We start from the raw sequence: 445,148 nt of genomic DNA, 5'->3' as shown, positions 1-445,148 counted from the left end.
ATCCTTTACCCTGAGGGCAGGGGCCATCCTGAAAGGGGTTCCGGCCTCTACAGTCCGCATGGAGTTGAGGGTCGGCCAAGCTGCGCCGGTATCGCGGCCAGCAGCTCGGCGAGCGGCTGCACGCTCGGCGCTCTGAAGAAGGGATTTCCCTCCCTTGTAGTCGCTCCAGTAGACAGTAGGGGATCTTGCCCTCCATGTGTCGAGACGACGTTCAAGCTCTTCCCGAACAGCTATCTCTTCTGGATCGATCCGATCTGCACGCTCGACGATCCGGTCGATGAGATCCATCGCCAGATCCTCTGCGTCGTCATCCATTTGTGGAGAGTCGAGCATGCCTGGTACGAGATGACGTACTGCAGCCACCAGCGCCGCATGCAGCGCCCGGTCGCGAGCCCGTGATGCGAAGGGAGTAACGCTAGTCGCCTCCACGTCCCTGTAAAGGGTGCGGTGCCAGCTGCAGAACGTTTCGAAATGCGAACGATCACGAGCCTTGGCGTTGTTGAGGACCGGGACAACAAGTCCGCTAACATCTCCCCGCCCGACCCGGCTAGTCGACTGGATGTACTCGGCGATAGTCTTGGGTTGCCCATTGACCAACATGAGACCCAGTCGGGAAATGTCCACACCGACGCTGACCATATTTGTCGCAAGAACAGCGTCGACAGCCCCCGGAAGCCCGACTTTGATGTCGAGAAGGTCGAGCATCCCGCGGATTTCTTCCTGTGTTCTCCGGGATGTGAGCTCCTCAACGTTGCTGAGAGGCCTTCTTTCTTCGGAGCGAGCATCAGCGTAGAGCGCAATACTGTCGGTGACGTCGTCCTGCATGAGGACGAGCGCTCCGCCAAGCTCGCGAAGTGAGTTGAAGTACCCAACGAGTGTCCAGTAGGCGTCTCGACGGACATCATCGCTGAATGCCCCAAAAGCAGTTTGCAGCAGGGAACCTGCGACGGCCTGCAGGGTAAACTTTGCCGATCGACCCGCCGTCGTGACACCGAGATATCGCCTTCCCACTGCCTTCGGTCGACGATCACGAACCGCGAAACCAGAGTCGTCGTGATCGATCGCTGGCGGAGGGAACTGGAATGCTTCGCGGTCAAAAAGAGCCAACACCTGCTCCGACGCTCTGCGGATCGTCGCTGTCGAGCCGATAATCTTTGCCCGATGCCCGCGCGCGGCGAACATCAGGTCAAATGCCGCTTCATAGGTTCCAGCGATTGTCCCCAAGGGACCCGAGATGAGGTGCAGCTCATCTTGGATGATAAGATCAGGCGGAGCGCCGTCCCAAACACCAAATAGGCTGTTGGTTCTTTTCTCGCGGATGACCTGGGCAAACTTGTCAGCCGTTCCTATAAGCAGGGTCGGCCGGTTGTCGTAGACATCCTCGTCGACGGTGAAGACGGGCAAAACCCCGCACATCTTGCATGACCTGTTCGTGCATTCAACATCAACAGGTGAGATCGCGCTTGCCATCGACCATTTCAGTTTCTCGCCACAGACCGGGCACCGGGAGAGCTGCTTTGGAGATGAAACCTCCAAAGCCCCTTGAAGTGAGGCGAAGGCAACCGCACGCTTGTTCGGTGTAGCGTCTCCGCCCACCCACAGCCCGATCGAAAACGGCTCATCCCCTTGCAACGGCAGGCCAGCGGGAGAAGATACTCTCCCGGAGCGTATCGCTTCCAAGGCCACTATCATTGCGGCAGACCGTGCAAATTGCTGGGTGGTCAGCAAGCGAAGTGTGTAGCGCATCAAGGCGCAGACACCCCCGTGGTCATTCGGATCATCGGAGAGGCGGCGATAGACGGCGATGCATGCGATCAGCGCAAGGTATGCTTCGGTCTTGCCTCCACCAGTGGGGAACCATAGGAGGTCCATGACCCCTCTATGCTCGTGGTCACGCGCCACTGATGACGGAGCGCTCAGCAGCAGGAATCCCAGCTGGAACGGTCTCCAACGCAGAGGACCGTGGCGGCTCTTGGAACTGTCCCATGAGTGCTGCAGGTGCATGGCGAAGTTCGCCAGCTGAAAGGCACGCCGGAGCCGCGGATTCGTGAGAAGTTCAAGGACTGATGCCCGCATACGTCCGAGCGCCTCTTCGCAGCGGACCAGGTGCATCTGAGCGATGTACTTAAGCTCACGGCTCACGTCTGCCATGTCATCAAGCCGCTTCAGCTGCAACTGTACCCAGCGATCGTAGGCGTCGCAGAAAAGCTGCAGGGCCTGTTGGAGAGACGCTGTATCGGCCAAGGCCAATGCCTCGGCCGAGAGAGGATCGAGCGCGCCGCTCTCATTGCCCAGCTCAGAGAAAAAAACATGACCATTCGGGTCAACGCCCTCAACAATGGCTGATGGCAGCCATGTCGTCCCGACCCAACGCGCAGTGGAGAGAGCCCCTGCCACCTGTTCGGAGGATTCCCATTCGGCGGAGCAGACATGCCCAACAGCGAACTCTGCCACATTTCTATACAGCAGAGCCCCGCTTTCCTCATCGCTGATCGCGGCGCTCCCATTGGCTTCATCTTGGTGTCTCGACAACCCCCGACGGGGAGGTTTCGGAACCAGCAATGTGCCTTTGCAAGGCTGGACGCGAAGCGATGTCTGGAAAAGCGACGCGGCCTCAATCTCGTTTCGGCGTTGCTCTGGAACTATCGAATTCACGAGCGAAAGAGTGACCAGAACAGCCCCGCCAGCATTGATGCATCGGACACTAAGTGAAACGTTGGGGAGTCCTTTACCGTGTACCGCAAGCGCAATCTGGCGAGGCGGTCCGGCTGACAGGTCAAGGACCGGGATTTCTATTCTGTGCGGCTGGCGAATCCAGATGTCACCACCGTCACGTTGTTCTATCCGGTACGTAGCAAAGCTGCAGATAACCTGTACTTGCGGTACGGCGGAGGATGTAGCGCTGAACGATATGCCTGCTACAGACGGTTTCTGGATCGATCCGGTTCTGACTGCATCGCTCTCACTGTCGCTGTCCTCTACCGAACTCGCCCCCGCGGTTCCGAGGCGATCATCGTCCTCCCCCGCCATCGCCGTACGCTGGGGCCAAAGGATGCCGGTGAGATAGACATCGGATGGGCGCGCGGTCAGCTCCTCATTCTCTACACGTGGTCCGATCAGGTCCTCAAAGAGCCGACAGGCGACGATATCCCTGTCGAGTGATTTATCCTGCATGAGACTATCTCCGACCGAAAAAGGTGAAGGGAGGGAACGCCGCAACTCTAGGTGACAGGACGAAACCGGAAGAAGCCCAGGGCTCATTAAGTGTCTCAAGCTCATTGTCATCCGGGCTTAGTACGATCGTTGCACACCCCTGACCTCTCACATGATTCACGTAGGTTGGAGGCTTGTGGCTACGCTTCTGGTTCCTGTTCTCGAGTATCTCCCAGAGGTCGTACGTGAGTTTGCGCGATAGCACACCAACGCAGAGCCTCTCGTTGCCGGCATATATCCTGTAGCGCCAATCCAGGTCGGGATCGGCTTCCAGCTTGTAGGTGGTGACTACATCGACGACTTTGGTCAGAAAAGCCTGTCCTGCCAAAGCATCGGCTTCGCGAAACTCGCTGTGACCTACAAGACCACGTGCTGTGATATCACCGCTACGACCAATCTCGACCATCGTTGATTGGCCTTTCTTGGTTGAGCGATGAGCCCTACCTGATGCCAAGGTTGATGCTCTAAAGGGACTACGCTCTCCGACGATTAGAGATGCGCGCGCGCGCGTGGCGCCGACAAAGAGTATGCGAGCCTCTTCAATCTCATCCTCGACGCTCTCGAATTCCGAAACGCTCGGCAGGATGAGAACAACGTTGCTCGCCTCGCGTCCTTTGCTCGCGTGAATAGTCCCAACTATCGGTCCATGCAGACCATATTCTGGGAGAGTTAGCTCGACCGGGGGGCGAGTCTGACCCAACCGCCGCCTGAGCCTCTGCATATCGATGGAACCATCCTGGCGCCCAGCAACGCGCATGAGATGCTGCCAAGCCTCAGCAGGCCCATACGGAGGCGAAACCTTGTTTTCTATACGCGCCGCCCAAAGGTCGAAAAAGTGCCGCTCTACGAGGAACAGTTCGACAAAGTCCGAGAAACAGATCGCCAGCCATGCGGGCAGGGTTGCGCCATACCCTGACACGCGCAACCGATGGGGAAGATCACAGAACTGAGACGCCATGAGCACTTCGGCACGTGTTCTGAAAAGCAGAAGGTCGTCGCTGGTAAAGTTAGCAACCTTCATGTCAGTCCATTTTAATCCGCTCTCGTCGGCCAGCTCTCGAATTCTTTGCGCCGTCTCGGCGTGCAATCCGCTGCCGTGCTTTTGTTTGTCGAGAATGTCCTGCCGCAACTCCGAAAAGATCTTCTTAAGACCGGGAGAGGACGTGCGATAGATCTCCTTCAGGGCCAGCGTAGTGAACCCCAATTTTTCTCCAGCCTGCAAACGATCAAGCAAGGGCAAATCAGATTTGCAGCCTGCCTCTTTTCTGCGACTCCCGATACTGTTGTCAGAGAAGCCATAGATTGCCTGGGCCTCATCGGCGAACACCGTGATACCACAGTCCGACGGCAGCCGCCCCACTAGAGCCTCGATCAGGTCCGCTCGCTGTCCGACGAGATCCTGCGCTTCATCAATAACGACGTGCTCGATCTGCAGCAGCTCATCTGCTATATCCTCGTCGTTCTTCAACAGCTCAATGACTCGCGTAATATTCTCTTCGTACGAGCCGGTCAGACTGGCATTCGGATCATGCCCGGAGTGGATGGACCATGCATGCGAATCGATGGTCGCAATCCGGATAGCAAAAGACGCATCACCGACGTACGAATGTAGTCGTGCACGGATTTCTGCTACTGCGGTCCTCGTGAAACTGATCATCCATGTATTGCTGGGCTCGATGTCCTCTTCATTGATCAGATAGGCCAGGCGGGCGCACGCGACGGCCGTCTTTCCGGTTCCTGGGCCCGCCTCAACGATCAGCCGTGAATCTGCATCCTCCTCAATCACTCGGAGTTGATCTGCATCCCAGTCAGACTCCAGCAAAGTATTTCCAGCAGTATCCATGGCTAAGAAATTCCTTTATTCAGCCAAATCTCTTGTTGCGAGGAGCAAGAGCAACCTCTTACGCTCCAGCAGCACTCAATCTTCTTGGCCGCTGCGAGATCAGCTCACAACGGCCTTGGAAGTAATATCTTATGGCATATGCAGGCAAAAGGCCTGCATCAGAATGATGCTTATGGATAGCGCTTGAGAGAAACCCAAGCTAAAGCCATAAAACGCACTGGCAGGACGCACGAGCCCTCATGTGATCATCGTTCTTCTGGCCCCCGCCATTTCATCAACATACCGAGCGTATCCACTTCCCCGACAAGCTCTCTGGCGATCGCCAGACGCTTTAACAGCCCCGCCCTCTCCTCACTCTTTCGCGACAAGGCTTCGTCCTCAGCCTCGCGGAAGAATGCCTGTATCCGCCGAACGTCATCCTAGGAACGAATGGCCTCAAGCAGCTCTTGCCGGGCTTCGGCCTTGGTCTTTTCCTGGCGCTCCCGCTCCCACCGCTCTTCCAGTCGCCGCCGCTCTTCTTCCCATTCCCGCCTTCGGATTTCAGCCTGACGCTCACCCTCCTCGACCAGGCCAGCAATAGTGGTCGCCGCCTTTGCCAGGTAGTCGACTATTTCGTCCAGTTGCCCCCGAAGTTCGCGCGCCCTGACCTCTGGCCAGCGATTCACCCAATCCGCGACTGGATAAGGACTGAATGCCTGGAGGCACAGACGCCCGGTAGCGAAGTGCTTGTGTGTGGTCCAGCTCCAACTGGGCATCAGACGACGTCGCTCAGTAGCCGGTAGCTTGCCAAGCGGGATGTACTCCCCATCGACGTACCGCGCCTCCAGCTCCTCGGTCATCTCGAAAAGAGTCAGGCCGATAGCGACGGAACCCACGAAGACGACAGTCGCCTTGGAGGGATGCCAAAGGCTTGGATAACGATTGTTAACCGTCTTTCCAGGCTTTTCCCTTTCCTCCACAGAAGCGCGGGAATAGATGCGATCGCTCGGCGCGAGCATGACCCGATATCCAGCGGCCTCCAGTCTGAGGAACAGGGCATTGGCCATATCCAGCGCATCGTCGAGCATCGGTTCCGACACCACTACATCCACCAGGCGCCTCTGCGAAGGCTTCAGGTAGCCACTGTCGATCACCTTTCCCTTGGTAAAAAGGTCTCGTACACCGCTGACCAGGGGATGGCGGGCTGAGCGAGAAATACGTGGCCGCGGACGGGCAACCTGACGCTCAGGCGGTCTGGGAAGCGGATACCTGGCCGGCCCTGGGGCATCGCCTCTTCGCCATATCAAATGGTCTCCCGGGCGTGCATCAGGCAAGGGTACCTGGGGACTTGGCTTGCCATGCGCGAGCTTGGCCCAGTGGCCGCGCGGCGGGCGCGGCACGTTCATGGAGGTGCAGACCCTCGCCATGAAGCTCGACGAAACCCCATAGCGCTCGGCCACCCTGAGCATCGGATGACGCCACACCTCATCGTAGAGTGCCTCCCGGGACACCTGCCCAGGCGGATCATCGCGATCCGTGGCACCTAGCAGAACTGAATTCACCCACCATCCTCCTGTCGCTCAACATCAAGATATCGTCGCCTCCCGCATCGCCTGGCCGCTCGTGGCTGCACCTTCGCCTGGACATGCAGCAACCCGCCACAGCGGGTTGCCCCTTCATCGGGTCTGTCTCGAACATGACACCCTCATGCCAGGAGGCAGATGCCATGTCAGACGCCAGCAGGAAACCCCTGTCCAACCGGCTTTCTTGCCCACCACGCGTTATCCGGGCCGGGGCGGCGCCCGCTTATCTCGGGATGTGCAGGGATGAATTCAACAAGACCGTACGTCCATATGTCCGCGAATTTCGCATAGGCCGGCAAGGCATCGGCTTTGATCGCGAGGAGCTGGACGCCTGGGCAAACGACTACATCGAACGAGCGGTTATTGAAAAGAACGGTGCCCAGGGACAAGATCGATTCCGCAGCGAGCGCCAAGGAGAAAAACCATGGCGCGAAAAACCATCACTGGCCTCTACGAGAGAAACGGAATCTGGCATGTCGACAAGGTCGTCAGAGGTCAGCGACTTCAAGAAAGCACTGGAACAAGCAACCGGGAGGAAGCAGAACAGTACCTGATACACCGGCTCGAGAAGCTCCGACAGGAGAAGGTCTACGGTATTCGCCGAGTCAGGAGCTGGCGCGAAGCCGCGACCCGCTACCTGATGGAGTATAAGGACATGCCGTCGATCGGCCTGGCCGCCATCTACCTCGAACAGTTGGACCCCTACATCGGCGACCTACCGCTCACGCACGTCGATGACGAGTCGCTTTCCCCGTACATCAAGGACAAGCTGAAGCCGAGCAGGGCATCGACCGGCAAGGTGAAGCCTGGTGTAACCCCAAGGACGGTGAACATCGCCCTGGAGAAGGTCATCCGCATTCTCAACCTATGCGCCCGGAAATGGCGTGACGAAGAGAAACGGCCCTGGCTGGACACGGTACCGATGATCAACAAGCTGGACGAGAAGCGGTCGAGGCGTCCCCCCTACCCGCTTTCGTGGGAAGAGCAATCGCTGCTGTTCTCGGAACTGCCGGACCACCTGCGCCGAATGGCGCTCTACAAGGTCAACTGCGGCTCTCGGGAGCAAGAAGTGGTCAAGCTGAGGTGGGACTGGGAGATCCCGGTACCGGAGTTGGATACCAGCGTGTTCCTGATTCCTTCGGACTTTGGAGGTAGGGACAAGGGATCAGGTGTGAAGAACGGAGAGGAACGGCTGGTCGTGCTGAACACGGTGGCCAAGTCAGTAATCGAGGGGCAGCGTGGCCTGGATCCGGTCTGGGTATTCCCGTATGGGATGCCCGACAGGAATGGCAAGGCGACACCGGTTCATCGGATGAACGATTCGGCATGGAAGAAGGCCCGGATCAGGGCTGCGAAGAAGTACCAGGAACGCTTCCTGCGACCGGCACCGAAGGGATTCGCCTCGATCCGCATCCACGACCTGAAGCACACCTTCGGGAGAAGGCTTCGGGCAGCTGGCGTCACCGAGGAAGACCGACGGGCCCTGCTGGGCCACAAGAACGGCAGCATCACCAGTCACTACTCGGCGGCGGAGCTGGGAAAACTGATCGATGAGGCCAACAAGATATCAGCGACGGACTCGCGAGGACCGGCGCTGACAATACTGAGGAGGAAGGCAGGATGAAAAGTCCCGCAAAAGTCCCTGAAACGAAAAAGGCCAGCTCATCTCTGAACTGGCCTAAGTCGTGGAGTTATTTGGTCGGGACGGAGTGATTCGAACACTCGACCCCTTGCACCCCATGCAAGTGCGCTACCAGGCTGCGCTACGCCCCGACTGTACTTCCAAGCTCAGTGGCTGTGCTTCCGAAGTGAGCCGCACTATATACTAAGCTTCTGATAAGTGGAAGTTTTTTTTGCTTCCGTCACTTCTTCAGGACCAGTAGGACTTCCTCCAGCTCGGCGATCATCTGGCGGATGAGCTGCTTGTACTGGGTGACGTCGTCCTTGGCCTCGTCGCCGGAGAGGCGCTGGCGCGCCCCGCCGATGGTGAAGCCCTGGTCGTAGAGGAGCGCGCGGATCTGGCGGATCATCAGCACGTCCTGGCGCTGATAATAGCGGCGATTTCCGCGGCGCTTCACCGGGTTGAGCTGCGGGAACTCCTGCTCCCAGTAGCGCAGCACGTGGGGCTTGACCGCGCACAAGTCGCTGACTTCGCCGATGGTGAAGTAGCGCTTGCCGGGAATCGGTGGCAGCTCGTCGTTATGACTTGGTTCCAGCATATGCCTCAACCCTGGCCTTCAGTTTCTGCCCTGGACGAAAGGTGACAACGCGGCGGGCCGTGATCGGGATTTCTTCGCCGGTCTTCGGGTTGCGTCCGGGGCGCTGGCGCTTGTCGCGCAGGTCGAAGTTGCCGAAACCGGACAACTTGACCTGCTCGTTATGCTCCAGCGCCTGGCGGATCTCTTCGAAGAACAGCTCCACCAACTCCTTGGCTTCCCGTTTGTTCAGGCCCAGCTCTTCGTACAGACGTTCCGCAATTTCAGCTTTCGTCAGAGCCCCCATACGCTATTTCCTTAACGTGGCATTGAACCTTTCTTCCAACGACGTGACGATGTTCTGCGTCGTGCTATTGACTTCATCGTCATTAAGAGTGCGCGATGGATGCTGCCAGGTCAAGCCGACGGCAAGGCTTTTTCTATGCGGATCAATGCCTTTACCGTGATACACATCAAACAGCCTGAGGTCCGTCAGCCATTCGCCGGCCGCCGCACGGATTTGTGTCAGGATGTCTTGTGCCGGCACGTCCTGATCCACCAGCAGCGCCAGGTCGCGGCGCACTTCGGGGAAGCGCGACAGCTCGCGGAACTTCGGCAGGTGGCCGTCGACCACTTCGGCCAGCAGCAGCTCGAAGAGGAACACCGGCTGCTCGAGGTCGAGTTTCTTCGCCAGTTCCGGATGCAGCGCGCCCAGGTAGCCGACCAGCCGCCCGTCCCGCTCGATGCGCGCGGTCTGCCCCGGGTGCAGCGCCGGGTGCTCACCGGGCACGAAGCTGAAGTCGCCGAGGGCGCCGGCACTGGCCAGCACTGCCTCGACATCGGCCTTGGCGTCGAAGAAGTCCACGCCGTCACGACCATTGGCCCAGCCTTCCGGCAGGCGCTTGCCGCAGATGGCGCCGGCGAGCATGGCTTCCTGCTTCAGGCCTTCCAGTTGACCGACGAAGCGCAGGCCACTTTCGAACAGGCGGACCCGCGACTGTTGGCGGTTGAGGTTGTGCTGCAGCGCCTTGACCAGGCCCGGCCAGAGGCTGGAACGCATCGCCGCCATGTCGGCGGAGATCGGGTTGGCCAGGGTCAGCGGCTGGGTGCCCGGATCGAACAGTTCGAACAGGGCCGGATCGATGAAGCTGAAGGTGATCGCTTCCTGGTAGCCGCGGGCGACCAGCAGGCGCCGCAGCAGCGGCAGCGCGGCGCGCGCTTCCGGCTTGTTGTTCGGCGCCAGGCGCGCCTGCGGGTAGCGCACCGGCAGGCGATTGTATCCGTAGAGACGGGCCAGTTCCTCGATCAGGTCGACTTCCAGGGAAATGTCGAAGCGATGGCTCGGTACGCCGACCGACCACTGCCCTTCCCCGTCGGCTACCACCGTCAGTTCCAGGGCTTGCAGCAGGCGCACGATCTCGTCGGCGTCCAGCGGCATGCCGAGCATCTGGGTCACGCGCTCGGCGCGCAGGGTGATCGGCGCGACCTTCGGCAGGTGCGCTTCGCTGACCTGCTCGACGATCGGCCCCGGTTCACCGCCGACGATGTCGAGGATCAGGCGCGTCGCGCGCTCCATGGCCTTGCGCGCCAACTGGCTGTCGACGCCGCGCTCGAAGCGATGCGAGGAGTCGGTGTGCAGGCCATAGGAGCGGGCCTTGCCGGCCAGGGCGATGGTGTCGAAGAACGCGGCTTCGAGGAACAGGTCGCGAGTGCTGTCGCTGACGCCGCTGTGCTCGCCGCCCATCACCCCGGCGATGGCCAGGGCGCGCTGGTGGTCGGCGATCACCAGGGTGTCGGCGCGCAGGGTGATTTCCTGGCCGTCGAGCAGGACCAGCTTCTCGCCGTCCTCGGCCATGCGCACGCGCACGCCGCCGTTGATCTCGGCAAGGTCGAAGGCATGCATCGGCTGGCCCAGTTCGATCATCACGTAGTTGGTGACGTCGACCACCGGATCGATACTGCGAATGTCGGAACGGCGCAGGCGCTCGACCATCCACAACGGGGTCGGCCGGCTCAGGTCGACGTTGCGGATCACCCGGCCGAGGTAGCGCGGGCAGGCAGCCGGCGCGGCGAGCTCGACCGGACGGGTCTCGTCGTGCTGCGCGGCGACCGCGTCCACCGCCACCGGCGCCAGCGGTACGTCGTAGATGGCGCTGACTTCGCGGGCCAGGCCGGCGAGCGACAGGCAGTCACCGCGGTTCGGGGTCAGGCCGACCTCGATGGTGTAGTCGTCCAGCTCCAGGTAGGTGCGGACGTCCTGGCCGACCGGCGCGTCGGCCGGCAGCTCGAGCAGACCGGCGTTCTCTTCGCTGATCTGCAATTCCTTGGCCGAGCAGAGCATGCCGAAGGACTCGACGCCACGCAGCTTGGCTTTCTTGATCTTGAAGTCGCCCGGCAGTTCGGCGCCGATCATGGCGAAGGGAATCTTCAGGCCCGCGCGCACGTTGGGCGCGCCGCAGACGACCTGGAAGGTCTCGCTGCCGTTGCTGACCTGGCAGACGCGCAGCTTGTCGGCGTCCGGATGCTGTTCGGTCGAGAGCACCTCGCCGACCACCACGCCGCTGAAGGCGCCGGCGACCGGCAGGTCGGCGTCGACCTCGAGGCCGACCATGGACAGGCGAGCGACCAGCTCGTCATGGGAAACCTGCGGATTTGCCCAGCTCCGCAGCCACTTTTCACTGAATTTCATCCTGTTCTCCTAAGGAATCCGGTTGCGTTCTGGCCTAGCGGAATTGTCCGAGGAAGCGCAGATCGTTATCGAAGAACAGACGCAGGTCGTTCACCCCGTAGCGCAGCATGGCCAGGCGCTCGGCGCCCATGCCGAAGGCGAAGCCCTGGAATTTCTCGGGATCAATGTTGGACATGCGCAGCACGTTCGGGTGCACCATGCCGCAACCCATGACTTCCAGCCAGCCGGTCTGCTTGCACACGCGGCAGCCGTTGCCGCTGCAGATCACGCACTGGATGTCCACTTCGGCCGAGGGCTCGGTGAAGGGGAAGAAGGACGGACGGAAGCGCACTTCGAGCTGCTTCTCGAAGAAGGCGCGGAGGAATTCCTCGATGGTGCCCTTGAGGTCGGCGAAGCTGACGCCCTCGTCCACCAGCAGGCCTTCCACCTGGTGGAACATCGGCGAGTGGGTCAGGTCGGAGTCGCAGCGGTAGACGCGCCCCGGGCAGACAATGCGGATCGGCGGCTGCTGGGACTCCATGGTCCGCACCTGCACCGGTGAGGTGTGGGTACGCAGCAGCATGTTCGCATTGAAATAGAAAGTGTCGTGCATGGCACGCGCCGGGTGGTGGCCCGGAATGTTGAGCGCTTCGAAGTTGTGGTAGTCGTCTTCGACTTCCGGGCCTTCGGCGACTTCATAGCCGATGCGGCTGAAGCACTGCTCGATGCGCTCCAGCGTGCGGGTGACCGGATGCAGGCCGCCGCTCAGCTGGCCACGACCGGGCAGGGTGACATCGATGCGCTCCGCGGCCAGCCGGGCGGCCAGCGCGGCCCCTTCCAGCTCGGTCTTACGCGCGTTCAGCGCATCCTGGACCTTTTCCTTGGCCACGTTGATCAGCGCGCCGACCTTCGGCCGCTCTTCGGCCGGCAGGTCGCCCAGGGTCTTCATCACCTGGGTCAGTTCGCCTTTCTTGCCGAGGTAGTGAACCCGGATCTGCTCCAGGGCATTGACGTCTTCGGTGTGTCGCACAGCCTCCAATGCTTGAGAGACCAGCGCATCCAGGTTTTCCATGTATGGACTCCAGATACAAAATAGGGGAAGAGCGGTAAGGCTCTTCCCCTATCGGTGACGTTACGTCCGGACCGAAGTCCGGTGATTGTCGTAGGGCTTAAGCCAAGCTTGCCTTCGCTTTCTCGACAATCGCGGTAAACGCCGCTTTTTCGTTCACTGCCAGATCGGCCAGGACCTTACGGTCGATCTCGATGGCCGCCTTTTTCAGGCCGGCGATCAGACGGCTGTAGGACAGACCGTTCTGACGAGCACCAGCGTTGATACGGGCGATCCACAGTGCGCGGAACTGACGCTTGCGCTGACGACGGTCACGGTAGGCGTATTGGCCAGCCTTGATCACCGCCTGCTTGGCAACGCGGAACACGCGCGAGCGTGCACCGTAGTAGCCCTTGGCGAGCTTCAGAATTTTCTTGTGACGACGACGGGCGATAACGCCACGCTTAACACGAGCCATGAATTAATCCTCTACCTTAATAATCAGCGCAGACGCAGGGAGCGTTCTACGCGCGCAACGTCAGACTTGTTCAGCATCGAGGTGCCGCGCAGTTGACGCTTACGCTTGGTGGTCATCTTGGTCAGGATGTGGCTCTTGAAGGCGTGCTTGTGCTTGAGGCCACCAGCAGTCTTCTTGAAGCGCTTGGCCGCGCCACTTTTGGTCTTCATCTTTGGCATGTTCGGATACTCCGCATTGAGTGATTACGCATAACCGCAAGGCCTGCCAGTGCCCTGGTGGTTACTTTTTCTTCTTGGGAGCGATGACCATCATCAGCTGGCGTCCTTCCAGCTTAGGATGCTGCTCGACGGTGCCGTACTCCACGAGGTCGGCTTCGACCCGCTTCAACAACTCCATCCCCAGCTCCTGGTGAGCCATCTCACGGCCGCGGAATCGCAGGGATACCTTGGCCTTGTCCCCTTCACTAAGGAAACGTACCAGGTTGCGTAGTTTTACCTGGTAATCCCCTTCTTCCGTCCCTGGACGAAACTTGATTTCTTTGACCTGCGCCTGCTTCTGGTTCTTCTTGGCGACCGCAGCCTGCTTCTTCTTCTCGAACAGGTGCTTGCCGTAGTCCATGATGCGGCAGACAGGAGGCACCGCGTCGGCCGAAATCTCAACCAGGTCCAGCTTCGCCTCTTCGGCTAGGCGGATCGCCTCATCGATCGAAACAACACCAACCTGCTGGCCATCAGCTCCAATCAACCGTACCTCACGAGCCGAGATGTTCTCGTTGATCGGGGGTTTCGGTTGAGCTCGCTTATCCTGTCTCATTTCACGCTTAATAATGATTACTCCGAGTCTTGGCGACCACGCCGGGAAACCGCCTGTGCCAACAGCTCAGCGAACTGGGTGACGGGCATGGAGCCCAGGTCTTCCCCTTCGCGCGTACGCACCGCGACGGCCTTCGATTCAACTTCCCGATCTCCAATAACCAAGAGATAGGGAACCTTGAGCAAAGTATGCTCGCGGATTTTAAAGCCGATCTTCTCGTTTCTCAAGTCGGACTTGGCACGGAATCCGCTTTCCCCGAGGATCCGCACCACCTCGGCGGCGAAATCGGCCTGCTTGTCGGTGATATTCATCACCACTGCCTGGGTCGGCGCCAGCCAGGCCGGGAAGGCTCCGGCGTAGTGCTCGATGAGCATGCCGATGAAGCGCTCGAAGGACCCGAGGATCGCACGGTGCAGCATCACCGGGCGCTTGCGGTTGTTGTCCTCGGCGATGTAGCTGGCGTCCAGGCGCTCCGGCAGGTTCGGGTCGTACTGCAGGGTGCCGCACTGCCAGTTACGGCCGAGGCAGTCCTTCAGGGTGAACTCGATCTTTGGCCCATAGAACGCGCCCTCGCCCGGCTGGTATTCCCAGGCCAGGCCGGATTCGTTCAGCGCATCGGCCAGCGCGCCTTCGGCGCGATCCCACAGCTCGTCGGAACCGACGCGCTTGGCCGGACGGGTCGACAGCTTCATGGCGATGTCGGTGAAACCGAAGTCGCGGTAGACCTGCAAGGTCAGCTTGATGAAATCGGCCGCTTCCTTCTTCACCTGCTCTTCGGTGCAGAAGATATGCGCGTCGTCCTGGGTAAAGCCGCGTACACGCATGATCCCGTGCAGCGCGCCGGACGGCTCGTTGCGGTGGCAGGCTCCGAACTCGGCGAGGCGCAGCGGCAGGTCGCGATAGGACTTCAGGCCCTGGTTGAAGATCTGCACGTGGCACGGGCAGTTCATCGGCTTGACCGCGTAGTCGCGGCTTTCCGAGGAGGTGGTGAACATGTTCTCGGCGTAGTTCGACCAGTGGCCCGAACGCTCCCAGAGGATGCGGTCGACCACCTGCGGGGTACGCACTTCGACATAGCCATGGTCGCGCTGGACCTTGCGCATGTACTGCTCGAGCACCTGGTAGACGCTCCAGCCGTTCGGGTGCCAGAACACCATGCCCGGCGCTTCTTCCTGCAGGTGGAACAGGTCGAGCTGCTTGCCGATGCGGCGATGGTCGCGCTTCTCGGCCTCTTCGATGCGCTGGATGTAGGCCGCCAGTTGCTTCTTGTCGGCCCAGGCGGTGCCGTAGATGCGTTGCAACTGCTCGTTCTTCGAGTCGCCGCGCCAGTAGGCGCCGGAAATCTTGGTCAGCTGGAACGCCTTGAGGAAGCGGGTGTTCGGCACGTGCGGGCCGCGGCACATGTCCACGTACTCCTCATGGAAGTACAGGCCCATGGCCTTCTCGTCCGGCATGTCGTCGATCAGGCGCAGCTTGTAGTCTTCGCCACGGGACTTGAACAGCTCGATGACCTCGGCGCGCGGGGTCATCTTCTTGATCACGTCGTAGTCCTTGTCGATCAGCTCGCGCATGCGCTGCTGGATCGCCGCCATGTCCTCGGGGGTGAAGGGGCGCTCGAAGAAGATGTCGTAGTAGAAGCCTTCCTCGATCACCGGGCCGATGACCATCTTCGCGGTCGGATAGAGCTGCTTGACCGCATGGCCGACCAGGTGGGCGCAGGAGTGGCGGATGATCTCCAGTCCTTCCTCGTCCTTGGGCGTGATGATCTGCAGGGTCGCGTCGCGATCGATGGTGTCGCAGGCGTCGACCAGGCGGCCGTCGACCTTGCCGGCGAGGGTCGCCTTGGCCAGGCCCGCGCCGATGGATTGGGCCACCTCGGCCACGGAGACCGGGTGATCGAAGGAACGTTGACTGCCGTCGGGAAGAGTAATGATGGGCATGGCGCCTCCTCTCCTAGTGGTGACCCCTACCAAAGGCCACGTGGGTTGGGATGTGCCAGTAAGCGTCGCCCGCCGGGCCGGCCTGCCTCACAGTGGCAGGCGCCTTGCGGCACCCCTGCGCCGAAGCGCGCGGACGGAGATCACTGGGAATGGATACTGACGAAAAACGCCGGAGCTGATCCGGCGCGAAGCGCCCATGGTAAAGCATCCGCGGCGAGCTGACGAGCGGTCAGTTCGCCCGGCCTCGCTTCAGGACGTTTCCACGTCCGGCGCAACGCCATCGACGCGCGCCAGGAACTCCAGTACCGACCGGTTGAAAGCCGCCGGACGGGTGGCATTGAGGCCATGGGACGCGCCCTGGATGCGTTGCAGCTCGGCGCGCGGCAGGGCCGCCGCCAGCGCCTCGGCGGTGGCCGGGAATGGCAGCGGGCTGCGTTCGCCATTGAGGATCAGGCTCGGCAGGTCGATCGAGCGCAGTTCCGACAGCGCCAGCGCCGGCGGCTGGTCGGCCACCTGCCCGACCAGGGTCATGGCGTTGTCCAGGGTCATTCGGCGGAACGTCGCCGACGAGCGTTTCCATACCCCGGCGCCGCTCACCGTATCGACGAACAGTTCCAGTCCCCGTTCCGCCTCGCCGCCACGGATCAATTCGAGCGCCTGGCGCCGGAACTGGTTGCGTTCCAATGGCTCCTCGGGCGCAGGCAGGCCGGCGTGGGCGTAGACCTCGGCGGCATAGTCGCCGCCGGGATCGGCCAGACTCAGCGAACGCAGGGCGTCCGGAGCGGCCAGCGCCAGGCGCAACGCCAGGTTGCCGCCACGGGAATGGCCGAGCAGGTGTACCGGCTCGCCGAGCCGCTCGACCAGCGCCAGCAGGTCGGCGACGTGGCGGGCGCTGGTGAAGTCCGCACCCTGCCCGTCCCAGCGCTCGGGGTAGTAGTGACGCAGGCTCGGCACGATCAGCCGGTGGTGCTCGCCGAGGCTGCGCAACTGCCATTGCCAGTAGCGGTAGTCGCACAGCGAACCGTGGACCAGTAGCACCGGCGTGCCTTCACCCAGGTCCTGATAGACCAGTTGATACCCATCCACCTCGAACGAGGCGAGTTCGCCACTCATGCACGCAACCCTTTCGGTTTCTTTTTCGACTCAGCGCGACGAACGGTGAGCGGGCCCGCAGCCCGATGCACGGCATCGCCTGGAAAAGATGGATGTTAACGGCCTGAGGTCACGCCCCGTAATGACAAATAGGTCTAGGGCCGTCTCGCCCGCTGGACTAGGCTGGAAGTTCCCCTGCGGAGGTGACGCCGATGAATACGCCGATCTTCTACGAGCTATTCCGCAACCACCCGCTGCATGCCCCGTCCGCCCGGACCCTGGCGAGCATGCTGGCCCTCGGCCTGGCTCTGGCCGGGGTATGGGCCCTGCTGCTGGGCTGGGGCATCGGCCTGGGCATCGACAACTTCGCCATGTACTTCGGCTGGACCGCCCTGCTCATGACCATCCTCCTGGTCGCGCTGTTCCTCGGCGCCACGCTGTTGCGCATGGAGGCCATCTGGCTGGCTTTCCTGCTCGCCCTGCCCCTGCTGACCAGCCTCACCGGCTGCCTGGCCCTGGTCGGCGCCGGCCCCGAGTGACCGCGTTTCAGACCATGGTCGAAGACCGATTGCAGTAATTCCCCTTCCCGCAGGGTCTATCCTTGGGTAAGAGGAGGACGAACCATGACTCCCGAATCCTTCGTCACATTGCTGATCGTCGCCTGGCTGGGCCTCGCCGGCGTCACCCTGTGGGCCTTCCTGCGCGTGCCGCGTCGGCGCGCACGCCTGCAACGCAAGGCACGGCAAGCCGAAAACCGGCATCCCGCACGGCCGCCACAGCCTCTTCCGCAACGCAGCTGAAGCCGCCATGCCGACCGGTCACGGCAGGAAGGCGTGCTGGGAAACCCCCAGCAACAGATAGGCCGCCAGCACGGTGAACGCGAGAAAACCCACGACGTAACGCAGCATCCCGACTCCTGTCAGTCATTTCATCCCTGATGCTGACCCGAACGACCTTGCATCGTTCTGCGCCAGCCTGCCGAAGCGCCGAACGGGCAGGCCAGCCCTGGCCTTCCCTTCCGACACGAGCGGGGCCGGTCGATCCTCGCCCAGCCCCCTCGAAGCTTCACTCTAGCACTCTCGCCCGCCCTGCCGGAGGTCTCCGCCAGGATTCCGGACGAACCGTTCAGCCCGCCATGTAGCTCGGCAGACCGCGCTCCTGCAGACGACGCAGGGTGCCGACCACATCCACCGGCAGGCTCCCCGCCTCCAGGGCCAGGTCACGGCGCACGGCGTTGATGAACCAGTACATGCGCTTCTCGTCGGCCAACTGGGCGGCGGACACCACGCGACGGGTCACGATCTCTTCGCCGTTGCGCAGGGTCAGCAGGGCGCCGCCGTCCGGACGCATCTGGGTGGATACGGCAAAGGTGGCCTGGAAGGCATCGAACAGCATCTTGATGGACTTTTCCATGATCGTTTATCCCCTCTTGCATGAAAACCGACCGCGAACTTCAGCGCAGCCGCAACACGGGGAAAGGTGGCAGCTTTCATGCCAGCCACATGGAAAATTAAAAACATTCAAAATCAATAACTTACGAAAAGACTCAGCGAAGCGGTCCGTGCAAACTGCAAGATCGTGCGAAATGCATCATGCGATTTGCCAGCAGGCTCAGTCGGAAAACAGCGGCCGGCCCCGCGCATCGAAGCCGCGCACCCGGTACAGCGCCGCTTCCGCCAGCGACAGCGCGGCCGCCGGACTCTCGCACGGCGGCTGGCCCGGCAGCACCAGCCATTCGGTGCGTCCGTCGTCGATGCTGGTTATCTCGATCTCGGCCAGATAGCCACTGTCCTCGCGCAACCAGGTGGCGCGCAGTTCGAACTCGCCAAAACGCCTGCCGGACACCCGCCAGCCTCCCTTCGGAAAAGTCGTCGCAGTGTAACCAGGCCGGGCGTCGATCAGCCAGCCAGGTCGGCCAGCGCCTCGCGCTCCTCTTCGCGCAGGGTCAGGACCCGGCAACCCCGCTCGGTGACCAGCACGGTGTGCTCGTACTGGGCCGACAGGCGGCGGTCGCGGGTGGTCACGGTCCAGCCGTCCTTGTGCAGCTTCACCGCGTGGCCGCCCTGGTTGATCATCGGTTCGATGGTGAAGGTCATCCCGGCCTTCAGCCGCGCACCCGCGCCAGCGCGACCGAAGTGCAGGACCTGCGGCGCCTCGTGCATCTTGCGGCCGATGCCATGCCCGCAGTATTCGCGGACCACCGAATAACCGTTGGCTTCGGCGTGACTCTGGATGGCATGCCCGATATCGCCGAGGGTGGCGTCCGGGCGCACCACGCGGATCGCCCGGTACAGGCATTCGCGGGTGACGTCGAGCAGCTTCTGCGCCTGGCGGTCGATGGCGCCGACCCGGTACATCTTGCTGCTGTCGCCGAAATAGCCGTCCTTGATCACCGTGACGTCGACGTTGACGATATCGCCGTCGCGGAGGATCTGCTGCGCCGACGGCCAGCCATGGCAGACCACCTCGTTGACCGAGGTGTTCACCGTGAACGGATAGCCGTACTGCCCCTTGCTGCCGGGAATCGCCGCGAGGGTGTCGACGATGTAGCGCTCGCAGAAGCGGTCGATCTCTGCCGTGCTGATGCCTGGCCGCACCACCTCGTCGAGGGCTTCGAGGACTTTCGCGGTGAGCGCGCCGGCCACGCTCATGCGCTGGATTTCCTCCGCGCTCTTGATCATCCCGAGATCCTCGCCGCGCCCTGCTCGCGGCGGTCGCTTTCGCGCGCTTCGTCCATCAATTGGCGTAGCACCTGCGCATAGGTCAGGCCGGGATTGGCTTCGATCAGCATGCCGATGCGCATCCAGTGCTCGGCCTGGGCATTGATCGAGCGCGACATGGCCTTGCAGGCGATGCGCGCCTCTTCGTGCAATTGCTCGGAAATCTTCACCAGGCCCACACTACACCTCGACTACAAAACATATACGGAACGCATATTAACCATCGCATGGACGCGGCGCAAACGGGAAGGTCCGCCCTCGCCTGGCCATGGACTGGCCACGATTGGCATCTCCTGCAAAATCAGTAACATGCGGATTTTTTTGGAAGTTGCCGCATGCTTTCCCGTTTGTTTGTAGGCCTTTTCGCCCTCCTCCTCGCCAGCGCCGGCCAGGCCAACGCCCCGCGCACGTTCTCCGAAGCGAAGAAAATCGGCTGGAAGCTCTACGCCCGGCAATCCGTGGAGTTCTACTGCGGCTGTCGCTACTCGGGAAATCGTGTCGACCTCGCCAGTTGCGGCTACAAGCCGAGGAAGAACGCCAACCGCGCGCGGCGCATCGAGTGGGAACACATCGTCCCGGCCTGGGTGATCGGTCACCAGCGACGCTGCTGGCAGAAAGGCGGGCGGAGCAACTGCGCGAGGCACGACAGCACCTACCAGCGCGCCGAGGCCGACCTGCACAACCTGGTGCCGAGCATCGGCGAGGTCAACGGCGACCGCAGCAACTTCGGCTTCGGCTGGCTGCCGCAGAAACCCCAGCAATACGGCGCCTGCCCGATGGTGGTGGACTTCAAGGCGCGCAAGGCGATGCCACGCCCGCAGATTCGCGGGATGATCGCCCGCACCTACTTCTACATGAGCGACCGCTACGGCCTGCGCCTGTCGAAGCAGGATCGCCAGCTCTACAACGCCTGGCACAAGCAGTACCCGCCACAGACCTGGGAGCGCCAGCGCAACCACATGGTCGGCTGCGTGATGGGCTGGGGCAATCCCTATGTCGGCCCGGTGGACCTGGCGACCTGCAGCAACCTATCCTCGCGTCGACGCTGACCTCCGCCGGAGTAGCCCATGATCTTCCGCACCCTCGCCCTGTTGCCGCTCTGCGCCGCCCTGGCGTTCGCCGCCGACGCCGGGGAGCGCCGCTTCGACTGCACGGTGGTGGCGATACATGACGACGCCAGCCTGGGCTGCCGCCTGCCCGGCGCGAACAAGGCGCTGCGCATCCAGCTCAATGCCGTCGAGCTACCGGCCGCCGAGCCCTGGCGTCGGCGCGCCCGGGAAGCCCTGGAAGACATGCTGCTCGGCAAATCGGCGACCATCCGCGAGCAAGGCCGCGACGCGCGCTTCCGCATCCTCGGCGCGGCCTGGGTCACCCCGGCCGACTGCCCCACCTGCGGACATACCCTGGATGCCGGGCTGGCCCTGCTGACCATTGGCCTGGCCAGCTGGCGCGACGCGCCGGACAGCGGCCAGACGGCCGAGGCGCGCGGCCAGTACCGGTTCGCCGAGGAAGAAGCGCGGGCGCGCAAGGCTGGCCAGTGGCGACCGCGCGACGCCGCTCCTAGAGATGGATCTCCGCGAACTTGATGCCCAGCCCGCGCAGCTCCTTGACCGCGTCGTCGAGCCGGCGGAACGACATCACCTCGTCGCTCTCGTCGACCAGGAAATAGCTGCGCCCGCCGTCCTTCTTGAAGAACACGATCCATTCCCTGGCCAGGGTGGGATTGGCGATGATGTGGGTCGCCGAGATCTTCCCTGCCGCCTGCCTGTCCCGAACCTTCTCGCGCTTCATTGCCTTCCCGTCAGCTGTGTGGAAAGGCGGAATTATCGCATCATCGGTTCCCGCGGCGAAAAAACTCAGCGTGCCGCCATCGCCATTTCCATGCCCGGCACGGCCAGTTCCCGGCGGATGCTGCGGATCAGCCACTCGGTCTCCGGCGGCGCGCTGAGCTGCGGCGAGGGTATGGTGCGAGCCACGTAGCGGCCGTCGGCGGCCTGCAACTGCAACAACAGCGCGCCGTCATGGCGGCTCTTGCTGGACAACTGGAACTCGGGAAAGGCAGCGGCGATTTTCTTCAGGTCGACAGACATGGTGCGCTCCATTTCTGAGAAGTTGGACGGAGGCCCGCCGCGCGGCGGGCAGGCGCAGTCTGGCTAACGGATGCGACCGAATGATGACGCCGGCGACGAACCAATTCGCCCGCCGTGGCGTCCCAGAAAGGACGCGACGAATTTCACCCAACGGAAAATGCCTGGCGGCAAGCGGCCATCGGTGGTCGATCGTCATCGGCACGCACACAGCAAGGAGATGGAATGTTCCGTACGGCTTATCGGGAAATAGGCCTGTTCGGCCTGGTCAAGCGCACCGTGAACGAGTTCCTTGAGGACGACATGCCGACCTACGCCTCGGCCCTCGCCTACCAGATGCTGTTCTCGCTGTTTCCGTTCCTGCTGGTGCTGATCACCCTCGTAGGCTACCTGCACCTGCCGGAGTTCTTCGCCTGGCTGCGCGAGCAGGCGGCGTTGCTGCTGCCGCCCGAGGCGATGGATCAGGTCAACCCGGTGATCGACCAGTTGCAGCAGCAGAAAGGCGGCCTGCTGTCGATCGGTATCGCGGTGGCGCTGTGGACCTCCTCGGCGGGCATCCGCTCGATGATGATCGCGCTCAACGCCGCCTACGACGTGAAGGAGAGCCGCCCGGTATGGAAGCGCTTCTCCCTGTCGATCCTCTACACCCTCGGCATCGCCCTGTTGTTGCTGGTGGCGGCCGGCCTGATGGTCACCGGGCCGCAGGTGATCGCCTGGATCGCCGGCCTGGTCGGTCTGGAACAGTACCTGGTGACGCTCTGGACCTGGCTGCGCTGGCCTCTTGCGGTGTTCCTGCTGATGCTCGCGGTGGCGCTGTTCTACTACCTGGTGCCGGATGTCGAGCAGCGTTTCCGCTTCATCACTCCAGGCTCGGTGCTCTCGGTGATCGCCTGGATCGCCGCGTCCCTCGCCTATGGCTTCTACGTGAAGAACTTCGCCAACTACAACGCCATGTACGGCAGCATCGGGGCGATCATCATCCTCCTGCTGTACTTCTACCTGTCGGCGGCAGTGGTGCTGTTCGGCGCCGAGCTGAACGCGGTGATCGAACACCATTCGGAAGACGGCAAGGACCCTGGCGAGCGCGAACTTCCGGACAACGACGACCCCGAACTCAAGGCTTGAGCAGGGCGTCGGCCTCGCTGACGCTGGCCTTGCCGGTGGCGCGCCGGTACAGACACAGCTCGCGGCCCTGGCGGCCCTGCATGTGCGACTGCGGATAGCGGCCCTGCAGGAGCAGCGCCGAATAGCCCACCTCATCGTCGAAGGGCAGTACCTGCCCCACCGCGCGTACCTGGCGCAAGCCGCTGGCTTTGAGGCAGGCGGCACGCACCATGGCGTCGTGCGCCTGCCACGCCTCGGCCGTAGATGCCCAGGCCGGCGCCGAACCGAGCAGCAGGCAGACCAGCGATCCCGCTACCACCCTCGACATTGCGCACCTCGCATCGCCGGAAACAGGCAGGAAAAGAGAAGCCCCCGGGACCACAGCGGCAACTAAAGGCCCCGGGGGCGATGAGGCGGCAGTTACACCTCGCAGCAATGGACATTGCCCCGCGAAAAATAGTTCTACGCTCGCCGACGAAGCGCTCAGCCGGCCCAGCCCAGCACCAGCGCAGCCAGGGCCAGGTAGCGGAGCGTCTTGGCCAGGCCGACGATCAGCAGGAAACTCCAGCAGGGCTCACGCATGATGCCGGCCACCAGCGTCAGCGGATCGCCGATGACCGGCACCCAACTGAGCAGCAGGGTCCAGCGGCCGTAGCGGCGATAGTGTCGCTGCGCCCTGAGCAACTGCACCTCGCCCACGGGAAACCAGCGGCGACCGCGGAAATGCTCGAGGTAGCGACCCAGCCACCAGTTGACCCAGGAACCCAGCACATTGCCGACGATGGCCAGCGCCAGCAGCCACGCGACCGACTGGCCGCCGCGCAGCAGCAAGGCGGCCAGCACGGTTTCCGACTGCAACGGCAGCAGGGTCGCCGAACCGAACGCCGAGAGGAACAGCCCGGCGTACGCGGCCCAGTCAGTCAACACCCGAACGCTCCCAGCGCCATTCGCATCCCCACTCCAATCCGGAAAAAACTGACCTGGGACAGCCGTCCCGAGGCCGGCGAAGCATACCCTGGCAGGCAAGGGCATTTCCCCGGTTATCCGAAAAGGAGGCAGGCCATGTTCATTCCCGGCCATCTGCATCTCGCCTCGGCCAGCGAAGTCGACCGCCAGGCATTCGATATCCACCTGCGCTACCGGGTCCTGGAGGCCGAGGCCCGCCCGGTGGCCGTACACTTCGACATGGAGGGCCGGATCGACGGCCAGCCTTTCAGCGAAAGCTTCGAACTGCCGCGCGACGCCGCCGTGCATTTCGCCAGCCGTGCCAGTCGCCTGGCCCGGCGCCACGGCCTGCGCTTGCGGCAGGGACCGATCGTGCGCCAGCGCCGCGAGTACGACGCTATGTTCGACGACCTGCGCCGACGCCTGAAACTCAAGAGCGGCGAAGCGATCGACCTCGACCGCTACCTGCGCGGCGAGGCCGGGGCATCCTGAAACGGCTCTCCCGCATGCTACGGAAGCCCCCGACGCAGGCCATGCCGTGCAACTTTCAGCGAAGCGGGCGACTCCATACCTAGGTAACCATCCTCGTCAAGGAGACCGACATGACTCTGAAAACCCGCTCCGCTCGCGCCAAGCAGGCTATCCAGGACCAGGCCATGGCCGAACTGCAGGACCTGATCGCCGAGGTGGACCAGTTGATGAGCGGCACCGGCAGCCTGGCCGGCAAGGAGGGCGCGAACCTGCGTGAACAGATCAATTCCGTGCTGCATCGTGGTCGCGACGCCATCGAGCGCACCCGCCGCGGCGTGGTGCAACGCAGCCAGGCGGCCGCCGAAGCGACCGAGGAATACGTCGAGGACCATCCCTGGCAGACCATCGCCGTATCGGCCGGCGCCGGCTTCCTCCTCGGCCTGCTGGTGGGCCGCCGCTAGGGCGTTTCCGCAGGCAACAGAAAGCCCGCGCTCGGCGGGCTTTTCGGCAAGGCAAGGGCCTTGGCTCAGGCGGAGATCGCCGCCTCCAGCGGCCAACTCAGTTCCCAGGTTCCCTTCAAGGCTTCCGCCTCGTCACGGCTGGTGAAGGGGCCGGCCCACATGGCGCCGTCCACCATCAGGATCCAACAGGCCAGCAATCCCTTGCTGCGCAGCGATTCGGGAACGGACGTCCCCACCAGCACGGCGACTTCGATTCTGGACATAGGCTGACTCCGGTTATCATTAGCTTGCTAATAATAAGCGCCCGCCCCTTCGCCATGAAGCACGCCGCGCACAACAGTCTTTTTCATCTGCGACAAAATTACCCACCCCCGGCTCCCACGGCGGCCCTGCCGTCCCGCCGGCTATAGTGGAAAAACAGCGAATCCAGGAGGAACCGTCATGGACACCAGCCCGCACACCTTTTCCAACCTGTTCCGCCAGTTGGGGCTCCCCGCTGGGCGGGACGACATCGTCGCCTTTCTCGCCCGGCACCACCTCGAGGAGGGCACGGCGCTGCCCGATGCGCCATTCTGGAACCCTGCCCAGGCCAGCTTCCTGCGCGAGGCCCTGGCCGAGGACTCCGACTGGGCCGAACAGGTCGATGAACTGGCCTTGCAACTGACCCGCTGAAAAAACGCAAACTGATGCGCTGACGGCTCTATCGTGCGGAACTTGCTATGAGTTGGCGGGGAATTTCAAGTCACCGGCATCGATAGCCACTATCAGTCCAAAGCATTTTTCCCCAGCGGAGCGGCGTGAGATCGTAGCGACGTCGGGAGAACCCCAAGTCCCCGACGCTCCTTTGAAGACCATCGCCCTCCCCCCGCAGATGGTCTTTTTTTTGCCCGCGATTCGGCCGTGCCCCGACCAGCTGGCCCAGGACATGGAACATTCCGTTACGTCCCCCACTGAACTTTTCACCCGTGCCTCGGTGTCTTACCCTGCTCGCGTTACCACGTAAGGAGAACCTCAAGGACATGAAAGCACTACTGATCGCCGCCGGCGTTGCCGCTCTTTCCAGCACCGCCATGGCCGCCAAACTGGATGAAAAGGTTCCCTACCCGAAGGCAGATGCCGGCTTCACCCGCCAGGTCATCCACCTGCCGAAACAGGACGCGGAAGACGCATTCAAGGTCGAGATCATCGCCGGCAAGACCCTCGAGGCCGACTGCAACCAGCAGCGCCTGGGCGGCGAGCTGGAAGAACATACCCTGGAAGGCTGGGGCTACTCCTACTACCGCCTGGACAAGGTCAGCGGGCCGATGAGCACGATGATGGCCTGCCCCGGCCAGAAGAAGGAGCAGCGCTTCATCCCGGTGGTCGGCGAAGGCTTCCTGCTGCGCTACAACAGCAAGCTGCCGATCGTGGTCTATGCGCCGAAGGACGTGGAGGTCCGCTATCGGATCTGGTCGGCGTCCGAAAAGGTCGAGAAAGCGGTCAGCGAATAAACGCCGCGCATGAAAAAGCCGCCCACGGGCGGCTTTTTTCGTTGCGCCGGCGTCAGCCCGGCACCAGGCCGATGTTCAGGCCGGAGTCCACGGTAATCCGGTAATGCGTGGTCTGCCCGTTCTGCACATGCACCACCTGCTTGGGCGCCTCGCCGCGGCAGATCCCATCGCCCTGCACGGATACCACCCGCAGCCCCGCCGGAAGACGGAAACGCGCGCTCTCGCCGGCCTGGATCTCGGCGGCCAGGCGGCTATCGATGATCAAGCGGGTATTGCAGACGCTGCCGAGGAACTCGCGGTCCCGGGAAACCACCAGGAAGGCGTCGCCGTCGTCACGGAACTGGTAGTTGTACAAACGCTCCTTCGGTACCTGGTCCGTCTCGTCGAGCGAGGGCGTCGATGTCGAACAACCCGCCAGCAAGACGGTCCCCAGTAGCATCCCCAAAATCCGCATAGTGACCCCAATCCGTTCATCGAAATGCCGCACCCCATCCTCGCCGGGGCAGACCTTCATGGCTTGCGGTCGTACTTCCTCCCTGAACCGGCACCACAGCGCACGTCCGTCTAAGGTAGGCGATTTGCCCCGGCCAAGGCGAGCGCGAATGGCGCTGAAGAAAAAAAATCCTCAGACGGAGGCCGCCTCGCCGGCCGGCAACGCGGAAGTCGGGAGGCCGAACAGGCGATCGAAGGCCCAGTTGAAGAGGAAGGTGTAGCACGGGATCAGGACGATCAGCGCCAGGTCCAGCCAGAACGCCTCCAGCAGGGAAATCCCCATCCACCAGGCGATCAGCGGGATCAGGTAGACCACCAGGGTCAACTGGAAGCCGATGGCGTGCGCCACCCGCCGCGCAATGCTGCGTCCGCGCACGGCCTGGCGCCGCTCCCAGAACTCGAACAGGCAGTTGTAGATGAAGTTCCAGGTCACCGCGACGGTGGTGATCACCACCGCCAGGGGGCCGGTGGTAGTGGGCGTGGAACCGGCGAGCAGGGCCAGCCCCAGGGTCGAGATACTCATCCCGATCAATTCGTAGGCGGTCACGTAGACCAATTTGCGCTTGATGCCTTGCACGTGGACCTCTCGGGCGTGATAGCGGAAAGGCGGGCAAGGTTGGATCAATTTTCTTGACAGAAAAAGTCAGCAGCTTTCAGATCTGCTGATAGGAGAATTGCCATGAACTTTTCCAGCGATACCATCGAGCTGTTCCTCGCCGTCCTCGACCGCGGCTCCTTTTCCGGCGCCGCCCGTGCCTTGGGTCGAGTGCCTTCGGCGGTGAGCATGGGCATCGCCAACCTGGAGGCGGAGCTGGGTTTCGCCCTTTTCGAGCGAACCCACCGCGAAGCCCGTCCTACGGCGCTGGCCAGGGCCCTGGCACCGCAAGCGCGGATGATCGCCGAGCAGCTCGCCCAGTTGCAGGTGCATGCGCTGGAACTCTCCCAGGGATTGGAAAGCCGCCTGTCGCTCGGCGTGGTTGCGGACATCGACAGCGGGCGGCTGTTCGGCGCCCTCCGCACCCTTTCCGAGCGCTACCCGCTGCTCGATGTCGAGGTGCTCAGCGCGGCGCAGGACGATGCCCTCGCCCTGCTCCATGGCGGCCGCATCAGCCTGTGCTTCGGATTCGCCGGCATCAGCGTGAACCCGCAGGAGCGCTTCCAGTATGTCGGCGCGGAATCGCTGGTCGCGACCATCTCGCCGCGCCATCCCGCCCTGCAGAAGCCGGGGCAGGCGCTGTACCTGGAAGAGCTGGTGAACGTGCGGCAGATCCTGGTGGCCAGTTGCGACCTGCCGTTGGCCGACACCCGTCCGCTGATCGCCGGCGCCTGCTGGCGCACCGACAGCCTGGGCACGGCGCTGGAAATGGTCGAGGCGGGGATCGGCTGGGGCAATTTCCCGTTGTCCCGGGTCGCGCCGCTGCTGGCAACGGGAAGGCTGGTACGCCTGGACTTCAGGAATACCAAGAACGAGCTGAAACTGCCTGTCCACGCTATCTGGCTGAAAAACCAGCCATTGCGCAAGGCCGCCCAGGAACTGGTTGGCATGCTGGCCACCCGTCCCGATTGAAGCGTTATGCAATGCACTTCACAGAAAAAACGAGACCCGCCACGCGAATCGCCGCACACGCCGGCTCCCCGGCCTCCAGTACTTGATCTCGATCAAGCGCAGCGCCGGCCATAGGCAGATGATCGTTCTGCGGCCATCCTCCGTTTGCGGCCGTAGAGCTCCGGACACTTCATGCTAGGGGGGCCGGAGCTCTTCCCTCTTCCTCGCGGCTCAGGAACAGGTCCTGGCCGCATCGATGAAGGCCCCGCGGGTGACCCAGGGCTGCTGGTCATGGATTCGCACCAGGCTGCCACCCCTCGCCGGCTGCACCTCCAGCCACTGCCCAGCGTCCGCCAGGCGATAGCCGCGGCCTTCCTCCACCAGCGCCACGCCGGGCGCCTGGCGTTGCCACTTGGGCAAGACGCACATCGCGTAATCGTAGGGAGCCTTGCTGGTGCTGGCGGCCAGCGCCGGGGCGTTCGAAGCGGGAGGCGAGGCACAGGCGGACAGGGCCAGGGCGGCGAATACAGCGATAAGAATCTTCATGTCACGTCCCTCTTTGTCGATCCGTTCACGATTCGACGGTATCACCGCCCAAAGCGAGAACTGCAGCGACTTCACGGCATGGTACTTATCGATAAGGTTGATATTGCAGGCGCATGACGAAGCGATCCGGCAACGCCCGATTCAGAGCCGATGGAAGGGGCTTTCCTTGCACTTTGGTTATTAGCAAATGACTCGAAGCTTTCTTGGATCGAACAATGTTCTGGTATTGTTGCGCCGCCAACGGGAGAAACAAGAATCCAGAACCGCCACGCACGGTAAATGGGACAAATGACTCCCGTGCACTTCGAACCTTGCGCTTCCTTCAATTTCAGCGCACATCAAGCCAACAACCAGGAACAATAAGATGTTGAAGAAAAGGATTTGCCTGCTGGCACTGGGCATCGCGACTGCAAGCCAGGCGATGGCCAATGACCAAGAAGCAGCAAAGGGGTTTGTCGAGGACAGCCACCTCGATCTGTTCTTCCGCAATGGCTACATCAGCCGTGACTACAAACATGGCCGGCAGGACAAGGCCGAGTGGGGCCAGGCCGCCACTGCCACCTTCACCTCCGGCTTCACCCAGGGGACGGTGGGCGTCGGTGTCGACGCGTTCGGCCTGTACGCGGTACGCCTGGACGGCGGCAAGGGTCGTAGCGGCGCCGCCGGTATCGACTTCTTCAAGCAGGGCGACAGCGGCTCCGCGGCGGACGATCTGTCCAAGGGCGGCGCGGCGGTGAAGTTCCGCATCTCCAACACCGTGCTCAAGTACGGCGACCAGATGCCCAGCCTGCCGGTGCTCAGCTACGACAACTCGCGCCTGCTCCCGGAAAGCTACAGCGGCACCCTGATCACCTCCAAGGAGATCGAGGGCCTGGAGCTGAACGCCGGTCGCTTCACCGCGGAATCCCGCAAGAGCGCCGAAGGGCGCGACAGCGGCGGCCTGAAGAGCATCAACGTGTTCGGCGGCAAGTACGCCTTCACCGATCACTTCAACGCCTCGCTGTACGCTTCCGACGTCGAGGACGTACTGAAGAAGCAGTACATCAACCTGAACTACACCATCCCGCTGCAGGCCGACCAGTCGCTGAACTTCGACTTCAACGGCTATCGCACCAAGCTGGACAGCGACTTCGCCGACCAGAACTTCAACGGTAACCGCGACAACAAGATCTGGAGCCTGGCGGCGTCCTACACCATCGACGCCCACACCTTCATGATCGCCCACCAGCGCAACACCGGCGACACCGGCTACAACTACGGCTGGTACCAGAACGCCGGCGGCATCGGCGACGGCGGCACCACCATCTGGCTGGCCAACTCCTACTGGTCGGACTTCAACGCCGAGGACGAGCGTTCCTGGCAGGTCAGCTACGCCCTGGACTTCGCCAAGTACGGCGTGCCCGGCCTGACCTACCGCGTAGCCTACGTGCGCGGCGACAACATCAAGACCGCCGAGACCAGCAACGGCAAGGAGCGCGAGATCTTCAACCAGGTCCAGTACGTGGTGCAGAGCGGTCCGGCCAAGGACCTCACCCTGCGTCTGCGCAGCTCGTTCCTGCGTGTCTCCAACGACGCTCGCTCGTACAACGACGACGGCAACGAAATCCGTGCCTTCGTCGAGTACCCGTTCAGCGTGTTCTGATCGAACCTGCGAGCGCGACGAGAACCCCGGGCCAGTCCCGGGGTTTTCTTTTTTGCGTTTCGTGCGCCAGTTCAACCTTATCGGGTAGAGCCGTACAGCTTCGGAAAGCCAGTGATAGCATTCGCTCTCGCTTGCCATTGCTTATCGATATCGACAATGCCGTTCCGGAAACACCTTCTGCTCCCCCTCCTCGGTCTTGCCCTGCTGCTCGGCGGTTGCGGCCCTAGCGTCAGCTACTCCTACATTCCGCCGACCAGCGATGCCGGCCTGCACTGCGTGAGCCAGTGCAATGCCGAGAAGCGCCAGTGCAAGACCCTCACCAAGCTGCAGCAGCGCCAGGACGAGGCGCTCTACCAGGCGCAGAGCACGGCCTACAACTACTGCATGCAGAACAGCGACAAGAAGAAGCGCAAGTCCTGCCCCTACCCGCAGCGCAACTTCGATTTCGGCGACGACTGCCAGGACGAGTACCGCAGTTGCTACCAGTCCTGCGGCGGCACCATCCGCCGCATCGTCCACCAGGACTGAGGCGCGACGTCCGGCAGGCATCCCGGACGTGCGGCAATACCGTCAGGCGAAGACGAAGTACTTGCGCACCGTCTCCACTACCTCCCAGGTACCACGCAGGCCCGGCTCGATGACGAACACGTCGCCCGCCCTCAGGTGCACCGGTTGCTCGCCTTCCGGGGTGATGATGCAGTAGCCGTCGAGGAAGTGGCAGAACTCCCAGCGTTCGTAGTTCACCTCCCACTTGCCCGGCGTGCAGATCCAGGTGCCCATCAGCTTGCTGCCGTCCGCCGAGGCGTATGCGTTGAGGTTGACGGTATGCGGATCGCCGTCGATCCGCTTCCACTTGGTGGCGTCCAGCACGGGTACGGGACAGGTATCGCGCAGTACGGTGATGAAATCTGACATGGTCGCTCCAGGAAGGCAGTGGATGAATGCCTCACCATAGGGCCACGCGCGGGGCGCCGGTTGTCTGGGTTCGACATCCGCCTAGCTGAAAGCGCTAGGCAGCCCGGGCGCTCAGCGACGCCTGCCATTCAGCGCTGCCAGCAGGTCGCAGACCATGATCAGCAGCAGCATGGGCACGGCGAACGGAAAGAACGCCAGCGCCGCGTATTCGTAGGCCTGGCCCGTCCACCACAGGCAAAGGCTGGCGACCGCCACGAGCAGGAAGCTGGCGGCGACGATGAACTTGCACAAGCGCGAGGCGAACCTGAGCGTATCGTCCACGACGAATCTCCTTCGGCGACTCCCCCGCAGTCTGCCGAAACCGCTCTGTCCCGGCGGTGACGCAAGAATGACGATTCGGACAGAATTGTTACGCCTGCCGCAAAACTTCATTCCACTTTGTTAGCTGGCTAATCAAATTCCCCCTTGATATCGTCTTTTTCGCCAGATCCCCAAGGCCTGGCAAATGTCCCTTGTACAGGCCATTACCAACCCTCCCCCCGCTTGGTAATGGCCTTTTTTTCCCTTCTGCCGTAGTCCATGGAGATCGCATGCCACGCATTGCCCTGGTCCTGGGCGTGCTGCTGGTCAGCGCCTGCGCACAGCCTGTCACGCCGGACTCGATAGTCGAGGAATCGTTTTCCCGCAGCGCCAGCGAACGCCAGCTGGAAGAGCTGAACCGCCAGGGCCTTCCCTACGAGCAGTACCGGCTGCGCCGCCAGCGCATTCTCGGCCGCTGATCCCGGCACCGCGCCTAGCGCTTCTTCGGCACCACCGCCCGCACCGCCTCGCAGACGACCAGCCCGACCATCAGCGGGATCAGCAGCGGCAGGATCGACATCGAGAGGTTTTCCGCTCCCGAGCTGAGGAGAAACGGAAACTGGCTGAGGAAGGCGACCATCGCCAGGCTGAGCAGGATCAGCAGGCCGTAGAGGCATGACGCCAATTTCAGAGCTTTTTCCATGACCGGGTAGAAAGTGAAGGATTCGGAAGAAAATCTACCCGCCCCGCTCCCCCGGTATGGCGAGAAGCAAGATTTTTTCAGATTCGGGTGCCCCGAAAAGACGCGAACCCGACCGACCGATCACCCCTCCATGCCCGTCGCGACAACCCGATCGGTCGGGTCCGGACTTGCAACATACCGCCGTGCCGATATCACGTCGCCTACCGGAACAAGGAGTTGTTCTTTTCGACGAACGTCCTCGCCTCCCGCTATCGCCCGCCCATCGCGACCTCGTATGCTCGCCGGGCGATGCCTCATGCCAGCAACCCTCACCCACAAGGGAGCAACACGATGAGCAACCTGCCTGCGATCATCCTGGTCCACGGCTTCTGGGGCGGCGCCGCCCACTGGAGCAAGGTCATTCTCGAACTGAAACGCCTCGGCCACGACAACCTGCATGCCGTCGAACTACCGTTGACCTCGCTGGCGGACGATGCCGAGCGGACGCGCAAGATGATCGCGCAGCAACAGGGGCCGGTCCTGCTGGTCGGACACTCCTATGGCGGCGCGGTGATCACCGAGGCCGGCAACCAGCCGAATGTGGTCGGGCTGGTCTATATCGCCGCCTTCGCCCCCGACAGCGGCGAAAGTCCCGGTGGCATCACCCAGGAGCACTTGCCCCTGGCCGCAGCGAACCTGGCGCCGGACAGCGATGGCTATCTCTGGGTGAAGGCGGACAGGTTCCACGAAAGCTTCTGCCAGGATCTCGCTGCGGACGAAGGGCTGGTCATGGGCATCACCCAGAAGGCTCCGCTGGCCAGCACTTTCGGCGATGCCATCGGCAGCCCGGCCTGGAAGAGCAAGCCCTCCTGGTACCAGATTTCCAGCGCCGATCGCATGATTGCGCCGGAGAACCAGGAGCGGATGGCCGCGCGGATCGCACCGAGGAAGATCGTCACCCTCGATGCCAGCCACGCGTCACTGGCCTCGCGAGCGAAGGAAGTAGCGGCGCTGATCGACGAGGCCGCCGTGGCCACCGCCCACTAGCGCCGCGCAGGACGCGGCAGCAGGCCTGGCCTGCTGCCGCGGTGGGCTCAGAGGCCGAGGGCGGACAGGTCGAGGCGGCCGTCGGCCATGGGCGGACACCAGAAGTAGCTGCCGCTGATCGGCCGGGTGAAACGGAACAGGCCATCGAGCACCCCGTCTTCCACGCCGATCATCCGTAGCCACTGGACCTCGAAGGCCTCGAACGAGCGGCCGAAGGCGGCGAACAACAGCCCCGCGCGGTGCTCGTCGGACCAGGGCGCGCCGCGCCGCAGGAGGAACGCGGCGGGCTCGAAGCTTTCCTGCTCGGTGCGCTTGACGTGGGCGTAGGCCGGCGCGTCTTCCAGTTCTTCATCGTCGGACTTGCGGCGGCCGATGATGTTGTCCATCTCCTCGCCGGGGATCGCCTGCATCCGGTCGAAGTCATGCAGCCACTGCTGGACAGCAACGAAACTGCCGCCATCCAGGCCCGCACCGCGCCCGGAGACCAGCGCGGCTTCGAGCGCCGCATCGCCCTTGGGGTTCTCGGTGCCGTCCTTGTAGCCGGACAGGTCGCGGTCCTCGCCGTAGAGGAACGCATCCACCGCGCCGGTCCGCTGGAAGGCCGGCGCCAGCGACCGTTCCAGCGCGTGCGAGCGCAGCGTCACCTCGCCGCGATCCTCGCCGCGCAGCCAGCACCACAGCGCGGAGGGCGTGGACGGCAGGTCGATGCCGGGCGCGGCGAGCACCGGATAGTCCTTCATGCCCTCGACGGTCTTGCCGAGGCTGAGCATCAGCGAATGGCCGATACCCACCACCAGCTGGTAACCATCGGTGGCCGCGGCCAGGCTGGCCAAGGTCGCGGCCACCTGCTCGGGTTGGGAAATGCTGAAAAACAGGTAGCGACCCACCACCGGAATCGGGGTGAGAATGCCTGGCTGAGCCGCGCTCATGTTGCCTCCATCTATCATCAGGCCGTGCGCCGCTCGTGGCGATGCACCTTCGATCTCGTTCTGGTTCGAGCAATGCTCGGTTTCGGAGCGCAGCGGCGGGCGACGCCAAGCGAAGCGGCTCCGAAATACCCGCGCATCCTAAACCGGTGCAACGCCAGAGACCACTCGAAGACGAGGGAAAAGCGCGAAGTCGAACCTGCGTCGCTCAGAACTCCATCGGCATGAGACCGACCACCAGGCCGGCGACGGCAAGGGCAAACACCCAGGGCCTTGGCGAGTTCGAGATGATGGGCGTTCATGGGCTTACCTGTCGGAGGAAAAGCCTGACGCTAGACGCCGAACATTGCAGTTGTGCAATCAGTCCCGGTCCGCTTGCGGCGAAACCGCTCCGCTCGCCGAAAGCAGGCCCAGCGCATGCTCCAGCGCCGCATCCAGGACCTTGTCGCGCGCCACCTCGCTCGCCTGGGCACGCGCGAGAAGCACCGCGCCGACCGACAGGCAGGTGAGCACCCAGGCCCGGTTCTCGTCGCCCATCAGTTCGGCCAGCCGCCGTTGCCGTTGTTCCAGGGCCCGTTCGAAGGTTTCCCGCACCTCGGGCCCTGCCCGGCCCACCTCGGCGGCCAGCGCCGGAATCGGGCAGCCCATGTCGGCATGCTGCGCATGACCGCGACTGAGGTAGAGACGGGTGGCGCCGGCCAGTTGCTCCAGGCTGTCCAGCGGAAAGGCATCGTGCTGGGCGCTCAGCTCGCGCTGCAGGATCGCTTCGAGCAACTCCGCCTTGCTGGAGAACTGCGAGTAGAACGCCCCGGTGGTAAGACCAGCCGCCTTCATCAAGGTGTCCAGGCCGGTGCTGGCGAAGCCCTGGCGCTTCACCAGCGGAGCGGCCTTGCTCAACAGCAGGGCGCGGGTGGCCTGTTTCTGTTCCGGTTTGTAGCGCATGCCGACTATCCGTTGGTTGGGGAGACGATGTCGTCACATTGGACAATGATCGTTATATAACGCTCGTTATCCAATGAGGAAGCCGCAATGACTCTAGCACCGCGACACCTGCGCATAGAACAACGAGGACGCGTCCTGCAAGTCCTGCTCGACAATCCCCCGGCGAACTTCCTCACCACGGCGGTGATGCAGGAGCTGGCCGACCTGCTGGAAGACCTTGAGCAACGCCAGGACATCGGCGCCGTCATCCTTTCCGGAGCGGCGGACGGGGTCTTCCTGACCCACTTCGACGTCGACGAGATCGAGCGCGCCGTCGCCCCTATCACCTTTTCCATGCCGGCCTGGCTGACACGCCTGCTGCTGGAAAGCGAAAGCCTCCTGCGCCACTTGCCTGGGGCGAGGAAGCTGCTGCGGCGCACCCTGCTGGCAGGCGTCGCCGACATGAACCTGTTCCATGAGGTCACCGCGCACATGCGCCGCATGGACAAGGTGTTCATCGCCGCGATCAACGGCCTGGCCCTGGGTGGCGGCTGCGAGCTGGCGCTGGCCTGCGACCTGCGCCTGATGGCCGAGGACGACCAGGTGGAACGCTTCCTCGGCCAGCCGGAAGTACTCATCGGCCTGATACCGGGAGGCGGCGGCACCCAGATGCTGGCGCGCAGCCTGGGCGTAGCCAGGGCCCTGGAGCTGTGCCTGGAAGGGCAACTGCTGGAGCCGCGCCAGGCCCTTGCGCTGGGCCTGGTCAACGGGCTGGCGCCAGCGGAGGAGCTACTGGAAGCCGCCGACGCGCTGGCGCAACGCCTGTCCCGGCGCTCACCGCAAGCGGTGCGCCTGATCAAGCGTTCGATCTACCAGGCGGCTTCCCGCGACTGGACGGAGGGCATGGCCAGCGAAAAGGCCGGCTTCCTCTCCGCCGCCTCCCAGGGCAATACCCGCCGCGCCATGCGCGAATACATCGAACGGGTGCGCACCATCACCCGGGAAGAGCGCCCTTTCCGCCGTGCGGATTTTGACGACCTGACCGAAGGCAACGCCATCGACATGGCCTACAGGTGATCTGCATGACTGCCTCCCCTTCCCCGGTTTCCGCCACGCCTTGGCTGACCCTGAGCATTCGCCTGATGGCCGGCGGCTTCCTGCTGTTCTTCGGCCTGGCCCTGGCCACGCTGCTCCTGCGGCTCGACCAGTCGCTGCTCGACTCCGACGCCGGGCGCCTGCTGCTCCGCCTGGTTCGCTGGGGCGACCAGCAAGGCGGCGGACAGCACTATGAGCTGATGATCTCGACGATCTACCTGGTCTGGGGCGCATTCCTCTGGCGCGCCGCCAGCCAGCCCTTCCGCCACCGGCTGTTTATCGACTTCACCGTGGCGGCCAATGCCGCGCACTTCGGCCTGATGTTCCTGCAGGGACTGTTGATGCCCGGCGAACACATCCACCTGGCCGGCGATGTCCTGCTGGGCTGGGCCTCGCTGCTGCCGCTGATGCTGTTCTGGATACCGCAACGCAAGCGGGCAGCCCCTTCGCTCGCCGTCGAGCGGAAGTGACGACAGTGGAACGGCCCCCAAAGGGGCCTAGCAGTTCGAACAGGCTCCTCTTGATGCCGTTGCGGACTGGCCTATGCTCACGGTGTGTGCGAACCCCAAGGGTATTTCCCGACCAGCTCCCCCGCGGTCGGGATTTTTTTTGCCTGTCGCTCAGCGCTTCGGGTCGAAGGGCGAATAGCCCCGCCGGCGCAGGCTCGCCAGGGGCGCGAACAGCGGTTCCGGCAGATCGGCCCAATCGAACCAGGCCCAGCCGTCGCACTTGTCCGGCTCCATGAGGCGCGCCTCGGCATCCTCCGCGCAACCGGCCAGGATGAACGCGGTGAGGTAGTGGCGCCCCTCGAAGACGTCATTGCTGAACGGGCCGTGGCGCAGTTCGCTCAGCGCCAGGCCGGTCTCTTCCAGGGCTTCGCGCAGGGCGCAGTCCTCCACCGCCTCGCCGAACTCGAGATGGCCGCCGGGCGCCGACCAGCAGCCAGCGCCATGACTGCCCTTGCGGCGCCCCAGCAACACCTTGCCGTCCCGCAAGATCAGGACGCCCACGCCTACCTGCGGTGCCGGCATCGTCGTACTCCTGCTTCGGGATCAGAGATGGAGCGTACCGCTCATGTACAACGCCGCCTTGCCGGAGATGACCACCCGCTCGCCGCGCACGTCGCATTCCAGGCGCCCCTTGCGCGCCCCGCCCTGCTCGGCGCTCAGCCGGGTCTTGCCCAGGCGCTGCGCCCAGTACGGCGCCAGGGAGGTATGCGCGGAACCGGTCACCGGGTCTTCGTTGACGCCGACGTTGGGCCCGAACCAGCGCGAGACGAAATCGAAGCGCTGGCTGCGCGCGGTCACCGCCACCCCGCGGCACGGCAAGCCCTTCAGCCGGGCGAAGTCAGGCGCCAGGGCGGCGATTGTCTTTTCGTCGTCGACCACCACGAGGTAATCGTCGGTCTTCAGCACTTCCGCCTCGGCAATACCCAGCGCCTCCAGCAGTCCGTCCGGTGTCGCGCAAGGCTCCGGACGCTTGGCCGGGAAGTCCATCGCCAGCGAGTCGCCCTCGCGCCGCACGCTCAGCTCACCGCTACGGGTAGCGAAACGCAGTACCGGGGAAGCGTCGTCGAGCTTGTGGATCAGTACCCAGGCCGTCGCCAGGGTCGCATGACCGCACAGGTCCACCTCGACCTGCGGCGTGAACCAGCGCAATCGATAGTCGCCGTCGCGGCCGACGACAAAGGCGGTTTCCGAAAGATTGTTCTCTTCCGCGATGGCCTGCAGGCGCTCGTCGTCCAGCCAGGCATCGAGGGGGCAGACCGCCGCCGGATTGCCCTGGAAGGGACTGTCGGCGAATGCGTCTACCTGGAAGATCGTCAGTTCCATGTTCCGGACTCCTGTATCGATGGGCTGCGCACCTTAGCAGCCGGACCGAGACCAGGACAATGCCGCGCCCCGCGCAGGCGCCTCGCTCAGATCTGACGGATATCCAGCAGCGCCCAGACCTGGTAACCCTGGCGCTTGGCTTCCTTCTCCGCTTCCAGTTGCGCGGTGACCTTGCTGATGGAGCGCGAGCGATGTTCGAAACGCAGCGGCAATCCCGCCCCGCCCTTGCGCACGCTCAGTTCGACGATGGTGTAGCGGACCGGCTGGCTGGCCTCGGTCCGGACCTTTTTCGGTCGCGTTTCGGCAAGGCCCAGCGCCTTGCGCATCTGTTCTTCAGAGTAGATTTCCTGCACGCATTCACCCAGATTGAATAAAACCCGCAAATCCTATTGGTTCGCGACCCCACTTGCCAGGATAGTCGGCGAAGCGGGTCACACATCGACGCGAAAATCGCGCCTACCAGATCCGGCAGCTTCATCGAAACCGCCGCCGACATAAGCTGTGGGCGCTGTACATCCCTGGATCCTTTCCCGGCCTGCTCCACGCGGCCGGGATTTTTTTTGCCCTCTTCACCCTTGCGCCGACTGCGGACGCCAGGCTGGCCTTCAGCCTGTCCGGCAGCTATACCGAAAGTCTCCACCGTGATCAGGATCCAGTATGCTCGCCTGCCCCCTCCCTCCCGACGAAGCCCTGCGCCAGCAGGCCCTGGACGACATGGCGCTGGTCGACACCCCCGCCGAACACTACCTGGACGCCCTGGTGGAACTGGCGCGGGAAACCTTCGGGGTGAAGACCGTGCTGATCAGTCTGATCGACCACGACCGCCAATGGTTCAAGGCCCGTATCGGCCTGGATGCCGAACAGACGCCGCGCGACCTGTCCTTCTGCGGCCACGCCATCCTGGCCAGCGAACCGCTGATGGTGACGGACGCCTCCAGGGATCCGCGTTTTCACGACAATCCGCTGGTCACCGGGCCGCCCTTCATCCGCTTCTACGCCGGCGAGCCCCTGCACGCCAGCAATGGCCAGGCCATCGGCACACTCTGCCTGATCGACCCGAGCCCGCGGCTTCTGGATCTCCGGGAAGGACGCCAGCTCAATCGACTGTCGATCCTGGCCGAAGGATATCTCCAGCTACGCAGCCTCACCGAGCACACCCGCTTCCTGCGCCAGGAGATCGACCGGGAGCAGCGCAAGTCACTGCTCGACCCCCTCACCCAATTGTGGAACCGGGCCGGCTTCCACGCGCTGCACCAGCATGAACTGGAGTTGGCGCGGGCCAGCGACCAGCGCATCGGCATCATCTACAGCGATATCGACCATTTCAAACGTATCAACGACACCCTGGGGCACCGGGCCGGCGACAGCGTCCTCCGCGAGGCGGCTTCGCGACTGCGCGCGGCGCTGCGGCCGGAAGATCTCCTGGCGCGTTTCGGCGGCGAGGAGTTCGTGGCGATGGTCCGGGTCTGCGAGACCACGGAACTGACCATGATCGCCAATCGCATCCGCGAACTGATGGAAGCGACCCCGATCGACTGTGCCGGCACGTCCGTGCCGGTGACCATCAGTGCCGGCTGTACCCTGGCCGGCAGCGGCGAAGAACCGGAACGGGCACTCGCCCGGGCGGATGCCGCGCTGTACGACGCCAAGCGTGCCGGACGCAACCGGGTGGTCAGCGTCTGACCAGGGCTAGTCCTCCAGCCCTGCGCAATCGGCGCAGATAGAGAAACCCTCGCTATCGACTGGCACCTGGACCGCGTCGCAATATTCGCAGGAACGTCGCCTGCCGGTTCCGCAGGCATCGGGCTCGTCGAGCGCGCCGAACGTATCTTCGTCACGCTCGTCCTCGAGGTAATCGTTATCCAGCAGGTGATCGTGTTCGGGTTCGTGAATATCGTCTTCGTCGCTCATCTTCGACTGCCTGCCGGCTGCGTGAGGCGGTCTTATAAAGGCAGCGACAGCGCCCGTCAACGGCTCAACCCAGGTACAGACGCAGTTGCAGCCGGATTCGCCCCGGCTCGCCGTCGATCGGCGCAGGGCGACTGTCGAATCGCTGGGCGCCCTGGACCATGTAGAACGCTTAGGCATGCAAATCGGCTCCTCCCCCTGCCTCATTGCACTAGAATCGCCCGGCGCAGCGCCTGCGCCCTCAAGCCTCTTTCGTAGAAAACACCATGAGCAAACTGCAACATATCGGCCTGTTCCTGTTCGTTCTTCTTTCCGCCGGCCTGGCGCTCGGCTACCGAGTCGACTGCCCGGACGGCAGCCATGTCGAGACCTACCTGCTTCGCGGCCTGGGCGCGCGCCTCCTCGGCAACGATCTCTGCGAGCAGGCAGCGCCCTGACGCCGGGCGTTCCCGGATCCGACGGCGCCCGCCTATCGAGCCGGCAAGCCTCCGCCAACGCCAAGCCTTGCCGAAGCGATGGGCCACCAGCGCTAACCGGCCAGTTGCAACCAGAGCGAAAACACGCCCAGCGCACACCAGAAGCCGGCGAACAGGAACGGCACGCGTCGCGAGAACAGCAAGGTTTTCTCGAAGCTGCCGCGGTTGACCTCGCGTTCGCTGAACAATGGCGAATCATCGTAGGCCAGGCCGATCTCCGGATCGCTGTGCAACAGGCAGGACTGCTTGAACTGCCAGTGGCAGATGATCTCCGAGGATGCCTGGATGCCCGGCCAGGCATGCAGGGAATTGACGATCCCGAGCAGTGCTAGGAGCGCCGGCACCACCAGGGTGAACAGCTCGCCCCAGGCCGGGTTCAGGTTGGCCATCGACGAGGCATAGGCGATGACGAGGAACGACTGCGCCGTCAGGTAGGCGTTGGTCCGACTGGATAGCTGGCCCGTCTCGTAGTGGATTTCCCGCCGGTAGAAGTCCAGCCGCTCCTTGGGTGAACAGAAGATCCGGACATCGGATTCTTGCGACAACGGCCCTCCGGGCATGATCAACCTGGACACAAGCACGACACCTCGAACGAGTGGATGGGCTTGTTTGGAAAGAACCGATCCACGCCGGTTCGGAATCTCCGACGACCGTTCCCCGCGCCGGTAACGATTTCCGCCACCGCCCCGCTGGCCATGGAACTCAACGGAGCCCTGGCCGCCGCACGCCTGCGCAAGGTAAAAAGGGCGATCCTCCCGGATCGCCCTCCTGCATCAGAACAACGCCCCCAGGTAAGCCGCCGCGCCGCCGCCGAACTGTGCACCGACGTTGACCCCGGCCATCAACAGGGCGCCACGGGACGATTGCAGTAATTGCCGCGACATGCTGGCGCCCAGCGCGGCGGTCAATGGCGAGGCGCTCGCCAGCGCCACCGCCGCCAGCAGCTTGGGATCGAGGCCGAAGAGGATCGCCGTGCCCGAACCGCCGGCGATGACTCCCGCGCCGAGTTCGACGTACATGCAGGGCCCGGTGAAGTCGCCGCGGGACAGGTCGCGCCCCACCAGGCCGTCCGCGACCAAGACGGTTCCGGTGCTCGGCAACGCCTCCAGCGCACCGGCCCCGCCAACGCTCTTGCCCTTGACATTGAGGTTGACCTTGCCGAAGCGCGGCAGGCGCATGCCCAGTCCGATCCCGCCGCCCACCCCGCCATAGCGGAAGGACACGTTCTCACCCTCCGGCGAGAGCAACGTGATGGAGCCGCCGCTACCCGCCAGGAAGGCCACGGTCATGCCTCCGCCACTGGCCGTCACGTAGCGCCAGCGACTCTCGTTGAGGGGCAAGGGAATGGGAAGTTGCGACATGACTTCAATGTCCTTTTGAGGTCGGTTGGGAAGAACGCAGGCCCAGCAATCCCCTGAACCCGACAATACCGAAGAGTGCGCCGAAGCCGCAGAGGAAAGCGCTGGTTCCCCAGAGCGCGCCGGCATCGTCGACTATCGCGCTGGCCGCCGGCCGCCCAGCCTCGTAGAGGACGCGAACCGGCTCGCCCACCTGGTAGCCGAAGATGAAGCCGCCCTGGGGATAGGAAATCCGCTCGCCGGAAACGCTGGTGAAATCGATCTGCGGATGCGAACCGCCGGCATTCAAGGCGCTGACCGTCCCCTGGGCTTCCTGCGCAGTACGCAGGAAATGGTACCGCTCGACGGTCTTGAAACCGCCGGCGAGCAGGAGGCCGAGTCCGAGCAGGGAAAAAAGGGAAGCGTGAAGAAGTCCGCCGATACGCGAACCGGAAGAGGTCGTCATGAGCCTTGTCGCCTGAATCATCCGTGAAGGCGCTAGGGTCGGAAAAGACCGCCCCCGCTGTCAATAGCGGCTATGCGATGAAGCGCGAGCCCAGGCGAGCACGGGCCGAGCGGCCTTTTTCGGGGCGCAAACGAAAAAAGGCGACCCTTTCGGATCGCCTTTCTTGCCCCGCCAGCAGCGCGGGATTTGTTTGGTAGGCACGATTGGATTCGAACCAACGACCCCCACCATGTCAAGGTGGTGCTCTAACCAACTGAGCTACGTGCCTGCTGATGGCGCGCATTCTACAGACCCCAAAAACACCGTCAAGCTTTTTTTTCGCTAACTCTCTGAAAAAGTGGAATTTTTATTTTCAGGGGGTCCGTTGAAAATTTTGCACGGAGGCTAGCCGGCCGATTTCGACTCGGGTAGCATCCGGGCATCCGTAAAAAATAAAAAACAGAGGTGCAAGATGCCGCACACCCCCTACCCCTCCTCCTATTACGCCGCGTCGGCCAATCCCGCGCCGCCCCGCCCGGAACTCCAGGGCGAGGTCGAAACCGACGTCTGCGTGATCGGTGCCGGCTATACCGGCCTCTCCACCGCCCTGTTCCTGTTGGAGAATGGTTTCAAGGTCACCGTACTGGAAGCCGCCAAGGTCGGCTTCGGCGCTTCCGGGCGCAACGGCGGCCAGATCGTCAACAGCTACAGCCGCGACATCGACGTGATCGAGCGCACCGTCGGCAAGCGCGAAGCGCAGTTGCTCGGCGAGATGGCCTTCGAAGGCGGGCGCATCATCCGCGAGCGCGTGGCCCGCTACGGTATCCAATGCGACCTGAAGGACGGCGGGGTGTTCGCCGCCTTCACCGAGAAGCAGATGGATCACCTGCGCGCGCAGAAACAGTTGTGGGAACGCTACGGCCACAACCAGTTGGAGATCATGGACGCCAAGCGCATCCGCGAGGTGGTGGCGACCGACAACTATATAGGTGGCATGCTTGACATGAGCGGCGGCCACATCCATCCGCTGAACCTCGCCCTCGGCGAAGCGGCGGCGGTGGAGTCGCTCGGCGGCAGAATCTACGAGCAGAGCCCGGCGACCCGCATCGAGCGCGGCGCCAGCCCGGTGGTGCATACCCCGCAAGGCAAGGTGAAGGCGAAGTTCATCGTGGTCGCCGGTAACGCCTACCTCAACGGCCTGGTCCCGGAACTGGCGGCCAAGTCGATGCCCTGCGGCACCCAGGTGATCACCACCGAGCCGCTGAACGAGGAACTGGCCCACAGCCTGCTGCCGCAGGACTACTGCGTGGAAGACTGCAATTACCTGCTCGACTACTATCGCCTCTCCGGCGACAAGCGCCTGATCTATGGTGGCGGCGTGATCTATGGCGCTCGTGATCCGGCGGACATCGAGGCGATCATCCGGCCGAAGATGCTCAAGACCTTCCCGCAACTGAAGGACGTGAAGATCGACTTCGCCTGGACCGGCAACTTCCTGCTGACCCTCTCGCGCCTGCCCCAGGTCGGCCGCATCGGCGACAACATCTACTATTCCCAGGGTTGCAGCGGCCACGGCGTGACCTACACCCACGTCGCCGGCAAGGTCCTGGCCGAAGCCCTGCGCGGCCAGGCCGAGCGCTTCGACGCTTTCGCCGGCCTGCCGCACTACCCCTTCCCCGGCGGCAAGCTGTTCCGCGTACCGTTCACCGCCATCGGCGCCTGGTACTACAGCCTGCGCGACAAGCTCGGGGTCTAGTCCGCGTCGACAGAACGGCACCCCGGGGTGCCGTTTTTTCCATCCGCTCCTCAACCTTCGCTACGGATCTGCGCATGACTGATCAGGGCGAAGATCAGGCTACCGCCGACGATGTTGCCGCCCAGGGTAGGCAGGGCGAACTTCAGCAGGAACTCGGTCCAGCCGATTTCCCCGGCGAACGCCAGGTAGCCTACCTCCGCCGAGCCCACCACGATGTGGGTGAAGCTGCCCAGCGCCATCAGGTAGGTGATCATCGCGATGATCCAGATCTTCGCGCCCTCCGCCGCCGGGATCAGCCAGACCATGGTGGCGATCATCCAGCCGGAAACGATGCCCTTGGCGAACATTTGCGCCAGGTCGTTGTGCATCACCTCGCGGCCGATCTCAAGGAACGCCGCGTCGGCCGCTTCATTGAATATCGGCAGATGCAGCACCGCCCAGGCGAACAGCAGCGTACCGACGATATTGCCGAACAGCACCACGCTCCAGAGACGCAACAGTTGCCAGGCCTTTTCCAGGGTCGGCTCGGTCATCACCGGCAACACGGCGGTCAGGGTGTTTTCGGTGAACAGTTGCTGGCGGGCGAGGATCACTGCCAGGAAGCCCATGGGATAGCCGAAGCTGCTGACGATGATCGCCCACTCCTGCTCGGGCAAGGCAGCGCGGAACAGGCCCATGCCCATCAACGAGAGGCCGATGGTCAGCCCCGCGGCCACCGCCGACCACCAGAGTGCCGCCAGCGTGCGCTGCAACTCGTGTTCGCCCTGGACGCGAATCACCTCGTGCAGGACAGCGGCGCGCGGTGGCTGCTTGTCGTCGATCTCCCGCCGCTCGTTGGCGGTCAGCGCCGTGGCCGAACGTCCGTCGGCCGGTTTCTCTTTCCGCTCCTCGCCGCGCGCACGCGGCTTGCGCGTGCCCTCCGCCGCATGCCCCTGGCGCTTGCCCGCCGCACCGCCCTTGGCCGGTTGCCGGGGGGTGGGGGGCGAAGTCCGCTTGTCGTTGGCCATGTTCTGCACCTGAGTGGGGTCCTCCCAGGTATAGAGCCGTCTCGCTGGAACGGGGTTCCGACAACCTTCGGCTCCGCCGCCTCAGCGGGGCGGTGCGCCAACGGGACAGGCCGGCAGCTCGGCGCACCGAGCCGCGGGTGCGACGGCCTGCGGCAAGGCCGCAGCGAAGCGGGCTTCCCCAGGCTGCAATGCCCGCGCGCAGGCCTGCGCCTGGCGCGCCGGCGCCGCGCAACCGCGTTCCGCCAGCAACTGGGACAGGTTGAACCAACCCGCGGCGAAATCCACGCGACGCTCGACGCTGGTGAGCATGGCCTGTTCGGCAGCGGCGGAATCGCCTGCGGCGTAGCGACTGTTGCCCAGGGCAAACCAGGCGAAGGCGTCCTCAGGCCAGCGTCGCACGGCTTCTTCGTAGGCGCGCCGGGCAACCTTGGGGTGGCCGGTTTCCTCGCTGTCACTGGCGGCCTTGAGCCACGGGACCGCCGCTGCCGTGGCCGGCAGGCGGTCACCCGGCAGGGTCAGCACCGCCCAGCGCCCCGAACGCTTCCAGGTCGACTCGAAGCTGGTGAAGTCGGTAACCCAGCGCCGGGTGATGCCCGAGCGCAGCACCAGTTCGCGGCGCTCCCGATCGAAACCGACCACCACCGCGAAGTGCCAGCGCGGCCACCAGGAGAAAGCCTGGTTCTGTAACACCAGCACCGGGTTGCCCGCCGCGACCTCCTCGAGCACGCTCTCCAGTCCGCCTTGCAGCGGATAGACCAGCATGCCGTGGCGGCGCGCCGCGGCGACCATCTCCAATTGCAGGCTGCCCTCGCGACCGGGAATGAACACCTCGTCCTTCAATTGCCCCGGCGTCAACGCCAGGCCGCGCTGGCCGAGCATCGTGGCCAGCGCGGCGGGACCGCACTGGTAGGCTTCCTGGGGGAAGAACGGCACTTCGCGCAGCTCCACCCGCGCGGGCAGCGCCGCGCTTTCCGGCGGCAGTCTCGGCGGCTGCGCGCAGCCGCCGAGCATTGCGGAGACCAGCAGTGCCCCTGCCAGCCGCCTCACCGATTGATGCATTTGATGAAGCTGAAGATATCCGTGGCGCAAAGCATGTCGGTGATGATGAAGATCACCAGGAACAACACGATGATGCCGATGATGCCGCCCGCCGGCGCCTGGTCCAGCTGCTGGTTGAACTGCGCCAGCTCGGCGTTGGTCAGGCTGTTGATGCGACTCGCCACCTGGTCGCGGGGCACGCCCATGGCCTCCAGCTTCTTCTGGACGCCCTGGTCGTCGAGCATCTTCAGCAGTTGCTGGCGATCGAGGTTGTGCTGTTGTTGCTGCATGACTTCCGCAGTACCGATCATCGCTGCCTGGGCGAGCGGAACCTCGGCGAAGGTGAGCAGGTGCAGCGCTGCCAGGACGGCAGCGACACGGCGGATGCTTGTTGTTGTTCTCATGGGAATGACCTCTGCGTGAAACCCGGCTATTAGTCTTGGAAGGCGAGGCTTGGTTCCGCAACGCCCACCTTTCCTGAGTATCGTCCCGATCGCCGTTTTCCGCCGCCTCGGCGCCGATGCCCGCCCCTCTGGCGAGACGACGACCCGCCGCCCCCAGGCGACGAAACGGCGTCCGCCTTTATGCAATTCGCATATACTCCGGCTCGCCGCGAGAAAACCGGAGCATGCGCGATCTCGGCGACATCGACGCATATCCCCGCCGCAGCCTCGTACACGGCGTCGAAACCGCGCGCCGCCCCGGACGACAGAGCCTCCGGCACGGCGAAAACTAAGGATTCCTGAGCTTCCATCTTGTCCAGATTTGCCCAACCTTGAGCGAGCGGGCCAACGGGACGGGAGTTGTATGGATGCTAGGTACCCGGCTAAAAGCCGCAAGAATCAGAGCGGGATACTCGCAGAAACAGTTGGGCATGCTGGTGGGAATGGACGAGTTTTCCGCCAGCGCACGGATGAACCAATACGAACGCGAACGGCACTCCCCCAACATGCGGACTTCCGAACAGCTGGCCATGGTCCTCCAGGTCCCCATGGCCTACCTCTATTGCCCCGAGGACGAGCTGGCCGAGCTCATCCTCAAGGTGTCCAGCCTGACACCCGAGTTCAAGAAAGAGCTGACGCGTTTCATCGAACAGTTGCTCGCGGCCCAGGGATCAACCAGCCGCCAGCCTGTACGCACAAGGAGTGAACTGTGAACAAAAGCTTGGATTCAGACTCGATAACCACCGCCATAATGGCCCTGCGTCGCCTACGCGACACGCATCCGGAGCAGTACCGGGAGCTGCTGCCGTTGTGCGCCTCGGGGCTGGTGGAGACCCTGGTCGGACAGAGCGACGGGGACGACCGCAGGAAGGCCGAGACGCAGAGCGAGACCATCGCCCGCTGGACCTGGCTGCAGTTGCTCGGCTGGGCCCAGAACAACAGCCTCAGCCAGCAGCAGATCGAAAGCCTCTACAGCATCGTCGAAGGCATCCGCAGTTGCCGGCCGCTGATGCAGGAGCGCGCCCGTCTCCTGCAACTGGCGCGAGGCTGAGGCCCCGGCGCGGCTAGAGGCCGTACCGGGTTGCCTGGAGATGAGCGAACATGCCACCGTCGGCCGGGATGTCGACACCCCATAGCCAGCGCGAGGCGTCAGCGAAGCCAGCTGGACGAACCAGGGCTTTGAGGTGGCATCGGCGAACTTCTTGAACTGCCAGGCCGGTCCGCCCATATAGGTGGGGCTGCCGTAGACGATGGCATCGGCTTCGACGAGCCGAGCAACTTCGTCCAGTTCTTCAAGCGCGAGGACGGCCAGGTGCGCCGAAGCCTTCCGCCGCGAACAGCATGGCGGCCGAACGCCAGCCTTGCCGCAGCGCACAGAGCGCACGTGACCTGGCGCCCGCAGCGCTCCGGCCTGATTCGCAGTTTCGTCACGCCGGCGCGCGGCCTGGCGCAAATGTGAACGGTTGCCGCCACGCTGGGAGAGGCTTCTTCCTAGACTCCGCGCCACGTTCACTCAGAGGAGAAACAACGTGGCCAAGACATGGATCTACGCAGCCTCGGCCGCCGCCATCGGCGGTGCGCTGATCGGCGGCTGGCTGCTCGACCCGGCTCCGCCCGAGGCATCGCCGCAGGCCCGCCAGTCCCCCGCCGCCCAGGCAGCCGCCGCCCCGACAGCGGCGCTCGCGGCGCCGGCGGCGGACGCTACCCGCATGCTCGCCCCGACCCCCGTCACGACGCCCGCGCCACGCGAGCGGGTGACGCTCTGGCAAGGCGAACTGCGCAGCCGCGAAGGCGCCCAGGGCATTCCCGAATACCTGGCGCAGGTCGAACCCGCCCTGCTCGACACGCTGGCGCTCGGCCAGGTGCTGGAAATGAGCCTGCCGGGTCGCGAGCGGCCCTTGCAGGCACGCCTCGCCAGCACCCATAACAGCGCCGGCCTGCCGGTCTGGCGCGGCGGCCTGGTGGACGGCGACGAGGCGGAAAGCCTGACCGTGGTGCGCGGCAGCCTGGAAACCCACATCAATGTCGCCACCCTCGACGGCAGCTACTCGATCATCGTCGACAACCGCAGCGGCAAGACCCGGGTGATCGACGAGAACGACATCGCCGCGCGTAGCGACCCGCACGGCGATCATGTCGACGCGCCGCTCGCCGAGCTGCCACCGATGCCGCCGCCCGCCCAGGGCTGAGCCCACCTTCCCAGCATGTTTCCCCAGCGGTGCCCTCGGGGCGCCATGGCTTCCTATTGTCCGAACACAGGCAACCCATGAAGAAATCCCTGCTCTGCTCCACCCTAGCCCTGGCGGTAGCCTCTGCCGCCCAGGCCGCGCCGAAGACCGTCGACATCATGGTCCTCTACACCACCGCGGCGACCCAGACCGCAAATGGCCGCGACATCGATGCGCGGATCGCCAGCTACATCGAGTTCGCCAACACCGCCTACGAGAAGAGCGGCGTCAACCTGCGCCTGCGTCTGGTGCACAAGCAGCGCCTGGACTGGGCCGACTACCCGACGGTGACCGGCGCCAACCTCGATCGCTTCATGCGCGACCCGCAGGTGCAGCGCCTGCGCGAGCAGTACGGCGCCGACCTGGTCAGCCTGGTCAACCGCTCGCAGAACAGCGGCAACGGCTACATCACCTGCGGCATCGGCTACATGGGCTCGGGCGATAAGAACAGCGGGCGCTTCCACGGCAACGCCAAGGACATTGCCTACAACCTCACCGGGGTCGACTGCGGGCTCAACACCTTCGCCCATGAAGCCGGCCACAACATGGGCCTGCGCCACTCCTACGAGCAGGACCTGGAGTCCAGCTACTACGATCCGCGCTACGCCCACAGCGGCACCTACGAATGGAGCCGCGGCTACGGCGTGCAGGGGCGCTTCGCCACCGTGATGGCCTACCCGCATGCCTTCGGCACCAACAAGCAGGCACCGTTCTTCGCCAACCCGCGCCTGGTCAACGCCGAATGCGCCAACCAGCCCTGCGGCCGCGAAGAACACGCCGACGCCGTACGCGCGCTGAACAGCATGGCCACGCAGATCGCCGACTTTCGCCCGACCAAGGTACCCGGCACGGTCAACCCGGGCTCCGGCGGCGACACGCCGACCCCGCCGGACCTGCCATGGTGCACGAAAGCCAAGCTCGGCGGCCTGCTCGGCGATGGCGAGTTCGCCAGCATGGAAGGCTGGCGCGCATGGTCCGGCAACGCCCAGCTGAGCCTGGTGAACGTCGCCAAGGGCTGCCGCGACAATGCCTTGCTGGTCGACGTGCGTGGCTTCGACCTGCTGGTCCGCCCCATTGCCCCCCTGCGCGCCGGCAGCGGCTACCGGCTGAGCGGCAAGGTCATGCTCAAGGCCGCGAATACCCGTGAAACCGTGCGCATGGCGCTGCTCAGCGAACGCGCCGATGGCGCCCTGGCCTACAACCCGGCGCAGAGCGTCGAACTGTCGGTCAGCGGCAACGAGTTCAGTCGCCTGGAGAAGACCTTCGACTACCGTCCCGCCGCCGACCAGCGCAACCTCTACGTGGCGGTCTGGAGCGACAGCGGCGCCAGCCTGCTGGTCGACGAGATGAACCTGCAGGAAGCGCAGGCCGCGCCGCCGAGCGTACCGCCGGCGCCGAAACGCATCGCCTACGACTTCGAGAGCGGCATCGGCGGCTGGAGCGGCGTGCATGCCAGCGCCCGCGCCACGCGCGTCGCCAGCGCCGGGCGGCTGGCCCTGGAAGCCTACCAGCGGCGCTACGCCGGCACCGGCGCGAGCACCAGCCTGCTGGGCAACCTGGAAGCAGGCCGGACCTACGCGTTCAGCGCGGACGTACGGGTCGGCGACGGTCGCGGCTCGCAGGCCATGACCTATGCCTACCTCTACCTGGAAAGCCAGGGTCGGCCCGGCGAATACCTGCCCCTGGGCTACAAGGTGGTCGAGAATGGCCGCTGGGCCAGCCTGCGCGGCCAGGTGCAATTGCCGAAGGGGCCGATCAAGCGTGCTGAACTGATGATCCTCAGCGGTAACCAGCAGGAGTCGATGTTCATCGACAACGTCCAGTTGCTGCAGAAGTAGGACGCTTCCCCTCCATGCCCCCGGCGGGCACGGAGGGGATTTTGCGGAGCGCTCCAGGCCGGATGCAGCGATCAAGAAATTATCGTTTTACGATAATTTATTATTAAACTATGATCACTCCGGTTTCCCTCGTTTCCGAGGGGCCTGCCCACCTTCCCAGGAGTACCCCCGATGACAAGCGACCGCCTGGCCGGCTACAGCCGCCTGATGGCTACTCTGACCCTGCTGTTGATCGCCGGCATGCTGCTGCTCAACGCCGCGTGCTGGATCTTCCCCGACCTCGCCAGCGAGCACGGCCTCGGTTTCGCTCTCACCGCCACCGGTGTCGCCGGCGACCTCGGCGTTGTGGCGCGGGACATGCCGCTCTGGCAGGCCCTCGGCGGCATCCTCCTGTCGAGCCTGCCGCTGCTGGTCCTGGCCAGTGGACTGCAGGCGCTGCGAAGGCTGTTCCAGCACTACGGGCGCGGCGAGTATTTCTGCGAAGACGCCGCGGCGCTGCTCGGCAAGGTCGGCCTGTGCCTGGCTTGCTGGGTGCTGGCGAACTTCCTGCTGGAACCGCTGCTGACGGTCTGGGTCACCTTCCTCCAACCCCAGGGGCAACGCATCGTCAGTCTCAGCTTCGGTTCGGCGGAACTGGTCAGCCTGTTCGCCGCCGCCTCGGTGATGGTGATCGCGCGCATCCAGCGCAAGGCCGCCCTGCTCGCCGAGGAAAACCGCCAGTTCGTCTGAGGTCCGCCATGCCCATCGAAATCAGGCTGGACGTCATGCTCGCCCTGCGCAAGGCCAGGTCCAAGGACCTGGCCCAGGCCATCGGCATCACCGAACAGAACCTGTCGCTGCTCAAGCAGGGCAAGGTAAAGGGCATTCGCCTCGCTACCCTGGAGGCCATCTGCGCCTACCTGGCGTGCCAGCCGGGAGACCTGCTGGAGTACCTGCCCGGCCCGACCGAGGAGTGACAGCCGGGCGCTTATGCGCTCGAGCGAGGGGGAGCGCACCAAAGGGTATTTAGGCCAAGCCCCCTTTCGCCGCTACAGTCGCGGTTCATCCACCAGACATGGGCGAGGCCGGGCATGGCGAAATCCTCCGAACGATTCGAATCCCTGCGCCGGGATATCGACGCACTGGCCCGCCGGCTCGACGTGCCGTCGGTGCTGATCATGCGTTCCCTGCCCCGGCACATGCGCGTCGAGGCCTCCGCCGGACGCCTGGAGGACACCTACCCGATCGGCGCCGAAGGCCGCAAGAGCGTCCATGAAGACGGCGCCAAACCCCTCTACTGCGAACGCGTGGTCGACCGCGACGCCCCATTGCACGTGCGCGACTCGCGCCAGGAGACGGAATGGGCCGGCAACGAGGATGAAGTCGAGTTCGGCCTGAGCAACTACCTTGGCTATCCGGTTCATGCGCCCGACGGCACCCCGTACGGCACCGTCTGCGTACTCGACAGCCGACCGCGCGACTATTCGGCCGAGGAACGGGCCCTGCTGGAAGAATTGCGGCGCAAGGTCGAGGCGCTGCTGGCGGAAACCGTCTCATGACCTAAGGTCAATCGGATACCGCGGCGCACAACCGCGCCGCCTCCGCCCACCAGACGAGGACCTTCCGTGCACGCCAGCCGCCTGCCCCGCCTCTTGCCGCTCGCCCTCGCCTTCCTGCTTTCGCCCGCCGCCTTCGCTGCCGACACGCCAGCCGCCGAGCTGCTGCGCCAGGCCGAAGCCGAACGCCCGGCCTACCTCGACACGCTCCGGCAACTGGTCGCGGTGGACAGCGGTACCGGCCAGGCCGAAGGCCTCGGCCAGTTGTCCGCGCTGCTCGCCGAACGCCTGCAGGCGCTCGGCGCGCAAGTCCGCAGCGCACCGGCGACGCCCTCGGCCGGCGCCAACCTGGTGGCCACCCTCGATGGCACCGGCAGCAAGCGCTTCCTGCTGATGATTCACTACGACACCGTGTTCGCCGCCGGCAGCGCGGCGAAGCGTCCGTTCCGCGAGGACGCGGAGCGCGCCTACGGACCCGGCGTGGCCGACGCCAAGGGCGGCGTGGCGATGGTGCTGCATGCCCTGGCGCTGCTCAGGCAGCAAGGCTTCAGGGACTACGGACGGATCACCGTGCTGTTCAATCCCGACGAAGAGACCGGCTCCGCCGGCTCGAAGCAACTGATCGCCGAGCTGGCCCGGCAGCAGGACTACGTCTTCTCCTACGAGCCGCCGGACCGGGACGCAGTGACGGTAGCCACCAATGGCATCGACGGCCTGCTGCTCGAGGTGAAGGGTCGCTCGTCCCATGCCGGCTCGGCACCCGAGCAAGGCCGCAACGCCATTCTCGAACTGTCGCACCAGTTGCTGCGTCTCAAGGACCTCGGCGATCCGGCGAAAGGCACCACGCTGAACTGGACCCTCGCCAGGGGCGGCGAGAAGCGCAACATCATTCCCGCCGAGGCTTCGGCGGAAGCCGACATGCGCTACTCGGACCCGGCCGAGAGCGAGCGGGTACTGGCCGACGCCCGGAAGCTGACCGGCGAACGCCTGGTCGCCGATACCGAAGTCAGTCTGCGTCTCGACAAGGGTCGTCCGCCCCTGGTGAAGACCCCCGCCTCGCAGCGCCTGGCGGAAACCGCGCAGACGCTCTACGGCCGAATCGGCAAGCGCATCGAGCCGATCGCCATGCGCTTCGGCACGGACGCCGGCTACGCCTACGTGCCCGGCAGCGACAAGCCGGCGGTGCTGGAAACCCTCGGCGTGGTCGGCGCCGGCCTGCACAGCGAGGCGGAATACCTCGAACTGTCCAGCATCGCCCCGCGCCTGTACCTGACAGTGGCGCTGATCCGCAACCTGTCCGCCGACTAGCGCCGACGCCCGCAGCCAGCCTCAGGTGCGGAAGCGACCGAGCACCACGCGCAAGCCAGCCATGTGCTCCTTGACCCTCTGGTTGGCCGAAAGCACTGCGGCGGTCCCTTCGTGGGCCTGCTCGGAGAGTCCGGAGACGTTGGTGATGTTGCGGTCGATGTCCTGGGCCACCTGGCTCTGTTCCTCGGCGGCGGTCGCGATCTGCTGGTTGAGGCCGTCCAGCTCTTCCACCGTGGCGACGATGCGTCCCAGCGCCTGGGCCGCGCTGTCGGCCTCGGCGAGGTTGCTCTGGGCATGGCTGGCGCTACCGCGCATGGCGGCTACCGCATCGTTGGCGCCGTCCTGCAACTGCTCGATCAGCCCCTGGATCTCCTGGGTCGACTGCTGGGTACGGTTGGCCAGCGAACGCACCTCATCCGCCACCACGGCGAAGCCGCGCCCGGCCTCCCCGGCCCGCGCCGCCTCGATGGCGGCATTGAGCGCCAGCAGGTTGGTCTGCTCGGCGATGCTGCTGATCACCGTAAGCACCTGGCCGACGCTGCCGGCGTGCTGGTGCAGGGTGTTCAGCGCCAGGGCGGTCTGCTCCAGTTCCTCCGCCAACGCACCGGTCTGGCTGCTGGCGTGCTCCACCAGACGCCGTCCCTCGTGGGCCAGGGCCGCGGCGTCGCGCGTGGAGTGCGCCGCATGGTTGGCGTGGCGGGCGACCTCGGCCACGGTGGCGCTCATCTCGTTCATCGCGGTGGCCACCTGGTCCAGGTCCTGGTGCTGGCGCGCCACCTGGTCGCCGGCGCCGAGCGCCTGCTCCAGGGCCTCGGCCACGTCCTTGTCGGTCTCTGCCGCGCTGCGCTTGACGTTCGCCAGCAAACCGCTGACGTCCTGGCGCATCCGCTCGTAGCCAGCGACGATGCGGCCGATCTCGTTGTCCGCATGGCCCGCCGCCAGGGCATGGGTGAAGTTCGCCGCGCCGACCTCGGTCAGCGCCACTTCCAACCCACGCAACTGCCGCATCAGCGGCGCCAGGCCGAACTGCCGGCCGAGCACCACCAGCACCAGGATCGCCAACAGGCAACCGAAGGCGATCCACATCTGGGTGTGCTGGACACTGTCGGCGCGCGCGCTCATCAGCGAGACCAGGTTGTTCAGCTCGCCCAACAGCTCGGTGGAATACTGCGAGAAGCCGCGCAGATCGACCTGGCTGGCAGGCTGTGCCACCTGGTCGAGCATGGCCCGGTAGCGGCCCCAGATCTGCGCCACCTTCTGCCGCTGGGCGGCGATCTCCGGCGCGCCCATCCGGCTCACGTTGCGCTCGGCATTGCCCGCATCCAGATCGGCGGCCGAGCGTTCGTACTGGGCGATGGTCGCGGCCAGGGCCTTTGGGTCGCCGGCGCCGAGTCGCAATTGCAGCGCCTCGCGGGCCATCTTCTGGCTGAGCATGCGCTGCGCGCCGGCCACGTTGATGGTTTCCGGCGAGATCGACATGCTCAGGTACAACGCCACCGAGGCGCAGGCGGCCAGGCCGAACATCAGTGCATAGGACAGCAGGAACTGGGCGTTCAGGGTCTTCAACCCGAGCCCCCGTAGAATCCGATCGAACACCCTGGCGACGCTTTCGTTCATTGGTTTTTCCCCACTGGACTACAGAAACCGATAACCACCCCATCGGCCCGTCGCGCCTGGGCTTGAATCGGCACTTCGCCGACTCCATCCCCGAGCGCCTCCCTCTCCAGGGCGTGGCCCCCGGCGGACAAGGCCTGAAGACAGTTTGCCGCTGCGGCATCGGGACGCGCCCTGTAAACTCTGGCAGGTACCCGGCACGCCGCGCCGGAGACGTCATGGAACCCAACCCGCAAGGACGCCCGCGTGATCCCCGTCGCCCCTATTCCCCTGATCGTCCCGCTCATCTACCTGTCGTCGTTCGTCGCCGGCATCTGGCTGCTGGTCTGGCTATCGCTCCTGGCCTTCAGCCCGCGCGCGCGCCAGCGCTTGCGCCGCCGCTGGCCGAGCCGCGGCCTGCTGATGCTGCTCCTGCTGTTCCCGTTGGGACTGCGCGCCTGGCTGGAGATCGGTCTCTGGCAGTACGAGCGCGAACGCGCGCGCGAGGAAGCCGCGCACAGCGCCGTGCTCGAGCGCCCCTCGCGCCTCGGAGGCATCGAGATGCCTGCCGGCACCCGGCTGAAGCTGGAACTCAAGCACCAGCCAGAAAGCTTCCGCGAAGCCGAATTCCCCACCCCGGTGACGATCCGCGGCGTCGCCACCCGCCACCTGCAACGCTGGCTGCAGAGCGAGCAGGACAACCCGCAGGACCCATGGAAAACCACCGGCGTCCATCCCACTTCGCTGCGCCTGCGTGGCGAGGGCGTCGCCGAGATCGAAGGCTGGCGTTGCGACGCCAGCCAGGAAATCGCCTTCGCCAGCGAGCGCGACGGGCGTCCCGCCGCCTTCGAAGGCTGTAGCCTGGCGACCGGCAACCGCGCCGACGACATCGACTTCCCCGCCGGTGCGCGATTGTTCGCCAGCGACGGCATGGCCTACACCGACGGCTACCGCGACGCCGAGCGCTGGCGGGTAATGCCGGAAACCGGGCAACAGGTGTCGGTGCGCGGCATCGCGCTGAGCGGCGGCGCCCTGGCCTTCGACCGCGACCGCCGCCTGTACGGCCTCGGCGGCACGGTCCTCGCCGAGGCCTTGCAACTGGGCGCCTGGCACTACCCGGCGGGCACCGAGGTCAGCCTTTCGCCCCGCGCCGCCTGGCGCGCGCAACATCCGCACGCCTGGCTGTTCAGTCCTACCCGCGAAGCCGCTTCGCATGCCTCCGGCGAGCGCCTGGAACACGGCACCTCGCTGTTGCAGACGCTGGACGGCCAGGAACTTGAGCGCCTCGACAACCGCGCGGCAGGGGTCATCGACTTCATCGAACTGGAGATCGGCGACGAACGCTGAACCTGCGCCGCGCGGTTATCTGAGGCTCAGCCAGCAGCGCGGCGGGAAGGGCAATCAGGAAATGGACGAGGCGCATGGACCCTCCGTGGCCATCACTGCGGTATGGCTAGGCATTTTCCCGATCCTGCGGGAAAAGCGATGCCGCTTCGCTTGCCGCACAGCGAAACAGGGCTAGCCTTATCAATGTGACTTTCTCCTATGGTGGTCACCAAAGCCCCGGGGGCCGCTCATCCCTCCGGGGCTTTCCCCCCGCCTGCTGCCTCTCCCCTCCTTGATACAGCAGCCCATCGCAGTTCAACGAGGAAACCCGATGAAACTCAGCATTGTCGCCCTGGGCCTGTTGTCCATGGCAGGGGTGCTCATCTGCACCTATCTGATCCTGAAATCGCTCAGCGCCATCTGATATCGCTCGTGCACGAAGCTGTGGATCGCCCATGGGCAGATCCAGCAGTCCGCGCGTAGGATGGGCAGGCACGCTTCCTGCCCATTTTCCGCCAGGAAAAGAAAGGAATTCCTTTCCGAGATTTCCACAGAGGTCATGGATGAAAAAAAGCCCCCTGCTGATACTGAGCGTACTCCTCGCCGCCTGCGGCCCCGACAAGCTGATTTCCGACCTGCCGTCGCCGAACGGGCAATACCACGTCGAGGTTCGGAAATGCCCGGAGAAAGGTTCGATCACCTGGGGCGAAGAAATACAGGTCTCCCTCCTCGAAACCGGGAAATCGGAAAAGTGCCATTCAGTCGTGCAGTCGCTGGCGCAATTCGACCTGCGCGCATCCGCGGACGAATTGCAACTGGAGTGGCTGTCCGATACGGAACTCAGGGCCTGGCACCCTAGCTTCGAGCCCGGAAACCAAGCGGACGGCTCGCGCCTGAAGCACGATGCGCCGGTGAAGATGGTCTTTGCGCCGAAGCGCTGAGCGACTCAAAGGACGCACCTGTATTCCGCCGCAGCAGGAGATATCAAAGCAGTCCGCTTACTCGAGCTACACACCCGCGAGTGCCTGATTAAAGACTGGAAAATATGAAACAAAGCGGCGCCATCCACAGCGCCAGGTTGATCGTCCATTGCAGCGCTCTTTCGCGAGCGCTTCCCAGCTTTCGCTGCTGGAGCACGAATGCCAACGCAGTGGAATGCAGCAACAGGGCGCAGGCAGGAAAGGCCAGCAGGTAGGCGATCAGCCCAGGCGCATTCATATTGGGATAGCTATGGCTGTCGAGCGATCGCCAGTACGCCACCAGGAAAGCGCTCGCGACCGCGAGGCTGAGTCCCAGGCTGATGCGGCTATACCACTTCATCGAGACCCTCCCGACGCGCCTTCCGGACCTACGCCGATCGCTCCGGAAAACGGCCCGATCCGCCTCGCCTCACCCTGCTTCAGTCAGAGCGGCTCAGGGCTTCCGGGGTTCGTTGCCGAGCAGACGATCGAGCTCGCCCATGACGCGATCGCTCTTGGCCTCTTCGAGCTTGCGCCGGGCCTCGGCGAGATTGGCCTGGGCGCGCTCCATCTCGACCATGCCGACGGCGGTGATCACCGCCTGCAATGGCACGCCCCTGCCGGTGGAGCGCATGCCATTGCGTTCGCGCTCCTGCGGCGCGCAGATGAACTGGAGGACAGCCTCATGGCTTTCGTTGGGCAGCGGGGTCCAGCCCTTGGCGAAGGTGAACTGGAGGTTCGTGGGTTGCCCGTTGTTGGAGAAGGTCTTGGCGTTGACCACCTTCACCTCTCGCGTATCGCAGCGGTACTGGTGCGCGCTGAGCAGATGGAAGGAGTCGAACAGCATGGCGATCTGCACCTGTCAGGCGTTTTCGATACCCGGCACCGGTGCCAGCGAATCGGCATCGGCCAGGAACACGTCAAGCTCGGCAGGGTCGTCGCCCTTGTGTACCACCCACCAGTCTTCGGCCCAGGCATGGCCGGATGCGGCCAGCAGCGCGGCGCACAGCCAAGTCGCGGCACTGCGGGAAACCTTGCGATATACGTTCATGTCACCTTCCTTGTGGGGAAATGCTTCCCTGCCGATCGTGGATAGGGGCGGCACCCGGCGCGCCCCTGAGCGAACACCCGCTATTTCAATGACAGCGGCACGCCCCAGACCGGGTCTTCCATGCCCTGCTTGCGTAGCGGCGTGATCTGCAGGGGCTGGAGCCTGGACAGCAGTTGCCGGTGCTTGTCGCTCAGGGCCCGCTGGGCGATCAGGGACTGGCTGAAGTCCATCGGCGCCGGCCAGGTGTAGACGGTCAGGTTTTCCAATGGGCATTCGATCTTCTTCGGATCGATCGCCCGGCACTTCGACTGCTGGTACTTGTAGCCGGGGGTCTTCAGGTGCATGCGCGGGGCCAGCAGCAATTGCCCGCCCTGCACGGTGAAGCTGGCCAGCGCCTTGTCGACCGGCAGGCGCGCCTGGACCTTGATCGAGGGCACGTCGCGGGAGTCGGTCTGCTGGTAATAGCCGGCCTGGGAGCCCTGGGTCGTCTGCGTGTATTGCTGCTCGCCCCAGCTCACGCAGGCGCCCGAGGCCACATGCACGGCGGTGCAGACCTTCTCGGTCTTGATCTCGCTGCCATAGGTGGCATCTTTCCAGACTTCTTCCCGGTAGTACTCGCGATACAGCTCGGGGGACAGGTACGCGGTGCCGTTGGCGCCATGGCCCGAACCGGGCGGACCGCTGCGGGCGCCGACCTGGTCGAGCAAGCCATGGATCTGGTAGTCGTCGCCGCCGGTCAGCAGGTACTTGCCGGGCGGCAGGATATGCACCTCGAAGGCCTTGAACAGATAGGTCTCGTCGGGCTTCCGCTGCAGCGCGTTGGTCTGGAACTTGCGGCCGAAGGTCACCTTCGGGTCCTTCTCGTACTCCCAGATCGCCGTTGGCGTCCACTGGGTCATGGTCAGGGCATCGCTCAGGGACTTGTGCGGCATCACGTCGGCCACCAGTACCACGGCCATGTTCCCCTTCAGCGCCTGGTCCACCAGGTCCAGCATCTGCGCGTTGCGCGGATCGTCCATGCTGCCATAGGCGCCCGAATCGAGTTCCGACACGCAACCGGAAAGGCAAAGCAGCAAGGCGGCGGAAAGGGCAAAACGCGGGCGGGGCAGTCTCATGCATCGATCCTTGATAGAGGCTGGTGCGGGTCGTCGGACGGCCCATCTTACTGGCCCCAGCCTGGATCGCAATATTTCAAATGAACTAGGTCGGCAGGGGCACACCGGCAGGGCCAGGAGCTGCCACGGCCCGCCGGCCCTCGTTGGTTCGGCTCCTCCCGATCAGACTGCCCACAACCGGCTGCAGACCTTCAGGCGTCGGAATCGGCGCCGCCTGGCATGCCCCTCCTCGGGAAACGAGACCGAATCGCCCTGCCCGGCCGGCATCACTCAGGAAGAATGGTGATTCCGCGTGCCCTGAGACTGCGCCGGTCTTTTCGGAGAGTTTCCAGCAACCGGTCCCTTGTCTCCCGGACGTGCGATTCGACCATCCCCGCGGCGCGTTCGATATCGCATGCCCTCAAGGCGGCGATGATGGCGCGATGCTCGGCCCAGCCGTGATGTTCCGGTTGGCTCTCCAACCATCTGACACGCTGGAGGCGCGTCAGGGCCTCGCCGAGCCCCCGACTGATGAATTCATTGCGGGCCAAACCGGCAATCCAAAGGTGGAATTGGCGTCCGGCAGACTCGGTCTCTTCTGCCGAGGCATTTATCGGCACCGCATCCAGTATGGCCTCCCCCTCCCGGAGATAGCTTTCTTCCGCCTCTTTTCCACCGAGGCGAACTGCCGTTACCTCAAGCATCTCCCGGTATACGAACAATTGTTCTATTTCCTGAAGATCGATGGGCGGCACCAGCCATCCCCGGCCCTCCCTCGCAACGAGACCTTCAGCCTCAAGACGAACCAGTGCCGTGCGGATAGAGCTTCGCGAGGCCCCTGTCTGCCCTTCGAGCCAGCGCTCCGTCAGGCGCTCTCCAGGGCCGATCTCCATATCCAGAATCAAGCGGCGCAGCCGCTCTTCAGCCTGCTGAATGACCGTCATTAGGTGCCTCCGATTGACAGATCCATTGGCCAACGTCAATGTATACCAAATTGGTATACCAAATTGACTGTGTGGTATCGAGTGTCTCTGATCGGAGTCTGCTGATGCAAGGCAACATGAACGAACCCGCTATCGACTGCTGGCAACGCAACCTCGCCGTGTGCTTGTTCGGAGCCTTCACCACCGTCTTCGCCATGACACTTATCCTGCCGTTCCTCCCGGTCTACATAGGTCAACTCGGGGTATCGGGCCACGCTGCAATCGTGCAGTGGTCGGGTATCGCCTACGCCGCCACTTTCGTCACCGCCGGGTTGGTAGCACCGCTTTGGGGGATGCTTGGCGACCGCTACGGTCGCAAGCCCATGCTGGTCCGAGCTAGCCTGGGAATGGCGATCACCATGTTGCTGATGGGGCTGGCCTCCGATATCTGGCAATTCATCGGCTTGCGCTTGTTGGCGGGAATCGCCGGCGGGTACTCGTCGGGGGCAACGATCCTGGTCGCGGTGCAAGCTCCGAAATCCCGTTCGGCATGGGCATTGGGTCTTCTTTCCTCGGGCGTGATGGCCGGCAATCTGTTAGGGCCGCTGGTTGGCGGCTTCCTGCCTCCTCTGATCGGCATACGAGCCACATTCTGGGGCGCCAGTGGATTGATCTTCATTGCGTTTGTCTTCACGACCTTCATGTTGCGCGAGACTGCACGCCCCTCCGTCCCCGCCGTCGAAGAACCTCCCAAGGTCGGTTGGTCGAATATGCCCAACAAGGCGGTGATCCTCGCCATGCTGGCGACAGGCCTGCTGCTGATGATTGCCAACATGTCGGTCGAACCGATTATCACCGTCTATATCGAAACGCTGCTCGAGGACTCGAGGCGGGTGACGTCTGTGGCGGGTCTGGCCATGTCGGCGGCAGCGCTCGGAAGCATCATCTCCGCGACCTATCTGGGTAAGGTGGCCGACCGGATTGGCTACGGCGTCATCATGATAGCCGCGCTGAGCGTCGCGGCCGTCCTGCTGATTCCCCAGGCTTTCGTATATGCGGGGTGGCAACTCATCGCCCTGCGCTTCCTGATGGGCATGGCGCTTGGCGGCCTGCTTCCGTGCATGGCCGCTGTAATCCGCCATAGCGTCCCGGAGCGATTCGTCGGCTCGGCAATGGGCTGGTCGCTATCCGCGCAATTCGCCGGCCAGGTAATCGGGCCGGTAATCGGAGGGTTCGTCGGTGGCCAGTTCGGGATGCGCAGCGTTTTCCTGGTAACCAGCCTGTTGATGCTGGCAGGGGCGCTATTCAACTGGCGAGCCCTTGGGCACTCCACCCGCTAGACGGTTTTCCACCACCCAGAGGTCGTCATGACTGAGCTCGTGCTTGAATCTCCCTTTAATTCCGCCCTGCTGCTGATGGATTTCCAGGAATTCGTGCTGAACAACTTCGTGCCCGCACCTCGCGCAGCCGAGGTAGTGGCCCGCACCTCCAGATTTCTTTCCAGGGTACGGCAAACCGATATGCTTGTAGTTCATGTAACGGTGGGCTGCCCGCCCGATGGTCCGCCAATGGACAGGCGCAACAGGCTATTCCGCGAGCTACGTGAAAGTGGCTTGATCGAACCGGGAAGCCCCGGGTTGGCGATCACCGCCGCCTTGCAGCCGATCGAAAGCGAACCGGTCATTACGAAGAGTCGCGTCGGCGCCTTCACGGGTACGGAACTGGACGAGCTTCTCTGGGCGCATGATATTGAAACATTGCTCATCGCTGGAGCCACTACCTCAGGCGTAGTGCTGACGACGGTTCGCCAGGCGTTCGATCTGGACTACCAGTTGGTTGTGCTCAGAGACGGCTGTGTCGATGGCGATGCAGAGTTGCATGACTACCTCATGGCCAGAGTCATTTCCGACCACGCCACGATCACCGAAATCGATGAAGTGGCGAAAACTCTACGCATGTAGAGTGCGCCAGCCATACAGAAGCAACGGTCGTTCCCGAGTACCGCCGCCCAGACCCTTGGCAACTTCCCTCGCTCGATCCCACCTCCGATAAAAGCATCGGCGATGTGCTCGGCGACTCCTCGGGGCTATCGAAGCTGACCATCAGTAGCGTCAAGGCCACTCACCGGGAACGCTCCTTTGGGCTGGAACCCGCCTCCCTGCCAAAAGGCTTTCAAGATCCGGGAGCTCGATACTATCGTCGAGCGCATGTAGAGAGGCCCAGTGGAGGGTAACGACTACCTCCTCGGGTCTGGCAACCATTTTGCCTGGCAGCGCCCCAGAAAATGGCGATCGAGTCCATCCCCACGAAAGATGTACCAGGGGCGGAGATTCTGGTCAGTGACTGAAAAACGGTGGCGGCCCAGGTCGAGAGGCTGATGGAGACATCATCCGAATCGAAGTACTGTGACAGCCTACGAGCCGTGCTGGAAAGCCTCGGGTTATCGGACACCGACGCTGGGCGGGTGGAACTGCTCATTGCCGACGATATGGCAAAGGCCCCATCCCTGATAAAATCCCTCGCCCTGCTCCGCTCCCCCTACCGAAGTCCCGATGCGCCCAGAACCGACCAACGCCCCCGCCGCCCTCTCACGCCGCTTCTCCGTTGCGCCGATGATGGACTGGACCGATCGCCACTGCCGCTTCTTCCTGCGCCAGTTGTCCCGTCACACCTTGCTCTACACCGAGATGGTCACCACTGGCGCGTTGCTGCACGGCGATCGCCAGCGCTTCCTCCGCTACGACGAATGCGAGCATCCACTGGCGCTGCAACTGGGCGGCAGCGTGCCGGCGGAACTGGCGGCCTGCGCGCGGCTGGCGGAAGAGGCCGGCTACGACGAGGTCAACCTCAACGTCGGCTGCCCCAGCGACCGGGTCCAGCACAACATGATCGGCGCCTGCCTGATGGGGCATCCGGCGCTGGTGGCGGACTGCGTGAAGGCAATGCTGGATGCGGTGGAGATAGCGGTGACGGTGAAGCACCGCATCGGTATCAACGGGCGCGACAGCTATGCCGAGCTCTGCGATTTCGTCGGCCAGGTGCGCGAGGCCGGCTGCCGGAGCTTCACGGTGCATGCACGGATCGCCATCCTCGAAGGGCTCTCGCCCAAGGAAAACCGCGAGGTGCCGCCGCTGCGCTACGAGGTCGCGGCGCAATTGAAGAAGGACTTCCCGGACCTGGAGATCGTCCTCAACGGCGGCATCAAGACCCTCGAGGCCTGCCGCGAGCACCTGCAGACCTTCGACGGCGTGATGCTCGGTCGCGAGGCCTACCACAACCCCTACCTGCTGGCCGCGGTGGACAGCCAGTTGTTCGGCAGCGAAGCGCCGCCGCTCAGTCGCAGCGAGGCCTTGCTCCGTCTGCGTCCGTACATCGAGCGACACCAGGCCGAAGGCGGCGCGATGCATCACGTGACCCGCCATATCCTCGGCCTGGCCCAGGGCTTCCCCGGCTCCCGGCGATTCCGCCAACTGCTCTCGGTGGACGTGCACAAGGCCGCCGATCCGCTGCGGGTTTTCGACCAGGCGCTGGAACTTCTGGCGGGGCGATAGCTCCCATTGAGCCGCGCCTGCGGCTCGGGTAAGGTCGGGGAATTCTTCTTCCCAAGAACCCACCTGACAAGACCTCGCCATGACTTCGAAGCTGGAACAACTCAAGCAATACACCACGGTGGTCGCCGACACCGGCGACTTCGATGCCATTGCCCGCCTGAAGCCGGTGGACGCCACCACCAACCCGTCGCTGCTGCTCAAGGCCGCCGCCCTGCCGCGCTACGCCGAGCACCTTCGACAGGCTACCGCGGGTAGCGGCGGCGACGCCGGACTGGCTTGCGACCGCTTCGCCGTGGCAGTCGGCAAGGACATCCTCGGAGTCATTCCCGGACGTATTTCCACCGAAGTCGACGCGCGCCTGTCGTTCGACAGCGAGGCCACCCTCGCCCGCGCCCACCGCCTGATCGAGCTGTACGACGAACAGGGCATCGACCGCGAGCGGGTGCTGATCAAGATCGCCTCCACCTGGGAAGGAATCCGCGCCGCCGAGATTCTGGAACGCGAGGGCATCCAGACCAACCTGACCCTGCTGTTCTCCTTCGCCCAGGCGGTGGCCTGCGCCGACGCCGGGGTGTTCCTCATCTCGCCGTTCGTCGGGCGCATCTACGACTGGTACAAGAAGAGCGAGAACCGCGACTACGCCGGCGCCGAGGATCCCGGCGTGCAGTCGGTCTCGCGCATCTATCGCTACTACAAGGCCAACGGCTACAAGACGGTGGTGATGGGCGCCAGCTTCCGCAATCTCGGCCAGATCGAGCAACTGGCCGGCTGCGACCGCCTGACCATCAGTCCCGACCTGCTGCAACAACTGGCTGACGCCCAGGGCGAGCTGCCGCGCCTGCTGCTGCCGGGCGAAGGCGAGCCGCGCCAGGTGCTCGACGAGAGCGCTTTCCGTTGGCAGATGAACGAGGACGCCATGGCCACCGAAAAGCTGGCCGAAGGCATCCGCCTGTTCGCACGCGACCAGGAAAAGCTCGAATACCAGTTGGCGACCCGCCACTGATCGCCGCTGCCGGCGGGACGCGCATGCAGGGCGTCCCGTTCCGGCGCAGCGGAGGATTCAGCAGGAATTCGGGAAGGGATCGACCGGTTAATGGCGCTCCAGGGCGCTGACCAGGTCGTGGAAGGCTTCGCGGTTGGATTCGTTGAGGCCCATCAGGATGCGGTGCGCCTCCAGAACCTTGTCGCGCACCACATCTTCCGACTGGTCCTGCGGCGGCAGGTCGGACAGGCATTCCGGGCACGGAATCGGACGATCGACGATATTGAACACCTGATCGAAGCCCATCGACTGCAACAGACGGGTAATGTCCGGATTGGTGGTCACCAGCGTGGGCAACAGGCCGATTTTCTGCCGCGACAGGATGGACAGCTTGGCCAGCAGGCCGAGCGTGGTGCTATCGATGCTCTGGGTTTCCGTAAGATCGATGATGATCGCCGAAAAATTCAGCGCAGCGAAGATCTTTTCGATGGTGGAATCCAGGGCCGAGCACAGGGTGAGGCGGACCTCACCGACGAATTTCAGAACGAAGGAGCCGTTCTGTTCGGCAAACTGGATTTTACCGGTACTCATGCAAGGTTCCTGCTCAACACCAGCAAGGCGATATCATCCGGCATCTCCGCCAGGTTGGCCAGCCCGAAGACCTGGCGCAGCCCGTCGAGGGTGCCTCCGGCGGCTGCCACCTGTTCCGGTAGCGAAGCCTCTTTCTCCTTCAGCGTAGCTCCTGGCAGCACATCGAGGATGCCATCGGAAAACAGCGACAGGCTGAAGGAAGGCGGCAACTCCATGACCCGGTCGTCATAGGTCGCATCGTCGAACAGGCCCACCGGCAGGCCACGGCCCTCCAGGTAGCTCGCCTGCCCTTCGACGAACAACACAGGAAGCGGCAGGTGGCCGCCGATGCTGTAGGTCAGGCTGTTCTTCTCCAGGTCGATGACCCCGCCGAGCATGGTCACGTGCTTGCCCAACTTGGTGTTGATCAGGCCGCGGTTGATGTGCGCCAGCACCTCGGACGGCTTGAACTCCGGGAGCGTGCCGTTGCGCCTCGACTCATAGAGCAGGCGCGTGGTCATGAACTTCAGCAGCACCGTGACGAAGGCCGAGGAAGCGCCATGGCCGGAAACGTCGGCCAGGTAGAACGCCACGCGTCGCTCGTCGACCCGGAAGTAGTCGACGAAGTCGCCGGAGAGATACAGCGACGGAATGATCCGGTGGGAAAACTCCAGCCCCTCGATGCTCCACGGCGTCACCGGAAGCATGTTCATCTGCACCTGGCGGCCGGCGTTCTGGTCTTCCTGAAGCAGGTTCAGGCTGGCCTGCAATTCGCGGTTGGCGGCTTCCAGCTTGTCGCGGTAGCGCTGGTTCTCGACCCGCAGGTAGGCGCGATCCAGGGCCCGGCGCACCGAATGCTCGAGCACCGCGAGGTCTTCCAGGGGCTTGATCAGGTAGTCGGCGGCGCCCAGGCGCAAGGCTTCCACCGCATCGCTCATCACGCCGGCTCCGGAAAGTACGATGATCGGCGTTTCCGAAGCGGTCTGGCGGATGCGGCGGATCAGTTCGAGGCCGTCGATCTGCGGCATGCGCAAATCGCAAATGACCAGGTCCGGCTGTTCGCTTTCGAAGATCTGCAGGCCCTGCAGACCGTTGAGGGCCTGCAACACCTTGAAGTTGCTGTCTTCCAAGTAGGCGGCGAGGCTTTCGCGCACCACCTCGTCGTCATCGATGATCAGCAGCGTGGCACTGACTTTATGCATGGGTCATCCAGGCAAACGGCGCCGGAAACAGTGGGTCCTAGGCGCTTATTGTAAGTGACAACAGCGCGGCTACGGGGTTCGACAAGGCGCAGACGGTACTCCCATCCGTTGAGCAGTTCAAGCCGTTGACCTTTGCCGGAAAATCCGCCTTTGTCCGTCCGATCCCGTCCGCACGGTATAAACTTTGACGATAATCGCCAGGATTGCCAGTCGCCCTCCCATCGCCCCGACCATGAGGATCAGCCCATGCAGCCCATGCAGCCCATCGAGCACAACTACAGCGAGAAGCGCGACTTCATCCGCATGAAGCTCGACACCCCGGTCACCATCCGCTGCGAAGGCCGCGAGTCGGTGGCCCTGTGCCGGGACCTGTCCGCCAGCGGGCTGCTGCTGGAAGCGCAAAGCGAGCTGGCTCCGGGCGACCACCTGCGGGTGAGCATCCCGTCCACCCACGAGACGCTCACCGGCCTGGAACTGGAAGCCCGCGTGGTGCGCTGCGAACGCCTCGGCCCGGGTCGGCATAGCCTGGGGCTGAGCATCGTCGCGATCCACTGAAACGACGAAAGGCGACCCAAGGGCCGCCTTTCCAGGTGTCGCACGAAGCGGGTCGACTTAGAAGTCGTCCTCCACCTCGCCGTCCTTGACCTTGAACTCGCGGTTCTGCAGGTAGGCGTTGCGGATGAAGATGTACTTGTCGCCGCTGATCAGTTTTTCCGACTTCAGCAGGTTGGCACGGGTGTCGACGGTATTGATGCCGAACATCACGTTGCGCGCGCGTACGTCGTCCATGTAGTGGTAGGGACTGACATAGATGTCCGGGATCTTCGCCGGGGCATCGCGCAGCGTGCTCGGGCCGAGGAACGGCAGCATCACGTACGGGCCGCTGCCGACGCCCCAATAACCCAGGGTCTGGCCGAAGTCCTCATCGTTGCGCTGCAGGCCCATCGGGGTCGCCACGTCGATCAAGCCGGCCAGGCCGAAGGTGCTGTTGAACAGCAGGCGGCTGGTGTCCACGCCGGCATTGTGGAACTTGGCCTGCAACAGGTTGTTGGCCAGGTTCTTCACGTCGCCGAGGTTGTTGAAGAAGTTGTGCACGCCGTCCTGAACGAAGTTCGGGGTGACCTTCTGGTAACCCTGGGCCAGCGGTTTCAGCGCATAGGTGTCCAGGGTGTCGTTGAAGGTGAAGATGGGACGGTTGATGCTTTCCCAAGGGTCTTCTTCACTGGCCGCCAGGGACAGCGTGGGTGCCAATGCGAGGCTGGCGCAAGCCAGGATTCGGGCACTACGTTCGATCCAGTTCACGCCGCGGGCGCGCATTGCTGTATCTCCTTTGCATGACTAGTCTTGGCCGCCAGCGCGGCTTCAGCGTGCGCGCAGTATATAGGCTCGCATCGATTTTGAGACTAGAAGAGTTACGAGATGGCTGACAGACAATTGCTACACACGGCCCATATCCCGGTGCGCTGGGGCGACATGGACAGCTACGGGCACGTCAACAACACCCTCTATTTCCAGTACCTGGAAGAGGCCCGGGTGGCCTGGTTCGAAACCCTCGGCATCGACCTGGAAGGCGCTGCCGAGGGGCCGGTCGTGCTGCAAAGCCTGCACACCTACCTGAAGCCGGTGGTGCATCCGGCCACCGTGGTGGTGGAACTGTACGCCGGCAGGCTGGGCACCAGCAGCCTGGTACTGGAACATCGCCTGCACACCCTGGAAGATCCGCAAGGCACCTATGGCGAAGGCCACTGCAAGCTGGTCTGGGTGCGCCACGCGGAAAACCGTTCGACGCCCGTGCCGGACAGCATACGCGCCGCGATCGCCTGACTCAGGCGCCCGGATAGGCCGCGTCGAGCACGATCTCCAGAGCGTCCGGGCGCCAGAACTCCTGGTCGAACTCGACCACCCTCTGCCCCTCCGCGTAACTCAGTCGCTCCAGGTACAGCGCCGGCGAACCCGGCGCCAGTTGCAGCGGCTCGGCCTGGGCCGCGTTCAGCGCGGTCGGGTGCATCGCCAGTTGGCAGCGCGTCGGCTGCAGGCCGAAACGCTCGCGCAGCAGGCTCATCAGCGAAGTATCGAGGTCGTGGTCCAGCAGGCCTGGGCACCACCCGGCATCCAGGGCGATCAGTTCGATCAGCACCGGACGCTCGTCCACCCAGCGGCGCCGTTGCAGGAAATACACCGGCGCGCTGTCCTCCAGCCCCATCCGCTTGGCCAGCCAGGCGCCGGCTGCACGCCGCTCGGCGTGCAGCGTCTCGGTACGCGGCTGGCGTCCCTGGGCGCTGACGTATTCCATGAAGCCGGTGGTACGGGTCGGGTTGTAGCGGATCCGCGGCGGCGCGACGAACCAGCCGCGGCGGTTCTCGCGATAGACCAGGCCTTCGGTTTCCAATTGCTGCAGGGCTTCGCGAAGGGTGATGCGGGTACACAGGAAGCGCTCGGCCAACTCCCGCTCGGAGGGAAGTTTCACTTGCAGCACACCCTGGGCGATATCCGCGGCGAGCTGGTCGCGGATGCGCAGGTACTGACGAGATTGATCGACCGGCATGACGGCCTCGCTGATTCAGACCGGCCGATTATAACGGCAGCCCGTCGGCCTATCGCCACTGCCACGAAAACGTCACGGCGGCGTCACAAAACCCCTCTAGGCTGGCCTAGACCATTTGCCAGACGCCTTTCGCATGCCCAGCTCCGACCAACTCCCGCGCTTCACCGCCCTGCTCTTCGGACTCTCCGGCGGCCTGGTGGATTTCGGCGCCCGGACCCTGTCCCTGGCGCTGCTGCGCAGCCATCCGCATAGCCCTGCCGAATACCTCCGCGACGCCAGTCTGCTGCCCTTCGCCGAGGCACAAAGCTTCCTGTTGCGGCGCAAGCCGAACAAGAGCGAGCGCCAGCGCCTGGAGCAGGCCCTCGACGAAGCCGCCGGGGAACAGGCCGAAGCCATCGCCGGTGCCGTGGCCCTGTTGGAGAGCCTGGACGAACAACGGATTCCCTACGCCTGGCAGGACGAGCTACCGGAATCGGTCTGCCAGCGCCTTGCCGCGCCGCTCGGCCGAGCGAACGCCCTGATCCCCCTCGCCGGCGCGCGCCCCTGGCCGGCCCCCGATGGCTGCTGGCAGGCCCTCGCCCGGCTGGGCATCGAGCGCCTCGACGGCTGCGTGCTGGTCAGCGCCCAACCGCGTCAACTCCAGGCCGGACTCAATGCCGGGCTATGGACCATCGGCCTGGCCGCCAGCGGGCCGTCGTGCGGCCTCTCGCCGGCCGACTGGGACGCTCTCGGACACACCGAGCGCGACCGCTTGCGCGCCGACGCCACCTTGGAACTGTACCGCCTGGGCGTGCATTCCGTGATCGATCACCTGGGCGAGCTGCAACCCTGCCTGCACGACCTCGCCGTCCGCCGCCTGAAAGGAGAAAAACCATGAGTCGCGCCCGTCACCGCTTTCTCGACGAACTGGCCGAACGCTTCGCCAGCCATGGCGCCGAGCCCTATGGCGAGGCAGTCAGCCAGGCCGAGCACGCGCTGCAGTGTGCGACCCTGGCCGAGCGCGCCGGCTGCTCGGACAGCCTTGTAGTCGCCGCCCTGCTGCACGATATCGGCCACCTCTATGAAGACCCGGCGCAGATCGACGAGGAGGACCTGCGCCACGAGGAATTCGGCGCACGCCTGCTACGCGAGCTGTTCCCCGAGTCGGTCTGGCAGCCGGTGCGCCTGCACGTATCGGCCAAGCGCTTCCTCTGCGCGGTGGACCCGAGCTACCACGCCAGCCTGTCGCCGGCCTCCCGGCACAGCCTGGTGCTGCAAGGCGGGCCGTTCGACGAGCGTGCCGCCGCGGCCTACATCAAGGCGCCCTATGCCCAGGACGGCCTGACCCTGCGCCGCCTCGACGACCTGGCCAAGGACCCGGCCATGCGCACCCCCGAACTGACGCACTTCTTCCCGCTGCTGGAACGCCTGCTGCGGATTGATCCGGATCGCGCACATCTGCGCCCGACAGGTTAATCTGTTCGGCATGGACGGACCTTTCGGCGCCCGCCGGAGGTCCACCGAAGACTTGTACGTCGAGGGAAATACCATGCCGAAAGAGAGTCTGCTGCGCGAACTATCCGCCCTGCGCGAGCAACTGGAGCAACAACCGCCGCTGAACGAAGAGCAGCGCGCCGAACTGGAACTCCTGATCAGGGACATCGAACTGAAACTGGCCAACGAGGACGCCCTCAACGAAGGCAGCCTGGTCGATGGGGTCAACCTCGCCGTCGAGCGCTTCGAGGTCAGCCACCCGACCCTCGCCGGCACGCTCCGCTCCATCGTGCAGAGCCTGGCCAACATGGGTATCTGAACGACTTGCCGAAATGAAAAGCCCCGGCATGGCCGGGGCTTTTTCGTATCCGCGTGTTGCGAGGCGTTACTGGCGCACCAGGCGTCGGTTGTCCGGTGCGACCTCCGCCAGGCTGCGGTAGGGATTGATATCCAGGCCGCCACGGCGTACGTAGCGCGCGTAGACGCTGAGCGCCTGCGGCTGCAACAGGCGCTGCAGGTCGAGGAAGATGCGTTCGACGCACTGTTCGTGGAAGTCCTGGTGCTGGCGGAAGGAAACCAGGTAGGCCAGCAGGCTGGCCGGGTCCAGCGCCGGGCCCCGGTAGTCGACCACCAGGGTGCCCCAGTCGGGCTGGCCGGTGACCGGGCAGTTGGACTTGAGCAGGTGGCTGTAGAGCTGCTCCTCGACGATCCGCCCGGCGTCGCAGCGCAGCAGTTCCGGGCGCGGCTGCTCGTAGCCGTCGACGGCGATGTCCAGCTCGTCGATGCAGCGCCCCGGCAGACGCCCGATGCCCTCCTCGGCAACCTCGTCGAGGCTGCGCAGGCGCACGCCCACGGGCGCCCCGGCAGCGGCCGAGAGGTCTTTCTGCAATACCGCGCGAAGCGCCTCGCGACTATCGAAGGCGGACTGGTTGAGGGAATTGAGGTAAAGCTTGAACGACTTCGACTCGATGATGTTCGGCGAGTCCGCCGGGATCGAGAACTCGCCGATCGCCACCACCGGCTTGCCGGCCGGGGTCAGCCAGGACAGCTCGTAGCAGTTCCAGATATCCACGCCGCGATAAGGCAGGGTCTCGGCGCTCAGGCCAAGCTCGGCCCATTTCGCCGTGCGTGAAATGGGAAACAGCAGCGACGGCGTGTAGCTGGAGACGTATTCGCTGGTCTTGCCCAGCGGCGAATGTTCGGCGGGATGCTGCATGAGGGAAACCTGCTGGATGAATCGCGCAGGGCCCTTCCCCGCGCGCCGCGCCGCACTGGCGGGCGGCGGCAAGTGTATACGGATCGGCCGGCATCTTCACGCCGGCCGTCCGCCGGCTCAGGGCTGCACGGTCAGTTGACCGACCATCCCGGCCTGGTAGTGGCCGGGGATGTTGCAGGCGAACTCCAGCCGGGTGGCTTTGGCGAAGGTCCAGGTCAGCTCGGCGCTCTTGCCCGGCTCGACCAGCACGCTGTTGGGGTCGTCGTGCTTCATCATCCGGCCATGGTCCATGCCGGCCATGCCGTGGCCCATCTGACTATGGTCCATCGACGCCATGCCGGTCGGGGTGAGCATCCCGGACTGCTGCATCTCCAGCATCTCCTTCTGGTGCTCGGCATGCATCGCCGCGTCTCCCAGGTTGAACTCGTGCAACAGCTTGCCTTCGTTCTTCAGCACGAAGCGGACCGTCTCGCCGGCCTTGACCTCGATCGCCCGCGGCTTGAAGTACATGTCGCCGAGCACCACCTCGATGCTGCGGCTGGCCTGCGCGGCCTGGGCCGGCTTGCCGAAGGCCTGGCCGTGGGCCGGTGAAGCCTGGGCGCTGGCACCGAAAAGCACGCCGAGGACGATCAGGGAAGCGGGAAGCAGGCGGCGCGGAAACATACGGGGAATCTCCATCGGGTTGATGTCGCCTATCCTGTGTCGCTGCGCCTGCCGGCTGGCTGTCGGGAGCATTACATCTTTGTCAGCTTGCCGCCGTTGCGGACCGCGAAGGCTAAGATCGCCCAGCGCCACCGACGGGCATAAAAAACCCGCCGACCGGAAACCAGGGAACCGGTGGCGGGTGAAGACGGGATCGGAGCCCTCCGTCATCCCGTGTGGAGCCGGGGATGGAAGAACTGGCGATCAGCAGTTTTCCTTGTCCTTCTTCGTCGCTTCGGCCTGCTTCGCCAGTTTCTCCTGGTGCGCGGCACGAGCCTTGGCGGCCTGGGCCTGCATGCGCTCGAAGACGATGTCGCCGCCGCTGTCGGCCATGGCCGGAACGGTCGGGGCGAGGACCAGCAGGAAAGCGAGGGTGGAGGCAGTGAAGGTACGCATGGGAAGTCTCCTCGAATGAATTCCCCTGTAGTCTGCGCGGGGGCCACTGTCGCCCCCGTTACCCACTGATTACGATGCTGTCAGAAACAGGTCGGCATGGCCGGCAAATGTAACGAGGGATGAACATGAAACTGCTGATCGTCGAAGACGAACCGCGCATCGGCCAGTACCTGCGCCAGGGGCTCGCCGAGGCAGGCTTCGCCGTCGACCTGAGCGACGATGGCAACGAGGGCGAGCAACTGGCCCTGGGCGGCGACTACGACCTGCTGATCCTCGACGTCATGCTGCCCGGCCGTGACGGCTGGCAGATCCTGCGCAGCGTGCGCGACGCCGGGATGACCGTACCGGTGCTGTTCCTGACCGCCCGCGATGCCGTAGAGGACCGCGTGCGCGGCCTCGAACAAGGCGCCGACGATTACCTGGTGAAGCCGTTCGCCTTCGTCGAACTGCTCGCCCGGGTGCGCACCCTGCTGCGCCGGGGCAGCCAGCAGTTGCAGGAGACCACCCTGCAACTGGCCGACCTCGAACTCGATTTGCTGCGCCGCCGGGTGCAACGCCAGGGCAAGCGGATCGACCTCACCGCCAAGGAGTTCGCCCTGCTCGAACTGCTGCTGCGGCGCAGCGGCGAGGTGCTGCCCAAGTCGCTGATCGCCTCGCAGGTCTGGGACATGAACTTCGACAGCGATACCAACGTCATCGAGGTGGCCATCCGCCGCCTGCGCGCCAAGGTCGACGACGACTACCCGCAGCGCCTGATCCATACCGTGCGCGGCATGGGCTACGTTCTCGAAGAGCGCGACGAATGAGCGCCGGGTTCGGCTCGCGGATGTCCCTCGGCGTCCGCCTGAGCCTGCTGTTCGCCGCCTGCACGGCGGCGGTCTCGCTGATCGCCGGATTGATCTTCAGCAGGGCCATCGACGAGCATTTCGTCGAGCTCGACCATATGGCGATGTCCGCCAAGCTCGCGGTGTTTCGCGATGAGCTGCGCGGCCTCGGCTCGGAACAACAGATGCGCCGCCGCGAAGCGGAACTGCTGCGCGAACTGGCACGCCATCCCGACCTTGGCCTGCGCCTGAACGGCCCGGATGGCAACCTCTGGTTCGAGCGCCTGCCGCAGCCTGCGCATCCCGGCCTGCCCGCCAACCGCGAACTCGGCGCCCCGCTGGAGCCCGGCAACGACGCTTCGCCGCGACTCACAGTGATCCTCGACATCAGTCATCACCAGCACTTCCTGCAACGCATGCGCCAGTTGATCTGGCTGACCATGAGCCTGTCGGCGCTGGCCACGGCGCTGCTCGGCGCCTGGGCCACCGGCGCCAGCCTGGCGCCGCTGCGACGGATGCGCGAAGTCGCCGCGCGGGTTTCCGCCAACTCCCTCACCACCCGCCTCGACGCCAGCCGGATGCCAGAGGAGCTGCGCGGACTGGCCGGCGAGCTGAACGCCATGCTGGCGCGCCTGGAAGAAGCCTTCCAGCGCCTCTCGGCGTTCTCCGCCGACATCGCCCACGAGTTGCGCACCCCGCTCACCAGTCTGCTGACCCAGACCCAGGTGGTATTGTCCCGCCCACGCTCGCTGGAGGATTATCGCGAGGCCCTGCACGGCAACCTCGAGGAGCTGGAACGGCTCACCGCGATGGTCAACGACATGCTGTTGCTGGCCAAGGCCGACCACGGCCTGCTGGCGCCCAGCCGCCAGGCCCTGGACCTGGGCGCGGAAGTCGACTCGCTGCTGGAGTTCTACCAGCCGCTGGCGGAAGACCGCGACATCCGCCTGCTGCGCGAAGGCAGCCTGAGCCTGCCCGGCGACCGCGGCATGCTGCGGCGGGTGCTGGCCAACCTGCTGGACAACGCCCTGCGCTTCACCGCCGATGGCGGCGAGATACGTATCCGTCTCGGCGACCGACGCCTGAGCGTGGAGAACCAGGGTCCGGCGATTCCTCCCGAGCGCTTGCCGCGCCTGTTCGACCGGTTCTATCGTGCCGATCCGGCGCGCCGCGAAGGCCAGGGTGAACACGCCGGGCTCGGCCTGGCGATCTGCCGCTCCATCGTCCAGGCCCACGGCGGCGAGATCCGCTGCGAGTCTGCCGACGGCTGGACCCGTTTCGTCATCGATTTCGCTCGCCCGCGCCGATGAAACGCGAAGCCCCCATGACGGGGGCTTCTGTTTCATGCCTTCGAGCGCTTCATTGGCGCATGCCGCGCCCGCTCACCAGCAGCCTTACGCAGCCGAGATAGAGCACCGCGGTGGCCAGCAGCATGAAGCCGATGGCCACGCCGATGCGAATGTCGGAGACGCCGAGGATGCCGTAGCGGAAGGCGTTGACCATGTGCAGGATCGGGTTGGCCAGCGACACTGTCTGCCAGAACGGCGGCAGCAGGTTGATCGAGTAGAACACCCCGCCCAGGTAGGTCAGCGGCGTCAGCACGAAGGTCGGGATGATCGAGATGTCGTCGAAGTTGCGCGCGAACACCGCGTTGATGAAACCGCCCAGGGAGAAAATGGTCGCGGTAAGCACCACCACCAGCACCGTGATGCCCAGGTGGTGCACCTGCAGCTTGGTGAAGAACAGCGACAGCATGGTCACGATCACCCCCACCGCCAGGCCGCGCAGTACGCCGCCGATGGTGTAGCCGAGGAGGATGGTGTGCGGCGATACCGGCGACACCAGCAGCTCCTCCACCGAGCGCTGGAACTTGCTGCCGAAGAAGCTCGACACCACGTTGCCGTAGGCGTTGGTGATCACCGACATCATGATCAGGCCGGGCACGATGTATTCCATGTAGGTGAAGCCGCCCATGTCGCCGATCTGCCGGCCGATCAAATTGCCGAAGATCACGAAGTACAGGACCATGGTGATCGCCGGCGGCAGCAGGGTCTGCGGCCAGATCCGGGTGAAGCGGCGCACCTCGCGGTAGACGATAGTGTTCAGGGCGACCAGGTTGGCGCTCAGCTCGCTGCTCATCGGGCGATCCTCGTCAGGTTCTTCTCCACCAGCGACACGAACAGCTCCTCCAGGCGATTGGTCTTGTTGCGCAGGCTCAGTACCTCGATGCCTTGTGCGCCCAACTGGGCGAACAGATCGTTGATGCCCTGGCTTTTCTCCACCTGCACTTCGAGGGTGTGATCGTCCACCAGCCGCGTCGGGTAGCCGTCGAGAGTCGGCGGCAGGGCCTGGACGTTCTTCAGGTCGAGCAGGAAGGTTTCCGAATGCAGGGTCATCAGCAGGTCACGCATGCTGGTGTTCTGCACGATCTCGCCGTGGTCGATGATGGCGATGTTGCGGCAGAGCTGCTCCGCCTCTTCCAGGTAGTGGGTGGTGAGGATGATGCTGATGCCTTCCTGGTTGAGTTCGGTGAGGAAGCTCCACATCGAACGACGCAGCTCGATGTCGACCCCGGCGGTGGGCTCGTCGAGGATCAGCAGGCGCGGCTGGTGGACCAGTGCGCGGGCGATCATCAGGCGCCGCTTCATGCCGCCGGAGAGCATCCGCGAGGCTTCGTTGCGCTTGTCCCACAGGCCCAGTTGGGTCAGGTAGCGCTCGGCGCGCTCCTTGGCGATCTTCGCCGGGATGCCGTAGTAGCCGGCCTGGGTCACGACGATGTCGAAGACCTTCTCGAACTGGTTGAAGTTGAACTCCTGCGGCACCACGCCAAGGCAACGCTTGAGGCCGGCCGGGTCCTTGTCGAGGTCGTGGCCGAACACCGAGACCGAACCGCTGGTCTTGTTCACCAGGGTCGAGAGAATCCCGATGGTGGTGGACTTGCCCGCGCCGTTGGGGCCGAGCAAGGCGAAGAAATCACCTTCGGCGACGTCCAGGTCGATGCCCTTGAGGGCCTGGAAACCGTTGCCGTAGGTTTTCGTCAATTGACGGATGGACAGGGCGGAACTCATTAGGCTTCCCGTGTCGGAAGGTGAAGAGGAAGAGCTAGATAAGGCTACGGGTAACAAAATGCAACAGTAGCCGGCTCAGGTCAGTTCGGTCATTACCGCGGTGCGGAACGCCGGGCGCTCGCGCAAGCGCAGGTACCAGGCCTCGAGGTGGGGCAGCGGCGGGCGCTCGATGGGCATCTCGAACCAGGCGTAGATGAAACAGCCCAGGGGAATGTCACCCATGCCGAAGCGTTCGCCGGACAGCCAGGGTTGGCCGGCCAGGGTCTGGTCCGGCACCCGCAGCAACTCGCCGCAGGTCTGCAACGCCTTTGCGATCAGGGCCTCGTCGCGTTGCTCCGGCGGCGTACGCAGCGTTCCCCAGAACAGGTCGCGGAACGGCCCGGCGAGAGTCGAGGTGGTCCAGTCCATCCACTTGTCGGCGTCGGCGCGGCGCACCGGGTCCTGCGGATAGAGGTCGCCCGGCGCATAGCGGGCGGCCAGGTAGCGGACGATGGCGTTGGACTCCCAGAGGACGAAGCCGTCGTCCTCGATCACCGGCACCCGACCGTTCGGGTTCATCGCGCGGAACGCCGGCTCATCCACCAGGCCGAACGCCCCGCCGGCATCCACCGTCCGGTACTCCAGGCCAGCCTCCTCGGCGCACCACAACGCCTTGCGCACATTGCTCGAGTTCTTCCGGCCCCAGATGGTCAACATACTCTGCGTTCCCTCTTCGGTTGATGCGGCGGATGGGTCGCCGGAGCGCCCGGACGACATGCCGCACCCTACCGAGGATGGACCGAAGAAGGAAGACGCGCCGGCTGATGGTGACTATCGACGCCCTTCATCTTGCCCGGCCTCGGCCTGGAAATCGCCGTCCAGGGCCAGCGGGCGGCCGGAGAACAGGTGCGGATAGTGCTGCTGCAAGTGGGAGAAGAACAGTTCCTCCGGCAGGTCGGCGAACTGGCCGTGATCGGCCAGGTACTCCATGTAGCGCTCGCCCTGGCGGTTGAATGGATGGAAGACGCTGTCGGCGACGCCGTCGAACTCCAGCGGAGCGACGTCGAAGGCGCGGCACAAGGCACGGTTGAACGCCGGGGTGGCCTTCACCCAGCGGCCCTCGAGGTACAGTTCGGTATAGCCGTGCATGGCGAACACCTCGCTGCGCAGCGCCTCCAGCAGGCGCGGCGTGGCCAGGTGGTTGCGGACGTCGGCCAGGCCGATCCGCGCCGGAATCCGGCAATGCCGAGCGCAGGCGGCGAGCAGGATGGCCTTGGGCACGCAATAGGACTCGCCCTGCTGCAGCGCGTGGCTGGCCTTCAGGGTCTGCGGATCGCGGCTGAACACGTAGGGGTTGTAGCGCACCCCGTCGCGTACCGCGTAGTACAGCGCGACCGCCTGGTCACGCGGTTTCGCCGAATTCCCCCGGGATTTTTCCGCGAACTCCACCACCACCGGGTGGTCACTATCCACGAAGCGGCCGGATTGTAGGTAGGACTGCATGGCGGGCTCCCGGCGGGCAATTTGTCCCAGTCTAAACGGGAAGTTTTCGCCTATAACGTGACAAACCGGCCAAGCTGACCGGCCCTGCCGCCAAACGGCGGCAAACGGGCTAAGCTCGAGACGCCGCCTGGCGTCTTCATGGAGGATTCCGCATGTTGTTGCTCTGGTTAGTCGTACTGGTACTCGGTGTCGCTTACCTCGCCCATCGGCGTACCCCACCCGCTCCCGCGCTCGGCATCAGCGCCGCCTACCTGATCCTGATGGGCGTGTTCAGCCACGCGCCCGGCTGGCTGCTGCTGGTCTTCTGGCTGCTCTGGCTGGCGGTGGCGCTTCCCCTCGCCCTGCCTGACCTGCGCCGGCGCGTGCTCAGCGGTCCGCTGTTCGCCTGGTTCCAGAAAGTCCTGCCGCCGATGTCCGACACCGAGCGCGAGGCCATCGAGGCGGGCACCGTGTGGTGGGATGGCGAATTGTTCAGCGGCCGCCCGGACTGGCAGAAACTGCTCGACTACCCCAAGGCGCAACTCACCGAAGAAGAGCAGGCCTTCGTCGACGGCCCGACCGAAGAACTCTGCGCCATGGTCAGCGACTGGGACATCGGCCAGCGCATGGACCTGCCGGAAGAAGCCTGGGCCTTCATCAAGCAGCACGGCTTCTTCGGCCTGATCATTCCCAAGGAGTACGGCGGCAAGGGCTTCTCCGCCTTCGCCCACTCGCAGGTAGTGATGAAGCTCGCCACCCGTAGCGGCGACCTGGCCTCGACGGTGATGGTGCCGAACTCCCTCGGCCCGGCCGAGCTGCTGCTCCACTACGGCACCGACGAGCAGCGCCAGCGCTACCTGCCGAGCCTGGCCAAGGGCGACGACATCCCCTGCTTCGCCCTCACCGGCCCCTACGCGGGCTCCGATGCCGGCGGCATGACCGACGTCGGCATCGTCTGCAAGGGCGAATGGGAAGGTCGCGAGGTGCTCGGCCTGCGCCTGACCTGGGAAAAGCGCTACATCACCCTCGGCCCGGTGGCCACCCTCCTCGGCCTGGCCTTCAAGTGCCACGACCCGGACCATCTGCTGGGCGACGAGGAGGACCTGGGCATCACCCTGGCGCTGATCCCCACCGACACCCCCGGGGTCGAGATCGGCCGCCGCCACGTGCCGCTGGGCGCCGCCTTCATGAACGGTCCGAACTCCGGCAAGGACGTGTTCGTGCCGCTGGAGTACATCATCGGCGGGCAGGAAATGATCGGCAAAGGCTGGATGATGCTGATGAACTGCCTGTCGGTCGGACGCTCCATCTCGCTGCCGGCGGTGGGCACCAGCGCCGGCAAGGCCAGCAGCTACGTCAGCGGTCGCTACGCCCAGGTCCGCGAGCAGTTCAACGTGCCGATCGCCGCCTTCGAAGGCATCCAGGAGGCGCTCGCCCGCATCGGCGGCAACGCCTGGCTGATGGACAGCGCGCGAATCCTCACCGCCAACGCGGTGGACCTCGGCGAGAAGCCCTCGGTGCTTTCGGCGATCCTCAAGTACCACCTCACCGAGCGCGGCCGCGAGTGCATCGCCCATGCCATGGACATCCATGGCGGCAAGGGCATCATCATGGGCCCGAACAACTACCTGGGTCGTTCCTGGCAGGGCGCGCCGATTTTCATCACGGTGGAAGGCGCGAACATCCTCTCGCGCAACCTGATGATCTTCGGCCAGGGCGCGATCCGTTGCCATCCGTACGTGCTCAAGGAAATGGAACTGGCCCAGCGCGAGGACAAGGACCAGGCCGCCCGCGAGTTCGACGCGCTGCTGGTGAAGCACATCGGCTTCGCCGTCGGCAACGCCGCCAGCAGCTTCCTCCTCAGTCTCAGCTGCGGCCACCTCGGCAACGCGCCCGGCGACCGCATCAGCCGTCCCTACTTCCGCGCGCTGAACCGCCTGGCGGCGTCCTTCGCCCTGCTCGCCGACTTCAGCATGATGCTGCTGGGCGGCGAACTGAAGCGCAAGGAACGCCTCTCCGCGCGTCTCGGCGATGTCCTCAGCTATCTCTACCTGGGCTCGGCGGCGCTCAAGCGCTACCACGACCTGGGCAACCCGGACTACCTGCATCCGCTGCTGCGCTGGGCCATGGAGGAAAACCTCGGCAAGGCCGAGGCGGCGCTGGAGGACCTGCTGAACAACTTCCCCAGCCGCTTCTTCGGCTGCGCGCTGAAGGTCCTGGTACTGCCGTTCGGCCGCCGGCACAAAGGGCCGGGCGACGAACTGGACGCCGAGATCGCGGAAATCCTCGGCCGTCCGGACGACGACCCGGCGTTGCAGGCGATCCTCGCCGGCGCGTTCCTGCCGAAAGACCCGCAGGACCCGGTCGGTGCCCTCGCCCACGCCTTCGACGCGGTACGCGAAAGCGCCGCGCTGGAGAAAACCCTGCACAAGGCGATCAAGGAAGGCAGGGTCCAGCCGCAAGCGGGGCAGAACCCGATCGATGCCGGCGCCGCCGCCGGCGTGCTGAGCGCCGAGCAGGCGCAGGCCCTGCACCAGGCCGAAGCGGCACGGCGCAAGGTGATCGACGTCGACGACTTCGCCAAGGAGGAACTGCAACTGGCCGACGGCAGGATCCGCTGACACTCCGCGGCAAAGCGACAGTCGCAACCGACAAAGGCGCCTTCCGGCGCCTTTGTCGTCTTCACCCACCCAAACCCGGGCGATTGGCTAGAATCGACGGGCACATCCCTGACGTACGGGAGGCCATCATGCTCAAGCTACTTGCCACCGGCCTGGCAGCCTCGTTTCTCCTCCTGCCCCCGGCGCAGGCCGCACCGCCTGCGCCCTATGGCGTGCAACCGCACCAGCAGGCGGTGCAGCGCGCCGGCGAACAGCGCCAACGCCAGCTCCAGGAACAGCGCCAGCGCTTCGACGAACAACGCCTGCAATTGCAGCAGGATCAACTGCAACGCCAGCAGCAGAACCTGCAGCGGCAACGGCAGCAGCGACAGATGCAGGACAACCTGATCCGCCAGCAGCAACTGGACCAGCAGCGCTGGCGCCTGGAGCAGGACCAGCGGCGCCTCGACAGCGAACGCCGGCAACTGGAAAACCGCCGGCGCCAGAGCCAGTCCCCAGCGATCCGCTGAAACTGGCCGGCGCCGCGAAACCCTTTATACTGCCCAGCTTTTTTCCAGAGGACCCGTCATGGCCAACTCCTACCTCGAGCACCACCTCGCCCTGCTCCAGCACCTGCGCAACATCCTCGGCGCCCTGGGCGAGGCCGAGCAGGTGCCGGAAGAAAACCACGGGCTGTTCCTCGAGCGTTTCGACGAACTGATGGACGAACTGCCGCGCGACCCGGAAGGCGCCCAATACCTCGGCCAGGACCTGATTTCCCAGGTCTTCCACCGCTATCCGCAGATCGCCCACCTGGTACCTCGCGACCTGCTGTGGTTCTTCGGCGGCGATTGCCTGCACTTCATGCCGGACGAAGAGATCGACCTGTTCCAGCGCCTCGACGAGCGCCGCTACGAAGCCGAAGAGCGCGGCGAAACGTTCGACTGGAACCGCGAAAAGCAGTTGCTCGCGCTGCCCGAGGACAGCCCGCGGCACTGAGCCCGCCACGGCCACCGGCCGTCCCGCCCCGACCGCCATCCGTGCGCTCGGGGCCGCCTCCCGCCAGCCCAAACCTCGCTACCCTTTCCGAATAAAAAACGGACCGCCCGCCCGATTGCCGGAGCGCGCCGAGTCCGTACCTAGCAGTTCTGCCGGGTAGCCGGAGCTTCACACCCCTTCGCCGCACACGTCCCCACTGATTGCTCTGCAGCGAGCATGTCGTACCTCGCCGGAGCTGCCGATCAATCTGGCGAAGGCGCAGGCATGCACTCGAACGAGTCAACGGAAGACCGCTGTTCACGCCACTACACCCTGCTGCAACGGTGCCCGCTGCTGCACGGGCTGCCCGATCTGCTGCGGCACGTGGCGACCCATGCGTCGGAGCGCCGGTTGCGCGACAAGGACGTCCTGTTCCTCAAGCACGACCCTGAAGACTTCATCGGCCTGGTCCTCGGCGGACACCTCTATACCGTGCTCTACGGGCCGGACGGGCGGGAACTGATCGTCAATGACATCCGTCCTGGCGAAGTGATCGGGGAAACCGCGCTGATCCAGCCGAACCGCCGCGAGACCTCCGCCTACGCCTCCGGCGCGGCGTCGGTGCTGATCCTCCACCGACGTCACTTCGCCCCGTTGATCGCCGACACGGAATTCCTCAACCGCGCGCTGGCCCTCCTCTGTTCGCGCCTGCGCGAAGCCTCCGGTTTCGTCGAGAGGGTCTGCCTGCATCGCCTGGAGTCGCGCCTGGCGCGCCATCTCCTGGCCAGCCTGGCGAGCGAACAGCCCGAGGGAGCCTGCGCGACGCTACCGACCAACCAGAGCATCCTAGCAGCGATGCTCAACGCCAGCCGCCCGAAGCTCAACGCGCAACTGCAAATATGGAAACGCGAAGGGCTGATCAGCTGCCACAACGACCGGATCCTGATCAACGACCTCGGTCGCCTACGACGCAAGGCCGAACTGCCGGCCGCGCCCCTGTCACCCAGGTAACAGCCTCGCCCACCGCCCGCCTCACAGACTGCTCGCCGACACGAGCAACCAGGGAGGTAGCGGTTATGGATCGTCCGAATCAGCCAGGCGGCAACGAAACCGGTTCCGATCGCCTGTTCGAGGAAAGCTGGCGTGCCGCGCAGGCTGGCCTGCGCAAACGCGCGCAACGCCTTGCGCGCGGCAACAGCCATCGGGCCGAAGAATGGCTGTCGAGCACCGCGGTCAAGGCGATGCTGTTCCTGCGCCAGTCACCGGAGCGGGTACGCGACCCCCAGGGCTTCCTGTTCCTGGTCCTGGAACACGTCTACCTGGACAGCGCGCGCCACCAGATCCGCGAGGACCGCCTCATCGACCGCGGCATCGACCTGCACGATGGCCAGTTGGAGCGCTTCGCCGCCGTCGGCTCGCCGCTGGAACGCCTGGAGCAGCTGGAACGTCTCGACCAGGTGGACAAGGCCCTGGCCTCGCTGTCGCGCCAACAGCAGCAGCTCTTCGAGCTGCGCTTCATCGAAGAACTGCCCTATGCCGACATCGCCAGCCAACTCGGCATCGCCCCGCCGCTGGTGCGCAAGCGCGTGCAGTTGCTGCGCTCGCGGCTGAGCGCCGACTTTTTCGCCGGCGACGTTTCACAAGACAGACGCAGCCGCGTTCATTCCTGACAAGCGAGTCGAGGCCCGTGCGACCGGCCCCCCTGCCCGACGAGCACCTGCCCATTCAAGGAGAGTCCCATGGCTGACCCCACGGCTGTGAATGCCCAGATCACCGATGCCGTCACCCAGACCAACGTCAAGGTGGTCGCCGAAGCCCCGGCCCAGGCCATCGCCGCGCTCTACCAGATCGCCAGCCATTCCGCCGGCCTGTCCCTGCAGAACGCAGTCTACAGCCAGCAGGCCCTGAACCAGATCTCCACCGCGGTGGTTTCCAAGGCGGTGTCGATGATCATGGCGATAGAAGACAAGAAAGGTATCTGACCCGCCCCTTGATCCCAGGAGTGCCCAGACATGTTCGGCTTCGGCAAGAAATCCGCGCCCGCGCCCGCGCCATCCGGCGACAGCGAGCAAGCCGCCGCCCCTGGCGAGGCCGGCCGGCAGACGCCAGCCAGCGGCGGCAGGGCGTCCGCCAACGGCGACGTGAAGCTGCCGTCGCGCCCTTCGCCGCTGGCCGGCATGAGCGAGCGCCTGCTCAAGCAGACCGAGGCGCCGCCACCGGACACCAGCGCCCTGAACAGTCAAGTCGTGCAGGCGGTGCAGATGAGCAACAGCGAAACCGCCGGCTATGCGCCGTCGCAGATCGCCATCGCGCCGAACATGATGATCAGCCAGGCCTCCGGGCTGGTGGCGCAATCCGCCGCCAGCTACTTCGACGGAGTCAGCAAGATCGCCCTGGCCAGCCAGGCGATCCTGCTCCGGCAGATGACCCAGAACATCGCCGAAAACAAGCTGGCCCAGGCTGCCGAGGACGCGCTCGGCGCCCTTGCCACCGACCTGCTGATGGGCGCTGCCGCCGCGGTAGCCGCGGCGGCCGGGGCGATCGAGGCGGAATCGGCCAGCTTCGCCATCGACAAGATCGACCAGAGCATCGCCAAGTACAGCGAGACCCTCGCCAGTCGCGGCGGCAAGGACACCCAATCGTAGCCACCACCGACGGGGCCGGCGGCGCCCGGCCCTGGCACAGGAGAGCCGTCATGGCCTATTTCAAGCTGGAAGAACCGGTCAGGTTCCATCGCTATCCCTTCGACTTCCATAGTCACTTCGCCGGCATCCTGCCGGTGGTAAGCAACAGCCGCTGGACGCGCGACCGCCGGGTCTTCCGCGTCGGCGAGCGGCAGGTGAGCCTGGAGAAAGGCCAGGAGCTTTCCCTGATCGGGCTGCTGATGAGTGCCCGCGGCGTCGCCCCGGACGTCGACGGCAAGGCGCTGGAGGAGGCTCGCCAGGCCGCGCACTATGAGCTGTTCGAACTGGCTCTGCAGCGGATGGTCAGGCGCAATCCGTTCGCCGCGACCGACCGTCAGGGCTACCTGCGCGGCGAATGCGCGGCGGAGAACATCTATCTCGCCTGCCTCATCCTGGCACAACGTTTTGGCCGGACCTCGCCGCCAGCGACCATCGACCAGCCGGCGATCTACCTCGGCACCCTGGAACTGCTCGGTGCGAGCGCGGTTCGCGACAGCGAGACGGACCAGTTCGTCCGCTACTTCAACCGCAAGATCTGGAGCGGCAACAAGTACACGCCGTTCGACGACGCCTACTGGGCCCGCGGCGCCATCCGCGATCGCCATCCGGGCGAATTCGCCTGCCTGACGCTGGGGTTCCTCCTCCACGAAGGAATCAGCCATACCCAGACGGCGACGGGGGAAGACGAGGTGGCCGTCCTCGATTCCCTGTTCGAACAATTCAACGCCTCCGAGAAGACCGCCTACCGCCTGCTCGCCCACACCGCGCATGGCTATGCCAGCGAAGCCGCCTTCGATGCCGAGCTGCACAGGATCCTCCGTCATTTCGAAATACAGCAGGGGCAGCCACCGCAGGCCCGGCTGGTCGGCATCGACCTGCTCGGCATGGAGACCGCTACCGGCCTGTACCGACAGTTCTTCGACTTCCTCCTCGAACAGGCCGCGGTGTTTCGCCGCTACCTGGACGGCAAGCCGGAAACCCGCAAGGTGGTCCTGCACATCCATTGTGGAGAGGGGACCGGGGTGTCCGACGACAACCGGTCGCTGTGCGGTTACTTCCTGCGCAACGCCAACGCGCTGGACGATTTCTACGCAGCGCTCTCCGCCTATGCCTGGAAGTGCTATGGCAACACCATCCGCCAGGGCAAGGCGCGGCTACGCGAACGGGAGAACCTGCAGGACCGTGACAAGGCGCCCAGCGCCCTCGCCGGCCTTTTCGACGAACTGTTTTTCGGCAACAGCCTGACCTCCTCCGGCCTGCGGCTACGCCGCTTCGACATCACCAGCGGGACTACCCAGGCCCTGGTCGCCTACTACGCCCGCACCAACGTCGTGAACCTCTGCCAGGCGCTGGCCAGCCGCGACGCCGACGGCAACAGCTACTACCGCCGCCTGCTGGAGAGCGATCTGTTCAGCCTGCGCACCGGCCATGCCTACTACTACCGCAACTATCTGGCCAGCAAGTTCCCCGAGCTGTGCTTCGACACCAACCTGGGAAGCAATTTCATTACCGGCGCCTCCGGCCTCTTCGACTCGCTGCAGGAATACCGCCTGAACCGTGGCCTGCGCCATCTCGACGGATACGTCGGCACCGACCAGCTCAAGGAACTCAGCCTGGCCATCGCCTACCAGGGCGAACAGCGCCTGGACCCACAACAGATGCAGTACGTCCATGCCCTGGCGGAAAGCCAGAGCGGCTTCGACGAACTGGGCGAACACCTCCCGGGTACACCCGGCTGGGCGAAACCCGCGCTGGAACAGTTCTTCGTAAGTCAGTGCGCGCTCTACCGCTCCGAGGAGGATCGCTACTTCCAGTTCGAAGCCTACCGGCGCCTCTTCGCCCAGGTCCTCAACTGGCGCTCCTATCTGCTGGGCGCCGACGGCCAGGGTGTCGAGCACTCCAACGTACAGGACGAAGCGATCCGCATGGCGCTCCTGCTCAACTATGCCGCCGCGGACCGCCACGGCCGGGTACCGGTCGCTTCGCTGGAGAATGCCCAACGCCTGCTGGTGCAACTGGGCAGCGCCTACTGGGAGGAAACCATCGGCGCCGTCGACCTGGCCGGCGCGCCCCATCGGGACCGAGAGCTGCAGCGCTTCGAAGGGTTCGCCGCCCCCGCCTCGGTCGTGCGCATCTCCACCCGCAGCAGTTGAGGAGCGACCGATGAGCGCCTACGCACGCTACATCAGACGCCGCGCGCTCGCCGCCGCGGACCGCCCGGCGCAGCGTTCGCCGGACGCCAGCGAGGAGACACGGGACCAACCGCCCCCCAGCAGGCCGGCGAGCGGAAAGCGCCTGCTGGAAATATCGGACAGCGATGCGGCCAAGCTCTTGGCCGTGCTGAAACTGCTCGGATGAGCACCCACCCCAGGAGAAGCGTCATGAAAGAAGAACTCGAAACCCTCGTCACCCAGGTCAAGGCACTCCTCACCGAATGCCTGCAAGGCTGGCTCCAGGCCCTGTCCCAGGGAGACAGCGTGGACGACCCGGCCAGCCTTGGACAGTTGGCGGTGCAGTTGAGCACCGCCTACAGCACCCTGCAGGCCGCTGCCGCCGCCTACCCCGGCGATACCGGCGGCAGCGCGCAGGCCCCCTCGGCGGACGGCACGCAGCAGTACTGAAGCCTCGCCACGACACCCCGCGCACCGCGCGTCTATCGCAGAGGAGTCCGCGCATGTCGATCTCGGAAGAATTGGGGAGGAATCTGGTCCAGCTGGCGCAACTCTGGCTGAAACGCCCCCTCACCAGCGAAGAACACGAGCAGTTGAGACAGTTCCAGCTCGGCCTCGGCAACGACGCCAGCAGCGATCCGGCCGTGCACGCGCGACAGCAGGCCGAACAGGTGATCGAGAACGGCCGGCAGCGTTCCGAAGGCTCCATCCGCCAGATCCTGCAGAACGTCCAGCAGGCCTCGACCCAGGCCCTCCGCGCCCAGGACAGCGGCGAGCAGGCGATTCTTGAGGCGGTCAATGCCGCCGGCAGCCTGGCCGAACTGCGTCCCGGCCACCTGCAGAGCGGCCAGGCAAGCGCCAACCAGTTGGTGATGTCGCAGATTGCCGACCGCCTGGCCAACCTAGTGAAGAGCGAGGTACGCCTGTGCTTCGAGCAGAACTTCGGCTCGCTCAAGCAGCAACTGGAGAACGCTATCGCCATCTTCAACCAGAGCAACCACAACACGTCCGCACCGCCGCCGGACAAGCCCGACCCGCCCGCCGCATGAGACCGCACCGACAAGCGCCCCGCCTCGCGGGGCGCTTGCATTTTCGCCGCCCGCCAGGCCTGGCGCCGACGGATTCACAACTCCCTGGCTGGAGCGTTCATCAAGACAGCACGACATGAGCCGTGCCGTTCACTCACAGGGAGTCACATCATGAGTTTTCCGACCGCAGTCAACGACCAGATCACCGATGCCGTCACCCAGTCCAACGTCAAGGTCGTCGGTGAGGCGCCAGCCATGGCGCTGGGCACCATCTACCAGACCATGGCCCACTCCACCGGGATTCTCTTCGAGAACGCGGTGAGCGCCCAGCAACAGCAGAACGCCCTGGCCCTGGCCGCCTCCAACATGGGCGTGATGCAGATCTACAGCCTCGACACCGCCGCCGATGCCGGAGCCACCGAGAAAGTCGGCCAGTTGGGCGTGGCCGACAACCTCACCAGCCTGCTGACCGTACTGAAATCCTTCACCTGAGCCTGACCCGCCGGGTCCAAGCAATCGCCGTACATCCTTCGCAATGATTCAGGAGAATCACCATGAGCTTCCCAACCGCAGTAAACAACCAGATCACCGATGCCGTCACCCAGTCCAACGTCAAGGTGATCGGTGAAGCCCCGGCCATGGCGCTGGGCTCGATCTTCCAGACCATGGCCCACTCCACCGGCATCCTGTTCGAGAATTCGGTAGCTGCCCAGCAACAGCAGAACGCCCTGGCCCTGGCCGCTTCCAACATGGGCGTGATGCAGATCTACAGTCTGGATACCAGCGCCGCCGGCGGCGCCACCGAGAAGATCGGCCAGCTGGGCGTGGCCGACAACCTCACCAGCCTGCTGACGGTGCTCAAAGCGCTGCCCTGATCGCCGCCGTCGCTCCACCAGAGAAGGCCACTCCACGAGTGGCCTTTTTCGTCTCGACGATCGAGCGAGCAGATGCGGCGGGACAGCGGCCTGCCGAGGGGAACATGGGGGGAATCGGGAAAAGCACCAGGGCGGTGCGGATCGCAGAAACGAAAAAAGGGCCCGAAGGCCCTTTTCTCTTCGACCCAGGCCGAAACCTGGATCATGTTTGGAGCGGGAAACGAGACTCGAACTCGCGACCCCGACCTTGGCAAGGTCGTGCTCTACCAACTGAGCTATTCCCGCGTTACAACTTGTTGCCCGTTCGGCCGAAACCGAACCTTTGACGCCTAACTTTCACCAACCCCGCCGAAGCCAGGTTGTAGAATTTGGAGCGGGAAACGAGACTCGAACTCGCGACCCCGACCTTGGCAAGGTCGTGCTCTACCAACTGAGCTATTCCCGCAATGGCGTCCCCTAGGGGACTCGAACCCCTGTTACCGCCGTGAAAGGGCGGTGTCCTAGGCCACTAGACGAAGGGGACGCGGCCCGGAACTTACAACAGATCTTTCCGGCTTCCAGTGTTTCGCGTTTGGCTTCACGCTGGAAGTGGCGCGCATTTTATGGAGCGTCCGGGGAGGCGTCAACCCTTCTGAGAAAATTTTTTTAAATCAAAGACTTCTGTGCAAATAATGAGCTGCTGCTATCAGTGGTAGCACCAAGACATTAGACTGAGAAAATTCTTACAGCGGAGTCCCAAGGTGTCGCCACTCCTCATTACCGCCCTCATCATCGGCGGGATCGCCCTCCTCATCGCCATTGGCTATATCAACCACGTGGTGGAAAACAGCAAGCTGGAGAAAGCGCGCCTGAAGGCCGAACTCAACGACCGGGTCCGGCGCTGCGCGCAGATTTCCGAGAGCCTTCCCGGCCAGTTCGTCAGCCCGTCGCTGAAGCTGTTGATGAGCCAGATCGAGCTCAGCCTCAGCGAGCAGCAACTGGCGCTGGAGAAGAAAGCCGATGCCGGGCTCAAGGCTCGTATAGAAGAGTTGCGCGCGCTGGTCGCCAAGGGCGAGTCGATCCCGGTGCGCAATCCGCCCCAGGCGATCCTGACCGAGGACAAGGCCAAGGAAGTCCGCTTCCTCTTCGAAGCCCTGCATGCCCAGCTCACCCGTTTCACCCAGGACGGCCACCTGCCGCGCAGCGAGGCGCAGATCTGGGTCAAGGAGATTCGCCACCTCCTGGTGCGCCTGCATATCGAGTTCTTCGGCAATCTCGGCCAGCAGGCCCTGCAGCAGAACGAACCGCGCCAGGCGCGCCTGGCCTTCGAACGCGGCGCCCAGTACCTGCGCAAGCAGCCCGAGCTGGCGCGCTACCAGGCGGAGCTGCAGCAGATGGAAGCGCAGCTGGCCCGCGCCAACGCGATGGTGCTGAACAACAGCCAGCCGGCGAGCGAGGAGCCCAGCGAACTCAACGAGGGATTGAAGGCCCTCGATGCAGACGACCTGTGGAAGAAGAAGAACGTCTACGACTGATTCCGGCCTGCCTACGGCAGCCGTGCTATAACCCAGGCTCATATCGACCGAGGAAATCGTTATGAGCCTGACACTCTACGGAGCCCCGCTGTCTCCGTTCGTCCGCAAGGTCCGCCTGCTCCTGGCCGAAAAGGGCCTCGACTACCAGTTGGAAGCGATCGCCCCGTTCGGCCAGCCGGCCTGGTATCGCGAGATCAGTCCGCTGGGCCGCATCCCGGCGTTGCGCGACGGCGACCTGGCCCTCGCCGACTCCAGCGTGATCTGCCAGTACCTGGAAGAACGCTATCCCGAACCGCCGAATCTCCAGGGCGACGCCCCCGCCAGCCGCGCAGCGGTGCGCTGGCTGGAAAAATACGCCGACTACGAGATCGCTCCCCTGGCCACGCTGACGATCTTCCGCAACCGGATACTCAAGCCGGCGATGGGCCAGGCCTGCGAGGAGAACGACGTGCGTCGCGCGCTGGAGGAAAAGCTGCCAGCGCACTTCGATTACCTGGAAAACCATCTCGACGGCCGGGCCTTCTTCGTCGGCGAGCGACTGACCCTCGCCGACCTGGCGATCGCCAGCCAGTTGGTCAACCTGCGTCACGCCGGCGAAAACCTGGACGAGCAACGCTGGCCGGCCCTCGCCGCGCATTTCGCGCGGATGCTCGAACGCCCGGCGATGCAAGCGCTGCTGCCGGGGGAACGACGGACCCTCGACAAGCTCGCAGCGAAAGCCTGAACGCGTCGCTCAGCAGTCCGTCAGGCGCAGGAATATCTCCACCAGGCCTTCGATCCCGGCCTGGTCCTCGGCGCTGAAGCGTCCCACGCTCGGGCTGTCCAGATCGAGCACAGCGACCAGGCGGCCGTCCTTGAGCAGGGGCACCACCAGTTCGCTGCTGGAAGCGCTGTCGCAGGCGATGTGGCCGGGAAACGCGTGGACGTCGTCGACCCGCTGGGTCAGCCGGGTACGCGCCGCGGCGCCGCAGACGCCCTTGGAGAAGGGGATGCGGACGCAGGCGACCTTGCCCTGGAACGGTCCCAGGACCAGCTCCTCGTTGCGGTTCAGATAGAAGCCGGCCCAGTTCAGGTCGCCCAGCTCATGGAAGAGAAAGGCGGAGAACTGCGCGGCGTTGGCAATGAAATCGCGCTCGTCGGCGAACAGCGCCTCGGCCTGCGCCGCCAGCAGGGCGTAGCCGGCCAGCCCGGCGCCAGATTGCTGCAGATCGATCATGCCTGGCGCTCCAGCAGTTGCTTGCCCACCCAGTAGCGGGAGAACTGATAGGCGCAACGGCCGTTGCGGTTGCCGCGGCCAAGCGCCCAGCGGATCGCTTCCTTCTCCAGTTCCTCGCTCCAGCTCCAGGCCAGCCCGGCCTTCTCCGCGAGCACGTCCACCCAGTGGCGAACCACGCTGAGGAAATGCTCCTGGGTGAAGGGATAGAACGACAGCCACAGGCCGAAACGGTCGGACAAGGCGATCTTGTCCTCCACCGCTTCGTTGGGATGCAGCTCGCCGTCCACCATCTTCCAGTTCTCGTTGTCGCTCTGCTTCTCCGAAACCAGGTGCCGGCGGTTGGAGGTGGCGTAGAGCAGCACATTCTCCGGCGCCTGTTCCAGCGAGCCGTCGAGCACGCTCTTGAGTACCCGGTAGTCGCCTTCCCCGGCATCGAACGAGAGGTCGTCGCAGAACAGCACGAAGCGCTGTGGCAGGCCTTGCAGTTGCTCCACCACGCGCGGCAGGTCGGCCAGGTGGTCGCGCTCGATCTCGATCAGGCGCAGCCCGGCGCCGGCCAGCTCGGCCAGCAGCGCACGAACCAGGGAGGACTTGCCGGTCCCGCGGGCCCCCCAGAGCAAGGCGTGGTTGGCCGGCTGGCCGGCGACGAACTGGCGGGTGTTGCGTTCCAGTTGCTCGCGCTGCCGCTCTACGCCCAGCAGGTCGGCCAGGCGCAGGTCGAGGCTGACCTCCAGCGGCTGCAGGTAGCCGCTACGGCCGTCGCGGTGCCAGCGCGCCGCCAGGCTGCGCTCCCAGTCGACGGCTTCGCGTACGGCCGGCAGCAGCGGCTCCAGGCGCGCGAGCACGCTTTCGGCGCGGGCAAGAAAATCGCTCAATCGGGAATCCACTCTGTTCTCCTCGGATCGGACTGACGTCACGGATCGATCATCGGTTGCGCCCAGGAACCCCGACAGACGGTCGGGATGGGCTATGCTAGGCGGCAGAACCTCGCCAAGGCTGATCCCCGCCCCCATGGATATAGCGCTGACCCATCGCCTGTCGTTCAAACAGGCCAGCCTCACCGTGCTGGTGGCCTTTATCCTGGGAACCCTGCTCAGCCTGATTCAGGTTGGCGTCGATTATGCCAGCCAGGACGCATCCATCAATCGCGAAGTGCGCGCGCTGCTGGACGTCAGCCACAACCCCGCCGCGCGAATCGCCTACAACATCGATGCGGAGCTGGCCCAGGAGCTGGTCCTCGGCCTGCTCCGTTCGCCCGCCGTGGTCCGCGCGGAAATCATCGACACCTCCGGCCTGCCGCTGGCCAGCGCCTCGCGCGAATCCGCCGAAAGCCGCCTGCGGCCGCTCAGCGACTTCCTCTTCGGCCACAAGCGGGTCTACGAGGACCCGTTGCATGTCGACCATGCGCCGGGCGAGGCCCTCGGCGTACTGCACCTGGAAATCGACACCTTCGTGTTCGGCAACGACTTCCTCCGTCGCGCCGGCATCACCCTGCTCTCCGGCTTCGTGCGCAGCCTGCTGCTGTCGCTGATCCTGCTGGTGCTCTTCTATACCCTGCTGACCAAGCCCCTGGTCAGCCTGATCCAGGCCCTCAGCGGACACGATCCACGCTCGCCGGCACGCATGCGCCTGCCCTGCCCCAAGGGCCACGAACGCGACGAGATCGGCGTGCTGGTGGAAGTCATCAACCGCCAGCTCGGGCGCATCTCGGTAGAGATCGAACAGCGCCGGGAGGCGGAGAACCGCCTGACCCAGTACCTGGAGGAGCTGGAAAGCATCGTCGCCGCCCGTACCGCCGAGCTGAAGGCCGCCAACGCGCGCCTGACGCTATCCAACCAGGAACTCGAAGAAGCCCGCCAGACCGCTCTCGATATGGCCCAGGCCCGCGCCAGCTTCCTGGCCAACATGAGCCACGAGATCCGCACGCCGCTGAACGGCCTGCTCGGCATGCTCTCGCTGAGCCTCGACGGCCCGCTCACCCCGGAACAGCGCCAGCAACTGTCGATCGCCCACGACTCCGGCAAGGTGCTGGTGGAATTGCTCAACGACGTGCTCGACCTCTCCAAGTTCGAGGCCGGGCAACTGGTCCTGGAACAGATCCCGTTCGACCTGGGCGTCCTGGTGGAAGACACCGCCAGCCTCCTCTCGCAGAACGCCGCGGCCGGCGTGGAGTTGACCTGCCTGGTCGACCCCGCCCTGCCCGCCCAGGTTTCCGGCGACCCGACGCGGATTCGCCAGGTCGTCAGCAACCTGCTGTCCAACGCGCTGAAGTTCACCCGCCTGGGGCGGGTCGACGTTCGCGTGGAAGCCACCGCCGAGGGTGTGCGCATCAGTGTGCGCGACACTGGCATCGGTATCGCCCAGGAGGCGCTGGATCGCATCTTCCAACCGTTCACCCAGGCCGACGCGGGTATCACCCGCCAATACGGCGGCACTGGCCTCGGCCTGGCCCTCACGCGCAAGCTGTGCGAGGCCATGCAGGGCGAGCTGACGGTGGAGTCCACGGTCGGCCTGGGCAGCCTGTTCAGCGTCGGCCTGCCGCTGGCGCCGGTCAGCCCTCCGCTGCAGGCGCTGCCGCTGCGCGGCCGGGTGATCGCGCAATGCTCGGCCAACAGCGGGCTGGCGCAGCTGCTGCAAACCTGGCTGCCGCGCTGGGGCCTGGAGTACAAGCGTCTGGAGACCGACGACAGCCTGCTCGGCCACTCGCTCGACGTACTGATATCGGATTGCCCGGACTGTCTGATGGGACTGCGTCCGAGCATCGGTACACCGATCCTGCTGGTCACCGCCTACGGCAGTTTCCTCGAACCGGAGCTGGCCCGCCGCCTGTCGCCGCTGCGCCAACTGGCCAGGCCGCTGAGTCGCAACCAGTTGTACCAGGCCCTGAAACACGTGCTCGAACACACTGCCATAGCCCCGTCGAGCGCCTCGGACACCACGGGAGAACAGCGCAACACCCGGGTCCTGCTGGTGGAGGACAACCCGGTCAACCAGTTGGTCGCCAAGGGCCTGCTGCACAAGCTCGGCTGCCAGGTATGGATCGCCGAACACGGGCTGAATGCCCTGAAGATGCTGGAGGAGCATCCCATCGACCTGGTCCTGATGGACTGCAACATGCCGGTGATGGACGGCTACGAAGCGACCCGGCAGATCCGCGACAGCGGACGCTGGGGCGGCCTGCCGATCATCGCACTGACCGCCAACGCCCTGCCGGACGAGCGCGAACGTTGTCGTGCCGCCGGCATGGACGACTACCTGGCCAAGCCTTTCCACCGCGATGAACTGAAAGCCATCCTCGACCGTTGGTGCCCGCTCACCGCGAGCGACTAGCCGGCCTCGCGACGACGGCTAGCCTCCTACCACCAGACGGAAGCGCGACAGCAATCCGCCCAGGCGCTGGTGCAGGTCGAACATCTCGTTGAGGTCGAAACCGGTGCTGCAGATCAGCTGCTGGCGCAGCGGAATGACCCGTTCGCGCAAGGTGATCCCCGGCACCGTCAGCGTCAGGTGCACTTCCCGCTCATCGTGACTGGCGCGACGGCGATCCACCAGGCCGAGCTGTTCGAGACGCTTGAGCAAGGGCGTCAGGGTTCCGGAGTCGAGCAGCAGGCGGTCGCCCAGGGCCTTCACCGTCGGCTGCTCCGGCGGGCTCGCATGCCACTCCCAGAGCACCAGCATGACCAGGTACTGCGGGTAGGTCAGGCCGATCTGTTCGAGCAGCGGCCGATAGCCGCGGATCACCGCGCGCGAGGCGGCGTACAGCTTGAAACACAGCTGGTTGTCGAGCAGCAGCGATTCTTCGACGCCATCCGGCCTGGCGACTTTTCCCCGGGTGCTCATTCAAGCAGCGCCTCGATCGCCGAGCTCAGCTCCTCCGGCTTGGTGGTCGGCGCATAGCGCTTCACCACCTGGCCATCGCGGCCGATCAGGAACTTGGTGAAGTTCCACTTGATGCCCTGGCTGCCGAGCAGGCCCGGCGCGCGCTTCTTCAGGCTGACGAACAACGGGTGGGCGCCGGCGCCGTTGACCTCGATCTTCCTGAACAGCGGGAAGCTCACCCCGTAGTTCAGTTCGCAGAACTGCGAAATCTCGCCCTCGTCACCCGGTTCCTGCTTGCCGAACTGGTTGCAGGGGAACCCGAGCACCACCAGTCCGCGCTCACGGTATTTTTCCCACAAGGCCTCCAGCCCCTGGTACTGCGGGGTGAAGCCGCACTTGCTGGCGGTGTTCACCACCAGCAGCGCCTTGCCGCCGAAATCGGCCAGGGTCTTCTGTTCGCCCTTGATGGTGGTGCAGGGAATGCTCAGCAGCGAATCGCTCATGGCTTGTCTTCCTTGTTGAGGGTGGGTCTCGAAACAAAGTAGCTCGCAATTCAATTGCACACAAATTGATTGAATGAAAAACGACCCGAACCAAAGACGGGTCGTCGCTCTCTAGCTCTCCCGCGGCACCAGCTTCAGCGAGGCCGAGTTGATGCAGTAACGCAACCCGGTGGGCCGGGGGCCATCCGGGAAGACGTGCCCCAGGTGGGCATCGCAGCGACCGCAGCGGACTTCGATGCGATGCATGCCGTGGCTGAAGTCGTCCAGTTCGCGGACCGCCTCGGCGTCCACCGGCTGGAAATAGCTCGGCCAACCGCTGCCGGAGTCGTACTTGGCGTCGGAGTCGAACAACGCCGTGCCGCAGCAGGTGCAATGATAGATCCCGGGGGTCTTGGTGGCGTGGTATTCGCCACTGAAGGCGCGTTCGGTACCGCCCAGGCGACAGATGTGGAACTGCTCTTCGGTCAACTCCTCGCGCCAGGAGTCCAGGGGTTTGTCGATCTTGCTCATCGGCTCTACCTCGCGATCTGAAAAATGCCCGGCGCTCCCTTTTCCGGGGGACGGGCCGCACGTATCATGCGTGCTCCTTATAGACGCCAGTCTGTCATCCGCGTTACAGCCTGCCAAGCCGCGATCCAGCGGGCTTTTCGCAGCCTGTTCCACGGTGTTCGCTCACTTCGGGACTCGACACATCATGCAGGTCAGCAAATCGAACAAGCTCGCCAACGTCTGCTATGACATTCGCGGGCCGGTGCTCAAGCACGCCAAACGCCTAGAGGAAGAGGGTCACCGCATCCTCAAGCTGAATATCGGCAACCCGGCGCCGTTCGGTTTCGAAGCTCCCGAGGAAATTCTCCAGGACGTCATCCGCAACCTGCCGACCGCCCAGGGCTACAGCGACTCCAAGGGCCTGTTCAGCGCGCGCAAGGCAGTGATGCAGTATTACCAGCAGAAGCAGGTGGAAGGCGTCGGCATCGAGGACATCTACCTCGGCAACGGCGTGTCGGAACTGATCGTGATGTCCATGCAGGCGCTGCTGAACAACGGCGACGAGGTGCTGATCCCCGCTCCCGACTACCCGCTGTGGACCGCCGCCGTCAGCCTCGCCGGCGGCAAGCCGGTGCACTACCTGTGCGACGAGCAGGCCAACTGGTGGCCGGACCTGGAAGACATCAAGGCGAAGATCACGCCGAACACCAGGGCGATGGTGATCATCAACCCGAACAACCCCACCGGCGCGGTGTATTCCAGGGAAGTGCTGGAAGGCATGGTCGAACTGGCCCGCCAGCACAACCTGGTGCTGTTCTCCGACGAGATCTACGACAAGATCCTCTACGACGGCGCCGTCCACGTCTCCACCGCCTCGCTGGCGCCGGACGTGCTCTGCCTGACCTTCAACGGCCTGTCCAAATCCTACCGGGTGGCCGGCTTCCGCTCCGGCTGGGTGGCGATCTCCGGGCCCAAGCAGCGGGCGCAGAGCTATATCGAAGGTCTCGACATCCTCGCCAACATGCGCCTGTGCGCCAACGTCCCGGCGCAGCACGCGATCCAGACCGCCCTGGGCGGCTACCAGAGCATCAACGATCTGGTCCTGCCGCCGGGGCGCCTGCTGGAGCAGCGCAACCGCGCCTGGGAACTGCTCAACGACATCCCCGGCGTCAGCTGCGTGAAGCCGATGGGCGCGCTGTACGCCTTCCCGCGGATCGATCCGAAGGTCTGCCCGATCCACAACGACGAAAAGTTCGTCCTCGACCTGCTGCTCTCGGAAAAACTGCTGATCGTCCAGGGCACCGCCTTCAACTGGCCGTGGCCCGACCACTTCCGGGTGGTCACCCTGCCCCGCGTCGACGACCTGGAGCAGGCGATCCTGCGCATCGGCAGCTTCCTCAAGGGCTACCAGCAGTAACCCCCCCGCTCCCGCGGCGCCGCTGGCGCCGCCCTGCCCGGCGACCCATCCATGGACCTGCAGATCGACGACTTCCACAAGGACGCCGCTGGCGGCCTCCTGCTTCTCTACCAGGCGTTTCCGCGCAAGACCGCGCTCTACGTCGAAGACCTGATCGGCCGCGAGGCGCCGGACGAGTTCGGCCTGCCGAGCAAACGTCACCAAAGTTGTCTGGGCGCGTTGCTCTGGCTCGCCGAGGAAGGCTACCTGCGCTTCGCCAACACCATTCATTACGAGGCTCTCGACCAGGCGGTGCTCAGCGAAAAGGCCTTCCTAAGACTTACCCGTATCGTCCCCCGGGCCTCGGCGGCGCTGGCCGAGGCGCCGGCCAGCGTGCGCCGCGAACAGGCCAGCCTGGCCAACCAGTTGCGCCAGGCGCTGGCGCAGGGCGACGGCGAACGCCTGGCCGGGCTGACCCGCCTGCTGTTCGAGGGCAATCTGGGCGCGCAAGGCGACACAGTTTGAAATAGTCCCTCGATTGAATCGCCATGGACCGCCCCTTATATAACCCCGCATGATTATCAGGAGCCCGTTCGCCCGCCCCGGCGGCCTGCGAACCGCGCTCCGTGCCTTCAGCCGTGAGGAGAAGCTTTACACCATGATGCGCATCCTGTTGTTCCTGGCCACCAACCTGGCAGTCCTGGTGATTGCCAGCATCACCCTGAAACTGCTCGGGGTGGACCGCTTCACCGGCCAGAATTACGGCAGCCTGCTGGTCTTCTGCGCCGTGTTCGGTTTCGCCGGTTCGCTGGTCTCGCTGTTCATCTCCAAGTGGATGGCGAAGATGAGCACCGGTACCGAAGTCATCAGCCAGCCGCGCACCCGTCACGAACAGTGGCTGCTGCAAACCGTCGAAGAGCTGTCCCGCGAAGCCGGCATCAAGATGCCGGAGGTCGGCATCTTCCCCGCCTACGAGGCCAACGCCTTCGCCACCGGCTGGAACAAGAACGACGCGCTGGTCGCGGTCAGCCAGGGCCTGCTCGAACGTTTCTCGCCCGATGAGGTGAAAGCCGTCCTCGCCCACGAGATCGGTCACGTCGCCAACGGCGACATGGTCACCCTGGCATTGATCCAGGGCGTGGTGAACACCTTCGTGATGTTCTTCGCGCGGATCTTCGGCAACTTCGTCGACAAGGCCATCCTGAAGAACGAGGACGGCCCGGGCATCGGCTACTTCGTCGCGACCATCTTCGCCGAACTGGTGCTCGGCATCCTCGCCAGCATCATCGTCATGTGGTTCTCGCGCCGCCGCGAGTTCCGCGCCGACGCCGCCGGCGCCCACCTGGCCGGCACCGGCGCGATGATCGCCGCGCTGCAACGCCTGCGTTCGGAACAGGGCGTGCCGGTGCAGATGCCCGACACCCTGAACGCCTTCGGCATCAATGGCGGCCTCAAGCACGGCCTGGCCGGCCTGCTGATGAGCCACCCGCCGCTGGAAGATCGTATCGAAGCGCTGCGCGCCAGCGCACGCTGATCCGCTTTCACACTTGGGACAGGGCGACCATCGGTCGCCCTTTTTTTATGCCCGGGAAAGCCACCTATCCATGGTCGCTTTGACAGCCGCGAGCCAGCCCCGGAACATGCGGGTCCGTGATTTCGCCCGATGAGGTTCCCATGCAGATCCGCGCCGATTTCGACAGCGGCAACATCCAGGTCATCGATGCCAGCGATCCCCGCCGGATCCGCCTGGCGATCCGTCCCGACCTGGCCAGCCAGCATTTCCAGTGGTTCCACTTCAAGGTCGAGGGCATGGCTGCCGCCACCGAGCACCGCTTCACCCTGGTCAACGCCGGCCAGTCGGCCTACAGCCATGCCTGGAGCGGCTACCAGGCAGTCGCCTCGTACGATGGCGAACGCTGGTTCCGCGTACCGTCGCAATACGACGCCGACGGCCTGCATTTCCAGCTGGAACCGGAGGAAAGCGAAGTCCGCTTCGCCTACTTCGAGCCCTACAGCCGCGAACGGCATGCCCGCCTGGTCGAACGTGCGCTCGGCATCGAGGGCGTCGAACGGCTCGCCGTCGGCACCAGTGTGCAAGGCCGCGACATCGAATTGCTGCGGGTCAGGCGCCATCCCGGCAGCCACCTGAAGCTGTGGGTCATCGCCCAGCAGCATCCCGGCGAACACATGGCCGAATGGTTCATGGAAGGCCTGATCGAGCGCCTGCAGCGGCCGGATGATACGGAAATGCAGCGCCTGCTGGAAAAGGCCGACCTGTACCTGGTGCCGAACATGAACCCGGACGGCGCGTTCCACGGCAACCTGCGCACCAACGCCGCCGGCCAGGATCTCAACCGGGCCTGGCTGGAGCCGAGCGCCGAGCGCAGCCCGGAAGTCTGGTTCGTCCAGCAGGAGATGAAGCGCCATGGCGTCGACCTGTTCCTCGACATCCACGGCGACGAGGAAATCCCCCACGTATTCGCCGCCGGCTGCGAGGGCAACCCGGGCTATACGCCCCGCCTGGAACGGCTCGAGCAACGCTTCCGCGAGGAACTGATGGCGCGCGGCGAATTCCAGATCCGCCATGGCTACCCACGCAGTGCGCCGGGCCAGGCCAACCTGGCGCTGGCCTGCAACTTCGTCGGGCAGACCTACGACTGCCTGGCGTTCACCATCGAGATGCCGTTCAAGGACCACGACGACAACCCGGAGCCCGGGACCGGCTGGTCCGGCGCCCGCTCCAAGCGGCTCGGCCAGGACGTCCTGAGCACCCTTGCGGTGCTGGTCGACGAACTCCGCTGAAAATGGACGGGGCGCCGCGCGGCGCCCCGTTTCAGCCTCTCTCCAGCAGGTAGACGGCCTCGTCCAGCCAGGACACCCCGCGCTCGAGGAATTTCCAGTTGACGCCGAGCACGTCGCCGCGCTCCAGTTCCTCGATCCGCCAACCGCCAGCGTAGTAGCCACGCACCTCCTCGTCGGGCACGGCGAACGGCGGACCGGCCATCTCCGCCTGCGGGTAGTCGATGGTGACCAGCAAGCCGAGGCTGCGCGTCGGCAGGACCGCCTGGAGATGCCCGGCATAGCGCTCGCGCATCTCCGGCGGCAGGGCGATCAGCGCGGCGCGGTCGTAGAACGCCCTGCACTGCGCCAGGTGCTCTGCCTGCAAGGCGAAGAAATCACCCTGCAGCAGGGTGATGCCGGCGACCCGGTAGCGGCGGAAACCACCCAGTTGATCGATCTCGGGGCGCAGGTCGTGCTCCTCGAAGAAGTCGCTCACGGCCTTTTCCGAAAGCTCCACCCCCAGCACCTCCAGTCCCTGGGCGGCCAGCCAGGCCAGGTCCAGGGTCTTGCCGCACAACGGCACCAGGATCCGTTCGCCCGCTTGCAGTCGCAGCCGCGACAGGTGGCGCATCAGGTAGGGATTGATCTCGTCCAGGTGGAAGCCGATCTGGTTGTTCGCCCAGCGGGCGTGCCAAAAATCCGCCTGCATCCTGTCCTCCGCATTCGTGGGAAAAACCGCAAGGTGGCGACAATCGGCCGGCAGGTCAACTCCCCTGCGCATCTCCCTCGCGCACTTCCACCAGCACCGGACACGGCGCCTCGCGGATCACCCGGTCGCCGACCGAAGGATCGAGCAGGCGCTCCAGCCGTCCCAGGTGCCGATGGCCGATGACGATCAGCTCGCAGCCCAGGCGCCGCGCCTCGCCCAGGATCACCTGCACCGGGTCGCCGGCGCGCAGCTCGGCCCGTACCTCCAGCTCGCACCCGGCTAGCAGCGCACAAGCCTCGTCGAGCACCTGCCGGGCCTCTTCGCACTCGTGCGCGGCGGGCGGATAGTCGAGCAGCGTCGGCCGGCCCGGCAACGCATAGCCGGCGTCCACCGCGCACAGCAGGTGGACCCGCGCGCCCGGCGCGGCGGCCTGCCGCGCCAGCTCGGCAATGCGACGGGTCTGCGGGCCGCCGTCGATGGCGACCAGGAGCGTATGGAACATCGGCAAATCCTCGGATAGAGCGTGCACCGGCATTCTTCGGCAGCCACCGGTGCGCGTAAAGGCACCGCGAACGCAATCCAGCAATGCAGCGAACGCACGCCTGGGAGAACGAAAGACTGCACCCTGCGCATGCCAGCGTGCTTATACTTCCACTCCATGCATCTTCCCGATCTGAATCTCTTGGTCGCCCTCAACGTTCTTCTCGAAGAGGGCAGCGTGGTCGGAGCCGCGCGCCGCATGCACCTCAGCCCACCGGCGATGAGCCGTACCCTGTCACGGATCCGCGAGGCGGTAGGCGACCCGATCATGGTCCGCGCCGGCCGCAAGCTGGTGCCCACGCCCCGTGCCCTGGAACTGCAGGAGCAGGTCCGGCAACTGGTGGACCAGGCCCGCGACCTGTTCAACACTCGCGAGACCATCCAACTGGACAAGCTGGAGCGCTGCTTCACCCTGCGTTCCAACAACACCCTGGTCGGCGGTCTGTCGATACGCCTGCTGGAGATCTTCGCCGAGGAGGCGCCGCGCTGCACCCTGCGCTTCGTGCAGGAGTCGGACATCGACGACGAGGCACTGCGGCAGAACCGCATCGACCTCTACATCGGCGCCTCGTCCTGGATGGAACCCGAGGTCAAGACCCAGCAGTTGCTCACCACCCGCTTCGTCGGCCTGGCCCGCCAGGGGCACCCGATCTTCGACGGCGAGATCACTCCGCAGCGCTTCGTCGCTTTTCCGCATATCGCCGTCTCGCGTCGTGGCCTCAACCATGGACCGCTGGACCAGGCCCTGGGAGAACTCGGCCTGAAGCGCGACGTCAAGCTGATCAGCCCGACCTTCCACTCGGCGATCTTCGCCCTGCCCGGCTCCGACCTGCTGCTGCCGATCGCCGAGCATTCCCTGTGGCGGGCCAACCGACTGGGCCTGGGCCTGCGCCAGTTCGACATCCCGGTGCCGTTGAAGACCGTGATGGTGGTCCAGGCCTGGCATCCACGCTTCGACAACGATCCCGCGCACCGCTGGTTCCGGCAAACGATCAAGCGGATTTGCGAGGAAGTGCAGAGCGATCCCCATCCGCTGCTTGGCTCCAACTGAAACAGATGCACAAAATGCACTGATTCATTTCGATCATTTCAATTTTCACACTACCGGGACGCTCCTAGACTGCGGCGGAAATCAGAAGAGTTTCCGCCCATGCCTTGTTTCCCCACCCTCGCCGTAGCGAGGTCGCGATGACTTCGCTCGCCACCCCGCTCGGCCAGCCGACGCCAACCGCAGCCCCCGCCGCCCAGCCTTTCGGCACGCGCATCGTGGTAGGCCTGCTCGGCGTGCTGCTCGCCTCGCTCACCGCCGGTCTCAATGGTCATGTCACCGAGATCGCCATGACCGATGTGCGCGGCGCACTCGCCATTGGCCATGACGAAGGCACCTGGCTGACCGTGCTCTACGAAGCCACCCAGGTCGCCGCCATGGCATTCGCGCCCTGGTGTTCGGTGACCTTTTCCCTGCGCCGCTTCACGCTCTTCGCCATCGGCGGCTTCGCCCTGCTGGCCCTGCTCTGTCCGTTCGCGCCGAACCTCGAGAGCCTGCTGGTCCTGCGCACCCTGCAAGGGCTGATGGCCGGCTGCCTGCCGCCGATGCTGATGACCGTGGCGCTACGCTTCCTGCCACCCGGGATAAAGCTCTATGGCCTGGGCGCCTATGCCCTCACCGCGACCTTCGGGCCCAACCTGGGCCTGCCACTGGCGGCGTTCTGGTTCGAATACGTCGGCTGGCAGTGGGTGTTCTGGCAGGTCATTCCACTGTGCCTGGTGGCGATGGCCGCGGTGTCCCATGGCATCCCCCAGGACCCGGTGCGCCTGGAACGCTTCCGCCAGTTCGACGGCATCGGCCTGCTCACCGGCTTCCCGGCGATCTGCGCCCTGGTGATCGGTCTGCTGCAAGGCGAACGCCTGGACTGGTTCGAGTCGCCGCTGATCTGCCTGCTGCTGGGCAGCGGCAGCCTCCTGCTGGGGCTGTTCCTGGTCAACGAATGGAGCCACCCGCTGCCGTTCTTCCGCCTGCAGTTGCTGAAGCGCCGTAACCTGACCTTCGCCCTGATCACCCTGGCCGGCGTGCTGGTGGTGCTCGGCGCGAGCATGGGCGTGCCGACCGAATTCCTCGCCGAGATCCGCGGCTACCGCCCCCTGCAGAGCGTACCCATGGTGTTGCTGGTGGCCCTTCCGCAGCTCGTCGCGCTGCCGCTGGTGGCGGCCCTCTGCAACATCCCGCGGGTCGACTGCCGCTGGGTGCTGGCCTGCGGCCTGTGCCTGTGCGCCGGTGCCTGCCTGAGCTTCAGCCAACTGACGGCGGACTGGGTGCGCGAGGACTTCTACCTGCCGATGCTGTTACTGGTGGTCGGCCAGCCGATGGCGGTGATTCCGCTGCTGATGCTCTCCACCAGCGTCATCGCGCCCATCGAGGGACCCTTCGCCTCGGCCTGGTTCAACACCGTCCGCGGCTTCTCCGGGGTAGTCGCCACCGCGGTGATCGGCGCCCTCGGCACCGCCCGCGAGCACTACCACTCCAACCGCCTGGTGGATCACCTGGGCAATGCGCCCCAGGCCGTCGAACTGCGCCTGCAACAGATCGCCGGCCTGCAACCGGGCGCCGACTCCGGCGCGCACTGGCAGCACCTGGCCGAACAGGCCCGCCAACAGGCCCAGGTGCTGGGCAACGCCGACGTGCTGCTGGCAATGGCCGGCCTGGCCTGCGCCCTGCTGATCCTGATTCCGATCCTGCCGCAACGGGCCTACCCGCCCCGCCCGGTCGCTCCCACACACTGAAAGGTCGCTGTATGTCGTTCATCACTTCGCGCAAGGGCAGCCTGCTGCTCGCCGCCCTGCTGGTCCTGACCCTACTGGTCTACCTGCTGTTCCACCTGCTCGCCCCACGGGTCGTGCAGAGCACCGACGACGCCTATGTGCACGCCGATTTCACCCTGGTCGCGCCGAAAGTCGCCGGCTTCGTCCAGGACGTTCTGGTCGAGGACAACCAGCCGGTCAAGGCCGGCCAGTTGCTCGCCCGCCTCGACGACCGCGACTTCCGCACCGCCCTGGCCGCCGCCGAAGCCGACGTGCTCGGTGCCGAGGCCAACCTGGCCAATGCCGAGGCCAACCTGCAACGCCAGCAGGCGCTGATCGAACAGGCGCGGGCCAAGGTCCGCGCCGAGCAGGCCGAGCTGGTCTTCGCCCGTCACGAGCAAAGCCGCTACCAGACCCTCGCCAGCAAGGGCGCCGGCAGCCTGCAGAACGCCCAGCAGGCGCAATCGCGGATCGATACCGCCAGCGCCCGGCTGGCCGAGGGCCAGGCCGCAGTGGATGCCACGCGCAAGCAGGTGAGCGTCCTCGAAGCCCGCGTCGGCCAGGCCCGTGGCGACCTGCAACGCATGCAGGCGCGACGCGACCAGGCCCGCCTGGACCTCTCCTACTGCGAACTCCGCGCGCCCTTCGACGGCCAGGTCGGCCGCCGCCAACTGCGCGTCGGCGCCTATGTCACGCCGGGCAGCGCGCTGCTGGCGGTGGTGCCACTGCAGCAGGCCTACGTGGTCGGCAATTTCCAGGAAACCCAACTGACCCACGTCTCTCCCGGACAGGCCGTGGAGATCCGCGTCGATACCTTCCCCGGCGAGGTTCTGCGCGGCCATGTCGACAGCATCGCACCGGCCACCGGCCTGAGCTTCGCGCCGATCGCCCCGGACAACGCCACCGGCAACTTCACCAAGGTGGTCCAGCGGATCCCGGTGAAGATCGTTCTCGAGCCGCGCCAGGCCATGGCGGGCAAGTTGCGTGTGGGCATGTCGGTGGAAGCACGGATCGACACCGCGACCGGCACCCGCTCCGCCGAGGTCGCCCAGCAATGAAAGGCACTCCGCTCCTGCTTATTGCCAGCCTTGCGCTCGGCGCCTGCAGCCTCGGCCCCGACTTCACCCGCCCGGACCGCCCTGCGCCCGGCGAATGGTCGCTCCAGGCCGCTGCCGGCAACCCCAGCCACCTCGCCGCCGCGCCGCTCGCAGCCCAATGGTGGACGCTGTTCGACGACGCGCAATTGAACGCCCTGCTGCAACGGATCCAGCGTGCCAACCTCGACCTGCGCAGCGCCGCGGCGCGCCTGCAGCAGAGCCGCGCGATCCGTCGCAGCCTCGGCGGCGACGCCCTGCCCTCGGTGGACGCCAGCGGCAACTACCAGCGCCAGCGGACCACCAGCGCCGGCCTGTTCGATCCTTCCGGCAAGGCCGGCAAAGGCAACTACAACCACGCCCTGGCCGGCTTCGACGCCTCCTGGGAGCTGGACTTCTGGGGCCGCGTGCGACGCGAGCTGGAAGCCGCCGACGCGACGGTGGAAGCCAGCGAGAACGAACTGCGCGACGTGCAGGTCTCGGTGCTGGCGGAAGCCGCGCGCGACTATATCCAGTTGCGTGGCGAACAGAACCGTGCGGCGATCATCCGCGACAACCTCGAGACTGCACGGCGCAGCCTGGAACTCACCCGCACGCGCCTGGCCAACGGCGTCGCTACCGACCTCGAGGTAGCCCAGGCGCTGGCCCAGGTGGCCAGCATGGAGGCACGCCTGCCCGAGGTGGAAAAGAACCAGGCGCACCTGGTCAACGCCCTCGGCTACCTGGTCGGCGCCAGCCCCGGCAGCCTGCTCGCCGAACTCGGCCCGGCGCGGGCGATTCCGCGTCCGCCGGGCAGCGTGCCGGTCGGCCTGCCGTCCGAACTGGCCCAGCGCCGCCCCGACATCCGCCGTGCCGAAGCGCGCCTGCACGCGGCTACCGCCAGCATCGGCGTGGCCAAGGCGGACTTCTATCCGCGCATCACGCTCAACGGCAACTTCGGTTTCGAATCCCTGCAACTGTCCAGCCTGGGCGACTGGGACCATCGCCAGTTCGCCATCGGCCCGGCGTTCAGCCTGCCGATCTTCGAAGGCGGACGCCTGCGCGGACGCCTGGAGCTACGTGAGGCACAGCAGCAGGAAGCCGCCATCGACTACCAGCGCACCGTGCTGCGTGCCTGGCAGGAAGTCGACGACGCGATGCACGACTACGCCGCCAACCAGCGCCGCCAGGAGCGCCTCGGCGAAGCCGTGGCGCAGAACCGCCGCGCCCTGCAGAGCGCCCGCGAGCAATACCGCGCCGGCGCGGTGGACTTCCTCAGCGTGCTCGACAGCCAGCGGCAACTGCTGGACAACCAGGAACAGCAGGTCGCCAGCGACGAAGCGGTGTCGCTGACCCTGGTCAACCTCTACAAGGCGCTGGGCGGCGGCTGGAGCCCAACGTCCGACCCGGCGTCGGGCTGAGACGGCGCCGGGCGCGGACCGGCGAAGGAGTTGGAAATGGACCTGCTGCAAGGTATCCGGACCTTCGTCCGCGTGGTGGAGCACGGCAGCTTCACCCAGGCCGCCCAGGCGCTGGGGACCTCTCCGGCGACCGTTTCGCGCCAGGTCGCCGGGCTCGAACAGGCGCTCTCGGCGCGCCTGCTGCAACGCAATACGCGCAGCGTCGTGGTGACGGAAAGCGGTCTGCGCTACTACGAGCATTGCAAGCAGATCCTACGCACGGTCGCCGCCGCCGCGGCGGACGTCGAAGACAGCCAGTCCCACGCCAGCGGTCGCCTGCGCCTCCACGCGGTGACCGAACTGGGCCTCGAGCACCTGATGCCGCTACTGGTGGACTACCTGGACGGCCATCCGGACGTCTCCGTCGACCTCACGCTGGCCCAGGGCACCCCGGCCCTGCTCGAGGAAGGCCTGGACGTGCTGATCACCCTCGGCCGAACCTTGCCGGACTCGACCCTGGTCGCCCGCGATCTCGGCCAGGTGTTCAGCGTGGTCTGTGCCGCGCCGGAATACCTGGCACGGCATGGCGTGCCACGCACGCCGGAGGACCTGCTGCGGCATCGCTGCCTGAACGTGGCCGCGCCGTCCTGCCCGCAGGGCTGGGCATTCGTCGGCGAACGCGGCGAAACGCTGCTCGATCTCGACGAGGCGCTCAAGGTCAACCTTCCCGAGGCCGCCTGCGCCGCCGCCGCGGCCGGGCTCGGCGTCTGCCTGCTGCCCGGCTTCGTCGCCGCCCGCGCGCTGCAGGAAGGCAGCCTGTTGCGGCTACTGCCGGGCCATCGACTGCATGTCCGCGAGGTGTTCGTGCTGTACTCCTCGCGGCGCTACCTGGACGCCAAGATCCGCACCTGGGTGGACTTCCTCAGGGAACGCCTGCCCCTGGCGTTCGAGCGTGACCGGGCGATCCTCGACGATCGGCGCTACTGGGCGGAAAGCCCAACCGGCGTAGCGCGCGAGACAGCGACCTAACGCCTGGATCGATAGGTATCCTCAAAAACATATACTGGTTTTCGATTGATCGCGGGAGGAACATGGCTCATCCGAGTCATGAGGTGAATCATGCTACCGACTCTCTATATTTCCCACGGCTCACCGATGCTCGCCCTCGAACCGGGCGCCAGCGGTGTACAACTGCGCCGCCTGGCTACAGAGCTGCCGCGGCCGAAGGCGATCCTGGTGGTTTCCGCGCACTGGGAAAGCGACGACCTGCGGGTAACCGGCGCCGCGGCGCCGGATATCTGGCACGACTTCTACGGCTTTCCGCCGCCCCTCTACGCCGTGCGCTACCCGGCCAAAGGCGAGCCGGCGCTGGCGCAGCGGACGATCGAACTGCTCCAGGCCGCCGGCCTGCCGGCCCAGGCCGACCCACAGCGACCATTCGACCACGGCACCTGGGTGCCGCTGAGCCTGATGTACCCGCAGGCGGACATCCCGGTGCTCCAGCTGTCCCTGCCGAGCCGCCTCGGTCCGGCCCTGCAGAGCCGCGTCGGCCAGGCCCTGCGCCAACTGCGCGGGGAAGGCGTGCTGCTGATCGGTTCCGGCAGCATCACCCACAACCTGGGCGAACTGGACTGGCGCGCCGGGCCGGAAGCCATCGCGCCCTGGGCGCGGGAGTTCCGTGACTGGATGGTGGAAAAGCTCCAGGCCGACGACCAGGCCGCGCTTCACGACTACCGCCGGCAGGCGCCCTGGGCGGCGCGCAACCACCCCAGCGACGAGCACCTGCTGCCACTGTTCTTCGCCCGCGGCGCGGGCGGCGGCGGGATGCGCGTCGAGCACAGCGGCTTTACCCTGGGCTCGTTGGGGATGGATATCTATCGCTTCGATTGACAGGGTTTCTCGGGGGACTGGCGGAGAGCATCGGCTTCCCGCCGCAAGCTGGGTGGACTCGGCTGGCAGCCAGGAAATCGCGAGCGACATAGTCCTGTAGCGCGAATAACGCCATAGGCGTTATCCGCGATGTCATGGATAGGCGGCGGATCAGGGCCTCGGTATGTGCAGGTCTGACATGCACGACGTGGTGCCTGCCCTGGCGGCTGGGCGAGTCCTTTGTTTCCTTCAGGACGCTTGCCAGAGGGACTCGCCCGGGGTGACGAAACGAGAAGCCGGGGCAGGCGCGAAAAACAGCCTGGCCAGCAAACATCAAGCCCATGAAAAAGCCCCGCCGAAGCGGGGCTTTTGTTCATCGCGCTGGACCTCAGTCCTCGCGATAGCGGCGCAGGCGCAGGGCCTTGCCGGCGACGCGGGTGTCCTTGAGCTTGGTCAGCAGGCGCTCGAGATTGGCCTCGGGCAGCTCGATCAGGCTGAAGGTATCGCGAATCTGGATGCGACCGATGTCCTCGCGGGACAGGCCGCCCTCGTTGAGGATCGCGCCCAGCAGGTTCTTCGCCGCAACCCCGTCGCGCGCGCCGAGGGCAGTGCGGCAGCGGGCACGGCCTTCGCTCGGCGGCGCCATCGGACGACGCTCGCCGCTGCGCTCCGGACGCTCGCCGCGTTCGCCACGGTCGGCACGCTCGCGCGGTGCCGATGGGGTCAGCGGCTGTTCGCGGCGCACCGACTCCAGGTCCAGCGCCTTGCCGGCGGTCAGGCGTGCCAGCAATGCGGCGGCCAGGGTCTCGGCATCGCAGCCGAGGCGACGGCACAGCTCGTCGCGCACCGCGCCGCGCTGCTCGACGGCGCTGTCGAGCAAGGGCGTCAGGCTCGCGGCCAGGCGCGCCAGGCGGGCCTCCAGCACGGTCTCGGCATCCGGCAGGCGGACTTCGCCGACCTTCTGCCCGGTGACCCGCTCGATCACCTGCAGCATGCGCCGCTCGCGCGGAGTCACCAGCAACAGCGCGCGCCCTTCCCGGCCGGCACGGCCGGTACGGCCGATGCGGTGCACGTAGGACTCGGGGTCGTACGGCATGTCGATGTTCAGCACGTGGGTGATGCGCGGTACGTCCAGGCCCCGGGCGGCAACGTCGGTGGCGATGACGATGTCCAGCGAACCGTCCTTCAGCGACTCGATGACCCGCTCGCGCTGGGCCTGCGGCATGTCGCCGTTGAGCGCGGCGGCGCGGTAGCCCTGGCGCTCGAGCAATTCGGCGTAGTCGAGGGTGGCCTGCTTGGTGCGGACGAAGGCGATCAGCGCGTCGAACTGCTCGACTTCCAGCAGACGCTGGATCGAACCGGCCTTCTGGTCGGCATGGACCATCAGGTGGACCTGCTCGATGCGCGCCACGGTCTGGGTCTTGGCGGCGATCTTGACGTGCTTGGGCTGCTTCAGGTGGCGCTCGGCGATGCCACGGATGGACGCCGGCAGGGTCGCCGAGAAGAGCACGGTCTGGCGCGATTCGGGAAGCGCCTCGAAGATCACTTCCAGGTCGTCCATGAAGCCGAGCTTGAGCATCTCGTCGGCTTCGTCGAGCACCAGGCGCTGGACGGTGGCCAGCAGCTTCTCGTCGCGGCGCAGGTGGTCGCACAGGCGGCCGGGGGTAGCGACGAGGATCTGTGCGCCCTGGCGCAGGGCCTTCAGCTGCGGCCCCATGGGCGCGCCGCCGTAGACGGCGACCACGCCGACGCCCGGCAATTGCTTGGAATAGGTTTCGCAGGCGGTGGCGACCTGCAGGGCCAGCTCGCGGGTCGGCACCAGCACCAGCATCTGCGGCTCGCGGCGGCTCGGGTCGATGCGCGACAGCAGCGGCAGGGCGAACGCGGCGGTCTTGCCGGTACCGGTCTGCGCCTGGCCGATCATGTCGTGGCCTTCGAGGATCAGCGGAATCGATTGAGCCTGGATAGGCGAAGGCTCTTCGTAGCCTACGGCGACGATTGCCGCGAGCACATTGGGGTGAATACCGAGCGCGGCGAAGCCGACGGTTTCCTGAGTCATGGGTTTGCCTCGTATACATCCGCAAAGACCCATGACCCATGGCTGCTCATGCCCTGTACGGCCGAAACGGCCACCCAGGCAGCTGGGGCGGGGATTTGCGAGATTGCTTTTGAATTAGAAGATTACGTAAAGGAAATCCGCAGAGCGGATACACAGCCAGAGCACAGCGCTCCGAAAAATGCAGGTCCTGAACGGGGTCAGTTTTGACCGGCGCGCATCATACCGGAATTTTGACGTTTGTGTGCGTTTTTTCCGACATGCGTCATCGGAGAGACTGACAATGGACATCCCGATTCCAGACGTCTATACCGACGTTGCCCGCCCCCCGCCAGGAAACCGCCGCATGAACGACACCCTCCCAGGACGCATCAGCCGCGAACGGCGCGGCCACCTGCTGCTGCTCGGCCTCGACCGCGTGGCCAAGCGCAACGCCTTCGACCTGCCGATGCTCGACGACCTGGTCGCCGCGCTCGGCGAATACGAGGCCGACGACCAGTTGCGCTGTGCCCTGCTCTTCGCCCACGGCGAGCATTTCACCGCCGGGCTGGACCTGGCCAATGTCGGCGAGACCTTCCGCCAGGGCTGGAAACTCCCCGAAGGCGCCGTCGATCCCTGGGGCACCTTCGGCGGCCGGCGTCCAAGCAAGCCGCTGGTGGTGGCCGTGCAAGGCTACTGCTACACCATCGGCATCGAACTGATGCTGGCGGCCGACATCAACCTCTGCGCCAGCAACGCGCGCTTCGCCCAGCTCGAAGTGCAGCGCGGAATCCTCCCGTTCGGTGGCGCGACACTGCGCATGCACCAGGTCGCCGGCTGGGGCAACGCCATGCGCTGGCTGCTCACCGGCGACGAATTCGACGCCCACGAAGCCTATCGTCTCGGCCTGGTGCAGGAAGTCACCGCCCCGGAGGACCTCCTCGACCACGCCATCGCCCTCGCCGAACGGGTCGCGGCCCAGGCGCCGCTGGGCGTGCGCGCCACCCTCGGCTCGGCGCGCCAGGCCCTGCTGGAAGGCGAAGCGGTCGCCGCCGCTGCGTTGCCGGAAGCCGCCAGGCGCCTGCTCGACAGCGAGGACGCCAAGGAAGGCCTGCGCGCTCTCCAGGAACGCCGCCCGGGACGCTTCGAAGGACGCTAGCCGGGCCCTTGTCCGCGCGCCCTGGCTACTGGGCCGGGCGCAGGCTGTCGATATAGCCCTGCAACGAATAGCCGAGTTGCGGCTCCAGCGCCGCGGCACGCGTCCGCAGGGCTTCCTGGTCGAGTTCGAGGGCCAGGTTCGCCGGCACCAGCATCACCACGTTGCCCTCGGCCACCGGACACTCCCAGTAATGATGGTGATAGCGCCCGCGCAGCAGCGGCGCGCCCAGCGGCTTGCCATCGGTGCCGCTCCACTGGTTGATCACCAGCCAGCCATCCTCGGCGAGGCGCTCCTGGCAGGCACCGAGGAAATTCCAGGCCAGGTGCGCGGCCGACGGGCCGGTATCGGTATAGAGGTCGAGGAAGATCAGGTCGGCCTCCGCGCATTCGCCCAGGCTCTCCAGTGCGTCGCCGATGCGCAATCGCAGGCGCGGGTCGTCGCGCAGCCCCAGATGCTCGCGGGCCAGGCGCGGTATCGCCGGGCGCAGCTCGATGGCCTCGGCCTCCTCCAGCGGCAGGTGGCGCAGGCAGGCCTGGGTCAGGCTGCCGGCGCCGAAACCGAGGAACAACGCGCGACGCGGTTGCGAATGGCAGAGCCCGCCGAGCAGCATGGCGCGGGTGTAGTCGTATTCCAGCCAGGCCGGATCGGGCATGAACACGCAGCTCTGCTCGACACCGTCGCCGAACTCGAGGAAGCGATAGTCGCCGGACTCGATGACCCGGATGACCCCGTATTCGTCGCGCTCCTCGACCAGCAGACGTTCTTCGCTCACCACTCACCTCCCCCCGCCGCTTCGCCGGCTATCGCCAGGCGCTCCGGCAAAAGCACCGCAGCATAGCAAAGCCGGCCCGACGATGGATTTCCGCTATTGCAACGATCGCTGGCGGCGCTGCGGCGAGCTGCTCTACCATGCCGCAATCCGCTTTCCCGAGCATTGCCAAGAGTCGTAGATGAGCCAGTCCTGGAGCCCCGAGAGCTGGAGGGCCAAGCCGATCCAGCAACAACCCGAGTACCCCGATGCCGCGCACCTGGCCAGGGTCGAGCAGACCCTCGCCGGATACCCGCCGCTGGTCTTCGCCGGCGAGGCTCGCGAGCTGCGCCGGCAGTTCGCCGAAGTCACCGCCGGACGCGCCTTCTTGCTCCAGGGCGGGGATTGCGCGGAAAGCTTCGCCGAATTTTCCGCGGCGAAGATCCGCGATACCTTCAAGGTACTGTTGCAGATGGCGGTGGTAATGACCTTCGCCGCCGGCTGCCCGGTAGTGAAGGTCGGGCGCATGGCCGGCCAGTTCGCCAAGCCGCGCTCCTCCGGCGACGAAACGCAGAACGGTGTGACCCTGCCCGCCTATCGCGGCGACATCGTCAACGGCATCGGCTTCGACGAGAAGAGCCGCGTGCCGGACCCGGAGCGCCTGTTGCAGGCCTACCACCAGTCCACCGCCAGCCTCAACCTGTTGCGCGCCTTCGCCCAGGGCGGCTTCGCCGACCTGCACCAGGTGCACCGCTGGAACCTCGATTTCATCGCCAACTCGGCGCTGGCCGAGCGCTACCAGCAACTCGCCGACCGCATCGACGAGACCCTCGCCTTCATGCGCGCCTGCGGCCTGGACAGCGCGCCGCAGCTCCGCGAAACCAGCTTCTTCACCGCCCACGAAGCGCTCCTGCTGAACTACGAGGAAGCCCTGACCCGCCGCGACAGCCTGACCGGCGAGTGGTACGACTGCTCGGCGCACATGCTCTGGATCGGCGACCGCACCCGCCAGCTCGACGGCGCTCATGTCGAGATGCTGCGCGGCGTGGGCAATCCGATCGGGGTCAAGGTCGGGCCGAGCATGGACAGCGAAGAGCTGATCCGCCTGATCGATATTCTCAACCCGGACAACGATCCGGGCCGCCTCAACCTGATCGTGCGGATGGGTGCCGACAAGGTCGGCGACCACCTGCCGCGCCTGATCCAGGCCATCCAGCGCGAGGGCCGCCAGGTGCTGTGGAGTTCCGATCCGATGCACGGCAATACCATCAAGGCCTCCAGCGGCTACAAGACCCGCGACTTCGCCCGCGTGCTCGCCGAAGTCCGCCAGTTCTTCGAAGTGCACCAGGCCGAAGGCAGCTACGCCGGCGGCATCCACATCGAGATGACCGGGCAGAACGTCACCGAGTGCATCGGCGGTTCGCGACCGATCACCGAAGACGGCCTCAGCGACCGCTACCACACCCACTGCGACCCGCGGCTGAACGCCGACCAGTCGCTGGAGCTGGCCTTCCTGATCGCCGAAACCCTGAAGCAGGTGCGCCGCTGAGCGCGCCGCGGCCGCTCCCGCCGCCCGGCGGGAGCGTTCGCTAGAGCAGCACCCCGCGCAAGCGTACCGCCAACTCCCCGCGCCCCTCGATCGCCACCGTCGCCAGGCCCAGCCAGGCGGCCATGCTGCGCAGCTGCTCGGCCAGCTCGTGCAGGGCGGCATCGTCCATGCCGTTCGCCTCGGCATGCAACGCATGCACCGCCAGGCGCTCGCGCGCCCGCTCGGCGCGGAGGTCGACGCGGCCGACCAGACGGCCGTTGTACAGGAATGGCAGCACGTAGTAGCCGTACACGCGTTTTTCCTTCGGCGTGTAGATCTCCAGGCGATAGCGGAAATCGAACAGGCGCTCGGCCCGCGCCCGCTCCCAGACCAACGAGTCGAAGGGCGAGAGCAAGGCACTGGCGCCTAGCCGCCGCGGCACCTGCGGTTCGCCGGGGCAGTAGGCCGGCTGGCTCCAGCCCTCGACCCGGACCGGCAGCAGCTCGCCAGCCTCCACCAGTTCGGCGAGGCGCGCGCGGCTCTGCGCCGGGCTCAGCCGATAGTAGTCGCGCAGGTCCTTTTCGGTGGCCACGCCCAGGGCGCTCGCCGCCATCCGCAACAGCTCGCGCTGGGCCTGTGCCTCCGAAAGCTCGGGGCGCGCCAGCAATTCCGCGGGAAACACCCGCTCCGGCAGGTCATAGAGCCGCTCGAAGCCGCGCCGTCCGGCCACCGTCAGCTCGCCGGCGGCGAACAGCCATTCCAGCGCATGCTTTTCCGCGCTCCAGTCCCACCAGGGACCGGCCCGCTCCTGCCGCGTGCTCAGGCTGCCGGCACCTAGCGCACCTTGCTCGCGCACCGCCTGCAACACCTGGCGGATCAGTGGCTGCTGTTCCCGGCCGAAACGTGCCAGTTGCTGGTAGATGCCCTGGCCGTCGGCGGCCTGGCGCATCCGCCAGCGCATCAACGGGTAGTGTTCCAGCGGCAGCAGCGAGGCCTCGTGCCCCCAGTATTCGAACAACTGGCGGTGACGGCCGACACTCCAGGCCGCCTCGTCGAGCAACGTCATGGAGTAGGGACCGAGACGGGAAAACAGCGGCAGGTAGTGCGAGCGCACCAGCGCATTCACCGAATCGATCTGCAACAGGCCAAGGCGCGCGAGCATTTCGCGCAGATGCCGCCGCTGCACGCTGCGGCGCGTCCGCCGGCCGTCGAAGCCCTGCGCGGCCAGGGCCAGGCGGCGGGCTTCGGCGAGGGAAAGCGAAAGACTCATGGAGCGCCCCAGTCGATGAAGGAGACTGCGAGTCTATCGCGCCTCCGCCGCCGTGCCAGCCTGGCGCGCCGCTGCGGTTCGCTCAATGCCGACGCAGCGGGTCGTCCCAGAAATGCCGCTCGCCCTCCTGGAAGATATCCGCCCGACTCAGGCCGAGGTCCTTCAGCGCTTCGTCGCTCATCCTCAGCAGTTCCCGGCGCTCGCGGGCCAACTGCAACCAGCGCCGCCAGCGACGCCACAACGACGGCGCAGCGGTCGAGGCGGGATGGGATGCAGCGTGGAAGTGACTGCCGAAATAATCCTGTTGACCTTTCATCGTCTTGCCCTCCGTTCGGGATAGGCACAGTGTCCCGCCAGGCATAGGATCAATCCAACGAATCATTCTTATGCAATGCATCTTGGAGATTGATGAATGAGCTACCAGCCCGGCATCGATACGGAATTGCTCCGCACCTTCGTCGCCATCGCCGAGCACGGTGGTTTCACCCGCGCCGCGGAGGCGGTGAATCGCACCCAGTCGGCGGTCAGCATGCAGATGAAGCGGCTCGAGGAGGACGTCCTGCAGCGCTCGCTGTTCGAGCGCGACGGAAGGCAGACCCGCCTCACCGCCGAAGGCCAGGTGCTGCTCGGCTATGCCCGGCGGATCCTCAAGCTGCACGGCGAGGTGTTCAACACCCTGCGCCGCCCGCACATGGTCGGTTCGGTGCGCATCGGCACCCCGGACGACTACGTGATGCGCTTCCTCCCGGCGATCCTGTCGCGCTTCGCCGAAGCCTATCCGCTGGTGCAGGTCGAGGTGCATTGCGACACCTCGCTCAACCTGCTGGCGCGCAACGACCTCGACCTGTCCATCGTCACCCGCGAGCCGGGCACCGAGATCGGCCAGTTGCTGCGCCAGGAGCCCTTCGTCTGGATGGCCGCCGAGGGCTTCTGCCCCCACGACCAGCGGCCGATCCCGCTGGCCATGTTCAACACCACCTGCTTTTGCCGGGCCTGGGCCTGCAACGCCCTGGAGGCGGCGGAACTGGACTACCGCATCGCCTACAGCAGCCCCAGCCTGTCGGCGCTGTTCGCGGTGGTCAGCGCCGGCCTCGCCGTGACCGTGCAACTGCGCAGCCTGCTCACCGGCAACCTGCGCATCCTCGACGAGAGCGAGGGCCTGCCCGCCCTGCCCTCGGCCAGCATCATGCTGATGCGCAACCCGCACAGCCAGTCACCGGTCACCGAGAAGCTCGCCGAATACATCGGCGAGGGCTTCCGTCTCTGACTCAACCGCGCACCAGCAGGAGCACCGCGCACAATGCGAGGAAGGCGCAGAAGGCCATGCGCAGGCTGCGCTCGGGCAAGGCGTGGGCCAGCCTCACGCCCCAGGAAATGCTCAGCAGGCCGCCCAGCGCCAGGGGGATCCCCATCCGCCAGTCGACATGGCCGTGCATGGCGTAGGTCCCCAGCGCCACCGCCGTGCTCGGCGCGGCCAGGGCCAGCGCGAGGCCCTGGGCGACGACCTGGGCGAGGCCGAACACCGAAGTCAGCACCGGTGTCGCCAGCACCCCGCCACCGACCCCGAAAAGCCCGCCGAGCGAGCCCGCGCCAAGGCCCAGCACGCCCATCCAGGGCAAACCGTAGCGCGGCGTCGCGCCGCCCTGCGGCGGGCGCCGGAACAGGCGCCAGAACATGTAGCCGGCCAGCGCCAGGAGGAAGATCACGAACGCTTCGCGCATCCGCGCCGCATCGATCCGCGCGGCCACGCTGGACGCCAGGAACGCGCAAAGCAGGCCGGTCAGGGCAAGGACTCCGGCCTGGCGCGGATCGATGCGGTTGCGCTGGTGGTAGCGCCACAACGCCAGCACCACGTTCGGTACCACCATCACCAGCGCGGTACCCTGCGCCAGTTGCTGGTCGAGACCGAAGATCACCCCCAGCGCCGGGATCGCCAGCAAGCCGCCGCCTATCCCGAACAGACCGCCCAGGCAACCGAGCACCATCCCCAGCAGGAAATCGAGAAATACATCCAGCATGTCAGCCCCTCTTTCGACGCCTCCATGCTAGGCAAGCGTGGCTGGATGGGAAACGCACAAGAAAGCACAATGGCTATGCCAATTACGCAAAGGCATGAGCATGTTGCCCGATACCCTCAGCGAACAGTTCGTTCTCTACCTCGATGTCCTCGATGGCGGCAGCTTCTCCGCCGCTGCGCGCAAGCACCCGCTCACCCCGTCCGCCGTGGCGCGCCGGATGGACGCCCTGGAACGCGCCGTCGGCAGCACTCTGCTGGTGCGCACCACCCATGCGGTGCGCGCTACTCCGGCCGGCCTGGCCTTCGCCGACCGCGCCCGGCGGATCGTCACCGAACTGCGCCTGGCCCGTGCCGAAGCGGTGTCCCTGAGCACCGCGCCGCAGGGCCTGATCCGTATCGATGCGCCGGTGCCCTTCGGCCGCCGCCACCTGGCCCCGGCGGTCGCCGACTTCCTCAAGGCCAACCCCGGCCTCGACGTGCAATTGCGCCTGATCGGCAGCTTCATCGACCTGCAGGGCGAACATCTCGGCGAGGTCGACCTGGTGTTGCGCGCCGGCCCGCTACCCGACAGCCGCCTGGTGGCCACCTCGCTGGCGCCGATGGTGCGGGTGGTCTGCGCCAGCCCGGAATACCTGCGCGAACACGGCGTTCCCGCATCCCCAGGCGAACTGCCGGAGCATGCCGGCATCGATTGGGACAACCTGTCGCCACCCTATGCCTGGCGCTTCCAGCACGACGGCAAGCTCCAGCACCTGCGGCCGAAACGGGCGCGGCTGGCCACCAATAACGCCGAAGCGATGGTCGACGCGGCGCTGGCCGGCCTCGGCATCGCCCACCTGCCGACCTGGTTGTGCAGCGAGTACCTGCTGCGCGGCGAACTGCAGGCGCTGTTCTGCGACGACGGCTTGCCCGCCGCCGAGCCCACCTGCATCTATGCCCTGCGCCTGGAACGCGAAGCCAGTTCGCGAACCCGTCTGCTGCTGGCTTTCCTCCGCGAGCGCTTCGGCTTTCCGCCGCCCTGGGACCAGGCCCTGCAGCAGCGTCTCGGCGAGCGCTGAGGACACCACCCGGCGGGAAACCTGGAAAGCCAATAGCCACTACGCTAAATTCATGCACAGTGCCCTACTTACTTGGAAGACAGCCATGTCCCGACTGCCCACCACCCCTTGCGAGCAGCTCAAGCTGGACAACCAGCTGTGCTTCGCCCTGTATTCCACCTCGCTGCAGATGACCAAGGTCTACAAGCCCCTGCTGCAAGCGCTCGGCCTCACCTATCCGCAGTACATCGCCATGCTGGTGCTGTGGGAACGCGACGGCCTGACCGTGGGCGAAATCAGCGCACGCATGCTTACCGACCCGGGATCGCTCACGCCTCTGCTCAAGCGCCTGGAGGGCGAAGGTCTGATTACCCGCACTCGCAGCAGCGAAGACGAGCGGGTAGTCCTGCTGCGCCTGACCGACAAGGGCCGCGCCCTGCAGCGACAGGCCGAGAGCATTCCCGCCTGCATCCTGGAGAGTACCGGCCTCGACTTGCCACAACTGGTCGCCCTAAAGGATGAGCTGCTGGCCCTGCGCGGCAACCTGCAAGCACCGGATTGAGGGGCTTATACCTACCTGTCTGGTTTTTATCGCCAAATCTTCCAACGAATTATCTTGCGCACAAAATAACATGACGATAAATTTCGCTTCACGCACTTACTTAGCGCGCAAGAACTTAACGTACAAATCAGACAGGTGACCCTCATGCAAACCATCAAGGCTCTCTACACCGCAACCGCAACCGCCACCGGAGGCCGTGACGGCCGTGCGGTATCCTCGGACGGCGTGCTCGACGTGAAACTCAGCACTCCGCGCGAACTGGGCGGCCAGGGCGGCGCGGCCACCAACCCGGAACAACTGTTCGCCGCCGGCTACTCCGCCTGCTTCATCGGAGCCCTGAAGTTCGTTGCCGGCCAGCGCAAGCAGACCCTTCCCGCCGACGCCTCGATAACCGGCAAGGTCGGCATCGGCCAGATTCCCGGCGGCTTCGGCCTGGAGGTCGAACTGCACATCAACCTGCCGGGCCTGGAGCGCGAAGCCGCCGAAGCGCTGGTAGCCGCCGCCCACCAGGTCTGCCCCTACTCCAACGCTACCCGCGGCAATATCGACGTACGCCTGAACGTGTCGGTCTGAAGCTTCCGACTCTCCGCGCCGCGGCGGCGGACAGCGGAAACGAAAAAGCCCGGCGAATGCCGGGCTTTTTCTCGTCGCACGAAAGGATCAGGCCTTGACGCGGGACTTGTACTCGCCGGTGCGGGTATCGATCTCGATCGAGTCGCCGATTTCGCAGAACGCGGAAACCTGCAGCTCGGCGCCGTTGTTCAGGCGCGCGGTCTTCATCACCTTGCCCGAGGTGTCGCCGCGGACGGCCGGCTCGGTGTAGGCGATCTGGCGAACGATGGTGGTCGGCAGCTCTACCGAGATCACCTTGTCGTTGTAGAACACGGCTTCGCAGATGTCGGTCATGCCGTCTTCGATGAAGGTCAGCACGCCTTCCAGATCGTCTTTCTCGATCTCGTACTGGTTGAACTCGCTGTCCATGAAGACGTACAGCGGGTCGGCGAAGTAGGAGTAGGTCACTTCCTTGCGATCGAGGATGATCGGCTCCAGCTTGTCGTCGGCCTTGAACACGGTCTCGGTACCGGCGCCGGTCAGCAGGTTCTTCAGCTTCATCTTGACGACGGCAGCGTTACGGCCGGACTTGTTGAACTCGGCCTTCTGGATGACCCAGGGAGCGCCATTGATGTTGGCAACCTGGCCGGCGCGGAACTCTTGAGCGGTTTTCATACGAATATCCGATGGATGAAAGACAAAAAATCAGGCCGCGTATCATAGCCAATCTGCGTAAAATTGCACCAGCCTTGCCGCAAGATCCGGACGCATGCCCTGTTCGTCGGCCCAGCGCTGCGCTTCCCGACGCCACTCGGGCAGTTGCCTCTCCAGCCCCTCCCAGGCCCCGGCAAGTCCACCGCCGGCGTTCCACGCCAGCCAGAAGGTGCGCAGGTTTTCCGCCAGGTCGGCGGGCAGGCCGGCGCAATAGAGTTCGAGGAATGCCTCGAGCTTCGCCAGGTGCGCCTCCTCTTCCTGTCTATAGATGTGCCAGAGCAGCGGCCGTCCCGCCCACTGCGCGCGAACGAAGGAATCCTCGCCGCGCACCGCGTTCAGGTCGCAGCACCACAACAGGCGATCGTAGTCGTCCTGCGCCATGAACGGCAGCACCTGGACCCGCAACGCGTCGCGCACGTGGACGTCCCCGACGGCCAGGGTAGCCACCCGCAGCCAATCGGCGACATCCGCCAGCACCCGCCCTTCCGGCACCAGCAGCAGGCTCGGCTGGCGGGCGTCGCGCAGTTGTTCCAGCCAGCCAGGCAGCGCCGGGTTTTCGTAGGCAAACAGCGAAATCAGTCGCTCGCCAACCTTCCGCCGCACGCCGAGAGAGGCGAGAAACTCATCCTGCTCCGAGACGGAGGCCTGGAAACGGCGCCGACGTTCCAGCAGGCCGGCCTCGCGCAACAGGCCGCCACTGGGCTCGCGGAACCCGGGAAAGAAGAAGTACTTGGAAAGCCCGCACGCCTGCAGCGACGGCAATGCGTGGCAACTGCCGATCCATTCCTCGGCACTCAGGTACTCCAGGTTCAGCCACAGGGACGGCCGCTTGCGCTCGCGCATGGCCTGCCGGTGCGCCTCCGGCAGTTCGCAGGCGAAGGCCTCTATCACCACATCGGCGGCCGCCACCGGTGCCCACGGTCGGCCCCAGGCACGCACTTCGACCCCATCCAGGCACTGCACGTGCGCCGCCGGGTCCGCCCGCGGACAGATCCGGGCGAAGGCCTGCGGCTCGTCCACCCACAGGCGCACGGCCTGACCGTGCTCGGCGGCCAGTTGGCGAGCCAGGCGCCAGGTGACGCCGATGTCGCCATAGTTGTCGACCACGCTACAGAAAATCTCCCAGCTCGCCATCCGCCTCTCCTCTTCGTGCCCGGCAGTCTACCAAGGCACCCCGCGGACTTTCCTCCGACGACCTAAGCCGATGAAAAAGTTAAAAAAATATTTGCCAAGCGGGAAATGTTCGAGTACATTGCGCGCCTCGACAGACACGGCGCTGTCGAGAACCTGGTGAGGTGTCCGAGTGGTTGAAGGAGCACGCCTGGAAAGTGTGTATACGGGAAACCGTATCGAGGGTTCGAATCCCTCCCTCACCGCCAGATCGCAAGAAGGCCCGGCTAATCAAGTTAGCCGGGCCTTTTTCATTTCCGCACCAATACTTACGGCATTTCCGGCAACATGCTGGCAACTTAGTTGTTACTTGCCACTCCCCGCCAAGTCGATAAGCGCCAGCCACTCCGGCGGAACATTCTCGACAACCCGGCAGCCCTCATCCCCCGCCTCTTGCAGCAACTCTAGCCAAGGTCCGGGAAATTGCTTACTTGCGCCGCACGCTGGATATTTTTTGAACAAACGACACTCCAACTACTGCTAAAGTCGGGGGGACTAAAAAAAAAGTTGCTCGGCTTGCGCTTGGTCAGTTTACTTACTACAAGTAATGGGTAGTATGTAGCCGGCTAATTTCCCCGGCTGGGGAGATTGCTGTTATGGAAATGTCCACCTTAAGGGGAACACGATGAACAACGTTCTGAAATTCTCTGCTCTGGCTCTGGCTGCTGTTCTGGCCACCGGTTGCAGCAGCCACTCCAAAGAAACCGAAGCTCGTCTGACCGCTACCGAAGACGCAGCTGCTCGTGCTCAGGCTCGCGCTGACGAAGCCTATCGCAAGGCTGACGAAGCTCTGGGCGCTGCTCAGAAAGCTCAGCAGACTGCTGACGAGGCTAACGAGCGTGCCCTGCGCATGCTGGAAAAAGCCAGCCGCAAGTAATAGGTCTCACGACCTGTTGAAAACCGGTCCCTCGGGGCCGGTTTTTTTATGCCTGCGTTTCGCCGGGCATGAAAAAACCCGCGTCCCTTGCGGGTACGCGGGCCTCTGCCTCGACGCTCTCCGTCAGGGCGTAAGCTGGGTAGGATCGCTATCCACCGTCGCGGTCATCGCCGGCGCCGATTCCTGGGCGATTTCCACCGGCACGCCATCCTCCGAGGCCACCACTTCGCGGACCACGTCCCAGTTCAACTGGATACGCTTGGCCAGGTCGTCGCGCTTGAGCAGGGTGTTGATCACCGCGGTGTGCTTGTCCACCACCGACGGGTCGCCATGGTCGTTCAGCGGCGTATGCGCCTCCAGGTAGACCTTGCCGTTGCTCACGCCGAACTTGTAGGGCTCGTTGATGATACGCACGCTGGTGCCGACGCTGATCATCGAGAACAGGTGGGTCACGTCGGCGTTGTACATGCGGAAGCAGCCATGGCTGGTGCGGGTGCCGATGCCGAACTTCTTGTTCGAACCATGGATCAGGTAGCCCGGCACGCCCAGGGTCAGCTTGTACGGCCCCAGCGGATTGTCCGGGCCCGGCGGCACCACGGTCGGCAGCGGATCGCCATCGGCGGCGTGCTCGGCGCGGATCGAGGCCGGCGGATACCAGGCCGGGTCCTTGGTCTTGGCGGTGATGCGGGTGTTCGCGATCGGCGAACCCCAGCCCTCGCGGCCGATGCCCAGCGGATAGGTGTGCACCACGTTCTGCCCTTTCGGGTAGTAGTACAGGCGGTATTCGGCCAGGTTGATCACCACGCCTTCGCGCGGGCCAGGCGGCAGCACGAAGCGGGTAGGGATGATCACCTCGGTGCCGACGCCCGGCAGCCAGGGATCGACACCGGGGTTGGCGGCGACCATTTCACTGTAGCCCAGGTTGTACTGCTCGCCGAGGTCGGCGAAAGTGTCCTCGTACTTGGCCTTGATCACCTGGACCTGGCCGACGACGTCCTCGCCCGGAGGCGGGAGCTGCAGTTCCAGGGCCGATGCGGAGCCGGCCGAAAGCAGCGCGGCGAAAGACAGTGAGACAACGGGTACGCGCGACAACATTCCGGAGAATCCTTGGCGAGTGCGATGAAGGAGTAGGAAAGACAGTGTAACACCCCGCCAGGTTTCACCGGGAGGGCTCAGACCAACCAGGACAGGCGCTCCCCGCGCTTTTCCGCCTCCAGTTGTTTCCGGCAATCGGGACACAGCAGCCGGTCGCGCAGACGCGCCCGTTCCAGCTGCTGCCAGCGCGGCTGGGCCGGCAGCAGCTTGCCGCAAAGCGTGCGGTCCGCCGGGGTATCCAGCTCCAGCTGACGCGCCACCACATGCACCCGGACCTCGCGACAGGCGAACAGGTCCAGCTGATCGTCGGGCTCGATCAGTTGATAGGCGTAGAGGGTCCAGGCGGGACGCGGCATGGGGGGCTCCTGAGGGGTGCGCAACCTTAGCCGAAAGCGGTTTCCCGGGGAAGTCTCAAAGCAGCGGTTTCAGCGTCGGCCAGACATTTTCCAGGAGCCTCGGCTGGGCGGCGAGCGCCGGATGGATGCCATCCGCCTGCATCATCCCCTGGACCCCGCCGACCCCTTCGAGGAAAAACGGCACCAGGGCGGTCTTTTCCTGCGCCGCGACCGCGCCGTAGACCCTGGAAAAGGCCTCGATGTAGCGCGGGCCGTAGTTCGGTGGCAACTGGATACCCAGCAGCAGCACCTTCGCTCCTTCCGCCCGGGCCTTTTGCGCCATGCTGGCAAGATTCTGTTGCAATTGCGCCGGTGCCATTCCGCGCAGCCCGTCGTTGCCTCCCAGCTCGATCACCACCAGCGCCGGCTTCTCCTCGGCAAGCAGCGCCGGCAGGCGCGCCAGGCCGCCCGCGGAGGTGTCGCCGCTGATCGAGGCGTTCACCACCCGGTAGTCGTAACCTTCGTCGGCGAGGCGCTTCTGCAACAGGGCGACCCAGCCCTGGCTGGTATCCAGTCCCAAAGCGGCGCTGATACTATCGCCCACGACCAACAGCGTCTGCGCCGCGGCCTGCTGGGTCAGCAGGACCAGGGCCAGGCAGCCGCTCAACAGCAATGCACGCATCGGAACCTCCATGAGCGCCAGCATTCTCAACGCGCAGAACCTTAGCAAGGTTGTCGGTAGCGCGGAAGGCAAGTTGACCATCCTCCACGACCTCTCCCTCGACCTCGCCCGCGGCGACAGCCTGGCGATCGTCGGCAGCTCCGGCTCCGGCAAGTCGACCCTGCTCGGCCTGCTCGCCGGGCTCGACCAGCCCAGCGGCGGCGAGGTCCGTCTCGCCGGGCACGCCCTCGGCGACCTCGACGAGGACCAGCGGGCGCGCGTCCGCGCGGCCCATGTAGGCTTCGTGTTCCAGTCGTTCCAGTTGCTCGACAGCCTCGATGCGCTGGAGAACGTGATGCTGCCCCTGGAGCTGGAAGGCCGCGCCGACGCTCGCCAGCGCGCCAGAGAACTGCTCGAGCGAGTCGGCCTCGGCCAACGCCTGGGCCACTATCCGCGCCAGCTCTCCGGCGGCGAGCAGCAACGGGTCGCCATTGCCCGTGCCTTCGCGGCGGAGCCGGACGTGCTGTTCGCCGACGAACCCACCGGCAACCTCGACAGCGCCACCGGCGAGCGGATCAGCGACCTGCTCTTCGAACTCAACCGCGAACGCGGTACCACCCTGGTCCTGGTTACCCACGACGAGCGTCTGGCGCATCGCTGCCGGCGCCTGATCCGTCTGGAAAGCGGTCGCCTGATCGACCGGGTCGAACCCTGATGAAGCCGGTGCCCCTCTCCCGCCTGCTGAGCCTCGCCGGTCGCCAATTGTTCCGCGAGTCGCGCAGCGGCGAGCTGCGCGTGCTGTTCTTCGCCCTGCTGATCGCGGTCGCCTCGAGCACCGCCATCGGCTATTTCAGCGCCCGCCTGAACGGCGCCATGCTCGCCCGCGCCGCCGAGTTCCTCGGCGCCGATCTGGTGCTCAACGGTACCCAGCCGGCAAGCGCCGAACAGATCGAACGCGGCACCCGTCTGGGCCTGCGCCACGCCGACAGCGTCGAGTTTTCCAGCGTGATCGCCACCGACCAGGGCATCCAGCTCAGCAGCATCAAGGCGGTCGGCGACCGCTACCCCCTGCGCGGCCAGCTCAAGAGCGCTGCCGCGCCGTTCGCCGCCGAGCAGGCCGGCGGTCGTCCGCAGGCGGGCGAGGTATGGGTCGAATCGCGCTTGCTGGTCAGCCTCGACCTGAAGGTCGGCGACAGCATCGAGATCGGCCGCAAGCCGCTGCGCATCGCGCGCATCCTTACCTACGAGCCGGACCGCGCCGGCGACTTCTACAGCCTGACGCCCCGCGCCATGATGAGCCTGGCCGACCTCGATGCCACCGGGGTGGTCCAGCCGGGCAGCCGGGTGCGTTACCGCGATCTGTGGGAAGGCCCGCCGGAAGCCCTCCAGGCCTATCGCCAGCAGGTCAAGGGCAGCCTCGCCGCCAACCAGCGCCTGCAGGATGCCCGCGACGGCAACCGCCAGGTGGGCGATGCCCTCGGCCGTGCCGAGCGCTACCTGAACCTGGCCAGCCTGGCCGCGGTGCTGCTCGCCGGCGTCGCCGTGGCGCTGTCCGCCGCCCGTTTCGCTGCACGGCGCTACGACGCCAGCGCGCTGCTGCGCTGCCTCGGTCTGTCGCGCAGCGAAACCCTGCTCCTCTACGCGCTGCAACTGTTGCTGCTGGGCCTGCTCGCCAGCGCCATCGGCGCCCTGCTCGGCTGGTTGGCGCAGCTCGGCCTGTTCCGCCTGCTCGCCACGCTGCTGCCGCCGGACGTACCAGCCGGCGGCCTGTTCCCCGCCTTCGCCGGGATCGCCACCGGCCTGGTAGCGCTGGCCGGCTTCGCCCTGCCGCCGCTGGCAGCCCTGGGCCGGGTACCGCCGTTGCGGGTCCTGCGCAGCGACCTGCTGCCGGTGCCGATGCGCACCTGGATGGCCTACGCCTGCGCCCTGCTCGCCCTGGGCCTGATCATGTGGCGGTTGAGTCTCGACCTGAAGCTGACCCTCGCCCTGCTCGGCGGCGGCCTGGTCGCCACGCTGGTGCTCGGCGCTCTCCTGCTGCTCGGCCTGAACGGCCTGCGCCGGGCACTGGCGCGTGCCAGCCTGCCATGGCGGCTGGGACTCGGCCAGTTGTTGCGGCACCCACTGGCCGCCGCCGGACAGAGCCTGGCCTTCGGCCTGATCCTGCTGGCCATGGCCCTGATCGCCCTGCTTCGCGGCGAACTGCTGGATACCTGGCAGGCCCAGTTGCCGCCGGACGCCCCCAACCATTTCGCCCTGAACATCCTGCCGACGGAAAAGGACGCCTTCGAACGTCGCGTGCAAAAGCTCTCCCCCGGCGCCGAGCCGCTGTTCCCCATGGTTCCCGGGCGCCTGGTAGCGGTGAACGGCAAGCCGGTCCAGGCGCTCGACGAAGACGTGCGCAGCGAGCGTGCCCTGCAGCGCGACCTCGGCCTGACCTGGTCGGAGCGACTGCCCTCCGGCAACCAGCTCACCGCCGGACGCTGGTGGAGCGCGCCGCAGCCGGGGGCCCTGCCGGGCGTGTCGGTGGAAGAGAAGCTGGCCGCCAACCTGCGCATCCAGGTCGGCGACCGGCTCACCTTCAGCGTCGCCGGGCAGAATCGCGAGGTCCAGGTCCAGAGCCTGCGCAAGGTGAAGTGGGACAATTTCCAGCCGAACTTCTTCATGGTCTTCCAGCCCGGCACCCTGACCGACCTGCCGGTGACCTACCTGACCAGCTTCTACCTGCCGGCCAGCCAGGAACGCGACCTGGTCGAACTGGCCCGCGCCTTCCCCACCGTCACCCTGCTGCCGGTAGACGCCCTGCTGAGCCAGCTGCGGAGCATCCTCGACCAGGTCACCCTGGCCGTGGAGTACGTGCTGGTGTTCGTTCTCGCGGCGGGTTTCGTGGTGCTCTTCGCCGGTCTCCAGGCGACCCTCGACGAGCGCGTGCGCCAGGGTGCCCTGCTGCGCGCGCTGGGTGCCGAGCGCGAGTTGCTGCAACGTACCCGGCGGGTGGAGTTCGCCCTGCTCGGCGCAGTCAGCGGCCTGCTCGCGGCGCTCGGCTGCGAGGCGGTCAGCCTGCTGCTCTACCGACTGGTCTTCGACCTGCCGTGGCAAGCGCATCCCTGGTTGCTCGCACTGCCTCTGGTGGGCGCCGTGCTGGTAGGCGGCGCCGGCCTGCTAGGCACCCGTCGCGCCCTCAACAGCAGCCCGCTGCGGGTCCTGCGCGAGGGCTGATCGGATACACTGGCAGGCTTTAATCCGTTCATTTGTGGAACCACCCGAACCATGAGTCGCTATCGTCCACCGCGCACCGCCGGCACCCCGCTGATCACTCCGGAGGGCGCCGCGCGGTTACGCGCAGAGCTGCATGAACTCTGGCACGTGCGCCGTCCCCAGGTGACCCAGGCGGTCAGCGAAGCCGCCGCCCTCGGCGATCGCTCGGAAAACGCCGAATACATCTACGGCAAGAAGATGCTGCGCGAGATCGACAGCCGCGTGCGCTTCCTGCGCAAGCGCCTGGAGAACCTGAAAGTGGTCGGCGAGCGGCCGGCGGATCCGAACCGGGTGTACTTCGGCGCCTGGGTGACCCTGGAAGACGAAGACGGCGAGCAGGCCCGCTATCGCATCGTCGGCCCCGACGAACTGGACCTGCGCAACAACCAGATCAGCATCGACTCGCCGCTCGCCCGCGCACTGGTCGGCAAGGAGCTTGACGCCGAGGTGCTGGTGCGCACCCCGGCCGGGGAAAAGCTCTGGTTCGTCGTCGAGATCGAGTATCCGCCGGCGCCCTGAGGGGTCACGCGCTCAGCGCAGGATACGGCGGGTGATCAGGCCCTGGCGGGCGACCCGGATCAGTTGCCGGACCACCAGGTCCAGCTCTTCCGCCTCGGGGGCCTGGACCACGGCGAAGTCGAACGCGTCGCTGGGGAAGCGCGCTAGGTCCTTGCCGTCCTGGGCGAACTGGATAAGGAAGGTACGCGAACCGTTCCAGCGCTTCGGCCAGCCTTCGAGGTAACGGACGAGGGTCGGCTGGTGTGGGCCGCTGAGGAGAATCCTCGGGTTCCGCCGGACCAGGCCGGTGGTGATGGGTGCCAGGCGCAATTGCGTGCTGGGACAGGTCATGACGTCATGTCTCCGCCTCTTCGGTCCCGCTGGACAGCGGTGAGAGGCAACACCGAGCCAGCGCTTTAGCGGTATTTCGGCTGCTGCCGGGCGCCCCGCAAGTTGCTGTTTAAATCGGCGCACGCGCATCCTAGAAAAGCCGCATGGAGACTGTCAAGAAACACGCGGAGGCGCCCATGCCCGATCGCTCTCTTCGCCTGTTCTTCGCCCTGCCCTGTCCACCTCCCCTCGCCGAGCGGGTCGGCCGGTGGCGCGATGGCCGGCCACTGCCCGGACGCCAGGTGGCGACGGCGAACCTGCACCTGACCCTGGCCTTCCTCGGGCAGGTCCCGTCCGCTCGGCTCGAGGCCCTGCTGGACATGGCCGCGGCCATCGAGGCCGCGCCCTTCGACCTGTGTCTCGACCGCCTGCTGCGCTGGAGGAACGGCATCCTGCTGCTGGCACCCAGCCAACCGCCCGGCGCCCTCCTGCGCCTGCGCCGTGCCCTGCGCTCCGGCCTTGCCGAACTGGAGCTGCCCGTGGAAACCCGCCCATTCAGCGCCCATCTGACCCTGGCTCGCGATGCCGCGCCGCTGGAGGACGCCCCGCTACCCCCAACCTTCGTATGGCAGGTCGACCATTTCAGCCTGTTTTGCTCGCAAAACGACGCCGCGGGCGTGCGCTACCGCACACTCGGTCGCTGGGCGTTGTGCGGGGAAGATTCAAACGAGCGTTTCGCGCCGTAACAACCCGCCTCTTCCGCTCTGCCACGCAGGTTATGACCGGCCGCCAGGAAGCCGCGGATTTCCTGGCCTGGAGGAAAAAAGCCGAAGCTGGCACGGTTCCTGCGCAAGGGACAGCGAAGCGGTTCTCCCGGAAGGATTCGGGCGATGGCTGGCAGGACGCGCCCCTCGGCCCCATCAACCTGAGATGAGAACAACATGAAGAAGAAGTCTCTGCTCCCCCTCGGCCTGGCCATCGGCCTCGCCTCTCTCGCTGCCAGCCCGCTGATCCAGGCCAGCACCTACACCCAGACCAAATACCCCATCGTGCTGGCCCACGGCATGCTCGGCTTCGACAACATCCTCGGGGTCGACTACTGGTTCGGCATTCCCAGCGCCTTGCGCCGTGACGGTGCCCAGGTCTACGTCACCGAAGTCAGCCAGTTGGACACCTCGGAAGTCCGCGGCGAGCAGTTGCTGCAACAGGTGGAGGAAATCGTCGCCCTCAGCGGCCAGCCCAAGGTCAACCTGATCGGCCACAGCCACGGCGGGCCGACCATCCGCTACGTCGCCGCCGTACGTCCCGACCTGATCGCTTCCGCCACCAGCGTCGGCGCCCCGCACAAGGGTTCGGACACCGCCGACTTCCTGCGCCAGATCCCACCGGGTTCGGCCGGCGAGGCAGTCCTCTCCGGGCTGGTCAACAGCCTCGGCGCGCTGATCAGCTTCCTTTCCAGCGGCAGCACCGGTACGCAGAATTCACTGGGCTCGCTGGAGTCGCTGAACAGCGAGGGGGCCGCGCGCTTCAACGCCAAGTACCCGCAGGGCATCCCCACCTCGGCCTGCGGCGAAGGCGCCTACAAGGTCAACGGCGTGAGCTATTACTCCTGGAGCGGTTCCTCGCCGCTGACCAACTTCCTCGATCCGAGCGACGCCTTCCTCGGCGCCTCGTCGCTGACCTTCAAGAACGGCACCGCCAACGACGGCCTGGTCGGCACCTGCAGTTCACACCTGGGCATGGTGATCCGCGACAACTACCGGATGAACCACCTGGACGAGGTGAACCAGGTCTTCGGCCTCACCAGCCTGTTCGAGACCAGCCCGGTCAGCGTCTACCGCCAGCACGCCAACCGCCTGAAGAACGCCAGCCTGTAGGACCCCGGCCGGGGCCTCGGCCCCGGCCCTTTCCCGGAAGCCCCCTCGCGTGAAGAAAATCCTCCTGCTGATTCCACTGGCGTTCGCCGCCAGCCTGGCCTGGTTCGTCTGGCTGGAACCTTCCCCCGCCCCCGAGACGGCGCCCCCGGCCAGCCCGCAGGCGGGCGCAGACCGCGCCCCGCCAGCAGCCTCCGCGGGAGAAGCGGTGCCGGCCCCCCAGGTCATGCCGGCCAAGGTCGCGCCGCTGCCAACCTCCTTCAGGGGCACCAGCGTCGATGGCAGTTTCAGTGTCGACGCCAGCGGCAACCTGCTGATCACCCGCGACATCCGCAACCTGTTCGACTACTTCCTCAGCGCCGTCGGCGAAGAGCCCCTGCAGCAAAGCCTGGACCGCCTGCGCGCCTACATCGCCGCCGAACTCCAGGAGCCGGCGCGCGGCCAGGCGTTGGCGCTGATGCAGCAATACATCGACTACAAGAAGGAACTGGTGCTGCTCGAACGCGACCTGCCGCGCCTGGCCGACCTCGACGCCCTGCGCCAGCGGGAAGCCGCGGTGAAAGCCCTGCGCGCGCGGATCTTCAGCAACGAAGCGCACGTGGCGTTCTTCGCCGACGAGGAAACCTACAACCAGTTCACCCTGGAGCGCCTGGCGATCCGCCAGGACGGCAAGCTCAGCGCCGAGGAAAAGGCCGCCGCCATCGACCGCCTGCGCGCCAGCCTGCCGGAAGACCAGCAGGAAAGCGTGCTGCCGCAACTGCAAAGCGAACTGCAGCAGCAGACCGCCGCCCTCCAGGCCGCTGGCGCCGGCCCGGAAGCCATCCGCCAGATGCGTCAGCAACTGGTGGGCGCCGAAGCCACCACCCGCCTGGAGCAACTCGATCGGCAACGCTCGGCCTGGAAGGGCCGGCTGGACGACTATTTCGCCGAGAAGAGCCGGATCGAAGGCAATGCCGGGCTGAGCGAAGCCGACCGCCGCGCGGCGGTCGAACGCCTGGCCGAGGAGCGCTTCAGCGAACAGGAACGCTTGCGCCTGGGCGCGCTGGAACAGATGCGCCAGGCCGAGCAGCGCTGACCGGCACGGAAACGCCGAGAACGCGGCGAAGGGCGCTTCGGCGGATAACGCTACCCTCAGGGGTGCAGCCCTGGCGTGGCCGGCGAGGCGGAAACCTGTGCTGCGCGCCGCAACGAAAAAGGGCGGCCACCCGAAGGTGTCCGCCCTTTTTCGTCGCCAGCCCGGTTCAGCGGGACAGCTTGCCGTCCAGCGAGAACTTGCCGGCGCCATCGATCAGCAGCGCCACGCTGATCATCAGCAGGGTCAGGGCATATTCATAGCCGTTGTCGGTGATGAAGAAGCCATTGCCGATGTGCACGCTGAAGATCGCCACGATCATGGTGAAGCCCACCACCACCGACGCCGGACGCACCAGCAGGCCGATCACCAGCGCCAGGCCGCCGAAGAACTCGGCGCTGCCGGCCAGGGTCGCCAGCAGGTAGCCAGGGGTCAGGCCGATGGATTCGAACCACTGCGCCATGCCGTTCAGGCCGGCGCCGCCGAACATGCCGAAGAGCTTTTGCGAACCGTGGGACATCAGGGTAAGACCGGTGACGATACGCAGGATGGCCAGGCCGGCACCGGCGTTGGTCGACAGGATGGTCTTGATCAGTGGATTCATGGTGCGTCCTCAGGTGTGGGATAAGATGGGCACACTATAGGCAAGATAATTCGATATTAAAACCGTAAAAAACGCGTTATCAATATCGAATTTATAGATTATTTTTGAGCCGTCGCCGTCTTCGCACGCACCCCGGGCTCCAGGCGAACCCGTTCGCGCTCATATGCAAGGTAGTACTTGTTGACGCTGCTGACATAACTCACCACACCCATGCCTATCTCTTCCGCAGCCACCCGCTCGACCTGAAAGAACCAGCGATTCGGATCGAGCCCCCGGCGACGCGCCTGGGTGCGCAGGTTCTGCACCCGCTCCGGGCCCATGTTGTAGGCCGCCAGGGTGAACGCCAGGCGCTCGCGTTCGTCGAGGTGCTTGCTGGAGAAGAACTGCTTGCGGATCTTGGTCAGGTAGCGACTGGCGGCCAGCACGTTGCTGTCCTTGTCGTGCACATTGCCGACCCCGACGCTGCGCGCCGCCGCCGGGGTGATCTGCATCAGCCCGCTGGCGCCGCCGGAACCGCGCGCCTTCGGGTTCAGGTGCGACTCCTTGTAGGCCACCGCCGCCAGCGCCAGCCAGTCCATGCTGCTCTGCTGCGCGTAGCGCTGCAGCAGTGGACGGACCGCCTCCAGGCGCTTGCGGTCCGCCGCGCCGAGGGGGTTGCGGACCTTGTAGGCGCGCCGGTAGACGCGCTGGAAAGCCACGTCCTGGTCGGCCGGCGCGCGGTAGTCGGCGAGGAAGCGGTCGATGGTCGCGCGCAGGGTGCTGGCATCGCGGCGCACGTACCAGGCCATGTCGGCGCGATTGTCCAGCACCAGGTGGCGGTCGACGCGCAGCTTCGGCAGCACCTTGGCCCAGCGTTCGGCGATGGGCTGCTCGACCACGGTGAAGCCGAGGATGCCTGCCTGGACCATTTCCATCACATCCTCGACGGCCAGGGAAGCGTCCAGCTTTTCGATCCGGATCGGTGCCATGCGGCGTTGCGCCAGGCGCTGGTTGACCAGTTCGATGGCGCCCTCGGCGGCGCTGCCGGCCGGCAGCGGGATGGTCCGCCCGGACAACTGCTCCAGGCGCGTGTAGCGCCGGTTGCCCTTGCGCGCCACCAGCACCAGCGGCACATCGGCGCGCACCGGCGCGCTCGGGCTGACCTGCAGGCCGTCGTGCGCCGGCAGCAGTTCGCCGGGGGCGACCAGGTCGCCTTCGCCACGCTGCAGGGCGGCAAGCAACTGGTCCTTGGGCTTGGGTATGAGCTTGAGGGTGAGGTTCCGCGCGGACGGCGAGCGGCTGTTGAGGTATTGCTCGAAGGCGCGCAGGCGACGGTACTCGACGCCGATCGGCTCGCCCTTCACCTCACCCGAGCTGTTGCGGCTCTGGTTGACCAGCACCTTGAGCACGCCAGCGCGGCGGATGCTCGCCAGGTCGCGGGTCTCCGGCTGTTCCCTGTGCCAGTTGTCCGGCTGGCCGGTGATGCGCGCAGCCGCCGGCAAGGGTGCGAGCACCAGCAGGCAAAGCGAAAGCAGCAACAGACGCGTCATCCAGGTCTCCAGAGGCCAGGCTCGATGTCCCTCTCCGGGGGACCGGATCAATCAGAGCATGGCAGTCTTGGCAAGTTCCTCTCCGACAGCGGCTGCAAACGGAGGCATTGGGTAGATAATCCGGGCGCCGAAGAACCCGATCTGCGATTATAACGGATTGTTCTACAAGCGGTTTGCCACCCATCCCCCGGCGGGTCCGGCGCGATCGAGGGGGCGCCGCCTCGCTGCGAATTCCAGGAAGGCACCATGCAACTCATCGATATCGGCGTCAATCTGACCCACGCCAGCTTCGCCCCGGAACGTGAAGCACTGCTCGCCCGCGCGCGCGCCGCCGGGGTGGTGCAGATGGTGATCACCGGCACCAGCCTGGCCGACAGCGAACAGGCGCTGCAGCTCTGCGGCGAACTCGACGAGGGCGGCCGGCTGTTTACCACCGCCGGCGTCCACCCCCACGAGGCCAGCCACTGGAACGCCGACACCGCTCGCGGCCTGCGCGCCCTGTTCGACGACCAGCGGGTACGCGCGGTGGGCGAATGCGGTCTCGACTTCAATCGCGACTTCTCTCCCCGTCCGGCCCAGGAAAAGGCCCTGGAGGAACAACTGGCACTGGCCGTCGAGCTACAGCGTCCGGTGTTCCTCCACGAACGCGACGCCAGCGAGCGCCTGCTGGCGATCCTGCGCGACTTCCGCGATCGCCTGCCGGCCGCCGTCGTACACTGTTTCACCGGCGAGCGCCGGGCGCTGTATGGCTACCTCGACCTCGACCTGCACATCGGCATCACCGGCTGGATCAACGACGAGCGCCGCGGTACCCACCTGCATGATCTGGTAGGCGAGATCCCGGTCGGCCGTCTCATGCTGGAAAGCGACGCGCCCTACCTGCTGCCGCGCAGCCTGCGGCCGAAGCCGAAGAACGGGCGCAACGAGCCGGCCTACCTGGTCGAGGTGCTCGCCTGCGTGGCCCGCCATCGCGGCGAGAGCGCGGAGCGCCTGGCCGCTCACACCAGCGCCGCGGCGCGGGCGTTCTTCGGCCTGCCGACGATCGACTGAGATCGCCCTCAAGCTCCCGGCGGATCGGCCGCTAAGCTGACGAACGGTCTCGTTGACCCGCATCAACGATTGCCCCTTACTCAGCTTTCAAGATAATGGCGCCTTGCCATTAGCTTGCCGATAAGAAGAAATCCCCCTATGGGCACCTGGATCAGCGACATTCCACTGAAATACAAGTTCTGGGCCGTCAACGCGGTGGCCTTCTTCACCACCCTGCTGCTGGTGTTGTTCGCCATGCAGCAGGAAGCCGCCGGGCGCAACGCTTCCGCCCAGCGCGCCGCCGCCGCCGAGGGCGAGCTGGTTCAGAGCTGGCCGGCCGGCAGCGCCCTGCCCGCCCGCAGCAACCTGCTGCCGCTGGAACAGGCCGCGAGCCTGGGCGGCACCGCTGCCCAGGCGCTGGGCAAGGGGCAGGGTTGGATCGAGTTGTCCGGCGCGCGCCAGGGCGATACCCCGCTGCTCGGCGCCTGGGTCGGCCAGACCGGCTCCGGCCAGCGCTTCGCCGTGCTTGCCCCGGCCAGCGACCTGTGGCAGGTCTTCGCCGACCGGGCCGGCGCCTACGCCGTCGCCGTGCTGGTGCTGATGCTGGCGCTGCTGGCGGCCTCGCAACTGCTGATCCGCTTCATCCTCACCCACCTGCATACCCTCAAGGACGTGATGCTGCACGTCGAAAAGAGCGGCGACCTGTCCGCTCGCGTACCGCTGCAGGGACGCGACGAAGTCGGCCAGATGGCCAGCGCCTTCAACGCCATGCAGGCCGGCTACCAGCGCATCGTCGGCACCGTCGCCGCGGCCGCTACCAAGCTCGACGAAGGCGCCCAGGCGCTGGCCCGCAGCATGGGCCAGGTACGCCAGGGCATGCTCGGCCAGCAGAGCGAGACCGACCAGACCGCCACCGCGATCAACGAAATGTCCACCACGGTCTTCCATATCGCCCAGCACGCCGCCGATACCCGTGACCAGTCGCAGGAAGCCGACCGCCTGGCCGGCGCCGGCCAGCAGGCGGTGAGCCGGGTCAGCGCGTCGATCGCCGGGTTGTCCCAGGGCGTCCAGGACACCGCCGAGATGATCCAGAAGCTGGCCGAAGACAGCCAGAAGATCAGCGGCGTGGTCAACGTGATCCACGGCATCGCCGAACAGACCAACCTGCTTGCCCTCAACGCCGCCATCGAGGCCGCGCGGGCCGGGGAAATGGGCCGCGGCTTCGCCGTGGTGGCCGATGAGGTGCGCAACCTCGCCCGTCGCGTGCAGGACTCCACCGACGAGATCACCCAGATGATCCTCGCCTTGCAGTCGGGCACCCGCGACGCCGTGGAGTTCATGCAGGAAAGCTCGCTCAAGGCCGACGGTTGCGTCAGCCAGGCCGGCGACGCCGGCGAGGCGCTGGCGGCGATCGCCAACGCGGTGGCGCAGATGCGTGAAAGCAACACGCAGATCGCCGTCGCCGCCGAACAGCAGAGCCAGGTCGCGGAAGAGATGACCCGTTCGGTGGTGGGCATCCGCGACGTCACCGAACTCACCGTGCAGCAGACCGTCGAGTCGGCGGCCACCAGTCAGCAACTGGTCGACCTGGCGGGCGATCTGACCCGCGCCATCGGCCAGCTACGCCTCTGATCCGCAGGCGCACCTGCCTATCGCCCGGATAGGCAGGAATCATTCGCCGCGCTGCCGCACCCCGCCTAGACTCGACGACATGCAACGACCCGCCCCGCGGGTCGCCGTCACGGAGTACCGAGAACATGGGCAAACGTCATCCCAACCTGCTCGCCTGGCAATGGCGCGGCTATGCCGCCAACCACCGCAACCCGACCGACCTGGTCCTGCACCTGATCGCCGTGCCGCTGTTCATCGTCGCTGCGATCCTGCTGCTCGGCGGCCTGTTCGGCCTGGACCTACTGCAGGTGGTACTCGGTGTCATCGGAATCGGCGCCGGCCTGGCGATCCAGGCCAAGGGACACGCGCTGGAGGAACAGGCACCCGAGCCATTCAGCGATCGGCGCGACGCTGTCAGTCGCCTGCTCGTCGAGCAGTTCGTCACCTTCCCCCGTTTCGTCCTCAGCGGCGCCTGGTGGCGGGCTTGGCGCGAACGGCATAAGTGACAGTTCGTCCGGGATTTTGCACAGCCCTTCAGTTTTAGCGCGACGCTGCCGATATAATCGACGGAATCCTGTCGTGGACCGACAACATGCCGTCAACGCGTCAATTAATCGTCTTTCTCTGTTGCCTGGGGCTGCCTCTTGCCCAGGCCGCGGAGCCCGTGCCGCTGGGCGGACGTCCGATCGTCACCCTGCAGCGGTCCGGCGACGCTCCCGTACGGCTGACCCTGTCCGACCTCGAAGCCCTGCCCAGCGAGACCCTGGAAGCCCAGCTCCCCGGCGAGGCCAACGCCCGCTGGCAAGGCGTGCGCCTCAGCCTGTTGCTGCGCCACCTGGACCTGGCGCCGCCCACGCGCCTGCGCGTGCTGGCGCTGAACGACTACTCGGCGATCATCCCGTACAGCGACCTCGACAGCTACCAGCCCATCCTCGCCTATCGCCGCAACGGCGCCTACATGGCGATCCGCGAACGCGGACCGCTTTTCATCATCTACCCGATGGCCCGCTATCCTGAGTTGAGAAACCAGGTCTACTACAACCGTACCGTCTGGCAGGTCAGCTCCATCACTCTTGAGTAAGTAACGGACATGACTGTGCCGCTGCTCGATCCGACAAAGCTGCGCCGGCAACGCCAGATCATGGGGCTGTTGCTCGGCCTGGTGCTGCTCATGGCGCTGATCGCCGGGGCTGCGCTGTGGCTGGCGGTGCGCCAGGCCCAGCAACTGGCCCAGCCGAACCTGCACAACGAGCTGTGGCAGACCTACTCGCTGCGCGCCGAACTGGATCGCACGCTGGACGCCGCGCGGCACACCGAGAGCGGCGAAGGCCAAGCCGACGACCTGGCGATCCGTCTCGAAGTCCTCGCCAGCCTGATCGCGCCGCTGCGCCGCCAGTCGTTGTTCAGGCATCTCGCCGAACCGCGTCCGGAGGTACAGGCCACCCTGCAACGCCTGATCGAGCTCAGCGATCGCTGGTCGAACCAGGCCCCCTGGGGCGATCCCGTCGCCGCGCGCCGCCTGGCCGCGGAGATCGTCCAGCAGGTTCCGCCCTTGCTCGAACCGACCCACCAGATCGTCGTCGCCAGCAACATCGCCCTGACCAACCAGTTGGACGTCGACCGCAAGCGCCTGCACCGGGCGTTCTACGCGTTGTTCTGGGCCCTGCTCGGGATCGGTGCCGGCGGTGCCCTGCTGGTGCTGCGCCTGGTCACCGACTTCAAACGCGCACAGCAACTGGCCGGGCATCTGATCGAGCTTAACGCCACCCTGGAGAAACGCGTCGGCGAGCGCACCCGCCAGCTCAGCGAAGGCAAGGCGCTGCTGCATTTCATCCTCGAGGCCAGCCCGAGCGACGTGGTCCTGCTCAGCGCCTGCGGCGCCAGCATCCATTACGTCAGCCCACGCCTGCTCAAGCGCCTGGGTTGCCAGGCCCAGGACGACTTCAACCTGCCCCGGCTGTTCGCCAGCACCAGCGAATACAGCCGCCTGCAGAACGCCCTGGAGGCGCGCGGCCAGGTGGATGGCTGGGAAGCCCAGCTATGCGGGGAAACGCCTTGCTGGGCGGTGATCTGCGCGCGCCACCTGGAAATCGACGGCGAGCCGGCGACCCTGATCTGGTGCTACGACATCAGCCGGCGCAAGGCCATGGAGCAGGAACTGCGCCTGCTGGCCAGCACCGATACCCTGACCGGCCTGCACAACCGCCACTCGTTCCTGCACCAGGCGGAACTCATGCTCAAGGCCGCCGAACGCTTCCGCCACCCCTGCGTGGCGCTGATGCTGGACATCGACCACTTCAAGAACATCAACGACAGCCACGGCCACCTGACCGGCGACCGCGCCCTGCAACGTGTCGCCGAGACCCTGCGCCAGGGCCTGCGCGAGGTGGACCTGCTCGGTCGCCTGGGCGGCGAGGAATTCGCCGCGCTGCTTCCAGAGGTCAGCCTGGACCAGGCGCTGGACGTCGCCGAACGGCTGCGCGCCGGCGTCGAGGCGCTACGGGTGAACAATCCCGACGGCGAACCGCTGCGGATGACCGTGAGCATCGGCGTCGCCCTGCGCAGGGACGCCGGGGACGACCTGGAAAGCCTGCTGGTGCGCGCCGACAGCGCGCTCTACCAGGCCAAGAGCGGCGGGCGCAACCGCACCGAGTACGCGCCCGCCTGACATGCGCCTCAGCCGAACACCGTGACCATCTGCCGGCTGATCGCCAGCAACTGGCCGTCGGCGCTCCACATCCGCGCCGCCACGTGGCCGTAGCCGTCGCGCGCCTCCTCGATCTCCGCCAGGTAACGGCACCAGTCGCCGCTGCCCTGCTGCGGCAGCGGCTGGAGGAACTCGGCGGTCCAGGTCAGCGAGCTGGCCATCGCCGGGGTGCCCAGGTGCGGCAACAGCGCCGGCGGCCAGGAGTCGAGCAGCGCCAGCAGGTGGGAAACCTCCATGGGCTCTCCCTCGGGTTCGTCGCGGAAACGCATCCAGCCGCCCATCTGGCGCGACTTGTTCGAAGAGAACGGCAGGCCGCCCACTGCCCAGCGCATGGCGATGTAGCGAGTGAACTCCGGGGTCACGTTACGGATATAGGGCAGCTCCTGGCTCTCTTCGGGGCCCTTCATCCCGGCCGCCGGCAACGCTTCCACCGCCACCGCCGACGCGCGGGCGACGCCGAAACTGGCCTGGACCAGCGTCACCACCTGCTCGCCCTGACGGACCTCGACCTGTACCTGGCTCACCGCCTTGCCCTCGCGCAACAACCGGGCGCTGAAGCTCGCCGGCTGCTCGGGGGCCAGCGGTCCGACGAAGCTGACGCCGATGGAGCGCAACGGACGCCCCGCCTCGACCACCGCAAGCATGGCCTCGTAGGCCAACGCCACCACCAGGCCACCGAAGGTGGCGCGGCCCTGGCCCCAACTGGCCGGTACTACCACCGAGGAAGGGTCGCGGCGGACCGCCTGGATCAATTCGGAAAAATTCATGTGTGCCTCGCGAGGGGATTCGAGGGCCCATCTTAGGCGAGGCGATCCTTGGGAAAAAGCCGATCGGAATACCGGCGGCCTCAGTGCCCGGCAAGCGCCTGCTGCAATGTCGACAGGGCCCGTCCGGCACGCTCCCGGGCCAGTTCGAAGCGTGCCGTCCAGACCTCGCGCACGGGCGCCAGGTCCGGCTCGCGCTGGCATCGCAACAGCCACTGTTCGAGGTCGTGCCAATCGCCCAGCGCCGACTGGGCCGCCTTGAGCGGCGCCAGCAGCGAGCCGGGAATGCTGCAATCGTGCGGATAGGCCTCCAGCCCGTAGCGCACGCGCTTGATCCGTAGCCGTAGCGGGTGCCAGTGCTCGTAGGTGGTGTCCGCCAGCTCGGCGCGCAGGGTCTTCCATTGCCGGCGCAGGCGCTTGCGCACCCGGCCGTGCAGGCCATCCAGCACGGCATGCCGCTGGGCCGTACGCAACAGGGCCGGCCAGACGTCCAGGCAAAGCTGCAGGCGGTGCAGCGGCTGGCTGGCGAGAACCGCCACGTAGCCGGACTCCAGCACCGGCCGGCGCACCGCCAGCGCATCCCGCAGCCCTTCGGCGGCGAGCGCCGGCAGCAGCACCTCCAGGTCGCGGATCGGCCCGCTGAGCCGCCCGACCTCGGCGGCGGCATGCTCCAGCTCCTCGACGCCGGGGACTCCGCGGATCGGCCGCAGCAGGCTGCGCAGACGGCGCAGGGCGATGCGCAGGTCGTGCAGTGCCTCGCCATCCGTGCGCGCCTCCAGGCGGGCGACCGCCGACATCAACGCCACCTGCTGGCCGATCACCTCGGCCAGCAGTTCATCGATGAACCCCGTCATGCCTGCTCCTCTCCCCGGCCATCCCGCGTGGGCGCGCGCACCAGGCGCCAGGGCAGCGCCCGGCGCAATGCGCGCAGACGCAACCCTGGATCATCGGCACCGCCGTGTCCATAGCGTTGCGCTTCGAACGCGCCGACGAAGGCCGCGATGGCTGGCGCCTGCGCCGGCAGGACGCGGGCGGCGCGCTCGCCGTAGGAGCGTAGCCCTTCGCCGGGGGAACGGCGCAGGCCATGCATCTCCAGCAGGCGTTCGAAGCGGCGCAGTTGGCGGCTGCGCAGATCGTCACGGCCTTGCCAGGGCTTGAGCAGGAACAGCGCGAGCAGACCGACCGACAATATCGCCGCGGCACCGAGCAACAGGCCCAGTCGGGTCGGATCGAGCCCGCCGAACCAGCGCTGCAGGAAGGCGCCCTGCTGCTCACCCTGGTAGGCCAGGACCCAGCGTTGCCAGCCGTAGTTCAGGCTGTCCCAGGCCAGACGCATGTCGTTGAGCCAGGGCAGGCCACGGTAGCGCAACGGCGACAGCGGCGCGTCGGCGAGGTACTCGCTGTCCCCGGCCAGGGCCTGCTCCAGCCCCTGTTCGATCCGTTCGGGCGCCACCTGGTAGGTCGGGTCGACGCTCAGCCAGCCCTGCTCCGGCTGCCAATACTCGACCCAGGCGTGGGCGTCGAACTGATGCACCAGCAGGTAGTTGCCCGCCGGATTCAGCTCGCCGCCCTGGTAACCGGCCACCACTCGCGCAGGAATGCCCGCGGCGCGCAGGACGAAAGCCATCGCCCCGGCGTAATGCGCGCAGAAGCCGCTGCGCGTGTCGAACAGGAAATCGTCCACCCCGTCGGCGCCGGTCGCTGGCGGTTTCAGGGTGTAGGCGAAGGGCTCGTGGTTGAAGCGCTGCAACAGGGCCGCGACCAGCGCCTGCGGTTGCGCATGGGCCTGGCGCAACTCGTCGGCCAGCGCTCGCGCGCGCGGATTGCCGTGCATCGGCAACTGCAGGTTGCGCCAGCGCGTGCGCGGATCGATGCTGGACTCGCGCAGCGCCTGTGGCCAGGAACTGACTCGGTAGAACAGACGTTGCTCGACCGGCTGCCGCCGCTGCAGGTGGAAATCGCTCATCAGGCGCGTGTCGGTCTGGTCGGTCTGCGCCACGTCGAGGGCGAACAGCCAGGGCTGCGAACTGGGCTGCATGATCACGTCGTAGCGCAGCTCGGGGCCACGCTTCTGCCAGTGCAGAGCATCCTCGCCCGGCCATTGCGGCGCCTGAGCCCAACGTCGTCCGTCGAAACGCTCCATGGTCAAGGCGCGCCAGTAGAGCTGCTCGCGCGGCGGCGGTGCGCCCTCGAAGCGGACCCGGAACGCCAGTTCGGCGGAGCGCCCAAGCTCGGCGATATCCCCTGGCGCCATGCTCTCCGAGAGTCCGGTGACCCCCTTGTTGCCGGGCATCGGCAACGACCACAGCGGCCCCAGGCGGGGGAAGAACAGGAACAGCAGGAGCATCAGCGGCAGCGCCTGCAGCAACAGCCCGCCGGCCAGCCGCAGGGTCGGCCAGGGCCGGCTGGCGAAAGCGCTCTGCTGCAAGCCGATCAGCGCCGCCAGCAACGCGGTCACCGGCAGCAGGCTGTACAGCGCGGCGAGGAAACCGTCGTCGAACAGGTAGCCCACCACCACTGCGAAGAAACCGAGGAACACCAGTACCAGCGCATCGCGGCGGGTCTTCATTTCCACCAGCTTGAGGATGAACGCGGCGATCAGCAGCACCGCCCCCGCGTCCAGGCCCACCAGGCTGCCGCGCGACAACCAGACCCCGGCCCCGGCGAGCAGCGCCAGGGCCAGCTTGACCCAGGCGCGCGGATAGCCGGCACGCATGCGGAAGACCTGCACCCGCCAGGCCGCGCAACCGAGCCACATGGCCGCGATCCACAGCGGCATGTAGGCCAGGTGCGGCAGGATCACCAGTACCTGCGCCACCAACAGCCAGACCAGCGCGACCCGCGGAATCGCGTTCATCGCGCCGCTCCGAACAACGCTAGCGCACGCAGGCAGGCCTCGCGCTGGGCCTCGCCGCTGGCCGGTTGCAGGCGTGTGCCGGGCAGCGCCAGGCCATAGGGCTGCTGCCGCGCGGAGAGCTCCAGGACTGCATGGCACAAGCGGCCCAGGCGACTTTCGAGATCCCCGCCGAGGCGCTCGAATTCCAGCCACAAGTCTTCCCCACCGAGCGCGGCGAAGTCCTTCACCAGCAGCCCCTGGCCACGGGAAAACGCCTTCCAGTGCAGGCGCCGCCGCGAGTCGCCCGGCTGGTAGGCGCGCAGTCCCTGGTAGTCGTCGACGCCCGCGCTCGCCAGCGCGCGCCCCTGGTCCTCGGCATCCTCCGCGCCCGGCGCGAGGAACGGCTCGCCGGCCTGCGGCCGAGGGTAGACCAGCGCCTGCTGGCGCAGGTCGACCCAGCTCCAGGCCACCAGCAGGCCGAGGGGAAAGCGACTCTCCACCCGCAGGCGCCCCGGCCGCAGCCAGCCGCGTCGCTCGGTCGGGTGGAACAGCAGCACCTCGGCAGCCGCGTCGCCTGCCAGGTCGGCGTATTCCAGCGGCCGCTCCGGCCAGCCGACGGCGATGGCCTGGCGCGCCCGCCGCGGGCTTTCCAGGCGCACCCGGAAACCGGCGCGCTCGCCGGCGAACACCGGGTCCGCTCCCAACGCGGTGAGGCGCAGGCCGGCAAGGTTGCGATAGGTATGGAGGATGGTCACCACGCCCAGGGACAGCAGCAGGAAGGTCAACCCGTAGGCCAGGCTGTTCTGGTAGTTGATCGCCGCCAGCAGCATCACCAGCAGCGCCAGGCCGAAAGCGCCGCCCTGGCGGGTCGGCAGGATGAATACGCGGCGCTGGTTCAGCTCGACGCTGCTCGCCGGCGGTATCCGCCGGTTCAGCCAGCGCTGCCAGCGCGGCCAGTTGCGCAGGCGCATCAGAGCGCCGGGACTTCGCGCAGCAGCCATTGCACCAGCGCGCCGCCACCGTGCCCGGTGGGGTCCGCCTGGTCGCGCAGGCGATGCCCGGCGACCGCCGGCAACACCGCCTGGACGTCTTCCGGAATCACATAGTCGCGTCCCGCCAGCAGCGCCCAGGCACGCGCCGCGGCGAGCAACGCCAGGCTACCGCGCGGCGACAGGCCGAGGGCGAAGGCCGGCTGCGTGCGGGTCGCTTCGACCAGGCGCAGCACGTAGTCCACCAGCGCATCGCTGGCGCGGACCTTCGGCACTTCGGCCTGGAAAGCGGCCAGCGCCGCGTGGTCGAGCAAGGGCTCCAGGCGCGGCAGCAGATCGCGCCGGGCTTCGCCGAGCAACAGCGAGCGTTCCGCCGCGCGTCCGGGGTAGCCCAGCGACAGGCGCATCAGGAAGCGATCCAGCTGCGATTCCGGCAGGGAGAAGGTGCCGCCCTGGCTGGCCGGGTTCTGCGTGGCGATGACGAAGAACGGTTCCGGCAAGGGCCGGGTGGCGCCCTCGATGGTCACCTGGCCTTCTTCCATCGCCTCGAGCAAGGCGCTCTGGCTTTTCGGCGTGGCGCGATTGATCTCGTCGGCAAGCACCAGTTCGGCGAAGATCGGCCCGGGATGGAAGACGAATTGCCCGCTGTCCTTGTCGAACACCGAGGTACCGAGGATATCGCCCGGCAGCAGGTCCGAGGTGAACTGGATGCGCTGGAAACTGAGCCCGAGCACCCGCGCCAGGGCATGGCTGAGGGTGGTCTTGCCCATCCCCGGCAGGTCTTCGATCAACAGGTGCCCACGGGCCAGCAGGCAGGCCAGGGCCAGGCGCACCTGGCGGTCCTTGCCCAGGAGAATCTCATCGACCGCCTTCAGGCAGGCTTCCAGGGTGTTCAGCATCCCGACCTCGCGTTTCCGGGGAAAACAGCGATCCTACTGGCCTGGGGCCAGCCGGCAAGGCACTTGCAATTTTTCCTCACGAAACTGTGAAACCGTTGCCACCGGTACTTGCCGGAGTGCCCGCTACAAGCCTAGACGCTGGGGAGGGACAGGCGCGGATGATGCCTGCGCCAGTCCGGCTCGACACGGCGCGCGACGGTCGCCGTCGGCAGGCGTGGGGGAAGCCGCCTCAGCCCAGTTCGGCGACGATCGCCGCCAGCGCCTTGGCCGGGTCGGCGGCCTGGCTGATCGGCCGGCCGATCACCAGGTAATCGGAGCCGGCGTCCAGGGCCTGGCGCGGGGTGAGGATGCGCCGCTGGTCGTCCTGGGCGCTGCCGGCCGGGCGGATGCCCGGCGTGACCAGTTGCAGGCCCGGATGGGCGGCCTTCAGCGCCGGCGCTTCCTGGGCCGAGCAGACCAGGCCGTCCATGCCGGCCTTCTGCGCCAGGGCGGCGAGGCGCAACACCTGCTCCTGGGGCTCGATGTCGAGGCCGATGCCCGCCAGGTCCTCGCGCTCCATGCTGGTCAGCACGGTCACGCCGATGAGCAACGGCCTGGGCCCGCTGAAGGCCTCCAGCGTCTCGCGGCAGGCGGCCATCATGCGCAGGCCGCCGGAGCAGTGCACGTTGACCATCCACACGCCCATCTCGGCGGCGGCCTTCACCGCCATCGCCGTGGTGTTCGGGATGTCGTGGAATTTCAGGTCGAGGAACACCTCGAAGCCCTTGCCACGCAAGGTCTCGACTATACCCGCGGCACAACTGGTGAAGAGTTCCTTGCCGACCTTCACCCGGCACAGTTTCGGGTCCAGCTGATCGGCCAGCGCCAGGGCGGCCTCACGGGAGGGGAAATCCAGGGCGACGATGATGGGGGACTGGCAGGCGGACATGGGCTCTCTCGCGGCGAATCGAAAACGGCGCGCATTGTCGCAGAATCCGGCCGTTTGCCGTAGCCCGGAACGCGCCGGGGAGATGAACGTCGTGGACTAGAGGCGGGCGCGGAGCAGTTGCTCCAGCCAGTCGACGAATGCCCTGACCCGCCGCGACAGATGCCGCCGGTGCGGATACAGGGCGTACGCCGGCATCGCTTCGGCCCGCCACTGCGGCAGCACCTCGCGCAGCTCGCCGCGTTGGAGGTGCTCGCGCACGTCGTAGGCAGGGATCTGGATCAGGCCCAGTCCGGACAGGCAGCAGGCGATGTAGCTTTCCGCGTTGTTCACCGTGACCCGGCTGCGCAACGCGCGGGTCAGGGTGCGCCCATCCTCGCGGTACTCCCAGGGCAACACCCGGCCGCTGCTGGGCGAGGCATAGTTGACCGCCCAGTGCCGGTCGAGGTCGGCTGGCGTCCGTGGCTCGCCATGCTCTTCCAGGTAGGCGGGACTGGCGCAATTGATCAGTTGCATCTCGCCGAGGCGTCGCGCCACCAGGCTGCTGTTGCCCAACTGGCCGACCCGCAGGACGCAGTCGACGCCCTCCTGCACCAGGTCCACCGAACGGTCGCTGGAGCCCAGTTCCAGTTCGATGTCCGGATGCTGGCGGAAGAATTCCGGCAGCGCCGGGGCGATCAGCAGTCGCGCCACCCGGCTCGGCACGTCGACCTTGAGCCGGCCGCTGGCGCGGCTGCCGTCGTGGAACAGGCTCTCCAGCTCCTCCATGTCTTCCAGCAGGTGGCGGCAACGCTCCAGCACCACGCTGCCGTCGTGGGTCAGCTGGACCTGCCGGGTGGTGCGATGCAGCAGCCGGCTGCCGAGTTGCGCTTCGAGCTGCTGGACCGCCGCCGAGACCGTCGCCCGCGGCATGTCCAGCAGGTCCGCGGCCTTGGTGAAGCTGCCGGTTTCGGCAACGCGCAGGAACACGCGCATGCTGTCCAGACGATCCATGGGCAGGCCCCTTCTCTCTATTCGGGATGGCTGGACAGTCTATCCATGCCACCTACGTTTATCCAAAGAACCCGGACCAATAGCCTGGAGTCCCTACTCTACTTCCTGGATCCGCAGATGCCCCATGCAGCGCTTTTGCTTCCTCCCAGCGCGTCCCCGCTGCCGGAAGTGGTCGGTTTCTGGCGCGATGCCGGCCCTACCCTCTGGTTCGCCAGGAACGCCGATTTCGACCGGCGCTTCCGCGAGCGCTTCGCCCACCTCTACGAGCTTGCCTGCGCCGACGCGCTGCGCCCGGCTGCCGATGAAGCCGAGGACCATCTCGGCCTGCTGTTGCTGCTCGACCAGTACCCGCGCAACGCCTTCCGTGGAACCCCGCGCATGTACGCCAGCGACGCCCAAGCGCGGCGCTGGGCGGAGCGGGCTCTGGGACAAGGCCTCGACCGCCAGGTCGGGGACGCGCTGCGGCTGTTCTTCTACCTGCCGTTCGCCCATGCCGAGAACCTTGCCGACCAGGATCGCTCGGTAGCGCTGAACCACGGACTCGGCCAGCCCTTCCTCGCCCACGCTCGTGAGCATCGCGAGATCATCCGCCGCTTCGGGCGCTTTCCCCATCGCAATCCGATCCTCGGTCGCCCGTCCAGCGCCGAGGAACTCGCCTTCCTCGCCGCCGGCGGCTTCGCCGGCTGAACCGGGGCTCAGCCGGCCCTCCCTAGATAGGCAGGTCGCGATCCAGCAAGCGGTCCAGCAACCAGTTGGCCGCCGGTCCCAACGGCCGCTGCCGCGACCAGACCACGTCCACCGCCTGGCTGCGCGGCCAGCCGGACACCGGCAACTCCTTCAGCCGTCCGTTGGCGTAGCCGCTGACCAGCCAGCGCGGCAGCTCGGCCCAACCGAAGCCGTGGGTGGCCATTTCCAGCAGCAACAGGTAGTTGGGCGCCGACCAGCAGCGCCCGCCGCTGGACGGCAGGCCGTCGTTGATCGCCGCGCCGGTCTCGCTATAGGTGTTCAGGCGCAGCAGACGCCATTCGGAAAGGTCACGCTCGCTGACCCGCTCCAGGCCCGCCAGCGGATGGTCGACGGCGGCGAACAGGCCGAACTCGGCACGCTCGGCGACCGCCGCCACGCCCAGCTCCGGCGGGTAGTGCGGCTGCGCGGCGAGCAGGCCGAGGGTGGCGCGGCCGCGGCTGACCTGGGCGATCACGTCCTGGTCCTCGGCGATCAGGCATTCGAACTCCAGCTCAGGGTAACGCTCGTCCAGTTCGGCCAGGCGCGCCTCGTAGCGCGCCGAATGGTAGGTGTCGGATAGCGCCAGGGTCACCCGTGGTTCCGAGCCGCCGGCGAGCAGCGCGGCGACCCGGCGCAGGCGGTCGGATGCGCCGAGGACCTCCTCGACCCGTCCCAGCAGGGTGCGCCCGGCCTCGGTCAGTTGCGGCTGGCGGCCACTGCGATCGAAGAGTTCCAGGCCGAGGTCGATCTCCAGCCGGGCAATGGCCTCGCTGACGGTCGACTGGCTCTTGCCCAGCTTGCGCGCGGCGGCGCTGAAGGAGCCGAGGGAAACGGCCTGGACGAAGGCCTCGAGGGATTCGGGCGACAAATGCATATCGGTTTTTCCGATGGTATCCAACTTAACCCTATCCCAAAGACCGATGACAATACAGCCCGACTTTAACGACGAACCGGGAGCGTTCGCCATGACCCACACCCACACCGCCCTCGACAAGACTCTCAAGGAGCGGATCTTCCACGCCCTGGCCTTCGAGGGCCTGGCCGTCCTCCTCACCGCGCCGGTGCTGTCGCTGGTGATGAACAAGCCCCTGGCGCACATGGGTGCGCTGACGCTGATGTTCTCCACCGTGGCGATGCTCTGGAACATGCTCTTCAACAGCCTCTTCGACCGCGCCCAGCGGCGCATGGGCTTCCAGCGCACCCTGCAGGTCCGGGTGCTGCATGCGATGCTTTTCGAGCTGGGTCTGATCGTGGTGCTGGTACCGCTGGCCGCCTGGTGGCTGTCGATCGGACTGGTCGAGGCGTTCCTCCTCGACATGGGCCTGATCCTGTTCTTCCTGCCCTACACCATGGCCTTCAACTGGAGCTACGACGTCCTCCGCGCACGCCTGGTGGAAAGCCGCCAGGCCAAGGCCGCCGGTTGCGACGCCGGCTAGGCCGGCGTTCAGGCCGTCAGCCGCTCGCGCAGGCGGCCGAGCATGCCGAGCAGGCTGCCGACCCGTTCCTTCTCGCGCTCGTCGCGCGGCACCTCGGCCAGCCGGTCGACCTCCGGCAGGCTTCGCCCGCGCCACAGCAAGGCCTGCTCGGCGGCCGCCTTCAGGCCTTTCTCGAACAATCCCCTGCGGATCGGCTTGGGCAGGTAGCGGAATATCTGCGCCTGGTTGATCAGTTCGAGCAGGGCCTGGGTGTCGCGGAACGGCGTAACCACCAGGCTGAGCAGGCGCGGATGGGCCTGGGCCAGGGATTTCAGCAGCGGCGCGGTATGCTCCCCGGCCAGCTTCAGGTCGCTGACCAGCACCTCCACCGGTTCGGTGTTCAGCCACACCAGCGCCTCGGCCAGGTTGCGCGCGCGCAGCAGGCGATGCCCGCCGGCATGGCAGAAGGCCCCGACGCAGTCCAGGGTTTCCGGGTCGTCGTCGAGCAGCAGCACGCTCAGCGGCGCCGCCAGCGTGGCCGCGGGCGGCGCCGGCAGGCCCTGGCGGCTGGCGATCTCCGCCGCCTGGCGCAGGGTGAAGGCCATTTCCTGGGGATTCCAGGGCTTGGTCAGGTAGCGGAAGATGCCACCGTCGTTGAGCGCGTCGACGGCGGCATCGAGGTCGGAATAGCCGGTGAGGAGAATCCGCAGGGTCTCCGGATAGCGCTCGCGAGCCTGCGCCAGCAGTTCGGCGCCGCTCATCTGCGGCATGCGCTGGTCGCTGACCAGCACCTGTATCCGTTCCGTCTTCAGGCGCTCCAGGGCGCGCCGCGGGTCGCTCTCGGTGAGCACCTCGTAATGGCGGCGGAACTGCATGGCCAGGCTGCGCAGGATGCGCTCCTCGTCATCGACGAAGAGAATGCGGACGGGAGATGGGCTCATGTCAGGCGCTCCGTTTCAGTTCGCGGGCCTGCTCTCGCGGCAGGCTGATGAGGAAGCGGGTTCCGCGGCCCGGTTCGGAGGCCACGCGGATGGTCCCGCCATGTTGCTGAATGATCTTGTAGCTGATCGACAGGCCGAGCCCGGTGCCCTGCCCCACCGGCTTGGTGGTGAAGAACGGGTCGAAGATCCGGCCGAGGACCTCGGCGGGCATGCCCTTGCCGTTGTCCTGCACGGAGAGGAACACCTGGCGCTCGTCGGCCCAGCTCTTCAGCAGGATGCGGCCGAAACGCTCCATGGCCTGCGCGGCGTTGGTCAGCAGGTTCAGCAGCACCTGGTTGATCTGCGACGGCGCGCAGGCGATAAGCGGCAGCTCGCCGAGCTGGCTGCTGATCTCGGCCTTGTCCTTGATGGCGGTGCGGGCGATCAGCACGGCGTTGCGCACGCAGTCGTTGAGGTCGACCTCCTCGCTGAAGGCGCGGTCCAGGCGGGCGAAGTCCTTGAGCCCGGAAACCAGCTCGCCGATCTGGCCGAGGCCGTAGCGGGTATCGACGAACAATTGCCGCAGGTCCTCGCGCAACTGTTCGACGGCGGCTTCGCGGCGCACCGCGTCGGCCGCCTGCAGCGCCTGCGCCAGGCGCGCTTCGTCGCACTGCGGGTCGCCCAGGCAGTCGACCAGCGCCGCCTGGGCATCGGCCAGGCGCAACAAGGGATCGCTCAGCTCCTCCAGCAGCGCCAGGTTGTTGCCGACGTAGCCGAGCGGCGTGTTCAGCTCGTGTGCGACCCCGGCCACCATCTGCCCGAGCGAAGCCATCTTTTCCGACTGCACCAGTTGCGCCTGGGACTCCTTGAGGTCCACCAGCGCTTTGCGCAGCACCCGGTTGCGCTGGGCGATGCGCGCCTCCATGGCCTTCAGCAGGTCGAGTACGGTGCCCAGGCCACGGTAGCGGCCCTCTTCGTCGACCAGGGCGAAGTCCTCGGTGATCGGATACTGCAGGCGACCGGTGACCTGCTGCGCCGCCTCCTCCAGGCTGGCGCCGAGGGAGACGCTGAGGGGCGCCCGGTTCATGACGTCGCGCACCGGATGGCGGCCCCAGAGGTCGCGGCCGAAACGCTGCATGAAGATGTCCTGGAGGGTGTAGCGGCTGACCAGGCCGAGGACCCGGCGCTCGTCGTCGACCACCGGCAGCGAGAGGAAGGCACGGTGCTCCGGCATCAGCAGGCGGTCGGCGACGTCGCTGATGCTCATCGCCGGAGTCAGGGGTTCCACCGGGCGCAACAGACGGGACAACGCGCTCGGAGACATCGGCAACCTCTCGCTGGCAGGCCCGGACGGGGCAATGAAGGGATACCCGCCAGTTAAGCAATGTCAGATTGCCAACATGTGACAGGCATCACGCCGGCCAGGCTCAGCGCTTTCTCCGCCCGCAACTTCCGAGCGCCGCCGGGAGTCTCAACCACAGGGCCTCGCGCCGGAGCGTTGTCTGACAGAAAGGCAAACCCGGCGTATGGTGAACATTCATATCGATGAGGGAGAACAACATGCCCTGGTACGCCTGGTTGATCATCGTCCTCGCCCTGGGCTCCATCGTCGGCGGACTCCTGCTGCTGCGCGACTCGGCGAAGAAGCTGCCGTTGAGCGAGGAACAGCTCAAACGCATCCATGAACGCAACGCCGAGCTGGACGCGCAGGAGGCGAAGGACCGCTGAACCTATTGGCCTGCCGGCGGGTCACTAGGTCTCGTAGGAAAACCCCGGCGGGCGAAAAACCGGCGAGGCGAAGGCTCGCGGGGCGGAGTCATGCGGGCCGCGCGTGGTTTTTCCTGCGCAACCTGGGGTTCGTTCCCCGTGTGTTTCCCTCTGGCAGAAGGTTCGTTCCTTGCGCTTTTCCCATCCGCGGGTCGAAATGCCTTTAGAATCCCTCCTTTAAACGGGAGGCTGCATGCTCGGGCGTCTGATACCGCTTCTACCCATTCTGTTCCTGCTCGGGGGCTTCTTCACCGGGCACATCGCGCTGCTGACGGCGGTCATCGTCCTGCTCTACATCATCTGGGTGACCTACGCCGAGCGCTGGCTGCCGACCCTGCTCTGGTGGCCGGTGAGCCTCGCCGCCAGCGCCCTGATCGCCATCCACTACCTGCCCGGCTTCATTCCCCTGCGCCTGTTCCCCTGGGACCTTGCCAGCGCCAGCCCGCCGATCCAGATGATCTGGCTGCCCTGGGACAAGGCCCTGGTCGCCCTTACCCTGCTCGCCTGGTGGCTACGCCGGCCGAAGCAGCCGCTGGTGTCGCTGGATATCACCGCGCTGGCCTTCTGCCTGACCTTCTTCGTGGTGCCGCTGCTGTCGATCATGACCAATGCCGCGAGCTGGCAGCCGAAGTGGCCGGATGCCTTCTGGTGGTGGCTGGTACTGAACGTCGGGGTGGTCTCGCTGGCCGAGGAGGCTTTCTTCCGCGGCCTGCTGCAAAGCCAGTTGATCCGCTGGTTCGGCGCCTGGCCGGGAATCATCGTCGCGACCCTCGCCTACGCCGCGCTGCACCTGCTGGTGAACCCGGTGTATGCGCTACTGGCCGGGATCGCCGGGCTGGGCTACGGCATGGTCCTGCACTTCAGCGGGCGGCTGTCGCTGGCGGTGCTGCTGCACGCCTCGATCAACACCCTGCACTTCCTCCTGCTGAGCTACCCGTTCCGCCTGATCTCCGAGTGATCAGGCGTCCTTGATCACCAGCGCCAGGGCCTCCTCGGCGAGCTGGTCGAGACTCATCGGTCCTTCCGGACGGAACCAGGTGGTGGTCCAGGACAGCGCGCCGGTGAGGAAGCGCCGCAGGATGAACGGATCGCCCTGGCAGTAGCCGGCCAGCCGCGCCTCCCCCAGCACGTCCAGCCACATCTGCTCGTAGATGTCGCGCAGGCCGAGGATGTACGCCTGGCCTTCGGCGGACAGCGAGCGCCACTCGTAGACCAGCACCGCCATCGCCTCGCCGGTACCGCCCATGATCGATTGCAGCTCGCAGCGGATCAGTCCCAGCACCCGCTCGCGCAGGTCCTCGGCGTCGGCCAGGGCGGCGCGCATCAGCGCGGTGTTGTAGAGGATGGTCTCTTCCATCACCGAGCGCAGGATCTCGTCCTTGCTCTTGAAGTGATGGAAGATGCTGCCCGACTGGATGCCCACCGCGCTGGCCAGGTCGCGCACCGTGGTGCGTTCGTAGCCTTTGCTGCGGAACAGGTGGGCGGCGGTCTGCAGCAGCTTGCCGCGGGCGCTTTCCGGATCGGTGAGCTGTCCGGTAGCCACCAGCTCCAGCATCACTTCCCGGGCTTTCTGATCGTCCAACGCTGAGTACCCCTTTTCCGGATCGTCGGCGGCTCGGTGCCGCTCATCCGCGCGCCCGGCCGCTCCGTATTTGCCGACCGGCCTCGGGATTGCCCCGCAAGTGCTTGTCGGCATTCATGAAATGTATGCCTGCGAAGACGACCGAGCAAGCGCTTGGGTAACAGCCGCGAAGGGATTTGTTTCCGCCCTCTTCTCAACCAAGCGCTTGCTTGGTAATGTCGCCCCACACTTCCGCCGTCACGGGTCAAGAACAATGCAAAAGACCGTACGCATCGGCTGCGCCTCGGCCTTCTGGGGCGACACCTGCACCGCGGCCGCGCAGCTGGTGCGCGGCGCGCCGCTGGACTACCTGGTGTTCGACTACCTGGCCGAGATCACCATGTCGATCATGGCCGGCGCCCGCCTGAAACAGCCGGACGCCGGCTACGCCACCGACTTCGTCGAGGTCCTCGCACCACTGCTGGGCGAGATCGCCGAGAAGAAGATCCGCGTCATCAGCAACGCTGGCGGGATCAATCCGCAGGCCTGTGCCGCCGCCCTCGCCGCGGCCTGCGAGAAGGCCGGGGTGCAGCTGAAGATCGCCGTGCTCCATGGCGACAACCTGCAAGCGCGCCAGGCCGAACTGGCCAAGGCCGGCATCCGCGAGATGTTCAGCGACGCGCCTTTCCCGCCGATGTGCGTCTCGCTCAACGCCTACCTCGGCGCGCCGGGCATCGTCGAGGCCCTGCGCCTGGGCGCGGATATCGTGATCACCGGCCGGGTGGTCGACAGCGCGGTGGTCAGCGCCGCCCTGGTGCACGAGTTCGGCTGGGCCTGGGACGACTACGACCGACTGGCCCAGGCAGCCCTCGCCGGGCACATCGTCGAATGCGGCGCGCAATGCACCGGCGGCAATTTCACCGACTGGGAGCAGGTGCCGGACTATGAGCACATCGGTTTCCCCATCGTCGAGGTCGAGGCCGACGGGCGCTTCGTGGTGACCAAGGCGCCCGGCACCGGTGGCCTGGTCAGCGAACTGAGCGTCGGCGAACAGATGCTCTACGAGATCGGCGACCCACGCGCCTACCTGCTGCCCGACGTGGTCTGCGACTTCACCGAGGTGCGCCTGCGCCAGGTCGGACCCGACCGGGTCGCGGTGGAAGGCGCGCGCGGCCTGCCGCCCACCGACCGGTACAAGGTCAGCGCCACCTATCCGGACGGTTTCCGCTGCACCGCCAGTTGCCTGATCGCCGGCATCGATGCGCTGAAGAAGGCCGAGCGGGTCAGCCAGGCGATCATCGCCAGGACCGAGGAAATCTTCGCCGAGCGCGGCTGGGAGCCCTACCGCGAGGTCAATGTCGAACTGCTCGGCAGCGAAGCCACCTATGGTCCCCATGGGCGACGGCAGGACAGCCGCGAAGTGGTGGTCAAGCTGGCCGTCCGGCATCCGCGCAAGGAAGCCCTGGTGCTGTTCTCCCGCGAGATCGCCCAGGCCGCCACCGGGATGGCGCCCGGCCTGACCGGCATCGTCGGCGGCCGGCCGACGGTGTATCCGGTGATCCGCCTGTTCTCTTTCCTGATCGACAAGGCGCAATGCGCGTTGAGCGTAGAGATCGACGGCCAGCGCCATCCGCTGGAACTGCCGGTCCTCGAAGCCTTCGACCCGGCACGATTGGCCGAGGCGCGCCAGCCGCCACGCCCGGAGCAGCCCGCCAGCGCCAGCGTGCCGCTGGTGAAGCTAGCGGTGGCGCGCTCCGGCGACAAAGGCAACCACAGCAACATCGGGGTCATGGCGCGGCGCCCGGAGTACCTGCCGTGGATCGCCGAGGCGCTGGAGGAAGGCGCCGTGGTGGACTGGATGCAGCATGTGCTCGACCCGCAGACCGGCCGGGTCGGCCGCTGGTACCTGCCGGGCAGCCACAGCCTGAACTTCCTGCTGGAGAACGCCCTCGGCGGCGGCGGCGTCGCCAGCCTGCGCATCGACCCGCAGGGCAAGGCCTTTGCCCAGCAGTTGCTGGAGTTCCCGGTGGCGGTGCCGCAGGCGCTCGCCGACGCGCTGGAAACGCAAGGCAGATAACCACAACCAGGAACGGCGAATGCGGCGTTCCGCTGCCCCTCTACGGGATTCATCGGAGTCACCAGAACAATGAGCTACGACTCGATCTTCCGACCTGGCCTGTTCGACGGCCAGACCATCATCGTCACCGGCGGCGGCAGCGGCATCGGCCGCTGCACCGCCCACGAGCTGGCGGCCCTCGGCGCCCACGTGGTGCTGGTCGGACGCAAGGCGGAAAAGCTGGAGAAGACCGCCGGCGAGATCGTCGAGGACGGCGGCAGCGTCAGCTGGCACGCCTGCGACATCCGCGAGGAGGAAGCGGTGAAGACGCTGGTGGCGAATATCCTGGCCGAACGCGGGACCATCCATCACCTCGTCAACAACGCCGGCGGCCAGTATCCCTCGCCCCTCGCCTCGATCAGCCAGAAGGGCTTCGAGACCGTGCTCCGCACCAACCTGGTCGGCGGCTTCCTGGTCGCCCGCGAAGTGTTCAACCAGTCGATGAGCAAGACCGGCGGCAGCATCGTCAACATGCTCGCCGACATGTGGGGCGGCATGCCCGGCATGGGTCACTCCGGCGCCGCACGCTCCGGCATGGAGAATTTCACCAGGACCGCCGCCGTCGAGTGGGGCCATGCCGGCGTGCGGGTCAACGCGGTGGCGCCGGGCTGGATCGCGTCCAGCGGCATGGATACCTACGAAGGCGCGTTCAAGGCGGTGATCCCGACCCTGCGCGAGCACGTGCCGCTCAAGCGCATCGGCAGCGAGTCGGAAGTCGCCGCCGCCATCGTCTTCCTGCTCTCCCCCGGCGCCGCCTTCGTCAGCGGCAACACGATCCGCATCGACGGCGCCGCCAGCCAGGGCAGCCGCGCCTTCCCGCTATTCAAGGGCAAGCCGGGACAGAGCCGCGCGTACAACGGCTTCCACCGCGCCTACCTGCCCGACGTACTGAAGGACCAGGAGGACTGACATGCCCGCGATCCAGTCGGAACTCGACGTCAACGGCGAGGACTTCGCCCGCAACCGCGAGGCCATGCTCGCCGCCGTGGCCGGCTTCCGCGAGTTGGAGCAGAAGGTCCTGGACAAGGCCGCCGAGGCCAGGCCGAAGTTCGAGAAACGCGGCCAGCTGCTGCCGCGCGAACGCCTGGCGCTGCTGCTCGACCCGGGCGCGCCGTTCCTCGAACTGTCCTCGCTGGCCGGCTACAAGCTGCACGACGACAAGGACGGCACCCAGGCCGGCGGCGGGATCATCGCCGGGATCGGCTACATCGCCGGGGTGCGCTGCCTGGTCAGTGCCAGCAACAGCGCGATCAAGGGCGGCACCATCTCCCCGACCGGGCTGAAGAAGACCCTGCGCCTGCAGCAGATCGCCATGGAGAACAAGCTGCCGGTGGTGACCCTCACCGAAAGCGGTGGCGCCAACCTCAACTACGCGGCGGAGATCTTCGTCGAAGGTGCGCGCGGCTTCGCCAACCAGGCGCGGATCTCCGCCATGGGCATTCCCCAGGTCACCGTGGTGCATGGTTCCAGCACCGCCGGCGGTGCCTACCAGCCGGGGCTGTCGGACTACGTGGTGGTGGTGCGCGGCAAGGCCAAGATGTTCCTCGCCGGGCCGCCGTTGCTCAAGGCCGCCACCGGCGAGATCGCCAGCGACGAGGAGCTCGGCGGAGCCGAACTGCACGCGCAGGTCGCCGGCACCGCGGAATACCTGGCGGAAAACGACGCCGACGGCGTGCGCCTGGCCCGCGAGATCGTCGGCATGTTGCCGTGGAACGCACAACTGCCGGCGCGCCCGGCGCGTTCCTGGCGTGAACCGCTGTACCCGGTGGAGGAGCTGCTCGGGGTGGTTCCGGCCGACCCGAAGAAGCCCTACGACGTCCGCGAGATCGTCGCGCGCATCGCCGACGGCTCCGAGTTCCTCGACTTCAAGAACGAGTTCGACGGCCAGACCGTCTGCGGCCACCTGCGCATCGAGGGCCACGCCTGCGGCCTGATCGGCAACAACGGACCGATCACCCCGCAGGGCGCGGCCAAGGCGGCGCAGTTCATCCAGCTCTGCGAACAGAGCAACACGCCGCTGCTGTTCCTGCACAACACCACCGGCTTCATGGTCGGCACCGAGTCGGAGCGCCAGGGCGTGATCAAGCACGGCTCGAAGATGATCCAGGCGGTGGCCAACGCCCGCGTGCCCAAGCTGACCCTGGTGGTCGGCGGCTCCTACGGCGCCGGCAACTACGCGATGTGCGGACGCGGCCTCGACCCGCGCTTCATCTTCGCCTGGCCGAACAGTCGCACCGCGGTGATGGGCGGTGCCCAGGCCGGCAAGGTGCTGCGCATCGTCACCGAGGAGAAACACGCCAAGGAAGGCAAGGAAGCCGATCCGAAGATGCTCGAGATGCTGGAAACCGTCACCGCGCAGAAGCTCGACAGCCAGTCCACCGCGCTCTACGGCACCGCCAGCCTGTGGGACGACGGCCTGGTCGACCCGCGCGACAGCCGCAGGCTGCTCGGCTACCTGCTGGATATCTGCGCGGAAGCCGAGGCGCGGCCGCTGAAGGGCAACAGCTTCGGGGTCGCGAGGTTCTGACTGCAACAGGCGAGCCGGCGACAGCCCCTCTCCCCGCTCTCCCTGAAGGAAGAGGGTTGGGAGAGAGCAAGCGGATCCTGCCGGAAAACAATGATGCCCAGGAGGAAAGACAACCCATGATCTTCACCCAGGAACACGAGGAACTCCGCCGCACCGTTCGCAGCTTCGTCGAGCGGGAAATCAACCCCAACGTCGACCAGTGGGAAAAGGACGGCCGCTTCCCGATCCACGAGATCTTCCGCAAGGCCGGCGAACTCGGCCTGCTGGGCATCTCCAAGCCGGAGAAGTTCGGCGGCATGGGCCTGGACTACAGCTACTCGATCGTCGCCGCCGAGGAATTCGGCAGCATCACCTGCGGCGGCATCCCGATGGCCATCGGCGTGCAGACCGACATGTGCACCCCGGCCCTGGCCCGCTTCGGTTCCGACGAGTTGCGCGAGGAGTTCCTCCGCCCGGCCATCGCCGGCGAGATGGTCGGCTGCATCGGCGTCTCCGAGGTCGGCGCCGGCTCCGACGTCGCCGGCCTGAAGACCACCGCGCGCAAGGACGGCGACGACTATGTGATCAACGGCAGCAAGATGTGGATCACCAACTCGCCGTCGGCCGACTTCATGTGCCTGCTCGCCAATACCTCCGACGACAAGCCGCACGTCAACAAGTCGCTGATCGTGGTCCCGATGAAGACCCCGGGCATTACCCTCAGTCCGCACCTGGACAAGCTCGGCATGCGCAGTTCGGAGACCGCCCAGGTGTTCTTCGATAACGTCCGCGTACCGCAGCGCAACCGCATCGGCGCGGAGGGCGCCGGCTTCATGATGCAGATGCTGCAGTTCCAGGAAGAACGGCTGTTCGGCGCGGCCAACATGATCAAGGGCCTGGAGCACTGCATCGACGTCACCATCGAGTATTGCAAGGAGCGCAGGACCTTCGGCCAGCCGCTGATCGACAACCAGGTCATCCACTTCCGCATGGCCGAGATGATGACCGAGGTCGAGGCGCTGCGCGCCCTGGTCTACCAGGCCACCGAGCTGTACGTGAAAGGCAGGGACGTGACGCGCCTGGCTTCCATGGCCAAGCTGAAGGCCGGCCGCCTCGGCCGCGAGGTCAGCGACGCCTGCCTGCAGTACTGGGGCGGCATGGGCTTCATGTGGGACAACCCGGTCTCCCGCGCCTACCGCGACACCCGCCTGGTATCCATCGGCGGCGGTGCCGACGAGATCATGCTCGGCATCATCTGCAAGCTGATGGGCATCCTGCCGGGCAAGAAGAAAGGCTGACGTTCCAGGAGGAAACCGGCATGAGCCTGCCGCATTGCGAGACCCTGCTGCTGGAACCCATCGAGGGCGTCCTGCGGATCACCCTGAACCGCCCGCAAAGCCGCAACGCCATGAGCCTGGCGATGGTCGGCGAACTGCGCGCGGTGCTCGCCGCCGTGCGCGACGACCGTAGCGTGCGGGCGCTGGTGCTGCGCGGCGCCGGCGGGCACTTCTGCGCCGGCGGCGACATCAAGGACATGGCCGGTGCCCGCGCCGCCGGGGCGGAAGCCTACCGCACGCTGAACCGCGCCTTCGGCAGCCTGCTGGAGGAAGCCCAGGCCGCCCCGCAACTGCTGGTGGCGCTGGTGGAAGGCGCGGTGCTCGGCGGCGGTTTCGGCCTGGCCTGCGTGTCGGACGTAGCGATCGCCGCCGCCGATGCGCAGTTCGGCCTGCCGGAAACCAGCCTCGGCATTCTCCCGGCGCAGATCGCGCCTTTCGTGGTCCGCCGCATCGGCCTGACCCAGGCCCGCCGCCTGGCCCTCACCGCCGCCCGCTTCGACGGCCGCGAGGCGCTGCGCCTGGGCCTGGTGCATTTCTGCGAGGCCGACGCCGATGCCCTCGAACAGCGCCTGGAGGAAACCCTCGAGCAACTGCGCCGCTGCGCGCCGAACGCCAACGCCGCCACCAAGGCCCTGCTGCTGGCCAGCGAAAGCGGCGAACTCGGCGCCCTGCTGGACGATGCGGCGCGACAGTTCGCCGAAGCGGTGGGCGGCGCCGAAGGCAGTGAAGGCACCCTGGCCTTCGTACAGAAACGCAAGCCGGTCTGGGCCCAGTGAGCCACGACCGCGAAACAGGGCAACAGCCTCCAGGAGCCGAACGACATGCCCAGCTTCAACAAGATCCTCGTCGCCAACCGCGGTGAAATCGCCTGCCGGGTGCTGCGCACCGCCCATGAACTGGGCTACCGCAGCGTTGCCGTGTACAGCGAGGCGGACGCCGACGCCCGCCATGTGCAACTGGCCGACGAGGCCGTGTGCATCGGCCCGGCAGCGGTGGCGCAGTCCTACCTGAACCTCGAGGCGATCCTCGACGCCGCCCGTCGCAGCGGCGCCGAGGCGATCCACCCCGGCTACGGCTTCCTCTCCGAGAACGCCGAATTCGCCCGTGCCTGCGAAGCCGCCGGGATCGTCTTCATCGGCCCGGATGCGGAAGCCATCCACCTGATGGGCAGCAAGCGCCTGTCGAAGATCGCCATGCTCGCCGCCGGGGTGCCGTGCATCCCCGGCTACGAAGGCGCCGAACAGGACGACGCGACCCTGCGGCGCGAGGCCGAACGCATCGGCTACCCACTGATGATCAAGGCCAGCGCCGGCGGCGGCGGCCGCGGCATGCGCCTGGTGGAGGAACCCGACCAACTGCTGGACCAGTTGCGCACCGCACGCTCGGAAGCGCTGGGCGCCTTCGGCAGCGCCGAACTGATCCTGGAGAAGGCCGTGCTGCGCCCGCGCCATGTGGAGATCCAGGTGTTCGGCGACCGCCACGGCAACCTGCTCTACCTCGGCGAACGCGACTGCTCGGTGCAGCGCCGCCACCAGAAGGTCATCGAGGAAGCTCCCTGCCCGGTGCTCGATGCCGACCTGCGTCGCGCCATGGGCGAGGCGGCGGTGAAGGCCGCGGCTTCGGTCAACTACGTGGGCGCCGGCACCGTCGAGTTTCTTCTCGGCGAGGATGGCCGCTTCTACTTCCTGGAGATGAATACCCGCCTGCAGGTCGAACACCCGGTCACCGAACTGGTCACCGGCCAGGACCTGGTGGCCTGGCAGATCCGCGTCGCCGAGGGCCATCCGCTGCCGCTGCGGCAGGAACAGGTGGAACTGCGCGGGCATGCCATCGAGGTCCGCCTCTACGCCGAGGACGCCGGTCGCGGCTTCCTGCCGCAGACCGGCACGGTGCTGCGCTGGGACCCGGAACTGCTGCCCGGCGTACGCATCGACCATGGCCTGGTCGAGGGGCAGGCGGTGACGCCCTTCTACGACCCGATGCTGGCCAAGCTGATCGCCTACGGGGCGACCCGCGACGAAGCCCGGCGCAAGCTGATCCGCGCGCTGGAGCGCTGCGTGCTGCTGGGGGTCGACGGCAACCAGCGGTTCCTCGCCAACCTCCTGGCGCATCCGGACTTCGCCGCCGGCGAGGCGACCACCGCCTTCATCGGCGAACGCTTCGCCGAAGACCCCAGCCTGCAACCGCGCCAGCCGGGCGCCGAGGAACTGGCCCTGGCCGCCGCCCTGCTCTACCAGGCCGGCGCCGAGGCCAGTGCGCACCAGCCCGGCCTGGCCGGCTGGCGCAGCGCCGCCGGGGCACCGTGGAAGATCGTCCTGAAGCACGCCGAACAGCGCCTGGAGATCGGCCTGGACGTCCTCGAAAGCGGTCGCCGGCCGCGACTGCTGGCGCGCCTGGAGCGACGCGAGATCGCCGTGCGCCTGCTCGACTGCGACGGACGCTGGGCCAGCGCCGAACTCGACGGCATTCGCCGCCGCCACGCCTACCACCTGGACGGCGGGCGCCTCTGGCTATACGGCCACGGCGGCAACCTCGAACTGCTCGACGTCACCCACGCCGGCGCCAGCGCCCAGGTCGGCGCCAGTTCCGGCACGCTCAAGGCGCCGATGGACGGCGCCATCGTCGAGGTGCTGGTCGGCGAGGGCGAACGGGTCGGCAAGGGCCAACTGCTGCTGGTGCTGGAGGCAATGAAGATGGAACACCCGCTGAAGGCCGGAGTCGACGGCGTGGTCCGCCGCGTCCAGGTCGGCCGTGGCGAGCAGGTGCGCAACCGGCAGGTGCTGGTCGAGGTGGAAGCCGACGCCTGAGACACCCCGCCGCTCATCCGCAACGACAACGACAAGAAAACGGAGACGCCCATGTCACTGCACGGCAAGACCCTGTTCATCACCGGCGCCAGCCGCGGCATCGGCCGGGAGATAGCCCTGCGCGCCGCGCGCGATGGCGCCAACCTGGTGATCGCGGCGAAGAGCGCCGAGCCGCATCCGAAGCTGGAAGGCACCATCTTCAGCGTCGCCGCCGAGGTCGAGGCCGCCGGCGGCCAGGCCCTGCCGCTGCAACTCGACGTGCGCGACGAGCAGGCCGTGGCGGCGGCCATGGCCCGCGCCGCCGAACGCTTCGGCGGGATCGACGCGCTGGTCAACAACGCCGGGGCGATCCGCCTGGTCGGGGTGGAGAAGCTGGAGCCCAAGCGCTTCGACCTGATGTACCAGATCAACACCCGCGCGGTGCTGGTCTGCAGCCAGGCCGCCCTGCCCTACCTGCGCAGGAGCGCCAACGGCCACATCCTCAGCCTGTCGCCGCCGATCAACCTGGCCGGCAGGTGGTTCGCCCAGCACGGCCCCTACACGGTCACCAAGTACGGCATGAGCATGCTTACCCTGGGGATGCACGAGGAGTTCGGGAAATACGCCATCAGCGTCAACGCGCTGTGGCCGAAGACCATGATCGCCACCGCCGCCATCGAGTTCGAGCTGGGCAGCCGTGACGCCTTCCGCCGCGCGCGCACCCCGGCGATCATGGCCGACGCCGCGCACGCCATTCTCACCAGCGAGGGGCGCAGCCTCAGCGGGCGCCTGCTGGTCGACGAGGAATTGCTGCGCGAGCGCGGCCAGAGCGATTTCGAGCAGTACCGCTACGACCCGGAGGGTGGCGCGCTGGTGCCCGACCTGTTCCTCGACTGAGGTCTCCGACGAAAGGCGCGCGGCGCTCTGCGGCGGGCTTCCGGGCTATTTGCCGAAGTGCCCCGGGGCGACCGCGCAACGGTCATAGCCGAGGCGGCGGCTGCGGTCTAGAGTCGCGGGAGCGTCCTACGCCCCGCACAACAACGACAAGCGCGAGAGCCATGACCCACGCCGACCTGATCACTTTCAACCGTTTCGTTGCCCGCCTGCCTGCCACCTTCGGCCGCGTGCCGCGCATGCTGCGCGGCCTGTACTACACCGCGATCCGTAACCGCGAGAAGAGCCTGTCCCTGGGCTGGGCGCTGGAGCGCGCGGCACGCCTGTACCCGGACAACCCGGCGGTGCTCGACGGCCAGCGGCGGATCAGCTACGCCCTGTTCAACGGCTGGGCCAATCGCCTGGCGCGCGCCTTCAAGGCCGAGGGCGTAGGCCACGGCAGCGTGGTCGCGGTGATGCTGGAAAACCGCGTCGAGCTGCTGGCGATCCTCGCCGCCCTGGCCAAGCTCGGCGCCATCGGCGCACTGGTCAACACCACCCAGCGCGGCAAGGTCCTGGTGCACAGCCTGAACCTGGTGAAGCCCGGCCACTTCGTGGTCGGCGAAGAGTTGCGCGAGGTGTTCGAGGAAGTCCGCCAGGAGGTGCTCGGCAACGCCGGCCATTGCTACTGGGTCGACGACGGCGACACCCTCGGCGATCCCGGCTCGCCGCCGATGGGCTGGCGCAACCTGATGCGCCTGGCCCAGGGACAGACCTCGGAGAACCTCGAGGACACCGGCAGGGTGCGGCTCAAGGACTCCTGCTTCTACATCTACACCTCCGGCACCACCGGCCTGCCGAAAGCCTCGATCATGAGCCACGGCAAGTGGATCAAGGCCTACGGCGGCTTCGGCCATTCCGGTCTGGGCCTGGGCCGCGACGACGTGCTCTACCTAACCCTGCCCTGCTACCACAACAACGCCGTGACCGTCTGCTGGAGCGCGGCGCTCGCCGGCGGCGCGGCCATGGCCCTGCGCCGCAAGTTCTCCGCCAGCGGTTTCTGGAAGGACGTGCAACACTACCGGGCGACCTGCTTCGGCTACATCGGCGAGCTCTGCCGCTACCTGCTGAACCAGCCACCGTGCGCCGAGGAACGCGGCAATAGCCTGACCTGCATGATCGGCAACGGCCTGCGCCCGTCGATCTGGGCCGAGTTCAAGCAACGCTTCGAGATCCAGCGGATCACCGAGTTCTACGCTTCCAGCGAAGGCAACATCGGCTTCACCAATGTATTCAATTTCGACAATACGGTGGGCTTCTCCCCAGCCACCTACGCCATCGTCCGCTACGACCTGGAGAACGACCATCCGGTGCGCGACGCCAAGGGCTTCATGGAGAAGGTCGGCAAGGGCGAGGTCGGCCTGCTGATCAGCGAGATCAGTGCGAAGTGGCCGTTCGACGGCTACACCGATCCGGCCAAGAGCGAAGCGGTGATCCTCCGCGACGTGTTCAAGAAGGGCGACGCCTGGTTCAACACCGGCGACCTGATGCGCGACATCGGTTTCAAGCACACCCAGTTCGTCGACCGTCTCGGCGACACCTTCCGCTGGAAGGGCGAGAACGTTTCCACCACCGAGGTGGAAAACGCCCTCGGCGCCTTCGACGGGGTCGAGGATGCGGTGGTCTACGGCGTGGAGATTCCCGGCACCAACGGCCGCTGCGGGATGGCCGCGCTGCGCCTGGCCGATGGCGTCGAACTGGACCGCGACGCTCTCGCCGCGCACCTCGACCGCGAGTTGCCGGCCTATGCCACACCGGTGTTCCTGCGCCTGCTGCGCGAAGTCGAGACCACCGGCACCTTCAAGTACAAGAAGACCGACCTCAAGCGCGACGCCTACGATCCCGCGCGGGTCAGCGACAAACTCTTCGTCAGGTTGCCCGGCAGCGCCGGCTACCAGCCGCTGGACGCGGAGCTGTACCAGGCGTTGCAGGAGCAGCGCTACCGCTTCTGAGCACCGTGGCGGCCTACTGGCGGAACTCGAACTGCAACTCGGCCCCTTCCAGGGGCCGCGACACGCCCAGTTCGCGGTCGCGATAGAGCAACTGGCCGTTGAGGCGGAAGTCGCTGTCGTCCTTTTCCTCGAACATCGGCGGCAACAGCGGCTTGGGCTTATGGGTCTCTTCCGTGCCGGGCGGCGCCATCTTCTGCACCAGTTCCTTCGGCAGGCGCAGGTCCAGCTTGGCGCTCGGCAGCGGCTTGCGTACCTCGGGGTCGAGACGAGCGGTGGAAGCGCGCTTCGCCGGCGCCGGCTTGTCCTTGGCGACCGGCCTGCTGGCCGGCTTCGGCGGCGCAGCCGCAGGCTTCGGCTTGGCCGGCGGCTTGGGTTCGGCAACCTGCTCCGCGGCTGGCGCGACCTTCTTCGAAGCTGTTTTCGGCGCGGCAGGCACGGCAGGCGCTGGCTCCGCTCGTGCAGGCTTCACTGGCTTGGCAGGGGCGCGCTGCTCCTGCGGCGGTGCTTCCGGGGCTTTCTTTTCCGGTGCCTTGGAGCCGTCATCGCAGGCCGCCAGGAAGCAACCGAAAAGAACAACGACGCAAATTCGGCAAAGACGTTTCATAGTCACGCAGGTATGGCCAATTGCGGCAATGCTGACGGCAGACTGCAACCAAGGCAAGGGGTCACTATCGTCATCCTGGCACTCTCTCTGTTGTTCGCCCCATGTCTAACCTGTCATGCGCGGGTAACCGCTTGATGTCAGCCCGCGACGCCGCCGCCGCGTCGCGGGCCATGGTCGTCACGGCCGTTTCCTGGCGCTCGCGGCTATCGTCGCGAGGCGTTCCAGTCGTTCCACCAGGTTCTCTCCGGGGAAACGTTTCTGCAGCTCGGCCAACTGGGTCGCGGCCTGCTCCGTCTTGCCCTGCTCACGCAGGGCAAGGACCGCCCCGAGCGCCTCGTCGAGCACCTCCGGCTTCACCGCAACCGCCTTGCCCCTGGCCTGGGCGACGAAGTCGCCGGCCAGCGCCGCCTGGACCTTCGCCTGCTGCGCGGCCTGGGCCGGCGGTCGGTCGGCCAGGGCAGCCGGAGCCGGCGGCGCGGCCTCGGCCATCAGTTGCGGCGCCTCCCCGGACGATGCGTAGCTGGCCAGCAAGGCCGGGGGCTCCGACATCTCGCCGGACAGCGGAGCCGGCGCCGCCGGCGCGCGCATGGCCCGCTTCGCCGCAGCGGCCCCGGCGACTCCGTCGCGCAGGGGCACATCGCTGAACGCCACTTCGGGGCGGGCCTGGCGCTCGGCGTCGTCCAGCACGTTGTGGCTGACCAGCCCCAGCACCAGCGCCACGCCCAGCAGGCTGGCGAAAGCCGCCTGCCAACGCGGCCTGCGGGAGGCTTCCAGCCAGCGCCGCCACCAGGACCGGGCGGGTTCGACATGCGCCGCCTGGCGTCGCGCGGCGGCGAGGATCGCCTGGTCCAGCGCCGGCGCCGGCTGCTGCGGCGCGTGGGCGCGGAAATGCGCCAGCATCTGCTCTTCGGCGACGCTCGCGGAATGCTTCTGTGGGTTCATACCGCCACCTCCTCGGCCAGCAGCCGGCGCAGCTTCTGCACCGCGTAGCGGAAACGGCTCTTCACCGTCTCCAGCGGCGACTGGGTGAGCGTGGCGATCTCGGCCAGTTCCAGTTCGCCGTGGGCGCGCATCAGGAATACCTCGCGCTGTTCCTCGGGCAGGGTCTCCAGCGCGCTCTGCAAGCGCTCGCCGTCGCGGCTCAGGCTGAGCTGCTGCTCGGGGCCGGCGCCCTGGTCGGGTTGCGCGTGCAACTGTTCGTCGTAGCTGTCCTGCAACGGCTGGCGCTGGCCATGCTTGCGCCAATGATCGATCAGGCGGTTGCGGGCGATCTGGTAGAGCCAGGTGCGGAAGCTCGCCCGGCCCTGCGGCTGGCTCTCGCTGCGGATCAGGCTGAGCCAGGTTTCCTGGTAGATCTCGTCGGCCAGTTCGGTCTGTCCGGCCAGGCCGCAGAGAAAACGGTAGAGACCTTGCCGATGGCGCTGGTAGAGCACCTCGAAGGCCGCGCTGTCGCCCTTGCGGTAACGCGCCAGCAGCGTTTCGTCGCTGCCGGCGGCCGTCGTGGCGCTGGTGGAGGCATGCATGCCGCTGGTCGACTCCTGTCCTGTGTCAAAGGCGACCGAGAGCAGGCTCATCGGCCACATCCTTCGCGGCACGCATCGGCGTCGCCACGAAACGCCCGGGCCGTCGCCAGAAGCGCGGCCGGAGCGGCTATCGGTAGACATTTTCCAGCGTCGGACAGTTCGGCGAAAGTGCCGGTCCGGATGGAAGCCGGGAAAAACATCGAGACGACCTCGTCGTGCAGCGGAGATACCCGCTGAGACGAAGCTGTCGGTGGATTCGGGTTAATCCCCGGGAAAATTCTTCGCGGACTGTCGCGGGGCGCCCCTCAGCCAGGGGAGCGCCTCGCGCTCAGGCGGCGATAAGGCCTTCCTGGCAAAGCTGCCCGGCAAGCATGCCGAGGGTCATGATCGCCCGCTCCGCCTCGCGGTTCCAGGGAATCCCGCAGGTCAGCCGCAGGCAGTTGTTGAACTGCTCGGTGTTGCTGAAGATCAGCCCCGGGGCGATGCTGATGCCCTGCTCCAGGGCCCGCACGTGGAGTTCCTTGGTGTTGACCTTGGCCGGCAGGCTGACCCAGAGGATGAAGCCGCCCTTGGGCCGGGTCATCTGCGTACCTTCCGGGAAGTACTGCTGCACCGCCAACTGGTAGGCGGTCATGTTCTTCCGGTACTCCTGGCGGATGTAGCGCAGGTGGCGGTCGTAGCCGCCGTTCTCCAGGTAGGCGGCGACGCCCATCTGGGTCACGGTGCAGGCCGAATGGGTGGTGAAGGTCTGCAAGCGACGGATCTCCTCCTGGTAGCGCTCGGCGATGATCCAGCCGATGCGTACGCCGGGCGAGATGGTCTTGGAGAAACTCGAGCAGTAGATCACCCGGCCGTCGCGGTCGTGGGACTTGAGCGAGCGCGCCTGGCCCTGGTCGAACATCAGTTCGCCGTAGATGTCGTCCTCGACCACCCCGATGTTGTGTTCGGCGGTCAGTTTCAGCAGTTGCTTCTGGCGATCCTCGGGAATCGTCCCGCCGAAGGGATTGCTCAGCCGCGCGGTCAGCACCAAGGCCTTGATCGACCACTGGTTGGCCGCCAGTTGCAGCGCTTCAAGGCTGATCCCGGTGCGCGGGTCGCTGGGGATCTCGATGACCTTCAGGCCCAGCACGTCGGCCAGTTGCAGCAGGCCGTAGTAGCTCGGCGACTCGGTGGCGATCAGGTCGCCGGGACGGGTCAGCACCCGCAGGGCCATGTGGATCGCATCCACGCAGCCGTGGGTGATGGTCACCTGCGACGGGTCGACCACCACGCCGGCGTCGCGCATGCGGATCGCCACCTGCCGCCGCAGCGGCTCGAAACCGGGGCTGAACATGTAGCTGAACGCCCGTGGGCTCTGGAAGCGGGTGACCTTGGCCAGTTGCTGGTGCAAGGCGCGCACCGGCAGGTAGTCCACGTGCGGCACCGCCGCGCCGAGCGGGAATACCCCTTCGCGGCGGGACTCGGCGAGCACCTGGTTGATGATGCTGCTGCGGGTGACCAGGCCGGGACGCTCGACCCGCGCGATATCCGGGGTCGGCGCGGTCAGCGCCGGGGTGCGGTGGACGTAGAAGCCGGATTGCGGACGGGCGCGGATCAGTCCCTGGTCCTCGAGGGTGGCGTAGGCCTGCAGCACGGTGGCGTGGCTGACGTTCAACTGGGTACTGAGCTTGCGCACCGACGGTACCCGCTCGCCCGGCTGGTAGACGCCACGGCGAATGTCCTCGGCCAACTGCTGGGCGATGCGTTGGTAAAGCAGCAGATTGGTCATGGCGGGTTTTCCTCGGCGATTGAACCGAAACAGTAGCTCAATTCGTGAAACTGCTCCAGAACAGTTCGGCCGACAACCAGGCATACAGTCGCAAAACTGTACGGGTCGGTCGCAGAGACGGCGCGTTCGCGAGGAAAAGAAAACCCGGTCGGTCGCCACCGGCCGGGTGCGGGCGGGAAACAGTCCGCCAAGAGCCGCCTGGGGAGCGGCCATAGGGAAAGTCAGAAACGCAACGCGTCCGCCGCCGCGCTCTCGCCGGTCAACGCTTGCCAGGCGAAGGGGCTTGGCGCCAGGCCGAGATCGCCGAACAGGCGGTAGTCCGGGACGGCGGCGGGCTGGCGGGCGGCCGGGGAAAAATCATCGCGGCCGAGGCGGGTGACCAGAACCCGGGCCTGCACCTGCAACGCCACCAGGCTGAGGCTTTCCCGCGCCGTGCAGCCCGCCTCGCCGCACGCCACCGGCGAGTCCTCCAGCAGGAGTTCCTGGCGGCGTGCTTCGGCAACCGCGCGGAGTTCGGCGGCGAAGGACGGCTGGCACAGGCTCAGCAACAACGGCAGGACGAAACGGGCAAAGCGGGGCTGGCGGATCATGCGGATTCCTCGGCTGCGGCGGGATGGCTCCCGGGGGCTGGCGAGGATTGTTCCGCAACTGGCGGTCGAGATGTTTCGAACCCGGTCAGGCGAGTTCGTGGAGCCAGTTCATCACGCCCAGGGCGATCAGTTCGGCGTCACTGTTGAGGCCTATCTTGACCATCGCGTTCTTCTTGTGGGTGCTGATGGTCGACACGCTGCGCATGGTCCGCTGGGCGATCTCGCTGACCGTGTCGCCACGCGCCAGGCGCCGGAGGATGTCCACCTCGGTGGGGCTCAGCGGCTTGCCGGTATGCCGCTGCGGGTGCAGGCCGGGGTCGAGGAAGGTCTGTCCGAGCGCCATGCACTCCAGCGCCGCCTTCAGCGTCTCCAGCGGGCTGCGCTTGCTGATGTAGGCCGAGGCGCCGCTGCGCAGGACCGCCTTGGCCAGCAACGGCGCGCTGAACACCGAGTAGACCATCACCTTCATTTGCGGGCAGTGCCGAGTCAGCCATTCCACCAGGTGGATACCGTCGCGGCTGCGCTGGCCAGGCAAGCCCAGCTCGGTGATCAGGATGCTTTCCGGCGGCAGGTCGGCCAGGCGCTCCACCAGGCTGTCGCTATCGCCGACCACCGCCAGCACCTGGCGTCCGCACTCCTCGCTGAGGTAGCGCTGCAGCGCCCACTGCATGACCGGGAAGGAATCGGCGATCACCAACCCCGGCAGGGTTTCGTTCGAACTCATGGCGCCTCTCTACTCGTTATAACGAAATACAAGGTGCTTATGCTGCACGGATTGCCGCTCGAACTAGTTCGATCCCGATGATAGCCCGCTCTTGCGCAAGTTCTGACAGAGAAATCCAGCGCCACCCGGTTCGCCAGACGAAAAAAGCCCCGGACCCTTTGGGGTACCGGGGCTTCCTGCGGCGGCGCGGTTCTCAGCGCGGCGCGCTGAGCTGGCCCTTGTCGTTGGAGAAGACGATCTCCACCCGGCGGTTCTGCGCCCGTCCCCGGTTGGAGGCGTTGTCGGTGACCGGGAAGGCTTCGCCGTAGCCGACCACCTGCATGCGCGCGGGATCCACGCCGAGATCGGCGAGCACGTCGGCCACCGCCTGGGCGCGCTCGCGCGACAGGTCGAGGTTGGCCTGCCTGTCGCCGACGCTGTCGGTATAGCCTTCGATGCGGATCACCCGCCGCGGATTGAGCTGGAGGAACTGCACCAGCTTCAGCGCAGTGCGGTTGGCCGCCGGCTTGAGTTCGGCGCGGTTGAAGTCGAACAGCACGTCGCCAAGGGTGAGCACCAGGCCACGCTCGGTTTCCTCGGTGCTGAGACTGGCGATCTCCTCGCTCAGGCGCTGGCCCTGCTCCTGCACGCTGAGCAGCTTGGCTTCGCGCAGGGCCAGTTGCAGGCGCTCGCGCTCCAGTTGCAGGCGGGTCAGGCGCTCCTGGTTGAGGTTGAGCAAGGCGTGCTGGCGAGCGATCTCGCTGTAGCGCTGGCTCAGGTAGGCATACTGGATCACGTCGCTGCTGCTGCCCCAGTAGCTGGACAGGCGTTCGGCGCGGGCCAGCGATTCGCCGGCGCGGATCACATCCTTGGGCGCCGCGCGGAGCACGTCGGAATCTTCCTTGACCTGATCGAACTCGCTCTGCGCCTTGGCCAGCGACTGTTCGCTGAGCTTGTGGTCGGCGCAGCCAGCCAGCGCGGCGCAGGCCAGCAGGGTGGCGAAGAGAGTCGCTTTGCCCGGCATCAGTCGGTCTCCCCCAGTTGCTTGCGCAGACGTTTCAGGCTCTTGTCCAGCTCGCCGAGCTGGTCCTTGCTCTTCTGCGTCAGCACCTTGGACTCGGCGAGGCGTGCGTCCAGCTCGGCCTGCTCGGCCAACAGGCGCGCCTTCTTGTAGGACTCCGCGGTCATCGCGATCTGCGCCGCGGCGTACTTGTCCTGGGCCAGTTTCAGCTCGGCCACGTCGTCGGTGGCACCCACCGCCTTGGCCTGCTCCAGCGCCTGTTCGGTCAGGCGCATCTGCTCCAGCGGAGCCGGGTCGTTGCTCGCACAACCGCTCAGGGTCAGCGCGGCGAGGCCTGCGGCCATCATCCATCGAATGCTCACAAGTCACTTTCCTGCGTAGTCGAACTGGCGCCGGAAGCCGGCAATTGCTGGGCTTTCCAGCGTTCGAGATTGTCCTGCAAGAGCGTTACGGGAACGCCGGCAGCCGACAATTCTGTCATCTTTTTCGCCAGTTGTCCGCGCAGCCACGGATCGTTGCAGGCGGAGTTGTGCGACAGCGTCAGGTACAGCCCCTCGCTGCTCAGCACCGGTTCCAGCGCCTCCAGGTCGTCGGCCATGCCCAGCGCCTCGACCTGGGCCTGCCCGGGCAGCGCCTGGTAGAGGAGGAACTCGCTGCGCTTGAGCATCAGGTCCTGCAAGCCCTGGGTCAGGCTCGGCACCGGCTTCAGGTCGAGACTGGCCTTGGCGAAGCGGTCGAACTCCTCGCCCAGGCTGCTGCCGGCCAGCACGCTGCCCTTGTGCCCGATCAGGTCGTCGCGGCCGATGAACGGGAACGCGGCGTCCTTGTTCACCCAGACCACCCCGCTGGTCATCAGGAACGGCGGATGTACATAGTCCATGCTGCCGAGCCGTGCCAGGGTCAGGTAGGCCCCGGCGAGCAGGTCGGCGCGACCGCTGGTCACCTCTTCCTGGGCCTCCTCCCAGGAGCCGCTGTAGAGCACGTCGATGCGCACGCCGAGCTCCTTGCCCAGGCGCTGCAACAGGTCGGCATTGGCTCCGATCAGGCGCTTCGGATCCTGCGGGTCGCGCCACAGGTAGGGTGGGTACTCCGGGTTGCCGGTGGCCACCAGGCGCTCGCAGGAGCCGGCCGCCGCGGCCAGCCCCGGAACGAACAGCGCCGCCAGCAGGATGCCGGCCAGGCGGCACGGGGAACAGCGAAAGGACATGGATTCAGGCTCCGCGGTACAGGGATGCGCGCAGCAGTCTGCCACATTTCCGCGCGCGCTCCCGCCCCGCTATTCCGATGGGTACCAGCGCGGCGTGTAGACCCAGGCTTCGCCGTCGGCGCGCGGGAAGCTGCGGGTAGTGGACGAGCCGATGATCACCAGGGTGCGCATGTCCACCTGCTCCGCACGCAGCTCGCCCAGGGTGGTGCGCAGCAGGCGCTCACCGGGCCGCCCGATGTCGCGACCGAGCACCACCAGGGTCTGCGGCGAACGATGGCGGGCGACGATCTCCAGCGCCCGTCCCAGTTGCCAGGGCCGCGCCCGCGAGATCGGATTGTAGAAAGCCATCGCCAGGTCGGCGGCGCCGGCCAGGTCCAGGCGCCGCTCGATCACCTCCCAGGGCTTGAGGTTGTCGGACAGCGACAGCAGGCAGAAATCGTGGCCCAGAGGCGCCCCCGCCCTGGCCGCGGTGGCCAGGGCCGCCGAGACGCCAGGGAAGATCCGCAGCTCGACCGCGTCCCAGGCCGGCTCGCCAGCGCCATGCAGGGCTTCCAGCACCGCGGCGGCCATGGCGAACACGCCGGGGTCGCCGGACGATACCAGCACCACCGCCCTGCCCGTCGCCGCCAGTTCGAAGGCATGCCGGGCGCGCTGCAATTCCTCGCGGTTGTCGCTGCCATGCAGCACCTGTCCGGCGCGGAAGGGTCCGGCCATGTCGACGTAGGTCTGGTAGCCGAGGATGTCCTCGGCCTCGTCCAGTGCCCGCCGCGCCGCAGGCACCATCAGCTCGGCGCAGCCGGGCCCCAGGCCGATCACTGTGAGTCGGCCGCGACGCTGGCCGATGCGGTCCATCGCCAAGGGCGCGGCGGCCACCGCCAGCCGGTCGCCGACCTGCTCGGCGGCGGGCAAGGCCTGGCGCAGGCGCGCAGCGGGATCGGCCTGCGGCAGGAAGCGCAGCGGTACGCCGAGCGCATCGGCGGCGGCCTGCAGGCGCGGATCGGCCATCCGCGCGCTGTCGGCCAGCAAGCCGCCGAGCGCCGCCGCGGCCAGGCCGGCATCGACCAGCGCCTGGCGCACCGCGTCCGCCGCCGCGTCGGCAGGTTCGAGCGCCGCCAGCACGCAGCGCGGATGGATCAGCAGTTCCTCGGCCCGCGGCGCACGCGCCGAGGGCGTCACGTGAATCGCCAGCGCTGCCTCCGGGTCGCGCGGCAAACGGGCCGCGTCGAGCCAGTCGGCGGCACCCTCGACGCGCACCGGCTGGCCACCGAGCAAATCGGCAACGAAGCGCTTGCCCTGCTCCAGGTCGGCCAGGACATAACCGGCGGGCGGGTTGAGCACGCAGGTGCCGAAGCGCAGCTCGCCGCTGGTGGTGATCGCCGGCGCCACGGCCAGCACCTCGCCGATTTCCCGCGCCAGCCGGTTGACCCCGGCCAGCCCGCCGAGCAGCGGCACCACCGCGCTGCCGTCCTCGGCCAGGGCCAGCACCGGCGGCTCCGCTCCCTTGCGTTGCAACAACGGCGCCAGGCTGCGAATGACGATGCCGGCGGCGCACAGGGCGACGATCGGGCGGTCGGCGCAATACAGTTCGCGCAGGGTGTCGCCGAAGTCCGTATAGGAACGGTCGGCCTCGACCCGCCCGGCGAGCCCGTGGACCAGCGCCCCGGGATAGAGCGCCTGGACCCGCCGCGCGGTATCCAGCGCGCCCTGGCCGAGGATGACGATGGCCGGAACCTGCTGGGCGTCACTCACCGCCGGCCCCTCCCTGCCACTTGTCGCCGGGAACGACGATCAGCGAGAAGTACGGCGAGGCCATCGGCTCCACCCGTTCCAACGGCACGATCCGCTGGTTGGCCATGGTCGCCCGCTCGACGTACAGCGCGCGGCGCTCGAGGCCAAGCTCGACCAGCACGCGGCGGACCTTGTCGAAATTGCGGCCGAGCTTCATCACCACCGCCGCGTCGGCATCCGCCAGGCGCCGGCGCAACTCCTCCTCGGGCAGCACTCCGGAGAGCACCGAGAGGCTCTGGTTGCGGTACACCAGCGGCGCACCGAGCACCGCCGCGCCGCCGAGCATCGAGCAGACGCCAGGCACCACTTCGCTTTCGTAGCGCGTCGCCAGGCGGTCGTGCAGGTACATGTAGGAACCGTAGAAGAACGGGTCGCCCTCGCAGATCACCGCCACGTCGCGGCCGGCGTCCAGGTGCGCGGCCAGCTGTTCGGCGGCGGTGTCGTAGAAATCGCTGATGATGGTCTCGTAGCACAGCGGCGGTTCCAGCTTCTCGGTGGTCACCGGGTAGACCAGCGGCAGGCGCACCTGGGCCTGGTCCAGGTGCGCCTCGATGATGCCGAAGGCGTTGCCCTTCTTGCCCTTGGCCACGAAATAGCCGACCACCGGCGCCGCGCGCAGCAGACGCAGGGCCTTGAGGGTGATCAGTTCGGGATCGCCGGGCCCGACGCCCAGGCCCAGCAGGCGGCCCTTCACGACACTCATCATTCGCGCTCCGTGGCCAGGGCGTTCACCGCCGCGGCGGCCATGGCGCTGCCGCCACGGCGACCGCGGACGATCACGTAGGGCACCCCGCGGCTATCGGCGGCGAGCATCTCCTTGGATTCCGCGGCGCCGACGAAGCCGACCGGGAAGCCCAGGATCAGCGCCGGTTTCGGCGCGCCGGCGTCGAGCATTTCCAGCAGGTAGAACAGCGCGGTCGGCGCGTTGCCGATCACCACCACGCTGCCCTCCAGGTGCTCGCGCCAGTGCTCCAGGGCCACCGCCGAGCGGGTATTGCCGAGTTCCGTGGCGAGCGCCGGCACGTCCGCTTCGTTGAGGGTGCAGATCACCCGGTTGGCGGCGGGCAGCCGCGAGCGGGTCACGCCTTCGGCGACCATCCGCGCGTCGCAGAGGATCGCCGCGCCGGCGGCCAGCGCGGCGCGGCCGGCGGCGCCGGCGCCGGGCGAGAAGCGCAGGTCGTCGACCACGTCGACCATGCCGCAGGCGTGGATCACCCTGACCGCGAGCTTTTCAAGGTCGGCCGGGATGCCGGCGAGGTTCGCTTCGGCGCGGATGGTAGCGAACGACTGGCGATAGATCGCCTGGCCATCGCGGATGTAGTCAATCATGCGGGTTTTCCGGAAGTGGGCTGGGAAGGCAGGGCCGCCAGGTAGTCGGCGGCCGTGGCGAAAGTCAGGCGGCTGGCCAGCAACTGGCCGAATCCGGGGTGACATGGGTCGTGCCGGTACAGGTCGTAGAACCCGCCGCTGCGCGCCAGCAGGGTGAGCGGCGCGCGGTGGGCGGCGGCGCAGGACCGTTCGCAGCCGCACAGGTGCAGTTGCGGCAGGTCGCTGCGCGGGCCGAGGCGTTCGGCCAGGCGCAAGGCGTCGCCCTTGGTGTCGGCCAGGCCTCTGGCGCAGGCGCTGGAACCGCTGCAGGCGATCAGCCGCGCCAACGGCGCATCGGGCTCGGTCAGCAGGCCGAGTCCGCGCAGGCCGAGCAGCGCCTGGTCGGCCTCGGCATGCGCCAGGTTCGGCAGGAGCACGCCTTGCCAGGGGGTCAGGCGCAGGCTGCCGTCGCCATGGCGTTCGACCAGCTCGGCCAGGCCTTCCAGGCAAGCGCTGTCGAGCCGGCCGAGCGGCGCCGCCGCGCCGACCATCACCAGGCCCGGCTGGCGTTGCGGCTGGACGCCGAGATGACTCCACGGACGCCCCGGCGAACGCCGCCAGGCCGCCACCCGCTCGTCACGCCGCAGAGGGAAATCCAGGCGCGCCTGCAAGGCCTCCAGCAAGGGTTCTCCGTCCAGCTCCTGCAACAGGTGGCGCATCCGCGTCTGTTGCGGCTGGGCGCGCTCGAGGAACAGGTCGAGCAACGCCAGCACCAGGGACTCGCCCCGCTCCGCCGGCAACGCCGCCAGGGGGCGGTCGCGGGCCGGGCAGCCGGCGAGTCCGAAGACCAGCGTCGCGGTCGGCGCCGCGGGCATCGGCGAGAGCCAGATGTCATGGGGATGTTCGAGCATCGCCAGGTCTTCGCCGCCGTCCAGCTGGATGGCGAACTTGGCCGACAGCGCGTGGTAGCGGCTGCCCGCCTGGAGCCGCAGCAACAGCCGAGCGGCCAGCGGGCGCACGTCCAGCGACAGGTGCGGATCGAGCCCGGCGGCCGGGCTGAGCATCAGGTTGCGCACGTCGTCGGCGCCGGCCAGGGACCCATGCCGGGGACCGAGGCCGGCGTCCAGCAGGCGGCGGACAAGCCGCTCTTCCTCGCCGCGACGGACGCCGCGCAATTGCAGGTTGGAACGGTTGGTCGCCTCGATCACGCCGCTGGCGCAATCCCGCGCCGCGGCCGCCACGGCGCGTGCCTGGGCGGCGTCCAGGCGGCCGGCGTCGAGCTTGATGCGGCAGATGCCGCCGTCCAGCGCCTGGACGATACGCAGCAGGCCGGGACAGGGCGACGGACGTGGTACGGGCAGGGGCGCCGGGGTCTGGTCGTCGTTCAAAAACGCTACTCGAATCGGCGTCGCGGCGACCGCACCGCTGTCCCCCAGGGACAGACCACGGCATCGGTACACCCCGCCCGATGTTGGCACTCGCGACTGGTTTCGGCGGCAGGTCTCCTGGCTCGCAGCCCGGCGTTCCACCCGGGGGAGGAACCTCCGCTTCGCGCCGCCTTCCCGGTAATCCAGTGGCGAATGGCGCGAATACAGGCTGCATACAGTTGCGGGGGCAGCCACGGCTAGGCCCGGGCTTCGAAAAGACCGTGGCTCCGTGTTCCCTCTTCGGCCCTCGTTGGCCCCGCGCTAACGCGAAAGGGCCGGGCACCGACGAACGCGCTATTATGCCGCCCAGCCCGGGGCCGGGAAAACCCATTCCGTCCGGAAGCCGTCGCGGGCCCTTCACAGACGCATTTCAGGAGTATCGGAACCGTGTCATCGGCAGACTCGACGCCGCCCTGGCTGACCCTGGTGGGCATCGGCGAGGACGGTTATCCCGGCCTCGGCAAGCAGGCCCGGCGTGCCCTGCTACAAGCCAGCCGGATCGTCGGCGCGGCGCGCCAGCTGGAACTGCTGCCGCCGTGCATCGGCGCCGCCCGCGAAACCTGGCCGACGCCGTTCTCCCTGGAACCATTGCTGGCCCGGCGCGGCCAGCCGACCTGCGTGCTGGCCAGCGGCGACCCGATGCTGTTCGGCGTCGGCGCCAGTCTCGCCCGGCAACTGCCGGCGACCGAACTGCGGGTCCTGCCGGCGCCCTCCTCCCTCTCGCTGGCCGCCGCCCGCCTCGGCTGGGCCCTGCAGGAGGTCGCCTGCCTGTCGCTGGTGGCGCGCCCGCTGGCGGCGCTGCAGGCACAGGTCCACGACGGCCGGCGCCTGCTGGTCCTGAGCAACGACGGCGACAGCCCGGCCGCCATCGCCCGCCTGTTGAACGCCCGTGGCTTCGGCGCCAGTCGCCTGAGCGTGCTGGAACACCTCGGCGGGCCGCTCGAGCGCCGTCTCGACGGCCTCGCCGGCGACTGGTCGCTGCCGCGCGCCGCCGATCTCAACCTGGTGGCGGTGGAATGCCGCGCCGGCGCCGGCGCCGTGCGCCTGCCGCTGACCCCGGGCCTGGCCGACGAAGCCTATCGTCACGACGGCCAGTTGACCAAGCGCGACGTCCGCGCCGTGACCCTGGCGCGCCTGGCGCCCTGCCCCGGCGAGCTGCTCTGGGACGTCGGTGCCGGTTGCGGCTCCATCGGCATCGAATGGATGCGCGCGCACCCCAGTTGCCGGGCGATCGCCATCGAAGCCAACGACGAGCGCCAGGAACATATCCGCCACAACCGCGACGCCCTCGGCGTACCGACCCTGCACCTGGTCGCCGGCAGCGCCCCGGAGGCGCTGCTGGAACTGCCCGAGCCGGACGCCATCTTCATCGGCGGCGGAGTCACCGCCGAGGGCGTGCTGGAAACCTGCTGGGAGCGCCTGCGGCCCGGCGGCCGCCTGCTCGCCAACGCGGTCACCCTGCAGAGCGAACGGGTGCTGCTCGACTGGCAGCAACGCCTGGGTGGCGACCTCACCCGCCTCGGCGTCGCCCACGCGCGACCGCTGGGCGGTTTCGACACCTGGAGCCAGGCCTTGCCGATCACCCTGCTGGAATTGCGCAAGCCCGCCGCCAGGAAGCCTCCCCGCGATGCGTGAGGAAACCCCCGAGCAGCCCGCGCCGTTGCGCAGCGGCTACACCACCGGCAGTTGCGCCACCGCCACCAGCCTGGCGGCGGCGCGCCTGCTGCTGGGCGGCACGATCAGCGACGCGGTGCAGATCGTCCTGCCCAAGGGCCAGCAGGTGCTGATGCGCCTGGAATTCTGCCGCGCCTGGGAAAACGGCGCGGAAGCCGGCACCCTCAAGGATGCCGGCGACGATCCCGACGTCACCCATGGCGCCCTGGTGTTCGCCCGGGTGCGCCTGAGCGCCGAGCCTGGCGTGCGCTTCCATGCCGGCCCCGGGGTCGGTACGGTGACCCGCCCGGGGCTGACCCTGGCGGTCGGCGAGCCGGCGATCAATCCGGTGCCGCGACAGATGATCGAACGCCACCTCGCCCAGCTCGCCGCCGAACGGGGCTACGCCGGCGGCTTCGAGGTCGCCATCGGCGTGGAGGGCGGCGCCGAGCTGGCGCTGAAGACCATGAACCCGCGCCTGGGCATCCTCGGCGGGCTGTCGATCCTCGGCACCAGCGGCATCGTCCGGCCGTTCTCCTGCTCGGCCTATATCGCCTCGATCCATCAGGGCATCGATGTCGCTCGCGCCAACGGCGTCCGTCACATCGCCGCCTGTACCGGCAACGCCAGCGAGGACGCCATGCGCCGGCGCTATGCACTGCCGGAGATCGCCCTGATCGAGATGGGCGACTTCGCCGGCGCGGTGCTCAAGCACCTGCGCAAGGCACCGGTGGAAAAACTCAGCCTGTGCGGCGGCTTCGGCAAGATCAGCAAGCTCGCCGGCGGCCACCTCGACCTGCACAGCCGCCACTCCAGTATCGACCTGCCGCAATTGGCCGGCTGGGCCGCCGCGCTCGGTGCCAGCACCGCGCTACAGGACAGCATGCGCGCCGCCAACACCAGCCAGCAGGCGCTGGCCCAGGCACACGCCGAAGGCGTGGCCCTGGGCGATGCGGTCTGCGCCCACGCCCTGCGCTTCGCCCGCGGCATCGTGCCCACCGAGGTGGCGCTGGAAGTCTTCGCCATCGACCGCCAGGGCAACCTGGTCGGCCAGGCCTGCGAGGAGCGCCGATGAAGCGCCTGTTGCTGCTCGGCGGGATCGGTGAGGCCCTGGCCCTCGCCCGCCGGCTCGGTCCGGCGCATCTCTACAGCCTCGCCGGGCTGGGCAAGGTGCCCGGCGACCTGGCCTGCCGGGTCCGGGTCGGCGGCTACGGCGGCGCCGAAGGGCTGGCGGCGTTCATCGACGAGCAGGGCTTCGACCTGCTGGTGGACGCCACCCACCCCTACGCCGCACGGATCAGCCAGAACGCCGTGCGCGCCGCGCGACTGGCCGGAGTGCCCTGCTGGGCGCTGCGCCGGCCCGGCTGGCAGGCCGGGCCCGGCGACGACTGGCGCGAGGTAGCCGACTGGCGCGAGCTGATCGCCGCCCTCGCACCCTTCCGCCGTCCGCTGTTCACCCTCGGCCGCGAACCGCTGGAGCATCTCGGCCAGGTCCCGCCGCACCAGCACTGGACCGTGCGCTGCCTGCAAGGCCAGCCGGCCGCGCCGCGCGCCGAGGTGATCGGCGCGCGCGGGCCGTTCAGCCTGGATGGCGAACGGGCGTTGTTCGAGCGCCTCGCCTGCGACGTGCTGGTGAGCAAGAACAGCGGTAGCCAGGCCACCGAGCCGAAGCTCCAGGTGGCGCGGGAAATGGGCCTGCCGGTGCTGGTCCTGGCACGTCCGGCGCTGCCGCCGGCGGACCGCGAGTTCGCCGACGGCGAGGCGCTGCTGGCGGCAATCCGCGATTGGGAAAGCGCCTGAAGCGAACGCCCACCCACTCGCCGCGACCTGTCCCGCCCCGTCTCCGGCGCCGCTCACGCCGCGCAGAGATGCTCGTAGAGAATGGTCGCACCGACCAGGATCAGCACCACCCCGCCGACCATCTCCGCGCGCTTGCCGGTCACTGCGCCGAGCGCCCGGCCGAGCATGGTGCCGAGGGTGACCATGGTCATGGTGGCCAGGCCGATGGCGCCAGCGGCGAGGAAGATGTTGACGTCGACGAAGGCCAGGCCGACGCCCACCGCCAGCGCGTCGATGCTGGTGGCCAGCGCCGTCACCGCGAGAATCCAGAACGAATGCTGGCCGGGCTTTTCCTGTTCCGTCGCATGATCCGCGCGCAGGCCGTTGTGGATCATGTGCAGGCCGAGCAGCACCAGCAGGACGAAGGCGATCCAGTGGTCCCAGTCGGCGACGAACTGGCTGGCGGCCTGGCCAAGCAGCCAGCCGACCAGAGGGGTGATGGCCTCGATCACGCCGAAGATTATCCCGGTGCGCAGCGCCTCCGACAGGCGCGGCCGATCCAGGCTGGAGCCCTTGCCGATGGCCGCGGCGAAGGCATCGGTGGACATGGCGAAGGCGAGGAAGATCAGGGAAACGGGATTCACGCGGATACTCCAGCCGGGCATGAGTCAACGACATGACCCCGCGGCCCGGCTTTGGCGCAGGAATGTCGTTGGTCTCACCAATCCGGTTGGATGCGCTGGCCATGGCGGGTTGCCAAGAATGTTGACCAGCGCGCCGTCAACGGGTGACGGCAGGCTACTCCCCAAGGAAGGCCGGCAGCATAGCAGGCCGGCGTGAAGAAAATGTGATGACCCGGGAAGCTGCGCCAGGGCGTGGGGTCCGGCGAAGAAAGACTGCACAAGCGAATTGTTATAGTATAACATTTTATTCAATCCAGATCGTTCAAGGCTTGACTGGAAACGGTGCGGATGTTCCCATCCGGCCCGTTCCAGGTGCCTCCTGCCGCCGCGCAGGAGGTGAAACGGGAAGCCGGTGCGTCACTTCAGTGATCAGTCCGGCGCTGCCCCCGCAACGGTAAGCGAGCGAAATCCTCTTCAGGCCACTGTGCTCCAGCATGGGAAGGCGAGGATTTCACGACCCTCGCAAGCCCGGAGACCGGCCTGCAACGCCCTGTTGGCACACCCGCGGTGGGCGGGAGCGAGCCGGTTGTTCGAGGCGCTGTCGCGCCTGCGATTTCCTGCGCGTTCCGTCCTGCCCGGTCATGAGATGGAACGCCCATGCCCCGCTTCAGCCGTTTGCGCACCGAGCCTTTCGCCCTCGGCCTATCCACCAGCCTGCTGCTGGTACCGCCCGCCCTCGCCGAAACCGAGGAAGCCGCCCTCGCCCTGCCCAGCCAGTTGGTCAGCGTTCGCCAGGACCCCGCCGAACTCGACCACATCGATCTCGCCACGCCGGTCAGTGCCGGTTCGCGCCTGGGCCTCAGCGCCCTGGACACCCCGGCGAGCACCAGCAGCATCAGCGGCGAGGAAGTTCGCCGGCGCAACAACCCCAGCGTCCAGGCCGCCGTCACCCGCAGCCCCGGCATCAGCTTCATCGGCACCCCAGGAGATGGCGGTACCGGCCTCTCGGCGCGCGGCTTCAGCGGCCACGCATCGGTGATGCAACTGTTCGACGGCACGCGCCTGTACACCGGCATGGGCACGGTGAACTTCCCCAGCGATCCGTGGATGGTCGAGCGCATCGACGTGATCCGCGGCCCGGCCTCGGTGCTGTACGGCGAAGGCGCCACCGGCGCGGTGATCAACGTGGTGCCGAAGAAGCCTTTCGCCGGCGAGATCCGCAACCACCTGCGCCTCGGCTACGGCTCCTACGACAACCGCCAGTTGGCCCTGGACAGCGGCGGCTCGCTGACCGACAGCCTCAGCTACCGGCTCAACCTGAACCAGCAGCAGAGCCACGGCTGGATCGACCGTGGCGACTCGCGCAACCTGGGCATCAGCGCGGCGCTGCGCTGGCAGGCCAGCGACGATCTGGCCTTCACCCTCGCCCACGACTATGGCGACCAGGAGCCGATGAACGACTTCGGCACCCCGCTGGTCGGCGGCAAGTACCACAAGCGCCTGCGCGAGAAGAACTACAACGTGCGCAACGACGTGCAGCGCTACAACGACCAGTGGACCCGCCTGACCAGCGACTGGAGCCTTTCCGACAGCGTCACCGCGAGCAACCAGTTGTACTACATCAAGGCCCGCCGCCACTGGCGCAACGCCGAAACCTACGAATGGGACGTCCCGCGCGAAGAGCTGTTGCGCAGGGACTACCTGCGCATCAGCCACGAGCAGGAGCAGATCGGCGACCGCCAGACCTTCGCCTTCCAGCACGCCCTGTTCGGCCTCGACAGCCGCACCCTGGTCGGCGCCGAGTACAACCGCATCCGCTTCCGCCTGAGCAACAACTCGCCCTATACCGATGTCGGCGGCGACTACATCGACCCCTGGCATCCCGCGCCCGGCTACTTCGAAAGCCGCTCGCCCTACCGGCCGCACTCGCGCAGCCAGACCCGCACCTTCGCCCTGTTCGCCGAGAACCGCCTGCAGCTCAACGAGCGCCTGTCGCTGGTGACCGGGGTGCGCCGCGACCAGAACCATATCGACCGCGACGACCTGCGCGCCGGCACCCGCAGCGACCGCAGCCTGCAGGGCGGCAACTGGCGCGCCGGGATGGTCTTCGCGCTGACCCCGGAACTGTCGCTGTACGGCCAGTACTCCACCAGCGAGGACGGTGTGAGCAACCTGATCACCCTCAACGCGGCCCAGCAGCAGATGGACCTGACCCACTCGAAGCAGACCGAGGTCGGCCTCAAGCAGCTGTTCCCGGACGGTCGCGGCGAATGGACCCTGGCCGCCTACCATATCGTCAAGAAGAAGCTGCTCAGCGCCAACCCGCTGCCGCCGCACGACGCGCAGCAGGTCGGCCAGCAGAGTTCGGACGGCCTGGAGGCCAGCCTGGAACTGAACCTGGCCCAGGACTGGCGGCTGTCGGCGAACGCCGCGCTGGTGCGTGCCGAATACGACGACTTCGACGAAACGATCGACGGGCAGACCTACTCGCGCAACGGCAACCGCCCCAGGAACGTGCCACGGCGCACCGCCAACCTCTGGCTGGACAAGTCCTTCGCCGAGACCCTGCGCGTCGGCGCCGGGCTGCGCTACGTCGACCGGCGCTACGCCGACGCCGCCAACCAGGCCAGCCTGCCCGGCTACACGGTGGTCGACGCCAACCTGGGCTGGCGGGTACGGCCGGACCTGACCCTCGGCCTTGAGCTGTACAACCTGTTCGACCGCCAGTACGCCCTGGCTGACAACAACAACGGCCAGCAATGGATCATGGGCCAGCCACGCTCGTTCAACGTCACCGCCGACTTCAGTTTCTGAAGCCGGCGCCGCGGCAATCGTCTCTGCTGAACCACCGGACCTGCGAGTAGCCATGTCGTCCCTTCACCTCGATGCCCTGCACTGGTCGCCCGACGCCTCCACCGAGTTGCTGCGCGGCGTGCATCTGGAAGTCCCGGCCGGCAGTTTCGTCGGCCTGATCGGCCCCAACGGCAGCGGCAAGACCAGCCTGCTGCGCTGCGCCTTCCGCTATGCGCGACCGCAGCGCGGCCGGGTGGTGCTCGACGGCGACGACCTCTGGCGCCAGCCGCCGCGCTGGGCCGCCCGGCGTATCGCGGTGGTGTTGCAGGAGTTCCCCGAGGACTTCGGCCTTGCCGTCGAGGACGTGGTCGCCATGGGCCGCACGCCGCACAAGGGCCTGTTCGACGGCCACGGCGCGGACGACCGCCAGCGAGTCCGCCAGGCGCTGCTCCAGGTCGGTCTCGAAGGGCGTGCCGCGAGCCCCTTCGCCAGCCTCTCCGGTGGCGAGAAGCAGCGCGCCCTGCTGGCTCGCGCGCTGGTTCAGGAGCCGCGCCTGCTGATCCTCGACGAACCGACCAACCACCTCGACCCGCGCTACCAGCTGGAGCTTCTGCGCCTGCTGCGCAGCCTCGGCCTGAGCACCCTGGCGAGCTTCCACGACCTCAACCTGGCGGCGGCCTTCTGCGACCGCCTCTACGTGCTCGACGGCGGCCGCATCGTCGCCCAGGGCACGCCGACCGAGGTGCTCGACGCCGACCTGCTGTGGCGGGTGTTCGGCGTCCGCGCCCTGGTCGACCGCCACCCCCTCGCCGACCACCCGCGCCTGACCTGGATTACCCAAGCATGAAGCACCCGATCCTGCACCACCTGCTGCTCTGCGCCCTGCTCGCCTGCGCCGATGCCGCGCTGGCCGAGCGCTACCCGCTCAGCGTGCGCAGCTGCGAGCGCGAAGTGACGTTCGAGCGCGCGCCGTCGCGCGCAGTCAGCCACGACATCAACCTCACCGAGATGATGGTCGCCCTCGGTCTGCAGACGCGCATGGTCGGCTATACCGGCATCAGCGGCTGGTGGAAGAATGCCGATCCCGGATTGATCGCCGCGCTCAAGCCGCTGCCCGAGCTGGTGGCGCGCTACCCCACGGCGGAAACCCTGCTCGATGTCGACGCCGACTTCTTCTTCGCCGGTTGGGGCTACGGCATGCGCGTCGGCGGCGACCTCACTCCGGCCAGCCTGGAGCCGCTGGGGGTGAAGGTCTACGAGCTGAGCGAATCCTGCGCGCAGATCGGCGAGCCGCGCCGCGCCAGCCTCGACGAGCTGTACCGCGACCTGCGCAACCTGGGACGGATCTTCGACGTCGAACCGCGCGCCGAGCGCCTGGTCGCCAGCCTCCAGGCACGCATCGAGCGCGCCCGCGCCGGCATCCCGGCGAACACCGAGGCGCCGCGGGTGTTCCTCTACGACAGCGGCGAGGACCGCCCCTTCACCTCTGGCCGCCTGGGCATGCCGCAGGCGCTGATCGAGGCCGCCGGCGGCCGCAGCGTGACCGACGACGTGGCGGCCAGTTGGACCCAGGTCAACTGGGAAAGCGTGGTCGCCCGCGATCCGCAGGTCATCGTCATCGTCGACTACGGCGAGACCAGCGCCGCGCAGAAGCAGCGCTTCCTCGAAGAGAACCCGGCGCTGCGCAGCCTGACCGCGATCCGCGAGCGACGCTTCATCGTCCTGCCCTATAACCAGGCCACGCCGGGCATCGGCAACGCCGCGGCGATAGAAACCCTGGTCGCCGGCCTCCACCCTCGGGCGCCACGTCCATGACCCTGTTCCGCAGCCCTCGCGCCTATTGCCTGTTGCTGGGCAGCCTGGTCATGTTGCTCGGCCTGTCCTGCGTGGTCGCCCTCGGCTTCGGTCCGGCGCGACTGGACAGCGGCCTGGTCGGCCGCATCGTCCTCCAGCGCCTGTTCGGCGTGGCGGCGGAGCCCGGCGCCTGGAGCGCCGGCCAGGAGCACATCGTCTGGCTGATCCGCGCCCCGCGGGTACTGCTCGGCGCCTGCGTCGGCGCCGGCCTGGCGTTGGTGGGAGCGGCCCTGCAGGCGGTCACGCGCAATCCGCTGGCCGATCCGCACCTGCTCGGCGCCACCTCCGGCGCGACCCTCGGCGCGGTGTTGGTGGTGCTCTACATCGGCGAGGTGATCGGCCTGCTGACCCTGCCGCTGGCGGCCTTCCTCGGCGCCCTCGGCAGCATGCTGCTGGTGCTCGGCGTGGCCAGTCGCGGCGGCCGCCTGGGCAGCGACCGGCTGTTGCTGGCGGGGGTCGCGGTGTCGTTCGTGCTCCTGGCGCTGGCCAACCTGCTGCTGTTCCTCGGCGACCACCGCGCCGCCTCCTCTGTGCTGTTCTGGATGCTCGGCGGCCTCGGCCTGGCGCGCTGGTCGTTGATCTGGCTGCCGGCGCTGTGCGTGGCCGGCGGCCTGCTGGTACTGCTCGGGCTGGGCCGTGCGCTGAACGCGCTGATGGCCGGCGAACAGACCGCCGTGACCCTCGGCCTGGACGCCCGTCGCGTACGCCTGTGGGTCTTCGTCTGCTGCTCGCTGCTGACCGGCGTGCTGGTCTCGGTGAGCGGCGCCATCGGCTTCGTCGGTCTCATGCTGCCGCACGCCGCGCGCCTGCTGGTGGGTGCCGAGCACCGCCGACTGCTGCCGGTGTGCGCCCTGCTCGGCGCGCTGTTCCTGGTCTGGATGGATGTCGCCGCGCGTACCCTGATCGCCCCCCAGGACCTGCCCATCGGCATCGCCACCGCGGCCATCGGCGGGCTGTTCTTCATTCTCCTGCTGCGTCGCCGCAGCTGATCAGAACAGATCCAGCGGGATCTTCAGGTAACGCACCCCGTTGCCTTCCACCGGCGGCAGGTTGCCGCCGCGCATGTTGACCTGGATCGCCGGCAGCATCAGGGTTGGCATGCCGAGGGTGGCATCGCGCTGCTGGCGCATGGCGACGAACGCCTCCTCGTCGACGCCTTCGCGGACGTGCACGTTGTGCCGGCGCTGCTCGCCGACGCTGGTTTCGCAGCGGTGCTCGTCGCGGCCGGGAGCCGTGTAGTCGTGGCACATGAACAGGCGGGTCGCGTCGGGTAGCGCGAACAGGCGCTGGATCGAGCGATACAGCTGGCGCGCGTCGCCGCCGGGGAAATCGCAGCGGGCGGTGCCGTAGTCGGGCATGAACAGGGTATCGCCGACGAAGGCGCTGTCGCCGACCAGGTAGGTCATGCACGCCGGGGTATGCCCCGGGGTATGCAGCGCGCGGCATTCCAGGGCGCCGATGCGGAACGACTCGCCGTCCTCGAACAGGTGCTCGAACTGGCGGCCGTCCACCGGGAACGCCTCGCCGAGGTTGAACAGGCCGGAGAATTTCGCCTGGACCTGGGTGATTCGCGCGCCGATGGCCAGGCACCCGCCCAGTTCGCGCTGCAGGAAGATGGCCGCCGACAGGTGGTCGGCGTGCACGTGGGTCTCCAGCAGCCATTCCACCTGCAGGTCGTGCTGGCGAACATGGGCGATCAGGCGTTCGGCGCTGGCATGGCTGGTGCGCCCGGCGGCCGGGTCGTAGTCGAGCACCGGGTCGACGATGGCGCAGGCGCGGCTGGACGGGTCGCGCACCACGTAGCTGTAGGTGGAGGTGGCCGGGTCGAAGAAGGCAGTGATGTCGGGTTTCAACATGGAGGTTCCTTGCGCGGCGTGCTGACGGCGACCGCGCCATGGCTACGGATCGTCCCACCATAGCCAACCCGGGCCCGGCGTACCAACCCACAGGTTTGTCAGGAAGCTACCGGACCGCCTCAGAGCAGCAGGGCGGCCCAGGCCGATGCCAGCAACAACAGCGCCATGCCTTGGTTGAAGCGTTTCATCAGCGACGGCGAGCGCAGCAGCCGCGCGCTGCCGACGCCGAGCAAGGCCCAACTGGCCAGGCACGGCAGCGAAACCAGGAAGAACAGCAATGCCAGCAGGCCGATCCGCCCGGCCTGTCCGGCGCCTTCCCCGGCGAACAGTGCCAGCGCGGCGAGGGCCATCATCCAGGCCTTGGGATTGACCAGTTGCAACGCCGCGCCGCCGAGCACGCCGAGGCGCCGCGGCGGCTCCGCGCCGTCGATGCCGCCCGCGCTGCGGAACAGGCTCCAGGCCAGGTAGCTGAGCCAGCCGACGCCGAGCCAGGCGAGCCCCTGCTGGAGCAGCGGATGGCGTCGCAGCAACTCGCCCAGGCCGAGCCCGAGCAGCAGGATCAGCGCCGCCACCGCCGCGCAGGCGCCGAGCACGATCGGCCAGGCGGCGGCCAGGCCGTGGCGCTGGCTGTTGCTCAGGACCAGGATGTTGGTCGGTCCGGGGGTGATCGAGGCGACGACGGCGAACAGCAGGAAGGGCACGAGGGATTGCATGGACGGGCTCCTGTGGCGGGGGAGCCTTCATCCTGGCGACGCGCCGGGCCTCAGTCTGGAAGCTGGGTGCACTGCCGGCGGTAGGCCGCCGGAGTCATCCCGTAGGCGCGCCGGAACCAGCGGCCGAGATGGCTCTGGTCGGCGAAGCCGAGGGCGCTGGCGAGGTCCGCCGGTTGCCCGCCGACAGCGAGCATCTGCCGCGCCTTGGCCAGCCGCAACTGGACCAGGTAGGCGTAGGGTGGCAAGCCGTAGGCGGCCTTGAATGCACGGTTCAGGCGGAAGCGGTCGGTGCCGCAGGCGCTGGCCAGCTCGTCCAGGCCGATGTCCTGGTAGAAGTGCGCATGCAGGTAGTCGCGGGCTTTCTGCGCCACCAGCGGCAGGCGTGGATCGAATGGCTTCGCCTCGCGCCAGCCGAGGTGCACGCGCAGCCGCTCCAGCACCAGCTCCAGGGCGGTCTGCCGCAGCAGTCGCAGCTCGCGGCCATGCAGGACGCGGAAGGCCTGGGCGATGGCCAGGGTCAGGCGCGGGTCTTCGGTGAGGTTGGCGTGGAAGCCGGGGTCGCTGGGCGCATCGTCGAAGGTCGCCCGCAGTTCGCGCCGCAGCCAGTCCGGCTGCAGGTACAGCATCGAGTAGGTGAAGCCGCCGGCGATCGGCGCGCAACCGTCGTGGATCTCCCCCGGTTCGACCAGGAATACCTGGCCGGCGGTGCTGTCGTGTCGGCGTCGGCGACAGTTGAATTGCTGCACGCCGATCTCGGTGTAGCCGATCAGGTAGCTATCGTGCCAGTGCGGATCGTAGGCGTGGCCCTCGAAATGGGCGCGCAGGGTCTCGATCCCGGTCTCGGCGTCGCGGGCCAGGTCGATCCAGTCTCGGCTGCCCATCGTGCGTCAGGTCTTCCCACTCGTTGGTTTCGTCGTCGCGACTATAACGCGCCCGTCCCGGGGTTCTAGAAGATTCGTGCAGGCGGCTGCGCTCCTCCGGAGGCGGGAATTGATCGGCGTTTCTGGACAATCTATCCAGGCCGCCGCGATTACTCCGCAAGGCCGCCCTCCCTAGACTGGGTTCTCCACTCACCGCAGGAGAAACACCCCATGGTCGACCACTCCATCAAAGGCAAGACCGTCCTCGTCACCGGCGGCGCCAAGAACCTGGGTGGGCTGATCGCCCGCGATCTCGCCGCCCACGGCGCGAAGGCCATCGCCATCCACTACAACAGCGCCGCGAGCAAGGCCGACGCCGACGCCACCGTCGCCGCGCTGCAGGCAGCCGGGGCCAAGGCGGTAGCGCTGCAGGGCGATCTCACCAGCGCCGCGGCCATGGAAAAGCTGTTCGCCGACGCCATCGCCGCGGTGGGCAAGCCGGACATCGCCATCAACACCGTCGGCAAGGTGTTGAAGAAGCCTTTCACCGAGATCAGCGAGGCCGAATACGACGAGATGAGCGCGGTCAATGCCAAGTCTGCGTTCTTCTTCCTGCGCGAAGCCGGCAAGCACGTCAACGACAACGGCAAGATCTGCACCCTGGTGACCTCCCTGCTTGGCGCCTATACCCCGTACTACGCCGCCTATGCCGGCACCAAGGCGCCGGTGGAGCACTTCACCCGCGCCGCCTCCAAGGAATTCGGCGCGCGCGGCATCTCGGTCACCGCGGTCGGCCCGGGTCCGATGGACACGCCCTTCTTCTATCCCGCCGAGGGCGCCGACGCGGTGGCCTACCACAAGACCGCAGCGGCGCTGTCGCCCTTCTCCAGGACCGGCCTGACCGACATCGAGGACGTGGTGCCGTTCATCCGCCACCTGGTCAGCGAAGGCTGGTGGATCACCGGCCAAACCATCCTCATCAACGGCGGCTACACCACCAAGTGACCCAGCGTCCCGGTCGCCGCCACGGCGACCGGCACCTGTCCGGGAAAGACCCCATGCACGTGACCCTGGTAATCGCCGGCGGGATCATCCTGCTCGGCCTGTTCCTGCTCTTCGGCGAACTCTGGGAGGCCGGGCCGGCGCCCGCTGCCGGCCTGTTCCTGCCGACCTGGCTGGCCGTCGCGCTGGTCAACCTGTGGGTCGGCGTCCAGCACGCCGGCTACGGCTTGCGCGAAGAACTGCCAATCCTGCTGCTGGTCTTCCTGGTCCCGGCGGCCCTGGCCGGCGTAGCGATCTGGCTGGCGCCGCGCTAGGCGGCGGCGCTTCAGACGCGGAAACGCCCGACCAGCCGCGCCAGTTCCGAGGACAGCTCGGACAGCCGGCGGCTGGCCCCGGTGCCCTGCTCCGAATGTTCCGCCGCCTGGGCGGAAAGCTCGCGCACCTCGCTGATGTTGCGGGCGATTTCGTCGATCACCCGGCTCTGCTCCTCGCAGGCCGAGGCGATCTGCGCGGCGAGGTCGTTGATCCGCCCCACCGCGTCGCCGGTGGCGGCCAGCACGCCGTCGACCCCGGCGGCGCGCTCGACGCTGTCGCGCGCCTTGAGACTGCCCGACTGCATGGCCCGCACGGCGTTCTGCACCCCGGCCTGGAGGCGCTCGATGCGCGCCTGGATGTCCTTGGTCGAATCCTGGGTGCGCGCCGCAAGCGCCCGCACCTCGTCGGCCACCACGGCGAAACCGCGACCCTGCTCGCCGGCCCGCGCGGCTTCGATGGCGGCGTTGAGGGCGAGCAGGTTGGTCTGTTCGGCGATGCCCTTGATCACCGTCAGCACCGCGTCGATGCTGGCGGTTTCCTGGGCCAGTTGCTGGATGCTCTCGGAACTGCTCTCCACTTCCTGCGCCAACTGGCGGATCACCTCGATGGTCGCTTCCACCACGTTGGCGCCCTCGCGCGCCTGCCGGCGGGCGTCATCGGCCACCTGCGCGGCGCTCTGGGCATTGCGCGCCACCTCGTGGACGGCGCTGCTCATCTGCGTCGCGGCGGTGCTGACCTGGTCCACCGATGCGTGCTCGCTGTTGATCAGACGATCGTTGGCGGCGGTCATGCCGGCCAGCGAACCGGCGGAATCGGCGACCTCGCCGGTGACCCGGCCGACCTCGCGGATCAGCGGCTGCAACTTGTCGAGGAAGGCGTTGAAGGCGCTGCCGAGGCGGCCGGGTTCGTCGCGCGAAGTGACCTCCAGGCGCACGCGCAGGTCGCCATCGCCGTTGGCGATCTCTTCCAGGCGTTGCAGCAGACGCTGCAACGGACGGGTCACCAGGCCGGGGAACACCAGCACCAGCGACAGGCACACCAGCAGGCCGAACGCCACCAGCGCCACCTGCTGCCAGCGGTGGCGCTCGCCCAGCGCGGAGGACGCCTCGCCGTCGGCGGCCGCGGCCGCCTCTTCCATCTCGTCGAGCTGGTTGATCACCTCGCGCATCGCCCCGAACTGGCGATCGCTGTCACCGTAGCTGAGCTGCGCCGCGGCGCTCGGATCGCTGGCCGCCAGGCTCAGCACCCGCGCCGAGGTCGCGCTCCAGAGGGCATAGCCGCGCTCGAACTCGGCGACCTTGGCCAGTTCCGCCTCGCCCGGCTGCATCGCCGCGTACTGGCGCACCCGATCCAGGGCCTGCTGCAGGTTTTCCGCGTGATCGTTCCTCAGGCCGGCAATCTGCTCGGCGCTCAGGTGGCCCTCGAGCAGGCTGCGCTCGGCGACGAAGGCCTGGTAGAGATCGCGGTCGGCGTTGAGCAGCAGGGCGATGCCGGGGAGAAAACGCTTGCCCAGGCGCTGGTTGGATTCGTTCAGCTGGGCGATGCCATGCACGCCGAGCGCGCCCACCAGCAGCAGAAGCACCGCGAGCAGGAGGATCGGCAGGGCGATTTTCCTGCGGAACGACAGGTTAGCGAACCATTGCAGCATGCCGGCATCCTCGCTCGTGGCTTTCCAGGCTATCGGTCGCAGCACGACCGATCTTGAGCGACCGTACGTCCGTGCCAGTAGGAATCAGACTAGCAGGCGCAGGGTTTCGAACAGGCGCCGGTCATCCTTCTTCGCCGAGCGGGCGTGGCGGCGGATCGCCTGCAGCAGGCACTCGACGAAGCATTGCGCCGGATTGCTGAGGGCTCCGCCGCGCCGGGTGATGATGCCCAGCCGTCGTGGCTCGAAGGTTTCCCGCAGCGCCAGCGGCACCACCCGGCCGAGCAACGGCGGGACGGCGCCGATGATCGCCGGCACCCAGGTGCACATGTCGGCCTGCTCCACCAGGGTCTGCAGGATCGCCACGGAGTGCGCGCGGACGATGCGCCGCTCGTCGATCAAGGCGCCGTGGCGCCAGAACAACTCGCGCATCAGGGCGTCGTGGCCGTCGCCGGTGTAGTTCAACGCCCAGTCCTGTTCCAGCAGCTCGTGGATCGAGCCGCAACCCGCCAGCGGATGCCCCTGGCGGACCAGCACCGCGGTGTCGTAGTCGAGCAGCTTCTCGCAGGCGAATTCCTGGGCCGCCTGGGCGCCGTGCAGCGGGCCGATGGCGAAATCCATGCTGCCGTCGCGAAGCAATGGCTGGGCCACCGCCATCAGGCTTTCGAAAAGCTCCAGGCGCACCTCCGGCATGCGCTCGCGGAACGCCTGCACCGCCTCCGAGAGGAAGGTCAGCGCCACCCAAGGCGTCACCCCGATGCACAGCCGGCCGCTGGCCTGGCCACGCAGGTGGTCGAGTTCGACCTGCGCGTGCTCCAGTTGCTTGAGCACCAGCCGGGCGTGGATCAGCAGCGCCTTGCCGTATTCGGTGAAGGTCAGGCCGCTGGGCGTGCGGACGAACAGCGGCAGATGCTGTTCGGTTTCCAGTTCGCGCAGCGCGCGGGTCACGGCCGCCTGGGAAATCCCCAGGACGCGGGCGGCGGCGCGGATGCCGCCGGCGTCGGCACTGGCGACCAGGGCTTGCAACTGGTGGAGTTTCACGGGCTTACCGAGGTGACAACGAAAGGTTGTCATCATAGCCAAAGCGAGCCTCCCCGCCAGTCCCCCGCTTGCCTACCATCGGCTTCGACAACGCCCCGCCGCCCACCGGTCGGAGCCCTTGAGGAGAACAAGAAGAATGACCGAGCCTGCCGTCCTGCCCGCCATCGCGGCGCTGCGGGAAGAGATGGTTACCTTGCGCCGCCATATCCATGCCCACCCGGAGTTGGGTTTCGAGGAACGGCGAACCGCCGCGCTGGTCGCCGAATGCCTGGAGGCCTGGGGCTACCAGGTCAGCCGTGGAGTGGGTCGCACCGGCGTGGTCGGCACCCTGTGCCGCGGCGAGGGCCCAGCGCTGGGCCTGCGCGCCGACATGGACGCGCTACCGATCCAGGAAGCCACCGGCCTGCCCTACGCCAGCCAGGTGGACGGCGTGATGCACGCCTGCGGCCACGACGGCCACACCGCGATGCTCCTCGCCGCGGCCAGGCACCTGGTCGAGTCGCCGCGCTGGCGCGGCACCCTGCAACTGATCTTCCAGCCTGCCGAAGAGGGCCTCGGCGGTGCCCGCGCGATGCTCGACGACGGGCTGCTGGAGCGCTTCCCCTGCGACGCCATCTTCGCCATGCACAACGTCCCGGGATACCCCGTCGGCCACCTCGGCTTCCATCCCGGCCCCTTCATGGCCTCGGCCGATACCGTGGTCATCCGCGTGATCGGCAGTGGCGGCCACGGCGCGGTGCCGCAGCGCACCGTCGACCCGGTGGTGGTCTGCTCCGCCATCGTGCTGGCCTTGCAGAGCATCGTCTCGCGCAACGTCGACCCGCAGGACACCGCGATCGTCAGCGTCGGCGCGATCCATGCCGGGACGGTCTCCAACGTGATCCCGGCCAGCGCCGAAATGATCCTCAGCGTCCGGGCCCTGACCGCGGAAACCCGTGCCCTGCTGGAGCGCCGCATCGGCGAACTGGCCCGCGGCCAGGCCGCCAGCTTCGGCGCGCGGGCGGAGGTCGACTACCGGCATTGCCATCCGGTGCTGGTCAACCATCCCGGGCAGACCGCGTTCGCCCGCGAGGTGGCCCGCGACTGGCTGGGCGAGGAATGCCTGATCGACGGACTGCGGCCGTTCACCGCCAGCGAGGATTTCGCCTTCATCCTCGAACGCTGTCCCGGCAGCTACCTGGTGATCGGCAATGGCCAGGGCGAGAGCGGCTGCCAGTTGCACAACCCCGGCTACGACTTCAACGACGACTGCCTGGCCGTCGGCGCCAGCTACTGGGTGCGACTGGCCGAGCGCTTCCTGGCCTGAGCCAGGGCTTTCAACGGGCGCGCGGCCTGGCGCGCGCGGATCGACAGAGGACAACCACAATGACAAGAACCCTCGGCAGCATCGCCCTCTCCCTCCTCCTCGCCGCACCGGCCGGCGCCGCCGACTGGACAGGCAAGGTCCTGCGCCTGGGCGTCGACCCGACCTACCCGCCGCTCGAATACAAGCAGCCGGACGGCCGCCTGGCAGGCTTCGGCATCGAGATCGGCGAAGCCCTCTGCGCGGAGCTGCGAGCCCGCTGCGAATGGGTCGAAAGCAACTGGGACGGCATCATCCCGGCGCTGCTGTCGCGCAAGATCGACGCCATCGTCTCGTCGATGACCATCACGCCGAAACGCGCACAGCACATCGCCTTCACCGACCGCGTCTCCAACGCGCCGAGCCGCCTGGTGGTACGCCGTGGCTCGGCGCTCCTGCCCGACGCCGAGAGCCTGCGCGGCAAGCGCGTGGGGGTCGGCCAGGGCTCCAACCAGGAGGCCTACGCCAAGGCCGAATGGGCCGCCAAGGGGGTGCGGGTCGTCTCCTACCAGAACCAGGACCAGGTCTACGCCGACCTCGTCATGGGCCGCCTCGACGCCTCGCTGCAAGGCGCGGTGCAGGCCAGCTACGGCTTCCTCGACAAGCCGGTCGGCAAGGATTTCGAACTGGCCGGAGCGGTGCTGGACGACCCTCGCTACTTCGGGGTCGGCGACGGCATCGGCCTGCGCAAGGAGGACGTGGCGCTGCGCGAGGACCTGAACAAGGCGCTGGCGACGATCCGCGCCAACGGAACCTACGCGCGAATCAACGCCCGCTACTTCGATTTCGACCTCTACGGCACGCCCTGAACGGCGTCCGGCCGCTTTTCACCTCGACCGACAACAACAAGCAATGGAGAGTGAAATGTTCCTCGACGGCTTCGGCCCGCAGATACTCGCCGGCACCCTGGTGACCCTGAAACTGGCGCTGGGCTCCCTGCTCGGCGCCGTGCTCATCGGCCTCCTCGGCGCCAGCGCCAAGCTCGCCGCCAACCGCCCGCTGCGCGCCCTGGCCAGCGGCTATACGACGCTGATCCGCAGCGTCCCCGACCTGGTCATCATGCTGTTGCTGTTCTTCAGCCTGCAGATCCTCCTCAACCGCGTCACCGACGCCCTCGGCATCGGCCAGGTCGACATCGACCCGTTCGCCGCCGGCTGCGTCACCCTGGCGTTCATCTATGGCGCCTACTTCACGGAAACCTTCCGCGGCGCCTTCCAGGCGGTCCCGGCCGGCCAGGTCGAAGCCGCGCAAGCCTACGGCATGGGGCGCTGGCGAGTGTTCCGCCGGGTACTCCTGCCGCAGATGCTGCGCTACGCCCTGCCGGGCATCGGCAACAACTGGCAGGTGCTGGTCAAGTCCACCGCGCTGGTCTCGATCATCGGTCTCGGCGACCTGGTCAAGGCCACCCAGGACGCCGGCAAGGGCACCCTGCAGTTCTTCCACTTCACCCTGGTCTGCGGGCTGATCTACCTGGCCATCACCGCAATCTCCAACGCCGCGTTGCTGTGGCTGGAGCGGCGCAGCTCGCTGGGCGTCAGGAGGCCGCTGCCATGAACGCGGTACTCGACGAATACTGGCAGGCCTACCTGTGGACCGACGGCCTGCAACTGACCGGACTGGCGATGACCCTGTGGCTGCTGATCCTCGCCGTGGCGCTTGGCTTCCTGCTGGCCATCCCGCTGGCGGTGGCGCGGACCTGCGGCAACCCGCTGCTGCGCTACCCGGTCTGGCTCTACACCTACGTGTTCCGCGGCACCCCGCTGTACATCCAGTTGCTGTTCTTCTACACCGGCGTCTACAGCCTGAATGCCATACGCGCCCAGGACTTTCTCAACGCGTTCTTCCGCGACGGCTTCAACTGCACGGTGCTGGCCTTCGTCCTCAACACCTGCGCCTACATGACGGAAATCTTCGCCGGCGCGATCAGGAACACGCCCCACGGCGAAGTGGAAGCGGCGCGCGCCTACGGCATGGGCGGCTTCACCCTCTACCGGCGCATCGTCCTGCCCTCGGCGCTGCGCCGGGCACTGCCGTACTTCAGCAACGAAGTGATCCTGATGCTGCATTCCACCTCGGTGGCGTTCACCGCCACAGTGCCGGACCTGCTCAAGGTGGCCCGCGACGTCAATTCCGCCACCTATGCGCCGTTCCTGTCCTTCGGCATCGCCGGCGCGCTCTACGCCGGCACCGCCTTCCTGCTGATCTGGCTGTTCCGCCGCGGCGAGCTGCGCTGGCTGGCCTACCTCAGACCGCAAACCCACTGACCTCTCCCGGAGACACGCGCATGTACAGCCTGCAGGTCGAAGACATCCACAAGCGCTACGGCAGCCATGAGGTGCTCAGGGGCGTTTCGCTCAGGGCCGGCAAGGGAGACGTGATCAGCATCATCGGCTCCTCCGGCTCGGGCAAGAGCACCTTCCTGCGCTGCGTCAACTTCCTGGAAAAGCCCTGTGCCGGGCGCATCCGCGTCGGCGACGAGGAACTGCGCACCCGTCCCGGCGCCCTGGGCGAGCTGCGCGCCGCCGATCCCCGGCAGTTGCAGAGGATCCGCAGCCGGCTGGCGATGGTCTTCCAGCATTTCAACCTGTGGAGCCACCTGACGGTGCTGGAGAACGTGGTCGAGTGCCCGGTCAACGTCCTGAGAATGAACCGCGACGACGCCGTGGCCCACGCGCGCCACTACCTGGCCAAGGTCGGCCTGGCGGAGAAGGTCGAACGGCAGTATCCCTGCGAACTCTCCGGCGGCCAGCAACAGCGCGTGGCGATCGCCCGCGCCCTGGCCATGGAGCCGCAGGTGATGCTGTTCGACGAACCGACCTCGGCGCTCGATCCGGAACTGGTCGGCGAAGTGCTGAAAGTCATGCAGCAGTTGGCCGAGGAAGGTCGCACCATGGTCCTGGTCACCCACGAGATGGCGTTCGCCCGCCAGGTTTCCAGCCATGTGATCTTCCTCCACCAGGGCGTGATCGAAGAGGAAGGGACGCCGGACCAGGTGTTCGGCGCGCCGCGCAGCGAACGCCTGCGCCAGTTCCTCGCCGGCAACCTGAAATGAGCCCGGGGCTCAGCGCGACGGCGCGAGGAAACGCACGAAGACCAGCTCCGGATCACCTTCGTCGAGGTTGTCGATCACCCCGCTCGGCTGGAATCCCTTGCGCTCCAGCAGGCGCCGCATCGGCAGGTTGGAGCGGTTGCAGGAAGTGAACAGGCGGTCGCCGCGACAGTCGTCCCGCGCCTGCCGCAGCAAGGCGCTGGCGATGCCGCGCCGGCGGTAGTCGGGAGCGACCGCCGCATCCTAGACGTTTTCACAGGTCAGGGCACATCGCCGCGGCGCATGATCTATAGTCGCCCGGATCAGCCCCAGAGGATGCCGGACATGCCCCGTTCGATCGTCATCGTCCACGGCTGGAGCGACGATTCGAAGTCGTTCCGCCGCCTCGCCGAGCAGCTGGAAGCCTGGTTCGGCAGCGCGCCGACGCAGATCCGCCTCGCCGACTGGATATCCCTGCAGGACGACGTCACCTACGCTGACCTCGCCGCCGCCCTGGATCGCGCCTGGACCGCCCAGGGACTGTCGCGGGCACCGCGCACGGTGGACGTGGTGGTGCACAGTACCGGCGCCCTGGTGCTGCGCGACTGGCTGACCCGCCACTTCGACCCCGCCAGCGCGCCGGTCAAGCGCTTCCTGATGCTCGCCCCGGCCAACTTCGGCTCGCCGCTGGCGCACAAGGGACGCTCCTTCATCGGTCGCGTGCTGAAAGGCTGGAACCGCTTCGTCGGGCAGACCGGCACCCAGGTGCTGAAGGGACTGGAGCTGGGCTCGCCGTACTCCTGGCAACTCGCCGAGCGCGACCTGTTCGGCGCCGAGGCCTGGTACGGCGCCGGCCGCCTGCTCGCCACTGTACTGGTGGGCAATGTCGGCTACAGCGGCGTCGAAGCCATCGCCAACGAAGCCGGCGGCGACGGCACGGTGCGGATCGCCACGGCGAACCTCAACGCCTGCCGCCTGAGCCTCGAACTGGATGTCCGCCAGCGCGCCAGGCCCGGCTGGCGCCTGGAAGAATCGCGCGGCGAGATCGCCTTCGCCATCGTCGACGGCGAGAACCACGCCAGCGTGGCGCTGAAGGACCGCGGACCGAAGAACCCGCATACCCTGGAGCTGATCCGCGCCGCGCTGGAGGTCGAGGACGCCGATTACCGGAGCAGCGGCGCAAGCTTCCCCTGGCAGCGCCGCATCGATCAGCTCGACCCCGGCATCGAGCGCCGCTCGCCGCGCTACCTGAACCTGGTCAGCCACGTCTGCGACGACCTCGACCAGGAGGTGCGCGACTACTTCATCCAGTTCTTCCGCAAGCTGAACAGCGACCGGCGTTTCGAACAGCGCTTCTACGAGCAGGTCATCGCCGACGTCCATCCCTACGAGGACAACCCCGCCTACCGCTCGCTGTACCTGTCGATCGAGTCCCTCGACGACCTGCTCGCCGGTTTCGCCGTGGACACCCTGTCGCTCAGCGTGTCGGCCCAGCCGCCGTTCGATCCGCCGCGCCAGCCGGTCGGCTATACCGCGGTGGGCCCCGGCGACAGCGAAGGCCTGGCAATTCCGCTGGCGCAGGTGCCGCGCTTCCTCGCAGCCCACCGCACCCTGCTGCTGCGCATCCGCCTGACGCGCCTGGTGGACAGCGGCGTATTCGTCTTCAGGAACCCCTGAATCGGCGCCCGGCCCCCCGCCCCGCTGGGCAGACACCCAGGCTGGGCGCAGGCGATCACGGTTGGCCTTCGGGCCACTCGACCCGCTGCAATGGCGCGCCGCCGCGCCCGAGGCGATGGACGATGCCGCTGCCCCGGCGCAGATCGACCCGCACCAACCGCCCGCCTTCCTCTCCACGGCCGCTGAGAAGCAGGTTGTGGGCATCCAGGCGGAACAGCCGCTCGGGACGCTCGATGGGCAGCTCCAGGGTCCAGAGCAAGCTGCCGTCGCCAGACACCGAGCTGAGCAGCAGCTCGCTACGCTCGGCCAGGCTGCGCCGGTGCAGCACCAGCCAGTTGCCGTCGACTCGCCAGGGACGGCGCGCCAACCTGGAATCGCCGCCCGGCAGCGCCGAGGCATAGCGACGGTACAACGCCTCCTCGCGCGTCTGCTCGTCGCGCCGGCGACGGTACTCGGCATCCGCCGCCGCCTCCAGGTCGGCGACCCGTTCCCGCCAGGCATCGTGCGCGGCAATCCAGCGTCGCCGTTCCTGGCGGTAGGCGTCACGCGCCGCAAGGAACGCACGGGTACTGGGAAAACGCTCCACGCGCTCGTCGAACTCTTCCGGCGGCTGCGGCTCGGGCGGCAGCGACGGATGCTGGCGCTGCCGCTCGGACGGTCGATCGAGCAGCCGCTGCGGCTCTTCGGCAGCGGCTGGATCGGGCAGCAGGCCAGCCTGCAGGAAGGCCGCGTCGAGCAGCGGACGCAGTCGATTCTCCGCCGGCGACCGCCAATCCAGGGTGCCCAGTGACAGGCGCTGGCGTCGCGCCCGTTGGTTCGCTGCCGGCAGCGCCTCGCCACGCTCCAGCGCTCGGGCCTCGTGATCGCTGGCGAGGATCAGCAGGCGTCCGTCGGGCAGGCGCGTCAGGCCCGGCGCCTGCCAGTCGATCCCGGCATTCGCCGGCGGCGGCGGGTCGCCGTGGAAATACCGCGCGGCATCGACTTCCGGAGCTTCGCGCAGGGCCAGGCTGTCGCCGTCGAGGAACCAGACGCGGCCGTCCAGCGTGAGCATCAGCAATCCGCCCCGGCCTTCGTCGTAGCGATAGGCGTCCTTCCCCCAGGGCGCCGACTTCAACGGCAGGCCGCCAGTGCGCCGCTCCAGCTCGTCGAACGCCAGCGCAGGGGCGGCGTCGCGCCGGTCGAGTACGTAGAGTTCGTTGCGCAGGAAGAACAGGTAGCGCGACGACTGGCCCAGCAGTTCGCCGGAACCCCAGTCGTCGCCGCGCTCGTTGTCGGCATCCAGGCGCATGCTCCAGCGCAGGCTGCCGTCCTCCAGGTCGACCACCTGGGCATAGCTGCGGCTGCTGCCGTGTACCACGCCGTTGTCCACTTCGTTGGCGCGATAGTCGTCGAGGGTGAACGCCAGGTAGGAATGGCCCTGTTCCTCGAAGACCAGTTGCGGCCCGCTGAAGCCGGCCTCGTCGTACTGGCCGAGAATGAAATGAATGGCCACCGGCAAACCGACCAGCAGGCCCAGGCCGAGTACCGCCCAGAGGACGGCGAAAAGCGTCGCTCCCTTCTTCATGCAACTCCCATGCGTCCCGCGATCCTGGGACCATCCCTCAACTGGCGACGGCATGAACGGCGCATTCTAGGGAGCCGCCGGCCTCGCTTCAAAGGCGGCAAGCGGCCATCAGTGGTCCATGCTCATGGGCTTTTCGCCCCCAGCAGGACGCCGAAACCGACCAGCAGGGCGCCGAAGAACTGGTCGATGCGCCGGCGGAAACGCAGGAGCCGGCCGCGCACCGCCGGGCTCGAGAGAAAGCAGGCGACCAGGCCGAACCAGGCCACGTGGGCGAGCGCGATGAAGGCCCCGTAGCCCAGTTGCGCCGGCAACGCGGTATGCGGATCGATCACCTGCATGAACAGGCTGACCACGAACAGGCAGGTCTTCGGATTGAGCGCATTGGTCAGGAAGCCGCTGCGCAACATCGCCCAGGACGAAACCCCGGCGCCGCCCGCCGCCTCCTCCGCCACCGAGTCCTCTCGCGCCAGCAGCATGCGCAGGCCGAGGAACACCAGGTAGGCGGCGCCCGCCAGCTTCAGCGCGGTGAACAGCGCCAGCGACTCGCGCACCAGCACGCCGACGCCGAGGATGCTGTAGCCGACATGTACCGTTACCCCCGCGCCGATGCCCAGCGCGGTGAGCAGGCCGGCGCGGCGGGAATACAGCAGGCTGTTGCGCGAGACCATGGCGAAATCGGCGCCGGGGCTGATCACCGCAAGCACAGTGATGGTCAGGAAAGCTAGCAACTCTGTCATGCCTGGAAGGCTCCAAGGTAGAATGGATGGCACAATCTACCGGTCTCCAGCGCCGAGCGAGAACGATGAATACTGACAATCATGGTGAGGAAAACTCACCATTCAGGCGCCGCCGCCTGCCCTCGCTGAACGCCCTGCGCTGCTTCGAGGCCGCCGCCCGCCTGGAGAACTTTTCCCGTGCCGCCGAGGCCCTGTGCCTGACCCACGGCGCCATCAGCCGCGCCGTGCGGACCCTGGAGGAGGAACTCGGTTGTGCGCTCTTCGAACGCCGCGGCCAGCGGGTTTTCCTCAGCGAGGCCGGCAGGCGCCTGCTCGCCGGCACCGGCCCGGCTCTCGACCTGATCGAGCGCACCGGCGAGGCCCTGCGCGCGGAGGCCGGACCCACCGCGCTGGTGCTGTCCTGCGAACCGACCTTGCTGATGCGCTGGCTGATCCCGCGGATCGCCGGATTCATGCAGGAACAGCCACGACTGTCGATCCAGCTGGTCGCCGGCGGCGGGCCGTTCGCCTTCGGCCGCGGCATCGACCTGGCGATCCGCCGCAACGACTTCCCCTGGCCGCCCGGCAGCCATGCCCACTGGCTGTTCGACGAGCAGGTCGGGCCGGTCTGCCGGGCGAGCGACGTCGAACGGCATTTCCACCTCGATGCAGGACCGCCCGGGCTTCGCGCCGTCGCACCGCGCCTGCACACGGCGACCCGCCCGCAAGCCTGGAACACCTGGACCCGTCTCGCCGGACAGGCGCCGGCGACGACCGAAGGGCAGCGCTTCGAGCACTTCTACCTGAGCCTGCAGGCGGCCGGCGCCGGACTCGGCGTAGCCATCGGCCCCTGGCAACTGGTGCGCGACGATCTGTCCGCCGGCCTGCTGGCGGCGCCGCTGGGATTCCTCGCCGACGGCAGCAGCTATCACCTGCTGACCCCGCGACCGTTGCAGGCCGGAGAGCCTGCAACGCTGCTGCTGGAATGGCTGCGCCGCAGCGCGGCGGCCTGATGCGGCCCGCTCAGGGCCAGGCGCGCAGCGCCCGTTCGACCACCGCCAGCAGGCGCTCGCAAGGAACCCGGTCCTTGGCCTGCACGCTGAGGCCGAACAGCACGGTGGCATAGAAGGTCGCCAACTCCTCCACGTCGGTGTCCGCCGCCAGGTCGCCGTCAGCGATGCCGCGCCGCATGCGCTCACGGAACAGGCGGATCGACTCGCCGCGCTCGGCGCTCAACGCGTCCCGCACCGCCTCGCTTTCCGGGGTTCCGGTCAGCGCCGCGAGCACCACCAGGCAACCGCGCGGGAACTCGTCGGAACAGAAGCGCGCGACGGTCTCGCGGAGCAGCTCGGCCACGCCCTCGCGGGCGCTCGGCGCGCCATCGAGGACATCCCGGCGATAGCGGCCGTGCTGGCCGAGATAGTGGGCCAGGGCTTCGCGGAACAGCCCTTCCTTGCTGCCGAAGGCGGCGTACAGGCTGGGCGGCCTGATTTCCATCGCCTCGGTCAGGGCCGCCAGCGAAGCGCCTTCGTAGCCACGCACCCAGAACACGTCCATGGCTCGCTGCAGGGCGGTGTCCCTGTCGAATGCCCGTGGCCTGCCTCGCGTTGCCATCCTGACCTCCATTATTTGTATCGATCACTATAAATTTACTTGACGAGCGTTGCCGTCGCCATATTATTTAGCGACCGATACAGATATTCAAGCCATCTCCCTGCCGCCTTCGAAAGGAAAAGACCATGTCCAAATTGCTCCTCTCCCCGCTCGCCGTAGGCAACCTGGCCTTGCGCAACCGCATCGTCATGGCGCCGATGACCCGCTCCCGGGCGCAACAGCCGGGCGACGTGCCGACCGCCCTGAACGCTCTCTACTATGCGCAGCGCGCCGGCGCCGGGCTGATCGTCAGCGAGGGCACGCAGATTTCCCGCCTCGGCCAGGGCTACGCCTACACCCCCGGTATCTACAGCGAGGCGCAACTGGCCGGCTGGCGCCAGGTCACCGAGGCGGTGCACGCCGCCGGCGGACTGATCGCCGCGCAGCTCTGGCATGTCGGGCGCATGTCGCATCGCTCGCTGCAGGCCGGCGGCGAGGCGCCGATCGCGCCCTCGCCGATCCAGGCCAAGGCCCAGGTGTTCATCGCCGATGGCCAGGGCGGCGGATCCATGGCGCCGGCCGACGCGCCGCGGGAAATGACCCTGGAAGACATCCGCCGGGTCCGCGACGAATTCGTCCGCGCCGCACGCAACGCGCTCGACGCCGGCTTCGACCTGGTCGAGCTGCATGGCGCCAATGGCTACCTGATCGACCAGTTCCTCGCCAGCGCCAGCAACCGGCGCAGCGATGCCTACGGCGGTAGCCTGGAGAACCGCGCGCGGTTCCTGCTGGAGATCGTCGACGCGCTGGTCGCCGCGGTCGGTGCCGAGCGCGTCGGCCTGCGCCTGTCGCCCTGGGGCACGATCAACGACATGCACGACGACGAGCCGGAAGCGATGACCCTTTACCTCGCCGAAGCCCTGCAGCGACGCGGCATCGCCTACCTGCACCTGGCCGAGTGGGAATGGAGCGGCGGCCCGGCCTACCCGCAAGGCTTCCGCGAGCGCCTGCGCGAACGCTTCCGCGCGCCGCTGATCGTCTGCGGCAACTACGACGCCGAGCGCGCCGAAGCGATACTCCAGGCCGGACTGGCCGACGCGGTGGCGATCGGCCGGCCGTTCATCGCCAACCCCGACCTGGTCGAGCGGATCCGTCTCGGCGCGCCGCTGGCCGAGGCCAACCAGGCGCGGTTCTACGGTGGCGACGCCGCCGGCTACACCGATTACCCGACCCTCGGCCAGTCCGCTACGGCCTGATTCCCTTCCCTCCCATGTATCGTTCCCGGGCGCGGCCACGGCTGCGCTCGCGGAGGAGTCTTGCCGTGCTATTGCCGATCCTCCTGCTGGCCGCCGCCGGCTTCACCATCCTGACCACCGAGTTCGTCATCGTCGGCCTGCTCCCGGCGCTTGCCGCAGACCTCCAGGTCAGCGTCGCCCAGGCCGGCCTGCTGGTCAGCCTGTTCGCCTTCAGCGTCGCCGCCTTCGGTCCGTTCCTCACCGCCGCGCTGGCGGGCGTCGAACGCAAGCGGCTGTTCGTCGCCTGCCTGCTGCTGTTCGCCGCGGCCAATGCGCTGGCCGCCGTGGCCGGCGATATCTGGACGATGGCCGTGGCGCGCTTCGTCCCGGCCCTGGCACTCCCGGTGTTCTGGGCCATGGCCAGCGAAACCGCCGCGCACCTGGCCGGTCCCTCGCGCGAAGGGCGCGCCGTGGCGCTGGTGTTCTTCGGCATCGTCGCCGCCACCGTGCTCGGCATTCCCATCGGCACGCTGATCGCCGACGCCTGGGGTTGGCGCCTGGCATTCGCCGCACTCGCCGCGCTGGCCCTGGCCAAGGCGCTGCTGCTGGCCGCCTGGCTGCCGCGCATTCCCGGACGGCCGGGTATCTCGCTGCGCAGCCAGGCGAGCGTGTTGCGCCAACCGCTGGTGCTCGGCCACCTGTTGCTGTCGCTGCTGGTCTTCACCGGCATGTTCACCCCCTACACCTACCTGGCCGACATCCTCCAGCGCCTGGCCGGCTTCAGCGGTTCGCTGGTCGGCTGGACGCTGATGGGCTTCGGCGCGGTAGGCCTGCTCGGCAACTGGCTCGGCGGGCGCCTGGTGGATCGCAGCCCGCTGGGCGCAACCCTGCTGTTCGTCCTGCTGATGGCGCTGGGCATGCTCGCCCTGGTGCCGACCCTCGGCAACGCCTGGCTGCTCGCCGCCACCCTGGCGATCTGGGGCGTGGCCCAGGCAGCACTGTTCATCGTCGGCCAGGTGCGGGTGATGAAGTCCGCGCCGCGGGCCCCGGCGTTCGCCGCCTCGCTGAACATCTCCGCCTGCAACGCCGGGATCGGCATCGGCGCCCTCGCCGGCAGCCGGGTGATCGACGGCAGCGGCCTGGCGCCGCTCGGCGAGGTCGGCGCGCTGGTCTGCCTGGCGGCGATGGCCGTGGCCCTGCTGCTGATGCTGGCGCCACGCCAAGCTGCCACCGAGCCGTCCCTCGGCGGCCAAATCCCTCACTGAGCCCACCAAGGAAGCACAACCATGATCCTCGATAGACTCTGCTGCGGCCTCCTGGCCGGCATCGCCCTGACCTTCTCCCTGGGCGGCTTCGCCGCCGAGGAATTCCCCGTCCCGAATGGCTTCGAAAGCGCCTACCGGGAAGTCGACGGCGTGAAGCTGCACTACGTGAAAGGCGGCCAGGGGCCGCTGGTGATGCTGGTGCACGGTTTCGGCCAGACCTGGTACGAATGGCACCAACTGATGCCGGAACTGGCCAAGCGCTTCACCGTGATCGCGCCGGACCTGCCCGGCCTCGGCCAGTCCGAGCCGCCGAAGACCGGCTATAGCGGCGAACAGGTCGCCGTCTACCTGCACAAGCTGGCCCGGCAATTCAGCCCGGATCGCCCGTTCGACCTGGTGGCCCACGACATCGGTATCTGGAACACCTACCCGATGGTGGTGAAGAACCAGGCCGACATCGCCCGCCTGGTGTACATGGAAGCGCCGATCCCGGACGCGCGGATCTACCGCTTCCCGGCCTTCACCGCCCAGGGCGAGTCGCTGGTCTGGCACTTCAGTTTCTTCGCCGCCGACGACCGCCTGGCGGAAACCCTAATCGCCGGCAAGGAACGCTTCTTCCTCGAGCACTTCATCAAGTCCCATGCCAGCAACACCGAGGTGTTCAGCGAGCGCCTGCTGGATCTGTACGCCAGGTCGTACGCCAAGCCGCACAGCCTGAACGCCTCGTTCGAGTACTACCGCGCGTTGAACGAGAGCGTGCGGCAGAACGCCGAACTGGCGAAGACCCGCCTGCAGATGCCAACCATGACCCTCGCCGGCGGCGGCCACGGCGGCATGGGCACGTTCCAGCTGGAGCAGATGAAAGCCTATGCGGAGGACGTCGAAGGCCATGTCCTGCCCGGCTGCGGCCACTGGCTGCCGGAAGAGTGCGCCGCGCCGATGAATCGCCTGGTGATCGACTTCCTCAGCCGCGGTCGCTGAGTCGTCCCGGTCCGGGCGATCAGAACTGCTCGCCCGGGCAAAACAGGCAGCGCAGCAGCAGGGTCATGAGCACGACAGCGCCGGAAACCAGCAGGTAAGGCAACGGGGAGAACAGGTCGTCCTGGTCCTTGCCATCGTGCTCACTACTCATGCTCTCACCTCGAGAATCGTCATGGCGGAAAAGACGCAGGATATGCACTTGCCGTCCTTGAAAGTGCACGGCGAAGTGTTCGAAGACTATAGAAACGAAGCGATCGAGTTCAATTACATCTGTGTCAGCTTGCTGTCGGCAAAACGTCAGCGGAAAGACAACGGAATATATTTCCCGATAATGCTTGAGGGTCAGCCGCGCCCCGCCCCAGGCTCTGCCGGCGTGGCGCGAGTGCCGGGGCGAAGGAAAAACCAACTTACAATGATCCCGACCCGGAATTATTCCGCCAAGTAGCTTCCGCTTCGGAAAAAAGCGACTCGCAGCACTGTTTCGGTGCAATAACGTCACATTTGAAAGTTTCGATTAAGTTTTCCGTTATCGATTATCCATAAATACGTTTGATCGCTCTCCGGACGTTTCATAGATTGCACGCCTTCACTCTCTGCGAGGCATTCCCGTGACGCATCCAGCGACCGTCTACAGCCTGTCCACCCGCCTGCTGCACTGGAGCATGGCGTTCTGTTTCATCGGCGCGATCGTGCTGGCCTATTTCGTCATCTGGGTGCTCGGCCACGACCACCCACAGCGCCTGCCGGTACTCAACCTGCACTGGGTGCTGGGCCTGCTGGTCGGCCTGCTGCTGATCCCTCGGATCGTCTCGCGGCTGCGCGGGCCGCGCCTGCCAGCGGTCCCCGGGACGCCGCTGGAGCACCGCCTGGCGCACTACGCGCACCTGTCGCTGTATACCTTGATGCTGGTGATGCCGCTCACCGGCTACGTCGGCACCCGCCTGCCCACCGACTTCGGCCTGTTCGTGGTACCCAGCTTCAAGGACACCGCGCTGTTCGCCTGGATTTCGCAAACCTGGAACCTGAGCTGGGAGGCATTCGAGAAGCCCTTCGACGCCGTTCACCGCATGGTCGGCCTGTGGCTGAGCACCTCGGTGGTGCTGCTCCATGCGCTCGCCGCCGGCTATCACCAGTGGGTCCGCCGCGACGGCACCCTGGAGCGCATGCTCGGCCGTCGCCAGCGCCGCTGAGCGGGGCCCTTCGTCGGCTCTCGCGGCGGATCGGCGACGATCTGCTATAGAGGTAGGGACACGCAGGGAAAACCTCGCCGCCCCGAGGCTCCTCCGTGGCAACCACAGGCGTCGCGCAGGTAGCCGGGTCGGCCTCCGACAGAGAGGAGCATGCCATGGCCAGCCTGCACTGCCAGCACCGCAGCTACACCATCACCGCCGACGTCGTCGAGCATCCGGGCATTCCCACGCCCTGGGCCGGCGGCTGCCACATCACCGATCCCGAAGGCCACACCAGCAAGCGCATCGCCCTGCCCGTGCGCTTCGCCTTCCTCGCCGACCTGGAAAACGCCCAGCGCGCCTCCATCGCCCACGGCAAATGGCTGGTGGACCAGCGCCTGGACCGCGGCAAGGCGCTGTTCTGAAGCGCACAACGAAAACGGCCCTCGCAAGGAGGGCCGTCGTTCATCGCGGCGCGGCTCAGGCGCTGCCGGCTTCAGCGGTTTCGCTGCGCCGTCGCGGCGGCGCGCCATGGCTGTCGTCGCCGGCCAGCGGCACTTCGTTGCCCTGGGCGTCGTACAGCTTGCCGTCGAGGAAATAGTCGCCTTCGTGCAGGGCGGCGATGTCCTGGTAGCGCAGGGTCCGCTCGCTGGCGGCGACGAACACCGACTGCTGGTCGGAGTTGCCGGCGGTGAAGTGGTTGAACGCCAGGTTGAGCAGGATCGCCATGATCGCCGAGGAACTGATGCCGGAATGGAAGATGGTGGCGAACCAACTGGGGAAGTGATCGTAGAAGGTCGGCGCGGCGATCGGGATCATACCGAAGCCGATCGAAGTGGCGACGATGATCAGGTTCATGTTGTTGCGGTAGTCCACCTTCGACAGGGTGCGGATGCCGCTGGCGGCGACCGTGCCGAACAACACGATGCCGGCGCCGCCGAGCACGGCGGTGGGCACCGCGGCGATCACCCGGCCCATCACCGGCAGCAGGCCGAGGATCACCAGGAACAACCCACCGGTGGCGACCACGTAGCGGCTCTTGATCCCGGTCACCGCCACCAGGCCGACGTTCTGGGCGAAGGCGCTCTGGGTGAAGGAGCCGAAGATCGGCGCCAGCATGCTGGAGAACATGTCCGCGCGCAGGCCGTTGCCCAGGCGCCGCGAGTCGACCTTGGTGTCGATGATCTCGCCTACCGCGAGGATGTCCGCCGAGGTTTCCACCAGGGTCACCATGATCACGATGCACATCGAGATGATCGCGGCGACCTGGAAGGTCGGCATGCCGAAGTGGAACGGCGTGGGAAACGCCACCAGCGGGCCTTCGGTGACCTTGGAGAAGTCGGCCATGCCGAGGAACACCGCGATGACGGTGCCGATGACCATCGCCAGGAGGATCGACAGGCGCGAGATCGAGGCGCTGCCGAGCTTGCTCAACAGCAGCACGATGACCAGGGTGATCGCCGCCAGGCCGATGTTGGCCATGCTGCCGAAGTCCGGCGCGTGGCTGTTGCCGCCCATCGCCCAGCGCGCGGCGACCGGCATCAGGGTCAGGCCGATGGTGGTGATGACGATGCCGGTCACCAGCGGCGGGAAGAATTTGGTGATGCGCGAGAAGATCGGCGTGATCAGCAACCCGATCAGCGAGGCCGCCATCACCGCGCCGAGCACTGCGGGAATGCCGCCGCTGCCACCGCTGCCGATGATCGCCACCATGGTCGCCACGCCAGCGAAGGACACCCCCTGGACCAACGGCAACTGACAGCCGAAGAACGGCACGCCGAGCGTTTGCAACAGGGTCGCCAGGCCGCCGGCGAACAGCGAAGCGGCAATCAGCAGGCCGATGTCGCCGGGCGCGAGGCCGGCGGCCTGGCCGAGGATCAGGGGGACCGCGACGATACCGCCATACATGGTCAGCACATGTTGCAGGCCGTAGGCCATGTTGGCGCCGACACCGAGGTTCTCGTCTTCAGGCCGTGGAACGGGTGGGGTTCCGGAGGACGTTGTTTTCATGGTGCGCTGTTCTCGCTTTTATTGTTGTGCGCACACTGTAGACAATTCGATCCGAAAATATCCAGACAAATGTATACAAAATTTCCGACAAATCTGTGACAGCGCTGGTGCCAGCCACTTCCGCTCGCGCGCTTATCCGCGCGCCAGACGGTTTCCTTCCTGCTGCACCATCCTCCCAGCCCCGACCAACGGCCATGGGCCCGCGCCGAAGGGCATTAACGATAGAAAGCCGCCCTCCATCCCGCCAGCGAGCTATCAGCAATTCTTCTGCAAAAAGTTGATGAAATTCACATTTCAGGAATTACGCCAGGACAGCCCGGAAAGCGCTCCTAGTCTGGCAGTCAGGCCGTGCCCGAGGCGGCATTTCGGGCAATAGCGCCATGCCATCAACGGCTTATCGATCATCGCCTCACAAGGAACGGAGTCTCATGAGCAACAAGAACAATCTCAGATACGCACTCGGCGCCCTCGCCCTTTCGGTTTCCGCCGCATCCCTGGCGGCACCTTCGGAAGCGCAACAGTTCACCGAGTTCTGGACGCCCGGCAAACCCAACCCGTCGATCTGCAAATCGCCGTTGCTGGTCAGCACCCCGCTTGGCCTGCCGCGCTGCCTGCAAGCCAGCAACGTGGTCAAGCGCCTGCAGAAGCTGGAGGACATCGCCAGTCTCAACGACGGCAACCGCGCCGCCGCCACGCCGGGCTACCAGGCCTCCGTCGACTACGTGAAGCAGACCCTGCAGAAAGCCGGCTACAAGGTCAGCGTGCAGCCCTTCCCGTTCACCGCCTACTACCCGAAAGGCCCGGGTAGCCTGAGCGCCACCGTGCCGCAGCCGGTCACCTACGAATGGGAGAAGGATTTCACCTACCTGTCGCAGACCGAGGCAGGCGACGTCACCGCCAAGGTGGTCCCGGTGGACCTGTCCCTCGGCGCCGGCAACACCTCCACCAGCGGTTGCGAGGCGGAAGACTTCGCCAACTTCCCGGCCGGCTCGATCGCGCTGATCCAGCGCGGCACCTGCAACTTCGAGCAGAAGGCCGAGAACGCCGCGGCCGCCGGCGCCGCCGGGGTGATCATCTTCAACCAGGGCAACACCGACGACCGCAAGGGCCTGGAGAACGTCACCGTGGGCGAGTCCTACGAGGGCGGCATCCCGGTGATCTTCGCCACCTACGACAACGGCGTGGCCTGGTCGCAGACCCCGGACCTGCAGTTGCACCTGGTGGTCGACGTGGTACGCAAGAAGACCGAGACTTACAACGTGGTCGCCGAGACCCGTCGCGGCAACCCGAACAACGTGGTGATGGTCGGCGCGCACCTCGACTCGGTGTTCGAAGGCCCCGGTATCAACGACAACGGTTCGGGCAGCGCCGCCCAACTGGAGATGGCCGTGCTGCTGGCCAAGGCGCTGCCGGTCAACAAGGTGCGCTTCGCCTGGTGGGGCGCCGAGGAAGCCGGCCTGGTGGGCTCGACCCACTACGTGCAGAACCTCGCCCCGGAAGAGAAGAAGAAGATCAAGGCCTACCTGAACTTCGACATGATCGGCTCGCCGAACTTCGGCAACTTCATCTATGACGGCGACGGTTCCGACTTCGGCCTCCAGGGTCCGCCCGGCTCGGCCGCCATCGAGCGCCTGTTCGAAGCCTACTTCCGCCTGCGCGGCCAGCAATCGGAAGGCACCGAGATCGACTTCCGCTCCGACTACGCCGAGTTCTTCAACAGCGGCATCGCCTTCGGCGGCCTGTTCACCGGCGCCGAGGGCCTGAAGACCGAAGAGCAGGCGCAGAAGTACGGCGGCACCGCCGGCAAGGCCTACGACGAGTGCTACCACAGCAAGTGCGACGGCATCGCCAACATCAACCAGGACGCCCTGGAGATCCACAGCGACGCCATGGCCTTCGTGACCAGTTGGCTGTCGCTGTCGACCAAGGTGGTCGACGACGAGATCGCCGCCGCCGGCCAGAAAGCACAATCGCGGTCGCTGCAGATGCAGAAGAGCGCCAGCCAGATCGAACGCTGGGGTCACGACTTCATCAAGTAACCGCGACTACCCTGCGCCGGGCCGCCGGCGCAGGTTCCCCATCCAGGCCCGGCTCATCCACCGGGCCTTTTTTCATCGGCGCGCGATCACTCCACCGCTTCCAGCAGGGTCGCCACGCCCTGGCCGCCGGCGATGCACTGGGTGGCGATGGCATAGCGCCCGCCGGTGCGCCGCAGCAACGCAGCGGCCTTGCCGGTGATCCGCGCGCCGGTGGCGCCCAGCGGATGACCGATGGCCAGGGCGCCGCCATCCAGGTTGATCCTGTCCATGTCCAGCCCCAGTTCGCGGATGCAGGCGATGGATTGGCTGGCGAAGGCCTCGTTGATCTCCACCAGGTCGATGTCGGCGATGCCCAGCCCGGCCCGTTGCAGAACCTTGCGCGTCGCCTGCACCGGCCCCATGCCCATGATCTCCGGCGCACAACCGGCCACCGCCACCGCCTTGATCCGCGCCAGGATCACCAGCCCGTGGCGGCGCGCGAAGTCCTCGCTACAGACCAGCAGCGCGGCGCTGCCATCGGTGAGCGGCGACGAGGTGGCGGCGGTGACGCTGCCGCCGAACGCCGGCTTCAACTGGGCCAGGCTCTCCAGGTTGGTACCCGGGCGGATGCAGCCATCCTCGGCGACCCGGCCGGCGGGGGTGTCGATGGCGACGATCTCCTCGCGCAGCAAGCCGGCCTCGCGCGCGGCGACTGCCTTGGCGTGGGAGCGTACGGCCATCTCTTCCTGCTCGACGCGGCTGACGGCGTAGCGCTCGGCGACATTCTCGGCGGTCTGCCCCATGCTCATGTATACCGCCGGATAGTCCTGCAGCAACGCGGGATTGGGCGACAGGTTGAAGCCGCCCATCGGCACCCGCGTCATCGACTCTACCCCGGCGGCGATGAAGGCTTCTCCGGCGCCCAGCAGGACTTGCCCGGCGGCGTAGTGGACGGCGCTCATGGACGAACCGCAGAAACGGTTGAGGGTCGCACCGCCGAGGCTCTGCGGGAAGCCGGCACGGAAACTGGCGATGCGCGCGATGTTCATGCCCTGTTCCGCCTCCGGATAGGCGCAGCCCATGACCACGTCCTCCAGCAGCGCAGGGTCGAGATCGAGTTTCTCCACCAGCCCCTTGAGCACCGCGGCGGCCAGGTCATCCGGGCGGATATCGACCAGCGCGCCTTTCCTGGCGAAGTGGAACGGCGAACGGGCGTAACCGGCGATAACGACTGAAATCGGCGACATGAGGATATCTCCGTGAGATGGATTGGCTGGATCGCAGGAAGATATTACGCGCATAATATTTATTGAATTACAGTCGAAATACAATTTGACCGAAAAAGCCGCAGGACTCGCCGAAACGCCCTCAGACTTCGTTCAATTCACTGATATGCCGATACTCGGCCCCCAGTTCCCGGGCCAGGCGCTCGGCCTTGCCCAGGCGCAACGGGCCGCTTTCGAGGTCGACCAGCAGGCTCGGGCAGGCAGCCTCCGGCAGCGCCGGCCAGTCGCGCAGACGGCCGTCGGTAAGCACCAGCAGACGCTGATGCTCGGCGGGTTTCTGCCGCTGTCGGCGCGCCAGCCAGCCAGCGGCCTGGTGCAGGGCGTCGAGCAGCGGCGTACCGCCGCCGGCGCCCAGCTGGCGCAGCCAGCCCTGCAACTCCCGCGAGGCCTTCTGCCCCTGCCAGAGCCATTGCACCTGCTGCCCTGTGGCATGCAGCACGGCCAGGCGGATGCGCTGCCGATAAGCCTCCTCGAACAGCGTCGCCAACACCCCCTTGGCCTGGGCCAGGGCGCCGTACCGGCGGGTGCTGGCGGAGGCATCGACGATCACCAGCCAGAGTTCGCCCGGGCGCCGGCTGCGCGGCTGGCGAAGCAGGTCGCGGCGCTGTCGGGGACGTCCGCGCAGCAGGGTCGGCAACCATTGGATGGCGCCCTCCGCACCCTGGCTCAGGGCGCCGCCAAGACCGCCGCGCAGGGCTCCGGGTCTGCTCCTGGCATCCGCACCCATGACCGAGCGCGGGCGGATGCTCAGGGCTTTTTTGGCCAGCGCGGCAGCTCGCGGGCGGTCCCCATGGCCACCGGCCGAGCCGGCAATTCGCCCCACTGCCCTTCGCCGTCGCCGGTGCGCTCCGGGAGCGCGGCAGGGGCCGCCGCGGGCGGTGGCGGTGGATTGGCCGCCGATGGTGGCGGGCTCGACTGGCGACGGCGATGCAGCAGGGCGAAATGTTCCACCGCATCGATGTCCTCCGCCTCGATCCGCTCGCCGCCGCGCCAGGCCGCATGGGCGCGCGCCGCGCGCAGCCAGACCAGGTCGGCGCGCAGGCCATCGACAGCCGCCTCGAAGCAGAGTCGAGCGATGCTGTCCAGCGCCGCATCGTCCAGGGGAATCCGCGCCAGCCGCCGGCGCGCCTCGGCGCAACGGCGGCGCAGGGTGTCCTGCTGGCCTTCCCAGCGTTCGGCGAAGGCCTGCGGGTCGGCATCGAAGGCCAGCCGGCGACGGATGATCTCTGCCCGCTCGGCCGGCGGCGGCTGGGTGTCGAGACGCACGTTGAGGCCGAAACGGTCGAGCAGTTGCGGGCGCAGTTCGCCCTCTTCCGGGTTCATCGTGCCGATCAGCACGAAACGCGCCGGATGCCGGTGGGAAATGCCATCGCGCTCGACCAGGTTGACGCCGCTGGCGGCGACGTCGAGCAACAAGTCCACCAGGTGGTCCGGCAGCAGGTTCACTTCGTCGACGTAGAGCACGCCGCCGTCGGCCTTGGCCAGCACGCCCGGGGAAAACCGCGCGCGACCTTCGCCGAGGGCGGCGTCCAGGTCGAGGCTGCCGACGATGCGCTCCTCGCTGGCGCCCAGCGGCAGGGTAACGAACTCGCCCGCCGGCAGCAGTTCGGCGACGCCCCGCGCCAGGGTCGACTTGGCCATTCCGCGCGGCCCCTCGATCAGTACCCCGCCGATCGCCGGATCGACCGCGGTCAGGCACAGCGCCAGCTTCAGTTCGTCGGCGGCGACCACGGCGGACAGGGGGTAATGCACGGTAGCGCTCATGGGGATTCCTGCGGCGGACGGACGGAAATACGGACCGCCAAGTCTATCAGGCCGGCGGCGCCGGTATCGAACCGTGAAACAGTCGTTGAACCGGCCGCCTCGCTTGCAGTAAGCTCGGGACTCGTTCACGGGAGAAACCCATGCCGCACACCCGCCATCCGCACCTGCATTCCAGTGCCTCGCGCCCTGGCTTGTCGTTGCGCGCGCGTGCGCCGCAGGCACCCCGTGCCGCGTATTTCTTCGGGTATTGGTTTAGCCACTCCGGCGCCTGATACCCCAACGGCGCCCACGGTATACGGGACGCCTACCCTGCACACGCAAACCCCCGGTCGGCTCCCCGACCGGGGGTTTTGTTTTTCCGGCCCGTTTTTCCGGCCCACAAGGCCACAACCACAGACCAACGCACAGGACATCGATCATGACCGCATACCGCTACCGCACTGGCTACCCGCTCAACACCTGGCGATTTAGCGACGGCCGCCAGCCGCTCGCCAACCCACGACATTGCCGAACACCTCGATAGGGCACGACGCGCGCGGGACGCCCGCCGCCAGCCCAGGAAGCCAGACCATGAACTCATCCGTATCCGCACTGACCGCCCTTTCGCCGAACGTCCAGGCCGTCGCCCTGCCCAGCGCCACCGCCCGTACCGCCCTGGAACGCCTGCCCAGCCCGCTCGAACTCAAGGCCCGCCAGCCGTTGCCGCTGGAGCTGGCCAGCCAGGTCGCCGCCAGCCGCGACGCCATCCGCGCCATCCTCGACGGCGACGACCCGCGCCTGTTGGTGGTAGTCGGTCCCTGTTCGATCCACGATCCCCGCTCCGCCCTCGAATACGCCGAACGCCTCGCGGCGCTGAGCGACGAACTCGACGGCCAGTTGCTCCTGGTGATGCGCGCCTACGTGGAAAAGCCACGCACAACGGTGGGCTGGAAGGGCCTCGCCTACGACCCGCACCTGGATGGCAGCGACGACATGGCCGCCGGCCTGGCGCTGTCCCGGCAACTGATGCTGGACATGCTGCGCCTCGGCCTGCCGCTGGCCACCGAACTCCTGCAACCGCTGGCCGCCGGCTACTTCGACGACCTGCTGAGCTGGGCGGCGATCGGCGCGCGCACCAGCGAATCGCAGATCCACCGCGAGCTGGTCAGCGGCCTCGGCCTGCCGGTGGGCTTCAAGAACGGCACCGACGGCGGCGTCGGCATCGCCTGCGACGCGATCCGTTCGGCGGCCCACGGCCACCGCCATTTCGGCCTCGACCCGCACGGTCACCCGGCGCTGATCGAGACCCGCGGCAATCCGGACACCCATGTGGTGCTGCGCGGCGGCCGCCACGGTTCGAACTACGGCCCCGAGCAGGTGCAGGCCGTGCGCCAGGCCCTGGAAAGCCAGGGCATCGCCACGCGGATGATGGTCGATTGCAGTCACGCCAACAGCGGCAAGAACCCGCTGAACCAGCCCGGCGTCCTCGCCAGCGTGCTGGACCAGCGCCTGGCCGGCGCCAGCGACCTGGTCGGGGTAATGCTGGAAAGCCACCTGTTCGACGGTTGCCAGGCGCTTGGCGGCGAACTGCGCTACGGCGTCTCGATCACCGACGGCTGCCTCGGCTGGGAAGGCACCGAGCGGATTCTCCGCGACGCCGCCCGGCGGCTCGCCGAGCGGCGCTGAAAGCGGTGGGAGCGGCCATGCCGCTCCGCTATTCCTCTTCGACGTCCAGCAGCAGGTTCTCCAGGGCCTCGCGATAGGCCCCCGGCTCCTGCCAGAGCCCGCGCCGCTGCGCCTCCACCAGGCGCTCGGCCATGTCGCGCAAGGCTTGCGGATTGTGCTGGCGGACGAACTCGCGGGTCTCCGCGTCGAGCAGGTAGGCGTCGGCCAGCAGCGCGTACTGGTGGTCGTCGATCAGCTCGCTGGTGGCATCGAAGGCGCACAGGTAGTCCACCGTCGCCGCCAGTTCGAAGGCGCCCTTGTAGCCGTGGCGCTTCATCCCGGCGATCCACTTCGGATTCACCGCCCGCGCCCGCACCACCCGGTTGAGTTCTTCCTTGAGCGTGCGGATGCGCGGGTTGTCCGGCTGGCTGTGGTCGCCGTGGTAACTGGCCACCGGCGCGCCGCGCAGGGTTTCCACCGCCGCCAGCATGCCGCCCTGGAACTGGTAGTAGTCGTTGGAATCGAGCAGGTCGTGCTCGCGGTTGTCCTGGTTGTGCAGCACCGCCTGCAGGCGTTCCAGGCGCTGGGCGAAGCGTTCCCGCGCCGGCGTGCCGTCGTCGGCGGCACCGTAGGCGTAGCCGCCCCAGTTCAGGTAGACCTCGGCAAGGTCGGCGCGGGTCTCCCACAGCCGCTCTTCGATTGCGCCCTGCACGCCGGCGCCGTAGGCACCCGGCTTGGCGCCGAAGATCCGCCAGCCGGCCTGCCGGCGCGCCTCCGCCGGCGCCGTGCCCTGCGCCTCGAGGCGCTGGCGCTCCAGGCGTACGCGAGCGGCCAGCGGGTTCAGCTCCTCCGCCTCGTCCAGCTCGGCGACCGCCTGCACCGCCGCATCGAACAGGCGGATCAGGTTGGCGAAGGCGTCGCGGAAGAACCCGGAGACCCGCAGCGTCACGTCGACCCGCGGGCGGTCCAGCAGGGAGACCGGGAGGATCTCGAAATCGGCGACGCGCTGGCTGCCGGCCTGCCAGACCGGTCGCACGCCGAGCAGGGCCAGGGCCTGGGCGATGTCGTCGCCGCCGGTGCGCATGGTCGCCGTGCCCCACACCGAGAGGCCGAGCTGGCGCAGGTGATCGCCATGTTCCTGCAGGTGACGCTCGAGCAGCAGGTTGGCCGACTGGAAGCCGATGCGCCAGGCGGTCGGGGTCGGCAGGTTGCGCACGTCCACCGAGAAGAAGTTGCGTCCGGTGGGCAGCACGTCGAGTCGCCCGCGACTCGGCGCGCCGCTCGGACCGGCCGGTACGAAGCGCCCTTCGAGGGCTGCCAGCAGCCCGTCGATCTCGGCCCCGCCACAGGCGTCCAGGGTCGGTGCCACCTGTTCGCACAAGCCGCGCAACACCTCGCCGCTGGCACGCCAGGTGGCAGGCGGCGATTCGCCGCCCAGGCAGCGTTCTATCCAGTGCAACGCCAGCAATTCCAGGCGTTCGCGGGTATCCCCGAGAGTACGCCAGGGCTCCCCGCCCCGCTCTTCCAGGCAGGCAGGCCGCGCGCCCTGCCAGGCCTCGCCCATGTCGCAGGCCAGCGGATCGAAGCCCAGGCCAAGGTCGTCCGCCAGGCTCTTCAGCAACCCGGCGTTGGCGCCCTTGCCATCGCCGCGCGGAACCCGCAGCAGCGCCAGCAGGGTATCCAGGCGCAATCGCCCGCTCGGCGACTCGCCGAACACATGCAGGCCGTCGCGGATCTGCGACTCCTTCAGGTCGCAGAGATAGGCGTCCAGCTGCGGCAGCCAGCTGTCCGGATCGTCGCTGAGCTGCAAGCCGATCTCGCGGTCGAGACGGTTGTCGCGCAGGAGGACGAGAATCTCGCCGCGCAACTGTTCGGCGCGGCGCGGGTCGAGCAGCGAGGCATCGTAGAACTCGTCGGCCAGGCGCTCCAGGTCGCGCAGCGGGCCGTAGCTCTCGGCGCGGGTCAGCGGCGGCATCAGGTGGTCGATGATCACCGCCTGGGTGCGGCGCTTGGCCTGGGCGCCCTCCCCCGGATCGTTGACGATGAACGGATAGATGTTCGGCAGCGGACCGAGCAACGCGTCCGGCCAGCATTCGGCGGACAGGCCGACTCCCTTGCCCGGCAGCCATTCCAGGTTACCGTGCTTGCCGACGTGCAGCAGGGCATCGGCGCGGTAGGCGTGGCGCAGCCAGAAGTAGAACGCCAGGTAGCCGTGCGGCGGCACCAGGTCGGGATCGTGGTAGACCGCCGCCGGATCGAGCTGATAGCCGCGCGCCGGCTGGATGCCGACGAAGGTCAGGCCATAGCGCAGGCCGGCGACCATCATCCGTCCGTCGCGGAACATCGGGTCCTGTTGCGGCTCGCCCCAGCGCGCCAGCACCGCCTGGCGATTGCGCTCCGGCAGGCGTGCGAAGCAGGCCAGGTAGTCGTCCAGCGCCAGGCTCTGGGCGCAGGGCCGTAGGTCGAGATGCTCCAGGTCGTTGCTGACGCCGCCGAGCAACTGGCGGATCAGCTCGGTTCCGCTGGCGGGCAGTCCGTCGACCGGATAGCCCTGCTGGCGCAGGGCACGAAGGATGTTCAGCGCCGCCGCCGGGGTGTCCAGGCCGACGCCATTGCCGATCCGGCCATCGCGGGTCGGGTAGTTGGCCAGCACCAGCGCCACCCGTTTTTCCGCGTTTGGCTTGCGCGCCAGCTCGGCCCAGCGCCGCGCCAGTTCGGCGACGAAATCCATGCGCTCGTCGTCGGCGAGATAGCAGACCACGTCGCTCTCGCTGCGTTCGCTGCGCCAGGCCAGGCCCTTGAAACTGATCGGCCGGGTGACGATGCGCCCGTCCAGCTCCGGCAGCGCCACGTGCATGGCCAGGTCGCGCGGCCCCAGGCCTTGCGGGTTGTCCAGCCAGAGCGGGCGGTTGTCCAGCGAGCAGATCGCCTGCAATACCGGCACGTCGCGACGGAACGGACGCAACTCGGGCGCCTCCGGATTGGACTGGGCGAAACCGGTGGTATTGACGATCAGCGCGGCGTCGCTGCGCTCCAGCCAGTCTTCCACCTGCGCCAGGCAGGCGCTTTCCTTGAGGCTGGCCAGCGCGATCGGCAACGGGTTGAGCCCCTGCGCCGCGAGGCGTTCGCAGAAGCGTGCGATGAAGGCGGTGTTGGCTGCCTGCAGGTGGGTGCGATAGAACAGCAACGCGACCACCGGACGCCCGGCCTGCCAGTCGGCACGCCAGTGTTCCAGGGTCGCCTCGGCATGCCGTGGATGGAACAGCGCCACCCGCGGCAGCGCCTGCGGTTCGCGCCAGGCGTAGTCGCGGCCGAGGCACTGGCTGGCCAGGCAGCGGTAGAACTGCCCGGCGTTCTCCAGGCCGCCCTGGCGCAAGTATTGCCAGAAGCGCTCGGCCTGCTCCGCCGGCAGGTTGCCGAGGGCGCTCAGCTCCGGGTCGGGGCGGTCGTCGCCGGGCACCGGGATCAGCAGCGCGCCGCGCTCGGCCAGCGCCACCAGTTGCTCCACGCCGTAGCGCCAGTAGCCGATGCCGCCGTGCAGCGAAAGCAGGATCACCCGCGCGTGCCGCAGCACTTCCTCGACGTAGAGGTCCACCGAGGCGTGGTTCTGCAATTGCATGGGGTTGGCCAGGCGCAGGCTCGGGTAGTCGTCCGGCAGCGCACGGGCGGCCTCGGCCAGCAATGCGAGGTGCGAATCGCCGCTGCAGAGGATCACCAGCTCGGCGGGAGTCTGGGCCAGGTGGGCGATGCCGTCGTCGGGAACGAAGCCGCCGGGTTGGGTGCGCAACAGGTGCATGGACGTTCTACCGGTAGGACGCAAGAAGCTGGGGCCGGCGAATCGCCATCGCCGGCCCCGGCCGGGGATCACGGATCAGGCAAGCGCTGTGCGCAGCTGGTTGGCAATGGCGGCCTGGTCCAGCTCCTGGCCGATCACCACCAGCCGGGTGCTGCGGACTTCGTCGGCCAGCCACTTGCGGTCGAAATGCCTGTCGAAGCGCTTGCCGACGCCCTGTACCAACAGGCGCATGGGCTTGCCCGGAATGGCGGCGAAACCCTTGATGCGAAGTATGTCGTGACGCTCCACCAGCTCACCGAGGGCCTCGAGCAGCGCAGCTTCCTCCACCTCGGGGAGATCGACGTGGAAGGAGTCGAACTCGTCGTGGTCGTGGTCCTCGTGGCCTTCGTGGTCGTGGTGGGTCGGCCGGCCGTCGATGTGCAGCTCGGCCTCGGCGTTGAGTCCCAGCAAGACCGGCAGCGGCAGCTCGCCCCGGCTCGCCTCGACGATCTTCACCGCCGCCGGCAGCTCCCCGGCGATCTCCGCGCGGACCCGCGCCAGGGCCTCGGCGTCGAGCTGGTCGGCCTTGTTCAGGATCACCAGGTCGGCACTGGCCAACTGGTCCTCGAACAGTTCGTGCAGCGGCGATTCATGGTCGAGGTTGGGGTCCTGGCGGCGTTGCTGGTCCACCTGCTCGGGATGGGCGGCGAAGGTGCCGGCCGCCACCGCCGGGCTGTCGACCACGGTGATCACCGCGTCGACCGTGCAGGCGTTGCGGATTTCCGGCCACTGGAAAGCCTGCACCAGCGGCTTGGGCAGGGCCAGGCCGCTGGTCTCGATGAGGATCTGGTCAAGGTCGCCGCGGCGCGCCACCAGCTCGCGCATCACCGGGAAGAACTCTTCCTGCACGGTGCAGCACAGGCAACCGTTGGCCAGCTCGAAAACGCGGCCCTGCGCCTCTTCTTCGCTGCAGCCGATGGAACATTGCTTGAGGATCTCGCCGTCGATGCCGAGTTCGCCGAACTCGTTGACGATCACCGCGATGCGCCGGCCTTCGGCGTTGTCCAGCATGTGCCGGAGCAAGGTGGTCTTGCCGGCGCCGAGGAAGCCGGTGACGATGGTGACGGGGAGTTTCGCCAGGGTTTTCATGGGCAGCCCTTGTTCAGCTCGGCGGGCATGCGGACGAGTGGCGCGGACGCAGGGGCCGCGCAACGGATTCGCCACCGGATCACCCCGCCCGGTTGTATGGAAGTCTTGTCCCCGGGCATCGCGCCACGGGATCGACGAGGCAGGTCTCCTGGCTCACGGTCTGGCGTCTCCGCCGGTTCCCCGCCTTCCCGCGTCACGCAGTGGCATTGGGGAACGATCGCCGTTCACAGTTGCGGGGGCAGCCGCGGCATCGACCGCGTTCCCTCTTAGCCCCGCCGTCGCCGGCGAGGAACCTCGAACCGGCAAGGCTACGCAGTGCGCGGGCCAGGGTCAATCGGGCCGGTTGACGCCCGGCGGTCCTTCATGCTGTCCTAGGCGGGTTGTCCCAGGTGTCTCGTGCCGGCGCGCACGAGGTGAAACGGGAAGCCGGTGACGCTCTCCGAGCCAGTCCGGCGCTGCCCCCGCAACGGTAAGCGCATCGCGCGCGAGCCCGGAGACCGGCCTGGAACCTTTCGTTTGATTCACCCGCGGTGGGCGGGCGCAAGCGTGAAGCGGGCCGTCCGGGCCTGTTCCTCGTGCGTACTCCTCTGCCACGCCCATGCCAATCCAGAGGGAACGCACCATGTCCAGCAGCACCCTGGCGCACGCCAGCTCCACCACCTCCCTGTCGAAGCGACTGAGCCTGGCCATCGGCGCCGGCCTGCTCGGCGCGCTGCTGGTCTATTTCGCCGGTTTCTCGCACATCGACGCGGTACACAACGCCGCCCACGATACCCGGCACAGCTCCGGCTTCCCCTGCCACTGAGTCGCGAGGGAACCAGAATGATCAAGCGCATCGCCCAGACCGCCGGCTTCGCCGGCCTGCTCGCCGCCCTGCTGCTGACCCTGCTGCAGATTCTCTGGGTCACCCCGCTGATCCTCGAGGCGGAGACCTACGAGAAGAGCGAGCCGGTCGCGGCCCAGCCCCACGAACACACCCCCGGCGTCGCCGCCCATGTCCACGACGAGGAGGCCTGGGAGCCGGAGGACGGCTGGCAGCGTACCCTCTCCACCACCGGCGGCAACCTGGTGGTGGCGGTCGGCTTCGCCCTGATGCTCGCCGGCCTCTTCACCCTGCGCGCGCCGGGCCAGACCTGGCAGGGCCTGCTCTGGGGCCTGGCCGGCTACGCGGTGTTCTGCCTGGCGCCGTCGCTGGGCCTGCCGCCGGAGCTGCCGGGTACCGCCGCGGCCGACCTGGTGCAACGCCAGTACTGGTGGATCGCCACCGCCGCCGCCACCGCGGTGGGCCTGGCCCTGCTGGTGTTCGGCGGCAACTGGCCGCTGAAGCTGGTCGGCGCCGTCCTGCTGGCGCTGCCGCACCTGTTCGGCGCGCCGCAGCCCGAGGTCCATGCCAGCCTGGCGCCGGAAGCCCTGGCCCAGCGTTTCGTGGTCGCCTCGCTGGTCAGCAATGCGCTGTTCTGGGCCGCCCTCGGCCTGGCCGCTGCCTGGCTGTTCCGGCGCAACCGGGGCGGCGTCGACGCCTGACCGCCTGCCACCCGCGACCCTTGCCGGTCGCGGGTCCATAGTGCCTCTCCTTCCATTTCCTCCGGTGCGCGCATGCCCCTGCCCATCCCCAGCCTGCTGATCGCCGGCATCGGCTGCCGCCGAGGCTGTAGCGCCGAGCATCTGCGCGCGCTGCTGGAGCGAACGCTGGGCGAACACGGGCGCAGCCTGGCCGAGCTGGACGCCCTCGCCAGCATCGACGGCAAACGCGACGAACCCGGCCTGCGGCAACTGGCCACGCTGCTCGAACGCCCCGTGCATTTCCTCGCACCCGCCGTCCTGCACGACTACGAGCCGCGCCTGCTCAGCCCCTCCGCCGTCGCGCTGCGCGAAACCGGCTGCTCCAGCGTCGCCGAGGCCGCCGCCCTGGCCCTGGCCGAACGCCTGGGTGGCGGTCGCGCCGATCTGCTCGGGGCGAAACGCAGCAACGATCGGGCGAGCATCGCCCTGGCACGTCTTCTCACCGAACGAGAACTCCCATGACCGTCTATTTCATCGGCGCCGGTCCCGGCGACCCCGACCTGATCACCGTCAAGGGGCAGCGCCTGATCCGCCAGTGCCCGGTGATCCTCTACGCCGGCTCGCTGGTTCCGCAAGCGCTGCTCGAGGGGCACCAGGCCGGCCAGGTGGTGAACACCGCCGAGCTGGACCTCGAACAGATCGTCGAGCTACTCGCGCAAGCCCATCGCCGCGGCCTCGACGTAGCCCGCGTGCATTCCGGCGATCCCTCCCTGTACGGCGCCATCGGCGAGCAGATCCGCCACCTGCGCGAACTCGGCATCCCCTATGAGATCGTCCCCGGGGTCACCGCCACCGCCGCCTGCGCCGCCCTGCTCGGCTGCGAGCTGACCCTGCCCGAAGTGTCCCAGACGCTGATCCTGACCCGCTACGCCGCACGCACGAAGATGCCGGAAGGCGAGAGCCTGGGTGACCTGGCGCGGCACCGGGCGACCCTGGCGATCCACCTGGGCGTCGCCCACCTGGCGAAGATCGTCGAGGAACTGCTGCCGCACTACGGCGCCGACTGCCCGGTCGCGGTGATCCACCGGGCCAGTTGGCCCGACCAGGAACAGGTTCGCGGCACCCTCGGCGACATCCTGCCCAAGGTCGCCGCCAGGAATTTCCGCCGCACCGCGCTGATCCTGGTCGGCGAGGTGCTGGCCGCCGAAGGCTTCGCCGACTCTTCGCTGTACCGCGCCGAGCATCGACATCTCTATCGACCCGGCGAATGAACCGCCGTCCTTAGGTTCGGCGCCGACCACCGGCAGCACGCCTAGACTCGTCACAAGGCTTGCGACAGCGGGCCGGCACGGCTAGCGTTCAGCGCTGGCCCCTTTTTTCCTGAAGCCTTCGGACACCCATGAAACGATTCCTCCTCGGTCTGGTTCTGCTGCTGGCGGTCGCCGCCGGCGTCCTCTACTTCGTCCCGGCTACCCTCCTCGCCAGCGTACGCACCGTCGAGCGCGGTCTCGCCGGTCTCAGCGAGCACAGCGTGCAGGTCGACAACCTGGAGATCGCCTACCTGGAAGGTGGCTCGGAGAAGAACCCGACCCTGTTGCTGATCCACGGCTTCGGCGCCGACAAGGACAACTGGCTGCGCTTCGCCCGGCCGCTGACCGAGCGCTACCATGTGGTCGCCCTCGACCTGCCCGGCTTCGGCGACAGCAGCAAGCCGCAACAGGCCAGCTACGACGTCGGCACCCAGGCCGAGCGAGTCGCCAATTTCGCCGCCGCCATCGGCGTGCGCCGCCTGCACCTGGCCGGCAACTCCATGGGCGGGCACATCGCCGCGCTCTACGCGGCGCGCCATCCGGAACAGGTGCTATCGCTGGCGCTGATCGACAACGCCGGGGTGATGCCGGCGCGCAAGAGCGAACTGTTCGAGGACCTGGAGCGCGGCGAGAATCCCCTGGTGGTGCGCCAGCCGGAAGACTTCCAGAAGCTGCTCGACTTCGTGTTCGTCCAGCAACCGCCGCTGCCGGCGCCGCTCAAGCGCTACCTCGGCGAGCGCGCGGTAGCCGCGTCGGCGTTCAACGCGCAGATATTCGAACAACTGCGCCAGCGCTACATCCCGCTGGAGCCGGAACTGCCGAAGATCGAGGCACCGACCCTGCTGCTATGGGGCGACCGCGACCGCGTGCTGGACGTCTCCAGCATCGAGGTGATGCGTCCGCTGCTGAAGCGGCCCAGCGTGGTGATCATGGAAAACTGCGGACACGTGCCGATGGTCGAACGCCCGGAGGAAACCGCGCAGCACTACCAGGCCTTCCTCGACGGCGTACGGAACACCCAGGTGGCCGGTCGCTGAAAACGCGAACCGGCGCCTGGGCGCCGGTTCGGGGGAGCGGGAGCCGTCGCGAGGACGGCTCGGATACAGGCCTCAGGCCTGGATCAGGTTGGCGATCTGCACGTCCGGGTTGACGTCCTGCTCGTAGTCGACCCCAGCGACCTCGAAACCGAACAGGTTGAGGAACTCGCTCTTGTAGCCGGCGAAGTCGGTCAACTCGTAAAGGTTCTCGTTGGTTACCTTGTCCCACAGCTCCTCGACACGGGACTGCACTTCCGGCTGCAGTTCCTTGTAGTCGGCACGCAGGCGGCCTTCCTCGTCGAGGCGCGGCTCGGCGCCGTACAGGCTCTCCCGGTACAGGCCGTCGACCTGCTCGATGCAACCTTCGTGGGTGCCCTGCTCCTTCATCACCTTGAACAGCAGCGACAGGTACAGCGGCATCATCGGGATCGCCGAGCTGGCCTGGGTCACCACCGCCTTGAGCACCGAGACGCGCGCGTCGCCGCCCAGCGGGGCGAGCTTGTCGCGGATACCGAGGACCTTCTGGTCGAGATCCTTCTTGGCCGCGCCGATGGAACCGTTCCAGTAGATGTCGTGGGTGATCTTCTCGCCCAGGTAGGTGAACGCGGTGGTCTTCGCGCCGTCGGCCAGCACGTCGGCCTCCAGCAGCGCGTCGATCCACATCTGCCAGTCCTCGCCGCCCATCACCGCAACGGTATCGGCGACCTCCTGGTCGCTGGCCGCCTCCAGGACCACGTCCTTGATCACTTCCTTGTCGGTGTCCAGGCCACGGAAGCTGACCGACTTGCCGATCGGCTTGAGGGTCGAGGAGAACACTTCGCCGCTCTTCGGATGGGTACGGCGCGGCGCGGCCAGGCTGTAGACCACCAGGTCGACCTTGCCGAGATCGCGCTTGATGGTCTCGATGGTCAGCCGCTTCACCTCGTCGGAGAAAGCGTCGCCATTGATGCTGCGGGCATACAGGCCTTTCTCGTGGGCGAACTTCTCGAAGGCCGCCGAGTTGTACCAGCCGGCGGTGCCCGGCTTGCTCTCGCTGCCCGGACGCTCGAAGAACACCCCGAGGGTATCGGCGCCGGAACCGAACGCGGCGGTGATGCGGGCAGCCAGGCCATAGCCGGTGGAGGAACCGATGACCAGGACCTTCTTCGGTCCGTTGACGACGGGGCCCTTGGCCTCGACGTAGTCGATCTGTTGCTTGACGTTGGCCTCGCAGCCTGCCGGATGGGTAGTGACGCAGATGAAGCCACGCACGCGCGGTTTGATGATCATGAAAACCTCGGTTGCTAGATGCCGGAAAAGCACATTCAGGAGCTAGAGACGTCGCGCATTGTAAATGAGACACCTCCGCTTGGGCGGACCGAAGGCAGGAATCGTGACCAAAGGGTCACGCGTCGCAGCCCGGACATAAAAAAACCCGCTCCGGGGAGCGGGTCTTGTCGGCTTGGAATCGGGCTCAGACGGCCTTTTCCAGCTCCGGTACGGCGTCGAACAGGTCGGCGACCAGGCCGTAGTCGGCGACCTGGAAGATCGGCGCCTCTTCGTCCTTGTTGATCGCGACGATCACCTTCGAGTCCTTCATGCCCGCCAGGTGCTGGATGGCACCGGAGATGCCCACCGCGATGTACAGCTGCGGGGCGACGATCTTGCCGGTCTGGCCGACCTGCATGTCGTTCGGCACGAAACCGGCGTCGACCGCGGCGCGGGAAGCGCCGACTGCGGCACCCAGCTTGTCGGCCAGGGCGTAGAGGATCTTGAAGTTGTCGCCGTTCTGCATGCCGCGGCCGCCGGAGACCACGATCTTGGCAGCGGTCAGTTCCGGACGGTCGGACTTGGCCAGCTCTTCGCCGACGAAGGCGGACTTGCCGGCATCGGCCGGGCCGGAAACCTGCTCGACGGCAGCCGAACCGCCTTCGGCGGCGACGGCGTCGAAGCCGGTGGTACGCACGGTGATCACCTTGACCGCAGCCGAGGACTGCACGGTAGCGATGGCGTTACCGGCGTAGATCGGACGCTTGAAGGTGTCGGGGCTGACCACTTCGACGATCTCGGAGATCTGGTCGACGTCCAGCAGCGCGGCGACGCGCGGCAGGAAGTTCTTGCCGTTGGTGGTAGCCGGGGCCAGCACGTGGCTGTAGTTCTTGCCCAGCTCGGCGATCAGCGGCGCGACGTTTTCCGGCAGTTGATGGGCGTAGGCGGCGTTGTCGGCGACCAGCACCTTGGAGACGCCCTCGACCTTGGCGGCGGCTTCGGCCACGGCGGCAACGTTCTGTCCGGCGACCAGCACGTGGATGTCGCCGCCAATGGCCTTGGCAGCGGCAACGGTATTCAGGGTGGCAGCCGCCAGGGCCGCGTTGTTGTGCTCAGCGATAACCAGGATAGCCATTAGATTACCTTCGCCTCGTTCTTCAGTTTCTCTACCAGTTCAGCCACGGACTTGACCTTGATGCCAGCGGAGCGTGCAGCCGGCGCCTCGACCTTCAGGGTCTTCACGGTGGAAGCGGTGGAAACGCCCAGGGCGTCCGGGGTCACCACGTCCAGCGGCTTCTTCTTGGCTTTCATGATGTTCGGCAGCGACGCGTAGCGCGGCTCGTTCAGGCGCAGGTCGGTGGTGACGATGGCCGGCAGGTTCAGCGCGACGGTCTGCAGACCGCCATCGATCTCGCGGGTCACGTTGACCTTGTCGCCAGCGACCTCGACCTTGGAGGCGAAGGTGCCCTGAGCGTAGCCGGTCAGCGCGGCGAGCATCTGGCCGGTCTGGTTGTTGTCGCTGTCGATGGCCTGCTTGCCGAGGATCACCAGCTGCGGCTGCTCCTTGTCGACCACGGCCTTGAGCAGCTTGGCCACGGCCAGGGAGTTCAGCTCGTCGTTGCTCTCCACCAGGATCGCACGGTCAGCGCCCAGCGCCAGCGCGGTGCGCAGTTGCTCCTGGGCGGCGGTCGGGCCGACGGAGACAGCGACGATCTCGGTAGCCACGCCCTTCTCTTTCAGGCGCACGGCTTCTTCCACGGCGATTTCGCAGAAGGGGTTCATGGACATCTTGACGTTGGCGAGGTCGACGCCGGAGTTGTCCGCCTTGACGCGGACCTTGACGTTGTAGTCGACCACTCGTTTGACTGCTACAAGAACCTTCATGGATTCCTCGTTATTCTCCGGTGAATAAGGATGTCGCCAGACAGGCCTGGCCGGTGATGCTCGCCGGCCGGAAACCGACACTCTGCTAGACAGCGACCGCAAAACCGCCCGTATCTTGACCGGATCACCCTTTTCGGTCAATACGGCAAAAGGGTGGTTTCCCCCCCTCGAATGCCGATTCTATCAGGCTTCCAAAGAATTCAAACAAACGTTTGTATTGGACCTGCCCATGCAGCTATATATAATGCGCCCGCTCTGATCAGGGAAAGATCTCAGCCACCAATAAACAGATACCGTGAGCCTTGAGTAGGAGATCGATAGTGGAACGCGAATACATGGAATTCGACGTCGTCATCGTCGGCGCCGGCCCCGCCGGTCTGTCCGCCGCATGCCGACTGAAGCAGAAGGCCGCCGAAGCCGGTCAAGAGATCAGCGTCTGCGTGGTCGAGAAGGGTTCCGAAGTGGGCGCCCACATCCTCTCCGGCGCGGTGTTCGAGCCGCGCGCGCTGAACGAGCTGTTCCCCGACTGGAAGGAACTCGGCGCGCCGCTCAATACCCCGGTGACCGGCGACGACATCTACGTCCTGAAGAGCGCCGAGAGCGCTACCAAGGTGCCCAACTTCTTCGTGCCCAAGACCATGCACAACGAGGGCAACTATATCATCTCCCTGGGCAACCTCTGCCGCTGGCTGGCCCAGCAGGCCGAAGGACTGGGCGTGGAGATCTATCCGGGCTTCGCCGCCCAGGAAGCGCTGATCGACGAGAACGGCGTGGTCCGCGGCATCGTCACCGGCGACCTCGGCGTCGACCGCGAAGGCAACCCGAAAGAAGGCTACTACACCCCCGGCATGGAGCTGCGGGCCAAGTACACCCTGTTCGCCGAAGGCTGCCGCGGGCACATCGGCAAGCAACTGATCAAGAAATACAACCTGGACAGCGAGGCCGATGCCCAGCACTACGGTATCGGCATCAAGGAAATCTGGGACATCGACCCGTCCAAGCACAAGCCCGGCCTGGTGGTCCATACCGCCGGCTGGCCGCTGAACGACGAAAATACCGGCGGCTCGTTCCTCTACCACCTGGAGAACAACCAGGTGTTCGTCGGCCTGATCATCGACCTGTCCTACAGCAACCCGCACCTGTCGCCGTTCGACGAGTTCCAGCGCTACAAGCACCACCCGGTGGTCAAGCAGTACCTGGAAGGCGGCAAGCGCGTGGCCTACGGCGCCCGGGCCATCTGCAAGGGCGGCCTGAATTCGCTGCCGAAGATGGTCTTCCCCGGCGGCGCGCTGATCGGTTGCGACCTCGGCACCCTGAACTTCGCCAAGATCAAGGGCAGCCACACCGCGATGAAGTCCGGCATGCTCGCCGCCGACGCGATCGCCGAGGCCCTGGCCGCCGGCCGCGAAGGCGGCGACGAGCTGTCCAGCTACGTCGATGCGTTCAAGGCCAGCTGGTTGTACGACGAACTGTTCCGCAGCCGCAACTTCGGCGCGGCCATCCACAAGTTCGGCGCTATCGGCGGCGGCGCGTTCAACTTCATCGACCAGAACATCTTCGGCGGCAAGATCCCCGTCACCCTGCATGACGACAAGCCGGACTACGCCTGCCTGAAAAAGGCCAGCGAAGCGCCGAAGATCGACTACCCGAAGCCGGACGGCAAGCTCAGCTTCGACAAGCTGTCCTCGGTGTTCCTCTCCAATACCAACCACGAGGAAGACCAGCCGATCCACCTCAAGCTGGCCGATGCGAGCATTCCGATCGAGAAGAACCTGCCGCTCTACGACGAGCCGGCCCAGCGCTACTGCCCGGCAGGCGTGTACGAAGTGGTGGCCAACGACGACGGCAGCAAGCGCTTCCAGATCAACGCGCAGAACTGCGTGCACTGCAAGACCTGCGACATCAAGGACCCGGCGCAGAACATCACCTGGGTGGCGCCGGAAGGTACCGGCGGGCCGAACTACCCCAACATGTAAGGCAAACGAAAAAGGCTCCCTCGGGAGCCTTTTTTCATGCTGCGCCTGTCAGTCCGGCTGCGGGCCGATGGGAAAGAACTCGCCGTGGCTCCAGACGCCGAGCCATTCGATGCCGTCGATCCGGCGCGGCACCGCCAGCTCGACCAGCTGGTAGAACACGTTGCGATGCACCAGCGCCTCGAGGTTGTCGCGCACCCGCAGGTAGGGCGTGGGTTCCTGGCTGCGGGGGTCGATCTCGACGCGCAGCGGATGCCCGGCGTCCGCCTCGACCTCGTCCTCGACGTTGGTGGCGAAGCGCAGTACCTGCGCCCCGCCCTCGCCCTGCACCTGCAGGGTCACCGCGACGAAGGGCGCATCGTCGACGCGGATACCGACCTTTTCCACCGGAGTCACCAGGAAATAGTCGTCGCCGTCGCGGCGAATGATGCTGGAGAACAGCTTCACCATCGGCTTGCGTCCGATCGGCGTGCCCAGGTAGAACCAGGTGCCGTCGCGGGCTATGCGCATGTCGATGTCGCCGCAGAACGGCGGATTCCACAGGTGCACGGGCGGCAGGCCCTTCTTTTCGCCCCTGGGGATCTGCGCCAGCAGGTCGTTGGCCTTGCCGGTATCACTCATAGCCTGTTCCTCGACTGTTCAGGCCCAGCAATTCCTGGGCGTATTGCTCCAGCGGGGGACGCAGCAGGTCTTCCGGGGTGGCGTCGTAGAACGTCAGGAAACCGCCGCGGCTGCGGATGGTCGCGCTGTCCACCAGGAAACGGGTGCTGGTCTCGATCAGCATGACCTGGATGACACTGCGATCGCGCCCGACCCGGCCGAGTTCCTCTTCGTCTTCCCACTCCTCCCAGTTGCCGATCCTGTTGTCGCCCCGGGCGAAACGGCAGTACAGCAGGTAGTGAGCGCCGGCGGCACGCGCCTCGCGCATCGCGTCGTCCAGGCCGAGCGGCGCCTTGGCGCGGCGCACCAGCGGGAAATACTCGACGAAACCTTCGAAGGCCTGCTCGGCCACCACGTTCGGCCGCGCGTACCGGTAGCCCGGCGGCACGAACGGGCCCTGGCCGATGTAGATGAAGGAGTCGGCCTGGATCCGCCGGTTGTTGCTGCGCTGGCTGGCGCTGTGATCGAGCACCCCGGCGTCGCGCAGGTAGTAGTCGGCGCCGTCGGCCAGGTCGCTGGGCTTCATGCAGGCGGACAGGCTGCCCAGGAGGAGCATCGCCAGGGCGATACGGAACAGGTGCAACATCGGTCATCTCCCCTGCCGGCGTCGGAAAACCGGCGAATGACGAGCCGATGCAGCTTCCGCGCCATCACAGGCCACGCTGCCACTCCTGGCGCAGGGCAGCGTGCTGCGGCTGCTCGATGGCCTGGCGGACCTCGGCCAGCAGGCGCGCCTTGTCGGCACCCAGTTCGCCCTTGAGCACCAGATAGTTGGAAGCGTGGTCGCTGCGAAATACCGTGTCTTCGAGCTCCAAACCCTGCAACAGGCGTTCGACCTCGACGAACAGGGCACGCCGATCCAGCGCCTCGAAATCGGCGAAGCCAGCACGGAAACGCTGCTCGCCGGTAGGGAAACTCACCACCAGGGTCGACAGGTACTCCGGCTGGGCGGCGTTCATCAGGCGCGCGGAGTTGTCCGCGTGCTGCGCGCTCAGGGTCATTCCGCCCAGACCGTTGAGGATCATCACCGAACGACTGATCCCCGCCTCGCCAAGCTTTTCCAGCGCATCCAGGGTAGAGGAATAGGTCTCGCCCTTGTTGACCCGCGCCAGCACTTCGTCGTCGCCGGACTCGGCGCCGACATAGGCCATTCGCAGCCCGGCGTCGGCCAGTTCGCGCAACTCGTCGACCGACTTCCTGCGCAGGTTGCGCGGCAGGCAGTAGCTGGATACCCGCTCCACCTCCGGCAAGTGCTGGCGAATCGCCTGCAGCACCGCGAGCAGCCGGCGGGTCGGCAATACCAGGGCGTCGCCATCGGCGAGAAACACCCGCTTGACGATCAGGCGCTCGCCGCAGCGGCGGATCTCCTCCAGTACCTCGTTCTCGTCGCGGGCGCGAAATTTCTTTTGCGGCTGGGTATACATCTCGCAAAAGCCGCATTTGTTCCAGGAACAGCCATTGGTCACCGGGAGGATCAGCGAATGCGCCTCGCTCGGGGGCCGGAACACCGGTTCGATGTAGTGGATGGGGAATTCACGGACACTCATCGGAGAACTCCTGAACGAACGTGGAGCCACCGGCGGATTCGCCGGAAATGGGCAGCCGACGTCCCGCCGGCGGATCGATGGGCGACGAGTATATCCCTGCCGGCAAAGAGTGCGCGGGGCGCAGTGACTGCGTCCCGGCACCACAGGTATCAGGCGCTGGGAGCGTCGCCTTCGCGCTTGCGCTTGTTGCCCATGCGCACGCCGATATCCATCAGGAAGTGGAAGAAACCTTCCTGGTCTTCCAGCACCTCGCGCCAGAACGGCGAGTGGTACAGCGCCACGGCGCCATGCACCAACGCCCAGGCAGCGCAATAATGGAAGTACGGCGGAACGTTCTCCAGCTTGCCGTCGGCGATACGCTCCTTGATCAGTTGGGTCAGGCGTTCGAAGTTGGAGGCGCGGATCTTGTGCAGCTCCTCGACCATCTCCGGCACCTGGCTGGTCTTCACCACCTTCTCTTCCAGGCGGTCGAACAGGCGGTAGCGCTGCGGATCGCGCATGCGGAACTCGAAGTAGGCACGCGACAGGGCTTCCTTGTCGCGGGCTACGTCTTCGGAATGGAACAGGGCGGCGAGATCGCGCTCGTAGTCCAGCATCAGGCGCAGGTAGATCTCCGCCTTGGACTTGAAGTGCTTGTAGATCGTGCCTTTGCCGATGCCGACGGCATCCGCGATCATCTCGACCGTTACGCTGTCTTCCCCCTGTTCGAGGAACAGCTTGAGGGCGGTATCGAGAATCTCCTGTTCACGGCGACGAAATTCACGAACTTTGCGAGGCTCTTTCTGCATAAAAAGACTGTCAGGTCAAAATGAGTCAAAAATCGAAGCCGCGTATTATGCCTATTCAGCACGAAAATGCACGGAACATCCGACGATGAATTGTTACCAGGACGAATTCGACCAGACCAACGGTCTGCGCTACCTCAACCACGCAGCGGTCGCACCCTGGCCTAGACGCGCCGCCGACGCGGTGAGCGCCTTCGCCCGGGAGAACGTCGCCCACGGCGCCAGCGACTATCCGGAATGGCTGAAGATAGAACATCGCCTGCGCGAGCGCCTTGCCCGACTGCTCAATGCGCGCGCCGGCAGCGACCTCGCCCTGGTCAAGAACACCTCCGAGGCGCTTTCCTTCGTAGCCTTCGGCCTGGATTGGCGAGAGGGCGACCAGGTCGTCATCGGCAACGAGGAGTTCCCCTCCAATAGAGTGGTCTGGGAAGCCTTGCGCCCGCGCGGCGTCGAAGTGGTCGAGGTCGGTCTCGCCGGCGACGATCCCGAGAGCGCCCTGCTCGCCGCCTGCGGCCCGCGCACCCGCCTGCTGTCGATCAGCGCGGTGCAGTACGCCAGCGGCCTGCGCCTTGACCTGGAGCGCATCGGCGCGGGATGTCGCCGCCGCGGGGTGCTGTTCTGCATCGACGCGATCCAGCAGCTCGGCGCCCTGCCCTTCGACGTACAGGCCTACGATTGTGCCTTCGCCATGGCCGATGGGCACAAGTGGATGCTCGGCCCCGAAGGGCTGGGCGTCTTCTATTGCCATCCCGAGCAGCGCGAGCGCCTGGCGCTGCACGAATATGGCTGGCACATGCTGGAACATGCCCTCGATTACGAGCGTCGCGACTGGCGGCCGGCGCGCAGCGCCCGGCGCTTCGAATGCGGCAGCCCGAACATGCTCGGCGCGATGGCCCTGGAGGCCAGCCTGGGGCTGTTGGAGGAGGTCGGCATGGAGCGGGTCGGCAGAGACATCGCCGAGCGCGTCCAGTGGCTACAGGACGGTCTGTCGGGAATTCCCGGGGTACGCCTGCACAGCCCGCGGAACCCGAGCCGACGCGCGGGCATCCTGACCTTCAGCCTGGACGGCCAGGACAATCGGACACTCTTCGAAACGCTTCGCCAGGAACGAGTCATTTGTGCCCAGCGTGGCGGAGGTATCCGTTTTTCCCCGCACTTCTACACGAGTTCGACGGTGATCGATGATACCCTGGCGATCTTGCGCCAGGTCGCAGGCACCTAGGTACTCAAGGACGGCAAGGGTATTCCAAATCTGTTTAAAAAACCGCCAGCCCTGTCTGGACGCCCCACGAACATGACCAATACTGAAAGGTACTGGCGCGCGGTATCTCCCCCCAAGTACCCAGCCAGTGAAGGTACCGAGGAATGCGTACCTTTGTTCCACTCCTAATGGTCTTGACCCGGATTCATCCCCCAGAACCCGGGTTTTTTTTATCCGTGCGCCGGCCTAGCGGGCCAACGGAAACAGCCGATGGAAATTGGCGGTAGTCTGCTCCGCCAGGGTTTCCAGGCTGACGCCACGCAACGTCGCGAGGAATTCGGCGACATCACGCACGTATTCCGGCAGGTTCGGCTTGCCGCGATGGGGAATCGGCGCCAGGTAGGGCGAGTCGGTCTCCACCAACAGCCGGTCGGCCGGTACCTGGCGAGCCACCTCGCGCAGGGCATCGGCATTGCGGAAGGTGACGATGCCGGACAGGGAAATGTAGAAGCCCAGGTCCAGCGCCGATCGCGCCATTTCCCAGTCCTCGGTGAAGCAATGCAGCACGCCGGCCTGCGGCAACGCCGCCTCGCGCAGCAGCGCCAGCGTGTCGGCGCGCGCCTCGCGGGTGTGCACGATCACTGGCTTGGCGGTGATCCGCGCGGCTTCCAGGTGCAGGCGAAACGCCTCCTGTTGCAACTCGGCGGCTTCCGGTTCGTAGTGGTAGTCGAGGCCGGTCTCGCCGATCGCCACCACCCGCGGATGCGCCAGTTCGCCCAGCAGCCAGTCCAGCGCTGGCGCGCTTCCGGGCTCCAGGTCCAGCGGGTGCACGCCCACCGAACAGTGCACGTCGGCATAGCGCTCGGCCAGGGCCTTCACCGCCTGGGCATTGTCGGCGCTGACGCCGATGCAGAGGAATTGACCGACGCCACGCGCTCGCGCGGCATCCAGCGCCGCATCGAGCGAGCCGCCATGGGCGGCCAGGTCGAGGCGATCGAGGTGGCAGTGGGAATCGACCAGCATGATCCTGTCTAGCGTTACATCGTGTGGGTCGGCCGGTCCGACTTCAGCGCCCCGGCCAGGTAGGTTTCGATCTTGTTGCGGGCGGTGTTGTCACCGTCGTTGAACTGCACGCCGATGCCCGCCGCACGGTTGCCCTGGGCGCCCTTCGGGGTGATCCAGACGACCTTGCCGGCCACCGGGATCTTCTCCGGCTCTTCCATCAGGTTGAGCAGCATGAAGACTTCGTCGCCGAGCTTGTAGTTCTTGTTGGTGGGAATGAACAGCCCGCCGTTCCTGATGAACGGCATGTAGGCGGCGTACAGCACGGACTTGTCCTTGATGGTCAAGGACAGGATGCCGTTACGCGGCCCCAGATTGGGTGGCAAACTCATGCAGGTTCCTGCCAGTCGAATATCAGCGGGATTCTAGCCCGGCCCGGGCAGGCTTGCCCACTGCACCAGCAGGGCTTCGAGAAGCAGGACACGGTTGAGGTTGGCCTTGTTCAACACTTTCTGCCGCTGTTGCAGCAGCCAGTCCTGCATGGCCAGCACCTTGGCCTGCCCGGATTTGTCGCCCAGGTACTGGATCACCTTGCGCATGTCGGCCAACCCCAGCCCCTCCTCGTCGTGGGTCAACTGGTAGCGCAGGATGCCCAGCGTCCAGTCGCAGAACCAGTCGAAGAGCAATGGCAACGGCACGCTGTTCCAGCTTTCGGCCAGTGGGCTGGCGGCGATCTGCTGCTTGAGCAGCTTCTTCACCCCCTCGACCACCTGCGCGCGCTGCTCGCGCACGCCCTGGCCGTGCAGGCGCTGGGCGGTGAGCGGCGAGCCGCCGGAAAGCGCCAACAGTTCCTCCAGGGCCTCGGCCGGCTCGTCGGGCAGGGCCCGCGCCAGCCATTCCAGACTCGCCGCCGCGCCCGGCAAAGGGCAGGCCTGCTGCACGCAGCGGCTCTTGATGGTCGGCAACAGGCGGCTGGGCTGGTGGCTGATCAGCAGCAGCACAGTATCGCCCGACGGCTCTTCAAGGCTTTTCAACAGGGCGTTGGCGGCGTTCACGTTCATCGCCTCGGCGGGTTCGAGCAACACGACCTTGCGCCCGCCCAGTTGCGCGGTCTGCACCACGAAGCCAACCAGGTCGCGGACCTGATCGACCCGGATCGGTTTCTCCGCCTCCTCCGGCTCCAGCACGAAGTAGTCCGGATGGGTACCGGCGGCCAGCAACTGGCAGGCCTTGCACTCGCCGCATGCGCCAGCGGCGGCAGGCCGCTGGCAGAGCAGTTGGGCGGCCCAATGCTCGGCCAGGGCACGCTTGCCGATCCCGGCGGGGCCGTAGAGCAGATAGGCGTGGGCGTGCTGGGCGCGGCCGCCCAGTTGGCTCCAGAGCGCCTGCTGCCAGGGATAGATATCAGCCATTCAGACGCTCCAGCAGATTCGGCAGCAGCCGATCCAGGCCAGCCTGCACCTCGGCCAGCGGCAATCCGGCATCGAGCACCTGGTAACGCTCCGGGGCCTGCGCGGCGCGCTGCAGGTAGGTCTGACGCACGGCCTCGAAGAAGCGTCGGTCCTCCTGCTCGAAACGGTCGAGCCGGCCACGCGCCGCCGCCCGCGCCAGGCCGATTTCCACCGGCAGGTCGAAGACCAGCGTGAGGTCGGGCCGCAGGTCGCCCTGGACGAAGCTTTCCAGCGCGGCGATGCGCGCCTCCGGCAAACCGCGCCCGCCGCCCTGGTAGGCATAGGTGGCATCGGTGAAGCGATCGCAGAGCACCACGGCCCCGCGCGCCAGCGCCGGGCGGATGACCCCGGCGAGATGCTGGGCCCGCGCGGCGAACATCAGCAACAGCTCGGTATCGGCGGCCATCGGCTCGTCGCTGGGCGCCAGCAGCAGTTCACGGATGCGCTCGGCGAGAGGCGTGCCGCCAGGCTCGCGGGTCAACTGCACCTCGATGCCGCGCTCGCGCAGGCGCTCGGCCAGGTAGTCGCGGTTGGTGCTCTTGCCGGCCCCTTCCGGGCCCTCCAGGGTGACGAACAGGCCGGTCACACGGCACTCCTTATCTTGGCTGCGCCGCTCATTGTGGCGGCGGGGTGATGGGCGCGGGGCTGGAGCGATAGTCCGAGCGACGCTTCAACTGGTACTCGCGGACCGCCTTGTTGTGTTCGTCCAGGCTGCTGGAGAACACATGGCTGCCATCGCCGCGCGCCACGAAATACAGGGTCTCACCCTCGGCCGGATGCAGCGCGGCGCGAATCGCCTCGCGCCCGGCCAGGGCGATCGGGGTCGGCGGCATGCCCGGCACCACATAGGTATTGTAAGGGGTCGGTTCGCGCAGGTCGGCGCGGGTGATCTTGCCGTTGTAGCGCTCGCCCATGCCATAGATCACCGTCGGATCGGTCTGCAACAGCATGCCGCGCTGCAGGCGGCGGACGAAGACGCCGGCGATCTGCGAACGCTCTTCCGGCACGCCGGTTTCCTTTTCCACCAGCGAGGCCATGATCAGCGCCTGGTAGGCGTCGCGATAAGGCAGGTCCTGGCTGCGGCCATCCCATTCCTTGGCGAGGATGGTCTGCATGCGCTGGTAGGCCTTGCGCAGTATGTCGATGTCGCGCATGCCACGGGTGTAGCGGTAGGTATCGGGGAAGAAGCGCCCTTCGGCCACTTCGTCGGGCTTGCCGAGGCGTTGCATGATCTCGCCGTCGCTCAGGCCGGCCAGGGTCTGCTCCAGCTTGCCCTGCCTGGCGAGCGCTTCGCGCACCTGGCGGAAACTCCAGCCCTCGACCAGGGTCAGGCTGTACTGCACCACCTCGCCTTCACGCCAGAGTTCCAGCAGGTCGGCGCCCTTCATCCCCGGCAAGAGGCGGTATTCGCCGCTGTGCAGGGCCTGGCCCGGCAGGTTGAAACGCCAGTAGAGGCGCAGCCAGAACGCGCCATGGAGCACCTTTTCCTGCTCCAGACGCGCGAGCATGCCGCCCGGCGTGGAGCCCGAGGAAACGTCCAGCAGGCGCTCCTCGGTCAATTGCAGGGGCTGCTCCAGCGCCCGCTGCTGTTGCCATGCAGCCAGGCCGACGCAGAGGCCAACGAACAACAGGCCACTCTCCAGCAGCACCAGCAGTTTGCGCATCAAAGTCAGAAATCCAGGTCGTCGCGAAGTTGGTCTTGCAGTTTACGGGTCAGCTCGCCGACCGGCCAGACGTGCTCGTCCAATGCCCGGACCGGCCAGATGCCGAACTGGCTGTTGCACAGAAAGACCTCGTCGGCCGTCGCCAGTTCAGCCATGGAAACATCCCGTATCGCCAGCGGGACGCCGATTCCTTCGGCGCGCTCGAGCAATTCCGCGCGCATCACTCCAGCGACGCCGCAGCGCCACAGGTCAGGCGCTACGAGGGTGCCGTCGAGAACCAGCAGCAGGTTGCTGAACACCCCCTCCACCACCCGCTCGTGCACGTCCAGCATGAGCCCTTCGGCATGCCCGGCGTCGCTCCACTCGGCACGGGCGAGGACCTGCTCCAGGCGATTGAGGTGCTTGAGGCCGGCCAGCAGGGGCTGCTCGGCCAGGCGCGTGCGGCAGGCGAACAGGCGCACGCCTTGCTGCCAGTGGCGCTCGGGATAGGCCGGACGCGGCGATCCGGAGAGGATTCGCCGCGGCGAGGCCTCGGCAGGCGGCGCGTAGCCACGCAAACCCTCGCCGCGGGTGACGATCAGCTTGGCGACACCGTCGCCCAGCGCCGCGCAGAACGCCAGCAACTCCTGGCGCAACGCCGCGGCGTCGAGAGGGATCGCCAGGCGCCGACACCCCTCTTCCAGGCGCGCCAGGTGGCGCTCCAGGAGACGCGGCGTGCCGGCGCGCACCGCCAGGGTCTCGAACAGCCCGTCGCCATAGGCCAGTCCGCGATCGCGCACGGACAGCTCGGCGGCGGGCCGGCCGTCGACCCAGTCCAGCATCAGTCGGCGAACCTGCGGAACACCAGGGTGCCGTTGGTCCCGCCGAAACCGAACGAGTTCGACAGGGCCACGTCGATCTTGCGCGGCTTGGCTTCGTGGGCCACCAGGTCGAGGTCGCAACCTTCGTCCGGGTTGTCCAGGTTGATGGTCGGCGGGGCGACCTGGTCGCGCAGGGCCAGCACGCTGAAGATCGCCTCCACCGCACCGGCGGCACCTAACAGGTGGCCGGTCATCGACTTGGTCGAACTCATCGACAGCGCATGGGCATGCTCGCCGAACACGCTCTTCACCGCGGCGATCTCGGCGATGTCGCCGGCCGGGGTGGAGGTGCCATGGGCGTTGATGTAATCGACCTGACGAGGATCCAGGCCGGCATCGCGCAGCGCGTTCTTCATGCAGCGGGCGGCACCGGCGCCGTCTTCCGGCGGCGCGGTCATGTGGAAGGCGTCGCCGCTCATGCCGAAGCCAACCAGCTCGGCATAGATCCGCGCGCCGCGGGCACGGGCGTGCTCCAGTTCTTCGAGCACCAGGGCGCCGGAACCGTCGGACAGGACGAAGCCGTCGCGATCCCGGTCCCACGGACGGCTGGCACGGGTCGGCTCGTCGTTGCGAGTGGAGAGCGCGCGAGCCGCGCCGAAACCACCCAGGCCGAGACCGCAGGCAGCCATTTCGGAACCGCCGGCGACCATCACGTCGGCCTCGCCATAGGCGATGTTGCGAGCAGCCATGCCGATGCTGTGGGTACCGGTGGTGCAGGCGGTGGTGAGGGCGTAGTTGGGCCCCTGCAGACCCAGGTGGATCGACAGGAAGCCGGAAACCATGTTGATGATCGAACCGGGCACGAAGAACGGCGAGATGCGCCGCGGCCCCTGCTCGAACAGGGATCGGCAGTTGTTCTCGATATTGGTCAGGCCGCCGATACCGGAACCCATGGATACGCCGATACGCTCACGATTGGCGTCGGTGACCTCCAGGCCGGAATCGCGAACGGCCTGGAAGCTGGCGGCGAGACCGTACTGGATGAACAGGTCGAGCTTGCGGGCTTCCTTGGCGGACAGGTATTCCTCGACATTGAAACCCTTGACCGAACCACCGAAGCGGGTGGAATAGGCGGACAGGTCCATATGCTCGATCGGGGCGATCCCGCTGCGACCGGCGAGAATACCTTCCCAACTGCTCGGGACATCCAGGCCCAGCGGCGACAGCATGCCCATGCCAGTAATGACGACGCGTCTACGCGACACTACGACTTCCTCTTTCTCATTTCACGGGGTTGCGCCGACAGACTACCAGAGTAGGTAAGGCGCTAAAGAAAAGCCGCACGCCCTTACAGGCTGTGCGGCTTTTCCACGTCGGAAAATCCGACGACTACTTATTGCTGGTGAGCAACGATGTAGTCGATGGCTTCCTGAACGGTGGTGATCTTTTCAGCTTTCTCGTCAGGGATTTCGGTCTCGAATTCCTCTTCCAGAGCCATCACCAGCTCGACGGTGTCAAGGGAGTCGGCGCCCAGGTCTTCGACGAAGGAAGCGCTGTTGGTGACTTCTTCTTCCTTCACGCCGAGTTGTTCAGCGACGATCTTCTTAACGCGTTCTTCGATGGTGCTCATACCTTGTTTTCACTCCTATGGAAAATCCGAGCAGCTGGGCTGCGGGTAAGTGTATAGAAAGGGTTTTCTGCTTTTCAAGCTGAACGCCTCACCTTCCCACGGCCACTTCGATAATTCTATCTAATAACCCGGCTGCAATTCCGCAACGAATTCTAGACAGCGCTTATGACAGACCCGAGAAAGGTAACGTCACATTCAGCTCATGTACATCCCACCATTGACCGGCACGGTGGCCCCGGTCACATAGGCTGCGCCGTCCGAAGCGAGGAAGCCGACCACCTTGGCGATCTCTTCCGCCTGCCCCAGGCGACCCAGCGGAATCTGGCCCAGCAGCGCTTCGCGCTGGGCTTCCGGCAGCTCGCGGGTCATGTCGGTGTCGATGAAGCCCGGCGCCACCGCATTCACGGTAATGGCACGCGAACCGACTTCCCGGGCCAGCGCACGGGTGAAGCCCTCCAGGCCGGCCTTCGCCGCGGCATAGTTGGTTTGCCCGGCATTGCCCATGGCGCCGACCACGGAACCGATGTTGATGATGCGCCCCCAGCGGGCCTTGGTCATACCGCGCAGAACGGCTTTCGACAGACGGTAGAGACTGTTCAGGTTGGTGTTGACCACATCGAACCACTCGTCGTCTTTCATGCGCACCAGCAGATTATCGCGGGTGATGCCGGCGTTATTGACCACGATCAGCGGTTGGCCGAGATGCTGCTGGATGTGCTCCAGGGTCGCGGCTACGGATTCGTCGCTGGAAACGTCCAGGACCAGGCCCGCACCCTCGACGCCATTGGCCTTGAGGGTTTCGGCGATCTTCTCGGCGCCGGACGCGCTGGTCGCGGTGCCGATGACCACGGCACCCAGGCGCCCCAGTTCCAGCGCAATCGCCTGGCCGATGCCACGGCTGGCGCCGGTTACCAATGCGACCTTACCTTGCAGACTCATGGGATTCTCTCCTTTCTCTCTCTCAGGCCAGGGCGGCGCGCGTGGCGGCGAACGCCTCGACGCCATCCAGGCCATGGGTATTGATGCCCTTCGCGCAGCGCCTGTTGAGGCCTGCCAGGACCTTGCCCGGCCCGCACTCGACCAGCTCGGTGACGCCCTTTTCCGCCAGCAGCTGGATGCTCTCCACCCAGCGAACCGGGCTGTACAGCTGTGCCAGCAGGTCGCGGCGCAGCGTATCGAGATCAGCCGGCACGGCGGCGCTGACGTTCTGCACCAGCGCAATCTTCGGCGCCTGCCACTGCAGGCTTTCGACCGAGGCGGCGAACTGCTCGGCGGCCGGACGCATCAGTTCGCAATGCGACGGCACGCTGACTGGCAGCGCCACCGCGCGCTTGGCGCCGCGTGCCTTGCATGCCTCGATGGCACGCTCAACGGCAGCCGCGGCACCGGCGATCACTACCTGCCCCGGCGCGTTGAAGTTGACCGCGCTGACCACCTCGCCCTGGGCCGCCTCGGCACAGGCCGCCAATACATCGGCGTCTTCCAGGCCAAGGATCGCGGCCATGCCGCCCTGCCCCGCCGGAACCGCCTGCTGCATCAGTTGGCCCCTACGCTCGACCAGCTTGACCGCATCGGCGAACGCCAGGCTTTCGGCCGCGACCAGCGCGGAATATTCGCCCAGGCTGTGCCCGGCGACGAACGCCGGGCGCGCACCGCCCTCGGCCAGCCAGAGGCGCCAGAGCGCGATCGAAACCGTGAGGATGGCCGGCTGGGTCTTGTCGGTCTGGTTCAGGTGCTCTTCAGGACCATTCTGGACCAGCGCCCAAAGGTCGTAACCGAGCGCCTCGGAGGCCTCGGCGAAGGTATCGCGCACCAGCGCCTGCTGGGCGCCCAGCTCGGCCAGCATGCCGAGGGATTGCGAACCCTGGCCGGGGAAGACGAATGCGAGGGATGCAGACATTGAATAGGTCCCTTGTGGTCTTTTGCTCGTCGGAGATAACGCGCCAGCCGCGACTGGCGCAGGAAACTGAGTGTTGGATGGCTGCCTGGACCGCCCGGTCACACATTAGAGCAGCAGATGCTCGAGACGGCCATGCAATCGTTGCGGCAGGTTTTCCCGGACTTCCAGTGCCGCGCGACGCAAGGCGCTCTGGAAACCCTCCTCGGCGGCAGACCCATGGCTTTTCACCACTATCCCCTGCAATCCGAGGAAACTGGCGCCGTTATAGCGTGCCGGAGCGATATCGCCGCGCAGCCGGCGCAGCAGCGGCAACGCCAGCGCACCGACCAGCTTCGCCGCCAGTCCATCGCGGAAGCGCTGTTCGATCCGCGCCGACACCATGGCAGCCAGGCCTTCGCTGGCTTTCAGCAGGATGTTGCCGACGAAACCGTCGCAGACCACCACGTCGGCCTCGCCGCGATACAGGCCATCGCCCTCTATATATCCGCTGAAATTCAACCCCTGCGCCTTCTGCAACAGACTCGCCGCCAGCTTGACCTGCTGGTTGCCCTTGATCTCCTCGGTCCCCACGTTGAGCAGGGCGACCCGGGGCGAGACGCAGCCCAAGGCCTCTGCCGCCACCGCGCCCATCACCGCGAACTGATAGAGATGCTCGGCACTGCAATCCACGTTGGCGCCGAGGTCGAGCAGATGACAATGCCCCTTCTCGGTCGGAACCGCCGTCACCATCGCAGGGCGGTCGATACCGGGCAGGGTCTTCAGCAGGTGCCGCGACAGCGCCATCAACGCCCCGGTATTGCCGGCGCTGACGCACGCGTGCGCCCGGCCGTCGCGGACCAGCTCCAGCGCCACGCGCATGGAAGCGTCCGGCTTGCCACGCAAGGCCTGGGAGGGACGTTCGTCTGAACCTATCACTTCGCTGGCCGCATGCACACGCAGGCGCTGCCGGTCGAGCGACGGATAGCGGGAAAGGAGTTCTTCGAGGAGGGCAGGCTGACCGACGAGGATCAGTTGCGAAGAGGAATTCTCGGCCAGGAAGGCAATAGAGGCCGGAACAACGCAGTGGGGACCGAAGTCCCCACCCATTGCATCAATCGCGATGATTGGTGCGGACAAGGATTACTCGTCGGAGCCCTTGTCTACTACCTTACGGCCGCGATAGAAGCCGTCCGGGGATACGTGGTGGCGCAGGTGGACTTCACCGGTGCTCTTTTCCACGGACAGAGCATTGGACTCGAGCGCATCGTGGGAACGACGCATGTCACGAGCGGAACGAGACTTTTTGTTCTGCTGAACAGCCATGATTGATTAACTCCTAAACGTTTGGGTCACGCTTCAACTGTGCCAGTACGCTGAACGGATTAGGACGCTTGTCCTCGACTTCGCTCGACTCCGGCTCGTCTTCGACGACGAATCCAGCCGGGTGCTGACATACTTCGGGGTCATGGGCCGGAACGATGGGTAAGGCGAGCAACAGCTCGTCCTCGACCAGCGCCAGCAGGTCCAGGGGTTCCTCCCCCACTTCCAGCGCATCGTACCCCTTCGGCAGACCGTCGGCGGACTGACCTTCCCGAAGAATGGCGTAGGTATATTCGCCATGCACGGGAATGGCCGCCGCATCCAGGCAGCGTTGGCATACCATGCTCACCTCGGTATCGAGCTGCATATGCATGACCGCCAGCTTCTGGTGGTCGCGCTCGAAGGAAACCTTCACGCGCACCTCACCGGCATCGCTGGTCAGTTGCTCGCATACACGCGGCATATCGGCGAGCGCGTACACACCCTCGAGGGTGGCGCCGCGGTCGACCAACTTGCGCGGATCGATATGAGGTGGAATCGGCCCATTCAACATAAGCGCGCCATTATAGGGACGCCCCCGCGCCTGTCAAAGGAAATTAGCCATAAACCGCTGTAAGGACGAGTCTTTTCGTTAAAATCGGCCGCTCGCCATGGAGAACCTCATGCCCGACCTGATCCTCGCCTCCAGCTCCCCCTACCGACGCGAACTCCTGACCCGCCTGCGCCTTCCCTTCGAAAGCGCCAGCCCCGATATCGACGAAAGCCATCGCGCCGGGGAAAGTGCCGAGGAACTGGTGCGCCGCCTTTCCGCCAGCAAGGCCGAAGCGCTGGCCGGACGCTATCCGCAACACCTGGTGATCGGCTCCGACCAGGTCGCCGTACTCGACGGCAACATCCTCGGCAAGCCGCACACCCCCGAACGCGCCATCCAGCAGCTACGGGACGCCAGCGGCAAGAGCGTGACCTTCCTCACCGGACTGGCCCTCCTCAACAGCGCCAGCCGACGCATCCAGGTGGCATGCGTGCCGTTCACCGTGCACTTCCGCCACCTCGACGAGAGCCGCATCCGCCGCTACGTCGAAGCGGAACGCCCGCTGGACTGCGCCGGCAGCTTCAAGGCGGAAGGCCTGGGCGTCAGCCTGTTCCGCTCCACCGAAGGAGAGGACGCCACCAGCCTGGTGGGACTGCCCCTGATCCGCCTGGTCGACATGCTCCTCGAGGAAGGCGTCGAAATCCCCTGAGCCGGCATTCCATATAAAGAAGCCCGGCTTCGGCCGGGCTTCTTTATATAAGGAAGGGAAACACCCTCAGCGCAGTACCGGCCCCTGCCAGCCCATCCACAGCGCGAGGCGCTCCGCCACACTGGCACCGAACTTCTTGGCGAAGCGATCGAAAGGCGACTCCTGCACGGTGTAGTCCTCGATCTTCTTCTCCTTCACCACTTCGCGCGCCACATAGCTGGCATTGCCCAGGCCGTCGATCAAACCCAGCTGCAATGCCTGTTCGCCGGACCAAACCAGACCCGAGAACAGCTCCGGATGCCCCTCGACCTTGAGCCGGTCGCCGCGCCCTTTTTTCACGCTGTCGATGAACTGCTTGTGGGTGGTATCCAGCACCTGCTGCCAGAACTGGGTCTCCTCGGGCTTTTGCGGCTGGAAAGGATCGAGGAACGACTTGTGCTCGCCGGAGGTATAGACGCGCCGCTCGACACCGAGCTTCTCCATGGTGCCGACGAAACCGAAGCTGGCCGCCGTCACGCCGATGGAACCGACCAGGCTGGCCTTGTCGGCGTAGATCTGGTCGGCGGCGCTGGCGATGTAGTAGGCGCCGGAGGCACCCAGGTCGCTGATCACCGCATAGACCTTGACGTTCGGGTGCTCGCCGCGCAGGCGACGAATCTCGTCATAGATATAGCCCGACTGCACCGGACTGCCGCCCGGACTGTTGATCCGCAGGACGATCCCCTTGGTACCCTCATCCTTGAACGCCGCGCGCAGGGCCGTGACGATATTGTCGGCACTGGCCGGCTCATCGTCGGCGATCATGCCCTTCACCTCGATCAGTGCCGTGTGGCTACCGCTGCGCGAGGCCGATTTCTCCAGGCTGCCGAACGGACTGAAGGCCAGCAGCACGACAAAGAGATAGATGAAGGTCAGCGACTTGAAGAATATCCCCCAGCGCCGCGCCCGCCGCTGCTCCTGGACCCCGGCGAGGACCGCCTTTTCCAGCAGCTTCCAGCTCTTGTCGTCATTCGCCTTCGGCGTTTCCGACTTCCACTCGTCAGACATGCTCAACCACTCCTGAAACCGCCTCACGTCGAGCACCGCCCAACCAGGCGCGCAACTCGGTGAAATGCTCAACTTCCAGCCGCGGCGCATAAGGCCGCAACTGCTCCAGCGATTGGGCGCCATAGGCCACCGCAACCGAATCCATCCCCGCCCGTCGCGCCATTTCCAGGTCGAACGGCGAATCACCGATCATCAGCGCCCGCCCCGGCTCGACCCGGCAGTGCGCCAGGATCTCGTGGAGCATCAACGGGTCCGGCTTGCTGGCCGTTTCGTCGGCGCAGCGGGTGATATCGAAGAAATCGCTCCAGCCATGCCCCGCCAGCACCCGGTCCAGGCCGCGCCGACTCTTGCCGGTGGCGACCGCCAGGCGGAACCCGGCCTCGCGAAAATGCACCATGGCTTCGGCCACGCCGGGGAACAACCGCGACGGCTGCGCTTCCTGCGCCAGGTAATGCTCGCTGTAGGCACACCGGAAACGCTCGACCAGAGCAGGATCGCCAACCTCCGGATAGAGCGAAGCGATCGCCTCGGGCAAGCCGAGGCCGATGATGCCCTTGATCCGGGTATCGTCCCGCTCCGGCAGAGCGGTTTCCCGCGCCGCCGCCTTCATCGAATCGACGATGCGCGCGATCGAGTCGACCAGGGTGCCGTCCCAATCGAATACCAGCAACGCGTAGTCAGTCATTCAAACGCTCCAGCGAACGCTGCCACATCTCGTCCACCGGCGCCTCCAGCTCCAGCACCTGCCCGTCGGGCAGCGGCACGCGCAACTGCGCGGCATGCAGGAACAGGCGCTTGCCGCCCAGCTCGCGGATCTCGCGGGAGAAATCCTCGTCGCCATACTTCGGGTCGCCGGCGATGGCATGCCCGGCGTGCTTGGCATGCACGCGGATCTGGTGGGTCCGCCCGGTGATCGGGCGCGCTTCCACCAGGGTGGCGAAATCGCCGAAGCGACGCAGCACCCGGAACTCGGTCAGCGCGTCCTTGCCCTCGACGTTCACCTCTACCATTCGCTCGCCCGAACGCAGGTTGTTCTTCAGCAGCGGCGCGCGCACGTTCTTCTTGCCAGCCGGCCAGTGGCCACGGACCAGGGCGTGATAGCGCTTGTCGACGATCTTCTCGCCCCGCAGGGCCTCATGCAGGTGACGCAACATGCTGCGCTTCTTGGCGATCATCAGCAGGCCGGAGGTATCGCGATCGAGACGATGCACCAATTCGATATCCTTGGCATCGGGGCGCAACTGGCGAAACACCTCGATGACCCCGGCGCTCACGCCGCTGCCGCCATGCACGGCGATCCCGGCGGGCTTGTTGACCACGATCAGCGCCTTGTCCTCGTAGACGATCGCCGCCTCCATCCGCTCCAGCAGCCCCTGCGCCAGCGGCGCCGGCTCATCACGCTCGGCCAGGCGCAGCGGCGGCACGCGCACCTGGTCTCCGGCCTGGAGCCGATAGTCGGGCTTGATCCGCCCCTTGTTCACGCGCACTTCGCCCTTACGCAGGATGCGATAGATCAGGGTCTTGGGCGCACCCTTGAGACGGGCAATAAGGAAATTGTCGATACGTTGACCAGCCAGTTCCGGCGGCACATCGAGCAGCTGGACACCGGTGGTCGGAGAGGCGGGAGTAGTCATCCGTACATCATAACAATTTTTCATTCAATTGAAGCACTTAATCATTGCTGCTATAGTCGGGAAGCCGCCATAAGCGGCCTGGCCTGCGGATGATTGCCAACCTGCATTTCCCCCTCGCCTGCAAACACTTTGAACGGACGTCAGGCCGTCCTACAGAGGCGTTTCAGCGGAAATACGAAAATTTCCAACCCGCTAACGACTCGAAACCAAAGCCTTGAAACATGAGCCGCGACCACTTCGGTGAGCGCGAGATGCCAACCCGCTCCGGATACTGCGAGCGGCGCCCGATTCTTAAGGAACATGTGTAGGGTGGAGATGTACGGCTGTTGGACTGCGTAGCTTCTAGCTTGATCCAGACGCATTTTTCGTCCGCCTCCGACAGCCGATTCCTCCTCCTGACTCAAGTGCTTCTGAAACACAGGAAGCAGGAGACGTAGTCGCGGACCGGCACCCAGTGCCGAGCGCCGCTGGACACGGGAATGGCCCGCCATTCCTGAATACGCGCCCGAGCACCGACCGTGAGAGTCGTGTGTGCCGATCGCCGTTTCCGGTAGCCCCGGAAACCATTGGTACTACATGAAAAGAATGCTGATCAACGCGACTCAACCCGAGGAGTTGCGTGTTGCACTGGTCGACGGCCAACGCCTGTTCGACCTCGACATCGAGTCGGGCGCCCGCGAGCAGAAGAAGGCCAACATCTACAAAGGCCGCATCACTCGCGTCGAACCCAGCCTCGAAGCCGCCTTCGTCGACTTCGGCGCCGAACGCCACGGCTTCCTCCCCCTCAAAGAAATTTCCCGCGAATACTTCAAGAAATCCCCCGAAGGCCGGATCAACATCAAGGAAGTCCTGAGCGAAGGCCAGGAAGTCATCGTCCAGGTCGAGAAGGAAGAGCGCGGCAACAAGGGCGCCGCCCTGACCACCTTCATCAGCCTGGCCGGCCGTTACCTGGTGCTGATGCCGAACAACCCGCGCGCCGGCGGCATCTCCCGCCGTATCGAAGGCGAAGAGCGCAACGAGCTGCGCGAGGCCCTGAACGGCCTCAACGCACCGGCCGACATGGGCCTGATCGTGCGCACCGCCGGCCTCGGCCGCAGCACCGAGGAACTGCAGTGGGACCTCGACTACCTGCTGCAACTGTGGAGCGCGATCAAGGAAGCGTCCGGCGAACGTGGCGCGCCCTTCCTGATCTACCAGGAAAGCAACGTCATCATCCGCGCCATCCGCGACTACCTGCGCCAGGACATCGGCGAAGTGCTGATCGACAGCATCGACGCCCAGGAAGAAGCCCTGAACTTCATCCGCCAGGTGATGCCGCAGTACGCCAGCAAGGTGAAGCTGTACCAGGACAGCGTTCCGCTGTTCAATCGCTTCCAGATCGAGAGCCAGATCGAGACCGCTTTCCAGCGCGAAGTGAAGCTGCCGTCCGGCGGCTCCATCGTCATCGACCCGACCGAGGCCCTGGTTTCCATCGACATCAACTCGGCGCGCGCCACCAAGGGCGGCGACATCGAGGAAACCGCCCTGCAGACCAACCTGGAAGCGGCCGAGGAAATCGCCCGCCAGCTGCGCCTGCGTGACATCGGCGGCCTGATCGTCATCGACTTCATCGACATGACCCCGGCGAAGAACCAGCGCGCCGTGGAAGAGCGTGTCCGCGAAGCCCTCGAGGCCGACCGCGCGCGCGTCCAGGTCGGTCGCATCTCGCGCTTCGGCCTGCTGGAAATGTCCCGCCAGCGCCTGCGTCCGTCCCTCGGCGAGACCAGCGGCATCGTCTGCCCGCGCTGCAACGGCCAGGGCATCATCCGCGACGTCGAGTCGCTGTCGCTGGCCATCCTGCGCCTGATTGAGGAAGAAGCCCTGAAGGACCGCACCGCGGAAGTCCGCGCCCGCGTGCCCTTCCAGGTCGCCGCCTTCCTGCTCAACGAGAAGCGCAACGCCATCACCAAGATCGAACTGCGTACCCGCGCGCGCATCTTCATCCTGCCGGACGATCATCTGGAAACCCCGCATTTCGAAGTCCAGCGTCTGCGCGATGACAGCCCCGAACTGGTTGCCGGCCAGACCAGCTACGAAATGGCCACCGTCGAGCACGAAGAAGCCCAGCCGGTCAGCTCGACCCGCACCCTGGTCCGCCAGGAAGCAGCAGTCAAGACCGTCGCTCCCCAGCAGCCCGCACCGCAACACACCGAAGCACCGGTCGAGCCGGCCAAGCCGATGCCCGAGCCGAGCCTGTTCCAGGGCCTGGTGAAGTCCCTGGTCGGCCTGTTCGCAGGCAAGGATCAACCTGCCGCCAAGCCTGCTGAAACCAGCAAGCCGGCTGCCGAGCGCCAAACCCGCCAGGACGAGCGTCGCAACGGCCGCCAGCAGAACCGCCGCCGCGATGGCCGCGATGGCAATCGCCGCGACGAAGAGCGCAAGCCCCGCGAGGAACGCGCAGAGCGCCAACCGCGCGAAGAGCGCGCCGAACGCCCGAACCGCGAAGAGCGCAGCGAACGTCGCCGCGAAGAGCGCGCCGAGCGCCCGGCTCGCGAGGAGCGCCAGCCGCGCGAAGGCCGTGAAGAGCGCGCCGAGCGGACACCCCGCGAAGAGCGCCAGCCGCGCGAAGGCCGCGAAGGTCGCGAGGAACGCAGCGAACGCCGCCGCGAAGAGCGCGCCGAACGCCCGGCCCGCGAAGAGCGCCAACCCCGCGAAGGCCGTGAAGAACGCGCCGAGCGCCCGGCCCGCGAAGAGCGCCAGCCGCGCGAGGATCGCCAGGCTCGCGACGCCGCGGCCCTGGAAGCCGAGGCGCTGCCGAACGACGAGAGCCTGGAGCAGGACGAGCAGGACGATACCGATGGCGAGCGCCCGCGCCGCCGCTCCCGCGGCCAGCGTCGTCGCAGCAACCGCCGCGAACGCCAGCGCGAGGTCAGCGGTGAGCTGGAAGGCAGCGAGGCGACCGATAATGCCGCCGCGCCGCTGAACACCGTCGCAGCCGCCGCCGCTGCCGGTATCGCTGTCGCCAGCGAAGCCGTAGAAGCAAACGTGGAGCAAGCCCCGGCCACTACCAGCGAGGCTGCCAGCGAAACCACGGCAAGCGATGAGACCGACGCGTCGACCAGCGAAGCCGTCGAAACCCAGGACGCGGACAGCGAGGCCAATACCGGCGAAACCGCCGACATCGAAGCGCCGGTGACCGTCAGCGTGGTCCGGGACGAAGCCGACCAGAGCACCCTGCTGGTCGCGCAAGCCACTGAAGAAGCTCCCTTCGCCAGCGAAAGCGTGGAAAGCCGCGAAGACGCCGAGAGCGCCGTGCAACCGGCAACGGAAGCGGCCGAAGAAGTTGCCGCCCCGGTGCCCGTCGAAGCAGCAGCCCCTAGCGAGCCCGCAACCACCGAGGAGCCGACCCCGGCCATCGCGGCGGTGCCGGCCAACGCGACCGGCCGTGCCCTCAACGACCCACGGGAAAAACGTCGCCTGCAACGCGAAGCCGAGCGTCTGGCACGCGAAGCCGCAGCAGCAGCCGAAGCGGCAGCTCAGGCCGCTCCCGCCGTCGAGGAGGTCCCGGCTGTAGCGAGCGAGGAAGCGTCGGCCCAGGAGGAACCTGCTGCACCCCAGGCTGAAGAAATCGCCCAGGCCGACGTTCCGTCCCAGGCGGACGAAGCCCAGGAAGCGGTACAGGCCGAGCCTGAAGCTTCCGGCGAAGACGCCACCGACACGGAGCACGCGAAAAAGACCGAGGAAAGCGAAACCTCGCGCCCGCATGCCTGAGTGACAGACTGAAAAAAGGGGATGCCATGGCATCCCCTTTTTTTTGCGTGTCATTCCGCGGCACTCCGGCATACCGCCCGTCATGACCAGAGCCGCCGAACACGCACAATGAAAAAGGGATGCCGCCGGCATCCCTTTTTCATTCTCCAGCCGCACCCTCAGTAGAGATTGGGTTCAGGCTCCAATTCGACGCCGAAACGCCGACGGACGTCCTCCTGGATACGCTCCGCCAATGCCTGGACTTGGGCACCGGTGGCACCGCCATGGTTGACCAGAACCAGCGCCTGCTGCGCGTGTACCCCCACCGGGCCATCGCGAAAGCCCTTCCAGCCGCCCTTGTCGATGAGCCAGCCTGCAGCCAGCTTCAGCCGACCGTCCGCCTGCGGATAGCCAACCAGATCCGGGAAGGCCTGACGCAAGCGTTCGGCCTGCGCCGCATCCACCAGCGGGTTCTTGAAGAAGCTGCCGGCATTGCCCAATACGGCGGGGTCGGGCAGCTTTTCCCGGCGAATGGCGCAGATTACCCGGCTTACGTCCCTGGCCGTCGGACTGGCGATGCCCTCCTCCTCCAGGCGCTGGCGTACCGGCCCGTAGTCCAGGTGCAGCCTCTCCCGCCGTGTCAGGCGCAGGCGCACGCGGAGGATCAGCCAGCGATCAGGCTCCTGCTTGAACAGGCTGTCGCGGTAGCCGAAACGGCAGGCCTGGCGATCGAACTCACGCAGGGTTCCATCCTGGCGATCCAGCGCCGTCAGGCTGTCGAAGACATCCTTCAGCTCCACGCCATAGGCGCCGATGTTCTGCATCGGCGCCGCACCCACGGTGCCGGGAATCAGGCTGAGATTTTCCAGACCGGCCAGGCCCCGCTCCAGGCTCCATTGTACGAATGGGTCCCAGGCCTCGCCCGCCTCCGCCTCGACCAACACCGAATCCGCGGCATCGGAAACAATTCGCCGCCCCTGGCTGACCATGCGCAAAACCAGCGCCTCGACGTCACGGGTCAGCAGCAGGTTGCTGCCACCACCGATCACCAGCAGCGGCAATCCACGCTCCCGAGCCAGGGCCAGGGCCTCGCGCACATCAGCCTCGTCCCGGGCGTGGGCCAGCAGGCGGGCGCGCACGTCGATGCCGAAGGTGTTATAGGGCTTCAGCGAGCAATGCTCTTGCAGTTCCAGGCTCACAGTCGCCCCTTGGCTTCGATCAACAGACGGTCGCAGGCATGTTCGATCAGGTCGAGGACCTGCTCGAAGCCTTCTTCGCCGCCATAGTAGGGATCGGGTACTTCGTCCCGCTCGGACCCGTAGCGACGCAGGAACAGATCCAGTTCGGCGGCACCGCGCCCGGCACGCAGGGTCTCGAGGTCGGCCAGGTTGGACAGGTCCATGGCCAGGATCAGGTCATGGCAGGAGAAATCCTCGATGCCGACCTGGCGTCCACGCAGTGCCGACAGATCGTAGCCGCGCCTTTGCGCGGCCAGGCGGGTGCGCTGGTCAGGTGCCTTGCCGACATGCCAGCCGGCGGTGCCGGCGGAATCGACATGGATACGGGAGGCCAGCCAGGCCTCCTCGACCTTGCGCCGGAACACGCCTTCGGCGGTGGGCGACCGGCAGATGTTGCCCAGGCAGACGAACAGGACGCGCATCAGCCCCCCAGCACGCGGCGAACGCGTTCGAGGTCTTCCGGCGTATCCACGCCCGGAAGCATGGTTTCGCGGGCATCGGCCACATGGATTCGCACCCCGTGCCAGAGCGCGCGCAATTGCTCGAGGCTTTCGGCGTTCTCCAGCCAGCACGGTCCCCAGGCGACGAAATCGGCAAGGAAACCCACGCGATAGGCGTAGATGCCGATGTGGCGACGATAGGGCACGCCCTCCGGCAGGCTGTCGCGATCGCGGGCGAAGGCGTCACGAGCCCAGGGCAAGGGCGCACGACTGAAAGTCAGGGCCAGGCCGTCGATGTCGGTGGCGACCTTGACCACGTTCGGATTGAACAGCGCGGAGACCTCATGGATCGGCTCGGCCAGGGTAGCGATGGCAGCTTCCGGGTGCGCCGCCAGGTTGGCCGCCACCTGGTCGATGAGCGCCGGGGGGATCAGCGGTTCGTCGCCCTGGACGTTGACCACGATGGCATCGCTGGCCAGGCCGAGCCGGGAAGCGACTTCCTCCAGGCGATCGGTGCCGGAGTTGTGCTCGGCACGCGTCAGCAGCGCCTCGGCGCCGAACCCCTGGCACGCCGCCAGGATGCGTTCGTCGTCGGTGGCGACGACCACGCGGCTGGCGGCGCTCTTGCGGGCCTGGTTCCAGACGCGCTGGATCATTGGCTGGCCGGCGATATCCTGCAATGGCTTGCCGGGCAGGCGAGTGGAGGCGTAGCGGGCGGGAATGACGACAGTGAACGCCTGGGTCATTACTTGTCCAGCCGCTCGTCCACGTTCAGGGAGCGAGCCTCGCTCTCCAGCATCACCGGGATGCCGTCGCGGATCGGATAGGCCAGGCCGGCCTGCTTGCTGATCAGTTCGGTCTTGTCTTCGCTGAGCACCAGCGGGCCCTTGGTCAACGGGCAGGCAAGGATATCGAGGAGTTTCGGGTCCATGGCGGAGTCCTTCATACAATGGCGGCACGGCCGCCGGTCAGCGCGCCAGGAGATGCTCGAGTCGGGCGTCGAACCAGGCGACGAATGCAGGGGAAGGCACCGCATCGACCGCCAGGTACCACCAGTCGGCCGCTGCGAAAGCCCGGCATTTAACGGCATCCTTCTCGGTCATCAGCAGCGGCAGCGGCGGGCTGAACGCCAGTTCGGCCGCCGTGTAGGTCGCGTGATCCGGGAAGGCATGCGGAATCGCCCGCCAGTGTAGCGCCTCGAGCGTCCTGAAGAAACGCTGCGGATTGCCGATCCCGGCCAGGGCATGGACCTCCTGGCCCGCGGGAAAATGCTCCAGCGGTCGGCGCTCGCCGCTCTGCAGGTTGATCAGCGCAGTAGGCTGCAAGCGGAATGCGTAACCGCCGTCAGGATCCTCGTCGGCGCCGTTGTAAAGCAGCGCGTCGACGCTTTCCAGACGCTCCGCCGGTTCGCGCAACGGACCGGCCGGCAGGCAACGACCATTGCCGAGACCGCGCGCGGCATCGATCAGCACCAGTTCCAGATCGCGCGCCAGGCGATAGTGCTGCAAGCCATCGTCGCAGAGGACCAGGTCCAACTGCTCTTCGGCGAGCAGCGCCTGCAGGGCGCGCGGACGATCCGGGTCGATCATCAGCGGCACGCCGCTGCGCCGGACAATCATCAGCGGTTCGTCGCCAGCCTCCGCGGCGTCCTGCTCGGCCCGCACCCGCCACGGCGTGGTGGGCGGCCGGGCACCATAGCCGCGGCTGATCACGCCAACCCGCAAGCCGCGAGCCCTGCAGTGCTCGATCATCCAGAGGATCATCGGCGTCTTGCCGGTTCCGCCGACGGTGATATTGCCTACCACCAGCACCGGCAGCGGTGCCCGGTAAGCGGGCTTGCGCCCGGACAGGAAGTCCGCCCGGCGGCCGTTCGCCACCCGACGATAGAGAGCCTCCAGCGGACGCAGCAGCGCCAGCGCCGGATGCCCCTGGTACCAGGCGGCGAGCAGTCGCTCGGAGAACGACATCAGGGCTTGGCCGCCGTGTTCTCGACCGTGGTGATGCGCAGGTGGACGAAGCCCAGCTTGCCCGCTGCGTCCATCGCCGTGACCACCGACTGGTGGGTGGACTTGGCATCGGCGCTGATCACCACCGGCAGGTTGTTGTCGCCCGCCGATTCACGCTGCATCGCCGCCATCAGGGTGGCCAGGTCGCTCTTGGCCAGCGCCTGCCCGTTCAAGGCGTAGTGCCCCTCGGCATCCACCGAGAGTTCCAGTTGCTTCTGCTCGGTGCCGGCGGTTTCGCCGCTCTCCGCCGATGGCAGCTCGATGTTGAGCTGCTCGGGGCGGGTGAAGGTGGTACTGACCACGAAGAACAGCAGCAGGACGAAGATCACGTCGATCAGCGACGCCAGGTTGATGAAGACGTCTTCACGGGCGGCACCCGCCCGTCTGCGGCGGAATTTCACGCTTTGCCTTCCTCGACGTAGTCGACTTCACGATCGCCCTGCACCACTTCCACCAGCTTGATGGCCTCCTGCTCCATGGCGATCACCAGTTCGTCGACCCGCCGCAGCAGGTAGCGATGGAAGAACACCGCCGGAATCGCCACCAGCAGGCCGGCGGCGGTGGTGATCAATGCCTTGGAGATGCCCGCGGCGAGCATCGGCGAGTTGGCCATGCCGTTGTCCATGAAGGCGCCGAAGATCTGGATCATGCCGAACACCGTACCCAGCAGGCCCAGCAGCGGCGCCATCGCGGCGATGGTGCCGAGGGCGTTGAGGTAGCGCTCCAGCTCGTGGATGACACCGGAAGCAGCCTCCTCGATGCACTCCTTCATGATCTCGCGACCGTGCTTGGAGTTGGCCAGACCGGCGGCGAGGATCTCTCCCAGCGGCGAGTTGGCGCGCAGGTCCTTGAGCTTCTGGGCGCTCAGTTGCTTGCCCTTGATCTGCTTCCACACCTGGCCGAGCAGCTCGGGCGGCGCGACGCGGCTCTTGCGCAGCGTCCACAGGCGCTCCGCGACGATGGCGGTGGCGGCGATCGAACTCAGAATGATCGGCAGCATCATCCAGCCGCCGGCTTGAACCAGTTCCCACACAGTGGCATATCCCCGAAAAAAAAGTGGCGCCACTCTAGCACAGCGACCCTTTTCCGCCGACCGCCACGGTTCTCATTTTTCCCGCCAGAAGTGCGCCGAATCACGCTCCCGGCGTGCGCCGCCACGGCTTCCGAGGAGAAACGTCAGGGCACCGTCGCGTGCCGTGTCGTGGACCTGCGCGGCGACCCTCGCGTAACGCTCCATCACTTCGCCATGGGGATGGCCGAAGGCGTTGCGCCAACCTCGCGAGACCAGCACATGGCGAGGCCGCGTACGCAACACGAAGGCGACTCCGGAGGAACTGCGGCTGCCATGATGCGGCGCCAGCAACCAGTCGACCCGGGGATCGGCCTGTCGCGCCAGCCAGGCATGCTCGGCCGCACGCGAGATGTCCCCGGTCAGCAGCAGGACTTCGCCATCAGCCTCGACCCTCAGCACACAGGAGCGGTCGTTGCTGTCGCCGGCCTGTGCCCATGCCCACTGTTCGAAAACCACGCCATCCCAGGACCAGCTCCGCTCGTCGCAGCTGTCCGCGAACAACGGCGAAGGCAGGCGCGCGGGTTCGCCGCTGACCAGCCAAACCGGCGGGAATCGGGAAGCGACCGTAGGAGCACCGCCTGCATGGTCGTTGTCGGCATGGCTCAGCAACAGGCCGTCCAGGCGCCGCAGGTCCAGGCTGCGCAGCACCGGCACCACCACCCGCTCGCCCATGTCGAACGCCCCCTGCCGCGCACCGCTGTCATAGAGCAAGACATGCTCTCGGGTACGCACCAGCACGGCCAGCCCCTGGCCGACGTCCAGCACCCGCACTTCCGCCCGCCCCCATTCGACAGGCGGCGATGACGGCAACAATGCCGGCAGTAGCAACGCGGCACCGAGGGCACGCAACGGCAAGCCAGCCGGCGCCAGCCAGCAGAGCGCGCCGAGCATGCCCAGCGCTACGCTCCAGGCCGCTGCGGCGGGTGGCTGCCAGGCCTCGGCCAGGCCCGCCAGCAGGCCAAGCGCACGAAACAGCAGGTCCAGCGAAACGCCAGCGGCGCGAAGCAGCCCCTCGCCCAGCCCGGGCACCCACAGCAGCAGGCTCCCCGCCAGGGCCGGGGGCACTACCAGCAGTTCGATCCAAGGCACCGCCAGCAGGTTGGCCGGCGCTCCGCTCAGGCTCAACGGCAGGCCCAGCGCCAGCAGCGGCATCGCCAGCCCCAGCGCCATCCCCCACTGCGCCCGCCCCCAGGCCGCCCACCAGCGCCAGCGCCCAAGGCGCCCGGCGAACAGCCAGAGCAGCAGGGCAACCGCCAGGAACGACAGCCAGAACCCCGCCTGCAGGCTGGCCAGCGGCTCGACCAGCAAGACCAGCACCAGCGTTGCCAGCAGCGGGGTCAGCAAGCCCAGGTGGCGGAAACGCAGGCGCCAGACCAGCGCCAGGCTGACCATCAGGCAGGCGCGCCGCACCGGGACCTCGAAACCCGCCATCAACCCGTAGCTCCAGGCACCAAGCAAACCCAGGGCGCAGGCACAGGGCAGCCAGGGCAGGCGCCGCGGCCAGCAGCCCAGGCGATGCAAGGCCGCCACCAGGCCATAGAGCATCCCCGCCAGCAACGAGATATGCGAACCGGAGATGACCATCAGATGCACGGTGCCGGTGTCCTGGAACATTCGCCACTCGGCCGCGCTCAACCCCGAGCCATCCCCCAGCACCAGCGCCGCCAGGGCGGCGCCGCGCCCCTGTGCGTCGACCGCCAGCAGGCGCTGGCGCCAGGCATCGCGCCAGGCATCCAGGCCGCTGGCCGGCTGCAGGCGCTGGCCCGCCTTCACCGTGCCCACAGCACCGACCCGCTGCGCCAACAACCAGGCCTCGTAGTCGAAACCCGCCGCGTTCACCAGGCCGCGGGGGCGTTTCAGGGTCACCGCCAGGCGCCAGCGTTCGCCGCCCATCAGCGGCGGCGCGCCGCGCCAGCTCAGGCGCAGACGCTCGGGAAGAAGCACGCCCCGCGCAGCGCGGACCTCCTCCAGCCGGAAGCGCGTGACGCCCTCGCCGCTCGCCGGCAGATCGACCACACGCCCCTCCAGCCAAAGGGTGCGACCATCCAGCTCGGCGGCCAGGCGTCCGTCCAGGGCGACTTGCGCCGAGCCGCAGGCCCAGGCGAACCCGAGCAGGAACAACCCCAGCCAGTACAGCCGGCCGAACAGCAGCAACAGTCCGGCGGCGGCCATGCCCAGCAGCCAGCCGACCGACGGCAATTCCGCCAGGAAGCGCAGGGCCAGCAGCCCCGCGGCGAGGGCTGGCAATCCCAGGCGCATGAACGGTTCCTCCCATCCCCGTGGCGTGCCCTCCGCTCCCCGACATGTCACATGGGGTCATACAATGGGCAACGAAATCCTGTCATCTTGCTTGGCATAATACGCAAGCCTATATCCACCGAGAGCCCACATGCCGCGTCGCCTGTTCAAGCGCTACATGCCCGATCCGGAAAGCATCCGCTCGCAGAAGTCGCTGCGCTTTCTCGGCAAGTTGACGCACGATCCCAACCTTTGGCATCTCAATCGCCACTCGGTATCGCGCGCCATGGCCGCCGGGCTGTTCGCCGCCTTCATCCCGATGCCGATGCAGATGCTGCTGGCGGCCGGTCTGGCGGTGTGGATTCGGAGCAATCTGCCAATCTCCGTCGGATTGGTCTGGCTGACCAATCCGATCACGATGCCCCCGGTCTTCTATTGCACCTACAAGCTGGGCGCCTGGTTGATGCAGGTGCCGCCGCGCACCCTGCCGGACCATCTCACCTGGGAATGGATCAGCCAGGAGCTGTCCAGCCTCTGGCAGCCCTTCCTGCTCGGTTCGGTGGTGTGCGGCATCATCGCCGCCATCCTCGGCTACGCGCTGACGATGCTCTACTGGCGCTGGTGGGTGCAGCGCAGTTGGAGCCGACGCTGCCGGCAACGTCGCGAACGGGTCGCCGCGAAGTGATCCGCCGGACATGAAAAAGCCGCCTCGAAGGCGGCTTTTTCGTGGGCCTTGTCCGCCCCGTGCTGGGACTGGCGCAGGCCTTCTCGCTCACTCGTAGCGCAGCGACTCGGCCGGTTGTGTCCGCGCCGCGCGCCAGGATGGGTACAGGGTGGCGAGGAAGCTCATCAGCAATGCAGCGCTGCAGATCAGCACCACGTCCAGCACCTGCAGATCGGAAGGCAGGTAGTTGATGAAGTACACATCCGAGCTGAAGACCTTGTGTCCGACCAACCGTTCGATGCGGTCGATCATCCCGGTGATGTTCAACGCCGCGAACACCCCGAGTACCCCGCCGATGACCGTCCCGATCACGCCGATGACGGTGCCCTGGACCATGAAGATCGCCATGATCTGCCGCGGCGTGGCGCCGAGGGTACGAAGAATCGCGATGTCGGTGCGCTTGTCGGCGACCACCATGATCAGGGTGGCAATGATGTTGAAGGCGGCGACCGCGATGATCAGCAGCAGGAGCAGGCCGATCATGGTCTTTTCCATCTTCATCGCGTTGAACAGGCTGCCCTGGGTCCTGGTCCAGTCGCTGGACCTGAAGCCCTGCCCCAACTCCTTGACCACCTTGGCGGCGACCTGCGGCGACTGGTAGAGATCCTTCAGCTCCAGGCGCACGCTCGGCACCTGGCCCGGTTGCAGGCGCAGCAACTGGCCGGCATCGGCGATGTCGATCAGCGCCAGCGAGTTGTCCAGTTCGGCACCGACCTTGAACAGGGCGACGATGGTGAAGCGCTGCATGCGCGGAGTGATGCCGCCCGGCGCGCTGGTGGCTTCCGGGACGATCAGGGTCAGCTTGTCGCCGACATTGACATGGAAGCGCCGCGCGGTGATCTCGCCGAGGACGATGCCGAACTCGCCAGGCTTGAGGTCGTCCAGGCTGCCCTGGACGATGTGCTCACCGACGATGGAAACCTTGCGCTCCTCCTGCGGGTCGATGCCGTTGACCAGCACCGGCAGCATATTGCCCTTGTACGACAGCATGCCCTGCAGTTCGGCGAACGGCGCCGCGCCGACCACCTCGCGGTGCCGCAGCGCCGCGTTGGCGACGGTCTGCCAGTCGTCCAGCGGCTGCGCCGCGCTGATGGTGGCATGCGGCACCATGCCGAGGATCCGCATGCGCATTTCCTTCTGGAAGCCGTTCATCACCGAGAGCACGATGATCATCGCCAGCACGCCCAGCGCCAGGCCGATCATCGAGGTCAGCGAGATGAACGAGATGTAGTGGTTGCGGCGTTTGGCGCGGGTGTAGCGCAGGCCTATGAAGAACGGTAACGGTCTGAACATGTCGCGGATGCACCGAGTCGATGGGGGATTCGCCGGACGGGAGCGGACGGCGGGCACGCCGTCGCCCCGCTACGCGGCGATCAGTCGGCCTTCTTCCAGGCGCAGGATGCGATCCATGTGCCCGGCCAGCTGGAGATCGTGGGTTACCACCAGGAACGAGGTCTGCAACGAACGGCTCAGTTCCAGCATCAGCTCCTGGATACCCTGGGCGGTATGCTGGTCAAGGTTGCCGGTGGGCTCGTCGAGCAGTACCAGCTGCGGACGGTTGACCAGCGCGCGGGCGATCGCCACCCGCTGGCGCTCGCCGCCGGACAGCTCGGCCGGCTTGTGCGACAGGCGATGACCCAGCCCGACCCGCTCCAGCAGCTCGGCCGCCCGCTGGCGGGCTTCCGCGATCGGCGTGCGGCCGATCAACAGCGGCATGCAGACGTTCTCCAGGGCGGTGAACTCCGGCAACAGGTGGTGGAACTGGTAGACGAAGCCCAGCGCGCGGTTGCGCAGCAGCCCGCGGGCCGTCTCGTTCAGCGCCGAGAGTTCCTCGCCGGCGAGCCAGACGCTGCCGGCGGAGGGCGTGTCCAGGCCGCCGAGCATGTTCAGCAAGGTGCTCTTGCCCGAACCGGAGCTGCCGACGATAGCCACCCGCTCCCCAGGCAGCAGGTTCAACTCGACGCCGGACAGCACCTGCACCGATTGCGGCCCCTCGTCGTAGCTCTTGCTCAGGTTGCGGCAACTCAGCACCGACTTGTCATTCATAACGCAAAGCCTCCGCAGGCTGGGTGCGCGCCGCACGCCAGGCTGGATACAAAGTGGCGAAGAAGCTGAGGACCAGGGCCGCGCCGCAGACCAGCACGACATCGTCGAGCATCAGTTGCGACGGCAGGTAATCGATGAAGTACACGTCGGACGCGAGGAACTGGTGGCCCAGCAGCTTTTCCAGGGCGGAAATCCAGGCGCTGACGTTGAGCGCCGCGACCACCCCGAGGACCCCGCCGACCAGCGTGCCGATCACCCCGATCACCGTGCCCTGGACCATGAAGGTAGCCATGATCTGCCCCGGCGTGGCGCCGAGGGTACGAAGGATGGCGATGTCCGACTTCTTGTCGGTGACCACCATCACCAGGGTGGAAATGATGTTGAACGCGGCGACCGCGACGATCAGCAGCAGCAACAGGCCGATCATGGTCTTTTCCATGCGGATGGCCTGGTACAGGTTGCCGTGGCTGCGCGTCCAGTCGCGGGCGTAGAAGTCATTGTCGGTCAGGGTCCGGGCGATCTCCCAGGCCACCCGCGGCGCCTGGAACAGGTCGTCGAGCTTCAGGCGCAGCCCCTGTACCTGGTTGGTCTTCCAGCGCTGCAGGCGCGCGGCGTCTTCCAGGTGGATCAGCGACAGGCCGCCATCCAGTTCGCCGGCGCCGACGCGGAAGGTGCCGACCACGGTGAAACGCTTCATCCGCGGGAATACCCCGGCCGGGGTGACCGCCACCTCGGGGAGGATCAGGGTGACCTTGTCGCCGATGCCGACGCCGAGCTTCTGCGCCGCCAGTTGGCCGATGACGATACCGAAGCCGCCGGCCTTGAGTTCCGCCAGCGAGCCCTGCTTGAAGAAATCGGGAATGATCGAGACCTTGGCCTCTTCCAGCGGATCGACCGCATCGACCATCACCGTCTGCACCGCGCCATTGGCGCTGAGCATGCCCTGCATCTGGGTGAACGGCGCTACCGCGGTGACATGCTCGTGGGCCTTGACCTTCTCGGCCAGGGCGCGCCAGTCATCGATGGGCTGGTACGACTCGACGGTGGCCTGCGGCACCATGCCGAGGATGCGGGTACGCATTTCGCGATCGAAGCCGTTCATCACCGAGAGCACCACGATCATCACCAGCACGCCCAGTGCCAGGCCGATCATCGAGGTCAGCGAAATGAAGGAGACGAAATGACTGCGACGTTTGGCCCGCGTATAGCGCGTGCCGATGAAAACGGACAGGGGTCTGAACATGTCGCCCTTAGCTGGCAGAAAATGGATGCGTCGGGATGGCGAAGTGGCGAGGCATCGCCGGCGGCCTTACACTCTGACCATCACTGCCGCCGTGGGTTCGCCATGTCCACTCGTGACGCGGATGACCGCCGCGAATACTACCGTATCGAAGATACCCTCGCACTGGAATTTCGCCCTGCCGGGGCCGTCGAAGACGGCCTGGAGAGCGAGCCGGGGGCCACCCTGTTCAGCCTGCTCAGCGACCTCCACCTGATGGATTACGAGTCGCAGCACCTTCTGCGCCACATCAGCGAACGCGACCGCACGCTGGCCAACTACCTGAAGGTGATGAACAAGCGCATCGACCTGCTTGGCCAGGTCATGGTGCAGAGCCTGCTCAAGGAGATCGGCGAACCGCGCAAGGTCAGCCTGTCCGAGGGGGGAGTCAGCTTCCGCCACGACCGCGCATTGCCGGTCGGCCAGTTGCTCGTCCTGCGCATGGTCCTGTTGCCGCAGGGGTTCGGCCTCGAACTGCGGGCCCGGGTAATCCACGCCCAGCCACACGACGACGAATTCGAGATCGGCACCGAGTTCGAAGCGTTGAGCGACGCACAGCGCCAGTTGCTGGCCCGGCATATCCTCCAGAAGCAGGCCCAGCAGCGCCGCCTGGCACGGGCCGGACAGGGCCCGCTCGGCGAGCCGGGCCAACCTTCTTCGACCTGAAACCTTCTTCGACCTGAGATGTGCCGATGCTCCGTTCGCTACTGCTGTGCTCCCTCCTCCTCGCCCCGCCGCTGTTCGCCGACACCCTGAGCATTCCGCTGGGCGCCCAGGGCGATACCCGGGTCGCCCTGCCCGCGCACGGCGAAAGCCGCGAAGCCGTGCTGCAACGCTTCGGCCTGGCCGACGAGGAACATCCCGCGGTCGGCCAGCCGCCCATCGTGCGCTGGGATTACCGCGACTTCTCGGTATATTTCGAAAGCGGCCGGGTGCTCGACAGCGTTCGCCATCATCGGCCGCGGAATCCCGCGCAACCCTCGAACAAGGAGCCACAGTGACTCTCATCTATGGACATCGCGGCGCCAAGGGCGAAGCGCCGGAAAACACCCTGGCCAGCTTCCAGCGCTGCCTGGAGCATGGCGTCAACCGTTGCGAACTGGACCTGCACCTGTCCCGCGACGGCGAACTGATGGTGATCCACGACCCGACCCTGAAGCGCACCACCGGCCGCCGCGGCAAGGTCGCCGAACACGACGCGGCCACCCTGGTCACCTACGACGCGCGCAAGGGCGGCCCCGGCTGGGTACGGCCGACGCCGATCCCGCGGCTGGAGGAGCTGTTCGAGAAGTGCCCGTTCGAGCACTGGCAGCTGGAAGTGAAGAGCGCCTCGCGCGAACGCGCGGCGCGGACGGTAACGCGGATCAGGGAGCTGACCGAGCGCTTCGGCAACCGCGACAAGGTCACCGTCACCAGCGGTTCGCGGACCGTGCTCAAGGCCCTCAACGAACTGACCCCAGAGCTGTCGCGCGGGCTGGTCGCCGAATACGCCTGGCTCGACCCGCTGAAGGTCGCCCAGCACTATGGCTGTGCCCTGCTCGCCCTGAACTGGACCCTATGCACCCCGGAACGCCTGCTCAAGGCCCAGCGCCAGGGGCTTCACGTCTCGGTGTGGACGGTCAACGAACCGGCGCTGATGCGCCGGCTCGCCGACTTCGGCGTGGACAGCCTGATCACAGACTTTCCCGGTTTGGCCAGCGCCACCCTCGGGAATCGCTGAGCACATCCCCTCCGGCCGGCTCAGGCCGCCGGCCGGAGTCCTTCAAAAAAGCCGGTTGAGGCCGTCGAACGCCGCTACCCGATAGGCTTCCGCCATGGTCGGGTAGTTGAAGGTGGTGTTGACGAAGTACTTCAGGGTATTCAGCTCGCCCGGCTGGTTCATGATCGCCTGACCGATATGGACGATTTCCGAAGCCTGGTCGCCGAAGCAGTGCACGCCGAGGATCTCCAGGGTCTCGCGATGGAACAGGATCTTCAGCATGCCCACCGGCTCGTTGGAAATCTGCGCCCGGGCCATGCCCTTGAAGAACGCCTTGCCCACTTCGTAGGGAATCTTCGCCGCGGTCAGTTCGCTTTCGTTCTTGCCGATCGAGCTGATCTCCGGAATGGTGTAGATGCCGGTCGGCACATCGTTGACGAAGCGCCAGCTGTCGCTCTCGACGATGTTGCCGGCGGCCGAGCGGCCCTGGTCGTAGGCAGCGCTGGCCAGGCTCGGCCAGCCGATCACGTCGCCGGCGGCGAAGATGTTGCTCACCGAAGTGCGGTAGTTCTCGTCCACCTCGATCTGGCCACGGCTGTTGACCTTGATGCCGACGTTCTCCAGGCCGAGCTTGTCGGTGTTGCCGGTCCGGCCGTTGCACCAGAGCAGCGCGTCCGCCTTGATCTTCTTGCCCGACTTCAGGTGCAGGATGACACCGTTGTCCAGCCCCTCGACGCGCTCGTACTCCTCGTTGTGGCGGATCAGCACGTTGTTGTTGCGCAGGTGGTAGCTCAGCGCATCGGAAATCTCGTCATCGAGGAAGCTGAGCAACTGGTCGCGCGTATCGATCAGGTCCACCAGCACGCCCAGGCCGCTGAAGATCGACGCGTATTCGCAGCCGATCACCCCGGCTCCGTAGATGATCAGCCGGCGCGGGGTGTGGCTCAGGGACAGGATGGTGTCGCTGTCGTAGACCCGCGGGTGGTTGAAATTGATGTCCGAAGGACGATACGGGCGCGAGCCGGTGGCGATCACGAACTGGTCGGCGACCAGGCGCTCCACCGCGCCGCTCGGCGTCACCACTTCGACGGTGCGTTCGTCGACGAAGCTGGCGGTGCCGGTGAACATGTCGATGCGATTGCGCGCGTAGTAGCCGGTACGCGAAGCGACCTGCTTGGAGATCACCCGGTCGGCGCTCTTCAGCACGTCGGGGAAGGAGAACCAGCGCGGCTCGCCGATCTGGCGGAACATCGGGTTGGTGTTGAACTCGATGATCTGCTTCACCGAGTGGCGCAGGGCCTTGGAGGGAATGGTGCCGAGGTGCGTGCAGTTGCCTCCGACCACGCGACGGCTGTCGACTACCGCCAGCTTGCGTCCGTACTTGGAGGCGTTCATCGCCGCCCCTTCGCCCGCCGGACCCGTGCCCAAAATCACCACGTCGTAGTTGTAGACAGCCATGCGTACTCCTCAGAACAGGCCGAGGCGCCCACTGGCGCCTCCGGCAAAGCCGCTGCACAACATGTGCGCGGCGGATCGATTCGATCATCGGGTCGGTGCGAACGACGGCATTCGCCGGGCAAGGCTCGGTCCGACCTCGAGGCGGGCATATGTTACGCCCTGTGCGAAATGTCGCACATTAGCGTTTGGTCGCGTCGTAGGCGAGTTTTCCGGGCACTACAGATTCGTCGCGGTTGGCTTCCTCGCATTTCTGCCGGTCGCCGCCGCAGATCGAGCATTCCTTCTCGATCCCCAGGTTGGCGATGCCGCCGCAGGAACCGGCGATCGGCTTGCGGCCCATGATGACGCCGATGGACATGCCGAAGACCACCAGCAGCATGATGACGAAGACCAGTAGCCAGGTCATGGACGTTCTCCTTGGTTGCCGAACAGTTGCTCGTAGCGTGGCGTGGTGCGGCTGTCGAAACCGTTGCCCTGGCGACTGACGAACAGCGCCGCCAGTCGGTGCTTCTCGGCGAAACGGTAGCCCTCCTCCGGACCGAGCACCATCAGCAGGGTCGACAGGCCGTCGGCGTTGCGCGTCGACGGATCGATCACCGTGACCGAAGCCAGGTGATGGTCGATCGGCGCGCCGGTGCGCGGGTCGAAGGTGTGCGAATAGCGCTGGCCGTTCTCTTCGAAATAGTTGCGGTAATCGCCCGAGGTCGAGACGCCGTAGCCGTCCAGCGCCAGCACCTGCTGGGCGACCCGCTGGCCCTCGCGCGGCGCTTCGATAGCGATGCGCCAGGGCGTGCCGTCCGGCTTGCGCCCTTCGGCTTTCAACTCGCCGGTGATTTCCGCCAGGTAGCTGCGCACGCCAAGCTCCTTCAGGCGTTCGCCTACCGCGTCCACCGTATAGCCAGCGGCGATGCTGTCGAAGTCCAGCTGTACGGCGGCGTCCTTGCACAGGCGCTGGCCGTCGATGCGCAGGTGTCGATGGCCGACGTCACGGCGCACCGCGGCGATCTGCTCGGCGCTGGGAACCTTCTCCACCCGCGCCTGCGGACCGAAGCCCCAGAGGTTCATCAGCGGCTCGACGGTCATGTCGAAGGCGCCCTGGCTCTGTTCCGACAACTCGCCGCCGTAGCGCAGCAACTCCAGCATCGGTGGCGGCAGCTCCATGCAGGACTGCGCCGGCAGCGCATTGAAACGCGAGACCAGGGAATCGTCGCGGTAGGTGGACATCTGCCGGTCGACCTCGGCGAGGATCGCCTCCACTGCGGCTTTCGCCGTCTGGACGTCGGGCGCCGAGGCGCCGCGCACGTACTTGATCGAATAGGTGCTGCCCATGGTCGGGCCGCCGAAGCTTTCCAGGGTGTCGCCGCAACCGGCCAGGACCAGCGCCAGCGCTGCCAGTCCGGCCATGGCAAGCGGACGGAAACGCTCAGCCACCGAAATCGTCCAGCAGGATATTCTCGCGCTCCACGCCCAGGTCGGTGAGCATCTTGATCACCGCGGCATTCATCATCGGCGGGCCGCACATGTAGAACTCGCAGTCCTCGGGCGCCGGGTGGTCCTTCAGGTAGTTCTCGAACAGCACGTTGTGGATGAAACCGGTCAGGCCGGTCCAGTTGTCCTCCGGCTGCGGGTCGGACAGCGCCAGGTGCCACTGGAAGTTGGGATTCTCCGCCTGCAGCTGGTCGTACTCCTCGGTATAGAAGGCCTCGCGCAGCGAGCGCGCGCCGTACCAGAAGCTGATCTTGCGGTTCGACTTGAGCCGGCGCAACTGGTCGAAGATGTGCGAACGCATCGGCGCCATGCCGGCGCCGCCGCCGATGAAGACCATCTCGGCCTCGGTGTCCTTGGCGAAGAACTCGCCGAACGGCCCGTACACGGTGACCTTGTCGCCCGGCTTGAGGTTGAACACCCAGGACGACATCTGCCCCGGCGGCAGGTCGCTGCCCGGCGGCGGCGAGGCGATGCGGATGTTGAACTTGACCACGCCCTTCTCTTCCGGGTAGTTGGCCATCGAGTAGGCGCGGATCACCGTCTCGTCGACCTTCGACACGTAGCGCCACATGTTGAACTTGTCCCAGTCGCCGCGATATTCCGGCTGGATATCGAAGTCCTTGTACTCGACCACGTGCGGCGGGCATTCCAGCTGCACGTAGCCGCCGGCACGAAAGTCCACGCTCTCGCCGTCCGGCAGGCGCAGGGTGAGTTCCTTGATGAAGGTGGCGACGTTGGGGTTGGACTCCACCGTGCACTCCCATTTCTTCACCCCGAAGACCTCTTCAGGCACGCGGATCTGCATATCCTGCTTGACCGGCGTCTGGCACGACAGGCGCCAGCCTTCCTTCGCCTGGCGCCGGGTGAAGTGCGACTCCTCGGTCGGCAGCATCTCGCCGCCGCCCTCGACCACCACGCATTTGCACTGCGCGCAGGTGCCGCCGCCGCCGCAGGCGGAAGACAGGAACACGTTGTTCGCCGCCAGGGTTTGCAGCAGCTTGCCGCCGGCCGGCACGGTCAGGCTGTGCTCGCCGTTGATCTGGATGGTCACGTCGCCACTCGACACCAGCTTGGCGCGGGCGACCAGGATGATCGCCACCAGGCCCAGGACGATGGCGGTGAACATGCCGATGGCCAGGAAAATCTCGAATCCGATCACGGGCCTCTCCTTACAACTGCACGCCGGAGAACGACATGAAGCCCAACGACATCAGGCCGATGGTGATGAAGGTGATCCCCAGGCCCTGCAGGCCCTCGGGGACGTCGCTGTACTTGAGCTTCTCGCGGATACCCGCCAGCGCGGCGATCGCCAGCGCCCAGGAAAAGCCCGAGCCGACGCCGTACACCGTGCTCTCGGCAAGGTTGTAGTCGCGCTCGACCATGAACAGCGAGCCGGCCATGATCGCGCAGTTCACCGTGATCAGCGGCAGGAACACGCCCAGCGCGTTGTAGAGGCTGGGTACGTACTTGTCGAGGAGCATCTCGAGGATCTGCACGATGGCGGCGATCACCCCGATGTAGCTGAGCAGGCCGAGGAAACTCAGGTCCACCTCGGGCAGCCCGGCCCAGGCCAGCGCGCCGTCCTTGAGCAGGTAGGTGTAGATCAGGTTGTTGGCCGGCACGGTGATGGTCTGCACCACGATCACCGCGATACCCAGGCCGATGGCGGTCTCCACCTTCTTCGAGATGGCGATGAAGGTACACATGCCGAGGAAGAACGCCAGCGCCATGTTCTCGACGAACACGGCCTTCACGAACAGGCTGATGTAGTGCTCCATCAGTAAGCCTCCTTGCTGGATACCTGCGGGGCCATCTTGTAGGTCGGGGCCTCGACCTGGTCTTTCTTCCAGGTCCGCAGGGCCCAGATGATCAGGCCGATCAGGAAGAACGCCGAAGGCGGCAGCAGGAGCAGGCCGTTCGGCTGGTACCAGCCGCCATCGTTGACCGTCGGCAACACGCTGATGCCGTAGAGCTTGCCGGCGCCGAACAGCTCGCGGACGAAGCCCAGCACCAGCAGCATGGCGCTGTAGCCGAGACCGTTGCCGATGCCGTCGAAGAACGACACGAGCGGCGGGTTGGCCATGGCGAAGGCTTCGGCGCGGCCCATCACGATGCAGTTGGTGATGATCAGCCCGACGAACACCGAGAGCTGCTTGCTCAGGCTATAGGCATAGGCCTTGAGCACCTGGTCGACGACGATCACCAGCGAGGCGATGATCACCATCTGCACGATCATCCGGATCGAGCTGGGAATCTGCCGGCGGATCATCGAGATGAACAGGTTGGAGAAGCCGGTCACCAGGGTCAGGGCGATGGCCATGACGGTAGCGGTCTTCAGGTTCGAGGTTACCGCCAGCGCCGAGCAGATCCCTAGGATCTGCAGGCCGATCGGATTGTTCTGGAAGACCGGATTGAACAGGACTTCGCGGATCGTGGGTTGAGCAGCCATCACGCCTCCCCTTTGCGCAGATTGGCGAGGAAGGCGTCGAAACCGTCCTTGCCGAGCCAGAAATGCAGCAGGTTGTCGACACCCTTGCTGGTCAGGGTGGCGCCGGCCAGGCCGTCGACCTGGTGGGTCGCCTTCGCCGATTGCGGGTCCACCGAGCCCTTGATGATCTGTACGGCAAGATCGCCCTGGGCGTCGTAGAGGGTCTTGCCGACCCACAGCGCCTTCCATTTCGGATTGTCGACCTCGCCGCCGAGACCGGGGGTCTCGCCATGCTGGTAGAAGCCGAAGCCGGCGACCGTGTTGAGGTCGCCCTTGAGCGCCAGGAAGCCGTAGAGGGTCGACCACAGACCGTAGCCGCGCACCGGCAGGATCAGGGTGTCGAGCTTGCCGTCGGTCTCCACCAGGTAGACCGTGGTATAGCGCTCGCGGCGCTTGATCGAGGCGATGTCCTCGGCGGCGGGCAGCGCATCCGACAGCGCCGGGTCCTTGGCCGCTTTCAGCGGGTCGTAGCCGAGCGGGTCCTGGGCATCGCTGAAGGTGCCGCTCTGCAGGTCGACCACCTTGGCGGTGATGCGACTGTCGAACAGCGCCTTGACCTCTTTGCCGGACATGCCCGGCTCGCCGAGACCAGCGATGGCGAGGATGCTGCGCTGCTTGTCGAGCAGGCGGTTTTCCGCCTGGGTCGGCTTCAGCGCCACCGCCGCGCCAGCGACGAACACCGAGCTGACCAGGCACACCACCAGGGCTACCAGCAGTGTGCGGGTGGTGGATTCTTGATTAGCCATTGCGCGCCAGCCTCCGCTTGATGTTGGCCTGAACGACGAAATGGTCGATCAGCGGTGCGAACAGGTTGGCGAACAGGATCGCCAGCATCATGCCTTCCGGGAACGCCGGGTTGACCACCCGGATCAGCATGACCATCACTCCGATCAGGGCGCCGAACAGCCACTTGCCGGTATCGGTCATGGACGCCGAGACCGGGTCGGTGGCCATGAAGATCATGCCGAAGGCGAAGCCGCCGGTGACCAGGTGCCAATACCAGGGCATGGCGAACATCGGGTTGCTGGCCGAGCCGATGGCGTTGAACAGGTAGCTCATGGCGACCATCCCCAGCATCACCCCGGCGACGATGCGCCAGGAGGCGATGCGGGTCAGCAGCAGCACGGCGCCGCCGATGAAGATCGCCAGGGTGCTGGTCTCGCCCATCGAACCCTGCATGTGGCCGAGGAAGGCATCCATCCAGGTCAAGCCGTGGCCGAGGATGTTGTCCACGCCGCCGGCGGCGGCCAGGCTCAGCGAGGTGGCGCCGGCGAAGCCGTCCACCGAGGTCCATACCGCGTCGCCGGACATCTGCGCCGGGTAGGCGAAGAACAGGAAGGCCCGGCCGACCAGTGCCGGATTGAGGAAGTTCTTCCCGGTGCCGCCGAACACTTCCTTGCCCAGCACCACGCCGAAGCTGATCCCCAGGGCTACCTGCCACAACGGGACGGACGGCGGCAGGGTCAGGGCGAACAGCACCGAGGTGACGAAGAAGCCTTCGTTGACCTCGTGGCGGCGGATGCTGGCGAACAGCACCTCCCAGAAACCGCCGACGATGAAGGTGGTCAGGTACACCGGCAGGAAGTACGCGGCGCCCTGGACCAGGCAATCCCACAAGCTGTTCGGGTCGAACCCGGCCAGCGCGCCGATCAGGGCGAAGCGCCAGCCATCCTGGGCGCTCAACAGGTCGGGGCTCTGGGCGAAGATCAGGTTGGCCTGGTGGCCGACGTTGTACATGCCGAAGAACATCGCCGGGAAGGTGCATAGCCAGACGATGATCATCATGCGCTTCAGGTCGATGCCGTCGCGCACGTGTGCAGTGGTGCGGGTGACGCTGCCGGGACGATAGAGGAAGGTGTCCACGGCTTCGTACAGCGGGTACCACTTCTCGTAGCGCCCGCCCTTCTCGAAATGATGCTCGACCTTGTCGAGCAGGTTACGCAAACCCATGGCTCAGCCCTCCTGCTCGATGCGTGCCAGATTGTCCCGCAGAATCGGGCCGTATTCGTACTTGCCGGCGCAGACGTAGCTGCACAGCGCCAGGTCCTCTTCGTCGAGTTCCAGGGCGCCGAGCTTCTGGGCCATTTCCGTGTCGCCGACGATCAGGTAGCGCAGCAGTTGAGTCGGCAGGATATCCAGCGGCATCACCGCCTCGTAGTTACCTACCGGCACCATCGCCCGTGGGCTGCCGTTGGTGCTGGTGGTGAAGGCGAAGCGCTTGCCGCCGAGCAGCCTGGAGACGAACACGTTGAGCAGCGAATGCTTTTCCACCCCGGCGCGCAGGTAGTGGAGGAACTCGCGCTGGTCGCCCTCCTTGAGACAGGACAACTGCAGGTGGTAGCGCCCCAGGTAGGCGTAGGCGCCATGGGCGGTGCGACCGCCCAGCACGGAGCCGGAGATCAGCCGGTTGTTGCCCGGCTGCAACTGGCCGGCGGCCAGTTCGTCGAGGTTGGCGCCCAAGCGGGTGCGCACCAGACGTGGCTTTTCCACCACCGGACCGGCCAGGGCGATCACCCGCTCGGTCCACAATTGCCCGGTCGTGAACAGCTTGCCGATGGCGATCACGTCCTGGTAGTTCAGGTTCCACACGCTCTTGCCGGCACCCACCGGGTCAAGGAAGTGGATATGGGTGCCGGGCAGGCCCGCCGGATGCGGACCGGAGAATGCTTGCGCGGTCACGCCGGAGAGCGCCTCGCCGGGTAGCGAAACGCCTTCCGCCTTGCACAGGAACACCCGGGCCAGGCGCCCGAGCACCGTCAGCCCGGCCTGGAAGGCCTCGCCCTGCTCCGCGATAACCACCTGCGGATCGGCGGCCAGCGGCTGGGTATCGATGGCAGTGACGAAAATCGAACTGGGGCTGGACTCGGGATCGGGCACCTTGCTGAACGGCCGGGTCCGCAGCGCGGTCCACAGGCCCGACTGCAACAGGTTGTCGCGAACCTGCTCGGCGCTCAGCGTGGCGAGTTTGTCAGCGGGATAACGGGCGAACTCCAGTTGCTCGTCGCCGTCGAGATCGATGACCACCGATTGCAGGACGCGCTTCTCGCCACGATGGATGGCACTGACCACACCGGCGCCGGGTGCGGTATAGCTGACGGAGGGATTCTTCTTGTCGGTGAACAGCGCCTGCCCCAGCTTCACCCGGTCGCCTACCTGCACCGCCATGGTCGGCTTCATGCCGTGGTAGTCGAAACCGATCAACGCCACGCTGCGTACCGGGCGTGCTGCCTCGATGCGCTGTTCGGGGGCGCCGCTGATGGGCAGGTCCAGGCCACGTTTTATCTTGATCATGTCTAGTGCCTAGTGGTCGTGGACAGAAAAGACGAGGCCCAAGTCAGAAAATGACCATCATCGCGCGCAACGTACTGAATTGGCACGATTGATGAATGGCCCCGCAAGGTAACCACGGGATTATAAAGAGCCACCTCCCCGGGAGCCACCCAAGCCGCACACCGGGTCTTGAAACGCGTAACAGAAAACGACAGAAAAACATGCCCGTGCGAAATGAAAAACGGGAGCCGAAGCTCCCGTCCTGCGCCACCCGCAGGCTCAGGCCTGCTGGCCGAGCCCGCGCCTTTCCGCCAGCGACAGCTTGACCCGGTAGCACAACCACATCAGCAGCAGCCAGAATGGAATGGCGTACACCGAGATGTTGATCCCGGGGATCATCAGCATGATGCCAAGGATGAACACCACGAAGGCCAGGCACAGGTAGTTGCTGAACGGCGACCAGAGCGCCTTGAAGAAGGTGTCCACGCCCTGGCGCTTCATCGCCGCGCGGAACTTCAGGTGCGACAGGCTGATCATCGCCCAGTTGATCACCAGCGCCGCCACCACCAGCGACATCAGCAGCTCCAGCGCCTTGTGCGGCAATACGTAGTTGACGATCACGCAGAGGAAGGTGATCAGCGCCGAGACCAGGATCGACAGCACCGGCACGCCCCGGCGGTCCACCGACATCAGCACCTTCGGCGCGTCACCCTGGGCGGCCAGGCCGTAGAGCATCCGGCTGTTGCAGTAGACGCCGCTGTTGTAGACCGACAATGCCGCGGTGAGTACTACGAAGTTGAGGATGTTGGCCGCGGTGCCGCTGCCGATCAACGAGAAGATCTGCACGAACGGGCTGCCGCTGTAGTCGTCGCCGGAAGCGTTGATGGTCTCCACCAACTGGTCCCATGGATACAGCGAGAGCAGCACCGCCAGGGCGCCGATATAGAAGATCAGGATCCGGTAGATCACCTGGTTGATCGCCTTCGGGATCACCTTCCGCGGCTCGGACGCCTCGGCGGCGGTGATACCCACCAACTCCAGCCCCCCGAAGGAGAACATGATGATCGCCAGGGTCATCACCAGGCCGCTGAGACCGTTGGGGAAGAAGCCGCCGCGGTCCCACAGGTTGCTCACCGAGGCTTGCGGTCCGCCACCGCCGCCGACCAGCAGGTAGATACCGAGCAGGATCATGCCGACGATCGCCGCTACCTTGATGATCGCGAACCAGAACTCGGTCTCGCCGAAGGCTTTCACGTTGGCCAGGTTGATCGCGTTGATCAGCACGAAGAACGCCGCCGCCGTCGCCCAGGTCGGCACGTCCGGCCACCAATACTGGATGTACTTGCCCACCGCGGTCAGCTCCGACATGCCCACCAGGATGTACAGCACCCAGTAGTTCCAGCCGGAAAGGAAACCGGCGAATCCGCCCCAGTACTTGTGTGCGAAGTGACTGAAGGAGCCGGCCACCGGCTCCTCGACGATCATCTCGCCGAGCTGGCGCATGATCAGGAAGGCGATGAAGCCGCCAATGGCGTAACCGAGGATCATCGACGGGCCGGCCGTCTTGATGACGCCCGCCGAGCCGAGGAACAGCCCGGTGCCGATCGCCCCGCCCAGCGCGATCAACTGGATGTGGCGATTCTTCAGGCCACGCTTCAGCTCGCCCTGGTGCAGATGTTGACCATCCATTGAAAAACCCTAAATCGAAGTGAGTAGTTTCTTGTTCTGGTTATCCACAGAAATGAAAAACGGGAGCCCGAGAGCTCCCGTTTTCCTCTACGCCTTGCGCATCAACGCGGGAAGGCCGGCGGGTTGACCCCAGCCATGTCTTCCATCACGCGCACTACCTGGCAGCTGTAGCCGAACTCGTTGTCGTACCACACGTACAGGACGACACGGTTGTCGTTGCAGATGGTCGCCTCGGCGTCCACCACGCCGGCATGGCGCGAACCGACGAAGTCGGTGGAAACCACTTCCTGGGAGCTGACGAAGTCGATCTGCTTCTGCAGGTCCGAGTGCATGGCCATCTGGCGCAGGTACTCGTTGATCTCTTCGCGGGTGGTGGCCTTTTCCAGGTTCAGGTTGAGGATCGCCATGGACACGTTCGGCGTCGGCACACGGATCGCATTGCCGGTCAGCTTGCCTTTCAGCACCGGCAGGGCCTTGGCCGCGGCGGTGGCGGCACCGGTCTCGGTGATCACCATGTTCAGCGGCGCGCTGCGGCCACGACGACTGCCCTTGTGGAAGTTGTCGATCAGGTTCTGGTCGTTGGTGTACGAGTGAACGGTCTCGACGTGACCGTTGACGATGCCGTACTGGTCGTTGACGGCCTTCAGCACCGGCACGATGGCGTTGGTGGTGCAGGAGGCGGCCGAGATGATCTTGTCGTCGGCGCCGATGTCGGTGTGGTTGATACCGTGCACGATGTTCTTCAGCGCACCCTTGCCCGGAGCGGTAAGGACCACGCGATCGATCCCCGGGCACTTCAGGTGCTGGCCGAGACCTTCGGCGTCGCGCCACTTGCCGGTGTTGTCGACCAGCAGGGCGTTCTTGATGCCGTACTGGGTGTAGTCGATCGACGCCGGGTCGTTGGAGTAGATCACCTGGATCAGGTTGCCGTTGGCGGTCAGCGTGTTGTTTTCTTCGTCGATGGTGATGGTGCCGTCGAACGGACCGTGCACCGAGTCCCGACGCAGCAGGCTGGCCCGCTTGACCAGGTCGTTCTCGGCGCCCTTGCGCACGACGATCGCGCGCAGGCGCAGGCCGTCGCCGCCGCCGGTCTTCTCGATCAGGATGCGCGCCAGCAGGCGGCCGATGCGGCCGAAGCCGTAGAGCACGACGTCGGTGCCTTCGCGGGCATCGCCGTTCTGCTTGCCGACCACCTCGGCCAGCTCGGCCTTGACGAAGTCCTCGATGCTGCGGCCGTTACCTTCTGCCTTGAACTTGGCGACCATCTTGCCCAGATCGACGGAAGCGGCGCCCAGCTTGAGCTCGCTCATCGCCTTGAGGATCGGGAACGTCTCGTGAACCGACAGCTCGGCGTCATCAGCCATGCGATGACGGGCGAAACGATGCGCCTTCATGATCGCGATCACCGAGCGGTTGATCAGACCACGGCCATGGATCGAGGTCACCACATTGTTATTGCGGTAGAGCTGGCCAATCAGCGGGATCATGGCTTCCGCGATGGCTTCACGATCGATCCATTCACCGAGACACTGGTCGGGCTTCTGAGTCACGGGCAATACCTTCCACATGTAGGGGATGAAAAAAGGGGCTACATTATGACCGCGCCGGCCAGGCTCGGCAATCTGCAGCAGTCGGAAGACTGACATCCAGCAGTCGGGAAAGTTACAATCCGGCGGGTCAAATTCCCGACCGGAGCCCAGCTTGCCCGTGTCCGTACTGCGTATTCCCAGCCTGCCGGCCAGCGCCGGCAAGCAACACTGGGGCAACCTCCCCGGTGCCGCGCTGAGCCTGGCTGTCGCCGAGGCCGCCAGTTCCGCCAAGCGCTTCACCCTGCTGCTGACCGCCGACAGCCAGAATGCCGAACGCCTGGAACAGGAACTGCGGTTCTTCGCCCCCGACCTGCCGGTATTGCATTTCCCCGATTGGGAAACCCTGCCCTACGACGTCTTTTCGCCGCACCAGGACATCATTTCCCAGCGCATCGCCGCCCTCTACCAGTTGCCGCAGCTCAAGCACGGCGTGCTGGTGGTGCCGATCTCCACCGCCTTGCACCGCCTGGCGCCGACCCGCTTCCTGCTCGGCAGCAGCCTGGTCCTCGACGTCGGCCAGAAACTCGACGTCGAGCGGATGCGCCTGCGCCTGGAAGGCGCCGGCTACCGCTGCGTCGACACGGTCTACGAGCACGGCGAGTTCGCCGTCCGCGGCGCGCTGATCGACCTGTTCCCGATGGGCAGCGAGTTGCCCTTCCGTATCGACCTGTTCGACGACGAGATCGAGACCCTGCGCACCTTCGACCCGGAGACCCAGCGCTCCATCGACAAGGTCGAGTCGATCCGCCTGCTGCCGGCACGCGAATTCCCCCTGAACAAGGAAGCGGTCACCGGCTTCCGCGGCCGCTTCCGCGAGCGCTTCGACGTCGACTACCGGCGCTGCCCGATCTACCAAGACCTCGCCAGCGGTTTGACACCCTCGGGAATCGAGTACTACCTGCCGCTGTTCTTCGAGGAAACCGCGACCCTCTTCGACTACCTGCCGCAAGACACCCAGGTGTTCTCCCTGCCCGGCATCGAACAGGCCGCGGAGCAGTTCTGGAATGACGTACGCAGCCGCTACGAGGACCGCCGGGTCGATCCGGAACGGCCATTGCTGCCGCCGGCGGAAGTGTTCCTTCCGGTGGAAGACTGCTTCGCCCGGCTGAAGAACTGGCCACGGGTGGTCGCCAGCCAGGAGGACGTCGAGCCGGGCGTCGGGCGCGAGCGCTTCCCGGCCCTGCCGCTGCCGAACCTGGCGATCGAAGCCAAGACCGCCGAGCCGCTGGCCGCGCTGCGCCGGTTCATCGAGGAGTTCCCCGGCCGCGTACTGTTCTGCGCCGAATCGGCCGGACGCCGGGAAGTCCTGCTGGAGCTGCTGGCCCGACTGAAGCTGCGCCCCGAGGAAGTCGACGGCTGGCCGGCCTTCCTCGCCAGCCAGGCACGCCTGGCGATCAGCATCGCGCCGCTGGACGAGGGCCTGCTGCTGGACCATCCGGCCCTCGCCCTGGTCGCCGAAAGCCCGCTGTTCGGCCAGCGCGTCATGCAGCGCCGGCGCCGGGAAAAGACCCGCGACGGCGGCGACGCGGTGATCAAGAACCTCACCGAGCTGCGCGAAGGCGCGCCGGTGGTGCACATCGACCATGGCGTCGGCCGCTACCTGGGCCTGATCACCCTCGAGGTGGACAACCAGCAGGCGGAATTCCTCATGCTGCAATACGCCGAGGACGCCAAGCTCTACGTGCCGGTCGCCAACCTGCACCTGATCGCCCGCTACACCGGCGCCGACGACGCCCTGGCGCCGTTGCACCGGCTCGGCTCGGAAACCTGGCAGAAGGCCAAGCGCAAGGCCGCCGAGCAGGTCCGCGACGTCGCCGCCGAGCTGCTCGACATCTACGCCCGCCGCGCCGCCCGCGAAGGCTTCGCGTTCAAGGATCCGCAGGCCGACTACGCGACCTTCTCGGCCGGCTTCCCGTTCGAGGAGACGCCGGACCAGCAAAGCGCCATCGAGGCGGTGGTCGCCGATATGCTCGCGCCCAGGCCCATGGACCGCCTGGTCTGCGGCGACGTCGGCTTCGGCAAGACCGAAGTGGCGATGCGCGCGGCGTTCGTCGCCGTGCATAGCGGCAAGCAGGTGGCGGTGCTGGTGCCCACCACCCTGCTCGCCCAGCAGCACTACAACAGCTTCCGCGACCGCTTCGCCGACTGGCCGGTGAGCGTCGAGGTGATGAGCCGCTTCAAGAGCGCCAAGGAAGTCGAGAACGCTGCGCGGCTACTGGCCGAAGGCAAGATCGACATCCTCATCGGGACCCACAAGCTGCTCCAGGAAGACGTGAAGTTCGCCAACCTGGGGTTGGTCGTGATCGACGAGGAACACCGCTTCGGGGTGCGCCAGAAGGAGCAGCTCAAGGCCCTGCGCAGCGAAGTGGACATCCTCACCCTCACCGCCACGCCGATCCCGCGGACCCTGAACATGGCCGTCTCCGGCATGCGCGACCTGTCCATCATCGCCACGCCGCCGGCGCGCCGCCTGTCGGTGCGCACCTTCGTCATGGAGCAGCAGAACGCGGTGATCAAGGAAGCGCTGCTCCGCGAACTGCTGCGCGGCGGCCAGGTGTACTATCTGCACAACGAAGTGAAGACCATCGAGAAGTGCGCCCGCGACCTAGCCGAACTGGTCCCGGAGGCGCGCATCGGCATCGGCCACGGACAGATGCACGAGCGCGAGCTGGAACAGGTGATGAGCGACTTCTACCACAAGCGCTTCAACGTGCTGGTGGCCTCGACCATCATCGAGACCGGCATCGACGTGCCCAGCGCCAACACCATCCTCATCGAGCGCGCCGACAAGTTCGGCCTGGCCCAGTTGCACCAGTTGCGCGGCCGCGTCGGTCGCAGCCACCACCAGGCCTACGCCTACCTGCTGACACCGCCGCGCCGTCAGATGACCCCGGACGCCGAGAAACGCCTGGAAGCCATCGCCAACGCCCAGGACCTGGGCGCCGGCTTCGTCCTCGCCACCCACGACCTGGAGATCCGCGGCGCCGGCGAGTTGCTCGGCGACGGCCAGAGCGGGCAGATCCAGGCGGTCGGCTTCACCCTCTACATGGAAATGCTCGAACGGGCGGTGAAGGCCATCCGCAAGGGCGAGCAACCGAACCTCGAGCAGCCACTGGGCGGCGGGCCGGAGGTCAACCTGCGGGTGCCTGCGCTGATCCCCGAGGATTACCTGCCCGACGTGCATGCCCGGCTGATCCTCTACAAGCGCATCGCCAACGCCCCTGACGAGGAAGGTTTGCGCGAGTTGCAGGTGGAGATGATCGACCGCTTCGGGCTCCTGCCCGATCCGGCGAAGAACCTGATGCGCCTGACCCTTCTGAAACTGCAGGCGGAAAAACTTGGAATACTCAAGGTCGATGCCGGACCGCAGGGCGGTCGTATAGAATTCGCCGCCGATACCCAGGTCGACCCGCTGGTATTGATCAAGCTGATCCAGGGCCAGCCGAACCGCTACAAGTTCGAAGGCGCAACCCTGTTCCGCTTCCAGGTGCCCATGGAACGACCGGAAGAACGCTTCAATACCCTGGAGGCGCTGTTCGAGCGCCTGACACCGCAAACCACCTAAGGATTAGCCTATGCGCTTGTTCCGTTGCCTTGCCCTGCTGCTCTCACTGGCCGCCCCCGCGGCATTCGCCGGCGGTCCCTACCAGGTGGAACTGGTGGTGTTCCGCCAGGCCGGCGATGCCGTGCCGTCCAGCCAGCCGGCCCCGGACGACTGGGCCACCGGCGCACAGCCGCTGGCCAGCGACGCCCTGCGCGCCACCGCGCTCGACAACCAGCTCGCCAAGCTCAGCCAGGACAACGGCTACACCGTGCTGCTGCACAAGGCCTGGCGCCAGGACATCGGCGAGACCCCGGTGAAGATCGCCCTCAGCGAAGGCCAGGAACAGGATCATCATTTCCCGGTGGAAGGTACGCTGACCCTCAGCCAGGTGCGCTTCGTCGACATGGAGGCCGATTTCTGGGTCAATCGCTTCGGCGACGACGGTTTCCTCGCCGGCAGCCAGCACATCAGGCAGGGCACGCGGCTGAAGAATGGCGAACTGACCTATCTCGACCATCCGAGCCTGGGCATCCTGATCAAAGTGGTGCCGGTCGGCGCCCGTCCCGCCGCCCCCAATCCCATGGAAATGGAAGAACAGCAGGCACCGGCGGACGCGCCCCCCGTCGAAGGCGGCTTCGACGCCGCACCTCCTGCGCAATAGCGAAAAAGGCCGCAATAGCGGCCTTTTTTTCGTTGCGATGGCCGCCTAGCCGGCCAGGACCCGCGCCAGCACCTCGCGCACCTTGCCGATGCCATCGTGCAACGCCTGTTCGATTTCGGCCATGGTGATGATCCCCGCCGACTTGCCCGCCGCGGGATTGACCACCAGCGCCAGGCAGGCGTAGGGCAGGTCCAGCTCGCGGGCCAGTGCCGCCTCGGGCATGCCGGTCATGCCGACGATATCGTTGCCGTCCCGCTCCAACCGGGCGATTTCCGCCACCGTTTCCAGGCGCGGCCCTTGGGTGCAGGCGTAGACCCCATGGCTGCTGTGCGCCAGCCCCAACGCACGCAACGCCTCGATCAGGCGCTGGCGCAACGGCTCGTCATAGGGGTGGCTGAAGTCGATATGGGTGACATGCTCGATATCGCCGGCGAAATAGGTGTGCTCGCGTCCCGAGGTGTAGTCGATCAACTGGTGCGGCACGCACAGGTGCCCCGTTCCCATCGCCGCATGGATGCCACCCACCGCGTTGACCGCGATCACCGCCTCGGCACCCGCCTGCTTCAGCGCCCAGAGATTGGCCCGGTAGTTCACTTGGTGCGGCGGGAAGCGGTGCGGATGACCGTGACGTGCCAGGAACAGCACCTCGCGCCCGGCGTAGCGGCCACGCTGGAGCGGCGCGGACGGCGCGCCATACGGCGTTTCGATCGGCAGGGACTCGCTCAGCGTCAGCCCTTCCAGCTGGGTCAGGCCGGTTCCTCCGATAATCGCGTAGACACTCATCGACAGCTCCCTCAATCAATCAGTTGCGCGGCGCGCAACGCGGACAGTGCTTCCAGCCAGCGCGGCTGCTGGCGATAGTCGGTATTCGCGTAGCCCTTGCCACGCATGCGTTGCAGACGCGACGGCGGGGTCACCTTCAGGCGTTGCAGGGCAGCCAGGGCCAGCTCGGCGGAAGCCCGGTCGTTGCACACCAGGCCCATGTCGCAGCCCGCGGCCAGGGCGGCCTCGATGCGGCTGGCGGCGTCGCCGACCACATGGGCGCCGGCCATCGACAGGTCGTCGCTGAATATCACCCCGTCGAACTTCAGCTCGCCGCGCAGGATCTCCTGCAACCAGCGCCGGGAAAAGCCGGCGGGCTGCGGGTCGACCTGCGGATAGATGACATGGGCCGGCATCAGCGCGTCGAGCTGTCCGGCCAGGCGGGCGAACGGAACCAGGTCGCTGCGCCGGATTTCCTCGAGACTGCGCGCGTCTTCGGGAATCGCCACATGGGAATCGGCCTCGGCCCAGCCGTGACCGGGAAAATGCTTGCCGGTGGCGGCCATCCCGGCGGCATGCATGCCGCGAATGAAAGCACCGGCAAGCAGCGCGGCACGCTCCGGGTCGCCCTCGAAGGCGCGGCTACCGACCACGGCGCTGCGCTGGTGGTCGAGATCCAGCACCGGCGCGAAACTCAGGTCGAGGCCGACCGCCTGCACCTCGGTCGCCATCAGCCAGCCACAATGCTCGGCCAGCTCTTCGGCATTGGGGTTGTCGGCGATCGCGCGCATCGCCGGCAGGCGCACGAAGCCCTGGCGCAGGCGCTGCACGCGCCCTCCTTCCTGGTCGACGGCCAGCAACAGGTCGGGACGGATGGCGCGAATGGCCGCACACAGTTCGCGAACCTGGGCAGGATGCTCGATGTTGCGAGCGAAGATGATCAGCCCGCCCACCTCGGGGTGGCGCAGGATTTGGCGGTCCTCGGCGGTCAGCCAGGTGCCGCCGATGTCGAGCATCAGAGAGCCTTGCATGAAGAGTCCTATGGCCTGGAAATCAGCGAAGCCCGCCGTCACGGGCCTCAGACAGCGCACACTGTACTGCACCCGGCAGAAAGACTTAAGTCCCGGGGCGGTACCGCGCGCCTGCCAATGGAGCCGGCCTGGCGCATGGAGTTCCGCCCGGAGCACAGAGAAAGGAGAAAGGAAAACGGCGCCCTGGGGCGCCGTCTGCAATCAGGCCTTGGCGGGCGTCTTGTTCCGCGGGCGCAGTTGCGCCCCGGCCAGCAGCGGATCGTCGATGCCGCTCTCGGCGCGCATGCCGGCAGCGAAGAACGGCACCATCAGGTGCATCACCTGCTCGGTGGAAGTGTTCACGCCGAAATCGGTTTCCGCCATCGCCCGCAGGGCCTTGATCCCCGACATGCTGAAGGCGGCCGCGCCGAGCATGAAGTGCACGCGCCAGAACAGCTCGATGGGCGGCAGCTTCGGCGCAGCCTCGTTGACCAGCAGCATGTAGCGCCGGAAGACCTTGCCGTAGACCTCCTCCAGGTACTTGCGCAGGTGCCCCTGGCTCTGGCTGAAGGCCAGGCCGAGCAAGCGCATGAAGATCGACAGGTCGTTGCCGCTGCGCGGCTTCACCGCCATCGCCTGGGACACCAGCAGGTGCAGGAGGTCCTCCAGGGTGGCGTGCTGGGCCTCGGGCTTGGCCTGGCGACGATCCAGCTCCTTTTCCAGGCTGGCGCAGAATGGCCCGAGGAAACGCGAGAACACCGCCTGGATCAGCGCCTTCTTCGAACCGAAGTGATAATTCACCGCCGCCAGGTTGACCCCGGCCTTGCTGGTGATCAGACGCAACGAGGTTTCGGCGAAGCCTTTTTCCGCGAACAGCTGTTCCGCCGCATCGAGAATGCGTTCGACGGTTTCCGACTGGGCCATGGTTTCTCCGCCTGACAAACACTTGTTTGAAACATACGTTTCAGCCACATCCCTTGTCAAGCGGCAGATGACGCACCAGTCAGGAAAATTACAGAGAAGTCCCGAAAAACGGAAGCAAGACACTGGCCAACTTCATCGTGACGCAGGACGAAATGTCATGCGGAAAATCATTGCCACGCCCCGCTCACTGTATATAATCCCAGTCACTGGATAAAAACACAGAGCGACGACATGCAGAAGCTGACGCCCCGCCAAGCCGAGATCCTCTCCTTCATCAAGCGCTGCCTGGAAGACCACGGCTTTCCGCCGACCCGGGCGGAAATCGCCCAGGAACTCGGCTTCAAGTCGCCGAACGCCGCCGAGGAGCACCTCAAGGCGCTGGCACGCAAGGGCGCCATCGAAATGACTCCGGGCGCCTCTCGCGGCATCCGCATTCCCGGCTTCGAACCGCATGCCGCCAACGACGATGAGGGCCTGCCGGTGATCGGACGGGTCGCCGCCGGCGCACCGATCCTCGCCGAACAGAACATCGAGGAATCCTGCCGTATCAATCCCGCCTTCTTCAATCCTCGCGCCGACTACCTGTTGCGCGTGCGCGGCATGAGCATGAAGGACATCGGCATCCTCGACGGCGACCTGCTGGCCGTCCACGTCACCCGCGAAGCGCGCAACGGCCAGGTGGTGGTCGCGCGGATCGGCGAGGAGGTCACGGTGAAACGCTTCAAGCGCGAAGGCAGCAAGGTCTGGCTGCTGGCGGAAAACCCTGAGTTCGCTCCGATCGAAGTCGATCTGAAGGAGCAGGAACTGATCATCGAAGGCTTGAGCGTCGGCGTGATCCGGCGCTGACAGGAGATACCATGCAGACCTCCCACTCGCTGCCCAGCGCCCAGTTGCCACTGTTCCAGGAAGCGTTCTGGGCCAGCAACGGCGCACCCTTGCTCGACGATGTCATCGACAGCCCTTCCAGTGCCTCCATCGAGGAACCCGCTGCCTTTAGCGAACTTTCGCTCAGCGGCCTGCCGGGGCACTGCCTGACCCTGCTCGCACCGATTCTCCGCGAGCTCAGCGAGGAACAGGATGCCCGCTGGCTGACCCTGATCGCTCCGCCGGCGAGCCTGACCCATGAATGGCTGCGCCGCGCCGGCCTGAACCGCGAGCGCATCCTGCTACTGCAGGCGAAGGACAACGCCGCTGCCCTGGCGCTCAGTTGCGAGGCCTTGCGCCTGGGCCGCAGCCACACCGTGGTCAGTTGGCTGGAACCGCTGAGCCGGGCGGCGCGCAAGCAACTGTCCCGCGCCGCCCAACTGGGCCAAGCACAGAGCCTGAATATTCGTCTGGGTTGAAAAAACGGCGGGGGACAGCGTTCAGTGCAGGACGCGGGGGCCTTCGTCGTGTTCCATCTCGCCCTCGGCAAGACGACCGGCCATTTGCACGCCGACATTGAACATGGCCTTGGCCACTTCGACATGCTGGCCTTGCAGGAAATTCTTCGCGTCCCCGGAGAACTCCAGAGTCACCAACGCCTCCTCGTCATCGGCGCGACGCAGCACGATGCGCCCGTCGGGCATTTCTACGATTTCAAGGAAGGATGTTGGCATGACAGACGCTCTCTACGAAGACGCGACATTGTAACAGCCCATCCAGTGCATCCCTAGCCCGCATCCGCCTTCCGGTTCCCCTCTCGCGCCTGTAACGGCGGTTCCAGAGCGCCCGGACGGCATCCGCTAAATTTTTTTGCTGGCAAATCAACCGAGTGGAACGGTAGGAAAATGTCCTACCGCTGATCGGCGAATGACGACGGCGTTACAGCTCCGTCAGGCTCTCGCGAAAACGCAGGACCAATTGCTTCAGCGACTGCCGCCATTCCTCGAGGGTTTCGCGAGAAAGCAAGGGGGCTTCTTCGTCGATACTCACGGCAACGATCAACGGCGTGCTGGGGTCGATCTTCGCTGCCTTGGTCGGTCGCGGCGGCAGGAACAGCTCGGAGTAGGCGCCCAGCAACTGGCCCAGCCAGGTTTCCGGCTGCGACGCCAACTCCACCAGTTCAGCCAGCTCGGGGCTGGGCGCGGCCGCCAGCACTTCGGCATTCAGCAATGCATCCACGCGAGGAGCGGCAGCCTGCGGCAGACGGTAGTAACCGGCGATCTCATGGCATACACCGAGCACTGCGCCATAAAGGTGGAACAGCGCCGACTCGCGCTCCCCCTGGATGATCGCCTGGGCATTCATCGCCCGCTCGGCATCGGCTCGCTTCCAGGCCTCCAGAGCCAACCCGGCGAAATACAGCTTCTGGTTGGTGCGGGTATAAAGCTCTTGGGCCATGCCGGTACTCCCGATTAAAACTGGAAGGAATGCGGAGCGCAGGCCAGGTCAGCGCCCGGCCTTCGCGCAGTATAAGCGCGCCCCATGCAAGCGGGCGCGCCATCCATCAGCGCTTGTCTTCGACCTTCCACTTGCCGCCATCGTAGAAGGCGCGCCAGCCGGTGGGCTTGCCATCGACCTCGGACTGCACGTATTGCTCCTTGGTCTTGCGGCTGAAACGGATCACCGCGGGACGGCCGTCCGGGTCTTTCTGCGGAGCGTCGCAGAGGTAATGGTACTTGGGATCCAGCTCGGCCTTGTGCGGGATGATCTCGCTCACCAACGGCGCGCGGGTCTCGCGGTTCTTCGGGAACTGGCTGGCGGCCAGGAACATGCCCGAAGCGCCGTCGCGCAGCACGTAGATATCGTCCACCTTCTCGCACTTCAATTCAGGCATGCGGATGGCGTCCATCTTCGGCGGCGCCGCCTCGCCATTCTTCAGCAGCTTGCGGGTGTTCTTGCAGGTCGGATTGGTGCAACCGAAGAACTTGCCGAAACGGCCGGTTTTCAACTGCATCTCGCTGCCACACTTGTCGCATTCCAGGCTCGGCCCTTCGTAGCCCTTGATCCGGTACTGGCCTTCCTCGATCTCGTAGCCCGGACAGTCGGGGTTGTTGCCGCAGATATGCAGCTTGTGTTTCTCGTCCAGCAGGTAGGCGTCCATCGCGGTACTGCAGATCGGGCAGCGATGCTTGCCACGCAACACCCGCGACTCGGACTCGCCCTCGTCGTCCGCGGCGATCTCGTCGCCGGGAATCAGGTTGACGGTCGCCTTGCAACGCTCCTTCGGCGGCAGGCTGTAGCCCGAGCAGCCGAGGAACACGCCGGTGGAGGCGGTACGAATCATCATCGGCCGGCCGCACTCGCGGCAGGGAATGTTGGTCAGGGTCGGCTGGTTGGCGCGCATCCCCTTCTCGCTGACTTCAGCCACCTCGAGCTTCTTCTTGAAATCGCCGTAGAACTCGTCGAGCAGGTGCTTCCAGTCGCGCTCGCCCTGGGCCACGTCGTCGAGATGCTCCTCCATCCCGGCGGTGAAACCGTAGTCCATCAGGTTGGCGAAGCTCTCGTTGAGCCGATCGGTGACGATGTCGCCCATCTTCTCCGCATAGAAGCGGCGGTTGTGGGTGGTTACGTAGCCGCGCTCCTGGATGGTGGAGATGATCGCCGCGTAGGTCGAGGGGCGGCCGATACCGCGCTTCTCCAGTTCCTTGACCAGGCTCGCTTCGGAGTAGCGCGCCGGCGGCTTGGTGAAGTGCTGGCTCGGATCGAGCTTGATCAGCTTGAGGTTCTCGCCTTCCTTCATTTCCGGCAGGACGTCGTCCTCGCCCGGCTTGCTCTGCTGCGGCAGTACCCGGGTATAACCGTCGAACTTGAGGATGCGGCCCTTGGCGCGCAGCTCGAAATCGCCGGCGGTGACGCTCACGCTGGTCGAGAGGTATTCGGCCGGGGTCATCTGGCACGCCACGAACTGGCGCCAGATCAGGTCGTACAGGCGCTCGGCGTCACGCTCCATGCCGGACAGCTGGGTCGGCTTGAGGTTGACGTCGGAAGGACGGATCGCCTCGTGCGCTTCCTGGGCGCCCTCCTTGCTCGAGTAGACGTTGGCCTTGCCCGGCAGGTACTTCTGGCCGAACTCGTCCTCGATGAAACCGCGGACCATGCCAATGGCATCGGCCGACAGGTTGGTCGAGTCGGTACGCATGTAGGTGATGTAGCCGGCCTCGTAGAGACGCTGGGCCATCATCATGGTCTTCTTCACCCCGAAGCCCAGGCGGTTGCTCGCCGCCTGCTGCAGGGTGGAAGTGATGAACGGCGCCGAGGGTCGGCTGGAGGTCGGCCGGTCCTCGCGCTTGGCGACGCTATAGGCCGAGGCCTTGAGCTTTTCCAGGGCCGCCATGGCCTGGGCTTCGTTGAGCGGCTTGAAGGCCTCGCCCTTCTCACGGGTAACCTCGAAGCGCACGTTGGCGCCCTTGGCGGTACCGAGGTCGGCATGCACTTCCCAGTACTCTTCCGGGACGAAGGCGCGAATCTCGCGTTCGCGCTCCACCACCAGCTTCACCGCCACCGACTGCACGCGGCCGGCGGACAACCCACGGGCAATCTTCTGCCAGAGCAGCGGCGAGACCATGTAGCCGACCACGCGGTCGAGAAAACGCCGCGCCTGCTGGGCGTTCACCCGGTTGATATCGAGCTCGCCGGGCTGGGAGAAGGCCTCCTGGATGGCCTTCTTGGTGATTTCGTTGAATACCACGCGCTTGTAGCGGCTTTCGTCGCCGCCGATGGCTTCCCGCAGGTGCCAGGCGATGGCCTCCCCTTCGCGGTCCAAGTCGGTCGCGAGATAGACGGTGTCGGCGTCCTTGGCCAGGCGGCGCAGCTCGTCGATGACCTTTTCCTTGCCGGGCAGGATCTCGTACTTGGCCTTCCAGCCATGCTCGGGGTCGACCCCCATGCGCGAGACCAGTTGGCGCCTGGCCTTCTCCTTCGGTGACAGCGCCGGCGCCTCGGAGGCGCTCTTGCGGCCCTTGGCCGCCGGCTCCTTGGAACTCGACGAACCACTGGTGGGCAGGTCACGGATGTGGCCGATGCTCGACTTCACCACGTACTGGCTGCCCAGGTACTTGTTGATGGTCTTGGCCTTGGCCGGGGATTCCACGATGACCAGCGATTTACCCATGGATCGGAAGGTTCCTGCGTCGAAAAGATGAATATAAAGGAGGGAGCGACTAGCGCGGCACCGCTATATATAGTGGCGAACGAGCCAAGGTCAAGCGCGGTCTTCCCCGCCGGGAGCTTTCTGCAAGCCCAGGGGATCGGCCTCGGGACTCACCAGGACGAAGCGCGGCACCCACTCGCCATCGACCTCCACGGCCTCGGTGAACATCTCCAGCGGACGCACCCAGAGACCGAATTCGCCGTACAGCGCCTGGTAGATCACCAGCGCCTCTTCCGTCTCCGAATGCCGCGCGACACCCAGGACCCGGTAGTTCTGTCCCTTGTAATGACGATAGAGCCCAGCCTGCAGGTCCATGTTCCTTACCTTGTCTCGAAAATCGGAAAACAACGGCACAATGCCGACATACAACAGCCCGGTATAGGCACGGATCGCACAATAGGCAAACCCGCGCTCCCGGGGCGTCATTCGCTCGATACAGCCGGAAACGACTGACACTGAAAAACGAAAGCCGGGGCACGAGGCCCCGGCTTTCCCCTTCGACGAACGCTTAGATGCGCTCGAAGACGGTGGTGATACCCTGTCCCAGGCCCACGCACATGGTGGACACGCCAAGGGTACCGCCGTTCTGCTTCATCACGTTCAACAGGGTGCCGGAAATGCGCGCACCGGAGCAACCGAACGGGTGACCCAGGGCGATGGCGCCGCCGTGGAGGTTGACCTTCTCGTCCATCTTGTCGAGCAGCTTGAGGTCCTTCAGCACAGGCAGGGCCTGGGCGGCGAAGGCTTCGTTGAGTTCGACGAAATCGATGTCGGCGATGGTCAGGCCGGCACGCTTGAGCGCCTTGTTGGTCGACGGCACCGGGCCGTAGCCCATGATCGCCGGGTCGACACCCGCCACGGCCATGGAGCGGATCACCGCCATCGGCTGGATGCCCAGGTCCTGGGCGCGCTGGGCCGACATCACGATCATGCAGGAGGCACCGTCGGTGATCTGCGAGGAGGTCCCCGCGGTCACGGTGCCGCCTTTCGGATTGAACGCCGGCTTCAACTCGGCCAGGGTCTCGACGGTGGTTTCCGGACGAATGGTCTCGTCGAAGTCGAAGACTTTCAGGAAACCGTTCTCGTCATACCCTTCCATCGGGATGATCTCGTCCTTGAACTTGCCTTCCTGGGTGGCCTTCCAGGCCAGTTGGTGCGAACGCGCGCCGAACTTGTCCTGCGCCTCACGGCTGATACCGTGCATCTTGCCGAGCATTTCCGCAGTCAGGCCCATCATGCCCGAGGCCTTGGCGGCGTACAGGGACAGGTGCGGGTTCGGGTCGACGCCATGCATCATGCCGACGTGGCCCATGTGCTCCACGCCGCCGATGACGAATACATCGCCATTGCCGGTCTGGATCGCCTGGGCGGCGGTGTGCAGCGCGCTCATCGACGAACCGCACAGGCGGCTGACGGTCTGCGCGGCGCTGGTGTGCGGGATCTGGGTCATCAGCGACGCCATGCGCGCGATGTTCCAGCCCTGCTCCAGGGTCTGGTTGACGCAGCCCCAGATCACGTCTTCCACTTCGGCCGGGTCGACCTTCGGGTTACGCTCCAGCAGCTTGCTGATCAGGTGCGCCGACATGGTCTCGGCGCGGGTGTTGCGGTGCATGCCACCCTTGGAACGACCCATCGGGGTGCGGCCGAAGTCGACAATGACGACGTCTCTCGGATTCAGGCTCATAAATTCACTCTCGCTCTAGTCGTTCCGCGATTAACCGAAGAATTTCTGACCGTTCTTGGCCATTTCACGCAGCTTCGCGGTCGGGTGGTACAGCGCGCCCAGCTCGGCGTACTTGTCGGCCAGGGCCACGAACTCGGCGACACCGATCGAATCGATGTAGCGCAGAGCACCACCACGGAAGGGCGGGAAGCCGATGCCGTAGATCAGGCCCATATCGGCCTCGGCAGCGGTCTCGACGATGCCGTCTTCCAGGCAACGCACGGTTTCCAGGCACAGCGGGATCATCATGAAGTTGACGATGTCCTCGTCGGTCACTTCGCGCTGCTCGACCACGATCGGCTTGAGCACTTCGTAGGCCTGCGGATCGGTGACCTTCTTCGGCTTGCCGCGCTTGTCGGTCTCGTAGGCGTAGAAGCCCTTGCCGTTCTTCTGGCCCAGGCGGTTGGCCTCGTACATCACGTCGACGGCGGTCTTGCCCTCGACCGCCATGCGGTCCGGGAAGCCCTCGGCCATGACGTCGCGGCCATGGTGGCCGGTGTCGATGCCGACCACGTCGGACAGGTAGGCCGGGCCCATGGGCCAGCCGAACTTCTCCATCACCTTGTCGATGCGCACGAAGTCGACGCCGAAGCTCAGCAGCTTGGCGAAGCCGCCGAAGTACGGGAACAGCACACGGTTGACCAGGAAGCCGGGGCAATCGTTGACCACGATCGGGCTCTTGCCCATCTTCTTGGCGTAGGCGACGGTGGTGGCGATGGCGGTTTCACCGGTCTTCTCGCCACGGATCACTTCCACCAGCGGCATCATGTGCACCGGGTTGAAGAAATGCATGCCGCAGAAGTTTTCCGGACGCTTCAGCGCCTGGGCCAGCAGGCTGATGGAGATGGTCGAGGTGTTGGAGGCGATGATCGCGTCTTCCTTCACCGCGCCTTCCACTTCGGCGAGCACGGCTTGCTTGACCTTGGGGTTCTCGACGACGGCTTCGACGACGATGTCGACGTTGCCGAAGTCGCCATAGGACATGGTCGGACGGATGCCATTGAGCGCCTCGGCCATCTTCGCCGGGGTCAGGCGACCCTTCTCGACGCGCTTGCCGAGCAGCTTGGCGGCCTCGTTCAGGCCCATCTGGATACCCTCTTCGCGGATATCCTTCATCAGGATCGGGGTGCCCTTGAGCGCCGACTGATAGGCGATGCCGCCGCCCATGATGCCGGCGCCGAGCACGGCGGCCAGTTTCACGTCCTTGGCGACTTCGTCGTATTTCTTGGCTTTCTTCTTCAGTTCCTGGTCATTCAGGAACAGGCCGATCAGACTCTGCGCGACCGAGGTCTTGGCCAGCTTGACGAAGCCGGCGGCTTCGACTTCCAGCGCCTTGTCGCGGCCGAAGTTGGCGGCCTTCTGGATGCTCTTGATGGCTTCCACCGGCGCCGGGTAGTTCGGACCGGCCTGGCCGGCGACGAAGCCCTTGGCGGTTTCGAAGGCCATCATCTGCTCGATTGCATTCAGCTTCAGCTTTTCCAGCTTCGGCTGGCGCCGTGCCTTGTGGTCCAGCTCGCCGGCGACGGCGCGCTTGGCCAGGTCGAGGGCAGCGGCCTGCAGTTGCTCGGGAGCGACCACGGCGTCGACGGCGCCGACCTTCAGGGCGTCCTCGGCCTTGTTTTCCTTGCCCGAGGCGATCCACTCGACGGCGTTATCGCAGCCGATCAGGCGCGGCAGGCGGACGGTGCCGCCGAAGCCCGGGTAGATGCCCAGCTTGACTTCCGGCAGGCCGACCTTGGCGGTCGCGCTCATCACGCGGAAGTCCGCGGCCAGGCACATCTCCAGGCCGCCGCCGAGGGCGATGCCGTTGATCGCGGCAACGGTGGGTACGTCCAGGTCTTCGAAGTCGCTGAAGATCTTGTTGGCTTCGAGGTTGCCCGCCATCAGTTCCTCGTCGGGCAGCTGGAAGTTGTCAACGAACTCGGTGATGTCGGCACCAACGATGAACACGTCCTTGCCGCTGGTCACGATCACGCCCTTGACCGATGCATCGGCCTTGATCGCATCGACTGCCGCACGCAACTCACTGAGGGTGAGACGGTTGAACTTGTTGACGGACTCGCCCTTGAGATCGAAATTCAACTCGACGATGCCGCCCTCAAGAGGCTTAACCGTGATGGCTTTACCTTGGTAAATCATCAACTGATCTCCACGCTATTATGGAAGCTTGAACTTACACATCGGACGCCGTGTCGGGACCCTTTCGGCAACCGCCGAGCATAGTCCCAAACCCTTCGGCACACCCGCCGACGCGATAACCGGGTCTCTATTGTCGAGGCCTGCGCGAGGCAAACGCTCGATTCATACGCCCGTTTGACTTGGGTGCGCACACATTCCGGCAAAAGCCGGGAATTGTCAATCAGCCATCCGGAAAACACCTGCCCTCCTCCAGGCCCTCTGCGCAGGGCCATTCAGCCAGCCTCTGTCGGACCATTCAGATGTTCGATGATCGGCGCCGTGGGCGCTTGTCCCGGTGCGGAAAGGCAGGCTAGAGTCGCCGCAGATCGCCATGCATGATCGGCCACGGGCCGTTACAAAAGAACAACAAGAAGGCCTCCAGGGCCACATGGAGATGGAACCCATGATCTGCCGTCCGTTCACTCTTTGTCTGGCCCTGCTCGGCCTGCTGAGCCTCCCCGTCTTCGCGGCAGGGACCGCCGATGACCTGCTCGCCCTGCACCAGATGCGGCTCGCCACGCAGAAATCCCTGAACGCCTTCTTCATGTACGTCGGCCAGGAAGGCGATCAACGCTACGCCAGCCTGATCGAAAGCTCGGCGCAGACGGCGGAAGCCCGCCTGCAGCGACTCGACGGCGTGAACGGCAGCGAATCCCGGCGCCTGCTGGGCCAGCTTCGCGAGCAATGGCGGGACTATGCGCAAGACCTCGACAAGCTGACCGGCGCGGTGCGCAACAAGGGCTACAGCGACCTGCAACCGGTCGCCGACCTGGCACGGCGCAACCAGCAACTGATGGACCTCGGCGGCCAGTTGTATCGCAGCCTGCAACGGGAAAACGCCGCCACGGTGCCGACGCTCACCGAGCAGAGCCGCGAACAGAGCCTGCTGATGCAGGACATTGCTCTGGACTATGCCTCGCGCAACGCGTCGGTGGGCGCCAGCTTCTTCGGCGGCGGCGAGGAGCGTCCACTGGACGACCTGGCCAGCCGCTTTTCGGTCAACCTGTTGAAGCTGCAGCAGGCGCCGCAGAACGACGAGGAGATCGCCAGGGCGCTGCGCAGCGTGGCGATCAAGTGGCACTACATCGAGAAGTCCCTGCGCAACTACAACCAGAACAGCGTGCCGTTCCTGGTCAACAAGAATGCAGACCGGATCATCGATGGCCTGGAGAAGGTCGCCGCGCTGTATGCCGCGCGCAACCAATGAAACTCGGCGCGCCGCCTCAGGCGCGCTGGCGGAGAAACTCGGCGATGCGCCCGAGGTCGGCGCTATCGCCGCGCTCGCCCCAATACAGGGCAAGGAACTGGGCGGTCGCCTCCACCTTGTAGACATCCCCGGGGAGGCTGCGCAGGGCGTCCAGCAACTCATCGTCCGCGCACGGCTCGCGCCACTGGTTCAGCCACTGGCCCGGGGTATTCTGCCAATAGCACCAGGCCTCCCGGCCGCGTCGGCGCGGGCAGTGGAACTGCGCGCAGGACGTCGGCGGAGCGCTCTCCAGCCAATGCGGCCAATCCTGGCGCGCGAGCTGCATGGCCAGGCCGAGACGGCGCGCCTCGAGGCGCAGGGCCATCCTGCCGCGCTGCCTGTTGGACGGCATCAGCCAGGCCAGGGGACTGAGCATGACAGCCAGCAGCAGGATCACCAGCCAAGTGGTCATAAGGAACGGACACTCGAAAAACGGTTAAGGCATTTGCCTCGATCCGCGCGCGCAGGCACGATCGGTCGCAGTCGCCAAGGGAGGCGCAGTTTACAGGCGAATGCGACCACGGCGGAGCAGCTTTTTGCCCAGCGCAACGGAACAGGTTCCACGCGCGGCGCGAAAGTCCATAATGAAAACACTATCCCCTTCTGGGAGGAGACGTTCATGCCCTATCAACACATTCTGGTCGCCGTCGACCTGACCGACGAATGCGACCCGGTGATGAAGCGTGCGGCGGCCCTGGCCACCAGCAACCAGGCCCGGCTCTCGGTGGTGCATGTGGTCGAGCCCATGGCCATGGCCTTCGGTGGGGACGTGCCGATGGACCTGTCGATGTTGCAGCAGCAGCAGTTCGACCAGGCCCGTGAACGCCTGGATGCCTTCGCCGTACGCTATCCGGACCTCGGCAGCGAGCAGCGCCACCTGGTCTACGGGCAACCGCGCCAGGAAATCCACCGCCTCGCCGCGGAACAGGCCTGCGACCTGATCGTGGTCGGCAGCCACGGTCGCCACGGCCTGGCGCTGCTGCTCGGTTCCACTGCCAACGACGTGCTGCACGGCGCGCCCTGCGACGTGCTCGCGGTGCACCTGAAGAAAGCCTGATCTCTCCCCGCTCGGCCGGGGCCTGCGCCTCAGCCGAGCGTTTCCTCGGCGCTCATCACCAGCGGGCGGATCTTCTGCAACTGGGTTTCCAGCGAATAGCTGATGCTCGACGACAGCGAGAAGAAGGTCAGGAACGCCTTCAGGTTGGAATCGCTGACACAGGTGTCGTGGATTCGCTGCCAGAACGCCTGGTTGACCAGTTGCAACTGCTGGAACAGCCGCACCAGCCCTTTCAGTTCCCAATCGGCATGCCGCCCCTCGCGGAAGTTGAAGTACTGGCGCATCAGGTACAGCGGCACCACCCGCAGCACGAACTCCTGGTTGCTGGCGAACGGCAGGTGCTGCATGGCCATCGGCCTCAGCGGCGCCAGCAGCGGACAGGCGCTGCTGGCCATGATCAAGCCGATCAGCGCGCGCAGTCCTTCCTCCAGGCCCGCCTGCTTGATGTACTCGCGCTCCGGCGTGCGCACGCAGATGCCGGCCTTGCGGAACGCCGGCAGGTTGCGGAAATCCTCGATCACCCCATGCAGGTCGACCGCCGCCGGACAATGGCTGTAGCGTTCGCGATCGAGCGGGCAGTTGCTGCAGCGATTGTGTTCCAGGCGCGTCCAGCGCGGCGCTGCGGCAGCCGCCTGCGGGTCGTAGTGCCGCTCCAGCTCGATGCGATAGTTGAGCTGATGCTGGTCGTCCAGCGTGATGCGGTACTCGATTGCCATGGACTGATCCTTTCTCGGGAGACGGCCGGCCCGTCAATGACGCCAGCCAGAGGGACCGACGGGGGACTGCACCCACCGCCGGCAAGGCCCGCAAGGATCATCGAGATGAGCCGCTATCACATTGATGCAGCTCACTTTTTCGAGATGGATCAGTCTTCCAGTTCGGCCCAGCGCTCGAGCAAGGCATCGAGTTCCTGCTGCAACGCGTCCAGCCGCGCCAGGGTTTCGCGCTGCTCGTCCTGCGGGCGCAGATAGAAATCCTGCTGCGCGATGGTTTCCTGGACACCCGCCAGCTCCGCCTCGACCGCGTCGATCTGCCCGGGCAAAGCCTCCAGCTCGCGCTGCAACTTGTAGCTGAGCTTTTTCTTCGCCGGCGCCTCGCTCGGCGCCGCAGCAGCCGGCGCGGGTTCGGCGGCGGGCGCCAGCGCGGTATTCAGCTCGGCCTTGCCGCTCTTCGACTCGCTCACGCCGAGCAGGCGCGGCGTGCCCCCTTGGCGCAGCCAGTCCTGGTAGCCACCGACGAATTCGCGAACCTTGCCCTCGCCCTCGAAGACCAGGGTGCTGGTCACCACGTTGTCGAGGAAGGCCCGATCGTGGCTGACCATCAGCACGGTGCCCTGGAAGCCGAGCAGGACTTCCTCCAGCAGTTCCAGGGTTTCCACGTCGAGGTCGTTGGTCGGTTCGTCGAGCACCAGCAGGTTGGCCGGCTTGCTGAACAGCTTGGCCAGCAACAGGCGCGCGCGCTCGCCGCCGGACAACGCCTTCACCGGGGTGCGGGCGCGCTGCGGACTGAACAGGAAGTCGCCGAGATAGCTGAGCACATGCCGGTTCTGGCCGTCGATGGTGATGAACTCGCGGCCTTCGGAGATATTGTCGATCACCGTCTGCTCGGGTTCGAGCTGATGGCGCAACTGGTCGAAGTAGGCCACTTCCAGCTTGGTGCCCACCTCGATCTTGCCCGAGGTCGGCTGCAGGTCGCCAAGCAGCAGCTTGAGCAAGGTGGTCTTGCCGGTACCGTTGGCGCCGAGCAGGCCGATACGGTCGCCGCGCTGCAGGACCATGGAGAAGTCGCGTACCAGCGGCTGGCCGCCGGGATGGGCGAAGCTGACGTGCTCCACCACGATCACCTGCTTGCCGGACTTGTCCGCGCTTTCCAGCTGGAAGCTGGCCTTGCCCTGGCGCTCGCGGCGCTCGGCGCGTTCGCGACGCATTTCCTTCAGTGCCCGAACCCGCCCTTCGTTGCGCGTGCGGCGGGCCTTGATGCCCTGGCGGATCCACACTTCTTCCTGGGCCAGGCGCTTGTCGAACAATGCGTTGGCAGCTTCTTCGGCGGCCAGTTGCTGTTCCTTGTGCACCAGGAAACTGGCGTAGTCGCCGTTCCAGTCGATCAGGTGGCCACGATCCAGCTCGAGGATGCGGGTCGCCAGGGATTGCAGGAAGGCGCGGTCGTGGGTAATGAACAGCACCGCGCCGTTGAAGCCCAGCAGCGCTTCCTCGAGCCAGGCGATGGCGCCGATGTCCAGGTGGTTGGTCGGTTCGTCGAGCAGCAGCAGGTCCGGCTCGGCGACCAGCGCCTGGGCCAGCAGCACGCGCCGACGCCAGCCGCCGGAGAGTTCGGCGAGGGTCTTGTCGGCCGGCAACTGCAGGCGGCTGAGGGTGCTGTCCACCAGTTGCTGCAGGCGCCAGCCATCGCGCGCCTCGAGTTCCTGCTGGACCCGCGAGAGGCGCGCCAGGTCGTCGTCGGTATGGATGTTCAGGCTCAGGTGGTGGTACTCGGCGAGCAGCTTGCCAACTTCCGCCAGACCCTCGGCCACCACGTCGAACACTATCCGTTCGTCGGCACGCGGCAGTTCCTGGGGCAATTCGCCGATCTTCAGCGCCGGTGCGCGCCAGACTTCGCCGTCGTCGGCCTGCTGTTCGCCCTTGACCACCTTGAACAGGCTGGACTTGCCGGTACCGTTGCGCCCGATCACGCAGACCCGCTCGCCACGGCCGATCTGCCACGACACCTTGTCCAGCAAGGGAGTGGTGCCAAAGGCAAGGGATACATCGGTGAACTTGAGCAGGGTCATGGGCGCCTCCGGAAACAGGGCGCGCATTTTACGCCGGATAGGCATCGGATGGCACGGCGCTTTCACCGCCATGCCGCAACGGCTAAGCTTAGGCGAGCCATCCGCCCGGCTTCGGGCGCGCCCCGCGACAGCGGTCGCGCGCCAGTCCCGCGAGCGGTCGAAACGCCCGTAGGCAGCCGTTGCGGACCTGCCGACGTTACCCGACATCACCTGCCCGGATAAGTCATGCGCGGTCGCCTGTTCACTCTCGTTTCCTGCCTTTTGCTCAGTATTTCCTCCGTCGACGCGGTCCACGCCGCTTCCCTGACCGAACAACGCCGTCTCTACGACCAGGCCAAGGCCGCCCTGGCCAAGGGCAACAGCGCGCCCTACATGGCCTCGCGCAGCGCCCTGCGCGATTACCCGCTGGAACCCTACCTGGCCTACGACGAACTGACCCACCGGCTGAAGTCCGCCAGCAACGAGGAGGTCGAGCGCTTCCTCACCGAACACGGCGACCTGCCGCAGATCGGCTGGCTGAAACTGCGCTGGCTGCGCCTGCTGGCCGACCGCGGCGACTGGAAGACCTTCGTCAACTACTACGATCCGAAGCTGAACTTCACCGAACTCGACTGCCTGTATGGCCAGTACCAGCTGGGCCACGGCCAGAAGGCCGAAGGCTACGCCACCAGCGAACGCCTGTGGCTGGTCGGCAAGTCGCAGCCGGCTGCCTGCGACACCCTGTTCGGCCTCTGGCAGGGCGAAGGCCAGCTCACCGAGGAAAAGGTCTGGAAACGCCTCAAGCTGGCCGCCGAAGCGCGCAACTACAGCCTCGCCTCGCACCTCGCGCAGCGCCTGCCGACCCTCGGCAACCAGGGCGCGCTGATGGTCAGCGTGGCGCAGAACCCCGCCCAGCTGAGCCAGACCGGCCGCTTCAGCCAGCGCGACCATGCCACCGCCGACGTGGTCGGTCTCGGCCTGCGCCGCCTGGCGCGGCAGGACCCGGAAAAGGCCCTGAGCCTGCTCGACTACTACAGCTCGGCGCTACCCTTCTCCAGCGACGAGAAGGTCGCCATCGCCCGCGAGATCGGTCTCAGCCTGGCCAAGCGCTTCGATCCGCGTGCACTGCCACTGATGACCCAGTACGATCCCGGCCTGCGCGACAACACCGTCACCGAATGGCGCACCCGCCTGCTGCTGCGCCTGGGCCGCTGGGACGAAGCCTATGCGCTGACCCGCAAGCTGCCCCAGGATCTCGCCGCCACCAGCCGCTGGCGCTATTGGCAGGCACGCAGCCTGCAACTGGCACAGCCGAACAGCAAGGAGCCGATCGCGCTGTACCAGAAGCTCGCCGGCGAGCGCGACTTCTACGGTTTCCTCGCCGCCGACCGCCTGAGCGTGCCGTACAAGCTCGGCAACCGCCCTGCGCACATCGACCCGCGCGTCCTGCAACGCGTACGCAACGCCGCCAGCACGCGCCGGGCCATGGAGTTCTTCAACCGTGGCGAAGTGATCAACGCCCGCCGCGAGTGGTACCACGCCGCGCGCCTGTTCGATCGCGACGAGCTGATCGCCCAGGCCAGGCTGGCCTACGACATGCAGTGGTATTTCCCGGCGATCCGCTCGATCAGCCAGGCGCAGTACTGGGACGACCTGGACATCCGCTTCCCGATGGCGCACCGCGCCACCCTGGTGCGCGAAGCGAAGAACCGCGGCCTGCACTCCAGCTGGATCTTCGCCATCACCCGGCAGGAAAGCGCGTTCATGTCCGATGCCCGTTCCGGAGTCGGCGCCACCGGGCTGATGCAGCTGATGCCCGGCACCGCCAAGGAGACCTCGCGCAAGTTCGGCATCCCGCTGGCCTCGACCCAGCAACTGATCGTGCCCGACGTCAACATCCGCCTCGGCGCCGCCTACCTGAGCCAGGTGCATGGCCAGTTCAACGGCAACCGGGTACTCGCCTCGGCCGCCTACAACGCCGGTCCGGGCCGCGTCCGCCAGTGGCTGAAAGATACCCGCCACCTGGCCTTCGACGTGTGGATCGAGACCATTCCGTTCGACGAGACTCGCCAGTACGTGCAGAACGTGCTGTCCTATGCGGTGATCTACGGGCAGAAGCTCAATGCACCGCAGCCCATCGTCGACTGGCACGAACGCTACTTCGACGATCTCTGACCCCCAACCCGGCCCGGACGCCCGGGCCTTTCCAGTACCTTGAAAAGGACCTCAAGATGAACAAGCCCCTCGCTACCGCCCTGCTCGCCGCCTCCAGCCTGCTGCTCGCCGACGGCGCCCTGGCCGCCGACGCCTGCGGTACGCCGCGCAACGCCTTCGACAGCGTGTATTGCCGCAGCGGCGAGTTTTCCCAGGCCGACCGCGAGCTGAACCAGCAGTTCGGCACCCTGCGCAAGCACCTGAACGACGGCCAGAAAGCCCTGCTGAAGAAGAGCCAGATCGCCTGGATCAAGGAGCGCGACGCGGCCTGCAGCGAAAGCAAGGACAACGGTTATTTCGTCAATCTCGACTGCGCCACCGAGAAGACCCGCCAGCGCCTCGACTTCCTCCGCGAACGCGAGCGCGAGTGCCTGAGCACCGGTTGCGTCGACGCCAAGCTCTGATCGCCGGCAATGGCCGCCCGCCGCAACGGCGGGCGACCGTTCCTCAGTCGAGGATTTCCACCGGCATCCCCACCTCCAGGCCGCCCTGTCCCAGCGCAATCAGGTTCTGCCCGAACAGCACCGCGCCATCCTTTTCCCGGTAGGTCTTCAGGGTCGTCAGCGGCTCGCGGTCCTCGTTGCGCTCGCCGGTCGCCGGATCCAGGGTGGTGAGGATGCAGCGGGAACAGGGCTTGGCCACGACGAACTCGACCGAGCCGATGCGGATGCGTTTCCAGCCGTCCTCGGCGAACGCGGCGCTGCCTTCCACCACCAGGTTGGGACGGAAGCGCAGCATCTCCAACGGCCGGCCGACCCGCTGGCTGAGGTCGTCGAGCGAAGCCTGGCCGATCAGCAGCAGCGGGAAACCGTCGGCGAAATGCACCTTCTGCCCCGGTTCGGCGTAGCCGGTATCGACCTGCCGCGCGCGCGCCTCGGGAATGTGCACCAGGCGCGTCGGGCGGCCGAGGAAGCGCGTCAGCCAGTCCGCTGCGGCGTCGCCGGCATCCGGCGCCTGCAAGGTATCGCGCCAGACCGTGACGCCACGCAGGTTGGCGTCGGCTGCCGGTACTTCGAGACTCAGCTCGGACATCCCCGGCGCATTCAGCCGCAGGACCTCCGGCGCCGCCCAGCGCGCCTGGATACGCCCCAGCTGCGGCAGCAGGCGCTGGGTGAAGAAACGTCCGGTTTCGGTGTCCACCGCCATCCAGCGTCGGTCGCCGACCACGCCCAGCGCATCGAGCGCGACGCGCTCCAGGGACTCGGCGGCGGAAGACTTGATCGGATAGCGGTACAGCGCGGAGAGACGGAACATGGAACCAGCATCCTTGGTGGAAAGATGCTGTTATACGGTGTCGCGGGAAAGGCCGACAAGACACAGACGCCACTCCAGGCAGCGGATCAGTCGGCCCCGCCCTCAGTCCTCGCGCGGCGGCTCGCGCAACAACGGCGAACCGGCCGGCAAGTGCACGCGCAGCGCGCCCGGGGAAACCGAGAAACGCAGCTTGCGTCCTTCCAGCGGCTCGCCGTCGAGATTGACGTCGAGACCTTCCGCCGCCTCCACTTCCAGCCATGGCACCCGCGCGCGGACGAACAGGCTTTCCACTCCGTTGCCACCGCCGAGCAGGGTGCCCAGGGTACCGACCATGTCCTGCGGCGTCGGCAGGATGCTCACGTCCAGCAGGCCGTCGTCCACTCGCGCTTGCGGACACAGTACGTGCCCGCCGCCGGCCTGGCGCCCGTTACCGATGCCCAGGGCGAGGAACTCGCCTTCCCACTGGAAGTCCGGGGCGCTGAAACGGCCCTGGGCGGCATGCACTTCGGAAAAACGGGTCAACCCGGTCAACAGGTAGGCGGCACCGCCGAGAACCTTCTTCAGGTCCTCCGAGGTATTCGCGGTGACCTTCGAACCGAAGCCGCCAGTGGCCATGTTGAGGAACAGCTTGCCGTTCACCTCGCCCAGGTCGATCGGCCGCGCCGTCTGGTCGAGCAGCGCCAGCGCCGCGGCCGGTTCCAGGGGAATCCCGGCGGCGCGGGCGAAATCGTTGGCGGTGCCCAGCGGCAGGATCGCCAGGCTCGCCTCGCCTCGCCCGCGCGCCAGCGCTTCGGCCACCTCGCGCAGCGTGCCGTCGCCACCGCCCGCGACCAGCGTCGCATAGCCGGCCGCCAGCGCCTCCTCGACGATGCGCCGGGCGTCGCCGTCCTCCCAGGTTACCCGCACCGCCAGCTCCCGCCCGGCCTCGCGCTGTGCCGCGACCGCGGCACGAACCTCTTCGTTGCCCGCCTGCTTGCCGTGCAGGACCAGCAGAACCTTGTCCTTGTCCATCGAACCGAACCCCTCGTCGTGGCCTTGTCTTTGCCTATTGACCGCGTATCCGGGACGGAAGTGCGGCGCCCGGTTCAGGCAGGGTAGCCGGTAATCTCGCGAATGCTGCGGTAGAGCGGGCGCAACTGGCGATACATGCGCAGGTAGACCTCGCCATAGAGCCGCTGGTAGATCTGCCGGGCTTCCGCCTGGGGCAGGAAAACCCGGCCGACGCGGGTCATCCCGGCCACCGCGCTGGCGACGTCCGGATAGAGGCCGAGCCCCACCGCGCAGTCGATCGCCGCACCCAGGCCGGACGCCTCGTAGACATGCGGGCGCTCGGCCGGCAGGCCGAAGATGTCGGCGGTGAGCTGCATCGCCGCGTCGCTCTGCGAGCCGCCGCCGGCCACGCGCAGGCGCACGATCGGCGTGCCCGAACGCTTCTCGATGCGCTCCTTGCCCTGGCGCAGGGCATAGGCCAGGCCCTCGAGGATGGCCCGGTAGATGTGCGCCCGGGTATGCACGTCGCCGAAACCGATCATCGCCCCCTTGGCCTCCAGTCCCGGTTCGCGGATTCCCGGCGACCAGTAGGGTTGCAGGGTCAGGCCCATCGAGCCGGGCGGCACGCCGTTGACCAGTTCGTCGAACAGTTGCTCCGGCTCGACCCCCTGCTCGCGCGCCTGCTGCATCTCGCGCAAGCCGAACTCGCGCTTGAACCAGCTGACCATCCAGTAGCCGCGATAGATCATCACCTCGGTATTGAAATGATCGGGAATCGCCGCCGGATAGGGTGGAATCAGCGGCACGGTTTCCAGGTAGCGGGCGCGAGTGGTGTTGATGGTCGCCGTGGTGCCATAGGAGAGGCAGGCGATGGTGGGCTCCAGCGCACCTGCGCCGAGCACCTCGCAGGCCTTGTCGGCCCCCGCGGCGATCAACGGCAGGCCTTGCGGAATGCCGGTGTGCCGGCTGGCCTCGGCGCTGATCTCGCCGAGCCGCTCGCCCGGCTTGAACAGCTCCGGCAACTGCTCGCGGCGTACCGCCAGCGCCTGCCATTTCCAGTCGCGCGGCGCGGCCCAGCGCAGGCGCTTGTAGTCGAACGGCAGGTAGGCAACGCAGCACCCCACCGAGTCGACGAAACGGCCGGTCAGGCGGTAGCTGAGAAAGCCGGAAAGCAGCAACACCTTGTCGGTCTTCGCAGCGATCTCCGGCTGCTCCTGGGCCACCCAGTTGACCTCGGCCTGGGCGCGGAAATGCTCCACCGCGCCCTCGGCGCCGACCAGCTTGAACAGCCAGCCCCAAGGCCCCCTGATGCGCTCGCGGACCTCCGCCCGGCGCTGGTCGAGCCAGAGGATCGCCGGACGCAACGGCCTGCCCTCGGCATCGACGTGGATCACCGTGCCACGCTGGGTGGTCAGCGACACCCCGCGGATGAGCCCGCGATCGATGTCCACCTGGTCCCAGAGCCGCCGACAGGCCTCGCCGAGCATCGCCCAGTAGTACTCGGGGTCCTGTTCGGCCCAGCCCGGATGCTTCGAGTAGTAGGCCTCCAGCTCCACCTTGCCCTTGCCCAGCAGGTTGCCCTGCAGGTCGAACAGCAGGGCGCGCACGCTCTGGGTGCCATTGTCGATCGCCAGCAGATAGTTCTTGTCGTTCATCTCGTTCTCGTCTCGGCTGGTCAGACGGGCAGGCTGTAGTGCCGGCGCCAGAGGTCCAGATAGGCCTGTTGCTCACGTTCCCAGCGCGGGTCGTCCCAGCCCAGGCGCGCTTGGCAGAGTGCGCGGATACGCGGCAGGTATGCCGCGCCGCCTCCGGGCAACAGCAGGCCGAGGCGGGTGCGGCGCAACAGCAGGTCATCGAGATGCAGCACCATTTCCGCCTCGGCGGCGAACGCCAGTTCGGCCCAGAGCGTTTCGCTGGCACCCACGCAGTCCGTTCCGAGGGTGTCCACCAGCCGCTTGAGGCGGACCAGGTCGCGTCCGTAGCGACCGGCCAGGCGGCGTCGCTGGCCGCTGCCGAGCCCGTCGATGAGCGGGCCTTCGCAGGCGCCGAACACCGCCGCGCCATCGTCCGTGACCGTGCGCCCGAGCAGCGGCGCGCAGGCTTGTAGCACCTCCACCGCCAGCGGCCGGAAGGTGGTCAGCTTGCCGCCGGCCAGGGTCACGCAGCCCGGCTCGCGCCAGAGCACATGCTCGCGTTTCTCGTCGGAAGGCTTGCCGCTGTCGTCGCCGCTGCTGACCACCGGTCGCACGCCGGCCCAGGTCGACAGCACGTCGCGCGCCTCGATGGCGGCGGCGGGAAACTGCTGGGCGCAGGCCGCCAGCAGGTAGGCGAGTTCGGCGCGGCTGATCCGCGCGTCCTCCCCAAGGCCGTCGCGATGGTCGAGATCGGTGGTGCCGACCACCGTCGCGCCCTCCCAGGGGAACACGAACACCGGTCGCCGGTCCGTGGCGTGCATGAAGCTGAAGGCATGGGCCACCGGCAGGCGCCAGGCCGGCAGCAATAGATGGCTGCCGCGCAGCGGGCGGATGTGCTCGCTTCCGCCGGGCTGGCGCAACTCATCGGCCCAGGCCCCGGTGGCCAGCGCCAGGGCGCGGCAGCGGAAGTCGAGAAGCTCGCCGCTCTCGCGGTCCTCGGCGCGCAGGCCGACCACCTGGCCGCCCTCGCGCAGCAATTCGCGCACACGCATGCCGTTGAATGCCTCGCCGCCGTCGTGACGCGCCTCGGCCAGCACCCGCAGCACCAGGCGCGCATCGTCGGTCACCGCATCGAAGAAACGCGTGCCGCCGAGCAGCCGTTGTTCCTTCAGGCCCGGCGCCAGGTAGCGCAACGCAGCGGCGTCGTAGAAACGGTGGTTGCGCCGCCCGGCAAGGGCGTCGTACACGCTCAGCAGGCCGCCGAATAGCCGCGGGCCGGGAAAGCCGCCGCGGTAGTGGGCCATCACGAAGCTCAACGGCTCCACCAGCCCAGGCGCCTCGCCGAGCAGGCGCTGGCGCTCGCGCACCGAGTCGCGGGTCAGCCGCCACTGGCCCTTGGCGATGTAGCGCAGGCCGCCATGGACCATCTTCGACGAGCGGCTCGAGGTGCCCCAGGCGAAGTCCCGCTGCTCCAGCAGCAGGCAGCGCCAGCCGCGCCGCGCGGCTTCGCGGAGGATGCCGGCACCGCTGATGCCGCCGCCGACCACGATCAGGTCCCACTCCTGCCCCGCCAGCGCCGGCAGGCGGCGGCGACGCCACTCCTCGTTCCAGGCTGAAGTCATTCCGCTCAGTCCTGCAGCAGGGTGCCGCGGTTGAGCCGCCCGGCCGGGTCGAAGTGACCGGCCATGGCACGCAGCGCGGCGACGCCCAGTTCGCCCTTCTCGCGGGGCAGGTAGGGTGCGTGGTCCTTGCCGACGCCATGCTGGTGGCTGATGGTGCCACGATTGTCGACGATCGCCTGGCTGGCCGCATGCTTGAGACGCTTCCAGCGCTCCAGCGTCGCCGCATAGCTCGCGGCCGGACGGAACACGTAGGTGGTATAGATGCTCGACCCCTCGCCATAGACATGCGAGAGGTGGGTGAACACATGGACTTTCTCGCCCTCGGCGGCCAGGCCGTCGCGCAGGCTGGCCTCGATCTTCTGCAGCAGGCCGTCGACGTTGCTCCAGTCGGTGGCGGTCTCCAGGGTGTCCACGGCGTAGCCCGCCTGCCACAGGGCCTCGCGCAGGTAGGGGAAGCGGAAGCGGTTCTGCGCCCACTTGCGCCCCAGCAGGGTGCCGGTGAAGACCCCGCCGAAGCGTTTCAGCAAGGCCTTCGCCTGGCTCAGCGACAATCCGTTCTGCCGGCGGTTGCCGGTCACGCCGAAGGTCAGCATGCACTTGCCCTCGCCCGCGCCGCGCAGCGCCAGGTATTTCTCCAGCCAGGCGATCTGTCCGGGATGGCCGGCCAGGGCCAGTTGGGTCATGGTTTCCACGGCGTTGGACAGTCGCAGCATCGACAGCGGCACGCGCGCCTGGGCCAGCTCGCGGGTGGCTTGCAGGGCCTGCTGCCAGTTCGGCAGGAAGACGCTGTAGAAGCGCTCGTCCTCGGCCAGCGGCGAGACCCGCACCTTCACCGAGGAAATGATCCCGAAGCGTCCCTCAGAGCCCAGCACCAGTTCGCGCAGGTCCGGTCCCGCCGCGGATGCCGGGAAGGTAGCGATTTCAAGCGGCCCGGCGAAGGTCTCCAGGGTCCCGCCGGCGAAAAGTTGTTCGATCCGCCCGTAGCGCAGCGACTGCTGGCCACTGGAGCGGCTGGCGACCCAGCCACCGAGGGTCGACAACTCCCAGGACTGCGGGAAATGCCCGAGCGTGTAGCCCAGCGCACGCAACTGGCTCTCCACCTGCGGGCCGGCGGCGCCGGGGCCGAAGGTCGCGACCAGGCTCTCGCGGTCCAGATCGAGCAGGCGGTTCATGCGCTCCAGCGAGACCGTCAGTACCGGCCGCCGCGAGGCTTGCGGATTGATATGGCCGGCCACGGAAGTACCGCCGCCATAGGGAATCAGTTGCAGGTCGCGGGAGTCGGCCAGGGCCAGCAACTCGCGGATCTGTTCGGCGGTTTCCGGATAGGCCACGGCGTCCGGGTAGACGCCGAAGTCGCCCTCGCGCATCGCCAGCCAGTCCGGCAGGCTCTGCCCGCGGGCATGCAGCAGACGCTCACGGGGGTCGATGCTGTAGCGCGGATCGGCCTCCAGGCGCGACGCCGGGACCTTCGCCAGCGCCGCCTCCAGGCTGGCGTCCGGCAAGCGTGCGCCCTGCCCGACCAGTTCCGCCAGGAACCCACGGGCGCTGTCCGGCAATTCGACCACGGTGCTTTCTTCGCCCCAGCCATTCCAACGGCGCATGAACCTCTCCCCTCGCTTGTCGCGGCAACCTGTTTATCGGAACCTTTCTGGCTGCCTATACTAGCCAGCCGCCCTCGCCTGTCACTGTCGGATCGAGACACTCCCTGTGACCGATCAAGACAGCCGGCACGCACGCCGGACGGCCTGTTCCACCCGCCACGACAAGAACAACGACCATGCAGACCCTTGGCTCCACCTCGGTTCCGGCCCTGCTGAAATACCTGCGCCATGCCGAACGGCTCGGCCTGGACATCGCCCCTGCCCTGGCCGCCGCCGGCCTCCAGGCCGACCAGCTCAACGACAATCGCCAGCGCCTGCCGGGCGAAGCCCACGAGCGCCTGCTCGGCTATTTCTGCGAGCATTCCGGCGATCCCCTGTTCGGCCTGCATTCGGCGCGTTTCGTCCAGCCCGGCTCCTGGAGCGTGCTCGGCTACATCGCGATGAACTGCGCCACCCTGGGCGAGGCCATGAGCCGCATCACGCCCTACGAGAAGCTGGTCGGCGACATGGGCACCAGCCGCATCGAGGCGGCCGGCGGGCAGGTCCGGCTGATCTGGAACTGCCGCCACCAGACACCCCTGGTACGGCGCCACATGGTCGAGCACGTCCTGGCTTCCTGGGTCCTCTACGCGCGCTGGATCGCCGACCTGGAAGGTTCGCCGGACGAGGTCTGGCTGGAACACGACCTGCCGGACGGAATCCGCGTGGAAGACTACGAGACCTTCTTCGGCTGTCCGGTACGCTTCGCCCAACCCTGTTCGGCGCTGCTGGTACCGCTGGACTACCTGGCGCTGCCGCTGCGCCAGGCCGACGCGACGCTGCTGCGCACTCTGGAGGAACATGCCCTGGCGCTGATGGCCGAGCTGGACGATGACGAGCCGCTGCCGCTGCGGGTGAAGAACGCCCTGCGCCAGCTACTCAAGGACGGCCTGCCGCGCAAGGAACGGGTGGCGGAGAAGTTCGGCATGACCGTACGCACCCTGCAACGCCACCTGCAGCAAGCCGGCAGCAGCTACCAGCAGACCCTCGACGAACTGCGCCGCGAACTGGCCGAGCACTACCTGCTGCATAGCGAGCTGCCGATCCAGGACATCGCCCAGTACCTGGGCTTTACCGAGTCGCGCTCGTTCCATCGCAGTTTCAAGGGTTGGACCGGGCAGACGCCCGGCGAGTACCGGCAACGGCGCAAGGAGCCGGCGGCGCAATGAGAACGGCGGCCATCCGGCCGCCGTCGGCTCAATCGAGCAGTTCGCTCAGCGGAATGAACGCCACGCCCTCGCCCTCCACGAGGGTACGTCCCTCGCGGACCTCCACCAGCCCCTCGGCCCAGGAAGCGCTGCGCAGTACCCCGGAACTCTGGTTCGGATAGAGCACCGCGCGGCCCTGCTCCAGGCGACCACGCAGGTACTCGCGACGCTGCCCCGCCTTGGTCCAGGCAAAGCCGGCCGGTACCTCCACCCGCAGCGGCGCGACCTGCGCCACGCCAAGCCGGCGCAGCAGGTAGGGACGCGCCAGCAGGGCGAAGGTGACCAGGGTCGAAGCCGGATTGCCCGGCAGGCCGATCACCGGGATGCCCTGGAACTGGCCGACGGTCAGCGGCTTGCCGGGTTTTATCGCCAGCTTCCAGAGGGTCAGCTCGCCGGCTTCGCGCAGCGCCATGCCAAGGAAGTCGGCCTCGCCCACCGATACGCCGCCGGTGGACAGGATCAGGTCCACCCCGGCCAACCCGGCCAGGCGCTCGCGGGTACGTGCCAGGTCGTCGGGAAGGATGCCGGCGTCGAGCACGTCACAGCCCAGGCGTTGCAGCCAATCCTTGAGCAACGGACGGTTGCTGTTGTAGATCTGCCCGGCCTGCAGCGGCTGGCCCGCCTCGACCAGCTCGTCGCCGGTGGACAGCAGCGCCACCCGCGGCTTGCGTCGCACCTCCAGGGCCGCGTAGCCGAGCGAAGCCGCCAACCCCAGTTCGATGGAGCGCAGGCGCGTGCCGGCCGGCAGGACCAGGTCGCCCTGGCGGATTTCCTGGCCACGCGGGCGCACATGCTGGCCCACGCGCAACGGCTGGGTGAAGCGCACGCGGCCATCGTCGAGCGCTTCGGCGTTTTCCTGCATCTCTACCAGATCGGCGCCTTCGGGCAGCGGCGCACCGGTGAAGATCCGCGCACAGGTATCCGCTTGCAGCGGCTTCGGCGCCTGTCCGGCAAAGATCTTCTGGCTGACCGGCAGTGGCTCGCCGTTCCAGTCGGCGAGGCGCAAGGCGTAGCCGTCCATGGCGCTGTTCGGCCACGGCGGCAGGTCCAGGCCGGCCAGCAGGTCGACCGCCAGCACGCGGCCGCCAGCCTGCTCCAGGGGCACCTGCTCACACGTATCGATAGGCGTTTGCGCGGCCAGTTCGAGGAGCCGTTCCAGCGCCGTCTCGACCGGCATCAGCCCCGGCTGTTCGCAGCAGCCGCTCACCCGCGGCTCTCGCAGGGCGCCGCCTGTTTCAGGTGCGGGACGAAGTTGCACGGGCGATGACGGGCGTCCAGTTGCTCGACGAGGATGCCTTCCCAGGCAGTGCGGCAGGCGTTGGTGGAGCCCGGCAGGCAGCAGACCAGGGTGCCGTTGGAAAGCCCGGCCAGGGCCCGCGACTGGATGGTGGAGGTACCGATGTCGGCCAGCGAAATCTGCCGGAACAGCTCGCCGAAGCCGTCCACCTGCTTGTCCAGCAGGCAGGCCACCGCTTCCGGGGTGCTGTCGCGGCCGGTGAAACCGGTGCCGCCGGTGATCAGCACGACCTGCACGCTATCCTCGGCGATCCAGGTCGCGACCTGTGCGCGGATCCGGTATAGGTCATCCTTCAGCAGCACGCGAGCGGCCAGGTTGTGCCCGGCCTCGGTCAGGCGGTCGACGAACAACTGGCCTGAAGTATCGGTTTCCAGGGTACGGGTATCGCTGACGGTCAGGACGGCGATGTTCAACGGCACGAATGCCGTTTCGGCCTTGTGGCTCATGGGGTTGGCCCTTGCTTGTGGACGTGATCGCGGTGTTATATCACAGGCCCGACACGGAGACCCCAGATGCCCGATAGCGCCCTGCCCCCCTGCTCCATCCTTCTCCTGGCGGGAGGCCGCGGCCAGCGCATGGGCGGTCGCGACAAGGGCCTGATCGAGTGGCAGGGCCTGCCCCTGATCGCCCACCTGCATCGCCTGGTGCGCCCGCTCACCGATGACCTGATCGTCTCCTGCAACCGCAACCAGGAACGCTATGCGGCCTATGCCGACCGCCTGGTGAGCGACGACAGCCGAGACTTCCCCGGCCCGCTCGCCGGCATCCGCGCCGGCCTGGCGGTGGCCCGGCATCCCTGGCTGCTGGTGCTGCCCTGCGACGCGCCGCGCATCGACCGCGCCTTGCTGGAAACCCTGCTGCAGGCCGCCGGCCGCACACCGGCGCGCCCCTGGATGCTGCGCTGCGGCGGCCAGTGGGAACCGCTGTTCAGCCTGATCCCGACGCACCTGGCCGAAGAGATAGAACACGCCTGGCGCCAGGGCGACCGTAGCCCACGCCACGTCCTGTTGCCGCTTGGCGCGGAGGCCATCGAGCTGGCCGCGGGCGATCCGCGGCTGGCCAACCTGAACACCCCCGAGCTGTTGGCTAATCACCGCGAACTGAAGTAAAACGGAAGGGACGTCGAGTCGAATTTTCTCGAAGGTGGGGGGAACACTCGTTTTTAGGGGGGAACTCTTCCTAGAACTCGTCTGTCAGAAACTCGTAACTTCAAAGTCTGACCGCACAGGAGAACTGCGCAATGATCAAGCGGATGCTACCCGCCCTCCTCCTCGCCGTAGGCCTCGGCGCCCTCGCGGGTTGTTCCAGCCCTACCGTGATCACCCTCAACGACGGACGTGAAATCCAGGCCGTAGACACCCCTTCCTATGACGAGGATTCCGGCTTCTACGAGTTCGAACAGCTCGACGGCAAGCGCGCCCGCGTGAACAAGGACCAGGTCCGCACCGTCAAGGAACTCTGATACCGTCGCGTAACAGGTTTTCCTGAAGACCCCGTCGACTCGAACGAGCGACGGGGTCTTTGCTTTTTCGCCCGGGGAAACCGGGGCTCGAAAAAAAATTCATCTAACCCCTTGTGTACCAAAACTTTTTCTGTAGAATGCGCCCCAACAAAACGGAGCGTAGCGCAGCTTGGTAGCGCGTCTCGTTCGGGACGAGAAGGTCGCTGGTTCGAATCCAGTCGCTCCGACCATATCCCGAAAAACCCGCCTCAACGGCGGGTTTTTTATTGCCTGCGATTCGGCCTTTCTCACAGGGTACGCAGGTAGGCCACCAGGTCGCCCTTCTCTTCCGCGGACAGCTTGCGCTCCAGCACCAGGTTGAAGAACTCCACGGTGTCCTCCAGGGTCAGCAGGCGGTCGTCGTGCAGGTACGGCGGCGAATCCTTGATCCCGCGCAACGGGAAGGTCTTGATCGGCCCGTCGGCGGACGCCATCACGCCATTGACCAGTTTCGGATCGTAGAAGCGCTCCACCTTCAGGTTGTGCATCAGGTTGTCGGTGAAGTAAGGCGGCGCATGGCACCCGGCGCAGGCCGCCTTGCCGTAGAACAGCTTTTCGCCACGCAATTCCTGCTCGCTGGCCTTGCCCGGATCGAGCCGCCCCTCCACATCCAGCTTCGGTGCCGGGGGGAAGTCCAGCAGCGCCTGGAACTCACCCATGAAATGCACTTGACTGCCACGCTCGAGCACGTTCACCCCCTTCTTGGTGGCGATTACCGGATCACCGTCGAAGTAGGCGGCGCGCTGCTCGAACTCGGTGAAGTCCTCGACGGTCTTCAGCGCCCTCTGCGAGCCGAACAACCGCTGGATGTTCACCCCGCGCAGCGTCGGCGTGTCGATGCGGTGGCGGAACGGCTGCGGGCGCACATCGCCGGCCAGGTGGGTAGCGGCATTGGTGTGGCCGTTCGCATGGCAGTCGAAGCAGGCTACGCCGCGGCTCGGATGCTCGCTACGGCGATCGTCGGTGAGGTTGAACTGCTGCTGCGGAAAGGCCGTTAGCAGCAGGCGCAGCCCTTCCAGCTGCTTGGGATTGAGAATCCCGTTGAACAACGCGAAATAGTTGTCGATGGTCACCAGCTTGCCCTTGGACACATCGCCCAGGTCAGGCCGGGTGGTAAGGAACATCGGTGCCGGGAATTCCGGCAGGAAGTGGTCCGGCAGGTCGTAGTCGAGGTCGAAACGAGTCAGATCGCGGCTTTCCTGGCGCTTGATCTCGTCGATGAGGAACTTGGGAAAGACCATCCCGCCTTCGGCATGGTTAGGGTGCGGCAGCGGCAGGAAGCCACCGGGGAACAGCCCCTGCTTGCGGATTTCCTCGGGGCTCAGCCTGGCCAGTTCCTCCCAGCTGGTGCCGGCCGGCAGCTTCACCCGGACCCCTTCCTGCAGCGGCTTGCCGCGCGTCATGCTGGCGCCCTTGGCCGGCCTGTCGCTGAGATCGTAACGCTGCTCGAGAAGCGTCTTGTGGGCCTGTTCGATCGACGGTTTGTTCGCCGTCATGCGCTTCATGATGGTGGCGAAGTCCTCATTGATCACCACCGGCGAATAGCTGGAAGTCTTGCTTGGCTGCTCATCCCCCGCGACCACGGCGGATTGCAGCCCCAGGGCGAGCGGCATGACCCAGAGGGCATGGCGCGTCCAGGCGGGCGTTTTCATCAGGCGTCCTCTTTCGTTATGAGGAAACGCCGAGCCTCGTCGTCCCGACCCCCACACCCCGGCGGTCCGCGACAGCGGACCGAACGACCTGCGACGCGTCCTGCGCCACGCGGGTTCCCGGCTGTTTCCAGTCAGTCCTGAAGGGAACTCAGGGTTTATCCATCGCCCTTAGGCCTAGCCGAACGTAGCCTGCCGAGCCAATAGACTCAGGCTATGAAAACCATTGAGAAACGCCTATGCATCGCTTCGCCAGCATCGCCGAAGCCAGGCACCGCGCGGCATGGGGGAAGGAAGCGGAACGCAGTCCGGTTTGCGCATAGAGCGCGGGGTTACCAGCGGTGCCGCGCTTAGCGCGAATGAATAGGCATCAGCAGCTGAGGAAGGCTGCGACCTGCTCGGCCTCGAACGGCCAGTTCAGCTCGGCGCCATTGTCGCAGCGGCGCAGCACCGGGATCCGCAGGCCATAGTGCTCGACCCAGGCTTCGTCGTCGGCGATGTCCACCAGTTCGACCAGCAGGCCATGTTCGACGAAGGGCATCAGCACCGCCTCCGCGACTTCGCAGAGGTGGCAACCGAGGGTTCCGAAGAGTTGGCATTCCGGGGGCATCGAAAGGACCTGTGCAGTGTTTCGCGGCGATGGTAGCACCCGCGCTCAGATGCCAGCGACCTGCAACAGACTTTCGGCCGCCTGCCGGGCCTCGCGAGCCTGATCCGCCGGCCCATGGATGTGCGCCATCACCAGGGCGCCCTCCATCAGGTATTGCAACTGCCGCGCAAGCAGTGCCGCCGAACGCGCGCCCAGGCGCTCCAGCTGGCGCTGGAAATAGGCTTCAACGAAGGCCTTTTGCTCGGCCGCCTGGCGATGGATCGGATGCGAGCGCTCATGGAACTCGGCGGCGGCATGGATGAAGGCACAGCCACGGAACGCCTCGTCCTGGAGGAACTCCTGCAGACCATCGAACACCGCCAGGATCGCCGCTCGCGGCTGCAACCGTGCCTCGGCTTCGAGCATGCGTTCGGCGGTGCGCTGCCGACGCACCTCCAGGGCGGCCATGATCAGTTCGTCCTTCGAGCGAAAGTGCTTGTACAGCGTCATCTTCGCCACCCCGGATTCGGCCAGGATGCGGTCGATGCCGGTGGCGTGGTAACCCTCGCGATAGAACAGGTCGACGGCGGTGCTGAGCAGTTGCTCGCGTTTGCGGGATGTCATGGAAAGCCTCCTGAGCGGCCCATTATGCGCGACCCTGCCGCCCCCTTGAACCGCTCTGCGTCGCTCCCCGGACGAATACCGACGGAAAAAGGCGAACGCGCGCCTTGAAATATACAGACCTGTCTGTCTAATATCCAGGCACCAATACCCGCCTGGAACCCTCAGATGAAACTGCATGACCTGGATCTCTCCGGCAACGCCTACAAGGTCCGCCTGTTCCTCTCCCTCATCGGCCGCGAGGCGACGCTGCGGCCGGTCGATTTCCTCAACCGCAAGCACAAGACCCAGGCCTTCCTCCGCATGAATCCCCGCGGACAGATCCCGGTGCTGGAAGACGGCGAGCTGCAACTGGGCGACTCCCACGCCATTCTCGTCTATCTGGCACGACGCCATGCCGGCCCCGAGTGGTATCCGCTCGACCCCGTCAGCCAGGGCCGCATCGCCTACTGGCTCAGCTATTCGGCCAACGAGGTGCAGAACGGCCCGGCCAGCGCCCGGCTGATCACTCGCTTCAACCTGCCGCTGGATCGCGAGCAAACCCACCAGCGAGGCCTGGAAGTGCTGCGCCTGGTCGACCGGCACCTGGCCGAGCATCGCTGGCTGGCCCAGGGCGAACAGCCGAGCATCGCCGACGTGGCCCTCTACCCCTACCTGGCCCTCGCCCCCGAAGGCGGCCTGGCGCTGGACCACTACCCGGCGCTGAACGCCTGGATCGCCCGCATCCGCGCGCTGCCCGGCTACATCCCGATGCCCGGCCTGTAGCTCGGCAGGAGGCAGCATGAGCCAGGAACAGAGTCCCTTCCACGCCGGCGAACTGGCGATCCAGGAACGCGCCGGCGTTCGCGAACAGGTCGCCGGCTTCGGCAGCCGCGCGATCCGCACCTTCATGCCGGACCAGCACCGGGAGTTCTTCGCCCTGCTATCGCTGTTGCTGGTGGGCAGCCTCGACGCCGACGGCTACCCCAGCGCCTCGGTGCTCTGGGGCCCCCCCGGCTTCGCCCGTTCGCCGGAACCGACCCGCCTGCGCATCGACAACCTGCCGCAAGCGGACGATCCGCTGGCGGCCAATCTCGAGGCTGGCACCCGCCTCGGCATCCTCGGCCTGGAATGGCCGACCCGCCGCCGCAACCGCATGAATGGTCGGGTCCTGGCGCGGGACGGAAAGGGTTTCACGGTCGGTGTCGAGCAATCCTTCGGAAACTGCCCCAAGTACATCCAGGCGCGCAGCCACCAGCCCGTCTCCAGGATCGCAAGTCCCGCGTTGCAGGGCGAAGGACTCGATCCACGCTGGCTGTCGCTGGTCTCGCGCAGCGATACGCTGTTCATCGCCAGCCAGCATGCCGACCCGCTCAGAGGCGGCGTCGACGTCTCCCATCGGGGCGGGCCGCCGGGCTTTCTCCGGCTCGGCGCGGATGGCCGCCTGTGGTTGCCCGACTATGCCGGCAACCGCCTGTTCAATACCCTCGGCAACCTGCTCCAGGATCCTCGCTGCGGCCTCCTGTTCATCGATTTCGACAATGGCGACCTGCTGCACCTGCACGCCGAGGCCGAGCTGTTCTGGCCGGGTTCGCAGCCATCCATCCCCTGGCCCGCCGGCGCCGAGCGCCTGCTGGCGTTGCGCCCCGCAGGCTGGCGCTGGCGGCGCGGCCGCCTGCCGCTGGCATTCGGCGAGCCCCAGCCATCCCCTTTTCTTCCTCCCGGTGAATCTTGATGCCTTTCCTGTATCGCCTTGCCTCGTTGTTGATCGCCCTCCTCGTCCTGCCGGTGCAGGCGGCGGAAATGCGAGTCGCCCTGTTGCGCACCTCGGGAGTGGAAACCCTCGATGCGCTCACCGTCGACGGCGGCTCCTGGGTGCGCCGGGTGCCGCTCAGCCATACCGCGGTGCTGATCGAGCACCACGCCGCCACCCTGCTCTTCGACACTGGCCTGGGGCGCGACATCGACGCCCAGTTCCGCGCCGACATGCCTTGGTGGGCAGCGCCGCTGTTCGCTTACCAGAAAGTCGTCCCGGCGCGCGACCAACTGGACGCAGCCGGTATTCGCGTCGATCGCATCCTGCTGTCCCACGCACACTGGGATCACGCCTCGGGCCTGGTCGACTTCCCCGAAGTACCGGTCTGGGCACCCTACGAGGAGATCGCCTTCAGCCGCATCGCCACCCCGCCGGCCGCCTTCCCCAGCCAATTCCGCCATGGCGTGCGCTGGCGACCTTACAGCTTCGATCCGCAGCCGTTCATGGGCTTCGACGAAAGCCTCGACCTGTTTGGCGACGGCCGCCTGGTGCTGGTCCCCCTGCCCGGCCATACGCCCGGCTCGGTCGGTCTGTTCGTCACCCTCGACAGCGGGCGCCGGCTGTTCTTCAGCGGCGACACCAGTTGGCGACTCGAAGGCGTCGAAGGCCCACGGCAGAAATTCTTCGCCGGCCGCGCCCTGGTCGATCGCGATCCCGCGCGCACCCTCGCGCAACTGGCGAAGATCCGCCTGCTGCTCCGCAGCGACCCGCGCCTGAGCGTGATTCCGGCGCACGATGCGCGGGTCCAGGCCGCCCTGGGCTACTTCCCGCACTGGCTGGAATAGCGGGAAAGCCCGTCCTAGACAGGGTTCGTGCCAATTCGCGGCCACCCTCGACTAATGTCTAACAGTGGCCGTCTTCCTGTAGTGCTTAAGTAACCGGGCTGTCACAGGCCGACGTGGCGTCACGCCGCCGCCATCGGCCTGCCCCAAGCGCTCGAGGAGACAATAACAATGAGCATGACCCCGATCGCCCGTGCCGTGGCTTTTGCCGCGCTGGGTTCCAGCATTACCGTCCCAACCCTGGCCCATGCCGAGTTCATCAAGGACAGCAAGGCCAGCATCGAACTCCGCAACTTCTACTTCAACCGTGATTTCCGCCAGGAAGGCGCCAGCCAGTCCAAGGCCGAGGAATGGGCCCAGGGCTTCCTCCTGCGCTACGAGTCCGGTTACACCGAGGGCACCATCGGTTTCGGCGTCGACGCCATCGGCCTGCTCGGGGTGAAGCTCGATTCCAGCCCCGACCGCAGCGGCACCGGCCTGCTCAAGCGCGACCGCGAGACCGGCCGCGCCCAGGACGACTATGGCGAGGCAGGGATCACCGCCAAGCTGCGGGCGTCGAAGAGCACCCTGAAGATCGGCACCCTGACCCCCAAGCTGCCGGTGATCATGCCCAACGACAGCCGCCTGCTGCCACAGACCTTCCAGGGCGGCGCGCTGAACTCCATGGAGATCGACGGCCTGACCCTCGACGCCGGGCGCCTGAAGAAGGTCAACCAGCGCGACTCCTCGGACAACGAGGACATGACCATCACCGGTGGCGGCAAGCGCAACATCGTGGTCCGTTCCGGGCTGACTTCGGACAAGTTCGACTTCGCCGGCGGCAGCTACAAGTGGACCGACAACCTCAGCACCAGCTACCACTACGGCAAGCTCGACAACTTCTACAAGCAGCATTACCTCGGCCTGGTGCACACCCTGCCGATCGCCGACAAGCAGTCGCTGAAATCCGACATCCGCTGGGCGCGCTCCACCGACGACGGTTCCAGCAACGTCGACAACAAGGCGCTCAACGCCATGTTCACCTACAGCCTCGGCTACCACGCCTTCGGCGTCGGCTACCAGAAGATGAGCGGCGACACCGGCTTCGCCTACATCAACGGCGCCGACCCCTACCTGGTGAACTTCATCCAGATCGGCGACTTCGCCAACAAGGACGAGAAATCCTGGCAGGCGCGCTACGACTACAACTTCGCCGGCGTCGGCATTCCCGGCCTGACCTTCATGACCCGCTACGTCAAGGGCGACAACATCGACCTGCTGACCACCTCGGGCGAAGGCAAGGAATGGGAACGCGACATGGACATCGCCTACGTGTTCCAGAGCGGCCCGTTGAAGAACCTCGGGGTGAAGTGGCGCAACGCGACCATGCGCACCAACTACACCAACGACTACGACGAAAATCGCCTGATCGTCAGCTACACGCTGCCGCTCTGGTAACGGCAGGCCCCGCGGATAGCCGCGCTACGGCCATCCGCCCCTCCCCAGAGCCCCGCGGCGGAACGAAGAGGCCACCCTTGGGTGGCCTCTTTCATGGCGGGATGCCTCGCTCGCAGCGTGCAGGACGGATAGCGCCTGGGGCGTTATCCGCCGATACCCCACCGGACCAAGGAAGTCCGCCCCCTCATTCGTGGCTGATCGCGCCGATCTTGTGGATCGACAGGTCCGCGCCGTAGTACTCCTCCTCCTGGCTCAAGCGGATGCCCAGCAGCGCCTTCATCAGCCCATAGACCAACAGGCCGCCGGCGAAAGCCACCGTCACCCCCAGCAGGCTGCCGAGCGCCTGGCTGGCCAGGCTCACCCCGCCGAGCCCACCCAATGCCTGCTGGCCAAAGATGCCGCAGGCAATCCCGCCCCAGACCCCGCAAAGACCGTGCAACGGCCAGACACCGAGGACGTCGTCGATCTTCCAGCGCACCTGGGTCGCGGTGAACGCCCAGACGAACAGGGCCCCCGCTACCAGGCCGGTAGCCAGCGCGCCGATCGGATGCATCAGGTCGGAACCGGCGCACACCGCCACCAACCCGGCCAGCGGACCGTTGTGCAGGAAACCCGGGTCGTTGCGGCCGATCAGCAGCGACGCCATGGTGCCGCCAACCATCGCCAGCAAGGAGTTGACCGCCACCAGCCCGCTGACCCCAGCGAGGGTCTGGGCGCTCATCACGTTGAAGCCGAACCAGCCGATGATCAGGATCCACGACCCCAGTGCCAGGAACGGGATGCTCGACGGCGCCATCGCCACCAGCTTGCCGTCGCGATAGCGGCCGTTGCGGCTGCCCAGCAATAGCACCGCCGCCAATGCCAGCCAGCCGCCCAGCGCATGCACCACCACGGAGCCGGCGAAATCGTGGAAGGGCGCGCCGAACTCCAGCTTCAGCCATTCCTGCAAGCCGAAATTGCCGTTCCACACCAAGCCTTCGAAAAACGGGTACACGAAGGCCACGATCAGCGCCGTGGCGCACAACTGCGGACCGAACCTGGCACGCTCGGCGATGCCGCCGGAGATGATCGCCGGGATTGCCGCGGCGAAGGTCAGCAGGAAGAAGAACTTCACCAGCGCATAGCCACTGTCCACGGTCAGCGCCGCCGCCGGATGGAAGAAAGTCACGCCGTAGGCAATCCAGTAGCCGACGAAGAAATAGGCCAGCGCCGAGATGGCGAAGTCGGACAGAATCTTCGACAGGGCGTTGACCTGGTTCTTCAGGCGCACGGTGCCCACCTCGAGGAAGGCGAAGCCGGCGTGCATCGCCAGCACCATCACCGCTCCGAGCAGGATGAACAGGGTATTGGAGCCGTGGATCAGGACTTGCACCGCACTATTCAGGTTATCCATGGATTGAGGCAGCCTTCGCGCGTAGAGAGAAAGCACCAGAAACGCCCACGCCCGCCCTTCAACGCACCATGACGAAGCAGTAGTCGTCGTGCGAACCGCCGCTTTTCTTCGGCAGACGTTTCGCAAGGTGCCTGAGGCAGCATGGAAAGCTCCCGGACTTTCCTTGATTTTCATTGGGTTGGACGTTCATCCCGAAGTACCCTCCGGGAGCGCCTGGCGCCCTCGCAAGGGGCATTCCGGCCGACGTGCGCACCAGGGAATTGCAAGCGCCATACCAGTTCGCGCCCCGTTGCGAGGCAGCCGGATGGGCGTCATCTCGCCGCAGCCGCGCCGACAGGCACGCTGTGGCAGTCTTTAATGAAAGGAACGCCGGGAGCGACCGGCAACGCGCGGAAATTACCCACCGGTTGAACCTTCCGCCCCGCGCTCGGCTCGAAAAAAACACACCCCATGACCAGAGGAGCTCGTCATGCCCCGCAAGACCACTGCAAACGCTGCAAAGGATGAACTGTTGGCTGAATTCCAGGCACTGGTCGCCGATACCGAGAAACTCCTGCAAAGCACCGCCGACGTGGCGGGCGACCAGGCCGAAGAAATCCGCGGCAAGATCCACGACAGCCTCAAGCGCGCTCGCGATACCTTGCGCGACACCAAGGACTCGCTGAAGGACAACGTCCGCGAACGCAGCCAGGCCGCGGTGGACGCCACCGAGGTGTACGTCGGCGAACACCCCTGGCAGAGCATCGGCATCGCCGCCGGCGTCGGCTTCCTGCTTGGCCTGTTGGTCAGCCGGCGCTGAGCCATGAGCGAAGGAAAGGACCCGGCGGACGGCCGCCCCTCCCTGCGGCGCTTCGGCGCCGCCTTCCTCGGCCTGTTGCACGGTCACGTCGAGCTGTTCGGCATCGAGCTGCAGGAACAGAAGGCCAACACCCTGCGCCTGCTGCTGTTCGCCGGGCTGGCCCTGGTATTCGCCCTGCTCCTGCTGGTCGGCCTGTCGCTGCTGGTGCTGATCGTGTTCTGGGACACCAACCGGCTCGCAGCGGCGCTCGGGTTGTGCCTGTTTTACGTGATCGGCTCGCTGTTCTGCGGCTGGCGCCTGTACCAGTCGATCAACGACGAAAGCTCGCCGTTCAGCGCCACCCTGGAAGAACTGGCCAACGACCGCGAGCGACTGCTGCCATGACAAGGAAACGCGCATGAGCCAACTACCGGTGAACGCGACCGGCCTGTCGCGTCGCGAATTGCGCAAGGCGGTGATCCGCCTGCGCCTGGAAATGCAGCGCCAGCAATTGCGCCGCGAAAGCCAACTGCTGGTGCAACCCTTCCGCCAGGCCCAGGGGCTGGGCCACAACCTCAGCCAGCAACTGTTCGGCGGTGGCAATGCGGCGCTCTGGGGCGCCGGCGGAGCCGCACTGCTGGGCGTCCTGCTTGGCAAGGGCGGACGCTGGCAGCGTCTGCTGCGCCTGGGCGTCGCCCTGGCCCCGCTGTTGCTCGGCCTGCGCAAGCAGAAAGGCCGTTGAAGGATGCGCCGACCGGCAACGGTCGGCGCCCTCCGTTTCCCCAACGCGACGATTGAGCTTGCCGAGGCAAACCGTTAGCGTGTCCGCATCGCCTCAGCGCATCCCTGGAATTCCCGATGGACTGGCAGACCCTGCTCACCCGCGAACGGCTCGGAAAGCCGGTACACAGCAACGATGAACTGGGCCGCAGCGCCTTCCACAAGGACCATGACCGGATCATCTTCTCCGGCGCGTTTCGCCGCCTCGGACGCAAGACCCAGGTCCATCCGGTCTCCAGCAACGATCACATCCACACCCGCCTGACCCACTCCCTGGAAGTCGCCTGCGTCGGCCGCTCGCTGGGCATGCGGGTCGGCGAGATTCTCCGCGAGGAACTACCCGAGTGGTGCGACCCCAGCGACCTCGGGGTCATCGTCCAGTCGGCCTGCCTGGCCCACGACATCGGCAACCCACCGTTCGGGCACTCCGGCGAAGACGCGATCCGCAACTGGTTCCAGCAAGCCGCCGGACGTGGCTGGCTGGACGAGATGAGCGACGCCGAGCGTTCCGACTTTCTCCACTTCGAAGGCAACGCCCAGGGCTTCCGGGTCCTCACCCAACTGGAATACCATCAGTTCGACGGCGGCACGCGGTTGACCTACGCCACCCTGGGCACCTACCTGAAGTACCCCTGGACCTCGCGCCACGCCGAAGCGCTGGGCTACAAGAAGCACAAGTTCGGCTGCTACCAGAGCGAACTGCCGCTGCTCGAGCAGATCACCCATAAGCTCGGCATGCCGCAACTCGACGACGAGCGCTGGGCTCGCCATCCGCTGGTCTACCTGATGGAAGCGGCGGACGACATCTGCTACGGCCTGATCGACCTCGAAGACGGCCTGGAAATGGAGCTGCTCGAATACAGCGAGGTCGAGGCGCTGTTGCTCGGCCTGGTCGGCGACGACCTGCCCGACACCTATCGCCAACTCGGCCCCAGGGACTCCCGCCGGCGTAAACTGGCGATCCTCCGCGGCAAGGCCATCGAGCACCTGACCAATGCCGCCGCCCGTGCCTTCGTCGACCAGCAGCAGGCCCTGCTCGCCGGGCAGCTTGCCGGCGACCTGGTGGAACACATGCATGGCCCGGCCAAGCTCTGCGTGCAGCGGGCCAAGGCCATCGCGCGGGAAAAGATCTTCCAGGACAAGCGCAAGACCCTCCACGAGATCGGCGCCTACACCACTCTGGAGATCCTCCTCAACGCCTTCTGTGGCGCCGCGCTGGAGCAATACGGCGGGCATACGCCGTCGTTCAAGAACCGGCGCATCCTCGACCTGCTCGGACGCAACGCGCCCGACCCGCAGTGGCCGCTGTACCGCGCCTTCCTCCAGGTGATCGATTTCATCGCCGGCATGACCGACAGCTACGCCACGGAAATGGCCCGGGAAATGACCGGACGCTCGAGCCCCTCCTGAAAGGAAGGGCTCATACCGCAGCGGCCGCCAACTGCTCCTGGAGTTCCTCCTGCAACGCCTCCAGGGCCAGCCGGAGTCTTTCGCCAGGCGTCTGCAGGCACTCCCCGTCGCCACTTCGCCGGCAGGCGTCCTCCAGGGCCTCGCAGGCCTCCAGCAGGGTACGCGCCCCGATCATCCGTGCGGCGCCCTTGATGCGGTGGGCATGCTCGGCGAGCCGGGTCCTGTCGCTCTCGCGCAGGAGGATGGCAAGGCGCTGGAGGTCCTGACGGTTGCTGCCTAGCAGGGTCTCCAGCAGTTCGCGCAGCCGTTCCGGGCGGCCGCCGCCGAGGCTGCTGAGAGCGGCTGCATCATAGAGCCCCCGGGGCTGCGCGGCGTCGCGTCCGAAAGAGGTCGCGAGGTAGTTGCGCAGGGTCTCCAGGCCGAGCGGCTTGAACAGGCAATCATCCATGCCCGCGTCGCGGCAGCGCTGTACCTCGTCCGGCTCGGCGTCGGCGGTATAGCCGAGGATCAGGATCGGCGCGCGTCGCTCGCACCGTTCCTGGATGCGTATCCTGCGTGCCAGCTGATAGCCGTTCAGGCGCGGCATGTTGCAGTCGCTGATCAGCACCTCGAAGCGCTCGTCGGCCCAGAGCTCCAGCGCCACCTGGCCATCCTCCGCTTCCGCCACCCGGTGGCCGAGAAACTCCAGTTGCTGGCGCAGCAGTACCCGGTTGGGCGGATAGTCGTCGGCGATGAGGATATGCAGGCGGCGAGACGGCTCCATGGATGCTGCCAGCGGGTCCTGGCCGGATTCAGGCATTTTCGGCCCGCACTGGCGCAAGAGCAGGTCGAGCGACACCCGGGTGCCTTTGCCCGGCTCGCTGTGCATCTCGACATCGCCGCCCATGAGGTCCACCAACTTCCGACAGATCGCCAGCCCAAGGCCGGTCCCGCCCTGCACCGTGCGTCCCTTGGCCACCTGGATGAAAGGCTGGAACAGGCGCGCCTGGTCCGCCGGAGCGATACCGATACCGGAATCCTCCACGTCCACCCGGACGATCGCCCTCTCCTCGTCCAGGCTCCTTTCCTGGAGACGGATCGTCACCTGTCCCCGCTCGGTGAACTTGATCGCATTGCTCACCAGGTTGGAGAGCACCTGCTTGAAGCGCAGGGGATCGATCAGCACGTCCCGTCCCGGGGCATCGTCCAGCTCCACAACGAGCCTCAGGCCTTTCTGCCGGGCCAGGCCTTCGAACATGCGGCGCACCGACTCCACGACATGGCGCAGGCGAACCCGCTCGGGCGTGAGGGTCAGGTGACCGGACTCGATCTTGGCGACGTCGAGGATGTCGCCGATGAGCAGTTGCAGCGACCCCGCTGCCTCGTAGGCGACCTCCAGCGAGGCGCGTTCGCGCTGCTCCGGCGCCAGGCGCTGCAGGACCAGTTCGAGGATGCCGATGACCGCATTCATCGACGTACGGATCTCGTGGCTCATGGTCGCCAGGAAGACGCTCTTCGCCCGATTCGCCTCGTCCGCCTGGCGCATCGCCTCGCGCAACTGGCGGGCCAGGCGCTCCCGTTCGGTGATGTCGATCCAGCCGTTCATCAGGCCGAGCACCCGGCCCTGGCGATCCCTGTAGGGCGTGACCCAATGGTGGATCTCCAGCAATTGCCCGCCGATGCGCACCGCCATGTCGGTGAAGCTCGCCGTTCCTCCCCGAGCCACCGCCAGGCACTGCTGGTGCATGAGCCGTGCCTTGCTGCCCTCGACCCAGTCGGAATCGGTCAACAGGGTGCCGCGGGCCTGCTCTCGGGTCATCCGCAGGCTTTCCAGGTAATTGCGGTTGCAGGCCAGCAGGCGACCGTCGAGCGTGCGGATGCTCACCGGGTAGGGAATCCCGTCGACCAGCGCCTGCTTCAATGCCAGGCGGCCGCTCAGGTCGGCTTCGGTACGTTGCCAACGCCTGAGCCTGAGCTGCAGGACGGTATTCCAGCCCAGGCATCCGACGCAGACCAGGCAGGCCACCAGCAGGCCGAGCACCAGGCTGGAAGGGGATGGCGAGCGCAGCCCGTCGGCAGCCTGGCGTAGCGGCGCTTCGTCGACCACATCGGCGTCCCCCGGACGATCCGGAGCGGGAATCCGGAGCAGGGAAGAATATTCGCCAGCCGTCGCCCTCGCCGGAACGGCATATCCCGCCATGCAGGCGAATATGAGAAGCAGGCCGAGCATGCACGCACTGCGTTTCTGGAACTTCATTCGGTTCCGGCCCTTAGATAAGCGTATTGCGTTTGGCGAACTCGATGAGATCCACCAGCGAGCCGGCGTTCAACTTCAACAACAAGCGCGCCTTGTAAGTGCTGACGGTCTTGTTGCTGATAAACATCTGCTCGGATATCTGCTTGTTCGAATAACCCTGGCTGAGGTATTGCAATACCGATACTTCGCGATCGGACAGGCGTCCGAGCAATTCCACATCGTCGGAATAGGCGCCCTGTTGCACAGGACGCATGGCCGAGCTGGGAAAGTAACTGTATCCCGAGGCGACCGCATTCACCGCCGTCACCAGTTCGGCCAGTCCGCCCTGCTTGCAGACGAACCCGGCGGCGCCCGCCTGCATGCTGCGCAGGGCGAAGAGCGAGGCGCTCTGGCCGGTCAGGACGAGGATCTTCAGGGGCAACGCCAGCACCATCAGGCGGCTGATGACCTCGAGGCCGTCCAGCCTGGGAATGCCGATATCGAGGATGACCAGGTCCGGCTTCAGCTCCCGCCCGAGGCTGATGGCATCCACGCCATTATCGGTATCGCCGACGATCTGGTGCCCTTCGGCTTCCAGCAACATCTTCATGGCCATGCGAATCACGGGATGATCGTCGACTATCAGGATACGGCTCATTGTCTGATTTCCTTGCCAATAAAAATTCAGAAAAAATTCTCCTGAGCAAGATATAGACGGGAGCCATATTGTCGAGATATTCGATGGCAACTCATATACTTTAAGGAATATTCTCACGGAAACTTAATTTATTTCTTACGGCGAATTCAAAACCTCGTATATTGCCAAGCAATTGGCCTGGTTATCTGCATGAAAAACACCCGCATATATACGCGCCTTCCCGGCTCGTTATCTGCCAGAGCGAGTTGAATAGTTCGTCAGGGGTTTCGGAGTATTGCTATCCGCATGTACGGCCACAAGCCGCCGACATGCCTTGGCAGGGCAAAGGGAAGCACGACGGGCGCCGGGCCAGATAGCGCCGGAGCAGGATCGAAAGGGAGGGAAGACGCGACCGCCATCCTCGGGCGGGATGGCGGCGCTATCGCTTAGAGCTTCGGCAGGACAGGCTGTTCCGGGTACCAGGCGTCGACCAACGCGCCGACCTCGACGCTGGCCAGTTCCGGTTGCTGCTTCAACCAGGCCTCGATCAGGGCCCGCTGCTCTTCATTGACCGAGCCACGGCGCGCCAGGCAGACGAAACCGAATTCGTCGCAGCCGCCATAGGTCAGTTCGTTGGCTTCGATCGCCTGATCGATGAAGCGCAACATGAAAGCGTTCACCGCATCGGCATCCACGCCTTCCTTGTAGTGGAAGTTCAATTCGAAACCCAGCTCCTGGAATTCATCGACGCACAATTTCTTGCGCAGGCGGCGGGAACGATTAGTAGCCATGGCGGCATCTCCTGGATTGACGCTCCATTGGCGGAGCCTCGCATTACAGACAGTAGCCGACACCGCTGGAGCCGCGGGCGAACCCCGGCAAGCTCCGCTCGGCGCGGCCGGATTGCCGGCGCACTCTACCAGTTCCGACCATTCGGCGATATGACGGCGAACTCCGCGAAACTCCAGCGCATCGTTATCCGCCTTGCGGCATAATGAGCAAGACGGCCTCTTCGCGTGATGTCCGTCTCTTTTTCAGGTTCGCTTCGTTTTTCATCTTCATTTCATTTTCTACCCTCCGTCTTCAAGGGTTCTTCATTAATGTTCAAGTCGCTGCGTACTCTTGCCTTCGCCACGCTCCTGCCTTTCGCCCTTCCCACTCTCGCCCAGGTCAACGCCACCCTGCCGGCCAACGTGCAGAAAGCCCTGCAGACCAACAAGCTGACCGGCAACGATCTGTCGCTGGTGCTGATTCCGCTCGACGGCCCGGGCAACCCCACCTACTACAACGCCGACGTATCGGTGAACCCGGCCTCGACCATGAAGCTGTTCACCACCTATGCCGCCCTGGAAATGCTCGGCCCGACCTACCAGTGGAAGACCGAGTTCTACACCGACGGCCAGCTCAAGAACGGAGTGCTCAACGGCAACCTCTACCTCAAGGGCGGCGGCGATCCGAAACTGAACATGGAGAAGCTCTGGCTGCTGATGCGCGACCTGCGCGCCAATGGCGTGACCAAGGTCACAGGTGACCTGGTACTCGACCGCAGCTACTTCAACATCCCGCAGTTGCCGGTATTCAACGACGACGGCGGCGACGACACCAAGCCGTTCCTGGTCGGTCCGGACTCGCTGCTGGTCAACCTGAAGAGCGTGCGCATGGTGGTGCGCACCGACGGCAACAAGGTCAACGTGCAGATGGACCCGCCGCTGGCCAACGTACGCATCGACAACCAGGTGAAGATGACCGCGCCGGCCACCTGCCCGGCCTGGCCGAAGCTGCGCTTCAGCCCGGTGACCCAGTTCGACGGCACCACCCTGCTGGCCACCGGACAGATTCCCCAGGGCTGTAGCGCGCAGACCTACATGTCGCTGCTCGACCACCCCGGCTACACCGCCGGCGCGGTGCGCGGCATCTGGCAGGAGCTGGGCGGCAGCATCCTCGGCAAGGACCGCCAGGGCAGCGTACCGCGCAACGCCACGCTGATCGCCAAGGCCTTCTCGCCAGACCTGGTCGAGATCATCCGCGACATCAACAAATACAGTAACAACACCATGGCCCGGCAGTTGTTCCTCTCCATCGGCGCGCAGTTCCGCAACAGCGCCGACGGCGACGACGCCCAGGCCGCGCAGCGGGTGGTGCGGCAGTGGCTGGCGCGCAAGGGCATCACCGCGCCGCGCCTGGTGATGGAGAACGGCTCGGGACTGTCGCGCCAGGAACGGGTCAGCGCCCGTGAGATGGCGGCGATGCTGCAAGCCGCCTGGCACAGCCCCTATGCAGCGGAGTACATCTCCTCGCTGCCGCTGGCGGGCCTCGACGGCACCATGCGCAAACGCCTGCGGCGCACCGCACTGGTCGGCGAGGCGCACGTGAAGACCGGCACCCTCAACACCGTGCGCGCCCTCGCCGGCTTCAGCCGCGACGCCAGCGGCCACAACTGGGTGGTGGTGGCGATCCTCAACAGCCCGCGGCCGTGGGGCGCTTCGGCGATCCTCGACCAGGTACTGCTGAGCCTGCACGCGCGGAAATAAGGCGCGGTACGAAAAAGGCCGCCAGCGGTTGCCCGCCGGCGGCCTTTTGCATGAATACCGCTCGCCTCAGCGAACGGTGATTCTCCAGGCCCGATGGATCTTCGGATTACGCGCGAAATCCGGATCGAGGGTTTCGCCAGTGATCTCTTCGACCGCATAGCGGGCCTGCACGCTCTCGTCCAGTTCGAACTTGCGGAAGTTGTTGGAGAAATACAGCACCCCGCCCGGCGCCAGCCGCGCCATGGCCAGGTCGAGCAGTTCGACGTGGTCGCGCTGCACGTCGAATACGCCTTCCATGCGCTTGGAGTTGGAGAAGGTCGGCGGGTCGATGAAGATCAGTTCGTACTGGCCATCGTCTTCCCGCAACCACTCCATCACGTCGCCGTGCACCAGGCGCTGCTTGTCGGAAAAGCCGTTGAGCGACAGGTTGCGGCGCGCCCAGTCCAGGTAGGTCTTCGACAGGTCGACGCTGGTGGTGCTGCGCGCGCCGCCCCTGGCCGCATGCACGGTGGCCGTGGCGGTATAGCAGAACAGGTTGAGGAAGCGCTTGCCGGCCGCCTCCTTCTGGATGCGCAGGCGCATCGGCCGGTGATCGAGGAACAGCCCGGTATCCAGGTAATCGGTCAGGTTCACCAGCAGGCGCACATCGCCCTCGCCCACCTCGAGGAACTTGCCCTCGCTGCTCTGCCGTTCGTACTGCTTCTTGCCGGCCTGGCGCTCGCGGCGCTTGACCACCACCCGCTCCTGGGCAACGCCCAGGGTCTGCGGAATCGCCGCCAGGGCGTCGAACAGGCGCGCCTGGGCTTTTGCCGGATCGATCGACTTGGGCGCGGCGTACTCCTGGACGTGAACCCAATCGCCGTAGATATCCACCGCCAGGGCATACTCCGGCATGTCGGCGTCATACAGGCGATAGCACTCGATCTTGTCGCGGCGCGCCCATTTGCCCAGTTGCCGGAGGTTCTTCTGCAGGCGATTGGCGAACATCTGCCCGCCCTCGCTCAGCCGTGCCGGCTCGCTCGGCGCCCGCGCCAGGCCTTCGTCGTTGCGTTCGCCACGCTCGCCGGTGACGAACTGGCGCGGCTCGACCTGGATCATCAGCAGCTTGCAGGCCAGCGCGCCGTTCCAGAACGCGTATTGCTTATGGCTGCGGATACCCATGCGCTTGCCCAGTTCCGGCGCCCCGGTGAACACCCCGGCGCTCCAGCCGATGCAGCTCTGGCGCAGGCGCTCGCCGAGGTTCTGGTAGAGATACAGCAGGCTGGCTTCGTCGCCGAGGCGCTCGCCATAGGGCGGGTTGCAGATCACCAGGCCGGTCTGGCCCTTGTCCGGGCGCGGCTCGAAAGTCGCCAGTTCGCCCTGGTAGATCTTCACCCAGTCGGCCACTCCGGCACGCTCGATATTGTTGCGCGCCGGCTGGATCAGGCGCGGATCGGCCTCGTAGCCGCGAATCCACAACGGCGGCCTGGCCAGGCCGGCCGCCGCGCGCTGCTGGGCTTCCTCGTGGAGCTTGCGCCACAGCGCCGGCACGTGCCCCAGCCAATTGCTGAAGCCCCAGCGCTCGCGCCTGAGGTTCGGCGCGATATCGGCAGCCATCAGCGCCGCCTCGACCAGGAAGGTGCCGACGCCGCACATCGGGTCGGCCAGGGCACCGCCCTCGGCGGCGATCTTCGGCCAGCCGGCACGGATCAACACCGCCGCCGCCAGGTTCTCCTTCAGCGGCGCGGCGCCCTGCTGCAGACGATAGCCGCGCTGGTGCAGGCTATGCCCGGAGAGGTCCAGGGAGAGGGTCGCCTGGCCGCGGTCAAGGTGCAGGTGGACGCGCACGTCCGGATTGACCTTGTCCACCGACGGGCGTCGGCCGGAGCGCTCGCGCAGGTTGTCGACGATCGCATCCTTGACCTTCAGCGCCCCGAAATGAGTGTTGTCGATGCCCGAGCCCTTGCCGCTGAACTCCACCGCCAGCGTGCCGCCGGCGTCCAGGTGGTCTTCCCAGTTCACCGCGTGGACCGCCATGTACATGGACTCGGCGTTCTCCACCGGGAATCGCGCCAGCACCAGCAAGACCCGGTTGGCCAGGCGCGACCACAGGCAGAGGCGATAGGCCACCTCCAGGCTGCCCTGTCCGCGCACCGCCGACACCTGGGCGCGCGCCTCGTCCAGGCCGAGCCCCTGCGCCTCTTCGAGGAGCAGGCTTTCCAGGCCTTTCGGGCAGGTCAGAAACAATTCGTAAACATCAGCCATATCGCCTTCCCGGGCCGTAGCCCTTGTCAGTGGAAGCACCCTCATGGGCACTTCTTTGGCACCAGGTGCCGTGGTTCGATTGCCGGAACGCTCCCGGCGTTGCTCGCTGCGACCCCGAGTCGCAGTCTGGGCGACCCTTCGTCGGAATGCGAGGAAATCTCAATTGGTGGGGGTACAAATCGTTATAAGGCGCAACCCCGCGACCCTGCGGCGTTAGCGCCGGAAACCAGGCGTCATGAGCCTGCAACATATGGCCCTATCGACGAAAGCGTTAAGTCTTTATGACAAATCGGTCATTCACACGCCTGAACGCTTTGGTTAGAACTCCAGTTAATCCGCCACCGCAACGGTGTCGGGCGAGGGTCGTCACGCCGGCAACGACCCCTTTCGGCGAAAGCTTCGCCAGGCCTCCCCTGGGGGCCAACGGGACATAACAGTCAACAAGTGAGGGCAACACCCTATGAGAAGACTTAAGCGTGATCCGTTGGAAAGAGCCTTCTTGCGTGGTTATCAGAACGGCATAACCGGTAAATCTCGTGATCTTTGTCCGTTCACCCATCCTACGACGCGGCAGTCCTGGCTCAACGGCTGGCGCGAGGGCCGTGGCGACAACTGGGACGGCCTCACTGGCACGGCCGGCTTACAACGTCTCAATCAACTCCAGCACGTGTAAGCGACAACACGGATAGCACCGATTTCCCCAAGGCACGCCCCATCCGGGCGGCGGGCGCAAGCCCAAGGGCTCCGCAAGGAGCCCTTTTCAATTCCGCCGCGGCAATGCGGCGATGGCGTCCACCGCTTCGCGGATCAACGCCGGTCCCTTGTAGATGAAACCCGAATAGATCTGCACCAGGCTCGCCCCGGCGGCGATCTTCTCCGCCGCGTGCGCGCCCTCGGTGATACCGCCGGCGGCGATGATCGGCAGCCGTCCGCCCAGTTCGCCGGCCAGCACCTTCACCGTGTGCGTGCTCTTTTCCCGCACCGGCGCGCCGGACAGGCCACCCGCCTCGTCGCCATGCGGCAGGCCTTCCACGCCTTCGCGGCCGAGAGTGGTATTGGTCGCGATCACCGCGTCCATCCCCGCCTCGACCAGCGCCGCGGCGACCAGCGCGGTCTCTTCGTCGGTCATGTCCGGGGCGATCTTGATCGCCAGCGGTACCCGCCGGCCATGCCGCAGCGCCAGCGCTTCCTGACGCTGGCGCAGTGCCTCCAGCAGTTGCTTGAGCGAATCGCCGAACTGCAGGCTGCGCAGGCCGGGCGTGTTCGGCGAGCTGACGTTGACGGTGACGTAGCTGGCGTCGGCGTAGACCTTGTCCAGGCAGATCAGGTAGTCGTCGACCGCGCGCTCCACCGGGGTATCGAAGTTCTTGCCGATGTTGATCCCCAGCACGCCGCGATACTTCGCCGCACGCACCCGCGCCAGCAGGTGGTCGACGCCGTGGTTGTTGAAACCCATGCGATTGATGATCGCGTTGGCTTGCGGCAGGCGGAACAGGCGCGGCCTGGGATTGCCCGGCTGCGGTCGCGGAGTGACGGTGCCGATCTCGATGAAGCCGAAACCGAGCTGGCCGAACCCGTCGATGGCGTCGCCGTTCTTGTCCAGGCCCGCGGCCAGCCCCACCGGGTTGGGAAACTCCAGGCCCAGCACAGAGACCGGCAGACTGGCCGGCTTGGGCGTCAGCAGGCGGTTCAGGCCCAGGCGGCCGCCGGCCCCGATCAGGTCGATGGACAGTTCGTGGGAGGTTTCCGGGGACAGTTTGAACAGCAGCTGGCGGGCCAGGGTGTACATGGTCGGGTATCGGTCGGCAGAATGAAGGGTGCCGATTATAGCCGTCGAGCGCCCGCTCAGGCGAGGCGTTGCAGCGCCAGCAGGCGGCCATCCTCGCTGAAATCGAGGCGGAACGTGCCATGCACGCCATCGTGGCCGATGAACGGACGCAGGTGATGGGCCGGCAGGTTCACCCGGCGACCGTCGCGGCTGCGCAGCAGGACCCGATTGGCCCTGCCGCCGTAGATGGCCTGCAGGCGTTCGCCGGACAGGGCGATATCCATGATGAGACTGGGCATGGAGCCCCCCGCTTGAATGAACCACGACAGCTTGCCACAAACCACGCGGTTGAATGTCACGCCCGAACCTGTGCTTCAATGGACGGACCGTCGCCGTCCCCTCCCGCCCCTTTCCGCGTCGGTCGCCGAGCCCGAGGAGCCCTCCGTCGATCATGAGTTCCAACTCGCGTAGCAACAGCACCTTCACCGGTCGCCTTTCCGCACTCGCCAACCGCCTGCGCCTGGGTGCCGCGCGAAGCGATGGGCGGGAGCTGCGCGAACGGGCGGCCGCCCTCGAGCTGCCGTTCCAGCCATTGCGACGGCCGGAGCCGAGCGTCTGGTGGCAGGCCGGACCGCCCCTGCACACCCTGGTCGATCTGCCGCGCGGCGCGCTGTCCGGCCCGGTCCAGGAAGACAAGGCGGAAGCCCACACGGTCCTCAAGCGCCTGGTGCGGGTCAGTCACTCCACCCTGGAGTCGGTCGACCTGAAGACCATCGAAGGCGTATGCAGCCGCGAGATCCTCGTCCAGACACCTTGCCCACGCCTGGAAGACCTGGCCACGGCCGAGGTCTGCCGGGGCGTACGGATCATCAGCTACAAGGATTTCGTCAAGGCCCTGAGCCTGGCCCTGCCGCGTTTCACCAACGGCGACAGCATCCGCCTGCGCCAGGCCGCCTGGCACGGCGAGCGCCTGTTCTGGGCGGGCGAACGTCAGGCCTGCGCCTTCGCCGCGGCGATCGTCTACGCCCGCCGCCGCGAACTGGAACTAAAGCTGCCGGCACATCTGGAACGCTACGAACTGGAGCCCGGCGCGCTGGACGAACTGGAACAGCGCTACCACATGCTGCGGATTCCGACCCAGGCCTGGTCCGAGCCGACCTTCATGAGCCTGCTGCTGGATACCGGCCTGCCCTATGCGCGACTCGCCCTGTTCACCCCGGAAACCCCGGAGTGCCTGTTGCTGCCCCGCAACGACGAACGCGCCGATGCCCTCGGCGAAGGTCTGCGGGCGGCTGGCGCGGCAGACGTGGTGAAGTATCTGAAGCAACTGTAGGCAACCGGCCAGGACTGGCCAGCTCGCGCCCTGACGTGCATCCTCCAGCAGACCCACACAGGAGCGATCGCATGTCCCTACCCCGCCTCAGCCTCTGTCTCGCCCTCGCCTGCGGGCCGGCGCTGGCCAGCCAGGCGCCGGTCTACGGCGAACGCCTGGAAGGCTTCGACTACGCCTATCCGGTGCATTATCTGGACTTCACCTCCCAGGGCCAGCCGCTGAGCATGGCCTACCTCGACGTCGCGCCGAAGAAAGCCAACGGCCGCACCATCCTGCTCATGCACGGCAAGAATTTCTGCGCCGGGACCTGGGAGCGCACCATCGACGTGCTCGCCGACGCCGGCTACCGGGTGATCGCCGTCGACCAGGTCGGCTTCTGCAAGTCGAGCAAGCCGGCCCATTACCAGTACAGCTTCCAGCAACTGGCAGCCAACACCCACGCCCTGCTGGAACGGCTCGGCGTCGCCCGGGCCAGCGTGATCGGCCATTCCATGGGCGGCATGCTCGCTACCCGCTACGCCCTGCTCTATCCGCGGCAGGTCGAACGACTGGTGCTGGTCAACCCCATCGGCCTGGAGGACTGGAAGGCCCTGGGCGTGCCCTGGCGTAGTGTCGACGACTGGTACAGGCGCGACTTGCAGACCAGCGCCGAAGGCATTCGCCAATACCAGCAAGCCACCTACTACGCCGGCGAATGGCGCCCCGAGTTCGATCGCTGGGTACAGATGCAGGCCGGCATGTATCGCGGCAAGGGGCGCGAGTCGGTGGCCTGGAACTCGGCGCTGACCTACGACATGATCTTCACCCAGCCGGTGGTCTACGAACTGGACCGGTTGCAGATGCCGACCCTGCTGCTGATCGGCGAGAAAGACAACACCGCCATCGGCAAGGACGCCGCGCCGGCAGAACTGAAAGCCAGGCTGGGCAACTACGCGCAACTGGGCAAGGACGCCGCCCGACGGATTCCCCAGGCGACCCTGGTGGAATTCCCCGACCTTGGCCATACCCCGCAGATACAGGCTCCGGAACGCTTCCACCAGGCACTGCTGAAGGGTCTGCAAACCCAGCCCTGAACCATCCACCGGCGGCGCTCTCGCCATCGGCTTCGCCGCGCCTTGCCCGGCGTCAACACCGATGCCTGCCGCCGGCGTTTCACTGCACTGGCTGCGCGACGACGCGTGGCTCGCGTCGCGCAAGCCCGCCCACGCCGCGGCCGTTCCCATCCACATGGAGGTTCATCGTGTTCCCTTGCCAACCCCGTTCGCTACTCGCCGGCGTCCTGCTGGCGAGCGCCCTGCCCGCTCACGCGGAGCTGCCCCACGCGCCCGCCTACATCGATGACAGCGCCTACCCGGCCGCGGCCCGCCAGCGCATCCTGCCACCGATGTTCGAGCAGAAGCTGGGCAGCCTGCGCTACCTCGCCAAGCCCGGCGACCCCTTGATCACCCAGGCCGAGAGCAGCGACTTCCAGCGCACCAGCGACTACCGCGAGACCCGCGCCTACCTGGAGAAACTGGTAGCCGCCTCCTCCGGCCGCATCGCCCTGCGCGAGTTGCCCGAGCGCAGCGCCGAGGGCCACCCGATGCTGCTGGTGACCGCCTCCACCGAGGCCGACAAGTCCGCCGCCGGCCTGAAGCGCTCCGCCAAGCCGACCTTGCTGGTGGAAGCCGAGATCCATCCCGGCGAGGCCAACGGCAAGGACGCCATGTTCATGCTGCTGCGCGACATGAGCGCTGCCGATCGCCCGCTCGCCGGGCTGCTGGAGAAGATCAACCTGCTGTTCATCCCGGTGGTCAACGTCGACGGCGACCTGCGCCGCAGCGCCTACGGGCGGATCAACCAGAACGGCCCGCGGGAGACCGGCTGGCGGGTGAACGGCCGCAATCTCAATCTCAACCGCGACTTCACCAAGCTCGACAGCGCGGAGATCCGCAACGTCGCCTGGGTGTTCAACCACTACGAGCTGAGCTTCTTCGCCGACACTCACTCCACCGACGGCGCCATGTATCCCTACGACAGCTCCTACTGCCACAACGGCAATGGCTGGTCACCGGCGAGCAGCGCCTGGATGGACCAGGTCATGCGCAAGCCGGTGTACCAGGCGCTGGAAAGCCTCGGGCACATGGTCCATGAATGCATCAGCCTGAACGACAATCAGGATCCGACCCAGGGCTACTACCCCTACCGCACCGACCTGGCGCGCTTCTCCAACCAGTACGGCGACATCCGCAACGTGCCGTCGATCCTCATCGAGCAACACGCCCTGCATCCGTACAAGACCCAGGTGCTGGGCAACTACGTGATGCTCAAGGCGATGTTCGAGGTGATCGGCGAGCAGGCCGCCAGCCTGCGCCAGGCCATCGCCAGCGACCGCGAGCGCCTGCTGCGGCAGAAGGAGGTGATCCTCACCTGGAAGCCGGGCGAGACCGCCGAGACGCCATTCGTGGTCGGCGACTACCGCTACGAGCAATCGCCGGTCACCGGGGCCCGCACCATCGTCTGGAGCAACCGGCCGAAGACGCTGAAACTGCCGGTGACCGACAACGGCGTACCCGACCTGGTGGTGCCGCGTCCCCAGCGTTTCATCGTCCCGGCGCAGTGGCACGAGGTGATCGCCCGGATCAAGGCCCATGGCATCCGCTATAGCACCCTGGAGCGTCCGACCGAAATCGCCGTGACCCTGTACCGCATGGACGACATCAAGCTCGCCGATGGCTTCGAACCGGATCGCGTGCAAGGCAACCGGATTCCGGGCTACGAAGGTCGCCTGCTGGTCAGCGGCACGCCGAAGCCGTTCCAGCGCTTGCAGACCTTCCCGGCCGGCTCGCTGTCGATCGACACCGCCCAGCCGCTGGGCGTCCTGGCCATCGACCTGCTGCAACCGCAGAGTCCGGATTCCTTCTGGTCCTGGGGCTTCTTCAATTCCACCCTGGTGGCCGCCGAGGAGCCGGAGGAATACGTGATGGAGCCGATGGCGCGCAAGATGCTGGCGGAAGACCCGGCGCTGAAGGCCGCCTTCGACAAACGCCTGCGCGAGGACAAGGCCTTCGCCGCCGATCCGCAGGCGCGCCTGCAATGGTTCTACCAGCGCACGCCGTTCTACGACGTGAACGCCTTCGTCTATCCGGTAGGAGTGGTGTTCTGAGACCCACCTGGGGCTGACGGCGGATAACGCTGCGCGTTATCCGCCCTACCGCTGGGCTTCGGGAGCCCCGTTCCCTCTCCCGCTTGCGGGAGAGGGCTGGGGAAAGGGAGCCGGTCTCAGGTACCGTCGGTGGGTGTGGGCAGGTTGCTTCTCGGCTTGCGCTTGCGCCTGGGTTTCGGTGGTTTTTCGGGTGGCGGCGACAGTTCCCGCTTGCGCAGCTTCTTGAGGATTTCCCGATGCTTCTCGCGCCAGGCCGGCACGTCGAGGCCGTGGAGTTCGAGCAGCTCGGGGTTGCGCTCCACCAGATAGACCGCCGCTTCCTGGGCGGCCTCGGCGATCTTCCAGGCGATCGACTGCGGTTCGATGCTGCCTTCATAGGCGATCCAGTCGCTGAACTCCGGAAAGGTCCCGCAGACCTTCTCGAAATCCTCGTCGTGCATACGCTGCCGGCCACTCTCGATGTTCTCAAGGCGTTTGGGATCCATGCCGACCACCTCGGAAAACTGCGGTCGGTTCAACCCCGTCAGCCCGCGCAACCCGAACAGGCGCTCGCCGGCGCGAAACAGGCAGCGCTTCCTCACTACATAGACCATGTACAGATACTTCCCTTCGTTTCTGGCGCGATGCGCCTCAGTCGCCCTTGCCGCTCGCGGGCGTTTTCCTCTTCCGCTGGCGCCTGGGTTCCGGCGGCTCTTCCAGGGGCGCCGGCTCCGCCTCCGGCGCCTGTTCCGCCGCCAGCAGCGCCTCGCGTATCTCGCGGTGGCGTTCGCGCCAGGCCTGCATGTCGATGCCGTGCTGCTCAAGCAGCACCGGGTTGCGCTCCACCAGGTAGACCGCGGCCGCCTGCGCCGAGTCGGCGACCTTCCAGGCGATCGACTGCGGCTCGATGCTGCCTTCATAGGCGATCCAGTCGCTGAACTCCGGGAAGGTTCCGCAGACCTTCTCGAAGTCCTCGTCGTGCATGCGCTGCAGCTCGTTCTCGATGTTCTCCAGGCGCTTGGCCGTCATTCCCACCAACTCGGCGAACTGCGGACGGCTCAAGCCCATCAGCTCGCGCAGGGCGCGCAAGCGCTTGCCAGCAGTGAACAAACGTCGATTCTTTACCATGTGTAGTCCGCGTCTGATGGTTCCCTATGCATATTGATTCACTAACTGTTAGTAGATCAATATGAATCCAAGCCCTCTAGACCGAGGGTTCCCCTCCAACATCGGACCATGGTGCAGGACGCCTGATGAAAGTGGAAGAACTCCCCCAAGAGGGTTTCGCCGAGTGCCCCCGCTATATAACCCTGATGCGTTTCGCCTTCCTGACCGGCCTCAGCGACCGGCCGGACCTGCTCTACGCCTGGATAGAGAGCGGCGACCTGCCGATGCGAACCTTCGGTACGCAACGCCTGGTGGATATGCAGAAGCTGCAAAAACGCATCGAGGAAGCAAAAAAAGGGGCCGATTCAACCGGGTGAATCGGCCCTTTCTGAAAGGCCCTGCCGCCGGCGAAACCCCTCAGCGATTGAGCATGAAGGTCTCGTACTCCAGGTCGTCCAGCGCGGTGGTCAGGCGGTACAGCCCGACCAGCACGCAGACCAGCAGCGACAGGGTGAAGCCGTAGCCGAAGAAGCTCGGCCCGAGCAGCAGGCTGACGAAGGTCAGGGCGCCGTTGACGATCACGAACAGCACGCAGAGTTCGAGGACGATGCGGCGCTTGTCCAGGTAGAAGAAGACGTTGAGCAAGGCCATGAACACTACCTGGATGCTCACCCCGATCAGGTCGATGTAGAACAGCGGCAGGTAGTAGCGGGAAATTCCCAGCCAGCCGAGCAGTTGCGGCGCCAGCAGGAACAGCAGGACTACCGCCAGCCCCTGCACCTTGCAGATTTCCAGCAGGCCCTGGCGGATGGCGAGGATCATCTGCTCCTTGAGCAGGCCGATGTGCTGCAGGGTCTCGCCGCCGCGGATCGCCTCGTAGACCCGCTCGTACCACTCGGCGAAGTCGGTCTCGATGCGCACCAGGAACACCGCCATGCCGGGAATGATCGACAGGTAGGCGAGGAAGATCGGCAGGTCGTAGAGGATCGAGGCGCGCAGCGGGCCGATCACCAGGTCCGAGGTGGATGGGTTGAACCAGAAGATGAACTTGTCGATCCAGATCCCCAGGTTGTAGCAGAGGCCGGTCAGCAGCAGGCTGACGAAGACCTGCCGGCGGTCGAGGAAGTCGAAGGCCACCATGCGCCTGGCCGGGTACTCGCGGAGGATGTCGTAGAGGAAGACGAACAGCAGGCTGGCGTGGCCGATCAGCAATGCCAGCAGCAGGCCGTCCATCTGCATGAAGCGCAGCAGGTAGGCACAGGCGACCATCAGCGCGTAGCCGATGAACATCACCAGCAGGATGCGTTTGTAGGCCTTCATTCCCGACAGGAAGATGATCACCAGCCACAGGTTGCAGAGCACCACGAAGTTGGCCATCACCAGCAGGCGGTAGGCAAACGGCTCATCGAACAGGGTCGCCAGCAATATCGCCGAGAGCAGGCCCGACGCCAACGTCACCAGCAACAGCACGCCCACCAGGTTGGGCAGGATCGCCTCGTGCTTGCGCTCGAACAGGCGATCGGAAATGAAGCGGGTGAAGAACAGTTGCAGTCCCCCGGTGAAGATCAGCGACAGCGCCATCAGGTAGGTCACCGTGATCAGGAACTGCCGGACCAGCACGTCCGGCACCACCACGCCGAGGCTCAGCACGCCGATCAGCATCACGCTGACGATCGACAGCACCCAGGGACCGGAGCTGATCAGCCCGGCGTAGAGGTAGGCGCGCAGGGTCGCCGTATAGGAATCGCGGGAAAGGATCTTCCGCAGTTCGAAGCCGATGCCGGCCATGTCATGCAATCTCCGTGGCTTCGCGGTACAGCCCGCGGTAACGTCCGAGCATCAGCGCCTCGGTGTAGTAGCGTTCGACCCGTTGCAGGCCGACCGCCTGGGCCGCCTGCCAGCGCTGCGGATTGCGCAGCAGGGCGAGGATCGCCCGCGAAGTGGCCTGCGGGTCGGCGATCGCCACCACCTCCCCGGCGCGACCCAGGGCGCGATCTTCGGCGTCGGCGCCTTCGATCAGTTCGCGGCAGGAGCCGACGTCGCTGCTCACCACCGGGGCGCCGGCAGCCCAGGCTTCGAGGATCACCAGCGGCTGCGCTTCGCTGATCGAGGTGAGGACCATCAGGCCGAGTTGCGGCAGGACCTCGCCGATCCGACGGAAACCGAGGAACTTCACCTTGTCCTGCAGGCCGAGGCTGGCCACCAGGCTGCGGCATTCGCTGGCATAGTCCGGGTCTTCCTCCTCCGGACCGACGATCCAGCCCTCCGCCTCCGGCATCGCGCTGACCACCCCGCGCATGGCGCGGATGAAGGTCTTCACGTCCTTGATCGGCACTACCCGGCCGACCAGCCCGACCACCGGCGGAATCCCCGGCGGCCGCCGTTCGAGGGCGCCGGCCCAGGCATCGAGGTCGATGCCGTTGGGGATCACCCGGGTGCGCCGTGGCTCGGCGCCATCGAGTACCTGGCGCTGGCGGTTGCCTTCGTAGAGGGCGACGATCGGATTGGCGGCGCGATAGGTGAGCAGGCCGACACGCTCGAAGAAGCGGATCCACAAGCGACGGATGTAGCTGACCTCGGCATCCAGTCCGGTACTCAGCTGCTCGTCGGGGTTCTCCGCGATCCAACTGGCCTGGGCCAGGTCGATCTTGCGCTCCTTGGTGTAGATGCCGTGCTCGCTGAGCAGGTAGCGGCAGCCCCAGCGACGTTGCAGGATGCAGCCCAGCAGGCCGGCGTAGCCGGTGGAGATCGAGTGCAGCATGCGCGCCCGCGGCATCCGCCGGGCCGCCTCGGCGAGCATGAACACCGGCGCCTGCATCGAGCGCAGGGTCCAGAAGTAATTGACGAAGGACGGATCGGTGCAATAGCGCTCGTAGCCTGCGGTGATCGCCTCCCAACTGGCCTTGCTGTGGAGAAAGTCCTCGCGGCCGATGCGGCCCTCGGCGAGCAGGTCGAGCAGCGCGTCGCCCTCCTCCACGTCCGGCGTCTCCGGGTAGTGGAAGAAACGGTGCAGATCGCGCAACGCCTTTTCGGTCTCGCTACTGCCCTGTCGCGTCTGCGGGTTCGGCGAACTCCAGGCGGTTTCCAGGAAGTGTTCCTCGATGTGCAGCACATTGTCCGGGATCGGGTAGTGGCGCTTGCCGTAGGCATCCTTCTGGCCGCCGATGAAGAACACCGAGAAGGTCAGGTCGGGGAGACCGAGGATCAACTGGTTGACCCAGCTGGAGACGCCGCCGCGGACATAGGGCCAGGTGCCCTCCAGCAGCAGGCAGACATCGGCGACGGGCGCCGTCGGAGCGGTGTGTTCGGTCATGTCCAGTATCTCGCCAGGGCCGCGAAGGGCGGCCGTTGCAGCATGTCGTCGGGCATTCCGGCGAGAAGCCGGGGGATGTCCCGGTAGCGCCGCTGGAAGAACGCCACCTCGGCGCGGAACGGCGCCAGCTGGGCGCTATCGATTCCCGCCTCCTCGGCGGCCTGGAGGGCGCGTCCGGCATCCTCCAGGCGGCCTTGTTCGAGGGCGATGCGCCCGGCCAGCAGATGCAGGTCGGCCGAGGGTGCGCCGCGCAGCGCCTGGTCGGTATGCTCGCGCGCCTGCTCGAGGATGTGCTCCAGCACGCTGCCCTGGGCCAACCCCAGGTAGGCCAGTTCCCAGTACCAGCGCGCCAGGGTTCCGTGCAGCGCGCCGCGTCGCGCCGGCGTGGCGCCGGCGAGGCGGCCGAGGGCGGCCTCGATGCGCTGGTTGATCCGGCTTTCCTTCTGGTCGAGCATCGAGTAGGCCAGCAGGCGGACGTCGTCGGCGGGGTCGCGCAGGGCCAGCTTGAGGATCGGGATCGCCTCCTTGCCGGGCATCCGCCGGGTGGCGAAGATCGCCGTGAGCCGCTGGTTCGGGTCCGGCGCATGGCGCAGGACGTCCTGCAGACCGCCGTCGCTGAACATCATGTCGAGGCGCTTTTCCTTCGGCCGGAACGGCAGCCCGGGGACGCCCATCGCCTGCCAGGCCTGCTCGCCACGCTGGCGCGGCAGGTACAGCGCCGGGAATACCGCCGCAGCGACGCCGACCGCTCCGATCAGCGGCACGAAGAAGGCCAGGCTGAAGAGGAACAGCGGGCTCCACGGCAGCGGGAACTTGTAGCGCCGCGGCAGCAGCAGCCATACGCCGACGCACAGCAGCGCGCTGCCCAGGCCGTGGGCGAACAGGTAGAGCGCCAGCGCCTGGCCGAACGGCAGGTCGGCGAAGACGCTCGCCCAACTGCTCAGCTCGAACAGGAAGGCGCCGCTAAACAGCCACTTGCTGATCATTCAGGCCGCACTCGTTGAAAAGGAAATGTCCCAGCGCCTGCCGATCGTTGCCGGCGTCCAGTTCGTACTGGCGGATGCGCACGCCCAGCGACTCCAGCTCGCGGGCCTGGCCGAAGCGTTCGGCGAAGAGAATCCTCAGGCGCTGCAGATACCCCTGGGAGCCTTCGGCGGAAGTCAGCGGCAACAACACCAGCAGGACCCGCCGGCCCTCGTCGTTGCGCAGTCGCAACTGCACGTCGAGGCCACGCTGGCTGCCTTCAAGCAGACGCTGGACCTCTTCGCCGTAGCGCGCATCGGTCAACTCGAAGGCATACAGGCAGGCCGGCAATCCATGGTCGCGGGCGTCCAGCAGGGAGCGCTTGAGGTACTGGGAGAAGCGCTGGGCGTCGATGTCGGCCAGTTGCAGTGCGCGACGGTCGCTCTGCAGCAAGTCGGCGATGTGCCCGGCGAGGATCGCCAGCAGGCTGAAGGTACGTTCGTTGAAGACGAAGAACGGCATCTGCTCCACCGCCAGCAGGGCAAGGATCCGCCCATCGGTGTCGACCAGCGGCACGCACACCTGCAGCGCGCTGTGCGCACGCTGCTCGCCGCGCTCCAGCAGTTCCTGGCGCACGCTGACCAGTTCGCCGCGCTCCAGGCAGGTGCGCACCAGCAGATCGTCGGCGTCCAGCGCCGGCATCTCGCCGAGCGTCGCCAAGGGTTGCGGCTCCGGGGTGCGGTCGTGGCGCACCCGGTAGAGTCCGGCGATGCGCAGCGAACCGTACTGGGCCAGCAGCGCCAGCACGGTTTCCGCCAGCGCATCGAGCGGTGCCTCATCGCCCGGCAGCTCGCGCAGCAGTTGTCGCAGACCGAGCAGCGAACTGCGCAGGCTCTGGTCGTTGCCGGCGACCCGCTGTTCCAGGCGATCGTGGGAGATGCGCAGGATGTGATGGGCGCGGGTGAATTCGTCGAGGCGCAACTGACGGTACTCGTTCGCCAGCTCCAGGCGCTCCAGGCGGCGTTCCCAGATGTCGCGGAACTCGCCCACCAACATGGCGCAGAGCAGCACGCCGACGATGAAGGCCGCCGGTACCTGGGCATAGGCCTCGACGCCCTGGACGCGAAACGCGAACAGCGCCGCCACCAGCAGCGCCGCGCTGGCCAACCCGCGGACGAAGCCGTAGCGCATGCCCAGCAACAGGGGCGCGAGGATCACCCAGGGAAAGGTGGCGTTGACCTGCAGCGGGTCGTCCGGGCTGAACCACCAGCCCAGGCCCAGCGCGAGCGCGCTGATGACCAGCGTCTCGACCCAGGAGACGCTGCCGCTGGCGCGCGGTGCGAGGGCGAAATCCTTGTGCGCGGACATAGCCGTCACTCGAGCCGCAGGTCGCCGACCAGCTCGCGCAGGACTTTCTGCGCGGCGCCCGCCAGGCTTTCCCGGGACCAGCCGGCGCGCGCCCCGCTGGTGCTCCAGAGCACCCGCCCGGAGGCCGGCTCCAGCACCTGCAGGCTGACGCCCACCGCCGGCTCGCCGTCCAGGCCGTTCTTGTACTGCCACTCCTCGACGCTGCCGGTGACCACGTAGGCCAGCTTCTGCTGGCGTGCCCAGTCCAGCGCGCGCTGCTGGCGCTCGCGGTCGTCGACCAGTTGCAGGTCGCCTTGCGGCTGCGCCGGGTACAGGCGCGGCCGCACGCCCTCCTCGGCCAGCACGCTGAGCAGGATCTGCTCGGCACGCTCGCCGGCCTGCGGCGCCTGGGAGTAATTGAGCAGCGGCACCAGGCCCCACTGCGCGCCGCGCGCCAGCGGCGTAGCGCTTTCGCTGGTGAAGCTGGAGCAGCCCGCCATGAACAGGGCGACGGCCGCGAGAGCCAGGCAGCGGATGGATTGCATGTTGTGTTCCTCCTGTTGAATTCCGTATCCGGGCCGCGTTCAGCGGCCGAAGCGCGTGCTGTAGGTCACCCCGAGCGTGCCGCCGGCATCGCCGCCGCCGCCCTGGGGAGCCGACTGGTAGCCGAAGGTGAACGCCAGTTCGTCGTCGCCCAGCAGCTCCATGCCGATGCCGAGATCGATGCCGTAGTTGAACTCCTTCTCTGTCCACTGCCAGCCGGCCAGGGTGTCGACGATCCAGGTGTATTGCGGACGGCTGCGGTTCAGCGCGCCAGGGAAGCCACGGCGCCAGGTGCTGCCGAGGTAGACCTGGCCATAGCGGTCCTGCAGCAGGTCCTGGCTGCGCGCGCCATCGAGCGCCAGCGCACCGCCATGGGCCGCCAGCAGGTCGTCCGGCACGCGGTTCTCCAGGCGATTGCGCTGGTAGTCGATGCCGCCGCGCAGTTGCCAGGCCGGGCCGTCGAAGAACAGTGTGTGGGCCCATTCCAGGGACAGCGCCTCGCCGTTGCCGAGGTCGTCGCCCTGGCGGGTGGAGAAGCGGTTGTGCGCCAGCGACCAGCTCAACTGGTCGCGCCCGCTGAGGGTGTGGCGGCCGCCGAGCCGTAGGCTGTCGCGCATGCCGAGGGCTCGCATCAGGCCGGTCTCGTCGGTCTCGCGGTGCCAATCGAGGCCCGCTTCCAGTTCGTCGCGCGAGCTCAGCCGCCAATTGCGCAGCAACCCCAGACCGTGGCGGTCCTCGTCGTCGCGCCAGCTGCCATCGAGCGTCGCCGCGGCGAAGCCATCGGCCAGTTCGCGCCGCAACGTCAGCCTGGCGTTGCGTTCGCTACCGAGGAGCGAGCTATCCAGCGCATCGCCGTGATAGCGGCCACTGCCCAGTTCGAGATCGGCGTACCAGTCGTCGCCGAGGTGGCGCGCCGCGCGCAGCGTCGGCCCCTTGAAGTCGAGACCGCCGAAGTCGCGCTTGTTCCAACCCAGTTGCAGGCCCTGGGGAGTGCGTTCGAGGATTTCCGCCGCCTGCCGCCGCAGCTGCTCGCGGTTGTCGCGCGAGTGGCCGTCGCCCAGTGCGCCCAGGGCCTCGCCCAGCGCTTCGCCGCCATGGCCGAGACGCACCAGCGCCTCGACCCGCTGCGCCGGATCCAGCTCGCCGCGCTCCAGCAGGCGTTGCAGGGCGGCGCGATTCTGGCTGCGCAGGGCGGCCTGGATCTCTTCGTTGCGCCCGATCTTCAGGCCCCGGCCGCGCGCCCAGGCCAGCCAGTCATCCTTCAGCGGCTCCTGGTTGGTGGCGGCGAGCTGGTCGAGGAACTGCTCGAACCACAGCTGCAGCATCGCCGGCTCGCCATTCCAGGCCCGCCGCGCCTCGCCCTGGGCGAGCAGCGGCCCCTGGGCCACGGCGAGCAGGCGCAGGTAGGCGGCGAAGCTGTCCGGGGTGGCCCTGACCGCCTCGCGGTCGAGCCGCCGGAGCAGTAGTCGGCGCAGGCGCAGGGCCTTGTCCTGGTAGCCGCTGGCATCCAGTGCGTCGGCGTAGGCGGCCTGCACCAGCCAGTCGTTGGGATTGGACTTGAGGTACAGGCGGAACCAGGCCAGCGCCTGGTCGTTACGCTCGAGCAGCAGGCTGGCGCTGGCGAACGGCAGCCACAGCGTGCTGTCCCGCAGCGCCAGGCCATGCCACTGCGCCAACAGGGGCGCCAGGCTGTCGCGACGGCCACGGTCGATGTAGAACCAGAGCAGGCGTTCGCGCACCAGGTTCTCGCCGGGGAAACGCACCAGGGCTTCCCGGTACAGACGCTCGGCGACGTCGCCATGGCCTTCCTGTTCCGCCAGCCGCGCCCTGGCCACCCAGTAATAGGGGCTGCCCTGCGCTTCCGGCAGGCCTTCGGCCTCGGCCAGCAGGCTCTTCAGGGCCGGCCAGTCGTGGAGGTTCTCCGCCAGTTGCAGGGCGCTGGCCAGGCGCCGCGGATCGCGGCTGCGCTGCCAACTGCCGATAAGCACCTGCAAGGCCTGCTTCGGATTGCTGTCCCGGTACAGGGCGATCAACTGGTCCTCGTCGCTGCTGTTCAGGCGGATGTCCAGGGCCAGCATGCGCTCGTAGGCGGCGCGGGCATCGTCGTCCTGCTCCAGGGCCCAGGCCAGCGCCGCGCGCAGGCGCCAGAACTCCGGCTCGCGGATCGCGCGGGTATCCACGCCGGCGAGGACCTTCCAGGCCTGGCGCGGATCGAACAGGTTCCAGTGGGTTTCCGCCCACTGCATGCGTTCCTTGACACTCAGCGGGAAATGCCGGGCCATCCGCGCCCAGACCCCGGTCTCTTCCTGCAACTGCTGGGTGTGTTCGAGAATCTGTTGCAAGCGCTGCCAGGCCAGGCGCTGTTTCGGATAACGCTGCACGTAGCCGCGCAGCCATGCCTCGCCCTCTTCCGGCGTGCCGCGGGTTTCATGGCTGTAGACCAGCGCATCGAGTTCCTCGTCGGTCATCTGTCGCTGCGCACCGATGGGCGCCAGCAGCTCGATGGCGCTGTCGAAATCGAACATCTGCAGCGACAGGCGCCAGGCATGCTCGCGCAGGGCCGGGTCATCGGCGCCGGCCAGCAGTTGCTTCCACAGGCCCAGGGCCTGCGGGCCGTTGCCGGTCCATTCGCCAAGGCGCGCGAGATCGGCCAGCAGCGTCCTGTCCTCCGGGCGCAGGGCCAGCAGCTCCCGGCCGACCTCCCAGGCCCGCTCGACCCGCCCGGCGGCCATGTTCAGGCGCAGGTCGGCGGCCAGCGCCTCATGGTCCTCGGGGCGCAATTCGCGCCAGCGCCGGATGAAGCGTTCGGCCAGGTCGTAGCGCTGGCTGCCTTCGGCGGCGCGTACGCCCTCGGCGAGCCAGGCCAGGGTCGATTCATCCTCCGGCAAGGCGTCCAGCCGCTCGTCCAGCAACAACGCCGCCTGTTCGCCGCGCTCGCCAGCGAGCAGGCTGGCGAAGGCCTGGCGCAGATAGGCCAGGCGCTTCGCCGACTCGGTTTGCGCTTCGGCCAGTTGCCGCTGGATGTCCGCCGCCGGCAGCGGCTCGCCGGAAGCCAGGTACCAGCGCGCCGCCTCGTCCAGCCAGCGCTGCCGGCCCTGCGGGTCGCGGCCGGCCAGTTCGGCAAAGGTCCGCGCCGCCAGGTCCGGCGCGTCCAGGGCCAGGGCATGACGGGCAAGTCGTTCGAGCATGGCGTCGTTCAACGAAACATGCTCGATCTTGCGCAGGCGCTCCAGCAATCGGCGCGTCTGCTCCTCATCCATGCCCTCGGGCCTGGCCAGGGCGCCAAGGATGTCCAGTTCCACCTCGTAGAACGGCGTTGCCAGGCGGTCCTTGCCGCGCAGACGGGCGAGGTGATGACGCGCCTGCTCGAAGTCGCCGAGCTTGACCAGCAGGTCGATCAGGGTCAGGCGCAGCGCGTCGTTCTCCGGGTGCGCCTGCAACAGCAGTTCGGCGTAGTTCACCGAGACCGCGTCGGGCTCGCCATCGCCGCTGGGCATGAATACTTCTTCGCTGTTGAAGGTCAGCCACAGCACCAGCGCCACCCCGAGAGCGACCGGCAGCAGGGCCCAGGGATTCAGCAGGCGCGCCTGGGGATGCTTGTCAGCGGCAGACGAGTTGGCCATCGCGCACCTGCTCCATCGGCAACTCGAACGTCCACAGGCCGTTGCCGGCCTTTCCCGGGAAGGCCTTGCCGGCCGCACTCAGCCGGCAATCGCCCGCCGCGCGCACCACCAGGCGTAATGGCAGGTGCCCGGCGAAGGCGAACTCGACGCGGCCATCGTCGCGGTAGCGCCAGTGCTTCAGCGGCAGGTTGGCCTCCTCCAGCGCCGGCCGCGGATCGCGGCTGTCGCGCAGGACCAGGCGCGCATTCGCCGCACTCAGGTGCACATAGCGCCCCTGGGGCAGGTCGCGCACGCCCGCGACTCCCGTGGAGCGAGCGAGGTCCGGCCAACCCAGCGCCGGGTCCAGGCGCACCGTGCGCAAGGCGGCGAAGCCGCGCAACTGCCAGCTGCCATCGGCACGCTTGGCCAGGCTGGCGCGATGCAGGCCTTCCAGGCGCGGGATGTAGTCGCTCATCCACAGCGACAACGGACGCTCCGCCTGCATCGCCGCGTAGATCTGGTGCATGGTGCGGATCGAGGCCTGCTTGGTCCCCGAATAGAAGTGGTAGTACAGGTGCAGGCCGCGCAGGCGGCGCGGGCTGTCGGTCAGGGCGAAGGTATCGATGACGCCGCGGAAGCCGTAGTACGGCCCCTGCCAGAGATTGGTGTAGACGTTCTCGTTGATGATCGGCGCGTAGTACTGCACGCCGCCGCGGGTGGGCCGGATCAGCGGATAGAGTCCGGTCAGCGAGGGAAAGGCCCGGGTCAGCGCGGTATTGCCGCCGTTGACGTTCATCAGCCCGGCGTCGTAGGCGAGCTTGATGGTGGCGGCGTCGGGCAGCGCGTCGCCGGACCAGAAGATCATCTTGACCGGCTTCCGCGGGGTGGTCAGGCGCTGCTCGATGTAGTCGCGGGCGCCGATCACCTCGCGTACGAAGTCGACCTTGTCGTAGCCCGGGATGGCCATCTTGTAGCCATACTGGGCCTCGAAGTTCTCGCCCTGCTCGGCCAGTTGCGGCTGCCAGAAGAACGGATGGCTGAAGGTATGGCTGGCGACCTCCACCTTGTCGTCGGCGAAGATGCGCCGGGCGATCGGCTCCAGTTCCCTGGCCAGGTGCGGGTACATGCCCTTCGGCCCGACCTCGCCTTCGATCACCGAGACCGAGGTGAGGAACGGATAGGGCTTGATGAAGTCCTCCAGCACCTGCTGGCCGGCATAGGGACTGCCGGGCACCTCGGCACGGGAGACGAAGCCGTCGCCATCGATGTGCACGGTGGCGATGCGCCGGCCATTCTCGGTGGTCGCGTCGGGACTCAGCAGCGGCACAAGACGCAAGGCCTTGCGCAGGAAGGCGAACGGATCGAGGATCCAGCGCCGGTGCTCGCTACCCTCCTCCAGCACATAGGGCGCCAGGGCGAAGCCCCCCCAGTCGGCGGTCGCCACCGGCACGTACTCCTTGCCGTCGCCCTTGAGCTTGAGCGCCGGGGTCACCCGCCCCGGATCGAGTACGGTGAGCGCCGGCAGGTCGCGGATCCGGATCACCAGCGGCGCTTCGAAGGAACCAAGCAGCGCCTGGTCGTGGGTCTCGGTACTCGGCTTGACCTTGAGTTTCTGCGACAGTCGGCGAATACCCAGGCGCTGCAACAGGCCGTCGTTCTCTGTGGGCAGGCCGGCGAGGAACGCCACCGGCACCTTTTCGTCGAGACGTGCAGCGATCCAGTTGTCGAAGGCGTCGCTGGCCAGCGGCGGTCCACTGGTCATCCAGGTCACCACCCCGGCGTAGAGACCGCTCAGCGGACGTTCGGGCAGTGGCTGGTCGGTGGGCAGGTAGTCGACCCGATAACCGAGGTATTCGAGCAGGCCGCCGAGGTAGACGTGACCGGGGCTCAGGGTCAGGTCGCCCTCGCGCGGATCGTAGAGCAGCGCGATGCGCCGCGGTTGCACCTCGACGTCGCTCACCCCCAGGTAGTCCAGCGCCGGGGTGCTGACGAACGGCACGTAGCCTTCGCTACGCAGGCGCGCAGCGAGCGTGCGCGCCTCGTCACGCCGCTCCGGCGGCAGGTAGTCGATGGCGACGATGGGCATGCCCTGGGCGCGCAGGGCATCCAGGTGGCCCTTCAGCCAATCGCGATCGTCCTGGGGCACCTCGCGGTATTGCCCGGCAGCGGCGTCCCAACCGGCATGGATCGACTCCACGGCCACCGCCGACGCGACGCCGGGCAACTCCGGCAGCACTTCGAAACCGCGATTGAAAAACAGCTTGAGGCCCGGCTCCTGGCGATGCAGCTGGGCGAGGAAACTGGCCAGCGCCCGGCGCTGGCCCTCGCGGCGCTCCTCGGCCTGTAGCTGGAAGCTGTCCAGGGTATCGAGGAACAGGCCGGCGTAGCCCTGTTTGCGCAGCTCCGCGGCGCGCTTGAGCAGGTGCGCCCGCCAACTCGGCGCGGCGAGGTCCATTACCTGGCTGTTCCAGGCTTGGTTGCGGACCGCGCTCTTGCCCCGGGCCAGGCCGCTGTCGGCGATGGCGGCGGCGTCGCCGTCGAACTCGCCGACCGACAGATAGGCGAAGGGCGTGCTGCCCTGCTCTTTCAGATACCCGACATCGGCCGGCTTGAGGTGCGCCGCTTCGAGCACCACCCAGTCGAACTGGGAAAGCTCGGCCAGCGGCGGCCGCTCGGCGTACCAGAACGCCACGCTGGACGGCCCGCCGGCATCCCCTGCGGCAGTGCCGGCACAAAGCGCCAGCGCCAGGCCGGCAAGCCAGGCGAGCGGGCACTCGATGGGTCGAAGGATGTTACGGCGGGACGGCAGACGCAGCACGGCGATTCCTTTCTTGCTGAACCGCATGCCCAGCCTACGCGGCAGGGTCGATACCGACCGAAGCGGCAGGTCGGAAGCATGGATGCGGTTTCCGGTGGCAACGTCGAATCCCTGACAGTGCGGGCACAGCCAAAGCAGCCGCAGGCGATTAACGTCAATCTAATGACTAAATATGCTAATTGCTAAATTTTTAAGCGGAAACTGTCAATTTTTAGGCACATACATGACGCCATGGTGTCCTTTTGCCTGCCCGTGACGCTTTGCAGGTCAACTCCGCGCTTTCCGAGACACCGCTGTGGCAAAGTGGAAAGCCCAGGTTTCACGCACTTCATCAGGAAAGTCGACGGCCCTCCGGAAGCCCCCGGAAGTCACTTCGTATAGAGCCATCGGTTCGGTAGACGCCGCTCGCTAATAACTAAATGTTTATTAAATCCGTGAAACAGGTTGTCTTTTCCGGCCAACGAAAGGCGCCGGGCATTTGGCGCACGCGCGTGCGGTCGCACCGCCTTCAGTTGCGTGCGAGGAACCGCACCAGCCACACCGAGGCGACGCCTATCGCCCCACCCGCCAGTACTTCGGCGACCCGCAGCGAGGCGACCAGGGGCGACTGCTGAATCGCCCAGGAGGCGCAGGCGATGCACGCGCAACGCGCGGCAAAACCTGTCGCGTAGTGACGGAATCCGACGAGGGTGAGGACCGAGGCAAGAGTCGCCAAGGTGTGGACCAATAGAACATGCGGTAGAGCGGCCCCTACCGCGAGGCCGAGCGGTACGCCGAGCAGCGCGCCAAGCCCGCGATCGCGCAGCTTCAGGTGCGCGCTGGCGGCATTGCCGGTAACCACGCTGGCGGACGACCAGATCGCCCACTGGCCGTATTCGATGTGCCGCCACGCCACCAAGGTCGCGCTGCAGGCTACGGCGAGTGTGACCGCCAACACAGCCTGGAGCAGCTCGTCATGCGCGGCCGCGTGGCCCGTCAAGTGCGCCCCACGCCAGCGCAGCAGGGTGCCGTAACGGCGTGCGAGCGCTGCGTGGCGCAAGGTATCGACACCGGCGAGCGCCACCGATGGTAGCGTCGCGACGACGAGATACGGCACCAGGGACAGCGCAGCGCGGTGCGTCGCGGCAACCTCGCAGGCCAGATAGAGCACAGGAATAAAGACGAAATTGCCCAGCGTGCGCAAGCGCGTATCCAGGCCGGATAGCGCGACAGCAGCAGCGGCGAGCGCTGCGCAAGCGATGGCAAACGCCGCTCCCCAGGCGAGCGCGAACGACAGGCCGAGAAAGCCGAGGATGATCGCCACCCCCTGGCCGAGCGCCGCGAGCGGTGCGCTACCGACCCGCTCGACGACGACCGCCACGGAGATCGTCGCGATATTCGCCAGCAGCCAGTTGGCATCGCCGCTGGCGCTGTAGAGCACGAACAGCGGCAGCGACACGGCGAGCGCGCGCCCCATGGCGCGGCCGTCGAACAGGCGTGTCAGCGAGGCGCACACACGACGCGCCGCCTAGAGCGCTGCCAACTGGTCGAGCGTGACGATCCGCGCGATGCCGCCCAGGACCTCGATGGAGCGCCGGTGCTCCTCGTCGCTGGCCGCCGCGCAGGCCTCCTCCAACACCAGCACTTGGTAGTCGCGATCGTGCGCATCGCGCGCGGCGGCCTGCACAGCCCAGGTCGTACTGACACCGGCGAGCACCAGTCGCTCGATCCGCCTCGCCCGCAACACGGCCTCCAGGCGCGTGGCATAGAAGGCGCTGATGCGCGGCTTGAGCACTTCCATCTGCACGGCATCCCGCTTCAGGTCAGGATGAAATGCGCAACCGCGCCCGCAGAGGTCGAGAGCGCCGAGTGCCTGCGCGGCAGCGAAGATCGGCGAATGTTCCGGCAGGTCCGGATAGCCGGGCTCGAAGCCCACCCTCACCGCGATCCGCAGCCAGCCACGCTGCTCGGCGACGGCGAGAGCGCGGTTGAAACGCGCGACCACGCCACGCAAGGCGGCCTGTTCTGCACAGCGGGCAATCCTACCGTCGGGATGCATGATATCGACGATGTAGTCGAGACCGATCAGTGCTGTGTTCATCGGGAACTCCTCTTCCATCTGCCGGAACCCAAAGCCCTGGATTCAGGGCTCCTCGAATTGCGCGAGGCGTGTCAGCAACGGACCGGCCGCCGCCAGCAGGGCGCGCTCGCTCTCGTCGAGACAGGCGTGCATGGCACGCACCAGCCATTCTTCGCGCTTGGCGCGGTTGCCGTAGAGATTTCGCCGGCCCTCCGAGCTCAGCGACACGCGGGTTCTGCGCCCATCTTGCGGATCGGCGTGACGGACGATCAGCCCTCCGCGTTCCAGTTCGCGCAGCAGCGCGGCCAGATTCGACGAGCGCATCCGCTCGGCGGCGGCCAGCTCGGAAGGTGTGACGTCGCCGCCAAGGCGGTCGATCGCGCCAAGCACGACCAGTTGCGAGAATTGCACCGGATCGGCCTGCGCCTCGCGACGCAGGCGGCGGGTCAGGGTGGTGACCTGGCTGCGCAGATGCGCTGCCAGTTGGAGATCCTGGTTGGTGGGCATATTTATCTACATAATCATAGCTATATTTTCATAGCAAAATAACACATCCAACGCCGCCCGCCATGGGACCCGACCGACGGCACGACAGCTGAAATGAAAGAGCCCCGCACTAGGGCGGGGCTCTTGCTTGCCGTCAGGCCGCTCGCATCAGGGGATGCAGACACCGTGCTGGCTGCTCTGCGCCAGGTCCATCAGCTCGCGGTTGGCCACGGCGTACATGGCGTAGTCGGTACCCGACGCGGCACGCAGTTCGACCAGCATCGCCCGCCAGCGCTCGACCAGCGGCAGGTGCTGTTCCAGCCACAGGCCGACGCGAGCCTCGACCTCCTTCGGTCCGTCCTGCATCTGCAACACCGAGACGGTGATCGCCCGCTGCTGCCAGTCGAGGTCGTCGCGGAACGCCTCGCGGGCCAGCGCCTGCCAGTTGTTCTCCACCGGCAGGTTGGTGATCTGTTGCAGGTACCAGGTCAGGTCCAGCGCGCTGCCCACGGCGAAATAGGCCTTGGCCACTTCCGCGGTGTCCTGGCCGGTCACGTCGGACGCCTCGATGATCGGCAGCAGCGTGTACAAGTGGCTGGTACCGGCCACCATGCGTGCCAGCAGTTCCGGCACGCCAGCGTCGACGTAGGTCTGGTAGCGCGCCTGCCACAGCTCGCGGGTCGGCCCTTCGAGCAGCTCGTTGAGCTTCAGGCCGAGGGCGGCGATGCGCGGGCCGAAGTGGGCCACGTCGCGCGCCGCGTCCAGCTCGTTGCGGCGGCTGCGGAGGAACCAGCGGGTGGCGCGGCGACCGAGACGCATCAGTTCGTCCATCAGGGTCAGCTGGATATCAGCGGGCACCTGGTAGTCGAGGTTCTCGATCTGGCGGAACCAGTGCGGCAGGTGGAACACGTCGCGGACGATCACGTAGGCCCCGGCGACGTTGGCCGCGCTCATGCCGGTGGACTCCTTCAGGCGCTGCACGAAGGTGATGCCCATGTGGTTGACCAGGTCGTTGGCGATCTGCGTGCTGACGATCTCGCGCTTCAGGCGATGGCGGCGCATGGCGTCGCCGAACTTCTCCGCCAGCAATGCCGGGAAGGCGGTATCCATGTCGCGGGTCAGGTAGTCGTCGTCCGGCACCAGCGATTTCAGCAGCGATTCCTTGAGGTCGATCTTGCTGTAGGAGATCAGCACCGACAGCTCGGCGCGGGTCAGCCCCTGGCCGGCACTGATGCGTTCCGCCAGCTCCTCGTCGGAAGGCAGGAACTCCAGGGCGCGATCGAGCTTGCCACGCGCCTCGAGGTCGCCCATCAGCCGCTTGTACTCGGCGATCCGCTCGCGGGCGCGACGTTGCGCCAGGGACAGCGCCTGGGTCTGCTTGTAGTTGTTGCCCAGCACCAGGGCGCCGACCGCGTCGGTCATCTTCACCAGCAGCGCGTTGCGCTGCTTCTCGGTCATGTCGCCGGCCTGCACCACTTCGTTGAGCAGGATCTTGATGTTGACCTCATGGTCGGAGCAGTCCACGCCACCGGCGTTGTCGATGAAGTCGGTGTTGTTGGCACCGCCGTGCAGGCCGAACTCGACCCGCGCCAGTTGGGTCATGCCCAGGTTGCCGCCCTCGCCCACCACCTTCGCGCGCAGCTCGCGGCCGTCGACGCGCAGACCATCGTTGGCCTTGTCGCCGACATCGGCGTGGGTTTCCTTGCTCGACTTCACGTAGGTACCGATCCCGCCGTTCCAGAGCAGGTCGACCGGCGCCTTGAGCAGCGCATGGATCAGCTCGGTGGGCGCCAGCCTGTCGGCCTGGATGTCGAAGCGCGCCTTCATTTCCGGGGTGATGGCGATGCTCTTGGCGCTGCGCAGGAAGATCCCGCCGCCGGCGGAGATCAGCTTGGCGTCGTAGTCGGCCCAGCTCGAACGCGGCAGGTTGAACAGGCGCTGGCGCTCGACGAAGCTGCTGGCGGCGTCCGGGTTCGGGTCGATGAAGATATGCATGTGGTTGAAGGCGGCCACCAGTTGCAGCTTGTCCGACATCAGCAGGCCGTTGCCGAACACGTCGCCGGCCATGTCGCCGATGCCGATGACGCTGATGTTGTCCTTCTGCACGTCGATGCCGCGCTCGCGGAAGTGCCGTTGCACGCTGACCCAGGCGCCCTTGGCGGTAATCCCCATGCCCTTGTGGTCGTAGCCGGCGGAGCCGCCCGAGGCGAAGGCGTCGCCGAGCCAGAAGCCGTACTCGGCGGCGATGCCGTTGGCGATGTCGGAGAAGGTCGCCGTGCCCTTGTCCGCGGCGACCACCAGGTAGGGATCGTCCTCGTCGTGGCGGACCACGTTGGCCGGCGGCACCACTTCGCCTTCCTTGAGGTTGTCGGTGATATCGAGCAGGCCGGAAATGAAGATCCGGTAGCAGGCGATCGCCTCGGCCTGGATCTCGTCGCGGCTACCGCCAAGCGGCAGGCGGCGCGGGACGAAGCCGCCCTTGGCGCCGACCGGCACGATCACCGCGTTCTTCACCTGCTGGGCCTTGACCAGGCCGAGCACCTCGGTGCGGAAGTCTTCCTCGCGGTCCGACCAGCGCAAGCCGCCGCGAGCCACCTTGCCGCCGCGCAGGTGCACGCCCTCGACGCGCGGCGAGTAGACGAAGATCTCGTACTTGGGCACCGGCCTGGGCAGCTCCGGAATGGCCTTCGGGTTGAACTTGAAGCTGAAGTAGCTCTTGTTCTGGCCGTTGCCGTCGGGCTGGTAGAAGTTGGTCCGCAGGGTCGCCTTGATCAGGTCGAGGTAGCGCCGCAGGATGCGGTCCTCGTTGAGCACCTGGACTTCGTCGAGGGCACCGAGGATCGCCTGCTCCAGCTTCTGTTGCTTGTCTTCCAGGTCTTCCGCGGTGAGTTTGCGCGCCAGGTAGAAGCGGGTCTTGAACAGCCGCACCAGCTCGCGGGCGATGTCGGTGTGGGCATTCAGCGCACTGGCGATGTAGCCGAGGTCGAAGCCCAGGCGGATCTGCTTCAGGTAACGCGCGTAGGCACGCAGCAGGGCGACGTCGCGCCACGGCAGGTTGGCGGTCAGCACCAGGCGGTTGAAGGCGTCGTTCTCGGCGTCGCCGCTGACGATGTGGACGAAGGCGTCCTGGAGGATCTCGTTGAGCTGCTGGATGTCCACGTCCAGCCCTTCGGCGTAGGTGAAGGCGAAGTCGTGGATCCAGTATTCGCGGCCGTTCTGGTGGCGCAGGCGGTAGGGGAATTCGCCGAGCACGCGCAGGCCGAGGTTCTCCAGGATCGGCAGGACGTCGGACAGGGCCAGCGGGGTGTCGGCGTGGTACAGCTTGCAGTGCAGTTGCTGCTCGCCCTGCGCCAGCGGCTGGTAGAAGCTCATCACCAGCGGGCGCTGCTCGGAGAGGCTGAGCAGGTGCTGCAGGTCGACCACCGCGAAGTGCGGGGCGAAGCGCTCGCGGTAGCCGGCCGGGAAGCCTTTCGGGAAGTCGGCCAGGACGTTGGTGCCCTTGGCCTCGCCGAGGTTTTCCACCACCAGGCTGCTGTAGTCGTCCTGCCAGGAACGGCAGGCCTGGATCACTTCTTCCTCCAGGCGCGCCGGGTCGATGTCGATGCGCGACTTCGGGTCGACGCGGAGGATGAACTGCACGCGGGCCAGCACCGACTCGGAGAAGAAGGTCCAGAACTCGCAGTCGCTGGCCTGCAGGCGCTCCATCAGGACCTGCTGGATCTTCAGGCGCGTCTCGGTGGAATACACGTCGCGCGGCACGTAGGCCAGGCAGTAGCAGAAGCGACCGTAGGGGTCCTTGCGCAGGAACACGCGGATCTTGTTGCGCTCCTGGATGCGGACGATCGCCAGGGCGGTGCTGAACAGCTCGTCCACCGGGGTCTGGAACAGGTCGTCGCGCGGCAGTACTTCCAGCACCTGGGCCAGTTCCTTGCCGAGGTGGGCCTTGGTGTCGAAACCGGAGCGCCGCATCACTTCGGCGACCTTGCCGCGGATGAAGGGGATGTCGTTGACGCTCTCGTTGTACACCGAGGAGGTGAACAGGCCCATGAAGCGGCACTCGCGGATCACCCGGCCCTTGCCGTCCAGCTCGCGGATCGACACGTAGTCCGGGTAGGCCGGGCGGTGCACACGGCTCGGATGGGCAGCCTTGGCGAAGGACAGCAGGACCGGTTCGCGCAGGTAGGCGACGGCATAGTCCTCGATGTGCAGGTCATCCTTGCTCAGGCCGGCACGCAGCAGACGGGTCAGGCCGAGGAAGGATTTCTCGTCGTAGACCATGCGCCCGCCGTCGGCCTCGTCGGCGACGCTGAATTCCTCGTAGCCGAGGAAGGTGAAGTGGTTGTCCAGCAGCCATTCGAGATAGCTGCGCACTTCCTTCAGCTCCTCCGCCGGCACCTTCAGTTTGGCCTTGCCGAGCCAGGCCAGCAGTTCGAGGGCCTTGGCCTTCATCGGTTCGAAGTCGGCGACGGTCACGCGCACTTCGCCGAGCACCTCCAGGAGGGCCTTCTCCAGCGCCCGCAGTTCGCCGGCGTGGGCACAGCGGTCGATCTCCAGGTACATCAGCGATTCCTGGCTGACGTCCTTGCCCTGGGTGCCCTTGGGCAGGATTTCCTTCAGCTCGCCCTTGGCCGAGCGGCGCACGCTGAGGACGTTGGTCTGCAGGGTATGGATGCTGTAGCCGCGGCGGTTCAGTTCCATGCGCACCGAGTCGACCAGGAACGGCAGGTCCGGGTGCAGCACTTCCACCGCGGTGTGGGTGGATTGCCAGCCGTGCTTCTCGTAGTCGGGGTTGTATACGCGGACTTCGGGCTGGTCGCGGTCGAAGCGCTCCAGCAGGCGCCAGGCGGAAAGGGTGCAACCGACCAGGTCGGAAAGCCGACGCTGGGTCAGTTCATCGAGGGAGATCAGGCTGAAGAACTGTTCGGCGAACAGCGTGACTTGTGGTAACGCCTTGTCGCCGAGGTGCTGCGCCAGTGCCGTCTGCAGTTGATGCTGGAAATCGGCTTTGCTGGCCGCGGTGAAGAACGCCATGGTTGTACTCCGCTTGGCTTGTTATTTCATGGAGGCGAGCGGTTCGCGGGAAAGGTCGCGAGCAACGCACCTTCGGACCGACCCTCGCTGCGTCCATGAAGTTCAGCAGAAGCTGAGCATTAATCCAGGCAGGCAGGCGCACAGCAAAGGCTGACCGGGAACCGCCCTTTTCGGCGAGCGACCCGCCGGTCATATCCGACAGAGCTTAACGAGCCGGCAAGGCAAAACACTTACCGTGCTGCGACATATTCGTTCACCCCGGGAGCATCGGCTCACTGCACCGGCAGGAAATGCATGAACAGCAGTCCCTGGGCGTAGTTCACGCTGATCCGCCGGTAGCGTTCGCCGAGCACCTCGGCGAGCAGGTCCAGGCGCGCGACGATCTTGGCGAACTCGCGGGCGTAGCTGAGGTTGCTGGCGTCGTCGGTGAGGGCGTTGGAAAGCAGCAACGGGGCACCCTTGTCGTCCTTGCGGGTAGCCAGCATCCAGGTGGCGACCTCGACGTTGCGCGCGGCGTTGTAGACGTACTGCGCGTCGATCCCCTGGTAGACGTAGAACTCGGTGCGCCCGCCATGGGCGGTGATCAGCATGCTGGCCAGGGAGTATATGAAGGCACCGACGCGGTCGCCCTTGAACGCCGGATCGAGGGAGTAGGACAGTGCGGCGATGTCGCGGCGGCCGCCCAGGTCGCTGAGTTCGCGGTTCTGCTCGATGGCCCGGCGGATCGCCAGCTCGGCGTCGGCCTGGCTCGGCAGGCCGGTCTTCTTCCATTCGGCGGGATTGCGCTTGTACAGCTTCCAGAGCAACTGGTAGAGGCTTTGCAGGTTGTCGCGCATGGCCAGGGTGGCCATGCGATCGGCATCGGTCTGGAGGAATTCGCCAGCGCGCATCGAACCCTGGCTGGTGTCCTCGCCGGCGGCGTTGCGCGGCGCGTTCGAACATCCGCTGGCGAGCGCGCCGAGCAGCAACAGCAGCCCACCGACCCAGCGCCGCCACCCACGCCGGGCGCGGCCCTCCCCCTTGCGCCGGGCAAGCCCCGGCAATGTCGCTCCTGACAAACGCTCTGTCCATTCGCTGTTCGCATCGCGGAAACCGACCCGCCTGAGCCGGCGAAGTTCCCCGGGCGCGTCGATCCGCCGCGCTTCGCGAGGCAGGTCACGGCGAGAGGCGGAGGCTTTTCACCGGCATACCCGCGCGGGTTCACGAATAGGCGCGGCACGAGCGTCGGAGAGTACGCTAGGCAGTCGCCGTGCGCTAACATGTGCGGGATCGGGGGGCCGTCATCCGCCGCAGAGCGGAGCCTTCTCCCCGCCCGCCCGCGCCGGCCTCGCCGTGCGCCACCGAGCGACACCCCAGCAGGCCTTGGAACCGGTAGTCCAGACAATGAGCAACGAGCCAGAAAGCACGCAGCACAAGAGCGCCCTGCAGGGACTGAAGGGCTACCTGTCGAGCCAGATCCTCGGCCAGGAAAAACTCGTCGACCGCCTGCTGATCGCGCTGCTAGCCGACGGCCACCTGCTGGTGGAAGGCGCGCCGGGACTGGCCAAGACCAAGGCCATCAAGGACCTCGCCGAAGGCCTCGAAGCCGAGTTCCACCGTATCCAGTTCACTCCCGACCTGCTCCCCGCCGACATCACCGGCACCGAGATCTACCGTCCGGAGACCGGCACCTTCGTGTTCCAGCAAGGCCCGATCTTCCATCACCTGGTGCTGGCCGACGAGATCAACCGCGCCCCGGCCAAGGTGCAGTCGGCGCTGCTCGAAGCCATGGCCGAGCGCCAGGTTTCGGTCGGCCGCAGCACCTACGACCTGCCACAGCTGTTCCTGGTGATGGCGACACAGAACCCGATCGAGCAGGAAGGTACCTACCCGTTGCCGGAAGCCCAGCTCGACCGCTTCCTCATGCACGTCAAGATCGGCTACCCGGAGGCCTCGGTGGAACGCCGCATCCTCCAGCAGGCGCGTGGCGAGGCACTGAACGGCGAGGCCCGGCCGGAGCGCCGGGTGACCCAGGAAACCATCTTCGCCGCGCGCCAGGAAATCCTCGGCCTGTACATGGCCGACGCGGTGGAGGAATACCTGGTGCAACTGATCATGGCCACCCGCACCCCGGCCAAGCACGACGCGGAACTCGCCGAATGGATCTCCTACGGCGCCAGCCCGCGCGGCTCCATCGCCCTCGACCGCTGCGCGCGCGCCCACGCCTGGCTGGCCGGACGCGACTTCGTCAGCCCCGAGGACATCCAGGCGGTGCTGTTCGACGTGCTGCGCCATCGCCTGATCCTGACCTTCGAGGCGGAAGCCGCCGGCATCGACCAGGACCGGGTCGTGCAGCGCATCCTCGACGTGGTCGCCGTGGCCTGAGGCCGCCGCCATGCTGAGCGCCGCCCCTGGGGTCGAACTGGGCCTCGACGAGCTTCTGGAAATGCGCCACCGGCTCCACGAAGCGCGCCTGTTCTCCTCGCAGAACCGCCGCAGCCCGCTGGTCGGCCTGCATCACTCGCGCCTGCGCGGACGCGGCGTGGACTTCGACCAGGTGCGCATCTACCAGCCCGGCGACGACGTACGGACCATCGACTGGCGCGTCACCGCGCGCACCCGCGAGCCGCACACCAAGCTGTTCCACGAGGAACGCGAGCGACCGGTGTTCGTCCTGGTCGAACAGAGCCAGCGCCTGTTCTTCGGCTCCGGCCTGTGCTTCAAGGCGGTGCTGGCGGCACGCGCGGCGGCCTTCATCGGCTGGTCGGCGCTGGCCCACAACGACCGTATCGGCGGCCTGGTATTCAGCGACCGCGACTGCCACGAAATCAAGCCGCGACGCAGCAAGCACAGCCTGCTGCAACTGTTCAACCAGCTATTGCGGGCCAATCGCGAGCTGCGCGAGACGCCGGCCGAGCGGCCTGGCGAACTGTTCGGCCTGGCCCTGCGCCGCGCCCGCGAAGTGCTGCGCCCGGGCAGCCTGATCCTGGTACTGTGCGACGAGCGCACACTCAATGACGTCGCCGAGCAGCAACTCAGCCTGATCGCACGCCATACCGACCTGGTGCTGCTGCCGCTGTCCGACCCGCTCGACCATGCCCTTCCCGCCGCCGGACTGCTGCGCTTCCGCGAAGGCGCCGCCGACCTCGAACTGGACACCCACGCCGACGAGCTGCGCCAGGCCTATCGCGAACAGGCCGAGGCGCGCCGCGCGCGCTGGCAGCGGCTGGCCCAGCGACTGGGCGTGCCGCTGCTGCCGCTGTCGACCCAGGAAGACCTGGTGGAGCAGTTGCGGGACCTGCTGGAACAACACCAGCCGGGGTATCGCGCATGAATCCGCTCGACCGGCTGGAACCGCTGATCGCTCCCCCGCCCGTCGGCTGGTGGCCGCCAGCGCCCGGCTGGTGGCTGCTGGCCGCCCTGCTGCCGTTGCTCGGCTGGGGGCTCTGGCGACTGCGCCGGCACCTGCCGCGGCGCACCATCGCCACCCGCGGCGAAGCGCCGCTGGATCCGCTGCGCGAAGCGGCCCTGGCCGAACTGGCGGCGCTTGCCAAGCCCTACGGCAGGGCTTCCGCCGGACCCTGGCTGCAAGCCATCAACGGCCTGCTCAAGCGGGTCTGCAGGGCGCGCTGGCCAGATAGCGGCAGCCACGCCCTCAGCGGCCGCGCCTGGCTGGCGTTCCTCGACAACCGTTGCCCGGCCGCCGGCCTGACCCGCTGGATGATCCTGGTGGAAGGCGGCTACCGCGCCGACTGCACCCTCGACGACAAGGCCGTGGACGGCCTCGACGCCGCCGTCGCCACCTGGATTCGCAAGCATGTTTGAGTTCGCCTGGCCCTGGGTCTTCGCCCTCGCCCCGTTGCCCTGGCTGCTGCGCCTGGTGCTGCCGGCCGCCGACAGCGGCGAGGCGGCGCTCAAGGTGAGCTTCCTCGACGAACTCGAAAGCCTCGCCGGACGCCGTGCCCGCGCACGCCTGCCGGCCTGGCGGCAGCAGGTGCGCTTCGCCCTGCTCTGGTTCCTCCTGCTGCTCGCCGCGGCCCGCCCGCAGTGGGTCGGCGACCCCCTGCCGCTACCCGCCAGCGGCCGCGACCTGCTGCTCGCGGTGGATGTCTCCGGCTCCATGGACTACCGCGACATGCGCTGGCAGGAAGACGAGATCAGCCGCCTGGAACTGATCAAGAAACTCTTCGGCGACTTCATCGAAGACCGTCGTGGCGACCGCGTCGGCCTGATCCTGTTCGGCAGCCAGGCCTACCTGCAGGCGCCGCTGACCTTCGACCGGCACACCGTGCGGGTCTGGCTGGACGAGGCACAGATCGGCATCGCCGGCAAGAACACCGCGATCGGCGACGCCATCGGCCTGGCGGTCAAGCGCCTGCGCCAGCGGCCTGCGGAAAGCCGGGTGCTGGTGCTGATCACCGACGGCGCCAACACCGGCGGACAGATAGCCCCGCAGATCGCCGCGCAACTGGCCGCCGAGCAACAGGTGAAGATCTACACCATCGGCATCGGCGCCGACCCGCAGCAAGGCGGCGTGCCCGGCCTGTTCGGCTTCAACCCGGGGCTCGATCTCGACGAGCCGACCCTGCGCGGTATCGCCGAGAGCACTGGCGGCGAATACTTCCGCGCGCGATCCAGCGCCGAGCTGGAAAGCATTTCCGCGACCCTCGACCGCCTCGAACCGGTCGCCCAGCAGACTACCCGGGCGCGCCCGGCCCTGGCGCTGTACAGTTGGCCGCTGGCCGCCGCCCTCGGCCTGAGTGTGCTGCTGGTGGCGCTGGAACTCTGGCCACGGGAAAACCGGACCTGGCCGCGCCGCCGTTCCGGGAGGCAACCATGAACCTGTTGCTGGACGCCTGGCCGCACTGGCTGCGCCCCTACTGGCTGCTGCTGGCGCCGCTGCTTGGCTGGTTGCTGTGGAAGCTGCTGCATCGCCAGCGTCGTGCCGGACGCTGGCAGTTGCTGTTGCCGACGGCCTTCCAGCCCTGGCTGCTGGTCGGCGGCGCCGGGCGGCAGAACCGCATGCCCTGGATCTGCCTCGGCATCGCCTGGCTGCTGGCCCTGCTGGCCTTGCTCGGGCCCAGTTGGCAGCAACTGGAACAGCCCTCGATGAAGCGTAGCGACCCGCTGGTGGCGATCCTCCAGCTGACTCCCGGGATGCTTGCCGGCGACCTGTCGCCGACCCGCCTGGAGCAGGCCCGGCGCAAGCTGCTCGACCTGCTTCGCACGCGCAACGACGCGCAGACCGCGATCGTCGTCTACGCCGGCAGCGCGCATACCCTGGTGCCGCTGTCGGACGACCAGCTCACCGCGCGCAACCTGCTCGACGCCCTGAAACCTTCGATCATGCCCGAGCCCGGCCAGCGCGCCGACCTCGCCGTGCGCCAGGCCCTCGACCTGCTGGAACAGGGCGCCCAGGGCCGCGGCCGCCTGCTGCTGCTGACCAGCGAGCTGAGCGAACCCGAGCGCCAGGGCATCCGCAGCGCCCTCGAGCACCGGGCGGCGCGCCTCGCCGTGCTCGGCGTCGGCACGCCGAAGGGCGCTCCGGTGCAGCAGGAGGATGGCAGCTTCCTCAAGGACGACCAGGGCGGCATCCTCCTGCCCAGGCTCGACGAAAGCGGGCTGCGCCGCTTCGCCGCGGAGATCGGCGCCGGCTACCAGCGCCTGCGGCCGAACGACCGCGACCTCGACAGCCTCGGCCTGCTGGCCCGCGGCGGCACGCTGGAGGAAGATCGCGAGAACGCCCTGCTGCGCCTGCAGCGCTGGGCCGACCAGGGTTACTGGCTGCTCCTGCCGCTGCTCCTGCTGGCCGCCTGTGCCGGACGGCGCGGCTGGCTGTTCTGCCTGCCGCTGTTGATGCTGAGCCTGCCGCAACCGGCCATGGCCTTCCAGTTCGAAGACCTCTGGCTGCGTCCGGACCAGCAAGGCCAGCGCCTGTTGCAACGGGGCCAGGCGGACGAGGCGGCGAAGCGCTTCGAGGACTTCCGCTGGAAAGGCCTGTCGCTCTACCAGGCCCGCGACTACGCCGCCGCGGCCCAGGCCTTCGCCCAAGGCGACCAGGCCGACGATCACTACAACCGTGGCAACGCCCTGGCCCGCCAGGGCGAACTGGAAGCCGCCGTCGACGCCTACGAACAAGCCCTGGAGCGCCAGCCGCAACTGGTCGCCGCGCAACGCAACAAGGCCCTGGTCGAGGAACTGCTGCGCCAACGCCAGGAACAGGCGGCGCAGCAGCAGGCCGGCGAGAACAAGGAACAGCGCCAGGAAGCGAGCCAGCAGAGCCCGCCATCCGGAAGCAGCCAGCGGCCGCCGCGCGACGCGGCGACCGTCGATGCGCAGAAGGCCCAGGCCGCGGCGCCCTCGACCAGCCTGCCGGAAGACGAAGGCGAGAAGACCGCCGGAGCACCCGGCCAAGCGCAGCCGCAGCCCAACGCCGAGGACGAGCGGACGGGCGACGAGGAAGCCGACGACGGACTCGACGACGAACGTCGCCAGGCCCTCGAGCAATGGCTGCGACAGATTCCCGACGATCCCGCCGAATTGCTGCGGCGCAAGTTCTGGTACCAACAGCAGCAACGCCAGGAAGCCACGCCATGATCCGCCTGTTCTGCAGCCTGCTTCTCGCGCTCCTCTGCGTTTCCGCCCATGCCAGCTTCAGCGCCAGCGTCGACCGCGCCCGCCTGACCGAAGGGGAAAGCGTCGAACTGACGCTGGAATCGGACGACCCGACCCTCTTCGGCAAACCCGACCTGAGCCCGCTGGACGCCCTCTTCGAGGTCCTCGGCACGCGCCAGGTCAACCGTCTCGCCACGCAGAACGGCCGGGCCCAGGCCACCACCCGCTGGATCGTCACCCTCCTGCCGAAGCAGAGCGGCTACGTGGCGATCCCGCCGATCAGCCTCGGCGCCAGCAGCACCCAGCCGATCAGGCTGCACGTACTGGAGGCGCGCGACCGCGCCAAGAGCAGCAAGCTGGCGCCGGTCTTCATCGATGCCAGCGTCGACCAGGAGACAGTCTACGTGCAGGCCCAGGCGATCCTCACCCTGCGCATCTACCACTCGGTGTCGCTATACGACGACAGCAGCCTGACCCCGCTGGCGATGAACGACGCGAAGGTCGAACAGCTCGGCGAGGCGCGCACCTACGAGAAGGAGATCAACGGCATCCGCCACGGCGTGATCGAGGTGCGCTACGCGATCTTCCCGCAGAAGAGCGGCACCCTGGAGATTCCTGCGCAAGCCTTCAGTGCGACCCTGGTCGACCGTGGCAGCGACGACTACAACCCCTTCGGCCCGCGCCCCGGCCGGCAGATGCGGGTGACTTCGCCGAGCATCCCGCTACAGGTCCGGCCCAAGCCCGCCGACTATCCGGCCGACGCGCCCTGGATGCCGGCCCGCGCGCTGAGCATCAGCGAAAGCTGGAGCCCGCAGCCGGAGCAGGCACAGGTCGGCGAATCGCTGACGCGCAACGTGCTGCTGAAGGTCGAGGGGCTTTCCGGCACCCAGCTTCCGCCGTTGCCGCTGCCCGACGTGCAAGGCCTGCGGCGCTACCCGGACCAACCGCAGCTGGCCGACCAGAGCACCGACCAGGGCCTCATCGGCAGTCGCGAGGAGCGCGAGGCGCTGGTGCCCGAGCAGGCCGGGCGCATCGAGTTGCCGGCGCTCGAAGTGGTCTGGTGGAACACCCGCGAAGACCGCCTGGAGCGCACCAGCCTGCCACCGCGCACCCTGGAAGTGGCCGCCGCGCCGCAGGCCGAGGCGGAGCCGCCGGCGGCGGCGCTGCCGCTCGGCGAACGCCTGGAGCCGACGCTCTGGCCCTGGCAACTGGCTACCGCCGTGCTGGCCCTGACCACCCTGCTCGGCTTCGGCCTCTGGTGGCGCGCCCGCCAGCTGCCGGCGGTGATCCGCGCCGCGGCCAACGGCCCGAGCAGCCGCAGCCTGCTCGACGAGCTGCGCCGCGCCTGCCTGGCCAACGATCCCCAGGCGACCCGCCAGGCCCTGGACGCCTGGGCCCGTCAGCAACCCGATACCCTGGCCGACATGGCGGCCCGCTTCGTACCGCTGTCCGACGCCCTGGATGGCCTCAACGGCGCGCTGTACAGCGAGAGCGGCCATTCCTGGCAGGGCGAGGACCTGTGGCGGGCGATCCGCGCCCTGCCCACCACGGAACAAGCGCCGGCGGGAGCGGTCGACAATGGCGGCCTGCCACCGCTCTATCCGCGCTGAACGGCGCTATGGTTAGGACTGGCACGACATTCCGATTCCGCAAGAGGGCCCGCATGCGCTTCCGTACCCTGTACCTCGTCCTGTGCGGCCTGCTCCTGGGCCACGCCGCGACGGCCGCCGAACCGCCGACCGCGCCCACGCCGCCGACGCAGCCGGCCGAAGGGCCGGGCGGCGCGGACTATCGCCATGCCAGCGTGCATCAGTGGCACTTCGGCGAAGGCGCTCGCGAATACTGGGTGTTCACCCCCGAGCAACCGGTCCCCGGCAACGCTCCGCTGGTGATCTTCCTGCACGGCTGGAGCGTGATGCAGCCGGACCTCTACCGCGCCTGGATCGACCATATCGTCCGCCGCGGCATGGTGGTGGTCTACCCGCGCTACCAGCCGGACCTGAAGACGCCCAACGCAGACTTCCTCGACAATGCCGCCGGCGCCCTCGGCGACGCCCTCAGGCGCCTGCAGGCCGGCGAGCTGGGGGTGCGCCCGCGGCTGAACCAGGTCGCCTACCTCGGCCACTCCGCCGGCGGACTGCTCGCCGCCAACCTGGCGGCCGCCAGCGAACGCCTGAAGCTGCCGGCGGCGAAGGCGCTGATGGTGGTCGAGCCCGGCAAGAGCCAGGGCAAGCGCTGGGACGGCGTGGCCCAGGAACGCCTGTCGGGGCTGGCCAAGGGCACCCTGCTGCTGGCGGTCTGCGGCGACGAGGACAGCCACGTGGCCTGCACCGACGCCAAGCGCATCTACCGCCAGAGCCGGCACATTCCGCCCAGCGACAAGAACCTGCTGCTGCTGCGCAGCGATCGCCACGGCGCTCCGCCGCTGCTGGCCAACCACGCGGCACCCACCGCGCCGGTATTCGGCCCGCAGTATCCGAAGGAAGAAGACAGCGACTGGTTGCTCGACCGCGTCGAGAAGCGCCTCGAAGTCCAGCAGGCCGAAGGCCGCTATACCGGCCACGACCCGCTGGTGATCGACGCCCTCGACTGGTACGGCACCTGGAAGCTGTTCGATGGCCTCACCGACGCGGCGTTCTACAACCGCAACCGCCAGTACGCCCTGGGCGCTACGCCGGAGCAGACCGGCATGGGCCAGTGGAGCGACGGCACCCCGGTGAAGCCGATCAAGGTGCTCAAGTAGGCGCGGGCAACGCCCGCGGCGAACCAGGCACAGCGTCCCATCCGTCATGCGAACAGATACCATGCATATCCACGTACTCGTCGTCGAAGACAACTTCGATCTCGCCGGCACCGTCATCGACTACCTCGAGGCCGCCGGGGTGGTCTGCGATCACGCCCGCGACGGCCAGGCCGGCCTCAACCTGGCGCGCGCCAACCGCTACGACGTGATCCTGCTGGACATCATGCTGCCGCGCATCAACGGCCGGCAGGTCTGTCGCCAGCTACGCGAAGCCGGCCTGCAGACCCCGGTACTCATGCTCACCGCCCTGGATACCCTGCAGGACAAGCTCGACGGCTTCGACGCCGGCGCCGACGACTACCTGCTCAAGCCCTTCGAACTGCCGGAGCTGCTGGTCCGCCTGCAAGCCCTCAGCCGGCGCCGCAGCGGCCAGGCCCAGCGCCTGCAGGTCGACGACCTGGTGATGGACCTCGACAGCCGCCAGGCCAGCCGCGGCGGCACGCCCCTGGCGCTGTCCCCCACCGCCTGGAAGATCCTTGAGTGCCTGATGCGCGCCAGCCCCGCGCTGGTCACCCGCGAGCAGCTGGGGCGCAGCGTCTGGGGCGACGAACCGCCGGAAAGCAACACCCTCAACGTGCACATGCACCACCTGCGCAGCACCGTCGACAAGGGGTTCGCCACCCCTCTGATCCATACCCTGCACAGCGTCGGCTTCCAGCTGGAGCGCAAATGAAACGCGGCCTGAGCCTGATCCCCATCGTCGGCGGCGGCGTCACCCTGATCCTCGCCGGGGTGTTGCTGGTCTACACGCGCATGCTCGGCGACTACGGCGAGACCGGCGCCCTCTACCTGCTCAGCATGATGATGGAAGAGGAAGGGCTGTACTTCGCCCAGCGCTACCAGGAAGACCCGGCTACGCCGGCGCCGGACAGCTACTACTTCAAGGGCAGCGTCGGCACCGCGGGGCTGCCGCCGAAACTCAGGGAGATGCTCGACACCCCGCCCTACAAGAGCATCGGCGCCATGCAACTGCTCGGCAACTGGGACGACGATGACGAAGAGGAGGATGACGACGCGCCCAGCGACGATGCCTACGTGGTGGTCCGCCAGCCACTGGCCGACGGCAAGACGCTCTACCTCTACGACAACGACGCCGCCGGCAGCATCGACACGCCGCTGTCCGACGCCATCATCGACGCCCGCGTCAGGCAGACCTGGATCGTCACCCTATCGGTCACCCTGCCTTCGCTGGCCGCCGTCGGCCTGCTGGTCTGGTTCATCGTCGCGCCGTTGCGCAAGCTGACGCGCTGGTCGATGACCCTCGACGACCTCGCCCCGGACAGCCAGCGGCCGCGCTTCAACTACCGCGAACTCAACGTGCTGGCGGATACCCTGTGGAACAGCGTGACCCGGATCAAGGACTTCAGCCAGCGCGAGGAGCGCTTCCTGCGCTACGCCAGCCATGAGCTGCGCACCCCGCTGGCGGTGATCGGCATGAACCTGGAGTTGCTCGACCAACCCGGCCGCGCGCCCTCCCCGCATGCCTTGCAACGCATCCGCCGCTCGGCGCTGGGCATGCAGCAGATGACCGAGACCCTGCTCTGGCTCAGCCGCGAGAGCGGCGAACTGCGCGACGACGGACACATCGAGGTCGGCCGCCTGCTGGAGGAACTGCTCGAGGAACAGCAGGCGCTGAGCCAGCGCCGCGGCCTGACCTTCCACCTCGACGTGGAGCCACACAGCCTGCCGCAGACCCGCGCACGGATCATCATCGGCAACCTGCTGCGCAACGCCCTGCAGTACAGCGACGAGGGCGTGGTGGAAATCGTCGTGCGCGACCGCAGCCTGCTGATCAGCAACCCCATCGGTGCGGCCCAGGGGACGGAGGAGTCGATGGCGTTCGGTTATGGCCTGGGCCTCGACCTGGTCCAGCGCCTGTGCCAGAAGAGCGGCTGGCGCCTGCATTACAGCAGCGACGAGCAGCGCTTCCGCTGCGAGCTGCTGTTCCCCGCCACGCCGGACTGAAGCGCGACGGCCTTCCTCCGCACAAAAAAACCGCGGCCTGGGCCGCGGTCTTGGCGGGGCTCGGCGCGACTCAGTGAGCGAACACCGAGGCCTTCCTGGCCTGCAGCTTGGCCGGGTTGATCAGGAAACGCGCCAGGGCCGGCAGCAGCCAGAGGGCGCCGAACATGTTCCAGAGCAGCATGAAGGTCAGCATCAGGCCCATGTCGGCCTGGAACTTGATCGCCGAGAAGATCCAGGTGGCCACGCCGATCGCCAGGCACAGGCCGGTGAACAGCACCGCCTTGCCGGTGGAGCGGAGGGTCTCGTAGTAGGCCTCCTGCAACGGCAGGCCCATGCGCAGGAAAGACTCCAGGCGGGTGTAGATGTAGATCCCGTAGTCCACCCCGATGCCGACGCCGAGGGCGATCACCGGCAGGGTCGCGACCTTCACGCCGATGCCCAGCGCCGCCATCAGCGCGTTGCCGAGAACCGAGGTGAGGATCAGCGGCAGGACGATGCAGAGGGTCGCGGCAAAGGAACGGAAGGTGATCATGCACATGGCCGCCACGCAGATGTACACCAGCACCAGGATGATCAGTTCGGACTGCTTGATCACCTCGTTGGTGGCGGCCTCGATCCCGGCGTTGCCGGCGGCCAGCTGGAACTGCAGGTCGTCCTTGTCGTTCTCCGCGGCGAAGGCCTGCACCGCCGCCACCGCGCGGTCGAGGGTCTCGGCCTTGTGGTCGTTGAGGAAGACCAGCAGCGGCGCCAGCGAGCAGTCGGTGTTGTAGAGACCGTCGGCACGGGCGATGGAGTTGTTCAGCACGTCCTGGTTGCGCGACAGGGTCTCCCATTTCAGGTTGCCTTCGTTCATCCCCTTGATCACCTGCTTGGACACGGTGACCATCGAGATCGCCGACTGCACGCCCTCGGTGTTCTCCAGCTTCCAGGCCAGCTCGTCCATGGCCGCCAGGGCCTGGTGGGTGGAGCAGCCTTCCGGGGAGGTCTTGACCATCACCACCAGCACGTCCGAACTGGTCGAGTAATTGCGGATGATGAAGTCGTTGTCGAGGTTGTAGCGCGAGTCGGGACGCAGTTCCGGCGCGCCCTGGTCGAGGTCGCCGATCTTCAGGTGCTTGCCATACCAGAGGCCGCCGCCGAGCATCAGCAGGGCGATGGCGATGGACACCGGGGCCACCTTCGGGCTGGCGAAGTTCGACAGCAGGCGCCAGAACGGGTGCTCGCGCACCGCGTCATCCTTGCTGCGCTGCACCGCCTTCTTGCTGATGCCGATGTAGGAGATCGCCACGGGCAGCAGGATCAGGTTGGTGAAGACGATCACCGCCACGCCGATCGAGGCGCCGATGGCCAGCTCGCGGATCACCCCGATGTCGATCACCAGCAGGGTGATGAAGCCGACGGCGTCGGCGAGGATCGCGATCATCCCCGGCAGGAACAGTTGGCGGAAGGTCAGCCGCGCCGCCATCAGCGCATTGTCGGCGCCGCTGGACTGCAAGGCGATGCCATTGATCTTCTGCACGCCGTGGGAAATACCGATGGCGAAGATCAGGAACGGCACCAGCATCGAATAGGGATCGAGGCCGAAACCGACCAGGTTGAGCAGGCCGAGCTGCCAGAGCACCGCGACCAGGGTGGTGATCAGCACGGCGATGGTGCTGCGGATGCACTTGGTGAACCAGTACAGCAGGACCAGGGTGATCAGCAGGCAGATACCGAAGAAGCCGACCACCATCACCAGCCCGTCGATCAGGTCGCCGACCTTCTTCGCGAAGCCGACGATGTGCACCTTCACGTTGGGGTTCTGCAACTGGTACTTGTCGCGGATCTTCTCTTCCAGCTCATGGGAGAACTGGCGGTAGTCGAGCTTGATCAGTTCGCTCTGGTTCTTCGGGTTCGGGTACATCTCCAGCAGCGGTACGTCGACGATGCTCGACTTGAAGTTGTTCGCCACCAGGCGGCCGATCTGCCCGGACTTGAGCACGTTGTTGCGCAGTTCCTCCAGCGCCCGCGGCGAACCGTCGTAGGTCTGCGGGATCACCTCGCCGCCGGCGAAGCCTTCCTCGGTCACTTCGGTCCAGCGCACGCTGGGGCTCCACAACGACTTCAGGCCGGAACGGTCGACGCCGGGGATGTAGAACACCTCGTCATGGATCTGCCGGAGCGTCTCCATGTACTCCTTGGTGAAGATGTCGCCGTTCACCGCCTCCACCGAGATGCGCACGGTGTTGCCGAGGTTGGCCAGGTCGTTGCGGTGCTCGAGCATTTTCTGGATGAACGGGTGCTCCAGCGGGATCATCTTCTCGAAGCTGGTGGACGGCCGCACCTGGGTGGCCTGGTAGAACAGGAAGACGCTGACCAGCAGGCAGAGGAAGATCACCACCGGCCGGTTGTTGAAGATCAGGCGTTCGAGCAGGCTCGCCTTGTTTTGCTGATGCTGGTTCATGGCACTCATGCGACCCCCGCCTTATTGTTGTTGTTCGAGCGCGGCACCGTTCGCCGCAGCGAGGTGCACGCCGCCCTGGCCGACCAGGATCAGGTGGCCGTCGCCGGTGGCGCTGACGCCGGCCAGGGACAGCCGGTCGGGACGGTTGAACACGCTGAAGCTGCGCCCGCCGTCGGTGCTTTCGAGGACACTGCCGCCGTGGCCGACCACGACGATACGCCCGTCCGCCAGCAGCGCGCCGTCGGAGAGACCGAATTCCAGGTCGCCGGACGCCGCCTTCAGCGGTATCTCTTCCCAGCTGTCGCCGAAATCGGCGGAGCGGAACAGGTGGCCGCGCAGGCCGTAGACCAGCACGCCGCCCGCATCGGCGGTACCGATGGCGCCGAACAGCGAGCCCTCGTAGGGGCCTTCGAGTTTTTCCCAGGTGGCGCCCCAGTCCTTCGAGCGGAACAGGCTGCCGGCTTCGCCGACCACCAGCAGGCCGTTGTCCTTGACCGCGGCGATGGCGTTGAGGTGGAACTGGTCCTCGTTGTCCAGGCGCTCGCTGACGTCTTCCCAGTGCTGGCCGCCGTCGCGGGTCTCCAGCAGCGCGCCATAGGCACCGACGGCCAGGCCGTGCTGTTCGTCGGCGAACCAGATGTCCAGCAACGGCGCTTCGCGGCCGAGGTCCTCGAACTGCCTGGCCCAGGTGCTGCCGGCGTCGTCGCTGACGAGGATCTGCGCATCGTGCCCGACCGCCCAGCCCTTGCGCTCGTTGACGAAGAACACCGAGGTGAGCAACTGGCGGGTCGGCACCTTGGCCTGGGTCCAGGTCTTGCCGTCGTCGTCGGAGAGCAGGATATGCCCACGGTCGCCGACCGCGACCAGCCGCTTGCCGGCATGGGCGACGCTGAGCAGCAGGCTGCTGGCGGCCTTCGGCGACTCCACGGCGAATTGCGGCGGCGCGGCGGTTGGCGTCGACTCGGCCAGGACCGGGGTGGCGGCGAAGGTCAGAAGAGAAAGTGCCCCGAGAAACGACAGGGCCCTGCTGGCCAGGGGCGATCTGGAAGGAATGGCCGGATGCCGCGAAGCGTCCGCGGTTTGGCCGGGCGAAGTGCGCCACGTCATGGGCTCACGCATGGATACCGTCCCCGTTGTTGTTATTAGTGGTTCGTGGTGAGCGTTATATAGCCAGCGTTTGGCGACGGAGACAATTGAAGCCACGTTATCTTTTGTTAAGCGTGTAAGCCGTCTGTAACGGGGGGATCGGCGCCGCCCTCCTCCCCGGAGGGAAGCGGTCGGCGCCGGCGAGCAGAGCGATCAGCGGGTGCCGCGGCGGCGCAGGGCCGAGGGCTTGAAGTAGGAGTCGTCCGGTATCGCCTGGGTGAAGTCGATGGTACCCGGCTCCTCGTTGTCCAGGTTCTGCACGTGGTAGCGACGCGCCTGCAGGTCGTGAAACACGTCCAGCGCGCTCCAGGTGTACGGCAGGTCGTAGAAGTTCTTCAGGTAGGCCATCGACACCCGCCACAGTTCGCCGCGACCGTCGTACTGGTCAACCACCGCCGCGCTCCAGCTGTCCTCGTCGAGGTACAGGGTGCGCTTGGAGTAGATATGCCGCGCGCCCGGCTTCAGGGTACCTTCCACCACCCACACGCGGTGCAGCTCGTAGCGGGTGTATTGCGGATCGAGGTGGCCCGGCTTGAGCAGTTCCTCGTACTTCACCTCGGGGCTGCTGACCTTGTAGTTGTTGTAGGGAATGTAGATTTCCTTCTTGCCCAGCAGCTTCCAGTCATAGCGGTCCGGCGCGCCGTTGAACATGTCGGTGTCGTCGGCGGTGCGCAGGCCGTCGGCGGCGGCGATCGGCGTGTCGTAGGCAAGGTTCGGCGCACGCCGCACACGGCGCTGGCCGGCGTTGTAGCCCCAGGCCTGGCGCGGCTCCTTGACCTGGTCGAGGGTCTCGTGCACCAGCACCGCGCCGCCGGCCAGGCGCGCCGGGCTCTTGGTGAACGACAGGTAGTAGAACATCAGGTTGTTCAGGTCGGCGAAGCTGCCGCCCTTGAGGTAGTACTTGAACAGCGCTTCCTGCTGCGAGGTCACCAGCGAGTAGCTACCGTTGCGCTGTACCGCGACTTCCGAAGCGCGGCGCACGACATAGGTGCCGCGGTAGCGGGCGACGTGGTTCCACAGCGCCTCCACGCCGCTCTTCGGAATCGGGAACGGCACCCCGCCATAGGCGTCGGCGAACCCGTTGCCGCCGTCCAGCAGCCTGGCGCTGGTAGCATTGGCGAAGGTGTTGTCGTACAGCCACTGCGGCGCCGAGCCGGAACGGCGACTGGGGTAGACCGGCATCCGGAAGCTGTCCGGGTAGGTCTTGAACAGCGCCAGCTGGCCCGGGGTCAGGTGTTCCCTGTACTGCTCCAGGTTGGCCTTGTCGATGGTGAACAGCGGCTTGTCCGCGGCGAACGGGTCCGGGTGGTGCTGGCCCGGCTTGTAGCCGGCCGGCGCCTGGGTGATGCCGCCGGTCCAGGCGGGAATGCTGCCGGCGGCGTTGCCGGCCTTCTCCGCGCCCAGCGGGGTGAGGCTCGACTTCAGTTGCGCCGCCTCGCCGGCGGAAACGCCGGCCAGCGCGCCGCCGCTGCCCAGTGCCAGCGCCAGGGAAGCGCCGATCAGCAGGTGCTTGTTCAACATGAGGGTTCTCCGTGTGAGGTGCCGGGCGCTCGCGGCGCCCGTGTCGTTATCGGTTCGGTCAGAAGGAGTACTTCACGGTCAGGCCGATGTTGTCGCGGTCGCGGATGTTGTTGTTCTGCCCGCCGCCGTAGAACTCGGTGTACTGCAGTTCGCCTTCCAGGCTGTTCAGGTAGGTGGCCTTGATCCCCAGGGTGTAGGCCTTGCGACCTTCGATGAAGTTGCCGGTCTGGTAGGAGTTGCCTTCGAAGTCGTCCTTGTAGACCACGTAGGGCGACACGTTGACCCCGGCGAACACGTCGTTCCAGGTGCCACTGAGCAGCAGGGTGTAGCCGTAGGCGTTGCGGTTCACCTGGTCGCCACGGTCGCCGCCGGAAACGTACGAGCTGTTGCCGCGCCCGGCATAGTAGCGGGTGCTGCCGTCGTAGGCGGTGTACTTCAGGCTGCTGCCACGCAGGTGTTCCGAGGCCAGCTCGGCGACGCCGGTCAACGAGTCGAAGCTCAGCGACGGGCCGAAGTTGTAGATGGTCCCGAGGGAGGTGTTGAACGCCTCGACCCGCTCGTAGTTGTGGATCTGCCCGCCGAGGCCGACCATCTGCCCGCCGACGTTGATCTGCCCGCCGTTGGCGGCTTCCGCCGCACCGTGGGCGAGGTCGCCGATCAGGTCGTTGGTGGCGGCGATGCCGATCGGCAGGTTCGGCCGATAGGCCAGCTCGCCGAACACCGAGGCGTCGCCCACCGTGGTGTTGAAGCTGAAGCCGTACATGCGGATGTCTTCGGCGAACTCGCGGCGGGCATTGATGTTGCCCATCACGTCGGCGGTCACCAGGCCGTTGGCCAGGGCTTCGGCGAGGTTGCCGGCGATCGGCCGCAGGGTGTTGGCCAGCGCCGCCAGGTCGGCCCCGGCATAGTCGCCGATGTCGGCGTACAGGGTCGGCTCCTTGGAGTGGTAGTTGACGAAGTAGAAGCCGAACTCGGTGCTGTTCAGTTCCTCGGCGATGTAGCGGAAGGCCACGCCGAACTGGCCGTCGTTGCGCGCGTTGATGTCCTTGCCGATGGACGACACCTTCATCACGTTGCCGTAGGCCGGGGTCACGCCGTTGGCATAGAGGCCGGTGTTCTTCAGCGCGCCGCTGAGCAGCGGATTGTTGCCCAGCGCCTGGTACAGGCCGATGACGTTGCCGAAGCCGGGCACCGGGGTGTCCAGCGCGGTACCGGTGAAGTCGCTGTAGCCGGTGTTGCCGCCGTCGGCGAACAGGTCGGTCTCGGAGAAGAAGGTACCGACCGGGTCGAGGCGGGTTTCCTTCCAGTTCCACTGGTAGAAGGTTTCCATCGACAGGTTGTCGGTCAGGCCGATGTTGAAGCTCAGCGCTTCCACCGGCATCAGCACTTCCTTGAGCTCGGAACCGGGCAGGCGGTACTTGGCGGCGTCCACCGGGTTGGTAGTGTTGACCCCGCCACGGTAGAAGATGCCCTCGCCCCAGTTGAACACCTGGCGGCCGAAGCGCGCGCTCAGCGGCATGTTGCCGATGTCCCAGCTGCCGTAGACGTAGGCGTCGAGGATTTCCGCCTTGTGCCCGGCGATGTCGCGGGTCTGGCTGGTGAAACGGTCGTCGTGGGGATAGCTCTGGCTCGGCTGCGATGGATCGTTGTGGCTGTAGTAGTCGTTGCGCTTGTCCATGATCTGGGTGTCATAGAACGCCGTGCCGCGGATGAACACGCCATAGTTGCGCCAGGTCGCCTCCAGGTCCGAGGTGATCTTGTAGACCTCGGAAACCAGGCCGGTATCGAAGTTGCGGTTGCCGTCGTTGGTGTTGATGTCATTGTTGCTCTTGTCCTGCCCCTGCACCCGCCACAGGGTGCCGTAGGACAGTGTGGTGTCGAGCGAACCGGACACCTCGTTGTCGAGGAAGCTGAATTCGACGGCCTGGGCCTGGCCGCCCAGCAGCGGCAGCAGCCCGGCGAAGGCGAAGCCGGCCCGGGCCGGCGCGGAGCGCAGCCGGGGCTGGCGGTTGGGGATGTACATCGGGAACTCACTCCATGTGGTCATGCGTTGGGCGCCGCCACTGCGGGCGGTTCGCCGTTCGGCCGTTTCTCTGCGGCCTTGTTATGGGTGGTCGCGGCGTCACCGGCCTCGCATCGACGAAAGGGAACCGCGCGACGAGGCAGTGCAACCGGGATGCCAATTCAACGGAATCCTCCAGGCAATTCAATGGATTGCGAAAAAAACAGGACTTCCTGCGGGATGACTGTTCATTCACTGACCAGAAAACAGGAAGTGTCCGACAAAACGCGCCAGGCGAATTTCGCCGGTGGCGCGAAAAGTCCCTTCGCAGAGCCTGCGCAGGGAGGTTCGCGAAACACGATTAAGCGGACTCCATCAATGGAAAACAGTGAAGCGATTCCCAGAAGTAACAAAGGGCGTTACCAGCCAGTGGCCAGTAACACCCTCTTCCGGGTGAAGCTGGCGGATCAGGCCAGGCTCTTGCTCACCACTTCGTAGACGTCGCTGGACAATTCGCCGGAGGCCAGGATGCGTTCCAGCTCGCCGCGCATCAGCGCCTGCCGCGCCTCGTCGTATTTGCGCCAGCGGGTCAGCGGCACCAGCAGGCGCGAGGCGATCTGCGGGTTGAGTGCGTTGAGCACGATCACCTGGTCGGCGAGGAAGCGATAGCCGGCGCCGTCAGGACGATGGAAGTTGACCAGGTTCTGGTTGGCGAACGCGCCGATCAGCGCGCGCACCTTGTTCGGGTTCTTCAGGGTGAAGGCCGGGTGCTGCATCAGCGCCTGGACCCGCTCCAGCCCGCCCGGCAGCGGCGAGCCGGCCTGCACGCTGAACCACTGGTCCATCACCAGCGGGTCATCCTTGAAGTAATCGGCGAACATGGCCAGGGCCTTGCCCTTCTCCGCCTCGAAGCCGGAATTGACCAGCACCGCCAGGGCGGTCAGGCGCTCGGTCATGTTGTCGCAGCCTTCGTACTGCTCCAGGCAGGCGGCGAGGATTTCCTCCCGGCCCGACAGCGACAGGTAGGACAGCGCGATGTTCTGCAGGCTGCGCCGGGCTATGTGCGAGGCCTCGGCGAGGTAGGCGGTGTCGCGGGAAATCTTGCGGTTGGCCTGGTAACGCTGCCACAGCGGCTCGAACAGCGCTTCGCCGATACGCTGGCGGGCGAATTCGCGGGCGGCATGGATCGCGTCGACATCGGCGACTTCGCTGATCTCGGTGAGATAGGCCTCGCTGGGCAGCGAGAGCATCTCGGCGACCATCGCCTGGTCCAGCGCCTCGTCCGCCAGGAGGGTGCGGTAGGCCTCGATCAGGCGCGGGTCGAGTACCAGTTGCTCGCCGCGCTGGTGCTGGCCGATCAGCTCCTGCAGGACCTGCACCGAGAGCTGTTGGCCGGCCTCCCAGCGGTTGAAGCCGTCGCTGTCGTGCTGCATGAGGAACAGCAACTGGTCGCGGCTGTAGGGGAAGCTCAGTTTCACCGGCGCGGAGAAGCCGCGCAGCAGCGATGGCAGCGGCTGCTCCGGCACCTCGACGAAGACGAAGCGCTGCTCGGCCTCGGTCACCGCCAGCACGCGGTTGCCGCCCTGGGCCACGGCCTCGCCTTCCAGGCGCAGCGGAAGTTCGTGGCCCTGGCCGTCGAGCAGACCCAGCTCCAGCGGGATGACGAAGGGTTCCTTGCTCGGCTGGCCGGGAGTCGGCGGGCAGCTCTGGCGCACCGTCAGGGTGTAGCGGCGGGCGGCGGCGTCGTACTCGCCTTCCACCGCCAGGCGCGGAGTGCCGGACTGGCTGTACCAGCGCTTGAACTGGGTCAGGTCGACGCCATTGGCGTCTTCCATGGCCTTGACGAAATCGTCGCAGGTCACCGCCTGGCCGTCGTGGCGCTGGAAGTACAGGTCCGAGCCCTTGCGGAAGCCTTCGGCGCCGAGCAGGGTGTGGATCATCCGCACCACTTCCGAGCCCTTCTCGTAGACGGTCAGGGTGTAGAAGTTGGAAATCTCGATGAACGAGTCGGGGCGCACCGGATGCGCCATCGGCCCGGCGTCCTCGGCGAACTGGTTGGTGCGCAGGAAGGCGACGTCCTCGACGCGCTTGACCGTGCGCGAGTTCATGTCGGCGGAGAACTCCGAGTCGCGGAATACGGTGAAGCCTTCCTTGAGCGACAGTTGGAACCAGTCGCGGCAGGTGACCCGGTTGCCCGACCAGTTGTGGAAATACTCATGCGCCACCACGCCCTCGACCCGCTGGTGGGCGGCGTCGGTGGCGGTTTCGGCGCGGGCCAGGACGCAACTGGAGTTGAAGATGTTGAGGCCCTTGTTCTCCATCGCGCCCATGTTGAAGTCGTTGACCGCGACGATCATGAAGATGTCCAGGTCGTACTCGCGGCCGTAGACCTCCTCGTCCCAGCGCATCGACTTCTTCAGGCTGTCCATGGCGTGCTGGACCTTGTCGATGTTCTCCGGCTCGACGTAGATGCGCAGCGCCACGTCGCGCTGGCTCATGGTGCGGAAGCTGTCCTCGACGCACCAGAGGTCGCCGGCGACCAGGGCGAACAGGTAGGCCGGCTTCTTGAACGGGTCTTCCCAGGTCGCCCAGTGCCGGCCGTTGCCTTCGGAACCGCTGGCCACCGGGTTGCCGTTGGAGAGCAGCACCGGGTAGCGCTGCTGTTCGGCGCTGACGGTGGTGGTGAAGCGACTCATCACGTCGGGACGGTCGAGGTAATAGGTGATCTTGCGGAAACCCTCGGCCTCGCACTGGGTGCAGAACATCTTGCCGGACTTGTACAGGCCTTCCAGCGCGGTGTTGCTCTCCGGATGGATACGCACCGTGCTCCTGAGGACGAACTCGGCCTGCCGCGGTTGCACCCCGAGCTGCTCGTCGTCCAGTTGGTAGTCGTCCGCGCCGAGCGCCTGGCCGTCCAGTTCGAGCGCCAGCAGCTCCAGTTGCTGGCCATGCAGCAACAGCGGCGGCAGGCCGGCGCCGCGCTCGGGGTTGCGCCGCAGCTTCAACTCGGCGTGTACCAGGCTGTGGTCTTCGAACAGTTCGAACTTCAGGTGGGTCTCGTCGATCAGGTAGTCCGGCGCCTGATAGTCCTTGAGGTGGATGACTTTCGGTTGCTCGGTGCGCATGGCTTGTGGCCCTTCTGCTCAGTGATGCACGGCGATCTGGTAGGCCGTGTATTTGCGAATGTTGATCACCCCGGTGTCGAGGATCAGGTACTGGCCCTTGATACCGCGAAGCGTGCCTTCGACGATAGGCGTTTTTTCCAGGTCGAGGCTGGCGACCTTGCTCGGGTAGGCCTCGACCGGGTAGGCGATCTCGAGCGGATCGAGGTCGATAACCGGTTGGATCGCCTGCAGGCCGAAACGTTGCTGCAATTCGCGCAGGCCGTCGGCGCACTGGTCGAACAACTGCTCGCGGACTGCCGCCAGATCGACCGGCTCGGCTTCGCCCTTGAGCATGGCCCGCCAATTGGTGCGGTCGGCGACCTGGCTGCGCAGCAGGTCTTCCACCAGGCCGGACTGCTGGCGGGTGGCCACGCGCAGGATCGGCAGCGCCTGGCGCGCGCCCTGGTCGATCCAGCGGGTGGGAATCTGGCTGGCGCGGGTGATGCCGACCTTCACCCCGGAGGAGTTGGCCAGGTACACCACGTGATCGGTCATGCAGAACCGCTCGCCCCACTCCGGTTCGCGGCAGGTGCCCTGCTCGTAGTGGCACTTCTCCGGGCTGACGATGCAACTGTCGCACTGCGCCAGCCGGGTGAAGCAAGGATAGCAATAGCCCTGGCTGAAACTCTTCTTCGTCTTGCGGCCGCAATGGGTGCAGAAGATGCTGCCGAGGTACTCCAGGCGCAGCGGCCGGCCGATCAGCGGGTTCACCGCGACTTCGCGGTCGTCGAGGCGGAAGGCGTATTGCACGGGAGCATTGCTTTCCAGGCGCGCCGTCATCTTGCTCAGCGCGCCGCGGGCGATTTCTTCCATCAGTGCACGGAGTCCGACTTGAACAGGATGTTCGGGATCGGCTCGTCGGAATGCGAGGAGCAGTGCTGCGGGCCCATGTAGCCGGTGCGCTCCTCCTCGGGGAGATTCTGCAGCTCCCAGGCGATCACCGCCTGCAGGCAGAGTTCCTTCTGCTCCTGGGTCAGCTTGCGGCCGTCCGGCCACTTGCCGATCTCGATGGCCAGCTTGAGGTTCTGGTAGATCTCAGGAGTGATGTTCTCGATCGCTTGATTGAAGGACGACATGGCCGGCTCCGGTGAAAAGGCGTACCGGCCATTCTACCGGGCCGGGGCCGGCGGCGCACATCGAAGCTGCCGCAGCCCCTCGCTCAACGGCGACGCCGCGCCAGCAGGCCGCCCAGCAAACCGCTGAGGCACCCGACCAGCAACCCGCCAACGTGCGCGCCGTTGGCGATGGAGCCGAAACCGAGCAGGTCGATCACCCCGGACAGGCACACCAGCAGCCAGATCAGCATCATCGCCACGACGCCCCTGGGCAGGCGATAGGCCTGGTTCGGCGCCAGGTACTGGAAGATCCAGCAGTGCCCGAGCAGGCCATAGAGCACCCCTGACAACCCGCCGAACAGGCTGGCGCCGCTCACCGCGTACTGCACCACGTTGGACACCAGGCCGAACAGCAGGGTCAAGCCGAGCAGCATCGGGCGGCCCTGGCGGAACTCGATGCGCCGGCCCAGCTCCCAGAACCACATGGCGTTCATCGCCAGGTGCAGCCAGCCGAAGTGGATCAGCATCGGCGTGAACAGCCGCCACCATTGACCCGCCGCCAGGCTCTCGGCCAACGGCGTGAACAGCGCGTACTGGCCCTGGATTCGGAAGTCCTGGAAGGTCAGCCAGCGCATCGTCGCGAAGTTGTCGCCAAGGTAGGTGACAGCGGCGACGACGAAGGTCAGCAGCAACACCGCGGCGGTCATCGGGCTCATCCGCAGTTGCCGGACGAAACCCTGCCCCGCCGGTCGCGGCGCGGCCTCCAGGGTCGCCTGCGGATCGCCTTCGGGATAACGCCGGTACAACTCGCGGACCTGCTCGGCGAGCCGCTCGTCGGGCACCCAGAGGACCTGCTGGCCGGATTCCTCGCTGACCCGGTGCGGCACGTTCAGACGCCGCAGCAGGCCGACGAAGCCGGCCAGGTCGACCGACAGGGGAAACTTCAGGACCTGCACCGCGCTCACTCGTCAGCCTCCGGCCGCTTCACTTCGACCCAGACGAACTTGTGCCGGTCCAGGCGGGTTTCCTCATCCAGGCGGTAGGCCGCCAGCTTGCCGTACATCACCGCGCTGTAGTCCAGGCAGGCCAGGTTCGGCCGGATCGGCGCCGGCGTGCCGCGTCGCCAGTAGTGGCCGACGAACAACAGCGGTTCGTCGGCGCCGTAGGTCAGCAGGCTGGACTTCTGCTCCTCGCTGAGCGGCTCGCGGGCGATCGCTTCGGGCAACGCGTCGGGCTGGAAGACGATATCGCCGTAGGTGCGCGGCGCCTCGTCCTCGACCCAGAACTTGGTGCGGAAGAAGGCGCGCGTATAGCCATCGCTGCTGGTCAGGGTGGCACCGTGCGGCAGGCGCATGTCGGTGCCGCGCAGCAGACGGTTGCAGGCCAGGTCGGCGAAGCTGCCGGGCTCCGCCGACTCCTGCAGGAAGGCTTCGCTGATCCGCCCGTCGGGGAACTGCCGGCGCAGGGTCGCGATCAGCTCGCCGTCCCAGCAGGCATGGACCATGCGGAAGCGCCCGGCATCGAGGAACAGCGGCAGTTGCTGGAACCAGCCGAGGAAGTCGCGCCAGTCGGCGTCGTGGCCCTCGAACTGCTCGAGGGTCTCCTTGATCAGCCGGGCATGCCGCGGCGTATGCTCGCGGACGTACTGGCGGCCGCTGCCGGGCGCCGCCGGGGTGCTCCAGCCGAGCGCGTTGAATTCGTGGTTGCCCATGATGCACAGCGCCTCGCCGGCGTCGACCATCGCGTGCACCCGGTGCAGGGCCTCGCGGATGCGCGGGCCGCGGTCGACGATGTCGCCGAGGAACAGCGCCTGGCGCCGCGGATGGCGCCAGACGCCGCCCTGCAGGCGGTAGCCGAGCAGGTCGAGGAGGCGGTCCAGGGTATGCGCGCAGCCGTGGACATCGCCGATCAGGTCGTAGCCACGTCCGGGGTCGAGTTGCATCAGTCGCCTCCGCCCAGGCGGCTGCCCCAGCCGAGCTTGGTCCGGCAGATCTCGTAGTAGTTGTGGTCGATGGGGTGGATCAGGCGCAGCTTCTGCGGCTTCTTGCTGATCGTCACGGTATCGCCGGGGGCGCAGGTGAAATGGTTCTGCCCGTCGCAGGAGACCTGCGGGTAGATCTGCATGTTCGGCGACACGACGATCTTCAGCTCGCTGTTGCCGTCCACCACGATCGGGCGGCTGGAAAGCATGTGCGGGTACATCGGCACGATGACGATGGCATCCAGCTTCGGATGCATGATCGGACCGCCGGCGGACAGCGCGTAGGCGGTGGAACCGGTGGGCGTGGCGACGATCAGGCCGTCGGCCTTCTGGCTGCAGACGAACTGGCCGTCGATATACAGCTCGAACTCGATCATCCGGGTCGACTTGCCCGGGTGCAGGACCACGTCGTTGAGCGCATCGCCCTGCCCCATCGAGTCGATACCGCGACGCACCTGGGCATCGAGGAGGAAGCGGCTCTCGACGATGTACTGGCCGTCCAGCACCTCGCCGACCTTGGCCTCCAGTTCATCCGGGCGGATGTCGGTGAGGAAGCCCAGGCTGCCGCGGTTGATCCCCAGCACCGGCACCTTGTGCCGGGCCAGCGCGCGGGCCGCGCCGAGCATGCTGCCATCGCCGCCGACCACCACCACCAGGTCGCAGATCTCGCCCATGATCTTCCGCGAGCAGGTCTGCAGGCCGTGTCCGGGCAGGACTTCGGCGATGGTGTCCTCGAGGATCACATGCAGGTGGCGATCGATCAGGAATTTCTTCAGCCGGCGAATGGTGTCCAGCACCTGGGTGCTGCCGAGGCGGCCGATGATGCCGATATTGCGAAAGGGTTCCATGCGGTTCCTGCGAAAAGCTGGCGGGCGGGATAGAGCGGATTATGGGCGAAAGCCGCGGACAGCGGCAAACCCGCGCATGTACGGGAAATCGCCGCGAGTGGCGCAACCCGGCTAACCTCTGGGTATGACGCTGCTGACCGAATTGCTCGACGAATTGCGCCACCCGGCCGTCCGCGACCTGGCCTGGACCCTGCTCGCCCCGCCGTTGCTGCGCCGGACCCCGGAGCCGCAGCGCCATCCGCTCGCCGCCAGCCGCTGGCGCCAGGAACCGGAGCGCCTGGCCGCCTGGTTGCGCGAACAGGAGCGACAGCCGCAGCACCTCGCCGCCTGGCTCGCGCAATGGCCACGGCAGCGTCTCGGCCTGTACTACGAACATCTCTGGCAATTCGCCCTGGAACAAGCCCCGGACGTGCGCCTGATCGCCGCCAACCTGCCGGTGCGCGACGGCGGGCATACCCTTGGCGAACTCGACCTGCTGCTGCGGGACGACGACGGCATCCACCACCTGGAACTGGCGATCAAACTCTACCTGGGGCCCCAGTCCGGCCCCGGCGACTGGCTCGGGCCCGGCGGCCAGGACCGCCTGTCACGCAAGCTGGAACACCTCTGCCGACACCAGTTGCCGCTGGCGGCGACCCGCGAGGGTCGCCAGGTGCTGGCCGCCCATGGCGCCGAATCGGCCGTTTCCGCATTGTGGCTGAGCGGCTACCTGTTCCATCCCTGGCCCGGGCCGGGCAGCCTGCCCGCCGACATCGAGCCACGGCATCTGCGTGGCCGCTGGCTCCGCCAGCGCGACTGGCCGGCGTACCTGGCCAGCCTGGCCGGACCGCAGGCCGGGCAGCATTGGCTGCATCTGTCGCGCGAGCACTGGCTGGCGCCGGCCATGCGGCGGCAGGACCCGCTCGACCCACCGCGCGACGGCGCTTGCTGGAACATCGCCTTCGCCGACGAGGCACGTCCGCAAATGCTGGTAAGGGTGGTGCCGCGCGACGGCTACTGGGTAGAGGCCGAGCGCCTGTTCCTGGCCAGCGACGACTGGCCACCGGGGCTCAGCCTGTGGGGTAGCGCGCGCCAGGCCGCGGATGCCTGATCAGAGCAACGCCAGCAAACGCTCCTGCAATGCCCGGCGGCCCTGCAGGCCTCCGCTGTGCAGCGCCACCAGCCGGCTGCCGCGAGCCACCGCGCCGCTCTCCACGGCCTCGCGCAGGGCGAGCAGCAGTTTGCCGGTGTACAGCGGTTCGAGGGCGACGCCGCTGGCCGTCTCGAACTCGACGATGAACCGCGCCAACCTCCCATCGAGACAGGCGAAACCGCCACGGCTGGCGTCCAGCAGGCGATAGCCGGTATCGGCCCAGCCCGCCTCGGCAAGGGTCGCCGCGACCTGGGCGGCGACGCCGTGGTCCTCCGGCACCGCCAGCGCGCCCACCACGGGATGCCGCCCAGCCTCGCCGAGCACCAGGCCGGCCAGTGTCGTACCGGTACCGGCGGCCACCCAGATCGCGTCGTAATCGTCCCAGCCGAGCGTCGGCAACTGGGTCGCTATGCGCTCCACCAGTCCGATGCAACCGCGCGCGCCCAGCAGCCCGCCACCGCCCTCGGCGACCGGCAGCAAACCTGGGTAACGTTCCCGCCAGGGAAGCCAGAAGCCGGCGGCATGCCGCTGGCGATAGCCACCGTAGCCGAGCCAGTGCAGTTCCATGCCGAGACTGCGCAGGTCGCGCACCGTCGGCGTATCGACTTCGTGTCCGCGCAACAGGCCGACGCAACGGAAATCGAAACGCGCGCCGGCGCCGGCCAGCGCGTGCAGGTGGTTGGAGTGGGCGCCGCCGAGGCTGATCAGGCCGTCCAGCCCCTGCTCGCGGGCCAGCGCCAGGTGTGGCGCGAGCTTGAACCCCTTGTTGCCGGAGATCAGCGGATCGGCCTGGTCCAGGCGCAGCAGCGCCAGTTCGACCCCGGCCCGTTGCAGCCAGTCGAGTTCGAGACGCTGCAAGGGTGTATGCGGTGACCAGTGGGGAAACGGCAAGAAGTCAGCTCACGGTGCGCAGGCGCCCCGTGGTCTTGTGCCGGGCGCAGCAGTTGGTGTCGCCGGCGACGAAGCGCGCCGGGTTGTCGACCCGGTCGAGCGGCAGGTTGCAGCGTTCGCCGCCGGGCAGCAGCGCCTCGCAGCGCGGCTGCTGGAAGTGGTCCAGCCACTGGCGGTACTGGCTCTCGGAGACGAAGCACTTGGCCGCCGCGTAGGCCAGCGGATTGTCCTGGTAACGCGGGATGTCCTGCAAGGGGATGGTCAGGTGCCCGGCGCCGGGATGGTAGGCGACGAATACCACGCCCTGGCCGGATAGACGCTCTAGCAGTTGCTCCGGCCCCTGGGCGGCCAGACGGTCGCGCTCGGCGCGCAGCTCGGCCAGTTCCTGCTCCAGTTGCTGGTCCAGCTCGTTGCGGTAGGCCAGTTCGACGTCGCGGATCGAGACCTGCTCCTTGTAGCCGGCCACCGCCGCCGCCACCCGAGCCTCCAGTTCGTCGGCGAACTCCGAGCGCAGCAGGTCGGTCTCGTTGCGCCCCTGGTTCTCGATGAAACGCAGTTGCCGGGTCAGTTCCTCGCGGTTGCGCTGGAACTGCTCGCCCTGCTCCAGCAGACGCTGCTGCAATTCGGCGTTCTCCCGCGCCTGCCGTTCCAGGGCCTGTTGCAGGCTGAGCACTTCGCTGCGCAGGATGTCCAGTTGCCCGCGGGCGTCCTGTTCGCGCCTGGCCAGTTCCTCTTCGTGCTGCCGGGCGAGCCCGGCCAGGCGCTGCTCCTGCTGCCGGGCCAGGGCGGCGAGCTGTTGTCGCTGCTGCTTGACCAGTTGCGCCAGGCGCGCCGTCTGCTCGTCCTCCTGCTTGCGCGGAGGCTCCGCGGGCGGTGCCTTCGGGGCGGCGGGACCGGCGGCGTACCATTGCTCTTCGGCGGCCATCTGCAGCCGCTGCGGCTCCACCGCGGCAGGCTCTTCGTCCACCAGCAGGCCCAGCTGGTTGCGCCTGAGCGCGTCGCGGATGAGCACGAAATGGTTGCGTCCGGCGCTGCTCTCCGGGTCCCAGAGGTGCATCTGGTGCCAGGACACCGGGCACTGGCTGCGACAGGCCAGGCGGATCGGCCCGCCGCCCATGTCGGGGCCGCGTCCGGCGCGTTCGGCGAGGTTGCGCAGAGGCAGGTTCCAGCCGGTGTCGGCGCCGCCCTGCTCGTCGAAATCGAGATAGAAGAACACCGCCGCCCGCGCCTGCAGGCGCGGATTGATCAACACATAGGCCAGGTGCATCTGCCGGTCGGCGTATTCCGGCATGCGCACCAGGCCATCGAGCAGCGCCTCGAATTCGGGATACAGCATTTCCTTGCAGACGCCGCTGTCGTTGAAGAACAGCACGGCCTCCGCCATCTGTGGCTTTTTCTGCATGCTCATCGCTAACCCTCGAACGCCTGGCGAGGCGGCCCGCATCCGGCAGTACCCATCTGGCATGTCACCTGAAAAACAGGCGCTATCTCGTTGTTCGGGCAAGTCTAGGGGAAAAAATGTCGCGGGCAATGTGACTGGGTTGGCAGACACCCGGGCGATGCCGGACGGCCCGCCGAGCGGTAGGGGAAATTGTGAAGCGGTCGGGTTTTGAGCGGACGGAGATCACCGTGGCAGAGCGCCACCGTTCACCGAACCGGTGCACAGCGCCCCGCCGCGCCGACGAGGGCGGACAGGGGCGATACGCAGAACCTGTGCGAGCTGGAGAAAAGCCGTTTTCAACGCAGTTTCTCCGCTACGCAACAGATCGCGGAAAGGCTCTCAGAGTTCGGCGGCCAGGCGCGAACCCTGGTTGATGGCGCGCTTGGCATCCAGCTCGGCGGCGACGTCGGCGCCACCGATCAGGTGCACGCTCTGGCCGGCCGCCAGCAGGCCGTCCTGCAACTCGCGCAGCGGGTCCTGGCCGGCGCAGACGATCACGGTATCCACCGGCAGCACCTGCGGCTCGCCCTCGGCAACGCGGATATGCAGGCCGGCGTCGTCGATCCCGAGATACTCCACGGCATTCACCATCTGCACCTGCTTGTTCTTCAGGCCGGCGCGATGGATCCAGCCGGTGGTCTTGCCGAGGCCGTCGCCGACCTTGCTCTTCTTGCGTTGCAGGAGGAACACCTGGCGCGCCGCCGGATGCACCTCGGCCTTGACCCCGGCGATGCCGCCGCGGGCTTCCAGGCGAGTATCGATCCCCCACTCCTTCCAGAACGCCTCGCGCTCCAGGCTGGTGGACGGACCGGCATGGGTGATGAATTCGGAGACGTCGAAGCCGATGCCGCCGGCGCCGATCACCGCCACCTTGCCACCCACTGGCTTGCGCTCGAGGATCGCATCCAGGTAGCTGATCACCTTCGGATGCTCGATGCCGGGGATCGCCGGTGTGCGCGGAACGATGCCGGTGGCGAGGACGATCTCGTCGTAGCCGCCCGCGACCAGGTCGTCCACGTCGACCCGGCGGTTCAGGTGCAGTTCGACACCGGTGCTCTCCAGCTTGTTGCGGAAGTAGCGCAGGGTCTCGTGGAACTCTTCCTTGCCGGGAACCCGCTTGGCCACGTTGAACTGCCCGCCGATCTCGCCGGCGGCGTCGAACAGGCTGACCCGGTGCCCACGCTCGGCGGCCACGGTGGCGGCGGCCAGGCCGGCCGGGCCGGCGCCGACCACGGCGATCTTCTTCGGCCTGGTGGTGGGGATGTAGTTCAGCTCGGTTTCGTGGCAGGCGCGCGGGTTGACCAGGCAACTGGTCAGCTTGCCGCCGAAGGTGTGGTCGAGGCAGGCCTGGTTGCAGCCGATACAGGTGTTGATCCGTTCGGCGTGGCCGGCGGCGGCCTTGTTGACGAAATCCGGGTCGGCGAGGAACGGCCGGGCCATGGAGACCATGTCGGCATCGCCCTCGGCCAGGACCTTCTCCGCCACCTCGGGAGTGTTGATGCGGTTGGTGGTGATCAGCGGGATGCCGACCTCGCCGCGCAGCTTGGCGGTGACCTTGGTGAAGGCCGCGCGCGGTACCTTGGTGGCGATGGTCGGGATGCGCGCCTCGTGCCAGCCGATGCCGGTATTGATCAGGGTCGCGCCGGCCTTCTCGACGGCCTTCGCCAGCAGCACGATCTCGTCCCAGCTGCTGCCGCCCTCGACCAGGTCGAGCATCGACAGGCGATAGATGATGATGAAGTTCGGCCCCACCGCCTCGCGCACCCGGCGGACGATCTCCACCGGCAGGCGCATGCGGTTCTCGTAGCTGCCGCCCCAGCGGTCGGTGCGCTGGTTGGTGTGCTGCACGAGGAACTGGTTGATGAAGTAGCCTTCCGATCCCATGATCTCGACGCCGTCGTAGCCGGCGACCTGGGCCAGGCTGGCGCAGTTGACGAAGTCGGCGATCTGCTTCTCGATGCCTTCCTCGTCGAGTTCCTTGGGCTTGAACGGATTGATCGGCGCCTGGATCGCGCTCGGCGCCACCTGCTTCGGACTGTAGGCGTAGCGGCCGGCATGCAGGATCTGCATGCAGATCTTGCCACCCGCCTCATGCACCGCCTGGGTCACGATCCTGTGCTTCTCCGCCTCTTCCGGCGTGCTCAGCTTGGCCGCGCCGGAATACACGCCGCCCTCCTCGTTCGGGCCGATGCCGCCGGTGACCATCAGGCCGACGCCACCGCGGGCGCGTTCGGCGAAGTACGCCGCCATGCGCTCGAAGCCCTGCGGCTTCTCTTCCAGGCCAGTGTGCATGGACCCCATCAGGGTGCGGTTGCGCAGGGTGGTGAAGCCGAGGTCCAACGGGGCGAGCAGGTGCGGATAGGGAACGGCGGCGGTCATCGGGGGTCTCCACATCGGGCGAAACGCGTTCACGGATATGCCGCGGCCTCGGGCGCAATGCGCGGGACGGGCAGCGGTCGGTATGGCGACGACTCTAAGGAGCGCCACCGGAGCGCTCAATGATCCTAAATGACAAGTTACTGATCGGAATGCACAGGGATGCTTGGCAAGCCGACGCCACTCCCCTACCCTGTGGGCTGCCTTGGAGACCCGCATGCGCAAGCTGATCTTCCTGATCCTCATCACCCTCTTCGCCGCCTACGCCGGCTGGGCCGAACGCCGCCCGGTAGGCCACTACCTGTCCGACCTGCGCAGCCAGGTCAGCGTGGTCCAGGGCCAGCCCGGCGAGCGCGGCAACCTGCTGGCGGTCCAGCCGGAACTGTTCACGCCGGACTACCAGAGCGCCGAACGGTTGCAACTGAAATTCCACGCCTACCTGGAAAATGCCCGCCGCCAGGGCCTGCTCAACGAGCGCACGGTGGTGGTGTTCCCCGAGCATGTCGGCACCTGGCTGGTGGCCAGCGGCGAGAAGCCCGAGGTCTACGCCGCTGCCGACTGGCCCACGGCGATGGACTGGATGGCCGCGAGCAACCCACTGAAGGTGGCGCGCGGCTGGATCACCGCGCGCGGCGATCAGCGTCTCACCGACACCCTGTTCCGGATGAAGGCGGTGGACATGGCCCACGACTACCAGACCCTGTTCGGCGGGCTCGCCCATGATTTCAAGGTGACGGTGGTCGCCGGCTCCATCGTCCTGCCCGACCCCGAGGTCGAGGACGGCGAGCTGCGTCCCGGCACCGGCCAGCTGTACAACGTCAGCCTGACCTTCGGTCCCGACGGCCGGCCGCTCGGCCAGCCGCAACGCAAGGTGTTCCCGACCCGCCACGAACTGAGCTACCTCAACAACGGTCGCGGCGAGCGCCTGCAGGTGCTGGATACGCCGGCAGGACGCCTGGGCGTGCTGATCGGCACCGACAGCTGGTACCCGGACACCTACGCCACCCTGGTCGAACAGCGCGTCGAACTGCTGGCGATCCCCGCCGCCCTGAACCAGAGCGGTCGCTGGCAGCAGCCCTGGCCCGGCTTCGATGCGGAGCTGGTTCCCGGCGACGTACGCCTGGCGCCGAACAGCCTGAGCAACGCCGAGGCCTGGCAGCACCTGGCGGTCGGCGAGCGCCTGCTGGCCAGCGGTGCGCGCGGCGCCGCCGTGGCCTTCGCCCATAGCCGCCTGTGGAACGTCACCGAAGACGGCCAGAGCCTGCTCGGTTCGTCGCAGGGCATGCGCCAGGCCAATCCCGGCGGCGGTGCGCAACTGGTCAATCTCTGGCTATGAGCGCGCCCCGGGTTCGCCTCGGCGACCTCTCGGTCGGCTTCGTCCAGGCGCTGGCCGACGCCCTGCTCGCCGCCGGCGTCGAGCCCGCAGCACTGCTCGAGCAGTACGGCCTCGACCAGCGGCGCCTGGCCGAACCCGGGGCGCGCCTGTCGATCCCTCGCTACATGCGCCTCGGCCATGCCGCCATACAGCTCAGCGGCGACCCCGCCCTTGGCCTGCAGATGGGCCGCCTGAGCCGTCTCGGACAGATGGGCCTGGCCGGCGTCAGCGTCGCCCAGGCGCCCAACCTGCGCGCCGCCGCGCGGGCAATGATCCACCTGGAACCGCTTTACGCGCAGAACTACCGGGGCCAGTCGAGCCTGGTGGAAGACGCCGGCGGCGCCTGGCTGCGCTTCTATTCGATCAGCCCTTATAACGCCTATAACCGCTTCGTCGTCGATTCGGTGCTGGCAGGCTGGATCAGCCATCTCGGCGCCCTGGCAAGGCAGCCGTTGAAAGCGGAGCGGGTGGAGATCGAATATCCAGCGCCGCCTTGGGCCGAGCGCTACGAGGCATTCTTCGGCTGCCCGGTGGAATTCGGCGCGCCGACCAACCAGTTGCGCCTGAGCCAGGCCAGCCTGGCCCTGGCGAATGCCGAGCACTGTCCGAGCACCTGGAGCCAGATGCTGGAACTCTGCAACCGCGAACTGGAGCAGTTGACCCGCACCCGCAGTTGGCGCGAGCGCGTCAGCCGCCTGCTGGGGCCGATGCTCAATGGTCGCGAACCGGACCTCGAGGAAATCGCCGCGCGCCTCAAGTTGCCGACCTGGACCCTGCGGCGCAAGCTGGCCGAGGAAGGCACCCAGTTCCGCAGCATCCTCAACGACACCCGCCGCGACCTGGCGATGGTCTACATCCGCGAGACCGACCTGGCTTTCGGCGAAATCGCCTACCTGCTCGGCTTCGCCTCGGCGGAAGCCTTCCAGCGCGCCTTCAAGCGCTGGAGCGGGCAGACGCCCGGCGAATTCCGCCGCGCCCAGCGACAGAGCGCCTGATCACATCTCGGTGGCGTCGTCCGCCGGCTCTGGCAGATCGCATTCGGCGGCATGCTGCTCCAGCAGTTCTTCCTGGTAGTCGTCCATCGCGGATCACCTTTCGTTCGTCTGTGTCTTTCAGCTGTAGACGAGGAAGATGACAGCGGGATTACCGCGCGCGGACCGACGGAGCAGGAAATCCGGCAAACAAGGAGAAAACGGAAGGCGCAGGGGACGACGGAAACGAAAAAAGCGGCCATTGGCCGCTTTCTTCGTGGCTCACCCCGCCTCGGCGTGGTGAAGATGTATGGCGCAGCGGACGGGACTCGAACCCGCGACCCCCGGCGTGACAGGCCGGTATTCTAACCGACTGAACTACCGCTGCGCGTCGGCTGGGCAAGATGCCCGGTAAAGCGACTTCCTCTCGTTGCAGCCAGGCTGCCCGCCTTCTGGTGGAAGACGGCGAGTTCGGGGTGGTGAACTCGGGAGGGGAAGTGAATGGCGCAGCGGACGGGACTCGAACCCGCGACCCCCGGCGTGACAGGCCGGTATTCTAACCGACTGAACTACCGCTGCGCGTAACTTGCGAGATTGGTGGGTGATGACGGGATCGAACCGCCGACCCTCTGCTTGTAAGGCAGATGCTCTCCCAGCTGAGCTAATCACCCTTCACTCTCGAAGTGGGGCGCATTCTACCGACCGAAAAACCTAAGTCAATGCCCTGATTGAATTTTTTTTGAAATTTCGGCGATCGCCTGTCGCCACGGTCGGCGCCGGGGCCCAGGCCGGGCCCAGCCACGGGCCGCTCACTCGACCCGCAGGCTCAGGCGCGCCGAGACCCGGCCGTCGACCTGGCGGTCCAGGCCGGCCTCCGCCACCTGCACGCCCTGCCCGTTCAACTGCTCCAGCCAGGGCAGCAGCTTGGCGAATGGCGCCGGCTGCAGGGCCACCTGCACGGCGCCCTCGCCTTCGTTGTCGAGGCGCTCGACACTCAGTCCGGCCTGGGCCGCCGAAGCCGTGACCATGCCCTGCAGCGCCGCCGGGTCGATCTGCGCCTGTGGCGCCGCGGCATCGGCCTGGCGCACGTTGGGCGCCTGCTGCTGGATGTAGGCATGCAGCGCGCGCTGTTCGGTGAAGTACTGCCGCGCCGACTGCAGATGGCGCTCGGCCGGGCGCCACAGCGCCAGGTAAAGCACCACCAGCAGGAGGAACGCGCCGAGCCAGAGCAGCGCCAGGCGGTCCCGCGCCGGCAGCCCGCGCCAGCGGATCGCCAGCTGCGAGGTTTCCGCCTGGGCCCTGAGGCGCTCGTGGAATTGCGTCATCACCTTCATCTCAACCTCCTATCACCAGGCGCGCGCTGACCGTCGAGCCATCGCGGCTGGCCGAACCCAGCTGCACCGCCAGCCCGGACTCGCTGAGACGCGAACGCAGCCGTTCCAGCACGTCGAAACCGGGAGCCCGCACCTGGAGGGCGACGTCGCCGCGAGCGGCGCTGAAGTCCAGTTGCTCGACGCTCACCGTCGGCTCGCCGCCGATCACCGTGGCGGCCTGGCCAAGCAGGCCGAGCAACTGGCCCTCGCCGCCGCTGCTGGCGCTGTCGGCCAGGTGCTGGTCGAACTGCGCGCGCAGGTTGATCAGCTTGCGGTCCTCGGGAAACAACTGGCGGTAGAGCTCTGCGCTCTGCGCCGCGTAGCGGTCGCCTTCGCGCTGCAACTGCCAGGCCTGGACCAGGGTGAAGCCCCATTGCAACACCAGCCACAGCCCGACCAACCCCAGCAGCGGCCGCCAGCGGCGCCACTGGCTGCTCTGCTGGCGCGCGGCGAACTCGGCCTGGGCCAGGTCGGTGCCCAGCGGCTGCTCGCTCAGCCAGACGTGCGGATTGCCCGCCAGGGGCTGGACTTCCACTCCCTCCGGGGGCGCCACCTCCTGCGCGGCGAAGGCCCGCTGCGGCGGCGGGCAACTGTCGCGCAGTACCGGCCAATCCTCGCTGCCGCAGGCCAGGCGTACGGCGCCGCTGCCGCCGAGCAACCAGCGCTCTTCCAGCCAGAACAGGCAACTGCCCTCGCCCGGCAGGCAATCGGCATCGACATGCAGCGAAGCCGGCGCCTTGCCCGCGCCCTCGGCCAGCGCCAGCCAGGCGGCAAGCCAGGTGCGCTGCACGGCGAATACCCGGTGGCGGCCGTCGGCCAGCGCCGGCCCAAGGGCAAGGTGTATCTGCTCGACATCGTCGGCCAGTTGTTCCTCCACCGCGAACGGCAGCGACTGGCGCAACCAGCGCGCCTTCTGTGTAGGCAGGTTCACCGCGCAGGCGGTCACCGCCTCCACCGGCAGGTACAGCCGCCAGGGCGCGCGAATCTCCGCCAGCGCCTGGGCGAACGGCGCGCGCCGGCACTCGCCATCCTGCACCCACCATACCGCCAGTTCCCCATCGGCCCCCGCCGTGCTGGCGGGCGGCAGGAACAGCGCACTCACTCCACTCATCGCTCGTCCTTCTTCCAATCGTCGCCGCCCGTCGACGGGATGGGCAGGCCGCCCTGCCCCATGTCGCGGGCCATCACGCGTATCTTGCCGTCCTTGCCCCGCTGCAAGGTACTCACCAGCACCTGCCGGCGGTCGCCCAGGCTGACCTCGCTGATCACCTGGAAGTAGCGGGTGCCGACGGCATAACTGACGTTTCCGGTCTTCGAACCCAACTGGGTCAGATGCTTGGTGAAATCGTCCTTGCTCTGGAAACCTTCCCGACCGCGGGCGTCCACGATGTTTTCCGCCTGTCCCGGATCGATCTCGAACATGGCGGCCAGCACCGGCACGCTGGCAGTGTTCACGTTCAGCGGCGCATCTTCGGGCAAGGCGCTGACGAACGGCAGCAGGCGTCGATAGTCGGCTTCCGACAATTTCAGCAGGCGCAGCTCGGACACGTCCTTGAAACTGCGGTTGGCGGCGCGGTAGGCCGGCGCCTCCAGCAGGTACTGGTTGTCCTCGGCGCCTTGCTCGCCCTGCGGATTCTGGTCGGCGTCGAGCCAGTCGGCCAGCCGGTCCGGCAAGCCCTGGACGATCTCTTCCTTCATCCCCAGGGTGGCCAGCAGGCGACGGAACTGCTTCACCGAATCCGGCTTGACCTTGCGCTTGCGCACCAGTCCGTTGAGATTGAAACGCCCGCTGGGGTCCTCGATCCGCACCCGCAGCTCGCCGCCGTCGTCCAGCTTGAACGGCGTCATCGGTCGAGCCCAGGCCTCGCCCAGGTGGTCCACCGGCTCGCGGGTATTCTCGCCGCCCTGGCGCAGGTCGCGGCGCAGCACCGCTTCCGCCAGGCGTTCGCCGCCCAGCGCATAGTGCCAGGCCTGGCGCACGTGCAACTGGTTGGCGCTGCTGCGTATCGCCAACTGCTGGCGGATGATCAGCCCGGCGCAGACGATGGTCACCACCGCCACCACCAGCAGCACGGTGATCAGCGCGACGCCGTTCTGCCCGCGCCTCATTCCGGCGCCCCCGGCATGCCTTCCGGCGGCTGCGGCACTCCGCCCTCGCCGTTCTCGCCATTCTCGCCGCCCGGCTGGCCCTGCGGCTGGTCCTGCTTGAGCGGCGGATCGAGCAGACGCCAGACGCGCACCAGCTTGCCGTAGTGGCGGTGCTCCAGGGTCATCTCCACCGCCAGCGGCAGGCTTTCCAGGCGTTCCTCCTCGCTGCCTTCGTCGGTCGGCCAGTGGCCCTGCCAGTTGTGCTCCTTGTCGAGGAAGCGCCAGCTCAGCGCGGTAACCCCGTCCAGCACCTGCTGCACCCGTGGCTTGCTGTCCTGGGCGCGGTCCAGAACCAGCCAGTAGCGGCGTTCGAGGGTCTCCCCGGACAGCGACCAGCGCACCCGCTGCAGGCGCGAGCGCGCCTGGCCGAGCGGGTTGCGCCAGCCGCCACGGGTGAATTCGACGATCTGGTCGTTCTCGCCCTCGCTGAGGAAGGCGCCACGGTTATCGCCCAGTTCGTCGCGTACCGGACGTTCGACCGCCTGGGTCAGGTCGCGCTCCAGGGCGCCCATCGCCCGCACCAGCTCGCGCATGCGCTGCTCCTGCACGCGAGTCGCCTGGTCGGTCTGCATCACGCTGTCGAACATGCGGTAGGTGGCCAGGGCCAGCAGGGCGAAGATGGCGATGGCGATCAGCAGCTCGAGCAGGGTGAAGCCCCGCTGTAGCCTCATGGCTGGCTCCCGAGGAAACCGACGAGGCGCGCCGCGGCGCGTTCCTCGATGCTGCCACGCTCGCGGCCGAGGGGCTTCGCCGCGACCCAGACGATCACCCGCCGCATATCCTGCTCGGCGGTGCTGTCGACCTGGGTGCGCCACTCCCAGCGACGCCCGGCGAACTCCAGCTCGCCCTGGTTGCGGCCGCTGGAGGGCGGCGTCTGTTCCAGTTGCAATTCGTTGAGACGGTTGTCGGCGATCCACATCGCCAGGGTCTTGTCTTCCAGCCGCGAGGCGTTCTGCAGGCTGCGCGCGCTGGCACTGAGCACGCTGGCCGCGACCATGGCGAAAATCGCCAGGGCCACCAGCACTTCCAGCAGGGTGAAACCACGCGCGCGCTTCATCGCCGCGCCACCTCGACCCGTGGCAGGCGGAAACCGTCGCTGCTCAGCGACAACGCCCGCCCCTCGGGTCCGCGCTCGGCCAGGCGCAGGCGGAACGGACTGAGTTCGCCACTGGAGAGGATCAGCAATTGCGGCTGGTCGGTGCCTTTCTTCTGCTCCTTCTCGCCCTTGCTGCCGGCCAGCACCAGCGGCTGGCCGTCCAGCTCGAAGGTCAGCTCCGCCCACTCCGGCAGGCGGTGGCTGTCGCGCGCCACCGGCAACCAGCGCGCCTTCGCTTCGTCGTAGCGCAGTACCTGGTAGGCATCGCGCTCCAGGCGCAGGCCGTACTCGCGGTTGTCCAGCACGGCCTCGTCGGTCAGCACGCCGATCAGCCCGGCGAGCCGCTCGGCCTCGCTGTCCAGCTCCCGCGAGGTGCTGGCGAAGCCGGTGCTGAGCACCGCCAGGCCGATCAGCACGCTGATGATGACCATCACCACCATCAGCTCGATGAGGGTGAAGCCGCGCGAAGCCCGCATGTCCGGTCAGTTGTCCCAGTTGCCGATGTCGGCGTCGTTGTCGCTGCCGCCTTCCTTGCCGTCGGCGCCCAGCGAATACAGGTCGAACGGGCCCTTGGTGCCCGGCGCCAGGTACTGGTAGGGATTGCCCCACGGATCGACCGGCAGCTTCTTCAGGTAGCCGTCCTTGTTCCAGTTCTTCGGCTGCGGATTGCCGGTGGGCTTCTTCACCAGCGCCTCGAGGCCCTGCTGGGTGCTCGGATAGGCGAAGTTGTCCAGCTTGTACATGTCCAGCGCGGCAGCGATGGCCTTGATGTCGCCCTTGGCCACGGTGACCTTGGCCTGGTCGGGACGGCTCATCACCTGCGGCACCACCAGGGCGGCGAGGATGCCGAGGATTACCACCACGACCATGATTTCGATCAGGGTGAAGCCCGACTGTTGGCGACGCTGCAATGGGCGGCTCTGATTCACGCGATTACCCCACGAGTTGGTTGAGAGAAAGGATCGGAAGAAGAATGGCCAGGACGATGACCAGCACCACCGCGCCCATGAATATCAGCATGAACGGTTCGAACAGGCCGACCATCAGGCCGATCTGCGCCGCCAGGTCGTTCTCCTGGTTGCGCGCGGTGCGCGCCAGCATCTGGTCCAGCTCGCCGGAGCGCTCGCCGCTGGCGATCATGTGCAGCATCATCGGCGGGAACTGTCCGGTGGCTTCCAGCGAGCGGGTCAGGCTAGCGCCCTCGCGGACCTTCTGCGCGGCCTTGACCACTTCGTTGCGGATGATCCGGTTGGCGATCACCTCGGCGGCGATCGCCAGCGCCTCCACCAGCGGCACGCCGCTGCGGGTGAGGATCGCCAGGGTCGAGGCGAAGCGCGCGGTGTCGGTGGAACGCACCAGCCGACCGACCAGCGGCACGCGCAGCAGGAAGCCATGCCAGCGCTCGCGAAAGGCATCCTTGCGCAGCGCGTAGCGGAAGCCGATCACCCCGCCGATCGCCGCGACGAAGGCCAGCGCGCCCCAGGCCTTGACCCAGTCGCTGACGCCGATCAGCACGCGGGTCAACAGTGGCAGGGTCTGCCCGCTGTCGATGAACACCCGGACCACGTCGGGCACCACGTAGCCCAGCAGGAAGCCGACGATGGCCAGCGAAGCGACCATCAGGATCACCGGATAGAGCAGCGCCAGCTGGATCTTCTGCCGCGACTGCTGGCGCTGCTCGGTGTAGTCGGCAAGTTGCTCCAGCACCGGGCCGAGGTGCCCGGCATGCTCGCCGGCAGCCACAGTCGCCCGGTACAGCTCGGGAAAGGCGGTGGGAAACTCGCGCAGGCTGCCGGCCAGGCTATGGCCTTCGAGGACCTTGGCGCGCACCGCGAGAAGCATCGACTGGATGCGCTGCGAGGTGGACTGCGCCGCGGCGGCGCGCAGCGCCTCCTCGATCGGCAACGCGGCCTGGACCAGGGTCGCCAGTTGCCGGGTCACCAATGCCAGGTCGCGCGCGGACAGTCCGCGGGCGAACGTCAGGCGCCCGCCCTGCCCGCTCTGCTCGCGGGTACGGGTGGGCTTCACGTCGAGCGGCGCCAATTGGCGCTCGCGCAGCAACTGGCGGACCTGGCGCGCGCTGTCCGCCTCCAGCACGCCCTTCTGCTGGCGACCGCTGGGGTCGAGGGCGAGGTATTCGAAGGCGGCCATTATTCTTCCCGGGTCACGCGCAGGACTTCCTCGACCGTAGTGACGCCTTCCAGCACCTTGCGCCGACCGTCGTCGCGGATGCTTGGTCCGCTGGTGCGGGCATGCCGGGTCATTTCCTGCTCGGAGGATTCGTTGTGGATCAGCGAGCGCATGTGGTCGTCGAACACCACCAGTTCATAGATACCGGTACGCCCGCGATAGCCATGCTGGTGGCACTCGCCGCAGCCGCGGGCGCGATGCAGGGTCGGCGGCGCGGCGGGATCGACGCCGAGCAGCGCGCACTCGGCCTCGTCGGCCCGGTAGGGCTCCTTGCACGCCGGGCAGAGCACCCGCACCAGGCGCTGGGCCAGCACGCCAAGCATGGAGGAGGACAGCAGGAACGGCTCGATGCCCATGTCCACCAGGCGGGTGATCGCGCCGATGGCGCTGTTGGTGTGCAGGGTCGAGAGCACCAGGTGGCCGGTCAGCGAAGCCTGCACCGCGATCTCGGCGGTCTCCCGGTCGCGGATCTCGCCGACCATCACCACGTCCGGGTCCTGCCGGAGGATCGCCCGCAGGCCGCGGGCGAAGGTCATGTCGACCTTGGCGTTGACCTGGGTCTGGCCGATGCCCTCCAGGTGATATTCGATCGGATCCTCGACGGTGAGGATGTTCCGCGTGCGGTCGTTGAGCGTGGTCAGGCTGGCGTACAGGGTGGTGGTCTTGCCCGAGCCGGTGGGGCCGGTGACCAGCAGGATGCCGTGCGGCTTGCGCACCGTTTCGTCCATCAGCTTGCGGTCGCGCTCGCTCATGCCCAGGTGCTGCAGGTTCAGGCGCCCGGCCTGCTTGTCGAGCAGACGCAGCACCACCCGTTCGCCGTTGGCCGAGGGCAGGGTCGAGACGCGGATGTCCACCTCGCGCCCGCCGACCCGCAGGGAAATCCGCCCATCCTGGGGAATACGCTTCTCGGCGATGTCCAGCCGCGCCATGACCTTGATCCGCGATACCAGCAGGGCCGCCAGCTCGCGCTTGGGCTCCAGCACCTCGCGCAGCACGCCGTCGACGCGGAAGCGCACCACCAGGCGTTTCTCGAAGGTTTCCAGGTGGATGTCCGAGGCGTTCTCGCGGATCGCCTCGCCGAGGATCGCGTTGATCAGGCGTATGATCGGCGCGTCGTCCTCCTGCTCCATCAGGTCCTCGGTTTCCGGGACCTGGTCGGCCAGCGCGGCGAGGTCCAGGCTGCCGCCGAGGTCCTCGGCGAGCTGCATGGCCGCCGAGGAGTCGTGCTGGTAGGAGGCCGCCAGGGCCTGGTTGAAGGCGTCCTCGCCGAGCGCCTTGAGCGGCAGGCGGCGGCCGGCGAAGCGCTGCGCCTCGGCGATCGCCGCCAGCTCCACCTGCGGCCGGCAGGCCAGCCAGTACTGCTCCTCCAGGCACAGGAACAGCAGGCCCTGGCGCTTGGCGAAGCTGAACGGCAGACGCCGTGGCGGTGCGGCCGGCGCGGCGATGTCGGGTAATGGGGCTGTCATCATGGATGCCTTATAGCGGTAACCTTACAGAAGTATCTTGGTCGTATATGACCACTGAACGGTTACCGTCAGTATTGTTAGTTGTTAGTCGTTTTGTGCGGCCGATCCCGAGTTCCTCTTGCAGAAGTATCCTGGCGAGCCGTTATCTTAAGCACAAGCGTGCCTGGCCCGGCCAGTCACACCTATTGATAGAAGTAGGTAGCCTACTGGCAACGAACTGCTATGATCCCTCGGCGATCTTCAGACATAACGATAAAGACCAGGAGTGATGTATTGCCTTTCTCCGGCGCCTCTTCCCGCTGGCTGCAGCGGTACGCCCCGGCCCTTCTGGCTGTTGCCCTGATCATCGCCATGAGCATCAGCCTCGCCTGGCAGGCGGCCGGCTGGTTGCGCCTGCAACGCAGCCCGGTAGCCGTCGCCGCCTCGCCGGTCAGCCACGAGTCGATCCGCAGCGATCCGACCCGCCTGGCGCGCCTCTTCGGCACCAGCGCCCAGGACCCCAACGCCCCGCCACCGGCCACCAACCTCGACCTGGTGCTCAAGGGCAGCTTCGTCCAGAGCGATCCCAAGCTGTCCAGCGCGATCATCCAGCGCCAGGGCGACAAGCCGCACCGCTACGCGGTCGGCGGCGAGATCAGCGACGGCGTGAAGCTGCACGCGGTCTACCGCGACCGCGTCGAACTGCAGCGCGGCGGGCGCCTGGAAAGCCTGCCCTTCCCGCACCGTTCCGGGGGACTGCTGGCCAGCGCGGACGACATTACAAGCGAGAACGACTCGATCGAACAACTGCAAAGCCTGCAGGATGAGAACGCTGCAGCATTGCGCGAGCGCCTGGACGCCTTGCGCCAGCAGATGGAAGCCACGCCCATCGCAGAACCCGCCGAAGAAGACTCGAGCGAGCCCACGACCACGCCTACGGAAAGCGACTGACCCGATGTCCCAGCCTTTGCTCCGCGCCCTGTTTGCCCCTTCCAGTCGTTCGTACGTTCCCGCCGTCCTTCTCAGCCTGGCCCTCGGCATCCAGGCGGCGCACGCCGAAAACAGCGGCGGGAACGCCTTCGTCCCCGCCGGCAACCAGCAGGAGGCGCACTGGACGATCAACCTCAAGGATGCCGACATCCGCGAATTCATCGACCAGATTTCCGAAATCACCGGCGAGACCTTCGTCGTCGACCCGCGGGTCAAGGGCCAGGTCAGCGTGGTCTCCAAGGCCCAGCTCTCGTTGAGCGAGGTCTACCAGTTGTTCCTCTCGGTGATGAGCACCCACGGCTTCACCGTGGTTGCCCAGGGCGACCAGGCGCGCATCGTGCCCAACGCCGAGGCCAAGACCGAGGCCGGCGGCGGCCAGAGCGCGCCGGATCGCCTGGAGACGCGGGTGATCCAGGTGCAGCAGAGCCCGGTATCGGAACTCATCCCGCTGATCCGTCCGCTGGTCCCACAATATGGCCACCTCGCCGCGGTGCCCTCGGCCAACGCGCTGATCATCAGCGACCGCAGCGCCAATATCGCGCGAATCGAAGACGTGATCCGCCAGCTCGACCAGAAGGGCAGCCACGACTACAGCGTGATCAACCTGCGCTACGGCTGGGTGATGGACGCCGCCGAGGTGCTCAACAACGCCATGAGCCGCGGCCAGGCCAAGGGCGCGGCGGGCGCCCAGGTGATCGCCGACGCGCGCACCAACCGCCTGATCATCCTCGGCCCGCCGCAGGCGCGCGCCAAGCTGGTGCAACTGGCGCAATCGCTGGACACCCCGACCGCGCGCTCGGCCAATACCCGGGTGATCCGCCTGCGCCACAACGACGCCAAGACCCTCGCGGAAACCCTCGGCCAGATTTCCGAAGGCATGAAGAACAACGGCGGCCAGGGCGGCGAACAGACCGGCGGCGGCCGACCGAGCAACATCCTCATCCGTGCCGACGAAAGCACCAACGCCCTGGTCCTGCTGGCCGACCCGGACACGGTCAACGCTCTCGAAGACATCGTTCGCCAGCTCGACGTGCCGCGTGCCCAGGTATTGGTGGAAGCGGCCATCGTCGAGATCTCCGGCGACATCCAGGATGCCGTCGGCGTGCAATGGGCGATCAACAAGGGCGGCATGGGCGGAACCAAGACCAACTTCGCCAATACCGGACTGTCCATCGGCACCCTGCTGCAATCGCTCGAGAGCAACAAGGCACCGGAATCCATCCCCGACGGCGCCATCGTCGGCATCGGCAGCAGCAGCTTCGGCGCGCTGGTCACCGCGCTCTCGGCCAACACCAAGAGCAACCTGCTGTCGACCCCGAGCCTGTTGACCCTGGACAACCAGAAAGCGGAGATTCTGGTCGGCCAGAACGTACCGTTCCAGACCGGCTCCTACACCACCAACAGCGAAGGTTCGAGCAACCCGTTCACCACCGTGGAGCGCAAGGATATCGGCGTCAGCCTCAAGGTCACTCCGCACATCAACGACGGCGCGGCCCTGCGCCTGGAGATCGAGCAGGAGATCTCGGCCCTGCTGCCCAACGCCCAGCAGCGCAACAATACCGACCTGATCACCAGCAAGCGCTCGATCAAGAGCACCATCCTCGCCGAGAACGGCCAGGTGATCGTGATCGGCGGCCTGATCCAGGACGACGTTTCCCAAGCCGAGTCGAAGGTTCCCCTGCTCGGGGACATCCCATTGCTCGGTCGCCTGTTCCGTTCCACCAAGGACACCCACACCAAGCGCAACCTGATGGTCTTCCTGCGTCCTACGGTGGTCCGCGACAGCGCCGGTCTCGCCGCGCTCTCGGGCAAGAAATACAGCGACATCCGGGTCATCGACGGCACTCGCGGCCCGGAGGGACGACCCAGCATCCTGCCGACCAACGCCAACCAGTTGTTCGATGGACAGGCCGTCGATCTGCGCGAACTGAAGACGGAATAACGGCGCCATACCGGCAAGGCGGCCTCATACGAAAAAAAGGCGCTGCTCCTTTCGGAACAGCGCCTTTTCCGCATCTCCCCACCAACTCAGTCGAGGTAGATCATTTTCCGGGTCATGCCGCCATCGACCAGGAATTCCTGGCCGGTGACGAAACCGGCGTCCTCGGAGAGCAGCCAGGCCACCAGCGACGCGACATCCTCCACCGTTCCGACCCGGCCGACCAGGTGCTGGTCGTGGTCCAGCTCGGTCAGCGGCGCAGCCTCGCGCTCGGCGGCCTCGCGGGTATCGATCCAGCCGGGGCTGAGCGCATTGACACGGATATCCGGGCCCAGGCTGGCGGCCAGGGCATGGGTCAGCGCCAGCAACCCGCCCTTGCTCGCGGCGTAGGCCTCGGAGTCAGGCTCCGACTGGTGGGCACGAGTCGAGGCGATGTTGACGATGGCGCCATTGTGCGCGCGCAGATAAGGCGTGCAGTACTTGGCCAGCAGCATCGGACCGGTCAGGTTGACCGCCAGGGTCCGGGTCCACTCGCCGAGACTCAGCGCCTCCAGCGGCGTATTGCGCGGATTGGCGATGGCGGCGTTGCAGACCAGGCCGTCGAGGCGGCCGAACTGACCGAGCACCTCGGCCACGCTCATCGCCACCTGGCCCTCCTGGGCCACGTCCATGGCCACGAACCAGGCGTGCTCGCCCAGCGCCTCGGCCACCCTGGCCCCGCGTTCACGGTCGTTGTCGGCAAGCACTACCTGCCAGCCCTCGGCGATCAGCCAGGCACTGATGCCCAGGCCAATGCCCCGGGCCGCCCCGGTGACCAGGGCGACCTTGCCGTTGCCTCGCAGGTTGGGTTCGATCACAGCGCAGCCAGCCCCCGAGCCATGTCGGCCTTGAGGTCGTCGAGGTCTTCCAGGCCGACCGCGACCCGGATCAGGCTGTCGCCGATCCCGGCGCGCGCGCGGTCCTCGGGGGACAGTCGACCGTGGGAGGTGGTCGCCGGGTGGGCGATGGTGGTCTTGGTGTCGCCCAGGTTGGTGGTGATCGAGACCATCCGGGTAGCGTCGATGAAGCGCCAGGCGGCATCGCGCCCGCCCTTCACGTCGAAGCTGACGACCGCGCCGAAGCCGCTCTGCTGGCGCCGGGCCAACTCATGCTGAGGATGGCTCGGCAGGCCCGCGTAGTAGACCCGCTCGATGCCCGGCTGGCGCTCCAGCCATTCGGCCAGGGCCAGGGCACTGGCGCTGTGCGCCTGCATGCGGATACGCAGGGTTTCCAGGCCCTTGAGGAACAGCCAGGCGTTGAACGGGCTGAGGGTCGGTCCGGCGGTGCGGAGGAAGCCGACCACTTCCTTCATCTGCTCGCCGCGACCGGCGACCACCCCGCCCATGCCCCGGCCCTGCCCGTCGATGTACTTGGTCGCGGAGTGGATCACCACGTCCGCACCGAGCTTCAGCGGCTGTTGCAGCGCCGGCGTGCAGAAGCAGTTGTCCACCGCCAGCAGCGCACCCTTGGCGTGGGCGATCTCGGCCAGCGCGGCGATATCCACCAGCTCGGCCAGCGGGTTGGATGGCGACTCGACGAAGAACAGCTTGGTATTCGGCTTGCACGCCGCCTCCCAGGCCGCGAGATCGCTCAACGGCGGATAGTCGACCTGGATACCGAAGCGCTTGAAGTACTTGTCGAACAGGCTGATGGTCGAGCCGAACACGCTGCGCGAGACCAGCACGTGGTCGCCGGAGCTGCACAGGCTCATCACCAGGGCGAGGATCGCCGACATGCCCGACGCCGTGGCCACCGCCTGCTCGGCTCCTTCGAGGGCGGCGATGCGCTCCTCGAAGGTGCGTACCGTGGGGTTGGTGTAGCGCGAATAGACGTTGCCCGGCACTTCGCCGGCGAACCGCGCGGCCGCGTCGGCGGCGGTGCGGAAGACGTAGCTGGAAGTGGTGAACAGCGCCTCGCCGTGCTCGCCCTCCGGCGTCCGCCGTTGCCCGGCGCGAACCGCCAGGGTGTCGAAGGCCGCGCCTTCCAGGTCGCTGTCGAGACGCCCGGCATCCCAGTCCTGAGTCATGCCGCTCTCCCCTTTGTCAGTCGTTGTACAGATCGATGATCGCGCTGACCGCCTGGCTCTTGGCCTTGGTCGCATCGTTGCGCGCCTGTTCGATCCGGTTCAGGTAGGCCTCGTTGACGTCGCCGGTCACGTACTCGCCGTCGAACACGGCGCAGTCGAAGTGATCGATCTTGATCTTGCCGCCGCCGACCGCGTCGATCAGGTCGGGCAGGTCCTGGTAGACCAGCCAGTCGGCGCCGATCAGCTTGCTGACGTCCTCGGTGCTGCGATTGTGCGCGATCAGCTCGTGCGCACTCGGCATGTCGATGCCGTAGACGTTGGGGTAGCGCACGGCCGGCGCGGCGGAGCAGAAGTAGACGTTCTTCGCCCCGGCCTCGCGGGCCATCTGGATGATCTGCTTGCAGGTGGTGCCGCGGACGATGGAGTCATCCACCAGCATCACGTTCTTGCCGCGGAACTCCAGCTCGATGGCGTTGAGCTTCTGCCGCACGGATTTCTTCCGCGCCGCCTGGCCGGGCATGATGAAGGTGCGGCCGATGTAGCGGTTCTTGACGAAGCCCTCGCGGAACTTCACGCCGAGCCGGTTGGCCAGTTCCAGCGCCGCGGTGCGGCTGGTGTCCGGGATCGGGATGACCACGTCGATGTCGTGGTCGGGACGCTCGCGGAGGATCTTGTCGGCAAGCTTCTCGCCCATGCGCAGGCGCGCCTTGTACACCGAGATGCCGTCCATGATCGAATCCGGACGCGCCAAGTAGACGTGCTCGAAGATGCACGGCGCGTACTTCGGCGCCTTCGCGCACTGGCGGGTATAGAGCTTGCCTTCCTCGGTGATGTACACCGCCTCGCCCGGCGCCAGGTCGCGGATCAGGGTGAAGCCGAGTACGTCCAGGGCCACGCTCTCGGAGGCGATCATGTATTCGACGCCATTCTCGGTATGCCGCTGGCCGAAGACGATCGGACGGATCGCATTGGGGTCGCGGAAACCGACGATGCCATGGCCGGTGATCATCGCCACCACCGCGTAGCCGCCGACGCAACGGTCGTGCACGCAGGAAACCGCGGCGAAGATGTCCTCCTCGGTGGGCTGCAGCTTGTTGCGCACCGCCAGCTCGTGGGCGAACACGTTGAGCAGCACTTCCGAATCGGAGTTGGTGTTCACGTGGCGCAGGTCGGATTCGTAGATTTCCTTGGCCAACTGCTCGACATTGGTCAGGTTGCCGTTGTGCGCCAGGGTGATGCCGTAGGGCGAGTTGACGTAGAACGGCTGCGCTTCCGCCGAGCTGGAGCTGCCGGCGGTCGGGTAACGCACATGGCCGATGCCGACGCTGCCGATCAGGCGCTGCATGTGGCGCTGCTGGAAGACGTCGCGGACCAGGCCGTTGTCCTTGCGCAGGTACAGCTTATCGTCATGGCAGGTGACGATACCGGCAGCGTCCTGGCCGCGATGTTGGAGGACGGTGAGCGCGTCATACAGCGCCTGATTGACGTTCGACTTGCCCACGATACCGACGATGCCACACATGTGACGCAACCCCTACTTGGCTCAAGCTGGAAAGATGGGAAGCGCGATCGGTCCGTCCCGGACCATCGAGCTGACCAGGGCCTGTGGGCCGCTGGCTCCCGCGAATCGGCGACCTTCGCCGCCGACTGGCTCGCGGCACGTCCTGTGCCGCCGGCGCCGCGCCATCGACGCGCCGCCCTGGAAAACCGCGGGACCCGGCCTCGGCCAGTGTCCCGCCAAAATCACTGGCTGGGAAGCAGCCCGCCGATGCCGCTCGGCGGCGTTATCGGTGCGGCCGGCAACCACTGGCCGGCGAAACCGAGAATGAAGTTCTTCGACCAGTCGGCAACCATCAGGAAATGCGGCATCAGCACCGACTGCTGCCACCAAGGGTCCTGCTGTACCGGGGCCAGGCTGAGCAGGCCGACCAGCAGCACGACCAGCAGTACGCCGCGCGCACCGCCGAAGACCATGCCGAGGAAGCGGTCGGTGCCGGAGAGGCCGGTGACCCGGATCAGTTCGCCGATGAGGTAGTTGACCAGCGCCCCGAGCAGCAGGGTCGCGATGAACAGCAGCGCGCAGGCTGCGATGATGCGGGCCGAGGGGGTCTGGATGTACTCGCCCAGGTGCTGCGCCAGCGCCCCGCCGAACATCCAGGCCACCGCGCCGGCGACTATCCAGGTAAGCAGGGACAAGGCTTCCTTGACGAAGCCGCGACTCAGACTGATCAGGCTGGAAACGACGATGATGGCGACCATCGTCCAATCGACCCAGGTAAATGCCACTATGCAGCCCACAAGCAGAAAAGGCGCTGCATTTTAGCAGAGCGCGCCCGCGACGGTAAGCCGCGGGTCGCGGTCAACCGCGTTCCGGCTGGAAGCGCACGACGAAGCCGTTGAGCTTCTGCTGCTTGCTCAACTGGTCGCGCAGGCGATCCGCCTCGGCGCGCTGGATCACCGGCCCGACGAAGACCCGGTTCATCCCGTCGAAGCTGCGGATGTAGGCGTTGTAGCCCTGGGAGCGCAGGGTCTTCTGCAATTCCTCGGCGCGCGCCCGGTTGGACAGGCTGGCAAGCTGTACCGACCAGCTCTGCGGCAGGTTGTTGGCGTCCAGGCGCTTCTCCGCGGGCGGCGGGCTCGGCGGCGCAGCGGGCGGTTGCGGCTGGCTTGGCGGCAGGCTGGCGGCCGGCGCCTGGGCCTGGGCCTGGGCGGGCGGCTGGGTGGCCGGCGGGGTCGCCGGCAGGCCGCCGATCGGCTGGCTGGGCTGGCCGGCGGCGGCCGGGGAGCCTTCCTCGACGATCTCGGGAGCGATGCCTTCCTCGCCGGGCTGCAGTTCCGGCACCTCGGTCGGCTGCACCTCGACACTGGGCATGGCCGGCGATTGCGGGCGCGGCGGCGCTTCCACCACGACCTGGCGCGACTCGTCTTCGCGGGTGAACAGCATCGGCAGGAAGATCACCGCCAGGGCGATCAGCACCAACGCCCCGACGATGCGCTGCTTCAGCCCTCTTTCCAGCAAGGCCATGATTTACTCCCCCTTATCCGTTCTACGGGCCAGCCATTCCAGGCCTTCGGCCACGCTATAGAACGATCCGAACAGCAGAATGACATCATCCGCGGTAGCCTTGGCGCACTGCGCGTCCAGGGCGGCGGCGATATCCGCATGACTGCTCGCCGGAACCTGGCGCAGGATCAGCGCCGCCTCCAGCTCCGCGGCCGGCCGCGAACGCGGAGTCGGCAACGGTGCAACGGCCCAATCCTGCACCAAGCCGGTCAAGGGTTCCAGTACGCCATCCAGGTCTTTGTCCGCCAGCAGGCCGAAGACCGCCAGGTAGCGTCCTCGTGGCGCTGCGGCACGCAGGCGTTGCGCCAGGTACTGGGCGGCCTGGGGATTGTGCCCGACGTCCAGCAGGAGCTGGCGTGGCTGGCCGTTCCAGGACAGGTCGCGGCGATCGAGGCGACCGGTCACCCGGGTCCGCCGCAGCGCCTCGGCCAGGCGCTCCGCCTGCCAGGGCAACTCGAGCAACGCGTAGGCCTGCAGGGCCAGCGCGGCGTTTTCCATGGGCAACCCGAGCAACGGCAGATCGTGCAGCGCCAGCGCCTGGCCGTCCGCGGCCAGCCCGCGCCAGTGCCAGCCATGATCGGCGAGCGCCAGGTCGTAGTCGCGACCGCGCAGGTAAAGCGGTGCCCCCAGCGCAGCCACCTGCTCCAGCAATGGCTGCGGGGGATCGAGATCGCCGCACAGGGCCGGTTTGCCGGCGCGCAGGATACCGGCTTTCTCGAAAGCCACGCTTTCGCGGGTATCGCCCAGCCAGTCCGCATGGTCCAGGCCGATGCTGGTGATCAGCGCCAGGTCGGCGTCGATCAGGTTGACCGCATCCAGGCGCCCGCCAAGGCCGACTTCCAGCACCGCGAAGTCCAGCCCGGCGCGCTCGAACAGCCAGAAGGCGGCCAGCGTGCCCATTTCGAAATAGGTCAGGGAAATCTCGCCACGTGCGGCCTCCACCGCGGAGAAGGCGTCGCACAGTTGCGCATCGCCGGCCTCGATGCCGTCGATCCGCACCCGCTCGTTGTAGCGCAGCAGGTGCGGCGAGCTGTAGACCCCGACCGACAACCCCTGCTCACGCAGCAGTTCGGCGAGCAGGGCGCAGGTGGAGCCCTTGCCGTTGGTCCCGGTAACGGTGACCACGCGTTTCGCCGGCCTTCCCAGGCCGAGCCGGCGCGCTACCTCGCGGGAACGCTCCAGGCCCATGTCGATGGCCGTCGGATGGAGTTGTTCGAGATAGCTCAGCCAATCGGCCAGGGAACGCTGGGTCATGCGGATACGGGGCTCGGCGAATGAGTGAAGGCCGACAGCAGATTGGCCAGGCGCGGCCGCAACTCGGCACGATGCACGATCATGTCGATGGCGCCATGCTCGAGGAGGAACTCGCTACGCTGGAAGCCTTCCGGCAGCTTCTCGCGGACGGTCTGCTCGATCACGCGGGGACCGGCGAAGCCGATCAGCGCTTTGGGTTCGCCGACGATCACGTCGCCGAGCATCGCCAGGCTGGCGGAAACGCCGCCGTAGACCGGGTCGGTCAATACCGAGACGAACGGGATGCCTTCTTCGCGCAGGCGCGCCAGGACCGCCGAGGTCTTGGCCATCTGCATCAGCGAGATCAGCGCTTCCTGCATGCGCGCGCCGCCGGAGGCGGAGAAGCAGATCAGCGGGCAGCGCTTCTCCAGGGCGACGTTGGCTGCGCGAACGAAGCGCTCGCCGACGATGGCGCCCATCGAACCGCCCATGAAGGAGAACTCGAAGGCGCAGGCGACCACCGGCATGCCCTGCAGCTTGCCGCTCATGGCGATCAGCGCGTCCTTCTCGCCAGTGTCCTTCTGTGCCGCGGCGAGGCGATCCTTGTACTTCTTGCTGTCGCGGAATTTCAGGCGGTCCACCGGCTCGAGGTCGGCACCCAGCTCCTCGCGACCGTCCTCATCGAGGAAGATGTCCAGGCGGGTACGCGCGTTGATGCGCATGTGGTGATCGCACTTCGGGCAGACATCCAGGGTCTTTTCCAGCTCCGGACGGTACAGCACGGCTTCGCAGGACGGGCATTTGTGCCACAGGCCTTCCGGTACCGAACTCTTCTGGGACTCGGAACGCATGATGGAAGGGATCAGCTTGTCTACCAGCCAGTTGCTCATGCTCTTTGTTCTCCAGTGCAAGGTCGGGATGGCCGCACCGATCCGGTGACGGCGTCCCTGAGCAAATTCATCTTCGTGACCGCCGGCAGCGGTGGGCCCCACGGCTGCGAAACGTTTCGCGGCCTGTCCCATCCCCCGCCTGCGCGGTCACCTGGGCGATACCCGGCGAGCGGCTATCGCGAAATATCTGGCCTCCCTATCGGCGGCCGGGCGTTGTCGCGGAAACGGCGACACGCTAGTGGACGGCGGCGGGCCGCCCGTCGTCACATCATGTCTCGTCGCGGCGCCGCGAACGCACCGCGTCCACGAACGCGCGGACCCTCGCCGCATCCTTGATTCCCTTGCTCGCCTCGACGCCACCGCTGACGTCCACCGCGTAGGGCTTGACCTGCTCGACTGCCCTGCCGACGTTATCCGGCGTCAGACCGCCGGCCAGCACCAGGGGTTTGCCCAGGTCGGTCGGCACCAGCGACCAGTCGAACGCCGCCCCCGTGCCGCCGGGCACGCCTTCCACATAGGTATCCAGGAGAATCCCGGCAGCTCCCGGATATGCCGCCGCGCGCCCGACGATGTCGTCGCCGGGCTTCACCCGCAGGGCCTTCAGGTAGGGTCGCCGATGTCCCTCGCAGTCCTCGGCGCGCTCGTCGCCATGGAATTGCAGCAGGTCCAGCGGCACCGCATCGAGAATCTCGCCCAGTTCGCAGCGGCTGGCGTTGACGAACAGGCCGACGCTGGTCACGAACGGCGGCAGGGCACGAACGATCTCCCGCGCCCGATGGATATCCACCGCCCGCGGGCTCTTCGCATAGAACACCAGGCCGATGGCATCGGCGCCCGCCGCGGCAGCGGCCAGGGCGTCCTCGACTCGGGTGATACCGCAGATCTTGATGCGAACGGCTGGCAACGACGGAGAATCCTCGGCGAGTGAGCGACGAACCGCCGGACGGCCGGTCCGGCGGGAATTCTCGATGGTAGCAAAAGCCCGATTCGACGTCAGCCGACGATATCGGGCAATCCGGAAAGGAAATGCGGCCCCAGGTAGCGCTCGGGCAACTCGAACTCCCCGGGGTACTCCACCCGCACCAGATAGAGTCCGTAGGGGTGAGCGGTGACCCCACCGGCGCGCCGGTCGCGCGCCTCGAGCACCTCCTTCGCCCATTCGATCGGCCGCTCGCCGGCACCGATGGTCATCAGGACGCCAGCGATGTTGCGCACCATATGGTGAAGGAAAGCGTTACCGCGGATGTCCAGCACGATCAACCGACCATGCTCCAGCAAGCGCACGTGATGCATGGTCTTGACCGGCGACTTGGCCTGGCACTGCACCGCCCGGAACGAGGTGAAGTCATGGGTGCCGACCAGTACCTGGGCCGCCTCGCGCATCCGCCCGATATCCAGCGGCCGATGGTTCCAGGTGACCTCCTCGGCCAGGTGCGCCGGGCGGATCGGATCGTTGTAGATGGCGTAGCGATAGCGCCGGGCCATGGCCGAGAAGCGCGCGTGGAAATGCGCCGGCATCACCCTCGCCCAGGTCACACTGATATCCGCGGGCAGGTTGGCGTTGGTGCCCATCACCCATGCTTTCAACGGGCGCTCCACCGCGGTGTCGAAATGCACTACCTGGCCGCTGGCATGAACGGCAGCGTCGGTACGGCCGGCGCAGATCACCCCGACCGGCTCGGCGGCAACCTTCGACAAGGCGCGCTCCAGCGCTTCCTGCACGGAAGGCACGCCGGCTTCCTGGCGCTGCCAGCCACGATAGCGGGAGCCCTTGTACTCGATGCCGAGGGCGATTCTGGAAACGCCAGCGGCAGCCGATTCGGCTGCCGCTGGCGGAACAACATCGTTCATGAGGGTCGCTTCATTTCCGGATCAGGCCAGGCGCTCCAGCAACTCGCGGGCTTCCGCCTGCTGGCTGTCGTTACCTTCGGCCAGGACTTCGTCGAGGATATCGCGCGCGCCTTCGCTATCGCCCATGTCGATGTAGGCGCGAGCCAGATCCAGCTTGGTCGCCGCTTCGTCGGCACCGGAGAGGAAGTCGAAGTCATCGTCGGCGTCTCCGTCCAGGGCGGAGGCGACCGCTGCATCTTCGGCGGAGAAACTCGGCGTCGCGCTCTTCGGCTCGTCAAGGTTGCTGGCCAACTCGTCCAACTGCGCACTCACCTCGTCCAACTGGGCGGCGAAACTGTCCTCGCCCTTCTCCGGAGCGGCCGGCTCCGTCGACTCGTCGGCCAGCGACAGGTCGAAGTCGTCCGGCAGGGACAACGCCGGCTCTTCGGCAGCCTCGGTATCGAGGGTGAATTCGTTGTCGGCGGGCGCCGCGGCGGGCACTTCGTCGTTCAGCGAAAGCAGGAAGTCGTCGTCCGAAAGCTTGTCTTCCGGCGCATCGAGATCCAGGGAGAAATCGCCCAGGTCGTCATGCTTGGGTTGGCTCGGAGTCTCTGCCAACTCCGCGAAATCCAGGCCGAAGTCGAGATCGTCGACAGGCTTGTCCGCCGCGGTCGAGGCCGCCAGGTCCAGATCGCTGTCCAGGGTCAGGTCGTCCAGCGCCCCGCTGTCGGACTTGAGGTCGGCCTGCACGTCGTCGCCGTCCAGGTCGTCCAGGCTCAGGTCGAAGGCGTCGTCGAGATCCTGTCCTGCCGCATCCGGCTTGGCCGCGTGACCGCTGTCGTCGAGCGACAGATCGTCGAGGCTGAAGCTATCCAGCTCGTCCTGCGCCAGCTTGGCGCCGGCCAGGCCGGCAACCGCGGCGACCGCGACCATTGCCGGATAGCGCGACTTGAGCTGCTCGACCTGCGGCTGTGCGCCGCCGATTTCGCGCAGCTCGTTTTCCTGGCGAGCGAAACCTTCGCGATCGCCCATCTCGGCATAGACTTCCATCAGCTTGAGGCGCAGGTCGGTGCGCTGCGGCTCGTCGTAGATGGCGTTCTGCAACAGTTCGGCGGCCTGGTTGAAACGCCCGTAGGCGATATAGATGTCGGCCTCGCCCAGCGCATCGGAAGTCTGCGCGGTGGTCTTCTCGACCTGCGGAGCGACGGCTGCGACCTGCGGCTCAGGCTCGTCGAGGGTCAGGTCGTCGAAGCCGTCCTTTCCCAGGTCCAGCGCATCCTCCTGTTCCTCGCCGGTATCCGCGGCGAAAGCCTGGGCTTCTTCCTTCTCTTTCTGCGCATTGCGCCGCGACAGGATCATCAGCAGCACCAGCAACGCCAGCAGTGCGCTACCGCCGATCACCGCCAACCACAGCGGGTTGGCCAGCAGTTCGTCGAGGAAGCTCGGTGCCGGCTGCTCTGCCGCCTGTACCGGAGCGGGCGCCGGAACGGCAGGTGCCGGAGGCTTCTCGGCAGCTGGCGCGGGCGGCGGCGCCACCGGAGGCTGCGCCGGAGCGGCGGGTGCTTCTCCGGCTGGAGCAGGAGTCGGCGCTGCCGCAGCAGGAGTCCCGGGCTGAGCCGGCGCCTGCGCGGCCGCATTGGGCTGGGACGCATCCGGCAGGGCTGCGTTCGGCTGGGCTGCGCCCTGGCCTTCGGCGCCCAACTGCCCTTGCAGCTTGGCCAACTGGGCGTCCTTCAGCTGGATCAACTTCTGCAGCTTGTCCAACTGGCTCTGCAGATCCTGCATGCGACTCTGCAGTTCTTCGTTCTCGCGGCGAGTGCTGTCGAGGCTTTCCTTGGTCACCGCCAGGGTATCGGCGATCGCCTTGCTGTCGCCCTTTCCGCCCTTGTCGGCACCCTTGCTGGCCTTGCCCTCGCCAGACACCAGGCGCAGATTGTCCGTGGCGTCGACCTTGGATGGCGCCGACCCGGCGGCATTGCGCTGGGTCGCATCCAACTGCCTGGCGCCAGCGCTGCCCGCGGCCGGATTGCGGCTGCCGCGCCAGCTCTGGTTCTGCGCCTGCACCTGGGACAGCGCCTCGCGCGGCGAGCGCTCCAGCATCTGCTGTTCGGTGGGAATGCGCAGGACCTGGCCGCTCTTCAGCCGGTTGATGTTGCCATCGACGAAGGCGCCCGGATTCAGCTCCTGGAACGCGAGCATCGCCTGGGGTACGGAAACGCGATCGGTACGGTTGCGCTGGGCGATCTCCCAGAGCGTGTCGTTGGAAACGGTGCGATAGGTGTCGCTGCCTGCCGGCGCGGTGGTACGCACCGGAGCCGGAGCCTGCGGGGCTCGCGGGGCGCCGGTCGCGCGCGGCGCGCTGACCGGCGCTTGCGGAGCGCTTGCCGCGGCCTGCGGGGAGTACAGCGGCGGATCCAGCAGGACGGTGTACTCGCGCAGCAGGCGGCCGTTCGGCCAGAGCACCTGGACCAGGAAGTTCAGGTAGGGCTCCTGCACCGGCTTCGACGAGGTCACGCGAATGACGCTCTTGCCGTTGGGCTTCACCACCGGCGTGAACTTCAGGTCGGTGAGGTAGTACAGGCGATCGACGCCCGCCTTGCTGAACTCTTCCGGCGACGCCAGGCTCGGGATCACCTCGCCCGAACCCAGGTCACGAACTTCGAGCAGCTCGATCTCGGCATCCAACGGTTGGTTCAACGCCGACTTCAGGGTGATTTCCCCCAGTCCCAATCCATGCGCCATGCCGGAAGTCAGGACCGAGGCCGCCGCGATTGCCCGAACCAGTGTACGAAGCCGAACCATAGTGTAATCCCTTGGTTTTAATATCTTTTCTCGTTTCACGAGAGGGAGTGCGTCGGTGCTTGCTGTCCGCTCGCCCAGCCATGCATGGACGGACGCTCCCCGGCAGCAGCGGATCGAACCAGTATTAACAAGCTCGAATAATTCTACAAATCTGTGGGTAAGTATCTTTTACAGATAGTGTTTTATCAACAACTCACCCAGGAGCACGGCATTCAGCGCGGCACCTTTTCGCACATTATCAGACACAATCCACAAATTGACCTGACAGGGATCAGCCTGCCCCGCCCTCACCCGGCCGACATAGGTCTCGTCCTGGCCGAGGGCATCGCCGACCACCGTCGGATAATCGCCCTCGCCGACCCATTCGATACCTTTCGTCGCATCGAGGACCCGCGTCACCGCGGCCAGGTCCACCGGTTCCGCGCACTGCAGGGTCACGCTGAGGCTATCGCCGAAGAATACCGGCGCCTGGATGCAGGTAACGTTCAACGGTCCGATACGCTCGCCAAGCAAGGCCTGCACCTCCGCGAAGATGCGCCGCTCGATCGCGCTGTGTCCCTCGGCATCCACCGCTCCGACCTGCGCGAGCAGGTTGAAGGCGATCTGGCGGTCGAAGAGACGCGGCTCCAGGGGGCGCGCATTGAGCAGTTCGGCGGTCTGCCGGGCGAGTTCCTTGACCCCTTCGCGCCCCAGGCTGGAGACGGAGAGGCAGGCTGTCAGGTTCAGTTGCCGGCAATCCAGCGTGGCCAGGAGTGGCGCCAGCACTTCGCACAGTTCGGCGGCTACGGCGCAAGGACTGGACAAAAGGAACGGCGCCGCTTGCGAGGCCAGGCGTTCGGCATTCACCGAAACCATGACCGGCGGTGCGACGCTCGGTTCCAGGGCGCCGCTCAGGTCGATCACCGAACAACCCGCCGCGCGGGCGCGCTCGGCATGGGCACGCGACACCTCGGCTGCCGCGGCGAAGAAGGCCAGGCCGACACTGGAAAAATCGAAGCTATCGACATCGCCGACGCGCAGGCTGCTTTCGGCGAAACCCATGCGCTGCCCGGCCGACTCGGCGCTGGCCAGCAGGTGCAGACGATGAAGCGGGAAGTCGCGTTCGTCGAGGAGACCGACCAGAGCCTCGCCAACCGATCCGGTGGCGCCTACGACTGCGACATTGAGGGGCTGGGACATGGGAAAAGCCTCGGCGGTCTGCGAAATAGGCGTGGCACTTTACTTGCCCACCTTCGCCCAGGCAATCGAGGCGCCGCCCATTGCGGGCGGCACCGGATCGATCAGCGCTCCAGCAGGATGCGCAGCATGCGCCGCAGCGGCTCGGCAGCGCCCCACAGCAACTGGTCGCCGACGGTGAAGGCGCCGAGATACTGGGAGCCCATGTTCAGCTTGCGCAGGCGCCCGACCGGAACGCTCAGGGTGCCGGTGACGGCGGCCGGGGTCAGCTCGCGCACGCTTACCTCGCGGTGGTTCGGCACCAGCTTGACCCAGGGATTGTGCTGGCTGATCAGGCCCTCGATGTCGGTCAGCGGCACATCCTTGTTCAACTTGATGGTCAGCGCCTGGCTGTGGCAACGCATGGCGCCGACGCGCACGCAGATACCGTCGACCGGGATCGGGTTCTTGAAGCGGGCAAGGATCTTGTTGGTCTCCGCCTGGGCCTTCCACTCTTCGCGGCTCTGCCCGTTGGGCAGTTCCTTGTCGATCCAGGGGATCAGGCTGCCGCCCAGCGGCGCGCCGAAATGCTCGGTGGGGAAGGCTTCGCTGCGCAGGGTCTCCGCCACCTTGCGGTCGATGTCGAGGATCGCGCTGGCCGGGTTGGCCAGGTCATCCGCCACCGATGCATGGGCGGCGCCCATCTGCTTGAGCAGTTCACGCATGTTCTGCGCGCCGGCGCCGGAGGCGGCCTGGTAGGTCATGGCACTCATCCACTCGACCAGGCCGGCGTCGAACAGCCCGCCCAGGGCCATCAGCATCAGGCTGACGGTGCAGTTGCCGCCGATGTAGTTGCGGGTGCCGGCGTCCAGAGCCTGGTCGATGACCTTGCGGTTGACCGGGTCGAGGACGATCACCGCGTCGTCTTCCATGCGCAGACTGGAGGCGGCATCGATCCAGTAGCCCTGCCAGCCGGCCTCGCGCAGCTTGGGGAATACTTCGCTGGTGTAGTCGCCGCCCTGGCAGGTCAGGATCACGTCGAGGGTCTTCAGCTCGTCGATGCTGTAGGCGTCCTTCAGCGGAGCGATGTCCTTGCCCACTTCCGGGCCCTGGCCACCGACGTTCGACGTGGTGAAGAACACCGGCTCGATCAGGTCGAAGTCCCGCTCTTCCAGCATTCGCTGCATGAGTACGGAACCCACCATCCCGCGCCAACCGATCAGACCTACACGCTTCATCGCAACTACACCTATATGAGAGAAGTGAGCTGGCCGGCAGCCATCATGGCGCCGGCCAAGCCCGTCAGATTACAGATTCTTGAGTGCCGCGACTACGGCATCGCCCATTTCCCGGGTGCCGACCTTGCGGCAGCCTTCGGACCAGATGTCGCCGGTGCGCAGCCCCTGGTCGAGGACCTTGCTCACCGCCTGCTCGATGGCGTCGGCGGCGGTCGCCTGGCTGAAGCTGTAGCGCAACATCATCGAGACCGAGAGGATGGTCGCCAACGGGTTGGCGATGCCCTGACCGGCGATGTCCGGGGCGGAACCGTGGCAGGGTTCGTACATGCCCTTGTTGTTCGCGTCGAGCGAGGCAGAAGGCAGCATGCCGATGGAACCGGTCAGCATGGAAGCCTCATCCGACAGGATGTCGCCGAACATGTTGTCGGTGACCATCACGTCGAACTGCTTGGGCGCGCGCACCAGTTGCATGGCGGCGTTATCCACGTACATATGGGAAAGCTCGACGTCCGGGTAGTCCTTCGCCACCTCTTCCACCACTTCCCGCCACAGTTGGCTGGAGGCGAGAACGTTGGCCTTGTCCACCGAGCAGAGCCTGTTGTTGCGTACGCGGGCCATGTCGAAACCGACGCGGGCGATACGACGGATTTCGCTCTCGCTGTACGGCAGGGTGTCGTAGGCCTGGCGCTCGCCGTTCTCCAGCACGCGCTGCTCGCGGGGCTGGCCGAAGTAGATGCCGCCGGTCAGTTCGCGGACGATGAGGATGTCCAGCCCGGCGACCACTTCCGGCTTCAGGCTGGAGGCCGCGGCCAGTTGCGGATAGAGGATGGCCGGACGCAGGTTGGCGAACAGGCCCAGTTGCGAGCGAATCTTCAGCAGACCGCGCTCGGGACGGATATCGCGTTCGATCCTGTCCCACTTCGGCCCCCCTACCGCGCCCAGCAGCACCGCATCGGCCTGGCGCGCGCGCTGCAGGGTCTGGTCGGCCAGCGGCACGCCGTGCTTGTCGATGGCCGCGCCACCGATGACGTCCTCGGCCAGTTCGAAGCCGAGCTGGAACCTGTCGTTGGCCAGTTCCAGCACCTTGACCGCTTCCGCCATGATTTCCGGGCCGATACCGTCACCGGGGAGAACCAGGATCTGCTTGCTCATAACACCCTCTTGTCCTTCATTCATTGAACGGCGGGCATGCGCCGCCGCGATCGAACCGTCACTCCCGACGCAGCCACAGCACCAGCACGTCGGTGCTGAACGAGCCGTCGTCGGCAATCTCGAAATACTCCCTGACTTCCTCGCCCACCGCCAGCTGCAGGGTGCGGATCGCCTGGCGGAACACCTCCGGCGTACGCATCCGCTCGACCCACGACTGGAACTCCAGGCGCAGGCGCTGGCGCCGGCTTCCGGTTACCAGCAGGCCCGCCTCGCCGCTCAGGCGCGCCCACTCGGCCGGCGAGTAGTTGCGCACATGGCTGGTGTCGCGGAGCAGCTCGACGGTCTGCAGGAAGGTGTCCGGCAAGGCCTGCCCGGGCGCCGCCACGTCGACGAAGATCGCCACCCCGCCGGGCTTGAGCACCCGCCGCACCTCGCGCAGGGCCAGGCCGACATCGCGCCAGTGATGGGTGGAATAGCGACTGAAGACGAAATCGAACTCGCCGTCGGCGAAGGGCAGGCTCTCCGCCTTGCCCTGTTCGGTACGGATGTTCGCCATGCCCCGTTCCGCGGCGCTCTGCGCCACCACGGCGAGCATCTCGGCGGAAAGATCGTAGGCCACCACCTCCCCTGCCAGGGCGGCGACCTGGAAGCTCACGTGGCCGGCGCCGCAGCCCAGGTCGAGGACCCGCGCTTCCGGGCGCCCGGCCAGGGCGTCGCGCAGCAAGGCGAATTCCTCGCCCTGGGCATGCACGGCGCTGCTCAGGTAGGCCGAAGCCTGGGCGCCGAACTGGCGCTGGACAACGTCATCGTGGTCGCTCATGAACCTACTCCGGGAGAAAAACCGGGCGCACCCTACCCAGGATGCGCCCGGCAAGGGGACTCACGTGGCGCTCAGCGGAACAGCCAGGGCTGCTGCTGGCGGTAGCCGTCCTCGAAGGCACGGATCGCATCGGCGTCCTGCAGCGTCAGGCCGATGTCGTCGAGGCCGTTGAGCAGGCAATGCTTGCGGAACGGGTCGACCTCGAAACCCAGCACCTTGCCATCAGGACGGGTAACGGTCTGCGCCGCCAGGTCGATGGACAACTGGTAGCCTTCGTTCGCCTCGACCTGGCGGAACAGTTCGTCCACCTCGGCCTCGGGCAGGATGATCGGCAGCAAGCCGTTCTTGAAACTGTTGTTGAAGAAGATGTCGGCATAGCTCGGTGCGATCACCGTGCGGAAACCGTACTCGTCCAGCGCCCAGGGCGCGTGCTCGCGGGACGAGCCGCAGCCGAAGTTCTCCCGCGCCAGCAGTACGCTGGCACCCTGGTAGCGCGGCTGGTTGAGGACGAAGTCCGGGTTCAGCGGACGCTTCGAGTTGTCCTGTCCCGGCTGCCCGACATCCAGGTAGCGCCATTCGTCGAACAGGTTGGGGCCGAAGCCGGTGCGCTTGATCGACTTGAGGAATTGCTTGGGAATGATCTGATCGGTATCGACGTTGGCGCGATCCAGCGGAGCGACGAGACCGGTCGTCTGGGTATAGGGTTTCATCTCGGTTCTCCTCAGGCGAGCAATTCGCGGACATCGATGAAGCGGCCGTTGACGGCCGCGGCGGCGGCCATCGCCGGGCTGACCAGGTGGGTACGGCCACCGGCGCCCTGACGGCCCTCGAAGTTGCGGTTGGAGGTCGAGGCGCAGTGTTCGCCGCTCTCCAGCCGGTCCGGGTTCATCGCCAGGCACATGGAACAGCCCGGCTCGCGCCATTCGAAGCCGGCCTCGATGAAGATCCGGTCAAGGCCTTCCTTCTCGGCCTGCTCCTTGACCAACCCGGAACCCGGCACCACCAGCGCCTGCTTGATGGTCGCGGCGACCTTGCGGCCCCTGGCCACTTCGGCGGCAGCGCGCAGGTCCTCGATCCGCGAGTTGGTGCAGGAACCGATGAATACCCGGTCCAGCTGGATGTCGGTGATCGCCTGGTTCGGCCGCAGGCCCATGTACTTCAAGGCGCGCTCGATCGAACCGCGCTTGATCGGGTCGCTCTCGCGGGCCGGGTCCGGCACGTTCTGGTCCACGGCCAGGACCATTTCCGGCGACGTGCCCCAGCTGACCTGCGGCTTGATCTGCGCGGCGTCCAGCTCGACCACGGTATCGAAGCGGGCATCGGCGTCCGACACCAGCCCCTGCCAGCAGGCGACGGCCTGGTCCCATTGCTCGGCGCTCGGCGCGAAGGGCCGGCCCTTCACGTAGTCGATGGTCTTCTGGTCGACGGCGACCAGGCCGACGCGGGCGCCCGCCTCGATCGACATGTTGCAGATGGTCATCCGCCCTTCGATGGACAGGTCGCGGATGGCGCTGCCGGCGAACTCGATGGCGTGGCCGTTGCCGCCGGCGGTGCCGATCCTGCCGATCACCGCGAGGACGATATCCTTCGCCGTGACGCCGGCCGGCAGCCTGCCTTCGACCTTGACCAGCATGTTCTTCATCTTCTTCGCCACCAGGCACTGGGTCGCCAGCACATGCTCTACCTCGGAAGTGCCGATGCCGTGGGCCAGCGCGCCGAAGGCGCCGTGGGTGGAAGTGTGCGAGTCGCCGCAGACCACGGTCATCCCCGGGAGGGTCGCGCCCTGCTCCGGACCGACCACATGGACGATGCCCTGGCGCACGTCGTTCATCTTGAATTCGGTGATGCCGAAGTCGTCGCAGTTCTCGTCGAGGGTCTGCACCTGCAGGCGCGAGACCTCGTCGGCGATGGCGGCGATGCCGCCCTTGCGCTCGGTGCGGGTGGTCGGCACGTTGTGGTCCGGGGTGGCGATGTTGGCGTCGATCCGCCACGGCTTGCGCCCGGCCAGGCGAAGACCCTCGAAGGCCTGCGGCGAGGTCACTTCGTGCAGGATATGGCGGTCGATGTAGATCAGCGCCGAACCGTCGTCGCGCTGCTTGACCAGGTGCATGTCCCAGAGTTTGTCGTAGAGGGTCTTGCCGGCCATCGGGATTTCCTCATCAGCTCATTTCTATGCCCACAGGGCTTGTGAGGATGATCCTATGGCTTGTCTACGAATAACTCAAATTCATATTTTTCATCCAAAGCATTCCCAACAGGAATCCATTGGCGCTAAGCTCCGGGCAGCCGAAACCAGCGGAGGCCCGCAATGGACCTGAACAGCCTCAACACCTTCATCGCCATTGCCGAGACCGGCAGCTTCTCCGAAGCCGGCGAGCGCCTGCACCTGACCCAACCGGCGGTGAGCAAGCGCATCGCCGCCCTCGAACAGCAGCTCAATGCCCGGCTGTTCGACCGGGTCGGCCGCGAGGTCAACCTCACCGAGGCCGGCCGCGCCCTGCTGCCGCGCGCCTACCAGTTGCTCAACGTGCTCGACGACACCCGCCGGGCGCTGAACAACCTCACCGGCGAGGTCAGCGGCCGGCTGGTCCTGGCCACCAGCCACCACATCGGCCTGCATCGCCTGCCGCCGCTGCTGCGCGCCTTCACCCGGGCGCATCCGCAGGTGGCGCTGGATATCCAGTTCCTGGATTCGGAAGTGGCCTACGAGGAGATCCTTCATGGTCGTGCGGAACTGGCGGTGATCACCCTGGCCCCGGAAACCGCCGAACCGGTGCGCGCAGTCCCGGTGTGGGACGACCCGCTGGACTTCGTCGCCGCCCCGGAGCACCCGCTGGCCCGACAGGGCACGGTGTTCCTCGCCGACGTCGCCAAGCACCCCGCGGTATTCCCCGGCGGCAACACCTTCACCCACCACATCGTGCGGCGCATGTTCGAAGCCGAAGGGCTGACGCCGAACATCGCCATGAGCACCAACTACCTGGAGACCATCAAGATGATGGTCTCCATCGGCCTGGCCTGGAGCGTGCTGCCGCGGACCATGCTCGACGACCAGGTGGTGCGCCTGCCGCTGCAGGACATCCAGCTCAGCCGCCAGCTCGGCTATATCCTGCACACCGAGCGGACCCTGTCGAACGCCGCGCGCGCCTTCATGCGCCTGCTCGACGAACAGGCATTCGGCAACGGCACTCCAGCGGCCTGAAGCGATTCAGGTCGGACGCCACGGGTAGGCCCTCCCCTCTTCGCCGTCCGCGGCCAGCGCTCACCCGACCTGCATGCCAATGCCCTCGCGACTCAGCCCTCGCCGACCCACGCCTGCACCTCGACCTCCACGTCGACCCCCAGCGCCAGCCCGGCGGTCACCGTCGAGCGTACCGGCAAGGCCCCCTGCACATGACGCTGGTAGACCTCGTTGAAACCGGCGAAGTGGGCCATGTCCGACAGCCAGACGGTGACCTTCACCAGTTGGTCGAAACGCGCACCACAGCTCTCCAGGGTCTCGCCGATGCGTGCCATCACCGCTTCGGTCTGGGTCTGGATATCGCCACGTACCACCTCGCCGGTCGGACTCATCGGCACCTGTCCGGAAAGAAACAGGAAGCCGCCGGCCCGCACCGCGCGGGAAAAGGGAAACGGCAGGCTGCTGGGGTAACGCTGGATGTCATCGCTCATCTGGATTGCCTCCTGTTACTGAAGCGCTAGGAAGAAAAGCTTTCGGCCGCGGAATCGGCGTATTCATGTAGCACTGCGATCAACCCTGGCTCATATCGACGCGCTCCGCCAGAAAGTCCAGGAACGCCCGCACGCGCAGCGGCAGATAGCCGCCCTGGCCGACGTAGACGGCGTGGACTTCCTCCAGGTCGCCCGGGTTGTATGCCTCGAGCACGGGAATCAGGCGACCGGCGGCTATGTCCTCGCGCACCTGGAACGCGGCCAGCCGCGCCAGGCCCAGGCCGGCCACGGCCAGACGGCGCAGCGCCTCGCCATCGCTGGCCTGGGCGTTGCCCGACAACGGCACCACGAGTTCCTCGCCGGCGTCCCGCAGCGGCCAGCCGGAGCGCGTTCGCACATAGTTGGCGCCGAGGCGGTTGTGCCCCAGCAGCGCCTGCGGCGTGGCCGGCATGCCATGCCGGGCCAGGTAGGCCGGCGCACCGACGATCAGCATGCGCGTGCTCCCCAGCTTGCGCGCCACCAGGCTCGAGCTTTTCAGCGGCCCCGCGCGCACGGCCACGTCGGTGCGCTGCTCGAGGATGTCGACGACCTCATCGGTCAGCACGATATCCAGCGTCACCTCGGGATGCTGCGCGAGGAACTCGGGCACCAGCGGCAGCAGGAAATGATGTCCGAAAGGCACGTTGGCGTTGACTCGCAAGCGCCCGCGCGGCGCCGCGTTTTCGCTCGCACACCGCTCGGCTTCCTCCAGGTCGGCCAGGATACGCACCCCGCGCTCGTAGAACGTGCATCCCTCGGGCGTCAGTTGCAATTGACGGGTGGAGCGGTTCAGCAAGCGGGTTCCCAGGCGCTGTTCGAGCCGGGTGATCAGCTTGCTGACTGCCGAGGGCGTCATGCCGCAACGTCGAGCGGCGGCGGAAAAGCCCCCCGACTCGACGACCCGGGCAAACACCTCCAGTTCGCCGGAACGGTTGACTTCAAGCCGGGCCATGGCGCCCTGCCTGATGATTTCGCTTCATAAATGATGTTCCCCGCTACGGTCTATTTCCCTTAAATCTTTGAATTCATCATCAGCTACAGGATAACCACTGAATTCAACGACATGAAACGACCCATCGAAAGACTTCCCGCCGCGACCTCCAGCGCAACCCGGGCCTTCGCGCTCGCGACGAGCCTGTTGTACGCCTGCGCCGCGCCGGCCGCTTCCTGGACCGCCAGCTGGCAGGCCAGCCCGCAGCCGGTCTGGGCTGAGGACTTCCTGTTTCCCAGCAACGTGCCGGCCGAACTGCACGACCAGACGGTGCGGCAACTGGCGCGAATCAGCCTGGGAGGAACACGCGTGCGCATCGTCCTGGCAAATACCTATGGAAAGCGCCCGATCCGGATCGGCCGGGCCACCCTGGCCAAACCCGGTTCCGAGCGCGCCGCGGTCGCCACCGGCAGCCTGCATGACGTGACCTTTGGCGGACGCCGGACGGCGACCATCGCGCCCGGCGCCACGCTACTCAGCGATCCGGTGGCGATGCCGGTGGCCGCGCTCTCGCAGGTGCTGGTGAGTCTCTACCTGCCGGCCGCCACGCCCATGGAAACCTTCCACTGGGACGGCCGCCAGACGGGCTGGATCGTCGCCGGCGAGCAGACCCAAAGCCACGCATTGCAGCTGGACGCGGCGGACAGCCAGAGCACCAGCGCGCGCCTGCTGTTGACAGGTATCCTGGTCGAAACCGAAACGGCAACGCGGACGCTGGTGACGCTCGGCGACTCGATCACCGACGGAGCCAGCGCCAGCCTCGACCGGAACAGCCGTTGGCCGGACTTCCTCGCCGAACGCCTGGCCCCGCATGGCGTCGCCGTGGTCAATGCGGGGATTTCCGGCGCCCGTCTGCTGAGCGACGGCATGGGCGCGAGCGCGCTGGCACGTCTGGACCGCGACGTACTGGCCCAGCCAGGCGCAAGCAGCATGGTGGTGATGCTCGGCATCAACGACATTGCCTGGCCCGGTACCGCTTTCGCCCGGAATGCCGCACCGCCCACCCTGGAAGCGCTGATCGCCGGCTACCGGCAATTGATCGAACGGGCGCACAACCGGGGTATCCGGGTCGTCGGCGCGACCCTCACGCCGTTCGAGGGCGCACTGCCCGGCACGCCGTTGAGCGATTATTACCATCCCGCCAAGGAAGCCCTGCGCAGGCAGGTTAACGAGTGGATCCGTCATGCCGGCGCCTTCGATGCGGTGATCGACTTCGACGCGGCATTGCGCGATCCGGAGCAGCCGTCGCGGCTCGCCGCGCGCTACGACTCCGGCGACCATCTGCACCCCAGCGACGAAGGCAACCGGGCGATGGCGGCCGCCGTCGACCTCGACGTCCTGCTGGACGAGGTGCCTGACGGCACACCGGCAGAGCCCCGGGCCGATAGCGCAACGAAATGAAAAAAGGCGCCCGAAGGCGCCTTTTTTCGATCACCGCTGACGGTTACTGGTTGTCCAGTGCCGGGCGCTGGCCATTGATGGCGATACGCTTCGGCTTGGCTTCTTCCGGAACCAGCCGCACCAGGTCGATGTTCAGCAGGCCGTTGGCCAGCGAAGCCGCCTTGACCTCGATATGATCGGCGAGGCGGAACGACAGCTTGAAGGCGCGCTGGGCGATGCCCTGATGCAGGTAGGTCACGTTGTCCGTGGACTTCTCGCGCTTGCCGCCACTGACGGTCAGCACGCCGCGCTCGACCTGCAGGTCCAGGTCTTCTTCCTGGAAGCCGGCGGCGGCGATGACGATGCGATACTCGTCGTCACCGTGCTTTTCGACGTTGTAGGGCGGGTAGGTACTCCCGGCCTCATTGCGCAGGGCCGACTCGAACAGATCGTTGAAGCGATCGAAGCCTACGGAATGACGGAACAGCGGGGCGAGGGAAAAAGCGTTGCTCATTGCGAATCTCCTGAATTATCAGCAAGTACTCTGGTGCGGAACCCGTCTTCGGCATCCCGCACGAACTAGATAGGGATCGTCGGAAGTATTTCAAGAGCCTTGAGAACGACCGTTCGTCGTGCTCAGATCGAAACTCATCCTTTCGAGAACCGTCGCCATGGAACGCGCAATCCCGACCTTCCCCTGCCGCGATCTGGACAGCGCCAGCGCCTTCTACCAGTCCCTCGGCTTCCACCTTGGCGCTCGCTATCCGACCTACGCCATCCTCCAGCGCGGCGCCCTGGAGCTGCACCTGTCGCTGTTCGAGGCGCTCGAACCGAAGACCAATTGCAGCGCTGCCTACCTGCGCCTGGAGGACGCCCAGGCGCTGCATCGCCAGGCCACGGCCCTCGGCCTGGGCGGCCAGGGGATTCCACGCATCACGGTCCTGGAAGACCAGCCCTGGGGCATGCGCGAATTCGCCCTGGTCGATCCCGATGGCAACCTGCTGCGGGTCGGCCAGGAGCTCGATACGACGCCAGAGCAGCACCGGGTTCGCCTGGCCAGCGCCGACGACGTCCCCGCGGTGGCCGCGCTCTGGCAAGCCAATGTCCGCGAAGCCGGGGAAACCCTGGATGCCGGCGACCAACAGGCGATCCAGGCACTGCTCCTGGCCGCCTCGCGCAACCGCTTGCTCTGGTTGGCGGAGGCCCAGCAGCATCCCCGCGGTTTCGTCCTCGCCCACTTGTGGCAGATCGAGGACGGTCAGGCACGGGTCGGAGAGATCGCAGAGCTCTACGTATTGCCGCAGGCCCGCCGCCAGGGCCTGGCCCGGGAACTGGTGGGCAGCGCCGAGGAGGCCCTGCGCTCGCGCGGCGCCGGCCTGATCCGCGCGCAATCGGCCCTTGACGCGCCGCTGTCCAACCTGTTCTGGCAGGGCCTGGGCTGGGACGCCGACTACCTGACCTTCACTCGCTACTGACCTGGGGAGCATCATCATGCGCAACGTCATGCTGATCACCGGAGCCAGCCGCGGCATCGGCGCCGCCACCGCTCTGCTCGCCGCCGAACGCGGCTATGCGGTCGTCCTCAACTATCTGCGCAACCGCGAGGCCGCCGAAGCGCTGCGCCAGCGCATCGAGCGCCAGGGCGGCGAAGCCCTGGCGGTGGCGGCCGACGTAGCCGAGGAAGGCGATGTCGAGCGGCTGTTCGCCGCCATCGACGAACGTTTCGGCCGCCTCGACGTGCTGGTCAACAACGCCGGCATGCTGGAAGCGCAGACGCGCCTGGAAAACATCGACGCGGCGCGCCTGCACAGGGTATTCGCGACCAACGTGACCGGCAGCTTCCTCTGCGCCCGCGAGGCGGTGAAGCGCCTGTCGACCCGCCACGGCGGGCGCGGCGGCAGCATCGTCAACGTGTCCTCGATGGCCTCGCGGCTGGGATCGCCCAACGAATACATCGACTATGCCGCCGCCAAGGGCGCCATCGACAGCATGACCATCGGTCTGGCCAGGGAAGTGGCGGCGGAGGGTATCCGGGTCAACGCGGTGCGGCCCGGACTGATCGATACCGAGATCCACGCCAGCGGCGGCGAGCCAGGCCGTATCGAACGCCTGAAGGGCGGCATACCGTTAGGACGCGGCGGTACGGCGGAGGAAGTCGCGCGGGCGATTCTCTGGCTGGCGTCGGACGAAGCCAGCTACAGCACCGGCACCTTCATCGATGTCAGCGGCGGCCGCTAGGCCTGGTACGCAAGCTAGGCCGCCTGGCTGAACGACACCTGCAACAGCCGGTCGATGGTTTCGCAATCGCTTTCCCGGCGAATCCGTGCGAACAGCTCGACGGCTTCGGGATAGGTGCGGGTGAGCATGCCCAGCCACTGCTTGAGACGGCCCGGGGCATAGCGCGGGGCGAGCTTGCGCCGGGCCTGCAGCCAGAAGTCGCGCAGCAGCGGCAACAGCTCGCTCCAGGGCATCTCGCGGATTTCGCCGCCATCGCGCCAGGCGGCGATCTGCCGAGCCAGGCCAGGACGCGAGACCAGGCCGCGACCGAGCATGATGTCCTCCACCCCGCTGACCTCGCGACAACGCAGGTAGTCGTCGAGCGTCCACACTTCGCCATTGGCGAACACCGGCACGCGCACCGCCTCGGCCACCCGCGCCACCCATTCCCAGTGCGCCGGCGGCCTGTAGCCATCGACCTTGGTCCGGGCATGCACCACTACATGGGCCGAGCCGCCGTCGGCCAGGGCCCGCGCACAATCCAGGGCGCCGTCGGGACTGTCGTAGCCCAGGCGCATCTTCGAGGTCACCGCAATCTCGCTCGGCACCGCGCGACGCACGGCGGCGACGATGTCGTGCATCAGCTTCGGCTCCTTGAGCAATACCGCGCCGCCGCGCGAGCGGTTCACGGTCTTGGCCGGACAACCGAAGTTCAGGTCGATCACCGGGGCACCCAGCTCACAGGCGAACGCGGCGTTATCCGCCAGGCACGCAGGATCGGAGCCGAGCAACTGCACACGCATCGGCGTCCCGGCGCGGGTCCGGCTGCCGTCGTGCAGCTCCGGCGCCAGCTTGTGGAAAGCCGTGGCCGGCAGCAGGCGATCGGTGATGCGGATGAATTCGGTGACGCACCAATCGATGCCGCCGACGCGGGTCAGCACGTCGCGGAGGATTTCATCCACCAGACCTTCCATCGGCGCCAGGGCGATTTGCACGAACCACTACCTCGAAAATGACAGGCGGCGGATTCTAGAGAATCCGCCGCCCGGAACAAAGTGCGAATGCCTGCCGGCCGACGCGCGACGGGTCAGGCCCCGGCGAGCAGAGCCTGGCCATAGCCGTCGATGAACTCCGCCGGCATCCGCTTCGGCTTGCCGCTGGACAGTTCGATGCAGACGAAGGTGGTCTGCGCCCGCAGCAGCGTGGCGCCATCCGCCGGGCGTACCAACTGGAAGCGCCGGTTCATCCGCAGGCGCTGGTCGGACTCGACGATCCAGGTCGCCAATTGCAGTTCGTCGCCCTCGTAGGCCGCGGCCAGGTAGTCGATCTCGTGGCGCAGCACCGCCATCGCCCGGTCCAGCCGGCGGTACTCGGCCAGGTCCAGGCCCAGCCGCTGCGAGTGGCGCCAGGCGCAGCGCTCCAGCCAACTGACGTAGACGGCGTTGTTCGCGTGGCCGAGCCCGTCGATGTCCTCGGCGAGGACCCTGAGGTCGATCACGAACGGATCGGCGTAGTCCCAATTCATCAATGCTGCTCCAGGCTGCCGGCCAGTTCGCGCGCTTCCCTGGCCAGTTGTGTGATCTGATCCCAGGCCCGCGCCCGGATCAGGCTCGGCGGCGCCAACCAGGTGCCGCCGACACAGGCGACATTGGGCAGGCGAAGGAAATTCAGCAGGTTGTCCAGGTTCACCCCGCCGGTCGGGCAGAAGCGGATGCCGGTGAACGGCCCCTTCAGGCTTTTCAGCATTTTCACGCTGGCAGTGCCATCGGCCGGGAACAGCTTCAGCGAGCGATAACCGTACTCCAGCGCCAGCAACACTTCCGAAGGCGTCATCACCCCGGGTAGGTATGGCAGGCCGGCATCCTCCGCGGCGGCGGCAAGGCGCGGCGTGCATCCGGGGCTGACGGCGAACTGTGCGCCTGCGTCGCGCGCCTCGAGAAACTGCTCGGTGTGGATCAGGGTACCCGCCCCCAGCAGGACCTCGGGCACCTCGCGATGGATGGCGGCGATCGCGTCCAGCGCCTGCGGCGTGCGCAGCGTCACTTCCAGCACCGTGACGCCGCCCGCATACAACGCGCGCGCCAGGTCGGGCGCCAGCGCCACGTCCTCGATCACCAGCACCGGCAATACCGGGCTGGCCTGCTGCAGGACCCGATCCAGCGGCAATGTCATGGGCACTCCTCGATTCGAAACGGTTCGCCCCGCCGGATCGCTCCGCGCGGGCCACAGCGCTTTTTACCGAAGAACCGAGGTCAGGACAACGACAACCCCTCTGCTACGCGCCTCAGGAAGCGCTCGCCGTCTTTTCCACGCGCCGGCAAGCGCGCATCGCCGGGCGCTCCTCGAGCAGCGCCAGCAGCGACTCGCTCAGCCTGCGCTCGCCGAGCAGTCGGTGGTGGCCGCCGCCCGGCAGGCGCAGCAAGCGACTGGCCGGCCAGGCGGCATGGATGCGCTCGGCATTTTCCACCGCTACGCGCGGGTCGTCGTCGGCATGCACCACCAGTCCGGGCATTTCCAGACGGTAGCGCGCCACATCCAGGCACGCCGCGGATATGCCCGCCTGACGCTCGACCAGGCGGATGAAATGCGAGCGAGCCAGGGCCGGCAAACCGACGAAACGAGCGAACAGGCGCAACTGTTCGAGAATCCGCGACGGCGCCGAGACCGTCACCAGCGCTTCGCTGCGCAGCCCCATCTGGGCCGCCAGCAACGCCGCCGCGCCACCCAGGGAATGACCGACCACCGCACGCAGCGGCGGCAACTCGCCAGCGGCCTCCAGCAAGGCATGGGCGAACAGCACCACGTTCGCCTCCCTGCCCGGCGAGCGGCCATGGGCCGGCGCATCGAGGGCATACACCGAATAACCCGCGCCGACCAGTTGCTCGATCAGATGGGCGAACTGTGTCGGCCTGCCGGCCCAGCCATGCAGCAGCAGGACTGCCGGCCCCTCGCCCCAGCGCAACACCGACAGCCCGAAGCGCAGAGTGACGCGCTCCGAACTGGCCAGCAGCGGCAGCTCCCAATCCTTCGGCGGCCACTCTCCAGGCACCATGAACGTCCGACGCATACGCTCGGCCGTCCAACGCGGCGCGATGCGGCCGATCGTCCCGTTGAAACCGCGAATCCAGGTCAGGCTGCTCATCTCGCACCTCCTCAGTTCACCGCCTGCTTGGCGGCACGCAGAACCCGGTCGGACAGCTCCCCCGGCCCCAATGCCCGGGCCAGCGCCAAACCGCCAATCATCAACACCAGGTCGGCCAGGGCGACGTCGGTTTCCTCGGGACTTTCCGCCAGGCTGGCGACCATGATCTCGACATGTCTGCTCAAGACCTCGCGAAACCCCTCCGGCAGGCGCGCCACCTCGGCTAGGGTCGCCGGCAGCGGACAACCGGCGTCGACCTGTGCGTCCCGATGCTTGCGCGACAGGTAGAAGGCGGCCGCCAAGGCACGACGCTCCTTTCCCGACAATCCGGGATCGAGTTCGCCGAGCAGTTCGCGGCGCTTGCCGAGCAATTGCTCGAACGCCTCGAGCATCAGCGCATCCTTGCTCTGGAAGTGGGCATAGAAGCCGCCGACGGTGAGCCCCGCCGCGCCCATCACTTCCCCGACGCTAGGTTCGACGGCGCCCCGCTCGAGCAGGGCCTGGGTGGCGGCACCGAGGATGCGGGCACGGGTCTGGGTTTTCTTGTCGCTCATGACGATCTCCGAAAATATTATGGATGAAATATTATATGCATAATAAAAATCGGCAAGCGTACGGCCGGGCCGTCTGTCAGGAAATTCGAAAAGGGAAAAAACAAAAGGGCCATTCCAATTCGGAATGGCCCTATAGAGCCCCGCAGAGCGGGAAAAAGTGGCGTCCCCTAGGGGACTCGAACCCCTGTTACCGCCGTGAAAGGGCGGTGTCCTAGGCCACTAGACGAAGGGGACAATGAAACCTTCGAAAAGTAAGGCCAGCGATGCTGGCCTTGAAATGTGGTGGAGCTAGACGGGATCGAACCGTCGACCTCTTGCATGCCATGCAAGCGCTCTCCCAGCTGAGCTATAGCCCCGAATTCGCCATCAGGCGGGCGATCTTCCGATCGCTTCGACAACCTTCCGGTCGTCGACACGTTCATCCATTGCTGGGACGGATGAACATGAAGTGGCGTCCCCTAGGGGACTCGAACCCCTGTTACCGCCGTGAAAGGGCGGTGTCCTAGGCCACTAGACGAAGGGGACGAAACCTTCGTAGGAATCCGCAAAACCAACCGCGTATTCCCGGCAATTTGGTGGAGCTAGACGGGATCGAACCGTCGACCTCTTGCATGCCATGCAAGCGCTCTCCCAGCTGAGCTATAGCCCCAAAGTACCGCTGGATCGCTTCACTTCGTTGAGTTCGTCGTGAAGACGGGGCGCATACTAAGGGCGAGGCTTGAGGCTGTCAACATTATTTTTCATCGAAACCTAAAAAATTTTACCGGAAGAACAATCACTTACCTCCCCTCCCCCAAAAACGAGGCCCGCAACTGGGCGGGCCTCGTCATCGACTGTGGAAGAAAGCCGGTCAGCCGGGAATGGCGTCGCGGATCTTCTCCCATTCCTTGGTTTCCTTTTTCGACGCCCCGCCCAGCAGCTCCAGGGCCTGGCGCAAGCGATAACGCGACAGGTCGGCGCCAAGGATCTCCATGGCGTCCAGCACCGAAACCGAGCTGGCATGCCCGGTGATGGCCGGGAACATCAGCGGCATCACGTCGCGCAGCTTGAGCTGGAGGTGTTCGGCGACAGCCTGGATGCAGCCGGTGATGCGTTCCTTCTCCCACTGGCGCAGGGATTCGAGTTTCCACAGCACCAGTTGCAGGACCTGGCGGACCTGGGTCGGATCGAGCTTCTTGTGTTCGAACAGCGAAGCGTCCAGCGGCACCCCGCCGCTGAAGAAGAATCCGGCCAGCGGCGCGATCTGGCTGAAGTTCTCCACCCGTCCCTGCACGTGCGGAGCGATCTTCATCAGGTATTCGGGATTCAACGCCCACTTCTGCACCTCACGGGCGAACTCCTCCACGGACTGCTCGCGGATCCACTGCCCGTTCAGCCAGGAGAGCTTCTCCAGGTCGAAGATCGGTCCGCCCAGGGAGACGCGCGACAGGTCGAAATGCTCGATCATCTCGGCGAGGGTGAATTTCTCGCGCTCGTCCGGCATCGACCAGCCCATCCGCCCGAGGTAGTTGAGCAGCGCCTGCGGCAGGTAGCCCATGCGCTCGTAGAAGGTGATAGAGGTCGGGTTCTTGCGCTTGGACAGCTTGCTCTTGTCCGGGTTGCGCAGCAGTGGCATGTAGCACAGCTGCGGCTGCTCCCAGCCGAAATACTCGTAGAGCTTGATCAGCTTGGGCGCCGACGGCAGCCACTCTTCGCCGCGCAGGACGTGGGTGATGCCCATCAGGTGGTCGTCGACCACGTTGGCGAGGAAGTAGGTGGGCAGGCCGTCGGCCTTCATCAGCACCTGCATGTCCATGCGATCCCACGGAATCTCGACATCGCCGCGGAGCATGTCCGGCACCACGCAGACGCCCTCGGTCGGCACCTTCATGCGGGTGACGTGGGACTCGCCGGCGGCGAGGCGGCGCTGCACCTCATCCTTCGGCAGGTGCATGCAGTGGCCGTCGTAGCGCGGGGTTTCCTTGCGCGCCATCTGCTCGGCGCGAACCGCATCGAGGCGCTCGGGCGTGCAGAAGCAGGTGAAGGCATGGCCCTTCTCGACCAGTTCGTCCGAATACTTCTTGTAGATATGCCCGCGCTCGCTCTGCCGGTACGGGCCATGCGGGCCGCCGACGTCCGGGCCCTCGTCCCATTCGATGCCGAGCCAGCGCAGGGCGTCGTAGATCTGCTGCTCGGACTCCCGCGTCGAACGCAGCTGGTCGGTGTCCTCGATGCGCAGGATGAACTGACCGCCGTGCTGACGCGCGAAGCACAGGTTGAACAGCGCGATGTATGCGGTACCGACGTGCGGGTCGCCCGTCGGCGACGGGGCGATGCGAGTACGAACAGTGGTCATGGAGACTCTCTTGCCAAGCGGAAGTTAAAACGGAAATTCAGGGGCGTGATGTTATCAGGCGGGCCGCCTCCGGCTCCAGTAAACGACCGGTGTCGGCCGGCAGGCGGCTGATCAGGAAATCGAGGAAGGCCTTGACCTTCATCGCCTGGAAACGCCGCGAAGGATAGACCGCATACAGTTCGCCGACCGGCAACGGCACGTCCGCCAGCAAACGCACCAGACGCCCGCTGTGCACGCTCTCCGCACAGATCAGCGCCGGTAGCGCGGCAATGCCGGCACCGGCGACCACCGCCTCGCGGGCGAAGGTGATGTTGTTGCAGGACAGCACCCGCTGGCAGGGCAGGCTGTCTCCGGAAAGCGGCCAGTAGCGCTGGGAGTCGGTGGACAGAAGGACCGCGCGATGCCCGGCAAGCTCGGCCACCGATGTCGGCGTGCCGTGCGCCGCCAGGTAGTCGGGGCTGGCGCAGAGCCAGCGGCTGGTAGAGAGCAGGCGACGGGCCACCAGGGTGGAATCCTCCGGCTGGCCGACCATGATCACGATGTCGACGCCCTCCTGCAGCGGATCGACGCTGCGCGAGGCCAGCTCGACCTCGGCGGTGATCTGCGGGTACTGGCGCATGAAGTCGCCCAGCAGGCTGGCGAGGAACATCTGGCCGAACTCTATCGGCGAGGTGATCCGCAGCAATCCCGACGGCGCCTGTTGCAACTGCATGACCGCCTGCTCGGCCTCGGCGAAATCGTGCATGATCTGCCGGCAGCGCTCGTAGTAGGCCTGCCCTACTTCGGTCAGGCGCAACTTGCGGGTAGTGCGATTGAGCAGGCGCACGCCCAGACGCTCCTCCAGCAGGGCGATGCGCCGGCTCACCGTGGACTTCTGCATGCCCAGGCTCTGCGCGGCCTGGGTGAAGCTGTGGTACTCCACCACGCGGGTGAAGATCAGCGCATCATCAAGCCCCATTATTGTTCCCTATAAGCAACAAAGAGTCCGAAGTGTAGCGCCTATAACGTCCGGCGGAACACTGCTAGATTGGCCGAATTTTGCCGACGGAACACTCCACCCATGCCCGCCCAACTCAAACGTCGCCTGACCGTCTTCCTGGTGGCCGTCGGCCTGATCGCCCTGGCCTTCTTCCTGCACTGGTGGTTCATCGGCCGCCACGTGGAAAGCACCGACAACGCCTACGTCCAGGGCGAGATCACGCGGGTGGCCAGCCAGTTGGGCGCGCGGGTCGAGGAAGTCCTGGTGCGCGACAACCAGCACGTGGACAAGGGGCAGCTACTGGTACGCCTGGAAGACGCCGACTTCAAGCTCGCCGTCGAGCGCGCCCAGGCCGCGCTGGCCACCCGCGAGGCGGAACTGGCCCAGGCGCGCAGCAAGCTGGTGCAGCAGGGCAGCCTGATCGCCGCCAGCGCCGCCGACGTCAACGCCAGCCAGGCAACCCTCGGTCGCGCACAGATCGACCTGAACCGCGCCGAAGCCTTGCGCAAGCCCGGCTACGTTTCCGAGGAACGGGTCACCACCCTCACCGCCGACAACCATGTGGCTCGCTCGCAACTGGCCAAGGCCCGCGCCGACCTCGAGGCACAACGCGTCCAGCGCGACACCCTGGGCGCCGAGATCAAGCGCCTGGAAGCGCAGATCGCCAGCGCCCGCACCGAACTGGCGCAAGCCGAAATCAACCTGTCACGCACCCTGATCCATTCGCCGATCAGCGGCCTGGTCGGCCAGCGCAGCGCACGCAACGGCCAGTACGTGCAGGTCGGCACCCATTTGCTGTCGCTGGTGCCGGACGAAGACATCTGGGTCCAGGCCAACTTCAAGGAGACCCAGGTGGGCCGCATGCGCGACGGGCAGAAGGCGCGCCTGACCTTCGACGCCTTCCCCGACACGCCTATCGACGGCCGCATCGATAGCCTGTTCGCCGCTTCCGGCGCGCAGTTCAGCCTGCTGCCACCGGACAACGCCACCGGAAACTTCACCAAGGTGGTGCAACGCATCCCGGTGAAGATCGTGTTCGAGGCCGACAACCCGCTGCATGGCCGCATCCGCCCCGGCATGTCCGTCGAAGCCGAGGTCGAGCTCTGTGACCGCTGAGGCGCTGGCCCGGCCGCTTGGCGAACCGACCCGGCGCGACTGGATCGCGGTGCTCAGCGCCATGCTCGGCGCATTCATGGCGGTGCTCGACATCCAGATCACCAACTCCTCGCTGAAGGACATCCAGGGCGCGCTGGCGGCGACCCTCGAGGAAGGCTCGTGGATCTCCACCTCCTACCTGGTGGCGGAGATCATCATGATCCCGATGACCGCCTGGCTGGTGCAGCTGCTCTCGGCACGCCGCCTGGCGGTGATGATCTCGGTGGGCTTCCTGGTGTCCTCGCTGCTCTGCTCGTTCGCCTGGAACCTGGAAAGCATGATCGTGTTCCGCGCCATGCAGGGTTTCACCGGCGGCGCGCTGATTCCGCTGGCGTTCACCCTGGCCCTGGTCAAGTTGCCGGAACACCACCGTCCGAAGGGCATGGCGCTGTTCGCCATCACCGCCACCTTCGCGCCCTCCATCGGACCGACCCTGGGAGGCTGGCTGACGGAAAACTTCGGCTGGGAATACATCTTCTATATCAACGTGCCGCCGGGCCTGTTGATGATCGCCGGGCTGCTCTACGGCCTGGAGAAAAAGGCGCCGCACTGGGAACTGCTGAAGAGTACCGACTACGCCGGCATCGTCACCCTCGGCATCGGCCTGGGCTGCCTGCAGGTTTTCCTCGAGGAAGGTCACCGCAAGGACTGGCTGGAGTCGCAACTGATCGTCAGCCTCGGCAGCGTCGCCCTGTTCAGCCTGGTCCTGTTCGTCATCCTGCAACTGTCGCGGCCAAACCCGCTGATCGACCTGGGCATCCTGCGCAACCGCAACTTCGGCCTCGCGAGCATTTCCAGCATCGGTCTGGGCATGGGCCTGTACGGCTCGATCTACGTACTGCCGCTGTACCTGGCACAAATCCAGGGCTACAACGCCATGCAGATCGGCGAGGTGATCATGTGGATGGGCATTCCCCAGCTGTTCCTGATCCCGCTGGTCCCGAAGTTGATGAAGCTGGTCTCGCCGCGCCTGCTCTGCGCCGCCGGCTTCGGCCTGTTCGGCCTTGCCAGCTTCTTCTCCGGGGTGCTCAACCCGGACTTCGCCGGACCGCAGTTCAACCAGATCCAGCTACTGCGCGCCCTCGGCCAGCCGATGATCATGGTGACCATTTCGCTGATCGCCACCGCCTACCTGCAGCCACAGGATGCCGGCTCGGCCTCGAGCCTGTTCAACATCCTGCGCAACCTCGGCGGCGCCATCGGCATCGCCCTGCTCGCGACCCTGCTCGACAGTCGCGCCAAGGTGTACTTCGACTATCTGCGCGAAGCCCTGGTGCCAACCAACCCGCAGGTCGACGAACGCCTCGCGCAACTCGCCGCGCAACTGGGCAGCCAGCAGGCGGCGCTGGGCAAACTCAGCGAGATCACCCACCAGCAGGCGATGATCATGGCCTACAACGATGCTTTCCATGTCATCGGCATGGTGCTCGCAGTGAGCATGCTCGCGGTGCTGCTGACCCGCTCGCTGCCGGCCGGCATCGGCACCCGCGCCGACGCCGGGGCTCACTGAGGATCAGACGTTGACCAGGCGCTCGCGCAGCGTCTGGATCTCGTCGCGCAGTTGCGCCGCCGCCTCGAACTCCAGGTCGCGGGCCAACTGGTACATCTTTTCCTCCAGTTGGCGGATGCGCTTGCTGATCTCGCTCGGCGAGCGCAGTTCGTTCTCGTAGCGCCCGCTCTCCTCCGCCACCTTGGCCACGCCCTTGCGCTTGCCGCGCGCGCCGGGCACCACGGCGCCTTCGAGAATGTCCTTGATGTCCTTGCGCACCCCCTTGGGCACGATGCCATGGGCTTCGTTGAAGGCGATCTGCTTGGCCCGACGCCGCTCGGTCTCGTCGATCGCACGCTGCATCGAGCCGGTGACGTTGTCGGCGTAGAGGATCGCCTTGCCGTGCAGGTTGCGCGCGGCACGACCGATGGTCTGGATCAGCGAGCGCTCCGAGCGCAGGAAGCCTTCCTTGTCCGCGTCGAGGATCGCCACCAGCGACACCTCGGGCATGTCCAGGCCTTCGCGCAGCAGGTTGATCCCCACCAGCACGTCGAACGCACCGGCGCGCAGGTCGCGGATGATCTCCACTCGCTCGACGGTATCGATGTCCGAGTGCAAGTAGCGCACCCGCACGTCGTGATCGCCGAGATAATCGGTGAGGTCCTCGGCCATGCGCTTGGTCAGGGTAGTCACCAGCACCCGCTCGTCCTTGGCCACACGCTGGCGGATCTGCGAGAGCAGGTCGTCCACCTGGGTCATCGCCGGACGTACCTCGATCTCCGGATCGACCAGCCCGGTGGGACGCACCACCTGCTCGATGACCCGCCCGGCATGCTCCGCCTCGTAGGGGCCCGGGGTGGCGGAGACGAAGATGGTCTGCGGACTCACCGCCTCCCACTCTTCGAAGCGCAGCGGCCGGTTGTCCAGCGCCGAAGGCAGGCGGAAACCGTATTCCACCAGGGTCTCCTTGCGCGAGCGGTCGCCCTTGAACATCGCGCCGACCTGCGGAACGCTGACGTGCGATTCGTCGATAACCAGCAGCGAGTTGGCCGGCAGGTAGTCGTAGAGCGTCGGCGGCGGCTCGCCGGGGGCCCGCCCGGAAAGATAGCGCGAGTAGTTCTCGATGCCGTTGCAGTAGCCCAGCTCGAGGATCATCTCCAGGTCGAAACGGGTGCGCTGCTCCAGGCGCTGCGCTTCCACCAGCTTGTTGTTGTTGCGCAGGTAGTCCAGGCGTTCCTTGAGTTCGGCCTTGATCTGGTCGACCGCCTCCAGCAGCGTCTCGCGCGGGGTCACGTAGTGGCTCTTGGGGTAGAAGGTGAAGCGCGGCAGCTTGCGGATCACCTCGCCGGTGAGCGGATCGAAGGCCGAGAGGCTTTCCACCTCGTCGTCGAACAACTCGACACGAATCGCCTCGAGATCGGATTCGGCCGGGAAGATGTCGATCACATCGCCACGCACACGGAAAGTCGCACGGGCGAAATCCATGTCGTTGCGGGTGTACTGCAGGCTGGTCAGTCGCCGCAGCAGTTCGCGCTGGTCGATGCGGTCGCCGCGGTCCAGGTGCAGGACCATCTTCAGGTAGGACGCGGGATCACCGAGGCCGTAGATGGACGACACGGTGGCGACGATGATCGCATCCGGACGCTCGAGCAGCGCCTTGGTCGCCGACAGGCGCATCTGCTCGATATGGTCGTTGATCGAGGAGTCCTTCTCGATATAGGTATCGGAAGACGGGACGTAGGCCTCCGGCTGGTAGTAGTCGTAGTAGGAAACGAAGTACTCCACGGAATTGTGCGGGAAGAACGTCTTGAACTCCCCGTAGAGCTGGGCCGCCAGGGTCTTGTTCGGCGCCAGGACCAGGGTCGGGCGCTGCACCTGGGCAATCACGTTGGCGATGCTGAAAGTCTTGCCAGAGCCCGTCACCCCCAGCAGGGTCTGGTGCGAAAGCCCCGCCTCCAGCCCCTCGACCATCTGCCGGATGGCTTCCGGTTGGTCGCCGGCGGGCTTGAAGCGCGAGTCGAGTTGGAACGTATCCATGAAAAACCTCGCAGGGAGCTGTGACGCCAAGGAAAATCCGGCGTCAGAAATAGCTGAAAGCATGCACCTAAATGTCGCCGCATGCATCAAGGGGTGTCTATAATAACCCCCCGTTTGCGCAACCCTTTGCGCCCCCGCATAACGGGTTGCGTTGCCCTCCTCTCTTCACACTCCGAGCAGCCGCAAAATGAGTCTGTTTTCTGCCGTCGAAATGGCACCGCGTGATCCCATCCTTGGCCTGAACGAAGCCTTCAACGCCGATACCCGTCCGGGCAAGATCAACCTGGGCGTGGGCGTGTACTACAACGAGGAGGGGCGCATTCCGCTGTTGCGTGCCGTGCAGGCTGCCGAGAAGGCCCGCATCGAGGCCCACGCGCCGCGCGGCTACCTGCCGATCGAAGGGATCGCCGCCTACGACCAGGGCGTACAGAAACTGCTGTTCGGTAACGAGTCCGAGCTGCTGGCCGCCGGCCGTGTGGTCACGACCCAGGCCGTCGGCGGCACCGGCGCGCTCAAGCTCGGCGCCGACTTCCTCAAGCGCCTGCTGCCCGACGCCACCGTGGCCATCAGCGACCCGAGCTGGGAAAACCACCGCGCACTGTTCGAAGCCGCCGGCTTCCCGGTGCAGAACTACCGCTATTACGACGCCGCCAGCAATGGCGTGAACCGCGCCGGCCTGCTGGAAGACCTGAATGCCCTGCCGGCCCGCTCGATCGTGGTTCTGCACGCCTGCTGCCATAATCCGACCGGCGTCGATCTCGAGCTGGACGACTGGAAACAGGTGCTGGACGTGCTCAAGGCCAAGGGCCACGTGCCGTTCCTCGACATCGCCTACCAGGGCTTCGGCAACGGCATCGAGGAAGACGCCGCCGCGGTGCGCCTGTTCGCCCAGTCGGGCCTGAGCTTCTTCGTTTCCAGCTCGTTCTCCAAATCCTTCTCGCTCTATGGCGAACGCGTCGGCGCCCTCTCGATCGTAACCGAAAGCCGCGATGAATCGGCCCGCGTGCTGTCCCAGGTGAAGCGAGTGATCCGCACCAACTATTCGAACCCACCGACCCACGGCGCCAGCGTCGTCTCCTCCGTGCTCAACAGCCCGGAACTACGGGCCCTCTGGGAGCAGGAACTGGGCGAGATGCGCGACCGCATCCGCGACATGCGCCTGGCGATGGTCGAGCAACTGGCAGCCCACGGCGCCAAGCGCGACTTCAGCTTCGTCGGTCGCCAACGTGGCATGTTCTCCTATTCCGGCCTGACCGCCGACCAGGTCGAGCGCCTGAAGACCGAGTTCGGTATCTACGCCGTCAGCACCGGCCGTATCTGCGTCGCCGCGCTGAACAAATCGAACCTGGAGACCATCACCAAGGCCATCGTCCAGGTCCTGTAGGGAAAATGGGGAAGTCATCGGGAGAGGCTTGACTTCCCCTTTTTAATCAGTAACATACGCCTCGCTGTTCCGCGATAGCTCAGTCGGTAGAGCAAATGACTGTTAATCATTGGGTCCCTGGTTCGAGTCCAGGTCGCGGAGCCAAATTCAAAGCCCTCGGCACATGCCGGGGGCTTTTTCGTTATCGGGACGAAAGTTCGCCCCTTCAGTCGCACCTCACTCGATGACGATCCGCGCCCGGTTCTTCTCCAGCAACGCCGGGCCTACCCCTTTCACTTCCAGCAGTTGATCCACCGAGACGAACGGACCATGGGCCGCACGATACTCGAGGATCGCCCTGGCCTTGGCCTCGCCGACACCGTTGAGCCCCCGTATCAGGGCGGCCTCGTCGACCGTATTGATATTGACCTGCTCCCCCGGCGACACGGTCGTCGCAGGTGTCGTTGCGGCCAGCGGATTCTTGGCGACGGCGACCGGTGCGGCGGAAGCCGAAAACGGAAGACAGGCGAACAGGATGAGAAGCAGAGCGGATTTGATTAGGTGCATGGGTGCACTCCTTCAGAGATGAATGACCACGTAGAGGGCTTCATGCCCATCCACGAAACCACCTTATCGCCGTGGAACGCACCTGGATCGACAGCCCCAGCAAAGCAGTCGCTTCCTGGTCCGGCACCGGAAACATCGTACAGAGAAAACAAAAAAGGCCGCTAGGCGGCCTTTTCCGGAGAACGATGACTCAGGGTTCTCGCCGCCTCTGGCGATAGATCCAGTCGACGATTTCACCGTCAGGCGCATAGCCACTGACGGTTTCCCGCAGCAACTGGCGAACCCGCGAGTAGTCGTCCTTCTCCACGGCGGCCAGCAACTGCTCCAGCACGACCTTGAAGGCCTCCCAGCTCAGGTGTTCCTCGTTGGCCCGCATGATCATCGGATGGTCGGTGGGATTCACGTTGTCACCGATCAGCAGCTCTTCGTAGAGCTTCTCGCCAGGACGCAGGCCACTGAACTCGATGGCGATGTCACCATGGGGCGAACGCTCGGAACGCACGCTCAGGCCGGACAGGTGGATCATCTTCTCGGCGAGCTCCAGGATCTTCACCGGCGGCCCCATGTCCAGCACGAATACATCTCCGCCCTGCCCCATCGAACCGGCCTGGATGACCAACTGCGCTGCCTCGGGAATGGTCATGAAGTAACGGGTGATGCTCGGGTGGGTGACCGTCACCGGGCCGCCGCGCTTGATCTGCTCGCGGAACAGCGGAATGACCGAACCGGACGAACCGAGGACGTTGCCGAAGCGGACCATGGTGAAACGGGTCTTGTTGACGTGATGCACGTCCTTCCGATCGCCGAACAGCACCGGTGCCGATTCGTTGCTGAGCGCCTGAAGGACCATCTCCGCCAGGCGCTTGGTGCTGCCCATCACATTGGTCGGTCGCACCGCCTTGTCGGTGGAAATCAGCACGAAGTTCTGCACGCCGACCTGCACCGCGGCCTGCACCGCATGCAAGGTGCCTATCACGTTGTTGAGAACGCCCTCGGCGATGTTGTGCTCGACGATCGGCACATGCTTGTAGGCCGCCGCATGGTAGACGGTATTGACCTTCCAGGTACGCATCACGTCCACCAGGCGCTCGGGATTGCGCACCGAACCGAGGATCGGCAACAGGTTCACCGAAAGCGACTCGCGCTTGATCCGACGCTCCAGTTCCTGATGGATGCTGTAGAGGTTGTATTCGCTGTGCTCGAACAGGATCAGCACGCTAGGCGAACAACTCATGATCTGCCGACAGAGTTCCGAACCGATAGAACCGCCCGCCCCAGTCACCATCACCACCTGACCGCGGATGCACCGTTCCAGCAGCTCCTTGCGCGGTGCGACGCTGTCGCGCCCCAGCAGGTCAGCGATGTCCACCTCCTGCAGGTCGTCCACCTTGACCCGGCCGCTGGCCAGGTCCATGAAGCCGGGCATGCTGCGCACGTGCAGCGGGAACGGCTCCAGGGACTCGAGAATCTCTCGGCGCCGGGCCCGAGTGGCGGAAGGAATCGCCAGGAGAACCTCCTGCGCGCCCGTCTCGTCGATCATCTGGCGGATATGCTTGGCGGTATAGACCCGCAGACCGGCGATGACCCGGTTGGCGATCTGCTTGTCGTCATCGATGAACGCCACCGGACGCATCGCCCGACCGAGACGCAATGCCGCAACCAACTGGTTGCCGGCCGCCCCCGCGCCATAGATGGCCACCCTGGGCAGGCCATCCTGGCGATTGAGAAATGGTACCGACTGCACAGCAGAGTACCAGTCGCCCATGAAATACTGGCGCATGGCCAGACGCAAGCCGCCGATCAGCAGCATGCTCAACCACCAGTAGTTGAACACCAGGGAACGGGGCACCACCGCCGGCGGGGAGCGGTACCAGTAGACCAGCAACGACAGGACCAGCGCGGAAATGGTGACGGCCTTGGCGATCGCGATAAGGGCGTCGTTGCCCAGGTAGCGCATCACCGCCCGGTACATGCCGAAGCGGATGAAGAGCGGGATGGCGGTTAGAGGCGCCGCTATGAACAGCCAGGCGTGATCCCCGAACGGATCGATCATGTCTTCGGTGCCGAGACGCACTAGGAAAGCCAGCCACAATGAAAGCCACACCAGGCCGATGTCCGTCGCAACCTGGAGAATGCGCTTCTGGCGGCGCGGCAATCCCAGGAGGCGTCCACGCAAGTTATCCAACATCCTATTAATCAGCCCCCTTCACTGCACCCGCATCCACCCGAACAAGTCCGGGCAGTCCATTTCCTTGGTCTGGCAAATACCATTCCGGAACCCAAATCACGCTATCGGCAGTAGTCACTACTGATCATCGCTTGCACATTCCTTTCATATTATACGTTCCCGGAAAATCGTCCCGCGCCTCCAGCCAACCGGGACATTCAAGCAGCGCGTGATTCCAGGACTCCGGCCTTAAAACGGAGCGCCAGGAACGCCAGAGGCAGGTAGCCAATCAACAAAGCAAGCATGCCGTCGATCTTCCCCGCTGCGACAAGCAGTGCCAGTGGCAACAACCAGAAGATGTTGATGCCTCCCACTGCCAGGGTAACAGGAAGATGACGCCCGTAATGACGAGAAGCATACTGGTATGCGTGACTGCGATGCGCCTCATAAACCTTGTCTCCCCGCAGCAACCGGCGCAACAAGGTCAGGGTGGCATCAACAATGAATACCCCCAGCAGGATGAGCCAACCCCAGAAGAGTTGCGGCGAGACCCATGCGGCTTGCAGGGAAAGGCCACCAATGATAACCCCCAAGAAACCGCTACCAGCATCCCCCATGAAGATCCGCGCAGGAGGGAAATTCCAGAAAAGGAACCCCGTCACCGCGGCTGCCAGCAGCGCCGCCAACCAAACGCCCTGGGATGCCTCATCGGAACCTACACCACTGACCACGACAAGCAGGGCAGCGCCAACGCACACACACACAGCCTCAACGCTGGCAATCCCATCGATACCGTCCATGAAATTGTAGAGATTGAGCATCCATACCAGATAGAACGCCGCAGCTATGTGTCCAACCCACCCCAGATCGACCACAAGGCCGAAAAAGGCCAATGCAGGCAAACCTCCAAGCCAGTACAGCAGCCAGCAAGCACCGGCGAAATGGCCGAGCAAACGCCAACGGGCAGCGATATGGCCATGATCGTCGAGGAAGCCCAGCAATGCGATCCCAATACCCGCCCCCAGGATACCAGTGGCCAGATCCGGTTTCACCGCGCCCAATATCGCCGCAAGCAGCACTGCCAGCAGGAAGGAGAGCACGATAGCGACACCGCCCCCCCTAGGCGTCGGCACCTGGTGAGAACTTCGAGCATTGGGTACATCGATCAAGCTGCGGGCAATCGCGTAACGGCGCAAGCCGGCGGTCAACAGCAGGGAAAGAGCGGCAACCGCCGGCAACAACAACCATAGATTCATCATTGGCGATCCAGGAAAGAGCGGGCGGTTTTCTCCAATGCCTGGTCCACCCCTACCGGCGGAGTCCAGCCAAGCACTTGGCGGGTTTTCATGATATCGACTTGCAATGAGCCGCACAGGCGGCGAGCAAATGCCTGCCTGTTCAGAACTTTCGCCGCTGCACCGATCCAACTGGCGGGAACAGGCAGCAGGCGAGCGGGAGCGCCCAAGGCGCGTCCCATTCTCCGCAGCAACTCGGTGGTGGAAAGATCCTCACCGTCGCTTACGAGGAAAACTTGCCCGACCGCAGCCGGATGCTCGATGCAGGTGATGATGAGGTCGACAAGATTATCCAGCGACACCAGACTACGCCGATTATGAATAGCCCCTAGAGGGAGGGGCACGCCGCGCTTCAGCCAGCGCATCATGGTCTGTACGTTGGCCTTGACCCCTGGACCATAAACCAGGACCGGTCGGATGATCACAACCTCCAGTCCGGTCTCTTCCGCCAGATCCAATAGCGCTTGCTCCGCTTCCCGTTTGGAAACGCCATAGGGATCGACAGGATTGGGCGGACTGTCCGCAGTATAGGGCCGACCGGGCTCAGTTCCCTCGCCATTGACCTTTATCGAGCTGATAAAGATGAAACGCCGCACTCCCCGGGATACGGCCTCCCGGGCCAGATCAAGTGTCCCCTGAACGTTGGCCTTGCGGAACTCGACGAGCGGATCGGAGGCCGTCTCGCTCATGACATGCACGCGGGCAGCGCAATGAACCACCGTATCGATGGCCGACTCCGCATCCCAGACAACAGAACTGCCCAGTTCACCCAGAAGCAAGGGAGTAACCCCTCGAGGCCAGGCCCCACCTCTTCGGCGGCACCCGGCCCAAACCTTGTACTGCCCGGAAGAACAGAGACTATTGACCAGCGCGGCCCCGATGAATCCGGTTGCCCCCGTTACCAATACATTATGTCGCGTCAAGCTCCGCTCCCTAGTGCCCGATAAATATCCAGGTGCTGTTGGACGATACTTTCGATCGCAAAATCACGCTCTGCCAACGCTCGCCCAGCAGCTCCCATCTTCTTGCGCAACTCTGGCGACTCAATAAGACGCTGAATGGCATCCGCCAGAGCAGCAGAATCACGCACCGGCACGAGCAGGCCCGTAACATCAGCCTGGATTGCATCCCGGCAACCCGGTACATCGGTCGTCACAACCGCACGCCCGCACGCCGACGCCTCGACCAGGACCTTGGGAAGCCCTTCACGATAAGAAGGCAGAACGACTATATGCGAACGGGCGAAGACAGACGCGATATCCTGGCGATAACCAAGACACTCGATCGTGCCTTCACTACGCCAACGCTCTAGTTCGGACGGCTCGATACTGGTGGGGTTCCCAGGATCCAGGTCTCCGACCAGTTGAAAATGTGCCGGTACGCTGCGCTGCCTAAGGATATTTGCCGCTTCGACGAATTCCAGCACACCCTTGTCCCTGAGCAACCGAGCCGCCAATGTGACCACCGGCGTTTCGGGGCTTTCCGGGGCCGGCTGGTACTGCGTCAGGTCGACCCCCGAACCGCGAATCAGGACGGACTTTTCAAAAGTGATCGCACCCAGGCCGATCAGCGCGTCCCGATCATCGGGATTTTGAAAGATGACACGCAACTTTTTCTTGCCCAAAGCCCGCCGATAAAGCCAGGCGACACAGGCACGAAACGCGCAGGCCTTCAGACCCTTGGCCATGAAAACGAAACCAAGTCCGGAAACGGCCGCCACGACCCCCTTCACCGGCGCCAAGCGTGCGGCGATACCGCCATAGATTACCGGCTTGATGGTAACCAGGTGTAAAACATCAGGCCGCAATCTCCACAAAAGGCGCCAGACATAAGTCAGCAGATACAGCTCTGAAAAAGGATTTTTTCCGCTTCTGGACAGTGGCAATTCATGATGCAGAAAACCTTGGGAGACGATCTTTTTCACCGCTTCACCAGGGCGTGT

438 protein-coding genes, 15 tRNA genes, 1 pseudogene and 5 riboswitches (2 of these 459 running past the window's edge) are annotated in these 445,148 nt (G+C 66.4%); of the genes and pseudogenes, 182 read left to right on the top strand and 272 right to left on the bottom strand.

From position 1 onward, the window contains the following. From AC1RB9_RS11500 to AC1RB9_RS11485, 4 genes are all read right to left on the bottom strand, one after another. A protein-coding gene (locus AC1RB9_RS11500; RefSeq protein ID WP_003451884.1) for a helicase-related protein crosses the window boundary here: on the bottom strand, positions 1–3,174 show its 5' portion. It extends 18 nt beyond the left edge of the window; 3,174 of the gene's 3,192 nt are visible here — the first part of the coding sequence; its start codon is at positions 3,172–3,174; its stop codon lies beyond the left edge, outside the window. Positions 3,175–3,178: 4 nt separating this feature from the next. Beyond that, positions 3,179–5,056 (bottom strand): UvrD-helicase domain-containing protein, encoded by a 1,878-nt coding sequence (locus AC1RB9_RS11495; protein WP_003451886.1) that lies wholly within the window; start codon positions 5,054–5,056, stop codon positions 3,179–3,181. A 419-nt stretch (positions 5,057–5,475) separates the two neighbouring features. Continuing rightward, complete coding sequence (locus tag AC1RB9_RS11490) at positions 5,476–6,189, bottom strand: hypothetical protein (RefSeq protein ID WP_003451888.1); 714 nt, start codon at positions 6,187–6,189, stop codon at positions 5,476–5,478. Between the two features lie 575 nt (positions 6,190–6,764). Next, the gene (locus AC1RB9_RS11485) at positions 6,765–7,007 is read right to left on the bottom strand and encodes a hypothetical protein (protein ID WP_153565748.1); all 243 of its coding nucleotides are present in this window, start codon (positions 7,005–7,007) and stop codon (positions 6,765–6,767) included. Positions 7,008–7,042: 35 nt separating this feature from the next. Here AC1RB9_RS11485 and AC1RB9_RS11480 point away from each other — a divergent pair, with 35 nt between their 5' ends. Continuing rightward, the gene (locus AC1RB9_RS11480; RefSeq protein WP_003451890.1) at positions 7,043–8,242 is read left to right on the top strand and encodes a tyrosine-type recombinase/integrase; all 1,200 of its coding nucleotides are present in this window, start codon (positions 7,043–7,045) and stop codon (positions 8,240–8,242) included. Positions 8,243–8,314: 72 nt separating this feature from the next. Here the strand turns inward: AC1RB9_RS11480 and AC1RB9_RS11475 are convergent. The 10 genes from AC1RB9_RS11475 to AC1RB9_RS11430 all read right to left on the bottom strand — a co-directional run bounded on the left by AC1RB9_RS11475 (position 8,315) and on the right by AC1RB9_RS11430 (position 16,873). Next, positions 8,315–8,391, bottom strand: a tRNA-Pro gene (locus AC1RB9_RS11475). A gap of 89 nt (positions 8,392–8,480) precedes the next feature. Further along, the gene (locus AC1RB9_RS11470) at positions 8,481–8,837 is read right to left on the bottom strand and encodes a MerR family transcriptional regulator (protein WP_003090655.1); all 357 of its coding nucleotides are present in this window, start codon (positions 8,835–8,837) and stop codon (positions 8,481–8,483) included. Further along, positions 8,818–9,120, bottom strand: a complete 303-nt coding sequence (gene ihfA / locus AC1RB9_RS11465) for an integration host factor subunit alpha (protein ID WP_003090661.1) — start codon at positions 9,118–9,120, stop codon at positions 8,818–8,820. Before ihfA ends, AC1RB9_RS11470 begins: the two co-directional genes overlap by 20 nt. Before the next feature lie 3 nt (positions 9,121–9,123). Next, positions 9,124–11,502, bottom strand: a complete 2,379-nt coding sequence (gene pheT / locus AC1RB9_RS11460; protein WP_003451893.1) for a phenylalanine--tRNA ligase subunit beta — start codon at positions 11,500–11,502, stop codon at positions 9,124–9,126. Positions 11,503–11,536: 34 nt separating this feature from the next. After that, positions 11,537–12,553: a phenylalanine--tRNA ligase subunit alpha gene (gene pheS, locus AC1RB9_RS11455; RefSeq protein WP_003090666.1), complete on the bottom strand. Its 1,017-nt coding sequence runs from the start codon at positions 12,551–12,553 to the stop codon at positions 11,537–11,539. A 97-nt stretch (positions 12,554–12,650) separates the two neighbouring features. Next, entirely contained in the window at positions 12,651–13,007 is a 357-nt protein-coding gene (gene rplT, locus AC1RB9_RS11450) for a 50S ribosomal protein L20 (RefSeq protein WP_003099086.1), read from the bottom strand. A 23-nt stretch (positions 13,008–13,030) separates the two neighbouring features. Continuing rightward, positions 13,031–13,225 carry a 50S ribosomal protein L35 gene (rpmI, locus tag AC1RB9_RS11445; RefSeq protein WP_003090673.1) on the bottom strand — a complete coding sequence of 65 codons (195 nt, stop codon included), beginning with the start codon at positions 13,223–13,225 and terminating at the stop codon, positions 13,031–13,033. Positions 13,226–13,286: 61 nt separating this feature from the next. After that, positions 13,287–13,838 carry a translation initiation factor IF-3 gene (gene infC, locus AC1RB9_RS11440; protein WP_003119938.1) on the bottom strand — a complete coding sequence of 184 codons (552 nt, stop codon included), beginning with the start codon at positions 13,836–13,838 and terminating at the stop codon, positions 13,287–13,289. After that, entirely contained in the window at positions 13,838–15,760 is a 1,923-nt protein-coding gene (thrS, locus tag AC1RB9_RS11435; RefSeq protein WP_003090677.1) for a threonine--tRNA ligase, read from the bottom strand. Before thrS ends, infC begins: the two co-directional genes overlap by 1 nt. A gap of 249 nt (positions 15,761–16,009) precedes the next feature. After that, positions 16,010–16,873, bottom strand: coding sequence for an alpha/beta fold hydrolase (locus AC1RB9_RS11430; protein ID WP_003122565.1), 864 nt, complete (start codon positions 16,871–16,873; stop codon positions 16,010–16,012). Between the two features lie 191 nt (positions 16,874–17,064). Here AC1RB9_RS11430 and AC1RB9_RS11425 point away from each other — a divergent pair, with 191 nt between their 5' ends. After that, the gene (locus AC1RB9_RS11425; protein WP_003090681.1) at positions 17,065–17,391 is read left to right on the top strand and encodes a hypothetical protein; all 327 of its coding nucleotides are present in this window, start codon (positions 17,065–17,067) and stop codon (positions 17,389–17,391) included. Between the two features lie 84 nt (positions 17,392–17,475). Continuing rightward, positions 17,476–17,652, top strand: a complete 177-nt coding sequence (locus tag AC1RB9_RS11420) for a hypothetical protein (protein ID WP_003099098.1) — start codon at positions 17,476–17,478, stop codon at positions 17,650–17,652. Between the two features lie 325 nt (positions 17,653–17,977). On the opposite strand, the gene AC1RB9_RS11415 is transcribed toward AC1RB9_RS11420, so the two are convergent. From AC1RB9_RS11415 to AC1RB9_RS11400, 4 genes are all read right to left on the bottom strand, one after another. Then, positions 17,978–18,265 carry a DUF3509 domain-containing protein gene (locus AC1RB9_RS11415; protein ID WP_003090684.1) on the bottom strand — a complete coding sequence of 96 codons (288 nt, stop codon included), beginning with the start codon at positions 18,263–18,265 and terminating at the stop codon, positions 17,978–17,980. A gap of 198 nt (positions 18,266–18,463) precedes the next feature. Next, on the bottom strand, positions 18,464–18,697 hold the full coding sequence (locus AC1RB9_RS11410) for a hypothetical protein (protein ID WP_003090686.1): 234 nt from the start codon (positions 18,695–18,697) through the stop codon (positions 18,464–18,466). A 53-nt stretch (positions 18,698–18,750) separates the two neighbouring features. Next, positions 18,751–19,533, bottom strand: coding sequence for a type I methionyl aminopeptidase (gene map, locus AC1RB9_RS11405; protein WP_003090687.1), 783 nt, complete (start codon positions 19,531–19,533; stop codon positions 18,751–18,753). Then, the gene (locus AC1RB9_RS11400; protein ID WP_003114412.1) at positions 19,530–19,751 is read right to left on the bottom strand and encodes a ParD-like family protein; all 222 of its coding nucleotides are present in this window, start codon (positions 19,749–19,751) and stop codon (positions 19,530–19,532) included. Before AC1RB9_RS11400 ends, map begins: the two co-directional genes overlap by 4 nt. Positions 19,752–19,907: 156 nt before the next feature. Here AC1RB9_RS11400 and AC1RB9_RS11395 point away from each other — a divergent pair, with 156 nt between their 5' ends. Further along, positions 19,908–20,621, top strand: coding sequence for an endonuclease (locus tag AC1RB9_RS11395; protein ID WP_003451900.1), 714 nt, complete (start codon positions 19,908–19,910; stop codon positions 20,619–20,621). An 18-nt stretch (positions 20,622–20,639) separates the two neighbouring features. Further along, positions 20,640–21,158, top strand: a complete 519-nt coding sequence (locus AC1RB9_RS11390; RefSeq protein ID WP_003114413.1) for a thermonuclease family protein — start codon at positions 20,640–20,642, stop codon at positions 21,156–21,158. Here AC1RB9_RS11390 and AC1RB9_RS11385 read toward each other — a convergent pair. Next, positions 21,133–21,363, bottom strand: a complete 231-nt coding sequence (locus AC1RB9_RS11385; RefSeq protein ID WP_003090795.1) for a hypothetical protein — start codon at positions 21,361–21,363, stop codon at positions 21,133–21,135. The two genes, AC1RB9_RS11390 and AC1RB9_RS11385, sit on opposite strands and share 26 nt — an antisense overlap. 65 nt (positions 21,364–21,428) lie before the next feature. Then, positions 21,429–21,662 carry a DUF3509 domain-containing protein gene (locus AC1RB9_RS11380; protein ID WP_003090796.1) on the bottom strand — a complete coding sequence of 78 codons (234 nt, stop codon included), beginning with the start codon at positions 21,660–21,662 and terminating at the stop codon, positions 21,429–21,431. A gap of 222 nt (positions 21,663–21,884) precedes the next feature. On the opposite strand from AC1RB9_RS11380, the gene AC1RB9_RS11375 reads away from it, so the two are divergent. After that, the gene (locus AC1RB9_RS11375) at positions 21,885–22,784 is read left to right on the top strand and encodes a YihY/virulence factor BrkB family protein (RefSeq protein ID WP_003090797.1); all 900 of its coding nucleotides are present in this window, start codon (positions 21,885–21,887) and stop codon (positions 22,782–22,784) included. Here AC1RB9_RS11375 and AC1RB9_RS11370 read toward each other — a convergent pair. Further along, the gene (locus AC1RB9_RS11370) at positions 22,774–23,091 is read right to left on the bottom strand and encodes a hypothetical protein (RefSeq protein WP_003099112.1); all 318 of its coding nucleotides are present in this window, start codon (positions 23,089–23,091) and stop codon (positions 22,774–22,776) included. The genes AC1RB9_RS11375 and AC1RB9_RS11370 overlap by 11 nt on opposite strands. A gap of 155 nt (positions 23,092–23,246) precedes the next feature. Further along, positions 23,247–23,690 carry a YqaA family protein gene (locus AC1RB9_RS11365; RefSeq protein ID WP_003099113.1) on the bottom strand — a complete coding sequence of 148 codons (444 nt, stop codon included), beginning with the start codon at positions 23,688–23,690 and terminating at the stop codon, positions 23,247–23,249. A 135-nt stretch (positions 23,691–23,825) separates the two neighbouring features. On the opposite strand from AC1RB9_RS11365, the gene AC1RB9_RS11360 reads away from it, so the two are divergent. Both AC1RB9_RS11360 and AC1RB9_RS11355 read left to right on the top strand, forming a co-directional pair. Then, positions 23,826–24,200 carry a DUF5064 family protein gene (locus AC1RB9_RS11360; protein WP_003090800.1) on the top strand — a complete coding sequence of 125 codons (375 nt, stop codon included), beginning with the start codon at positions 23,826–23,828 and terminating at the stop codon, positions 24,198–24,200. Between the two features lie 110 nt (positions 24,201–24,310). Continuing rightward, entirely contained in the window at positions 24,311–24,640 is a 330-nt protein-coding gene (locus AC1RB9_RS11355) for an ElaB/YgaM/YqjD family protein (RefSeq protein WP_003090802.1), read from the top strand. 65 nt (positions 24,641–24,705) lie between these two features. On the opposite strand, the gene AC1RB9_RS11350 is transcribed toward AC1RB9_RS11355, so the two are convergent. Next, entirely contained in the window at positions 24,706–24,903 is a 198-nt protein-coding gene (locus tag AC1RB9_RS11350; protein WP_003090804.1) for a hypothetical protein, read from the bottom strand. 178 nt (positions 24,904–25,081) lie between these two features. Between AC1RB9_RS11350 and AC1RB9_RS11345 the strand changes: the two genes are divergently transcribed. Together AC1RB9_RS11345 and eco are read left to right on the top strand one after the other, a co-directional pair. After that, on the top strand, positions 25,082–25,312 hold the full coding sequence (locus AC1RB9_RS11345) for a DUF2789 domain-containing protein (protein ID WP_003090806.1): 231 nt from the start codon (positions 25,082–25,084) through the stop codon (positions 25,310–25,312). A gap of 347 nt (positions 25,313–25,659) precedes the next feature. Next, entirely contained in the window at positions 25,660–26,130 is a 471-nt protein-coding gene (gene eco, locus AC1RB9_RS11340; RefSeq protein ID WP_003090808.1) for a serine protease inhibitor ecotin, read from the top strand. A 52-nt stretch (positions 26,131–26,182) separates the two neighbouring features. On the opposite strand, the gene AC1RB9_RS11335 is transcribed toward eco, so the two are convergent. Then, positions 26,183–26,569: a hypothetical protein gene (locus AC1RB9_RS11335; protein ID WP_003114417.1), complete on the bottom strand. Its 387-nt coding sequence runs from the start codon at positions 26,567–26,569 to the stop codon at positions 26,183–26,185. Between the two features lie 186 nt (positions 26,570–26,755). After that, positions 26,756–27,199, bottom strand: coding sequence for a PACE efflux transporter (locus AC1RB9_RS11330; protein WP_003090812.1), 444 nt, complete (start codon positions 27,197–27,199; stop codon positions 26,756–26,758). A 102-nt stretch (positions 27,200–27,301) separates the two neighbouring features. On the opposite strand from AC1RB9_RS11330, the gene AC1RB9_RS11325 reads away from it, so the two are divergent. Further along, a complete protein-coding gene (locus AC1RB9_RS11325) occupies positions 27,302–28,189 on the top strand; it encodes a LysR family transcriptional regulator (RefSeq protein WP_003099119.1) in 888 nt (295 codons plus the stop codon). Between the two features lie 210 nt (positions 28,190–28,399). Here AC1RB9_RS11325 and AC1RB9_RS11320 read toward each other — a convergent pair whose 3' ends face one another. Continuing rightward, the gene (locus AC1RB9_RS11320) at positions 28,400–28,714 is read right to left on the bottom strand and encodes a hypothetical protein (protein WP_003090814.1); all 315 of its coding nucleotides are present in this window, start codon (positions 28,712–28,714) and stop codon (positions 28,400–28,402) included. Positions 28,715–29,078: 364 nt separating this feature from the next. Between AC1RB9_RS11320 and AC1RB9_RS11315 the strand changes: the two genes are divergently transcribed. Next, positions 29,079–30,356: an OprD family porin gene (locus AC1RB9_RS11315; protein WP_003099122.1), complete on the top strand. Its 1,278-nt coding sequence runs from the start codon at positions 29,079–29,081 to the stop codon at positions 30,354–30,356. A 156-nt stretch (positions 30,357–30,512) separates the two neighbouring features. Next, positions 30,513–30,884 (top strand): hypothetical protein, encoded by a 372-nt coding sequence (locus AC1RB9_RS11310; RefSeq protein ID WP_003116594.1) that lies wholly within the window; start codon positions 30,513–30,515, stop codon positions 30,882–30,884. 42 nt (positions 30,885–30,926) lie between these two features. Here AC1RB9_RS11310 and AC1RB9_RS11305 read toward each other — a convergent pair whose 3' ends face one another. Both AC1RB9_RS11305 and AC1RB9_RS11300 read right to left on the bottom strand, forming a co-directional pair. Beyond that, on the bottom strand, positions 30,927–31,271 hold the full coding sequence (locus tag AC1RB9_RS11305) for a cupin domain-containing protein (RefSeq protein ID WP_003090818.1): 345 nt from the start codon (positions 31,269–31,271) through the stop codon (positions 30,927–30,929). Positions 31,272–31,382: 111 nt separating this feature from the next. Continuing rightward, complete coding sequence (locus AC1RB9_RS11300; protein WP_003090820.1) at positions 31,383–31,592, bottom strand: hypothetical protein; 210 nt, start codon at positions 31,590–31,592, stop codon at positions 31,383–31,385. A gap of 269 nt (positions 31,593–31,861) precedes the next feature. Here AC1RB9_RS11300 and AC1RB9_RS11295 point away from each other — a divergent pair, with 269 nt between their 5' ends. Continuing rightward, on the top strand, positions 31,862–32,050 hold the full coding sequence (locus AC1RB9_RS11295) for a hypothetical protein (RefSeq protein ID WP_003090821.1): 189 nt from the start codon (positions 31,862–31,864) through the stop codon (positions 32,048–32,050). Positions 32,051–32,064: 14 nt separating this feature from the next. On the opposite strand, the gene AC1RB9_RS11290 is transcribed toward AC1RB9_RS11295, so the two are convergent. After that, entirely contained in the window at positions 32,065–32,256 is a 192-nt protein-coding gene (locus tag AC1RB9_RS11290; RefSeq protein ID WP_003099127.1) for a hypothetical protein, read from the bottom strand. A 348-nt stretch (positions 32,257–32,604) separates the two neighbouring features. Between AC1RB9_RS11290 and AC1RB9_RS11285 the strand changes: the two genes are divergently transcribed. Continuing rightward, a complete protein-coding gene (locus tag AC1RB9_RS11285) occupies positions 32,605–33,300 on the top strand; it encodes an alpha/beta hydrolase (RefSeq protein WP_003090823.1) in 696 nt (231 codons plus the stop codon). Positions 33,301–33,347: 47 nt separating this feature from the next. Here AC1RB9_RS11285 and AC1RB9_RS11280 read toward each other — a convergent pair whose 3' ends face one another. Both AC1RB9_RS11280 and AC1RB9_RS11275 read right to left on the bottom strand, forming a co-directional pair. Beyond that, positions 33,348–34,247, bottom strand: a complete 900-nt coding sequence (locus AC1RB9_RS11280) for a Dyp-type peroxidase (RefSeq protein ID WP_003119903.1) — start codon at positions 34,245–34,247, stop codon at positions 33,348–33,350. Positions 34,248–34,586: 339 nt separating this feature from the next. Then, positions 34,587–35,168: a TetR/AcrR family transcriptional regulator gene (locus AC1RB9_RS11275; protein ID WP_003090825.1), complete on the bottom strand. Its 582-nt coding sequence runs from the start codon at positions 35,166–35,168 to the stop codon at positions 34,587–34,589. Between the two features lie 87 nt (positions 35,169–35,255). Between AC1RB9_RS11275 and AC1RB9_RS11270 the strand changes: the two genes are divergently transcribed. Both AC1RB9_RS11270 and AC1RB9_RS11265 read left to right on the top strand, forming a co-directional pair. Next, a complete protein-coding gene (locus AC1RB9_RS11270; protein WP_003114421.1) occupies positions 35,256–36,224 on the top strand; it encodes an enoyl-CoA hydratase/isomerase family protein in 969 nt (322 codons plus the stop codon). A gap of 5 nt (positions 36,225–36,229) precedes the next feature. Next, entirely contained in the window at positions 36,230–36,712 is a 483-nt protein-coding gene (locus tag AC1RB9_RS11265; protein WP_003114422.1) for a DUF6632 domain-containing protein, read from the top strand. A 150-nt stretch (positions 36,713–36,862) separates the two neighbouring features. On the opposite strand, the gene AC1RB9_RS11260 is transcribed toward AC1RB9_RS11265, so the two are convergent. From AC1RB9_RS11260 to AC1RB9_RS11250, 3 genes are all read right to left on the bottom strand, one after another. Beyond that, complete coding sequence (locus tag AC1RB9_RS11260) at positions 36,863–37,273, bottom strand: nucleotide triphosphate diphosphatase NUDT15 (protein ID WP_003099138.1); 411 nt, start codon at positions 37,271–37,273, stop codon at positions 36,863–36,865. Positions 37,274–37,294: 21 nt separating this feature from the next. After that, positions 37,295–38,074, bottom strand: a complete 780-nt coding sequence (locus tag AC1RB9_RS11255; RefSeq protein ID WP_003114424.1) for a PhzF family phenazine biosynthesis protein — start codon at positions 38,072–38,074, stop codon at positions 37,295–37,297. Between the two features lie 86 nt (positions 38,075–38,160). Then, the gene (locus tag AC1RB9_RS11250) at positions 38,161–38,400 is read right to left on the bottom strand and encodes a hypothetical protein (protein ID WP_003114425.1); all 240 of its coding nucleotides are present in this window, start codon (positions 38,398–38,400) and stop codon (positions 38,161–38,163) included. Between the two features lie 331 nt (positions 38,401–38,731). On the opposite strand from AC1RB9_RS11250, the gene AC1RB9_RS11245 reads away from it, so the two are divergent. Beyond that, positions 38,732–39,757, top strand: coding sequence for a diguanylate cyclase (locus tag AC1RB9_RS11245; RefSeq protein ID WP_003451910.1), 1,026 nt, complete (start codon positions 38,732–38,734; stop codon positions 39,755–39,757). Positions 39,758–39,763: 6 nt separating this feature from the next. Here the strand turns inward: AC1RB9_RS11245 and AC1RB9_RS11240 are convergent, their stop codons facing one another. Further along, entirely contained in the window at positions 39,764–39,985 is a 222-nt protein-coding gene (locus AC1RB9_RS11240; RefSeq protein ID WP_003114427.1) for a hypothetical protein, read from the bottom strand. 263 nt (positions 39,986–40,248) lie between these two features. Here AC1RB9_RS11240 and AC1RB9_RS11235 point away from each other — a divergent pair, with 263 nt between their 5' ends. After that, complete coding sequence (locus AC1RB9_RS11235) at positions 40,249–40,419, top strand: hypothetical protein (protein ID WP_003099153.1); 171 nt, start codon at positions 40,249–40,251, stop codon at positions 40,417–40,419. Positions 40,420–40,511: 92 nt separating this feature from the next. On the opposite strand, the gene AC1RB9_RS11230 is transcribed toward AC1RB9_RS11235, so the two are convergent. The 4 genes from AC1RB9_RS11230 to AC1RB9_RS11215 form a co-directional block, all read right to left on the bottom strand. Continuing rightward, positions 40,512–41,033, bottom strand: coding sequence for a hypothetical protein (locus AC1RB9_RS11230; protein WP_003122551.1), 522 nt, complete (start codon positions 41,031–41,033; stop codon positions 40,512–40,514). Positions 41,034–41,231: 198 nt separating this feature from the next. Then, positions 41,232–41,819, bottom strand: a complete 588-nt coding sequence (gene tse4, locus AC1RB9_RS11225) for a type IV secretion system toxin Tse4 (protein WP_003099160.1) — start codon at positions 41,817–41,819, stop codon at positions 41,232–41,234. A gap of 4 nt (positions 41,820–41,823) precedes the next feature. Next, positions 41,824–42,261 carry a type VI secretion system immunity protein Tsi4 gene (gene tsi4, locus AC1RB9_RS11220; RefSeq protein WP_003099162.1) on the bottom strand — a complete coding sequence of 146 codons (438 nt, stop codon included), beginning with the start codon at positions 42,259–42,261 and terminating at the stop codon, positions 41,824–41,826. A 191-nt stretch (positions 42,262–42,452) separates the two neighbouring features. Continuing rightward, positions 42,453–42,529: transfer RNA gene (locus tag AC1RB9_RS11215), tRNA-Val, on the bottom strand. Positions 42,530–42,712: 183 nt separating this feature from the next. Between AC1RB9_RS11215 and AC1RB9_RS11210 the strand changes: the two genes are divergently transcribed. Next, entirely contained in the window at positions 42,713–43,996 is a 1,284-nt protein-coding gene (locus AC1RB9_RS11210) for an NAD(P)/FAD-dependent oxidoreductase (RefSeq protein ID WP_003114430.1), read from the top strand. A 50-nt stretch (positions 43,997–44,046) separates the two neighbouring features. Here AC1RB9_RS11210 and AC1RB9_RS11205 read toward each other — a convergent pair whose 3' ends face one another. The 3 genes from AC1RB9_RS11205 to AC1RB9_RS11195 form a co-directional block, all read right to left on the bottom strand. Continuing rightward, complete coding sequence (locus tag AC1RB9_RS11205) at positions 44,047–45,003, bottom strand: formate/nitrite transporter family protein (RefSeq protein WP_023464848.1); 957 nt, start codon at positions 45,001–45,003, stop codon at positions 44,047–44,049. 81 nt (positions 45,004–45,084) lie between these two features. Then, positions 45,085–46,014: a PA2778 family cysteine peptidase gene (locus tag AC1RB9_RS11200; protein ID WP_003162463.1), complete on the bottom strand. Its 930-nt coding sequence runs from the start codon at positions 46,012–46,014 to the stop codon at positions 45,085–45,087. Positions 46,015–46,046: 32 nt separating this feature from the next. Next, the gene (locus tag AC1RB9_RS11195) at positions 46,047–46,445 is read right to left on the bottom strand and encodes a PA2779 family protein (protein ID WP_003090843.1); all 399 of its coding nucleotides are present in this window, start codon (positions 46,443–46,445) and stop codon (positions 46,047–46,049) included. Positions 46,446–46,852: 407 nt separating this feature from the next. On the opposite strand from AC1RB9_RS11195, the gene AC1RB9_RS11190 reads away from it, so the two are divergent. From AC1RB9_RS11190 to AC1RB9_RS11155, 8 genes are all read left to right on the top strand, one after another. Further along, positions 46,853–47,197, top strand: coding sequence for a helix-turn-helix domain-containing protein (locus tag AC1RB9_RS11190; protein ID WP_003115217.1), 345 nt, complete (start codon positions 46,853–46,855; stop codon positions 47,195–47,197). Further along, entirely contained in the window at positions 47,194–47,535 is a 342-nt protein-coding gene (locus AC1RB9_RS11185) for a PA2781 family protein (RefSeq protein WP_003119898.1), read from the top strand. Before AC1RB9_RS11190 ends, AC1RB9_RS11185 begins: the two co-directional genes overlap by 4 nt. A gap of 478 nt (positions 47,536–48,013) precedes the next feature. After that, complete coding sequence (gene bamI, locus AC1RB9_RS11180) at positions 48,014–48,673, top strand: biofilm-associated metzincin protease inhibitor BamI (protein ID WP_003124476.1); 660 nt, start codon at positions 48,014–48,016, stop codon at positions 48,671–48,673. 77 nt (positions 48,674–48,750) lie between these two features. Beyond that, positions 48,751–50,550, top strand: a complete 1,800-nt coding sequence (gene mep72, locus AC1RB9_RS11175) for a metalloendopeptidase Mep72 (RefSeq protein ID WP_003452301.1) — start codon at positions 48,751–48,753, stop codon at positions 50,548–50,550. Between the two features lie 171 nt (positions 50,551–50,721). After that, positions 50,722–51,279, top strand: a complete 558-nt coding sequence (locus AC1RB9_RS11170) for a DUF2975 domain-containing protein (RefSeq protein ID WP_003090849.1) — start codon at positions 50,722–50,724, stop codon at positions 51,277–51,279. 8 nt (positions 51,280–51,287) lie between these two features. After that, positions 51,288–51,506, top strand: coding sequence for a helix-turn-helix domain-containing protein (locus tag AC1RB9_RS11165; RefSeq protein ID WP_003108924.1), 219 nt, complete (start codon positions 51,288–51,290; stop codon positions 51,504–51,506). 114 nt (positions 51,507–51,620) lie between these two features. Beyond that, positions 51,621–52,088, top strand: coding sequence for a GAF domain-containing protein (locus AC1RB9_RS11160; protein WP_003104034.1), 468 nt, complete (start codon positions 51,621–51,623; stop codon positions 52,086–52,088). Between the two features lie 66 nt (positions 52,089–52,154). Continuing rightward, positions 52,155–53,393, top strand: coding sequence for a M20/M25/M40 family metallo-hydrolase (locus tag AC1RB9_RS11155; RefSeq protein ID WP_003452304.1), 1,239 nt, complete (start codon positions 52,155–52,157; stop codon positions 53,391–53,393). A gap of 21 nt (positions 53,394–53,414) precedes the next feature. Here the strand turns inward: AC1RB9_RS11155 and mcpN are convergent, their stop codons facing one another. Continuing rightward, positions 53,415–55,010 carry a nitrate chemoreceptor McpN gene (gene mcpN, locus AC1RB9_RS11150; RefSeq protein ID WP_003452307.1) on the bottom strand — a complete coding sequence of 532 codons (1,596 nt, stop codon included), beginning with the start codon at positions 55,008–55,010 and terminating at the stop codon, positions 53,415–53,417. 243 nt (positions 55,011–55,253) lie between these two features. Here mcpN and AC1RB9_RS11145 point away from each other — a divergent pair, with 243 nt between their 5' ends. Next, a complete protein-coding gene (locus tag AC1RB9_RS11145; RefSeq protein ID WP_003452310.1) occupies positions 55,254–56,333 on the top strand; it encodes a hypothetical protein in 1,080 nt (359 codons plus the stop codon). A 434-nt stretch (positions 56,334–56,767) separates the two neighbouring features. Beyond that, positions 56,768–57,253, top strand: a complete 486-nt coding sequence (locus AC1RB9_RS11140; protein WP_003138785.1) for a hypothetical protein — start codon at positions 56,768–56,770, stop codon at positions 57,251–57,253. Positions 57,254–57,341: 88 nt separating this feature from the next. Here AC1RB9_RS11140 and AC1RB9_RS11135 read toward each other — a convergent pair whose 3' ends face one another. The 5 genes from AC1RB9_RS11135 to AC1RB9_RS11115 all read right to left on the bottom strand — a co-directional run bounded on the left by AC1RB9_RS11135 (position 57,342) and on the right by AC1RB9_RS11115 (position 60,360). Next, positions 57,342–57,632, bottom strand: coding sequence for a hypothetical protein (locus tag AC1RB9_RS11135; RefSeq protein WP_003116583.1), 291 nt, complete (start codon positions 57,630–57,632; stop codon positions 57,342–57,344). A 93-nt stretch (positions 57,633–57,725) separates the two neighbouring features. Beyond that, positions 57,726–58,118: a hypothetical protein gene (locus tag AC1RB9_RS11130; RefSeq protein WP_176492274.1), complete on the bottom strand. Its 393-nt coding sequence runs from the start codon at positions 58,116–58,118 to the stop codon at positions 57,726–57,728. A 15-nt stretch (positions 58,119–58,133) separates the two neighbouring features. Then, positions 58,134–58,322: a hypothetical protein gene (locus tag AC1RB9_RS11125; protein ID WP_176492275.1), complete on the bottom strand. Its 189-nt coding sequence runs from the start codon at positions 58,320–58,322 to the stop codon at positions 58,134–58,136. A gap of 80 nt (positions 58,323–58,402) precedes the next feature. Next, complete coding sequence (locus AC1RB9_RS11120) at positions 58,403–59,437, bottom strand: hypothetical protein (RefSeq protein ID WP_003090863.1); 1,035 nt, start codon at positions 59,435–59,437, stop codon at positions 58,403–58,405. Between the two features lie 266 nt (positions 59,438–59,703). After that, positions 59,704–60,360 (bottom strand): GntR family transcriptional regulator, encoded by a 657-nt coding sequence (locus tag AC1RB9_RS11115; RefSeq protein WP_003116580.1) that lies wholly within the window; start codon positions 60,358–60,360, stop codon positions 59,704–59,706. A 104-nt stretch (positions 60,361–60,464) separates the two neighbouring features. Here AC1RB9_RS11115 and AC1RB9_RS11110 point away from each other — a divergent pair, with 104 nt between their 5' ends. From AC1RB9_RS11110 to tal, 4 genes are all read left to right on the top strand, one after another. Further along, positions 60,465–61,679, top strand: coding sequence for an MFS transporter (locus AC1RB9_RS11110; protein ID WP_003090864.1), 1,215 nt, complete (start codon positions 60,465–60,467; stop codon positions 61,677–61,679). Between the two features lie 27 nt (positions 61,680–61,706). Beyond that, positions 61,707–62,300 carry a cysteine hydrolase family protein gene (locus tag AC1RB9_RS11105; RefSeq protein WP_003104048.1) on the top strand — a complete coding sequence of 198 codons (594 nt, stop codon included), beginning with the start codon at positions 61,707–61,709 and terminating at the stop codon, positions 62,298–62,300. Between the two features lie 591 nt (positions 62,301–62,891). Then, the gene (gene dusA / locus AC1RB9_RS11100; protein ID WP_003104050.1) at positions 62,892–63,890 is read left to right on the top strand and encodes a tRNA dihydrouridine(20/20a) synthase DusA; all 999 of its coding nucleotides are present in this window, start codon (positions 62,892–62,894) and stop codon (positions 63,888–63,890) included. Between the two features lie 79 nt (positions 63,891–63,969). Next, positions 63,970–64,893 (top strand): transaldolase, encoded by a 924-nt coding sequence (gene tal / locus AC1RB9_RS11095; protein ID WP_003090868.1) that lies wholly within the window; start codon positions 63,970–63,972, stop codon positions 64,891–64,893. 87 nt (positions 64,894–64,980) lie between these two features. On the opposite strand, the gene rssC is transcribed toward tal, so the two are convergent. Continuing rightward, positions 64,981–65,463 (bottom strand): anti-sigma factor antagonist RssC, encoded by a 483-nt coding sequence (rssC, locus tag AC1RB9_RS11090; protein ID WP_003104052.1) that lies wholly within the window; start codon positions 65,461–65,463, stop codon positions 64,981–64,983. Beyond that, entirely contained in the window at positions 65,460–66,644 is a 1,185-nt protein-coding gene (rssB, locus tag AC1RB9_RS11085) for a two-component system response regulator RssB (protein WP_003119890.1), read from the bottom strand. The genes rssC and rssB overlap by 4 nt, the downstream gene beginning before the upstream one ends. 255 nt (positions 66,645–66,899) lie before the next feature. Here rssB and pilZ point away from each other — a divergent pair, with 255 nt between their 5' ends. Beyond that, positions 66,900–67,199, top strand: a complete 300-nt coding sequence (gene pilZ / locus AC1RB9_RS11080; RefSeq protein WP_003104055.1) for a cyclic di-GMP-binding protein PilZ — start codon at positions 66,900–66,902, stop codon at positions 67,197–67,199. Between the two features lie 57 nt (positions 67,200–67,256). On the opposite strand, the gene AC1RB9_RS11075 is transcribed toward pilZ, so the two are convergent. Further along, positions 67,257–67,961 (bottom strand): MlaA family lipoprotein, encoded by a 705-nt coding sequence (locus AC1RB9_RS11075; RefSeq protein WP_003114777.1) that lies wholly within the window; start codon positions 67,959–67,961, stop codon positions 67,257–67,259. Positions 67,962–68,063: 102 nt separating this feature from the next. On the opposite strand from AC1RB9_RS11075, the gene AC1RB9_RS11070 reads away from it, so the two are divergent. Beyond that, positions 68,064–68,468 (top strand): acyl-CoA thioesterase, encoded by a 405-nt coding sequence (locus AC1RB9_RS11070; RefSeq protein WP_003114776.1) that lies wholly within the window; start codon positions 68,064–68,066, stop codon positions 68,466–68,468. 1 nt (position 68,469) lies between these two features. Here AC1RB9_RS11070 and AC1RB9_RS11065 read toward each other — a convergent pair whose 3' ends face one another. Then, positions 68,470–69,189: a UTRA domain-containing protein gene (locus tag AC1RB9_RS11065; RefSeq protein ID WP_003104061.1), complete on the bottom strand. Its 720-nt coding sequence runs from the start codon at positions 69,187–69,189 to the stop codon at positions 68,470–68,472. A gap of 133 nt (positions 69,190–69,322) precedes the next feature. On the opposite strand from AC1RB9_RS11065, the gene pcrP reads away from it, so the two are divergent. From pcrP to AC1RB9_RS11050, 3 genes are all read left to right on the top strand, one after another. Then, positions 69,323–70,066 carry an HAD superfamily inactivated hydrolase PcrP gene (gene pcrP, locus AC1RB9_RS11060; RefSeq protein WP_003452346.1) on the top strand — a complete coding sequence of 248 codons (744 nt, stop codon included), beginning with the start codon at positions 69,323–69,325 and terminating at the stop codon, positions 70,064–70,066. Continuing rightward, entirely contained in the window at positions 70,063–70,644 is a 582-nt protein-coding gene (locus AC1RB9_RS11055) for a phosphonate degradation HD-domain oxygenase (RefSeq protein WP_003090877.1), read from the top strand. The genes pcrP and AC1RB9_RS11055 overlap by 4 nt, the downstream gene beginning before the upstream one ends. Positions 70,645–70,717: 73 nt before the next feature. Continuing rightward, positions 70,718–70,981, top strand: a complete 264-nt coding sequence (locus AC1RB9_RS11050; RefSeq protein ID WP_003090878.1) for a DUF4404 family protein — start codon at positions 70,718–70,720, stop codon at positions 70,979–70,981. Between the two features lie 66 nt (positions 70,982–71,047). On the opposite strand, the gene queF is transcribed toward AC1RB9_RS11050, so the two are convergent. From queF to ptrA, 3 genes are all read right to left on the bottom strand, one after another. Further along, on the bottom strand, positions 71,048–71,878 hold the full coding sequence (queF, locus tag AC1RB9_RS11045) for an NADPH-dependent 7-cyano-7-deazaguanine reductase QueF (RefSeq protein ID WP_003098780.1): 831 nt from the start codon (positions 71,876–71,878) through the stop codon (positions 71,048–71,050). A gap of 117 nt (positions 71,879–71,995) precedes the next feature. Beyond that, positions 71,996–72,613 carry a copper-resistant cuproprotein CopI gene (gene copI / locus AC1RB9_RS11040; protein WP_003119888.1) on the bottom strand — a complete coding sequence of 206 codons (618 nt, stop codon included), beginning with the start codon at positions 72,611–72,613 and terminating at the stop codon, positions 71,996–71,998. A gap of 171 nt (positions 72,614–72,784) precedes the next feature. Beyond that, complete coding sequence (gene ptrA / locus AC1RB9_RS11035; RefSeq protein ID WP_003090881.1) at positions 72,785–72,976, bottom strand: T3SS anti-activator PtrA; 192 nt, start codon at positions 72,974–72,976, stop codon at positions 72,785–72,787. Positions 72,977–73,101: 125 nt separating this feature from the next. On the opposite strand from ptrA, the gene AC1RB9_RS11030 reads away from it, so the two are divergent. Further along, positions 73,102–73,782, top strand: coding sequence for a heavy metal response regulator transcription factor (locus AC1RB9_RS11030; protein WP_003098784.1), 681 nt, complete (start codon positions 73,102–73,104; stop codon positions 73,780–73,782). Continuing rightward, the gene (locus tag AC1RB9_RS11025) at positions 73,779–75,110 is read left to right on the top strand and encodes a sensor histidine kinase (RefSeq protein ID WP_003090883.1); all 1,332 of its coding nucleotides are present in this window, start codon (positions 73,779–73,781) and stop codon (positions 75,108–75,110) included. Before AC1RB9_RS11030 ends, AC1RB9_RS11025 begins: the two co-directional genes overlap by 4 nt. A gap of 49 nt (positions 75,111–75,159) precedes the next feature. Here the strand turns inward: AC1RB9_RS11025 and AC1RB9_RS11020 are convergent, their stop codons facing one another. The 4 genes from AC1RB9_RS11020 to AC1RB9_RS11005 all read right to left on the bottom strand — a co-directional run bounded on the left by AC1RB9_RS11020 (position 75,160) and on the right by AC1RB9_RS11005 (position 78,350). Beyond that, positions 75,160–75,939 carry an ABC transporter permease gene (locus tag AC1RB9_RS11020; protein ID WP_003090884.1) on the bottom strand — a complete coding sequence of 260 codons (780 nt, stop codon included), beginning with the start codon at positions 75,937–75,939 and terminating at the stop codon, positions 75,160–75,162. Beyond that, positions 75,936–76,868, bottom strand: coding sequence for an ABC transporter ATP-binding protein (locus AC1RB9_RS11015; protein ID WP_003090885.1), 933 nt, complete (start codon positions 76,866–76,868; stop codon positions 75,936–75,938). Before AC1RB9_RS11015 ends, AC1RB9_RS11020 begins: the two co-directional genes overlap by 4 nt. Before the next feature lie 75 nt (positions 76,869–76,943). Next, positions 76,944–77,564 (bottom strand): glutathione S-transferase family protein, encoded by a 621-nt coding sequence (locus AC1RB9_RS11010; protein ID WP_003108953.1) that lies wholly within the window; start codon positions 77,562–77,564, stop codon positions 76,944–76,946. A gap of 114 nt (positions 77,565–77,678) precedes the next feature. Next, positions 77,679–78,350: a transglutaminase-like domain-containing protein gene (locus AC1RB9_RS11005; protein WP_003098789.1), complete on the bottom strand. Its 672-nt coding sequence runs from the start codon at positions 78,348–78,350 to the stop codon at positions 77,679–77,681. Between the two features lie 152 nt (positions 78,351–78,502). Between AC1RB9_RS11005 and AC1RB9_RS11000 the strand changes: the two genes are divergently transcribed. The 13 genes from AC1RB9_RS11000 to AC1RB9_RS10940 all read left to right on the top strand — a co-directional run bounded on the left by AC1RB9_RS11000 (position 78,503) and on the right by AC1RB9_RS10940 (position 88,665). Further along, positions 78,503–80,950, top strand: coding sequence for an acyl-CoA dehydrogenase (locus AC1RB9_RS11000; RefSeq protein WP_003108955.1), 2,448 nt, complete (start codon positions 78,503–78,505; stop codon positions 80,948–80,950). Between the two features lie 128 nt (positions 80,951–81,078). Beyond that, entirely contained in the window at positions 81,079–81,459 is a 381-nt protein-coding gene (locus AC1RB9_RS10995) for a PA2816 family glutamine-rich protein (RefSeq protein WP_003119883.1), read from the top strand. Positions 81,460–81,517: 58 nt separating this feature from the next. Then, positions 81,518–81,928, top strand: coding sequence for a PA2817 family protein (locus tag AC1RB9_RS10990; RefSeq protein WP_003090890.1), 411 nt, complete (start codon positions 81,518–81,520; stop codon positions 81,926–81,928). A 264-nt stretch (positions 81,929–82,192) separates the two neighbouring features. Next, a complete protein-coding gene (locus tag AC1RB9_RS10985; protein WP_003090891.1) occupies positions 82,193–82,918 on the top strand; it encodes a Crp/Fnr family transcriptional regulator in 726 nt (241 codons plus the stop codon). 65 nt (positions 82,919–82,983) lie between these two features. Beyond that, entirely contained in the window at positions 82,984–83,577 is a 594-nt protein-coding gene (locus AC1RB9_RS10980; RefSeq protein ID WP_003116572.1) for an RNA polymerase sigma factor, read from the top strand. 69 nt (positions 83,578–83,646) lie between these two features. Next, positions 83,647–83,889, top strand: a complete 243-nt coding sequence (locus AC1RB9_RS10975; protein WP_003090893.1) for a RebB family R body protein — start codon at positions 83,647–83,649, stop codon at positions 83,887–83,889. Between the two features lie 30 nt (positions 83,890–83,919). Then, on the top strand, positions 83,920–84,552 hold the full coding sequence (locus tag AC1RB9_RS10970) for a hypothetical protein (RefSeq protein WP_003108962.1): 633 nt from the start codon (positions 83,920–83,922) through the stop codon (positions 84,550–84,552). Positions 84,553–84,602: 50 nt separating this feature from the next. Beyond that, entirely contained in the window at positions 84,603–86,744 is a 2,142-nt protein-coding gene (locus AC1RB9_RS10965; protein WP_003452361.1) for a hypothetical protein, read from the top strand. A gap of 10 nt (positions 86,745–86,754) precedes the next feature. Next, a complete protein-coding gene (locus AC1RB9_RS10960) occupies positions 86,755–86,949 on the top strand; it encodes a hypothetical protein (protein ID WP_003116569.1) in 195 nt (64 codons plus the stop codon). Between the two features lie 23 nt (positions 86,950–86,972). Beyond that, positions 86,973–87,212, top strand: coding sequence for a hypothetical protein (locus AC1RB9_RS10955; protein ID WP_003116567.1), 240 nt, complete (start codon positions 86,973–86,975; stop codon positions 87,210–87,212). 53 nt (positions 87,213–87,265) lie between these two features. Continuing rightward, positions 87,266–87,811: a hypothetical protein gene (locus AC1RB9_RS10950; protein ID WP_003452364.1), complete on the top strand. Its 546-nt coding sequence runs from the start codon at positions 87,266–87,268 to the stop codon at positions 87,809–87,811. A 150-nt stretch (positions 87,812–87,961) separates the two neighbouring features. Beyond that, positions 87,962–88,282 carry a RebB family R body protein gene (locus tag AC1RB9_RS10945; protein WP_003108980.1) on the top strand — a complete coding sequence of 107 codons (321 nt, stop codon included), beginning with the start codon at positions 87,962–87,964 and terminating at the stop codon, positions 88,280–88,282. A 62-nt stretch (positions 88,283–88,344) separates the two neighbouring features. Beyond that, complete coding sequence (locus AC1RB9_RS10940; protein WP_003108983.1) at positions 88,345–88,665, top strand: RebB family R body protein; 321 nt, start codon at positions 88,345–88,347, stop codon at positions 88,663–88,665. A gap of 209 nt (positions 88,666–88,874) precedes the next feature. On the opposite strand, the gene AC1RB9_RS10935 is transcribed toward AC1RB9_RS10940, so the two are convergent. The 3 genes from AC1RB9_RS10935 to AC1RB9_RS10925 all read right to left on the bottom strand — a co-directional run bounded on the left by AC1RB9_RS10935 (position 88,875) and on the right by AC1RB9_RS10925 (position 89,188). After that, positions 88,875–88,950 (bottom strand) — tRNA-Gly (locus AC1RB9_RS10935). Between the two features lie 84 nt (positions 88,951–89,034). Next, positions 89,035–89,110 (bottom strand) — tRNA-Gly (locus AC1RB9_RS10930). A 2-nt stretch (positions 89,111–89,112) separates the two neighbouring features. Further along, positions 89,113–89,188 (bottom strand) — tRNA-Glu (locus tag AC1RB9_RS10925). Positions 89,189–89,405: 217 nt separating this feature from the next. On the opposite strand from AC1RB9_RS10925, the gene AC1RB9_RS10920 reads away from it, so the two are divergent. Next, on the top strand, positions 89,406–90,179 hold the full coding sequence (locus AC1RB9_RS10920) for a hypothetical protein (protein ID WP_003090903.1): 774 nt from the start codon (positions 89,406–89,408) through the stop codon (positions 90,177–90,179). A 61-nt stretch (positions 90,180–90,240) separates the two neighbouring features. After that, positions 90,241–90,903, top strand: coding sequence for a glutathione S-transferase family protein (locus AC1RB9_RS10915; protein ID WP_003114770.1), 663 nt, complete (start codon positions 90,241–90,243; stop codon positions 90,901–90,903). A 9-nt stretch (positions 90,904–90,912) separates the two neighbouring features. Here the strand turns inward: AC1RB9_RS10915 and AC1RB9_RS10910 are convergent, their stop codons facing one another. Together AC1RB9_RS10910 and AC1RB9_RS10905 are read right to left on the bottom strand one after the other, a co-directional pair. Then, the gene (locus tag AC1RB9_RS10910; protein ID WP_003090905.1) at positions 90,913–91,395 is read right to left on the bottom strand and encodes a GAF domain-containing protein; all 483 of its coding nucleotides are present in this window, start codon (positions 91,393–91,395) and stop codon (positions 90,913–90,915) included. After that, entirely contained in the window at positions 91,392–92,282 is an 891-nt protein-coding gene (locus AC1RB9_RS10905; protein ID WP_003143737.1) for an ATP-binding protein, read from the bottom strand. Before AC1RB9_RS10905 ends, AC1RB9_RS10910 begins: the two co-directional genes overlap by 4 nt. 82 nt (positions 92,283–92,364) lie before the next feature. Between AC1RB9_RS10905 and sagS the strand changes: the two genes are divergently transcribed. Next, a complete protein-coding gene (gene sagS / locus AC1RB9_RS10900) occupies positions 92,365–94,725 on the top strand; it encodes a two-component system sensor histidine kinase/response regulator SagS (protein ID WP_003158678.1) in 2,361 nt (786 codons plus the stop codon). Between the two features lie 18 nt (positions 94,726–94,743). Here the strand turns inward: sagS and ospR are convergent, their stop codons facing one another. From ospR to msrB, 3 genes are all read right to left on the bottom strand, one after another. After that, positions 94,744–95,235 carry a hydroperoxide stress response transcriptional regulator OspR gene (ospR, locus tag AC1RB9_RS10895; RefSeq protein WP_003114767.1) on the bottom strand — a complete coding sequence of 164 codons (492 nt, stop codon included), beginning with the start codon at positions 95,233–95,235 and terminating at the stop codon, positions 94,744–94,746. Next, positions 95,232–95,717 carry a glutathione peroxidase gene (locus AC1RB9_RS10890; RefSeq protein ID WP_003090910.1) on the bottom strand — a complete coding sequence of 162 codons (486 nt, stop codon included), beginning with the start codon at positions 95,715–95,717 and terminating at the stop codon, positions 95,232–95,234. The genes ospR and AC1RB9_RS10890 overlap by 4 nt, the downstream gene beginning before the upstream one ends. Positions 95,718–95,828: 111 nt before the next feature. Next, complete coding sequence (msrB, locus tag AC1RB9_RS10885) at positions 95,829–96,227, bottom strand: peptide-methionine (R)-S-oxide reductase MsrB (protein ID WP_003090911.1); 399 nt, start codon at positions 96,225–96,227, stop codon at positions 95,829–95,831. Between the two features lie 184 nt (positions 96,228–96,411). Here msrB and AC1RB9_RS10880 point away from each other — a divergent pair, with 184 nt between their 5' ends. The 4 genes from AC1RB9_RS10880 to AC1RB9_RS10865 all read left to right on the top strand — a co-directional run bounded on the left by AC1RB9_RS10880 (position 96,412) and on the right by AC1RB9_RS10865 (position 100,404). Beyond that, positions 96,412–97,623 (top strand): pyridoxal phosphate-dependent aminotransferase, encoded by a 1,212-nt coding sequence (locus AC1RB9_RS10880; protein ID WP_003090913.1) that lies wholly within the window; start codon positions 96,412–96,414, stop codon positions 97,621–97,623. Between the two features lie 51 nt (positions 97,624–97,674). After that, on the top strand, positions 97,675–98,127 hold the full coding sequence (locus AC1RB9_RS10875) for a hypothetical protein (protein ID WP_003116564.1): 453 nt from the start codon (positions 97,675–97,677) through the stop codon (positions 98,125–98,127). A 133-nt stretch (positions 98,128–98,260) separates the two neighbouring features. After that, positions 98,261–99,136, top strand: coding sequence for a protease HtpX (htpX, locus tag AC1RB9_RS10870; protein ID WP_003090915.1), 876 nt, complete (start codon positions 98,261–98,263; stop codon positions 99,134–99,136). 140 nt (positions 99,137–99,276) lie between these two features. Continuing rightward, positions 99,277–100,404 (top strand): M14 family metallopeptidase, encoded by a 1,128-nt coding sequence (locus AC1RB9_RS10865; RefSeq protein ID WP_003116563.1) that lies wholly within the window; start codon positions 99,277–99,279, stop codon positions 100,402–100,404. 31 nt (positions 100,405–100,435) lie between these two features. On the opposite strand, the gene AC1RB9_RS10860 is transcribed toward AC1RB9_RS10865, so the two are convergent. Beyond that, complete coding sequence (locus AC1RB9_RS10860) at positions 100,436–101,092, bottom strand: thiopurine S-methyltransferase (RefSeq protein WP_003452374.1); 657 nt, start codon at positions 101,090–101,092, stop codon at positions 100,436–100,438. A 55-nt stretch (positions 101,093–101,147) separates the two neighbouring features. Beyond that, complete coding sequence (locus AC1RB9_RS10855; RefSeq protein WP_003106084.1) at positions 101,148–101,594, bottom strand: universal stress protein; 447 nt, start codon at positions 101,592–101,594, stop codon at positions 101,148–101,150. Between the two features lie 129 nt (positions 101,595–101,723). Here AC1RB9_RS10855 and AC1RB9_RS10850 point away from each other — a divergent pair, with 129 nt between their 5' ends. The 6 genes from AC1RB9_RS10850 to AC1RB9_RS10825 all read left to right on the top strand — a co-directional run bounded on the left by AC1RB9_RS10850 (position 101,724) and on the right by AC1RB9_RS10825 (position 108,794). After that, a complete protein-coding gene (locus AC1RB9_RS10850; protein ID WP_003143729.1) occupies positions 101,724–102,683 on the top strand; it encodes a LysR family transcriptional regulator in 960 nt (319 codons plus the stop codon). A 137-nt stretch (positions 102,684–102,820) separates the two neighbouring features. Continuing rightward, positions 102,821–104,413, top strand: coding sequence for an MFS transporter (locus AC1RB9_RS10845; RefSeq protein WP_003114761.1), 1,593 nt, complete (start codon positions 102,821–102,823; stop codon positions 104,411–104,413). Between the two features lie 11 nt (positions 104,414–104,424). Further along, positions 104,425–105,489 (top strand): HlyD family secretion protein, encoded by a 1,065-nt coding sequence (locus AC1RB9_RS10840; protein ID WP_003114760.1) that lies wholly within the window; start codon positions 104,425–104,427, stop codon positions 105,487–105,489. Next, complete coding sequence (locus AC1RB9_RS10835) at positions 105,486–106,925, top strand: efflux transporter outer membrane subunit (protein ID WP_003452375.1); 1,440 nt, start codon at positions 105,486–105,488, stop codon at positions 106,923–106,925. Before AC1RB9_RS10840 ends, AC1RB9_RS10835 begins: the two co-directional genes overlap by 4 nt. A gap of 36 nt (positions 106,926–106,961) precedes the next feature. Beyond that, on the top strand, positions 106,962–107,933 hold the full coding sequence (locus AC1RB9_RS10830) for a LysR family transcriptional regulator (RefSeq protein ID WP_003106096.1): 972 nt from the start codon (positions 106,962–106,964) through the stop codon (positions 107,931–107,933). Between the two features lie 90 nt (positions 107,934–108,023). Further along, the gene (locus AC1RB9_RS10825; protein ID WP_003452376.1) at positions 108,024–108,794 is read left to right on the top strand and encodes a DODA-type extradiol aromatic ring-opening family dioxygenase; all 771 of its coding nucleotides are present in this window, start codon (positions 108,024–108,026) and stop codon (positions 108,792–108,794) included. Positions 108,795–109,161: 367 nt separating this feature from the next. Here AC1RB9_RS10825 and AC1RB9_RS10820 read toward each other — a convergent pair whose 3' ends face one another. Further along, entirely contained in the window at positions 109,162–110,832 is a 1,671-nt protein-coding gene (locus AC1RB9_RS10820; RefSeq protein WP_003114758.1) for a DEAD/DEAH box helicase, read from the bottom strand. Positions 110,833–111,175: 343 nt separating this feature from the next. Here AC1RB9_RS10820 and AC1RB9_RS10815 point away from each other — a divergent pair, with 343 nt between their 5' ends. Further along, positions 111,176–111,967 carry a crotonase/enoyl-CoA hydratase family protein gene (locus AC1RB9_RS10815; protein WP_003104155.1) on the top strand — a complete coding sequence of 264 codons (792 nt, stop codon included), beginning with the start codon at positions 111,176–111,178 and terminating at the stop codon, positions 111,965–111,967. 25 nt (positions 111,968–111,992) lie between these two features. Here the strand turns inward: AC1RB9_RS10815 and AC1RB9_RS10810 are convergent, their stop codons facing one another. Further along, positions 111,993–112,742 (bottom strand): spermidine synthase, encoded by a 750-nt coding sequence (locus tag AC1RB9_RS10810; RefSeq protein ID WP_003119872.1) that lies wholly within the window; start codon positions 112,740–112,742, stop codon positions 111,993–111,995. A 175-nt stretch (positions 112,743–112,917) separates the two neighbouring features. On the opposite strand from AC1RB9_RS10810, the gene AC1RB9_RS10805 reads away from it, so the two are divergent. Further along, complete coding sequence (locus AC1RB9_RS10805; protein ID WP_003117352.1) at positions 112,918–114,264, top strand: class II 3-deoxy-7-phosphoheptulonate synthase; 1,347 nt, start codon at positions 112,918–112,920, stop codon at positions 114,262–114,264. 40 nt (positions 114,265–114,304) lie between these two features. On the opposite strand, the gene AC1RB9_RS10800 is transcribed toward AC1RB9_RS10805, so the two are convergent. Next, entirely contained in the window at positions 114,305–115,513 is a 1,209-nt protein-coding gene (locus AC1RB9_RS10800; protein ID WP_003110986.1) for a winged helix-turn-helix domain-containing protein, read from the bottom strand. Positions 115,514–115,595: 82 nt separating this feature from the next. Beyond that, on the bottom strand, positions 115,596–115,829 hold the full coding sequence (locus AC1RB9_RS10795; RefSeq protein ID WP_003104163.1) for a DUF1127 domain-containing protein: 234 nt from the start codon (positions 115,827–115,829) through the stop codon (positions 115,596–115,598). A gap of 96 nt (positions 115,830–115,925) precedes the next feature. On the opposite strand from AC1RB9_RS10795, the gene AC1RB9_RS10790 reads away from it, so the two are divergent. Beyond that, a complete protein-coding gene (locus tag AC1RB9_RS10790; RefSeq protein ID WP_003090936.1) occupies positions 115,926–116,780 on the top strand; it encodes a LysR substrate-binding domain-containing protein in 855 nt (284 codons plus the stop codon). Position 116,781: 1 nt separating this feature from the next. Here the strand turns inward: AC1RB9_RS10790 and AC1RB9_RS10785 are convergent, their stop codons facing one another. Continuing rightward, positions 116,782–117,531 carry a sulfite exporter TauE/SafE family protein gene (locus tag AC1RB9_RS10785; protein WP_003114755.1) on the bottom strand — a complete coding sequence of 250 codons (750 nt, stop codon included), beginning with the start codon at positions 117,529–117,531 and terminating at the stop codon, positions 116,782–116,784. Positions 117,532–117,631: 100 nt separating this feature from the next. On the opposite strand from AC1RB9_RS10785, the gene AC1RB9_RS10780 reads away from it, so the two are divergent. From AC1RB9_RS10780 to ohrR (AC1RB9_RS10770), 3 genes are all read left to right on the top strand, one after another. Continuing rightward, positions 117,632–118,588: a LysR family transcriptional regulator gene (locus tag AC1RB9_RS10780; protein ID WP_003104167.1), complete on the top strand. Its 957-nt coding sequence runs from the start codon at positions 117,632–117,634 to the stop codon at positions 118,586–118,588. An 85-nt stretch (positions 118,589–118,673) separates the two neighbouring features. Beyond that, positions 118,674–119,129, top strand: a complete 456-nt coding sequence (gene ohrR, locus AC1RB9_RS10775; protein ID WP_003090940.1) for a hydroperoxide stress response transcriptional regulator OhrR — start codon at positions 118,674–118,676, stop codon at positions 119,127–119,129. Positions 119,130–119,273: 144 nt separating this feature from the next. Next, positions 119,274–119,702 carry an organic hydroperoxide resistance protein OhrR gene (ohrR, locus tag AC1RB9_RS10770; RefSeq protein ID WP_003104171.1) on the top strand — a complete coding sequence of 143 codons (429 nt, stop codon included), beginning with the start codon at positions 119,274–119,276 and terminating at the stop codon, positions 119,700–119,702. Between the two features lie 87 nt (positions 119,703–119,789). Here ohrR (AC1RB9_RS10770) and efp read toward each other — a convergent pair whose 3' ends face one another. Next, the gene (efp, locus tag AC1RB9_RS10765; protein ID WP_003090942.1) at positions 119,790–120,356 is read right to left on the bottom strand and encodes an elongation factor P; all 567 of its coding nucleotides are present in this window, start codon (positions 120,354–120,356) and stop codon (positions 119,790–119,792) included. A 42-nt stretch (positions 120,357–120,398) separates the two neighbouring features. Further along, positions 120,399–121,529: an elongation factor P maturation arginine rhamnosyltransferase EarP gene (earP, locus tag AC1RB9_RS10760; RefSeq protein WP_003452377.1), complete on the bottom strand. Its 1,131-nt coding sequence runs from the start codon at positions 121,527–121,529 to the stop codon at positions 120,399–120,401. 155 nt (positions 121,530–121,684) lie between these two features. Between earP and AC1RB9_RS10755 the strand changes: the two genes are divergently transcribed. Beyond that, positions 121,685–121,774, top strand: a tRNA-Ser gene (locus AC1RB9_RS10755). Positions 121,775–122,190: 416 nt separating this feature from the next. After that, entirely contained in the window at positions 122,191–122,442 is a 252-nt protein-coding gene (gene oprI / locus AC1RB9_RS10750; RefSeq protein ID WP_003090944.1) for an outer membrane lipoprotei OprI, read from the top strand. Between the two features lie 123 nt (positions 122,443–122,565). Here oprI and AC1RB9_RS10745 read toward each other — a convergent pair whose 3' ends face one another. The 3 genes from AC1RB9_RS10745 to tesA form a co-directional block, all read right to left on the bottom strand. After that, positions 122,566–123,537 (bottom strand): L,D-transpeptidase family protein, encoded by a 972-nt coding sequence (locus AC1RB9_RS10745; protein ID WP_003090946.1) that lies wholly within the window; start codon positions 123,535–123,537, stop codon positions 122,566–122,568. Between the two features lie 77 nt (positions 123,538–123,614). Next, positions 123,615–123,893: a hypothetical protein gene (locus AC1RB9_RS10740; RefSeq protein WP_003452378.1), complete on the bottom strand. Its 279-nt coding sequence runs from the start codon at positions 123,891–123,893 to the stop codon at positions 123,615–123,617. 55 nt (positions 123,894–123,948) lie between these two features. Further along, positions 123,949–124,554 (bottom strand): esterase TesA, encoded by a 606-nt coding sequence (gene tesA / locus AC1RB9_RS10735; RefSeq protein WP_003114753.1) that lies wholly within the window; start codon positions 124,552–124,554, stop codon positions 123,949–123,951. Between the two features lie 10 nt (positions 124,555–124,564). On the opposite strand from tesA, the gene AC1RB9_RS10730 reads away from it, so the two are divergent. From AC1RB9_RS10730 to greB, 3 genes are read left to right on the top strand one after another with little or no spacing between them, the layout of a single operon-like run. After that, positions 124,565–125,248: an ABC transporter ATP-binding protein gene (locus AC1RB9_RS10730; protein WP_003090949.1), complete on the top strand. Its 684-nt coding sequence runs from the start codon at positions 124,565–124,567 to the stop codon at positions 125,246–125,248. A gap of 8 nt (positions 125,249–125,256) precedes the next feature. Next, positions 125,257–127,749 (top strand): ABC transporter permease, encoded by a 2,493-nt coding sequence (locus AC1RB9_RS10725; RefSeq protein ID WP_078465430.1) that lies wholly within the window; start codon positions 125,257–125,259, stop codon positions 127,747–127,749. Positions 127,750–127,800: 51 nt separating this feature from the next. Next, complete coding sequence (gene greB, locus AC1RB9_RS10720) at positions 127,801–128,307, top strand: transcription elongation factor GreB (protein WP_003090951.1); 507 nt, start codon at positions 127,801–127,803, stop codon at positions 128,305–128,307. 12 nt (positions 128,308–128,319) lie between these two features. On the opposite strand, the gene AC1RB9_RS10715 is transcribed toward greB, so the two are convergent. Beyond that, entirely contained in the window at positions 128,320–128,637 is a 318-nt protein-coding gene (locus tag AC1RB9_RS10715; RefSeq protein WP_003452382.1) for a hypothetical protein, read from the bottom strand. Positions 128,638–128,813: 176 nt separating this feature from the next. Here AC1RB9_RS10715 and thpR point away from each other — a divergent pair, with 176 nt between their 5' ends. The 3 genes from thpR (at position 128,814) to AC1RB9_RS10700 (ending at position 131,565) form a co-directional block, all read left to right on the top strand. Continuing rightward, positions 128,814–129,362: an RNA 2',3'-cyclic phosphodiesterase gene (thpR, locus tag AC1RB9_RS10710; RefSeq protein WP_023116983.1), complete on the top strand. Its 549-nt coding sequence runs from the start codon at positions 128,814–128,816 to the stop codon at positions 129,360–129,362. A gap of 195 nt (positions 129,363–129,557) precedes the next feature. Next, the gene (gene lipA / locus AC1RB9_RS10705) at positions 129,558–130,493 is read left to right on the top strand and encodes a triacylglycerol lipase (protein WP_003090955.1); all 936 of its coding nucleotides are present in this window, start codon (positions 129,558–129,560) and stop codon (positions 130,491–130,493) included. 49 nt (positions 130,494–130,542) lie between these two features. Further along, entirely contained in the window at positions 130,543–131,565 is a 1,023-nt protein-coding gene (locus AC1RB9_RS10700; RefSeq protein WP_003452388.1) for a lipase secretion chaperone, read from the top strand. A gap of 166 nt (positions 131,566–131,731) precedes the next feature. Here the strand turns inward: AC1RB9_RS10700 and AC1RB9_RS10695 are convergent, their stop codons facing one another. Beyond that, entirely contained in the window at positions 131,732–132,166 is a 435-nt protein-coding gene (locus tag AC1RB9_RS10695; RefSeq protein ID WP_003090958.1) for a DoxX family protein, read from the bottom strand. A gap of 98 nt (positions 132,167–132,264) precedes the next feature. Continuing rightward, on the bottom strand, positions 132,265–133,695 hold the full coding sequence (locus AC1RB9_RS10690) for an MltF family protein (protein ID WP_003452390.1): 1,431 nt from the start codon (positions 133,693–133,695) through the stop codon (positions 132,265–132,267). Between the two features lie 246 nt (positions 133,696–133,941). Here AC1RB9_RS10690 and AC1RB9_RS10685 point away from each other — a divergent pair, with 246 nt between their 5' ends. The 5 genes from AC1RB9_RS10685 to AC1RB9_RS10665 all read left to right on the top strand — a co-directional run bounded on the left by AC1RB9_RS10685 (position 133,942) and on the right by AC1RB9_RS10665 (position 139,003). After that, positions 133,942–134,745, top strand: a complete 804-nt coding sequence (locus AC1RB9_RS10685; RefSeq protein ID WP_003130793.1) for a TatD family hydrolase — start codon at positions 133,942–133,944, stop codon at positions 134,743–134,745. 138 nt (positions 134,746–134,883) lie between these two features. Next, positions 134,884–136,356 carry a methyl-accepting chemotaxis protein gene (locus tag AC1RB9_RS10680; protein ID WP_003110283.1) on the top strand — a complete coding sequence of 491 codons (1,473 nt, stop codon included), beginning with the start codon at positions 134,884–134,886 and terminating at the stop codon, positions 136,354–136,356. A gap of 125 nt (positions 136,357–136,481) precedes the next feature. Beyond that, the gene (locus AC1RB9_RS10675) at positions 136,482–136,841 is read left to right on the top strand and encodes an Mpo1-like protein (protein WP_003452393.1); all 360 of its coding nucleotides are present in this window, start codon (positions 136,482–136,484) and stop codon (positions 136,839–136,841) included. Between the two features lie 86 nt (positions 136,842–136,927). After that, the gene (locus AC1RB9_RS10670; protein ID WP_003119860.1) at positions 136,928–137,416 is read left to right on the top strand and encodes a putative pterin-binding protein; all 489 of its coding nucleotides are present in this window, start codon (positions 136,928–136,930) and stop codon (positions 137,414–137,416) included. Positions 137,417–137,425: 9 nt separating this feature from the next. Further along, entirely contained in the window at positions 137,426–139,003 is a 1,578-nt protein-coding gene (locus AC1RB9_RS10665) for a GGDEF domain-containing protein (protein ID WP_003119859.1), read from the top strand. A gap of 8 nt (positions 139,004–139,011) precedes the next feature. On the opposite strand, the gene AC1RB9_RS10660 is transcribed toward AC1RB9_RS10665, so the two are convergent. From AC1RB9_RS10660 to AC1RB9_RS10630, 7 genes are all read right to left on the bottom strand, one after another. After that, a complete protein-coding gene (locus AC1RB9_RS10660) occupies positions 139,012–139,809 on the bottom strand; it encodes an acyl-CoA thioesterase (RefSeq protein WP_003090970.1) in 798 nt (265 codons plus the stop codon). Positions 139,810–139,889: 80 nt separating this feature from the next. Further along, on the bottom strand, positions 139,890–140,660 hold the full coding sequence (locus tag AC1RB9_RS10655; protein WP_003114744.1) for a CHAD domain-containing protein: 771 nt from the start codon (positions 140,658–140,660) through the stop codon (positions 139,890–139,892). Then, positions 140,657–142,663 carry a protein-glutamine gamma-glutamyltransferase TgpA gene (gene tgpA, locus AC1RB9_RS10650; protein ID WP_003452396.1) on the bottom strand — a complete coding sequence of 669 codons (2,007 nt, stop codon included), beginning with the start codon at positions 142,661–142,663 and terminating at the stop codon, positions 140,657–140,659. Before tgpA ends, AC1RB9_RS10655 begins: the two co-directional genes overlap by 4 nt. After that, positions 142,660–143,613 (bottom strand): DUF58 domain-containing protein, encoded by a 954-nt coding sequence (locus AC1RB9_RS10645; protein ID WP_003122519.1) that lies wholly within the window; start codon positions 143,611–143,613, stop codon positions 142,660–142,662. Before AC1RB9_RS10645 ends, tgpA begins: the two co-directional genes overlap by 4 nt. Continuing rightward, a complete protein-coding gene (locus tag AC1RB9_RS10640) occupies positions 143,613–144,530 on the bottom strand; it encodes an AAA family ATPase (RefSeq protein ID WP_003090974.1) in 918 nt (305 codons plus the stop codon). The genes AC1RB9_RS10645 and AC1RB9_RS10640 overlap by 1 nt, the downstream gene beginning before the upstream one ends. A gap of 229 nt (positions 144,531–144,759) precedes the next feature. Then, positions 144,760–145,458, bottom strand: coding sequence for an orotidine-5'-phosphate decarboxylase (gene pyrF / locus AC1RB9_RS10635; RefSeq protein ID WP_003452399.1), 699 nt, complete (start codon positions 145,456–145,458; stop codon positions 144,760–144,762). Positions 145,459–145,554: 96 nt separating this feature from the next. Continuing rightward, positions 145,555–146,448, bottom strand: coding sequence for a LysR family transcriptional regulator (locus AC1RB9_RS10630; protein WP_003101696.1), 894 nt, complete (start codon positions 146,446–146,448; stop codon positions 145,555–145,557). A gap of 45 nt (positions 146,449–146,493) precedes the next feature. On the opposite strand from AC1RB9_RS10630, the gene AC1RB9_RS10625 reads away from it, so the two are divergent. Next, positions 146,494–147,135, top strand: coding sequence for a DUF924 family protein (locus AC1RB9_RS10625; RefSeq protein WP_003122518.1), 642 nt, complete (start codon positions 146,494–146,496; stop codon positions 147,133–147,135). A 22-nt stretch (positions 147,136–147,157) separates the two neighbouring features. Here AC1RB9_RS10625 and AC1RB9_RS10620 read toward each other — a convergent pair whose 3' ends face one another. Next, on the bottom strand, positions 147,158–148,048 hold the full coding sequence (locus AC1RB9_RS10620) for a LysR family transcriptional regulator (protein ID WP_003090978.1): 891 nt from the start codon (positions 148,046–148,048) through the stop codon (positions 147,158–147,160). Positions 148,049–148,139: 91 nt separating this feature from the next. On the opposite strand from AC1RB9_RS10620, the gene AC1RB9_RS10615 reads away from it, so the two are divergent. Next, on the top strand, positions 148,140–148,610 hold the full coding sequence (locus tag AC1RB9_RS10615; protein ID WP_003101714.1) for a multidrug/biocide efflux PACE transporter: 471 nt from the start codon (positions 148,140–148,142) through the stop codon (positions 148,608–148,610). An 8-nt stretch (positions 148,611–148,618) separates the two neighbouring features. Here the strand turns inward: AC1RB9_RS10615 and AC1RB9_RS10610 are convergent, their stop codons facing one another. Together AC1RB9_RS10610 and AC1RB9_RS10605 are read right to left on the bottom strand one after the other, a co-directional pair. After that, the gene (locus AC1RB9_RS10610; protein ID WP_003090981.1) at positions 148,619–149,530 is read right to left on the bottom strand and encodes a response regulator; all 912 of its coding nucleotides are present in this window, start codon (positions 149,528–149,530) and stop codon (positions 148,619–148,621) included. A 1-nt stretch (position 149,531) separates the two neighbouring features. Continuing rightward, complete coding sequence (locus tag AC1RB9_RS10605; protein WP_003160587.1) at positions 149,532–150,833, bottom strand: sensor histidine kinase; 1,302 nt, start codon at positions 150,831–150,833, stop codon at positions 149,532–149,534. A gap of 236 nt (positions 150,834–151,069) precedes the next feature. Here AC1RB9_RS10605 and AC1RB9_RS10600 point away from each other — a divergent pair, with 236 nt between their 5' ends. Both AC1RB9_RS10600 and AC1RB9_RS10595 read left to right on the top strand, forming a co-directional pair. Next, entirely contained in the window at positions 151,070–151,237 is a 168-nt protein-coding gene (locus tag AC1RB9_RS10600) for a DUF2897 family protein (RefSeq protein WP_003090984.1), read from the top strand. A 232-nt stretch (positions 151,238–151,469) separates the two neighbouring features. Next, a complete protein-coding gene (locus tag AC1RB9_RS10595) occupies positions 151,470–152,234 on the top strand; it encodes a CPBP family intramembrane glutamic endopeptidase (RefSeq protein WP_003090986.1) in 765 nt (254 codons plus the stop codon). On the opposite strand, the gene atuR is transcribed toward AC1RB9_RS10595, so the two are convergent. Beyond that, positions 152,235–152,858, bottom strand: a complete 624-nt coding sequence (gene atuR / locus AC1RB9_RS10590) for an atu genes transcriptional repressor AtuR (protein ID WP_003117641.1) — start codon at positions 152,856–152,858, stop codon at positions 152,235–152,237. A gap of 253 nt (positions 152,859–153,111) precedes the next feature. Here atuR and AC1RB9_RS10585 point away from each other — a divergent pair, with 253 nt between their 5' ends. From AC1RB9_RS10585 to AC1RB9_RS10550, 8 genes are all read left to right on the top strand, one after another. Next, a complete protein-coding gene (locus tag AC1RB9_RS10585; RefSeq protein ID WP_003130781.1) occupies positions 153,112–154,914 on the top strand; it encodes an acyclic terpene utilization AtuA family protein in 1,803 nt (600 codons plus the stop codon). A 69-nt stretch (positions 154,915–154,983) separates the two neighbouring features. Next, complete coding sequence (locus AC1RB9_RS10580) at positions 154,984–155,862, top strand: SDR family oxidoreductase (protein WP_003090991.1); 879 nt, start codon at positions 154,984–154,986, stop codon at positions 155,860–155,862. Position 155,863: 1 nt separating this feature from the next. Then, entirely contained in the window at positions 155,864–157,480 is a 1,617-nt protein-coding gene (atuC, locus tag AC1RB9_RS10575) for a geranyl-CoA carboxylase subunit beta (protein ID WP_003114738.1), read from the top strand. A 116-nt stretch (positions 157,481–157,596) separates the two neighbouring features. After that, positions 157,597–158,757 carry a citronellyl-CoA dehydrogenase gene (gene atuD, locus AC1RB9_RS10570; protein WP_003101733.1) on the top strand — a complete coding sequence of 387 codons (1,161 nt, stop codon included), beginning with the start codon at positions 157,597–157,599 and terminating at the stop codon, positions 158,755–158,757. 20 nt (positions 158,758–158,777) lie between these two features. After that, the gene (gene atuE / locus AC1RB9_RS10565; protein WP_003143706.1) at positions 158,778–159,572 is read left to right on the top strand and encodes an isohexenylglutaconyl-CoA hydratase; all 795 of its coding nucleotides are present in this window, start codon (positions 158,778–158,780) and stop codon (positions 159,570–159,572) included. Positions 159,573–159,617: 45 nt separating this feature from the next. Beyond that, a complete protein-coding gene (gene atuF / locus AC1RB9_RS10560) occupies positions 159,618–161,603 on the top strand; it encodes a geranyl-CoA carboxylase subunit apha (protein ID WP_003117643.1) in 1,986 nt (661 codons plus the stop codon). A 51-nt stretch (positions 161,604–161,654) separates the two neighbouring features. Continuing rightward, the gene (locus AC1RB9_RS10555; protein WP_003101741.1) at positions 161,655–162,479 is read left to right on the top strand and encodes an SDR family oxidoreductase; all 825 of its coding nucleotides are present in this window, start codon (positions 161,655–161,657) and stop codon (positions 162,477–162,479) included. 161 nt (positions 162,480–162,640) lie between these two features. After that, positions 162,641–164,467: a long-chain-acyl-CoA synthetase gene (locus AC1RB9_RS10550; RefSeq protein ID WP_003117644.1), complete on the top strand. Its 1,827-nt coding sequence runs from the start codon at positions 162,641–162,643 to the stop codon at positions 164,465–164,467. Between the two features lie 13 nt (positions 164,468–164,480). On the opposite strand, the gene AC1RB9_RS10545 is transcribed toward AC1RB9_RS10550, so the two are convergent. The 13 genes from AC1RB9_RS10545 to cobG form a co-directional block, all read right to left on the bottom strand. After that, positions 164,481–164,903 (bottom strand): hypothetical protein, encoded by a 423-nt coding sequence (locus AC1RB9_RS10545; RefSeq protein WP_003091000.1) that lies wholly within the window; start codon positions 164,901–164,903, stop codon positions 164,481–164,483. A gap of 345 nt (positions 164,904–165,248) precedes the next feature. Continuing rightward, complete coding sequence (gene sbrR / locus AC1RB9_RS10540) at positions 165,249–166,013, bottom strand: anti-sigma factor SbrR (protein ID WP_003114735.1); 765 nt, start codon at positions 166,011–166,013, stop codon at positions 165,249–165,251. Continuing rightward, positions 166,010–166,594 (bottom strand): ECF family RNA polymerase sigma factor SbrI, encoded by a 585-nt coding sequence (sbrI, locus tag AC1RB9_RS10535; RefSeq protein WP_003119848.1) that lies wholly within the window; start codon positions 166,592–166,594, stop codon positions 166,010–166,012. Before sbrI ends, sbrR begins: the two co-directional genes overlap by 4 nt. Before the next feature lie 328 nt (positions 166,595–166,922). After that, positions 166,923–168,362, bottom strand: a complete 1,440-nt coding sequence (locus AC1RB9_RS10530) for an aminotransferase-like domain-containing protein (RefSeq protein ID WP_003091003.1) — start codon at positions 168,360–168,362, stop codon at positions 166,923–166,925. Positions 168,363–168,583: 221 nt separating this feature from the next. Then, the gene (locus AC1RB9_RS10525; protein ID WP_003107036.1) at positions 168,584–168,952 is read right to left on the bottom strand and encodes a hypothetical protein; all 369 of its coding nucleotides are present in this window, start codon (positions 168,950–168,952) and stop codon (positions 168,584–168,586) included. A gap of 85 nt (positions 168,953–169,037) precedes the next feature. Then, positions 169,038–169,676, bottom strand: coding sequence for a LuxR C-terminal-related transcriptional regulator (locus AC1RB9_RS10520; protein WP_003091005.1), 639 nt, complete (start codon positions 169,674–169,676; stop codon positions 169,038–169,040). A gap of 193 nt (positions 169,677–169,869) precedes the next feature. Then, on the bottom strand, positions 169,870–170,679 hold the full coding sequence (locus AC1RB9_RS10515; RefSeq protein ID WP_003091007.1) for an OmpA family protein: 810 nt from the start codon (positions 170,677–170,679) through the stop codon (positions 169,870–169,872). Beyond that, positions 170,679–171,038, bottom strand: a complete 360-nt coding sequence (locus AC1RB9_RS10510; protein ID WP_003091008.1) for a DUF4398 domain-containing protein — start codon at positions 171,036–171,038, stop codon at positions 170,679–170,681. Before AC1RB9_RS10510 ends, AC1RB9_RS10515 begins: the two co-directional genes overlap by 1 nt. Continuing rightward, a complete protein-coding gene (locus AC1RB9_RS10505) occupies positions 171,035–171,883 on the bottom strand; it encodes a substrate-binding periplasmic protein (protein WP_003117645.1) in 849 nt (282 codons plus the stop codon). Before AC1RB9_RS10505 ends, AC1RB9_RS10510 begins: the two co-directional genes overlap by 4 nt. A 69-nt stretch (positions 171,884–171,952) precedes the next feature. Next, a complete protein-coding gene (cobJ, locus tag AC1RB9_RS10500) occupies positions 171,953–173,632 on the bottom strand; it encodes a precorrin-3B C(17)-methyltransferase (RefSeq protein WP_003452407.1) in 1,680 nt (559 codons plus the stop codon). After that, a complete protein-coding gene (locus AC1RB9_RS10495) occupies positions 173,625–174,377 on the bottom strand; it encodes a precorrin-2 C(20)-methyltransferase (protein ID WP_003091011.1) in 753 nt (250 codons plus the stop codon). The genes cobJ and AC1RB9_RS10495 overlap by 8 nt, the downstream gene beginning before the upstream one ends. Next, a complete protein-coding gene (locus AC1RB9_RS10490; protein WP_003107929.1) occupies positions 174,374–175,000 on the bottom strand; it encodes a precorrin-8X methylmutase in 627 nt (208 codons plus the stop codon). The genes AC1RB9_RS10495 and AC1RB9_RS10490 overlap by 4 nt, the downstream gene beginning before the upstream one ends. Continuing rightward, on the bottom strand, positions 174,997–176,367 hold the full coding sequence (gene cobG / locus AC1RB9_RS10485) for a precorrin-3B synthase (protein ID WP_003452412.1): 1,371 nt from the start codon (positions 176,365–176,367) through the stop codon (positions 174,997–174,999). The genes AC1RB9_RS10490 and cobG overlap by 4 nt, the downstream gene beginning before the upstream one ends. A gap of 90 nt (positions 176,368–176,457) precedes the next feature. Further along, positions 176,458–176,708, bottom strand: a riboswitch (cobalamin riboswitch). An 85-nt stretch (positions 176,709–176,793) separates the two neighbouring features. On the opposite strand from cobG, the gene cbiE reads away from it, so the two are divergent. Genes cbiE through AC1RB9_RS10470 form a run of 3 tightly spaced genes read left to right on the top strand, consistent with a single transcriptional unit; the run spans position 176,794 to position 179,859 of the window. Next, positions 176,794–178,041 carry a precorrin-6y C5,15-methyltransferase (decarboxylating) subunit CbiE gene (cbiE, locus tag AC1RB9_RS10480; RefSeq protein WP_481864886.1) on the top strand — a complete coding sequence of 416 codons (1,248 nt, stop codon included), beginning with the start codon at positions 176,794–176,796 and terminating at the stop codon, positions 178,039–178,041. Continuing rightward, positions 178,034–179,134 (top strand): cobalt-precorrin-5B (C(1))-methyltransferase, encoded by a 1,101-nt coding sequence (locus AC1RB9_RS10475; RefSeq protein WP_003452415.1) that lies wholly within the window; start codon positions 178,034–178,036, stop codon positions 179,132–179,134. The genes cbiE and AC1RB9_RS10475 overlap by 8 nt, the downstream gene beginning before the upstream one ends. Next, positions 179,131–179,859 (top strand): cobalt-precorrin-6A reductase, encoded by a 729-nt coding sequence (locus AC1RB9_RS10470; RefSeq protein ID WP_003158668.1) that lies wholly within the window; start codon positions 179,131–179,133, stop codon positions 179,857–179,859. The genes AC1RB9_RS10475 and AC1RB9_RS10470 overlap by 4 nt, the downstream gene beginning before the upstream one ends. Before the next feature lie 53 nt (positions 179,860–179,912). On the opposite strand, the gene mntP is transcribed toward AC1RB9_RS10470, so the two are convergent. After that, complete coding sequence (gene mntP / locus AC1RB9_RS10465) at positions 179,913–180,482, bottom strand: manganese efflux pump MntP (protein ID WP_003452419.1); 570 nt, start codon at positions 180,480–180,482, stop codon at positions 179,913–179,915. A 6-nt stretch (positions 180,483–180,488) separates the two neighbouring features. After that, a riboswitch (yybP-ykoY riboswitch) is annotated at positions 180,489–180,657 on the bottom strand. A 157-nt stretch (positions 180,658–180,814) separates the two neighbouring features. Continuing rightward, positions 180,815–181,019, top strand: a riboswitch (cobalamin riboswitch). Between the two features lie 99 nt (positions 181,020–181,118). Here mntP and AC1RB9_RS10460 point away from each other — a divergent pair. Genes AC1RB9_RS10460 through AC1RB9_RS10445 form a run of 4 tightly spaced genes read left to right on the top strand, consistent with a single transcriptional unit; the run spans position 181,119 to position 186,097 of the window. Further along, the gene (locus tag AC1RB9_RS10460; protein ID WP_003452422.1) at positions 181,119–183,275 is read left to right on the top strand and encodes a TonB-dependent receptor; all 2,157 of its coding nucleotides are present in this window, start codon (positions 181,119–181,121) and stop codon (positions 183,273–183,275) included. Positions 183,276–183,327: 52 nt separating this feature from the next. Beyond that, positions 183,328–184,101, top strand: coding sequence for an ABC transporter ATP-binding protein (locus tag AC1RB9_RS10455; RefSeq protein ID WP_003101422.1), 774 nt, complete (start codon positions 183,328–183,330; stop codon positions 184,099–184,101). Beyond that, positions 184,098–185,069, top strand: a complete 972-nt coding sequence (locus AC1RB9_RS10450) for an ABC transporter substrate-binding protein (protein ID WP_003452424.1) — start codon at positions 184,098–184,100, stop codon at positions 185,067–185,069. Before AC1RB9_RS10455 ends, AC1RB9_RS10450 begins: the two co-directional genes overlap by 4 nt. Further along, on the top strand, positions 185,066–186,097 hold the full coding sequence (locus AC1RB9_RS10445) for a FecCD family ABC transporter permease (protein ID WP_003101425.1): 1,032 nt from the start codon (positions 185,066–185,068) through the stop codon (positions 186,095–186,097). The genes AC1RB9_RS10450 and AC1RB9_RS10445 overlap by 4 nt, the downstream gene beginning before the upstream one ends. On the opposite strand, the gene AC1RB9_RS10440 is transcribed toward AC1RB9_RS10445, so the two are convergent. From AC1RB9_RS10440 to AC1RB9_RS10430, 3 genes are all read right to left on the bottom strand, one after another. Further along, positions 186,098–186,964, bottom strand: coding sequence for an MBL fold metallo-hydrolase (locus tag AC1RB9_RS10440; protein WP_003101427.1), 867 nt, complete (start codon positions 186,962–186,964; stop codon positions 186,098–186,100). 119 nt (positions 186,965–187,083) lie between these two features. Then, complete coding sequence (locus AC1RB9_RS10435; protein ID WP_003114018.1) at positions 187,084–187,677, bottom strand: LysE family translocator; 594 nt, start codon at positions 187,675–187,677, stop codon at positions 187,084–187,086. A gap of 50 nt (positions 187,678–187,727) precedes the next feature. Further along, a complete protein-coding gene (locus tag AC1RB9_RS10430; protein ID WP_003452432.1) occupies positions 187,728–188,558 on the bottom strand; it encodes an AraC family transcriptional regulator in 831 nt (276 codons plus the stop codon). Positions 188,559–188,768: 210 nt separating this feature from the next. On the opposite strand from AC1RB9_RS10430, the gene AC1RB9_RS10425 reads away from it, so the two are divergent. Then, positions 188,769–189,542, top strand: coding sequence for an SDR family oxidoreductase (locus AC1RB9_RS10425; protein ID WP_003091027.1), 774 nt, complete (start codon positions 188,769–188,771; stop codon positions 189,540–189,542). 53 nt (positions 189,543–189,595) lie between these two features. Next, positions 189,596–189,853, top strand: a complete 258-nt coding sequence (locus tag AC1RB9_RS10420) for a hypothetical protein (RefSeq protein WP_003091028.1) — start codon at positions 189,596–189,598, stop codon at positions 189,851–189,853. A gap of 11 nt (positions 189,854–189,864) precedes the next feature. Here the strand turns inward: AC1RB9_RS10420 and AC1RB9_RS10415 are convergent, their stop codons facing one another. Continuing rightward, positions 189,865–191,502 (bottom strand): methyl-accepting chemotaxis protein, encoded by a 1,638-nt coding sequence (locus AC1RB9_RS10415; RefSeq protein ID WP_003114016.1) that lies wholly within the window; start codon positions 191,500–191,502, stop codon positions 189,865–189,867. An 84-nt stretch (positions 191,503–191,586) separates the two neighbouring features. After that, positions 191,587–192,576, bottom strand: coding sequence for a LysR family transcriptional regulator (locus AC1RB9_RS10410; RefSeq protein WP_045108472.1), 990 nt, complete (start codon positions 192,574–192,576; stop codon positions 191,587–191,589). 100 nt (positions 192,577–192,676) lie between these two features. Here AC1RB9_RS10410 and AC1RB9_RS10405 point away from each other — a divergent pair, with 100 nt between their 5' ends. The 5 genes from AC1RB9_RS10405 to AC1RB9_RS10385 are packed head-to-tail and all read left to right on the top strand — an operon-like array spanning position 192,677 to position 196,934. After that, on the top strand, positions 192,677–193,846 hold the full coding sequence (locus tag AC1RB9_RS10405) for a M20 aminoacylase family protein (RefSeq protein ID WP_003101441.1): 1,170 nt from the start codon (positions 192,677–192,679) through the stop codon (positions 193,844–193,846). Positions 193,847–193,905: 59 nt separating this feature from the next. Further along, positions 193,906–194,691, top strand: a complete 786-nt coding sequence (locus AC1RB9_RS10400) for an ABC transporter substrate-binding protein (protein WP_003114013.1) — start codon at positions 193,906–193,908, stop codon at positions 194,689–194,691. A 55-nt stretch (positions 194,692–194,746) separates the two neighbouring features. Then, positions 194,747–195,436, top strand: a complete 690-nt coding sequence (locus AC1RB9_RS10395) for an ABC transporter permease (RefSeq protein ID WP_003091034.1) — start codon at positions 194,747–194,749, stop codon at positions 195,434–195,436. Further along, on the top strand, positions 195,433–196,146 hold the full coding sequence (locus AC1RB9_RS10390) for an ABC transporter permease (protein WP_003091035.1): 714 nt from the start codon (positions 195,433–195,435) through the stop codon (positions 196,144–196,146). Before AC1RB9_RS10395 ends, AC1RB9_RS10390 begins: the two co-directional genes overlap by 4 nt. Before the next feature lie 20 nt (positions 196,147–196,166). Beyond that, entirely contained in the window at positions 196,167–196,934 is a 768-nt protein-coding gene (locus tag AC1RB9_RS10385; protein WP_003452439.1) for an ABC transporter ATP-binding protein, read from the top strand. Positions 196,935–196,943: 9 nt separating this feature from the next. Here the strand turns inward: AC1RB9_RS10385 and AC1RB9_RS10380 are convergent. Next, positions 196,944–197,156 (bottom strand): annotated as a pseudogene (locus AC1RB9_RS10380) (GNAT family N-acetyltransferase); the annotation flags it as partial. Positions 197,157–197,255: 99 nt separating this feature from the next. Here AC1RB9_RS10380 and AC1RB9_RS10375 point away from each other — a divergent pair. Then, a complete protein-coding gene (locus AC1RB9_RS10375; RefSeq protein ID WP_003160602.1) occupies positions 197,256–198,587 on the top strand; it encodes an esterase/lipase family protein in 1,332 nt (443 codons plus the stop codon). A 55-nt stretch (positions 198,588–198,642) separates the two neighbouring features. Here AC1RB9_RS10375 and AC1RB9_RS10370 read toward each other — a convergent pair whose 3' ends face one another. Next, complete coding sequence (locus AC1RB9_RS10370; protein WP_003452444.1) at positions 198,643–200,151, bottom strand: PA2928 family protein; 1,509 nt, start codon at positions 200,149–200,151, stop codon at positions 198,643–198,645. Between the two features lie 122 nt (positions 200,152–200,273). Beyond that, positions 200,274–200,888: a LysE family transporter gene (locus AC1RB9_RS10365; protein WP_003114008.1), complete on the bottom strand. Its 615-nt coding sequence runs from the start codon at positions 200,886–200,888 to the stop codon at positions 200,274–200,276. A gap of 65 nt (positions 200,889–200,953) precedes the next feature. Between AC1RB9_RS10365 and AC1RB9_RS10360 the strand changes: the two genes are divergently transcribed. Further along, positions 200,954–201,880 carry a LysR family transcriptional regulator gene (locus AC1RB9_RS10360; protein WP_003110292.1) on the top strand — a complete coding sequence of 309 codons (927 nt, stop codon included), beginning with the start codon at positions 200,954–200,956 and terminating at the stop codon, positions 201,878–201,880. Between the two features lie 10 nt (positions 201,881–201,890). Here the strand turns inward: AC1RB9_RS10360 and AC1RB9_RS10355 are convergent, their stop codons facing one another. Beyond that, a complete protein-coding gene (locus tag AC1RB9_RS10355; RefSeq protein ID WP_003119828.1) occupies positions 201,891–202,481 on the bottom strand; it encodes a TetR/AcrR family transcriptional regulator in 591 nt (196 codons plus the stop codon). Between the two features lie 125 nt (positions 202,482–202,606). Here AC1RB9_RS10355 and AC1RB9_RS10350 point away from each other — a divergent pair, with 125 nt between their 5' ends. The 3 genes from AC1RB9_RS10350 (at position 202,607) to cif (ending at position 205,941) form a co-directional block, all read left to right on the top strand. Beyond that, complete coding sequence (locus AC1RB9_RS10350) at positions 202,607–203,716, top strand: alkene reductase (RefSeq protein ID WP_003452448.1); 1,110 nt, start codon at positions 202,607–202,609, stop codon at positions 203,714–203,716. 65 nt (positions 203,717–203,781) lie between these two features. Further along, positions 203,782–204,960 carry an MFS transporter gene (locus AC1RB9_RS10345; protein WP_003452451.1) on the top strand — a complete coding sequence of 393 codons (1,179 nt, stop codon included), beginning with the start codon at positions 203,782–203,784 and terminating at the stop codon, positions 204,958–204,960. 21 nt (positions 204,961–204,981) lie between these two features. Then, positions 204,982–205,941, top strand: a complete 960-nt coding sequence (gene cif, locus AC1RB9_RS10340; RefSeq protein WP_003452453.1) for a CFTR inhibitory factor Cif — start codon at positions 204,982–204,984, stop codon at positions 205,939–205,941. Positions 205,942–205,960: 19 nt separating this feature from the next. Here the strand turns inward: cif and AC1RB9_RS10335 are convergent, their stop codons facing one another. Continuing rightward, the gene (locus AC1RB9_RS10335; RefSeq protein WP_003091046.1) at positions 205,961–206,092 is read right to left on the bottom strand and encodes a hypothetical protein; all 132 of its coding nucleotides are present in this window, start codon (positions 206,090–206,092) and stop codon (positions 205,961–205,963) included. 457 nt (positions 206,093–206,549) lie between these two features. Between AC1RB9_RS10335 and AC1RB9_RS10330 the strand changes: the two genes are divergently transcribed. After that, the gene (locus tag AC1RB9_RS10330) at positions 206,550–207,131 is read left to right on the top strand and encodes a cytochrome b (RefSeq protein WP_003119824.1); all 582 of its coding nucleotides are present in this window, start codon (positions 206,550–206,552) and stop codon (positions 207,129–207,131) included. A gap of 155 nt (positions 207,132–207,286) precedes the next feature. Next, a complete protein-coding gene (locus AC1RB9_RS10325) occupies positions 207,287–207,535 on the top strand; it encodes a hypothetical protein (protein ID WP_003091048.1) in 249 nt (82 codons plus the stop codon). Between the two features lie 55 nt (positions 207,536–207,590). On the opposite strand, the gene AC1RB9_RS10320 is transcribed toward AC1RB9_RS10325, so the two are convergent. Continuing rightward, the gene (locus AC1RB9_RS10320; RefSeq protein ID WP_003162544.1) at positions 207,591–209,120 is read right to left on the bottom strand and encodes a nucleobase:cation symporter-2 family protein; all 1,530 of its coding nucleotides are present in this window, start codon (positions 209,118–209,120) and stop codon (positions 207,591–207,593) included. A 428-nt stretch (positions 209,121–209,548) separates the two neighbouring features. Here AC1RB9_RS10320 and paaP point away from each other — a divergent pair, with 428 nt between their 5' ends. Further along, positions 209,549–211,159 carry an aminopeptidase PaaP gene (gene paaP / locus AC1RB9_RS10315; RefSeq protein WP_003101464.1) on the top strand — a complete coding sequence of 537 codons (1,611 nt, stop codon included), beginning with the start codon at positions 209,549–209,551 and terminating at the stop codon, positions 211,157–211,159. Between the two features lie 86 nt (positions 211,160–211,245). Here the strand turns inward: paaP and AC1RB9_RS10310 are convergent, their stop codons facing one another. From AC1RB9_RS10310 to AC1RB9_RS10300, 3 genes are all read right to left on the bottom strand, one after another. Continuing rightward, on the bottom strand, positions 211,246–212,385 hold the full coding sequence (locus AC1RB9_RS10310) for a thiolase family protein (RefSeq protein ID WP_003114002.1): 1,140 nt from the start codon (positions 212,383–212,385) through the stop codon (positions 211,246–211,248). 121 nt (positions 212,386–212,506) lie between these two features. After that, the gene (locus AC1RB9_RS10305) at positions 212,507–213,151 is read right to left on the bottom strand and encodes a vWA domain-containing protein (RefSeq protein ID WP_003452462.1); all 645 of its coding nucleotides are present in this window, start codon (positions 213,149–213,151) and stop codon (positions 212,507–212,509) included. 20 nt (positions 213,152–213,171) lie between these two features. After that, positions 213,172–214,188 carry a magnesium chelatase ATPase subunit I gene (locus tag AC1RB9_RS10300; RefSeq protein WP_003452465.1) on the bottom strand — a complete coding sequence of 339 codons (1,017 nt, stop codon included), beginning with the start codon at positions 214,186–214,188 and terminating at the stop codon, positions 213,172–213,174. Between the two features lie 570 nt (positions 214,189–214,758). Here AC1RB9_RS10300 and AC1RB9_RS10295 point away from each other — a divergent pair. Further along, positions 214,759–215,853 (top strand): 3-deoxy-7-phosphoheptulonate synthase, encoded by a 1,095-nt coding sequence (locus AC1RB9_RS10295; protein ID WP_003101468.1) that lies wholly within the window; start codon positions 214,759–214,761, stop codon positions 215,851–215,853. Positions 215,854–215,881: 28 nt separating this feature from the next. Here AC1RB9_RS10295 and cobN read toward each other — a convergent pair whose 3' ends face one another. Together cobN and cobW are read right to left on the bottom strand one after the other, a co-directional pair. Continuing rightward, complete coding sequence (gene cobN, locus AC1RB9_RS10290) at positions 215,882–219,628, bottom strand: cobaltochelatase subunit CobN (protein WP_003113999.1); 3,747 nt, start codon at positions 219,626–219,628, stop codon at positions 215,882–215,884. 75 nt (positions 219,629–219,703) lie between these two features. Further along, the gene (gene cobW / locus AC1RB9_RS10285) at positions 219,704–220,756 is read right to left on the bottom strand and encodes a cobalamin biosynthesis protein CobW (protein ID WP_003102922.1); all 1,053 of its coding nucleotides are present in this window, start codon (positions 220,754–220,756) and stop codon (positions 219,704–219,706) included. A 121-nt stretch (positions 220,757–220,877) separates the two neighbouring features. Further along, positions 220,878–221,068: riboswitch (cobalamin riboswitch) on the bottom strand. A 58-nt stretch (positions 221,069–221,126) separates the two neighbouring features. Further along, a riboswitch (cobalamin riboswitch) is annotated at positions 221,127–221,276 on the top strand. Positions 221,277–221,378: 102 nt separating this feature from the next. Here cobW and AC1RB9_RS10280 point away from each other — a divergent pair. The 5 genes from AC1RB9_RS10280 to AC1RB9_RS10260 all read left to right on the top strand — a co-directional run bounded on the left by AC1RB9_RS10280 (position 221,379) and on the right by AC1RB9_RS10260 (position 224,606). Beyond that, positions 221,379–221,561: a CbtB domain-containing protein gene (locus AC1RB9_RS10280; RefSeq protein ID WP_003091059.1), complete on the top strand. Its 183-nt coding sequence runs from the start codon at positions 221,379–221,381 to the stop codon at positions 221,559–221,561. A gap of 17 nt (positions 221,562–221,578) precedes the next feature. Further along, entirely contained in the window at positions 221,579–222,280 is a 702-nt protein-coding gene (locus tag AC1RB9_RS10275) for a CbtA family protein (protein ID WP_003162182.1), read from the top strand. Between the two features lie 72 nt (positions 222,281–222,352). Then, complete coding sequence (locus tag AC1RB9_RS10270; protein WP_003119813.1) at positions 222,353–222,781, top strand: cobalamin biosynthesis protein; 429 nt, start codon at positions 222,353–222,355, stop codon at positions 222,779–222,781. Beyond that, positions 222,778–223,530, top strand: coding sequence for a precorrin-4 C(11)-methyltransferase (gene cobM, locus AC1RB9_RS10265; protein WP_003102926.1), 753 nt, complete (start codon positions 222,778–222,780; stop codon positions 223,528–223,530). Before AC1RB9_RS10270 ends, cobM begins: the two co-directional genes overlap by 4 nt. Positions 223,531–223,658: 128 nt before the next feature. Then, entirely contained in the window at positions 223,659–224,606 is a 948-nt protein-coding gene (locus tag AC1RB9_RS10260) for an alpha/beta fold hydrolase (protein ID WP_003452470.1), read from the top strand. Between the two features lie 72 nt (positions 224,607–224,678). On the opposite strand, the gene fabV is transcribed toward AC1RB9_RS10260, so the two are convergent. The 3 genes from fabV to AC1RB9_RS10245 form a co-directional block, all read right to left on the bottom strand. Further along, complete coding sequence (gene fabV, locus AC1RB9_RS10255) at positions 224,679–225,875, bottom strand: enoyl-ACP reductase FabV (protein WP_003102929.1); 1,197 nt, start codon at positions 225,873–225,875, stop codon at positions 224,679–224,681. Between the two features lie 184 nt (positions 225,876–226,059). Then, complete coding sequence (locus tag AC1RB9_RS10250) at positions 226,060–226,989, bottom strand: electron transfer flavoprotein subunit alpha/FixB family protein (RefSeq protein WP_003091099.1); 930 nt, start codon at positions 226,987–226,989, stop codon at positions 226,060–226,062. After that, complete coding sequence (locus tag AC1RB9_RS10245; protein ID WP_003091107.1) at positions 226,989–227,738, bottom strand: electron transfer flavoprotein subunit beta/FixA family protein; 750 nt, start codon at positions 227,736–227,738, stop codon at positions 226,989–226,991. Before AC1RB9_RS10245 ends, AC1RB9_RS10250 begins: the two co-directional genes overlap by 1 nt. 320 nt (positions 227,739–228,058) lie before the next feature. Between AC1RB9_RS10245 and AC1RB9_RS10240 the strand changes: the two genes are divergently transcribed. Further along, on the top strand, positions 228,059–229,714 hold the full coding sequence (locus tag AC1RB9_RS10240; RefSeq protein WP_003102932.1) for an electron transfer flavoprotein-ubiquinone oxidoreductase: 1,656 nt from the start codon (positions 228,059–228,061) through the stop codon (positions 229,712–229,714). Positions 229,715–229,762: 48 nt separating this feature from the next. On the opposite strand, the gene AC1RB9_RS10235 is transcribed toward AC1RB9_RS10240, so the two are convergent. The 4 genes from AC1RB9_RS10235 to AC1RB9_RS10220 form a co-directional block, all read right to left on the bottom strand. Beyond that, complete coding sequence (locus tag AC1RB9_RS10235; protein ID WP_003160628.1) at positions 229,763–230,332, bottom strand: DUF1285 domain-containing protein; 570 nt, start codon at positions 230,330–230,332, stop codon at positions 229,763–229,765. Then, the gene (locus tag AC1RB9_RS10230) at positions 230,325–230,957 is read right to left on the bottom strand and encodes a DUF4823 domain-containing protein (RefSeq protein WP_003091112.1); all 633 of its coding nucleotides are present in this window, start codon (positions 230,955–230,957) and stop codon (positions 230,325–230,327) included. Before AC1RB9_RS10230 ends, AC1RB9_RS10235 begins: the two co-directional genes overlap by 8 nt. A 64-nt stretch (positions 230,958–231,021) precedes the next feature. Further along, entirely contained in the window at positions 231,022–231,918 is an 897-nt protein-coding gene (locus AC1RB9_RS10225) for a radical SAM protein (protein WP_003119811.1), read from the bottom strand. A 149-nt stretch (positions 231,919–232,067) separates the two neighbouring features. Next, positions 232,068–232,706 (bottom strand): TetR/AcrR family transcriptional regulator, encoded by a 639-nt coding sequence (locus tag AC1RB9_RS10220; RefSeq protein WP_003091114.1) that lies wholly within the window; start codon positions 232,704–232,706, stop codon positions 232,068–232,070. An 85-nt stretch (positions 232,707–232,791) separates the two neighbouring features. Between AC1RB9_RS10220 and AC1RB9_RS10215 the strand changes: the two genes are divergently transcribed. After that, positions 232,792–233,925: an aminotransferase class V-fold PLP-dependent enzyme gene (locus AC1RB9_RS10215; protein WP_003118082.1), complete on the top strand. Its 1,134-nt coding sequence runs from the start codon at positions 232,792–232,794 to the stop codon at positions 233,923–233,925. A gap of 225 nt (positions 233,926–234,150) precedes the next feature. Here AC1RB9_RS10215 and AC1RB9_RS10210 read toward each other — a convergent pair whose 3' ends face one another. From AC1RB9_RS10210 to AC1RB9_RS10150, 13 genes are all read right to left on the bottom strand, one after another. Then, the gene (locus AC1RB9_RS10210) at positions 234,151–234,927 is read right to left on the bottom strand and encodes a TatD family hydrolase (RefSeq protein ID WP_003091117.1); all 777 of its coding nucleotides are present in this window, start codon (positions 234,925–234,927) and stop codon (positions 234,151–234,153) included. Positions 234,928–234,941: 14 nt separating this feature from the next. Further along, entirely contained in the window at positions 234,942–235,298 is a 357-nt protein-coding gene (locus tag AC1RB9_RS10205) for a PilZ domain-containing protein (protein ID WP_003091119.1), read from the bottom strand. Between the two features lie 33 nt (positions 235,299–235,331). Further along, positions 235,332–236,318 carry a DNA polymerase III subunit delta' gene (locus tag AC1RB9_RS10200; protein ID WP_003104126.1) on the bottom strand — a complete coding sequence of 329 codons (987 nt, stop codon included), beginning with the start codon at positions 236,316–236,318 and terminating at the stop codon, positions 235,332–235,334. Further along, a complete protein-coding gene (tmk, locus tag AC1RB9_RS10195) occupies positions 236,311–236,943 on the bottom strand; it encodes a dTMP kinase (RefSeq protein ID WP_003091125.1) in 633 nt (210 codons plus the stop codon). The genes AC1RB9_RS10200 and tmk overlap by 8 nt, the downstream gene beginning before the upstream one ends. A 28-nt stretch (positions 236,944–236,971) precedes the next feature. After that, on the bottom strand, positions 236,972–238,021 hold the full coding sequence (mltG, locus tag AC1RB9_RS10190; RefSeq protein WP_003104128.1) for an endolytic transglycosylase MltG: 1,050 nt from the start codon (positions 238,019–238,021) through the stop codon (positions 236,972–236,974). Positions 238,022–238,026: 5 nt separating this feature from the next. After that, a complete protein-coding gene (gene pabC, locus AC1RB9_RS10185; RefSeq protein WP_003452483.1) occupies positions 238,027–238,842 on the bottom strand; it encodes an aminodeoxychorismate lyase in 816 nt (271 codons plus the stop codon). Next, the gene (gene fabF, locus AC1RB9_RS10180; protein WP_003104132.1) at positions 238,842–240,086 is read right to left on the bottom strand and encodes a beta-ketoacyl-ACP synthase II; all 1,245 of its coding nucleotides are present in this window, start codon (positions 240,084–240,086) and stop codon (positions 238,842–238,844) included. The genes pabC and fabF overlap by 1 nt, the downstream gene beginning before the upstream one ends. Before the next feature lie 128 nt (positions 240,087–240,214). Beyond that, a complete protein-coding gene (gene acpP / locus AC1RB9_RS10175; RefSeq protein ID WP_003091135.1) occupies positions 240,215–240,451 on the bottom strand; it encodes an acyl carrier protein in 237 nt (78 codons plus the stop codon). 195 nt (positions 240,452–240,646) lie between these two features. After that, positions 240,647–241,390 (bottom strand): 3-oxoacyl-ACP reductase FabG, encoded by a 744-nt coding sequence (fabG, locus tag AC1RB9_RS10170; RefSeq protein ID WP_003091137.1) that lies wholly within the window; start codon positions 241,388–241,390, stop codon positions 240,647–240,649. Between the two features lie 22 nt (positions 241,391–241,412). Next, entirely contained in the window at positions 241,413–242,351 is a 939-nt protein-coding gene (fabD, locus tag AC1RB9_RS10165) for an ACP S-malonyltransferase (protein ID WP_003104134.1), read from the bottom strand. 105 nt (positions 242,352–242,456) lie between these two features. After that, a complete protein-coding gene (plsX, locus tag AC1RB9_RS10160; protein ID WP_071533934.1) occupies positions 242,457–243,467 on the bottom strand; it encodes a phosphate acyltransferase PlsX in 1,011 nt (336 codons plus the stop codon). Positions 243,468–243,470: 3 nt separating this feature from the next. Beyond that, positions 243,471–243,653, bottom strand: a complete 183-nt coding sequence (gene rpmF / locus AC1RB9_RS10155) for a 50S ribosomal protein L32 (RefSeq protein WP_003091143.1) — start codon at positions 243,651–243,653, stop codon at positions 243,471–243,473. Between the two features lie 13 nt (positions 243,654–243,666). Then, on the bottom strand, positions 243,667–244,203 hold the full coding sequence (locus tag AC1RB9_RS10150; protein ID WP_003091144.1) for a YceD family protein: 537 nt from the start codon (positions 244,201–244,203) through the stop codon (positions 243,667–243,669). 109 nt (positions 244,204–244,312) lie between these two features. Between AC1RB9_RS10150 and AC1RB9_RS10145 the strand changes: the two genes are divergently transcribed. Continuing rightward, positions 244,313–244,891 carry a Maf family protein gene (locus tag AC1RB9_RS10145; RefSeq protein WP_003113992.1) on the top strand — a complete coding sequence of 193 codons (579 nt, stop codon included), beginning with the start codon at positions 244,313–244,315 and terminating at the stop codon, positions 244,889–244,891. Between the two features lie 66 nt (positions 244,892–244,957). Here AC1RB9_RS10145 and sppA read toward each other — a convergent pair whose 3' ends face one another. From sppA to rluC, 3 genes are read right to left on the bottom strand one after another with little or no spacing between them, the layout of a single operon-like run. Continuing rightward, positions 244,958–245,938 (bottom strand): signal peptide peptidase SppA, encoded by a 981-nt coding sequence (gene sppA, locus AC1RB9_RS10140; RefSeq protein ID WP_003091146.1) that lies wholly within the window; start codon positions 245,936–245,938, stop codon positions 244,958–244,960. Next, a complete protein-coding gene (locus AC1RB9_RS10135) occupies positions 245,931–246,623 on the bottom strand; it encodes an HAD-IA family hydrolase (protein WP_003104140.1) in 693 nt (230 codons plus the stop codon). Before AC1RB9_RS10135 ends, sppA begins: the two co-directional genes overlap by 8 nt. Continuing rightward, a complete protein-coding gene (rluC, locus tag AC1RB9_RS10130; RefSeq protein WP_003104143.1) occupies positions 246,616–247,572 on the bottom strand; it encodes a 23S rRNA pseudouridine(955/2504/2580) synthase RluC in 957 nt (318 codons plus the stop codon). The genes AC1RB9_RS10135 and rluC overlap by 8 nt, the downstream gene beginning before the upstream one ends. Positions 247,573–248,148: 576 nt before the next feature. Between rluC and rne the strand changes: the two genes are divergently transcribed. Next, entirely contained in the window at positions 248,149–251,322 is a 3,174-nt protein-coding gene (gene rne, locus AC1RB9_RS10125) for a ribonuclease E (protein WP_033873587.1), read from the top strand. Positions 251,323–251,480: 158 nt separating this feature from the next. On the opposite strand, the gene murB is transcribed toward rne, so the two are convergent. From murB to AC1RB9_RS10085, 8 genes are all read right to left on the bottom strand, one after another. Continuing rightward, positions 251,481–252,500, bottom strand: a complete 1,020-nt coding sequence (murB, locus tag AC1RB9_RS10120; protein WP_003452487.1) for a UDP-N-acetylmuramate dehydrogenase — start codon at positions 252,498–252,500, stop codon at positions 251,481–251,483. Beyond that, positions 252,497–252,961, bottom strand: a complete 465-nt coding sequence (locus AC1RB9_RS10115; protein WP_003452488.1) for a low molecular weight protein-tyrosine-phosphatase — start codon at positions 252,959–252,961, stop codon at positions 252,497–252,499. The genes murB and AC1RB9_RS10115 overlap by 4 nt, the downstream gene beginning before the upstream one ends. Beyond that, positions 252,961–253,725: a 3-deoxy-manno-octulosonate cytidylyltransferase gene (gene kdsB / locus AC1RB9_RS10110; RefSeq protein WP_003091155.1), complete on the bottom strand. Its 765-nt coding sequence runs from the start codon at positions 253,723–253,725 to the stop codon at positions 252,961–252,963. Before kdsB ends, AC1RB9_RS10115 begins: the two co-directional genes overlap by 1 nt. Further along, on the bottom strand, positions 253,725–253,910 hold the full coding sequence (locus AC1RB9_RS10105; RefSeq protein WP_003091157.1) for a Trm112 family protein: 186 nt from the start codon (positions 253,908–253,910) through the stop codon (positions 253,725–253,727). The genes kdsB and AC1RB9_RS10105 overlap by 1 nt, the downstream gene beginning before the upstream one ends. A 37-nt stretch (positions 253,911–253,947) precedes the next feature. After that, a complete protein-coding gene (gene lpxK / locus AC1RB9_RS10100; protein ID WP_003091159.1) occupies positions 253,948–254,946 on the bottom strand; it encodes a tetraacyldisaccharide 4'-kinase in 999 nt (332 codons plus the stop codon). After that, positions 254,946–255,386, bottom strand: coding sequence for an ExbD/TolR family protein (locus AC1RB9_RS10095; protein ID WP_003091161.1), 441 nt, complete (start codon positions 255,384–255,386; stop codon positions 254,946–254,948). Before AC1RB9_RS10095 ends, lpxK begins: the two co-directional genes overlap by 1 nt. After that, positions 255,383–256,018, bottom strand: coding sequence for a MotA/TolQ/ExbB proton channel family protein (locus AC1RB9_RS10090; RefSeq protein ID WP_003091163.1), 636 nt, complete (start codon positions 256,016–256,018; stop codon positions 255,383–255,385). The genes AC1RB9_RS10095 and AC1RB9_RS10090 overlap by 4 nt, the downstream gene beginning before the upstream one ends. A 72-nt stretch (positions 256,019–256,090) precedes the next feature. Beyond that, positions 256,091–258,316 carry a DNA internalization-related competence protein ComEC/Rec2 gene (locus AC1RB9_RS10085; protein WP_003119806.1) on the bottom strand — a complete coding sequence of 742 codons (2,226 nt, stop codon included), beginning with the start codon at positions 258,314–258,316 and terminating at the stop codon, positions 256,091–256,093. A gap of 130 nt (positions 258,317–258,446) precedes the next feature. On the opposite strand from AC1RB9_RS10085, the gene AC1RB9_RS10080 reads away from it, so the two are divergent. After that, the gene (locus AC1RB9_RS10080; protein ID WP_003091165.1) at positions 258,447–258,980 is read left to right on the top strand and encodes a DUF2062 domain-containing protein; all 534 of its coding nucleotides are present in this window, start codon (positions 258,447–258,449) and stop codon (positions 258,978–258,980) included. A gap of 87 nt (positions 258,981–259,067) precedes the next feature. On the opposite strand, the gene AC1RB9_RS10075 is transcribed toward AC1RB9_RS10080, so the two are convergent. From AC1RB9_RS10075 to AC1RB9_RS10065, 3 genes are all read right to left on the bottom strand, one after another. Next, positions 259,068–260,312, bottom strand: coding sequence for a lipoprotein-releasing ABC transporter permease subunit (locus tag AC1RB9_RS10075; RefSeq protein WP_003452489.1), 1,245 nt, complete (start codon positions 260,310–260,312; stop codon positions 259,068–259,070). A gap of 69 nt (positions 260,313–260,381) precedes the next feature. Continuing rightward, the gene (gene lolD / locus AC1RB9_RS10070) at positions 260,382–261,065 is read right to left on the bottom strand and encodes a lipoprotein-releasing ABC transporter ATP-binding protein LolD (RefSeq protein ID WP_003091168.1); all 684 of its coding nucleotides are present in this window, start codon (positions 261,063–261,065) and stop codon (positions 260,382–260,384) included. Next, a complete protein-coding gene (locus tag AC1RB9_RS10065) occupies positions 261,058–262,308 on the bottom strand; it encodes a lipoprotein-releasing ABC transporter permease subunit (RefSeq protein WP_003091170.1) in 1,251 nt (416 codons plus the stop codon). Before AC1RB9_RS10065 ends, lolD begins: the two co-directional genes overlap by 8 nt. A 102-nt stretch (positions 262,309–262,410) precedes the next feature. On the opposite strand from AC1RB9_RS10065, the gene AC1RB9_RS10060 reads away from it, so the two are divergent. Genes AC1RB9_RS10060 through AC1RB9_RS10050 form a run of 3 tightly spaced genes read left to right on the top strand, consistent with a single transcriptional unit; the run spans position 262,411 to position 264,064 of the window. Further along, a complete protein-coding gene (locus AC1RB9_RS10060; protein ID WP_003105196.1) occupies positions 262,411–263,010 on the top strand; it encodes a PilZ domain-containing protein in 600 nt (199 codons plus the stop codon). 26 nt (positions 263,011–263,036) lie between these two features. After that, positions 263,037–263,345, top strand: coding sequence for a hypothetical protein (locus AC1RB9_RS10055; protein ID WP_003105194.1), 309 nt, complete (start codon positions 263,037–263,039; stop codon positions 263,343–263,345). Next, positions 263,342–264,064, top strand: coding sequence for a glycerophosphodiester phosphodiesterase (locus AC1RB9_RS10050; RefSeq protein ID WP_003105190.1), 723 nt, complete (start codon positions 263,342–263,344; stop codon positions 264,062–264,064). The genes AC1RB9_RS10055 and AC1RB9_RS10050 overlap by 4 nt, the downstream gene beginning before the upstream one ends. 42 nt (positions 264,065–264,106) lie before the next feature. Here AC1RB9_RS10050 and sthA read toward each other — a convergent pair whose 3' ends face one another. The 11 genes from sthA to AC1RB9_RS09995 form a co-directional block, all read right to left on the bottom strand. Next, the gene (gene sthA, locus AC1RB9_RS10045; protein ID WP_003091177.1) at positions 264,107–265,501 is read right to left on the bottom strand and encodes a Si-specific NAD(P)(+) transhydrogenase; all 1,395 of its coding nucleotides are present in this window, start codon (positions 265,499–265,501) and stop codon (positions 264,107–264,109) included. A gap of 178 nt (positions 265,502–265,679) precedes the next feature. Next, complete coding sequence (gene nqrM / locus AC1RB9_RS10040; protein ID WP_003091178.1) at positions 265,680–265,907, bottom strand: (Na+)-NQR maturation NqrM; 228 nt, start codon at positions 265,905–265,907, stop codon at positions 265,680–265,682. Then, a complete protein-coding gene (locus tag AC1RB9_RS10035) occupies positions 265,904–266,932 on the bottom strand; it encodes an FAD:protein FMN transferase (RefSeq protein WP_003105187.1) in 1,029 nt (342 codons plus the stop codon). Before AC1RB9_RS10035 ends, nqrM begins: the two co-directional genes overlap by 4 nt. Then, positions 266,925–268,148 (bottom strand): NADH:ubiquinone reductase (Na(+)-transporting) subunit F, encoded by a 1,224-nt coding sequence (gene nqrF / locus AC1RB9_RS10030; protein ID WP_003113984.1) that lies wholly within the window; start codon positions 268,146–268,148, stop codon positions 266,925–266,927. Before nqrF ends, AC1RB9_RS10035 begins: the two co-directional genes overlap by 8 nt. 10 nt (positions 268,149–268,158) lie before the next feature. Beyond that, a complete protein-coding gene (gene nqrE / locus AC1RB9_RS10025; protein ID WP_003091182.1) occupies positions 268,159–268,767 on the bottom strand; it encodes an NADH:ubiquinone reductase (Na(+)-transporting) subunit E in 609 nt (202 codons plus the stop codon). Continuing rightward, positions 268,767–269,441, bottom strand: coding sequence for an NADH:ubiquinone reductase (Na(+)-transporting) subunit D (nqrD, locus tag AC1RB9_RS10020; RefSeq protein WP_003119802.1), 675 nt, complete (start codon positions 269,439–269,441; stop codon positions 268,767–268,769). Before nqrD ends, nqrE begins: the two co-directional genes overlap by 1 nt. Further along, positions 269,438–270,223 (bottom strand): Na(+)-translocating NADH-quinone reductase subunit C, encoded by a 786-nt coding sequence (locus AC1RB9_RS10015; protein ID WP_003105182.1) that lies wholly within the window; start codon positions 270,221–270,223, stop codon positions 269,438–269,440. The genes nqrD and AC1RB9_RS10015 overlap by 4 nt, the downstream gene beginning before the upstream one ends. Beyond that, positions 270,216–271,427: an NADH:ubiquinone reductase (Na(+)-transporting) subunit B gene (locus AC1RB9_RS10010; RefSeq protein WP_003109478.1), complete on the bottom strand. Its 1,212-nt coding sequence runs from the start codon at positions 271,425–271,427 to the stop codon at positions 270,216–270,218. Before AC1RB9_RS10010 ends, AC1RB9_RS10015 begins: the two co-directional genes overlap by 8 nt. Before the next feature lie 3 nt (positions 271,428–271,430). Then, positions 271,431–272,768 carry a Na(+)-translocating NADH-quinone reductase subunit A gene (locus tag AC1RB9_RS10005; protein ID WP_003105177.1) on the bottom strand — a complete coding sequence of 446 codons (1,338 nt, stop codon included), beginning with the start codon at positions 272,766–272,768 and terminating at the stop codon, positions 271,431–271,433. A 258-nt stretch (positions 272,769–273,026) separates the two neighbouring features. Beyond that, positions 273,027–274,436 (bottom strand): amino acid permease, encoded by a 1,410-nt coding sequence (locus AC1RB9_RS10000; RefSeq protein WP_003118089.1) that lies wholly within the window; start codon positions 274,434–274,436, stop codon positions 273,027–273,029. A gap of 101 nt (positions 274,437–274,537) precedes the next feature. Next, positions 274,538–276,004 (bottom strand): glyceraldehyde-3-phosphate dehydrogenase, encoded by a 1,467-nt coding sequence (locus tag AC1RB9_RS09995; RefSeq protein ID WP_010793199.1) that lies wholly within the window; start codon positions 276,002–276,004, stop codon positions 274,538–274,540. 139 nt (positions 276,005–276,143) lie between these two features. On the opposite strand from AC1RB9_RS09995, the gene mfd reads away from it, so the two are divergent. Next, positions 276,144–279,590, top strand: a complete 3,447-nt coding sequence (gene mfd / locus AC1RB9_RS09990) for a transcription-repair coupling factor (RefSeq protein WP_003122476.1) — start codon at positions 276,144–276,146, stop codon at positions 279,588–279,590. Between the two features lie 10 nt (positions 279,591–279,600). Continuing rightward, positions 279,601–280,230 (top strand): CsiV family protein, encoded by a 630-nt coding sequence (locus AC1RB9_RS09985; RefSeq protein ID WP_003091190.1) that lies wholly within the window; start codon positions 279,601–279,603, stop codon positions 280,228–280,230. A 45-nt stretch (positions 280,231–280,275) separates the two neighbouring features. Here AC1RB9_RS09985 and AC1RB9_RS09980 read toward each other — a convergent pair whose 3' ends face one another. From AC1RB9_RS09980 to psrA, 3 genes are all read right to left on the bottom strand, one after another. Next, positions 280,276–281,013 carry an S-methyl-5'-thioinosine phosphorylase gene (locus tag AC1RB9_RS09980; protein WP_003091193.1) on the bottom strand — a complete coding sequence of 246 codons (738 nt, stop codon included), beginning with the start codon at positions 281,011–281,013 and terminating at the stop codon, positions 280,276–280,278. A gap of 11 nt (positions 281,014–281,024) precedes the next feature. Further along, entirely contained in the window at positions 281,025–282,023 is a 999-nt protein-coding gene (nagZ, locus tag AC1RB9_RS09975; RefSeq protein ID WP_003118092.1) for a beta-N-acetylhexosaminidase, read from the bottom strand. A gap of 201 nt (positions 282,024–282,224) precedes the next feature. Continuing rightward, positions 282,225–282,926, bottom strand: coding sequence for a transcriptional regulator PsrA (gene psrA, locus AC1RB9_RS09970; RefSeq protein WP_003091195.1), 702 nt, complete (start codon positions 282,924–282,926; stop codon positions 282,225–282,227). 231 nt (positions 282,927–283,157) lie between these two features. On the opposite strand from psrA, the gene lexA reads away from it, so the two are divergent. Together lexA and sulA are read left to right on the top strand one after the other, a co-directional pair. Beyond that, a complete protein-coding gene (lexA, locus tag AC1RB9_RS09965; protein WP_003091196.1) occupies positions 283,158–283,772 on the top strand; it encodes a transcriptional repressor LexA in 615 nt (204 codons plus the stop codon). Between the two features lie 11 nt (positions 283,773–283,783). Then, the gene (gene sulA, locus AC1RB9_RS09960; RefSeq protein ID WP_003091197.1) at positions 283,784–284,269 is read left to right on the top strand and encodes an SOS-induced cell division inhibitor SulA; all 486 of its coding nucleotides are present in this window, start codon (positions 283,784–283,786) and stop codon (positions 284,267–284,269) included. Positions 284,270–284,290: 21 nt separating this feature from the next. Here the strand turns inward: sulA and AC1RB9_RS09955 are convergent, their stop codons facing one another. From AC1RB9_RS09955 to fadB, 6 genes are all read right to left on the bottom strand, one after another. Next, on the bottom strand, positions 284,291–284,524 hold the full coding sequence (locus AC1RB9_RS09955; RefSeq protein WP_003109483.1) for a hypothetical protein: 234 nt from the start codon (positions 284,522–284,524) through the stop codon (positions 284,291–284,293). Between the two features lie 205 nt (positions 284,525–284,729). Further along, positions 284,730–285,248: a DUF6586 family protein gene (locus tag AC1RB9_RS09950; RefSeq protein ID WP_003113979.1), complete on the bottom strand. Its 519-nt coding sequence runs from the start codon at positions 285,246–285,248 to the stop codon at positions 284,730–284,732. 106 nt (positions 285,249–285,354) lie between these two features. Continuing rightward, positions 285,355–287,961, bottom strand: a complete 2,607-nt coding sequence (topA, locus tag AC1RB9_RS09945; protein ID WP_003091201.1) for a type I DNA topoisomerase — start codon at positions 287,959–287,961, stop codon at positions 285,355–285,357. Between the two features lie 90 nt (positions 287,962–288,051). Beyond that, positions 288,052–288,315, bottom strand: a complete 264-nt coding sequence (locus tag AC1RB9_RS09940) for a DUF1653 domain-containing protein (RefSeq protein ID WP_003109484.1) — start codon at positions 288,313–288,315, stop codon at positions 288,052–288,054. A 193-nt stretch (positions 288,316–288,508) separates the two neighbouring features. Then, positions 288,509–289,684, bottom strand: a complete 1,176-nt coding sequence (fadA, locus tag AC1RB9_RS09935; protein ID WP_003113978.1) for an acetyl-CoA C-acyltransferase FadA — start codon at positions 289,682–289,684, stop codon at positions 288,509–288,511. 30 nt (positions 289,685–289,714) lie between these two features. After that, positions 289,715–291,862 (bottom strand): fatty acid oxidation complex subunit alpha FadB, encoded by a 2,148-nt coding sequence (gene fadB / locus AC1RB9_RS09930; protein ID WP_003091204.1) that lies wholly within the window; start codon positions 291,860–291,862, stop codon positions 289,715–289,717. 427 nt (positions 291,863–292,289) lie between these two features. On the opposite strand from fadB, the gene AC1RB9_RS09925 reads away from it, so the two are divergent. After that, positions 292,290–293,108 carry a hypothetical protein gene (locus AC1RB9_RS09925; RefSeq protein ID WP_003119795.1) on the top strand — a complete coding sequence of 273 codons (819 nt, stop codon included), beginning with the start codon at positions 292,290–292,292 and terminating at the stop codon, positions 293,106–293,108. Between the two features lie 16 nt (positions 293,109–293,124). Here AC1RB9_RS09925 and AC1RB9_RS09920 read toward each other — a convergent pair whose 3' ends face one another. Next, on the bottom strand, positions 293,125–293,559 hold the full coding sequence (locus AC1RB9_RS09920; RefSeq protein ID WP_003119794.1) for a hypothetical protein: 435 nt from the start codon (positions 293,557–293,559) through the stop codon (positions 293,125–293,127). A gap of 207 nt (positions 293,560–293,766) precedes the next feature. On the opposite strand from AC1RB9_RS09920, the gene AC1RB9_RS09915 reads away from it, so the two are divergent. Continuing rightward, on the top strand, positions 293,767–294,204 hold the full coding sequence (locus tag AC1RB9_RS09915) for a universal stress protein (protein WP_003091210.1): 438 nt from the start codon (positions 293,767–293,769) through the stop codon (positions 294,202–294,204). A 29-nt stretch (positions 294,205–294,233) separates the two neighbouring features. Here the strand turns inward: AC1RB9_RS09915 and AC1RB9_RS09910 are convergent, their stop codons facing one another. Both AC1RB9_RS09910 and AC1RB9_RS09905 read right to left on the bottom strand, forming a co-directional pair. Beyond that, positions 294,234–294,920: a DUF6901 family protein gene (locus AC1RB9_RS09910; protein ID WP_003091213.1), complete on the bottom strand. Its 687-nt coding sequence runs from the start codon at positions 294,918–294,920 to the stop codon at positions 294,234–294,236. 149 nt (positions 294,921–295,069) lie between these two features. Continuing rightward, positions 295,070–296,992, bottom strand: a complete 1,923-nt coding sequence (locus tag AC1RB9_RS09905; RefSeq protein WP_003113976.1) for an ATP-binding cassette domain-containing protein — start codon at positions 296,990–296,992, stop codon at positions 295,070–295,072. Between the two features lie 225 nt (positions 296,993–297,217). Here AC1RB9_RS09905 and slt point away from each other — a divergent pair, with 225 nt between their 5' ends. Both slt and AC1RB9_RS09895 read left to right on the top strand, forming a co-directional pair. Beyond that, the gene (gene slt, locus AC1RB9_RS09900) at positions 297,218–299,146 is read left to right on the top strand and encodes a lytic transglycosylase Slt (RefSeq protein WP_003122470.1); all 1,929 of its coding nucleotides are present in this window, start codon (positions 297,218–297,220) and stop codon (positions 299,144–299,146) included. Positions 299,147–299,202: 56 nt separating this feature from the next. Next, entirely contained in the window at positions 299,203–299,589 is a 387-nt protein-coding gene (locus AC1RB9_RS09895; protein WP_003091225.1) for a lysozyme inhibitor LprI family protein, read from the top strand. 43 nt (positions 299,590–299,632) lie between these two features. On the opposite strand, the gene AC1RB9_RS09890 is transcribed toward AC1RB9_RS09895, so the two are convergent. The 5 genes from AC1RB9_RS09890 to AC1RB9_RS09870 form a co-directional block, all read right to left on the bottom strand. Then, entirely contained in the window at positions 299,633–300,439 is an 807-nt protein-coding gene (locus AC1RB9_RS09890) for an MOSC domain-containing protein (protein ID WP_003122468.1), read from the bottom strand. Between the two features lie 102 nt (positions 300,440–300,541). After that, a complete protein-coding gene (gene yegS / locus AC1RB9_RS09885; protein ID WP_003091230.1) occupies positions 300,542–301,450 on the bottom strand; it encodes a lipid kinase YegS in 909 nt (302 codons plus the stop codon). Positions 301,451–301,524: 74 nt separating this feature from the next. Continuing rightward, positions 301,525–303,084 (bottom strand): FGGY-family carbohydrate kinase, encoded by a 1,560-nt coding sequence (locus tag AC1RB9_RS09880; RefSeq protein ID WP_003452492.1) that lies wholly within the window; start codon positions 303,082–303,084, stop codon positions 301,525–301,527. A 20-nt stretch (positions 303,085–303,104) separates the two neighbouring features. Next, a complete protein-coding gene (locus AC1RB9_RS09875) occupies positions 303,105–304,685 on the bottom strand; it encodes a glycerol-3-phosphate dehydrogenase/oxidase (RefSeq protein WP_003452493.1) in 1,581 nt (526 codons plus the stop codon). Between the two features lie 5 nt (positions 304,686–304,690). Further along, complete coding sequence (locus AC1RB9_RS09870) at positions 304,691–306,286, bottom strand: FAD-binding oxidoreductase (protein WP_003143646.1); 1,596 nt, start codon at positions 306,284–306,286, stop codon at positions 304,691–304,693. A 176-nt stretch (positions 306,287–306,462) separates the two neighbouring features. Between AC1RB9_RS09870 and gliR the strand changes: the two genes are divergently transcribed. Next, positions 306,463–307,494 carry an AraC family transcriptional regulator GliR gene (gene gliR, locus AC1RB9_RS09865; protein ID WP_003452494.1) on the top strand — a complete coding sequence of 344 codons (1,032 nt, stop codon included), beginning with the start codon at positions 306,463–306,465 and terminating at the stop codon, positions 307,492–307,494. A 28-nt stretch (positions 307,495–307,522) separates the two neighbouring features. Here the strand turns inward: gliR and AC1RB9_RS09860 are convergent, their stop codons facing one another. Together AC1RB9_RS09860 and moaB are read right to left on the bottom strand one after the other, a co-directional pair. Next, on the bottom strand, positions 307,523–308,740 hold the full coding sequence (locus tag AC1RB9_RS09860) for a molybdopterin molybdotransferase MoeA (RefSeq protein ID WP_003116473.1): 1,218 nt from the start codon (positions 308,738–308,740) through the stop codon (positions 307,523–307,525). Further along, the gene (gene moaB, locus AC1RB9_RS09855) at positions 308,737–309,276 is read right to left on the bottom strand and encodes a molybdenum cofactor biosynthesis protein B (protein ID WP_003091240.1); all 540 of its coding nucleotides are present in this window, start codon (positions 309,274–309,276) and stop codon (positions 308,737–308,739) included. The genes AC1RB9_RS09860 and moaB overlap by 4 nt, the downstream gene beginning before the upstream one ends. Before the next feature lie 66 nt (positions 309,277–309,342). On the opposite strand from moaB, the gene mobA reads away from it, so the two are divergent. From mobA to AC1RB9_RS09840, 3 genes are all read left to right on the top strand, one after another. Then, on the top strand, positions 309,343–309,939 hold the full coding sequence (gene mobA, locus AC1RB9_RS09850; protein WP_003109495.1) for a molybdenum cofactor guanylyltransferase MobA: 597 nt from the start codon (positions 309,343–309,345) through the stop codon (positions 309,937–309,939). Between the two features lie 131 nt (positions 309,940–310,070). Continuing rightward, a complete protein-coding gene (locus AC1RB9_RS09845) occupies positions 310,071–310,292 on the top strand; it encodes a YgdI/YgdR family lipoprotein (RefSeq protein ID WP_003091247.1) in 222 nt (73 codons plus the stop codon). Positions 310,293–310,445: 153 nt separating this feature from the next. Then, positions 310,446–310,522: transfer RNA gene (locus tag AC1RB9_RS09840), tRNA-Pro, on the top strand. 57 nt (positions 310,523–310,579) lie between these two features. On the opposite strand, the gene AC1RB9_RS09835 is transcribed toward AC1RB9_RS09840, so the two are convergent. The 3 genes from AC1RB9_RS09835 to AC1RB9_RS09825 all read right to left on the bottom strand — a co-directional run bounded on the left by AC1RB9_RS09835 (position 310,580) and on the right by AC1RB9_RS09825 (position 313,193). After that, positions 310,580–311,983: a cytochrome-c peroxidase gene (locus AC1RB9_RS09835; protein ID WP_003452495.1), complete on the bottom strand. Its 1,404-nt coding sequence runs from the start codon at positions 311,981–311,983 to the stop codon at positions 310,580–310,582. Positions 311,984–312,350: 367 nt separating this feature from the next. Next, positions 312,351–312,590: a glutaredoxin family protein gene (locus AC1RB9_RS09830; protein ID WP_003113967.1), complete on the bottom strand. Its 240-nt coding sequence runs from the start codon at positions 312,588–312,590 to the stop codon at positions 312,351–312,353. A gap of 45 nt (positions 312,591–312,635) precedes the next feature. After that, positions 312,636–313,193 (bottom strand): TetR/AcrR family transcriptional regulator, encoded by a 558-nt coding sequence (locus AC1RB9_RS09825; protein WP_003103255.1) that lies wholly within the window; start codon positions 313,191–313,193, stop codon positions 312,636–312,638. A gap of 165 nt (positions 313,194–313,358) precedes the next feature. Here AC1RB9_RS09825 and AC1RB9_RS09820 point away from each other — a divergent pair, with 165 nt between their 5' ends. The 4 genes from AC1RB9_RS09820 to opdQ all read left to right on the top strand — a co-directional run bounded on the left by AC1RB9_RS09820 (position 313,359) and on the right by opdQ (position 317,204). After that, positions 313,359–313,955: a glutathione S-transferase family protein gene (locus AC1RB9_RS09820; protein WP_124123106.1), complete on the top strand. Its 597-nt coding sequence runs from the start codon at positions 313,359–313,361 to the stop codon at positions 313,953–313,955. 16 nt (positions 313,956–313,971) lie between these two features. Continuing rightward, complete coding sequence (locus tag AC1RB9_RS09815) at positions 313,972–314,904, top strand: pyridoxamine 5'-phosphate oxidase family protein (RefSeq protein WP_003143643.1); 933 nt, start codon at positions 313,972–313,974, stop codon at positions 314,902–314,904. Continuing rightward, positions 314,904–315,770 carry an MBL fold metallo-hydrolase gene (locus AC1RB9_RS09810; protein ID WP_003109616.1) on the top strand — a complete coding sequence of 289 codons (867 nt, stop codon included), beginning with the start codon at positions 314,904–314,906 and terminating at the stop codon, positions 315,768–315,770. Before AC1RB9_RS09815 ends, AC1RB9_RS09810 begins: the two co-directional genes overlap by 1 nt. Positions 315,771–315,938: 168 nt before the next feature. Further along, entirely contained in the window at positions 315,939–317,204 is a 1,266-nt protein-coding gene (opdQ, locus tag AC1RB9_RS09805; protein WP_003091257.1) for a porin OpdQ, read from the top strand. A 184-nt stretch (positions 317,205–317,388) separates the two neighbouring features. On the opposite strand, the gene AC1RB9_RS09800 is transcribed toward opdQ, so the two are convergent. Then, complete coding sequence (locus AC1RB9_RS09800) at positions 317,389–318,597, bottom strand: ammonium transporter (protein ID WP_003091258.1); 1,209 nt, start codon at positions 318,595–318,597, stop codon at positions 317,389–317,391. Positions 318,598–319,066: 469 nt separating this feature from the next. On the opposite strand from AC1RB9_RS09800, the gene AC1RB9_RS09795 reads away from it, so the two are divergent. The 4 genes from AC1RB9_RS09795 (at position 319,067) to AC1RB9_RS09780 (ending at position 321,565) form a co-directional block, all read left to right on the top strand. After that, on the top strand, positions 319,067–319,396 hold the full coding sequence (locus tag AC1RB9_RS09795; protein ID WP_003091262.1) for an ElaB/YgaM/YqjD family protein: 330 nt from the start codon (positions 319,067–319,069) through the stop codon (positions 319,394–319,396). A 3-nt stretch (positions 319,397–319,399) separates the two neighbouring features. After that, entirely contained in the window at positions 319,400–319,780 is a 381-nt protein-coding gene (locus AC1RB9_RS09790; protein ID WP_003091263.1) for a phage holin family protein, read from the top strand. A 13-nt stretch (positions 319,781–319,793) separates the two neighbouring features. Continuing rightward, positions 319,794–320,117: a hypothetical protein gene (locus tag AC1RB9_RS09785; protein ID WP_003103249.1), complete on the top strand. Its 324-nt coding sequence runs from the start codon at positions 319,794–319,796 to the stop codon at positions 320,115–320,117. A 116-nt stretch (positions 320,118–320,233) separates the two neighbouring features. Continuing rightward, complete coding sequence (locus tag AC1RB9_RS09780) at positions 320,234–321,565, top strand: deoxyguanosinetriphosphate triphosphohydrolase (protein WP_003091265.1); 1,332 nt, start codon at positions 320,234–320,236, stop codon at positions 321,563–321,565. Positions 321,566–321,575: 10 nt separating this feature from the next. Here the strand turns inward: AC1RB9_RS09780 and AC1RB9_RS09775 are convergent, their stop codons facing one another. The 3 genes from AC1RB9_RS09775 to AC1RB9_RS09765 form a co-directional block, all read right to left on the bottom strand. Continuing rightward, a complete protein-coding gene (locus AC1RB9_RS09775; protein ID WP_003452516.1) occupies positions 321,576–323,801 on the bottom strand; it encodes an ATP-binding protein in 2,226 nt (741 codons plus the stop codon). A 13-nt stretch (positions 323,802–323,814) separates the two neighbouring features. After that, positions 323,815–324,438, bottom strand: coding sequence for a response regulator transcription factor (locus AC1RB9_RS09770; protein WP_003091268.1), 624 nt, complete (start codon positions 324,436–324,438; stop codon positions 323,815–323,817). Positions 324,439–324,863: 425 nt separating this feature from the next. Further along, positions 324,864–325,208 (bottom strand): YggL 50S ribosome-binding family protein, encoded by a 345-nt coding sequence (locus AC1RB9_RS09765; protein ID WP_003091271.1) that lies wholly within the window; start codon positions 325,206–325,208, stop codon positions 324,864–324,866. A gap of 309 nt (positions 325,209–325,517) precedes the next feature. On the opposite strand from AC1RB9_RS09765, the gene dacB reads away from it, so the two are divergent. After that, positions 325,518–326,948 (top strand): D-alanyl-D-alanine carboxypeptidase/D-alanyl-D-alanine endopeptidase, encoded by a 1,431-nt coding sequence (gene dacB / locus AC1RB9_RS09760; protein ID WP_003091272.1) that lies wholly within the window; start codon positions 325,518–325,520, stop codon positions 326,946–326,948. Between the two features lie 66 nt (positions 326,949–327,014). Here the strand turns inward: dacB and rlmKL are convergent, their stop codons facing one another. Then, complete coding sequence (gene rlmKL / locus AC1RB9_RS09755; protein WP_003116467.1) at positions 327,015–329,192, bottom strand: bifunctional 23S rRNA (guanine(2069)-N(7))-methyltransferase RlmK/23S rRNA (guanine(2445)-N(2))-methyltransferase RlmL; 2,178 nt, start codon at positions 329,190–329,192, stop codon at positions 327,015–327,017. A 460-nt stretch (positions 329,193–329,652) separates the two neighbouring features. Between rlmKL and rmf the strand changes: the two genes are divergently transcribed. Next, entirely contained in the window at positions 329,653–329,865 is a 213-nt protein-coding gene (rmf, locus tag AC1RB9_RS09750; protein ID WP_003103238.1) for a ribosome modulation factor, read from the top strand. 87 nt (positions 329,866–329,952) lie between these two features. Here rmf and AC1RB9_RS09745 read toward each other — a convergent pair whose 3' ends face one another. Together AC1RB9_RS09745 and AC1RB9_RS09740 are read right to left on the bottom strand one after the other, a co-directional pair. Next, entirely contained in the window at positions 329,953–330,981 is a 1,029-nt protein-coding gene (locus AC1RB9_RS09745) for a quinone-dependent dihydroorotate dehydrogenase (RefSeq protein WP_003103236.1), read from the bottom strand. 56 nt (positions 330,982–331,037) lie between these two features. Beyond that, on the bottom strand, positions 331,038–331,259 hold the full coding sequence (locus AC1RB9_RS09740; RefSeq protein WP_003103227.1) for a DUF2835 domain-containing protein: 222 nt from the start codon (positions 331,257–331,259) through the stop codon (positions 331,038–331,040). 152 nt (positions 331,260–331,411) lie between these two features. Here AC1RB9_RS09740 and AC1RB9_RS09735 point away from each other — a divergent pair, with 152 nt between their 5' ends. The 3 genes from AC1RB9_RS09735 (at position 331,412) to AC1RB9_RS09725 (ending at position 335,438) form a co-directional block, all read left to right on the top strand. After that, the gene (locus tag AC1RB9_RS09735) at positions 331,412–332,293 is read left to right on the top strand and encodes a DUF6685 family protein (RefSeq protein WP_003452519.1); all 882 of its coding nucleotides are present in this window, start codon (positions 331,412–331,414) and stop codon (positions 332,291–332,293) included. 71 nt (positions 332,294–332,364) lie between these two features. Continuing rightward, positions 332,365–333,366 carry an alpha/beta fold hydrolase gene (locus AC1RB9_RS09730; protein WP_003091278.1) on the top strand — a complete coding sequence of 334 codons (1,002 nt, stop codon included), beginning with the start codon at positions 332,365–332,367 and terminating at the stop codon, positions 333,364–333,366. Between the two features lie 167 nt (positions 333,367–333,533). Continuing rightward, positions 333,534–335,438, top strand: coding sequence for a M14 family metallopeptidase (locus tag AC1RB9_RS09725; protein WP_003143636.1), 1,905 nt, complete (start codon positions 333,534–333,536; stop codon positions 335,436–335,438). Between the two features lie 116 nt (positions 335,439–335,554). On the opposite strand, the gene AC1RB9_RS09720 is transcribed toward AC1RB9_RS09725, so the two are convergent. Both AC1RB9_RS09720 and AC1RB9_RS09715 read right to left on the bottom strand, forming a co-directional pair. Then, a complete protein-coding gene (locus tag AC1RB9_RS09720) occupies positions 335,555–336,031 on the bottom strand; it encodes a helix-turn-helix domain-containing protein (protein WP_003103222.1) in 477 nt (158 codons plus the stop codon). A 37-nt stretch (positions 336,032–336,068) separates the two neighbouring features. After that, entirely contained in the window at positions 336,069–336,545 is a 477-nt protein-coding gene (locus AC1RB9_RS09715) for a helix-turn-helix domain-containing protein (RefSeq protein WP_003143634.1), read from the bottom strand. Between the two features lie 125 nt (positions 336,546–336,670). On the opposite strand from AC1RB9_RS09715, the gene AC1RB9_RS09710 reads away from it, so the two are divergent. Next, complete coding sequence (locus tag AC1RB9_RS09710; protein WP_003091282.1) at positions 336,671–336,901, top strand: hypothetical protein; 231 nt, start codon at positions 336,671–336,673, stop codon at positions 336,899–336,901. A gap of 40 nt (positions 336,902–336,941) precedes the next feature. Here the strand turns inward: AC1RB9_RS09710 and pelG are convergent, their stop codons facing one another. The 12 genes from pelG to AC1RB9_RS09650 all read right to left on the bottom strand — a co-directional run bounded on the left by pelG (position 336,942) and on the right by AC1RB9_RS09650 (position 357,729). Then, entirely contained in the window at positions 336,942–338,312 is a 1,371-nt protein-coding gene (pelG, locus tag AC1RB9_RS09705) for an exopolysaccharide Pel transporter PelG (protein ID WP_003452522.1), read from the bottom strand. Between the two features lies 1 nt (position 338,313). Further along, positions 338,314–339,837, bottom strand: a complete 1,524-nt coding sequence (pelF, locus tag AC1RB9_RS09700; protein WP_003452524.1) for a GT4 family glycosyltransferase PelF — start codon at positions 339,835–339,837, stop codon at positions 338,314–338,316. Then, positions 339,834–340,823, bottom strand: a complete 990-nt coding sequence (locus tag AC1RB9_RS09695; protein ID WP_003103474.1) for a tetratricopeptide repeat protein — start codon at positions 340,821–340,823, stop codon at positions 339,834–339,836. The genes pelF and AC1RB9_RS09695 overlap by 4 nt, the downstream gene beginning before the upstream one ends. Then, positions 340,801–342,168, bottom strand: coding sequence for a pellicle/biofilm biosynthesis GGDEF protein PelD (gene pelD / locus AC1RB9_RS09690; protein WP_003143627.1), 1,368 nt, complete (start codon positions 342,166–342,168; stop codon positions 340,801–340,803). Before pelD ends, AC1RB9_RS09695 begins: the two co-directional genes overlap by 23 nt. Positions 342,169–342,173: 5 nt before the next feature. Further along, a complete protein-coding gene (locus AC1RB9_RS09685; protein ID WP_003091288.1) occupies positions 342,174–342,692 on the bottom strand; it encodes a pellicle/biofilm biosynthesis outer membrane protein PelC in 519 nt (172 codons plus the stop codon). Positions 342,693–342,731: 39 nt separating this feature from the next. Beyond that, positions 342,732–346,313 (bottom strand): tetratricopeptide repeat protein, encoded by a 3,582-nt coding sequence (locus tag AC1RB9_RS09680; RefSeq protein WP_003452527.1) that lies wholly within the window; start codon positions 346,311–346,313, stop codon positions 342,732–342,734. After that, positions 346,291–349,137 (bottom strand): bifunctional glycoside hydrolase/polysaccharide deacetylase family protein, encoded by a 2,847-nt coding sequence (locus tag AC1RB9_RS09675; protein ID WP_003452529.1) that lies wholly within the window; start codon positions 349,135–349,137, stop codon positions 346,291–346,293. Before AC1RB9_RS09675 ends, AC1RB9_RS09680 begins: the two co-directional genes overlap by 23 nt. A gap of 481 nt (positions 349,138–349,618) precedes the next feature. After that, the gene (locus AC1RB9_RS09670; RefSeq protein ID WP_003103485.1) at positions 349,619–350,605 is read right to left on the bottom strand and encodes an FUSC family protein; all 987 of its coding nucleotides are present in this window, start codon (positions 350,603–350,605) and stop codon (positions 349,619–349,621) included. 12 nt (positions 350,606–350,617) lie between these two features. Further along, a complete protein-coding gene (locus AC1RB9_RS09665) occupies positions 350,618–351,190 on the bottom strand; it encodes a cysteine hydrolase family protein (RefSeq protein WP_003103486.1) in 573 nt (190 codons plus the stop codon). A 42-nt stretch (positions 351,191–351,232) separates the two neighbouring features. After that, positions 351,233–351,676: a MarR family winged helix-turn-helix transcriptional regulator gene (locus AC1RB9_RS09660; RefSeq protein ID WP_003109601.1), complete on the bottom strand. Its 444-nt coding sequence runs from the start codon at positions 351,674–351,676 to the stop codon at positions 351,233–351,235. A gap of 147 nt (positions 351,677–351,823) precedes the next feature. Beyond that, positions 351,824–356,686 carry an NAD-glutamate dehydrogenase GdhB gene (gene gdhB, locus AC1RB9_RS09655; RefSeq protein ID WP_003452533.1) on the bottom strand — a complete coding sequence of 1,621 codons (4,863 nt, stop codon included), beginning with the start codon at positions 356,684–356,686 and terminating at the stop codon, positions 351,824–351,826. A 272-nt stretch (positions 356,687–356,958) separates the two neighbouring features. Next, a complete protein-coding gene (locus AC1RB9_RS09650) occupies positions 356,959–357,729 on the bottom strand; it encodes a hypothetical protein (protein WP_003091293.1) in 771 nt (256 codons plus the stop codon). 340 nt (positions 357,730–358,069) lie between these two features. On the opposite strand from AC1RB9_RS09650, the gene AC1RB9_RS09645 reads away from it, so the two are divergent. The 9 genes from AC1RB9_RS09645 (at position 358,070) to cprS (ending at position 368,048) form a co-directional block, all read left to right on the top strand. Next, positions 358,070–359,050, top strand: coding sequence for an AAA family ATPase (locus AC1RB9_RS09645; protein WP_003103494.1), 981 nt, complete (start codon positions 358,070–358,072; stop codon positions 359,048–359,050). 10 nt (positions 359,051–359,060) lie between these two features. Next, positions 359,061–359,999, top strand: coding sequence for a DUF58 domain-containing protein (locus tag AC1RB9_RS09640; RefSeq protein ID WP_003116458.1), 939 nt, complete (start codon positions 359,061–359,063; stop codon positions 359,997–359,999). Next, entirely contained in the window at positions 359,996–360,490 is a 495-nt protein-coding gene (locus tag AC1RB9_RS09635; protein ID WP_003107434.1) for a DUF4381 domain-containing protein, read from the top strand. Before AC1RB9_RS09640 ends, AC1RB9_RS09635 begins: the two co-directional genes overlap by 4 nt. Beyond that, positions 360,483–361,505 (top strand): vWA domain-containing protein, encoded by a 1,023-nt coding sequence (locus AC1RB9_RS09630; protein WP_003107433.1) that lies wholly within the window; start codon positions 360,483–360,485, stop codon positions 361,503–361,505. The genes AC1RB9_RS09635 and AC1RB9_RS09630 overlap by 8 nt, the downstream gene beginning before the upstream one ends. After that, positions 361,502–363,262 carry a VWA domain-containing protein gene (locus AC1RB9_RS09625; RefSeq protein WP_003119769.1) on the top strand — a complete coding sequence of 587 codons (1,761 nt, stop codon included), beginning with the start codon at positions 361,502–361,504 and terminating at the stop codon, positions 363,260–363,262. The genes AC1RB9_RS09630 and AC1RB9_RS09625 overlap by 4 nt, the downstream gene beginning before the upstream one ends. Further along, on the top strand, positions 363,259–364,890 hold the full coding sequence (locus AC1RB9_RS09620; RefSeq protein ID WP_003113945.1) for a BatD family protein: 1,632 nt from the start codon (positions 363,259–363,261) through the stop codon (positions 364,888–364,890). The genes AC1RB9_RS09625 and AC1RB9_RS09620 overlap by 4 nt, the downstream gene beginning before the upstream one ends. A gap of 53 nt (positions 364,891–364,943) precedes the next feature. Beyond that, the gene (locus AC1RB9_RS09615) at positions 364,944–366,023 is read left to right on the top strand and encodes an alpha/beta hydrolase fold domain-containing protein (protein ID WP_003105002.1); all 1,080 of its coding nucleotides are present in this window, start codon (positions 364,944–364,946) and stop codon (positions 366,021–366,023) included. Between the two features lie 61 nt (positions 366,024–366,084). After that, on the top strand, positions 366,085–366,756 hold the full coding sequence (cprR, locus tag AC1RB9_RS09610; protein ID WP_003091311.1) for a cationic peptide response regulator transcription factor CprR: 672 nt from the start codon (positions 366,085–366,087) through the stop codon (positions 366,754–366,756). Further along, a complete protein-coding gene (gene cprS, locus AC1RB9_RS09605; RefSeq protein ID WP_003105000.1) occupies positions 366,753–368,048 on the top strand; it encodes a cationic peptide sensor histidine kinase CprS in 1,296 nt (431 codons plus the stop codon). Before cprR ends, cprS begins: the two co-directional genes overlap by 4 nt. A gap of 70 nt (positions 368,049–368,118) precedes the next feature. Here the strand turns inward: cprS and AC1RB9_RS09600 are convergent, their stop codons facing one another. From AC1RB9_RS09600 to AC1RB9_RS09555, 10 genes are all read right to left on the bottom strand, one after another. Next, a complete protein-coding gene (locus tag AC1RB9_RS09600; RefSeq protein ID WP_003104998.1) occupies positions 368,119–370,500 on the bottom strand; it encodes an efflux RND transporter permease subunit in 2,382 nt (793 codons plus the stop codon). A 12-nt stretch (positions 370,501–370,512) separates the two neighbouring features. Then, the gene (locus AC1RB9_RS09595) at positions 370,513–371,610 is read right to left on the bottom strand and encodes a WD40/YVTN/BNR-like repeat-containing protein (RefSeq protein WP_004350939.1); all 1,098 of its coding nucleotides are present in this window, start codon (positions 371,608–371,610) and stop codon (positions 370,513–370,515) included. Between the two features lie 180 nt (positions 371,611–371,790). Next, positions 371,791–373,158, bottom strand: a complete 1,368-nt coding sequence (locus tag AC1RB9_RS09590) for a DUF1329 domain-containing protein (protein WP_003091320.1) — start codon at positions 373,156–373,158, stop codon at positions 371,791–371,793. 58 nt (positions 373,159–373,216) lie between these two features. Next, positions 373,217–375,181 (bottom strand): DUF1302 domain-containing protein, encoded by a 1,965-nt coding sequence (locus AC1RB9_RS09585; protein WP_003104994.1) that lies wholly within the window; start codon positions 375,179–375,181, stop codon positions 373,217–373,219. 446 nt (positions 375,182–375,627) lie between these two features. Next, positions 375,628–378,285, bottom strand: coding sequence for an aminopeptidase N (gene pepN, locus AC1RB9_RS09580; protein WP_003116455.1), 2,658 nt, complete (start codon positions 378,283–378,285; stop codon positions 375,628–375,630). Between the two features lie 18 nt (positions 378,286–378,303). Then, on the bottom strand, positions 378,304–379,137 hold the full coding sequence (locus tag AC1RB9_RS09575; RefSeq protein ID WP_003091329.1) for a DUF2797 domain-containing protein: 834 nt from the start codon (positions 379,135–379,137) through the stop codon (positions 378,304–378,306). After that, a complete protein-coding gene (locus AC1RB9_RS09570; RefSeq protein WP_003104989.1) occupies positions 379,137–379,400 on the bottom strand; it encodes a YeaC family protein in 264 nt (87 codons plus the stop codon). Before AC1RB9_RS09570 ends, AC1RB9_RS09575 begins: the two co-directional genes overlap by 1 nt. Before the next feature lie 83 nt (positions 379,401–379,483). Then, a complete protein-coding gene (locus AC1RB9_RS09565) occupies positions 379,484–380,344 on the bottom strand; it encodes a rhomboid family intramembrane serine protease (protein ID WP_003104987.1) in 861 nt (286 codons plus the stop codon). Then, positions 380,341–381,321, bottom strand: coding sequence for a metallophosphoesterase (locus tag AC1RB9_RS09560; RefSeq protein WP_003091336.1), 981 nt, complete (start codon positions 381,319–381,321; stop codon positions 380,341–380,343). Before AC1RB9_RS09560 ends, AC1RB9_RS09565 begins: the two co-directional genes overlap by 4 nt. Next, positions 381,321–382,208: an NAD(+) kinase gene (locus AC1RB9_RS09555; RefSeq protein WP_003091343.1), complete on the bottom strand. Its 888-nt coding sequence runs from the start codon at positions 382,206–382,208 to the stop codon at positions 381,321–381,323. Before AC1RB9_RS09555 ends, AC1RB9_RS09560 begins: the two co-directional genes overlap by 1 nt. Positions 382,209–382,332: 124 nt before the next feature. Between AC1RB9_RS09555 and AC1RB9_RS09550 the strand changes: the two genes are divergently transcribed. Then, positions 382,333–383,298, top strand: a complete 966-nt coding sequence (locus AC1RB9_RS09550; RefSeq protein ID WP_003091344.1) for a DUF1853 family protein — start codon at positions 382,333–382,335, stop codon at positions 383,296–383,298. Here AC1RB9_RS09550 and AC1RB9_RS09545 read toward each other — a convergent pair whose 3' ends face one another. From AC1RB9_RS09545 to AC1RB9_RS09535, 3 genes are all read right to left on the bottom strand, one after another. Next, positions 383,299–384,198, bottom strand: a complete 900-nt coding sequence (locus AC1RB9_RS09545; RefSeq protein ID WP_003452544.1) for a 1-aminocyclopropane-1-carboxylate deaminase/D-cysteine desulfhydrase — start codon at positions 384,196–384,198, stop codon at positions 383,299–383,301. A 37-nt stretch (positions 384,199–384,235) separates the two neighbouring features. After that, a complete protein-coding gene (locus AC1RB9_RS09540) occupies positions 384,236–385,675 on the bottom strand; it encodes a hypothetical protein (RefSeq protein ID WP_003119759.1) in 1,440 nt (479 codons plus the stop codon). A 336-nt stretch (positions 385,676–386,011) separates the two neighbouring features. After that, complete coding sequence (locus AC1RB9_RS09535; protein ID WP_003103513.1) at positions 386,012–388,051, bottom strand: NADPH-dependent 2,4-dienoyl-CoA reductase; 2,040 nt, start codon at positions 388,049–388,051, stop codon at positions 386,012–386,014. Between the two features lie 214 nt (positions 388,052–388,265). Here AC1RB9_RS09535 and AC1RB9_RS09530 point away from each other — a divergent pair, with 214 nt between their 5' ends. Both AC1RB9_RS09530 and AC1RB9_RS09525 read left to right on the top strand, forming a co-directional pair. Further along, on the top strand, positions 388,266–389,384 hold the full coding sequence (locus tag AC1RB9_RS09530; RefSeq protein WP_003119757.1) for a carbon-nitrogen hydrolase family protein: 1,119 nt from the start codon (positions 388,266–388,268) through the stop codon (positions 389,382–389,384). Then, complete coding sequence (locus AC1RB9_RS09525; protein ID WP_003103517.1) at positions 389,381–390,418, top strand: AraC family transcriptional regulator; 1,038 nt, start codon at positions 389,381–389,383, stop codon at positions 390,416–390,418. Before AC1RB9_RS09530 ends, AC1RB9_RS09525 begins: the two co-directional genes overlap by 4 nt. A gap of 287 nt (positions 390,419–390,705) precedes the next feature. Here the strand turns inward: AC1RB9_RS09525 and AC1RB9_RS09520 are convergent. The 12 genes from AC1RB9_RS09520 to xcpR all read right to left on the bottom strand — a co-directional run bounded on the left by AC1RB9_RS09520 (position 390,706) and on the right by xcpR (position 398,670). Next, positions 390,706–390,782: transfer RNA gene (locus tag AC1RB9_RS09520), tRNA-Asp, on the bottom strand. A gap of 114 nt (positions 390,783–390,896) precedes the next feature. Then, a tRNA-Asp gene (locus AC1RB9_RS09515) sits at positions 390,897–390,973 on the bottom strand. Positions 390,974–390,989: 16 nt separating this feature from the next. After that, a tRNA-Val gene (locus tag AC1RB9_RS09510) sits at positions 390,990–391,065 on the bottom strand. Between the two features lie 138 nt (positions 391,066–391,203). Beyond that, the gene (xcpZ, locus tag AC1RB9_RS09505; RefSeq protein ID WP_003091369.1) at positions 391,204–391,728 is read right to left on the bottom strand and encodes a GspM family type II secretion system protein XcpZ; all 525 of its coding nucleotides are present in this window, start codon (positions 391,726–391,728) and stop codon (positions 391,204–391,206) included. Position 391,729: 1 nt separating this feature from the next. Next, complete coding sequence (gene xcpY, locus AC1RB9_RS09500) at positions 391,730–392,878, bottom strand: GspL family type II secretion system protein XcpY (protein ID WP_003452546.1); 1,149 nt, start codon at positions 392,876–392,878, stop codon at positions 391,730–391,732. Next, the gene (gene xcpX / locus AC1RB9_RS09495) at positions 392,875–393,876 is read right to left on the bottom strand and encodes a GspK family T2SS minor pseudopilin variant XcpX (protein ID WP_003103524.1); all 1,002 of its coding nucleotides are present in this window, start codon (positions 393,874–393,876) and stop codon (positions 392,875–392,877) included. Before xcpX ends, xcpY begins: the two co-directional genes overlap by 4 nt. Further along, entirely contained in the window at positions 393,873–394,586 is a 714-nt protein-coding gene (gene xcpW / locus AC1RB9_RS09490) for a GspJ family T2SS minor pseudopilin variant XcpW (RefSeq protein ID WP_003110067.1), read from the bottom strand. The genes xcpX and xcpW overlap by 4 nt, the downstream gene beginning before the upstream one ends. After that, positions 394,583–394,972, bottom strand: a complete 390-nt coding sequence (gene xcpV, locus AC1RB9_RS09485) for a GspI family T2SS minor pseudopilin variant XcpV (RefSeq protein WP_003103528.1) — start codon at positions 394,970–394,972, stop codon at positions 394,583–394,585. Before xcpV ends, xcpW begins: the two co-directional genes overlap by 4 nt. Continuing rightward, positions 394,969–395,487: a GspH family T2SS minor pseudopilin variant XcpU gene (gene xcpU, locus AC1RB9_RS09480; RefSeq protein ID WP_003103530.1), complete on the bottom strand. Its 519-nt coding sequence runs from the start codon at positions 395,485–395,487 to the stop codon at positions 394,969–394,971. The genes xcpV and xcpU overlap by 4 nt, the downstream gene beginning before the upstream one ends. A 6-nt stretch (positions 395,488–395,493) precedes the next feature. Further along, positions 395,494–395,940 carry a GspG family T2SS major pseudopilin variant XcpT gene (gene xcpT, locus AC1RB9_RS09475; protein ID WP_003119751.1) on the bottom strand — a complete coding sequence of 149 codons (447 nt, stop codon included), beginning with the start codon at positions 395,938–395,940 and terminating at the stop codon, positions 395,494–395,496. 4 nt (positions 395,941–395,944) lie between these two features. Then, a complete protein-coding gene (gene xcpS, locus AC1RB9_RS09470; protein WP_003091376.1) occupies positions 395,945–397,162 on the bottom strand; it encodes a GspF family T2SS innner membrane protein variant XcpS in 1,218 nt (405 codons plus the stop codon). Further along, positions 397,162–398,670 (bottom strand): GspE family T2SS ATPase variant XcpR, encoded by a 1,509-nt coding sequence (gene xcpR / locus AC1RB9_RS09465; protein ID WP_003091377.1) that lies wholly within the window; start codon positions 398,668–398,670, stop codon positions 397,162–397,164. The genes xcpS and xcpR overlap by 1 nt, the downstream gene beginning before the upstream one ends. Before the next feature lie 219 nt (positions 398,671–398,889). On the opposite strand from xcpR, the gene xcpP reads away from it, so the two are divergent. Beyond that, entirely contained in the window at positions 398,890–399,597 is a 708-nt protein-coding gene (gene xcpP, locus AC1RB9_RS09460; protein WP_003119750.1) for a type II secretion system protein N, read from the top strand. Between the two features lie 4 nt (positions 399,598–399,601). Further along, positions 399,602–401,578, top strand: a complete 1,977-nt coding sequence (gene xcpQ / locus AC1RB9_RS09455; protein ID WP_003103536.1) for a GspD family T2SS secretin variant XcpQ — start codon at positions 399,602–399,604, stop codon at positions 401,576–401,578. Positions 401,579–401,664: 86 nt separating this feature from the next. Here the strand turns inward: xcpQ and AC1RB9_RS09450 are convergent, their stop codons facing one another. The 16 genes from AC1RB9_RS09450 to leuC form a co-directional block, all read right to left on the bottom strand. After that, positions 401,665–402,432, bottom strand: coding sequence for an SDR family oxidoreductase (locus AC1RB9_RS09450; RefSeq protein ID WP_003103539.1), 768 nt, complete (start codon positions 402,430–402,432; stop codon positions 401,665–401,667). Further along, complete coding sequence (locus tag AC1RB9_RS09445) at positions 402,429–403,640, bottom strand: O-succinylhomoserine sulfhydrylase (protein ID WP_003113933.1); 1,212 nt, start codon at positions 403,638–403,640, stop codon at positions 402,429–402,431. Before AC1RB9_RS09445 ends, AC1RB9_RS09450 begins: the two co-directional genes overlap by 4 nt. Positions 403,641–403,656: 16 nt before the next feature. Next, entirely contained in the window at positions 403,657–405,162 is a 1,506-nt protein-coding gene (gene purF, locus AC1RB9_RS09440) for an amidophosphoribosyltransferase (protein ID WP_003091383.1), read from the bottom strand. A 221-nt stretch (positions 405,163–405,383) separates the two neighbouring features. Continuing rightward, on the bottom strand, positions 405,384–405,926 hold the full coding sequence (locus AC1RB9_RS09435) for a CvpA family protein (RefSeq protein ID WP_003113932.1): 543 nt from the start codon (positions 405,924–405,926) through the stop codon (positions 405,384–405,386). A gap of 73 nt (positions 405,927–405,999) precedes the next feature. Next, positions 406,000–406,665, bottom strand: coding sequence for an SPOR domain-containing protein (locus AC1RB9_RS09430; protein ID WP_016253172.1), 666 nt, complete (start codon positions 406,663–406,665; stop codon positions 406,000–406,002). Positions 406,666–406,668: 3 nt separating this feature from the next. Then, the gene (gene folC, locus AC1RB9_RS09425) at positions 406,669–407,958 is read right to left on the bottom strand and encodes a bifunctional tetrahydrofolate synthase/dihydrofolate synthase (RefSeq protein ID WP_003115014.1); all 1,290 of its coding nucleotides are present in this window, start codon (positions 407,956–407,958) and stop codon (positions 406,669–406,671) included. Further along, positions 407,955–408,827, bottom strand: a complete 873-nt coding sequence (gene accD, locus AC1RB9_RS09420; protein ID WP_003104199.1) for an acetyl-CoA carboxylase, carboxyltransferase subunit beta — start codon at positions 408,825–408,827, stop codon at positions 407,955–407,957. Before accD ends, folC begins: the two co-directional genes overlap by 4 nt. A gap of 268 nt (positions 408,828–409,095) precedes the next feature. Continuing rightward, on the bottom strand, positions 409,096–409,731 hold the full coding sequence (locus tag AC1RB9_RS09415; RefSeq protein WP_003116445.1) for a phosphoribosylanthranilate isomerase: 636 nt from the start codon (positions 409,729–409,731) through the stop codon (positions 409,096–409,098). An 89-nt stretch (positions 409,732–409,820) separates the two neighbouring features. Then, positions 409,821–410,678 carry a tRNA pseudouridine(38-40) synthase TruA gene (gene truA / locus AC1RB9_RS09410; protein WP_003091390.1) on the bottom strand — a complete coding sequence of 286 codons (858 nt, stop codon included), beginning with the start codon at positions 410,676–410,678 and terminating at the stop codon, positions 409,821–409,823. A gap of 21 nt (positions 410,679–410,699) precedes the next feature. Continuing rightward, positions 410,700–413,459 carry a motility hub landmark protein FimV gene (gene fimV, locus AC1RB9_RS09405; RefSeq protein ID WP_033873602.1) on the bottom strand — a complete coding sequence of 920 codons (2,760 nt, stop codon included), beginning with the start codon at positions 413,457–413,459 and terminating at the stop codon, positions 410,700–410,702. 168 nt (positions 413,460–413,627) lie between these two features. Then, complete coding sequence (locus tag AC1RB9_RS09400; protein ID WP_003115016.1) at positions 413,628–414,638, bottom strand: aspartate-semialdehyde dehydrogenase; 1,011 nt, start codon at positions 414,636–414,638, stop codon at positions 413,628–413,630. Positions 414,639–414,739: 101 nt separating this feature from the next. After that, entirely contained in the window at positions 414,740–415,852 is a 1,113-nt protein-coding gene (gene asd / locus AC1RB9_RS09395; protein ID WP_003111187.1) for an aspartate-semialdehyde dehydrogenase, read from the bottom strand. A 69-nt stretch (positions 415,853–415,921) separates the two neighbouring features. Continuing rightward, positions 415,922–417,004, bottom strand: a complete 1,083-nt coding sequence (gene leuB, locus AC1RB9_RS09390) for a 3-isopropylmalate dehydrogenase (RefSeq protein ID WP_003091395.1) — start codon at positions 417,002–417,004, stop codon at positions 415,922–415,924. Positions 417,005–417,062: 58 nt separating this feature from the next. Further along, complete coding sequence (locus tag AC1RB9_RS09385; RefSeq protein WP_003452681.1) at positions 417,063–417,824, bottom strand: class I SAM-dependent methyltransferase; 762 nt, start codon at positions 417,822–417,824, stop codon at positions 417,063–417,065. 71 nt (positions 417,825–417,895) lie between these two features. Further along, complete coding sequence (gene leuD, locus AC1RB9_RS09380) at positions 417,896–418,534, bottom strand: 3-isopropylmalate dehydratase small subunit (RefSeq protein WP_003091398.1); 639 nt, start codon at positions 418,532–418,534, stop codon at positions 417,896–417,898. Between the two features lie 11 nt (positions 418,535–418,545). After that, positions 418,546–419,970 (bottom strand): 3-isopropylmalate dehydratase large subunit, encoded by a 1,425-nt coding sequence (gene leuC, locus AC1RB9_RS09375; protein ID WP_003091399.1) that lies wholly within the window; start codon positions 419,968–419,970, stop codon positions 418,546–418,548. Between the two features lie 162 nt (positions 419,971–420,132). On the opposite strand from leuC, the gene AC1RB9_RS09370 reads away from it, so the two are divergent. Continuing rightward, entirely contained in the window at positions 420,133–421,026 is an 894-nt protein-coding gene (locus tag AC1RB9_RS09370) for a LysR family transcriptional regulator (RefSeq protein WP_003091401.1), read from the top strand. A gap of 92 nt (positions 421,027–421,118) precedes the next feature. Here the strand turns inward: AC1RB9_RS09370 and AC1RB9_RS09365 are convergent, their stop codons facing one another. Both AC1RB9_RS09365 and AC1RB9_RS09360 read right to left on the bottom strand, forming a co-directional pair. After that, entirely contained in the window at positions 421,119–421,496 is a 378-nt protein-coding gene (locus tag AC1RB9_RS09365) for a RidA family protein (RefSeq protein ID WP_003091402.1), read from the bottom strand. A 79-nt stretch (positions 421,497–421,575) separates the two neighbouring features. After that, a complete protein-coding gene (locus tag AC1RB9_RS09360) occupies positions 421,576–422,487 on the bottom strand; it encodes a LysR family transcriptional regulator (protein ID WP_003111185.1) in 912 nt (303 codons plus the stop codon). A 111-nt stretch (positions 422,488–422,598) separates the two neighbouring features. Here AC1RB9_RS09360 and AC1RB9_RS09355 point away from each other — a divergent pair, with 111 nt between their 5' ends. Next, positions 422,599–423,927, top strand: coding sequence for an SGNH/GDSL hydrolase family protein (locus AC1RB9_RS09355; protein ID WP_003452683.1), 1,329 nt, complete (start codon positions 422,599–422,601; stop codon positions 423,925–423,927). 43 nt (positions 423,928–423,970) lie between these two features. Here the strand turns inward: AC1RB9_RS09355 and AC1RB9_RS09350 are convergent, their stop codons facing one another. After that, on the bottom strand, positions 423,971–424,420 hold the full coding sequence (locus tag AC1RB9_RS09350; protein WP_003091405.1) for an Hsp20 family protein: 450 nt from the start codon (positions 424,418–424,420) through the stop codon (positions 423,971–423,973). 157 nt (positions 424,421–424,577) lie between these two features. Here AC1RB9_RS09350 and AC1RB9_RS09345 point away from each other — a divergent pair, with 157 nt between their 5' ends. Continuing rightward, positions 424,578–425,381: a glyoxalase/bleomycin resistance/extradiol dioxygenase family protein gene (locus AC1RB9_RS09345; RefSeq protein WP_003452684.1), complete on the top strand. Its 804-nt coding sequence runs from the start codon at positions 424,578–424,580 to the stop codon at positions 425,379–425,381. A 16-nt stretch (positions 425,382–425,397) separates the two neighbouring features. Then, positions 425,398–426,144 (top strand): SDR family oxidoreductase, encoded by a 747-nt coding sequence (locus AC1RB9_RS09340; protein ID WP_003104218.1) that lies wholly within the window; start codon positions 425,398–425,400, stop codon positions 426,142–426,144. A 14-nt stretch (positions 426,145–426,158) separates the two neighbouring features. On the opposite strand, the gene AC1RB9_RS09335 is transcribed toward AC1RB9_RS09340, so the two are convergent. From AC1RB9_RS09335 to AC1RB9_RS09285, 11 genes are all read right to left on the bottom strand, one after another. Continuing rightward, a complete protein-coding gene (locus AC1RB9_RS09335) occupies positions 426,159–427,118 on the bottom strand; it encodes a tRNA dihydrouridine synthase (protein WP_003452687.1) in 960 nt (319 codons plus the stop codon). 92 nt (positions 427,119–427,210) lie between these two features. After that, complete coding sequence (locus AC1RB9_RS09330; protein ID WP_003107647.1) at positions 427,211–427,648, bottom strand: acyl-CoA thioesterase; 438 nt, start codon at positions 427,646–427,648, stop codon at positions 427,211–427,213. Continuing rightward, positions 427,648–428,295, bottom strand: a complete 648-nt coding sequence (locus tag AC1RB9_RS09325) for a bifunctional 4-hydroxy-2-oxoglutarate aldolase/2-dehydro-3-deoxy-phosphogluconate aldolase (protein ID WP_003115023.1) — start codon at positions 428,293–428,295, stop codon at positions 427,648–427,650. The genes AC1RB9_RS09330 and AC1RB9_RS09325 overlap by 1 nt, the downstream gene beginning before the upstream one ends. Before the next feature lie 112 nt (positions 428,296–428,407). Then, positions 428,408–429,265, bottom strand: coding sequence for an alpha/beta fold hydrolase (locus AC1RB9_RS09320; protein WP_003452700.1), 858 nt, complete (start codon positions 429,263–429,265; stop codon positions 428,408–428,410). A gap of 11 nt (positions 429,266–429,276) precedes the next feature. Then, positions 429,277–429,819: a TetR/AcrR family transcriptional regulator gene (locus AC1RB9_RS09315; protein ID WP_003091415.1), complete on the bottom strand. Its 543-nt coding sequence runs from the start codon at positions 429,817–429,819 to the stop codon at positions 429,277–429,279. 158 nt (positions 429,820–429,977) lie between these two features. Continuing rightward, positions 429,978–430,053 (bottom strand) — tRNA-Glu (locus tag AC1RB9_RS09310). Between the two features lie 46 nt (positions 430,054–430,099). Beyond that, a tRNA-Ala gene (locus AC1RB9_RS09305) sits at positions 430,100–430,175 on the bottom strand. A gap of 93 nt (positions 430,176–430,268) precedes the next feature. Next, positions 430,269–430,344, bottom strand: a tRNA-Glu gene (locus tag AC1RB9_RS09300). Positions 430,345–430,392: 48 nt separating this feature from the next. Further along, positions 430,393–430,468, bottom strand: a tRNA-Ala gene (locus tag AC1RB9_RS09295). Between the two features lie 201 nt (positions 430,469–430,669). Then, on the bottom strand, positions 430,670–432,154 hold the full coding sequence (gene gltX / locus AC1RB9_RS09290) for a glutamate--tRNA ligase (protein WP_003104596.1): 1,485 nt from the start codon (positions 432,152–432,154) through the stop codon (positions 430,670–430,672). Between the two features lie 37 nt (positions 432,155–432,191). Further along, positions 432,192–433,112: a LysR family transcriptional regulator gene (locus tag AC1RB9_RS09285; RefSeq protein ID WP_003091419.1), complete on the bottom strand. Its 921-nt coding sequence runs from the start codon at positions 433,110–433,112 to the stop codon at positions 432,192–432,194. Positions 433,113–433,214: 102 nt separating this feature from the next. Here AC1RB9_RS09285 and AC1RB9_RS09280 point away from each other — a divergent pair, with 102 nt between their 5' ends. Next, positions 433,215–434,249 carry an HlyD family secretion protein gene (locus AC1RB9_RS09280; RefSeq protein WP_003452704.1) on the top strand — a complete coding sequence of 345 codons (1,035 nt, stop codon included), beginning with the start codon at positions 433,215–433,217 and terminating at the stop codon, positions 434,247–434,249. After that, positions 434,239–435,798 (top strand): MDR family MFS transporter, encoded by a 1,560-nt coding sequence (locus tag AC1RB9_RS09275; RefSeq protein ID WP_003104591.1) that lies wholly within the window; start codon positions 434,239–434,241, stop codon positions 435,796–435,798. Before AC1RB9_RS09280 ends, AC1RB9_RS09275 begins: the two co-directional genes overlap by 11 nt. 3 nt (positions 435,799–435,801) lie before the next feature. Here the strand turns inward: AC1RB9_RS09275 and uvrB are convergent, their stop codons facing one another. Beyond that, entirely contained in the window at positions 435,802–437,814 is a 2,013-nt protein-coding gene (gene uvrB, locus AC1RB9_RS09270) for an excinuclease ABC subunit UvrB (protein ID WP_003104590.1), read from the bottom strand. 187 nt (positions 437,815–438,001) lie between these two features. Between uvrB and AC1RB9_RS09265 the strand changes: the two genes are divergently transcribed. Both AC1RB9_RS09265 and AC1RB9_RS09260 read left to right on the top strand, forming a co-directional pair. Then, positions 438,002–439,198: an amino acid aminotransferase gene (locus tag AC1RB9_RS09265; protein ID WP_003104588.1), complete on the top strand. Its 1,197-nt coding sequence runs from the start codon at positions 438,002–438,004 to the stop codon at positions 439,196–439,198. 68 nt (positions 439,199–439,266) lie between these two features. Next, positions 439,267–439,342, top strand: a tRNA-Asn gene (locus AC1RB9_RS09260). A gap of 72 nt (positions 439,343–439,414) precedes the next feature. On the opposite strand, the gene AC1RB9_RS09255 is transcribed toward AC1RB9_RS09260, so the two are convergent. The 5 genes from AC1RB9_RS09255 to AC1RB9_RS09235 form a co-directional block, all read right to left on the bottom strand. Further along, positions 439,415–439,744: a ComEA family DNA-binding protein gene (locus AC1RB9_RS09255; RefSeq protein ID WP_003104586.1), complete on the bottom strand. Its 330-nt coding sequence runs from the start codon at positions 439,742–439,744 to the stop codon at positions 439,415–439,417. 190 nt (positions 439,745–439,934) lie between these two features. After that, positions 439,935–441,932: a polysaccharide biosynthesis protein gene (locus AC1RB9_RS09250; protein ID WP_003122257.1), complete on the bottom strand. Its 1,998-nt coding sequence runs from the start codon at positions 441,930–441,932 to the stop codon at positions 439,935–439,937. Between the two features lie 197 nt (positions 441,933–442,129). After that, a complete protein-coding gene (locus AC1RB9_RS09245) occupies positions 442,130–443,167 on the bottom strand; it encodes an MraY family glycosyltransferase (protein WP_003452706.1) in 1,038 nt (345 codons plus the stop codon). Next, the gene (locus AC1RB9_RS09240; protein ID WP_016253165.1) at positions 443,167–444,129 is read right to left on the bottom strand and encodes a UDP-glucose 4-epimerase family protein; all 963 of its coding nucleotides are present in this window, start codon (positions 444,127–444,129) and stop codon (positions 443,167–443,169) included. The genes AC1RB9_RS09245 and AC1RB9_RS09240 overlap by 1 nt, the downstream gene beginning before the upstream one ends. Then, a protein-coding gene (locus tag AC1RB9_RS09235) for a glycosyltransferase family 4 protein (protein WP_003452711.1) crosses the window boundary here: on the bottom strand, positions 444,126–445,148 show its 3' portion. It continues 108 nt past the right edge of the window; 1,023 of the gene's 1,131 nt are visible here — the last part of the coding sequence; its start codon lies beyond the right edge, outside the window; it ends in the stop codon at positions 444,126–444,128. Before AC1RB9_RS09235 ends, AC1RB9_RS09240 begins: the two co-directional genes overlap by 4 nt.

This window comes from Pseudomonas sp. 20-5 (assembly GCF_056782835.1).
Note: the sequence above shows the minus strand (reverse complement) of the source record. Positions and strands in the feature narration are given on the sequence as shown.

Bases quoted from the DNA above. Each gene is read 5' to 3' on its own strand.
- AC1RB9_RS11495 (WP_003451886.1), bottom strand. From the start codon at position 5,056: ATGGATACTGCTGGAAATACTTTGCTGGAGTCTGACTGGGATGCAGAT.
- AC1RB9_RS11480 (WP_003451890.1), top strand. From the start codon at position 7,043: ATGGCGCGAAAAACCATCACTGGCCTCTACGAGAGAAACGGAATCTGG.
- AC1RB9_RS11470 (WP_003090655.1), bottom strand. From the start codon at position 8,837: ATGCTGGAACCAAGTCATAACGACGAGCTGCCACCGATTCCCGGCAAG.
- ihfA (WP_003090661.1), bottom strand. From the start codon at position 9,120: ATGGGGGCTCTGACGAAAGCTGAAATTGCGGAACGTCTGTACGAAGAG.
- pheT (WP_003451893.1), bottom strand. From the start codon at position 11,502: ATGAAATTCAGTGAAAAGTGGCTGCGGAGCTGGGCAAATCCGCAGGTT.
- pheS (WP_003090666.1), bottom strand. From the start codon at position 12,553: ATGGAAAACCTGGATGCGCTGGTCTCTCAAGCATTGGAGGCTGTGCGA.
- rplT (WP_003099086.1), bottom strand. From the start codon at position 13,007: ATGGCTCGTGTTAAGCGTGGCGTTATCGCCCGTCGTCGTCACAAGAAA.
- rpmI (WP_003090673.1), bottom strand. From the start codon at position 13,225: ATGCCAAAGATGAAGACCAAAAGTGGCGCGGCCAAGCGCTTCAAGAAG.
- thrS (WP_003090677.1), bottom strand. From the start codon at position 15,760: ATGCCCATCATTACTCTTCCCGACGGCAGTCAACGTTCCTTCGATCAC.
- AC1RB9_RS11430 (WP_003122565.1), bottom strand. From the start codon at position 16,873: ATGAGTGGCGAACTCGCCTCGTTCGAGGTGGATGGGTATCAACTGGTC.
- AC1RB9_RS11425 (WP_003090681.1), top strand. From the start codon at position 17,065: ATGAATACGCCGATCTTCTACGAGCTATTCCGCAACCACCCGCTGCAT.
- AC1RB9_RS11420 (WP_003099098.1), top strand. From the start codon at position 17,476: ATGACTCCCGAATCCTTCGTCACATTGCTGATCGTCGCCTGGCTGGGC.
- AC1RB9_RS11415 (WP_003090684.1), bottom strand. From the start codon at position 18,265: ATGGAAAAGTCCATCAAGATGCTGTTCGATGCCTTCCAGGCCACCTTT.
- map (WP_003090687.1), bottom strand. From the start codon at position 19,533: ATGATCAAGAGCGCGGAGGAAATCCAGCGCATGAGCGTGGCCGGCGCG.
- AC1RB9_RS11395 (WP_003451900.1), top strand. From the start codon at position 19,908: ATGCTTTCCCGTTTGTTTGTAGGCCTTTTCGCCCTCCTCCTCGCCAGC.
- AC1RB9_RS11390 (WP_003114413.1), top strand. From the start codon at position 20,640: ATGATCTTCCGCACCCTCGCCCTGTTGCCGCTCTGCGCCGCCCTGGCG.
- AC1RB9_RS11385 (WP_003090795.1), bottom strand. From the start codon at position 21,363: ATGAAGCGCGAGAAGGTTCGGGACAGGCAGGCGGCAGGGAAGATCTCG.
- AC1RB9_RS11380 (WP_003090796.1), bottom strand. From the start codon at position 21,662: ATGTCTGTCGACCTGAAGAAAATCGCCGCTGCCTTTCCCGAGTTCCAG.
- AC1RB9_RS11375 (WP_003090797.1), top strand. From the start codon at position 21,885: ATGTTCCGTACGGCTTATCGGGAAATAGGCCTGTTCGGCCTGGTCAAG.
- AC1RB9_RS11370 (WP_003099112.1), bottom strand. From the start codon at position 23,091: ATGTCGAGGGTGGTAGCGGGATCGCTGGTCTGCCTGCTGCTCGGTTCG.
- AC1RB9_RS11360 (WP_003090800.1), top strand. From the start codon at position 23,826: ATGTTCATTCCCGGCCATCTGCATCTCGCCTCGGCCAGCGAAGTCGAC.
- AC1RB9_RS11355 (WP_003090802.1), top strand. From the start codon at position 24,311: ATGACTCTGAAAACCCGCTCCGCTCGCGCCAAGCAGGCTATCCAGGAC.
- AC1RB9_RS11350 (WP_003090804.1), bottom strand. From the start codon at position 24,903: ATGTCCAGAATCGAAGTCGCCGTGCTGGTGGGGACGTCCGTTCCCGAA.
- AC1RB9_RS11345 (WP_003090806.1), top strand. From the start codon at position 25,082: ATGGACACCAGCCCGCACACCTTTTCCAACCTGTTCCGCCAGTTGGGG.
- eco (WP_003090808.1), top strand. From the start codon at position 25,660: ATGAAAGCACTACTGATCGCCGCCGGCGTTGCCGCTCTTTCCAGCACC.
- AC1RB9_RS11335 (WP_003114417.1), bottom strand. From the start codon at position 26,569: ATGCTACTGGGGACCGTCTTGCTGGCGGGTTGTTCGACATCGACGCCC.
- AC1RB9_RS11325 (WP_003099119.1), top strand. From the start codon at position 27,302: ATGAACTTTTCCAGCGATACCATCGAGCTGTTCCTCGCCGTCCTCGAC.
- AC1RB9_RS11320 (WP_003090814.1), bottom strand. From the start codon at position 28,714: ATGAAGATTCTTATCGCTGTATTCGCCGCCCTGGCCCTGTCCGCCTGT.
- AC1RB9_RS11315 (WP_003099122.1), top strand. From the start codon at position 29,079: ATGTTGAAGAAAAGGATTTGCCTGCTGGCACTGGGCATCGCGACTGCA.
- AC1RB9_RS11310 (WP_003116594.1), top strand. From the start codon at position 30,513: ATGCCGTTCCGGAAACACCTTCTGCTCCCCCTCCTCGGTCTTGCCCTG.
- AC1RB9_RS11305 (WP_003090818.1), bottom strand. From the start codon at position 31,271: ATGTCAGATTTCATCACCGTACTGCGCGATACCTGTCCCGTACCCGTG.
- AC1RB9_RS11295 (WP_003090821.1), top strand. From the start codon at position 31,862: ATGCCACGCATTGCCCTGGTCCTGGGCGTGCTGCTGGTCAGCGCCTGC.
- AC1RB9_RS11285 (WP_003090823.1), top strand. From the start codon at position 32,605: ATGAGCAACCTGCCTGCGATCATCCTGGTCCACGGCTTCTGGGGCGGC.
- AC1RB9_RS11280 (WP_003119903.1), bottom strand. From the start codon at position 34,247: ATGATAGATGGAGGCAACATGAGCGCGGCTCAGCCAGGCATTCTCACC.
- AC1RB9_RS11275 (WP_003090825.1), bottom strand. From the start codon at position 35,168: ATGCGCTACAAACCGGAACAGAAACAGGCCACCCGCGCCCTGCTGTTG.
- AC1RB9_RS11270 (WP_003114421.1), top strand. From the start codon at position 35,256: ATGACTCTAGCACCGCGACACCTGCGCATAGAACAACGAGGACGCGTC.
- AC1RB9_RS11265 (WP_003114422.1), top strand. From the start codon at position 36,230: ATGACTGCCTCCCCTTCCCCGGTTTCCGCCACGCCTTGGCTGACCCTG.
- AC1RB9_RS11260 (WP_003099138.1), bottom strand. From the start codon at position 37,273: ATGCCGGCACCGCAGGTAGGCGTGGGCGTCCTGATCTTGCGGGACGGC.
- AC1RB9_RS11255 (WP_003114424.1), bottom strand. From the start codon at position 38,074: ATGGAACTGACGATCTTCCAGGTAGACGCATTCGCCGACAGTCCCTTC.
- AC1RB9_RS11250 (WP_003114425.1), bottom strand. From the start codon at position 38,400: ATGCGCAAGGCGCTGGGCCTTGCCGAAACGCGACCGAAAAAGGTCCGG.
- AC1RB9_RS11245 (WP_003451910.1), top strand. From the start codon at position 38,732: ATGCTCGCCTGCCCCCTCCCTCCCGACGAAGCCCTGCGCCAGCAGGCC.
- AC1RB9_RS11240 (WP_003114427.1), bottom strand. From the start codon at position 39,985: ATGAGCGACGAAGACGATATTCACGAACCCGAACACGATCACCTGCTG.
- AC1RB9_RS11235 (WP_003099153.1), top strand. From the start codon at position 40,249: ATGAGCAAACTGCAACATATCGGCCTGTTCCTGTTCGTTCTTCTTTCC.
- tse4 (WP_003099160.1), bottom strand. From the start codon at position 41,819: ATGTCGCAACTTCCCATTCCCTTGCCCCTCAACGAGAGTCGCTGGCGC.
- tsi4 (WP_003099162.1), bottom strand. From the start codon at position 42,261: ATGACGACCTCTTCCGGTTCGCGTATCGGCGGACTTCTTCACGCTTCC.
- AC1RB9_RS11210 (WP_003114430.1), top strand. From the start codon at position 42,713: ATGCCGCACACCCCCTACCCCTCCTCCTATTACGCCGCGTCGGCCAAT.
- AC1RB9_RS11205 (WP_023464848.1), bottom strand. From the start codon at position 45,003: ATGGCCAACGACAAGCGGACTTCGCCCCCCACCCCCCGGCAACCGGCC.
- AC1RB9_RS11200 (WP_003162463.1), bottom strand. From the start codon at position 46,014: ATGCTCGGCGGCTGCGCGCAGCCGCCGAGACTGCCGCCGGAAAGCGCG.
- AC1RB9_RS11195 (WP_003090843.1), bottom strand. From the start codon at position 46,445: ATGAGAACAACAACAAGCATCCGCCGTGTCGCTGCCGTCCTGGCAGCG.
- AC1RB9_RS11190 (WP_003115217.1), top strand. From the start codon at position 46,853: ATGCTAGGTACCCGGCTAAAAGCCGCAAGAATCAGAGCGGGATACTCG.
- mep72 (WP_003452301.1), top strand. From the start codon at position 48,751: ATGAAGAAATCCCTGCTCTGCTCCACCCTAGCCCTGGCGGTAGCCTCT.
- AC1RB9_RS11170 (WP_003090849.1), top strand. From the start codon at position 50,722: ATGACAAGCGACCGCCTGGCCGGCTACAGCCGCCTGATGGCTACTCTG.
- AC1RB9_RS11165 (WP_003108924.1), top strand. From the start codon at position 51,288: ATGCCCATCGAAATCAGGCTGGACGTCATGCTCGCCCTGCGCAAGGCC.
- AC1RB9_RS11160 (WP_003104034.1), top strand. From the start codon at position 51,621: ATGGCGAAATCCTCCGAACGATTCGAATCCCTGCGCCGGGATATCGAC.
- mcpN (WP_003452307.1), bottom strand. From the start codon at position 55,010: ATGAACGAAAGCGTCGCCAGGGTGTTCGATCGGATTCTACGGGGGCTC.
- AC1RB9_RS11140 (WP_003138785.1), top strand. From the start codon at position 56,768: ATGGGCAGATCCAGCAGTCCGCGCGTAGGATGGGCAGGCACGCTTCCT.
- AC1RB9_RS11135 (WP_003116583.1), bottom strand. From the start codon at position 57,632: ATGAAGTGGTATAGCCGCATCAGCCTGGGACTCAGCCTCGCGGTCGCG.
- AC1RB9_RS11130 (WP_176492274.1), bottom strand. From the start codon at position 58,118: ATGCTGTTCGACTCCTTCCATCTGCTCAGCGCGCACCAGTACCGCTGC.
- AC1RB9_RS11125 (WP_176492275.1), bottom strand. From the start codon at position 58,322: ATGAACGTATATCGCAAGGTTTCCCGCAGTGCCGCGACTTGGCTGTGC.
- AC1RB9_RS11120 (WP_003090863.1), bottom strand. From the start codon at position 59,437: ATGAGACTGCCCCGCCCGCGTTTTGCCCTTTCCGCCGCCTTGCTGCTT.
- AC1RB9_RS11115 (WP_003116580.1), bottom strand. From the start codon at position 60,360: ATGACGGTCATTCAGCAGGCTGAAGAGCGGCTGCGCCGCTTGATTCTG.
- AC1RB9_RS11110 (WP_003090864.1), top strand. From the start codon at position 60,465: ATGCAAGGCAACATGAACGAACCCGCTATCGACTGCTGGCAACGCAAC.
- AC1RB9_RS11105 (WP_003104048.1), top strand. From the start codon at position 61,707: ATGACTGAGCTCGTGCTTGAATCTCCCTTTAATTCCGCCCTGCTGCTG.
- dusA (WP_003104050.1), top strand. From the start codon at position 62,892: ATGCGCCCAGAACCGACCAACGCCCCCGCCGCCCTCTCACGCCGCTTC.
- tal (WP_003090868.1), top strand. From the start codon at position 63,970: ATGACTTCGAAGCTGGAACAACTCAAGCAATACACCACGGTGGTCGCC.
- rssC (WP_003104052.1), bottom strand. From the start codon at position 65,463: ATGAGTACCGGTAAAATCCAGTTTGCCGAACAGAACGGCTCCTTCGTT.
- rssB (WP_003119890.1), bottom strand. From the start codon at position 66,644: ATGCATAAAGTCAGTGCCACGCTGCTGATCATCGATGACGACGAGGTG.
- pilZ (WP_003104055.1), top strand. From the start codon at position 66,900: ATGCAGCCCATCGAGCACAACTACAGCGAGAAGCGCGACTTCATCCGC.
- AC1RB9_RS11075 (WP_003114777.1), bottom strand. From the start codon at position 67,961: ATGCGCGCCCGCGGCGTGAACTGGATCGAACGTAGTGCCCGAATCCTG.
- AC1RB9_RS11070 (WP_003114776.1), top strand. From the start codon at position 68,064: ATGGCTGACAGACAATTGCTACACACGGCCCATATCCCGGTGCGCTGG.
- AC1RB9_RS11065 (WP_003104061.1), bottom strand. From the start codon at position 69,189: ATGCCGGTCGATCAATCTCGTCAGTACCTGCGCATCCGCGACCAGCTC.
- pcrP (WP_003452346.1), top strand. From the start codon at position 69,323: ATGCCCAGCTCCGACCAACTCCCGCGCTTCACCGCCCTGCTCTTCGGA.
- AC1RB9_RS11055 (WP_003090877.1), top strand. From the start codon at position 70,063: ATGAGTCGCGCCCGTCACCGCTTTCTCGACGAACTGGCCGAACGCTTC.
- AC1RB9_RS11050 (WP_003090878.1), top strand. From the start codon at position 70,718: ATGCCGAAAGAGAGTCTGCTGCGCGAACTATCCGCCCTGCGCGAGCAA.
- queF (WP_003098780.1), bottom strand. From the start codon at position 71,878: ATGCAGCATCCCGCCGAACATTCGCCGCTGGGCAAGACCAGCGAATAC.
- copI (WP_003119888.1), bottom strand. From the start codon at position 72,613: ATGCTCCCGACAGCCAGCCGGCAGGCGCAGCGACACAGGATAGGCGAC.
- ptrA (WP_003090881.1), bottom strand. From the start codon at position 72,976: ATGCGTACCTTCACTGCCTCCACCCTCGCTTTCCTGCTGGTCCTCGCC.
- AC1RB9_RS11030 (WP_003098784.1), top strand. From the start codon at position 73,102: ATGAAACTGCTGATCGTCGAAGACGAACCGCGCATCGGCCAGTACCTG.
- AC1RB9_RS11025 (WP_003090883.1), top strand. From the start codon at position 73,779: ATGAGCGCCGGGTTCGGCTCGCGGATGTCCCTCGGCGTCCGCCTGAGC.
- AC1RB9_RS11020 (WP_003090884.1), bottom strand. From the start codon at position 75,939: ATGAGCAGCGAGCTGAGCGCCAACCTGGTCGCCCTGAACACTATCGTC.
- AC1RB9_RS11015 (WP_003090885.1), bottom strand. From the start codon at position 76,868: ATGAGTTCCGCCCTGTCCATCCGTCAATTGACGAAAACCTACGGCAAC.
- AC1RB9_RS11010 (WP_003108953.1), bottom strand. From the start codon at position 77,564: ATGTTGACCATCTGGGGCCGGAAGAACTCGAGCAATGTGCGCAAGGCG.
- AC1RB9_RS11005 (WP_003098789.1), bottom strand. From the start codon at position 78,350: ATGCAGTCCTACCTACAATCCGGCCGCTTCGTGGATAGTGACCACCCG.
- AC1RB9_RS11000 (WP_003108955.1), top strand. From the start codon at position 78,503: ATGTTGTTGCTCTGGTTAGTCGTACTGGTACTCGGTGTCGCTTACCTC.
- AC1RB9_RS10995 (WP_003119883.1), top strand. From the start codon at position 81,079: ATGCTCAAGCTACTTGCCACCGGCCTGGCAGCCTCGTTTCTCCTCCTG.
- AC1RB9_RS10990 (WP_003090890.1), top strand. From the start codon at position 81,518: ATGGCCAACTCCTACCTCGAGCACCACCTCGCCCTGCTCCAGCACCTG.
- AC1RB9_RS10985 (WP_003090891.1), top strand. From the start codon at position 82,193: ATGCACTCGAACGAGTCAACGGAAGACCGCTGTTCACGCCACTACACC.
- AC1RB9_RS10980 (WP_003116572.1), top strand. From the start codon at position 82,984: ATGGATCGTCCGAATCAGCCAGGCGGCAACGAAACCGGTTCCGATCGC.
- AC1RB9_RS10975 (WP_003090893.1), top strand. From the start codon at position 83,647: ATGGCTGACCCCACGGCTGTGAATGCCCAGATCACCGATGCCGTCACC.
- AC1RB9_RS10970 (WP_003108962.1), top strand. From the start codon at position 83,920: ATGTTCGGCTTCGGCAAGAAATCCGCGCCCGCGCCCGCGCCATCCGGC.
- AC1RB9_RS10965 (WP_003452361.1), top strand. From the start codon at position 84,603: ATGGCCTATTTCAAGCTGGAAGAACCGGTCAGGTTCCATCGCTATCCC.
- AC1RB9_RS10960 (WP_003116569.1), top strand. From the start codon at position 86,755: ATGAGCGCCTACGCACGCTACATCAGACGCCGCGCGCTCGCCGCCGCG.
- AC1RB9_RS10955 (WP_003116567.1), top strand. From the start codon at position 86,973: ATGAAAGAAGAACTCGAAACCCTCGTCACCCAGGTCAAGGCACTCCTC.
- AC1RB9_RS10950 (WP_003452364.1), top strand. From the start codon at position 87,266: ATGTCGATCTCGGAAGAATTGGGGAGGAATCTGGTCCAGCTGGCGCAA.
- AC1RB9_RS10945 (WP_003108980.1), top strand. From the start codon at position 87,962: ATGAGTTTTCCGACCGCAGTCAACGACCAGATCACCGATGCCGTCACC.
- AC1RB9_RS10940 (WP_003108983.1), top strand. From the start codon at position 88,345: ATGAGCTTCCCAACCGCAGTAAACAACCAGATCACCGATGCCGTCACC.
- AC1RB9_RS10915 (WP_003114770.1), top strand. From the start codon at position 90,241: ATGAGCCTGACACTCTACGGAGCCCCGCTGTCTCCGTTCGTCCGCAAG.
- AC1RB9_RS10910 (WP_003090905.1), bottom strand. From the start codon at position 91,395: ATGATCGATCTGCAGCAATCTGGCGCCGGGCTGGCCGGCTACGCCCTG.
- sagS (WP_003158678.1), top strand. From the start codon at position 92,365: ATGCTAGGCGGCAGAACCTCGCCAAGGCTGATCCCCGCCCCCATGGAT.
- ospR (WP_003114767.1), bottom strand. From the start codon at position 95,235: ATGAGCACCCGGGGAAAAGTCGCCAGGCCGGATGGCGTCGAAGAATCG.
- AC1RB9_RS10890 (WP_003090910.1), bottom strand. From the start codon at position 95,717: ATGAGCGATTCGCTGCTGAGCATTCCCTGCACCACCATCAAGGGCGAA.
- msrB (WP_003090911.1), bottom strand. From the start codon at position 96,227: ATGAGCAAGATCGACAAACCCCTGGACTCCTGGCGCGAGGAGTTGACC.
- AC1RB9_RS10880 (WP_003090913.1), top strand. From the start codon at position 96,412: ATGCAGGTCAGCAAATCGAACAAGCTCGCCAACGTCTGCTATGACATT.
- AC1RB9_RS10875 (WP_003116564.1), top strand. From the start codon at position 97,675: ATGGACCTGCAGATCGACGACTTCCACAAGGACGCCGCTGGCGGCCTC.
- htpX (WP_003090915.1), top strand. From the start codon at position 98,261: ATGATGCGCATCCTGTTGTTCCTGGCCACCAACCTGGCAGTCCTGGTG.
- AC1RB9_RS10865 (WP_003116563.1), top strand. From the start codon at position 99,277: ATGCAGATCCGCGCCGATTTCGACAGCGGCAACATCCAGGTCATCGAT.
- AC1RB9_RS10860 (WP_003452374.1), bottom strand. From the start codon at position 101,092: ATGCAGGCGGATTTTTGGCACGCCCGCTGGGCGAACAACCAGATCGGC.
- AC1RB9_RS10855 (WP_003106084.1), bottom strand. From the start codon at position 101,594: ATGTTCCATACGCTCCTGGTCGCCATCGACGGCGGCCCGCAGACCCGT.
- AC1RB9_RS10850 (WP_003143729.1), top strand. From the start codon at position 101,724: ATGCCAGCGTGCTTATACTTCCACTCCATGCATCTTCCCGATCTGAAT.
- AC1RB9_RS10845 (WP_003114761.1), top strand. From the start codon at position 102,821: ATGACTTCGCTCGCCACCCCGCTCGGCCAGCCGACGCCAACCGCAGCC.
- AC1RB9_RS10840 (WP_003114760.1), top strand. From the start codon at position 104,425: ATGTCGTTCATCACTTCGCGCAAGGGCAGCCTGCTGCTCGCCGCCCTG.
- AC1RB9_RS10835 (WP_003452375.1), top strand. From the start codon at position 105,486: ATGAAAGGCACTCCGCTCCTGCTTATTGCCAGCCTTGCGCTCGGCGCC.
- AC1RB9_RS10830 (WP_003106096.1), top strand. From the start codon at position 106,962: ATGGACCTGCTGCAAGGTATCCGGACCTTCGTCCGCGTGGTGGAGCAC.
- AC1RB9_RS10825 (WP_003452376.1), top strand. From the start codon at position 108,024: ATGCTACCGACTCTCTATATTTCCCACGGCTCACCGATGCTCGCCCTC.
- AC1RB9_RS10820 (WP_003114758.1), bottom strand. From the start codon at position 110,832: ATGACTCAGGAAACCGTCGGCTTCGCCGCGCTCGGTATTCACCCCAAT.
- AC1RB9_RS10815 (WP_003104155.1), top strand. From the start codon at position 111,176: ATGAACGACACCCTCCCAGGACGCATCAGCCGCGAACGGCGCGGCCAC.
- AC1RB9_RS10805 (WP_003117352.1), top strand. From the start codon at position 112,918: ATGAGCCAGTCCTGGAGCCCCGAGAGCTGGAGGGCCAAGCCGATCCAG.
- AC1RB9_RS10800 (WP_003110986.1), bottom strand. From the start codon at position 115,513: ATGAGTCTTTCGCTTTCCCTCGCCGAAGCCCGCCGCCTGGCCCTGGCC.
- AC1RB9_RS10795 (WP_003104163.1), bottom strand. From the start codon at position 115,829: ATGAAAGGTCAACAGGATTATTTCGGCAGTCACTTCCACGCTGCATCC.
- AC1RB9_RS10790 (WP_003090936.1), top strand. From the start codon at position 115,926: ATGAGCTACCAGCCCGGCATCGATACGGAATTGCTCCGCACCTTCGTC.
- AC1RB9_RS10785 (WP_003114755.1), bottom strand. From the start codon at position 117,531: ATGCTGGATGTATTTCTCGATTTCCTGCTGGGGATGGTGCTCGGTTGC.
- AC1RB9_RS10780 (WP_003104167.1), top strand. From the start codon at position 117,632: ATGTTGCCCGATACCCTCAGCGAACAGTTCGTTCTCTACCTCGATGTC.
- ohrR (WP_003090940.1), top strand. From the start codon at position 118,674: ATGTCCCGACTGCCCACCACCCCTTGCGAGCAGCTCAAGCTGGACAAC.
- ohrR (WP_003104171.1), top strand. From the start codon at position 119,274: ATGCAAACCATCAAGGCTCTCTACACCGCAACCGCAACCGCCACCGGA.
- efp (WP_003090942.1), bottom strand. From the start codon at position 120,356: ATGAAAACCGCTCAAGAGTTCCGCGCCGGCCAGGTTGCCAACATCAAT.
- earP (WP_003452377.1), bottom strand. From the start codon at position 121,529: ATGGCGAGCTGGGAGATTTTCTGTAGCGTGGTCGACAACTATGGCGAC.
- oprI (WP_003090944.1), top strand. From the start codon at position 122,191: ATGAACAACGTTCTGAAATTCTCTGCTCTGGCTCTGGCTGCTGTTCTG.
- AC1RB9_RS10745 (WP_003090946.1), bottom strand. From the start codon at position 123,537: ATGTTGTCGCGCGTACCCGTTGTCTCACTGTCTTTCGCCGCGCTGCTT.
- AC1RB9_RS10740 (WP_003452378.1), bottom strand. From the start codon at position 123,893: ATGCCGCGTCCCGCCTGGACCCTCTACGCCTATCAACTGATCGAGCCC.
- tesA (WP_003114753.1), bottom strand. From the start codon at position 124,554: ATGCGTGCATTGCTGTTGAGCGGCTGCCTGGCCCTGGTCCTGCTGACC.
- AC1RB9_RS10730 (WP_003090949.1), top strand. From the start codon at position 124,565: ATGAGCGCCAGCATTCTCAACGCGCAGAACCTTAGCAAGGTTGTCGGT.
- greB (WP_003090951.1), top strand. From the start codon at position 127,801: ATGAGTCGCTATCGTCCACCGCGCACCGCCGGCACCCCGCTGATCACT.
- AC1RB9_RS10715 (WP_003452382.1), bottom strand. From the start codon at position 128,637: ATGACCTGTCCCAGCACGCAATTGCGCCTGGCACCCATCACCACCGGC.
- thpR (WP_023116983.1), top strand. From the start codon at position 128,814: ATGCCCGATCGCTCTCTTCGCCTGTTCTTCGCCCTGCCCTGTCCACCT.
- lipA (WP_003090955.1), top strand. From the start codon at position 129,558: ATGAAGAAGAAGTCTCTGCTCCCCCTCGGCCTGGCCATCGGCCTCGCC.
- AC1RB9_RS10695 (WP_003090958.1), bottom strand. From the start codon at position 132,166: ATGAATCCACTGATCAAGACCATCCTGTCGACCAACGCCGGTGCCGGC.
- AC1RB9_RS10690 (WP_003452390.1), bottom strand. From the start codon at position 133,695: ATGACGCGTCTGTTGCTGCTTTCGCTTTGCCTGCTGGTGCTCGCACCC.
- AC1RB9_RS10685 (WP_003130793.1), top strand. From the start codon at position 133,942: ATGCAACTCATCGATATCGGCGTCAATCTGACCCACGCCAGCTTCGCC.
- AC1RB9_RS10680 (WP_003110283.1), top strand. From the start codon at position 134,884: ATGGGCACCTGGATCAGCGACATTCCACTGAAATACAAGTTCTGGGCC.
- AC1RB9_RS10675 (WP_003452393.1), top strand. From the start codon at position 136,482: ATGGGCAAACGTCATCCCAACCTGCTCGCCTGGCAATGGCGCGGCTAT.
- AC1RB9_RS10670 (WP_003119860.1), top strand. From the start codon at position 136,928: ATGCCGTCAACGCGTCAATTAATCGTCTTTCTCTGTTGCCTGGGGCTG.
- AC1RB9_RS10665 (WP_003119859.1), top strand. From the start codon at position 137,426: ATGACTGTGCCGCTGCTCGATCCGACAAAGCTGCGCCGGCAACGCCAG.
- AC1RB9_RS10660 (WP_003090970.1), bottom strand. From the start codon at position 139,809: ATGAATTTTTCCGAATTGATCCAGGCGGTCCGCCGCGACCCTTCCTCG.
- AC1RB9_RS10655 (WP_003114744.1), bottom strand. From the start codon at position 140,660: ATGACGGGGTTCATCGATGAACTGCTGGCCGAGGTGATCGGCCAGCAG.
- tgpA (WP_003452396.1), bottom strand. From the start codon at position 142,663: ATGAACGCGATTCCGCGGGTCGCGCTGGTCTGGCTGTTGGTGGCGCAG.
- AC1RB9_RS10645 (WP_003122519.1), bottom strand. From the start codon at position 143,613: ATGCGCCTGCGCAACTGGCCGCGCTGGCAGCGCTGGCTGAACCGGCGG.
- AC1RB9_RS10640 (WP_003090974.1), bottom strand. From the start codon at position 144,530: ATGCTGAACACCCTGGAAGCCTGCCTGAAGGCGGTCGATGAGATTCTC.
- pyrF (WP_003452399.1), bottom strand. From the start codon at position 145,458: ATGTCCGCCTGCCAGTCCCCCATCATCGTCGCCCTGGATTTCCCCTCC.
- AC1RB9_RS10630 (WP_003101696.1), bottom strand. From the start codon at position 146,448: ATGGATCGTCTGGACAGCATGCGCGTGTTCCTGCGCGTTGCCGAAACC.
- AC1RB9_RS10625 (WP_003122518.1), top strand. From the start codon at position 146,494: ATGCCACCTACGTTTATCCAAAGAACCCGGACCAATAGCCTGGAGTCC.
- AC1RB9_RS10620 (WP_003090978.1), bottom strand. From the start codon at position 148,048: ATGCATTTGTCGCCCGAATCCCTCGAGGCCTTCGTCCAGGCCGTTTCC.
- AC1RB9_RS10615 (WP_003101714.1), top strand. From the start codon at position 148,140: ATGACCCACACCCACACCGCCCTCGACAAGACTCTCAAGGAGCGGATC.
- AC1RB9_RS10610 (WP_003090981.1), bottom strand. From the start codon at position 149,530: ATGAGCCCATCTCCCGTCCGCATTCTCTTCGTCGATGACGAGGAGCGC.
- AC1RB9_RS10605 (WP_003160587.1), bottom strand. From the start codon at position 150,833: ATGTCTCCGAGCGCGTTGTCCCGTCTGTTGCGCCCGGTGGAACCCCTG.
- AC1RB9_RS10600 (WP_003090984.1), top strand. From the start codon at position 151,070: ATGCCCTGGTACGCCTGGTTGATCATCGTCCTCGCCCTGGGCTCCATC.
- AC1RB9_RS10595 (WP_003090986.1), top strand. From the start codon at position 151,470: ATGCTCGGGCGTCTGATACCGCTTCTACCCATTCTGTTCCTGCTCGGG.
- AC1RB9_RS10585 (WP_003130781.1), top strand. From the start codon at position 153,112: ATGCAAAAGACCGTACGCATCGGCTGCGCCTCGGCCTTCTGGGGCGAC.
- AC1RB9_RS10580 (WP_003090991.1), top strand. From the start codon at position 154,984: ATGAGCTACGACTCGATCTTCCGACCTGGCCTGTTCGACGGCCAGACC.
- atuC (WP_003114738.1), top strand. From the start codon at position 155,864: ATGCCCGCGATCCAGTCGGAACTCGACGTCAACGGCGAGGACTTCGCC.
- atuD (WP_003101733.1), top strand. From the start codon at position 157,597: ATGATCTTCACCCAGGAACACGAGGAACTCCGCCGCACCGTTCGCAGC.
- atuE (WP_003143706.1), top strand. From the start codon at position 158,778: ATGAGCCTGCCGCATTGCGAGACCCTGCTGCTGGAACCCATCGAGGGC.
- atuF (WP_003117643.1), top strand. From the start codon at position 159,618: ATGCCCAGCTTCAACAAGATCCTCGTCGCCAACCGCGGTGAAATCGCC.
- AC1RB9_RS10555 (WP_003101741.1), top strand. From the start codon at position 161,655: ATGTCACTGCACGGCAAGACCCTGTTCATCACCGGCGCCAGCCGCGGC.
- AC1RB9_RS10550 (WP_003117644.1), top strand. From the start codon at position 162,641: ATGACCCACGCCGACCTGATCACTTTCAACCGTTTCGTTGCCCGCCTG.
- sbrR (WP_003114735.1), bottom strand. From the start codon at position 166,013: ATGAACCCACAGAAGCATTCCGCGAGCGTCGCCGAAGAGCAGATGCTG.
- sbrI (WP_003119848.1), bottom strand. From the start codon at position 166,594: ATGCATGCCTCCACCAGCGCCACGACGGCCGCCGGCAGCGACGAAACG.
- AC1RB9_RS10530 (WP_003091003.1), bottom strand. From the start codon at position 168,362: ATGACCAATCTGCTGCTTTACCAACGCATCGCCCAGCAGTTGGCCGAG.
- AC1RB9_RS10525 (WP_003107036.1), bottom strand. From the start codon at position 168,952: ATGATCCGCCAGCCCCGCTTTGCCCGTTTCGTCCTGCCGTTGTTGCTG.
- AC1RB9_RS10520 (WP_003091005.1), bottom strand. From the start codon at position 169,676: ATGAGTTCGAACGAAACCCTGCCGGGGTTGGTGATCGCCGATTCCTTC.
- AC1RB9_RS10515 (WP_003091007.1), bottom strand. From the start codon at position 170,679: ATGCCGGGCAAAGCGACTCTCTTCGCCACCCTGCTGGCCTGCGCCGCG.
- AC1RB9_RS10505 (WP_003117645.1), bottom strand. From the start codon at position 171,883: ATGTCCTTTCGCTGTTCCCCGTGCCGCCTGGCCGGCATCCTGCTGGCG.
- AC1RB9_RS10495 (WP_003091011.1), bottom strand. From the start codon at position 174,377: ATGATGAGTGTCGTGAAGGGCCGCCTGCTGGGCCTGGGCGTCGGGCCC.
- AC1RB9_RS10490 (WP_003107929.1), bottom strand. From the start codon at position 175,000: ATGATTGACTACATCCGCGATGGCCAGGCGATCTATCGCCAGTCGTTC.
- AC1RB9_RS10475 (WP_003452415.1), top strand. From the start codon at position 178,034: ATGCGTGAGGAAACCCCCGAGCAGCCCGCGCCGTTGCGCAGCGGCTAC.
- AC1RB9_RS10470 (WP_003158668.1), top strand. From the start codon at position 179,131: ATGAAGCGCCTGTTGCTGCTCGGCGGGATCGGTGAGGCCCTGGCCCTC.
- AC1RB9_RS10460 (WP_003452422.1), top strand. From the start codon at position 181,119: ATGCCCCGCTTCAGCCGTTTGCGCACCGAGCCTTTCGCCCTCGGCCTA.
- AC1RB9_RS10455 (WP_003101422.1), top strand. From the start codon at position 183,328: ATGTCGTCCCTTCACCTCGATGCCCTGCACTGGTCGCCCGACGCCTCC.
- AC1RB9_RS10450 (WP_003452424.1), top strand. From the start codon at position 184,098: ATGAAGCACCCGATCCTGCACCACCTGCTGCTCTGCGCCCTGCTCGCC.
- AC1RB9_RS10445 (WP_003101425.1), top strand. From the start codon at position 185,066: ATGACCCTGTTCCGCAGCCCTCGCGCCTATTGCCTGTTGCTGGGCAGC.
- AC1RB9_RS10440 (WP_003101427.1), bottom strand. From the start codon at position 186,964: ATGTTGAAACCCGACATCACTGCCTTCTTCGACCCGGCCACCTCCACC.
- AC1RB9_RS10435 (WP_003114018.1), bottom strand. From the start codon at position 187,677: ATGCAATCCCTCGTGCCCTTCCTGCTGTTCGCCGTCGTCGCCTCGATC.
- AC1RB9_RS10430 (WP_003452432.1), bottom strand. From the start codon at position 188,558: ATGGGCAGCCGAGACTGGATCGACCTGGCCCGCGACGCCGAGACCGGG.
- AC1RB9_RS10425 (WP_003091027.1), top strand. From the start codon at position 188,769: ATGGTCGACCACTCCATCAAAGGCAAGACCGTCCTCGTCACCGGCGGC.
- AC1RB9_RS10420 (WP_003091028.1), top strand. From the start codon at position 189,596: ATGCACGTGACCCTGGTAATCGCCGGCGGGATCATCCTGCTCGGCCTG.
- AC1RB9_RS10415 (WP_003114016.1), bottom strand. From the start codon at position 191,502: ATGCTGCAATGGTTCGCTAACCTGTCGTTCCGCAGGAAAATCGCCCTG.
- AC1RB9_RS10410 (WP_045108472.1), bottom strand. From the start codon at position 192,576: ATGATGACAACCTTTCGTTGTCACCTCGGTAAGCCCGTGAAACTCCAC.
- AC1RB9_RS10405 (WP_003101441.1), top strand. From the start codon at position 192,677: ATGACCGAGCCTGCCGTCCTGCCCGCCATCGCGGCGCTGCGGGAAGAG.
- AC1RB9_RS10400 (WP_003114013.1), top strand. From the start codon at position 193,906: ATGACAAGAACCCTCGGCAGCATCGCCCTCTCCCTCCTCCTCGCCGCA.
- AC1RB9_RS10395 (WP_003091034.1), top strand. From the start codon at position 194,747: ATGTTCCTCGACGGCTTCGGCCCGCAGATACTCGCCGGCACCCTGGTG.
- AC1RB9_RS10390 (WP_003091035.1), top strand. From the start codon at position 195,433: ATGAACGCGGTACTCGACGAATACTGGCAGGCCTACCTGTGGACCGAC.
- AC1RB9_RS10385 (WP_003452439.1), top strand. From the start codon at position 196,167: ATGTACAGCCTGCAGGTCGAAGACATCCACAAGCGCTACGGCAGCCAT.
- AC1RB9_RS10375 (WP_003160602.1), top strand. From the start codon at position 197,256: ATGCCCCGTTCGATCGTCATCGTCCACGGCTGGAGCGACGATTCGAAG.
- AC1RB9_RS10370 (WP_003452444.1), bottom strand. From the start codon at position 200,151: ATGAAGAAGGGAGCGACGCTTTTCGCCGTCCTCTGGGCGGTACTCGGC.
- AC1RB9_RS10365 (WP_003114008.1), bottom strand. From the start codon at position 200,888: ATGACAGAGTTGCTAGCTTTCCTGACCATCACTGTGCTTGCGGTGATC.
- AC1RB9_RS10360 (WP_003110292.1), top strand. From the start codon at position 200,954: ATGAATACTGACAATCATGGTGAGGAAAACTCACCATTCAGGCGCCGC.
- AC1RB9_RS10355 (WP_003119828.1), bottom strand. From the start codon at position 202,481: ATGGCAACGCGAGGCAGGCCACGGGCATTCGACAGGGACACCGCCCTG.
- AC1RB9_RS10350 (WP_003452448.1), top strand. From the start codon at position 202,607: ATGTCCAAATTGCTCCTCTCCCCGCTCGCCGTAGGCAACCTGGCCTTG.
- cif (WP_003452453.1), top strand. From the start codon at position 204,982: ATGATCCTCGATAGACTCTGCTGCGGCCTCCTGGCCGGCATCGCCCTG.
- AC1RB9_RS10335 (WP_003091046.1), bottom strand. From the start codon at position 206,092: ATGAGTAGTGAGCACGATGGCAAGGACCAGGACGACCTGTTCTCCCCG.
- AC1RB9_RS10325 (WP_003091048.1), top strand. From the start codon at position 207,287: ATGGCCAGCCTGCACTGCCAGCACCGCAGCTACACCATCACCGCCGAC.
- AC1RB9_RS10320 (WP_003162544.1), bottom strand. From the start codon at position 209,120: ATGAAAACAACGTCCTCCGGAACCCCACCCGTTCCACGGCCTGAAGAC.
- paaP (WP_003101464.1), top strand. From the start codon at position 209,549: ATGAGCAACAAGAACAATCTCAGATACGCACTCGGCGCCCTCGCCCTT.
- AC1RB9_RS10310 (WP_003114002.1), bottom strand. From the start codon at position 212,385: ATGTCGCCGATTTCAGTCGTTATCGCCGGTTACGCCCGTTCGCCGTTC.
- AC1RB9_RS10305 (WP_003452462.1), bottom strand. From the start codon at position 213,151: ATGGGTGCGGATGCCAGGAGCAGACCCGGAGCCCTGCGCGGCGGTCTT.
- AC1RB9_RS10300 (WP_003452465.1), bottom strand. From the start codon at position 214,188: ATGAGCGCTACCGTGCATTACCCCCTGTCCGCCGTGGTCGCCGCCGAC.
- AC1RB9_RS10295 (WP_003101468.1), top strand. From the start codon at position 214,759: ATGAACTCATCCGTATCCGCACTGACCGCCCTTTCGCCGAACGTCCAG.
- cobN (WP_003113999.1), bottom strand. From the start codon at position 219,628: ATGCACCTGTTGCGCACCCAACCCGGCGGCTTCGTTCCCGACGACGGC.
- cobW (WP_003102922.1), bottom strand. From the start codon at position 220,756: ATGAAAACCCTGGCGAAACTCCCCGTCACCATCGTCACCGGCTTCCTC.
- AC1RB9_RS10280 (WP_003091059.1), top strand. From the start codon at position 221,379: ATGTCCAGCAGCACCCTGGCGCACGCCAGCTCCACCACCTCCCTGTCG.
- AC1RB9_RS10275 (WP_003162182.1), top strand. From the start codon at position 221,579: ATGATCAAGCGCATCGCCCAGACCGCCGGCTTCGCCGGCCTGCTCGCC.
- AC1RB9_RS10270 (WP_003119813.1), top strand. From the start codon at position 222,353: ATGCCCCTGCCCATCCCCAGCCTGCTGATCGCCGGCATCGGCTGCCGC.
- cobM (WP_003102926.1), top strand. From the start codon at position 222,778: ATGACCGTCTATTTCATCGGCGCCGGTCCCGGCGACCCCGACCTGATC.
- AC1RB9_RS10260 (WP_003452470.1), top strand. From the start codon at position 223,659: ATGAAACGATTCCTCCTCGGTCTGGTTCTGCTGCTGGCGGTCGCCGCC.
- fabV (WP_003102929.1), bottom strand. From the start codon at position 225,875: ATGATCATCAAACCGCGCGTGCGTGGCTTCATCTGCGTCACTACCCAT.
- AC1RB9_RS10250 (WP_003091099.1), bottom strand. From the start codon at position 226,989: ATGGCTATCCTGGTTATCGCTGAGCACAACAACGCGGCCCTGGCGGCT.
- AC1RB9_RS10245 (WP_003091107.1), bottom strand. From the start codon at position 227,738: ATGAAGGTTCTTGTAGCAGTCAAACGAGTGGTCGACTACAACGTCAAG.
- AC1RB9_RS10235 (WP_003160628.1), bottom strand. From the start codon at position 230,332: ATGAGTGATACCGGCAAGGCCAACGACCTGCTGGCGCAGATCCCCAGG.
- AC1RB9_RS10230 (WP_003091112.1), bottom strand. From the start codon at position 230,957: ATGTTGCACCTGTTCCGTATCGCCCTGGCGATGCTCCTCCTGGGCAGC.
- AC1RB9_RS10225 (WP_003119811.1), bottom strand. From the start codon at position 231,918: ATGAGTGTCCGTGAATTCCCCATCCACTACATCGAACCGGTGTTCCGG.
- AC1RB9_RS10220 (WP_003091114.1), bottom strand. From the start codon at position 232,706: ATGCAGAAAGAGCCTCGCAAAGTTCGTGAATTTCGTCGCCGTGAACAG.
- AC1RB9_RS10215 (WP_003118082.1), top strand. From the start codon at position 232,792: ATGAATTGTTACCAGGACGAATTCGACCAGACCAACGGTCTGCGCTAC.
- AC1RB9_RS10210 (WP_003091117.1), bottom strand. From the start codon at position 234,927: ATGCTGGTCGATTCCCACTGCCACCTCGATCGCCTCGACCTGGCCGCC.
- AC1RB9_RS10205 (WP_003091119.1), bottom strand. From the start codon at position 235,298: ATGAGTTTGCCACCCAATCTGGGGCCGCGTAACGGCATCCTGTCCTTG.
- AC1RB9_RS10200 (WP_003104126.1), bottom strand. From the start codon at position 236,318: ATGGCTGATATCTATCCCTGGCAGCAGGCGCTCTGGAGCCAACTGGGC.
- mltG (WP_003104128.1), bottom strand. From the start codon at position 238,021: ATGCGCAAACTGCTGGTGCTGCTGGAGAGTGGCCTGTTGTTCGTTGGC.
- pabC (WP_003452483.1), bottom strand. From the start codon at position 238,842: ATGCTGGACTGGGTCGACGGCCGGCCCGCCGCCGAGCTGTCCGTGCGC.
- acpP (WP_003091135.1), bottom strand. From the start codon at position 240,451: ATGAGCACCATCGAAGAACGCGTTAAGAAGATCGTCGCTGAACAACTC.
- fabG (WP_003091137.1), bottom strand. From the start codon at position 241,390: ATGAGTCTGCAAGGTAAGGTCGCATTGGTAACCGGCGCCAGCCGTGGC.
- fabD (WP_003104134.1), bottom strand. From the start codon at position 242,351: ATGTCTGCATCCCTCGCATTCGTCTTCCCCGGCCAGGGTTCGCAATCC.
- rpmF (WP_003091143.1), bottom strand. From the start codon at position 243,653: ATGGCTGTTCAGCAGAACAAAAAGTCTCGTTCCGCTCGTGACATGCGT.
- AC1RB9_RS10150 (WP_003091144.1), bottom strand. From the start codon at position 244,203: ATGTTGAATGGGCCGATTCCACCTCATATCGATCCGCGCAAGTTGGTC.
- AC1RB9_RS10145 (WP_003113992.1), top strand. From the start codon at position 244,313: ATGCCCGACCTGATCCTCGCCTCCAGCTCCCCCTACCGACGCGAACTC.
- sppA (WP_003091146.1), bottom strand. From the start codon at position 245,938: ATGTCTGACGAGTGGAAGTCGGAAACGCCGAAGGCGAATGACGACAAG.
- AC1RB9_RS10135 (WP_003104140.1), bottom strand. From the start codon at position 246,623: ATGACTGACTACGCGTTGCTGGTATTCGATTGGGACGGCACCCTGGTC.
- rluC (WP_003104143.1), bottom strand. From the start codon at position 247,572: ATGACTACTCCCGCCTCTCCGACCACCGGTGTCCAGCTGCTCGATGTG.
- rne (WP_033873587.1), top strand. From the start codon at position 248,149: ATGAAAAGAATGCTGATCAACGCGACTCAACCCGAGGAGTTGCGTGTT.
- AC1RB9_RS10115 (WP_003452488.1), bottom strand. From the start codon at position 252,961: ATGCGCGTCCTGTTCGTCTGCCTGGGCAACATCTGCCGGTCGCCCACC.
- kdsB (WP_003091155.1), bottom strand. From the start codon at position 253,725: ATGACCCAGGCGTTCACTGTCGTCATTCCCGCCCGCTACGCCTCCACT.
- AC1RB9_RS10105 (WP_003091157.1), bottom strand. From the start codon at position 253,910: ATGGACCCGAAACTCCTCGATATCCTTGCCTGCCCGTTGACCAAGGGC.
- lpxK (WP_003091159.1), bottom strand. From the start codon at position 254,946: ATGTCGTTCTCCGAGCGACTGCTCGCCGCCTGGTACCAGGGGCATCCG.
- AC1RB9_RS10085 (WP_003119806.1), bottom strand. From the start codon at position 258,316: ATGCGCCTGGGATTGCCAGCCCTCGCCGCGGGGCTGCTGGCCCTGCGC.
- AC1RB9_RS10080 (WP_003091165.1), top strand. From the start codon at position 258,447: ATGCCGCGTCGCCTGTTCAAGCGCTACATGCCCGATCCGGAAAGCATC.
- AC1RB9_RS10075 (WP_003452489.1), bottom strand. From the start codon at position 260,312: ATGTTCAGACCGTTACCGTTCTTCATAGGCCTGCGCTACACCCGCGCC.
- lolD (WP_003091168.1), bottom strand. From the start codon at position 261,065: ATGAATGACAAGTCGGTGCTGAGTTGCCGCAACCTGAGCAAGAGCTAC.
- AC1RB9_RS10065 (WP_003091170.1), bottom strand. From the start codon at position 262,308: ATGTTCAGACCCCTGTCCGTTTTCATCGGCACGCGCTATACGCGGGCC.
- AC1RB9_RS10060 (WP_003105196.1), top strand. From the start codon at position 262,411: ATGTCCACTCGTGACGCGGATGACCGCCGCGAATACTACCGTATCGAA.
- AC1RB9_RS10055 (WP_003105194.1), top strand. From the start codon at position 263,037: ATGCTCCGTTCGCTACTGCTGTGCTCCCTCCTCCTCGCCCCGCCGCTG.
- sthA (WP_003091177.1), bottom strand. From the start codon at position 265,501: ATGGCTGTCTACAACTACGACGTGGTGATTTTGGGCACGGGTCCGGCG.
- nqrM (WP_003091178.1), bottom strand. From the start codon at position 265,907: ATGACCTGGCTACTGGTCTTCGTCATCATGCTGCTGGTGGTCTTCGGC.
- nqrE (WP_003091182.1), bottom strand. From the start codon at position 268,767: ATGGAGCACTACATCAGCCTGTTCGTGAAGGCCGTGTTCGTCGAGAAC.
- AC1RB9_RS10015 (WP_003105182.1), bottom strand. From the start codon at position 270,223: ATGGCTAATCAAGAATCCACCACCCGCACACTGCTGGTAGCCCTGGTG.
- AC1RB9_RS10010 (WP_003109478.1), bottom strand. From the start codon at position 271,427: ATGGGTTTGCGTAACCTGCTCGACAAGGTCGAGCATCATTTCGAGAAG.
- AC1RB9_RS10005 (WP_003105177.1), bottom strand. From the start codon at position 272,768: ATGATCAAGATAAAACGTGGCCTGGACCTGCCCATCAGCGGCGCCCCC.
- AC1RB9_RS10000 (WP_003118089.1), bottom strand. From the start codon at position 274,436: ATGGATGGTCAACATCTGCACCAGGGCGAGCTGAAGCGTGGCCTGAAG.
- AC1RB9_RS09995 (WP_010793199.1), bottom strand. From the start codon at position 276,004: ATGTGGAAGGTATTGCCCGTGACTCAGAAGCCCGACCAGTGTCTCGGT.
- AC1RB9_RS09985 (WP_003091190.1), top strand. From the start codon at position 279,601: ATGCGCTTGTTCCGTTGCCTTGCCCTGCTGCTCTCACTGGCCGCCCCC.
- AC1RB9_RS09980 (WP_003091193.1), bottom strand. From the start codon at position 281,013: ATGAGTGTCTACGCGATTATCGGAGGAACCGGCCTGACCCAGCTGGAA.
- nagZ (WP_003118092.1), bottom strand. From the start codon at position 282,023: ATGCAAGGCTCTCTGATGCTCGACATCGGCGGCACCTGGCTGACCGCC.
- psrA (WP_003091195.1), bottom strand. From the start codon at position 282,926: ATGGCCCAGTCGGAAACCGTCGAACGCATTCTCGATGCGGCGGAACAG.
- lexA (WP_003091196.1), top strand. From the start codon at position 283,158: ATGCAGAAGCTGACGCCCCGCCAAGCCGAGATCCTCTCCTTCATCAAG.
- sulA (WP_003091197.1), top strand. From the start codon at position 283,784: ATGCAGACCTCCCACTCGCTGCCCAGCGCCCAGTTGCCACTGTTCCAG.
- AC1RB9_RS09955 (WP_003109483.1), bottom strand. From the start codon at position 284,524: ATGCCAACATCCTTCCTTGAAATCGTAGAAATGCCCGACGGGCGCATC.
- AC1RB9_RS09950 (WP_003113979.1), bottom strand. From the start codon at position 285,248: ATGGCCCAAGAGCTTTATACCCGCACCAACCAGAAGCTGTATTTCGCC.
- topA (WP_003091201.1), bottom strand. From the start codon at position 287,961: ATGGGTAAATCGCTGGTCATCGTGGAATCCCCGGCCAAGGCCAAGACC.
- AC1RB9_RS09940 (WP_003109484.1), bottom strand. From the start codon at position 288,315: ATGGACCTGCAGGCTGGGCTCTATCGTCATTACAAGGGACAGAACTAC.
- fadA (WP_003113978.1), bottom strand. From the start codon at position 289,684: ATGAGCCTGAATCCGAGAGACGTCGTCATTGTCGACTTCGGCCGCACC.
- fadB (WP_003091204.1), bottom strand. From the start codon at position 291,862: ATGATTTACCAAGGTAAAGCCATCACGGTTAAGCCTCTTGAGGGCGGC.
- AC1RB9_RS09925 (WP_003119795.1), top strand. From the start codon at position 292,290: ATGGAGATGGAACCCATGATCTGCCGTCCGTTCACTCTTTGTCTGGCC.
- AC1RB9_RS09920 (WP_003119794.1), bottom strand. From the start codon at position 293,559: ATGACCACTTGGCTGGTGATCCTGCTGCTGGCTGTCATGCTCAGTCCC.
- AC1RB9_RS09915 (WP_003091210.1), top strand. From the start codon at position 293,767: ATGCCCTATCAACACATTCTGGTCGCCGTCGACCTGACCGACGAATGC.
- AC1RB9_RS09910 (WP_003091213.1), bottom strand. From the start codon at position 294,920: ATGGCAATCGAGTACCGCATCACGCTGGACGACCAGCATCAGCTCAAC.
- AC1RB9_RS09905 (WP_003113976.1), bottom strand. From the start codon at position 296,992: ATGACCCTGCTCAAGTTCACCGATGTATCCCTTGCCTTTGGCACCACT.
- slt (WP_003122470.1), top strand. From the start codon at position 297,218: ATGCGCGGTCGCCTGTTCACTCTCGTTTCCTGCCTTTTGCTCAGTATT.
- AC1RB9_RS09895 (WP_003091225.1), top strand. From the start codon at position 299,203: ATGAACAAGCCCCTCGCTACCGCCCTGCTCGCCGCCTCCAGCCTGCTG.
- AC1RB9_RS09890 (WP_003122468.1), bottom strand. From the start codon at position 300,439: ATGTTCCGTCTCTCCGCGCTGTACCGCTATCCGATCAAGTCTTCCGCC.
- yegS (WP_003091230.1), bottom strand. From the start codon at position 301,450: ATGGACAAGGACAAGGTTCTGCTGGTCCTGCACGGCAAGCAGGCGGGC.
- AC1RB9_RS09880 (WP_003452492.1), bottom strand. From the start codon at position 303,084: ATGAACGACAAGAACTATCTGCTGGCGATCGACAATGGCACCCAGAGC.
- AC1RB9_RS09875 (WP_003452493.1), bottom strand. From the start codon at position 304,685: ATGACTTCAGCCTGGAACGAGGAGTGGCGTCGCCGCCGCCTGCCGGCG.
- AC1RB9_RS09870 (WP_003143646.1), bottom strand. From the start codon at position 306,286: ATGCGCCGTTGGAATGGCTGGGGCGAAGAAAGCACCGTGGTCGAATTG.
- gliR (WP_003452494.1), top strand. From the start codon at position 306,463: ATGCAGACCCTTGGCTCCACCTCGGTTCCGGCCCTGCTGAAATACCTG.
- moaB (WP_003091240.1), bottom strand. From the start codon at position 309,276: ATGAGCCACAAGGCCGAAACGGCATTCGTGCCGTTGAACATCGCCGTC.
- mobA (WP_003109495.1), top strand. From the start codon at position 309,343: ATGCCCGATAGCGCCCTGCCCCCCTGCTCCATCCTTCTCCTGGCGGGA.
- AC1RB9_RS09845 (WP_003091247.1), top strand. From the start codon at position 310,071: ATGATCAAGCGGATGCTACCCGCCCTCCTCCTCGCCGTAGGCCTCGGC.
- AC1RB9_RS09835 (WP_003452495.1), bottom strand. From the start codon at position 311,983: ATGAAAACGCCCGCCTGGACGCGCCATGCCCTCTGGGTCATGCCGCTC.
- AC1RB9_RS09830 (WP_003113967.1), bottom strand. From the start codon at position 312,590: ATGCCCCCGGAATGCCAACTCTTCGGAACCCTCGGTTGCCACCTCTGC.
- AC1RB9_RS09825 (WP_003103255.1), bottom strand. From the start codon at position 313,193: ATGACATCCCGCAAACGCGAGCAACTGCTCAGCACCGCCGTCGACCTG.
- AC1RB9_RS09820 (WP_124123106.1), top strand. From the start codon at position 313,359: ATGAAACTGCATGACCTGGATCTCTCCGGCAACGCCTACAAGGTCCGC.
- AC1RB9_RS09815 (WP_003143643.1), top strand. From the start codon at position 313,972: ATGAGCCAGGAACAGAGTCCCTTCCACGCCGGCGAACTGGCGATCCAG.
- AC1RB9_RS09810 (WP_003109616.1), top strand. From the start codon at position 314,904: ATGCCTTTCCTGTATCGCCTTGCCTCGTTGTTGATCGCCCTCCTCGTC.
- opdQ (WP_003091257.1), top strand. From the start codon at position 315,939: ATGAGCATGACCCCGATCGCCCGTGCCGTGGCTTTTGCCGCGCTGGGT.
- AC1RB9_RS09800 (WP_003091258.1), bottom strand. From the start codon at position 318,597: ATGGATAACCTGAATAGTGCGGTGCAAGTCCTGATCCACGGCTCCAAT.
- AC1RB9_RS09795 (WP_003091262.1), top strand. From the start codon at position 319,067: ATGCCCCGCAAGACCACTGCAAACGCTGCAAAGGATGAACTGTTGGCT.
- AC1RB9_RS09790 (WP_003091263.1), top strand. From the start codon at position 319,400: ATGAGCGAAGGAAAGGACCCGGCGGACGGCCGCCCCTCCCTGCGGCGC.
- AC1RB9_RS09785 (WP_003103249.1), top strand. From the start codon at position 319,794: ATGAGCCAACTACCGGTGAACGCGACCGGCCTGTCGCGTCGCGAATTG.
- AC1RB9_RS09780 (WP_003091265.1), top strand. From the start codon at position 320,234: ATGGACTGGCAGACCCTGCTCACCCGCGAACGGCTCGGAAAGCCGGTA.
- AC1RB9_RS09775 (WP_003452516.1), bottom strand. From the start codon at position 323,801: ATGAAGTTCCAGAAACGCAGTGCGTGCATGCTCGGCCTGCTTCTCATA.
- AC1RB9_RS09770 (WP_003091268.1), bottom strand. From the start codon at position 324,438: ATGAGCCGTATCCTGATAGTCGACGATCATCCCGTGATTCGCATGGCC.
- AC1RB9_RS09765 (WP_003091271.1), bottom strand. From the start codon at position 325,208: ATGGCTACTAATCGTTCCCGCCGCCTGCGCAAGAAATTGTGCGTCGAT.
- dacB (WP_003091272.1), top strand. From the start codon at position 325,518: ATGTTCAAGTCGCTGCGTACTCTTGCCTTCGCCACGCTCCTGCCTTTC.
- rlmKL (WP_003116467.1), bottom strand. From the start codon at position 329,192: ATGGCTGATGTTTACGAATTGTTTCTGACCTGCCCGAAAGGCCTGGAA.
- rmf (WP_003103238.1), top strand. From the start codon at position 329,653: ATGAGAAGACTTAAGCGTGATCCGTTGGAAAGAGCCTTCTTGCGTGGT.
- AC1RB9_RS09745 (WP_003103236.1), bottom strand. From the start codon at position 330,981: ATGTACACCCTGGCCCGCCAGCTGCTGTTCAAACTGTCCCCGGAAACC.
- AC1RB9_RS09740 (WP_003103227.1), bottom strand. From the start codon at position 331,259: ATGCCCAGTCTCATCATGGATATCGCCCTGTCCGGCGAACGCCTGCAG.
- AC1RB9_RS09735 (WP_003452519.1), top strand. From the start codon at position 331,412: ATGAGTTCCAACTCGCGTAGCAACAGCACCTTCACCGGTCGCCTTTCC.
- AC1RB9_RS09730 (WP_003091278.1), top strand. From the start codon at position 332,365: ATGTCCCTACCCCGCCTCAGCCTCTGTCTCGCCCTCGCCTGCGGGCCG.
- AC1RB9_RS09720 (WP_003103222.1), bottom strand. From the start codon at position 336,031: ATGGTCTATGTAGTGAGGAAGCGCTGCCTGTTTCGCGCCGGCGAGCGC.
- AC1RB9_RS09715 (WP_003143634.1), bottom strand. From the start codon at position 336,545: ATGGTAAAGAATCGACGTTTGTTCACTGCTGGCAAGCGCTTGCGCGCC.
- AC1RB9_RS09710 (WP_003091282.1), top strand. From the start codon at position 336,671: ATGAAAGTGGAAGAACTCCCCCAAGAGGGTTTCGCCGAGTGCCCCCGC.
- pelG (WP_003452522.1), bottom strand. From the start codon at position 338,312: ATGGCCGGCATCGGCTTCGAACTGCGGAAGATCCTTTCCCGCGATTCC.
- pelF (WP_003452524.1), bottom strand. From the start codon at position 339,837: ATGACCGAACACACCGCTCCGACGGCGCCCGTCGCCGATGTCTGCCTG.
- AC1RB9_RS09695 (WP_003103474.1), bottom strand. From the start codon at position 340,823: ATGATCAGCAAGTGGCTGTTTAGCGGCGCCTTCCTGTTCGAGCTGAGC.
- pelD (WP_003143627.1), bottom strand. From the start codon at position 342,168: ATGTCCGCGCACAAGGATTTCGCCCTCGCACCGCGCGCCAGCGGCAGC.
- AC1RB9_RS09685 (WP_003091288.1), bottom strand. From the start codon at position 342,692: ATGCAATCCATCCGCTGCCTGGCTCTCGCGGCCGTCGCCCTGTTCATG.
- AC1RB9_RS09680 (WP_003452527.1), bottom strand. From the start codon at position 346,313: ATGGCCAACTCGTCTGCCGCTGACAAGCATCCCCAGGCGCGCCTGCTG.
- AC1RB9_RS09675 (WP_003452529.1), bottom strand. From the start codon at position 349,137: ATGCGGTTCAGCAAGAAAGGAATCGCCGTGCTGCGTCTGCCGTCCCGC.
- AC1RB9_RS09665 (WP_003103486.1), bottom strand. From the start codon at position 351,190: ATGAACACAGCACTGATCGGTCTCGACTACATCGTCGATATCATGCAT.
- AC1RB9_RS09660 (WP_003109601.1), bottom strand. From the start codon at position 351,676: ATGCCCACCAACCAGGATCTCCAACTGGCAGCGCATCTGCGCAGCCAG.
- gdhB (WP_003452533.1), bottom strand. From the start codon at position 356,686: ATGGCGTTCTTCACCGCGGCCAGCAAAGCCGATTTCCAGCATCAACTG.
- AC1RB9_RS09645 (WP_003103494.1), top strand. From the start codon at position 358,070: ATGAGCAACGAGCCAGAAAGCACGCAGCACAAGAGCGCCCTGCAGGGA.
- AC1RB9_RS09640 (WP_003116458.1), top strand. From the start codon at position 359,061: ATGCTGAGCGCCGCCCCTGGGGTCGAACTGGGCCTCGACGAGCTTCTG.
- AC1RB9_RS09635 (WP_003107434.1), top strand. From the start codon at position 359,996: ATGAATCCGCTCGACCGGCTGGAACCGCTGATCGCTCCCCCGCCCGTC.
- AC1RB9_RS09630 (WP_003107433.1), top strand. From the start codon at position 360,483: ATGTTTGAGTTCGCCTGGCCCTGGGTCTTCGCCCTCGCCCCGTTGCCC.
- AC1RB9_RS09625 (WP_003119769.1), top strand. From the start codon at position 361,502: ATGAACCTGTTGCTGGACGCCTGGCCGCACTGGCTGCGCCCCTACTGG.
- AC1RB9_RS09620 (WP_003113945.1), top strand. From the start codon at position 363,259: ATGATCCGCCTGTTCTGCAGCCTGCTTCTCGCGCTCCTCTGCGTTTCC.
- AC1RB9_RS09615 (WP_003105002.1), top strand. From the start codon at position 364,944: ATGCGCTTCCGTACCCTGTACCTCGTCCTGTGCGGCCTGCTCCTGGGC.
- cprR (WP_003091311.1), top strand. From the start codon at position 366,085: ATGCATATCCACGTACTCGTCGTCGAAGACAACTTCGATCTCGCCGGC.
- cprS (WP_003105000.1), top strand. From the start codon at position 366,753: ATGAAACGCGGCCTGAGCCTGATCCCCATCGTCGGCGGCGGCGTCACC.
- AC1RB9_RS09600 (WP_003104998.1), bottom strand. From the start codon at position 370,500: ATGAGTGCCATGAACCAGCATCAGCAAAACAAGGCGAGCCTGCTCGAA.
- AC1RB9_RS09595 (WP_004350939.1), bottom strand. From the start codon at position 371,610: ATGCGTGAGCCCATGACGTGGCGCACTTCGCCCGGCCAAACCGCGGAC.
- AC1RB9_RS09590 (WP_003091320.1), bottom strand. From the start codon at position 373,158: ATGTTGAACAAGCACCTGCTGATCGGCGCTTCCCTGGCGCTGGCACTG.
- AC1RB9_RS09585 (WP_003104994.1), bottom strand. From the start codon at position 375,181: ATGTACATCCCCAACCGCCAGCCCCGGCTGCGCTCCGCGCCGGCCCGG.
- pepN (WP_003116455.1), bottom strand. From the start codon at position 378,285: ATGCGCACCGAGCAACCGAAAGTCATCCACCTCAAGGACTATCAGGCG.
- AC1RB9_RS09575 (WP_003091329.1), bottom strand. From the start codon at position 379,137: ATGGAAGAAATCGCCCGCGGCGCGCTGAGCAAGATGACGGCGCGCCTG.
- AC1RB9_RS09570 (WP_003104989.1), bottom strand. From the start codon at position 379,400: ATGTCGTCCTTCAATCAAGCGATCGAGAACATCACTCCTGAGATCTAC.
- AC1RB9_RS09560 (WP_003091336.1), bottom strand. From the start codon at position 381,321: ATGCAACTCGACCCCGGACGTGGCTACGACCTGATCGGCGATGTCCAC.
- AC1RB9_RS09555 (WP_003091343.1), bottom strand. From the start codon at position 382,208: ATGGAACCCTTTCGCAATATCGGCATCATCGGCCGCCTCGGCAGCACC.
- AC1RB9_RS09550 (WP_003091344.1), top strand. From the start codon at position 382,333: ATGACGCTGCTGACCGAATTGCTCGACGAATTGCGCCACCCGGCCGTC.
- AC1RB9_RS09540 (WP_003119759.1), bottom strand. From the start codon at position 385,675: ATGCGGGCCGCCTCGCCAGGCGTTCGAGGGTTAGCGATGAGCATGCAG.
- AC1RB9_RS09535 (WP_003103513.1), bottom strand. From the start codon at position 388,051: ATGACCGCCGCCGTTCCCTATCCGCACCTGCTCGCCCCGTTGGACCTC.
- AC1RB9_RS09530 (WP_003119757.1), top strand. From the start codon at position 388,266: ATGCGCAAGCTGATCTTCCTGATCCTCATCACCCTCTTCGCCGCCTAC.
- AC1RB9_RS09525 (WP_003103517.1), top strand. From the start codon at position 389,381: ATGAGCGCGCCCCGGGTTCGCCTCGGCGACCTCTCGGTCGGCTTCGTC.
- xcpZ (WP_003091369.1), bottom strand. From the start codon at position 391,728: ATGAAGGTGATGACGCAATTCCACGAGCGCCTCAGGGCCCAGGCGGAA.
- xcpY (WP_003452546.1), bottom strand. From the start codon at position 392,878: ATGAGTGGAGTGAGTGCGCTGTTCCTGCCGCCCGCCAGCACGGCGGGG.
- xcpX (WP_003103524.1), bottom strand. From the start codon at position 393,876: ATGAGGCGCGGGCAGAACGGCGTCGCGCTGATCACCGTGCTGCTGGTG.
- xcpW (WP_003110067.1), bottom strand. From the start codon at position 394,586: ATGAGGCTACAGCGGGGCTTCACCCTGCTCGAGCTGCTGATCGCCATC.
- xcpV (WP_003103528.1), bottom strand. From the start codon at position 394,972: ATGAAGCGCGCGCGTGGTTTCACCCTGCTGGAAGTGCTGGTGGCCCTG.
- xcpU (WP_003103530.1), bottom strand. From the start codon at position 395,487: ATGCGGGCTTCGCGCGGCTTCACCCTCATCGAGCTGATGGTGGTGATG.
- xcpS (WP_003091376.1), bottom strand. From the start codon at position 397,162: ATGGCCGCCTTCGAATACCTCGCCCTCGACCCCAGCGGTCGCCAGCAG.
- xcpR (WP_003091377.1), bottom strand. From the start codon at position 398,670: ATGATGACAGCCCCATTACCCGACATCGCCGCGCCGGCCGCACCGCCA.
- xcpP (WP_003119750.1), top strand. From the start codon at position 398,890: ATGATCCCTCGGCGATCTTCAGACATAACGATAAAGACCAGGAGTGAT.
- xcpQ (WP_003103536.1), top strand. From the start codon at position 399,602: ATGTCCCAGCCTTTGCTCCGCGCCCTGTTTGCCCCTTCCAGTCGTTCG.
- AC1RB9_RS09445 (WP_003113933.1), bottom strand. From the start codon at position 403,640: ATGACTCAGGACTGGGATGCCGGGCGTCTCGACAGCGACCTGGAAGGC.
- purF (WP_003091383.1), bottom strand. From the start codon at position 405,162: ATGTGTGGCATCGTCGGTATCGTGGGCAAGTCGAACGTCAATCAGGCG.
- AC1RB9_RS09430 (WP_016253172.1), bottom strand. From the start codon at position 406,665: ATGGCCTTGCTGGAAAGAGGGCTGAAGCAGCGCATCGTCGGGGCGTTG.
- folC (WP_003115014.1), bottom strand. From the start codon at position 407,958: ATGACCCAGCGTTCCCTGGCCGATTGGCTGAGCTATCTCGAACAACTC.
- accD (WP_003104199.1), bottom strand. From the start codon at position 408,827: ATGAGCAACTGGCTGGTAGACAAGCTGATCCCTTCCATCATGCGTTCC.
- truA (WP_003091390.1), bottom strand. From the start codon at position 410,678: ATGAACGATGTTGTTCCGCCAGCGGCAGCCGAATCGGCTGCCGCTGGC.
- fimV (WP_033873602.1), bottom strand. From the start codon at position 413,459: ATGGTTCGGCTTCGTACACTGGTTCGGGCAATCGCGGCGGCCTCGGTC.
- AC1RB9_RS09400 (WP_003115016.1), bottom strand. From the start codon at position 414,638: ATGTCCCAGCCCCTCAATGTCGCAGTCGTAGGCGCCACCGGATCGGTT.
- asd (WP_003111187.1), bottom strand. From the start codon at position 415,852: ATGAAGCGTGTAGGTCTGATCGGTTGGCGCGGGATGGTGGGTTCCGTA.
- leuB (WP_003091395.1), bottom strand. From the start codon at position 417,004: ATGAGCAAGCAGATCCTGGTTCTCCCCGGTGACGGTATCGGCCCGGAA.
- AC1RB9_RS09385 (WP_003452681.1), bottom strand. From the start codon at position 417,824: ATGAGCGACCACGATGACGTTGTCCAGCGCCAGTTCGGCGCCCAGGCT.
- leuD (WP_003091398.1), bottom strand. From the start codon at position 418,534: ATGAAACCCTATACCCAGACGACCGGTCTCGTCGCTCCGCTGGATCGC.
- leuC (WP_003091399.1), bottom strand. From the start codon at position 419,970: ATGGCCGGCAAGACCCTCTACGACAAACTCTGGGACATGCACCTGGTC.
- AC1RB9_RS09370 (WP_003091401.1), top strand. From the start codon at position 420,133: ATGGACCTGAACAGCCTCAACACCTTCATCGCCATTGCCGAGACCGGC.
- AC1RB9_RS09365 (WP_003091402.1), bottom strand. From the start codon at position 421,496: ATGAGCGATGACATCCAGCGTTACCCCAGCAGCCTGCCGTTTCCCTTT.
- AC1RB9_RS09360 (WP_003111185.1), bottom strand. From the start codon at position 422,487: ATGGCCCGGCTTGAAGTCAACCGTTCCGGCGAACTGGAGGTGTTTGCC.
- AC1RB9_RS09355 (WP_003452683.1), top strand. From the start codon at position 422,599: ATGAAACGACCCATCGAAAGACTTCCCGCCGCGACCTCCAGCGCAACC.
- AC1RB9_RS09350 (WP_003091405.1), bottom strand. From the start codon at position 424,420: ATGAGCAACGCTTTTTCCCTCGCCCCGCTGTTCCGTCATTCCGTAGGC.
- AC1RB9_RS09345 (WP_003452684.1), top strand. From the start codon at position 424,578: ATGGAACGCGCAATCCCGACCTTCCCCTGCCGCGATCTGGACAGCGCC.
- AC1RB9_RS09340 (WP_003104218.1), top strand. From the start codon at position 425,398: ATGCGCAACGTCATGCTGATCACCGGAGCCAGCCGCGGCATCGGCGCC.
- AC1RB9_RS09330 (WP_003107647.1), bottom strand. From the start codon at position 427,648: ATGAATTGGGACTACGCCGATCCGTTCGTGATCGACCTCAGGGTCCTC.
- AC1RB9_RS09325 (WP_003115023.1), bottom strand. From the start codon at position 428,295: ATGACATTGCCGCTGGATCGGGTCCTGCAGCAGGCCAGCCCGGTATTG.
- AC1RB9_RS09320 (WP_003452700.1), bottom strand. From the start codon at position 429,265: ATGAGCAGCCTGACCTGGATTCGCGGTTTCAACGGGACGATCGGCCGC.
- AC1RB9_RS09315 (WP_003091415.1), bottom strand. From the start codon at position 429,819: ATGAGCGACAAGAAAACCCAGACCCGTGCCCGCATCCTCGGTGCCGCC.
- gltX (WP_003104596.1), bottom strand. From the start codon at position 432,154: ATGACCACTGTTCGTACTCGCATCGCCCCGTCGCCGACGGGCGACCCG.
- AC1RB9_RS09285 (WP_003091419.1), bottom strand. From the start codon at position 433,112: ATGGGGCTTGATGATGCGCTGATCTTCACCCGCGTGGTGGAGTACCAC.
- AC1RB9_RS09280 (WP_003452704.1), top strand. From the start codon at position 433,215: ATGCCCGCCCAACTCAAACGTCGCCTGACCGTCTTCCTGGTGGCCGTC.
- uvrB (WP_003104590.1), bottom strand. From the start codon at position 437,814: ATGGATACGTTCCAACTCGACTCGCGCTTCAAGCCCGCCGGCGACCAA.
- AC1RB9_RS09265 (WP_003104588.1), top strand. From the start codon at position 438,002: ATGAGTCTGTTTTCTGCCGTCGAAATGGCACCGCGTGATCCCATCCTT.
- AC1RB9_RS09255 (WP_003104586.1), bottom strand. From the start codon at position 439,744: ATGCACCTAATCAAATCCGCTCTGCTTCTCATCCTGTTCGCCTGTCTT.
- AC1RB9_RS09250 (WP_003122257.1), bottom strand. From the start codon at position 441,932: ATGTTGGATAACTTGCGTGGACGCCTCCTGGGATTGCCGCGCCGCCAG.
- AC1RB9_RS09245 (WP_003452706.1), bottom strand. From the start codon at position 443,167: ATGAATCTATGGTTGTTGTTGCCGGCGGTTGCCGCTCTTTCCCTGCTG.